A 368,384-nucleotide genomic window follows, 5' to 3' on the forward strand; every position below is an offset into this window, starting at 1 on the left:
CGCGACCGCCTCCTGGATGGTGCCCGCCAGTTCGGCGGCGCGTTCGAGGCCCTGGTCGGCGAGCATGTCCGCGAGGCCGCCCGCGTACCCCTGGCCGACGGCCCGCACCTTCCAGGCGCCCTGGCGACGGTAGAGCTCCAGGGCGACGACGGCGGACTCGGTGCCCAGGCCGGTGATCGTGTAGGTGGCGACCTCCGCGCCGTCGAGGCCGGTGACGGCGACGAACGGCGCGGCGACGGCGCCGAAGCGGGTGGGACCGCCGACGCCCTGGGGCAGGGCGAGCAGCACCGTGACGCGGTGCACGGCGGCGGGCAGGGCGTCGAGGTCCACGGCGAGCCGGTGGTCCGCGGCGGCCTGCCGGGAGACCTCCACGCCGGGCAGTGCGGGCGAGGCCGGGTGGACGATCCACTCGGCGCCCGGCAGCCTGCCGTCCTCGTCGCCGAGCGTGGCGCCGGCCACGACCGGTACGCCGGCCGAGACCCGGATCTCGAGTCGGGTGTCGGGCAGGGGGTGGTTCTGCCCCCGGACCAGCTCGGCCGTCATGTACCAGTGTCCCCTCGGTGCCGCGGTGGTGTTGTCGTACGAGGCGGCTCCCGGCGGTCTGGTGCCTCCGGGAGCCGCGTTCGGTGTGTGTGGTCGTCGCCTACAGGTGCGGCAGGATCGACGGCATCAGGTCCTGGAAGGTGCGGCCGTTGGCCGGGTTGCCCAGGGCCGTCATCTGCCAGCCGGTACCGGCCCGGTGCACCTTCGCCATGATCTGCGCGGTGTACTGGCCGCCGCCGTCCAGGGTGTAGCGGGCCAGCTCCTGGCCGTTCGTCTCGTCGACGAGGCGGCAGAACGCGTTCTGCACCTCCTGGAACGTCTGGCCGGTGAAGGAGTTCACCGTGAAGACGATCTGGTCGATGTGCACCGGAACCCGCTGCAGGTCGACGAGGATGGCCTCGTCGTCTCCGCCCGACCCCACACCGCCCACCAGGTTGTCGCCGGTGTGGCGGACCGAGCCGTCGTCGCTGACCAGGTGGCGGAAGAAGACCACGTCCACCGGCTGCTTGTCGGCGAAGAGGACCGCCGACGCGTCCAGGTCGATCTCACGGGTGCGCGAGCCGAACAGACCGCGGCGCGGAGCCGCCTGCCAGCCGAGCCCCATCCGCACAGCGGTAAGGGTCCCCCCGTCGCTCTTCTGCAGGTTGATGGCCTGACCCTTGGTCATATTGACCGTCACGCGCTGTCCCCTCTCGTTCCAATCCCCGCGACCGTCTGAAGAGTGCGGTTGACCAGCACCCTACGCAGGGGCACCGACACGGCAGCAGGGGCGGTCCCCTTTTGTGGCGGTGTTGCAACACACCGGCCGTTGCGGCTCAGGCGATGCCCGCCTCCTTCATCTGCCGCAGCTCCTTCTTCAACTCGCTCACCTCGTCGCGCAGGCGTGCCGCCACCTCGAACTGCAGCTCCGCCGCGGCGGCCCGCATACGGTCCGTCATCTCCTCGATGATCCCGGCCAGTTCGGCCGCGGGGCGGTCACTGACCAGTTCGCCCTTCCGGCCGGCCGGCTTCGCGGCCTTGCCGCCCTTGGCGCCACCCTTCGGCGTGTGGGAGCCGAGCGAGGGCACGGGGGCCTTGCCGCCCTTGCCGTCCTTGCCGCCGCGGTAGCCGGTGCCGAGCAGTTGCTCGGTGTCGACCTCCTCACGCGCGATGGTGGCGACGATGTCGTTGATCTTCTTCCGGAGCGGCTGGGGGTCGATGCCTTTGGCCGTGTTGTACGCGATCTGCTTCTCGCGGCGCCGGTTGGTCTCGTCGATGGCCTGGGCCATCGCGGGGGTGACCGTGTCCGCGTACATGTGGACCTGGCCCGAGACGTTGCGCGCCGCACGGCCGATGGTCTGGATGAGCGAGGTGCCGGAGCGCAGGAAGCCCTGCTTGTCGGCGTCGAGGATGGCCACCAGGGAGACCTCGGGGAGGTCCAGGCCCTCCCGGAGGAGGTTGATGCCGACCAGGACGTCGTAGTCACCGGAGCGCAGCTCGCGCAGCAGCTCGACGCGGCGCAGAGTGTCGACGTCGCTGTGGAGGTACCGCACCTGGATGCCCAGCTCCAGGAAGTAGTCGGTGAGGTCCTCGGCCATCTTCTTGGTGAGGGTGGTGACCAGCACGCGCTCGTCCCGCTCGGTGCGCAGCCGGATCTCGTGCACCAGGTCGTCGATCTGCCCCTCGGTGGGCTTGACGACGACCTCCGGGTCGACGAGGCCGGTGGGGCGGATGATCTGTTCGACGAAACCGTCGGACCGGGAGAGCTCGTACTGCCCCGGGGTCGCCGAGAGGTAGACGGTCTGGCCGATCCGCTCCTTGAACTCCTCCCACTTCAGCGGCCGGTTGTCGAGCGCCGAGGGGAGGCGGAAGCCGTGGTCCACGAGGGTGCGCTTGCGGGAGGCGTCGCCCTCGTACATGGCGCCGATCTGCGGCACGGTGACGTGTGACTCGTCGATGACGAGCAGGAAGTCCTCGGGGAAGTAGTCGAGGAGGGTGTTGGGCGGGGAGCCGGGTTCGCGGTCGTCGAAGTGCATCGAGTAGTTCTCGATGCCGGAGCAGGAGCCGATCTGGCGCATCATCTCGATGTCGTAGGTGGTGCGCATGCGCAGCCGCTGGGCCTCCAGCAGCTTGCCCTGCTTCTCCAGCTCGGCGAGGCGCTCCTCCAGCTCCCGCTCGATGCCGTTGATGGCCTTCTCCATGCGCTGCGGGCCCGCCACGTAGTGACTGGCGGGGAAGACATAGAGCTCCCGGTCGTCGCTGATGACCTCGCCTGTGAGGGGATGGAGGGTGGAGAGCGCCTCGATCTCGTCGCCGAACATCTCGATCCGGACCGCGAGCTCCTCGTACACCGGGAAGATCTCGATGGTGTCGCCGCGCACCCGGAAGGTGCCCCGGGCGAAGGCCAGGTCGTTGCGGGTGTACTGGATGTCGACGAACCGGCGCAGCAGCTGGTCGCGGTCGATCTCCTCGCCGACCTTGAGCGGGACCATCCGGTCCACGTACTCCTGCGGCGTGCCCAGGCCGTAGATGCAGGAGACGGAGGCGACCACGACGACGTCGCGCCGGGTGAGCAGCGAGTTCGTCGCGGAGTGGCGGAGCCGCTCCACCTCCTCGTTGATCGAGGAGTCCTTCTCGATGTACGTGTCCGACTGCGGGACGTACGCCTCGGGCTGGTAGTAGTCGTAGTACGAGACGAAGTACTCGACCGCGTTGTTCGGCAGCAGCTCACGGAATTCGTTGGCCAGCTGCGCGGCCAGCGTCTTGTTCGGCGCCATCACCAGAGTGGGGCGCTGAAGCTTCTCGATCATCCAGGCGGTGGTCGCCGACTTTCCGGTACCGGTCGCGCCGAGCAGGACGACGTCCTTCTCACCCGCGCGGATGCGCCGGTCCAGGTCGGCGATGGCCGTCGGCTGGTCGCCGCTGGGCTGGTAGGGGCTGACGACCTCGAAGGGCGCCACCGTGCGTTCGATCTTGGAAACGGGCCGCATGCAACCACCGTACGACCCCGCACTGACAGTCGGGCGGCTCGGCGGCGGGCCCGGGCCGCTCAGCGGTCGCGGGTGCGTTCCCGGCGCCGCTGCGGACGGGCCGAGGACCAGTTGGCGGGCTCGCCGTAGGCGTGGCCCTGGCGGGGGGCCGGCACGCCGGGGACGGTGCCGCGGTTCTCCCGGGTCCGCCGGTCGGGCTCGCCCATCACGAGCAGCGGGTCGAACATCACGACGACGCCCGCGAGCAGCAGGAACACCGCGGGGCCGATCAGCATGGGGGCGAGCAGCGAGGCGGCCGATTCGCCACCGCCCGGGGCGGTGCCGTCGCCGTGCAGGTGGACGCTGACCGCCGCCATGCCGGTGTAGTGCATCCCGCTGACGGCGATGCCCATGATCAGGCTGGCGCCGAGGCTGGGCAGGAAGCCGTGGATCGAGACCGCCGCCCAGAGCGCCGACGTCGCCGCCACGACCGCGATCACCACGGACAGGGCGACGGTGAGGGTGTCGTACTGGATCTGGCCCTGGATGCGCATCCCGGCCATGCCCAGATAGTGCATGGTGGCGATGCCGAGGCCGGTGATCGTCCCGCCGGTGACCAGCGCCATCGCGGTCGCCCCGCGGTAACCGACGATGAACAGCCCGATGCCGACCATCACGATCGCCACGGCGAGGCTGGCGAAGGTGATGGCTCGGTCGTAGCCGATCGGCGCTTCGGCGACGGTGAAGCCCATCATCGCGATGAAGTGCATGGTCCAGATGCCGGAGCCGATGGAGGTGGCGCCGAGCGCCAGCCAGCCCGCCTTGAGACGGCCGCCGTTGCGCAGCGACCGGGTGGTGCAGCGAAGCCCCAGGGCGCCGCCCAGGCAGGCCATGAGGTAGGCGGCCACGGGCGTGACGAGGCCGTAGCTGAATCCGTCGACTGTGCCCTGCATTCCCCGATGCCCTCCGCCCTGAAGCCCCACCGCATGGAAGCTGGTGGTGCATGTGTACCCGCTGGTACGGGGCCGAGGCTATGGCGCCCGGCGCACCGCGCGCACACGTCCGCGGAGATTGGCAGAGATTTGTCGATATAAAGATGGTGATCGTGGGATCACCGACTGATCGTTGCCGGAACTCCGACCACCTGGTGCCGGAGCGCCGGCCACCTGGCTGCGGAAGGCCGGCCCTCGGGCGCCGGAACTCCGGCCCCGCCCGACGCGGCGGCCCCTGCCGCACGGCGCCGGCGGGACGGCGATGTCCGTGGCCGGCCGTACCGTGGTCGGCATGGACAGCGAGGAGCGGTTCGAGGGGCAGTTCGCGGAGTGGGCCGTCGTCGGCAGCGACATCGGTCCGCTGCTGCTCGCCGCGACCGGCACGGGGCTGGTGAACGTGGCGTTCCACGCCCGCGAGGCGGTGCGCGACCGGGCGCTGAAGCAACTCGCGGACCGGCTGGGCGTGGAGCTGGTCGAGAGCGCCTCCGGGCGGCTGGCCGAGCCGATACGCCGACTGGAGGCGTACTTCGCGGGGGAGCTCCAGGAGTTCGGACTGGATCTGGACTGGTCGCTGACGGCGGGGTTCAACCGGCAGGTGCTGCGCGAGCTGGCATCGGGCGTGCCGTACGGCACGGTCGTGGGGTACGGAGACCTCGCCGAGCGGGTCGGGCAGCCCGGGGCGGCGCAGGCGGTCGGCGCGGCGATGGGCGCCAATCCACTGCCGCTGGTGGTGCCGTGCCACCGGGTAGTGGAGAGCGACGGGGGGCTCGGCGGGTTCGGCGGCGGCCTGGAGACCAAGCGCCGGCTGCTGGCGCTGGAAGGGGTGCTGCCGCAGCCACTGTTCTGACCTTGTAAGGGGTGACACACTGCGTCAGTGACTACGCAGCCCGACATACCCGATGCCGACGCCCCGGGCCAGGTGACCGGTTCCGATCCCGCGGCCGGCCCGCCGTCCGCCGCGGCAACCGCCGCCGCCCGCATGCCGGCCCCGGTCACGGCGGCCGAGCTGCCCGCGCTGAGGAGGCGGATCGCGGCCGTCCTCATCGCCAGCCAGATCCTCGGCGGGCTGGGCGTGGCGACCGGCATCGCGCTGGCTGCCGTACTGGCGCAGCAGCTCAGCGGCACGGAGGCGCTGGCCGGGCTGGCGCCGACCGCGACCGTCGCGGGGACGGCGCTGCTCTCCATGCCGCTGGCGGCTCTCATGACGGCCCGCGGCCGGCGGCCGGGGCTGGTGCTGGCGTACCTCGTCGGAGCCCTGGGCGCCGGTGTGGTGGTGGTCGCCGCGGTCCTCGGAAACTTCCCCCTGCTGCTGGTCGGCATGGCCGGGTTCGGCGCCGGGTCGTCGGCGAACCTCCAGGCACGGTTCGCGGCCGCCGACCTGGCCGCGCCGGAGCGGCGGGCCCGGGCGATCTCGACGGTCGTGTGGGCGACGACCGTCGGAGCGGTGCTCGGCCCCAACATCGCCGCCCCCGCCGGACGGAGCGTCTCGGGGCTCGGCATACCCGCCGCCGCCGGACCGTTCCTCTGGGCGGCCGTCGTCTTCCTCGTCTCGGCGGCGATGGTCGCGGTCCTGCTGCGCCCCGATCCGCTGCTGACGGCCCGGGCGCTGGCGGACGGGGAGGACACCCCGCACAAGGGCCGCTCCCTGGGGGCGGGGCTGCGGGCCGTGCGGGAGTCCCCGCACGCCCGGCTCGCGCTGGTGACGGTGGCCGTCGCGCACACGGCCATGGTGTCGATCATGTCGATGACGCCGGTGTCGCTCAGCCACCACGGGGCGGACATCCAGCTGATCGGGCTGGTCATCAGCGGGCACATCGCGGGCATGTACGCCTTCTCGCCGGTGATGGGCTGGCTGTCGGACCGGCTCGGCCGGCTGTCGGTGATCGGTCTGGCGGTGGGCCTGCTGGCCTCGGCGGCGCTGCTGGCCGGGACGGCGGGCCCCAGTCACGGCCGCACCGCCCTCGGGCTGTTTCTGCTGGGACTGGGCTGGTCGGCGGGGCTGGTCGCGGGGTCGGCGCTGCTCACGGACTCCGTGCCGCAGGCCGCCCGGGCCGCCGTGCAGGGCTTGTCGGACCTGACCATGAACACGGCGGCGGGGGTCGGCGGCGTGGCGGCCGGTCTGATCGTGGCGCAGGGCGGATACGGCTGGCTGAACGCGGTGGGGGCATGCCTGCTGCTTCCGCTGGCCGCGTTGGCGCTCAGGCGGTCGGTGCGCCGGAAGGCATGATCCTGCCCGGGCCGCGCCGACGCCCGCGCCGAGGTTTGGGCGGGCCACCACCGTGCCAGGGATGGGTCATGTCTGAGACCACAGTGGTGCTGTCCGAAGAGGTACGGGAGGCGGTGGCGACGCGCCGTCCCGTCGTCGCCCTCGAATCGACGATCATCGCGCACGGGCTGCCACGGCCGCGCAATCTGGCCGTGGCGGAGGAGCTGGAGGGGCTCGTACGGGCCGGAGGTGCCGTCCCGGCCACGATCGCCGTGCTGGACGGAGTGCCGCGGATCGGTCTGGACAAGGAGCAGTTGGACCGCGTCGCCAACGATCCGGACGTGCGCAAGCTGGGGCACCGCGATCTGGCACCGGCGCTGGCGGCCGGGGCGAGCGGGGCGACGACCGTGTCGGCGACCGCGTTCCTGGCGGCGCGAACGGGTGTCCGGGTGTTCGCGACCGGTGGTCTCGGCGGGGTGCACCGCGAATGGACCGAGACCCAGGACGAGTCGGCGGACCTGCGTCTCCTGGCGCGGACCCGGATCACGGTGGTCTGTGCGGGGGTCAAGTCGATCCTCGACGTGCCCGCCACGCTCCAGCGGCTGGAGACCCTCGGCATCGGCATCCTGGGATACGGGACGGATCGTTTCCCCGGCTTCTACCTGACGTCCTCGGGCGAGCCGGTCGACTGGACGGTGCGGTCCCCGGAGCAGGTGGCGGCGGTGATGCGCGCACAGGACGCGCTCGGCGGGCCGGAGGCGGCGCTGATCGTCGCCAACCCCGTGCCGGAGAGCGAGCAGTTGGACCCGGCGCTGCACGACCGGGTGCTCGCGCAGGCCCTCGACGAATGCCGGGAGCGGGGCATCGCCGGGCAGGGGGTCACCCCGTTCCTGCTGGAGTATCTGATGCGGTACACCGACGGGGCGTCGCTGGAGGCCAACCTGGCGGCGGTCCGCGGCAATGTCGCGCTGGCCGCGCGGATCGCGGCCGCGCTGTGAGGCCTCGGTGAGCGGGACGGCCGGCGGGGGCGCGCTGCTCGTCGTCGGGGACGTGGTCACCGATGTGGTGGCCCGGCACCGGGCGCCGCTCGCGCCCGCGACGGACACGGCGGCGAGCATCCTCACGCTGCCGGGCGGCGCGGGGGCCAACGTGGCGTGCTGGGCGGCCGCCTCGGGCTGCGCGGACGTACGGCTCCTGGCCCGGGTCGGCACCGACTGGGCGGCCTGGCACGAGGAGCGGCTGCGGGCCGCGGGGGTACGGCCGCTACTGGTCCGCGACCCCGACGCGCCGACCGCGACGGTCGTGGCGCTGGTCGACGCGACCGCCGAGCGGACCTTCCTGACGGACAGCGGCGCCGTGCTGCGGCTGGCGGCCTGCGACTGGTCGTCCGGGATGCTGGAAGAGGTCGGGGCGCTGCATCTGTCGGGGTACCTCTTCTTCGCCGAGCGGAGCCGGGAGGCGGCCCGGACGGCACTGGCGGCGGCTCGGGAGCGGGGTGTCCCGGTGAGCCTGGACCCGGCGTCGGCGGGGTTCGTCACGGAGCTCGGTGTGGACCGGTTCCTGGCGGCGGTCGAGGGCGTGGAGGTGCTCCTGCCCAACGCCGACGAGGCGGCGCTGCTGACGGGGCTGACCGAACCCGCGGACGCCGCGGTGAAGTTGAGCCAGCAGTTTCCGCTGGTCGCGCTGACGACCGGGGCGGGCGGGGCGCTGGTGGCGCGGTCGGGCCGGATCGTCGCCCGCGTGCCGGCCCCCGTCGTACGGGCCGTCGACTCCACGGGCGCGGGTGACGCCTTCACGGGCGCCTTCCTGGCGGCGCGTCTCGCCGGCGCCGACCCGGCCGCCGCCGCGGCCGCGGGCTGCCGGGCGGGAGCGAAGGCGGTCACGCAGGCGGGCGGCCGCCCCTGAAACCCTGACCGGAACCGGAGCGCCGGACGGCAACCGGCGCGGTGAGCGCGGTACGGCGACCCGCGTGTGTGGCGCGCACCGGCGTACCAGGCCGGGGCGCCGGCGCCGGGGCGGCCACCAGCGCGGGGCGGCACCCGGCGCGTGCGCGAGCTACCGGCTCGGGGCGGTCCTACCTGCGTGGGGTAGCCACCACGTGGGGCAGCACCGGCATGCGGCGGCCACCGGCGTGGGGCGGCACCGGCATGCGGCGGCCTGGCGGGCGCACCCGCACGGGAAACACCCGCGTGGGGCGGCCACCCCGGCCGCAAGGTGCCTCCGGCGCTGCGGCGGGGACCGACCCGGAGGCCTCGCCGGTCCGGATCAGGGCAGGCCGCCCCATGCCGGGTGGCGGGGATCGTCCGCGCGGACCAGGACGTCGGCGGCGGACGACGGGCCGACCTCGTCCTCGTACCGCTCGAACGCGGGAAGCGTCCAGCGTTCTTCGGTGCGCCGGGTCAGTGCGCCCCGCGTGAGCGAGAGATGGACGGTCAGGTCGAAGGGGAACCAGTGCCCCAGCAGGAACGGCCCGTGCAGGATCAGCACCCCGCCCTCGGCGAGCGGGTGGTAGGGGCTGCGCGTGGCCCGGTCCGTGACCGGGTCCCAGAGGTCCGGCAGGACCCGGCCGCTGCCACCCGGTTCCAGGGGCCCGAAGACCTCCCGCCACAGTGCCGCCGTGTCGAACCAGCCGCCGTAGTACGTGTCGGGGTCCTCTTTGCCGTACTCGTACCGGAGCGAGGCCGGCCGCAGGAAACTGCCGGTCCCGACGGCGAGCACCGCCCGCCCGCGCAGCCGCAGTTCATCGGCGAGGAGCCCCGCCAGGTCGCCGGGGCGGGCGGCGGGCGGCCCGTCGACGGCGACCTTCAGCCACGGCCCGCCGTCGACCGCCGGTACGGGCAGCCCGTCGACGTGCGCGGCGAGGGCGCCCGCCAGCCGTTCCCAGGTGATCGGTTCGAGTCTCACACCGTCATGCTGCCCGAGGAGTGCCGGCCCGCAGGTGCCGGGCGAAGAAGGTGCGTACGTGCTCGCGCACCGCCGGCACCGACTCGGCGGGATCGACGGGGCCGACGAGGGCGTCGCGTCCCGCGGGGGTCATCAGGCCCGCCGCCTGCAGCTGCGGTGCCATGGACGCGTAGTCCGTGAAGACCCAGTGCGTGGCGTCGTCGATCCGCCGGCGGACGGTGCGGCCGCGCTGCTGGGCCATCATGGCCGACCAGCCGCGTTCGAACCGCTCGTCGTGGAAGCGGTCGGTGCCGAGGAGCATCAGGGGGCGGTCGACTCCGTACCGGGCGACCGGGAACAGCTCCCCCGGCCGTCCCGGCGTCCGCGGCGGATGGTCGAGGTAGCCCTCCAGATTGACCGCCACGCCGATGCAGGGGTCCTCGTACATGGCCTGTGCCGCGGCGGTCCCGCCGGCGGAGTGGCCGTAGACGCCCACCCTCCGCGGGTCCAGGGCACGCCCGAGGTTCTCCGGCAGCGGTCTTCCCCCGGCGTCGGGGTTCCGCCCGGCGGCCAGCGCTTCGAGCCGCCGCCGTACGAACAGGAGGTCCGCGACCCGGGTGTCGATCATCGTGCGGAACTGCTCCGGTGTGGGCGGTCCCGTGAGCACCGTCTCCCTGACCTTCTGCCTCTCCCCGGTGGCGGCCGGAAACTCGACGGCACTGGCGTCGCCGGGGTGGTCGACGCTCACCACCACGAACCCGTGACTGGCCAGCTCCTCGGCGAGGCTGGTGCCGAGGGTGCGCGGATCGCCGCCGCCGGGGCTGTGGAGCAGCACGGGCCTGCGCACGGCCCCGGCGGGCGCGTCGCGATGCGCGTGGGTCATGGTGGCCGCCCAGTCCACTCCCGCCTTGGGGAGGTCGTGGATCCACACGTCGATCCTGGTGAACCACTGTGCGCCTTCCCGCGTCAGCTGCGGCGCGAGCGGGTAGCCGCGGACGGTGCGGGCCGGGTAGTGCACGGAGACCACCACCTCGCGGGCGAGCCCGGGCAGCCACGGGTCGGGCCTGCCGCGGTCGACCAGATGCAGTGTGGTCACGCCGACCCGGTGCGGTCCGGTCGGCGCGGGCAGCCGCAGAACGAGGCCGTCGTCCGCCGACCGGGTCCGCGCGGACCGGCTCTGGGCGGACCGGGCCCGCGCGGCACCGCCGCCCGCGAGCAGCAACCCGGCGGCCAGGGCGCCCGACTTGGCGAACGCCCGCCGTCCCATTCCGGCTCCCATCTCGTGCAACATGGCTCTCCCCTGCTCGTGCCCGTGAGGTCGGACTTGTGCGTGCGGCGGCCCCCTGTCTCAATGGGGAGCGCGTGGGGGAAGGCTGCCGTGCGGTGGGGAGTGCGGGCGATGGTTCAGGCCCTGCCCGAAACGATGGCGCGGCGCGACCGGGGAGAGTAGTGACACGCATTCATCTGACGGCGGACGACCTCGCGCGGGTCCGGTTCGCGCCCCGGCCGGCTCCTCTGCAGGAGCTGAACGCGGCGTTCCTGACGATGTTCCGGCCCGACGACCCGCTGCTGTTCCGCCGCTGGAGACAGCGGGTGCTGCGCCGTCTGCCGGGCGCGGTGGAGCCCCTGGGGGATCTGGTGCCGCTGGGCGCGGCCCCGCGATTCCTCGATGTGTTCAGCGACAGCCTGGCGGAGGGGCTGGACACCGTCCGGGCGTCCCGCCCCGAGCTGGTCCGCGCCGAGCTGGAGCGCGTCTACGCGGGCCATGGCGACCGTGCTCCGCTCTGGGTCCGGGATCTGTACCGGGGGGACGAGGGCGCCTGGCAGGTCCTCCGGCGTGCACAGCACAGTGCTTTCGAGACGATTCTGGGGCCGGTGTGGCCGGTGGTGCGGGAGCTGCACCAGGCGGAGTTCGCTCGCCACGCCCTGGCCGTGGCCGAGCACGGCATCGGTGCCGCGCTGGAAGGGCTCTTTCCCGGCAGCCGGCTGCGGGACGGTGTGTGGGAGTTCGACGGGCCGGGTGAGCGGGACGTCGCCCCGGCGGGGCGCGGTGTGGTGCTGGTGCCGAGCTTCCACTGGACGGGCCGTCCCGTGATCGCCGACCTGCCCGACGGCCCGCTGATGGTGACGTACCCGGCCGGCCCCGGCGTGCCGCTCACGCCGACCGGGCCGGGTGACACCGAGGACGCCCTGGCCGCGGTGGTCGGGCGGACCCGGCTGGACATCCTGCTGCTGCTCGCGGAAGAGCACACCACCAGCGGCCTCGCCCGGCGGGCGGGCGTCAGCAACGCCACCGCCTCCGCCCACGCCGCAGCGCTGCGCGGCGCGGGTCTGATCACCACGGTCCGCGCGGGGCGGGCGGTCCTGCACCGGCGCACCGCCCTGGGCAGCATGCTGGTCCGGCGGGCCGACGGCACCGGGGACCGGAGCCGCTGACGCGCGACCGGGTCAGGCCGCGGCGATCTCTCCCCTGAGCGCGGCAGCCAGGGGCCCCTCCCCCGCCACTTCGACGCGCCCGGCCTTCACTCCCTCCCCGACGGTCAGCTCCGCCGCTCCGAGTGCCGCGCAGGTCGCGGCGTCCATCCGCAGCCTGGCGTCGGGGTTCTCGGCGGGACCGTCCCCGTAGGCGGACTTCCCGGCTTTCAGCCTCACGTGGAACACCCCCTCGTCCAGGTGTACTTCGACGGTGCCCGGCTCCCCGGCCGCTTCCAGGGCGCCGAGCAGCGGAAGGGCGAACCAGTGCGCCCGTACGGCGTCCGTGGGGCGGGGAACGTCGAGCACGGAGGTTCCCCAGGTGGCGAGCGCGCGCAGCACGGGCAGCAGTTCCCGGCCGCGGCCGGTCAGTTCGTAGACGTACGCCGAGGCGGGCGCCGGCAGCCGGCGCCGGGTGACGAGGTCGCCCTGCTCCATGTCCTTCAGCCGTGAGGCGAGCATGTCCGTGCTGACGCCCGGCAGGTCGGCGTGCAGGTCCGTGTACCGCCGCGGACCGGCGAGCAGTTCTCGGACGATCAGCAGCGTCCAGCGGTCACCGACGGCGTCGAGTGCGCGGGCGGCGGCGCAGTACTGGTCATAGCTTCGGCGACGGGAGTCCTGACGTGGCATGGGACGCAGTCTAGACATGTTGTTGGACTTTCCAAGCTCGAACTTGGTAAAACCAAGCAACACCGTTTCTGGGGAGGTCGTCGCGCATGGAGTTCCGGCAGTCGAGCAAGCTGAACGAGGTCTGCTACGAGATCCGCGGCCCGGTGATCGAGCACGCGAACGCCCTGGAAGAAGCGGGCCACAGCGTCCTGCGCCTCAACACCGGCAACCCGGCCCTCTTCGGCTTCGAGGCGCCCGAGGAGATCGTCCAGGACATGATCCGGATGCTCCCCCAGGCCCACGGCTACACCGACTCCCGGGGCATCCTGTCCGCCCGGCGCGCCGTCGCGCAGCGCTACCAGTCCCTCGGCCTGGCCGATGTCGACGTCGACGACGTCTTCCTCGGCAACGGTGTCTCCGAGCTCGTCTCCATGGCCGTCCAGGCGCTGCTGGAGGACGGTGACGAAGTCCTGATCCCGGCACCCGACTTCCCCCTGTGGACCGCCGTCACGACCCTCGCCGGCGGCCGGCCCGTGCACTACCTCTGCGACGAGTCCGCCGACTGGTACCCGGACCTCGACGACATGGCGTCGAAGATCACCGACCGGACCAGGGCCGTCGTCATCATCAACCCCAACAACCCCACGGGCGCGGTCTATCCGCGCGAGATCGTCGAGGGCATCCTCGACCTCGCCCGCCGCCACCAGCTGATGGTGTTCGCCGACGAGATCTACGACCAGATCGTCTACGACGACGCCGTCCACCACACGGCCGCCGCTCTCGCCCCGGACCTGGTCGTCCTCACCTTCAGTGGTCTGTCGAAGACCTACCGGGTGGCCGGCTTCCGGTCCGGCTGGCTGGTGGTGAGCGGCCCCAAGCAGCACGCCCGCAGCTACCTGGAGGGGCTCACCATGCTCGCCTCCATGCGGCTGTGCCCCAACGCCCCCGCGCAGTACGCCGTACAGGCCGCCCTCGGCGGCCGGCAGTCCATTCACGAACTCACCGCGCCCGGCGGGCGCCTCCACGAGCAGCGCGACCGGGCCTGGGAGAAACTCAACGAGATCCCCGGGGTCTCCTGCGTCAAGCCGAAGGGCGCGCTGTACGCCTTCCCGCGCCTCGACCCGAAGGTGCACAGGATTCACGACGACGAGAAATTCGTCCTCGATCTGCTGCTGCGCGAGAAGATCCAGGTCGTCCAGGGCACCGGCTTCAATTGGCCGCGCCCGGACCACTTCCGCATTCTGACCCTGCCGTACGCCGACGATCTCGACGCGGCGATCAGCCGGATCGGGCGCTTCCTGAGCGGATACCGCCAGTAGAGAACGCGAACACGGTCCGCAGAATGGGGAATCCGGGCCCGCGGAAAAGGGAGCGGGCCCGGGGGTGTAGCCGACCCCCGAGCCCTGTGGATGCCACCGATGATCACACGCCGGCACGGGTGGAAACCCGGGTGAATCTCATAGCGTCGCGTCCTGCCTTTGGACCACCGCGGATCGAGCTCCGCGGGCCGGACTTGAACCGGCATTTCGACGTCCCAGGCCCCGGGCCCGGTCGCACCGGCGATCGGCGGCGCATGCTGAGTCTGGAGCAATAGCCTGAGATTGAGATCTCACGACGAACTTCAGCTTCAGCTTCGCGCTCCTCGCGCACCCCGCCCGCGTCTGACGCACGGGCGGGGAGTCTTACCCGAACAGGTAACCGAACACGGCGTCGCCGACCCGCTGGTCGGTGACCTCCGCGGCGTTCGCCTCCTCGCGGGCGAACTTCACGGCCTGCTGGAGCTTCTCCACCCGCTCCAGCAGTTCATTGACGCGCCGCGCCGGCAGCGCGCCGGAGAACTTCACCGTGGTCCAGTACCCGACCGGAATGTCCTCGTAGTACACCTCGACCTGCGCCGGGTGCTTGTCGGTGGCCTCGGCCTTCACATGGTTGCGCGGCACCTTCCGCGTCCGCACCGTCCGCACCGGCTCGGTCTTCCACGCGTCGGTCGACGGGTCCTGCGTCCACGACTCGGCGGCGTCCAGCACCGGCAGCTTGCGTACGAAGGCGGCGATGTCCGCCAGCTGCTTCTCCAGGAAGAGCAGATACGCGACCGGGACCTCGCTCACCAGCACGCGTCCCTCGACGGTGACGTCCGCGCGCGCCGTGCAGTTGGCCCAGTCCTTGGTGGCGGTCACATCGAACAGCCGGGTCAGGGTCCTGGCGGTGTCCCGCAGCACGTCCTCGGCCTTGACCTGCACAAGCGTGGACTCGGGCGGAAGCTGCTCACCCTCCTCGTCCTTCGGCTGGTACGTACGGGAAATCCCGGCGAGCAGAGCGGGCTTCTGCAGTCCCTGGTGCGCGGCGGCGAGGTCCTGGTGCGCCTTGGACTTCACGCCCTTCTCGACGGCGATGATCTGATTGAGTTTCGTTGCCACACGGGAAAACTAACCTAAGCCCGATCATCGAATCGAACGATTTATCAAGGGCCTTGAGGAGCGTGTGACGCCATGAGACCGGTGTCCGCCGACGCGCTGGTGGTGATCGAGCCGCTGCGGCCCCCTCACTGCGCGGAGTGCGGGCGGGGACCTCAGCCCAGGATCGTGCTGGAGTTCAACGCCCCGCTCTGCCTGCGCTGCGCCGATCTCGGACATCTGGTCTATCTGCCCCGCGGCGACGCGGCCCTCACCCGGCGCGCCCGGGAGGCGAGCCCGCTGTGGGCGGTCGTGGTCCGCCACAACAGGCGCCGTACGCGGTACGAGCGGCAGGGCATCCTCGTCGAGGAGCATGCCCTGACCGCGGCCGAGGCAGCCTGCCTCGCCGACGCCGACGCGCGGGCGCGCCGGCGCGCCCGGGACGCGGCCCGGCGTGCGGCGCAGGACGTACGGTTCACGGCCTCGCTGGCCGCCGAGATCGTGCGGCTCTTCCCGCACTGCCCGCCGGAGCGGGCCGACGACATCGCGGCCCACGCCTCCCTGCGCGGCAGCGGTCGGGTGGGCCGGTCGGCCGCGGGACGGGCGCTGGACGAGGGAGCGGTGACGGCCGCGGTCCGGGCGTCGGTGCGCCACCTCGACACGGAGTACGACGCACTGCTGATGCGGGGCGTCCCCCGCCGCCAGGCGCGCGCCCGCGTGACACCGGCCATCGAGGCGGTGCTGGCGGCCTGGCGGCGGTGAACCGGGTACCGGACGAGGAAGTGGCCGGCCACCGTCACGGCACGGCGCGGCCGCGGTGGCAGCGGCGCACCCCGTGGTGGCAGCGGCGCGTCCGGTGACGGTCGCCCGTCCGCGGACCCACGTGTCCGCGGCACGGTGCGTCCCGGGTTCAGACGTCGGCGCCCGCCGGGCGGAAGCGGCGGTAGAGCAGCGCGCCGCCGAGCAGCAGCCCGGCCGCGGCGGGGAGTCCCACGCCGAGCAGGCCGTCGGCTCCGGTGTCGGCCAGCGACACCGAGCTCGTCTGCGGCTCGGGCGCCGCCTCGGGCGCCGGGGCCGCGGGCTGTTCGGCCTTCGGCGGCGCCACGGGCTCGGTGACCTTCGGGGGCGTCTGCGGCGTGACGGCGGGGGGCTTGGAACCGCCGTTGCTGGACGCGTTGCCGAAGGCCGGGTTGAGGATCCCGACCAGGCTGACGGAGTTGCCGCTGACGTTCACGGGGAGATCGATGGGCAGCTGCAGGCCGTTGCCCGAGATGACGCCCGGGGATCCCTCGGTGACCGCTTCCGCCGAGGCGCCGCCGTTCGAGCCGGAGCCGCCGGCCGTCTCGTGGCCGGAGCGGGCGGTGCCCGGCTTGTCCTTGTGCCGGGGGCTGCTGCTCTTGTGCTCGTTCCCGCCGTCGTTCTCACAGCGGTTGCCCGCCGCGGGGTTGAGCAGCCCGACCACATTGACGGTGTTGCCGCAGATGTTGACCGGGACGTCCACCGGCAGCTGAACGGTGTTGCCCGAGATCACTCCCGGGGAGTGGGCCGCCACACCGTCCGCTTCGGAGTCGGCGTGCGCATATCCCGCCGCCAGAGCGAGCGCACCACTCGTGGCCACCAGTGTGACCAGACCATTTCGGCGAGTATGCCTCATGGCTTCCTGCCTTCCGGAGAAATTCACGGGCACCCGCCCGCACCGGAATTAACGCCTTACAGCCAACGCGGGTTATGACGCATCTGCCTTTCACCCCATCGAGTGGTGGATTAATCGAACCCTCACATCATCTCTACGCGTTGTACGTCTGAATACGCCGACCGTCGCCGCCGGCCGTCAATGCCGGGAGTTCAGCGGTCAGTTGACGGATCACAGCGGGTACGTCGACGGTGGTCAGACGGCGGTCGCGCATGAGGACGCGGCCGGCCGCGATCGTCGTCCGCACATCTGCGGACCGCGCGCTGAACACCAGTGCCGTGGCGAGGTCGTGGACCGGCTGGACATGCGGACCCGTCAGGTCGACGAGAATGAAGTCCGCCGCGCGCCCCGGCGCGAGCGCCCCCGCCTTCTCCCCCAGTCCGGTCACCCGCGCGCTCTGTGTCGTGGCGAGGTCGAGCGCCTGCCGCGCGGTGAGCCACCGGGCCTCCCGCTGCGTGGACTTCTGCACCAGCGCGGTGAGGGTCATGCTCTCCCACACGTCCAGCGTGTTGTTCGACGCGGCTCCGTCCGTGGCCAGCCCGACGGGCACACCGATGTCCGCCAGTGCCCGTACGGGCGTGGTGCCCCAGCCGAACTTCATACAGCCCTTGGGGGCCGTCGCGACCCCGATGCGGCCGGTCCCGCGCGCCAGCACCGGCAGGTCCCGCTCGGTGATCCCGGTGCCGTGCGCGATGAGCACATCGACGTCGAGCAGCCCGGCCCGGGCCAGGACCTCGACCGGTGTCAGCCCGAGGCGCTCGAGGCTGCTCCCGGTCTGCTCCCGGTTCTCGGCGGCGTGGATGTGCACGGGCAGCCCGTGGGCCGCCGCGAGTTCGGCGGTCGCCGCCAGGTCCGCCTCGTCCACGGTGTACGGGGAGTGCGGCGCCAGCGACGTCGTGATCCGGCCGTCCGCCTCGCCCCGCCACCGCAGGGCGAACTCCAGTGACCGCTCCCGCCCCTGCGGGCCCTGACTGGAGAAGTACGCCCAGCCGAGGTCGGCTCGCAGCCCGCTGTCCACGACCGCCGCCGCCACCCGGTCCATGGCGAAGTAGTGATCGGCGAACGCGGTGACCCCGGCGCTGATCATCTCGGCGCAGGCGAGCCGCGCTCCCAGCTCGACGACCCGGTCGGTGAGATTGCTTTCGATCGGCCAGATCCGGTCGTTGAACCACTCCTCGACGGGCAGGTCCTCGGCGATCCCGCGCAGCGCCACCATCGGGCTGTGGGTGTGGCAGTTGATGAAGCCGGGCATGGCGAGCTGCCCCCGCCCGTCGATCCGCTCCGCGGCCGGGACGGCGGCCGCGGCGCCGGCGGAGACGACCTCCGTGATCACGCCGCCGTGGACGACGATCCCGCCGTCGTCCTCGAAGCGGACAGCGCCTTCCGCGTCGTGGAGGAGCAGGGCACACCCCTCGACGACGAGATCGGCGGGGGTGGGGCCTTCCGGGTGGGCGGCTTCCTCGTACGGTGCGGGCATCACGCGTCCTCCGTCGGGCTCGTCGTCGGGCTCCCCGGGTGGGCCGGCCGGCCCGCTGCCTCAGCGTCCCAGCAGTTCGGCCAGTACGCCCACGGGATCGGCGTCCGGGGTGCCGCGCGGCCACCAGTCCTCGCGGCCGGGGTCCGACTCATAGCCGTACCAGAGCCCGTCACGGCCGTACCGGAGCTGGAGCGACGCCGTGGAGAGGCGGTTGCGCCAGGGGCGGAAGAGCGGGAAGTCGGCGGCGATGAGCGCGGGGCGGGCCCGGTCGAAGGGGCCGGCGGGCGGGTCCCAGACTTCTTCCAGCACGGCCAGGCCGGCGGGTCCGCCCTGGCGCCAGGCCGCCACCGCGCGGGCCAGGTCGGCGGGGGTGCGGTCCAGGGCGGTGGCCAGGTCCCGGTAGAGGGCGCGGGTGGAGGCGGTCAGGCCGGAGCCCGGGTGGGCGGCGGCCAGGCGGACGGCGTCCTGCCAGGGGGTGAGCGCGGCCACGGGGTCGTGGCCGGTGGTCAGGAAGGTGTGCGCGCGGGAGGCCGCCTCGGTGGCGAGGAGTTCCAGCGCCAGGGGGTCGGGGCCGTCCCGGTCCTCGGGGTGGACGGGCGGCCGGCCGGGGTGCGCGGGGGCCGGCAGGGGTGGCGGCAGGGCGAGCGGTCGCCCGGGGGCGTGGCCGGAAGTGGTGCCGAAAACCTCGCCGCGGGCGGGGACGGTGGGCATCCGCGGCGGCACGCCGGTGGTTTCCGAGGCCGATCGGGCGGCGTTGCGGTGGCTGAGCGCGGCGAGGATCTCCTGTTCACCGCGGCCGCGCATCAGGAACAGCACGAACGGGTCCTCGTCGAGGAGGCGGGCCGACTGGTAGCAGAGGGCGGCCGCGTGCTTGCAGGGGAAGCCGTGGTCCGGGCAGGAGCAGTCGGGGACCAGGTCGCCGGGGTGGGGCAGCAGGTCGGCCGTGGCCGCCAGGGCGTGCGGCACGTCCTTGTCGAGGAGGGCGGCGATGTGTTCGGGACGGGCCGCGGCCGCGTCCAGGAATCGTTCCCAGTCGTCGTCGCCCAGCACGCGCAGCCGGATCTCCGCGCGGTACGGCCGGGGGCGGCTGCCGTGCACATAGGCCACGACCCGGCCGGGCGTCACGGTGATCGCGTCCACATGGCCGGTGGTCGCGTAGGCCCGCCCGCGGGCGAGCCGGGCCGCGTCCAGCGCGCTGTCCTCCAGCGCCTCCACCCAGGCGTTGCCCCACCAGGTGGCGGCGAAGCCGCCTCCGGCTTCCCGGGCGGGTGGAAGCTGCGGGAACGTACGGCGGTGGTCGTCGTGCAGCGGGGCGCGCCGCGCGGCACGCCCGGGCCGCGGGCCGGAACCGGCGTGGTGCGGGCTCATGACGCCCTCCGCAGGGAGACCAGGTCGGCCAGCTCACGGTCGGACAGCTCCGTCAGGGCCGCCTCGCCGGAGCCGAGGATCGCGTCGGCCAGTGCCTGCTTGGCCCGGAGCATCTCCGCGATGCGGTCCTCCACGGTGCCTTCGGCGATCAGCCGGTGGACCTGGACGGGCTGGGTCTGCCCGATGCGGTACGCCCGGTCGGTGGCCTGGTCCTCGACGGCCGGGTTCCACCAGCGGTCGAAGTGCACGACATGCCCGGCGCGGGTGAGGTTCAGGCCGGTGCCCGCTGCCTTCAGGGAGAGGACGAACACCGGGATCCCGCCCGACTGGAAGCGGTCCACCATCCGTTCCCGCTCCGCCACCGGCGTTCCCCCGTGGAGGAGCTGGGAGGGGATCGCGCGGGCCGTGAGGTGCCGGGTGAGCAGCCGTGCCATGGACACGTACTGGGTGAAGACCAGGACGGAGCCGTCCTCGGACAGGATCGTGTCGAGCAGTTCGTCGAGGAGGGCCAGCTTCCCCGAGCGGCCCGCCAGCCGGGCCGGGTCCTCCTTCAGGTACTGGGCGGGGTGGTTGCAGATCTGCTTGAGCGAGGTCAGCAGTTTCATGACGAGACCGCGGCGCGCGATGCCTTCCGCCGCCTCGATCTGCGCCATCGTCTCGCGCACCACCGCCTCGTAGAGCGCGGCCTGTTCGCGGGTGAGCGGGACGGGGTGGTCGGACTCGGTCTTGGGCGGCAGTTCGGGGACGATGCCGGGATCGGACTTCCTGCGGCGCAGGAGAAAGGGGCGGACGAGCCGGGCGAGGCGCTCGACCGCCTCGTCGTTCTCGATCTGCTCGCTGTTCTCGACGGCGCGCGCGTGGCGGGAGCGGAACGCCTTGAGCGGGCCGAGGAGGCCGGGGGTGGTCCAGTCGAGCAGCGCCCACAGTTCGGAGAGGTTGTTCTCGACGGGCGTGCCCGTGAGGGCGACCCGGGCGGGGGCGGGAATGGTGCGCAGCGCCTTGGCGGTGGCGGAGAAGGGGTTCTTGACGTGCTGCGCCTCGTCGGCGACGACCATCCCCCACTCGTGGGCGGCCAGCCGCTCGGCGCTGGTGCGCATCGTGCCGTAGGTGGTGAGGACGAAGCCTCCGTCCGTGTCCTCCAGGCTGCGGTCGGTGCCGTGGAAGCGGCGTACGGGCACACCGGGGGCGAACCGGCTGATCTCCCGCTGCCAGTTGCCGAGCAGCGATGCGGGGCAGACCACGAGCGTGGGGGCGCGGCGGGCGCGGCGCAGGTGAAGGGCGATCAGGGTGACGGTCTTGCCGAGGCCCATGTCGTCGGCGAGGCAGCCGCCGAGGCCGAGGGAGGTCATGAGGTCGAGCCAGGCGAGACCCCGCAGCTGGTAGTCGCGCAGGGTGGCGTTCAGTCCGGGTGGCGGGGCGGCCTCGGCCGGACCGGCGAGGAGCCGGTCACGCAGCGCGGCGAGCGCCCCGACCGGCACGGCCTCGACGGTCTCGCCGTCCACGTCGGCGGTGCCCGTGAGCGCCACGGCCAGCGCGTCGGCCGGCTCCAGCAGGCCGAGCTCCCGCTTGCGCGCCTTGCGGACGAGGGCGGGGTCGACGACCACCCACTGGTCGCGCAGGCGCACGACGGGCCGGTGCGCCTCGGCGAGGGCGTCCATCTCCCGCTCGGTCAGCGGATCGCCGTCGAGGGCCAGCTGCCAGTGGAACGCGAGCAGCTCCTGGCTGTCGAAGAACGCCGTTCCGTCGGTGGCCGAGCCGGGGGCGGGCCGTACGACGGCCGCCGCGCTCAGCGACCGGGCGAGGTCGCGGGGCCAGTGCACGGTGACACCGGCCGCGCCGAGCCGGGTCGTGGCGGGCCCCAGCAGTTCGTACAGCTCGTCCTCCGTGAGGGGGAGGACGTCCGGCACGTCGCGCTCCAGGAGGCGGGCGAGCGGCGGCCACACGCGGGCCGCGCGCCGCAGCGCCAGCACGGCGTCGATCCGGGCCCGGGGCCCGAAGTTCTCGGCGGACTCACCCGCCCACAGTCCGGCCGCGTCGACCACCAGGGAGGGGTCGGCGAGGCTGTGCACCTGGACCAGCGCCGCCGCGGCCTGCCGCTGCTCGGCCCCCTCCCGGACGGTGTCGAAGAGCTCGTACCCGGACAGGTCGAGGCGGAGCGAGACCCGTACGCCCGCGTCCATGCCGGCCGCGGCCTCGGCGGCCCAGGCACGCGCGCGGGGCAGGTGCTGCGGCGCGCGGGCGGCGAACGGCGCCCCGGCGGCGTACTCGGCTGCCGGGGTACGGGGCAGGGTGTCCGCGACCGCGTCGAGGAAAGCCCGGACGAGGGCCTCCGGCTCGGGCAACCGCAGCGGGCGCGGGCCGGGGACGGGCGAGGCGTGCGCCTCGTACGGCATGGCGGCGGCGACCGACCTGAGGTGGGCGATGTCGTCGGCGTCCAGGGGCCCGGCCCGCCAGGCGTCGAGGTCGTCGGCGGTGAGGCCCGGAAGCAGCCGTCCCCGGGCGGCCAGGTGCAGGGCGTGCAGGGCGGCCGCGCCCCAGCAGGCGGCCGCGGGGTGCGCGGTGGGGCTGTGCCGGGCGGCGACGAGTGCCGGGAGCGCTTCGGCGACCGGGAGGATCACCGCCGGGACGCTGCGGGTGCGGACACCGGTGCCGTGCGGCCGCACGACCGTGATCGTGCCGGGTGCCTGGGTCTCGGGCAGGGGGCCACCGTCCGGGGACCAGAAGGCGACCCGTCCCTCGCGCGGCAGGGACGCGGGCAGGAAGACGGCGGCGCACCCGGGCGGCGGAGGCGGGCCGCCGCCGGGCGGGGCGGTCGACGGCGTGCTCACGGTCCGGGTCACCTCCCGGGTCACCTCCCTCACACAGGCCGGATTCCTACTGAGTCTCCGACCTTACGGGTGGGGTCTGACAATGGCCCGGGCGCCGTCGGCGCGCGCCCTAGAAGCCGCGGACCCTCATGCGCCAGGAGCCCTCGGCGTCCTCGAAGCACAGTACGAGCGGCCCTTCCGTGAGGGGCGCGGTCACGTCGGTGTCACCGAGTTCGTTGACGAGGAGGTCGCCGTCCCCGAGGGTCGTGCGGCCGGCGACGTCGTACGCGTACATCACGCAGTTGCTCCCGTGGTCGCCGTCCTCCTCGAACGTGACCTGAAGGTCGGCCACGGGGCCGGTGTAGAGCAGCACCTCCGGCCCCCGCCCGGTCAGTGTGTCCTCCAGCCGCCGTGCGTGGGCGACGGGCTTCACCGTCAGCGTCCACCGGCTGTCCGCGTGGACGCGGAGACGAAGCGGGCGCTTCTCGGGCGCGACGACGACATTGCTGCCGTGGAAGTCGTCCAGCAGCGAGTTGAAGACGAGGTCGTCCTCCTTGTTGCGCTTGTTCAGGGTGTAGACGAAGAAGTTCCCGTCCCCCTTGTGCGTCACCTCGACCAGGACCGGCCCCGGAGGGACACGCCGGTCCGCCGTGAAGACCCCGTCCCCGTTGCCGCTGACGGTGTACGGCTCGAAGACCGGACCGAAGGACCATGTGCCGGGCGGTGTGGGCGCCGGGAAGGCCGCCGGGGGTGCCGGGAAGGCCGCCGGGGGTGCCGGGGCGAATGGAGCCACCGGGGCCGCCGGGACCGCCGGCACGAAGGGGGCCGCCGGGGCAGGAGGAGCCGCGGGGCCCGCCGGAGGCACCACCGGGCCGGCAGGGGGAGCCGCGGGGCCCGCCGGAGGGGCGAACGCGGGCGCGGCGGGCGACACCGGGCCCGGCGGGTGAGCCCCGGAAGGAACCGGGCCGGAAACGGCAAACGCGGGCGGTGCGAAGGGGACCGGGCCGGCCTTGGCCACCTCGGCGAGCGGGACCGGGCCGAGCGGAGGCAGGGGCGGGGGCGGCGCGAACACCGGGGCCGGGGCCGGAGCCCGCACGGGTGCCTGTGCCGGTCCCGGAGCCGGCGCCTGGACCTGGGCCTGGGCCTGGGCCTGTGACGGTGCCGCTCCCTCGTCCGCCACCTCGATACCGAAGTCCGTCGCGAGGCCCGCCAGCCCGGAGCCGTAGCCCTGGCCCACCGCGCGGAACTTCCAGCCGCCCGCGCGGCGGTACAGCTCCCCGAAGACGAAGGCGGTCTCCGTCGTCGCGTCCGCGACCAGGTAGCGGACCACGGAGACGCCGTCCGGCGCGAACGCCTCCACCGCCGGGTCCGCCAGGTCCCCGACCGTGCCCCCGTCCGTCGAACCGGCGATCACGATGCGCTCGACCGCAGTCTCCACGCCGTTCAGGTCGACTTCGAGCCACTGCGTGGCGGGGCCGCCCGCGCCCACGTGCCGTACCGCGCCCGACGGATGGACCGGCTGCCCGTGGAAGACCATGTCGGCGTCACCGCGCACCCGGCCGTCCGCGCCCAGCAGCAGCGCCGAGACGTCGACCACGGGCGTACCCGGCCGGTGGTCATGGCTGACGACGAGGCGGAGAGTGACAGTCGGGACAAAGGAGTTGGCACCCTTGGCTATGTGACTCATGCCGGACATCATGCGGTACGCGTACGGCGTAGTCGATCATTCCGGTCTGCCGGAATCCGCCGCCCGGTGTCTTCTGCCGGAATCCGCCGCCCGATGCCTTCGGGGCGCGAAAGTGGCGTCGTCCGCCCGGAGGGCGGGGCCCCCGGCCGGACGGGACTTCCGGAACACGCCCTAGCGGCGGCGTCCCCCGCGGACCAGGGCGACGAGCCGTGCGGTCTGGTGGCGGCGGGCACGGGCGACCACGGCCAGCAGGGCGGCGAAGATGACCGGTGTCAGGGCGTACTGGCCGCCGAATACGGCCAGTTGGGTGACGAACGCCCCGGCCATCAGGCCGATCAGCGCCAGGGCCGAGGCCCCCGAGAGGATCGGGATCACCAGCGCGACGGCGCCGGCCAGTTCCAGGCCGCCCACGGCGTACATGAACCAGTCGCCGAAACCGATCCTGTCGAAGGACTCGGCCGCGGAGGAGTGCCCGACGAGCTTGGGCGAGGCACTGGGAACGGCGAAGAAGAGGGCGAGGACGATCTGGAGCACCCGTACGCCGATGTCCGCGCGGCGGCCGAGCGCGGCGGTGACGGTGGGCGCGGCGGACGGGACGGGCGCGGCGGGCGTCGTGTGAGCGGTCATGCCGGTCTCCTCGAAGGACGTGAGGCTTTCCGTGTCGTTTCACAGAGGCAGACCGGAGCCGGGCCCGGAACTCATCGCCGTTCGGGCCTTGTTCTCACCCAGGTTCCGTCGTCCGTCAGCAAGGTCTCGACGGTGAGCCCCGCCTCGTGGAGACACCGCTGGAACTCCTCGTTCGTCAGGGGACGTGACCGGAAGGTCTGTGTCCAGCGTGCGTCGGGGAAGAGGTACTCGGCGGTCACGGAGTTCACTCCGTCACCGACGGGCTCGGACGAGGCGATCCGCACCGTGTATCCGGCCGGGTCGACGCGCTCCCGCGGCACGTTCCTGTGCCAGTCCGGCCCTTCCCGCTGGATCAGTACGCATCCGTCGTCCTTGACGTGCCGTCGGCAGGCCGCCAGCATCCCGTCGCGCACCCGCGGATCACCGGTGTGCACGAGGAACGACGCCAGCATCACGACGTCGAACGTCTCGTCCAGCCGCAGTGTCTCGATCGGGCTCCGTACGGTCCTCGCCTCCGGTACGCGCGCGTGGACCTGGTCGAGCATCTCGGCCGACTCGTCCACGGCCGTGACGCGGAAGCCGCGCTCCACGAGCGGGCCGGTCACCCGCCCCGCCCCGCTGCCCAGTTCGAGGAGGGTGGCGCCCGCGGGGACGGCGGCGGCGACGATGTCGGGTTCGTCGCCCACCGACAGGCGGGTGTACAGCTCGACCGCGCAGCCGTCGGGTGTGATCGCCCCGGGGCCGGTCCCTTGGTGTCCCTCGCGCATCCGTCCGCTCATGTGCGGGGAACGAGGCGGCCCCGACCGCCGTTCCCGGTGCGCACGGGAGCCATGACGCTCACAACGGGAACCAGCCATGTCCGCCGTACCAGTGGTGACCGGCCAGCAGGTGCCCGCCGACGGCCCGTTCCAGCGTCGTCCGGCGCGGCAGTCGCGCGGCGGGGAGTCCCGGGTCGCCGAAGACGAAGCCGACCGTGGCGGCGTCGTCCGCCTCCGTTTCCTCGTACGCGGTACTGAACCGGTCCTGGAAGCGGACGATGTTGGAGCCGGCCGGGAGGTACCGGCGCAACTGGGGGTCCAGGAGCCAGGAGTGGCAGACGGCGACGCGGTACGGCTGCTCGGGGAAGTGCCGTGCGAAGAAGGCCCGGGCGCGGGCGAGGGAGGCGTCGCACGCCCGCGGGGTGAGCGGACCGAGGAAGTCGGGGATGTGCAGGCTGAGGCAGGGGTCGCCCGGCCCGAGCGGCAGGCCCGCGGCGGCGACGGCCGATCCGGTGCGCCTCCCGAGCCCGGCCCGCTGGAACTGCAGCCGCCCCAGCTGGTAGATCTCGCCCCGGAAGTGCAACCGCGGCCAGCCGGGCGCGGTCAGTCCGCCGCAGCCGTGCCGCCTGCGGTGCACCGCGATGTGCCGTCCCAGATCGGCCAGGGTCCGCCGGGACACCTCGTCGGGCACGCCGCGCTCCCGGTGGTAGGCGCGGGTGCGGGGGTACGCGGCGACGTACACGAACACCGGGAAGTACCGCCCGAGTGCGCCCTCCCCCTGGGGGGCCTCCGGCACATGGTCGCCGCCCCCGACCACCCCCATGTCCCGCAGGAGCCCCCGCAGGGCCTCCTCCAGCCGTGCGGTCCACGCCGCATCGCCGAGGAGCCGCGTCCGCAGGGCGAGGAGTTCCGCCACGTCCTCGTGCGGCACGGCGAGATCGAGCAGCACCTCGGGCAGATCGTCGCTGCGCAGTACGTCGAGAGCATCGGTCGCCATCACGGCCTCCCCCACGGGTGATCGGGCGTCGCTCCGGGGTACACGCTCCATGGGAGCATCATCATGAGGCGCACGGGCAGTGAACCGACGACCGCACGCAGTCCGCTCCGCTTCCGGTTCTGGCTGAGTGTGTGGGGTCTCGTCTGGGCGGTGGCGGGAACGACCGCGTTCGCCCTGGCCGGCCGCCCCGGCTGGGCCCTGGCCTGCGGCCTGCTGTTCCTGCTCGTCACGGCCGACCTGGTGATGATCCTCCGCCATATGCGGCAGGGCCCCCACTACCAGCCGGGCCGCGACGTCCCGCCGTACGACCCGGACGACCGCCCCCGGTAGCCGTTCACGCGGCGGACGGGCGGGTCAGTCGGCCGGGTCGAAACGGGCCGCTTCGAGGTATTCCGGTTTGGGGTCGAGCGCGGCTGCCAGCCGGAAGTGGCGGGTGGCCAGTTCCGGGCGGCCGGAACGCTGGAAGGTGCGGGCCAGGGCGTAGTGGGCGAAGGCGTTGTCCGGCTCCCGTTCCAGAACGAGCTCGAATTCCAGCTCGGCCGGGCGGAGTTGCGCGGCCGCGAAAAAGGCGCGGGCGCGCAGGAGACGGGCGGCGGTGTTCTCCGGGTGGGCCGCGATCACCGAGTCGAGCAGCTTGACGGCACCGCGCGGGTCCCGGGCGGCGAGGAGCTGCTCCGCCGCGCGGTAGTCGATGACGTGGGTCTCCGGGTTGCTGTGGGCCACGGTCGCTTCCTTCCCTGCTGCTGGGGCGGTTCAACACCCCGGGCGCCGGAGCTATTCCGTCAGCGGGTGTCCGCCGCCCGCCCGGTGAGTTCCGCCCAGACCTTGCGGACCTGGGGCTCCAGCGCCTCCAGGGGGCCGTCGTTGTCGATGACGAGGTCCGCGACGGCCCGCCGCTGCTCGCGGGTGGCCTGTGCGGCCATCCGGGCGGTGGCCTCGGCCTCGGTCATGCCGCGCAGGCGTACGAGCCGCTCCAGCTGGGTCTCCGGGGCGGCGTCGACGACCACGACGACGTCGTACAGCGGCGCCAGTCCGTTCTCGGTGAGCAGGGGGACGTCGTGGATCACCACCGCGTCGGATGCGGCTCCGGCCTCCAGCTCGGCGGAGCGGGCGCCGACGAGCGGGTGGACGATCCCGTTCAGCGTGGCCAGCCGCTCGGGGTCGGAGAACACGATCGAGCCGAGCTTCGGCCGGTCCAGGGTGCCGTCCTGGCGGAGGATCTCCGGCCCGAAGGCCGCCACGACGGCGTCGAGCCCGGGCGTTCCGGGCTCGACCACCTCACGTGCGATCCTGTCGGCGTCGATCAGCACGGCTCCGTACGAGACGAACAGCCGCGACACTTCGCTCTTGCCGGCACCGATTCCGCCGGTCAGCCCCACCTTCAGCATGACTGGAAGCTTAGACCGCGGCCCCGGCCGTCAGACGTCGCCCTCGCGCTCCGCCAGGAAGCGTTCGAACTCGCGGCCGATCTCGTCCGCGGACGGCAGGTCGACCGGCTCGGCGACCAGGCTGCCGCGGGTCTCCGCACCGGCCATCGCGTCGTACTGGTGCTCAAGGCCCTGGACGAGCGCGACCAGTTCCTCGTCACCCTCGCCGATCTGGCGTTCGATCTCGGTCTGGGTGCGCTGTGCCTCGGTGCGCAGGGCGTGCGCGACGCCCGGCAGGACCAGTCCGGTCGCGGCCGTGATCGCCTCCAGGGCGGTCAGCGCGGCGTCCGGGTAGGCGGAGCGGGCGACATAGTGCGGGACGTGCGCGGCGACGCCCAGCACATCGTGTCCCGCCTCCATCAGTCGGTATTCGACCAGCGACTCGGCGCTGCCCGGCACCTGCGCCTCGTCGAAGGGGCTGCGGTGCCCGGGCATCAGGTCCGTGCGGTTGCCGTGCGGCGTCAGGCCGACCGGGCGGGTGTGCGGGACGCCCATGGGGATGCCGTGGAAGTTGACCGAAAGGCGTACGCCGAGCCGCTCGACGATCTGCCGCACGGCGGCGGCGAACCGCTCCCACTCCACGTCGGGCTCGGGCCCGGAGAGCAGCAGGAAGGGCGCCCCGGTCGCGTCCTGGACGAGGCGGAGCTCGATGCCCGGCGTCTCGTACCCCGTCCAGCGGTCGCGCCGGAAGGTGAGCAGCGGACGGCGGGCCCGGTAGTCGACGAGCCTGTCGTGGTCGAAGCGGGCCACCACCTGGTGGGGCAGCGCGTCCAGCAGGTTCCCGACGATCTGCTCGCCGGTCTCACCCGCGTCGATGTATCCGTCGAAGTGGTAGAGCATGACCAGGCCGGCCGACTCCTGTGCCAGCGCCATGTCGACGACGGCCAGGCCCTTCGGCTCCCATTCGTACAAACCCTGCGGATCAAGCACGGTTACCGCTCCTCCTCGTGTCCGTAGGGAGAACGTCACTCGCCGTGCGGGCATTCCCGCGCGGGGTGCGCGACGGCCGGGAAAGCCGGGAGATGCACAGGTGAAACGCACGGAGGCCCGCCCCCTTGCGGGGACGGGCCTCGTGTTACCGGCTAGTGCCGGGCGGTGAGTGAGCCGGGGCTCAGCTCTGGCCGCCGGCCAGCTTCTCGCGGAGGGCAGCCAGGGCCTCGTCCGACGCCAGGGCGCCGGAGTTGTCGTCCGACTCCGAGGAGTACGAGCCACCGGTCGGCGCGGCGGCCGGAGCGGCGGCGCCACCCTCGGCAGCGGCGGCCTCGTCGGCCTCGCGGGACTTGATGACCTGGGCCTGGTGCTGCTCGAAGCGCTGCTGCGCCTCGGCGTACTGGGTCTCCCAGGCCTCGCGCTGCGCCTCGTAGCCCTCGAGCCAGTCGTTGGTCTCGGGGTCGAAGCCCTCGGGGTAGATGTAGTTGCCCTGGTCGTCGTAGGACGCGGCCATGCCGTACAGGGTCGGGTCGAACTCGACCGAGGCCGGGTCGGCACCGAAGGACTCGTTGGCCTGCTTCAGCGAGAGGCTGATGCGACGACGCTCGAGGTCGATGTCGATGACCTTGACGAAGATCTCGTCGTTGACCTGGACGACCTGCTCCGGGATCTCCACGTGGCGCTCGGCCAGCTCGGAGATGTGGACCAGACCCTCGATGCCCTCGTCCACGCGGACGAACGCACCGAACGGAACGAGCTTCGTGACCTTACCCGGGACGACCTGACCGATCTGGTGCGTACGGGCGAACTGCTGCCACGGGTCCTCCTGCGTCGCCTTCAGCGACAGGGAGACACGCTCGCGGTCCATGTCGACGTCGAGAACCTCGACGGTGACCTCCTGGCCGACCTCGACAACCTCGGACGGGTGGTCGATGTGCTTCCAGGAGAGCTCGGAGACGTGGACCAGACCGTCGACGCCACCCAGGTCCACGAAGGCACCGAAGTTGACGATCGAGGAGACCACGCCGGAGCGGACCTGACCCTTCTGCAGGGTCGTGAGGAAGGTCTGGCGGACCTCGGACTGGGTCTGCTCCAGCCAGGCACGGCGGGACAGGACCACGTTGTTGCGGTTCTTGTCCAGCTCGATGATCTTGGCCTCGAGCTCCTTGCCCACGTAGGGCTGGAGGTCGCGGACACGACGCATCTCGACGAGGGAGGCCGGCAGGAAGCCACGGAGGCCGATGTCGAGGATGAGACCACCCTTGACGACCTCGATGACGGTACCGGTGACGATGCCGTCCTCTTCCTTGATCTTCTCGATGGTGCCCCAGGCGCGCTCGTACTGGGCACGCTTCTTCGAGAGGATCAGGCGGCCTTCCTTGTCCTCCTTCTGGAGAACCAGGGCCTCGATCTCGTCGCCGACCTTGACGACCTCGTTCGGGTCGACGTCGTGCTTGATCGAGAGCTCGCGGCTCGGGATGACACCTTCGGTCTTGTAACCGATGTCGAGCAGGACCTCGTCCCGGTCGACCTTCACGATGACGCCGTCGACGATGTCGCCGTCGTTGAAGTACTTGATCGTCTCGTCGATCGCGGCGAGGAAGGCTTCCTCGTTACCGATGTCGTTGACCGCAACCTGCGGGGTGGTGGCGGTGGTCTCGGTGCTGCTCGTCATGTGGGAAAGGGCTCCGGTACGGACATTGAAGTCGTAGGCACTGCTACGCCGAGAGCCCGTATCGCAGCTGCAGAAGCCGGACAGCCTAGGAAGCGCCGGTCCCGGTGACGGGGGCGCCTCGACAACCGAGGGGACATACAACAGATGCGAGCGCGGCCTGCTCCGTCTGAGGCGCGCAGGCCCGCAGCGCAACCTTTAGCATACGGGGGCAGCCGGAGACGGTCAATGCGCGAAGGCGCACACCCGGGGCGAACGTCGCAAACCCGGCACAATTAAAGTTTCCCAAGGCCATCGGCCTCGGCCCACCCCACTCGGCCAACAGCCGTGGGCCATCGGCCATTGCGGCGCCGGCGGACCCGCCGAGCGCCCTTGTGCGCAAACTACAACGGGCGGGCGGGATGATCCAAGAGTACGAGCCTGAAGCGACTCGGCGCGACGCGGGGGACGCGGAGAGCAACCGGGCAAGCCGGGGCTGGTGGGACCGCAACGCCGACGAGTACCAGTCGGAGCACGGCGCGTTCCTGGGGGACGACCGGTTCGTGTGGGGCCCCGAGGGGCTGGACGAGGCCGAGGCGGGGCTGCTCGGCGAGGTCACCGGCCTCGACGTGCTGGAGATCGGGGCGGGCGCCGCCCAGTGCTCGCGCTGGCTGGCCGCGCGGGGTGCCCGGCCGGTCGCGCTGGACCTCTCCCACCGGCAGCTGCAGCACGCCCTGCGGATCGGCGGGGACGTGCCCCTGGTGGAGGCCGACGCCGGTGCTCTGCCGTTCCGTGACGCCTCCTTCGACGTGGCGTGCTCGGCGTACGGGGCGGTGCCGTTCGTGGCCGATCCGGTGAAGGTGTTTCTGGAGGTGCGCAGGGTGCTGCGCCCCGGAGGGCGGTGGGTCTTCTCCGTAACCCATCCGATCCGGTGGGCGTTCCCCGACGAGCCGGGGCCCGAGGGGCTCTCGGTCGCCGCCTCCTACTTCGACCGCACCCCTTATGTGGAGCAGGACGAGGAGGGCCGCGCGGTGTACGTGGAGCACCACCGGACCATCGGTGACCGGGTGCGCGACGTGGTGGCGGGCGGGTTCCGGCTGGTGGACCTGGTCGAGCCGGAGTGGCCCGCCTGGAACAGCCAGGAGTGGGGCGGCTGGTCCCCGCTGCGGGGCAATCTGATCCCCGGCACGGCGATCTTCGTGTGCGAGCGCGCGTGATCCGTGACGAGGGCCTCGCCCTGCCCGTACGCGGTGCCCTGCCCGCCCTGGAGCGTGCGCTGGACGGGCACGGCGCCGCCGTGCTGTGCGCGCCGCCCGGCACCGGCAAGACGACGCTCGTGCCGCTGGCGCTGGCCGAACGGGGCGCCCGGGTGGTCGTGGCCGAGCCGCGGCGGATCGCGGCGCGCGCGGCGGCCCGGCGGATGGCGTGGCTGCGGGGCGAGGAGGTCGGTGGCGCCGTCGGGTACACCGTGCGCGGGGACCGGGTCGTCGGGCGGCAGACGCGCGTGGAGGTGGTCACCACCGGTGTGCTGCTCCAGCGGCTGCAGCGGGACCAGGAACTGGCCGGGGTCGACGTCGTGATCCTGGACGAGTGCCACGAGCGGCATCTGGACGCGGACACCGTCGCGGCGTTCCTTCTGGACGTGCGGGAGACCCTTCGGCCCGATCTGCGGCTGGTGGCCGCGTCGGCGACGACCGACGCGGAGGGGTGGGCGCGCCTTCTCGGCGGTGCCCCGGTGGTGGAGGCGGTCGGGGTCTCCCATCCGGTCGAGGTGGTGTGGGCTCCCCCGCCGTCGGCCGTGCGGCCGCCGCACGGGATGTTCGTGGATCCGGCGCTGCTGGCTCATGTGGCGTCGGTGGTCCGGCGGGCGCTGGCCGAGCACCCGGGCGACGTGCTGTGTTTCCTCCCCGGCCTCGGCGAGATCGCGCGGGTCGCGGGGCTGCTGGCCCCGGTGGACGCCGAGGTGCTCCAGGTGCACGGCCGGGCACCGGCGGCCGTGCAGGACGCGGTCCTCGCGCCGGGCGGGCGCCGGCGGGTGGTGCTGGCGACGTCCGTGGCCGAGTCCTCGCTGACGGTGCCGGGTGTACGGGTCGTGGTCGACTCGGGTCTGGCACGCGAGCCGCGGGTGGACCACGCCCGCGGGCTCAGCGCGCTGACGACCGTACGGGCGTCCAGGGCGGCCGCACGGCAGCGCGCGGGCCGCGCGGGCCGCGAGGCGCCGGGTGTGGTCCACCGGTGCTGGGCGGAGGCGGAGGACGCGCGGCTGCCGGGCTTCCCGTCCCCGGAGATCCAGGTCGCGGACCTGACGGCGTTCGCGCTGCAGGCGGCGGTCTGGGGGGACCCCGAGGCGTCGGGGCTGGCCCTGCTCGATCCACCACCGGCCGGGGCGATGGCCGCGGCGCGGTCGGTGCTGACGGCGGTCGGCGCGGTGGACGGAGCGGGGCGGGTGACCGGGCGCGGCGCCGCGATGTCCCGGCTGGGGGTGCATCCGCGGCTGGCCCGCGCGCTGCTGGACGGGGCTCCGCGGGTCGGGGTCCGGAAGGCCGCGGAGGTGGTGGCACTGCTGAGCGAGGAGCCGCCGCGCGACTACGGCGACGACCTGGCCGGCGCCTGGCGTGCGGCGCGCCGCGGCGGTGACGCCTACGGGGCGCGCTGGCGGCAGGAGGCGGACCGTCTGCGGCGGGCCGTCGCCGGCGTCGCGGAGACGAGCGGGTCGGCGGGAGGTCAGGCGGACGGGGCTTTCGCCCGGGGCGACGGGCGGGGCGGAGGGACCGACGACTTCGTGGCGGGGCTGGTCGCCGCACTGGCGTTTCCCGAGCGGGTCGCGCGCGCCAAGGGGGACGGCTCGTTCCTGATGGCCTCCGGGACCGGGGCGGGTCTGGCGGAGGGCTCCCGGCTGCGGGGGTCGGCGTGGCTGGCGGTGGCCGTGGCCGACCGGCCGGCGCACTCCGCGTCCGCGCGGGTGCGGCTCGCCGCCGTCGTGGACGAGGACACCGCGCGGGCGGCGGCCCGGCATCTGCTCGTCGCGGGCGAGGAGGTCCACTGGGAGGACGGTGATGTCGTCGCGCGGTCCGTGGAGCGACTGGGCGCCGTCGAACTGGCCGCACGGCCGCTCCGGGACCCCGATCCGGCTCTGGTGCGCGCCGCGCTGCTCGACGGGCTCGGGCGCGAGGGGCCGGCGCTGCTGGGCTGGTCGCGGGACGCCGCCGAGCTGCGGCGGCGGCTGGCCTTCCTGCGCCGGGAGCTCGGCGAGCCGTGGCCGGACGTCTCCGACGCCGCGCTGCTGGAGCGGTCCGGTGAGTGGCTGGAGCCGGAGCTGTCGCGGGCCCGGCGCAGGGCGGACCTGGGCCGGCTCGACGCCGGCGAGGCGCTGCGGCGGCTGCTGCCGTGGACGACCGGTGAGGCGGCCCGCCTCGACGAGCTGGCGCCGGAGCGGATCGAGGTGCCGAGCGGTTCACGCGTCCGGGTGGAGTACGGCGAGGGACAGCCCGTCCTGGCCGTGAAGCTGCAGGAGATGTTCGGCCTCACCGAGACGCCCCGGGTCGCGGGCGTGCCGGTCGTGGTGCACCTGTTGTCGCCGGCCGGTCGCCCGGCCGCCGTCACGGCGGACCTGGCGTCCTTCTGGCGCGACGGGTACCGCTCCGTGCGGGCCGAGCTGCGCGGCCGCTATCCGAGGCATCCGTGGCCGGAGGATCCGGCGACGGCGGAGCCGACGCGCCGGACGAACGCGCGCCGCTGACGGCCGGGCGCCGTGACCGGGCCTCCAGGTACAGGGACAGCGCCAGCAGCCCGGTGCCCAGGAGCAGGAACCCCCACGGCAGGTACGAGGTCATCAGCAGCACCAGCTGCCGCTGCGAGGCGACGAGGCCGACGGTGTGGTCGATGTAGTCCTCGCGCATCCTCACGTGGCCGGCGAACGCGGTGACCTTGTCACGGCCGCCGAGCAGGGTGCCGCCGCGGAGTTCCTCCCGGTGGATCTCCTCGCCGTTGACCGGGGCGCCGGTGACCGGCTCCACCCAGAACATGCGCTTGGTGGTGTACCAGCGGGTGGTGCCGGTCTGCTCCTCCAGCTTGGTCGAGTCGATACCGGGCAGCGGCATCTTCCTGGGGTAGGGGACCTTCGTCCACGGGACGGTCTGTTCGAAGTAGTAGACCTCCAGACCCCGGAAGGTGCGGGTGCCCTTGTAGTGGATGGGCGCGGAGGTGCGGGTCTGGGCGTCGAAGTACTCGTAGTCCCGTCGTTCGGTGAGGAAGGGCCATTTGAACTCGATGCCCTCGCGCCGGACCGGGTCGCCGTCGACCGATTCGCCGGTCGCGTGGACGGGGGCCTGGGTGTGGGCGTCGAAGATGTAGCGCTCGGGGATCTGGGAGACCGTCTTCCCGTCGGGCCCGACGACGTGGGAGAGCGAGTCCCAGACGACCACGTCCCGCCCGGCGTCCCGCTCGATCTTCCGGGACTCCTCCACATTGCCCTTGAGGGTCTGGACGATGGTGACCTTCTCGACCTGCCGGGCCTCCATGGTGTCGTACTGGAGGAGGGTCGCCGGCGTCGCCTCCAGGACCATTTCCTGGTACTGGCCGGCCGGGATCTTGACCAGCCGGGGAAACGCGTACCAGCGCAGGGTGGGCGCCATGGCGGCGAAGCAGACGGCGAGGGCGAGGAGGACGAGGCTGGCTCTGCGGCGCATGGCGGCTGCTCCTACTTCCGGGGCCCCGGGACGGTGGTGAGCAGCGGTTCGGGCGAGGTCTCGCCCTCCGGCGCGAGGTTCGCCACCGAGAGGAGCAGGACGAGCAGGAGGACGGGGGCGAGCCCGATGGCGGCGGCTGCGAGGGCGCGCATGGTGGGCCTCCCGGTACGCATGACTGATGGGGCGTCAGGGAGGGTGCACCGTAGCAATGGAGCCGTGAGATGAGAACAGCTCGTGCCGCCCCTCCACGCGGGAGGGGCGGTACGTGTGCCGCGAGGGCGGCCGGGCGAGGCCGCGGGGTGGTCAGGCGACCTTGAGCTCGACGGTCAGCGTCGCGCCGCCGGCGGTGGTGAGACGGAGCAGGAAGGTGCCCGTCCGCCCGTCGGCGAAGACCTTGGGGAGCTTCAGGACGCCATTGGCGTCGGTCTTCAGGTCCTTGAGCTCGCGGACCGGGTTGCCCTGTTCGTCCTTGAAGTAGGGGCCTCCGTCGTTGACGGCCGGGTCCTCCGCCGACGTGATCATGGTGGCGGTGACGGCGACGCCCGCCGCGGCGGCTCCCTTGTAGGTGGCCTTCACCTCGACCGGCTCGGCGAACTCGGTGTCCGGCCGGGCGGTCAGCTCCTTGTCGCCGGTACGGGTGAGGGCGTCGGCCTGGCGGGTGGTGACCTCGGCGGTGTAGTCGAGGCCCGGGATCGGGCGGCCCACGACGGTGGCCCGCACGGTGAACTCGCCGGTCCGCTCGCCCGCCTGAAGAGCGGGGGCGACGGCGGTGCCCGTGGCGCCGGTGATGACAGTGACCTTGGTGGCCCCGTCCGGGAAGCGGGTGTCCGTCGCCCCGATGATCTCGAACGCGATGCTGACCCGGGAGACCGGCTTGCCCGCGGCGTCGACCGCCACGACCTCGGGCCGCTCGGCGAACGGGGTCCCCGCGGTCGCGACGAGCGCGCCGGTGCCGGCGTCCTTGACACGGACGACGGTCGCGGCGGGTGACGTCGGGGTGGGGGTCGCCGGCGGTGTCGGCGTGGGCGTGGGCTTGGCGGGGGCCGGCGTCGTGGTGGAGGGCGCGGGCTTGGACGGGCTCGGCGAGGGGCTCGTCGGCGTGCTGGGCCGCGGTCCCGGGGTGGTGCCCGAGGGGCTCGGCGTCGGCGTGGGGGTGGGGATGACGAGATCGTCGTCGCTGCGGTCGACCGGCAGGACGCCCGTGCCGTCCGGCACCTCGTGGCTGCCGTTCTTCTTGTAGTACTCGAACCAGGACAGGACCGTGCGCAGGTACTCGGTCGAGCGGTTGTAGCTCAGGATCGCCTTGTCGAGGTCCGACTTGACCGCCAGGTCGCGGTCGTTGGCGCACAGGTACATACCGGCGGCCTGCGCGGCGTCGTAGATGTTGTTGGGGTCCTTGCGGCCGTCGCCGTTGCCGTCCTGGCCCCAGGTCGCCCAGGTGGACGGGATGAACTGCATGGGGCCGACGGCGCGGTCGTGCGTCGAGTCGCCGTCGTACGCGCCGCCGTCGGTGTCGGAGATGTTCGCGAAGCCGACGCCGTTGAGGACCGGACCGAGGATGGGGGTGAGTGTGGTGCCGTTGCCGTCGACGCTGCCGCCGCGCGCCTGGCCGGACTCCACCTTGCCGATGCCGGCGAGGAGCTGCCAGGGGAGGTTGCAGCCGGGGTCGGTGAGCTTGAGGTGCTCCTCGGCCTGCCGGTAGGCGGCGAGGACGGTGGCGGGTATGCCCGCCTCGGCGGGCCCCGTGACGACCGGAAGGCCGGTGGGGGCGCCGGGCTTGTCCGGCGTGTTGAGGGGCGGCAGGTCGGTGTAGTACGGGGAGTTGCCGGTGGCCGAGCCGTCGGACGGCGAGGCCGAGTCGCCCGCCTGCTGGTCCGAGCCGGTGCCACCGCCGAGGGAGGGAGTCACTCCGGGTGCCTGCGAGGCCGAGAGAGCCGCCACCGCCGCCGCTGCCACGGCCGTGGTCGTGGCCCCCTTGCGCAGTCGGCGGCCGAAACGCGCTGCCATATGTTGGTCCCTCCCCATGGGCGACGGTCCGCCCGTCGGCGGTCCTCCGCGCTCCCCAGCACGAACTCAGGCGACCCTACGTCAACTCCGACCGCTGAGACACCGGGCCCTGACCGTTTTTCACGCTTTCGTCACCTGCGAATCGCCCGGAATCCGGACTCCGAACGTCGCGCATACTAAGCGTCATTGAACACGGGTAAGGAATTCGGGGGATACGGTCATGCCGTTCACGCTGAGTCATGCGGCGGCGGTGCTGCCGGGGATACGGAGAACGGGCACCGCGCGCGGCCCGCTGGTCGCCTCGGCGTTGGTGATGGGGTCGTTCGCGCCCGACATGACCTACTTCGCGGCCACCGCGATTCCGGGGGCGATGCTCTTCGGGGACGTCACGCACTCGCTGTGGGGCATCGTCACCGTCGATGTGGCCATCACCGCGCTGCTGGTGACGGTGTGGCTGATGGTGCGTGAGCCGTTGCTGGCCCTGGTGCCGGCGCGATGGCAGGCCCGCGTGTACGCGCTGGTGCGGGGGGAGGCGTGGCGCGAGCGGCACCCGGCGGCCCTGGGGGCCTGGTTCTTCGTCTCCGCCGTCATCGGCTCGGCGACGCACGTCGTGTGGGACTCCTTCACGCACCTCGACCGGTGGGGCACCCGGGTGCTGCCGGTCCTCGGTGAGGTGGTGGGGGGCTTCCCCGTCTATCTGTACGCGCAGTACGGCGGCTCGGCGCTCGCGCTGGTCGTGCTCCTGTGGTTCACGGCCGGCGCCCTGCGCCGGGTACCGGCGGGAGACGGTGCACCGGGTCCCCGGGTGCCGGGGGTCCCCGTGCTCGACCGGCGCGGCCGCTGGCTGGCCGCCGGCATGCTGGGCGCGTGCGTGGCGGTGGGGATCGTGCACCGGTGCTTGCGCTGGTACGCGTACTGGGGGCGCATCGAGACGCCGCTGGACATCATCCCGACGGCCTGCTTCGGCGCGGGAGCGGGACTGGCGGCGGGCCTGTTGCTGTACGGCGCCACGATGCGCCTGCGTGCCCGTTGAATCGAGGCTCGGTTCGCCTCTGGGGCGCCCTCGGCCTGTGCCGACGGTCGACCGTGCTCGGGCCGCTCGTTCCTCACGCCCCTCCGCGCGCTCTTCCTTTCGACACAGTCGGCGCCCCTGCGGCTCACTCGCCCCGGCACGCGACGTCCGCCGGGCCGCCCGGGCCGGCCTCCTCGGGGGGGGGTGGCCCGGGCGGGCGGGGCTCAGTGCGCCGCGGACTCCCAGTCCGGGCCCACGCCCACGGAGACGTCCAGCGGGGCACGGAGGCTGACCGCGTCGGACATCTCGCGGCGGACGATCTCCTCCACCCGCTCCCGCTCGCCGGGTGCCACTTCCAGAACGATTTCGTCGTGGACCTGGAGCAGCATCCGGGAGCCCAGACCCGCTTCCGTCAGGGCCCGGTCCACGTTCAGCATCGCGACCTTCACGATGTCGGCCGCCGTGCCCTGGATCGGGGCGTTCAGCGCCATCCGCTCGGCGGCCTCACGGCGCTGGCGGTTGTCGCTGTTGAGGTCCGGCAGATACCGGCGGCGGCCGAGCATGGTCTCGGTGTATCCCGTGGCGCGGGCCTCGTCGACGACGCGGCGCAGATAGTCGCGCACCCCGCCGAACCGCTCGAAGTAGGTGTCCATCAGGGCGCGGGCCTCGCCGGCCTCGATGTTCAGCTGCTGGGAGAGGCCGAACGCCGACAGGCCGTAGGCCAGGCCGTACGACATGGCCTTGATCTTGCGGCGCATCTCGGCGTCGACGGCGGACCGCTCCACGCCGAAGACCTGGGAGGCGACGGTGGTGTGGAGGTCCTCGCCGGAGGTGAACGCCTCGATCAGGCCCTCGTCCTCCGAGAGGTGCGCCATCACCCGCAGCTCGATCTGGCTGTAGTCGGCCGTCATCAGCGACTCGAAGCCCTCGCCGACGACGAAGCCGTGGCGGATGGCGCGGCCCTCGTCGGTGCGGACCGGCACGTTCTGCAGGTTCGGGTCGGTGGACGACAGGCGTCCGGTCGCCGCGACGGTCTGGCTGAAGGTGGTGTGGATCCGGCCGTCGCCCGCGATCGTCTTGATCAGGCCCTCGACGGTGGAGCGCAGCCGGGCCTGCTCGCGGTGGCGCAGCATGATCACCGGGAGTTCGTGCTCGGTCTGGGCGGCAAGCCAGGCCAGCGCGTCCGCGTCCGTGGTGTACCCGGTCTTGGTCTTCTTCGTCTTGGGCAGGTTCAGCTCGCCGAAGAACACCTCCTGGAGCTGCTTGGGCGAGCCCAGGTTGAACTCGTGGCCGACCGAGGCGTGCGCCTCTTTCACCGCCTGCTGGACGGCGCCGGCGAACTGCTGCTCCATGGCCTCCAGATGGGCGCGGTCGGCGGAGATGCCGTGCCGCTCCATGCGGGCGAGCAGCAGGGAGGTCGGCAGTTCGACGTCGTGCAGCAGGCCGGCGGCGCCGACCTCCTTCAGCTTCTCGCCGAACGCCTCGCCCAGGTCGAGGACCGCGCGGGCCTGGGCCATCAGCGCGTCGGCCTCGGCCTGCTCGTCGGTGCCGAAGGCGAGCTGCCCGTCGGCGGCGGCCGGGGCCAGCTCGCGGTGCAGGTACTCGACGGACAGGGCGTCCAGGGCGAAGGACCGGCGGCCGGGCTTGACCAGGTAGGCGGCGAGCGCGGTGTCCATCGTGATGCCCTCGATGGTCCAGCCGTGCTCGGGGAAGACCCGCAGGGCCTCCTTGGCGCTGTGCATGACCTTGGGCCGGGCCGGGTCGGCGAGCCAGGCGGCGAAGGCCCGCTCGTCGGACTCGTCGAGCTGGGTGGTGTCGAACCAGGCGGCCTTGCCGTCGGCGCCGGCCAGGGCGACCTCGCTGACGTTGCCGACGCCGAGGGCCCAGGTGGAGACCGTGGCCACGCCGAGCGGCTGCCCGGCGTGCTGCTCCAGCCAGAAGGCGAGCTCTCCGGCGCCCAGCACGGTGCCGTCCAGCTCGACGCCCGCCTCCGGGGCGGGGGCCTCTTCCTCGGCGGCGCCGGGGTCGACGGCGAGGAGCCGCTCCCGCAGGGAGGGGTTGCGGATCTCCAGGACCTCCAGGAAGCCCTTGAGCGCCGTCCGGTCATAGGGAGCGCGCTCCAGGTCGGCCACCGCCTTGGGCAGCTCGACGTCCCGGACCAGCTCGGTGAGGTGGCGGTTGAGCTTCACGGCCTCCAGGTGGTCGCGCAGTGCCTGCCCGACCTTCCCCTTGACCTCTTCGGCTCGCTCGACCAGCTCGGCGAAGGAACCGAACTGGTTGATCCACTTCGTGGCGGTCTTCTCGCCGACACCGGGGATGCCCGGCAGGTTGTCCGACGGGTCGCCGCGCAGGGCGGCGAAGTCGGGGTACTGCGACGGCGTCAGCCCGTACTTCTCCTGGACCTTCGCCGGGGTGAACCGGGTCAGCTCGGAGACACCCTTGGTCGGGTACAGCACGGTGACGTGGTCGGACACCAGCTGGAAGGAGTCCCGGTCGCCGGTGACGATCAGGACCTCGAACCCGGCGGCCTCGGCCTGGGTCGCCAGGGTGGCGATGATGTCGTCGGCCTCGAAGCCGTCCACCGCGAACCGCACCGCGTTCATGGTGTCGAGCAGCTCGCCGATCAGCTCGACCTGCCCCTTGAACTCGTCGGGGGTCTTGGAGCGGTTCGCCTTGTACTCGGGGAAGTCCTCGGAGCGCCAGGTCTTGCGGGAGACGTCGAACGCCACGGCGAAGTGCGTGGGCGCCTCGTCGCGGAGCGTGTTCGCCAGCATCGACGCGAAGCCGTAGATGGCGTTGGTCGTCTGGCCGCTCGCGGTGGTGAAGTTCTCCGCGGGCAGCGCGAAGAACGCCCGGTACGCCAGGGAGTGCCCGTCCATGAGGAGCAGGCGCGGACGGTTGTCGTCTGGGGTCTTCTTCGATGCTGTCTCAGCCACGGAGACGATCCTGCCACGGACCACTGACATTGCCGCTCACACCGCCCCCGGCCCCCGCCGCCGGCGACGCGTGACAGGATTTGTCACGTACGACACGTGACGCCCGCTCGAAGGGGAGCAGCATGGCCACCAAGCCGCCCGCAGGTGACCCGGTCCAGGACGCGCCGCAGGTCGGAGCGCCCCAGCACGCCGCGGCCGGGCTCCCCGCCATCGGGCACACCCTGAAGGTCGCGCAGGCCCAGATGGGGCTGGCCCGCACGGCGCGGACGCTGCTCAAGGTCAACCAGAAGGACGGCTTCGACTGCCCCGGCTGTGCCTGGCCCGAGGACGACAAGCGGCACGTCGCGGAGTTCTGCGAGAACGGCGCGAAGGCGGTCGCCGAGGAGGCGACGCTGCGCCGGGTCGGGCCGGACTTCTTCGCCGCTCACCCGGTCGCGGACCTGGCGTCCCGCAGTGGGTACTGGCTGGGGCAGCAGGGCCGGATCACCCACCCCATGTACCTGCCGGAGGGCGCGGAGCGGTACGAGGCGGTGAGCTGGGAACGGGCCTTCGCGATCATCGCGGAGGAGCTGACGGCGCTGGACTCCCCCGACGAGGCGCTCTTCTACACGTCGGGCCGCACCAGCAACGAGGCGGCGTTCCTGCTGCAGCTGTTCGCCCGCGAGTTCGGTACGAACAATCTGCCGGACTGTTCCAACATGTGCCACGAGTCGTCGGGTTCGGCGCTCGTCGAGACGATCGGCATCGGCAAGGGCAGCGTCTCGCTGGAGGACCTGCACCGGGCTGATCTGATCATCGTCGCCGGGCAGAACCCGGGTACAAACCATCCGCGGATGCTGTCGGCGCTGGAGAAGGCCAAGGCCGCCGGCGCGAAGATCATCTCGGTGAATCCGCTGCCCGAGGCGGGCCTGGAACGGTTCAAGAATCCCCAGACACCGCGGGGGATGCTCAAGGGCGCGGCACTGACCGATCTGTTCCTGCAGATCCGCATCGGCGGCGACCAGGCCCTCTTCCGGCTGCTCAACAAGCTGGTCCTGGAGACGGACGGCGCGGTCGACGAGCTGTTCGTGGCGGAGCACACGCACGGGTTCGAGGAGTTCGCGGCCGCGGCGAAGGCGGCCGACTGGGACGAGACCCTGGCGGCCACCGGTCTGGAGCGCGCCGAGATCGAGCGGGCCCTGCGGATGGTGCTGGACTCGCGCCGGACGATCGTCTGCTGGGCGATGGGCCTGACCCAGCACAAGCACGCGGTGCCGACCATTCGCGAGGTGGTCAACCTCCTGCTGCTGCGGGGCGCCGTCGGACGCCCGGGTGCCGGGGTGTGCCCGGTACGCGGGCACTCCAACGTGCAGGGCGACCGCACGATGGGCATCTTCGAGCGGCCCGCGGCCGCGTTCCTCGACGCGCTGGACAAGGAGTTCGGGATCACCTCGCCGCGCCACCACGGCTTCGACGTGGTCCGCTCCATCCAGGCGCTGCGGGACGGCGAGGCGAAGGTGTTCTTCGCGATGGGCGGGAACTTCGTGGGGGCGACGCCGGACACGGAGGTCACCGAGGCGGCGATGCGCCGGGCGCGGCTGACCGTGCACGTGTCGACGAAGCTGAACCGTTCGCACGCGGTGACCGGCACGCGCGCGCTGATCCTGCCCACGCTGGGCCGCACCGACAAGGACGTGCAGGCGAGCGGCAAGCAGTTCGTGACGGTCGAGGACTCGATGGGCCTGGTGCACGCCTCGCGGGGGAACCTGCCGCCCGCGAGCCCCCACCTGCTGTCCGAGCCGGCCATCGTGGCGCGGATGGCGCGGGCGGTGCTCGGTACGGCCTCGGCCACGCCGTGGGAGCAGTTCGAGAAGGACTACGCCACGATCCGGGACCGCATCGCGCGCGTGGTGCCCGGTTTCGAGGACTTCAACGCCAAGATCGCCCGGCCGGGCGGCTTCGCCCTGCCGCACGCCCCGCGCGACGAGCGGCGCTTCCCGACGAAGACCGGCAAGGCCAACTTCACCGCCGCCCCGGTCGAGTACCCGAAGGTCCCCGAGGGGCGGCTGCTGCTGCAGACGCTCCGCTCGCACGACCAGTACAACACCACGATCTACGGCCTCGACGACCGCTACCGGGGCATCAGGGGCGGTCGGCGCGTGGTGCTGGTCCACCCGGACGACGCCCGGGAACACGGCCTGGCGGACGGTGTGTACGTCGATCTCGTCAGCGAGTGGACGGACGGCAGCGAGCGCCGGGCCCCGGGGTTCCGGGTGGTGCACTACCCGACGGCCCGGGGCTGCGCGGCCGCGTACTACCCGGAGACCAATGTGCTGGTGCCCCTGGAGTCCACCGCGGACGTCAGCAACACCCCCGCGAGCAAATCCGTGATCGTACGTCTGGAACAATCACCGACCGTCTGAGCGTTCGCTTAGGCGGTCGGCGGCCCCTGCCGGCGGCCACACATCAGGGACATGACCGTACGACGATCGGAGCCGGGCCCCATGGGCGAGCAGACCACCGTGAAGTTCCCGCAAGAGGTCCTCGACGAGTACAGCGCACTCGGTGTCGACCTGCCCGCCCTCTTCTCCGCCGGTCACCTGGGCACTCGCATGGGCGTGCAGATAGTGGAGGCATCCGCGGAGCGGGTGGTGGGCACCATGCCGGTCGAGGGCAACACCCAGCCCTACGGCCTGCTGCACGGCGGCGCGTCCGCCGTGCTCGCCGAGACCCTGGGGTCGGTCGGCTCGATGCTGCACGGCGGCGTGTCCAAGATCGCGGTCGGGGTGGACCTGAACTGCACGCACCACCGCGGTGTCCGCAGCGGAGTGGTGACCGGCGTGGCCACCCCCGTCCACCGCGGGCGCTCCACCGCCACGTACGAGATCGTCATCACCGACGAGCAGGACAAGCGGGTGTGCACGGCGCGGCTCACCTGCCTGCTCCGCGAGGTGACCGCCGCCGACGAGCGGCGGGTGCGGGGCGACGGCTGAACGGCCTCCGGACGAACAGCGCCGATCGGGCCGCGGACGCACCGTCCGCGGCCCGATCGTCATGTCGCCGTCAGGCCGACGGCCGGCAGGGCGAGCTGAGGTAGCAGGTGCCGCAGGAGGTGTAGCCACCGACCACATGGCAGGTCTGCCGGTAGTAGAAGCCGTTGCGCTGGCTGCAGTAGCAGATCTTCTGGAAGGTGGTGTCCGCCTGGGCCACGGCCTTGGGCACGAGCCTGCCCAGAATCTTGTCGCCCATCGTCCCCATGAATCCCATCACTGCCGTTTCCTTTCGAGTACGCACTGCCGGAAAGAAGCAGATTCGACCGTAGCAACGGCAGATACGGCGCTTCGTACAGTTCGGATACAGCGAGCGGAAGAGACCGGTCCGCAAAGCGTGTCCAGCGAACCGCCCGATACGCCCATAGACACCCAACTTCCACGCCAATTGCAAAGGGGGCGAACAGGGCGCGACGCACCACGGGTTTCCCGCGGGGGTAAGAAGAAATACATTGACAGGCAATACGGCGGGCGTGCACGATCACACCGACCGGCGGAACCCACGGGGGGTGTCTGTGCCTGTTCTGTTGATTGCCGGCGGGTTCCTCGTCGCCCTCGTCGGCGCCGCCCTTGCCGCGCTCCGCATACGCGGCCGATACACCGTGGTCACCGTGGAAGGCACCAGCATGGCGCCGACGCTTTCGCCCGGCGACCGGGTGGTGGTGGAACGCCGCACCGTCGACCAGGTGCGGACCGGGGACATCGTCGTACTGCAGCCCCCGCGAAGGACGGGCGACTACGAACCACTGAGCGACCGCGCATGGAATATCAAGCGGGCCGCCGCGCTTCCCGGGGACCGTATTCCGGAAGGAATACCGGGAGGCGGGGACCTCACGGAGGTCCCGGACGGGCGGCTGGTGGTGCTCGGCGACAATCCGGACAGTATTGATTCCCGTCATCGGGGATTTTTCGAGGCCGACCGGATCATGGGCGTGGCGGTCCGCCGACTGGGTGGCAGTGCTTTGTAAAAATCACATACCGGGGGACAGCCACAAGCATGACCGTCGAGTTCCGGGCCCTCGGCCCGCTGGAAATCGTGGACGGGGGCCGGACCGTCCGTATAGCCGCTGACAAACAGCGCACCATTCTCGCGATGCTGGTCGCCCACCGGGGCGGCGTCGTCTCCGTGCCCGCCCTCGTGGAAGAACTCTGGGGCGGCACCCCGCCCCGGTCAGCGGTGCCCAATCTGCGCACCTATGTGATGCAGCTGCGCCGGCTCCTGCCGCCCGCCGCGGACGGCACGCACCCCCGGCTGATCACCTCCCGCTCCGGCTACGCGCTCCGGACGGTCGACGGCGAGACCGACATCGCCCGCTTCGAGGCCCTCGTCGAGCGGGCACGGCAGGCGGCGGCCGGGCACGATCTGGCGGGGGCCACCCGCGCACTGGGCGGCGCGCTGGCACTCTGGCACGGGGAGCCACTGGAGAACGTCGTCAAAGGACCCGCCCTGGAGGGCATCGCGGCGGATCTCACCGAGCGGTACCTGAGCGCGATCGAGGCACAGGCGGACGTGGAACTCGCGCGCGGTACCGGGGCGGCCGTGGTCGACACCCTGCGCCGGGCCGTGCGCCGGCATCCCCTGCGCGAACGGCTGCGCAGCCGCCTGATGCTCGCCCTGCACCACAGCGGCGACACGGCCGGCGCGCTCGCCGCCTTCACCGACGCCCGCGAAACGCTGCGCAACGAACTCGGCCTGGACCCGGGGCCGGAGCTGTGCCGCACCCAGCAGGCCGTGCTCCGCCGGGAACCGGATCCGACGTCCGTCCCGGAAGTCACCGCCCTGACGACGGCGCGGCCCGCGCACCCGGCCACCGGTACGGTGCCGCGCCAGCTCCCCCGGGCTCCCGGGCCGTTCGCCGGACGGGCGCACGAGACGTCCCTGGTGCGGGACGCCCTGCGCACCCGGGACGGAACAACCGCCGGGGCGCCGGTCGTGGTGCTGCACGGGCCGGCCGGACGCGGGAAGTCGGCGCTGGCCCTGCACGTCGCCCACGGGGCCGCCGCGGACTACCCCGACGGCCAGCTCTACGTCGATCTCGACAGCCCGCGGGTCGGCGCCGGCCCGCTGACCCCGGTCACCGTGCTGCGCCACTTCCTCCGCTCGCTCGGGATGCCCAGGGCCGACGTGCCGACCGCCCTCTCCGAGGCCTCGGCGTACTACCAGTCCATGGTCGCGGGCCGGCGCGTCCTCGTGGTCGTCGACAACGCCTTCCACCGCGGCCAGGTCCTTCCGCTGCTGCCCGCGGGCCCGGGGTGCGCGGTGCTGATCACGAGCCGGAGCGTGCTGCCCGCGCTGGACGCGGTGCACGTGCCGGTGGACCCCCTCGACGAAACGGACTCCGTCCGCCTGCTGTCCCTGCTGGCCGGGGACGCGCGCGTCACCGCGGAGCCCCGGGCGGCCCGGGAGATCGCCCGGCTCTGCCACGGGAACCCCCTCGCGCTCAGCATCGCGGGGGCCCGCTGCGCCGGCCGCCCGCAGGGGAGCCTCGCCGGACTCGCCGCCCGGCTGCGCGACCCGGCGCGCACCCTCGACGAATTACGGGTCGCCGACCTGACGATGCGCTCGTCGTACGCCAGGAGCTACCGGGAGCTGTCGGCCCACGACCCCGAACACCGCGCGGCCGCACGGGCGTTCCGCCGGCTGTGCACCCTCGGGGCGCCCTTCAGCGCGACGCGCGCCGCCGAGGCCATCGGTGCCGCCCTGCCGGCCACCGAGCGGGCCCTGGACTGCCTGGTGACCGTCGGGCTGCTCACCCCGGTGGCGCGAGAGGCGTTCCGGATGCCTGATCTCGCGGGCCTGTACGCGCGGGAGCTCGCCGCCCGCGACCAGGTCCGCTACAGGGAGCCGGTGCTCAGCCGATCGGCGATATGACCGCGTGCGACGGCTCCGCCGCCGGTACCCCGGGCCGGTCCGCCACGTCCGGACGAGCCGGCGCGCCCGGGGACTCCGGCGCGTCCAGGCCCTGCGGTGCGTCCGGGGGCTCCGGCGCGTCGACGGCCTCGGGTGCGTCCGGTGCGTCCGGGTCGCGATAGCCCTCGGCCTGGATGGCGAACAGACGCGCGTACTCGCCACCCGCGGCCATGAGCTGCTCGTGCGTTCCCCGTTCCACGATCCGGCCGCCCTCCAGCACGACGATCGCGTCCGCCTCGCGGACCGCGCCGAGCCGGTGGGAGACGAGCAGGCTGGTGCGCCCCGCCCGGTGTTCGCGCAGCCGGGCGTGGATCGCCGCCTCCGCCTGGGCGTCCAGGCCGGCACTGGGCTCGTCCAGGATCAGCAGGTCCCGGTCGTCCCGCAGCAGGGTGCGGGCGAGCGCCAGCCGCTGCCACTGGCCGCCGGACAGCACGACCCCGGACTGCGGGTCTTCTTCGGCCTGGTCGGCGAATATACGGCTGAGCATGGTGTCGTAACCGCGGGGCAGCCCTTCCACGGTGCCGTCGGCATCGGCGAGCCGGGCGGCCTCGCGCAGTCTCGGGCGGTCGTCGAGCGCCTGGAGTTCCCCGACGCCGATGTTCTCCGCCGCCGTCAGGTCGTAACACATGTAGTCCTGGAACAACACGCCCATGCGACGGCGCAGTTCGGCCGGCGGCACGTCGCGGATGTCCACTCCGTCCCAGTAAATCGCCCCTCGGGTCGGGTCGTAGAACCGGCAGAGCAGTTTGATCAGGGTGCTTTTCCCCGCGCCGTTCAGCCCGACGAGGGCGACCGCGGTTCCGTGCGGGACGGTCAGGTCGACGCCCCGGAGAATCCACGGATGGTCCTCGGCGTACCGGAACCAGACGTCGCGCAGTTCGATGCCCCGGCGCAGGGCCGGCAGCCGCCCCGAAGGGTCCGCCGACGGCAGGTCGTCGGGGAGCGACATCACCTTGTCGTGGTACCCGAAGACGAGCAGCGCCTCGTGCGCCATCGCGACGTTGTCCACCAGACCGGTCAGGGCGGCCTGGGTACCGGCCACGGCGGCGACGAACGCCGTCACGTCGCCCACGCTCAGGGCCCCGGTCGTGGCGGCCCGCACCGCCCACACGAGTCCCAGTCCCGCGACCACCGTGGACAGCAGCGCGAGGAGGGACTGCGTGCGCGCCTCCTGGCGGTCGAGCCGCTGTTCGCCCTCCTGCCGGATCGCGAGCTCCGTGAGCATGCGCCCCTTGAGGAAGTCGCCGAGGCCGAACAGCCGGGTCTCCTTCGCGCTGCGGACGTCGGTGAGAAGCAGCGAGTAGAAGACCTGGCGGCGGACCGCGGGGGAGACCCCCGCGAGCATGCCGACCCTGCGCCGGGACAGGGAGAGCCGCGCGAGGAGCGCGGGGACGGCGGCCACCGTGACGAGTGCGGCCATCGACGGGCTCAGCAGCGCCAGCGTCCCGAGCAGGCTCACGAGCGTGATGACGTTGCGCGCGGTGTCGAACAGGCCCGTGGTGACGGGGCCGAGCCCGCCCCCGGACGCCTGCATGGCCATGCTGAGGTCGTTACGGAACCCGGGGTTCTCGAACCGGGACAGCCCCTGGAGCCGGTTGACGGCGCCGTACAGACGGTCCTGCATCAAGCGGTCCAGCCGACGGCCCAGTTCGTTCTGCAGGTAACCGCTCAGGTGCGGCAGCACACCGGCCGCGAGGCCCACGGCGGCCAGGCCCGCCGCCAACTCCAGCACGTGTTCCGGCCGTCCGCCGGCCAGGTCGTCCACGACGAGTTTCGTCAGCCATGCCGTGGCGGTGGGCAGCAGGCCGAGGACGACGGTGACGAGCGAGTACGCCAGCGCGTGCCACGGTCCCGCCCGCCAGCACATCGACCAGGCGACCCCGAGGTGCCGCACGGTCCGCCTCGGCCCGGCCGTGACCGCCCGCCCGGTGGGCCCGGCCTGCGGTCCGTTCTCCACGCTCACGCCGCCGGGGCCGGCTCGGGCAGCTCGGCCAGCTCGGTGGACGCCTGCACCACGGAGCCCTCACCGTCGACCAGGACGAAGGTGGGGAAGGCCTGGATGCCCATGTCGTCGGCCACGGAGTGGGCGTCCTCACCCCGGATCACCGCCGCGTCCGGACCCACCGCGGCGACCAGCTCGTCGGCGCGCGCCCCGTCGCCCGACACCACCGCCAGCGCCCCGTACCGGCGGGCCCGGACGGCGAACTTCGGCGCGTGGTCGTGGCAGGTGTCGCACTGCGCGTCGAAGAAGGCCACGAGGGTGGCGCCGGGTGCCCGGGCGGCTTCCGGAAGCCGGTGGCCGACCAGCATGCCCGGGTCGTACGAGGAGAAGCCGGGCCGACCCGCCAGCCGTTCGAGTTCCGCGGTGTGCTCGCGCAGTCGGCGCAGCACCGCGAAGGTGAGGAGCAGGTCGAACAGGCACAGCACACCGACCAGGACGACGGCGGCAATCAGAAAAGGCATGAAGGGGACCTCACTTGTGGACGGCGCGTGGACGGGCGGCGACCGGGGCCGGCCGGCCGGTGCGGAAGAGGGCGGCCAGGTCGTCGAGCCGGGCGACCAGCAGGGCCGCGACGATCGCCGCGACCGCCGCGACCGCGCCGCCGCCGGGGTGAGCCGGCCATCCGGCGGCGGGCAGCGCGGTCATCACCGCGAAGCCGGCCGCGCCCGTGCCGGCCAGGATCAGGTTGCGGACCACGTGCAGCGGTCCCAGGGGAGTGGCCGATGCGCCGAAGCAACGGCACGGGGCGCGGCGTCCGCCGCGCAGTGCCATCACGATGCCCGCGGTGAAGGCGAGCAGCAGGAGCACCGCGGCCGCCAGCCCCAGGGGTGCCGTTCGCGCGGGCACGAGCAGCAGGAGTACCGCGACTTCTCCGGCGATCACCGCGGCGGCTGCCGCCCTCGACACCTTCCGGGGAAAGAGCCGCAGGTCCGTGATCGACCGGGCGAATGAGGCGAACGCGGTTCTGCTGCGCACCTTTCCGGCGAGCGCCAGCAGAAAGACACCGAACAAGAGAATCCGGCATGCGAAAGCGACAAAGGTCATGCGCGAAGTCCTCGTATGTGGTGCGCGGGAGCGGGCGGCCCGGACGCGTGCCCGCGCCGCCCGCCCCGCACTCGTGTTCTGTCAGCAGCCGATGTAGCGGACGTTCTCGCACTTTCCGCACGAGGTCCGTCCGCCCACCACGTGACACAGGCGGTAGATCTTGCGCCAGTCGGCGGTGCAGTAGCAGTACTCCCACCAGCTGGTGTCCGCGGACGCGGACGCCTTCGGCACGAAACGCTCGAGCACCCGGTCGGCGACCTTGCTCAATGACGGCATCATGAGTTCCCCTCCTCCTTTCGGCAGACGGTACTCACGCGCCATAGACCGGCCCGTACAGCGGACATACAGCGGCCGCCGGGCCCGCGCCGGTACGGGCGTCCGGGGCGGACCCGGGCCGATTCCTCAGCTTCCGGACGGGGGCGCCACCGGGAGCGTCACGCTGCTGAGCCCGGTCCGTACGGTCATCCGCGTGCCGGGTGGGTGGCGCAGTGTGTAGTCGTGGTCGGTGGAGATCAGCACCACGCCGAGCCGGTGCCCCTTCTCGACGACGTGGTCCTGGGGCTGCATGGCCCAGCGCAGCCGGTACTCGCGGCCTTCGACGACCGGCGACGGCCGGGCGGCCGAGTCGCGGTTGCGGACGTCGAGCCAGCCCCGGGTCACGATCTTGAAATCGGTGGTCTCGGTGCGGTGCTTCGTCCGGTACGTGCAGCCGGTGTCGCCGGGGACGCCCTCGCCGTAGCAGACGAGCCGCGAGGTGTCCTGGACGGTGCCGGCGACGGCCCGGGTGGCGGTCCCGTAGTCGACGAGCAGCGCCGTCGTATACGGGGATGTGCCGTCGAGCGAGGCCCGCACCGACATCTCGGGCGCACCGTTGACGCGCAGGTCGCTCGGCAGGGGCGCGGTCGTCCAGGCGAGCCGGTGGGGGTGCGCGGTACCAGGATCGGCGACGAGCTGCTCGGCGCGCAGGGTGCGGCCGGCGTCGCGCAGCGTCCGCCCGGCCGGCCGGCCGGGCAGTGGTGAAAGGCCGCCGTCGGCGTTCAGGCGCAAGGTCAGACGCCTGGTGCCGGGCGCCGGCCACGTGGACTGCTGCCGCCAGGTGAAGTCGGCCTGCTCGACGTCGACCGCGGGTTCGTCGAGGGCGCCGTTGTCCAGGCCGTACAGCCAGAAGTCGTACCACTGGTGCAGCTGTCGCAGCCATTCCTCCATGCGCAGCGGCATGGGGTTGCTGTGCCCGGCCTGGTGCAGCCACAGTTTGCGCGGGACGCCGTGCCGCCCGAGGGCCTCCCACAGTCGGGCGGTGTGCCGGGTCTTCACGTTCCAGTCGTTGAGGCCGTGGACGAGGAAGACCCCGGCCTTGATCCTCCGTGCGTCGGGCAGGTAGTCCCGCTCGCGCCAGAAGGCGCTGTAGTCGCCGGTCACCCGGCCCTGCCGGGCGGTGAGCCGGTCCAGGACGGGTTTGCAGATCTCCCGGTCGGCGCGGCTGTAGACGGCCTTGGCCAGGATGTCGGTGTCCTCGCCCTGGAAGCCGCCGGGTGCGACGACTCCGCCGTTGGCCCGGTAGTAGTCGTACCAGGAGGAGATCCCGGCGATCGGCACGACGGCCTTCAGGCCCTCCACACCGGTGGCGGCCACGGCGGTGGGCAGGGTGCCGTTGTACGAGATCCCCATCATCGCCGCGTTGCCGGTGGACCAGTCCGCCCGGACCGGCCGGCCGTCGGGGTCCCGTCCGCGGGCCCGGCCGTTCAGCCAGTCGACCGCCGCCTTGGCGCCGAGCGTCTCCTCGTGGCCGCCGGAGGTGGGGCAGCCGGTCGAGTCGCCCGTTCCGATGCTGTCGACCTGGGCCACGGCGTACCCGCGGGGCAGGAAGTAGTTGTCGGTGTAGCCCGGGAAGACGACCGAGGAGGCGGAGACGGCGGCGCCGGTGGGCCGCTCGGCGCCCTGCAGAAGGCCCGGAAGGCTGTTGCGCCCCTTACCGCCGGGCAGTCCGTCCTCGTCCAGGTCCACCTCGTGGAAGGGGACGTCGTTGCCGCCGCCCCAGTAGGGACTCGCTTCGATGATCGTGGCGACTCTGAGGCCTGTGTCGGTCTCGCGGGGCCGCAGGATCCTCATCCGTACGGTGTCCCGCTTGCCGTCCTCGTCACTGTCCGTCTCTGTTTCGACGTCGACCAGCTGGTGGACGGCGTCCGCACGGGAGAAGACGGGTCGGGTCTGTCCGTCGACGACGCGGAGCTCCGGAACGCCGGGCGGGGCGGCGTGCGTGGCCGGTGCGGGCAGCGCCGCGACCAGTAACCCGGCCAGTGCGGCCAGGGCCGCCGGGCCGGTCCGGCGGTGCCTGCGGTAGGGGCGTACGGCGTCGCGTACGCGCTGGGGTCTCGCCATCGTGCCTGCCTCCAGGGGGGCGCGGGAGTGACGATCACGCGCTGGGCGCGGCATACATTCCACCGCTTCCGCCCCAGCGGCACCAGACCCAACGCCCGTGCGAGCATGGGCCATTGTGTGACCCGTGGTGACCGCATAGCGTGCGCGGTATGAGGTTCAGGGACACCCTCGGAGCCGTTTCACGACGCGCCGCGGCCCGCTCCGCGGTCCCGGGTGTTCTGCTCATCCTCCTTTCAGCGAGCGGGTGTTCGGATTCCGGATCCCCCGCACCGCACAGCAGTACACCGGCCGACATCTGCACCGGTCTTGTCTCCTATTGGGCCAAGGAGGCATTGAAAGGCAGCACTTGGGCAGGTCTGGACTGGGAACAGAAGGGCTTGTCGAACGACCAGCTACGGATCCATGACGACGTGCTCGCCGAAGCCCGCACGACCGAGCGACGGGAGGGGCGGGAGGCGGCCGAACGACTCGTCGACCGGGAGGCCCGGCGCCGCTGCGAGGCGGCCGGAGGAGCGACCGGGAGTTCGGAGAACTGGCGCCCTCCGGCCCCCGCGGAGAGCGGCGTGGACACCGGATCACCCCGACCGAAAGGACAACCACCGATGTAACTCTGCGTAACACTGACGCAATGGAGAGCCGACCCCGCCCCACCGGGGGTACCGGCGCCCCGGGCGCGCCCGCGACCCCCGCCAGGTCCGTCCCGGCTCACACCCCTGTCAGCACCAAGATCCGCTCAAGCCCCTGAGTAGAACTGGGCGTTCTCACTATGTGGGCAATCTGCGCCGACCGGAAAGCCCGGATGTGTCCACACCGCAAGCACCGACTCTCCCCTCCGGCATAACAAGACAGTCACATCCTGTCGTTCCCTGGTCCCGTACTCCACCACCTGCGCCTAGAGTCACCGCCAGTCACCGCGCCGCCGGGCGCGACTGCTGCACGGACCCGTACCAAACCAGTGCGTACCAACCCAGTGCGGCCCGGCGACCACACGGCACCTCAACTCCGAGGAGGCCGCGCCAGGGAAAGGATTCAACGTGCGACAGCGTTCCTTGCTCATACTCACCACCGTGATCACCACGGGGGCACTCACCCTCACCGCCTGTGGGTCCCGCGACGACAGCAAGGGCGGTAAGGACAGCAGCAGCGGCAAGACGACCGTGGTCATCGGCGTCGACGCCCCGCTCACCGGATCGCTTTCCGCGCTCGGCCAGGGCATCAAGAACTCCGTGGACCTGGCGGTCAAGACCGCCAACAAGAACAACGAGGTCCCCGGCATCGAGTTCAAGATCGAGTCTCTCGACGACCAGGCCGTCCCGGCCTCCGGACAGGCCAACGCCACCAAGCTCGTCGGCAACAAGGACGTCATCGGCGTCGTCGGCCCGCTGAACTCCGGCGTCGCCCAGTCGATGCAGGGCGTCTTCGAGAAGGCCGGCGTCACCCAGGTCTCCCCCGCCAACACCAACCCGGCCCTCAGCCAGGGTGACAACTGGGGCAAGGGCGAGTTCAAGCGCCCCTTCAAGACCTACTTCCGCACCGCCGCCACCGACGTCGTCCAGGGCAAGTTCGCCGCCCAGTACCTCTTCAACGACGCCAAGAAGCGCAAGGTCTACGTCGTCGACGACAAGCAGACCTACGGCGCCGGCCTCGCCGCGATCTTCTCCAAGGAGTTCGAGCGCCTCGGCGGCAAGGTCGTCGGCACCGACCACGTGACGGTCAAGGAGACCGACTTCTCCAGCACCGCCGACAAGGTCAAGAGCTCCGGCGCCGACTCGGTCTACTTCGGCGGCCAGTACCCCGAGGGCGGCCTGCTCTCGGACCAGATCAAGAAGACGGGCGCCAAGATCCCCACCATGGGTGGCGACGGCGTCTACGACCCCGCCTTCATCAGCGCCTCCGGCGTCGCGAACGACGGCGACCTCGCGACCTCCATCGGTTACCCGGTCGAGAAGCTCCCGACGGCCAAGAAGTTCATCGAGGACTACAAGGCCGCCGGTTACAAGGACCCGTACGCGGCGTACGGCGGCTACTCCTACGACGCCGGCTGGGCCATCATCCAGGCGGTCAAGGCCGTCGTCGCCGCCAACGACGGCAAGCTCCCGGCCGACGCCCGCGAGAAGGTCGTCGAGGCCATGTCCAAGGTCTCCTTCGACGGCGTGACCGGCAAGGTCGCCTTCGACGAGTACGGCGACACCACGAACAAGCAGCTCACCGTCTACAAGGTGGAAGGCCCCGCCTGGAAGGACGTCAAGAGCGCCACGTTCGAGGACTGATCCGCCGCACCGCCCTGCTTCACCTGATCCAAGCCGCGCGAGGGCGCAAACAGCGCCCTCGCGCGGTGTCATATCCGACAAGCTCATCGGAGGCCCTGCGGTGAACGAACTGCCGCAACAGCTGGCCAACGGCCTTGCCCTCGGCGCCCTTTATGGCCTGATAGCCATCGGGTACACGATGGTGTACGGCATCGTCCAGCTCATCAACTTCGCCCATGGCGAGATCTTCATGATCGGGGGCTTCGGCGCCCTCACCGCATACCTTGTACTGCCCAGCGGGACATCCCTTCTGGTGGCCATCCCGATCATGATCGTCGGCGGCGCCCTCGCCTCCGTCGCCGTGGCCACCGCCGCCGAACGCTTCGCCTACCGCCCCCTGCGCAGCGCACCCCGGCTGGCCCCGCTGATCACGGCGATCGGCCTCTCGATCGTCCTCCAGCAGCTCGTCTGGGGCTTCTACCCCGACGCGAAGAAGCCGCGCAGCTTCCCGGAGATCCAGGGCGAGTCGTTCAAGCTCCTCGACAACCTGTACCTCCAGCGCGCCGACCTCTTCGTCCTCGTCCTCGCCCCGCTGTGCATGCTCGCCCTCGGCCTCTTCGTCTCCAAGAGCCGCAGCGGCCGCGCCATGCAGGCCACGGCCCAGGACCCGGACACCGCGAAGCTGATGGGCATCAACACCGACCGCATCATCGTGATGGCCTTCGCCATCGGTGCCGCGTTCGCCGCGGTCGCCGCGGTCGCCTACGGACTCGACAAGGGCCAGATCAACTTCGAGATGGGCTTCATCCTCGGACTCAAGGCCTTCACCGCCGCCGTCCTCGGTGGCATCGGCAACATCTACGGCGCGATGGTCGGCGGAGTCGTCCTCGGCCTCGCCGAGTCCCTCTCGATCGCCTACATCGAAGAGATCCCCGGCATGCAGCAGCTCGGCGGCGGTGCCTGGGCCAACGTCTGGGCATTCGTACTTCTCATCGTCGTGCTCCTCGTCAGGCCGCAGGGCCTGCTCGGCGAGCGCGTCGCGGATCGGGCGTGAGAGCCATGACAACCGACACCCTCAACGTCACCGACGCCACCCCGGCCGACGACACCTCCCGTGTCGCCATGCTGCGCTGGACCATCGCCGGCGGCGGCCTGGCCACCATCGCCAGCACCTTCCTCGCCTGGACGTACACCGACGCCTTCCCCGGCGACCTCACGTTCTACGGCTACCCCGGCGGCCTCCAGGTCCTCACCCTGGTCGCCGGCCTCCTCACCGTCGTGTACGCGCTCGCCGCACTCGACATCCGGGGCCTGCGCTGGCTCGCGCCCACCGGCACCACCAAGGCCCTGCAGCTGCTGGCCCTCGGCGCCTTCGGCACCACCTGGTTCACCGTGATCGCCATCGCGGTCGAACTCGGCGGACTCGCGCACCTCGACCCCGGCGCCTACGTGGCAGCGGTCGCCTCCGCCGTCCCCGCCGTCGCGTTCCTCCTCCCCGACGACACGCGCAAGGCCCAGCGGCCCAAGGCACTGCCCTCCTGGGCCGAGATCCTCGTGATTGTCGCCGCCTTCGGTCTCGGCCTGTACGTCGTCACCTACGGCATCGACACCGAGTACGCCGAACTCTTCACCGGCTACCTCATCACCGCCGGCTTCGCGGTCGCCGCCATCTTCAAGGCCGGCCTCATGGCACGGCTCTCGGCGCTCACCGCGAAGTACCGGTCCATCACGGTGGCGGCCGCCTTCGTCGCCGCCGCGGCCTTCCCCTTCACCCAGACCACCGACCAGTTCACGCTGATCGCGGTCAACATCCTCATCTTCGCCACCGTCGCCCTCGGCCTGAACATCGTCGTCGGCCTCGCCGGCCTGCTCGACCTCGGCTACGTCGCCTTCCTCGGCGTCGGCGCGTACACCGCGGCCCTGGTCTCCGGCACCACCGCTTCGGCCTTCGACATCCAGTTCCCGTTCTGGGCCGCCGTCCTCACCGGCGCCGTCGTGTCCCTCGTCTTCGGTGTCGTCATCGGCGCCCCGACCCTGCGACTGCGCGGCGACTACCTCGCCATCGTCACCCTCGGCTTCGGTGAGATCTTCCGTATCGCGGTCGGCAACCTGGACGGCGTCTCCGGCCCCCAGGTCACCAACGGCCCCAACGGCATCCCCAACATCCCCGACCTCGTCTTCTTCGGATACGACTTCGGCGAGTCCCACACCATCCTGGGCTTCGAGCTCGGCTCGTACGCCAACTACTACCTGCTGATGCTGCTCGCGATGATCCTCGTGGTCCTCGTCTTCAGCCGCGCCGGCAGCTCCCGCATCGGCCGGGCCTGGGTCGCCATCCGCGAGGACGAGACCGCCGCCACCGCCATGGGCATCAACGGCTTCCGGGTCAAGCTCATCGCCTTCGCCCTGGGCGCCACCCTCGCCGGCGTCGCCGGCACGGTGCAGGCGCACGTCCAGAGCACCGTGGTCCCGGAGATGTACGTCTTCGCCGGCCCCGTTCCGCCCAACTCGGCGTTCCTGCTGGCCGCCGTCATCCTCGGCGGCATGGGCACCATCAGCGGACCGCTCATCGGCGCCGCGCTGCTCTACATGATCCCGGCGAAGCTGCAGTTCCTCCAGGACTACCAGCTCCTCGGCTTCGGCATCGCGCTCATCATCCTGATGCGCTTCCGCCCCGAAGGACTCATCGCCAACCGCCGCGCCCAGCTCGAATTCCACGAGACCGGCCAACTCGACGCACCCGACGACAAGCTGCCCGACTCCGCCGTCGGCACCACGAAGGCGGGGGCGTGAACGACATGACGACCACCACCACGACCAAGACCGCCGAGGCCGCCCCGGTCCTCGAAGCCAGCGGCGTCACCATGCGCTTCGGCGGCCTCACCGCCGTGCGCTCGGTCGACCTCACCGTCCGCGAGGGCGAGATCGTCGGTCTCATCGGCCCCAACGGCGCCGGCAAGACCACCTTCTTCAACTGCCTCACGGGCCTCTACGTCCCCACCGAGGGCAAGGTCTCCTACAAGGGCACCGTCCTGCCGCCCAAGCCCCACCTCGTCACCCAGGCAGGCATCGCCCGTACCTTCCAGAACATCCGGCTCTTCGCCAACATGACGGTCCTGGAGAACGTCCTCGTCGGACGCCACACCCGGACCAAGGAAGGGCTCTGGTCCGCACTGCTGCGCGGCCCCGGCTTCAAGAAGGCCGAAGCCGCCTCGCACGCCCGGGCCATGGAGCTGCTGGAGTTCATCGGCCTGGAGCACAAGGCCGACCACCTCGCCCGCAACCTCCCCTACGGCGAGCAGCGCAAGCTGGAGATCGCCCGCGCCCTCGCGAGCGACCCCGGCCTGATCCTGCTCGACGAGCCCACGGCCGGCATGAACCCGCAGGAGACGCGGGCCGCGGAGGAACTCATCTTCGCGATCCGCGACAAGGGCATCGCCGTGCTCGTCATCGAGCACGACATGCGCTTCATCTTCAACCTCTGCGACCGGGTGGCCTGTCTCGTCCAGGGTCAGAAGCTCATCGAGGGCACGCCGTCCGTCGTCCAGGGCGACGAGCGCGTCGTCGCCGCGTACCTCGGCACCCCGTTCGAGGGCGAACCGGGCGCGGAGGAGGCCGCGGAGGTCGCCGCGGCGGAGGCGGCCGCGGGCACGGAGGCCGAAGAGGCCCCGGAGGCCACCGACGCCGATGAGGCCGCGGACGCCCCCGAGGCCGAGGAGGCCCCTGAGGCCGACACCCCGGACGAGGCCGAGGCCACCGACGGCGAAGCCGCCGACGGCGACGGCGAAGCGGCCCGCCCGGAGGCGGCGGACAGCGACGCCGCCCCCGCGGAGCCCGACACCTCCGCGGACAGCACCACCACCGAAGGAGACACCAAGTGACCGCACTCCTCGAAGTCGAGGACCTGAGGGTCGCCTACGGCAAGATCGAAGCCGTCAAGGGCATCTCCTTCTCGGTCCAGGCCGGCCAGGTCGTCACCCTCATCGGCACCAACGGCGCCGGCAAGACCACCACGCTGCGCACCCTCTCCGGGCTCCTCAAGCCCTCCGGCGGCAAGATCCACTTTGACGGGCAGGTGCTCAACGGCATCCCCGCCCACAAGATCGTCGCCCTGGGCATGGCCCACTCCCCCGAAGGCAGGCACATCTTCCCCCGCCTGACCATCGCCGAGAACCTCCAGCTCGGCGCCTTCCTGCGCAGCGACAAGGCCGGCATCGAGAAGGACATCCAGCGCGCCTACGACCTCTTCCCCATCCTCGGGGAACGCCGGAAGCAGGCCGCGGGCACCCTGTCCGGCGGTGAGCAGCAAATGCTCGCCATGGGCCGGGCGCTGATGTCCCAGCCCAAGCTGCTCATGCTCGACGAGCCCTCCATGGGTCTCTCGCCGATCATGATGCAGAAGATCATGGAAACGATCAGCGCGCTCAAGGCCCAGGGCACCACCATCCTGCTCGTCGAGCAGAACGCCCAGGCCGCGCTCTCCCTCGCGGACCAGGCGTACGTGATGGAGACCGGCACGATCAAGCTGTCGGGCACCGGTCAGGACCTGCTCCACGACGAGTCCGTCCGTAAGACGTACCTCGGCGAGGACTGAGCCGGAAGGCCACGAGAACGGCCCGCCCCGCGCAATGACGCGCGAGGCGGGCCTTTCGTCGTGGGTGCCCGGCGGACTACTGGCCGCCCTTCGCCGCCTTCTTCTCCTCGGCGTCCTCGATGACCGCCTCCGCGACCTGCTGCATCGACATGCGGCGGTCCATCGACGTCTTCTGGATCCACCGGAACGCCGCCGGCTCCGTCAGCCCGTACTGCGTCTGCAGGATCGACTTCGCCCGGTCCACCAGCTTGCGCGTCTCCAGCCGCTGGGCGAGGTCGGCGACCTCCTTCTCCAGCGCCTTCAGCTCCGCGAACCGCGACACCGCCATCTCGATGGCCGGGACCACGTCGCTCTTGCTGAACGGCTTGACCAGATACGCCATGGCACCGGCGTCCCGGGCCCGCTCGACCAGGTCGCGCTGCGAGAACGCGGTGAGCATCAGCACGGGTGCGATGGACTCGCCGGCGATCTTCTCGGCCGCGGAGATGCCGTCGAGGACGGGCATCTTCACATCGAGGATGACCAGGTCGGGCCGGTGCTCCCGGGCGAGCTCCACCGCCCGGGCGCCGTCGCCGGCCTCGCCGACGACCGAGTAGCCCTCTTCCTCGAGCATCTCTTTGAGGTCGAGGCGGATGAGGGCCTCGTCCTCGGCGATGACGACGCGGGTCGTCAGCGGCGGGACGTGCGACTTGTCGTCGTCGGCGGCGGGCTGGGGCGACTCGGGGGCGGTCACAGGGGCTCCTTGTTCCAAGGCAGGTACAGCTCCCCATGAGCCTACCTAGCTACGGTATGGTGGACACGCAGCGGGTCGAGGTAAACCTTCGAATCTGCGAGCCCCGGTAGCCCAATTGGCAGCAGGCAATGGATTCAAAACCCATACAGTGTCGGTTCGAGTCCGACCCGGGGCACTTTTCCTTCGATTCCATGGTCGCGATCCGAATGCCCGGCCTCACTCGAACGCGGTAACCTCACCCGCTTTCCCCCTCACTGGACCAGCGAGCCGCAATTCTCGACCGCATGTACGACATGCGCACACGCCGGCGCGCCCTCGCGCTGGTGGGACAGGGCCGGAGCCTCAATTCCGTCAGCAAGGAAACCGGCATATCGCGGGCCACCCTCCGCGCCTGGCAGACGCGGATCGAGCCGCTCGTGCCCCACGGAGAACCGTGCCCCAGATGCCGGGACACGCCGGACGATCCGGAAGACCCGGGCGCCTACGCCTATCTCCTCGGCCTCTATTTGGGTGACGGCTGCCTCAGCGCCCATCGCAGGGGCGTCTACTACCTGCGCATCGCGTGCAGCAACAGCTGGCCCGGCCTGATCGATGCCTGCGAGGAAGCGATGCGGTCCGTCCGCCCGGACAACAGCGTCCACCGCGTACGGAAGGAGGGGTGCGTCTCCGTCAACGGTGCCAGCAAGCACTGGCCGTGCCTCTTCCCCCAGCACGGCCCCGGGGAGAAACACGAGCGCCGCATCGTGCTCGAGCAATGGCAGCAGGACATCGTCGACGACCACCCCTGGGAGTTCGTCCGGGGGCTCATTCACTCCGACGGGTGCAGGATCACCAACTGGACCACGCGTACGGTCGGGGGCGAGGCGAAGCGGTACGAGTATCCGCGGTACTTCTTCACCAATGTGTCCGGTGACATCCGGCGGCTCTGTACCGACACCTTCGACAAGCTCGGTGTCGACTGGACGCACTGCAGGCGAGGCGGGAATCCGTACAACATCTCTGTCGCCCGACGGGCGTCCGTCGCGTTGCTGGACGCCCATGTCGGGCCGAAGTACTGAGGTGCGTCAGGTGACCCGGTCGCCGATGCGGTGGACGCGGACCAGGTTCGTGGAACCGGGGAGGCCGGGCGGGGAGCCGGCGGTGATCACCACGAGGTCGCCTTGGCGGCAGCGGCCGATCCGGGTGAGCTGCTCGTCGACCTGCGCGACCATGGCGTCGGTGGAATCGACGTGCGGGCCCAGGAAGGTCTCCACCCCCCAGGTCAGCGTGAGCTGGGAGCGGGTCGCCGGGTCCGGGGTGAACGCGAGCAGCGGGATCGGCGAGCGGTAGCGCGACAGGCGCTTGACGGTGTCGCCGGACTGTGTGAAGGCCACCAGGAACTTCGCGCCGAGGAAGTCGCCCATCTCCGCGGCCGCCCGGGCGACCGCGCCGCCCTGGGTCCGGGGCTTGTTCCGTTCGGTCAGCGGCGGCAGCCCCTTGGCCAGGATGTCCTCCTCGGCCGCTTCGACGATGCGCCCCATGGTGCGGACGGTCTCGACCGGGTACCGGCCGACGCTGGTCTCGCCGGAGAGCATCACGGCGTCGGTGCCGTCGATGACGGCGTTGGCGACGTCGGAGGCCTCGGCGCGGGTGGGGCGCGAGTTCTCGATCATCGAGTCCAGCATCTGGGTGGCGACGATGACGGGCTTGGCGTTCCGCTTGGCCAGCTTGACGGCCCGCTTCTGGACGATCGGGACCTGCTCCAGCGGCATTTCGACGCCCAGGTCGCCGCGGGCGACCATGATGCCGTCGAAGGCGGCCACGATGTCGTCGATGTTGTCGACGGCCTGCGGCTTCTCGATCTTCGCGATGACGGGGACGCGGCGGCCCTCCTCGTCCATCACCCGGTGGACGTCCTCGATGTCGCGTCCGCTGCGCACGAAGGAGAGGGCGACGACGTCGGCGCCGATGCGCAGGGCCCAGCGGAGGTCGTCGATGTCCTTCTCGGAGAGCGCGGGGACGGAGACCGCGACCCCGGGGAGGTTCAGGCCCTTGTGGTCGGAGACCATGCCGCCCTCGACGACGGTGGTGAGGACACGGGGGCCGTCGACGGCGGTCACGTCGAGGGCGACCCGTCCGTCGTCGACGAGGACGCGCTCGCCGGGGCTGACGTCACCGGCGAGTCCGTCATAGGTCGTACCGCAGATGTGACGGTCGCCTTCCACGGGCTCGACGGTGATGGTGAACTCGTCACCGCGTTCAAGCAGTACGGGTCCTTCGCGGAAACGGCCGAGGCGGATCTTCGGGCCTTGAAGGTCGGCGAGCACACCCACGCTGCGGCCGGTCTCGTCGGACGCTTTGCGGACTCGCTCGTAGCGCTCCTCGTGCTCGGCGTACGTGCCGTGGCTGAGGTTGAACCGGGCGACGTCCATTCCGGCTTCGACCAGTGCCTTGATCTGGTCGTATGTGTCGGTGGCGGGCCCCAGGGTACAGACGATCTTTGCTCGGCGCATGGTTCGAGCCTAGGGCTTACCGACCGGTAGAGAATCGGCTGCGCATGACTACTCAACAACCTTTGGGTGAAAGGTTATTGACAAGTGTTGAATTCTGCGCAGCACCTCGCTCCGATGAGCGGCCGGCCGGTGGCCCGGGGCCGCACGAGACCCGCGTTCGCGCCTCGCGCGGACACCCCGCGAACAGCGCCTAGAGGGACGGGGGGTGCATCGTGAAGCGGGCGTTCACCTGCGCCACGACGGTCTGGCGCTGGGGTTCCAGATCGAGTGCCGGCGCCATCTCCGTGGCCTCTGCCGCGAAGGCCATTCGGGCGCCGCCGGAGGCCTGGGGCGCGAGGGAGTAGGGGGACGCGTTCTCCGCGCCCAGATCGGCCAGCTCCACCAGGGCGGCGAGCCGGGTGTCCAGCGCCTCGGCGTACTCACGGGCCCGCTGCACGGCCTCCTTCACCGCCTGGCGGCGCGCCTCTCCGTGCGACGGCGAGTCGGGGCGCAGTTCCCACCAGGGACCGTCGACCCGCGTCAGGTCCAGGTCGGCGAGACGGGACGTCAGCTCCCCGAGCGCCGTGAAGTCCGACAGGACGGCCGTCAGGTGGACTCGGCCGTGGTATGCCCGGACGCGCTCGGCCCGGCCGTGCCGGGTCAGCTCCGGGCTGATGGAGAACGCCCCGGTCTCCAGCTTCTCGACCGCATCCCCGTAGGACTTCACCAGATCGAGGACGGAGTTGTTACGGCCCGTCAGGTCCTCCAGCGCGCTGCGCCGATCGGTGCCGCGGGCACTGACCGTGATGCCGATCCGGGCGATCTCGGGATCGACCTCCAGCCGGGCTTCGCCCCGCACGGCGACCCGGGGGGCCTCGGCGGTTCCGTAGGGCAGGTCACTCGTCATGGCGGGCGCTCCTCTTGGTCATCAGATCGCAACCTGTCAGGTCTATTCCAGGATGGTGCCCCTGCGCCAGAATCTACGCGCGTTGTGCACTGAACGAAGGAGATCAAATGCCGCTGAACCGCAGGACGTTCCTGGAGCGCTCGGCCGCCGCCGGCGCCGGAGTGGCCCTCGCCGGAGGAGTCGCCGCACCGGCCGGGGCCACCGGCCACGGGAAGCCCCGTCCCCCGAAGCGGTACTCCTTCACCGTCATGGGCACCACCGACCTGCACGGCAACGTCTTCAACTGGGACTACTTCACGGACAAGGAGTTCGACGACAAGGCCCACAACGACGTCGGCCTGGCCAAGATCTCCACGCTCGTCGAGCAGGTCCGCGCCGACAAGGGCCGGCGCAACACGCTCCTCATCGACGCGGGCGACACCATCCAGGGCACCCAGCTGTCGTACTACTACGCCAAGGTCGACCCGATCACGGCGCGCCGCGGCCCGGTCCACCCGATGGCGCAGGCCATGAACGCCATCGGCTACGACGCCGCGGCGCTCGGCAACCACGAGTTCAACTACGGCATCCCGGTGCTGCGCGCGTTCCAGGAGCAGTGTGACTTCCCGCTCCTCGGGGCCAACGCCCTGGACGCGAAGACGCTCCGCCCGGCGTTCCCGCCGTACAGCATGCACCGGCTGTGCACCCCGCACGGGCGGGACGTGCGCGTCGCCGTCCTCGGGCTGACCAATCCCGGCATCGCGATCTGGGACAAGGCGAACGTCAGCGGCAAGATGGTCTTCCCCGGCCTGGAGGAACAGGCCGCCAAGTGGGTGCCCCGGCTGCGGTCGATGGGCGCGGACGTGGTCATCGTGTCGGCGCACTCCGGTTCCAGCGGCACCTCCTCCTACGGTGACCAGCTGCCGTACATCGAGAACGCCGCCGCGCTGGTGGCCGAGCAGGTACCGGGCATCGACGCGATCCTCGTCGGCCACGCCCACACCGAGATCCCCGAGTACCGGGTGAAGAACAAGGCGACGGGCAAGGACGTCGTCCTGTCCGAGCCGCTCAAGTGGGGTCAGCGCCTGACGCTGTTCGACGTCGACCTGGTCTGGGACAAGGGCCGCTGGACGGTCGAGAAGCTCGGCGCGAAGGTCTTGAACTCCAACACGGTCGACGAGGACCCGGAGATCGTGAAGCTGCTCGGCGACGAGCACGAGAAGGTCGTCGCGTACGTCAACCAGGTCATCGGCACGTCCACCGCCGCCATGACCACGGCCGAGGCGCCGTGGAAGGACGAGCCGATCATCGACCTGATCAACCACGTACAGGCGGAGACGGTGAAGGCGGCCCTGGCGGGCGGCGAGTACGCGGGGCTGCCGGTCCTGTCGCAGGCGTCGTGCTTCTCCCGCACGGCGGCGATCCCGGCCGGTGAGGTCACCATCAGGGACGCGGCCGGGCTCTACCCGTTCGAGAACACCCTGGAGGCCCGGCTGATGACGGGCGCCCAGCTCAAGGACTACCTGGAGTACTCGGCGAGGTACTACGTGCAGACCCCGGCCGGTGTCCCGGTCGACACGGCGAAGCTGACCAATGCGGGCGGCACGCCGGACTACAACTACGACGCCGTGTACGGCCTCACGTACGACATCGACATCGCCCAGCCGGCCGGCTCGCGGATCGTGAACCTGTCCTTCGGCGGGAAGCCGATCGACCCGGCCGGGCGGTTCGTGCTCGCCGTGAACAACTATCGGGCCAGCGGCGGCGGGGCGTTCCCGCACGTCGCCGGCGCCCAGCAGCTGTGGTCGAACTCGGACGAGATCCGCAACACGATCATCCAGTGGGTGCGGGCCGCGGGCACGGTCGACCCGGCCGCCTTCGCGGCCGTCGGCTGGAAGCTGACCCGCGCCGGCGTCCCGGTCTTCTAGGGGCGTTCCCGGCCGGACGGGACTTTCGAAACACGCGCCGGCGGGTCTCAGCTCTGCGCGTGGGTGAGCGGCGCGGATGTCTGGCCGGGAACGCCGGGCGTCGCGCGCCGCTCCAGGCCGAAGCTGGTGAAGGCGGTGCGGCCCGGCAGCGGATAGGGCTCCTTCCCGGTGACCGCGTTGAGGATGGTGGCGCTGCGCCAGGCGGCCAGGCCCAGGTCGGGCGCGCCGACGCCATGGGTGTGGCTCTCGGCGTTCTGCACGTAGACCGCGCCGGTGACCGAGGGGTCGAGGACGAGGCGGTACTGGTCGTCGACCCGCGGCCGGCCCGCCGAGTCGCGGCGCACGTAGGGGTCGAGTCCGGCGAGGAGGCGGCCGAGGGGCCGCTCCCGGTAGCCGGTGGCGAGGACGACGGCGTCGGTGGTGATGCGGTCCCGGGTGCCCTGCTGGACGTGCTCCAGGTGGAGCTCGACCCGGGTGGTGGCGACCCGGCCCGCGGTGCGGACCCGGACACCCGGGGTGAGGACGGCGTCCGGCCAGCCGCCGTGCAGGGTGCGGCGGTACAGCTCGTCGTGGATGGCGGCGATGGTGTCCGCGTCGATGCCCTTGTGGAGCTGCCACTGGCGGGGCACCAGGTCGTTGCGGACCTGCTCGGGAAGGGCGTGGAAGTACCGGGTGTAGTCGGGGGTGAAGTGCTCCAGGCCCAGCTTGGAGTACTCCATGGGCGCGAACGCCTCGGTCCGGGCCAGCCAGTGGAGCCTCTCCCGGCCCACGGGCCGGGCCCGCAGCAGGTCGAGGAAGACCTCGGCGCCCGACTGACCCGAGCCGATGACGGTGACGTGGTCGGCGGCCAGGAGCCGGTCCCGGTGCCGCAGGTAGTCGGACGAGTGGAGGACGGGGACGGCCGGGGCATCGGCGAGCGGCCTGAGCGGCTCGGGAACGTACGGCTCGGTGCCCACCCCCAGGACGACGTTGCGGGCGTGGCTGCGGCCGAGGGCCTCGGCCTCCCCGTCCGCGTCGAGCTGGGTGTGGTCGACCTCGAAGACGTCGCGCTCCGGGTTCCAGCGGACGGCGTCGACCTGGTGCCCGAAGTGGAGGCCGGGCACGTGGTCGGCGACCCAGCGGCAGTAGGCGTCGTACTCGGCGCGCTGGATGTGGAACCGCTCGGCGAAGTAGAACGGGAAGAGCCGGTCCCGGTCGCGCAGATAGCTGAGGAACGACCAGGGGCTCGTGGGGTCTGCCATCGTCACCAGGTCCGCCAGGAACGGGACCTGGAGGGTGGTGCCGTCGATCAGCAGCCCGGGGTGCCAGGTGAAGGCGGGGCGCTGCTCGTAGAAGGCGGTCGCGAGCCCGCCCGGAACGCCCTGCGCGAGGGCCGCCAGGGACAGGTTGAACGGACCGATGCCGACGCCCACCAGGTCGTGGAGCTGGTCGGTCGGGTACGGGGGTGTGCTGCCGGTCATCGGACGGTGCTGCCTTCCACGAGTGCGGTGCGTGGCTGACAGCGTGTACCGGTTCCGTGGGCTTCGGTTCCGGTGCGGGCTGATCACAACCCGAAAGGATTATGGGCGTGGCAGGCCCGGCCGTCCCGGGCCTGCCCGCTGTCATGCCTCCCGTACCCGCAGTGCGCGGCGGAGGTCGTCCAGCCGGTCGACGAGCTGGCGGCGGAGGGCCGGCAGCAGGCCGTCGGTGGCCAGGTGCTCCTCGCCGAGGCGCAGGGTGTCGGGTTCGACCGCGTGCGCCGGGAAGGCGTAACGGCCGATCGCGGTGGCGATGGCCGGGCCCCGGCGTTCGGCCAGGGCGGTCGCGTCCGGGAAGAAGAGTGCCACGTACGGGTGCAGGAGGTCGGCCTGTTCGGGCTGCCAGAACCCCTGGGCGGTGGCGCTGAACAGGTAGTTCGACAGGTCGTCGGAGCCGAACATCCGCTGCCAGGCGGCTTCCTTGGCCTCCTCGGTCGGCAGGGCGGCCCGGCAGCGGGCGGCGCCCTCCTGGCCGGTGGCGCTGGGGTCGCGGTCCAGTTCGGCCGCGATGGCGTCCTCGTCGGTCTCACCGAGGACGGCGAGCCTGGCGAGGATGCGCCAGCGCAGTTCGGGATCGAGCTCGGGGCCGCCGTGGACGGTGCCGTCGGCGAGCCAGGTCGCGATGGCGGCGGGCTGGGTGGCGCTGTCGATGAACGTGCGGACGGCACTGAGCCGCAGGCCCGGGGAGTCGCCGTCCTCGGTGCGCCGGATGATGTCGCGGGCGGTGGAGGTCAGCAGGGCGAGGGTGGCCGGCCGCTCGCCGGGGGTGACGTAGCAGTCGGCGAGCTGGGCGCGGGCGAAGCCGAGGACCGCCTGCACGATCCCGGTGTCGGTCTCCTCCGGGAGGTGGGCGTGGGCGGTCTCCAGGTAGGCCTCGGGCGCCAGCTCGCCGTCGCGGACCAGGTCGCGCAGGCTGTTCCAGAGGACGGCCCGGGTGAGCGGGTCGGGGATGCGGGAGAGGCAGCGCAGGGCGGTCTCCTCGGAGACCCCGTCGAAGCGCATCTTGGCGTAGCTGAGGTCACCGTCGTTGAGGACGACGAGGGCGGGCCGGGGGCCGGGGATCGCGGTGGGGGCGCTCTGCGGCACGTCGACGTCGACGCGCTCGCGCAGGACGAGGCGTCCGGAGTCGGCGACGTCGTGGTCGTACACGCCGACGGCGATGCGGTGCGGCCGGCTGCCGGTCCGGTTGACCGCGAGGGTGCCGGTGGCCTGGTCGTAGGCGGGTGTGAGGGTGTCGACGCCCGTGGTGCGCAGCCATGCCTCGGCCCAGGCGTGGACGTCGCGGTCGGTGACCGAGGCGAGGTTGTCGATGAAGTCGGCGAGGGTCGCGTTGCCGAACCTGTGCCGGGCGAAGTGGGCGTTGATGCCGGCGAGGAACTCCTTCTCGCCCATCCAGGCGACGAGCTGGCGCAGCGCGGAGGCGCCCTTGGCGTAGGAGATGCCGTCGAAGTTGAGGAGCGCGGAGGCGGTGTCGGGCACGGCGTCGGGGTCGGGCGCGACGGCGTGCGTGGAGGGCCGCTGGTCGGCGTCGTACCCCCAGGCCTTGCGGGCGACGCCGAAGTCGACCCAGGTGTCGGGAAAGCGGCTGGTGGCCTCGTTGACGGTCTGGTAGCCCATGTACTCGGCGAAGGACTCGTTCAGCCAGATGTCGTCCCACCACTTGAGGGTGACGAGGTCGCCGAACCACATGTGGGCCATCTCGTGGGCGATGACCATGGCGCGGGTCTGGCGCTCGGTGACGGTCACGGCCGAGCGGTAGACGAACTCGTCGCGGAAGGTGACGAGGCCGGGGTTCTCCATCGCGCCGGAGTTGAACTCGGGGACGAAGGCCTGGTCGTAGGAGTCGAAGGGGTACGGCTCGTCGAACTTCTCGTGGTACCGGTCGAAGCAGGCCTTGGTGATGTCGAGGATCTCCTCGGCGTCCGCGTCGAGGTGGGGGGCGAGGGAGCGGCGGCAGTGGATGCCGAAGGGCAGACCGGCGTGCCGGGTGCGGACGGAGTGCCACGGGCCGGCGGCGACGCAGACGAGGTAGGTGGAGATGAGCGGGGTGGGGGCGGCCTGCCAGCGGCCGTCGTCGCCGCGCGTGGTGATGCCGTTGGCGAGGACCGTCCAGCCGGCGGGGGCGGTCACGGAGACCTCGAAGACCGACTTGAGGTCGGGCTGGTCGAAGGCGGCGAAGACGCGCTGTACGTCCTCCATGAACAGCTGGGTGTAGACGTAGGTCTCGCCGTCGGTGGGATCGGTGAAGCGGTGCATGCCCTCCCCGGTGCGGGAGTATCGCATGGAGGCGTCGATCCGCAGCTCGTGCTCACCCGCCGTGAGGGTCAGGGGCAGCCGGTTGCCGGCGAGGGTCTCGGGGTCCAGGGGCTGCCCGTCGAGGCTGACGGAGCGCAGAGTGGCCGGCTTGAGCTCGACGAAGGTGTCCCCCGCGGCACGCGCGGTGAAGCGGATGAGGGTCGCGGAGTCGAAGGTCTCTTCACCGGTCGTGAGATCGAGGTCGATCGTGTACCGGTGGACGTCGAGGAGCTGGGCTCGGGTCTGCGCTTCGTCGCGCGTCAGTACGGGCATGGGGCCATGCTGCCCGATGGGGCGGGGCGGGGGCACGGGGGTTCCGCTTACCGCTTACCGGCCGCCGCCCGCGGGCCCGCCACGGGTGGCCGGGCGGGCCGGGCCGGTGCCGTCACTGCGGGGTGGAGTCGCCCGCGATGGTCTCGTGGTGGCGGATCACCTCGGCGATGATGAAGTTCAGCAGCTTCTCGGCGAAGGCCGGGTCGAGCTTGGCGCTCTCCGCGAGTCGGCGCAGCCGGGTGATCTGGCGGGCCTCACGGTCGGGGTCGGCCGGCGGCAGGTGGTGCTGGGCCTTGAGGTGGCCGACCTGCTGGGTGCACTTGAAGCGCTCGGCCAGCATGTGCACGACCGCCGCGTCGATGTTGTCGATGCTCTCGCGCAGCCGGGTCAGCTCCGCGCGGACGGACTCGTCGATCTCTTCGGCCTGGCCGGCCTCGCTGGTGCTCATGGTCAGCGAGCTTAGGGGGTGTCCGGCGGATCATGCTGGGGAAGTGAGCGGCGTCATGCGGCTTCGGATCCAAGGCGGAGGAGGGAGGCGACGCGGAGCGTCGGCGACCGACGACAACACCGGAGACGATGTCGCATGACGCCGCGAGCCCGGCACGGTCCGGCGGACACCCCCTAACCGGGTCCGGTGGGGATCGTGGGCGGGTGTTCGGGATCCGGGACACGGGTGCTCCAGCCGCCGGGAACGGTGCGTCCCTGCTGCTCGCGGAAGCGGACGGGGGCGGTGCCGACACGGCGGGTGAAGAGGCGGGAGAAGTAGGCGGGGTCGTCGTAGCCGACGCGGCGGGCGACGGCCGCGACGGGCAGTTCGGTGCCGGCGAGGAGTTCCTTGGCGCGGCCGAGCCGGATACCGAGGAGGTAGTCCTTGGGGCTGCAGCCGGCGACCCGGCGGACGGCCGTGCGCAGCTCGGCGGGGGTCATGCCGTGCCGGGCGGCGTGTTGGGCGACCGACAGGGGCTGGAAGGCGTCGCGGGCGAGGGCCTCCAGGACGGGGTCGCCGTCGGCGTTGGTGTCGGCGCGGGCGCGGCGCAGGGCGACGAGGAGTTCGTGGACGGCCGCGGCGGTCTCCACTTCGAGGAGCGCGTTGCCGCGGCGGGCGGCCCGCGCGATGCGGCCGACGACGGACCGGGCGGGGGCGGCGTCGGAGAGGGGGACGACGGGGCGGTCCGGCTCGATGTAGCCGAGCTCGGTGTAGGTGGCGGTGGCCGGGCCGGTGAAGTCGACGAAGGCCTCGTCCCAGCCGGTCGCCGGATCGGGCGCGTAGTGGTGGGGGACGCCGGGGGTCAGCCAGATGACGGCGGGCGCGGTGACGGTGGTGCGTCTGCCGTCGGGGCCGCGGTACCAGCCGCCGCCCGCGCAGACGACGACGGCGACGTGGTGGTCGAGGGTGCGCGGGCCGACGGTGGGCAGGGCACCGTGCTGCAGGCCGACGCCGAGACAGACCAGGCCGAGCCGCAGGTGGAGGGGGCTGGGCGTGAAGTAGCGCATCCAGGTGTGGTACATCCGTCGCCCTCCCGGCCGGACCTCGTTTGCGTCCAACAAGCACCGATCTTTGTCCATGGACCGGTGCGCCGCCAAGGGACGAGGGTGGGTCATGGCAAGAGACCGGAGAGGGGTGGGACCGTGGCCGCGTTCACGGTGGGTGATGAGGACTTTCTGCTGGACGGCCGGCCCGTGCGGCTGCTGTCGGGGGCACTGCACTACTTCCGGGTGCACGAGGAGCAGTGGGGGCACCGGCTGGCGATGTTCCGGGCGATGGGCCTGAACTGTGTCGAGACGTATGTGCCGTGGAACCTGTACGAGCCGGAGCCGGGCCGCTACCACGATCCGTCGGACCTGGGCCGCTTCCTGGACGCGGTCCGGGCGGCGGGCATGTGGGCGATCGTGCGGCCCGGGCCGTACATCTGCGCGGAGTGGGAGAACGGCGGGCTGCCGCACTGGCTGACGGGGCTGCTGGGCCGCCGGGTGCGCACGGAGGACGCGGAGTACCTGATCCACGTCAACCGCTGGCTCCGCAGGCTGATGCCGCAGGTGGTGACGCGGCAGATCGACCGGGGCGGTCCGGTGATCATGGTCCAGGTGGAGAACGAGTACGGGAGCTACGGCTCCGACCGGGGCTATCTGCGCCACATGGCGGAGCTGCTGGAGGCGTGCGGCGTGACCGTGCCGCTGTTCACCTCGGACGGGCCGGAGGACCACATGCTCACCGGGGGGTCGGTCCCCGGGGTGCTCGCCACCGTGAACTTCGGGTCGGGGGCGCGTCAGGCGTTCGACGCGCTGCGCCGGCACCAGCCGGACGGGCCGCTGATGTGCATGGAGTTCTGGTGCGGCTGGTTCGACCACTGGGGCGACGAGCACGCGGTGCGGGATCCGCAGGAGGCGGCCGCGGTGCTGGCGGAGGTCCTGGAGTGCGGTGCGTCGGTGAATGTGTACATGGCGCACGGCGGGACGAACTTCGCGGGCTGGGCGGGGGCGAACCGGTCCGGCCTCCTGCACGACGGTCCGCTGGAGCCGACGGTGACGTCGTACGACTACGACGCGCCGATCGACGAGGCGGGGCTGCCGACGGAGAAGTTCTGGCGGTTCCGGTCGGTGCTGGAGCGGTACCAGGACGGCCCGCTGCCGGACGTTCCGCCGCCGCCCGCGCGGCTCGCCGCGCCGGTGGCCGCCGCACCGCACGGGTGGGCGCCTCTGGACGGCGTCCTGGAGGTGCTGGGCGACGAGGAGTGGGACGGGCCGGTTCCGCCCACCTTCGAGGAGCTGGGTGTGGATCGCGGTCTGGTCCGCTACCGCCTGCGGGTGCCGGGGCCGCGGCAGCCGTACCCGCTGTCGGTGTCGGGGCTGCGGGACCGTGCGGTGGTGTACGTGGACGGGGTCCGCGCCGGGGTGCTGGACACGGAGGAGGCCGTACTGCCGGAGCCGGTCGCGGGGCCGGCGGTGGTGGAGCTGTGGGTGGAGTCACTGGGACGGGTCAACTACGGGCCCCGGCTGGGTGAGACGAAGGGCCTCACGGGCGGGGTGCTGCACGAGCGCCAGTACGCGCACGGGGTGCGGGCCCGGGGGCTGCGGCTGGACGCGTTCACGCCGGACGCGGTGGCGAAGGTGCCGTTCGGGCCGGTGAGCGACAGGGCGCCGGGGCTGTTCCGGATGTCCGCCGAGGTGGTGGGTCCGGGGGACGCGCGGCTCGAACTGCCGGGCTGGACCCGCGGTTTCGTCTGGGTGAACGGGTTCTGCCTGGGGCGGTACTGGGCGGCGGGCCCGCAGCGGTCGCTGTTCGTTCCCGGGCCGGTGCTGCGCGAGGACGCCAACGAGGTGTGGGTGCTGGAGCTGGAGGGGCCCGGCTCCTCCGTACGCCTGGCCTAGGGCGTACGGCCGGGCCGGCTCCCCGGGGCGGGCCCGTGCACCACGGGGGGAGGGGCAGCCGCCGGTCCGGCGGCTGCCCCTGCGCGAAGTCCGGCGGGTGCTACAGGTTCGCGGCCGCGGACCTGATGGCGGAGGCGAAGGTCGAGACCTCGGTGTAGACGCCGGGGTAGTTGGGCCGGGCACAGCCCTGGCCCCAGCTCACGATGCCGACCTGGATCCAGGCGCCCGCGTTGTCCTTGCGGAACATGGGGCCGCCGGAGTCGCCCTGGCAGGTGTCGACGCCGCCCTGGGTGTAGCCGGCGCAGATCTCTTCGCTCGGGACGAGGTCGTTGCCGTACGACTGCTTGCAGGAGGCGTCCGAGACGAACGGCACGGTGGCCTTGCGCAGGTAGCGCTGCTGGCCGCCGCCCTCGCGGGTGGCGCCCCAGCCGGCGACGGTGAAGGTGCCGCTGTTGTACGTCGTGGTGGTGGCGATGTTGAGCGTCGGCAGGTTGATCGGCCGGGCGAGCTTGATCAGGGCCCAGTCCTTGCCCTTGCCGTTGTAACCGGGGGCCTGGAGGACCTTGGTCGACCGGACCTTGATGGCGCTGGGGCTCTGGAGGTCCACAACACCGGCGGTGGCGGTGATGCTGGTGTTGTCGCCGGAGCCGCTCACGCAGTGGGCGGCGGTCAGCACGATCTGCTGGGTGAGCAGCGAGCCGCCGCAGCCCATCGAGAGCCGGACCATGAAGGGGAACTCGCCCTGGGAGGCGAGCGTGCCGCCGACGACCGGCCGCTGGGCGGCGGAGGCGGACGGGGGCTGGAGGCTGACCGCGGCGAGTATGACGGCGCCGGCCGCGGCGCATCTCTTGAGGGTGCGAAGAAGCTTGTTCAAGGGTCTGCCTTCCGTGGGGGGTTGAGCCTTGCGCACACGACGGAACCCCTGCCGCCAGGCAGCTCGGTGACATGGGCTCGTCAAGGCGTGGTCCGGATTATCCGGAGGCATTCACAGGGCCCACAAGTGACACTTTTCGGCCATGTCGTCCCGCCCCGCCCTGTCCGGGGCCGTCACCGGGGCCGCCGCCGCGGGGGCCGCCACCGGTGCCGGGCACCCGCCGCCCCGGGCCCGCGGCCGTACAGTTGAGAGAGGGTCGGCGTCGTACTTGGGGGTACGGGACGTGGCACACGAAACGGCGGTCGTGCACGGATACCCGCACCTCGGCACCGTCCGGGCGGCCATCACCACGCTGTACCGGCGGCTCTCGCCCGAGGGGCTGTACGCGTACGCCACCAGCGTCGCCCCCGCGGAAGTCGCCTTCGCGGACGACGACGACCTCCATCTCGGCGCCCAGCGGGTGGCCCGCGCGCTGGTGCAGCAATTGCGCCTGCCGGAGGCCCGGGCGATCGTCGGCTTCCGCGAGATGGAGCACGCGGCGAGCGTCGAACTTGCCGCCGGGCCCGAGTACTTCATCGAGTTGAACGACCGCTTCCGGGCGCATCGCAGGGACATCGGGGCCGCCCTCGCCCACGAGATCACCCATGTACTGCTGCACCGGCTGGGCCTGAGCTTTCCCGGCACCCGGGACAATGAGATCCTGACCGACACCGCGACAACGTATCTCGGGGCGGGGTGGCTTCTGCTGGACGCGTACCGCGAGGACGGCGTGTCGAGCCAGAAGCTGGGATACCTGACGCCGGAGGAGTTCGGGTACGTCCTGGCGAAGCGTGCGCTGGTCTTCGGCGAGGACCCGTCGACGTGGTTCACCAGCCCGCAGGGGTACGAGGCGTACACCGCCGGCCGGGCCCTGGCACTGCGCGACGCACGGCAGCCCCCGCTGACGGCCGCGGGCTGGGCGGGCCGCCACCGCTACGCCAAGGACCGGCGGTACGCCCGGGAGCACCCGGACGCGGGCACCTCCCCCGGCCTCGCGTACTCCTTCGAGGGCGGCCGGACCGCGATGCGCGTGTCGTTCCCGTGCCCCACCTGCCACCAGCGCATCCGCGTCCCGGTCCGGGGCCGGGTGCGGGCGCGCTGCGCCCTGTGCCGCACGGTGCTGGAGTGCGACACCTAGGGCGTGTTTCGAAAGCCGCCCGGAGGGCGGGGCCGGGGGCGTCTGGTGCGTGCACGCCGCGAGCGTGCGTGCCAGGCGCCCCCGGCGGACGGGACTTTCGAAACACGCCCTGGGGCACGTCCGGCGCCAAATCGGTTGGCGGACGGCCGCCGCGCGGGTGAAGGTCGGAGCATGACGAGTGAGCCGACAGTGAGTCAGGAGGAACTGGTCCGGGCGGTGTACGCCGACGAGGTGGACACCGTCGTCCGGCTGCTCCGCGCGGGAGTCCCGGCCGACGCGACCGACGAGGACGGGGAGACCGCGCTCTACCTGGCCGCGGTCAACGACCACCCGGACATCGTGCGGGTGCTGCTGGCCGCCGGAGCCGACCCGGGACGGCTCAGCGGCCGGGGCGGGGACGACGGCGGCGATCTGCCGCTGTGCGGCGCCGCGTGCGGCGGGCACACCGAGGTCGTGCGGGCGCTGCTGGCGGCCGGGGCGAGGCCCGACCAGCGCGAGGGGTACGGCTTCACCGCGCTGGCGTGGGCGGTGCGGCAGGGGTTCGTCCGCACCGTGGAGGCCCTGCTGGAGCACGGGGCCGACCCCTCCCTGCCGGCGCCCCGCGACGAGCTGCCGCTGGTGGCCGCCGCCCGGCGCGGGTCGCCCGGGGTGGTGCGGGCGCTGCTGGAGCACGGCGCGGCCGGGCGGGAGGAGGCGCTGCACGAGGCACGTGGGTGGATCGGCGCGGATGTGGAGCGGGTGCTGCGGGAGGGTCTGGTGGAGACGTCCCCGCCGCTCGACGAGGTGATCGTCCGGCACGTGGAGGAGGACGGCGGGGTGACGGTCGTCGTCGAGGGGCTGCGGGACGGCGTGCCGAGCTCCGGGCAGGAGCAGCAGACCGGGCACGCGGCGATCGCCACGCTCCTGGAGTCCGCGCTCGGGGTGCGGACCGGTTACGAGGAACTGGCCGAGCGGGCGCTGCGCCGCGGGGATCCGGGACAGGACGACTGGATCGAGTCCGTCGGCGCGCTGTGGCGGCGCGGCGACGAGGAGACCTTTCAGGCGGCGGCCGCGTGGTGCGCGAGCGAGGACCCGCTGCGACGGGCGTTCGCGGCGGACGTGCTCGCCCAGCTCGGGTTCGGGGACGGGACGAAGCCGTTCGCGGCGCGGGCGCTGCCGCTGCTGCGCGAGCTCGCGCGGGAGGTGCGGGACGCCGAGCCGGTCGCCGCCGTGGTCAACGGGCTGGGGCAGTACGGGGACCCCGCCGCCCTGCCCGACATCCTGCGGCACGCCGGCCACCCAGACGCCGAGGTGCGCAGGCGGGTGGCGGTCGCGCTCACGGGACTGGTGCCGGCCGGTCACCGCGAGGGCGTGGCGGCGCTGATCGCGCTGAGCGGCGACGCGGACACCGGGGTGCGCGACTGGGCGACCCTGGCCCTGGCGGAGATCCCGGACACCTCCCCCGAGGTGAGGGAGGCCCTGGCGGCCCGGCTGGACGACCCGGACCCGGACACGGCCGCGGAGGCGGCCCGGGGACTGGCGATGCGTCAGGATGCCCGGGCGGTCGGGGCCTTGGCGCGCATGCTCGCCGAGGAGGAGCCGGAGGCGACGGCCCGCGGGATCGCACTGGCCGCGCTCGAGCACGTGCGTGACGAGCGGACGCGGCGGCGACTGGAGCACACGGTGCCGCGGCGCCGCTGAGACGGGGTCATCGCAGGCGCAACGCCCCCGGGGCGCGTTCCGCCATGATCTCCACGAGTTCGTCGAAGACGGCCGGGCCCAGCGCCCGGCGTGCGGCGGCGTGGTCGCGCCACTCGATGACGAAGTCGCCGTCGTCGGGCGTGCCGAACCCGCCGCTCAGGCAGTCGGCGAAGGCGTCCAGGTTGCGGCCGAAGTAGCCGCCGGGACCGTTGACGGCCGCGCCGATCACCTGCCAGAAGCTGTCCAGGCCGGTGACGGCGCGGCCGTCGATCACGTACACGGTGGTCATGGAGACCTGTCTAGCAGCGGTGGTCGACGAGGTCGAAGGACGCGTAGTGGTCCGCGGTGTAGTAGTCCTCCTCGGCGCCGCCGGTGACGATGCGCCGCGCTCCGCGGGTCGAGGAGCCCGGCGTGATGACGGTGTACTCGTGGTAGTAGCCGCTGTCCTGGCCCGGCAGGACGCCTTCCCGGTTCTGGAAGACGGTGCCGTCCTGCCGGAACGGGAACGGGCCGCCCTTCTCGATCAGGCCGAGCGTGTCGTGCGCCTGGGAGGGCAGGTCGGAGGCACAGACCTTGCCGACCCCGTAGGGCGCGACCGGGGCCGCCGCCGCGCCGGCCGGGGCGCCGGCGAAGAGGGTGGCGAGAAGGGCGGCGGCGGCGCCGAGCAGTGTGAACCGTGGGGGGATTCGCATGGAGCCATGATGACGCGCGTAGACGTGTGCACGTCAACGCCAAGTCCCGGGAATTTTCCGGACGTTAACGTGGTGCGCACGAACGGGCGAGTCCGTGCACGGCGCCTTCACATGCCCGCCGCGTGGGTCCGCCGTAGACCGCCGCCGCCCTGCGCACCGCCGCCTCCGGCGTGAGCGTGGGTCCGACATGGGTGACCAGCAGGCTCGCGGCACCCGCGTCCCGGGCGGCCCGGCCGGCGTCCTCCGGGGTCAGATGCACCTGCGGTTCACCGGGCACGGGCCGGTCGATGTCCGACTCGCAGAGGAACAGGTCGGCGCCGTCGGCGAGTTCGGCCAGCGCCGGGCAGGGGCCGCTGTCCCCGGAGTACGCGAGGACGACGCCGTCGCACTCCGCGCGCAGCCCGTACGCCTCGGTGTCGTGGGCGACGGTCCGCGCGGTCAGCCGCAGCCCGCCGTGGCGCGCTTCGTGCCCGTCGTGCAGATCACGGAAGTCGAGGACGGCGGCGAGCGGGGCCGGATCGGGGCGCCCGAGAAACCCTGCCATCCGCTGCGCGCAGCCGGGCGGTGTGTATACGGGAACGGGCGCGGGCGGGGTCAGGCCGCCGTGGGCGAAGGCGTACAGGGCGGCGAGGAGGTCGGCGCTGTGGTCGGCGTGCAGATGGGATATCCAGATCGCGTCGAGGCGCGCCGGGTCGGTGTACCGCTGCAACTCGGCGAAGCTGCCGGGCCCGGCGTCCACCCACACGTCGGCGCCGCCGCCCGACAACAGATAGCCGGAACACGCCCGTCCGGGAGCGGGGTGCGGTGAAGCGGTACCGAGAACAGTGAGCGTGAGGGCCATGCGGCGAGGCTATGCGCCGAGCGGCGAGCACGCCTCGCCGGCCCCGGGCGGGCACGGGGAGGGCGCCGGGGGGAGGATCAGGAGGGGCAGTCGCCGCGCCGGGACGGGCGCACCTCGCCGGACCCCGAACGGCGCGGGCAGGGGTGCGGGAGGAGCACGAGCCGGAGCGCGGGGAGGGGCACGCCTGCCCGGCCCCGAACGGCGCCGGAAGGGGCACACCTCGCCGGACCCCGAACGGCGCGTCGGGGCACGGGAGGAGCACGAGCCGGACTGCGGGGAGGGGCACGCCTGCCCGGCCCCGAACGGCGCGGGGAGGGGCGCACCTCCCCGGACCCCGAACGGCGCGGGCAGGGGTGCGGGCCGGGAGCGCCGGGGTCTACCCGGACGGCGTGCTCGCGCCGTAGACCGGGTGCGGGGGGTGCGCGCGGGTCAGGAGCTCGCGGGCGGCTTCCCCGGCCTCGGCCGGCGTCCAGCGGGTGCCCTTGTCGGCGGTCGGGCCGGGGCGCCAGCCCTCCATGACCGTGATCCGGCCCGCCTCGGCCTCGAAGACCCGGCCCGTCACGCCCTCGCTCGCCACCGAGCCGAGCCAGACCACGAGCGGGGAGACGTTCTCGGGCGCCATGGCGTCGAACCGGCCCTCACCGGGCGCGGCCATCGCCTCGGCGAACGTCCGCTCCGTCATCCGGGTGCGGGCCGCCGGAGCGAGGGCGTTGACCTGCACGCCGTAGCGGCCGAGTTCAGCGGCGGCGACCAGGGTGAGGGCGGCGACACCCGCCTTGGCGGCCGCGTAGTTGCCCTGGCCCACGCTGCCCATCAGCCCCGCTCCGGAGCTGGTGTTGATGATGCGCGCCCGCGGTCCGCGGCCCGCCTTCGACTCCGCCCGCCAGTGCGCCGCGGCGTGCTTGAGCGGCAGGAAGTGGCCCCGGAGATGGACGCGCAGGACGGCGTCCCAGTCGTCCTCGTCGAGATTGACGAGCATCCGGTCGCGGAGGAAGCCCGCGTTGTTGACGAGGGTGTCGAGCCGGCCGAACGCCTCCAGCGCGGTGGCGACGAGGGAGGCCGCTCCCTCGGCGGTGGCGATGTCCGCGCCGTGCGCCACCGCCTCGCCGCCGGCGGCCCGGATCTCGTCGGCCACCGCCCGGGCGGCGCTGCCGCCGCCGGGGCTCCCGGTGTGCGCGCCGTCCAGGGCCACGTCCAGGTCGTTGACCACGACGCGGGCGCCCTCGGCGGCGAAGGCCAGGGCGTGGGCACGGCCCAGTCCCCGGCCGGCGCCGGTGATCGCGACGACGCGGCCCGTGCAGATTCCGGTCATGCGGGGTCTCCTCGATGCTCGTCGTCGGTGTGGGCGGCGGCCAGGAAGGCGGGGCGTTCGCCGCCGCCGTGCACCAGCAGCGACGCCCCGGTGATGTACGCGGCGCGGTCCGAGGCGAGGAAGACGGCGGCGTCCCCGGCGTCGGACGGCTCGGCGAGGCGCCCGAGCGGCACGGTCCGGGCGACCGCCGCGACGCCGGCCTCGTCGCCGTAGTGCAGTGCGGCCAGTTCGGTCCGCACCATGCCGAGGAGCAGGGTGTTGACGCGGACCCGGGGGGCCCACTCGACGGCCATCGACCGGGCCAGGTTCTCCAGTCCGGCCTTCGCCGCTCCGTACGCCGCCGTGCCAGGTGACGGCCGCCCGCCGCTGACGCTGCCGACCATGACGACCGATCCGCGCGAAGCCCGCAGCGGCGCGTACGCGGCGAGGGACGCCGTCAGCGGGGTGATCAGGTTCAGCTCCACGATCCGCGCGTGCCGTTCGGCGGAGCTCTCGGCGAGGGGCCGGTGGGGGGTGCCGCCCGCGTTGTTCACGAGCACGTCGAGACGGCCGTGCGCCGCGGCGACATGCTCGAAGAAGCCGGTGACGGCCTCCCTGTCCCGCAGGTCGAGGGGCGCGAAGACGGCCTCCCGGCCCGCCGCGCGGACCGGGTCCGGCGGGGGCCGGCGGGCGCAGACGACGACGTGCGCGCCGGCCGCGAGGAACGCCCGGGCGATGCCCGCGCCGACGCCGCGCGTGCCGCCGGTGACGACGGCGACCCTCCCGTTGAGTTCCATCCGCTGCTACCTTCCTCACCTAACAAACGTTTGGTGGAAAGGTAGCTGATCCGCTCATGGGTGTCTCCACCACAAGCCCGGCCAAAGGCGTCCGCCTGGTCACGGTCGACTTCCCACCGGTCAACGCCCTCCCCGTACGGGGCTGGTACGAGCTCGCCGCGGCCCTGCGCGCCGCCGGCCGCGACCACGACACCCGTTGCGTCGTCCTCGCCGCGGCGGGCCGGGGTTTCAACGCGGGCGTCGACATCAAGGAGCTGCGGAACGACGGCGCCGGCCGCGCGGCGCTGCTCGGCGCCAACCACGGCTGCGCGGAGGCGTTCTCGGCCGTGTACGACTGCGAGGTACCGGTCGTCGCGGCCGTGCACGGCTTCTGTCTGGGTGGCGGCATCGGCCTCGCCGGGAACGCGGACGCCATCGTCGCGTCCGACGACGCCACCTTCGGGCTGCCGGAGCTGGACCGGGGAGCGCTGGGGGCCGCCACCCATCTGGCCAGACTGGTCCCTCAGCACCTCATGCGGGCCCTGTACTACACCTCGCGCACCGCGACCGCCGCCGAACTGCACGCCCACGGGTCCGTCTGGCGTGTCGTTCCGCGATCCGGGCTGGCCGACGCGGCCCTGGAGCTCGCGGTGGAGATCGCCCGCAAGGACGGTTCGCTGCTGCGCCTGGCCAAGGCGGCGATCAACGGCATCGACCCCGTCGACGTGCGCCGCAGCTACCGCTTCGAGCAGGGCTTCACCTTCGAGGCGAACCTGAGCGGAGTCGCCGACCGGGTACGCGCCGGCTTCGGCGACAGGAGGGCGGAGGCGTGACCGACAAGACCATGACACCCGACGAGGCCGTGGCGCGACTGCGCAGCGGCATGACCCTCGGCATCGGTGGCTGGGGCGCGCGACGCAAGCCGATGGCGCTGGTCCGGGCGCTGCTCCGGTCCGGGATCGGCGATCTCACGGTGATCTCGTACGGCGGCCCGGACATCGGCCTGCTCGCCGCCGCCGGCCGGATCCGCAGGCTCGTCGCCCCCTTCGCCACACTCGACTCGATCCCCCTGGAGCCGCACTTCAGGGCGGCCCGCGAGCGCGGCACCCTGGAACTGACGGAGCTCGACGAGGCCATGTTCATGTGGGGACTGCACGCCGCCGCGAACCGGCTGCCGTTCCTGCCCGTCCGTGCCGGACTGGGCTCGGACGTCCTGCGGGTCAACCCCTCCTTGAGGACCGTGAGGTCACCGTACGCGGACGGCGAGGAGTTCGTCGCGGCGCCCGCGCTGCGCATGGACGCCGCGCTCGTCCACCTCAACCGCGCCGACCGGCTCGGCAACGGCCAGTACCTGGGCCCGGACCCCTACTTCGACGACCTGTTCTGCGCCGCCGCCGACACGGCGTACGTGTCGTGCGAGCGGCTCGTCGGCACGTCCGAGCTCACCAAGGAGGCCGCGCCCCAGACGCTGCTCGTGCCCCGGCAGAACGTCACCGGCGTCGTGGAGACCCCGGACGGCGCGCACTTCACCTCCTGCGCCCCCGACTACGGCCGCGACGAGGCCTTCCAGAAGCTGTACGCCTCGACGCCCTGGCCGGACTTCGCGGCGCGCTTCCTGTCGGGCCGGAGCGAGGACGACTACCGGTCCGCCGTCCGGACCTGGCGCGAGGAGCAGCGGTGATCAGTCGTTCCGAGTACTGCGTGATCGCCTGTGCCGAGGCCTGGCGCGGCGACGGCGAGGTGCTGGCGAGCCCGATGGGCCCCATCCCGTCCATCGGGGCACGGCTCGCCCGGCTCACCTTCTCCCCCGATCTGCTCCTGACCGACGGCGAGGCGATGCTCGTCCGCCCCGACGGGACCGTGGAGGGCTGGCTTCCGTACCGTCACCACCTCGCGCTCGTCACCGGCGGCAAACGGCACGTGATGATGGGCGCCGCCCAGCTCGACCGGTACGGCAACCAGAACATCTCGTGCGTCGGCGACTGGGCGCGCCCCGCCCGCCAGCTCCTGGGGGTACGCGGCGCACCCGTCAACACCCTGAACAACCCGACCAGTTACTGGGTGCCCCGGCACTCGCGGCGGGTCTTCGTCGAGCGCGTCGACATGGTGTGCGGGGTCGGGTACGACCGGGCGGCCGGGCTCGGTGCCGGGGCGCGCTTCCACCGGATTCCGCGCGTCGTCAGCGACCTCGGTGTCTTCGACTTCGACACGCCCGACCACTCGATGCGGCTGGTCTCGCTGCACCCGGGCGTCACCGTCGGCCAGGTGCGGGAAGCGACCGGGTTCGAGCCGGCGATCGGCGACGACGTCCCCTGCACACGGGACCCCAGCCCGGCCGAACTGCGGCTGATCCGCGAGGTGCTCGACCCGGACGGGGTGCGCGACCGCGAGGTCGGGGTCTGATGGAGACGGCGCTCACCCGGCTCACGGGCGTCCGGTACCCCCTCGTCCAGACCGGTATGGGATGGGTGGCGGGTCCCCGGCTCGTCACCGCGACGGCACGCGCCGGAGCCCTCGGTGTCCTCGCCTCCGCCACGATGACCACCGGGCAACTGCGCGCCGCCGTGCGCGAGGTGAAGTCCCGTACGGACGCGCCGTTCGGGGTGAACCTGCGGGCGGACGCGGGGGACGCCCGCGAGCGGGTGCGGATCATCGTCGAGGAGGGTGTGCGGGTCGCCTCGTTCGCCCTCGCGCCCTCCCGGGAGCTGATCGCCGAGCTGAAGGACGCCGGCGTGGTCGTCGTCCCGTCCGTCGGCGCCCGCCGGCACGCCGAGAAGGTGGCCGCCTGGGGCGCGGACGCGGTGATCGTGCAGGGGGGCGAGGGCGGCGGGCACACCGGTGAGGTGGCCACCAGTGTCCTGCTCCCCCAGGTCGTCGACGCGGTGGACATCCCGGTGGTCGCGGCGGGCGGCTTCCACGACGGGCGCGGGCTGGTCGCGGCCCTCGCCTACGGGGCCGCGGGCATCGCCATGGGCACGCGTTTCCTGCTCACCTCCGACTCGCCGGTCCCGGACGCGGTGAAGGCGGCCTATCTGGCGGCGACGGTGAAGGACGTGACGGTGACGACGGCCGTCGACGGGCTGCCGCACCGCATGCTCCGCACCGAGTTCGTCGCCTCCCTCGAACGGGCCGGCCGGGTACGGGCACTGGCCCGCGCGGTGCGGCGGGCGGCCGGCTACCGCAAGCTGTCCGGGCTGTCATGGCGGCGGATGGTCCGCGACGGGCTGGCCATGAGGCACGGCAAGGACCTGTCGTGGTCGCAGGTGCTGCTCGCCGCCAACACGCCGGTGCTGCTGCGGGGCGCCATGGTCGAGGGACGCACGGACCTGGGCGTCATGGCGGCGGGCCAGGTGGCGGGCGTCATCGAGGACCTGCCGAGCTGCGAGGAACTGGTGCGGCGGGTGATGTCCGAAGCGGGGCGCGTACTGGGCGCCCTGCCCCCGGCCCACCGGGCCGGGGACCACCCGCCGCCGTGACGCGGTTCAGCCCTGGCCCTGCGCGGCGGCGCGGCGGCCCCCGCCCTGCGCACCGCGCCCCGAGCGACCGGAACCACCGGCACGACCGGAACCCCCGGTGCGGCCGGTGCCGGCCGTGCGACCGGAACCCGCGGTACGAGCGGGCTCCGCGGCGCGGCCGGAACCGCCTCGCCTCGGGCGGCGCCGGCGCCCGGTGCCCTCGGCCTTCGGCGCCGGCTGCGGCAGCTCGATCGTGACGGGCACACCCGACGGTTCGCGGGCGCCGGTCAGCCGGGCGAGCTCCTCGTCCGAGGACTTCACCCGGGCGGAGCTCGGTGCGATGCCGGCATGGGACATCAGCCGGGTCATGTCGCGCTTCTGCTCGGGCAGGACGAGGGTGACCACGCTCCCGGACTCGCCGGCCCGCGCGGTGCGGCCGCCCCGGTGCAGATAGTCCTTGTGGTCCACCGGCGGGTCGACGTTCACGACCAGGTCGAGGTCGTCGACGTGGATGCCGCGGGCCGCCACGTTGGTCGCGACCAGTGCGGTGACCTGGCCGTTCTTGAACTGCTCCAGGGTGCGGTTGCGCTGGGGCTGCGAGCGGCCGCCGTGCAGGCCGGCGGCCCGTACGCCGCTGGCGAGGAGCTTCTTGACCAGCCGGTCCACCGACCGCTTGGTGTCGAGGAAGAGGATCACCCGGCCGTCGCGGGCCGCGATCCGCACCGTCACGGCCTTCTTGTCGGTCTCGTCGGCGATGTACAGCAGGTGGTGCTCCATGGTGGAGACGGCACCGGCGGACGGGTCGACGGAGTGCACGACGGGGTCGGTGAGGAACATCCGCACGAGGCGGTCGATGTTCCGGTCGAGGGTCGCCGAGAACAGCATCCGCTGCCCGTCCGGCTCGACCTGCTTCAGCAGGGCGGTGACCTGCGGGAGGAAGCCCATGTCGGCCATCTGGTCGGCCTCGTCGAGGACCGTGACGGCCACCTGGTCGAGCCGGCAGTCCCCGCGCTCGATCAGGTCCTTGAGGCGGCCGGGGGTGGCCACCACGATCTCGGCGCCGCGCCGCAGCGTGCCCGCCTGCTTGGTGATCGACAGGCCGCCGACGACCGTGGCGGTACGCAGTCGCAGCGCGGTGGCGTACGGGGTGAGGGCGTCGGTGACCTGCTGGGCGAGCTCCCGGGTGGGGACCAGGACGAGGCCGAGCGGGGCCTTCGGTTCGGCGCGCCGTCCCGCCGTGCGGGCGAGGAGGGCGAGGCCGAAGGCGAGGGTCTTGCCGGAACCGGTGCGTCCGCGGCCGAGTATGTCGCGCCCGGCGAGGGAGTTCGGCAGGGTCGCGGCCTGGATGGGGAACGGCTCGGTGACGCCCTGGGAGGTGAGCGTCTCCAGCAGCGCGGCCGGCATGTCCAGTTCGGCGAAGGCCGCTACCGCGGGCAGCGCCGGGGTCGCGGTCTCCGGCAGCGTGAACTCCCGCGGGGGCGGCGGGGACGCGGCGGCCGGACCGCGGCGGCCCGCGTCGCGGGCGGTCGCCTTTGCGGCACCGGACCTCCCGCCGGGCTGCGTGCCGTTCTTCGCGGGGCGCTTGCGGGTGGGGCGTTCGGGTCGAGTGGTCATGGATATGCCTTCCTGGGCCTGGGCACGGCACAAGCCGGGACCCGCACCTGCGTGGTGCGGGTCCCGGCTGCGAGAGACGCGTCCGGCGATCAGGCCGGGAGGATGTTCTCCGCCTGCGGGCCCTTCTGGCCCTGCGTGACGTCGAACGTCACCTTCTGGCCCTCCTGGAGCTCACGGAAGCCCTGGGTGGCGATGTTGGAGTAGTGGGCGAAGACGTCGGCGCCGCCGCCGTCCTGCTCGATGAAGCCGAAGCCCTTTTCCGAGTTGAACCACTTCACGGTTCCAGTAGCCATGATTTTTTCTCCTGAGAGGTAGAGGACCCATCCGGAGAATGCCGGAAACAATAATGCGCCTGACGAACATTTCCCGTCAGGCGCACATAAAGTTCATGGGTACCAAAACTGCAACATGCCCAACGGTAGCACGTCCGCGGCCCGCCTCCGGGAGAGCCGCGTCACAGCCGCTCGACGACGGTGACGTTCGCCTGACCGCCGCCCTCGCACATGGTCTGGAGACCGAACCGGCCGCCGGTGCGTTCCAGCTCGTGGAGGAGGGTGGTCATCAGGCGCGCGCCCGTCGCGCCCAGCGGGTGGCCCAGGGCTATGGCACCGCCGTTGACGTTGACGCGGCCGGGGTCGGCACCGGTCTCCTTCAGCCAGGCGAGCACGACCGGGGCGAAGGCCTCGTTGATCTCGACGAGGTCGATGTCGTCGATGGTCAGGCCCGTCTTCCTCAGGGCGTGGGCGGTCGCCGGGATCGGCGCCGACAGCATGCGGATCGGGTCCTCGCCCCGTACGGAGAGGTGGTGGACGCGGGCCCTGGGCCGCAACCCGTGGGCGGCGACGGCGCGTTCGCTCGCCAGCAGCAGCGCCGCGGCCCCGTCCGAGACCTGGGAGGAGCAGGCCGCGGTGATCGTGCCGCCCTCGACGACCGGCGCCAGGGCGGCCATCTTCTCCAGGCCCGTGTCCCGGCGCGGGCCCTCGTCCGCGGTGACGCTCCCCCATGCCACGGTCTCGCGGGCGAAGCGGCCCTCGTCGATCGCCCGGACCGCGCGGCGGTGGGACTCCAGGGCGTACTCCTCCTGGTCGCGCCGGGTGATGCCCCACTGCGCGGCGATGAGCTCGGCGCCGTGGAACTGGTCGACCGGCGCGTCGCCGTACCGGGCCCGCCAGCCCTCCGAGCCGGCGAAGGGCCCCTCCGTCAGGCCCAGCGGTTCGCCCGCCCGCCGGGAGGCGAACGCGATCGGGACCATCGTCATGTTCTGGGTGCCGCCCGCGACGACGAGGTCCTGGGTGCCGGACAGGACGCCCTGGGCGGCGAAGTGCACGGCCTGCTGCGAGGAGCCGCACTGGCGGTCGACGGTGACGCCGGGGACCTCTTCCGGCAGTCCGGCCGCCAGCCAGGCGGTGCGGGCGATGTCCCCGGCCTGCGGGCCCACCGTGTCCAGGCACCCGAAGACGACGTCGTCGACGGCGGCCGGGTCGACACCGGCCCTGGCGATCAGGGCCTTCAGCACATGGGCGCCGAGGTCGGCCGGATGGACCGCGCCGAGCCCGCCCTTCCGCCGGCCGACCGGTGTGCGTACCGCTTCGACGATGTAGGCCTCGGCCATGACGGTCCCTTCGGCTAGGGGGTGCGTACGGCGATACCGTCCAGCACCATCGACAGGTACTGGCGGGCGATCTCCTCCGGGCTGTGCAGGCCGCCGGGCCGGTACCAGGAGGCCGCGACCCACACCGTGTCGCGGACGAACCGGTAGGTGAGCCGGACGTCCAGATCGGAACGGAACACCCCGGCCGCGACGCCGCGCTCCAGGGTGCCGAGCCACGCCTTCTCGAACTTCACCCGGGAGGCGGTGAGGTACTGGAAGCGGGGCCGGGTGGCCAGGTGCCGGGACTCCTTCTGGTAGATGGCGACGGCCGCCCGGTGCCGGTCGATCTCCCGGAACGATTCGGTGACGAGTGCCTCGATGGTCTCGCGCGGCCCGAGGCCGGCGGCGAGGACGGCGTCGTAGCCCGCCCACAGTTCGTCGAGGAAGGTGGAGAGGATCTCGTCGACCATCGATTCCTTGGAATCGAAGTGGTAGTAGAGGCTGCCGGCGAGCATGCCGGCCTCGTCGGCGATCCGGCGCACGGTGGTGGCGTTGTAGCCCTGGGCGGCGAACACCTCGGCCGCCGTGGCGAGGAGTTCCGCGCGCCGCTCCGGCGGGGCGGCGTTCACCTGGGTCTTCTTCTTGTTCGGCACGTACCCATTGTTGTCCCGGGGAGTGACTACGCGTGCTGGCTGCTGACGGAGAGGACCTCGCCGGTGAGGTAGGAGGAGTAGCCGCTGGCGAGGAACACGATCACATTGGCGACCTCCCACGGTTCGGCGTACCGGCCGAACGCCTCGCGCGCGGTCAGCTCCTCCAGGAGTTCGGCGGAGGTGACCTTCACCAGGTGCGGGTGCATGGCGAGGCTGGGCGCGACGGCGTTGACGCGGACGCCGTACGCGGCTGCCTCGACCGCCGCGCAGCGGGTGAGCGCCATGACGCCCGCCTTGGCGGCGGCGTAGTGGGCCTGGCCCGCCTGGGCGCGCCAGCCGACGACCGACGCGTTGTTGACCACGACCCCCCGGCCGCGGTCCCGCATCAGCCGGAGCGCCGCCCGGGTGCACCGGAAGGTGCCGCCCAGGGTGACGCCCAGGACGCGGTCCCACTGCTCGTCCGTCATGTCGGCGAGCTCGGCCGTGCCACCGAGGCCCGCGTTGTTGACGACGACGTCCAGCCCGCCGTGGCATCGCACCGCCTCCGCGAACAGTGCCCGGACCTGGTTCTCGTCGGTGACGTCGCAGGGGTGGGCCGCGACCGCGGCCGCTCCGAACTCCTCGGCGAGGGCGCGTGCGGTCTCGGCCAGGCGGCGGGTGTGGGCGTCGCTGATCAGCACGCGCGCACCCTCCTCGAGGAACCGCCGGGCGGTCGCGCCGCCGATGCCCGCCCCGGCGGCGGCGGTGATGACGGCGGTGCGCCCGGCCAGCAGTCCGTGGCCCGGCACGTACGGAGGGTCGACCTCGCTCATCGCCGTACGTTAACCTGCCAAACGCTTGTTAGGGAAGGTGACGTATGGACCTTGAGCACACGGCCGAGGAGCACGCCTTCCGGGCGGAGGCACGCGCCTGGCTGACCTCCCGCGTGCCGGCCGAACCCCTGCCCTCGCTGGAGACGGGACCCGGATTCGCCGCCCACCGCGCCTGGGAGGCGGAGCTCCACGCCGGTCGGTGGTCGGTGGTCTCCTGGCCCGAGCGGTACGGCGGCCGGGGCGCGGACCTCCAGGGATGGCTGATCTTCGAGGAGGAGTACTACGCCGCCGGAGCGCCCGGCCGGGTCTCCCAGAACGGCGTCAGCCTGCTCGCGCCCACCCTCTTCGACCACGGCACCGAGGAACAGCGGGCCAGGGTCCTGCCGCCGATGGCGAGCGGCGAGGTGATCTGGGCGCAGGCCTGGTCGGAGCCGGAGGCCGGTTCGGACCTGGCGGCGCTGAGGTCGCGGGCCGTGCGCACGGACGGCGGGTGGCTGCTCCACGGGCAGAAGACGTGGTCGTCACGGGCCGCGTTCGCCGACCGCGCGTTCGGGATCTTCCGCACGGACCCGCAGGCGGCACGGCCGCACCAGGGCCTCACGTACCTGATGTTCGACCTGCGGGCTCCCGGTGTGGCCGTACGGCCCGTCGGACGGCTGGACGGGAAGCCCGCGTTCGCCGAGCTCTTCCTGGACGGGGTCTTCGTGCCGGACGAGGACGTGATCGGCGAGCCGGGTCAGGGCTGGCGGATCGCGATGGCGGCGACCGGCAACGAGCGGGGGCTGATGCTGCGCTCCCCCGGCCGGTTCCTGGCCGCGGCCGACCGCCTGCTGCGGCTGTGGCGGGAGCGCGGCGAGGACCGCGGGCTGCGGGACCGGGTGGCGGACGCGGTGATCGGGGCGCGCGCCTACCAGCTGTTCACCGCCGAGAAGGCGGCCGGCGGCACGGTGGGCGCCGAGTCCAGCCTGAACAAGGTCTTCTGGTCCGAGTACGACATCGCCCTGCACGAGACGGCCCTCGAACTCCTCGGCGAGGAGGGCGAACCGGCCGACGGCCCGTGGGCGGAGGGGTACACCTTCGCGCTCGCCGGCCCCGTCTACGCCGGCACGAACGAGATCCAGCGCGACATCATCGCCGAGCGGCTGCTCGGCCTGCCGAAGGGCCGCCGCTGATGCGCTTTCGGCTCGACGACGAACAGCGGGACTTCGCCCGCTCCCTGGAGGCCATGCTCGGCGCCTCGGACGTCCCGGCGGCGGTGCGGGCCTGGGCGGCCGGTGACCCGCGCGGGGGCCGGGCCCTGTGGTCGCGGCTGGCGGAGGCGGGCGTGTTCGCGCTCGCGGTGCCGGAGCGGTACGAGGGCGGCCTCGGGCCGCTGCCCGTGGAACTCGCGGTGGCGTTCACCCAGGTGGGGCGCCACGCGGTGCCGGGCCCCCTGGTCGAGACGGTCGCGTCGGCCGCGCTGCTCGCCCGTCTCGCCGAACTCGGCGACGACGCCCCGGCGAAACGGCTGCTGCCCTCCCTCGCCGCGGGCGACGTACCGGTGACCCTGGCGATGCGCCGTGAGGAGGCGCACAGCGGCGGCGGGTACGCCCTCGACGCGGACACCGCCGGTCTCGTCCTCGTCGTCGAAGGCGACGAACTGCGGATCGCCGGCGGCCACGGACCGGTGCGGGTGTCCGCCGACCCCGCGCGCCGGCTCGCGGTGCCCGCGCCCGGCGGCGAGGTGCTGGCGCACGGCCCGCACGTGACGGAGGCCGCGCGGCACGCGGCCGACCGGGCGGCCCTCGTGACGGCCGCCCAGGCGCTGGGCGTCGGGCAGGCGCTGCTGGAGCGGACGGTGGCGTACACGAAGCAGCGCACTCAGTTCGGTGCGGTGATCGGCTCTTTCCAGGCGGTCAAGCACCGGCTGGCGGACACCCTCCTGGGCCTGGAGTTCGCCCGGCCGCTGCTGTTCGGGGCGGCGCTGTCCGGGTGCACCGCCGACATCGCGGCCGCCAAGGTGACGGCCGGCGAGGCGGCCTACGCGGCAGCCCGCACCGCGCTGCAGTTGCACGGCGCGATCGGCTACACCGAGGAGTTCGACCTCGCGCTGTGGCTGCGCAAGGCGCGCCCCCTGCGGGACGCCTGGGGCACACCCGCGTGGTGCAGGGGCCGGGTCCTGGCCTGAGTCAGCGCACGATGCCGGCGGCGCGGGCGGCGGCGAGCCAGGCCGGGAACTCGGACACCAGCCGTTCGTACAGTTCCTCGTCGGAGACCCGCCGGGGGTCCTGGCCGGCGTGGAAGAAGCCCGCGTTGTCGACGGGCCGCTTCGACGGGACGTCCAGTTCGTCGAGCTTCCGCAGGAACTCGAACTGGCGGCTGTGCGGGTCGCCGAAGCCCACGAACTGCCAGAACAACGGCAGTGCGGCCGCCTTGCAGAGATACCTCTCGGCGGCGAGCTTGCTGATGGGGCCGCCGTCGGTCTGGAAGACGACGAGCGCGGGGGCCGTGGCACCGCTGTCCAGGTAGTGGTCGATGACCGCGTCCATGGCCAGGTGGTAGCTGGTCTTGCCCATGTGGCCGAGGCCCGCCACGATCCGCTCGATCCGGCCCTGGTGGTCGGCGAGGGAGATGTCGGTCTCGGCGTCGATGTCGGTGGAGAAGAAGACGACCGGCACCCGGCCGTCGTCGTCCAGGTTCGCCGACAGGCCGAGCACCCGGTCGGCGAGCGCCTGAACGCTGCCGTCCTTGTAGTACGGCTTCATCGAACCGGAGTAGTCGACCACCAGATAGACCGCGGCACGCTGCCCGTCCAGCCCGTGCTTGCGCAGGCAGACGCCCGCGGTTTTGTAGAGGCTGACCAGCGCGGGCGCGGTCTCCTCCATCTTCCGGAGACTTATCGGCATGTGCCGAGATTACGTGATCCTCACAGCTCCTCCCCGAGCGGCAACCGCCGTACCCCCGGAAGGAAGTCGTCCAACTCCCCCGGTGTGAACCGGAACATGCCGATGACATGCCAGAACTCGCCCGCCACATCGCCCTGGTACTTGTAGCCGCCGGACGGTGTGAGCGTGGCCCAGCCGCCCGGGACGCCGATGAGGGTCGCTCTCGGCGACGGGGCGCCTCCGTCGGCCGGGAGGTTCCACAGGCGTACGGTGCCGTCCTCGCCACCGCTGGCCAGGGCCGTCCCGTCGGGGCTGAAGGCGATGGACAGGATGCGGCCCGTGTGGCCGGTCAGTTCGGCGAGCCGGGCGCCGGTGTCGGCGTTCCAGAGGATGACGTTGCGGTTGTCGCCGGCGGCGGCGAGGACGGGACGGGTGGGGTGGGCGGCGACCGTCCAGAGTTTCCCGCCGCCCGCGCGCAGCCGCAGCCGCATCTCGCCGTCCCGCCAGACGATGGCCGTGCCGTCCCAGGAGGCGCTGGCGAGCCACGCGTCGCCGGGTCCGAAGGCTACGCCGTACACCCGGTCGTCGTGGGCGCCGAGTTCGGCCGTCAGGCGCCCTTCGCGGGCCTGCCACAGCCGTACGAAGCTGTCGTCGCAGCCGGTGGCGAGGACATCGCTGTCGGCGCGGAAGGCGATGGACCGCACCCGGCCGCGGTGCTGGGCGAGGGTGGCGATCCGGGCGCCGGTGGAGCGGTACCAGAGGCAGACGGTGTCGTCGTCGTTGGCGGTGGCGAGCAGATCGCCCGCACGGTTGAACGCCTCGGCCCAGACGTGTTCGGTCTCGGCGTCCAGTTCCCGCAGGAAGTCGCCGTCCTGGTTCCACAGGTAGATCCCGCCGTCGCTGCTGGCGGTGGAGAGGACCGCGAGACCCGGGTTGAAGGCGGTGGAGATCAGCCGGTCGCCGCGGCCGGTCAGTTCCTGCGTGCGGCAGCCGGTGCGGGTGTCCCAGAGGCGTACCGCGCCGTCGCTGCCGCAGGTGGCGAGCCGGGTGCCGTCGGCGCTGAACGCGAGGCTGCCGACGCGCCGCCCGTGGCCGCGCAGGATGCGCTTGCCCTGCCCGGTGGCGGTGTCCCAGATCTGGGCGCCGCCGTCGTTGCCGACGGTCAGCAGCTGAGCGTCGTACGGGTGGAAGACGCATGCCCAGGCGGAACCGCGGTGCGGGTTGGGCTGCCGGGCGTGGAGGGTGACGACATGGCCGTGGCGGGTGCCGGTGACCGTCCACAGCCGGACCGTGCCGTTGCTGTCGCAGGCCGCGAGGAGTTTGCCGTCGGGGCTGAAGAGGGTCTGGTAGAGGCCGCCTGGGCAGCGCTCCAGGGTGCTGAGCGGCGTCCCGACGGCCGGGTCCCAGAGGCGTACCTGCCCGTCGGTGTCCCCGCTGACCAGCAGCCGGCCCCCCGGGTGGAAGTCGAGGGTGTAGACGCGGCCGGTGTGGCCGGTGAACTCCTGCCGCAGCCGGCCGTCCTCGGCGTCCCAGATCCGTACGGTGCCGCCGGTGCTCTGGCCGTCGCCCTTGTCGCCGGTGGCGAGGAGACGGCCGTCCGGGCTGTACCGCACCCGGTAGACGGCACCGGTGTGGCCCGGCAGCTCGCGTTCGCAGCGGCCGGTCTCCAGCGACCACATCCGGACGTCGGCGGCCGCGTCACCGGTCACGAGCGTCCGCCCGTCGGGGCTGAACACCGCCGTGTAGATGGGCGCGAGGTGGCCGGGCAGCCGGTGTGTGGGGGTGCCGGTGGCGACGTCCCAGACGGTGACCAGGCCGTCGGCGTCACCGGTGGCCATGCGGGTGCCGTCGTCGTTGAGGACGACCGGCCACACCCCGTCGGGGTGGATCTCCATACGGTGGCGGCACTCGCCCGACACGGGGTCCCAGAGGCGTACGACGCCGTCGGCGCCGCCACTGGCGATGACGCCGGGGGCGTGCTTGACGGCGTAGACGCGGCCTTCGTGGCCCGGGAGGGTGCGCAGCGCCCGGCCGTTGTCGGCGGAGCAGACCAGGATGCCGCCGTCCTCGCTGCCGACGAGGAGCAGTTCGCCGTCGGGGCTGTAGGCGATGGGCTCGGGGAGGCGGCTGGTGCGCATGCCGAAGCCGTAGGGGACGCCGACGGAGGAGGGGCGGAAGCCGGCGTCGACGGGCATGCCGGGGGCCACGGCCGCGGTGCGCAGTTCGGGGGCGGCGCGGGTGGTGTCGTCCATCACGGCGTCGACGAGGGCGGCCCGGTGCCAGCGGCTGCCGGTGAGGGTGGCGCCGCGCAGATCGGTCCGGGTGAGGCGGGCGCGGCGCAGGTCGGCGCCGGTGAGGTCGGCCCCGCGCAGGTCGGCGTGGTCGAGGCGGGCGCCGACGAGCCGGGCGCCGGTCAGGTCGGCCTCGCCGAGACTGGCGCCGACCAGCCGGGTGTCGGTGAGGTCGGCCCCGCTGAGGTCGACATGGGTGAAGTCGCGGTGCGAGAGGTCCTCGCCGGCGAGCCGGGCGCCGCGCAGATCGGCGTTGGCGGGGACGCGCAGCCGGTCGCCGATGCGTACGGCGTTGGCGCGCGCCGCCTCGCTCGCTTCGGGGCGGGTGCCGTCGAGGGTGTCGCGGACCCAGCCGACGCACCGTTCGTGGTCGGCGAGGTCGCAGAAGAACTCCACGGCGAGCCGGCTCAGGGGGCGGGCCCGCAGCAGCGCGTCCCGGCCGCTGTCGAGCATCCGGGCGGCCTCGCGGGCGATCAGCCACTCCTCGACGGAGCCGTGGATGAAGTGGAACAGCCCGTCGTCGGTGCGTACGAGGAGGCTGCCCGCGCCGACGGCCTGGGCCAGTTCGGGGCTGGAGCGAGGGGTTTCGGTGAGGCGGCTGAGGGTGTCGGCGACCGCCTCGGTCAGTTCGTCGAGCCGCAGGGCGGTGCGGCCGCTCTCCCACAGGCGCTGGGCGAGTGCGGTGACCGCCGCCCACAGTTCCGGGACGGTGAGACGGGCCCGGGCGCCTCGGCCCCGGCGGCCGCGCACCTCCTCGTACTCGAGCCAGGAGGTGAAGATGTCCTCGTAGAGGCGGGCGGGGCTGAGGGCGCGGCCCGCCCCGGCCACGGCCCGCAGCCGGTCGGTGCCGAGCTGGGCGACGAAGGACAACAGCCGGGGGTTGCGGCAGAGGCTGAGCAGGTCGGGGATGTTCTCCAGGAGCTGGAAGCGGCGGGCGGCGGCCTCCTCGTCCCCGTAGGTCTTCACCAGGTAGGCGCGGATCTGGTCGGGGGTGAAGCCCTCGACGGAGAGGATGCGGCGCTGCGGGAGGAGGCCGACGCGTTCGCCGAGCGCGGTGAGCACCTGCTCGTGGGACTTGAAGTGCTGGGTGCGGCTGCTGACCACGATCTTGGCGTTGTCGACGGCGGCGTCGAGGAGCACCTGGAGGTGGTCGGCGGCGCGATCGTAGGTGACTCGGTTGACCAGTTCGTCGAAGCCGTCGAAGAGGAGGACGACCCGGCCCTGGGCGAGCATGTAGCGCAGGGCGCGCAGGTCGATGGTGTCCACGTCGTGGCCGGCCAGATGGGCGGCGACGAGGCCTTCGAGGCTGTGCGAGCGGTCGAGGGTGTTGAGCGGGATGAGCAGCGGGGTGAGGTGGGGCAGCTCCTCGGGGATGCGGCGGGCGAGCTCCCGCAGGGCGAAGGTCTTGCCGTGCCCGAAGTCGCCGAGGAGCAGCACGAACCGGCCGTGGTCGGCCTCCAGGACCTCCAGCAGGTCCTCGACGAGGTTGTCGTGCTCGACGCCCTCGATGCGGTCGGCGTCGCGGTAGCGCTGCGGCAGGTAGCGGACGGGGGCGTACTGCTCGCTGGCGAGGAGCCGGGCGGTCTGGCCGGCGACGTAGCCGCGCAGGTCGAGCAGGCCCTGGAATTCGAGGAAGCTGCGGACGCGGATGCCGTGGCGGATGCCGCGTTCGCGCAGTGCGGCGCCGGGTGCGGGCCCGTCGTGGACCAGCTCCGCCTCGACGGCGGGTCCGAGGGCGTGCAGCTGGGCGATGAACCGGTCGAGCTGGTCGTCGCCCGGGGTTCCGGTGTGGACCGCTATCCGCAGCTGCCGTACGACGCCCTCCTCCCGCCAGGTCACCATGATCTGGTCCATGTCGCCGGGCGAGCGGCGCGGCACGTCGCGCAGCCGTACGCCTTCCCGGCGGGCCAGACAGACCTCCTTGACGCGCTCGGTGAGCGAGTCGGGCGGGTCGTGGAAGGGGGCCCGTTCGTGGACGGGGTCGGGGGCGGCGGCGGTGCCCGGCGGTTCGGCGACGGGGAAGATCCGGCCGGCGCGCTGCCAGGCGCCGGGGAATGTCTCGGGACCGGTGCGGCCGCGGTCGTACCAGCGGGTGAGGCCGCCGGCGGTGAGCCGGAGCAGCTGGAAGCGGGCCGGTGCGGCGGCGCCGAGCACGGGCAGACCGCTCTCGGGGTCGGCACCGGTGCCGGCGAGGCGGCTGTGGCTGGGGACGCTTCCGGTGGAGCGGGGGCCGCCGGTGGGGCCGTGGAGCAGAAGGTGCAGACGGGGCGCGGCGAGTTCGGTCAGGGTCTCGCGGTCGGTGAGGGCGCCGGGGCCGCCGACGGCGTCCCCGGGCCGGGAGCCCGGGGTGAGCGGGTGCCGGAGGGCCCCGATGCGCAGCCAGCCCTCCTCCTCGTAGGGGCGTAAGGCCTCGGCGAACCAGGCGGCCTGGTCGCGGCCGATGTGGCCGTACTGGTCCTCCAGCCGGTGGCTGTAGGCGAGGGACGAGTTGAATCCGGCCACGACCGTGCTGAGTTCCGGGACGGGGAACAGGGTCCAGGGCTGGTCGCTGTCGAAGACGGTGTCGAGACCTTGGTAGAAGCTGCGGAAGAGCCGGGTGTAGTGGCGCCATTTGGGCCAGTAGGGCGGCTGGGGGGCGACCTCGTCGGCCTCGCAGGTGTGGAAGTAGGCGCGGCAGGCGGCCTGGTTCACGTCCTGCGCGCCGGGGACGATTATGACGCGCTGCGGGGGCAGGTCGAGCTGCCGGCGCACTTCGGTGAGGAAGCCGAGGGCCTGGTCGCACTCGCGGGGCGTACCGGACGCGGTGAGGTCGCCGGTGACCACGAGCAGGTCGGGCACGGGGGCGCCGCTGTTGCGCAGCACGACCAGTTCGCCGCGGATCTCCCGGCTGAGCGTGTCCGGTTCGCGGCCGCGCCCGAAGTCCGGGCCGGCCAGGTGCAGGACGGTGACGGCGTCCTGGGCGGCCGGCTCCTGCGGGGCCTGCGGATAGCGGGGCGCGCGCGTGGGCCGTCTGCGGCCGGCCCAGCCGGAGCCGCCGAGCCAGCGCTGCGCGGGCAGCTGGGCCTCGGGGGCGACGGGCCGGCCGGTGTGCCGGGCGGTCGCGGCGTCTCCGGGGTACCCGGGGCGGCGGGCCGGGCGGGCGTGGCCGTCCAGGGCCTGCTCGACCCGGTTGAGGAGCAGCGTGCGGGCCACCGCGCCGTCGGGGACACCGACCAGGTCGACGTAGGTGATGGTGGCGAGGAGCCCCTCGATGGGAATGTCGTCCACGCGGACGGTCAGCAGGCGGCGTTCGGGAGATTCGGGGTCGGCGCGCAGGGCCGCGGTCCATTCCATCCGGCCGTACACCGAGCGCTCGTAGTGCCGGGAGAGGACGGCGATGACGGCGGCGGACTCGCTCACACCGCGGTGCATGAAGTCGATGAAATTACTGCCGGCGACGAAATCCCAGGCCTGGACGACCGTACGGTATCCGGCCTCTTCGAGGGTCCAGGCGATCCACGCCGCCCAGGCCTCGTCGGCCGGTGAATAGCTGATGAAGAAGTCCAATTCCGCTGCGCGGAGCTCCGGTTCGTCGTTCCTCAGCATGCGTCCACATTAGGACGCGTCGGGGCTCCGTGTCCGGGGGAAAATCTATGCTCATTCCCGTGACCTTCCTCAGACGTCTGCATCCGCTGGACTGGCTGGCGGCCGCGCTGCTCGCGCTGGGTCTTCTCGCCGTCGCGACCGGTCTGCTGCCGGCCGGACCCGCGTCCGGCGTGCTGGCCCGGATCGGGCCCTTGCTGGTCTTCCTCGCGACCGTCATCGTCCTGGCGGAACTGACCGGGAAGGCGGAGGTGTTCGACGTGGTCGCCACCTGGGTGGCGCGGGCGGGCGGGGGGAGTTACGCGGCGCTGTTCGGCTTGTGCGTGCTCTTCGCCTCGGTCACCACGATCACCCTCAATCTGGACACGACCGCCGTGCTGCTGACGCCTGTGATGCTGGCCCTGGCGACCCGGGTGGGCATCGCCGCGGTGCCGCTGGCGATGACGACGGTGTGGCTGGCCAATACGGCGAGTCTGCTGCTGCCCGTGTCGAATCTGACCAATCTGCTGGCCGCCGACCGGGTGGCGCTGACGCCCTCCCGGATGGCGGCCGTGATGTGGCCGCCGCAGGTGGCGGCGATCGCCGCCACGATGGTGTGCCTGTGGGTGTTCTACTGGCGCCGCGGCCGGCGGGGCGAGGCCCGGTACACGCCGCCGGAGCCGCCTCGTCCGAAGGACGCGGTGCTGCTGCGGGTGTGTGCCCTGGCGTGCGGAGGGTTCCTGCTGGTGCTGCTGGTCGACCTGGTGCCGCTGTGGGCGGCGTCGTCGACGGCGGCGCTGGTCGTGGTGGTGGCCTTCGCCCGGCGGCGGCGCGAGGAGCTGCGGCTGTCTCTGGTGCCGTGGCGTCTGCTGGTGCTGGTGCCGGGGATGTTCCTGGTGGTGGAGACGGCCGGTGCGCTCGGCATGGACCGGATACTGGCGGCGGCGATCGGGGCACAGGAGGGACCCCTGGGGGTGCTGCGCACGGCGATGGTCGGCGCCGGGTTCTCCAACGCGCTGAACAACCTGCCAGCGTACGTGGCCGGTGAGGCGGTCGTGCCGCTGGGCCACCACGACCAGTTGCTGGGTCTGCTGATCGGCGTCAACGTGGGGCCGCTGGTCACCCCTTGGGCGTCGCTCGCGACGCTGCTGTGGTTCGAGCGCTGCCGATGGCACGGTACGCGGATCGAGCTGGGCCGGTTCATGGCGACGAGCCTGGTGCTGGCGGCGACGGGCACGGTCGCGGCGACGGTGACGCTGGCCGCCACGGCGTAGCGCGCCCGCGGGGGCGACCGGGCGCGCCGGGCAGGGCGCCAGGCCGGGCGGCCGTGCGGCTCGGCGGCCGTGCGGCTCGGCAGCCGTGCGGTTCGGCAGCCGTGCGCCGCGGTCCGGTCCGCCGCGGCGGCCGCGGCTGTGCGGTCTCGGGCCGGCCGGGGCGGCCTGGGGCTGTGGCGGCCTCGGGCTGTGGCGGCAGCAACAGCTGTACGGCTGCGGGCCGTTGGCGGCCGTCCGGCTCAGCGGCCGTGCAGGGCCGCCCCCACCTGGTCCAGGACGTAGCCGAGGGTCTCGGCCCTGGCCGCGACGAAGCTGCGGCCGGTGTCCGGGCCGGTGAACCCGGGCCGGAACCGGGCTCCGTCCAGGGTGAGCAGTTCCGCGCCGGCCTCCGCCGCCAGCAGCGCGCCGGCGGGCAGATCGACGCCTTCCGCGCGGTAGCCGACGAAGCCGTCGATGGTGCCGCGTGCCAGCAGGCTCCAGCCGAGCAGCGGCGCCCACAGCTGCAGTACGCGACGGCAGCGCCGTTCCAGCGCACCGCGCAGTGCCACGGCCGTGCTGTCGGAGCGGCTCACGGCGTGCCCCTGGGTCCAGGCGAGGACCGGTCCGGTGCCCGGCAGATCGCCGCACGGCCCCGGCAGCCGGACGCCGTCGTCGTCGTGGGCCCCCTGCCCGGTGACGGCGTGCCAGGTACGGCCGGTGACGGGTTCGTGGATCACGCCCAGGACCGGGGTGTCCCCGACGCACAGGCCGATGCCCACGACGTAGGTGGGCAGTCCGATGGCCACGTTGTTGCTGCCGTCGAGGGGGTCCACCAGCCAGGTGCGGCGGTTGCCGGTCTCCAGCAGCCCGGCCTCCTCGGAGAGGATGCGGTCCTGCGGGAAGTGGCGCCGCAGCCGCCCGAGGATGAGTTCCTCGGCGGCGAGGTCGAGGTCGGTGACGACGTCGCCGTGGATGTCCTTCGTCCTCACCGTGCGCGCGGCCGCGAAGTGGCCGCGCAGCAGCTGTCCGGTGGCCTCGGCGGTGGCGACGGCGACGCGCCGCTCGGCCGCGAACGCGGGCCTTCCCGTGCTCTGTTCAGGAGCGCCGTTCGGCATCGATCCTCCCGAGGGCCTTGACGACGGCCCGCATCGTGTCTTCCGTGCCGCACAACGTCCGGGTCGTCCGGCGTGGCCGCCCGTCCAGGGGGCCCAGCGACAGGTCGCGTGCGCCCGGCAGGGACCGGCCCAGTACCAGGGTGGCGGCGGGCCGCCCCGGCGTCACCACCGTGGTGTGGAACTCCCCCGCGCGCAGCGCGTAGGTGGTCCCCGGGCGGCTCATCCGCACCCGGCCCGGCTCGCCGCGTACGAGCCGCGCGGTGGGCCGTATCTCGTCGACGCCGTCGAGTGTGCTGTGGACTTCGAAGACGCGGTGGGTCGGCTCGGCGGGGTCGTCCCTTATCCGTACGCGTACGTTGCCGACCTCCCCGTACAGGACGTGGCTGCGCAGTTCCCAGCTGTGCGCGTGGAGCGGCGGGACCCTGGGTTCGGGCGGTTCGGGGCGGTCGCCGAAGAGGTGGACGCAGACCCCGTGCGGCCCTTCTCTGAGCAGCGGGAGGCAGAGGAAGCCGAGCGGGTGCCGCACGGCGGGCCGGTCCCGTTTCCCGGAGGCTATCTCTTCCAGCACGGGCAGATAGGTGTCCAGGTGCGTGCGCATGGGGTCCACGGCGGGGGTCTCACCTCCCGTAGGGGTCCTCGGCGTGCAGGGCCTTGGTGATGACTTCGCCGACGTCCGCGTCGGAGAAGGTGCGCGGCAGGGGCAGTGCCAGCGCGTCGAAGAGCGCGCGTACCTCGTCGACGGTCGGGGAGAGGCTGAGCAGGGTGGCGTTGCGCAGATCGAGGGTGGTGGCCTGCTCGCGGCTCTGGTGGAGTTCCGTCAGGTAGTAGTCGTAGAGCGGCTGGCCGCGCCTGACCTGGAGATTGACCCGGGAGGGGTCGTCCTGGGTGATGATCAGGCTGGAGTCCGACAGGTCGAAGCGGAGCGTCGGCACGGTCGACGACAGGTGGACGCTGATGTCGAGCGTGGTGAGCTGCATACGGAACCAGCAGGCGGCGAGGACCGTGGCGTACGACTCCTTGCGGGCACGCTCGGCGGTCCAGACGTCTTGGCCGCCGCGTCCGCCGGAGCCGGAGAACATCCGGCGGAACTGGGCGTAGGCGTTGCAGGCCTGTTCGTCGCCGGGGTTGAGGATCTCTATCTTCACATTGAGCTGGGAGCGGTGCTCCTTGGCGGCGCGGACGCACTGGGGCAGGGTGACGGCGCGCAGATAGGTGCCGGTGCCGCCCTTGAAGTACCAGAGGTTGGTGCCCTGGCGGGCCTCGCGGAGTGCTTCGCGGACCTCGTTGCCGGCGAGGGAGCGGACCATGGTGAGGTCCTCGATGGCGCGGCGGGTGCCCGCCATGGCCTCCTGGATGGCGAGCGGGCGGCGGGTGCGCTCGGAGAGGAAACCGACGGCCAGGGCGCCGAGGACGACGAGGGTGGCTCCGGAGGCGAAGTCCTCCTCGATGAGCTTGTCGCCGAAGATGTCGAGGAAGCCGACGGTGAGACCGATACCGGCCGCGAAGACGACCTCGAAGTTGCGCAGGGCGAAGGCGACCGCGCGCTCGATCCGGCTCGTGCGCGCCACTGGCATGGGTGTGCTCCCTCCCCGTCGGATCTCCGATCGTAGGAGAGGAGCCATGTGCTCACCAGGGCGCACCCCGGGCGCGCGGGAGGCTCCGGACAGGGCGCAGCGCCTGCCGTAGGTCCGGTCGGGGACACGGCAGGCGCTGCTGTGTTCCGTACGCCGTTGTACGGGACGTCTGACGCGCGGACTCAGACGGTCAGCGCACGGTCCGTCGGGCGGATCGGGGCCGGCAGTTCGCTGGCGCCCGTCAGGTAACGGTCCACGCCGCGGGCGGCCGAGCGGCCCTCCGCGATCGCCCAGACGATCAGGGACTGGCCGCGGCCGGCGTCGCCGGCCACGAAGACGCCGTCGACGTTGGTCGCGAAGTCCGCGTCGCGGGCGATATTACCGCGTTCGTCGAGCTCCAGGCCGAACTGCTGCACGAGGCCGTTGGACTGGTCGGTGCCGGTGAAGCCCATGGCGAGGGTGACCAGCTGGGCGGGGATCTTCCGCTCGGTGCCGGGCTTCTGCTCCAGCTTGCCGTCCTTGAACTCCACCTCGACGAGGTGCAGCCACTGGACGTTGCCGTCCTCGTCGCCCTCGAAGTGGGTGGTGGAGACGGAGTAGACCCGCTCGCCGCCCTCCTCGTGAGCCGAGGTGACCTTGTACAGCATCGGGAAGGTCGGCCACGGCTGGCCCGCGCTGCGCTCCTCGCCCGGCTTCGGCATGATCTCCAGCTGGGTGACGGAGGCCGCGCCCTGGCGGTGGGCGGTGCCGACGCAGTCCGCGCCGGTGTCGCCGCCGCCGATGACCACGACGTGCTTGCCCTCGGCGGTGAGGGGGGGCGCCACGAAGTCGCCCTCCTGCACCTTGTTGGCGAGCGGCAGGTACTCCATGGCGAAGTGGATGCCCTTGAGCTCGCGCCCCGGCACGGGCAGGTCGCGCGAGACGGTGGCGCCGGCGGCGATCACGACCGCGTCGTACCGCTGCCGCAGCTTCGCGGCGTCGATGTCGCGGCCGATCTCGATCTCGGTGCGGAACTTGGTGCCCTCCGCGCGCATCTGCTCGATGCGCCGGTTGATGTGCACCTTCTCCATCTTGAACTCGGGGATGCCGTACCGCAGCAGACCGCCGATGCGGTCGGCCCGCTCGTACACGGCGACCGTGTGACCGGCCCGGGTCAGCTGCTGGGCGGCGGCCAGGCCCGCCGGGCCCGAGCCGATGACCGCGACGGTCTTGCCGGACAGCCGCTCGGGCGGCTGCGGGGTGACGTCACCGGAGTCCCACGCCTTGTCGATGATGGAGACTTCGACGTTCTTGATGGTGACGGCCGGCTGGTTGATGCCGAGCACACACGCCGACTCGCAGGGAGCCGGGCACAGCCGCCCGGTGAACTCCGGGAAGTTGTTCGTGGCGTGCAGCCGCTCGGACGCGGCGGACCAGTCCTCGCGGTAGGCGTAGTCGTTCCACTCGGGGATGAGGTTTCCGAGCGGGCAGCCGTTGTGGCAGAACGGGATGCCGCAGTCCATGCAGCGGCCGGCCTGCTTGCTGATGATCGGCAGCAGGGAGCCGGGGACGTAGACCTCGTTCCAGTCCTTGACGCGCTCGGCCACGGGGCGGGTCTTGGCGACCTCGCGCCCGGTGGTCAGGAAGCCCTTGGGGTCAGCCATTGGTCGCCGCCTCCATCATCTTCTCGGTGGTCTCCTGCTCGGAGAGACCGGCGAGCTCAGCGGCGTCCTTGGCGGCGAGCACGGCCTTGTACGTGGTCGGGATGATCTTGCTGAACCGGTTCACGGAGGTGTCCCAGTCGGCAAGGAGCTTCTCGGCGACGGTGGAGCCCGTCTCCTCGTGGTGACGGCGCACGACGTCGTGCAGCCACACCTTGTCGGCCTCGGCGAGGGTCTCGACCGCGCCCAGGTTGCCGGGGTTGACGTTGTCCCGGTCGAGGTCGATCACGTACGCGACACCGCCCGACATACCGGCCGCGAAGTTGCGGCCCGTCTCGCCGAGGACCACCGCGTGCCCGCCGGTCATGTACTCGCAGCCGTGGTCGCCCACGCCTTCGGAGACGACCAGCGCGCCGGAGTTGCGGACGCAGAAGCGCTCGCCGGTGCGGCCGCGCAGGAAGATCTCGCCGCCGGTGGCGCCGTACGCGATGGTGTTGCCGGCGATCGTGGAGTACTCGGCCAGGTGGTCGGCGCCGCGGTCCGGGCGGACGATCACACGGCCGCCGGACAGGCCCTTGCCGACGTAGTCGTTGGCGTCGCCCTCCAGGCGCAGCGTGACACCGCGCGGCACGAAAGCGCCGAAGGACTGGCCCGCCGAGCCGGTGAAGGTGATGTCGACGGTGTCGTCGGGCAGTCCCGCGCCACCGAACTTCTTCGTCACCTCGTGGCCGAGCATGGTGCCGACCGTCCGGTTGATGTTGCGGATGGCGACCTGCGCGCGGACCGGCTGGGCGTCCTCCGGGGTGGCGGCACCGAGCGCCTCGGCGGCGAGCTCGATCAGCTCGTTGTCGAGCGCCTTCTCCAGTCCGTGGTCCTGCGACACGAGCTGGTGGCGCACCGCGCCCTCGGGCAGCTGGGGGACGTGGAACAGCGGTTCCAGGTCGAGGCCCTGGGCCTTCCAGTGGTCGACGGCCCGGGTGGTGTCGAGCAGCTCGGCGTGGCCGACGGCCTCCTCCAGCGTGCGGAAGCCCAGCTCGGCGAGGAGCTCGCGAACCTCCTCCGCGATGAACTGGAAGAAGTTGACGACGTACTCGGCCTTGCCCGAGAAGCGGTCGCGCAGCACCGGGTTCTGCGTGGCGATGCCGACCGGGCAGGTGTCCAGGTGGCAGACGCGCATCATGACGCAGCCGGAGACGACGAGCGGCGCGGTCGCGAAACCGAACTCCTCGGCGCCGAGCAGCGCGGCGATGACGACGTCGCGGCCGGTCTTCAGCTGGCCGTCGGTCTGCACGACGATGCGGTCGCGCAGGCCGTTGAGCAGCAGGGTCTGCTGGGTCTCGGCCAGGCCGAGCTCCCAGGGGCCGCCCGCGTGCTTCAGGGAGGTGAGCGGCGAGGCGCCCGTACCGCCGTCGTGACCGGAGATGAGGACCACGTCCGCGTGCGCCTTGGAGACACCCGCGGCGACGGTGCCGACGCCGACCTCCGAGACCAGCTTCACGTGAATCCGCGCCTGCGGGTTCGCGTTCTTCAGGTCGTGGATCAGCTGGGCCAGGTCCTCGATGGAGTAGATGTCGTGGTGCGGCGGCGGGGAGATGAGGCCCACGCCCGGCGTCGAGTGACGCGTCTTGGCGACCCACGGGTAGACCTTGTGGCCGGGCAGCTGACCGCCCTCGCCGGGCTTGGCGCCCTGGGCCATCTTGATCTGGATGTCGTCGGCGTTGACCAGGTACTCCGAGGTCACACCGAAGCGGCCGGAGGCGACCTGCTTGATCGCCGAACGGCGCGCCGGGTCGTACAGGCGCTCCGGGTCCTCGCCGCCCTCACCGGTGTTGGACTTGCCGCCCAGCTGGTTCATGGCGATGGCGAGGGTCTCGTGCGCCTCCTGGGAGATGGAGCCGTACGACATGGCGCCGGTGGAGAAGCGCTTGACGATCTCGGACGCCGGCTCGACCTCGTCGATGGAGATCGGCGAGCGGCCCCCGGAGCCGGTCTTGAAACCGAACAGGCCGCGCAGCGTCATCAGGCGCTCGGACTGCTCGTTCACCCGGTCCGTGTACTTCTTGAAGATGTCGTAGCGGCCGGAGCGTGTGGCGTGCTGCAGCCGGAAGACGGTCTCCGGGTCGAAGAGGTGCGGCTCGCCCTCGCGGCGCCACTGGTATTCGCCGCCGATCTCCAGCGCGCGGTGCGCGGAGGGGATGCCGGAGGCGGGGTAGGCCTTGGCGTGGCGGGCGGCGACCTCCTTGGCGACGACGTCCAGACCGGCGCCGCCGATCTTGGTGGCCGTGCCGTTGAAGTACTTCTCGACGAAGGCCTCGTCCAGGCCGATCGCCTCGAAGACCTGGGCGCCGCGGTAGGAGGCGACGGTCGAGATGCCCATCTTGGACATGACCTTCAGCACGCCCTTGCCGAGGGCGTAGATCAGGTTGCGGATGGCCTGCTCGGGCTCCAGGCCCTCGACGAAGGTGCCGGCGCGGACCAGGTCCTCGACGGACTCCATGGCGAGGTACGGGTTGACGGCGGCGGCGCCGTACCCGATGAGGAGCGCGACGTGGTGCACCTCGCGGACGTCACCGGCCTCGACCAGCAGGCCCACCTGGGTGCGCTGCTTGGTGCGGATGAGGTGGTGGTGGACCGCGGAGGTGAGCAGCAGCGACGGGATCGGCGCGTGCTCGGCGTCCGAGTGCCGGTCGGAGAGCACGATCAGGCGGGCGCCGCCCTCGATGGCGGCGTCGGCCTCGGCGCAGATCTCCTCGATGCGGGCGGCGAGGGCGTCGCCGCCGCCGGAGACCCGGTACAGGCCGGAGAGCGTGGCCGCCTTCATGCCCGGCATGTCGCCGTCGGCGTTGATGTGGATGAGCTTGGCCAGCTCGTCGTTGTCGATCACCGGGAACGGCAGCGTGACGCTGCGGCAGGACGCGGCCGTCGGCTCCAGCAGGTTGCCCTGGGGGCCGAGCGAGGAGTGCAGCGAGGTGACGAGCTCCTCGCGGATGGCGTCCAGCGGCGGGTTGGTGACCTGCGCGAACAGCTGGGTGAAGTAGTCGAAGAGCAGCCGCGGACGCTCGGAGAGCGCGGCGATCGGCGAGTCCGTGCCCATGGAGCCGATCGGCTCGGCGCCGGTGCGGGCCATCGGCGCGAGGAGGACGCGCAGCTCCTCCTCGGTGTAGCCGAAGGTCTGCTGGCGGCGGGTGACCGAGGCGTGGGTGTGGACGATGTGCTCGCGCTCGGGAAGGTCCTCGAGCTCGATGATGCCCGTCTCCAGCCACTCCTGGTACGGGTGCTCCGCGGCGAGGGCGGCCTTGATCTCGTCGTCCTCGATGATGCGGTGCTCGGCGGTGTCGACGAGGAACATCTTGCCGGGCTGGAGGCGGCCCTTGCGGACGACCCTGGAGGGGTCGATGTCGAGGACGCCGACCTCGGAGGAGAGCACGACGAGGCCCTCGTCGGTCACCCAGTAGCGGCCGGGGCGCAGACCGTTGCGGTCGAGCACGGCGCCGACCTGGACACCGTCGGTGAAGGTGACGCAGGCGGGGCCGTCCCAGGGCTCCATCATCGTGGAGTGGTACTGGTAGAACGCGCGCCGGGCCGGGTCCATGGAGTCGTGGTTCTCCCACGCCTCGGGGACCATCATCAGGACACTGTGCGGCAGCGAGCGGCCGCCGAGGTGCAGGAGCTCCAGGACCTCGTCGAAGGAGGCGGAGTCGGAGGCGTCCGGCGTGCAGACCGGGAAGATCCGGTCCAGCTTCTCGGCCCCGAAGAGGTCGGAGACGAGCTGCGACTCGCGGGCCCGCATCCAGTTCCGGTTGCCCTTGACCGTGTTGATCTCGCCGTTGTGCGCGACGAAGCGGTACGGGTGGGCCAGCGGCCAGCTCGGGAAGGTGTTCGTGGAGAACCGGGAGTGCACGAGCGCGACGGCGGTGGCGCAGCGCCGGTCGGACAGGTCCGGGAAGAAGGGCTCCAGCTGGCCGGTGGTCAGCATGCCCTTGTAGACGATGGTGCGCGCGGAGAGCGACGGGAAGTAGACACCGGCCTCGCGCTCGGCGCGCTTGCGCAGCACGAACGCCTTGCGGTCCAGCGCGATGCCGGTGCTCGTGCCGCCGTCGCCGACGAACAGCTGGCGGAAGACCGGCATGGTGGCGCGGGCGGAGACGCCGAGCAGTTCGGGCGCGACGGGGACCTCGCGCCAGCCGAGGACGTTCAGGCCCTCCTCGGCGGCGATCGTCTCGATCCGCGAGACGGCCTGTGCGGAGCCGTCCGCGGGGAGGAACGCGATGCCGACGGCGTACGAGCCGGCTTCGGGGAGCTCGAAGTCGGTGACCTCGCGCAGGAACGCGTCCGGGACCTGGAGGAGGATGCCCGCGCCGTCGCCGGAGTCGGGCTCGGAGCCGGTGGCGCCCCGGTGCTCCAGGTTGCGCAGAACGGTCAGCGCCTGCTCCACCAGCGCGTGGCTGGCAACACCGGTGAGGGTGGCCACGAACCCGACACCACAGGCGTCGTGCTCGTTGCGGGGGTCGTACATACCCTGCGGGGCGGGGCGACCGTCCATGGGCGACCAGGCGTCGGAACGCATCGGCTCTCCCGTCGTCGTCGTGGCATATGTGAGTGCCAGAGGGACGACGTTGGCCCTCCGCGAAATTTCGTGCAGGTTACATGATGGAGTGAATCCCGGAAAGTGGATAGAACATTCCAGCATGCGGACACCGCGGGTTGCGGTGGAGGTGGATGTACGTGGTGTACGTGGGTCACGGGCGGACGGAAACGGCATCCGACGGCCCGTGGAGGAAGCGGGCTTCATTGCCCGCGGCGTTAACGGCTCATGCCCCGTGGTGAAGGAATCGAAACCGCCAATTTACGGCTACTTATGTGCCGCGTTGCATAGTGTCTCATCGGCGGGGCAGATCCTGCTATTGGACGTTCGTCACAACGCCGACCCCCAGCGTACGGCGAAGCCCTCCCGAACGCCTGTCGGGAGGGCCGGCCGGTGAGGCGCGCGGCCGCGTCAGATCGCCGCCCCGAAGAGCGCGCCCAGCCCGTAGGTGACCGCGGCCGCGGCGCCGCCGAGGACCAGCTGGCGCAGACCGCTGTACCACCAGCTGCGGGCGGTCACCCGCGCGACCACGGCGCCACAGGCGAACAGCCCGAACAGCGCCAGCAGGACCGCCGGCCACAGCGCTGTCGCGCCGAGCAGGTACGGCAGCACGGGCAGGAGGGCGCCGAGCGCGAACGAACCGAAGGACGAGACCGCGGCGACCGCCGGGGACGGCAGGTCGTCCGGGTCGATGCCGAGTTCCTCGCGGGCGTGGATCTCCAGCGCCTGGTCGGGGTCGCGCGACAGCTGCATCGCCACTTCGCGGGCGAGGGCCGGCTCGACCCCGCGCGCCACGTACAGCGCGGCGAGCTCCTCCATCTCGTCCACCGGGTGCTTGCGCAACTGGTGCCGCTCGACGTCCAGTTCGGCCTGGACGAGTTCGCGCTGCGAGGCCACCGAGGTGTATTCGCCGGCCGCCATGGAGAACGCGCCCGCCGCGAGGCCCGCCAGCCCGGTGATGACGATGGTCTGCTGGGAGACCGAACCTCCCGCGACACCGGTCATCAGCGCCAGGTTGGACACGAGACCGTCCATCGCCCCGAACACGGCGGGGCGCAACCAGCCACCGTTCACGTCGCGGTGGGTGTGGTTGTCGCGGTGCGCCTCGTGAAGCGTCGCCTCGGTCTCGATGATGGACACAGCTCTCCCCTTCAAGCTCTGCGGGTTCGCGTGACGCCGCGCCCCCCACACCTCGAAACTACGCGCGATGTAAGGGGCGCGCCAGCAAGGCAGGCTTTACTTACCTGGCGGGGAGAGGTGGGGGCGGCCGGGTGACAGCGACGTCCGCGCCGACAACCCGCGAGGCTCGCGTGGCACACATCCAGGAATCGGACCGTGCGTACGAAAGGGCCACGCGATGGAGTCGATTGCATGCGATCCGGCCGCACTCGGGGCCGGGGGCGATCAGACCGCGGTCCTGCGCGACCGGGCGCGGGGCGCGCTGCTCGGCCTGGCGGTCGGCGACGCGATCGGGGCCCCGGCGGAGAACATGCGGCCCTCCGAGATCCGCCGCCGGTGGGGCCGTATCGAGGGGTTCGTCAGCGAAAGCCCGGCGGGTACGGACGACACCGAGTACGCGATCTTCTCCGGGCTGCTCCTCGCCCGCCACGGATCGGCGCTGACCGTCTCACATGTCGAGAAGGCATGGCACCACTGGATCGCCGACCTGGACGAAGGCCCGTTCCGGGGGGCCGGGTTCAGCGAGCGCGGCACGCTGGAGAACCTGCGCCGGGGCCTCGCCGCCCCCATCTCCGCCCAGCACCGCCACGCGTGGAGCGACGGACTGGCGATGCGGGCCGCCCCTTTCGGGGTCTTCGCGGCGGGCCGTCCGGCGGAGGCGGCCCGGCTGGTGGCGATCGACGGCACGGTCAGCCACGAGGGCGAGGGGATCTACGGCGGCCAGGCGGTGGCGGCGGGGGTCGCCGCCGCAATGACCGGCGCGGACCCGGCGTCGATCATCGCCGCCGGGCTGTCCGTCGTCCCCATGGACTCCTGGACGGCCCGCTCGATGCGCCGCGCCGTGGTCGCCGCACAGCGTGTCCAGCCCGACCCGCTCGTGCGGGAGCGCACCGTCCGTTCGGCGGTGGTCATCGGCGGCTACCCCTGGACGGACCTGGCACCGGAGGCGGTCGGACTGGCCTTCGGGGCGTTCGCGGCCGCGCGCGGCGACTTCCGTACGTCGGTCCTGACCGCGGTCAACATGGGCCGCGACGCGGACACGACGGCGGCGGTCGCGGGCGCGCTGGCGGGCGCGATGTCCGGGGCGACGGCGATCCCCCCGGAGTGGGCGGACGCCATCGGCCCGGTGGGCGGCAGCTGCCTCCCCTCCATGCGCGGCTACCACGTCCTGGACATCGCGGACCTGCTCACCCCGGACGACGAGAGCGAGGCCCCCTCATGACCCCGGCGTCCCCGTCCCCCCACCCCGCCGGCGGCGCCGTGGCCCCGTCCGAGCCACCGCACCGGCCCACGCCCGCGGCCGTCACGCGCCCCGGGCCACCCACCGGCGCGCCGGACAGCGCGGCACGACCGCCCGGGGGACGTCACGGCACGGACGCGCCCCCGGGACCACGGACCGACGGCACGGACACGCCCCCGGGACGACGGACCGACAGCACGGACACGCCGCCAGGACCACGGACCGGCGGCCCCCACCCGGCCCCGAGCGGCGCGGAGGGAACCACCGACCCCCCACCCGGGCGGCACCACGGCGTCGTGAACGCCCCGCCACAGCCACCGCAGCGGCCCGCGGACGCGGAACCGCTGCCGGCGCCGGCACCTCGGACCGGCGAGGTACCTCGGACCGGCGGGACGGCTCCGGCCCGGCGGGAACCGGAAGGAGCCGGGGGACCGGCCGGCGGGTCGGGGGCCGGGACGGTGTCGGGCGGGGGCCGGCCCGCCGGACCCCTCGCGCCCACCAGCAGCACACCGCAGGGATCCGGGCCGCGGATCGCCGCCGCCCCTCGGGCAGGGGCCGCGACCGGGGAGCGGGGCGACGGGCCCCGGGCTGAGCGCCCCTCGGAGCGGGGCGGGCCACGGCGGATCGAGGGGCTCCTCCTCGGGCTCGCCGCGGGCGACGCCGCCGGCTGGCCCGCCGCACGGCACCGGGCCGCACGGATGCCCGAGTGGACCCGCCGCCTCACCCGCGAACTCGACACGTTCGCCGAGCAGAACGCCACGACCACCCTGCCCGTCCCCATCGCCCTCAACCAGCCGCCCGAGCCGCTGCGCCTCGGCCCCTCCGACGACGCCGAGTGGGCGGCCTTCGCCGCCGAGGCGGTGCTCACCGCCGGCGGACGGTTCTTCCGGGGGCTCGCCCCGGGGCGCCGCCTGTGCGCCGCCGTCGACCTGTCGTGGAACTCCCTCGCGGCGGAGATCGCCGCGGCCGCCGACCGCGCCCCCGAGGTCGAGTCGGCCGTCCTGCCCCTGCGTGCACGGATCTCCGTACGCGCCGGTCTCGGCAACCTCGCCACCGGCCTGCGCCCGCCCGCCACCGGCCACGACAACCCGCACTACTTCGACGACGCCGCCTGCGTACGGGCCGCCGTCCTGGCCGTCGCCCACCAGGGCGACCCGAGGGCCGCCGCCGAGCTCGCCGAGTTCGACGCCCGCTACACCCAGGACGGCGACGGCGTCCACGGCGCCCGCGCCATGGCCGCCGCCGTGGCAGTGGCCCTCGGCGGGGCGCCCGTCGACGACGCCGTCGACGCCGCGGTCGCCCAGCTTCCGCCCTGCACCGAGATCGGCCGCAACGGCCGGCACGCCGTCGAGCTGGCCCGTGCCGCCGAGAGCGCCTTCGCCCTGGTCCCCCTCCTGGAGCACCAGATCGTCGATCACGTCTACAGCTACGGCATCGCCGCCGCCGAGACCGTCCCCGTCGCTCTCGCGCTCACCACCGCCGCGCGCGGCAGGGTCACCGAGGCGGTCCCGGCCGCCGCGTGCCTCTCGCGGGTCGCCGACTCGGCCCCCGCCCTCGCCGGCGCCCTGACCGGCGCCCTCAGCGGTGGCGACGGCGTGCCCCCGAGCTGGCGCGACGCCTGCCGCACCCTCGCGGGCTGCGCGCTCCCCCGGCTCGCGGGCACCGACCTCGTCGAACTCGCCGAGCAGCTGACACACACGGAACTCTCCACCCAAGGTGGACAATTCCGACATGACGACCCCCGCACCCTTCACCCTCGAGGACCGGATCACCGGCAGCCTCGTCGGAGCCGCCGTCGGTGACGCCCTCGGCGGCCCGGTCGAGGGCTACACCCCCGAACAGATCGCCGAACGCCACGGCGGCCGTGTCACCGGCATCGTCGGCCCCTGGCACGGTGACGCCTGGCGCACCGCCCGCCCCATCGCCCCGTACCACAAGGGGGACGGGCACGTCACCGACGACACCCTGATGACCCACGCGCTGGTCCGGGTGTACGAGCGGGTCCGCGACCACCTCGACGCCCACGCCATCGCCGACCACCTCGTCCCCGAACTCATCGGCAACCCCGTCTGGATCCCCGAGCTGGAGGCCGAGGCGCTCCCCCTCCAGCGGATCTTCCTCGCCGAGAAGTGGCTCGTGGCCCGCCTCCACTACGGCCACGTCGACCCGCGCGAGGCCGGCGAGGGCAACATCGTGAACTGCGGCGCGGCGATGTACATGGCGCCCGTCGGCCTGGTCAACGCCGCCAACCCGGCCGGCGCGTACGCCGAGGCCATCGACATCACGGGTGCCCACCAGTCCTCGTACGGCCGCGAGGCGGCGGGCGTGTTCGCGGCGGCGGTCGCAGCGGCCTGCCGGCCGCTCGCGACCCCCGGGAGCGTCGTCGACACGGCGCTCTCCCTCGCCAAGGACGGCACGCGCGCGGCGATCGAGGCGGTGTGCGAAGTCGCCTGCCGTCACACCGACTTCGAGTCGGCGCTGCGACCGCTGCGCGACGCCGTCGCCCCCTTCGACACGGTCGGCCCCGACTACCGCTCCCCCTCCCTGGCCGCGCGGCGGCCCTCCCGGCTCCACTCCGTCGAGGAACTCCCCATCGCCCTCGGCATGCTCCTCGTCGGCGCCGGCGACTACCGCCGCACGGTGCTGTCCGCCGTCAACTACGGCCGCGACTGCGACTCGATCGCCACCATGGCGGGCGCGATCGCGGGTGCCCTGCACGGCGAGGCGGGGGTCCCGTCCGACTGGGCGAAGCAGGTCGCGGAGGCCAGCCGGCTCGATCTGTACGCCCCGGCGGCGGCGCTCGCCGAGGTGACCCGCGAGGTGTTCGTCCGCGACACGGCCCGCCGGCGCGACCACGAGACGGCGTTCATCGCGCTGGGCACCCCCACCGGGGTGGCCTGGTGAACGTGCGCCTCACCTGGGTGCAGCCGGAGGACCTGATCGGCCACGAACTGCGCCAGGCCGCGGAGGACGGCCGGGACGCGTCGGCGGTCGAGGCCCGCTGGCTGGCCGCGGGCGGCGCCCTCGCGCCCGCCGCCGCGGGCGCGTCGCCGACCCCCGCGCCCCCGCACCTGCGCGCCCTGGCCGAGCGCCTGCTGGACGAACTGGCCGCGCTCCCCAGCCCCTTGGCCCCCGCCGAGCCGACCCCCTTCGCGCAGATCGAACGCGCCTGCCCGCACTGGCCCACCACCCCGGCCGCAGCGGCCCCGGCGCCCGACACCACCCCGCCCCGGGGCGCCTGCCCGGAACGGCCGGCCGGAGGCGCCCCGGACGGACTGCTCGCACGGCTGCACGCCGCCTGGCTCGGCCGCGCCGCCGGGTGCCTGCTCGGCAAGCCCGTCGAGAAGCTGCCCCTCTCCGCCGTCCGGGCCCTCGCCCGCGCCACCGGGAACTGGCCGCTCACCACCTGGTTCACCGCCAGGGGCCTGCCGCCCGCCCTCGCCGCCGCCCACCCGTGGAACCGCCGCTCCGCCGGGACGTCGCTCGCCGAGAACATCGACGGCATGCCCGAGGACGACGATCTCAACTACCCCCTCCTCAACCTGCTGCTGCTCCAGCGGTACGGCTCCGGCTTCCGCACCTCCGACGTCGCCCGGCTCTGGCTGGACGAGCTGCCGGCGGGCCGCACCTTCACCGCCGAGCGCGTCGCCTACCGCAACCTCCTCTCCGGGCTCGAACCGCCCCTCACCGCCGGCCACCGCAACCCGTTCCGCGAGTGGATCGGTGCGCTGATCCGCGCCGACGTCCACGGCTGGACCCGCCCCGGCGACCCGGCCGCCGCAGCCGAACAGGCCCACCGGGACGCCTCCCTCACCCACACGGCCAACGGCGTGTACGGCGCCATGTTCACCGCGGCCGTCATCGCGACCGCAGCCTCCGGGACCGCCGACGTCCACCAGTCGCTCGCCTCCGGCCTGACCGTCGTCCCGCCCGACTCCCGGTTGGCCCGGGCCGTCCGCTTCGGCATCACCACGGCGTGTGCCCACACCGACTTCGACACCGTCGCCGACCGGCTCCACGCCGCCTACGGCGCCTATCACTGGGTACACGTGGTCCCCAACGCCGCGCTGCTCGCCGCCGCCCTCACCCATGCCGACGGCGACTTCTCCCGCTCCATCTGCCGGGCCGTCTCCGGCGGCTGGGACACCGACTCCAACGGCGCCACCGCGGGCTCCGTCGCCGGGCTGCTCGCCGGACACCCCGACCGGCTCCCCGACCGCTGGACCTCCCCCCTCAAGAACCGGCTCGCCACGTCCGTCCCCTCCTTCGACGGCATCGGCTTCGACACCCTCGCTGAACTCACCCACCAGGAGGCACACCGCCCATGACCCTCACGACGGTGCCGGACGGCACCCCGATGGACCCCGTCACCACCGGCTCCCTGCCCCGTCGCACGCGGACCGGCGCCGTATGACCACTGCCCCCGCTCAGCCCGCTCCCCCTCTGCAGGGACTGCGCGTCCTCGATCTCGCCACCCTCTTCGCCGGCCCGCTGGCGGCCACGATGCTGGGCGATTTCGGCGCCGACGTGATCAAGGTCGAGCATCCGCGCAAACCCGACCCCTCCCGCGGCCACGGACCGGCCAAGAACGGCATCGGCCTGTGGTGGAAGCTCCTCGGCCGCAACAAGCGCACCATCACCCTCGACCTGTCGACGCCCGGCGGACGCGACACCCTGCTCCGGCTCGCCACCACCGCCGACGTGGTGATCGAGAACTTCCGGCCCGGCACCCTGGAGCGCTGGGGCCTCGGCTGGCCCGCGCTCTCCGCCGCCAACCGGCGACTCGTGCTGGCCCGCGTCACCGGCTTCGGCCAGACCGGTCCCTACGCCCACCGCCCCGGGTTCGGCACCCTCGCCGAGGCGATGAGCGGCTTCGCCGCGATCACCGGCGAACCGGACGGCCCGCCCACACTCCCTCCCTTCGGTCTCGCCGACTCCATCGCCGCCCTGGCCACCGCCTATGCCGTGATGACCGCCCTCACCGCCCGCACCGCGACCGGCGAGGGCCAGATCGTCGACATGGCGATCATCGAACCGATCCTCACCGTGCTCGGCCCCCAGCCCCTCTGGTACGACCAGCTCGGCTACATCCAGCCGCGCACCGGCAACCGGTCCCGCAACAACGCCCCCCGCAACACCTACCGCACCGCCGACGGCAGCTGGCTGGCCGTCTCCACCTCCGCCCAGTCCGTGGCCGAGCGCGTGATGCGGCTCGTCGGCCGCCCCGATCTGGTCGACGAGCCGTGGTTCGCCGAAGGCACCACCCGCGCCGAACACGCCGACGAGCTCGACGAGGCGGTCGGCGCCTGGATCGCCCGCCGCACCCGGGACGAGGCCATGGCAGCGTTCGAGAAGGCCGAGGCGGCGATCGCCCCCGTGTACGACATCCGCGACGTCATGGACGATCCGCAGTACCGGGCGCTGGACACCGTCACCGAGGTACCGGACCCCGAGCTCGGCCCGATCCGTATGCAGAACGTCCTCTTCCGCCTCTCCAAGACCCCTGGCTCGATCCGCTGGCCCGGCCGCCCGCACGGCGCCGACACCGACGCGGTCCTCACCGAACTGGGCCTCTCCCCGGCCGACCTCACCACTCTGCGCACGGAGGGCGCCCTATGACCTCCATCCCCCTGACCTGGCTGTACGCCCCCGGGGACCGCCCCGATGTCGTCGGCAAGGCCCTCGCCTCCGGCGCCGACGTGGTGGTCGTCGACCTGGAGGACGCGGTGGCCCCGGACCGCCGGGCCTATGCCCTCGACGCCACCGTGGAACTGCTCTCCTCGCCCCACCCCGTACCGGTCCATGTCCGCCTCCCCCGCGTTCCCGGTCCGTCGTCCGGCAGCGCGCAGGACGACGCGGCGATCGCGTCCCTGGCCTCTCTCCCCGGCCTGAGCGCGCTGCGTGTTCCCAAGGTGACACACGGCACTGACATCGAGCGGACGGCCGCCCTCGCACCGGGCATCCCCCTCCTGCCCCTGCTGGAATCCGCCCTGGCCATCGAGCACGCCTACGCCATCGCGACCGCCCACCCGGCGGTCCGGGGCATCGCCATCGGTGAGGCCGACCTCCGCGCCGACCTGGGCGTACGCGAGGACAGCGGCCTCGACTGGTCGCGCAGCCGGGTGGTGGTGGCCGCCCGTGCCGCACGGCTGCCGCCGCCGGCCCAGTCCGTGCATCCGGACGTACGGGACCTGGAGGGGCTCGCCGCCTCGTGCGCACACGGCCGCGCACTGGGCTTCCTGGGCCGCGCCGCCATCCACCCGCGCCAGCTCCCGGTCATCGAACAGGCCTATCTGCCCACCCCGGACGAGGTGACGGCGGCCGAGGAGATCGTCAAGGCGGCCGCCGGTGACGCGGGCGCGCTCGCGCTGCCGGACGGCCGGTTCGTCGACGCGGCGGTCGTGGCGGCCGCGCACCGCACCCTGTCCCTGTCCCGCCGCACCTGAGGGCCGGCCGGGCCCGCGGGTCACGACCGCAAGCAGTACGACGAGGCGGCCGCCGGGATCCCGGACCCCGGCGGCCGCCTCGTCTTCACGCGCTGGGGCGTCAGCCCTTCCTGGCGGATCCCGCCTGGGCGGAGGTGCCGTTGTCGCCGCCGGCCTCGCCCTCGCCGCCGGTGCCGCTGAGCGACTTGCCGGCCTTCGTGGGCCTGCCGGCCTTCGTGGGCTTGCCTCCCCGGGTGGACATGCCGTCCGTCGCGCCCGCGTCGTCCCCGGTGTCGTTCTTCGCCGCGGCCACGGCTCCCGGCTCGACGACCTCCTCCCGGCCCGGCCGCACCCGCGAAGAGATCACGATGTACGCGACCGCCAGCAGGAAGACCACGATCGCGGTCCACACGTTCAGCCGCAGACCCAGGACGTGGTGCGCCTCGTCGACCCGCATGTACTCGATCCAGCCGCGCCCGGCGCAGTAGGCCGCCACGTACAGCGCGAAGGCGCGTCCGTGGCCGAGCCTGAACCGGCGGTCCGCCCAGATCACCAGCAGCGCCACGCCCACGCACCACAGCGACTCGTACAGGAACGTCGGGTGGTAGAGCCCGGCCTCGCGGTTGGCACCCTCGGTGATCTTCAGCGCCCACGGCAGATCGGTCGGCCTGCCGTACAGCTCCTGGTTGAACCAGTTGCCCCAGCGACCGATGGCCTGGGCGAAGGCGATGCCCGGGGCGATGGCGTCGGCGTACGCCGGAAGGGGGATGCCACGGCGGCGGCAGCCGATCCAGGCGCCGACCGCGCCGAGGGCGATCGCGCCCCAGATGCCGAGGCCGCCCTCCCAGATCTTGAAGGCGTCGACCCAGTTCTCACCCTCGCTGAAGTACAGCTGGTAGTCGGTGATGACGTGGTAGAGCCGACCGCCGACCAGGCCGAAGGGCACCGCCCAGACGGCGATGTCGGCGACGGTGCCGGCTTTGCCGCCCCTGGCGAGCCAGCGCTTGTTGCCGTACCAGACGGCGACGAAGACACCGATGATGATGCAGAAGGCATAGCCGCGCAGCGGGACCGGTCCGAGATGGATCACACCGGTCGACGGGCTGGGAATGTAGGCAAGGTCCATGGCAGGACCGACGCTACCGTGCCGGGCGGGAGACGGGGCAACCCGCCCGGCAAAGACTGGATAACGAGGCAGGCCGGCTCAGCCGGCCGGCGGCACGGACGGGGATGCGGTGCCGGGCTTCTTGCCCTTGTTCGCCTCGGCGACCCACTTCTTCAGATTGTCCGGGGAGATCTGCTCGTTCCCCTTGGCCGGGAAGATCGATTCTCCATTGAGCAGCACGGTGGGCGTCCCGCGGAAGTCGCCGCTGGTGAACGCCTCGGCCGACTTGTTCACCCAGCCGTCGTGCGTACCTCCGCTCACACAGCTGCGGAACGCCGGGGTGTCGAGACCCGGCACCTTCGCCGCCAGCTCGAACAGCTTGGCGTCCTTGGCGAAGGCGTCGTCCGGCTCGGGCGGCTGGTTCTGGTAGAGCACATCGTGGTAGGCGACGAACCTGCCGGTGTTCTGGGCGCACGCGGAGGCGTTCGCGGCGTTGAGCGAGCCGCTGCCCCCCATGTTGCCGTCGATGATCGTGGCGAGGTGGTACTCGACCTTGAGCTGCCCGCTGTCGGTCAGCTGGTGGATCGTGTCCCGGAACACGTTCTCGAACTGGGCGCAGGCGGGGCAGCGGAAGTCCTCCCAGATGGTGAGCGTGGACGGGGCGTCGGTCGCACCGACCGGGATCGCCGGCTGTTCCCCGCCCGTGGCGCCCTTCGGCGCGACGACCGGTCCGGAACCGGAGCTGTCGCTCGTGTCTCCACTGTTGGCGGCGATGACGCCGACGACCGCGGCGAGGCCGAGCACGCCCACGACGGCCGCGGCGACGATGATCGTGCGCCTGCGCTTCTCCCGGGCCTTCTGCTGCTCGCGTTCGATCTGGAGCCGCTCGCGTGCGCTCCGCTTCCCTGCGCTGTTGTTCTCGCTCACGCCCACAGCAACGAACCGGGGAGGCCCGCGCGAGCCTCCCCGGTCCAGATCCACCCGTACGAGCTACGAACCCTTCAGGAGCGCTTCACTCCCCGGGCGAGTTCGCCCGCCAGCTCCCGGACGGCGGCCAATCCCGCCGCGTGATCACCGGCGTCCAGCATCCGCTTGACGAAGGCGGAGCCGACGATCACGCCGTCGGCGAAGGAGGCGACCTCCGTGGCCTGCTCCGCGTTGGACACACCGAGGCCGACGCAGACCGGCAGCTCGGTGGTGGCGCGGGTGCGCCGCACGAGGTCGGCGGCCTGCTCGCCGACCGACTCGCGGGTACCCGTGACGCCCATCAGCGACGCCGCGTAGACGAAGCCGGAGCCGGCCTCGGTGATGGTGGCCAGACGCTCGTCCTTGCTGCTCGGCGCGACGACGAAGACGGTGGCCAGTCCGTGCTTCTCGGCGTGCTCGCGCCACACGCCGGACTCCTGGACCGGCAGGTCGGGAAGGATGCACCCGGCGCCGCCCGCCTCCGCGAGCTCGGCGGTGAAGCGCTCGATGCCGTACCGGTCGATGGGGTTCCAGTACGTCATGACCAGGACCGGCTTGCCGGTGGCCTCGTGGGCCTCGCGGACCGTGCGCATGACGTCGGCGATCCTGACGCCGCCGCGGAGCGCGATGTCGTCGGCGGTCTGGATGACGGGGCCGTCCAGGACCGGGTCGCTGTGGGGAAGACCGACCTCGACGATGTCGGCGCCGCCCTCGAAGACCGCCTTGACGGCCTCGATGCCGCCGTCGACGGTCGGGAAGCCTGCCGGGAGGTAGGCGATCAGCGCGGCCCGGTTCTCGGACTTCGCCGCGGCGAGCGTGTCGCTCAGCAGCTGGATGTTCCCGCTCACTTGGTCTCCCCCTCGGCGGTCGTGTGGTCGTACAGACCGAAGTAGCGGGCGGCGGTGTCCATGTCCTTGTCGCCGCGGCCGGACAGGTTGACCACGATCAGCCCGTCCGCGCCGAGCTCCCGCCCGACCTCCAGGGCACCGGCCAGCGCGTGCGCCGACTCGATGGCCGGGATGATGCCCTCGGTGCGGGAGAGCAGGCGCAGGGCCTGCATCGCCGCGTCATCGGTGACCGCGCGGTACTCGCCGCGTCCGCTGTCCTTGAGGTAGGCGTGCTCCGGTCCGATGCCGGGGTAGTCGAGTCCGGCGGAGATCGAGTACGGCTCGGTGATCTGGCCCTCGTCGTCCTGGAGGACGTAGGAGCGCGAGCCGTGCAGGATGCCGGGCTCGCCCGCGGTCAGGGTGGCCGCGTGCTCGCCGGTCTCGACGCCGTGCCCCGCGGGTTCGCAGCCGATCAGCCGGACGCTCTCGTCGGGGACGAAGGCGTGGAAGAGGCCGATGGCGTTGGAGCCGCCGCCGACGCAGGCGACGGCCGCGTCGGGCAGCCGTCCGGCCCGCTCCAGGATCTGGCGGCGGGCCTCGACGCCGATGACGCGGTGGAAGTCGCGGACCATGGCGGGGAAGGGGTGCGGCCCGGCGACGGTGCCGAAGAGGTAGTGGGTGCGGTCCACGTTGGCGACCCAGTCGCGGAACGCCTCGTTGATGGCGTCCTTCAGGGTGCGGCTGCCGGACTTCACGGGGACGACCTCGGCGCCGAGCATGCGCATCCGGGCGACGTTGAGCGCCTGGCGCTCGGTGTCGATCTCGCCCATGTAGATGGTGCATTCGAGGCCGAAGAGGGCGCAGGCGGTGGCCGTCGCCACGCCGTGCTGGCCCGCGCCGGTCTCGGCGATGACCCGGGTCTTGCCCATGCGCTTGGTGAGCAGGGCCTGGCCCAGCACGTTGTTGATCTTGTGCGAGCCGGTGTGGTTGAGGTCCTCGCGCTTGAGGAAGACCCGCGCGCCGCCGGCGTGTTCGGCGAACCGGGGGACTTCGGTGAGGGCGCTGGGCCGGCCGGTGTAGTTGACCATCAGGTCGTCGAGCTCGGCCGCGAAGGCGGGGTCGGACTTGGCCTTGTCGTACTCGACGGCCACTTCGTCGACGGCGGCGACGAGGGCCTCGGGGATGAACTTGCCGCCGTAGGCACCGAAGTACCCCTCGGGCGACGGGACCTGGCTGTCGGCGTCGGGAATGAAGAACTCACTGGGCATGCGGATGCTCCTCGCGGGGCGGGTGCCCCGGATACGCGTGCGGTCGAAGGCCATGTGGTGCGCGCGTGAGTCCGTACGGCCCGTGCCGCTCGGGTGCCCGCCCGTTCCTCCGGGCGGAACCACTGTCCACGGCGAAGGGGGGAGGGCACCGTCCGGCGGGGCGGGGCCCGCACCGGCTACGGAGTCGTCAGGAGACGCGCGCTCGGCGCGCGGGCCATCGCATGCCGTTGACCTGGCCCGGCTCGTCCCCGATCACATACCGCACACGCCGCCCGTGCACCCGGCGCGCGGGCGCGCGGCAGCCGCGGGGGCGGCAGCCGGGGGCGAGACGGGCGGCGATGGGCATGTGCGGGTCAGCTCCGTCCGTGGCGGAGGGCGGGGTGGGCACCGGCCGCGACCAGGTCGGCGACGGCGGCCTTGGGGTCGCTGCCGGTGACCAGGGACTCGCCGACGAGCACCGCGTCGGCGCCCGCGCCGGCATAGGCGATCAGGTCGTGCGGTCCGCGGATGCCGGACTCGGCGATCTTGACGATGCCCTTGGGGATCTCGGGGGCGACGCGCTCGAAGGTGGAGCGGTCGACCTTGAGGGTCTTGAGGTTGCGCGCGTTGACGCCGATGACGCGGGCGCCCGCGTCGACGGCCCGCTCGACCTCTTCCTCGTCGTGCACCTCGACCAGCGGGGTGAGACCGATCGACTCGGCCCGCTCGATCAGCGAGACGAGTGCGGGCTGGTCCAGCGCGGCCACGATGAGCAGGGCGAGGTCGGCGCCGTACGCCCGGGCCTCCCACAGCTGGTAGGCCGTGACGATGAAGTCCTTGCGCAGCACCGGGATGTCGACCTTGGCGCGGACGGCTTCCAGGTCGGCGAGGGAGCCGCCGAAACGCCGCTGCTCGGTCAGTACGGAGATGACGGCCGCGCCGCCCGCTTCGTAGTCCGCGGCGAGCCCGGCCGGGTCGGCGATCGCGGCGAGCGCGCCCTTGGACGGGCTGGAGCGCTTCACCTCGCAGATGACCTTGACGCCGTCGCCGCGCAGTGCGGCGGCGCCGTCCTTGGCCTGCGGTGCCTTGGCCGCCCGGTCCTTGAGCTCGTCGAGGGAGACCCGCGCCTGTCGCTCTGCGAGGTCGGCGCGTACGCCTTCGATGATCTCGTCGAGCACACTCACGCGAGAGGCCCCCTTCCAGGACGGTGATGTTGGATCAGGATCAGTCACCTCGATGGTATCCGCAGGTGGCCCGAGTGTCCGCATCCGGTTGACGACACTTGCCTGACCTGCGATTTCACGGAGCGAGGGCCGAGCCGACCGGAAGGTTCCGGACGACGCTGAAAACGGCCAGAACCGCCCCCAGGGACCACCACCAGACGGGCGCCAGGGTGATCCTCATGGGCACTCCGCGGACGGCCCGCGCGAGCCAGACGACCATGACGACGGCGAAGACCGCGTAGCCGGCGACGGCAGCCGCGTTCGCGCCGAGGGCGGTCACCAGATCGCCGTGGACGACGGCGTGGGCACTGCGCAGGCCGCCGCAGCCGGGGCAGAGGAGGCCGGTGAAGCGCAGCAGGGGGCAGACCGGGTAGTGGCCCGGTTCGTTGGGGTCGACGGCCCCGACGTAGGCGAAGGCCGCGGCGACGCCGGTGAGGATGCCGACCGGGGTGGCCAGGCGCCGTACGAGCGGCGGCCGGGGCGGGTCCGGGTGGGGGGCGGCGGGAGGGGGCATGGCGTCCACCGGGTGATTGTCCACCGGTTGATTGTCGCCCGGCACAGGGGAAAGGCGCAGCCCGGCCGCTGCCGGACCGCGCCCCGTGTCGTCGGTGTGCCCGGCGTCAGGCCGCCGTCGTGGCGTCCGCGCGGGCGGCCTCGGAGCGCGCCTCCACGAGGGCGGGCGACTCCTTCTGGCCGAGGCCGGCCAGCTTCATCGCGCCACCCACGACACCGCCGAGGAGGATGACGGCGCAGCCGGCCCAGAAGCCGAGCGGGTTGGCCGCCACCATGAAGGCACCGGCGACGCAGAAGCCGATGAAGGAGATGGTGACACCGGTCCAGGCGGCCGGGGTGTGTCCGTGGTCGCTGCCCGCCATGAGTTGCTCCTCGTTGCTGTTGCTCTGTGGTGAGGCCCGCCCGCTGCGGGCGCTCGGCGATATTGTCCCGCACGCGCGCGTGCGGGGTGATCCGGGGGTCGGCCTCGCGCGTCGGTCGCCCGCGCGAACGCGCCGGCCTTACGCGGTCAGGCGTCGCGGGTGGGGTCCTCGCCCCGGTCCAGCGCCTTCCACAGCTCCTCGGGCCGGTCCGGGTCGCCGGCCGTGGGCTGCCGGGGTGCGCGGGGGCCGCCGTCGCGCTCGTACCGTCCGGACATGGCGGGCCAGGTCCCGCCGTACCGGAGCGCGAGGAGCCCGGCGAGGACCAGCAGCACGGCGCCGGCGGCCGTGACGAAGGGCCAGGCGGTGTGGGTGAGGGCCTCGACGCGGGCCGCGGAGTCGCCGGTGGTGGCGGCGGCCTTCTCGTCGAGCGCGGCGCTGTCGAAGGCGCCGAGGTAGGCGGCCACGGCCGCGCCGGCGCCGCTCAGCGTCAGCAGTAGCGACACGAGGAGCCGGCCGGCGCGCCGTACCGCGAAGACCGCGACGAGGGCCGCCAGGCCGACGATGGCCAGGGCGGTGGGTACGCCGGTGACGTCACCGCCGGAGGCGTCGAGGTCGAGGGCGCCGCCGCCGACCGCGACGGTGCCCTCGGCCCAGATCTGGCCGGAGGACAGCAGCACGACGGCGGCTCCGACGGCACCGAGGAGCAGGGCGGCGGCGAGGCTGCGCCGGCCGCTCCGGGCGGCCGTCGTCTCCTGCGCGCTCGTGGCACGGGGCTGGGGTACGGATGCGGCACTCACGCATCCCACTATCCCCTACGCCGTCATGCGCCGTTCATCCGGTTGGCGGTGTGTACGGCGCGAAGCACCGCTGCGGCCTTGTTGCGGCATTCGGTGTCCTCCGCGACCGGGTCGGAGTCGGCGACGACACCCGCGCCGGCCTGCACGTACGCGGTGCCGTCGCGGAGAAGGGCGGTGCGGATCGCGATGGCGGTGTCGGAGTTGCCGGCGAAGTCCAGATAGCCGACACAGCCGCCGTACAGTCCGCGCCGGCTGGGCTCCAGCTCCTCGATGATCTGCATGGCGCGCGGCTTGGGGGCGCCGGAGAGGGTTCCGGCCGGGAAGCAGGCAGTCAGGACGTCGAAGGCGGTGCGGCCCTCGGCGACGCGGCCGGTGACGGTCGAGACGATGTGCATGACGTGCGAGTACCGCTCGATCGACATGAAGTCGACGACCTCGACGGAGCCCGGTTCGCAGACCCGGCCGAGGTCGTTGCGGCCCAGGTCGACGAGCATCAGGTGCTCGGCGCGCTCCTTCGGGTCCGCGATGAGTTCGTCGGCGAGGGCCTGGTCCTCCTGCGGCGTGGCCCCGCGCGGGCGGGTGCCCGCGATGGGGTGCACCATGGCGTGCCCGTCCTCGACCTTGACCAGTGCCTCGGGGCTCGAGCCGACGACGTCGAAGCCGTCGAACCGGAACAGGTACATGTACGGCGACGGGTTGGTGGCCCGCAGCACGCGGTAGACGTCCAGGGCGGAGGCCGCGCAGGGCGTCTCGAAGCGCTGCGAGGGGACGACCTGGAAGGCCTCGCCGGCCCGGATGCGCTCCTTGATGTCCTCCACGGCGTCCTGGTAGGCCTCGCCGCCCCACCGGGCGGTGAACGGCGGCAGGGCGGAGGGCGGCAGGGCGCTCGGGGCCGAGGCGAGGGGCTTGGCGAGGTCCTCGGCCATGGCGTCGAGGCGGGCGACGGCGTCCGCGTACGCCTCGTCGACACCGGTGTCGAGGTCGTTGTGGTTGATCGCGTTGGCGATCAGCAGGACCGTGCCGTCCCAGTGGTCGAGGACGGCGAGGTCGGAGGTGAGCAGCATGGTCAGCTCGGGCAGCCGGAGGTCGTCCGCGCCGTGCTCCCCGATGCGCTCCAGGCGGCGCACGATGTCGTAGCCCAGGTAACCGACCATGCCGCCGGTGAAGGGCGGCATGCCGTCCGCGAGGCCGGGGATGGGGGTACCTTCCGCGCCGCCGGGCGTGGAAGGGGTGTGGAGGGTCTCGACGGTGGCGCGCAGGGCGGCGAGCGGGTCGCCGTCCACGGGTACGCCGACGGGCGGGGTACCGAGCCAGTGGGCCCGGCCGTCGCGCGCGGTGAGGGTGGCGGCGCTGCGGACGCCGATGAAGGAGTACCGCGACCAGGAGCGGCCGTTCTCGGCGGATTCCAGCAGGAACGTGCCCGGGCGTTCCGCCGCGAGCTTGCGGTAGAGGCCGACCGGGGTGTCGCCGTCCGCGAGCAGGCGGCGGCTGACGGGGATGACGCGGCGGTCGGCCGCCAGCTTGCGGAAGGTCTCGAGATCCATGGCGAGTGACCCTACTCGTTGCGCGTCACTGCCCGAGGGGCAGGACGTCGGCGTCGAAACAGGTGCGCGCGCCGGTGTGGCAGGCGGCCCCCACCTGGTCGACCTTGACCAGCACGGTGTCGGCGTCGCAGTCCAGGGCGACGGACTTGACGTGCTGGACGTGACCGGAGGTGTCACCCTTGACCCAGTACTCCCCGCGGCTGCGGGACCAGTAGGTACAGCGGCCGGTGGTGAGGGTGCGGTGCAGTGCCTCGTCGTCCATCCAGCCGAGCATGAGCACCTCGCCGGTGTCGTACTGCTGGGCGATGGCCGGCACCAGCCCGTCGGGGCTGCGCTTGAGACGGGCGGCGATGGCCGGGTCAAGGTTGCTGGTCATGAGGCCATTGTGCCGTGGTGGGCGGGGGGAATCCCTGGTGCGTCCACTGGGCGGACGGCGGGCGCCGGCCGTACGCTGGCGGGCATGTCGACCCATGCCAAGCGTGAACGGCTTCTGCTCGCCGATCTGTTGGAAGCGGCGGGCCCGGACGCCCTGACCCTGTGCGAGGGGTGGAAGACCCGTGACCTGGCGTCGCACGTGGTGGTGCGGGAGCGCCGCGCGGACGCCGCGGCGGGGATACTGCTCGCGCCGCTGCGGGGTCGCCTGGAGCAGGTGCAGGCGGAGTACGCGTCGAAGCCGTACGAGGAGCTGATCCAGCTGATCCGCACCGGCCCGCCGCGGTTGTCGCCGTACGCGATCAAACAGGTGGACGAGGGCGCCAACACGGTCGAGTTCTATGTGCACGCGGAGGACGTGCGGCGGGCGCAGCGGGACTGGACGCCGCGCGAGCTGGACCCGGTGTTCGCGGACGCCCTGTGGACGCGGCTGGAGCGGGCGGCCCGGATGCTGTGCCGCAACGTCCCGGTGGGTCTGGTGCTGCGCCGGCCGAACGGGCAGACGACGGTCGCCCGCAAGGGCACGCCGGTGGTGACGGTGACGGGTGAGCCGGGCGAGCTGACGATGTTCGCGTTCGGCCGCCAGGACTCCTCACACGTGGAGATCGACGGTGACAAGGACGCGGTGGAGCGGCTGCACGGGACCAAGCAGCTCGGCATCTGACCACGCCGCGGCCCTCCCGGGGCGGCGTGCCGCCCCGGGACGCCGGTGGCGAGGGGCATCATCGGACGTACGGAGCTCACAGCCGGAGGCGGACGATGATCAGGATCGCCATGACCAGCGTGTACGTCGACGACGAGGAGAAGGCGCACGCCTTCTACCGGGACGTGCTCGGCTTCGAGACGCGGGCGCACCTGGATCTCGGCGAGGCGCGCTTCATCACCGTCGCCGCCCCCGGCCAGGACGTGGAGCTGTTGCTGGAGCCGGGCGACAGCCTGATCGCCCGGCAGTACACCAGAGCACTGCGCGAGGCCGGTCAGCCGTGCATCGTCCTGGCGGTCGACGACCTCGGGGCCGAGCACGAACGGCTGACCGGCCTCGGGGTGACCTTCACCCAGGGGCCGGCGGACCACGGCCCGGTGCGGACGGCCGTGCTGGAGGACACCGTGGGGAACCTGGTCCAGCTCACCCAGTGGCCGGCCTGACCGGCCGGGCGAGCGGGGATCAGCGGACCGGGTGGCCGGCCTCCCGCAGGGCGCCCTTCACCTCGGAGATGCGCAGGTCGCCGAAGTGGAAGACCGAGGCCGCGAGGACCGCGTCGGCGCCGGCGTCGATCGCCGGGGCGAAGTCCGCGAGCCCGCCGGCGCCGCCGGAGGCGATCACCGGCACCGTGACGTGCTTGCGGACGGCGGCGATCATCTCGGTGTCGTAGCCGTCCTTGGTGCCGTCGGCGTCCATCGAGTTGAGCAGGATCTCGCCCGCGCCGAGCTCGGCGGCCCGGTGCGCCCACTCGACGGCGTCGATGCCGGTGCCGCGGCGCCCGCCGTGGGTGGTGACCTCGAACGTGCCGCCGGGGGTGCGGCGGGCGTCGACCGAGAGCACCAGCACCTGACGGCCGAAGCGCTCGGCGATCTCCTGGATCAGCTCCGGGCGGGCGATCGCCGCCGTGTTGACGCCGACCTTGTCCGCGCCGGCGCGGAGCAGCTTGTCGACGTCGTCGGCACTGCGCACGCCGCCGCCCACCGTGAGGGGGATGAAGACCTGCTCGGCGGTGCGGCGCACCACGTCGTACGTGGTCTCCCGGTCGCCGGACGAGGCGGTGATGTCGAGGAAGGTCAGCTCGTCGGCGCCCTCGGCGTCGTAGAGCTTCGCCATCTCGACGGGGTCGCCCGCGTCGCGCAGGTTCTGGAAGTTGATCCCCTTGACGACCCGGCCGTTGTCGACGTCCAGGCAGGGGATGACTCGGACCGCGAGGGTCATGACTGCTCCGCTCCTCGCTCGGCGCCCCGGTAGGCCTCGACCTCGACCTCGACGACCAGTCGCGGGTCGACGAAGCCCTCGACGATGATCATCGATGCGGCGGGGCGGACGGCGTCGAACAGCTCCTTGTGGGCGCGGCCGACCTCCTCCACGTCCCGGGCGTGCGTGATGTACATGCGCGTGCGGACCACGTCCGCCGCGCCCAGGCCCAGCTGCTTCAGCGCGCCGAGGGCGACGTTGAAGGAGTTGACCGCCTGCTCGTAGGGGCCGCCCTCGGCGATCGCGCCGTCGACGACGGACGTGCAGCCGGAGACGAGGACCAGACCGTTCGGCAGCTCGACGGCGCGGGAGTAGCCGAACTGCTCCTCCCAGGGTGCGCCGGTCACCACCTTGCGGACAGACTGCGTCATTCCGCCACCACCGCGAGTGCCTCTTCCAGGGTGAACGCCTTGGCGTACAGCGCCTTGCCGACGATCGCGCCCTCGACGCCCCGGGGGACCAGCGCGGCGATCGCCCGCAGGTCGTCCAGCGAGGAGACGCCGCCGGAGGCGACGACCGGCTTGTCGGTGGCCGCACAGACGTTGCGCAGCAGTTCGAGGTTCGGGCCCTGGAGCGTGCCGTCCTTGGCGATGTCGGTGACGACGTACCGCGCGCAGCCCTCGGAGTCGAGCCGGGCGAGCGTCTCGTACAGGTCGCCGCCGTCGCGGGTCCAGCCGCGGCCGCGCAGCGTGGTGCCGCGCACGTCGAGCCCGACCGCGATCTTGTCGCCGTGCTCGGCGATGACCTTGGCGACCCACTCGGGGGTCTCCAGGGCGGCGGTGCCCAGGTTGACGCGGGTGCAGCCGGTGGCGAGCGCGGCGGCGAGGGACGCGTCGTCGCGGATGCCGCCGGACAGCTCCACCTTGATGTCCATGGCTTTCGCGACCTCGGCGATCAGCTCACGGTTGTCGCCGGTGCCGAACGCGGCGTCGAGGTCGACGAGATGCAGCCACTCGGCGCCCGCGCGCTGCCAGGTCAGGGCCGCCTCCAGCGGGGAGCCGTAGGACGTCTCCGTGCCGGACTCGCCATGGACGAGCCGTACGGCCTGGCCGTCCCGGACGTCGACGGCGGGGAGGAGTTCGAGCTTGCTCATCTCAGCGGGTCCTCGGTCCTAGTGTGAGAAGGGAGGGTCAGAAGGTGTTGAGCCAGTTGGTCAGCAGCTGGGCGCCGGCGTCGCCGGACTTCTCGGGGTGGAACTGGGTCGCCCACAGGGCGCCGTTCTCGACGGCCGCGACGAACCGCTCGCCGTGGGTCGACCAGGTGACCTTGGGGGCGCGCATCGTGGGGTTGTGGATCTCCAGGCTCCAGTCGTGCACCGCGTAGGAGTGCACGAAGTAGAACCGGGTGCCTGCGTCGAGACCGGCGAAGAGTTCGCTGTCGCCGGGTGCCTCGACCGTGTTCCAGCCCATGTGGGGGACGACCGGGGCCTTCAGCGGCCCGACGGTGCCGGGCCACTCGTCCAGGCCCTCGGTCTCCACTCCGTGCTCGATGCCGCGCGCGAAGAGGATCTGCATACCGACGCAGATGCCCATGACGGGACGGCCGCCGGCGAGCCGGCGCTCCACGATCCAGTCACCGCGGGCCTCCTTGAGCCCCGCCATGCAGGCGGAGAAGGCGCCGACGCCGGGGACGAGGAGTCCGTCGGCGTTCATGGCCCGGTCGTAGTCGCGGGTGATCTCCACGTCGGCGCCGACGTGGGCGAGGGCGCGCTCGGCGGAGCGGACGTTGCCGAAGCCGTAGTCGAAGACGACGACTTTCTTTCCGGTGCTCGCAGTGCTCATGCCACTCACTCCCAGATCCCCTGGATGCGCAGGACGCCCGCCAGGAGGCACATCGCCGAGGCGATGGCCAGCAGGACGATGACTCCCTTGGGCATCTGCTGCTTGGAGAACGAGTAGACGCCTCCCGCGAGAAAGAGCCCGACGACGATCAGAATGGTGGAAAGCCCGGTCACAGGGCGCCCTTCGTGGACGGCAGGATTCCGGCCGCGCGCGGGTCGCGCTCGGAGGCGTACCTCAGGGCGCGGGCGAGGGCCTTGAACTGGCACTCCACGATGTGGTGGGCGTTGCGCCCGTACGGCACGTGGACGTGCAGCGCGATCTGGGCCTGGGCGACGAACGACTCCAGGATGTGCCGGGTCATGGTGGTGTCGTAGGAGCCGATCATCGGCGCCATGTTCTCCGGCTCGGTGTGCACCAGGTAGGGGCGGCCGGACAGGTCGACGGTGACCTGGGCGAGGGACTCGTCCAGCGGCACCGTGCAGTTGCCGAACCGGTAGATGCCGACCTTGTCGCCGAGGGCCTGCTTGAAGGCGGCACCCAGCGCGAGGGCGGTGTCCTCGATGGTGTGGTGCGAGTCGATGTGCAGGTCGCCGTCGGTCTTGACGGTGAGGTCGAACAGACCGTGGCGGCCGAGCTGGTCGAGCATGTGGTCGTAGAAGCCGACACCGGTCGACACATCGACCTTGCCGGTGCCGTCGAGGTCGATCTCGACGACGACGGACGTCTCCTTGGTGGTGCGCTCGACCCGTCCTACGCGGCTCATGAGCTCTGCTCCTTCTTCAGTGCGCGAACCGCATCGAGGAACGCGTCGTTCTCTTCGGGCGTGCCGGCGGTGACCCGCAGCCAGCCCGGTACGCCGTTGTCACGGACCAGGACGCCCCGGTCGAGGATCCGCTGCCACACGGCGTGGGCGCCGCCCTCGCCGGTGAAGCGTCCGAACTGGACGAAGTTGGCGTCGGACTCGGTGACCTCGTAACCGATGGCGCGCAGCTCGGCGACCAGGCGGTCGCGCTCGGTCTTCAGCTGCTCGACGTACCCCAGCAGCGTATCGGTGTGCTCCAGCGCGGCGAGCGCGGTGGCCTGGGTGACGGCGGACAGGTGGTACGGCAGCCGCACCAGCTGGACGGCGTCGACCACGGCCGGGTGCGCGGCGAGGTAGCCCAGGCGCAGTCCGGCCGCGCCGAACGCCTTGGACATGGTCCGCGAGACCACCAGGTTGGGCCGGCCCTCGATCAGCGGCAGCAGCGAGGGACGGTGGCTGAACTCCACGTACGCCTCGTCGACCACGACGAGTGCCCCGGCGCCGGCGGTCCCGGCGCCCCCGGCGCCCTGCGCGGCCTCGTACAGCGCCAGCACCGTGTCGGCGTCGACGGCGGTGCCGGTGGGGTTGTTGGGGGAGGTGATGAAGACGACGTCGGGGCGGTGCCGGTTGATGGCGGCGACGGCGGCGTCCACGTCGACGGTGAAGTCCTCCCGGCGCGGCCCGGAGATCCAGCCGGTGCCGGTGCCGCGCGAGATCAGCCCGTGCATCGAGTACGAGGGCTCGAAGCCGATGGCGATCCTGCCGGGGCCCGCGAAGGTCTGCAGCAGCTGCTGGATGACCTCGTTGGAGCCGTTGGCCGCCCAGACGTTGGGGAGCCCGACCTCGTACCCGGTGGTGCGGGTGAGGTAGCGCGCCAGCTCCGTGCGGAGCTCGACGGCGTCCCGGTCGGGGTAGCGGTTGAGCGCGCGTGCCGCGTCCCGGACCCGCTCGGCGATCCGTTCGACGAGCGGCTCGGGCAGGGGGTAGGGGTTCTCGTTGGTGTTCAGCCGCACGGGCACGTCGAGCTGCGGCGCGCCGTACGGCGACTTGCCGCGGAGCTCGTCGCGGATGGGCAGGTCGTCGATGCCGATGTTCTCGGAGGTCACTGCTGCGGCACCTCCCATCCGAACCTCGCCTTGAGGGCGGCCCCGTGGGCGGGCAGGTCCTCCGCCTCGGCGAGCGTCACCACGTGGTGGGTGACCTCCGCCAGCGCGTCGCGTGTGTAGTCCACGATGTGGATGCCGCGGAGGAACGACTGCACGGACAGGCCGGAGGAGTGGCAGGCGCAGCCGCCGGTGGGCAGGACGTGGTTGGAGCCGGCCGCGTAGTCGCCGAGCGAGACCGGGGACCAGGGGCCGACGAAGATCGCGCCCGCGTTGCGGACGCGGTCGGCCACGGCGGCCGCGTCGGCGGTCTGGATCTCCAGGTGCTCGGCGCCGTACGCGTCGACGACGCGCAGGCCCTCCTCCAGGCCGTCGACGAGGACGATCGCGGACTGCCTGCCGCGCAGCGCGGGCAGGATCCGGTCCTCGATGTGCCGGGTGGCCGCGACCTGCGGTTCGAGCTCCTTCTCGACGGCCTCGGCGAGCTCGGCCGAGTCGGTGACGAGGACGGCGGCGGCGAGCGGGTCGTGCTCGGCCTGGCTGATCAGGTCGGCGGCGACGTGCACGGGGTCGGCGGTGTCGTCGGCGAGGACGGCGATCTCGGTCGGGCCGGCCTCGGTGTCGATGCCGATCCGGCCGGTGAAGTACCGCTTGGCGGCGGCGACCCAGATGTTGCCGGGGCCGGTGACCATGTTGGCGGGGGCGCAGGTCTGCGTGCCGTACGCGAACATGGCGACGGCCTGGGCACCCCCGACCGCGTACACCTCGTCGACGCCGAGCAGCGCGCAGGCCGCCAGGATCGTCGGGTGCGGCAGGCCGCCGTGGTCCTTCTGCGGCGGGGAGGCGAGGGCGATCGACTCGACGCCCGCCTCCTGCGCCGGTACGGCGTTCATGATCACGGACGAGGGGTAGACGGAGCGGCCGCCGGGCGCGTAGAGACCGACGCGCTCGACCGGCACCCACTTCTCGGTGACCGTGCCGCCGGGCACGACCTGCGTGGTGTGCTCGGTGCGGCGCTGCTCGCGGTGGACGATCCGGGCGCGCCGGATCGACTCCTCCAGGGCGGCGCGGACGGCCGGATCGAGTTCCTCCAGCGCGCGGGTGAGCGCGGCGGCGGGGACCCTGACCTGGTCGAGCGTGACCCCGTCGAATTTCTCCGCGTACTCGATCAGCGCCGCGTCGCCCCGATGATGCACGTCCTCGCAGATCGGCCGCACCTTCTCCAGGGCGGCTTCCACGTCGAACTCGGCACGGGGCAGCAGGTCGCGCAGAGCGCCACCCTCAGGAAGGGCGTCGCCGCGCAGATCGATTCGTGAGATCACAGGTCAATTCTCGCAGACGGCATCCCGCGCCCGGACGTCCGTATCACTGGCTGATACGTGTCTCCGTGACGCGTCCGCGTCACACCTGACCGTTAGCGTTCAGTCCGTCACACAGCGGGAAGAACAGCCGTACGAACACAGGGGAAGGGAGCGGCGTGACCGAGCCGCACGACGACGATGTGCCCGGCGACCTCACCCCCGCCGAGCTGGGGATGTGGCAGGCGTTCCGGATCGGCGCGACGTACGACCTGCGCACGCGCAACGCCATGCTGGACGATCCGTTCTCCCCGCGCGCGTGGCCGGCCGAGCGCAGTGTGCGCGCCGACAAGGTGGCGCTGCTGCTGCTCGACGGACCGCCCGCGCTGGCCGGGCGGGTCTCGGCGCTGAAGCTGCGCGGGGTGCAGATCACCGGGACGCTGGATCTGGCCGGCGGCACCGTGGATCCGTACGTGGAACTGCACGCGTGCCGGTTCGAGAACGAGGTGGTGCTGCCGGAGTCCCGGTTCAAGACCCTGCGCATGGTCGGCTGCGCGATCCCCCGGCTTGAGGCGGCCCGGCTGCACACCGAGGGCGATCTGCACCTGCCGCGGTGCCGGGTGGAGCGCGGGGTGCGGCTCACGGACGCGCAGATAGGCACCGACCTGCTGATCAACCAGATCCAGGTGCGGCCGGACCGGCGCGGCCGGGCGATCACCGCGGACGGCATGTCGGTGGCACAGGACCTCCAGGCCGAGCTGATCGAGACGTACGGCGAGTTCAGTCTGCGCGGGGCCAAGGTGGGCGTCTCGCTGAGCCTGCGCGGCAGCCGGCTGCGCGGCGCCGAGGGCCGGCGGGCGCTCAACGCCCCGCAGCTCACCGTGGAGCGGACGCTGTACATGACGTACGCCTGGGTGAGCGAGACCACGGGGAACGTGACGGCCACGACACCGCCCTACGGCCTGGCCAACGTCACGGGGCAGCTCCGCGGCAACCGGATGCGTCAGTTCGAGTGCCACGGCGGGGTGCGGCTGGACGACGGGAGGTTCGGTGACGCGATCGATCTGCACGAAGCGCGCTTCGTGCTGTCGTCGGAGCGCCGCGAAGAGCTCTCGCTGCGCCGGATCGTCACCCCGGAGCTGCGGTTCAACGGCGAGCGCCCCGAGGAGGGGCGGGTGGTCCTGAACGGCGCGAAGGTCGTCACCCTGATCGACAAGTCGACCAGCTGGCCGGGCCCGGGCGGACTGGCGATGGGCGGATTCGTCTACGAGAACCTCGTGCCGTACGGGCACTTCCCGCTCGCCCGCCGCCTGGAGTGGGTGGCGGCGGCGACCCCGGAGTTCGCCCCGGAGCCGTACGAACGCCTCGCGACGGTGCTGCGCAACAGCGGCGAGGACGCCGACGCGCGCGAGGTGCTGCTCGCCAAGCAGCGGCGGCGGCGCGAGACGCTGCCGCTGGCGGCGAAGCTGTGGGGGTACCTCCAGGACTGGACCGTGGCCTACGGCTACCGGCCGGGCCGGGCGGCGCTGTGGATGGCGGTGCTGTGGGCGGCCGGCACGCTGGCCTTCTCCCGCTGGAACCCGGTGGCGATCAAGACGGACGAGCACCCGGAGTGGAGCGCCGCCCTGTACGCGCTGGACCTGCTGCTGCCGGTGATCAACCTCGGCCAGGACGGCTACTGGCGGCTGGACGGCATATGGCAGTGGGTGTCGACGGTGCTGATCCTGCTGGGCTGGATTCTCGCCACGACAGTCGCGGCGGGCGCCTCACGCCTCCTCAGACGCAGCTGATACGTCGCCGGGGCGCCGCGTTCTTTACGTTCTCTTGGCATTCGGCAGCACAACCATTCCGCCCCTACCAAAGCTTCACAGCAGACGACTGGCGCGGCTTTCACCTGCGGTTTTCAATGGTCCGCACCATGTCATTGCTCCGCGCCCTGATCAGCACCGCACGCATGGTCCGGCACACCCCGCAGCTCGCGGACGGGCTGGCACCGGACCACGCGGTGCTGCTCGACGCGCCCGACGAGCGGCTCGGTCCCGCGCTGGTGGCGGCCGCGCTCGGCGACCACGAGCCGGCCGCGAAGGTGCTGGCCGCCACGCGCGGCGCCGGCGAGTGGGAGTGCCGGGACCGGTACGTGGCACGCCTGGCGGCGTTCGCCCACTGCCGGGAAGAGTGGCTCGCGCGCTGGCTGGCCGCGGCGCCCCGGGACCCCGACGCACTGCTGGTCAAGGCGGAGCTGGCGGTGCGCAGGGCGTGGGAGTCACCGGCCCGGGCGGAGCGGCTGCGCGAGATGGGGCCGCTGATCGGGGCGGCGGCCGACGCGGAACCGCGCGACCCGGTGCCGTGGCGGCTCGCGCTGGACCATGCCCGCGGCACCCACGCCACGCACACGGTGTTCGAGTCGCTGTGGGAGCAGGCGGTACGCCGCTCCTCTCACCACTACGGCTGTCACGCGGCCGCCCTCAAGTACCTCTCCGCCCAGTGGTACGGCTCGCACCGCGAGTGCTTCGACTTCGCCGAGCAGGCCGCCGAGGACGCGCTGCCGGGCTCCTTGATACGGGCGCTGCCGGTGCGCGCGGCGTTCGCCCAGCTGCAGAGCGGGGACACCAACTCCGTGCAGGACGACCGGATCGACGCGGCGGCGGACCTGGCGGTCGAGCTGTCCGCGCGGTACGCCGCGGGCGACCCGTGGCCGGCCCCGGCGCGCAACGTGCTGGCGTTCGTCCTGGTGGAGCGGGAGCGGTGGGCGGCGGCGCTGGACCAGTTCCGGCTGATCGGCCCGCACGCCACGTCATTTCCCTGGTCGTCCACCGGTGACGACGCGCTCGGCCGGTTCCTCGACGCGCGGGACACCGTGCGCCTGGAAGTCGCGGCGACCATCCCGCTGCGCGGAGGGGCCGGACGTGGCCGGGCACGGGGCCATTACGCTTAGCCGCTGTGACCACCGCTCGCCTGCCACTCTTCCCGCTGAACGCGGTGCTGTTCCCCGGCCTCGTGCTGCCTCTGAACGTGTTCGAGGAGCGGTATCGCGCCATGATGCGCGAGCTGCTGAAGACCGACGACTCGGAGCCGCGCCGGTTCGCCGTCGTCGCGATCCGCGACGGCCGTGAGGTCGCGCCGACCGCGCCGGGACTGCCCGACCAGACCGCCCTGCCCGAGAAGGGGCCCGCCGCGGGCTTCGGACCGGACCCGATCCAGGCGTTCCACCGGGTCGGCTGCGTCGCGGACGCGGCGACGATCCGGGAGCGGGCCGACGGCAGCTTCGAGGTGCTGGCGACCGGCACGACCCGGGTCAAGCTGCTGTCGGTCGACGCGAGCGGCCCCTTCCTGACGGCCGAGCTGGAGGAGCTGGCGGAGGAACCGGGCGACGGGGCGGGCGCGCTCGCCGAGGGCGTCCTGCGGGCCTTCCGCGCGTACCAGAAGCGGCTGGCGGGGGCGCGGGAGCGTTCCCTGGCCACGGGTCAGGAACTGCCCGACGAGCCGTCCGTGGTGTCCTACCTGGTCGCCGCGGCCGCGGTCCTGGACACCCCCGCCAAGCAGCGGCTGCTGCAGGCGCCCGACACCGCGACCCGGCTCCGCGAGGAGCTCCATCTGCTCCGCTCGGAGACGGCGGTGCTGCGGCACCTGCCGTCGCTGCCGGCGGTCGAACTGACGCGGGCTCCCACGAGCCCCAACTGAGGCGAGGAACCTCCCAGGTGGCGAAGAAGCAGAAGAAGCAGCCGGGCGGGACCCCTGCGACGGTGGCGCTGACCGCCGCGGGGACGCCCTTCACGGTGCACGCCTACGACCACGACCCGTCGGTGCCCTCGTACGGCGAGGAGGCCGCCGAGGCCCTCGGCGTCTCCCCCGACCGGGTCTTCAAGACGCTGGTCGCGGACGTCGACGGCGATCTGACGGTGGCGGTCGTCCCGGTGGCGGGCCAGCTGGACCTGAAGGCGCTGGCGTCGGCGGTGGGCGGCAAGCGGGCGGCGATGGCCGACCCTGCGGCCGCGGAACGCACCACGGGGTACGTACGCGGCGGGATCTCCCCACTGGGGCAGCGCAAGCGGCTGCGCACCGTCCTGGACGCGTCGGCGTCGCGGCACGCCACCATCTGCGTCTCGGCGGGCCGCCGCGGCCTGGAGGTCGAGCTGGCGCCCGGCGACCTGGCCGCCCTGACGGACGCCGTGCTGGCGCCGATCGGGCGCGTTTAGCCCCTCGACGGCGGCGGCGCCCTCGGCTACGACCGAAGGAACGCCCGGGGAGGACGCCCCGGACGGGCCCGAGGGAGGGACCGCCGTGTCGAAGAGGACCCGCAAGCGGAAGTGGCGTCTCAGGAAGGGCCGCGCCAACCACGGCCGCCGGCCGGCGTGATCGCGGCTCCTGGGTCGTGTCCGCAGGGCAGCGTCCTCCGCCCGCCGGGCGGACCGGACTCCGCGGACACGACCCGGCCGTGAGCCCCCGCCTTTCCCCTGCCTTCCCCTGCCTGCCCCGGCATGACCCGGCATGACCCGGCCGTGGGCCCGTGCCCGCGGGGGCCTCAGGCGCGCGGGGGTTCTGTGGGGGGCAGGTCTTTCGGGGAGTCGGCGGAGAAGGGGGTGAGGTCCCAGTCCGGCTCGGGGTCGCGGGGCCCGAAGAGGGCCGTGAGCGCGAGGTGGGCGATCATCGCCGCTATCGGCCACGCCAGCAGCGCGCCGTACGCGTGGAGCTCGAGCGGCGCGTCGAAGGTGACGCCCTCCCCCACCGCCCGGGCGTGACCGGCCACGTCGTGGGACGGACCCAGCAGGGTGCCGACGCCCCAGCCGAGGGCCGAGCCCAACAGACCGCCGAGGGCGAGGCCCAGGACCACCGCGATACCGCCGTGCCGGAGGAACCAGAACACCACCGCCGCGCTGAGCGCGCCGAAGCCCAGGGCGAGCAGCGTGAACATTCCGTCCGCGCCGATCGAGCCCTCCCCCTCCGTGTCCTTGAGGAAGACGCTCGTGCCGTCCGAGACGAGCGGGATGCGCGGCGCGAGCCAGAGCCACAGCAGACCGAACGCGATGCCCGCGAGGGTCACCCCGAGCAGCACCAGGGCAGCCTGCCGGACCTCGGCCGCCGTGTCCGGCGCGTCGTCTCCGCGGGGCGTCCGCGGGTAGGGCGGCGGCCAGGCGGAGTGGTCGTGGGGAGGCTGGTGGGGCGGAGTCAGCGGTGCGGTCACCCTGCCATCGTGCCAGGCGCCGGGGCGGGGTGCCTCACCGGACCGCCGCCCGCCGGTAGGCCCAGGTCGCCACGGTCAGAGAGACGACGCCGACGGCCGCGCAGACCGCCAGATCGACACCGACGGCCGCCCAGTCGGGCCGGGCGTCGAAGGTCCTGGCCAGTGCCTCCACCCCGTAGGTGGAGGGCAGCAGATCGCGTGCCCAGCCGATCGGCCCCGGCAGCCGTTCGCCCGGCAGCACCCCGAGCAGCAGGGCGGCCGACATCCCCAATTGGCCCAGGAGCGTGGCGAGTTCCGGGCGCGGGGCGAGGAGCCCGAGCGCCGCCCCCAGCCCGGCGAGCGCCGCTCCGGAGAGCGGCACCACCGCGGCCAGGATCCACAGATGGGTCAGCGGCAGCTGGAAGAGGACGGAGCCGGTGACCGCGGTGACCACGGTTCCGGGCACGGTGAACGACGCGTACGCGCCGGCCGCGCCGAGGACCACCGCGGCGGGCGGCACGGGCAGTGTGGCGTAGTGGTCCAGCCCGCCGCCGGCCCGGAGCTGTCCGAAGTACTGCGCGAGCAGGTTCAGCGCGACGAACGCCACGACGAGCACGGACGACCCGGCGACGACGGCGCGCGCCTCGGACCCCCCGTCCACGACCCCCCGCATCAGGACCATGATCCCGACGGACTGGAAGGTCGCCACGAAGAGCAGCGGGATACGGGCGACCCGGGCACGGGACAGCTGGGCGCGGTAGATCGCGGCGAGCGCGGGCATCAGCCGCGCCCGGGGTGCCAGCGGCGCGGCGGGCTCGGCGGCCGTACCGTCGGCCGCCACCGGGCGGACGGCCTTGGCCGAGAGGGCCTGTGCGGGCACGATGCTCACCTGACACTGCTCCTGTCCCGAGAAGTCATGCCTTGACCAGCCCCTTCGCCTGGCCGCCGAGCGCCAGGTAGACGTCTTCCAGGCTCGGTGTCGCCAGCGTGAAGTCGTCGAGCGCCGCGAAGGCCGCGCCGCCCGTCACCGCGGCGACCGCGGCGCGGGCCTCGTCCGGGGCGAGCCGCAGTACCCACCGGCGCCCCGTCTCCTGCGCGGACGGGCGCAGCGCGGCGACCTCGGGCACGTCGAGCGGCGCCCGCTCGCGCCACACCAGCTCGACGCGGACCTCGCCGGCGACGCGCTCCTTCAGCCCGGCCGGGGTGTCACAGGCGATGAGCCGGCCGCGCTCCAGGACGGCGACCCGGTCGAGCACGGTCTCCGCCTCGATGACGTTGTGGGTGACGAGCAGGACCGTGGTGCCGTGCTCGGCGCGCCGCCGGTCGACCGCGGCCCACACGGCCCGCCGGGCGACGGGGTCCATGCCGGTGGTGGGCTCGTCCAGGACGAGGAGGGGGCGCTCGCCGACCAGCGTGGCCGCGAAGCAGGCCAGCCGCCGCTGCCCGCCGGAGAGCTTCTTCAGCGGGCGCCCGGCGAGCTCAGTCAGGCCCAGTTCCTGCAGGACGGCGTCCCGCTCGGCGCGGGCCTCACGGGCGCCGAGGCCGCGCAGCCGCCCGGTCGTCTCGGCGGCGAGGGCGACGGTCAGCTCGTCGAGCGCGGTGGACTCCTGGCCGAGGTAGCCGACGAGGCGTGCGGCGCGCTCGGGGTGGCGTACGAGGTCGTGGCCGAGCACCTCGACGGTGCCCGAATCGGGGCGCATCAGTCCGGTGAGCTGGCGCACGAGGGTGGATTTGCCGGCGCCGTTCGGGCCGAGCAGGCCGAAGATCTCACCGCCCCGGACGTCCAGGCTGATCCCGTCGGTGGCCCGGATCCCGGGGGTGGCGGGGGCGCCTCGCCCGGCGCGCGCGGCGGGGTACGTCTTGACCAGATCCCGCACCACACACACCGTACTCACGAGGGATGAGCCTACGGGGTCGCGCCGCCTACTCGCCCACGGGGGCGTGCTCCGCGGCCGCCCGGACGTCGATCTCGCGCCAGAATCCCGCCCGGATCGCGTACCGGTCGTGCTCGTCGATCTGGTCGTCCTTGTGTGCCAGCAACCCGAATCGTGCCGCGTACCGCAGCAGTTCGCCGTCGATGCGGTGGGGGATGCGGGGGTACATGGTGGACAGCTTCTGGACGTGGGTCTGCTCGGGGAGCCGTTCCATCCAGCGCCGGGCGAAGACCTGGCCGACCTCGAAGGGGTCGCCGCCGACGGTGGTGATGTCCTCCTCGCGGTCGGCCCAGCGCTGCTCGGCGCTGGTCAGCTGGGCGAGGGTGGGCAGTGAGGCGGTCTCGGCGGGCTCGCCGAGCTGGCCGCCGGGGCGCTCGACCCAGCCGCGGTCGGAGGACCAGCGCAGGGTCGCGTTCGCGGGGTGCGGGGCGGGCTGGTGGCCGGGGGCGCGCAGGCCCGCGAGGTCCTTCGGGGTGGGGACGCCCTTGGCGCCGCCGGGAGCGGGGCCGCCGGCGGGGGCGCTGCCGTTGCCGTTCTCGCGGGCGGTGCCGTTGGTGGCGGGGGCGACGACCGCCGTGGTCTCGGTCGCACGCTCGGCGGCCGCGGCGAGCGCCGACTCGGGCAGCGGGGCGGACAGGATGGCGGCGATCTCGGGGCGGGGCGCGGGGCTGGGGGCGCAGATGCCGTTGAGTTCCTTGGCCCGGACGGCCCGGGTGATCCACTCGCGGTCGAGGACGCGGCGTTCGTCGGCCTCGGCGACGAGGTCCTCGGACTGGTTGTAGTCGCCGTCGGCGGCCTGGACGGCCCAGAGGTGGACGGCGACCCCGTGCTCCTTGGCGTCCATCAGTCCGGGCAGCAGGTCGCCGTCACCGGTGACGAGCACGATGTCGGAGCAGGCGCGGTTCCTCGCCAGTTCGGTGAGCTCGGCGTGCATGGCGGCGTCGACGCCCTTCTGGGCCCATCGTCCGTCGCTGCGGGTCAGGGCGCCCAGCCGTACGGTGACGCGGGGCATGACGCGCAGCCGCCGGTGTTCGGGCTGCGGTACGCGGTCGGGGGCGCCGTCGAACCAGTAGATCCGCAGCAGGGGCTGTTCGGTGTCCGCCTCCGCCCGTTCTCGGAGACCGTGGATGAGGGCGGCGTGGTCGACGGAGATCCGGGAGCGGGCCGGTTCTCCGGCGAGAAGGCTGGCAGCGGCGCCCAGCAGATAGCCGGCGTCCACGAGAACGACGCAGCGGTCCACGTGTTCCACCCTCTTTCGGGAACCTCGGGATCGGAGTTGCTTCGGGTTTCCTTCGAGTCTGCCCGACTGCCGGAGGGTTAACGGGGGGAACTGGATCATCGGCGTGGCGGATTGCCCGCACCGGCGGGCCGATCCGAGCGGGCGGGCGCCGACTACCGTGCGCAATGATCCAAAATGCGCGCATTATGGGCGTATGTGAGTCTGGTCGCGGCCCTGGCCCCCACACCCCCCAGGAGGCATCCCCATGGCCAAGAACAAGAACCGTGATCGCAGTCAGAAGGCGTCGGCCGCGGAGCGCGGCCAGCAGCAGGCGCAGAAGTCGTCCATGGAGGCGCAGGCCGAGCAGCGGCTCTCCCAGGTCACTCCGTCCGACATCGCCCACAAGGGCAGGCAGAAGCGCTTCGGTCACAACTGACCGGCTCGACGCGTGAAGGGGCGCGCCCGTGACGACGGGCGCGCCCCTTCATGTCCGCGGGTGCCTCCGGGGGTCCGCCGGGGTGCGTGCGGGTGCCGCCGGGGTGCGTGCGGTGTCCGCCGGGGTGCGTGCGGCTGTCGGCCCGGGTTCGTGCGGGTGTCAGCCCGCCAGGCAGGACGGGCCGAGCAGCACCTTGAGGTCACCGAAGAGCGCCGGGTCCGGCTGGACGCGGTGCCGGTCGAGCCGCAGCACGGTGGTGGACCGCGGGCCCTGGAGTTTGATCCGGACCTCGGTGTTGCCCTTGTGGTGGCTGAGGATCTCGCCGAGCCGGCTGACCATCGGCGGGGTCACCTTCACGGTGGGGATGGTGAGCACGACGGGCGCGTTGGTGCCCGCGGAGGACAGGTCCGGGACCATCAGCTCCATGGCCACCAGCCGGGGAACGTCCTCGCGCTTGTCGAGGCGGCCCTTGACGAAGACGACGGTGTCCTCGACGAGCTGGGTGGAGACCAGCTGGTAGGTGGCCGGGAAGAACATGCACTCGATGGAGCCGGCCAGGTCCTCGACGGTCGCGATGGCCCAGGCGTTGCCCTGCTTGGTCATCTTGCGCTGGAGGCCGGAGATGATGCCGCCGATGGTGACGACCGCGCCGTCGGCGTGCTCACCACCGGTGAGCTGGGAGATCCCGGCGTCCGTCTTGTCGGACAGGACGTGCTCCAGACCGAACAGCGGGTGGTCGGAGACATAGAGGCCGAGCATCTCGCGCTCCTGCGCGAGCAGGTACGACTTCTCCCACTCCACGTCGGAGAACTCGACGTCGAGACCGAAGCCCGGTTCCTTGCTGTCCTCGTCGCCCATGCCGCCGAAGAGGTCGAACTGTCCCTCCGCCTCCTTGCGCTTGACCGCGACCACATTGTCGATCATCGGTTCGTGGTGGGCGACCAGGCCCTTGCGGGTGTGGCCCATCTCGTCGAAGGCGCCGGCCTTGATCAGCGACTCGATGGTCCGCTTGTTGCAGACGACGGCCTCGACCTTGTCCAGGAAGTCGGGGAAGGAGGTGTACTTCCCCTTCGCCTTGCGGCATTTGATGATCGAGTCCACGACGTTCTGGCCGACGTTGCGCACGGCGGTGAGGCCGAAGAGGATCACGTCGTCGCCCTGGGCCGCGAAGTTCGGCTCGGACTCGTTCACATTGGGCGGGAGCACCCTGATGCCCATGCGGCGGCACTCGTTCAGATAGACCGCCGACTTGTCCTTGTCGTCCTTGACGGACGTGAGCAGCGCCGCCATGTACTCGGCGGGGTGGTTGGCCTTGAGGTAGGCGGTCCAGTAGGAGACGAGTCCGTACGCGGCGGAGTGGGCCTTGTTGAAGGCGTATCCGGCGAACGGGACCAGCACGTCCCACAGGGCCTGGATGGCCTCGTCGCTGAAGCCCTTCTTGCGGGCGCCCTCCTGGAAGAGGACGAAGTTCTTCGCCAGTTCCTCGGGCTTCTTCTTGCCCATGACGCGGCGGAGGATGTCGGCCTCGCCGAGCGAGTACCCGGCGATGATCTGGGCGGCCTTCTGCACCTGCTCCTGGTAGACGATCAGGCCGTAGGTGACGTCCAGGACCTCCTTGAGCGGCTCCTCCAGCTCGGGGTGGATCGGGGTGATCTCCTGCTGGCCGTTCTTGCGCAGGGCGTAGTTGGTGTGCGAGTTCATGCCCATCGGGCCCGGCCGGTAGAGGGCCGACACGGCGGAGATGTCTTCGAAGTTGTCCGGCTTCATCAGCCGCAGCAGCGAGCGCATGGGGCCGCCGTCGAACTGGAAGACGCCGAGGGTGTCACCGCGCTGGAGCAGTTCGAAGGTCGTGGGGTCGTCGAGCGGGAGGCTGAGGAGATCGATGTCGATCCCCTTGTTGGCCTTCACCATCTTGACGGCGTCGTCCATGATCGTCAGGTTGCGCAGGCCGAGGAAGTCCATCTTCAGCAGGCCGAGCGACTCGCAGCTCGGGTAGTCCCACTGCGTGATGGTCACGCCGTCGGTGTGCCGGACCCAGACCGGGACGTGGTCGGTGATCGTCTCGCTGGACATGATCACGCCGGCGGCGTGCACGCCCATCTGCCGGACCAGGCCCTCGACCCCGCGCGCGGTGTCGATGACCTTCTTCACGTCCGGCTCGTTCTCGTACATCCCGCGGATCTCGCCGGCCTCGCTGTACCGCGGGTGGCTGGGGTCGAGGATGCCCGAGAGCGGGATGCCCTTGCCGAGGACGTCGGCGGGCATGGCCTTGGTGAGCCGGTCGCCCATCGCGTACGGGTAGCCCAGGACACGGGCCGAGTCCTTGATCGCGTTCTTGGCCTTGATGGTGCCGTACGTGCCGATCATGGCGACCTTGTCCTGGCCGTACTTCTCGGTCACGTACCGGATCACCTCGACGCGCCTGCGCTCGTCGAAGTCGATGTCGACATCGGGCATCGAGATGCGCTCGGGGTTGAGGAAGCGCTCGAAGATCAGTCCGTGCGGGATGGGGTCGAGGTCGGTGATGCCGAGGGCGTAGGCGACGATCGAGCCGGCCGCGGAGCCCCGGCCGGGACCGACGGCGATGCCCTGCTTCTTGGCCCACATGATGAAGTCGGCGACGACGAGGAAGTACCCCGGGAAGCCCATCGAGATGATGGTGTCCATCTCGTACTCGACCTGCTTCATGCGGTCGTCCGGGATCCCGTCCGGGAAGCGGCGGTGCATGCCGCGCATGGTCTCCTCGCGGAACCAGGTGACCTCGGTGTACCCCTCGGGGATGTCGAACTTCGGCATGAGGTTCTTCGCCTCGAACATGCCGGTCGTGTCGATCTGCTCCGCGACCAGGAGGGTGTTGGCGCAGCCCTCCTGCCAGGCGTCCGAGGAGTCGATGGCGTACATCTCGTCCGTGGACTTGAGGTAGTAGCCGGTGCCGTCGAACTTGAAGCGGTCCGGGTCGGAGAGGTTCTTGCCGGTCTGGATGCACAGCAGCGCGTCGTGGGCACCGGCCTCGTGCGCGTACGTGTAGTGCGAGTCGTTGGTGACCAGGGGCGGAATGCCGAGCTTCTTGCCGATCTCCAGGAGCCCGTCGCGGACCCGGCGCTCGATCTCGATGCCGTGGTCCATCAGCTCCAGGAAGTACCGGTCCTTGCCGAAGATGTCCTGGTACTCGGAGGCCGACTTCAGGGCCTCGTCGAACTGGCCGAGCCGGAGCCGGGTCTGCAGTTCGCCGGAGGGGCAGCCGGTGGAGGCGATGAGGCCCTCGGACCACTGGGCGATGGTCTCCTTGTCCATCCGGGGCCACTTCTGCAGCCACCCCTCCTTGTAGGCGTCGGAGGAGAGCCGGAAGAGGTTGTGCAGACCGGTGGCGTTCGCCGCCCAGATCGTCTTGTGGGTGTAACCACCCGAACCGGAGACGTCGTCCCGCTTCTGGTGCGGCTGGCCCCAGAGGATCTTGCGCTTGTTGCGCCGCGACTCGGGGGCGACGTACGCCTCGATGCCGATGATCGGCGTGACGCCCGCCTTCTTCGCCGAGTGGAAGAAGTCGTACGCCCCGTGGAGGTTGCCGTGGTCGGACATGGCGATGTGCGTCATGCCCATCTCGTTGCAGGCGTTGAACATGTCCTTGAGCCGCGCGGCACCGTCCAGCAGGGAGTACTGGGTGTGCACGTGAAGGTGCGTGAACGGCGGCTTCGACACGGCTGCTGCCTCCGGCGGTCGGGGATGGGGGACAGCCTGGAAGTCTACGTCTCCCCACTGACAGGAGGTGGGCACTGACGGGTACGGTCGCGCGTTGGAGGGAGCGGAACACCCGTCCCTTTTGTCATGCGCACTGTCACGGGCGCAGGACGCGCACGTACGTACCAGGAGGCACTCCGAGATGTCGGTCCCGCAGCACACCGCCGAGGAGCGAGGCGAGCAGATACTCGCGGTCTTCGGCACGGCCTTCGGCGAGCTCCTGGCCGCGGACCCGGCCGCCTTCCGGGTCAAGTTCCGGAAGATGGCCGGGTCGGCCTTCGCCTTCTACCGGGGGACGGCCTGCCTCTTCTACGCCGATCTCGACCAGGAACACCGGGGCGGGCCGTACCTGGACGAGCGGACGAGCCGGGTGTGGATCCACGGTGACCTGCACGCCGAGAACTTCGGCACGTACATGGACGCCAACGGCCGGCTGATCTTCAACGTCAACGACTTCGACGAGGCCTACGTGGGGCCCTTCACCTGGGACCTGAAGCGGCTGTCCGCCTCGCTGGCGCTGATCGGCTACGCGAAGGCGCTCAGCGACCGGCAGATCACCGAGCTCGTCCGGATCTGCGCCGCCGCCTACCGCGAGCGCATCCACGCCCTGGCCTCCGGCGCCAGGAGCGGCGATCTGTCGGACCTGCCGCCCTTCACCCTGGACACCGCCGAGGGCCCGCTGCTGGACGCGCTGCGCGACGCCCGTTCGCTGACCCGTTTCGGCCTGCTGGAGTCGATGACCGAGATCCGTGACTTCGAGCGCCGGTTCGCGCCGGGCGGCGGCTCCGTCGAGCTGGACGCGGCCACCCGCTACAAGGTCCTGGCGGCCTTCGACGGGTACCTGGAGACGCTGCCCGAGTCCAGCCTCGCCCGCCCGGACTCGTACCGGGTGAAGGACGTCGTGGGCCGCCGCGGCATCGGCATCGGGTCCGCCGGGCTCCCCTCGTACAACATTTTGCTGGAGGGCAACAGCGACGCCCTCGAGAACGACGTCGTGATCTACATGAAGCAGGCGCAGACGCCGGCGGTCTCCCGCCACGTCACGGACGCCGCCGTGCGCGAGTACTTCCAGCACGAGGGACACCGCACGGTGATCTCGCAGCGCGCGCTGCAGGACCACGCGGACCCGTGGCTGGGGTGGACGGAGCTGGACGGCGCCGGACAGCTGGTCGCCGAGGTCTCTCCGTACGCCGTGGACCTGGACTGGTCGGACATCGACGACCCCGAGGAGATCGCGGCCACCGTCGCGGACCTGGGCCGGGCGACGGCGACCATGCACGCCGCGGCGGACGACGAGAGCGGCCACTCCCTGGTGCCGTTCTCCACCGAGCGGGCCATCGACGCGGCCATCGCCGCCGACGAGGAGGGCTTCGGGGAGCTGCTGGTGGACTTCGCGCACGGCTACGGCGCGCGGGCGCGGGCGGACCACCAGATCTTCGTCGACCTGTTCCGCAACGGCCGGATTCCAGGCCTCTAGGACCTCGTCACGGCGAGTCCGGCCGGATCCTTAGGGCTCGCTTACAGGCGGGCGTGGCACACTCTCGGCGATGGACGACATATCCGGGACCTGGCTCAGGGGAGCACGGGCGGCGTTCTTCACGACACTGGTCGTGACGCTGTCCGTGGCCTCCCATGTGCTGCTGTCCCGCGTCCCGCTGCCGCTGCCCACGGTCGCCGCGGTCGCGGCCGGCGTGTTCGCCGTCGCCTACGCGCTGGCGGGCGACGAGCGCGGCTTCCGGCACATCGCCGGACTGCTCGTCCCGCTGGAACTGGCCGCCGACACGGTCTTCACCACCGGGCAGCACGTCTGTTACGGACCGTCCGGCGGTCCCGTGGCGGGTTCGCTGCGCGCGGTCGGCGTCGACGTGCTGTGCGGCGGCGGTGTGGGCACCCCGCTGCCCGGGGTGGTCACCCCGGAGAGCGGCGCCGCCGGGCTGCTCCACTCCACCGATCCGGCGCTGCCCTGGCTGCTGCTCGCCGCCCACGTGGGCGTCGGCCTGATCGCGGCGGCCTGGCTGCGGCGCGGTGAGAGCGCGCTCGCCGGTCTGCTGCGGACGGTGGCCGCCGTCACGTTCCGGCCGCTGCTGGTCGCCGTCGCCGTGGTGGGTGCCGCGGCCGGCGGTGCCGTGGGGCGCGGGCCGCGGCCCGCGAGCCGGCCCCGTCCGTCTCGTACCCGCCTCCTCGTGCACTCCGTCGGACGGCGCGGACCGCCCTGCCTGGCCCTCACCGCCTGAGCACAGCAGTCCCCCCGCACACTTTTCGACACGGAGAACACCACCATGAGTGCACGCAACAGCCAGGCGAACAAGGCGGCGGCCCGCGAGCGGCTGCGCGCCGAGCGCGAGCGCCAGGCCAAGCGGGACAAGGTCCGCAGGCAGGTCACCGTGGGCGTCTCGGCCGTCGCCGTCCTGGCGGTGGCCGGCGGTATCGCCTACGCCGTCATGCAGGCGACCAAGCCCTCCCACTGGGAGGCGATGAAGGAACAGAAGAGCGTCACCGCTCCCAAGAACACCTCTGGTGAGAACGGCACCACGGTCGTCATCGGCAAGCCGGCCGCCAAGAAGACGCTGGAGCTCTACGAGGACTCGCGCTGTCCGATCTGCGCGACGTTCGAGCAGCAGATCGGCGAGACGATCGAGAAGGACGTCGCCGCCGGCAAGTACAAGATCCAGTACGTGGGTGCCACGTTCATCGACAATCCGACCCGGGGCGAGGGGTCCAAGAACGCCCTGTCCGCGCTGGGCGCCGCGCTCGATGTGAGCCCGGAGGCGTTCCTCGACTACAAGGCGGCGCTGTACTCGGCGAAGTTCCACCCGGAGGAGTCCGACGACAAGTTCGCCAAGGACTCCTACCTGCTGGAGGCGGCGGACACCGTCCCCGCCCTCAAGGGCAACGCCGAGTTCAAGAAGAACGTCGAGAGCGGCACCTTCGACGCGTGGGCGATGAAGATGTCCGAGGCCTTCGACAAGAGCGGGGTCACGGGCACGCCGACGCTGAAGATGGACGGCAAGCCGGTCACCGCCCCGGGCAGCAAGAACGCGCCCATGACGGTGCCGGAGTTCACGACTGCGATCAACACGGCGCTCAAGGGGTAACCGGGGCGCGGCTTTCGGCCAACGGGCGGGCGAACACTACCGAGTTCGCCCGCCCGACCGGTCTACCGATCAGTAATCTGATCGGCCGTGACCAGTCGAAACCTTTCTGCTCCCAGCCGCCGCACGGTCGTCAAGGCCGCTGCCGCCACCGCTGTCGCCGCACCGGTTCTCCTCCCCTCCCCCGCCTCGGCGGTGGAGGCCGCCACCCCCGTATTCCTGCACGGTGTCGCCTCCGGCGACCCGCTGCCCGACGGCGTCCTGCTGTGGACGCGCGTGACGCCGAGCGCGGACGCGCTGCCCGGCTCGGGCAAGGGCCCCGACACGGAGGTGAGATGGGAGGTCGCCGAGGACAGAGCGTTCACACGCAACGTCGCCGGGGGAACGGTGACCGCGACGGCCGCCACCGACCACACGGTCAAGGTGGATGTGCGGGGCCTGCGTCAGGAGACCTTCTACTACTTCCGGTTCACCTCGGGCGCGTCGGTCTCGCCCGTCGGCCGCACCCGCACCGCGCCGTCCGCCGAGGCCGCCACGCCCGGTGTCCGCTTCGGCGTGGTGTCGTGCGCCAACTGGGAGGCGGGCCACTTCGCCGCGTACCGCCATCTGGCCAACCGCGCGGACCTGGACGCCGTGCTGCACCTCGGCGACTACATCTACGAGTACCAGACCGGCGGCTACCCCAAGCCGGACTACGTCGTGCGCCCGCACGAGCCGCGGCACGAGATCGTCACCCTCGCCGACTACCGCGTCCGGCACGCCACGTACAAGACGGACGGGGACCTGCAGGCGCTGCACGCGGCGCACCCGGTGATAGCGATCTGGGACGACCACGAGTTCGCCGACGACACCTGGTCGGGCGGCGCGGACAACCACACGGCGGACTCGGAGGGCGACTGGGCCGCCCGCGCGGCGGCGGCCAAGCAGGCGTACTTCGAGTGGATGCCGGTGCGCGCCTCGACCGAGGGAACGGTCTACCGCCGGCTCCGCTTCGGCAAGCTGGCCGACCTGCATCTGCTGGACCTGCGTTCGTTCCGCTCGCAGCAGGCCCGTACGGGGTCCGGCTCGGTCGACGACCCGGAGCGCACGATCACCGGCCGGGCCCAGCTGGACTGGCTGAAGGCGGGACTGGCCGCCTCCGACGCGACCTGGAAGCTGGTCGGCACCTCGGTGATGATCTCGCCGGTCGCGTTCGGCTCGCTGCCGGCGCATCTGCTGGGTCCGGTCGCGGAGCTGCTGGGGATGCCCAAGGGCGGCCTGGCGGCCAACGTGGACCAGTGGGACGGGTACACGGACGACCGCAGGGAGCTGCTCGCGCACCTGACGGACCGGGCCATCCGCAACACCGTCTTCCTGACCGGTGACATCCACATGGCGTGGGCGAACGACGTACCGGTGAAGGCGGCGACGTACCCGAAGTCGGGTTCGGCGGCGACCGAGTTCGTGGTGACCTCGGTGACGTCGGACAACCTGGACGACATCCTGCACGTGGCCCCGGGAACGGTCTCCCTGGTGGCGTCCGCCGCGATCAAGGCGTCCAACACCCATGTGAAGTGGCTGGACATGGACAACCACGGCTACGGCGTCCTCGATGTGACGGCGGAGCGCTCCCAGATGGACTACTACACGGTGTCCGACAAGCGGAAGCCGGACGCTTCGTCGGCGTGGGCGCGCTCCTACCGCACGCTGAACGGAACGCAGAAGGTCGAGCGGGTGTACTCGCCGGTTCGCTGAGGCGTCCGAAGCATGTCCACGGCGCGATGACAGGGGCGATTTTCAGCCAACTACGCGCGTGTTAACAAAAGATCACACCTCTGCCGCGGGTGGTGTGTTCCGTAGATCGAATACGGACACACCACCCGTTCGCATGGGCGGATTCGTTACGTCCATGTCTCAACCATCGGAACGGGCCGAAGGATTTCCCCCCAATGTCTTCAAATACTCAACGATTGATTGGGCTTGAACGATGCTCATCAAGATCTGACATGGCCACGTAATCTCCCCGCGGTGGCGAGGAAAGCCCTCTCCACAACCCCCACGCGAGGAGTCACCATGCGTGCTCTTGCCCGAATATCTCCGCGTATGAACCGTCGTGCACTCGGCACCGCGGTCATGGCCGGAACCCTGGCCCTCTTCCCGCTCTCGGCCCCCACGGGAGCCGCTGTCGCCAAGGCCCCCGCCACGGCCTCGGCGGAGGAGTGCGCCGACGAGACGGGTGTGAGCGCCACCGCCCGGGAGGCCCGCCCCGGTTCCGGCCACGCCCACGAGCCCAACGAGATCACCGACGCCAAGGCCAAGGCCATGGACGCCGATCTGAAGAAGAGACTCGAAGCGGCCCGCGTGAGCGGCCGGAGCCTCGGCGTCGCCGCAGCCACCACCATCCCGGTCTACTTCCACGTCATCCACAGCGGCGAGACCGGCAAGCTCAGCTCCGCCGACATCAACGCCCAGATGGCGGTCCTCAACTCGGCCTTCGGCGGCCAGGGCACCGGCAACGCCGACTCCGGCTTCCAGTTCACGCTGGCCGGCACCGACTACACGGACAACGCGAGCTGGTACAACCTGGCCTCCGGCTCGACCGCCGAGAAGCAGATGAAGCAGACCCTGCGCAAGGGCGGCGCCGGCGCGCTGAACTTCTACACCGCCAACCTCAGCGGCGGACTGCTCGGCTGGGCCACCTTCCCGTCCTCGTACAAGTCCAGCCCGTCCATGGACGGTGTGGTCGTGCTCGACTCCTCGCTGCCCGGAGGCGCCGCCACCAACTACGACGAGGGCGACACCGGAACCCACGAGGTCGGCCACTGGATGGGCCTGTACCACACGTTCCAGGGCGGCTGTAACGGCAACGGCGACTACGTGACCGACACCCCGGCCGAGAAGAGCGCCGCGTACGAGTGCCCGACCGGCCGCGACACGTGCGTCAACAAGACGGGCGCGGACCCGATCCACAACTTCATGGACTACACCTACGACGCCTGCATGTACCAGTTCACGTCGGGCCAGGTGCAGCGCATGAGGGACAGCTGGACCGCGTACCGGGCCGGCTGAAATCCCTCTAACCTGGCGCCATGAGCGCGCCGGGGGACGAGGTCGACGGACGGTTCGAGCTGCTCGAACGGCTGGGCAGCGGGGGTATGGGCACGGTGTGGCGGGCACGCGACACCGTGCTCCACCGTGAGGTGGCCCTCAAGGAGGTGCGCTCCGGGGCCGGGACGGACCGTGCCCTGAGGGAACGCGTCCTGCGCGAGGCCCGGGCACTCGCCCGGCTGAGCCATCCCCATGTGGTGACCGTCCACCACATCGTCGAGGAGCAGCCGCACCCCTGGATCGTCATGGAGCTGCTGCCCGGCACCACCCTGCAGGACCGCCTCGGCGGGGGGCCACTGCCCCCGGCCGAGGCGGCGCGCCTGGGACGGCAACTGCTCTCCGCGCTCCGGGCCGCCCACGCGGCCGGAATCCAGCACAGGGACGTCAAGCCCGCCAACGTCCTGCTGCGCGCCGACGGCAGCGCCGTCCTCACCGACTTCGGCATCGCCGCCCTCCAGGGCTCCACGTCCCTCACCGAGACCGGGGAACTGATCGGCTCACCCGAGTACATGGCGCCCGAGCGGATCAGAGGGCACGACGAAACACGACACATCCCCATGGGTGCCTCGGACTTGTGGTCGCTGGGGCTGGTGCTGTACGTGTGCGTGGAAGGCGTCAGTCCGTTGCGCCGGGCCACCACACTGGCCACGCTGGCGGCAGTCCTTGACGACCCGGTTCCGCCGCCGGTGCGTTCCGGGCCGCTCGCCCCGGTGCTGAACGCCCTGCTGGTGCGCGACCCGGCGGCCCGGCCCGACGCGGCCCGGCTGGACGCGATGCTGGAGCGCGCGGAGTCGGCCAAGGCACCCCCCGCCCCGCACTGGGCCGCGCAGCCGACGGTCACGGCGGCGAACCCTTCGGCGGCGACACGGCCCCCGGGGCACGTACCGCCTCCGCCGGTCCCCGGCCCGGCGGCCGGTGAGCCCGTGACCCGGGAGCCGATGAGCCGGGAGCCGATGAGCCGTGAACCCGGGAGCCGTGAACCTGGCAGCCGTGAACCAGTGACGCGAGCGGTGGGACCGGCGGACAGCCGCGGGAACCGTACGACCGCGATGGTGACCGTGGTCGCGGCGGCCGTGGCGCTGGTCGCCGCCCTCGCCCTGGTCCTGGTCCTGCGCGAGCCGGAGACCCGCGCGGACGGCGGGAAGGGCACGACGGCGCCCACGTTCGCGGTCCCCGGCGCCGTGACGCCGAGCGCCGTCCCGCCTTCACGGATGACTCCCTCGTCCGCGTCCTCGGCGAGTTCGGCGAGCTCGGCTTCCTCTGCGAGCTCGGCTTCCTCTGCGGCCTCGGCGGCCTCCTCGGGCTCGTCGGCCCGCCCCGTCGGCGACAGCTGGGTGGCACAACTGGCCTCGGTGTCCAAGGCGGCCGGCACCGAGGCGCGGGAACGGCAGGCAAGGGCCCTGCGCGCCAGGGGCATCGAGGGCGCCGAGCTGCTGGACAGCGACGACTACGCCTCACTGCGCCCCGGATACTGGATGTTCTTCGTACCCGGCTTCGACAGCGGCACCGCCGCCGCCCAGTGGTGCCGCGCACACGGGCTCACCAACGGGACCGAGTGCCTGGGCCGTTATGTGAGCCACCGGCCGTCCGACTCCGGCCACCAGTGCGTCCCCGGCCCGGACGCCGTCAGCGGCCGCTGCACCCGCCCCTGAGCCGCCGGCCGCCGCTCCCGGCGGCCGGTCACTCGTCCCGCAGGCTCTCCACGAAGGCCAGGCCGGTCCGCCAGGTCCGCTCGGCCGCGTCCTCGTCGTAGTCGGGCAGATCCGGGTCGGTGTACAGGTGCCCGGCGCCGGGATAGCGGTAGATCTCGGTGTCCGCGCCGGCCTTCTGCATCTGCAGGTACCAGGCGCTCAGCCAGTCGTGCGGCTCGAACGCGTCGGGATCGGCGACATGCAGCTGCACGGGCAGCCCGTCCACCGCGGCGCCGTCCGGCAGGTCGGACGTGCCGTGCAGGAGCAGCAGCCCGCGCGCCTTGTCGTCACCGAGGGCCAGCGTCTGGGCGATGGCCCCGCCGAGGGAGAACCCCGCGTACACGAGGCGGCGCTCCGAGTAGGGAGCCGCGGCCATGATCGCCCGCTTGAGCAGCTCGTCGCGGCCGATCCGGTCCTTGATCTCCATGGCCTCCTCGGCGGTCCCGGCGGTTTGACCGTCGTAGAGGTCGGGCACGTGCACGTGGTGCCCGGCGGCGCGCAGCCGGTCGGCTGCGGCGTGCACGGCCGGGCGCAGCCCGTAGACCGAGTGGATGAGGAAGATGTCCATTCGGCCATCCTGCCAGGTGGTTTCGGAGACATGGAGAACGTACTGCGCCCGTTGACCGTCGTTGGTGGCTCGGTCGTGCTCACGCTGCTGGTCGGCTGGCTCGCCGACCTGTTGCTGCGCCGAGCCGACGCCCGGCACCACGAGACCCCGCTGTGGGGGCTGCTGCGCCGCTGCCGGCTGCCCCTTCAGGTGGTGCTGCTGACCGCGCTGCTGCGCGGCTCCTACCGCCAGACCCGATGGCATGTGATCGAGGAACACGAGGCCGGGATAGGGCAGGTGCTGTCCCTGGTGCTCATCGGTGCGAGCGCCTGGCTGGTGGTGCGCATCGCGGCGGCCGTCGTGGAGTCCACGTACGCCCGTTACGCCGCGTCCACGCGTGACCCGGCCCGGGTACGGCGGGTGCGCACCCAGGTGACGCTGATCATGCGGATCGTCACGGCGGTGGTCGCCGTGGTGGCGGTGGCGGCGATGCTGCTGACGTTCCCGGACTTCCGGACCATCGGCACCTCGATGCTGGCCTCGGCGGGCATCATAGGCATCGTGGCCGGTGTGGCCGCCCAGTCCACGCTCGGCAACCTCTTCGCCGGCTTCCAGATCGCCTTCGGCGACATGGTGCGGATCGGCGACACGGTGGTGGTGGACGGCGAGTGGGGCGTGGTCGAGGAGGTCACGCTGACCTTCCTGGCGGTCCGCACCTGGGACGAGCGGCGGATCACCATGCCCGTCTCCTACTTCACCAGCAAGCCGTTCGAGAACTGGTCCCGCGGCGGTGCCCAGATGACCGGCACCGTCTTCTTCCACCTGGACCACTCCGCGCCGGTCGGCCTGATACGCGAGCGGCTGAAGGAGGTCCTGCGGGACTGCCCGGCCTGGGACGGCCGCGACTGGTCGCTGGCCGTCACCGACACCACGCCCAGCACGATGCAGGTGCGGGCGGTGGTCACGGCGAAGGACGCGGACGACATCTGGACCGTGCGGTGCGTCGTGCGCGAACAGCTGATCGCCTGGCTGCACGAGAAGCACCCCTACGCGCTGCCCCGGATCGCCACGGCCCCGGCCGCGCTGCCGCGGGACGGGCAGGGCCCCCGACGCGGAAAGGCCGGTGCGCGCCCGCCGCGTGCGGAGGAGATCCACTCCAACAACGCGAACGGGTACGCCCTGGACGGCGAGGAGCCGTCGACGCCCGGCCCGCGCACCGGACGCGGCTAGGGCGTGTGTGGCCTCCCCAGCCGCACGGTCACCGCCGCCCCGAGCAGGAGCAGCAGGCCGGCTGGTCCACGGCGCCTCCGCACGGGCAGGACGAGACGATCAACGCCTCAACCCTGCCACGCGCGTCAGAGCACCCGCCGCATCGCGAGGTGCCGTATGCCGGCGTCCTGGAACTCCGCGCCGTACGCCTCGTACCCGAGCCGCTCGTAGAAGCCGAGCGCATGGGTCTGGGCGTGCAGGTCCACCGCCGTGAGGCCACGCGCGCGTGCCGCGTCCTCGATCGCCCGCACCAGCGCCACACCGACCCCGAGACCGCGCGCGGCCCTGGCGACGGCGAGCCGCCCCAGCGAGCCCACGCCCTCGGCGCCGCCGGTCTTGCCGGCCGCGTCCGCTCCATGGAGCAGCCGCCCGGTGCCCAGCGGGAGCCCGTCGTCCCGGCGGACCGCCAGGACGTGCACGGCGGTCGCGTCGTACGCGTCGTACTCGATGTCCTCGGGCACGCCCTGCTCGACGACGAAGACCTCGCGGCGGACCGCGAAGCCCGCCTCACGGTCCGCCCGGTCCCGGGCCTCGCGCACGACGAACGGGCTCACGCGCTCTCCGCCGCGATCCGGTCGAGGGCGCCCTGCAGGTCGGCCGGGTAGGTGCTGGAGAACTCGACCCACTGGCCGTCCGACGGGTGCTCGAAGCCGAGCCGCACGGCGTGCAGCCACTGCCGGGTCAGGCCGAGCCGCTTGGCCATCGTCGGGTCGGCGCCATAGGTCAGGTCGCCCACGCACGGGTGCCGGTGGGCCGACATGTGGACCCGGATCTGGTGGGTCCTGCCGGTCTCCAGCTTGATGTCGAGGAGCGAGGCCGCGCGGTACGCCTCGATGAGGTCGTAGTGCGTCACCGACGGCTTGCCGTCGGCGGTCACGGCCCACTTGTAGTCGTGGTTCGGGTGGCGGCCGATCGGCGCGTCGATGGTGCCGCTCAGCGGGTCGGGGTGCCCCTGGACCAGCGCGTGGTAGCGCTTGTCGACGACCCGGTCCCGGAACTGCGCCTTGAGCAGGGTGTACGCCCGCTCGGACTTGGCGACCACCATCAGCCCGGACGTGCCCACGTCGAGCCGGTGCACGATGCCCTGGCGCTCGGCAGCGCCGGAGGTCGAGATGCGGTACCCGGCGGCGGCCAGGCCGCCGATCACGGTCGTCCCGGTCCAGCCGGGGCTCGGGTGGGCTGCCACGCCTACCGGCTTCACGATCACGACGATGTCGTCGTCGTCGTGGACGATCTCCATCCCCTCGACCGGCTCGGCGACGATGCGGACCGGCGCGGGAGCGCCGGGCATCTCGACCTCGAGCCACGCACCCCCGCTGACCCGCTCGGACTTGCCGACGACGGCGCCGTCGACGAGCACCTTCCCGGCGGCGGCCAGCTCGGCCGCCTTGGTGCGGGAAAAGCCGAACATGCGGGCGATCGCGGCGTCGACGCGCTCGCCTTCCAGGCCATCGGGAACGGGCAGCGTACGGATCTCGGGAATCGTGCTCACCCGTCGAGTATGCCGGACGCCGCGGACACTCAGTCCTTGTGGACGGTCCCGTCCGGGTCCAGGCCCCGGAAGGACAGGATCACGATCAGGAAGCCGCCGCACACGATCGCCGAGTCGGCGAGGTTGAAGACGGCGAAGTGCGCGGGGGCGATGAAGTCCACCACCGCGCCCTGGAAGACGCCGGGCGAACGGAAGATCCGGTCGGTGAGATTGCCGAGGGCGCCGCCGAGCAGCAGGCCCAGCGCGATGGCCCACGGCAGGCTGTAGAGCTTGCGGGCGAGGCGGATGATCACCACGATGACCGTCGCGGCGATCAGCGTGAAGATCACGGTGAAGGCCTCGCCGATGCCGAACGCCGCGCCCGGGTTGCGCATCGCCTGGAACTTCAGCAGATCGCCGACGATCTCGATCGACTCGCCGTGCGGCTCCAGCTTCGCCACCACGATCATCTTGCTGCCGAGATCGAGCAGGTAGGCCACGAGGGCCACGACGAACAGCGCCATGATGCGGCGCCTGCCCCTGGGCTGCTCGGCGGGCGCCGCAGCCTCGTCGTCAACATCCGGCGTACCGATGATGCGCTCCGCCTCTGCCACGTGTGTCCCTCAACCTAGGTGCCTGACTGAGGACGAGGGTACGGCACACGGTGGCGGACTCAGCCCCGCCGTTCCTGCTTCTGCTTGTCCTCCACGCACAGGGTGGCCCGGGGGAAGGCCTGCATGCGCGCCTTGCCGATGGGCCGGCCGCAGATCTCGCAGAGACCGTAGGTGCCCGTGTCGAGCCGCTGCAGCGCGTGCTCGCTCTGTTCCAGGGTCGCGCGCGCGTTGGCGGCGAGCGCCATCTCGTGCTCGCGCGTGATGTTCTTGGTGCCGGTGTCGGCCTCGTCGTGGCCGGCTCCGTCGCCGGAGTCCCGCATCAAACCGGACAGCGCCTCCTCGGAGGAGGCGAGCTCGGCCTGGAGGCGGGCCACCTCGCTCTCGAGACCGGCCCGTGCCTCCGCCACCTCGGCCGGCGTCCACGGGTCCTCCCCGGGCCGTACGGCGAGCTCCTGCGCCGTCTCGGCGACGTTCCGGGCCTGGGGCACCGCCGACGCGGCCTCAGCGGTCACGTCCGCGGTCTTCTTGGCTGCCACCGTCCTGGCTCCTGTCTTCTCCGCGGCCTCGGCCGCCCCCTCGGCCGCGGGCGCGGCCTTCTTCGCGGTCTTCCGGGCCGCGGTCCCGCCGGCCGCCGCCTTCCCGGTGGGTGTCTTCCCGGCGGAGGCCTTCTTGGCCGCCGCCTTGCCGGCGGCGGTCGTGGCGGGCGCCGCCGTGGTGGTGGGCAGCTCTTCCATGACCTCCGCCTCCGCCGGTGCCGTCCTGCCGACCGTCGCCTCGGCGGCCGGTTCCTTCCCTGCCGCCTTCTTGGTGGCCGCCTTCGTGGCCGGCGTCTTCTTGGCGGCCGTCTTCCCGGCAGGTGCCTTCGTGGCGGCCGCCTTCTTGGACGGTGCCTTCTTCGCGGCCGCCTTCTTGGTGGTCGTCCTGGTGGTGACCGCCTCCGGAGCCACCGCCTCGGCGGCCACCGCCTTCTTCGGGGCGGCCTTCCCGGTCGCCGTCTTCTTCCCGGCCGCTTTCCCGGTCACCGTCTCCTTCGCGGGCACCGTCTTCCTCGCGGCCGTCTTCCGGGTCGCCGTCCTCTTCGCGGCCGTCCTGGTGGCCTCCGCCTCCCCGGTGGCCGGGGCCGTCCCGTCGGCCCGGACTCTCCCGGGGGCCGTCTTGCGGACCGTGGCGCCCGAGGGCGCGGCCTTCGCCGTGGTCTTCCGGGCGGCCGTGGCCTTCTCGGCCGTCTCCGCGCGCTTGGCGGTACGGGTGGCCTTCTTCGCCGCCGTCCTGGTCGCGGCCGTGACGGCCTTCACCGCCTTGGCGGCGGTCTCCGCGACGGTCTTCCCGGTCGTGGTCGTGGTCTTCTTCGGCCCGGCCGCCACGGTCCTCGCGACCGTGCTCTTCTTCCCGGTCGCGTCCTTGGCCGCCGCGCGCGTGGCGGTGGATTTTGTGGACGCCGTCTTCTTTACGGCGGTCTTCTTCGCCACCATGTCGCGGCCCCTTCACATATTGTGATCTTGCTCGCGAATCGTGCTGGGACGATAAATCGGCGCCGACCCCGCGGCAACGGGGCACGCCGCCGGTTTCGCCCGCCCCGTGCCCGCGGCAAGGGAAGCCTGCCTCCGTTGTGCCCAGCTCCCCGCCCGGTAATCCGTCGTGCCGGGGCCGCAGCGGTCCGCAGGAGGACGTATGCCCATTCGGGTCACGTGCGCACCCCTTCGCCGTCCGCCGGAAAATCGGTCGGCCGCCGTCACCGCGGGCCCTTACACTGTGGAGGTGCCCCCTTGCTCGAGCGAAGCCGAGAGCTGGGGGGAGGAGCGAAAGGCTTGGATGGGGACGAGTAGCGTCGTACGCAGCCATGAGCGACCCGGGGACGGTGAGAGCCCGGGGGCGAGCCCGATGTGAAGCATCACCCCGGAGCCGCCGGAAGAACGCTTTGGCGCAGTGGGCCCGGCCCATCGGCGCAAGGCCAGTAGAACCGGCATCGCGACCCCAATGAGGGGGCTCGGGGCCGTTCGCGCGGCCCGGGGCCAAGGAGGGTGGTACCGCGGGAGCACAGACGGGCTCTCGTCCCTCCGACGGAACGAGGAACAGTCCGCCGGAGGATCCGATGTCGCAGTACCGCCAGGTACCCGCCCAGGTCGACCTGCCCGCGCTCGAGCACGCCGTGCTCGATTTCTGGCGCGAGAGCAAGGTCTTCGCCAAGAGCCTTGAGCAGTCCGAGGGGCGCCCCGAGTGGGTCTTCTACGAGGGCCCGCCCACCGCCAACGGCATGCCCGGTGCGCACCACATCGAGGCCCGTGTCTTCAAGGACGTCTTCCCCCGCTTCCGCACCATGCGCGGGTACCACGTCGCCCGCAAGGCCGGCTGGGACTGCCACGGCCTGCCGGTCGAGCTCGCCGTCGAGAAGGAGCTCGGCTTCTCCGGCAAGAAGGACATCGAGGCGTACGGCATCGCGGAGTTCAACGCGAAGTGCCGCGAGTCGGTGACCCGCCACACGGACGCGTTCGCCGAGCTGACGACCCGCATGGGCTACTGGGTCGACCTGGACGACGCGTACCGCACCATGGACCCCGAGTACATCGAGTCGGTGTGGTGGTCCCTGAAGGAGATCTTCAACAAGGGTCTGCTGGTCCAGGACCACCGCGTCGCTCCCTGGTGCCCCCGCTGCGGCACCGGCCTCTCGGACCACGAGCTGGCGCAGGGGTACGAGACGGTCGTCGACCCCTCGGTCTTCGTGCGCTTCCCCCTGACCTCCGGCCCCCTCGCCGGCGAGGCCGCGCTGCTCGTCTGGACGACGACCCCCTGGACCCTGGTGTCCAACACGGCCGTCGCCGCGCACCCCGACGTGACCTACGTCGTCGCGACGGACGGCCGGGAGAAGCTGGTCGTCGCCCAGCCGCTGCTGGAGAAGGCCCTCGGCGAGGGCTGGGAGGCCACCGGGCAGACCTTCACCGGCGCCGAGATGGAGCGCTGGAGCTATGAGCGCCCCTTCGAGCTCGTGGAGTTCCCGGCCGAGGCGCACTTCGTCGTCAACGCCGAGTACGTGACGACCGAGGACGGTACGGGTCTGGTGCACCAGGCGCCCGCCTTCGGTGAGGACGACCTCAAGGTCTGCCGCTCCTACGGGCTGCCCGTGGTCAACCCGGTCCGCCCGGACGGCACCTTCGAGGAGTCGCTGGACCTGGTCGGCGGCCAGTTCTTCAAGAAGGCCGACGAGGCCCTCACCGCCGACCTCCAGGCCCGTGGCCGTCTCTTCAAGCACATCGCCTACGAGCACAGCTACCCGCACTGCTGGCGCTGCCACACCGCGCTGCTCTACTACGCGCAGCCGTCCTGGTACATCCGTACGACCGCGGTGAAGGACCGGCTCCTCGCGGAGAACGAGGGCACCAACTGGTTCCCCGAGTCGGTCAAGCACGGCCGCTTCGGCGACTGGCTGAACAACAACATCGACTGGGCGCTGTCCCGCAACCGCTACTGGGGCACCCCGCTGCCGATCTGGCGCTGCGAGGAGAACCACCTCACGTGCGCCGGCTCGCGCGCCGAGCTGACCGAGCTGACCGGGACCGACCAGTCCTCCCTGGACCCGCACCGCCCGTACATCGACGACGTGACCTTCGCCTGCCCGGCCGAGGGCTGCGGGAAGACCGCCACGCGCGTCCCGGAGGTCATCGACGCCTGGTACGACTCGGGCTCGATGCCGTTCGCGCAGTGGGGCTACCCGTACCGCAACAAGGAGATCTTCGAGAAGCGCTACCCGGCGCAGTTCATCTCGGAGGCCATCGACCAGACCCGTGGCTGGTTCTACACGCTGATGGCCGTCGGCACCCTGGTCTTCGACAAGTCGTCGTACGAGAACGTGGTCTGCCTGGGGCACATCCTCGCCGAGGACGGCCGGAAGATGTCCAAGCACCTGGGCAACATCCTCCAGCCGATCCCGCTGATGGACCAGCACGGCGCGGACGCGGTGCGCTGGTTCATGGCGGCCGGCGGGTCCCCCTGGGCCGCGCGCCGCGTGGGCCACGGCACGATCCAGGAGGTCGTCCGCAAGACGCTCCTCACCTACTGGAACACGGTCGCCTTCCAGGCGCTGTACGCCCGCACGTCGGCCTGGGCGCCCAGCGCGGCCGACCCGGCCCCGGCGGACCGCCCGGTCCTGGACCGCTGGCTGCTCTCCGAGCTGCACGCCCTGACCGACCAGGTCACGCAGGCCATGGAGGCGTACGACACCCAGCGCGCCGGCAAGCTGCTGTCCGCCTTCGTCGACGACCTTTCCAACTGGTACGTTCGCCGCTCGCGCCGCCGCTTCTGGCAGGGCGACAAGGCGGCGCTGCGCACGCTCCACGAGGTCGTGGAGACGGTCACCCGCCTGATGGCGCCGCTCACCCCGTTCATCACCGAGCGGGTGTGGCAGGACCTGGTCGTCCCGGTCAGCCCGGACGCGCCGGAGTCGGTGCACCTGTCCAGCTGGCCGGAGGCCGATCTCTCCGCCATCGACCCGGAGCTCTCCTCCCAGATGGCGCTGGTGCGCCGGCTGGTCGAGCTGGGCCGCGCCACCCGCGCGGAGTCCGGTGTGAAGACCCGCCAGCCGCTCTCCCGGGCGCTGGTCGCCGCCGCCGGTTTCGAGACGCTCTCGCCCGAGCTGCACGCCCAGATCACCGAGGAGCTCAACGTCAGCTCGCTGGCGTCGCTCTGCGAGGTCGGCGGTTCGCTCGTCGACACCACGGCGAAGGCGAACTTCCGGGCGCTGGGCAAGCGCTTCGGCAAGGGCGTCCAGGACGTCGCCAAGGCGGTCGCCGCCGCCGACGCGGCCGCCCTGTCGCTGGCCCTGCGCGGCGGCGAGGCGACGCTGGACGTGAACGGAGAGACGATCACGCTCACCCCCGACGAGGTCATCATCACCGAGACCCCCCGGGAGGGCTGGTCGGTCGCGTCGGACTCCGGCGCCACGGTCGCCCTCGACCTGGAGATCACTCCGGAGCTCCGCCGGGCGGGCCTGGCCCGCGACGCGATCCGGCTGATCCAGGAGGCCCGCAAGAACAGTGGCCTGGACGTCGCGGACCGTATCGCGCTGCGCTGGCAGTCCACCGACGCCGAGGTCGCGTCGGCCCTCGAGGACCACGCACAGTTGATCGCCGACGAGGTCCTGGCGACGGACTTCGCCACGGGGGACGCGGACGCCACCTACGGCACCGCGTTCACCGACGAGGGCCTGTCCCTCACCTTCCGCCTCCGCAAGGCGTAATCCACACGACGAAGGGCCCGGCCACCATGCAGTGGCCGGGCCCTTCGTGTCGCCACGCGCGCGGGGGGGGGGTGTCTCCCGCCGGGACGGCGGTCCGCCGTGTGCGGGAGAGCAGGGCGCAAAAGGGCCGGGGCCCGGAACATGTGTTCCGGACCCCGGCCCTTCGGCCTGCCTGCCGACGGCTACGCGCGTGTCGCGCGGGAACCCGCCGTCAGTTGTCGTCCTCGTCGATGAGGAAACCGCGCATCGGCGAGGGCGCCTGCTGCATCGGCTGCGGCGCCTGCGGCCGCACCGGCGCCATCGGCTGGGTCATGGCGGGCGACATCTGCTGCTGGCCGCCGTACGACGGAGCACCGCCCATGGTCGGGTTGCCGCCCATGGACTGGTTGCCGCCGTAGGACGGTCCGCCCGCGCCGGCCGACGCCATCGACGGGGACGGCGGCAGCGAAGCGGTCGCCGGGGTCCGCGGCGGGGCCAGCGAGTCGTCCGCCTGGGTCTCCAGCTGACGCAGCTGGCTCTCCAGGTAGGACTTCAGCCGCGTGCGGTACTCGCGCTCGAAGCCGCGCAGGTCCTCGACCTTGCGCTCCAGCGTGGCGCGGGCCGACTCCAGCGAGCCCATCGCGACGCGGTGCTTCTCCTGCGCGTCCCGCTCCAGGGCGTCCGCCTTGGCGCGCGCGTCGCGCTCGAGGCCCTCGGCACGCGAACGCGCCTCACCGACGATCTTGTTGGCCTCGGAGCGGGCCTCGGCGATCGCCTGGTCGGCGGTCTGCTGGGCCAGCGAGAGCACACGCGCGGCGCTGTCGCCGCCGGGGCCCTGACCCGGCTGCGGCATCTGCGGGCCGGGGCCGCCCATCGGACCGCCCATGGGGCCGCCCATCGGACCGCCCATGGGGCCGCCCTGCATCGGACCCGGACCCATCGGGCCGGGACCCTGCGGACCCTGACCGCCCGGGCCGGCGGGCAGCTGCGGGGCACCGCTCGGCAGCTGGGGCGGGCCACCCATGGGGCCACCCATCTGCTGCTGCGGCGGGCCCGATATGCCGGCGGGCACGGGAGCGCCGGGACCCACCGGACGGTCCTGACCCTCCGGAGGCTTGCGCATCCCCTGCTGCTGCTGGTTCTGCGCGGCGGCACGGGTCGCTGCGGCCAGCTTGGCGCGCAGGTCCTCGTTCTCGCGGAGCAGACGCGTCAGCTCGGCTTCGACCTCGTCGAGGAAGGCATCGACCTCGTCCTCGTCATAGCCTTCTCGGAGGCGGACGGTCGTGAACTGCTTGTTCCGCACGTCCTCGGGGGTCAGCGGCATCTCTTCTTCACCTCTACGTAGTCGTCGGCAGTCGGCAGGACCGTATCTCGCTGCACCCTCAGACCCTCATCGCGAAGCTGTTCACGATGGAGATGAGGATGTAGACGATGATCATCAGAACGAAGAAGGACAGGTCGAGTGCCACGCCCCCGAGACGCAGCGGCGGGATGAACCGCTGCAGAAGCTTGAGTGGTGGATCGGTGACAGTGTAGGTGGCCTCGAGAACGACCACCATCGCCTTACCGGGTTCCCATGAACGGGCGAACTGGAAGACGTACTGCATGACCAGTCGGAAGATCAGCAGGACGAGGAAGCACATCAAGATGATGTACAGCACGTCCAATGCGACGCCCATCCCGCGTTTCCCTCTCCCCTGGTCTCATGTCCACCGGCCTTCCGGCCGGCCGTTCCCGGTGTCGTGCTCTCAGCTCTGGTTGAAGAATCCGCCCTCTGCGATGCGGGCCTTGTCCTCCGCCGTGACATCGACGTTAGCAGGCGACAACAGGAACACCTTCTGCGTCACTCGCTCAATGCTGCCATGGAGCCCGAAGACGAGGCCGGCGGCAAAGTCGACAAGTCGCTTCGCGTCCGTGTCGTCCATCTCGGTGAGGTTCATGATCACAGGCGTGCCCTCGCGGAAGTGTTCCCCGATGGTACGGGCCTCGTTGTAGGTCCGGGGGTGCAGCGTGGTGATGCGGTAGGGCTCCCGCTCGGACACGACCTTGGGCATGATCACCGGTGCGTTCTTCTCCAGGCTCGGACGTTCAGGTGTGATGGATGCCACGGGGGCGATTCGCGCGGGTCGTCCGCTTTCAGCGGGAAGCGGAACCGGTTCACGCTGAACCGGAGGCGGAGCTACCGCGCGCACCGGCTCCTCGCGCTCCACCTGGTGCGGCGGCTGGTGGCGGCGCCTGTCGCGCTCGGGTTCCGGCTCCAGCTCGGGTTCGAAGTCGTCATCGGGGTCGAAGCCCCGGCCGTCGTATCCATCGTCCTCCACGAGGCCGAGGTAGACCGCCATCTTGCGCATCGCGCCGGCCATTCTCTGAGTCCTCCGCTCTGTGGTGGATCGGCAACGTCATCTGCCCGCGATCCACTGGGCCTGTCCGCTGTTCGGCGGAAATGACCATATTTTCTACTGTGGTCCGACTTGCTTCGCGACGTTACCCGAGCCGGGGACGTACACCGAGTACCGCCGTACCGATGCGCACATGTGTCGCTCCGGCCGCCACCGCGTCCTCGAGGTCCGCACTCATCCCTGCTGACACCATGTTCGCAGCCGGATGGGCCGCGCGCAGGCGGGATGAGAATTCCATCAGCCGGTCGAAGGCGGCCCGTTGGCGACCGGCGTAGGGCCCGGCCAGAGGTGCGACGGTCATCAGTCCGGCGAGCCTCAGCCCGGGCGCGTCCTCCACCGCGGCGGCCAGTTCCTCGATGCCGTCCGGCGCCACCCCGCCCCGGTCGCCGCGCTCCCCCGCCTCGGCGTCGAGCGCGACCTGGATCAGACAGCCCAGTTCCCGCCCTTCCCGGACCGCCGCGGCCGACAGCGCGGTGACGAGCTTCGGACGGTCGACCGACTGCACGATCCGGGCGTAGGACGCCACCGAACGGACTTTGTTGGTCTGCAATTGACCGACGAAGTGCCAGGTCAGATCGAGATCGGCGCAGGCGGCCGCCTTCGGCGCGGCGTCCTGGTCGCGGTTCTCGGCGACGTGCCGGACACCGAGCTCGTGCAGCAGCCGGACGTCGCTCGCCGGGTAGGTCTTGGTGACCACGATCAGGGTCACCTCCTCGCGCTTGCGGCCGGCGGCCGCGCAGGCGGCAGAGATACGTTCCTCCACTCGCCCCAGGTTCTCGGCGAGTTGGGTCTTGCGGTCCGTCATGCGCTATCCGTCCAGCCAGACATATCCGGCGAGCCGCCCGGTGGTGCGGTCGCGTCGGTACGAGAAGTGGTCGTCCGACTCCAGGGTGCAGACCGAGGAGGCCTGCCGGTCCCGGACGCCGAGTGCCTCGAGCTGGGCGTGGACCCCGGCGGTGACGTCGACCGCCGGTGTGCCCCAGCTGGTCTCGGCCCGGGCGGCCGGCTCGACGGCGGCGACGTCGTCCCGCATGGCCGCGGGGACCTCGTAGCAGCGTCCGCAGACGGCGGGGCCGGTGCGGGCGGTGATCCGGGAGGGTTCCGCGCCGAGTGTGATCATGGTCTCCACGGCGGCCGGGACGACCCCCGCGACCATCCCGGGGCGGCCGGCGTGGGCGGCGGCCACGACCCCGGCGACGGGGTCGGCCAGCAGGACGGGCGTGCAGTCCGCGGTGAGCACGGCGAGGGCGAGCCCACGCCGGGCGGTGACGACCGCGTCCACCGCCGGGACGTCCCCGGTGCCCCATGGCCCGTCGACCACGGCGACCTCCCTGCCGTGGACCTGGTTCATCCAGACGACGGCCGCCGGGTCGAGTCCGAGCGACTTGGCGGCGAGCTCCCGGTTCGCGCGAACGGCAGCGGGGTCGTCGCCGACCGCGCCGCCGAGGTTGAGCTCCGTGTACGGAGCGGCGCTCACTCCGCCCCACCGGTCGGTGAAGGCGAAGCGCGCGCCGCTCGCGTGATGCTGCTGCCCTATCACTTCACAAGGTCACTTCAGGAAGTCCGGGACGTCCAGCTCTTCGGCCTGGGTGTCCGGGTAGGGGCGGGCCGGCGGCACCGCCGGCGGGGTGACCGGGGAGAGGCTCTCGGACGCGGCCGGGGCCGGTTCGGCCGGGGCCGGGGGCTCCTCGCGCGGCGGCACGGTGCCCAGTCCGCCGGCCGGGCGGGAGGACTCGGTCGCCCGCGGCGGTGCCGGCTCCTCGCGCTTGCTCGATCCGGCGCTGAGGATGTTGTCCCGCCGGGCCGGCGGCTGGCCGCCGTCGAAGCCGGCCGCGATGACCGTGACCCGCACCTCGTCGCCCAGGGCGTCGTCGATGACCGCGCCGAAGATGATGTTGGCCTCGGGATGGGCCGCCTCGCTCACCAGCTGAGCGGCCTCGTTGATCTCGAAGAGGCCGAGATCGCTGCCGCCGGAGATGGAGAGCAGCACGCCGCGGGCGCCGTCGATGGACGCCTCCAGCAGGGGCGAGGAGATCGCCATCTCGGCGGCGGCCACCGCGCGGTCGTCGCCGCGCGCCGACCCGATGCCCATGAGGGCGGAGCCCGCCTCGGACATGACCGACTTGACGTCGGCGAAGTCGAGGTTGATGAGGCCCGGGGTGGTGATGAGGTCGGTGATGCCCTGGACACCGGACAGCAGGACCTGGTCCGCGGACTTGAACGCGTCCAGGACGCTGACCTGGCGGTCCGAGATGGACAGCAGCCGGTCGTTCGGGATGACGATGAGGGTGTCGACCTCTTCGCGGAGCTCGGCGATGCCGTCCTCCGCCTGGTTGGCGCGGCGCCTGCCCTCGAAGGTGAACGGGCGCGTGACCACGCCGATCGTCAGGGCGCCGAGCGAGCGTGCGATGTTGGCGACGACGGGTGCGCCGCCGGTGCCGGTGCCGCCACCTTCGCCGGCGGTGACGAAGACCATGTCGGCCCCCTTGAGGACCTCCTCGATCTCCTCACGGTGGTCCTCTGCCGCCTTGCGACCGACTGCCGGGTTGGCTCCGGCCCCGAGGCCGCGGGTGAGTTCACGGCCGACGTCGAGCTTGACGTCGGCGTCGCTCATCAACAGTGCTTGCGCGTCCGTGTTGATGGCGATGAACTCGACGCCCTTGAGACCGACCTCGATCATTCGGTTGATGGCATTGACACCACCGCCGCCGACACCGATGACCTTGATGACTGCGAGGTAGTTCTGCGGTGCTGCCACGTCGAAGGCCTCTCGCCTCGAGTTACGTGTCGCCGCTTCGCGGTGGTCTTCGCGCCGCGACGACGGATGCCGATGGGACGGTCCGAAACGCCGACCCAAACCCTAACGTTGAAGTTTAGGGTTACCAGTGTGCTGTTCCCTGGACTCTTCCGAACAGGACACTAAGTCGACAAGTGGCGCACGTTCAACGAACACGCCGAACCTCCCGTTTTTCTTTTCACCCTATGTGATCACCCATAGCGCTGACCAACCAGGGTGCTGGCCAGCACTTATGTGCGTCAACTCCCCGACGCGGCGGGGGCCGTGGGGGCACTCACGTCGAAGTGTCCCGCTTTGGGCGCCGCCTTCATCAGTGCGGTGAGCGCACGGGCTTTCGCCTCGCCGTACTCGCCACTGCCCCAGAAGACGGTCCGGTCACCGGTCAGCTCCAGGGTGATGGAGTCATAGCTGCGGACCCGTACGACACGGGTGTCGCGGGCGACCCGGGCCGGGAGGTCACCCGCGACGCCCACCGCCTCACTCGTCAGCCGGTCGGTGTCGAAGCGGCGCAGACTCGGTGATTGACGCGCTGTCAGGTCGAGGCGGGGCACCCCGGCGGGGGGCCGGTCGACCGTGGCGAAACGCACACCCTTCGCGTCCACTTCGATGAACTTTGCGCCCGTTTCCACCAGGAGAACCGGCTTGCGTTCGGTCAGGTTCAGGCTGATTCCGTGCGGCCAGGACCGGACGACGTCCACCCGGTCGATCCGGGGCAGTGCGCGCAGGAGCCGGCCCTCGATCTCGTCCGTGTCGACCGAGACGAGCGGCGCGCCGAGCGGCACGGCCGCCGCCTCCTTCACCTCGTCCGGTGTGAGGACGCGCGTACCGGAGGTCGTGACCCGCTCCGCGCGCAGCCACGGGGAGCCGTAGAGCACCCAGATCCCGCCCCCGACGAGGGCGAGAGCGGTGGCGATCAGAAGCAGGGTCCGGGTTCCGGGCAGCCGGCGGCGCCCGCCACCGGCCCCCGGCCGGGACGGCCGGGCCGACGACTCGGCCCTGGGCTTCGACGCTCCCCTGGGCCCGCGGGCACCGCGCTCGGCGGTCGTCGGTCCGGCCATGCTCCCTGCCTTCTCACGCCCGGTGGCGTGAAGCGATCGCCTCGTAGACCATGCCGACGAGCAGGTCGTCGGCGTCCCGGCGGCCGAACTCGGCGGCGGCGCGGGACATCTCGTACAGCCGGTGCGGGTCGGCGAGCACCGGGAGCACATTGCCCTGGACCCACTCGGGCGTCAGCTCGGCGTCGTCGACCAGCAGCCCGCCGCCCGCCTTGACCACCGGCTGGGCGTTGAGCCGCTGTTCGCCGTTGCCGATCGGCAGCGGTACGTACGCGGCGGGCAGGCCCACGGCGGAGAGTTCGGCGACGGTCATCGCGCCCGCGCGGCAGAGCATCATGTCGGCCGCGGCGTACGCGAGGTCCATCCGGTCCACGTACGGTACCGGGATGTAGGGCGGCATACCGGGCATGTTGTCGACATGCGGCACTTCGTTCTTCGGGCCGACCGCGTGCAGGATCTGGATTCCCGACCGCTGGAGGACGGGGGCGACCTGCTGGATCACCTCGTTGAGGCGGCGGGCGCCCTGCGAGCCGCCGGAGACCAGCAGCGTCGGCAGATTGGGGTCGAGACCGAAGGCGGCGCGGGCCTCCGGGCGGACCCGGGCGCGGTCCAGGGTGGCGATGGTGTGCCGCAGCGGGATGCCGATGTAGCGGGCATTGCGGAGCTTGCTGTCGGGCGTCGCGACGCCGACCCCCGCGGCGTACCGCGAACCGATCTTGTTGGCCAGGCCGGGCCGGGCATTGGCCTCGTGGACCACGATCGGCACACCGAGCCGTTTGGCGGCCAGATAGCCGGGGAGGGCCACGTAACCGCCGAACCCGACCACACAGTCCGCCTTGGTGCGCTCCAGGACCTGCTCGGCGGCCTTGATCGTGCCCCGCAGCCGTCCGGGTACGGTGATCAGCTCGGGCGTGGGCTTGCGCGGCAACGGAACGGCCGGGATCAGCGCCAGCTCGTAGCCCCGCTCGGGCACGAGGCGGGTCTCCAGACCGCGCTCCGTGCCGAGGGCCGTGATCCCCACGGTGGGGTCCTGCCTGCGCAGGGCGTCCGCGAGGGCGAGCGCGGGCTCGATGTGGCCGGCGGTCCCCCCACCGGCGAGTACGACATGCACCGAAATTCACCGCTCTCCGGACGGACGCTTCTTGACGCGCCGTCGCATCGACTTCCAACTCACCCCGGCCCGCTTCCCCCATCCGGGTCGGCGCACGGCCAGGGCCGCCTTCGCGGCGGGCTCCTCTCGCGCGAACGCGATCAGCAGCCCGACGGCGAACATGGTCGGCAGCAGGGCCGACCCTCCGTAGGAGAACAGCGGGAGGGGGACACCGGCGATCGGCAGCAGACCGAGCACCGCACCGATGTTGACCACGGCCTGGGCCGTGATCCAGGTGGTCACACCTCCCGCGGCATACCTCACGAAGGGGTCCTCCGTGCGTCCGGCCACGCGGATACCCGCATAGCCTAGAGCCGCGAACAGGGCGAGCACCGACAGCGTCCCCGCCAGACCCAATTCCTCCCCGGTGATGGCGAAGATGAAGTCGGTGTGCGGTTCGGGGAGTTGGCCCCATTTTTCCACACTCGCGCCGAGGCCCGAACCGAACCATCCGCCCGACGCCAGAGCATAGATCCCGTGGACCGCCTGCCAGCACGAGTCCCCCGGCCCCGGCTCGGTGGCACCGATGCAGGCGAGCCGCGCCATGCGGTTCGGGCTCGTCCGGATCAGCGTCGCCCCGATCGCCAGGGCGACGGCCAGGACACCGACGAACAGGCGGGTGGGTGCGCCGGCCAGCCAGAGCAGGCCGAAGAGAATCGCGGTCAGGATGATCGCGGTGCCCATGTCCCCGCCGAGCATGATCAGCCCGAGCAGCAGGAAGGCGACCGGGACCAGCGGGACCAGCATGTGCTTCCACTGGCCCAGCAACCGCTTGTCCTGTTTGCGGGCGAGCAGGTCGGCGCCCCACAGGATCAGCGCCAGCTTGCCGAACTCGCTGGGCTGGAGCTGGAAGGGACCGCCGAGGTAGATCCAGTTCTGGTTGCCGTTGACGGAATGCCCTATCCCCGGGATCTGCACCAGCACCATCAGGAAGACCGTGCCGACGAGCAGCGGATAGGCGAGCGCCCGGTGCAGCTTGGCAGGCACCCGGGAGGCGAACAGCAGCAGACCGGTGCCGATGGCGGCGGCGAGGAACTGCTTGCGGAAGAAGTAGGTGTCGGAGAGCGACAGCTCCAGCGCCTTGATCTGCGAGGCCGAGTAGACCATCACCAGGCCCAGGACCGTGATCAGCAGGCTGGCACCGAGGATCACGTAGTAGGCGGTCAGAGGACGGTCCCAGGCCCGCCGCGCACGCTCGTAGAACCCGCGCAGGCCGCTGCCTCGGGGCGGGCGGGAGGGGCCGGGGCGGCGGGTCCGCGCACCGCCCCGGGCGGCCGGGGGACGGCGCGGCCCCGCGGTCCTGCCGCGCAGGGCGAGGCGTGCCCGGTGCGGTGCGTACGCGGCGGCGTCATGGGCCGGCATGTCGCTGTCCCCTCCAGTCGTGCCCGGCGCGGCCGGACCTGGTGGCTGTCAGGCGCGCTCGGCGGCGAGGGCCCGGACCGCGTCCGCGAACGCCTCGCCCCGCTTGTTGTAGTTGGCGAACATGTCCATCGAGGCGCAGGCCGGGGCCAGCAGAACCGTGTCCCCGGGCCGGGCGAGCCCTGCCGCTTCCCGGACCGCCGCCGACATCGCCCCAGTGTCGGTCCGGTCGAGGTCGACGACCGGCACCTCGGGGGCGTGTCGCGCGAGGGCTTCGCGGATCAGGGCGCGGTCGGCGCCGATCAGGACGGCGCCCCGCAGCCGCTCGGCGGACTTCTGCACGAGCTCGTCGAAGGTGGCGCCCTTGGCGAGGCCGCCGGCGATCCAGACGATGGGGTCGTAGGCGGCCAGCGAGGCCTCCGCGGCGTGCGTGTTGGTGGCCTTGGAGTCGTCGATGTACTGGACGCCCGCGACCTCCTCGACGTGCTCGATGCGGTGGGCGTCCGGGCGGAAGGCGCGCAGGCCGTCGCGGACCGCCGTGGGCGGGACGCCGAAGGCGCGGGCCAGGGCCGCCGCGGCGAGCGCGTTGGCGATGTTGTGCGGGGCCGGCGGGGTGATGTCGGAGATCTGCGCCAGCTCCTGGGCCTGCTTCTGCCGGTTCTCGACGAAGGCGCGGTCGACCAGGATGTCGTCGACGATCCCGAGCTGGGAGGGGCCGGGCGTGCCGAGGGTGAAGCCGATGGCGCGGCAGCCCTCCTCGACGTCCGCCTCGCGCACCAGGTCCTCGGTCGCCGGGTCGGCGACGTTGTAGACGCAGGCGACCTGGTTGCCCTCGTAGATGCGGCCCTTGTCGGCGGCGTAGGCCTTCATGGAGCCGTGCCAGTCGAGGTGGTCGGGCGCGAGGTTGAGCACGGCGCCGGAGTGGGCGCGCAGGGAGGGCGCCCAGTGCAGCTGGTAGCTGGACAGCTCGACGGCGAGGACGTCGTACTTCTCCTCGCCGAGCACCGCGTCCAGGAGCGAGACGCCGATGTTGCCGACGGCGGCGGTCTTGAGACCGGCCGCCTCCAGGATGGCGGCGAGCATCCGCACGGTCGTGGTCTTGCCGTTGGTGCCGGTGACCGCGAGCCAGGGGGCGGCGCCGGGGCCACGGAGCCGCCAGGCGAGCTCCACGTCGCCCCAGACGGGGACTCCGGCCTCGGCGGCGGCCGTGAACAGCGGCTTGTCGGGCTGCCAGCCGGGGGTGGTGACGACCAGTTCGGTGCCCTCGGGCAGGGTCGCCCCGTCACCGAGGCGGACGGTGATGCCCTCCGCCTCCAGCTGCGCCGCCTGCGTACGGGAGCGCTCGTCGTCGCCGTCGTTGACGACCGTGACGTGCGCGCCGAGGCCGGCGAGGACGCGCGCGGCGGGGATGCCGCTCACGCCCAGGCCGGCGACAGTGACGTTCTTGCCCTGCCAGTTGCTCACTTGTCGGCTGCCCATCCCGCGTAGAAGAGGCCCAGGCCCACGATCACGCACATGCCCTGGATGATCCAGAAGCGGACCACCACGAGGACCTCGGACCACCCCTTGAGTTCGAAGTGGTGCTGCAGCGGGGCCATCCGGAAGACGCGCTTTCCGGTCATCCGGAACGAACCGACCTGGATGATCACGGAGAGGGTGATCAGCACGAAGAGGCCGCCCAGGAGGGCGAGCAGGAGCTCCGTGCGGGAGCAGATGGCGAGACCCGCGAGCGCGCCGCCGAGGGCGAGCGAACCGGTGTCACCCATGAAGATCTTCGCGGGCGAGGTGTTCCACCACAGGAAGCCGAAGCAGGCGCCCATCAGGGCGGAGGCGACGACGGCGAGGTCGAGCGGGTCGCGGACCTCGAAGCAGGCGTTGGGGTTGGTCAGGGTCTCCGCGTTGGCGCAGGACTCCTGGAACTGCCACAGCCCGATGAAGGTGTAGGCGCCGAAGACCATCACGGACGCGCCGGTGGCCAGGCCGTCGAGACCGTCCGTCAGGTTCACGCCGTTCGACATGGCGAGGATCATGAACAGCGCCCAGACCACGAACAGCACCGGGCCGATGGACCAGCCGAAGTCGGTGATGAAGGAGAGCTTGGTGGAGGCCGGGGTCTGGCCGCGGCTGTCGGCGAACTGCAGCGACAGCACCGCGAAGGCGATGCCGACGATCAGCTGGCCCGCCATCTTGGCCTTGGCCCGCAGACCGAGCGAACGCTGCTTGACGATCTTGATGTAGTCGTCGAGGAAGCCGACCAGGCCCATGCCCGCCATCAGGAACAGCACCAGGACACCCGAGTAGGTCGGGTCCTCGCCGGTGATGACCTTGGCCAGCGCGTACGCGATCAGCGTGGCCAGGATGAAGGAGATGCCGCCCATGGTGGGCGTGCCCTTCTTGCTGCCGTGGGTGCGCGGGCCGTCGTCCCGGATGAACTGCCCGTATCCCTTGCGGGCCAGAAGCTTGATCAGCAGCGGCGTGCCGATCAGGGTGAGGAAGAGCCCGATGGCTCCCGCGAAGAGGATCTGCCTCATCGGCCGGCGACCTCGCCCTCGGTGGTGTTCTCGAGCAGTGCCAGGGCCACCTGCTCGAGCCCGACCGACCTGGAAGCCTTCACCAGCACGACGTCTCCCGGGCGCAGCTCACTGCGCAACAGGTCGATCGCCGCCCGCGCGTCGGACACGTGCACCGACTCCTCACCCCACGAACCCTCGTTATATGCGCCCAGTTGCAGCCAGGACGCTTCCCTGCCCCCGACTGCGACGAGCTTGCTGACGTTGAGCCGGACGGCGAGCCGTCCGACCGCGTCGTGCTCGGCGAGCGACTCGTCGCCGAGCTCGGCCATCTGGCCGAGCACCGCCCACGTGCGTCCCCCCTTGGCCTGTGCGGCTTTGCCCATGGCCACGAGCGCGCGCAGTGCGGCTCGCATGGACTCGGGGTTGGCGTTGTAGGCGTCGTTGACGATCGTCACACCGTCCGGTCGCTCGGTGACCTCCATGCGCCAGCGGGAGAGGGTGCCCGCCTCGGAGAGCGCGGTGGCGATCTCGTCGACGGACATGCCCAGCTCATGGGCGACGGCGGCCGCGGCGAGCGCGTTCGACACGTGGTGCTCACCGTACAGGCGCAAGGTCACGTCGCTGCACCCGGTGGGTGTGTGAAGCCTGAAAGAGGGCTGTCCGCTCGCTGTGAGCCGGACATTCTCGGCACGTACGGCGGCGTCGTCCGCCTCGCCGAAGAGGAGGACGCGCGCCTTGGTGCGGCTCGCCATGTCCCGTACGAGTGGATCGTCCGCGTTCAGGACGGCGACGCCGCCCTCGGCGGCCGGCGGGAGGGCCTCCACGAGTTCGCCCTTGGCCTGGGCGATCTGTTCGCGGCCACCGAACTCGCCGATGTGGGCGCTGCCCACGTTGAGGACGAGTCCGATCCTCGGCGGGGTCAGTTCGGTGAGGTAGCGGATGTGGCCGATTCCGCGCGCTCCCATTTCCAGGACCAGGTGCCTGGTCTCGGCGGTGGCGCGCAGTGCGGTGAGCGGCAGCCCGATCTCGTTGTTGAGGGAGCCCGGCGTCCAGACGGTGGGCGCGTGGCGCTCCAGCAGCTGGGCGATGAGGTCCTTGGTGCTGGTCTTGCCGGCGGAGCCGGTCAGTGCGACGACCTGGGTGCCGAGGCGTTCGACCACGGCGCGGGCCAGCCGGCCGAGGGCCGTCTGGACGTCGTCGACGACGACGGCGGGGACCCCGAGGGGGCGGGTGGCGAGCACGGCGACGGCGCCGGCGTCCACGGCGCCGCGCGCGTAGTCGTGGCCGTCGACGTGCTCGCCGGCGAAGGCGGCGAAGAGGCTGCCGGGTTCGACCTGGCGGGAGTCGATGACGACCGGGGCGGTGACCTCGATGGCCGGATCCGGTATGTCGTACGACTGCCCGCCGGTGATTTCGGCGATCTCGGCGAGGGAGAGGGCGATCACAACTTCATCCCTGACTGTTCTCGGATCGATGGGCCACGATGGCTTCGCGCAGGACCTGGCGGTCGTCGAAGGGGCGTACCACTCCCGCGATGTCCTGGCCCTGCTCGTGGCCCTTGCCTGCGACCAGCACCGTGTCGCCCGGCTGGGCGCGGGCCACGGCGGCGGCGATCGCGGCGGCCCGGTCGGCCTCCACGACGACGTCGCCGCGTTCGTGGACGGGCACCTCGGCGGCGCCCGCGAGCATCGCGGCGAGGATCGCGAGCGGGTCCTCGGAGCGGGGGTTGTCGGAGGTGAGTACGGCGGTGTCGGCGAGCCGTGCGGCGGCGGCGCCCATGGGGCCCCGCTTGGTCACGTCGCGGTCGCCGCCGCAGCCGAGGACGATGTGCAGCCTGCCCTCGGTGACCTTGCGCAGGGAGCGCAGGACCGATTCGACAGCGTCCGTCTTGTGGGCGTAGTCGACCACCGCGAGGTACGGCTGGCCGGCGTCGACGCGCTCCAGGCGGCCCGGCACGCCGGGAACGGCGGCGACGCCGTCGGCGGCGGTCTGCGGGTCGATACCGGCGACGGCGAGGGTGACGACGGCGGCGAGGGTGTTGGCGACGTTGAACGGGCCGGGCAGCGGGGCCCTGGCCGTCACGTGCTCGTCCTTGGGGCCGAGGATGGTGAACGTGCTGCCCAGGGGGCCGATCTCGACGTCGTCGGCGCGCCAGTCGGCGTCCGGGTGGCCCTCGGCGGAGAAGGTGACGACGGGGACGGAGGCCTCCTTCACGAGCCGCTGTCCGTACGGGTCGTCGAGGTTGACCACGCCCTGCCGGGAGCGGCGCGGCGTGAACAGCTGCGCCTTGGCCTGGAAGTAGTCCTCCATGCCGGAGTGGAACTCCATGTGCTCCGGGCTGAGGTTGTTGAAGACGGCGACGTCGAAGACGCAGCCGTCGACCCGGCCGAGCACCAGCGCGTGGCTGGAGACCTCCATCGCGACGGACTCGACGCCGCGTTCCCGCATGGCGGCGAAGAGGGCCTGGAGGTCGGTCGCTTCCGGGGTGGTCCGCTCGGACTTGACGCGCTCGTCGCCGATGCGCATCTCGACCGTCCCGATCAGACCGGTCTTGCGGCCGGCCGCCCGCAGGCCGCCTTCGACGAGGTAGGCGGTGGTGGTCTTGCCGGAGGTGCCGGTGATGCCGATCTGGAGCAGGTCACCGCCCGGCTGTCCGTAGATCACCGCGGCGAGCTCGCCCATGCGGCCGCGCGGGTTCTCGGTGACCAGGACCGGCAGGCCGGTCGCGGCGGCGCGCTCGGCGCCCGACGGGTCGGTGAGGATCGCGGCGGCCCCGAGGTCGGCGGCCTGGCCGGCGAAGTCCGCGCCGTGGAAGCGGGCGCCCGGGAGGGCCGCGTACACGTCCCCGGGTCGGACCGCGCGGGAGTCGTGGGTGATCCCGCTCACCTCCGCGTGGCCCGGCGATGCGATGTCCAGCCGGGCGGCCAGGTCGCCGAGGGGTGTGGGGCGGACCTGGACCGGTCGGGGCGCTCCCGGCTGTTTCGCGGGGACGTCCTTCGGGGTGGTTCGGGACTGATCAGCGTGTGGCACGGCGGTGAGCGTACCGGGCGCACCCTGGATCGGGCTAAATGAGGCCGCGCGGGTACCGGATGCGCCGGTGTTGCCGGAACGGTTCCCGGGGTCGGGGGTGATCGTTGTCACTGAGGGCTCCCACCGGCTCACTCGCCGGGTTTGAACGTGACCGGCATCCGCGGGGGCTGCTTGCCGGTCGGTGCGACTTGCAGGGTCTTGAGGGCGAACTCCATGACCTTCTTGTAGATCGGTCCGCAGATCTGGCCGCCGAAGTAGCTGCCCTTGGTCGGGTTCTGGATGGCGCAGTAGACGGTGATACGGGGGTCGTCGGCGGGCGCGAAGCCCGCGAAGGAGGCGGTGTAGCCCTTGTAGCGGCCGAGTGCCGGGTCGACGCGGTTGGCGGTGCCGGTCTTGCCCGCGACCCGGTAACCGGGGATGGCCGCCTTGGTGCCGGTGCCCTCCTCGTTGCCGACGACCGACTCCAGCATGGCGGCGAGCGTCTTGGCGGTCTTCTCGCTGACGACGCGGGTCTGCCTGGGCGTGGGAGCCGGGGTGAACCGGCCGTCCGGTCCCTTGGTGCCGCGGACGAGGGTCGGTTCGACGCGTACGCCGCCGTTGGCGATGGTCGAGTAGACGGAGGTCGCCTGCATGGCGTTGATCGACAGGCCCTGGCCGAAGGGGATGGTGAACTGCTGCGAGGTCGACCAGTCCTTCGGCTTGGCGAGGATGCCGGGCGTCTCCCCGGGATAGCCGAGGCCGCTGGGGCTGCCGATGCCGAATTTGCGCAGGTATGAGTAGAGGACCTCGTTGGACTTGGCCTGGGTGGTGCCGAGCTGGCCGGTGGCCAGGATGGTGCCGATGTTGCTGGATTTGGCGAGCACGCCGTTGAGGGTCAGGTACCAGGTCGGGTGGTCGATGTCGTCCTTGAAGAGCCGGTCGCCGCGGTGGAGCCGGTTGGGGACGACGACGTGGGTGGAGGGGGTGGCGACGCCCTCCTCCAGGACGGCGGCCATGGACATGACCTTGCTGGTGGAGCCGGGTTCGTAGGCGTCCTGGAGGGCGGCGTTGCCCATGGCGGCGGTGTCGGCCCGGGACAGGTCGTTCGGGTCGAAGCCGGGGGCGTTGGCCATGGCCAGGATCTCGCCGGTCCTGCTGTTCTGGACTATCACGTAGCCACGGTCCGCCGCGGACTCGGCGACCTGCTTCGTGATGGCCTGCTGGGCGGCCCACTGGATGTCCCGGTCGATGGTCAGCTCGATGTCGGAGCCCGGTACGGCGGGGGTCTCGCGGGCGCCGACGGTGGGCACCCGGCGGCCACCGGACTGGGCGTAGGTGATCTCGCCGTCCTTGCCGGCCAGCTCGTCGTCGAGCATGGACTCCAGGCCGCCGCCACCGTGGCCGTCGGCCTTGACGTACCCCAGTATCCCGGCGGCGAGAGCGCCGTTCGGATAGACGCGCTTGCTGCTGGGTTCGTTGAAGACGCCGGCGAGGACGCTGACGCCGGTGCCGCCGCCGGCCTTATCGGTGCGGGCCTTCTCGGCGAAGACGTTCTTGAGGTCCCTGATCTGGTTCCAGACCTGCGGGGTCTGCCGGCGGGCCAGCAGGGTGTAGCGGGACTTGGGGGTCCTGAGCTTCTTGACCAGCTCGGCCGGGTCCTTGCCGAGGATGGGGGCGAGGAGGGCGGCGGCCTGCTCGGGCGCGTCCGGGACCTTGCTGTCCTCGGGCGTGAACATCTTGGGGTCGGCGGTGATGTCGTACGCGTCGACGCTGGCGGCCAGGGCGATGCCGGCCCGGTCGGTGATCTCGCCGCGCTCGGCGGACAGCTTGTGGCTGAGGTAGCGGTTCTTCTCCGCCTTGGCGGCGTACGCGTCGGCGTCGACGGCCTGCACCTGGAGGAGCCGTACGACGAACGCCAGCATCACCAGGGTCAGGCCGAGGCTGACGAAGCGCAGCCGGGGGCGGGGGCTGCCCAGCCGGATGGTGCGGGGCTTGCCGGAGCCGACCGGCGCCTGGCGCGGGCGGTACGCGGCGGGGCGCTGCCCGGGCCGAACGGGGCGCGCGGGTCCGGGTACGCGGCGGCGCGGAGGTTCCTGGGGCGGCACTGCGTCACCTGCCGGAGTCGGTCGGGGCGGCGGCGGGCGGGCTGTCGGCCGCCATGGGCGACGGGTCGGCCGGGGGCGGCACCGACGCCTCGCCGGGAACGCCTCGGACCTTGCCGTCCGGGCCGAGGAAGGCGGGGCTGCCGCCGGGCACCATGCCGAGCTCCCGGGCCCGGCGCTCCAGGGCGTCGGGGGCGGAGTGGTTGTCGACGTCCCGCTGGAGCGCCTGCTCCTCGTCGGTGAGTTCGGTGGTCCTGTCCTTCAGTTCCTTCAGCCGGAAGGAGCCCTCGTTGAGCGAGGAGTTGAGCAGCAGCAGCGTGATGAGCCCGCCGCCCAGGAGGACGACGACGAGCAGGACGAAGGGGGTGCGGGCCGCGGTGCTGGGCCCCGACGGCATGAGCCGGGCCAGCCGCGCCGCGCGTCCCCTGAGCGGCCGCGCCTTCGTCACGGCTCCTCCCGGTCCGTCGCCCGCGGTCGTGGATCCGCCGCCCGTCCGCGACGGGGGCGGCTCGTGTCCCGGCCTTCGCTCACAGATCGTCCTCCCTGATGCGCTCGGCGCCCCGCAGCCTGGCCGGGGCGGCGCGGCGGTTCTCCGCGACCTCTTCCTCGGTGGGGAGTTCGGCGCCGCGCGTCAGCAGCTTGAGCCGCGGCTGGTAGCGCTCGGGGACGACGGGCAGTCCGGGCGGCGCGGTGGTGGCGGCGCCGGCCGCGAAGACCTGCTTGACGAGCCGGTCCTCCAGCGAGTGGTACGACAGAACGGCGATCCGGCCTCCCACGGCGAGGGCCTTCACCGCGTCGGGGATGGCCCGCTCCAGTCCGGTCAGCTCGCCGTTGACCTCGATGCGCAGGGCCTGGAAGGTGCGCTTGGCGGGGTTGCCGCCGGTCCGCTTGGCGGCCTGCGGCAGGGCGTCGCGGATCAGCTGGACGAGCCGGGCGCTGTTGGTGAACGGTTCCTTCTCCCGTTCGCGGACGATCGCCGAGACGATCCGCTTGGCCTGCTTCTCCTCGCCGTACGCGCGCAGGATCCGCACCAGCTCACCGGGCGGGTAGGTGTTGAGGACCTCGGCCGCGCTCATGCCGGTCGTCTGGTCCATGCGCATGTCGAGCGGGGCGTCCTGGGCGTAGGCGAAGCCCCGGTCCGCCTCGTCGAGCTGCATGGAGGAGACACCCAGGTCGAAGAGGATGCCCTGGACGCGGGGAACGGAGAGCCGGTCGAGCACCTCGCTCAGGTCGCGGTAGATCGCGTGCACCAGGGTGGCGCGGTCGCCGAAGGGGGCGAGCCGCTCGCCGGAGAGGCGCAGCGCCTCCTTGTCCCGGTCCAGGGCGATCAGCCGCGCCTCGGGGAACCGGGTCAGCAGCGCCTCGCTGTGTCCGCCGAGGCCGAGAGTGCAGTCGACGACCACCGCTCCCGGCTCCGTCAGCGCCGGGGCCAACATGTCCAGGCACCGCTGGAGCATTACCGGGACGTGTCGGGTCTCGCTCATGCGCCCTCTCAGATCCGGCGCGGCGCACGTACCGCCGGATCCCACCGGAGTCCGCCGGCGCCGGAAAGGGCGTCGGACGGCCGGCGAGCGGGAGGAGGCCGAGCCGTACGTACCGCCGCACACGCGGGGGAGAAACTGCGGAAAGTGCTCCATGTCTCCGTGAACTTCGCGCCACTTTAGTCCACTCCCCCGCGCGGTCAATCAACCGGTCAGCGCGTCGCCCGGGGGTTCCGTACGAGTGGCACATCAAGCACATATCACCCATACGGGCGCGCAGGGCGGAGCCCTGTGGGTTACCTCACAACAAGCGACATTGACGTTCTTTGTCCCGTCTCACAGCGGGCCTCCATGCCCCGTGACCATTAACGTCGTAGCCATGTCGACTTCAGCTCACTCCGCCACCAGCGCAATACGCACCGGCGGCACGGTCACCGACCGTCTCGTCGAGGCGAATGAGCGCTACGCCGCCGACTTCACCGATCCGGGCATGGACGCCCGGCCTGTTCTCAAAGTCGCCGTGGTCGCCTGCATGGACGCCCGGATCGACCTGCACCGCGCGCTCGGCCTGGAGCTGGGCGACTGTCACACCATCCGCAACGCCGGCGGCGTGGTCACCGACGACGTGATCCGCTCGCTCACGATCAGCCAGCGGGCGCTCGGCACCCGCAGCGTCGTCCTGGTCCACCACACGGGCTGCGGCCTGGAGTCCCTCACCGAGGACTTCCGGCACGAGCTGGAGCAGGAGGTCGGCCAGCGGCCGGCCTGGGCCGTGGAGGCGTTCCGCGATGTCGACCAGGACGTCCGCCAGTCGATGCAGCGGGTGCGCACATCGCCGTTCCTGCTGCACACCGACGACATCAGGGGCTTCGTCTTCGATGTGAAGACGGGCCTGCTGCGGGAGATCGACCCCGTCGCCTGACCTCTTTTCGGCACGGTTCCACACCTGAAATACGGCAACCCCCGACATATCCCACACAGTTATCCACAGGCGAGTGACACAACGCGGGAACGGCAACAAGAATGCGGGGATGACACCTTCCCGGAACCGTCCGGAGGCGGTGTCCGTGTTTCAGGGGTGGGCCGTGCCATCAGTTGCGCACCGGCCCACGGAACGGGCCGAGGAGGGCCGGGTGACGACCTATGACGATCGAGCGAGCCTCACAGATCTGACCACCACAGCGGAGCGCGTCCGCAGGTCGGTGGAGGGTGTGATCGAGGGCAAGCCTGAGGTCGTACGGCTTTCGCTGACCGTGCTGCTCGCCGAGGGACACCTCCTCATCGAGGATGTGCCCGGCGTCGGCAAGACCATGCTGGCCAAGACGCTGGCGCGGTCCATCGACTGTTCGGTCCGGCGTATCCAGTTCACGCCCGACCTGCTGCCGTCGGACATCACGGGTGTCTCGATCTTCGACCAGCAGCGGCGTGACTTCGAGTTCAAGCCGGGCGCGATCTTCGCGCAGATCGTGATCGGCGACGAGATCAACCGCGCCTCGCCGAAGACGCAGTCGGCGCTGCTGGAGTCGATGGAGGAGCGCCAGGTCACCATCGACGGGCAGTCGTACGAGCTGCCCAGCCCCTTCATGGTGGTGGCCACGCAGAACCCGGTCGAGATGGAGGGCACCTATCCGCTGCCCGAGGCCCAGCGTGACCGCTTCATGGCCCGGGTCTCCATCGGATACCCCAGCCCCGAGGCCGAGCTGCAGATGCTCGACGTGCACGGCTCGGTCTCGCCCCTCGACGACCTGCAGCCGGTGGCGCACGCCCACGACATCGTGAAGCTGATCGACGCGGTCCGCACGGTCCACGTCGCCGAAGCGGTCCGGCGGTACGCCGTGGACCTGGTCGCGGCCACCCGGAACCACCCGGACCTCAGACTCGGCGCCTCGCCGCGCGCCACACTCCACCTGCTGCGCGCCGCGAAGGCGTCCGCCGCGCTCAGCGGCCGTGACTACGCCCTGCCGGACGACGTGCAGGCGCTGGCCGTCGCCGTCCTGGCGCACCGGCTGCTGCCGACCGCCCAGGCCCAGCTCAACCGGCGCACGTCCGAGCAGGTCGTCGCCGAGATCCTGCAGCGCACGCCCGTGCCCGCGGCGATGCCGCCGGGAGCGCCGCTCTACGGCCAGCAGCAGCCCCGCATCCGGCGGCTGTGATGACGGCGGAGAGCCCCGCCGCCCCGGAGGGCGAGGGCAGCGGCGGGGGCGGGGTACGGGCCGCGCTCGGCGGACTGACCACACGGGGCCGGTCCTTCCTCGCGGCCGGTGTCGCGGCGGCGATCTGCGCCTACGTCCTCGGGCAGAGCGATCTGCTGCGGGTCGGACTGCTGCTTGCCGTGCTGCCGCTGGTCTGCGTGGTCGTCCTCTGCCGTACCCGCTACCGGGTGGCGGCCGGCCGGCGGCTCACCCCTCGGCGGGTGTCGGCCGGCGCCGAGGCGCGCGTGCACCTGCGGATGGACAACGTCTCCCGGCTGCCCACCGGGCTGCTGATGCTCCAGGACCACGTCCCGTACGTCCTGGGGCCCCGGCCCCGGTTCGTGCTGGACCGCGTGGAGGCGGGCGGCCGGCGCGAGGTGTCGTACCGGGTGCGCTCGGACCTGCGCGGCCGCTATCCGCTGGGGCCGCTCCAGCTCCGGTTGAACGACCCGTTCGGGATGTGTGAGCTGACCCGCTCGTTCAGCGCGTACGACACACTCACCGTCATACCGCGCACCGAGCCCCTGCCGCCGGTGCGGCTGTCGGGCGAGGCGTCGGGGTACGGCGACGGGCGGCAGCGCTCGCTGGCGCTGGCCGGCGAGGACGACGTGATCCCGCGCGGCTACCGGTACGGCGACGATCTCCGGCGGGTCCACTGGCGGTCCACCGCGCGGTACGGCGAGCTGATGGTGCGCCGCGAGGAGCAGCCGCAGCGGGCCAGGTGCACGGTGCTGCTGGACACCCGGTACGTCGCCTACCAGGGCTCCGGCCCCGACTCGGCGTTCGAGTGGGCGGTGTCCGGCGCGGCGTCGGTGCTCACGCACATGCTGGAGCGGGGCTTCGCGGTACGGCTGCTGACGGACGCGGGCAACGCGCTGCCGGGTGAGGGCTCGGACGGCTTCACCGGTTCGACCGAGTCGGCGGACACGGCGGGTCTGATCATGGACACGCTCGCAGTCGTCGACCACTCGGACGGAGCCGGGCTGTCGCGGGCGTACGACGTGCTGCGCGGCGGGAACGACGGGCTGCTGGTCGCCTTCATCGGCGATCTGGACGAGGAGCAGGCGGCGATGGCCGCCCGGATGCGGCAGCGCAGCGGCGCGGCCGTGGCCTTCGTCCTGGACAGCGGGACATGGCTGACCGGCGGCGCGGTGGCCGGGGCCGTGGAGGACAGGGTGCGGATGCTGCGCGAGGCGGGATGGGCCGCGGTGGCCGTGCCGCCGGGTGCGTCGCTCGCCGAGCTGTGGCGGACCGTCGGCCGGGCGGGTCCCGGCTCCGCCCAGGGAGTGTCCGGCGGTGGTACGACAGGGGCTTCGGGGAGTTGGTCATGAGCGGTCGCGGGAGGCTGGCGCTGTGCGCCTTCGCCGCCACGCTGATGGCGTCGGGTGCGCTGGTGCCGCTGGTCGATCCGGCCACCTGGATCGTGCAGGCCGGGTTCCTGGTCGCGATCCAGAGCGGTGTCGGCGCGCTGGCCAGGCGGGTGCCGCTGGCCCGGCCACTGACGGTGGCGGTCCAGGCCCTGGTGACGCTGCTGATGCTGACCGTGGTCTTCGCCCGGGAGCAGGCGTTCGTCGCCTTCCTGCCCGGCCCCGAGGCGTTCGAGCAGTTCAGCATGCTGCTCACCTCGGGGGCGGAGGACGTCGGGCGGTACGCGATCCCGGCGCCGGCGACCGACGGCATCCGGCTGATGCTGGTCGGCGGTGTGCTGGTGATCGGGCTGGCGGTGGACGCGCTGGCGGTGACGTTCCGCAGCGCGGCCCCGGCCGGGCTGCCGCTGCTCGCGCTGTACTCGGTGGCCGCGGGGCTTTCGGGCGGCGGGGCGAGCTGGCTGTGGTTCCTGCTGGCCGCCTCCGGCTATCTGCTGCTTCTGCTCGCCGAGGGCCGTGACCGGCTCTCGCAGTGGGGCCGGGTCTTCGGCGGCGCTCCGCGGCCGGACGACCGCCGAGCCGCCGGGCTCGAGTCCGGCGGCGCCCCGCTGGCGCCGGTGCGCACCGGACGGCGGATCGGCGTCATGGCCCTGGGTATCGCGCTGGTGGTGCCGGCCGCGCTGCCGTCGATGAGCGGCGGGCTGCTGGGCGGTACCGGCGGCGGGGGCGGAAAGGGCGGCGGCGGCACGATCTCCGCGGTCAACCCGCTGGTGTCGCTGCAGGACAACCTGAACCAGCCGCAGGACCGCGAGGTGCTGCAGTACAACACCAACGCCCGGGACACGTCGGGTCTCTATCTGCGCCTGGTCGCCCTCGACCAGTTCGACGGCTCGTCCTGGAAGTCGTCGGTGCGCCAGGTCAAGGACGTGCCGGAGGAGCTCCCGCAGCCGGACGGGCTGTCCGGGAGCGTCGGGACGACGGAGATCACGACGACCATCTCGGCGGCCGGCTCGTACGAGCAGAAGTGGCTGCCGCTGCCCTACCCGGCGACCCGGATCGGCATCGACGGCCGCTGGCGGTACGAACCGGCCGGGCGGATGCTCGTCGGCGACGACGGGCAGACCACCAAGGGCGTGCAGTACCGGGTGACGAGCCTTCAGGTGAACCCGACCGCCCGGCAGCTGTCCGGTGCCGGTACACCGCCGGGTGCGCTGCTGCGCGAGTACACCAAGGTGCCGGACACGCTGCCGCGGGAGGTGAAGGACACCGCGCTGGCGGTGACCAGGGGCGCCAGGAACGACTACGAGCGGGCCGTCAAGATGCAGGACTGGTTCGCTCTGGAGGGCGGCTTCCGCTACGACACCGAGGTGTCGTCGGGGACGGGGGTCACGGCGATCTCCCGGTTCCTGAAGCAGCGGGAGGGCTTCTGCGTCCACTTCTCGTTCTCGATGGCGGCGATGGCCCGCACCCTGGGCATCCCGGCACGCGTCGCCGTGGGCTTCACTCCGGGCGCCCCGCAGGCGGGCGGGGTGATGTCGGTCGGCATCCGGGACGCGCACGCCTGGCCCGAGCTGTACTTCGAAGGCGTGGGGTGGACACGGTTCGAGCCGACGCCGACGCGTGGGTCGGTGCCCGAGTACACCCGGCCCCAGACGCCGTCGGGCGGGGCGAGCAACCCGGCGCAGCCGGAGGAGACCGCCTCGGCCGCGCCGTCCACGGTGCCGTCCGCGCAGGAGAGCTGCCCGGCACAGGCCCGGCGCCTCGGCGAGTGCGGTGACCTCACGCCGCAGGGCGCGCTGCCCCCGACGGACTCGGGTGCGCCGCTCGGGACGATCCTGCTGATCGTGCTGGCCGTGGTGGCGGCGGTGGCCGTACCGCTGCTTCCGATGCTGTGGCGCATGCGGATCCGGGCCCGGCGGCTGGGCACGCCCGGCCGCAGCCCGGAGGAGGCGGCGGCCAGGACGCTGGCGGTGTGGCGGGAGATCATCGACACGGCCTGGGACCACGGCGTGCCCCCGGACGAGTCGCAGACCCCGCGCAGGACGGCCGCGCGGATCGTCCGGCTGGGCAAGCTGGAGGGCCCGCCCGCGGACTCGGTCCACCGGGTGGCCCGTGTGGTGGAGCAGGTCCTCTACGCGCCGGACCCGCGCCCGATCACGGGTCTGACGGAAGAGGCCGACCGGGTCAGGGCGGGTCTGCGCGCGGTGGCCGGCACTCCGGCCCGGCTGCGCGCCCGACTGGCGCCCCGCTCCACCGTCCGGGTGATCTGGTCGCTCTCGGACCGCTGCTCGGCGCTCACCAGCCGCTGGTCGGCCGCGCTGGCGCGGCCCGTCGAGCGCCTGTCGGGCCTGCTGCGGCGGCCGTCCCGCCAGCGCGGCTGACACACACGCGGCTCCCGCACACCGAAGGCCCGGCGCGCTCGCGCCGGGCCTTCGGTGTGCGGGAGCCGCGGCCGGATGTCCGGGCGGTGGAACTCCGTTCGTGTCCGGGTTCCGCTGTCCGGGACGAGCAAAAGAAAGTGGGGGTGACCGCCTACGGGCGGTCACCCCCACTCACGTCTGTGTCAGTGGCCCTGCTCGTCGCGGCGGCGCTGCCACCGCTGCTCGATCCGGTCCATCATCGAACGGCGCTGGCGGGGGTGGTGGCGACCGGAGGCCTGGCCCCCCTGAGCCTGCTGCTCGCCCGGTTTGGGCGCCTTACGCCATCCGGTGACCGCGAGGACCGCACAGCCGAGCATGACGAGGAAACCCACCACGCTGATCCAGATCTGCTGCGCGACCATTCCGGCCATGAGGAGCGCGATACCCACCAGGAAGCCTGCGACCGCCTGGTAGACCCGTCGCCGGGTGTATGTACGCAGCCCGCTTCCCTCGAGCGCTGTCGCGAACTTGGGGTCTTCGGCGTACAGCGCTCGCTCCATCTGCTCGAGCATTCGCTGCTCGTGCTCCGAGAGCGGCACGGAGTCCTCCTCGTCGTCGGTCGCGGGGGGCGACCGGTATGCGGCCCTTTCAGGATAGGCAGGGAATCGCCCCCGTGAAACCCGCCCTCTACGCCTATTCACCAGTCGGGCCGCCATGCCGGTTCGGCTGGTGAGGCGTAGATTCCCCGTCCGTCGATCCGTCATGCCGGATGGTGTCCCTCGATCATACGGGGATCCGGCGGCGATCGGGGGGCCTGTGGCGTACTCCATCTGCGGCTGCGCCGCTGATCAGCCCGGCTGCTCCGGTCAGGCGCGCTTTTCGCCCAGCACGTGCAGCTGGGTGGCGACCGAATGGAAGGCGGGCAGCTCGGCGGCGGCGGCCTCCAGCTTCAGCAGCGCGTCCAGGGCGCCGGGCTCGGTGTCGACGAGGACGCCGGGAACCAGGTCGGCGAAGACGCGCACACCGTGCACGGCGCCGACCTGCACACCGGCGGCCTCGACGGTTTCGGTGAGCTGCTCCACCGTGAAGCGCCGGGGTACCGGGTCGCCGTCGCCCCAGCGGCCGGCGGGGTCGGTCAGCGCGTGCCGGGCCTCGGTGAAGTGGCCGGCGAGGGCGCGGGCGAGGACGGCTCCGCCGAGCCCCGCGGCGAGCAGACTGAGCGCGCCGGAGGGCCGCAGCGCTTCGACCGCGTTGCGCACGCCCTCGACGGGGTCGTCCACGTACTCCAGCACGCCGTGGCACAGCACCGCGTCGTACCCACCGCGCTCGACGACGTCGAACAGGCCGTGGATGTCGCCCTGGACCCCGCTGACACGGTCGGCGACCCCGGCCTCGGCGGCCCGGCGCTCCAGCGCGAACAGGGCGTTGGGGCTGGGATCGACGACGGTGACGCGGTGGCCGAGCCGCGCGACCGGGACGGCGAAGTTCCCGCTGCCGCCGCCGGTGTCGAGGACGTCCAGGCTGTCCTTCCCGGTCGCCTTGACCCGGCGGTCGAGGGCGTCCTCGAGAACGTCCCACACCACGGCGGTACGAAGGGAGGCGCGGGGGCGATGCGGGTCCGACACGGCAGTTGACTCCTCGGCGACGGTTACGAACAGTCCCACCCTATGGCCTCGGGGACCGTCCCGGTCACCCTGTGATCAGGTCCGCCTCCGCGGTCCCGCTCCGGGGTCGGGGCAGCACCGGCTCGAGCGCCAGGAGCCGTTCCACGAGGCGCAGGAACAGGGCGACGTCCCGGATGAGGTCGTCGGCGTCCCGGGCGCCGGCCGCACCCTCTATACCCGCCTCGGCCCGGGCCCGGCGGGAGGCGCCGGACGCGAACAGGGCGCTCCACTCGGTCAGCTCGGGCGCGATCTCCGGCAGCACCTCCCAGGCACTGCGTATCTGCTGTCGTTTGCGCGGGGAGTTCTCGGGCCGCCCGCGGGCGGCGAGGACGGCGGCCGCGGTGCGCAGGGCGGCGAGGTGAGCCGTGGCGTACCGCTCGTTGGGGGTTTCCAGGGTGCTCGCCTCCTCCAGGCCGGCGCGGGCCTGGGCGAGCAGGTCGAGGGCGGCGGGCGGGGCCGACGCCCGGCGCAGAACGGGGTGGACGTCGCGTGCCGACGGATGAGGACCGGCCATGACGAACCTCCTGATCGTCGTGTGACGGCGCGTAGCCGTATGTGCCCATCGTGGCGCCCACCACTGACAACCGCCGTTGACCTGGGGTTTTGCTTCCGTCCAGGGTTCGGAGTAGTTTTTGCACTGACCGGTCAGTTCAAATGAGGAGGGGGAGGGCGCGAGTGAACCCGGACGGCAAGGACGAGCCCGAGACCGCGCGTGGGGCCGCCGACGACAGCGGTGAGGCGACCGAGGCCGGCGACCGCGTCGGCAGCGCCGCGCGCACGGGCAAGGCCGCCCAGAGCGCCGGGAGCACCGGCGAGTCCACCCGCAGCGCCGGGCGCGCCGGCAAGGCCGCCCAGAGCGCCGCGCGCGCGGGGAAGGCCACCGGAGCCGCTGAAGACGCCGGAGGCGCCCAGGACGCCGCGGACAGCGAGGACGAGGGCCGCCGGGACAAGGGCCGCGAGGACGAGGACCGCCAGGACGCCGGGAAGACCGGGCTCGCCTCGCCCACCGCGCCCACCCCGCCTGCCGGGGGCAGCGAAAGCGCCGCTCCGGCCGCTGCCCCGGCCTCCGCCCCGTCCCCCGCCTCCGATGCGGAGACGCGGCGGGGCGCCGCGCTCGTCGCCGAGAACTTCGGACTCAAGGGGCCGCGTGGGTGGGCCTTCCGGGCAGTGTCGGTGGACGCGGAGCCCGGTGCCCTGATCACCATCGAGGGCCCTTCCGGGTCCGGCCGCACCTGTCTGCTGCTCGCGCTCACCGGGCGGATGAAGCCGACCGAGGGCCACGCGGAGGTGGCCGGGCTGCGACTGCCGCGCAAGATGGCGGCCGTGCGCAGGATCAGCGCCCTCGGGCCCGTCCCCGGGGTCAGCGACCTGGACCCGGCGCTCACCGTCGCCGAGCACCTGCGCGAGCGGGCGCTGCTGCAACGGCGGTTCGACGGCTCGCCGCTCGCCCTGCTGCGCCGGCCCGCCGAGCGGAAGGCCGCGTCCCGGCGCCGGGTGGCGGCCGCACTGGAGGCCGCCGGCCTGGACGTGGACGCCCTGCCCAAGGGCGAGCGCACCTCCGTGCGGGATCTGGAGCGCCTGGAGGCCCTGCGCCTGTCGGTCGCCCTCGCCCTGATCGGCGAGCCCCGGTTGCTCGCCGTCGACGACATCGACATGAAACTCTCCGACGCCGACCGCGCCGCGGCCTGGTCACTGCTGCGGTCCATCGCCGCCGACGGCACGACCGTGCTGGCCGTGTGCAGCGAGGCGCCCGGAGACACGACCACCATCCGCACCATCGAGGAGGGGGCAGCCGATGCGTTCGCCGAAACTGGCCGCGCTTGAGCTGAAGCGGTTCGGCAGGGGGAAGCTGCCGCGCGCCGCACTCGTCGCGATCCTGCTGCTGCCGTTGCTGTACGGCGCGCTCTACCTGTGGTCCTTCTGGGACCCCTACAGCCGGCTCGACCGGATACCCGTCGCCCTGGTCAACGAGGACCGGGGCGCGACAGCGGACGGCAAGAAGATCACCGCGGGCGCCGATCTCACCGCGAACCTGCGCGACAGCGAGGTCTTCGACTGGCACGAGGTGAGTGATGCCGAGGCCCGCGAGGGCGTCGAGAACGGCACGTACTACCTGTCGCTGACGATGCCCCGCGACTTCAGCGAGCGGATCGCGTCCAGCTCCGGCGACTCCCCCGAGACGGGTGCGCTGAAGGTACGGACGAACGACGCCAACAACTACATCGTCGGCCAGATCTCGCGGACGGTGTTCTCCGAGGTGCGGACGGCGGCTTCGACGAAGTCGTCGCGGACCTTCCTCGACAAGATCTTCATCTCCTTCTCCGACATCCACGACGCGACCGAGGAGGCCGCCAAGGGCGCGGACAAGGTCAAGGACGGCGTCGGCAAGGCCAAGAAGGGTTCCAAGGACCTCTCCGACGGGCTGACCAACGCCAAGGAGGGCAGCGGCAAGCTGGCCGGCGGTCTCAAGTCGCTCGACAAGGGCGCGGGCGAGGTGGAGAACGGCGCCTGGCAGGTCGCGAACGGCACCCAGGTGCTGGCCGACAAGGTCAACGGCGTGGCCGCCGACGTCCGCCCGTACCTCAAGGACAACGGCAAGAAGATCGGCGACTCGGCCCGGCTCGTCTCCGACCTGTCGCAGGCCATGAGCCACAACCTCGATCTCATCGTGAAGACCGGGCCCACCGCGCGCGAGGGCGCGCACAAGGCGGCCGACGAACTGGCCGCGCTGTACAAGGAGCGCTGCGAGGACGCGCCGCTGCCCGACCCGACCTGGTGCCCGCCGATGAAGCGCGCGAAGGTCGCCTCGGCCGACAGCGCGAAGATCGCCGACGATCTCCACGAGCTGGCCAAGGACAGCAACGGCGACCTCGGGAAGCTGCAGGCGCAGCTGGCCGATCTGCGGACCAAGGCCGACGCGCTGGCCAAGCGGGCGCCGAACCTGGACAGCGACCTGGCGTTCGCCGTGCGCAAGATCAACGAGCTCAACACCGGGGCCCACGAGGTCGCCAAGGGCGCGGACAAGGTGCACACGGGTCTGACCGGTGCCAAGACCGGCTCCACCGACCTGGACAAGGGCGTCGGCCGGCTCAAGAAGGGCGCCGGTGACCTCGACAGCGGGTTGTTCAAGCTCGCCGACGGCTCCACCGAGCTCGCCACCGGCCTCAACGACGGCGTGGACAAGATCCCCGATTACGACAAGCAGGATCGTGACCGCCGTACCGAGGTGATGGCCGACCCGGTCAAGCTCGCCGCCCAGTCGCTGCACAAGGCGCCCAACTACGGCACCGGCTTCGCTCCCTACTTCATCCCGCTCTCCCTGTGGGTGGGCGCGATGGTGGCGTACATGCTGATCCAGCCGCTCAACCGCCGCGCGCTCGCCGCGGGTGCGTCCGCCTGGCGGATCGCCTTCGCCGGCTGGCTGCCGGTCGCCGCGATCGGTCTTCTCCAGGTGGCCGCGCTGATGTCCGTGCTCCACTGGGGGCTGGGCCTGCAGATGGCGCGCGCGGCCGGAACGGTCGGCTTCCTCGCCCTGGTGACCTGCTGCTTCGCAGCGATCATCCAGTGGCTGAACGCCCGCTTCGGCGCGGCGGGCCGGATCCTGGTGCTGGCCCTGCTGATGCTCCAGCTGACCTCGGCCGGCGGCACCTACCCCGTTCAGACCAGCCCGGGCTTCTTCAACGCCATCCATCCCTTCCTGCCGATGACGTACGTCGTGGAGGCCCTGCGCCGGCTCATCACGGGTGGCGGGATCGGCCCGGTGTGGCAGGCCTGTGCGGTTCTGGCCACCTTCACCGCCGGTGCGCTCGCCCTGACGGCCCTCTCCGCCCGCCGCAAGCAGGTCTGGAGTCTGGACCGGCTGCATCCCGAACTGAGCCTGTGAGACCTGTGAGAATCGACGCCATGGACACCCAGAGCAGCAGACGGCAGGCCACCCGCACCAAGCTCTACGAGGCAGCCGTGACCCTCATCGCCGAACAGGGCTTCTCGGCCACGACGGTGGACGAGATCGCGGAGCGGGCCGGGGTGGCCAAGGGCACGGTCTACTACAACTTCAAGAGCAAGACCGAGCTCTTCGAGGAGCTGCTCCGGCACGGCGTGGGGCTCCTCACGGCGTCACTGCGCTCCGCCGCCGACGCGACGGCGGAGCGGGGCGGCACCCGGATCGAGGCGCTGGACGCGATGATCAGGGCGGGACTGGTCTTCATCGACCGCTATCCGGCCTTCACCCAGCTGTACGTCGCGGAGCTCTGGCGTACGAACCGGGCCTGGCAGTCGACCCTCATGGTGGTCCGCCGGGAGGCGGTCGCCGTGGTCGAGACGGTTCTGCGCGAGGGCGTCGAGAACGGTGAGCTGAGCGACGAGATCGATGTCTCGCTGACCGCGGCTGCCCTGGTCGGAATGGTGCTCGTGGCGGCGCTGGACTGGCAGGCGTTCCAGCGCGAGCGGTCCCTGGACGATGTGCACGCGGCGCTGTCCCGGCTGCTGCACGGACGCGTCGGCGGGTGTTAGGGCGCCGCGCCGCGCGGACGGCCCACTGCCGCGCGGCGCGCAGCCGCTGACCGCAAGGAAAAAGCCGGTCCGGTGAGGCTCGATCCCCCCGAGCCTCGCCGGACCGGCGTGTTTCCCCCGTGTCCCCGTTGTCCCCCGTTGTGCGAAGAGAGCCCGACCCCCGTTTGTCCCCCGTGGTCGGTGGGCTCTCCCGTTGTGCACCCCGTTCCGGCAGGTGCGCGGTGACGGTTCCGCCGCCCCGTGTCGGCGGTGCCTCCACCGCGCCCCTTCCGTGGTCCCCACTCTTCCGTCCCGGCGGGTCCGGCCCCATCCGCGTCCCTACTCATCTCGCCGACTGAGTACGGATACTCAGCCCTGCGCGCTCACACCCAGGCCGGCCGTCCCGGGGCCGCGCACGCCGGGCGTCCGCAGGAGCGCCCGGGCCGCCGGACCGCACTGTCGGTGGGCCCGGATAAAGTCGCCGCCATGGCACGGATTGCGGTGATCGGCGCCGGGATGGGCGCCATGGCGGCGGCTGCCCGGCTGGCTGTGGCAGGCCACCGGGTGACGGTGTACGAGCGGTCGGAGACGTACGGCGGCGCGGTCGGACGGTTCGAGCGCGACGGCTTCGCCTTCGACACCGGCCCGGGGCTGTTGCATCTGCCCGCGGTCTACCGGGACCTGTTCGTGAAGACCGGCAAGGCGCCGCTGGAGCGGTGCGTGGAGCTGACGCAGGTCGACCCGGCGAGCCGGCATGTGTTCGCCGACGGCACGGCGGTGTCGTTGCCGAACGCGTCGCGGGCCGGTGTCGTCTCCGCGCTGGACGGGGCGCTGGGCGCCGGGGCGGGCGAGCGCTGGGGGGCGTTCCTGAACCGCGCGCGGGACACCTGGGACCGCTCGCGCCGGCCGCTGCTGGAGGAGCCGCTGCCCGCCGATCCCTCCCCGTTCTCCCGTGATCCCTATCCGGCGCTGAAGTCCGGTCTGCTGCGCCGCTCCCCGAGGACGCTCGCCGAAGTGGGCCGGCGGGAGCTGCGCGACCCGCGTCTTGCGGCGCTGCTGGAGGGGTACGCCCTGTCGTACGGCTTCGATCCGGCGACCGCGCCCCCCTCCGCCGCCGTGCTGCCCTACATGGAGCAGACGTTCGGCTCCTGGTACGTGCGCGGCGGCCTGCGGGCGCTCGCCGACGCGGTGTACGAGCGGTGCCTGGAGCGGAAGGTGGAGTTCGTCTTCGGCGCCGAGGTGACCGGTGTCGTGGTGAAGGACGGCCGTGCGGCCGGGGTGCGGGTGGCGGACCGGGGGCCGGCCGACGCGGACCATGTGGTCGCGGGTGCGCCCGTGCCCGCGCTCTACCGGGACCAGGTGCTGGAGTGGGAGAGCCAGGACGAGTGGCCGCGCCACCAGTCCGGCGTGCGGACCGGCAGGGTGACGCTCTGTCTGGCGCTGCGCGGTGAGCGGCCTCCCGGCGCCGTGCACCGGACGGTGGTGCACTCCGCCGACCGGGGCGACGAGCTGGAGTCACTCTCGGCGGGCCGGCTGTGCGAGCGGCCGACGGTCGTGGTGCTGCGCCCGGACGACGAGCGGCTGCGGCCGGACGGGACGCACGAGGCGGTCACGGTGACGGCGACCGTGCCGGCCGGGGGTATGTGGGCGTCGGAGAACCTGTGGGGCGCGTCCCGGGAGGCGGAGGTGAACGCCTTCGCGGACCGGATGACCGAGGCCGCAGCGGCGGCGGTGCCCGAGCTGCGGGAGCGGCTGCTGTGGCGGGAGGTGCGTACTCCGGCCGACACGTTCCGGGAGACGGGGGTGTTCCAGGTGCCGGGGCCGGCGCTGGCGGGTGCCGGCGGTGCGCTGCTGCCGGCGGCCAATCCGGCTCCGGTGGCCGGGCTGTACTTCGCCGGCGGGTGGGCGCACCCGGGCGGCGGTCTCGCCCATGCCGGAATGTCCGGGGCGCTGGTCGCCGGACTGATCGTGGAGGGCGCGGACTTCCGGGGCTCGCGGTGAGGGGACCCGGAGCGGGTCAGTAGCGGTACTGCTGGTCGCCCTGGCCCTGGTCGTAGCCGTACGGGGAGGGCGGCTCGTGGGGCGGCTGGGGCAGGTGTTCGCTGTCGCGCTGCTGCGGGACCCACACACCGCCGGGCGGGGTGTCCATGCCGTACTGCGGGGCGTAGGGATCGCTGTACTGCTGCTGGCCGCCGTAACCGTCGTAGGCGCCGTAGCCCTGGCCGCCACTGACCGGGGCGGTGCCGATGTAGGGGTCGGAGTAGGCGGCGTACTGCTGCTGGCCGCCGTAGTCGTAGGAGGCGGCGTACGCGTCCTGCTGGTCGTAGCCGGTGGGTGCGTAGCTGCCGAACCCGCCGTCGTACTGCGGGGTCTGCTCGGCGCGGTCCGCGTGCCCGGCGTGGGCGTGCTGCTCCGCCTCGTAGGCGGCGGCGCTGTAGACGCCGTACTGGCCGGTCTCGTCGGGCAGCGGCTGCGGTTCGTAGACCGCCGAGTTCCCGGCGAGCGACCCCTCGTCCGGCTCCGGCTGCCGGTCGTACTCGAGGCCGGAGACCTCCAGGGTCGGTCCCGACGCCGGGGCGGGTCCGGCCTTGCGGCGGCGGCTCGCGCCGGGGCTGCCGCCGAGCGCCCAGCCGGTGGAGAAACCGCGCCGGAAGGAGAGCGTGACATAGGTCTGGCCGACCGCGAAGGCGGCCGCGCCCAGCGCGATCACCACGACGGAGGGGAGCAGCACACCCACCACGACGCCCAGGAACCCGGCGAAGGCGAGCAGGCGCCAGCGCAGCCGTGCCTTGTACTGCAGCAGCACTTCGCCGAGCAGCCACAGCGCGACGACACCGAACGCGATGTAGAGGACCGTCCAGCCCATGCCCGCCCCTCTCCTACGGCCGCCGCCGGGACGTGGCGGGTACGGCCGGTCAGGACTGCTCGTGCAGTCCGAGATTCTCGTAGATCTCCAGTGTCGCCGTGGAGTTGTTGAGCGTGATGAAGTGCAATCCGGGGACACCCTCGGAGAGCAGCCGGGCGCAGAACTCCGTGGCGAACTCGATGCCAATGGAGCGTACAGCGGCCGGATCGTCCTTGACGGCGAGGATCCGCTCTTTGAGGTCGGGCGGGAAGTGGGCGTTGCTGAGCATGGCGAAGCGTTCGATCTGCTTCACGCTGGTCACCGGCATGATCTCGGGAATGATCGGGGTTTCGCAGCCGGCCGCGTGGACCCGGTCACGCAGCCGCAGATAATCCTCAGGGAAGAAGAACATCTGTGTGATGGCGTAATCGGCACCCGCGCGGCACTTGTCGACGAAGTGCCGGATGTCCGTGTCCCAGTCGGTGGAGCGCGGGTGCATCTCCGGGAAGGCGGCGACGCCGACGCAGAAGTCCCCGGACTCCTTGATCAGCCGGACGAGGTCGGCGGCGTACCGCACGCCCTCCGGGTGCGGGACCCACTCGCCCATCGGATCGCCGGGCGGGTCGCCCCGGACGGCGAGGATGTTCCTGATGTCCGCGTCGGCGTACTGGCCGATCATGTTGCGCAGCTCGGCGACGGTGTGGCTGACGGCGGTGAGGTGCGCGACAGGGGTGAGCGTGGTGTCGGCCGCGATCTCCTGGGTGGCCTTGACCGTTCCGGCCCGGGTGGAACCGCCGGCTCCGTAGGTCACGGAGACGAAGCTCGGAGCGACGGCCTCGACGCGGCGCAGCGCGTTCCAGAGGTTCCGCTCGCCCTTCTCGGTCTTGGGCGCCCAGAACTCGAAGGAGTACGACGACTTACCGGTCGCGAGCAGATCGCGCACGGTACGGGCGCGATCTGTCCTGGTCGAAGGTGTGCCAAGGGCCATACGGGCAGGTTAACCACGGCTGGTGCCTCACCCAACCAGAGCACAGACATTTGCCGGAATTGCCGGTTTCTTGTCCACCCCTTGGACACTCGTGGACACCCCCGGGTCCCGGCGCGCACCTGCGATCGGACGATGCCGCTCCGCCCGGTGCCCGCTATCCCGCGGCGCGCTCGCGGACCCGCTTGGCGAGGGCCGCCGCGGCCGCGGCGGGGTCGTCGGCCTCGGTGACGGCACGGACGACGACGATCCTGCGGGCACCCGCGTCCAGCACCTCGTCCAGATTGCCCTCGTCGATGCCACCGATGGCGAACCAGGGCCGGTCCTGGGCCAGCGACGCGGCGTACCGCACGAGGCCGAGCCCCGGTGCGTACCGCCCGGGCTTGGTGGGCGTCGGCCAGCAGGGGCCCGTGCAGAAGTAGTCCACGCCCGGCTCGACGGCCGCCACGTCCACCTCGGCCTCCGCGTGCGTGGAACGGCCGATCAGCACCCGGTCGCCGAGGATGGCGCGGGCGGCCGGGACCGGGAGGTCACCCTGCCCCAGGTGCAGCACGTCCGAGCCGATGGCGTGCGCCACGTCGGCCCGGTCGTTCACCGCGAGGAGCTTGCCGTGCCGGCGACAGGCGTCGGCGAAGACGGCCAGGTGCTCCAGCTCCTCGCCGGCCTCCATGCCCTTGTCGCGCAACTGCACGATGTCCACGCCGGAGGAGAGCACCGCGTCGAGGAAGGCCGGCAGGTCACCCTGCCGCTTGCGGGCGTCCGTGCACAGATAGAGCCGGGCGTCGGACAGCAGAGTGGCGCGCGTGTCGCTGGACATGTGGGCGTTCCCCCCGGGGTGCGGCGGCGTACGGGCCGGGACAGGGTAGGTCCCGCACCCCTGCCCGTACACCGCCTGGTGTCGGCGTCTTACCTGGTGATACGGAGCGTCTCAGGAAGGGACGCCCCGTGTCGGTGGACGTGTCAGACGGCGAGCGCCTGGGCGCGGCGCTTCACCTCCGTGCCGCGATTCTCGCTGAGCGCCTGCGCGGGCGTACCCGGCAGGGACGGATCGGGGGTGAAGAGCCACTCCAGCATCTCTTCGTCGGTGAAGCCGTCGTCCTTCAGGAGCGTCAGGGTCCCCGCGAGGCCCTTGACGACCTTGCCGTCCTTGATGAAGGCGGCAGGCACCTGGAGCGCCCGGTTCTCACCGCGGCGCACGGCGACCAGCTGGCCCTCCTTGACCAGCTGCCGCACGCGCGTCACCTCGACATCGAGCATTTCCGCGATGTCGGGCAGGTGCAGCCAGGCGGGGACGAGAGCATCGATCTTTGCGTCAATCTCGGTCACGGGACAAGCGTGCCATCCCGGACTGACACTCGGTACCCGGGCTAGGCCGGACCGGCCATGCCGCTACGCCCGTGCGGCCGACTTCAGCGGGACGGCGGGGTCCGCGACCCGCTCGGGGTCGAGCGGGGTGCCCGCCTCGATGAGCCTGCGGCCCTGCGCGAGGTCGCGGGGGCGCCCCACCGCGAGGAGCGCCACCAGGGCCTCCCCGCGCAGCCATGCCACCGACCAGGCGGCTCCGGCCGGGTCGCCCCGCCACACCAGCCTGTCGGCGGCGGCGTGGTGGCCGGCGTACTGCACGAAACGCCCGAACTGCTCCGACCAGAAGTACGGCACGGGGTCGTAGGGGGCGGGGGCCTCGCCGACGATGTCCGCAGCGACCGTGCGCGGCCCCTGCAACGCGTTGTCCCAGTGGTGGACCAGCAGCCGCTCGCCGTAGCGGGCGGAGGGGAAGGAGGCACAGTCGCCGACGGCGTACACACCTGCGGCGGAGGTGCGCAGACGGTCGTCCGCGACGACGGCGCCCTCGGGGCCGAGCGCGATGTCCGAGCCGGCCAGCCAGCCGGTGGCGGGCCGGGCGCCGATGCCGACGACCACGGCGCCGGCCGGCAGCAGACGGCCGTCCTCCAGGGCGACCTCGCCCGGTTCGACCCGGGCCACGCGCGCGTGCGTCAGGAGTTCCGCGCCGCTCTCGCCGTACCACGCGGCCATCGGGGCGGCGACCTCGGGCGGCAGGGCACCCGCGAGGGGCCGGTCGGCCGCCTCGACCACGGTGACCGCACAGCCGGCCTCGCGCGCGGCCGTGGCGAACTCCGCGCCGATCCAGCCGGCGCCGACGACCACGACCTCGTGCTTCTCGGCCAGCACCGGGCGCAGGCGTTCGGCGTCGTCGAGGGTGCGCAGCAGGTGCACGCCGGGGACGCCCTCGGAACCGGGCAGGGTGACGGGCCGGGCGCCGGTGGCGACGACGAGGACGTCGTACGGGACCGGGCCGGCCTCCGTGTCGACCTCCCGCGCGCCGGTGCGCACTCCGGTGACCTCGACGCCCAGGCGCAGTTCGATGCCGAGCGCCTCGAAGTCCACGTCGAAGGCGGACCCTTCCGCCTTCCCGAGGAGGACCGCCTTGGACAGCGGCGGCCGGTCGTAGGGCTGGTGCGGCTCGGCGCCGATCAGCAGGACCGGGCCGGTGAAACCCCGCTCCCGCAGCGCCACGGCCGTCTGCACCCCGGCCATCCCGGCGCCGACGATGACGACGCCCCGCTCTGCATTCATCCGCTCGCTCACCCGATCACCTTACGCAGCTGACGCATCGTCAGGAAGCGACCTGCTCCACCACGCTGGTACCGCCGCCTTCCTGGGACTCCCATTCCCAGGTCTCCTCCAGCCGGACACGGCCGTCCGGGAGCTCGACCACGGCGGAGACGCAGTGCCCCGAGGACGTCTGCCCGTCCCGCTTCAGCTGGACATAGCGAAAGTCGAGCCGATCTCCGGACCGGGTACCGACGAGATGCCCGCGGACCACGTCCCCGCCCGCGTAGTCGGCCCAGACGCGGCCGTCCTCCTCGTGGTACGTGAACCTCGTCCTGGTGCCGACCTGTCCCGGGGCCTGGTCGGCGACCGGGGCGAGGACGAGGCCGTCGAGCGAGCGGGCCACCACGGTGAAGGCTCCCTTACTGCGGGTCGGGACAGGGGGTTAGTCTGGCCACCGTAGAGCACACGCGGGAGCCCGGACGCACCGGGCTGAGAGGGAGGCTGGCCGGCCTCCGACCGTACGAACCTGATCCGGGTCATGCCGGCGAAGGGAGGGGCTGGACGCCCATGCATCCACGAACGTCCGACGTCCTCGTCGTAGGGGGCGGAATCATCGGCCTGGTCACGGCCTGGCGCGCGGCGCGGCGCGGGCTGACCACCGCCGTGGTGGACCCTGAGCCGGGCGGCGGGGCCGCGCAGGTCGCCGCCGGCATGCTCGCCGCGGTCACCGAGCTGCACTACGGCGAGGAGACGCTGCTCGGCCTCAACCTGGCCTCCGCGCGCCGCTATCCGGCCTTCGCCGAGGAACTCGCGGAGGCCTCCGGCGCGGACATCGGGTACCGCGCGTGCGGCACCCTCGCCGTCGCCCTGGACGCCGACGACCGCGCCCATCTGCGTGAGCTGCACGCGCTGCAGATCCGTTCCGGCCTGGAGTCGGAGTGGCTCAGCGGCCGCGAATGCCGCCGTCTGGAACCCATGCTGGCACCCGGGGTGCGCGGCGGGTTGCGGGTGGACGGCGACCACCAGGTCGATCCCCGCCGCCTCGCCGCGGCCCTCGTGACCGCCTGCGAGCGGGCCGGGGTGGTCTTCCACCGCGCCTGGGCCGACCGGCTGGCCGTCGTACGGGACCGGGCCGCGGGCGTGACCCTGGCCGACGGCACCGAGCTCTCCGCCGGCCGGGTCGTACTGGCCGGCGGCAGCCTCAGCGGCAGGCTGGGCGGCGTGCCCGCCGATCTGGTCCCGCCGGTGCGCCCGGTGAAGGGTCAGGTACTGCGGCTGACCGTGCCCGGGCCGTACGCGCCGTTCCTGAGCCGTACCGTCCGCGCCGTCGTCCGCGGCAGCCACGTCTACCTGGTGCCGCGCGAGAACGGCGAGCTGGTCGTGGGAGCGACGAGCGAGGAACTCGGCTGGGACACCACCGTCACCGCCGGCGGCGTCTACGAGCTGCTGCGGGACGCCCATGAGCTGGTGCCGGGCATCACCGAGCTGCCGCTGACCGAGACCCGCGCGGGCCTGCGCCCGGGATCGCCCGACAACGCGCCGCTGCTCGGCCCGACCGGGCTGCCGGGACTGCACCTGGCCACCGGGCACTACCGCAACGGAGTGCTCCTGACCCCGGTCACCGGCGACGTCATGGCCGAGGTCCTGGCGACCGGGGAGCTCCCGGAGGAGGCCCGCGCCTTCACCCCCGCCCGCTTCTCCCGCCCCGGCGGCACCCAAGCCGCCCCGGCGACCGCCCCCGCACCCGTCTCCCCCGCATCCGTCTCCCCCGCAGGAGTGTCATGAACGTCTCCGTGAACGGCGAGGCCCGACGGCTCGTCTCCCCCACCACACTCGACGCCCTGGTCGCCACCCTCACCAAGGCCCCCTCCGGGGTGGCCGCCGCGGTCAACGAGACCGTCGTCCCGCGCAGCCAGTGGGCCGGGACCCTGCTCGGCGACGGCGACCGGGTCGAGGTCCTCACCGCGGTCCAGGGAGGCTGACCCATGGCCGACGACCGTCTCGTCATCGCCGGCACCACCTTCGACTCCCGGCTGATCATGGGCACCGGCGGGGCGCCCAGTCTGGACGTCCTGGAACGCTCCCTGGCCGCCAGCGGCACGGAGCTGACGACCGTGGCGATGCGCCGCCTCGACCCGACCGTCCAGGGATCCGTGCTCTCCGTCCTCGACCGGCTCGGCATCCGCGTCCTGCCGAACACCGCGGGCTGCTTCACGGCCGGTGAGGCCGTGCTGACGGCCCGCCTCGCGCGCGAGGCACTCGGCACCGACTGGATCAAGCTGGAGGTGGTCGCCGACGAGCGGACCCTGCTGCCCGATCCGATCGAGCTGCTCGACGCGGCCGAGACCCTGGTCGACGACGGCTTCACCGTCCTGCCGTACACCAACGACGACCCGGTGCTGGCGCGCCGGCTGGAGGACGCCGGCTGCGCGGCGGTCATGCCGCTGGGCTCGCCGATCGGCTCCGGACTCGGTATCCGCAACCCGCACAACTTCCAGCTCATCGTCGAGCACGCGCGCGTGCCGGTGATCCTGGACGCGGGCGCGGGCACGGCGTCCGACGCGGCACTCGCGATGGAGCTGGGATGCGCGGCGGTCATGCTCGCGTCCGCGGTCACCCGGGCCCAGGAGCCGGTCCTCATGGCCGAGGCCATGCGCCACGCGGTCGAGGCCGGCCGGCTCGCCCACCGCGCGGGCCGCATCCCGCGCCGCCACTTCGCGGAGGCGTCGTCACCGGCCGAGGGCCGTGCGGCGCTGGACCCGGAGCGGCCGGCCTTCGGCGCCTGATCCCCTCGCCTCCCCGGCCCGGCCCGGCACACCCGGGCGCGCCTCCCGCCGCGGGCGGCGCGCCTCCCCGGGCCGGTGTCACAGGTCGGCTGCAGTCCTGCGGTGAGGGCGGACGGGGCGGACGGGGCGTCGACACGGACTCGTAGACTCAGCCGGGTGGATACGACCCTGCACGACCCGCTCGTCGGCCAGCTGCTCGACGGCCGCTACCGAGTCGACGCGCGCATCGCCGTCGGTGGCATGGCCACGGTCTACCGGGCCGTCGACACCCGGCTCGACCGGGTTCTCGCCCTGAAGGTGATGCACCCCGCCCTGGCGGCGGACGCGACGTTCGTCGAGCGGTTCATCCGCGAGGCCAAGTCCGTGGCGCGGCTGTCGCACCCCAATGTGGTCGGTGTCTTCGACCAGGGCGCGGACGGCGCGTACGTCTATCTGGCGATGGAGTACATCGCCGGCTGCACCCTCCGTGACGTGCTGCGCGAGCGCGGTGCGCTCCGGCCGCGGGCGGCCCTGGACATCCTGGAGCCGGTGCTCGCCGCCCTCGGCGCCGCGCACCGCGCCGGATTCGTCCACCGGGACATGAAGCCGGAGAACGTCCTGATAGGGGACGACGGCAGGGTCAAGGTCGCCGACTTCGGACTCGTCCGGGCGGTCGGCACCGCCACCAACACCACCGGCTCGGTGCTCGGCACGGTGTCGTACCTGGCGCCGGAGCAGATCGAGCACGGCACGGCCGACACCCGCGCGGACGTGTACGCCTGCGGTGTGGTGCTGTACGAGATGCTGACCGGGTCCAAGCCGCACGCCGGGGACACCCCCGCCCAGGTCCTCTACCAGCACCTGAACGCCGATGTGCCGGCGCCGTCCGGCACCGTGCCCGGCCTGGCGGTCGAGCTGGACGAGCTGGTCGCGAGCGCGACCGCCCGCAACCCCGAGGTGCGCCCGCACGACGCCGTGGCGCTCCTCGCCCAGACCCGCGAGACCCGCGCCGCGCTCGGCGACGACCAGCTGGACCTCACCCCGCCGCAGGCCCGCGACGTCGAGCCCGGCGCCGGAGAGTCCGGCACGGTGGGCTCCGACGACGTCACCAGCGTGATCGCCCGGGTCCTGCCCGCGGAGCGGGAGCCCGAGCAGAACCAGGACGCGCCGGTCCCCGCCCCGCTGCCGGGTCAGGGCCCCGGTGCCGTCCCCGGGGACGGCGGGGACGGGGTCCAGCACACCAGCCGGCTGGAGCTGCCGCCGCCGAGCGCGGCGCCCCAGCCCGTCCGTCCGGTGCGCCGGGGGCCCGGCCGAGGGCCGCTCGCCGTCGTCGCGGCCGTCCTGCTCGTCCTCGGCATCGGCACCGGCGTCTGGTACATCAACTCCGGGCAGTTCACCCGGGTGCCCCCGGTCCTCGGCCAGACGCAGGCCGAGGCGCAGAAGCGGCTGGCCGACGCGGGCCTGGAGGTGCGGGCCACGAAGAAGGACTTCAGCAGCGCCTACGAGCGCGGCACGGTCATGGCGACCGACCCGGCCCCGGGCGAGCGCATCCGGGGGAACGGTTCGGTGACGCTCACCATCTCCCGCGGGCCGAAGATCGTGAAGGTGCCGGACCTCGAGGGCAAGCCGCTCGACGAGGCGAAGAGCGCCCTGGCGAAGGCGGGTCTGGCTCCCGGTGTGGTCACCAGGGAGTTCAGCGAGGAGGTCGAGCAGGGCTCGGTCATCAGCACCGACCCCGGGCCCGGCACCGAGCGCAGCCCGGACTCCGCCGTCGCGCTGGTCGTCAGCAAGGGCGCGCCGGTGGACGTGCCGGGCGTCACCGGGGAGCCGGTCGACTCCGCCACCCGCGCGCTGGAGGAAGCCGGGTTCAAGGTCAGGGTGGCCGCGGCGCGGGTCCACTCGCCGCAGCGGGCCGGGACCGTGGCCCAGCAGTCCCCGGCGGAGGGCCGCCGGGCCGCGAAGGGCGACACGATCACCCTGACCGTCTCCAAGGGCCCCCGCATGATCGCCGTCCCGGACGTCACGGGCGACAAGACCGACGACGCCCGGCGCAAGCTGAAGGCGGCCGGCTTCGAGGTGAACGTCGAGAAGACCTTCCCGTTCCTCGGCGACACCGTGAGCGGCCAGTCCGTGGCGGGCGGCGAGCGGGCGCCCGAGGGCAGCACCATCACCATCAAGATCAAGGGAATCTAGACACCCATGCGCAACCCTGTCGGCGGCCACGTCCCGGTGGCCGGCGGCCTGGCCACGGTCGGCCTCACCTACGCCCGTGAGCTGGGTGCCGAGACCGTCCAGGTCTTCGTCGCCAACCCGCGGGGCTGGGCCACACCGGTGGGCAACCCCGCCCAGGACGAGCTGTTCCGGGCCCAGTGCGCCGCCGAGGGCATACCCGCCTATGTGCACGCCCCTTACCTGATCAACTTCGGTTCACACACCGAGGCGACGGTCGAGCGGTCCGTGGAGTCGCTGCGCCACTCGCTGCGCCGGGGCCGGGAGATCGGCGCCCTGGGAGTGGTGGTGCACACCGGTTCGGCGACCGGTGGCCGTCCGCGCGAGGAGGCTCTGGCGCAGGTGCGCGAGCACATGCTGCCGCTGCTGGACGAGCTGACCCACGACGACGACCCGTTCCTGCTGCTGGAGTCGACGGCCGGGCAGGGCTCGTCGCTGTGCTCCAGGACCTGGGACTTCGGGCCGTACTTCGAGGCGCTCGACGCCCATCCCAAGCTGGGTGTGTGTCTGGACACCTGCCACATCTTCGCGGCGGGGCACGACCTGACCGGCGAGCACGGGATGCGCGAGACGCTGGATCTGCTGGTGAAGACCGTCGGTGAGGGCCGGCTGAAGCTGATCCACGCCAACGACTCCAAGGACGTGGTCGGCGCCCACAAGGACCGTCACGCGAACATCGGCGCCGGGCACATAGGCGAGGACCCCTTCCGGGAGCTCATGCGCCATCCCGCGACCGAGGGCGTCCCGCTGATCATCGAAACGCCCGGTGGCAAGGAGGGCCACGCGGCGGACGTGGCGCGACTGAAGGAACTGCGCTGAGCGATCGGTGAATACCCCCCGGGCGGTACGCGGTCCCGGGTACCGGGAGGAACCGCCACCGCCGCCGCGGCCAGGGCCAGGGCCGATGATCCACCGGCACCACCACTGATACCCGGGCGGGGTACTACAGCTCCGGGCCGTCCCCCGGCTCCTCCTGGTACGAGTACCGCTGCTCGGTCCAGGGGTCGCCGATGTTGTGGTAGCCGCGCTCCTCCCAGAAGCCGCGGCGGTCGGCGGTCATGTACTCCACACCCCGGACCCACTTGGGCCCCTTCCAGGCGTACAGATGGGGCACGACGAGCCGCAGCGGAAAGCCGTGTTCGGCGGTGAGCAGCTCACCGTCCTTGTGGGTGGCGAAGATCGTCCGCTCCGACGAGAAGTCGGAGAGCCGCATGTTGGCGCTGAAGCCGTACTCCGCCCACACCATGACATGGGTGACATGGGCGGCCGGCGGTGCGAGTTCGAGGATCGTACGGGCGGGCACACCACCCCATTCGGCCCCCAGCATGCTGAACTTCGTCACGCAGTGCAGGTCGGCCACCACTGTGGAGAACGGCAGCGCCGAGAACTCCTCGTGGTTCCAGCAGTGCTTGTCGCCGTCGGCCGTGGCGCCGAAGACCCGGAATTCCCAGCGGTCCGGCTTGAACTTGGGAACGGGGCCGTAGTGGGTGACCGGCCAGCCGCGCTGGAGGCGCTGTCCCGGCGGAAGCTCGGACTCCCTCGCTGTCCGATGTTCCCCGCTCTCCGGCTGACCCATGACTCAATGGTGACAGACCAGGAGGGGTGGTCATGACCAGGTCTGGGCCGATTCGGGCAAGTCCTACTAAGCGTGCACTTACTGGACGACCACCCGCGGCGGTGCGAGGATGCGCGCATTCTGCCCCCTTCACACGTGTGGAAGGAGCCTCTGCGATGCAGGGCGACCCTGAGGTCATCGAGTTCCTGAACGAGCAGCTGACGGCCGAACTGACGGCGATCAACCAGTACTTCCTGCACGCCAAGATGCAGGAGAACTTCGGGTGGACGAAGCTCGCCAAGTACACCCGGGCGGAGTCGTTCGACGAGATGAAGCACGCCGAGGTCCTCACCGACCGCATCCTGTTCCTGGAGGGTCTGCCGAACTACCAGCGTCTCGGGCATGTGCGCATCGGCCAGACCGTCATGGAGATGTTCCAGGCGGACCGGCAGATCGAGGTGGAGGCGATCGACCGCCTCCGGCGCGGGATCGAGGTGATGCGCGCCAAGGGCGACATCACGTCGGCGAACATCTTCGAGTCGATCCTGGCGGACGAGGAGCACCACATCGACTACCTCGACACCCAGCTGGAGCTGGTGGAGAAGCTCGGCGAGGCGCTCTACATCGCCCAGCTGATCGAGCAGCCGGAGGGCTGAGGGCCGGGGCGGAGCACCGGAACCCGGGGGCACCGGAGTCCGGCGGCAAGGCCGCTCAGGCGGCTTCCGGCAGCTCCGAGAGCGCCGGCTCGCCCTGGTCCAGCAGCTCGCGACGCGGGCAGGCGCCACGGCCGAGAATGCCCTGGATGCGCCGTACGCACGAGCCGCAGTCGGTGCCGGCCTTGGTGGCCGACGCGATCTGGCGCGGGGTGCAGGCGCCGGCGTCCGCGTGTTCCTTCACCTGCTTCTCGGTGATGCCGAAGCATGAGCAGACGTACACGCGGTCACCTCCCTGCGGGATCGATAAGGTTCGCCGTCCCGATTGATCGGTGAGGCTAACCTAACCTTACCCGCCCGCAGGGGCGCGCAAAAGACCGGGAAACGACGATGGGGCGCGGATCACATGGATCCGCGCCCCTCGTCATCGCTGTGCGATCACTGGTCCCGGTACATCTCCGCGACCAGGAACGCCAGGTCGAGCGACTGGCTGCGGTTGAGCCGCGGGTCGCAGGCCGTCTCGTACCGCTGGTGCAGGTCGTCGACGAAGATCTCGTCGCCGCCGCCCACGCACTCGGTGACGTCGTCACCGGTCAGCTCGACGTGGATGCCGCCGGGGTGCGTGCCGAGCGCCTTGTGGACCTCGAAGAAGCCCTTGACCTCGTCGAGCACGTCGTCGAAACGGCGCGTCTTGTGGCCGGAGGCGGCCTCGAAGGTGTTGCCGTGCATCGGGTCGGTCACCCATGCCACGGTGGCGCCGGAGGCGGTGACCTTCTCGACCAGCTCGGGGAGCTTGTCGCGGACCTTGTCGGCGCCCATGCGGACGATGAAGGTCAGCCGGCCCGGCTCCCGCTCGGGGTCGAGGCGGTCGATGTACGTCAGCGCCTCGTCGACCGTGGTCGTCGGGCCCAGCTTGATGCCGATCGGGTTGCGGATCTTCGACGCGAACTCGATGTGCGCGCCGTCCAGCTGGCGGGTGCGCTCACCGATCCAGACCATGTGGCCCGACGTGTCGTAGAGCTGCCCGGTCCGGGAGTCGGTCCGGGTCAGCGCCGATTCGTAGTCCAGCAGCAGCGCCTCGTGCGAGGCGTAGAACTCGACCGTGCGGAACTCCGCCGGGTCGGTGCCACAGGCCTTCATGAAGTTCAGCGCGTTGTCGATCTCGCGCGCCAGCTGCTCGTACCGCTGGCCCGACGGCGACGACTTCACGAAGTCCTGGTTCCAGGCGTGCACCTGGCGCAGGTCGGCGTAACCGCCGGTGGTGAAGGCGCGCACCAGGTTCAGCGTCGAGGCGGACGCCTGGTACATGCGCTTGAGCCGCTGCGGGTCCGGGATCCGGGCCTCTTCCGTGAAGTCGAAGCCGTTGACGGAGTCGCCGCGGTACGTCGGCAGCGTGACCCCGTCACGGGTCTCGGTCGGCTTGGAGCGCGGCTTGGAGTACTGACCGGCGATCCGCCCCACCTTCACGACGGGCACGGACGCGGCGTAGGTGAGGACGGCACCCATCTGGAGCAGCGTCTTCAGCTTGTTCCGGATGTGGTCGGCCGACACGGCGTCGAAGGCCTCGGCGCAGTCGCCGCCCTGGAGAAGGAACGCCTCGCCCCTGGCGACGGCTCCCATCCGGGCGCGCAGCTGATCGCACTCGCCCGCGAAGACGAGCGGCGGATACGACTCGAGGTCCGCGATCACATCGCGCAGAGCCTCGGCATCGGGGTACTCGGGCTGCTGCGCCGCGGGAAGGTCTCGCCAGGTGTTGCCACCGGTTGCGGTGGTCTTAGCGTTCACGGTCACCTGCCCAACCTTACGGGTTCTTCCGATACGTCCATTCTCCCGCTCAGCAGATGAGACGGAGCTCATGAGGTAGGGTTCGGCCCATGTTCGCGCAGACGACCCAGAACTGGTGGTGGACCGCTCATCCGGCGGCCCACTGACAAACGCGCGCACAGATCACGCGAAGGCCGCCCGAGGGGCGGCCTTCTTTCGTTTCCAGGGCCGTTCCTCCCACCCGGAAGGAACGCATCGCATGACCCCCGGCACCGTTCTCGGCAGGCTCCTCGACGAGTCCTGCCCGCCGTTCGCCCTGCTGCGCCGCCGCACGCCCGGCCGTGACCACGACACCGTCGAGGTGCTGATCGGCGACGTCCACGAGGCCGGGTGTCTCGCCGACCTGCCGGTGGGCGACAGGCCCTCCCTCGCCCTCGTGCCCTTCCGGCAGCTGAGGGAGCGCGGCTTCGATGTGCGCGACGACGGCACCCCGCTGTCCGTGCTGGTCGCCGGGGAGACCTACGAGTTGCCGCTCGCCGAGGCACTGGAACTCCTCCCCGCGCACGATGTCACGGTGGAGGACGGTGCCTTCGACGTCTCGGACGAGGAGTACGCCGCGACCGTCCGCCGGGTCGTCGAGGACGAGATCGGGCGGGGCGAGGGCGCCAACTTCGTCATCCGCCGGACGTACACCGGGCGGATCGCGGGCTTCGGCCGGCGGGACGCCCTGGCGCTGTTCCGCCGGCTGCTGGCCGGCGAGCGCGGCGCGTACTGGACGTTCGTCGTCCACACCGGGGACCGGACCCTGGTCGGCGCCAGCCCCGAGGTGCACGTCCGGATGTCGGGCGGAAGGGGCGGGGCGGGCGGCACGGTCGTGATGAACCCGATCAGCGGCACCTACCGCTATCCCGCCGGCGGCCCCACGCCCGAGGACCTGCTGGCCTTCCTCGCCGACCGCAAGGAGACCGACGAGCTCTCCATGGTCGTGGACGAGGAACTGAAGATGATGTGCACCGTCGGCGACATGGGCGGGGTGGTGGTGGGGCCGCGTCTGAAGGAGATGGCCCACCTGGCGCACACCGAGTACGAGCTGCGCGGCCGGTCCTCGCTGGACGTGCGGGAGGTGCTGCGCGAGACGATGTTCGCGGCGACGGTCACCGGGTCTCCGGTCCAGAACGCCTGCCGGGTCATCGGGCGCCACGAGTCCGGGGGCCGCGGCTACTACGCCGGCGCCCTCGCCCTGCTGGGCACGGACGCGGGCGGCGCCCAGACCCTGGACTCCCCCATCCTGATCCGGACCGCGGACATCTCCGCGGACGGTGAGCTGCGCGTCCCGGTCGGCGCCACGCTGGTGCGGCACTCCGATCCGGCGGGCGAGGTCGCCGAGACGCACGCCAAGGCGGCGGGCATCCTGACGGCGCTGGGGGTGCGCCCGGGACGGCCGGGCGAGGAGTCCGTGCGGCCCCGGCTCGCCGACGACCCGCGGGTGCGGGCGGCGCTGGACGCGCGGCGGGCCGACCTCGCGCCGTTCTGGCTGAAGATGCAGGAGCGGAGCGCGGAGCCGGCCGGACACGCCCTGGTGATCGACTGCGAGGACACGTTCACCGCGATGCTGGCGCACCTGCTGCGCTCGTCGGGGCTCGCGGTGACCGTCCGCCGCTTCGACGAGCCGGGCCTGCGCGATGCGGCCCTCGGGCACGACGGGCCGGTGGTGCTGGGGCCCGGCCCCGGCGACCCGGGCGACCCGGCCGATCCCAGGATGCGGTTCCTGCGGGAGCTCGCGTCCGCCCTCCTGCGCGACCGCCGGAACGGGGCCGCCCGTCCCCCGGCCGCCGCGCCTCATGGGGGCCCTCCGGGCCGGGTGGTCGTCGGGGTGTGCCTCGGCCATGAGCTCATCGCCGCCGAGCTGGGCCTGGAGATCGTGCGCAAGCGGGTGCCGTTCCAGGGCGCCCAGGTGCGGATCGATCTGTTCGGCAGGCCGGAGACCGTGGGCTTCTACAACAGCTTCACGGCCAGGTGCGACGACGAGACGGCCGCCGGTCCGGCGCTGCGCGGTGTCGAGGTGAGCCGGGACCCGGCGACGGGCGAGGTGCACGCGCTGCGCGGGACGGGGTTCGCGGGCGTGCAGTTCCACCCGGAGTCGGTACTGACGACGAACGGCGCGGCGATCGTGCGGGACCTGGTGCGGGCGGTGGACCTCAGCCGGCCGTGACCACCGGCCGGCCGACGCCGGACGGCCGGTCAGCCGAAGAAGACCCCGGCCTCCGCGTAGAGGGCGGGGTCGACGGTCTTCAGCCGGGCTGTCGCCTCGCCCATGGGCGGCCGCTGCTTGTACGAAAGGTGAATTCCGTCCGTGCGTGGCGAAGTTACGCGTCGTCGAGACCGCGCTCGATCGCGTACCGCACCAGCTCCACGCGGTTGTGCAGCTGGAGCTTGCCCAGGGTGTTCTGCACGTGGTTCTGCACGGTGCGGTGGGAGATGACCAGGCGCTCGGCGATCTGCTTGTAGCTCAGCCCCTTGGCGACCAGCCGCAGCACCTCGGTCTCGCGCTCGGTGAGCTGCGGGGCCTTCGGCTCGTCCGTGCCGGCGGCGGGCGCGGGTTCCGAGGCCAGCCGGCGGTACTCGCCCAGCACCAGACCGGCGAGACCGGGCGTGAACACCGGGTCGCCCACGGCGGTCCGGCGCACCGCGTCGATCAGCTCGTCCGTGGACGCGGACTTCAGCAGATAGCCGGTCGCGCCCGACTTCACGGCCTCCAGCACATCGGCGTGCTCACCGCTCGCGGAGAGCACCAGCACCCGCAGCTTGGGGTTGGCGCCGACGAGCTCCTTGCACACCTGGACGCCCGGCTTGGCGGGCAGGTTCAGGTCGAGGACCAGGACGTCCGGAAGCACAGCCTGTGCACGGCGGACGGCCTGCTCGCCGTCGCCCGCCGTGGCGACCACGTCGAACCCGGCCTCGGCCAGGTCGCGGGCCACGGCGTCCCGCCACATCGGGTGGTCGTCGACCACCATCACCTTGATCCGCTGCTCGCTCATCGTGCCGATCCTGCCTTCCCCCGTGGAGCCCGCGGGGCTCTTGGAACCTTCAATTCGACTTCTGTGCCCTGGCCGGGGACGGAGATCAGCTCGGCACTGCCTCCGAGCTCCTTCAGCCGCCCGCGGATGGAGAGGGCCACACCCATGCGCCCCTCGCCCTCCGCCTGGGCGAGCCGCCCCTCAGGGATGCCCGGCCCGTCGTCCCGGACCGTCACGACGACCTCGTCCGGCCAGTCCTCGACCAGGATCCACGCCTGCGCGGCCTCGCCGGCGTGTCTGCGGACATTGTCCAGGGCGGCACCGACAGCGGCCGCCAGCTCCTTCGCCGAGCCCGCCGGCAGCAGCACCGGGGCGCCCGGCTCCGAGAACGTCACCCGTGAGCCCGCGTACGGGGCGAGCAGCGCGCGCAGGTCGCCGGGGCCCTCGTCGTCCGGCTCGTCCACCAGCCGCACGACCGCGCCCTCCGACTCGTCCTCCGACACATAGGAGGTGCGGGTCAGGCCGCCGGCGACCAGGGTGCGCAGCGCGACCTCCTGCTCGCCGGCCATCCGGCCCAGTTCCGCCGCCTCGCCGCCGAGCGCCGTGCCCCGGCGCTGGACCATGGCCAGCACCTGCAGGACCGAGTCGTGGATGTCGCGGGCGAGACGCTCCCGCTCGCGGGTCGCCGCCTCGATCTCCAGGGCGCGGGCGAGGGTGCGCTCGGACGCGCGGGCCACCTCGACCACGTAGCCGATCGCGATGGAGGCCACCCACACCAGCAGGACGTTGTGGAAGGTGTCCCGGCTGGGGTGCCCGCGCTCGATGATGTTGGCGACGGCGACCAGGGACGAGGCGAAGCCCGCCCAGCGCCAGCCGCCCTTGATGGCGAAGGCGAGGACGGAGCCCGCCGTCCAGATGGTCGGCAGGGTGGGGCCGTCCTGCGTCTGGGCCTGGGCGTCGGCGAGCGGCGTCAGCAGGATCCCGGTCAGCGCGAGGGCGAGGTCGATCACCAGGAAGCGCCTGGTGCAGCTCGCGGCGTTGGCCACCTTGGGGAGCGTGGCCAGGGTCCACACGGACATCACCGCGAGGAAGGCGACGGCCACCCAGGGGTGTTCGAACTTCTGCCGGGTGAACACGAACAGCAGCACCGCGTACAGCATGGTCAGTACGCGGTACGCGGTCAGGGCACGCCACAGCGGCTGCTCGACCGACATGCGTACGACGCGCTCGCGCCTGGCCATGCTTCCCCCCACCCCGGACGGACGACGACGCTCTAGGCGGCGCCCGACGTGTCGCGTCCGGCCGCCTGCTCCGCCCTGTCCGCCTTCTCGGCGGCCTCCTTGGCCGCCTCCTTCGCGGCCTTCTCCGCGTCCGCGATCTGCCGTTTGGCGGCGGTCGCGTAGATGTCCACGTACTCCTGGCCGGACAGCTTCATGATCTCGTACATCACCTCGTCGGTGACCGAGCGCAGGATGAAGCGGTCGCTGTCCATGCCGTGGTACCGGCTGAAGTCCAGCGGCTTGCCGATCCGGATCCCCGGGCGCATCAGCTTGGGGATGACCTTGCCGGGCGGCTGGATCTTCTCGGTGTCGATCATCGCGACGGGGATGACGGGAGCGCCGGTGGCCAGCGCCACGCGCGCGAGACCGCCGGGCTTGCCCCGGTAGAGCCGCCCGTCCGGGGAGCGGGTGCCCTCCGGGTAGATACCGAACAGCTCACCGCGCTCGATGACCTCTATCCCGCTCCGGATCGCGGCCTCGCCCGCCCCGCGGGCACCCGAACGGTCCACCGGCAGCTGGCCGACGCCCTTGAAGAACGCGGCGGTCAGCCGGCCCTTCACGCCCGGCGAGGTGAAGTACTCGGCCTTGGCGATGAAGGTCACCTTGCGGTCCAGCACCGCGGGCAGGAAGAAGGAGTCCGAGAAGGAGAGGTGATTGCTCGCGAGGATCGCCGGCCCCTCGGCGGGAATGTTCTCGAGGCCCTCCACCCAGGGCCTGAAGGCGAGCTTCAGCGACCCTCCGATGGAGAACTTCATTGCGCCGTAGATCAACTCGAATGCCTCCTGTGTTCCGTCGATCAGACCTTAACCCGTGCGGCGCCCGAGCTCGCTCCCGCGGCCTCTTCGCGGGCCGGCCCGCGGCTCGGTCCGGACGGCGACGGCTCTGGTCGGTGTCTTCCCGGTCGCGTACCGTGAAGTACACCTCGCTGGGCCCCGGCCCAGCCCCACCCGTCTAATCCCCACAAGGAGACCCCGTGCCGGTCCTCCCTGGAGCCGAGCCGTACCGCCACGAGGGCGGAGAGGTCGGCGTGCTGCTCTGTCACGGCTTCACCGGTTCGCCGCAGTCACTGCGACCCTGGGCCGAGTATCTGGCCGAGCGCGGCCTGACGGTGTCGCTGCCGCTGCTCCCCGGCCACGGCACGCGCTGGCAGGACATGCAGGTCACCGGCTGGCAGGACTGGTACGCGGAGGTGGACCGCGAGCTGCGGGCGCTGCGCGAGCAGTGCTCCCGCGTCTTCGTCTTCGGGCTCTCCATGGGCGGCGCGCTGGCACTGCGGCTGGCCGCCAGGCACGGTGACGCCGTCGAGGGCATGGTGCTGGTCAACCCGGCCAACAAGATGCACGGCGTGGCGGCCCACGCCCTGCCGGTGGTGCGGCACCTCGTCCCGTCGACCGCCGGTATCGCGAGCGACATCGCCAAGGAGGGCGTCAAGGAGCTCGGGTACGACCGGGTGCCGCTGCACGCGGCCCACTCGCTGCGCCGGTTCTTCAAGGTGGTGGACGCGGAGCTGCCGCAGGTCACCCAGCCGGTGCTGCTGCTGCACAGCCCGCAGGACCACGTCGTGCCGCCCGCGGACTCCGCCCGCATCCTCGGCCGGATCTCCTCCACCGACGTCAAGGAGATCCTGCTGGAACAGAGCTACCACGTGGCGACGTTGGACCATGACGCGGAGCGGATCTTCGAGGAGAGCCACGCCTTCATCGAGCGGCTCGCTCCGGTTGTCGGCAACATGGGATCCCCCATGCCCGAGGCCAGGGGAGGGAGCACGACCGGTGGCTGAGCAGCACGACTCCGACAAGCGCGACGAGCCCCCGTTCGACGAGGACGCGGCGTGGGCGGCCATCGTCGCGGGGTACGGCGAGGAGCCGGCCGACCCGCCGGGTGCCAAGCCGTTCAAGCCGGTCGAGGACCTGGCGCTGCCGGAGGACGACGTCAACGGCCTTCCGGAGAGCGCGGCGCCCTCCGAGGACGGCGGCGGGAAGGACGGGGACGGCGAGCCGGACAGGCCGCTCGGCAGTTCGGTGGTCTTCGCGCCCGGCGTCGGCACGAGCGGCCCCCGGGACTACCGGCTGCCCGAGGCGAAGGACGACGACCTCGACGAGACCGACGAGGGCCATTTCGTACCGCCGGAGCCGCCGCCGCTGCCCGAGTCCGACGCCACCGCCAAGTTCGCCTGGCTCGGCGTGGTCGGCGGGCCGGTGCTGATGCTGGTGGCCGTGATACTGCGCTGGGACATGACGTGGTGGCTGACCACGGTGTGCGTCGGCGGTTTCCTGGGCGGCTTCGCCACCCTGGTGGCCCGGATGCACCCGGGAGACGACGACGATGACGACGACCCCGGGCGGGGTGCCGTCGTCTAGGGAACCGCGGGCACTCTGAGGGCGGCCAGGACCGGGAGGTGGTCCGTGGCCGCCCTCAGGTCGTCGGGGGTGACGCCCGGGAGGTCCTGAGGGACACCGCAGCCGAGCACCTCGATGCCCTTGGTGGCGAAGATCGCGTCGATCCGCTGGTGCGGGTCGGTGGGGGTCGAGGTGTACTCGCCGCCCCAGGGACGTACCTCCCAGCAGTCCTGCAGCTCGGCCGCCAGCCGGCGGAAGGACCGCCCGTCGGGGCGCTCGTTGATGTCGCCCGCCGCGACCGCGTGCGGCACGTCCAGCGCCTCCAGCCGGTCGAGGAGCATTCCGGCCTGGGCGTGACGCTCGTCCTCGCGCAGGCTCAGGTGGCAGCTGAGCAGCCCGACCCGGGCGCCGCCGAAGCGGACGACGGCCGTGGCGAAGCCACGCCGGTGCAGACCGGGGGTGAGGGGCAGGAGCACGTCCTCGGCGCGCTCGACGGTGGCCCGCAGCGAGCAGAGCAGCAGGGGGCCTGCTGCGGTGGCACCGCCGGACAGCGTCACGAGCTCGCTCTTCGCGGCGAGCCGTGCCGCGTGCTTGCGCCAGCGGAAGAAGCGGGGCGCCTCCTGGACGAAGACGAGATCGGGCGCACAGGCGCGGATCACGCGCGCCAGGGCGTCCTCGTCGTCGCGCATCGAGCGGATGTTGTAGCTGAGCACCCTGATGACGGCCGAACCGTCCGGTTCGGTACGGGAGTTGGGCAGTGCGCTGGTCGCCATACGAGCACGATATGACGGTGCCCGCCGCATCCGGCGGGACGCGGCGGGCACCGTCACACGTACGGGCCGGTCAGCCCTGGCGGGCCAGGTCGGCCGCGCCGACCAGTCCGGCCTTGCCGCCCAGCTGGGCGGCGAGGACCTGGGCGTGCGGGCGCCACTGGCCGCCGATCAGCCAGCGCCGGAACGACTTGCGGATCGGGCCGAGGACCAGCTCGCCCTCGTCCGATACGCCGCCGCCGACGATGAACGCCGAGGGGTCGAACAGCGAGGCCAGGTCGGCCAGGCCCGCACCGGCCCAGCGGGCCAGTTCGCGGAAGGAGTCGACGGCGACCGGGCAGCCCTGGCGGGCCGCCTCGGAGATGTGCTTGCCCTCGATGCCGGCGGGCGTGCCGTCGCCGAGGCCCAGCAGGATGGCGGCGTTCTCGGGGGTGGCGTTGGCGCGCTGCTTCGCGTACCGCACGAGGGCGCGGCCGGAGGCGTACTGCTCCCAGCAGCCCTGGCTTCCGCAGCCGCACAGCAGGCCGTCCGGGACCACCCGGATGTGGCCGAACTCGGCGGCCACGCCGAAGCGGCCGCGGCGCAGCTTGTTGCCGATGATGATGCCGCCGCCGAGGCCGGTGCCGAGGGTGATGCAGATGACGTCCTCGTGGCCCTGGCCGGCGCCGAAGCGGTATTCGCCCCAGGCCGCGGCGTTCGCGTCGTTCTCCACGACCACCGGGAGCCCGACGCGCTGCTCGACCTTGTCCTTCAGCGGCTCGTGCCGCCAGTCGATGTTCGGCGCGAAGAGGACGGTGGCGCGCTTGTCGTCGACATACCCGGCGGCACCGATGCCGACCGCCTCGATGTCATGACCCTTTCCGGCCTCGGAGACGGCGGCGCAGATCGCGTCGACGATGCCCTGGGGCGTCGACGGGGTGGGCACCTTGTGGGTGTCGAGAATGGTGCCCTCTTCGTCGACCACGCCGGCCGCGATCTTCGTGCCGCCGATGTCGACGCCGATGGTGAGTCCCATGTGTCCCTCAGTATTCGGTCGAGCCCCGCTACGGCCAACCGTACCCGAGGGCGGGCATCGACCTGTCAGTCCAGGTCGATGTGCTCGCTCGCTTCCGGACCTCCGTCGTTCTTCCGGCCCTCGTCGCGCGGGTCGCCGGCCGGACCCGAGGGGCCCTGGGTCCAGCGGCGCTCGTGGCCCTCGACGGCGGAGCGGTAGGCGGCGAGCAGCTCACTGCCCGCGGCCGCGAGATGGTCGAAGACCTGCGGGTTCCGCTCGATGACCGGCAGGGCGGCGGCCTTCGCCTGGCTGACGATCTGCTGGACGGCCCCCTGGCCGGGCAGGCCCAGGAGGGGTGCGCGCAGCGACGAGACCTTGTCGGCCACGGCGTCGAACAGTTTGCGGAGTTCTTCGGCGGCGGCGCCGGGCGGCGGGCCGCTGTGGCCCCGGCGGCGGGCCTGCTCGGCGGCGAGGTCCTCGGCACAGGCCTTCGCCCAGGCGTCCGCGTCGGCGTCGGGACGCTCGCTGGCATCACTCATGGCGTACTCCTGCGGCAGACCGGTTCTGTATGCCCGACGTTACCCGAACGGAGGCGGGCCGTTCAGTCCGTGCGCGGCCACAGCCCGGGGTCGGGCGTGAAGCGGATGCTGAGCTCGCCGTCGTCGAGGCGGGCCCCGGAGACGGTGCAGCGGCGCAGGGCCGACGGCAGGGGGACGATCCGGCGGAACGGCCCGACGGTGAGCACCAGTTCGTCGCCGCGCCGGACGAGGCCGAGCTCGCTCTTGACGGCGCCGGGGAGCGGCACGTGCCAGACCAGGATGCCGTCGTCGGCGCGGCGGTCCTCGACGGTCCACTCGGCGGCCGGAGCGGGATCGCCGGGGGCCGGCACCTCCAGCCGTGCGAGGTCGTCGTCGGACCGGGGGTCCCGGCCCAGGTGCGGCAGCTCGCACACGGCGTCGAACTCGTCGTACAGCGCCTTGAGGTGGGTCTGCTGCTGGGCGGAGAGCCCTGCCAGCCAGGCGTCGGCGGAGGTGAGGGGCAGCAGCCGGTTGGCGACGACCGGGTCGAGGGCGAGGCCCTGGAGGGCGAGGCCGGCGCGGGCGGTACGCAGGGTGTCGGCGGTGGCCGGGCCCGGTTCGGCGACGAGCCGGACGGTGGTGCCCGGGGCCTCGATCAGGGCCTGCACCGCGGCGAGCTCGGCGTCCCAGCGGGCCGCGGTCTCGTACAGCCAGGCGGAGGGCATGGGGACGCCGGCGAGCTGGGCGAGCATGGGGCGCAGGGCGCGTGCGGCCTGGCGCTCGGGCGGCAGGAGCCGGCGCAGGTAGCGGCGCAGCTGCTCGGGGAGCGCCAGCAGGGTGACGGTCTCCAGGACGGGCGGCATGTCGGCGACGAGCAGGTCCCAGTCGCCGGCGGCGGCGTCCCTGAGCTCACGCAGCAGGGCGCAGGCGGCGTTGCCGGGCAGCTCGGTGAGCTCCTCGTCCTCGAGCCGGGCGGCACCCAGCAGCTCCAGGGCGGTGCCGGCGCGCTCCTGGAAGGCGAGGATCTCGGCGCGGAATTGGGCGGCGGAGTCGATCCGCCGGACCACGGGCCCGCTGTCCCCGAAGTCCGGCCACTGTGCCGGGTGCGCGGTGAGGAACAGGACCCGCGCTCCGTCTCGTGCGGCCGCCCGCGCGGTCGCCGCGGCGACGGTGGTCCGCCCGGCGCCGCCGGGCCCGGTGACGAGGAGGGTCCGCATCAGGCGCGGGTCGACTCGACGCGCTTCTTCAGCCCGGCGAGGGCGCGGTCGATGATGACCTTCTCCGCCTTGCGCTTGATCATGCCGAGCATCGGGATCTTGACGTCGACGGTCAGCCGGTAGGTGACCTCGGTGCGGTCGCCGCCGCCCAGCGGGGCGAGCCGGTAGGAGCCGTCGAGGGCACGGAGCATCTGCGACTTGACCAGGGTCCAGCTGACCTCGTCGGAGCCGGTCCAGGTGTACGCCAGCGTGTGGTCGTCCTTGATCGCTCCGGCGTCGAGCAGCAGACGGACCTGCTTGGCGCGGCCGGCGTCGTCCGACGCGAGGACCTCGGCCTCCTTCACCTCGCCCGTCCACTCGGGGTAGCGCGCGAAGTCGGCGATCACGCTCATGACGTCGGCCGGGGACGCCTCGATCGTGATGCTCGAGCTCGTGTGTTCCGCCATCGCTGGTGCTCCTCCCGGGTAGGTGAGGTGAAGGCTATCGCGTGGGCACGGGTCACCATTCCAGGGCCCAGGGCCTGCTCGTCGAGGCGAAGTGGCCGACGTTCACGCACTCGGTCGCGCCGATCCGCATCCGGCGGGCCAGCGGCTGGTGCACGTGGCCGAACAGGGCGTATCGCGGCCGCACCCGCCGGATCGCGTCGAGCAGGGCCCGGCTGCCGCGCTCGAAGCGGCGGGCGACCGTGTCGTACGTCAGCTCAGGGACGTCCGGCGGGATGTGCGAGCAGAGCACGTCGACCTCGCCGAGGGCCTCGACCTTGGCGGCGAACTCCTCGTCCGGGATCTCGTAGGGGGTGCGCATCGGGGTGCGCAGGCCGCCGCCCACGAAGCCGAAGACACGGCCGCCGATCTCGACCCGCTCGCCGTCCAGGACGGTGGTGCCGGGTCCGGCGAACTCCGGCCAGAGCCTGGGGATGTCGACGTTGCCGTAGGTGGCGTACGTCGGGGTGGGGAAGGCCGCGAACATCTCGGCGTACTGCGCGCGGACGGCCGACTCGATGGCGGTCTGGCGGTCGACGGCGAGTTCCGCCCAGAGCCTGCGGCCGAGTTCCCTGGCCTCGTCGAAACGCCGGGCGGTGCGCAGTTCGACGAGCCGGTCGGCGTTGGCGACGCCGAAGAGATCGGGGAAGATGCCGCGGCTGTGATCGGCGTAATCGAGGAAGAGCACCAGGTCACCGAGGCAGAGGAGGGCGTCGGCGCCGTCCCCGGCCTTGGCCAGGCCCTCGGCGTTGCCGTGCACGTCACTGACCACATGAACTCGCATGGGCACCCACCTTAGGCGGTCGGACCTGCGGTTACTTTCGAGTCGTGACAGGTGTGGACTACTGTGCGCGAAGCGCCGCGAATCCGGTGTGACGCACAGAACATCTGGCCAGGGGCCCTATCGGGAACCGAGTACTGGTGGGTAACGTCCGGGCAGTCCAGTCGTGCTCACCCCCACCGAGCACCTGCCCGATCTTGGACCGCAGCCGGTGCGTACACAGAGCCGTGGCGCCGGAGCCCGATGAGGAGCAGCAGTCTTGCGCGAGTTCAGCCTTCCGGCCCTGTACGAGGTCCCCACGGACGGCAACATGACGGATCTCATCCGCCGCAATGCCGCTCAGCACCCAGACGTGGCCGTCATGGGCCGCAAGGTGGACGGCGTCTGGAAGGACGTCACCGCGACCGAGTTCCTCGCCGAGGTCCGCGCCGCGGCCAAGGGCCTGATCGCGCTGGGCGTGGGCCCCGGTGACCGGGTGGGCCTGATCTCCCGCACCCGCTACGAGTGGGTGCAGATGGACTTCGCCATCTGGAGCGCCGGCGCGGTGACCGTGCCGGTGTACGAGACCAGCTCCCCCGAGCAGGTCCAGTGGATCCTGGGCGACTCCGGCGCCGTCGCCGTCATGGTGGAGACCGAGTCCCACGCGGCCGCGGTGGAGTCCGTGCGCGGGAACCTGCCGGCCCTCCGGCACGTCTGGCAGCTCGACGGGGGCGGCGTCGAGGAGCTCACCACGGCCGGCGCGGAGGTCTCGGAGGAGACGGTCGACGAGCGCACCTCGACGGCCAAGGCCGACGACATCGCGACGATCGTCTACACCTCGGGCACCACCGGCCGCCCCAAGGGCTGTGTGCTGACCCACCGCAACTTCTTCGCCGAGTGCGGCAACGTCGTGGAGCGGCTCAAGCCGCTGTTCCGCACGGGCGAGTGCTCGGCGCTGCTGTTCCTGCCGGCCGCCCACGTCTTCGGCCGGCTCGTCGAGGTGGGCTCGGTCCTGGCGCCGATCCGGCTCGGCTGCGTGCCGGACATCAAGCACCTCACCGACGAGCTGGCCACCTTCCGGCCGACGCTGATCCTGGGCGTCCCGCGGGTCTTCGAGAAGGTGTACAACGCGGCGCGCGCCAAGGCGCAGGCGGAGGGCAAGGGCAAGATCTTCGACAGGGCCGCGAACACCGCGATCGCCTACAGCCGGGCGACGTCCGGCCCGCAGGGCCCCTCGCTCGGCCTGAGGATCAAGCACAAGATCTTCGACAAGCTGGTCTACGGCAAGCTGCGCGCGGTGCTCGGCGGGCGCTGTGAGGCCGCGATCTCGGGCGGCGCGCCGCTGGGCGAGCGACTGGGCCACTTCTACCGGGGCATCGGTCTGACGGTGCTGGAGGGCTACGGCCTCACCGAGACCTGCGCGGCGACCGCGTTCAACCCGTACGACCGTCCCAAGATCGGCACGGTCGGGCAGCCCCTGCCGGGCTCGGTGCTCCGGATCGCGGACGACGGCGAGATCCTGGCGCACGGCGAGCACGTCTTCTCGGGCTACTGGAACAACGAGACGGCCACGGCCGAGGCGCTGGCCGACGGCTGGTTCCACACCGGGGACATCGGCACCCTGGACGAGGACGGCTATCTGTCCATCACGGGCCGCAAGAAGGAGATCCTGGTCACCGCGGGCGGCAAGAACGTCGCTCCCGCGGTGATCGAGGACCGCATCCGCGGCCACGCCCTGGTCGCGGAGTGCATGGTCGTCGGCGACGGCCGCCCGTTCGTGGGCGCGCTGATCACCATCGACGAGGAGTTCCTGGGCCGCTGGGCCGCGGAGAACGGCAAGCCGGCCGGTTCGACGGCGGCGTCGCTGCGCGAGGACGCGGACCTGCTGGCGGAGGTGCAGCGGGCCGTGGACGACGGCAACGCCGCGGTTTCCAAGGCGGAATCGGTGCGGAAATTCCGCATTCTCACCTCCCAGTTCACCGAGGAAGCCGGTCACATCACGCCGTCGCTGAAGCTGAAGCGCAATGTGGTGGCGAAGGACTTCGCGGACGAGATCGAGGCGATCTACCGCGCGTAGTCCTCCTCGATCACGCGGGCCATGGTCCGCTCGGCCAGAGCCGTGATCGTGACGAACGGATTGACCCCGATGGAGCCCGGTACGAGGGCTCCGTCGGCCACGTAGACTCCGGGGGCGCCTCTCACGCGCCCGTAGTCGTCGGTGGCCTTCCCCAGGACGCAGCCGCCGAGCGGGTGGTAGGTGAAGTCGTCGGCGAACGTCCGGTTCCCCCCGAACAGGTCGTACCGGTAGATCGTGGCGTTCTTGGCGTTGATGCGGTCGAACAGCTTCTTCGCCGAGGCGACGGAGACCTGGCTCTGGGCGCGGGTCCAGTGCAGCTTCGCGGAGTCGGTGGCCGCGTCGTAGGTGAGGCTCCCGCGCTCCCGGTTGCGGGTGATCGCCAGGTAGAGGCTGATCCAGTGCTCCAGACCGGTCGGCAGCGGCGCGATCTCGGCGAAGACCGGGTTGTCCGGGTTGGCCCAGTCGTCGATGCCCATCACGGGCATGGTCGACTGCTTCGCGCCGACGGTGTCCCACAGGTGGTTGGCGCGCGCGGTCATGACATTGCCGTTGGTGCCCCACCCGGTCCCGATGTGCTCGCCGAGGGGCAGTGCTCCGGTGTCCCGGGCGCGCAGCAGCAGTTCGGTCGTGCCGAGGCTCCCGGCGCCCAGGAACAGCCGTCCGCAGCCGAACTCACGGGTCTCCACGACCTTGCCGGCCGGGTCGATCCGGTCGGCGGTGACGACGTAGGTCCCGTCCGGCTCCCTGCGGACGGCGCGGGCCCGGTGGAGGGTCTCGATGGTGACGTTCCCGGTCCCGAGGGCGGCCGCCAGATACGTGCGGTCGAGACTCCGCTTGCCGTGGTTGTTGCCGTAGATGACCTCGCCCGCCAGCGCCGACCTCGCCGCTGTCCCGGCCTCCTCCCGGCGCATGTAGGCGAAGTCGTAGACGTTGGGGACGAACACGGTCTTCAGTCCCGCGCGGTGGGCGTGGGTCCGGGAGACCCGGCTGAAGCGGTACCAGTCCGTCGACTCGAACCACGCCGGGTCGACGGTGTTGACGCCCAGCATCCGGCGGGCGAGGGGGAAGTACGTGTCGTACATCTCCGCGGCGTCGACGGTGGGCAGGACCTCGGCGAAGTACTCGCGGCGCGGTGTGACGGCCATCCCGCCGTTGACGAGCGATCCGCCGCCGACGCCCCGCCCCACGTACACGGACATGTCCGGGTACCTCACCCGGTCGAGGACGCCGGGGTAGGGGTTGATGTCCTTGTTGACGACGTCGAGCCAGAGGAAGGTGGCCAGCGGCGCCTCGGTGCGGGTGCGGAACCACATGGACCGGTGGTCGGGCGCGCCCGTCGGGCAGAACACCTTCCCGTCCGCGCCGGCGCCGTCCCAGAGCCGGCCCATCTCGAGCACCAGGGTGCGGATGCCCGCCTCCCCGAGCCGGAGCGCGGCGACGGCGCCGCCGTACCCGGACCCGATGACGAGAGCGGGGCTGTAGGCGCTCGCCGCGGATGCGGCGGAGGCGCGACCGATACGGGTGAGGCCGAGTGCGGCGGCCGTCTGCAGGGCACCGAGCCCCAAGAGGTGACGGCGCGTCAGATTGGTTGCCATGCCCGCAGCATGTCCGGAAGGGGGAATTCCGCCCATATCCCGCGCAGGGCCAATTCCCCCACCCCGTCAAGACGGCACATCCGGCCGGATGACGCGCCTTCGAAACACGCCCTAGAGGAGGGTGCGCAGCTTCTCCGCGAGCAGGTCCCAGCGCCACTTCTCCTCGACCCAGGCCCGCCCCCGCTCGCCCATCCGCCGGCGCAGCTCGGCGTCCTCCAGCAGGGTCACGATCCGGTCGGCCGACTCCTCCGCCGAGCCACCGCGCACGACCCACCCCGTCTCGCCGTCCAGGACGGCGTCCGGGGCGCCGCCGGAGTCGCCGGCGACGACCGGGAGGCCGGTCGCCGACGCCTCCAGGTAGACGATCCCCAGCCCTTCCACGTCCAGGCCGCCGCGGCGGGTGCGGCACGGCATGGCGAAGACGTCCCCGGCGCCGTAGTGCGCGGGCAGCTCCTCCCACGGCACCGACCCGGTGAAGCGCACCGACCCCGCGACCCCGGTCTCGGTCGCGAGCCGCCGCAGGTCCTTCTCGTACGGCCCGCCGCCCACGATCAGGAGCACGGCGTCCGGCACGCGCCGCAGGATCGCCGGCATGGCGAGGATCAGCGTGTCCTGCCCCTTGCGCGGCACCAGCCGGGACACGCACACCACGACGGGCCGGTCGGCGAGACCCAGCCGCTCCCGCACGACGTCCCCGCCCGAACCGGGGTGGAAGGTCTTCTCGTCCACTCCCGGCGGCAGCTGCACCATGCGCCCGGCGGCCGGCCGGGTGAGCGCGGCGGCGATCCGCGAGCGGGTGTACTCGCCGAGGTACGTGATCGTGTCGGTGCCCTCGCCGATCCTCCGCAGCAGCTGCCGCGAGCCGGGCAGCTGTGCCCAGCCCGCCTCGTGGCCGTGGCTCGTCGCGACCAGCCGCTCCGCGCCGGCCTTCCGCAGGGCGGGGGCCATCAGCCCGAGAGGGGCCGCCGCGCCGAACCAGACCGACCGGCAGCCGTGCTCGCCCAGCAGCCCGGCCGCGCGTGCGGTGACCCTTGGCGTGGGCAGCAACATCGTCGTACGGTCACGCACAACCTTGAACGGCTGTTCGGCATCGAACAGGGCGGTCGCCTCGGCGCCCTCGCGTCCGCGCTTCCATGTGGAGGCGTAGACGACGAGCTGCTCGGGATCGAGTCTGAGCGCCATGTTGTGCAGAAACGCCTGAATTCCGCCCGGTCTGGGCGGAAAGTCGTTGGTTACGATCAAGGTCTTGTCCATCGTTTCCGACAGTACCGAACGGCCCGGCTCCAGCGCTCAGTCAGTCCCGCCCGGCACCACACCCCCCGATCACTCCACACACCCGGACGAGGTACTCATGACCCGGCTCGCGGCCGCCGCTCGGCACCCGGTCGCCCTCTGGCTCGTCACCCGAGGCGTTCTGCTGCTCTGCACCTTCAAGGTGTTCAAGGTGCCCGGCCCGGACGTCACCACCGACGTCTCGGTGATCTACCAGGGCTGGTACGAGGTGCTGAGGACCGGCACGTACCCGATGGACGACGTCACCTGGCAGTACCCGCCGGTCGCCGCCGTCGCGATCCTCTCCCCCGCCCTCCTGCCCTTTCTCGACTACGCCCCGGCCTTCTTCCTGCTGGCCTTCGGCTGTGACGCGGTGGTCTTCGGGCTGCTGATGTACGCCGGGCGGCGCCCCGGCAAGTGCCTGGCCGGTGCGTGGATGTGGATCGCGGGCGTCCCGCTGCTCGGCCCCACCTCCTACGCCCGCTACGACCTGATGGTGACCGCCGTCGCGATCGCCGCGCTGCTGGCCGGGGTGCGGCACCCGAAGATACTCGGGGCGCTGGCCGGGCTCGGCGCTCTGCTGAAGGTCTGGCCGGTGCTGCTGCTGGCGGGAACCCGGCGCGGCCGGGTCACCCGCCACTCCTGGGCGGCCGCGGCCGGCACCGGCGCGGGGCTGCTGGTGCTCTGTGTGGCGGCCGCGCCGGGACCGCTGGCGTTCCTGACGTTCCAGCGGGACCGGGGCACCGAGGTGGAGTCGCTGGGCGCACTGGTCTTCCATGTGGCGCGGCACCTCGGCTGGGAGGGCCGGGCGCTGCTGAACTACGGATCGGTGGAGTTCCTCGGCCCGTACGTCTCGTCGGTGTCCACGGCCGCGCTGGCGCTGACCCTCGCGGCCTTCGGCTGGCTGCTGGTGTGGCGGCTGCGGGCGCGGGAGTTCGGGGCGACGACGCTGTGCGACGCGGCGTTCGTCGCCGTGCTGCTGTTCACGACGACGAGCCGGGTGATCAGCCCCCAGTACATGCTGTGGCTGGTGGGGCTGGCGGCCGTCTGTCTGGTCTTCCGGGGCAGCCGGATGCGCAGGGCCGCACGGCTGGTGCTGCTGGCGACCGGAGTGACGCTGCTGGAGTTCCCGATCTGGTTCTCGCACGTGGTGGACAGCGACCCGCTGGGCGTGCTTCTACTGGTGGCGCGCAACGGGCTGCTCGTCGCGGCCACGCTGACCGCCTGCCGCCAGCTGTGGCTGCAGACGGTGACCGAGCCCCGGCTGCGGGGCCGGGCGCAGGTGCCCACCCAGAGCGCCCGTGACCGGGAGCTGCTGACGTCCTGACGGCCTCGCCCGGAGAGCGCCGCTCAGCCCGGCTCAGCCCAGACGTTCCCGCAGATATCCGCGCCACTGGGCGGTGAAATCCTCCGGGGCCGTCCCCAGCACATCGCGCAGTGCCTTCTCCACCGCGCCCGCGCGCCCGGGGTGTGCGCCCACCGCGCGGTAGAAGTCGGTGAGCTTCCGTTCGCCCCACCGTTCGGCGACGAGCTCGCAGGCCAGCCATCCCCCCTCGTAGGCGCGGGCCAGCGCCCCGGCGTCGCCGTCGAAGGAGAAGTCGTCGTCGGAGGGGAGCGCGGCCGGGGTGTCGCCCGCCCGTACCGCCTCGCGCAGCTCGGGGGCGGCCTGGACCGGCGACCGGTCCGTGCCGCGGTAGGCCGCCCAGTCGGCGAACCCCTCCGACAGCCACATCGGGGTGGCCGCGGAGGTGTGGGCGCGGGTCGCCACGTGGGCCGTCTCGTGGGTGAGCACCATGGTCTGCCCGAACTCGCCGAGCACGCCGTACGCCTCCGGGTTGACGATCACCCGGTCCGCCGGGGCGTCCGGTCCGCCGCCCGCCTCGCCCGTGGTCACCGCGGCGATGCCGCGGTACCCGGCCGCCGGCGCGCCGAGCAGCCCGCCCATCGCCTCCAGGGAGGCCGGCACCAGCACCACCACGCGTCCGGCCCACCGCTCGGGCCAGGCGGCGGACACGGCGGGCACCGCCCGGTCCGCGAGCGCCGCGATCGACCGCAGCCGCGCCTCGTCGTGCCCGACACCGAGGACGAGGCTCCGCCTTCCCCGTACGACGTCGATGTCGCCCTGCTCCCACAGCTGCCGGGCGGCGGCGTTCGCGGGCCGGTCGGCGACCACCTGCCAGCGCCCGTCCCGCCGGGCGAACTCCACGGCCCGCTCGCTGGTCGCCGACCCGCTGTCGTACCCGGCGATGCGGTAGCTCAGTTCGGCGCGGGCGGTGGCCCGGTCGCCGTCCCGGCGTATCCCGGTGACCCGGTAGGACCAGTGGCTCAGCGGTACTTCGGCGAGGTCGCCGGCGCGGACGGCGGCGGCCCGCCGGTCCAGTGCCGACTGGATCTCGGGGGTGGTCGGGTCGGGCCCGGCCTGAGCGGCACAGCCGCCGAGCAGCACGGCGCCGAGCGCCACCGCCACAACCCGCCTCCGGCCCACCATCCTCCCGATCGTACGGGTCAGACCCGGGTGACCGCCGAGATGGGCATCATGCCCACGGGGTCGTAGCGGACCGGAGCGCCGGGATAGGGCGCGTGGACGACCTGGCCGTTGCCCATGTACATCCCCACGTGGCTGGCGTCCGAGCGATAGGTGACCAGGTCGCCGGGCTGGGCCTCGGACAGCGGGACGTGCCGGCCGGCGTCGCGCTGCCCCTGCGAGGTGCGCGGCAGGCTCACGCCGGCCTGGGCGTAGGACCACTGCATGAGGCCGGAACAGTCGAAGCCGTCGGGGCCGTTGGCGCCCCACACATAGGGCTTGCCGACGGCCGACTGGGCGGCCTGGACCGCGGCGGCCGCCCGGCCGTTGACGATTTCGCCCACGAAGGGGATCAGGTCGTCCGCGCGCCCCGAGCGATCGGCGCGGTCGGCCCGGTCGAGGGTCTCGCGCTCAACGGTGGGCAGGGCGTTCAACAGCGCCCGTGCCTCGGCGAGTTTGTGCTCCACGGTGCGCTTGTGGCGGGCCACGACGGCCCGGGAGGCCTCCAGCTCGGCCAGGGTGCGGCCGGCCTCGGCCCGCTCCTGGGCCAGTTGACGCTGGGCGCGCCGGAGCTCGTCCAGGGCCGTGGCCTGGCGTTCGCTGGCGCGGTCGAGGGCGGCGGCCTTGTCGAGGTAGGTGTCGGGGTCCTCGGAGAGCATCAGCGCGAGGGCGGGGTCCATGCCCCCGGAGCGGTACTGGGCGCCGGCCACGGCACCGAGCGCGCCGCGCATGCGGTTGATGCGTTCCTGCCCGCGGGCCGCGCTGTCCCGGGCCCGGTCCACCCGCTCACGCAGCGCCTTGGTGCGCTCGTCGGCCTTGTTGAAGCCCTCGGTCGCCTTCTCCGCCTCGGCGTAGAGCCGGTCGACCTTGGCCCGGGTGGTCTCGGCCGGGTCGGCGGGGGCGGCACCCGCGGGGGCGGCACCCAGCGCGGCGGCGGTGGCCGCCGCCGCGGTGAGGACGGTGACCTTAGCGCTCCGGGCGACCGCCCGGGACGAGGACGCCGAGGATGACGAAGAGGACCGGCGATGGGACGCCACGGACCGCGCTCCCTTCAGCTGTACGCAGGTGGTGCGCAGCACGCGGGGGTGCGGGCTGTCGCGCGGCAGACAGTAGCCGGGCGACTACGGAGGCGGCCAACGGCCGTTCGGGTTCGAACAGCGACGCCCCGCCGGAGACCACAAGGTCATCGACGGGGCGGAGCGTCAGCTCTGAGGACGGCAAACCACCCGATCGGGCGCGCGATTCGGGCGCGTCAGCCGGGTAGGCGCGGGTGTCAGACGCGCACGCCGAACTGGAAGTCGCCGAGCCAGTCCATCGACTCGTAGCGCACGTAGGCGCCCGGCTTGGGCGCGTGGAGCACGGTGTTGTTGCCCGCGTACAGGCCCACGTGGGACAGGCTGTTGAAGAAGACGAGGTCGCCCGGCTTGAGCTGGCTGCGGCCGATCTTCACGCCGTCGTTCTGCTGGGTGTAGGTGGTGCGGGTCAGGCTCACGCCGGCCTGGCGGTAGGCCCACTGCGTCAGGCCCGAGCAGTCGTAGGAGTTGGGGCCCTCGGCGCCGGAGACGTACGGCTTGCCGACCTGGGTGTCGGCGGCCGCGAGGGCGGCGGCGCCGCGCTGGGAGGCGGGCACCTCGTTGCCGAGGTCGACGCGGTCGCCGGCCTCGCGGCTGGCGCGCTGCTCCTCCTCCTGCATCTTGGCGCGCTCTTCGGCGGTCAGCGTGTTGAGGAGCTTCTGCGCCTCGGCGAGCTTGCCCTGGATCGCCTTCTTCTTCTCGCCGAGCGTCTTGCGGACGTCCTCGAGGTCGGCGAGCTTGGCCGTGGCCTCGGCACGCTGCTGGGCCAGGACCCGCTGCTTGTTCTGGATGGCCTCCAGCGTGTCCGCCTGCTTGGCGCTCAGCTGGTCGACGGCGGACGCCTTGTCCAGGTAGGTGTCGGGGTCGGAGGAGAGGAAGAGCTGGAGCGCCGGGTCGATACCGCCGGAGCGGTACTGGGCACTGGCCACCGAACCGATGCTGTCGCGCAGCTCGTTGAGCTCCTGCTGGCCTCGGGCGACCTTGTCCTGGAGGGCGTCGGCCTCCTTCTGCAGCTTGGTCCGGCGCTCGTCCGCGAGGCTGTGCTGCTCCGTGGCCTCCTCGGCCTCGTGGTAGAGCTTGTCGACCTTGGCCTTGACCTCGCTCTTGCTCGGCGTCGGCGCGGCCTGAGCGGTCTGGGAGGTCAGCGCGACGGCAGCGGCGGCGGTCGCGGTGAGCACGGTCACACGGGTGCGGCTCGGCTGCTTGGGACGACGGTGGGACGCCACGAAGGACGGCTCCTTCTTCCTCGAGCCGCCTACCGTCCGAAATGGTGCGGACAAGGCGGTTTCTTCGCTGTCACCCCGGTTGAGTGATCACCTGCGCGAAGGTTCGAGGCCAGACCCTAGTGACCATCTTGTGATCAGTTCAAATCCTCATGAGAAAAATCTCGCCCGGGAGTCACATTCTTTACATACGTTCCACGCTGTGTCATGAGGAGTTGACGGTACGTCCCCCAGCCGGGGGTTCAATTCGGGCATTGTGCCCAGGAGTTACGAGGCGCGCGAAAGCCGCTTAAGCAGCAAGGCGGACGCGACGGGCCTGGCACCGGACTTGGCGACTCCGTCGGCGACCTCACGGTCGGTGGAGACGACCACCACGGGCCGGCCCGGCGGCTCCGCCCGCACCAGCTGACGGATCAGTTCGTCCGCGGTGACCCCCGGCTTGGAGAACAGCACCCGCACCCCGCGCGGCGGCGCGAGGAGCACCGGGGCGGCCAGCTCGGCACCGTCGAAGACGCAGGTGATCTCCGCGCCCGAGCGGGCGGCCAGAGCGGACAGCCCGCCGAGCAGCCGCAGCCGCTGCTTCTCCAGGGGCATGGTCGGATAGCCGGTCTTGGTGACGTTGTAGCCGTCGACGACCAGATGCACCTGCGGGAGCGCGAGCAGCTGGTCGAGCAGCGCCGGGTCGGTCTCCGAGAGCGCGCGGGCCGCGATGTCCTTGGGCGACATCCGGCCGGGCTCCACGGCGTCGACGGTGTCCGCCGGGTGCACGGAGACCGGGGGCAGCGCCAGTTCGCGGCGGAGGCCCTGGGCCGACTCCAGGACGGTGTCCAGCAGCAGCCGCAGCCGCATGTCCTCGACCGAGCGGCCCTCGCGGGCGGCCCGGCGGCTGGCCTCCAGGGCCGCCTCGGTCTCGCCGAGCCGTGCCTTGAGGCGGCGGGTCTCGCTCTCGGAGGCGGACACCTGGGCGGCCGCCTCGGCCCGGATGCCGTCGATCTCGCCCTGCGTGCGGCGCAGGGCGGCCTCCCCGCGCTTCACATCGCTCTGGGCGCTGCGCAGCTTGCGCTGAAGCGATTCCGCTTCCCTGCGGGCCGCCTCCAGTTCGGTGCGCAGCCGTTCGGTCTCGGTCCTGGACCGGTCTCGGGCCTCGGCGAGCTCCTCGCGCAGCCGCTCCAGCTCGCGCCGGCCCGCCTCGTCGGCGCGCTCGGCGTCGGCGCGCTGGGCCTCTTCGCCCGCGGCGGCGACGAGCTTGACCCAGCCGGTGGGGCGCAGCACATAGGCGACCGCGGCGACGTCGACCGGGTCGGCGGCGGCCGGGGGCGCGCCGGACTCGACGGCACCGACCAGCTCGGGCTGGCCCTCCTTGAGCCGCTCGCCGATCCGCTGGCGGAACAGCGGATCGCCCTCCAGGGCGGCCGCCATCGCGTTGCCCGCGAACTTGGCGCGACGGGACGGGGTGAACCGGGCGTACTGCCTCAGCTGGGCGGGCAGTTCCCCGACGGTCAGCTCGCCGAAGGCGTCCGAGACGAGCGCGACGACCCGGCGCCGCACACCTTCGGGCAGCGGGCGGTCGAGCGCCTCGGCGGCGTCACCGGCCGCACCGGCCGGTTCAGCACCGCTTGCGGGCTGCTCCACGATCCGTCACCCCACTACCCGTCCGTCCTCGCCCTGTCGGGCCGCTTGCTCAGGAATCCCGCGCGTCCCGGGAGTCCGCACCCGCCGCGCCCGGCCTGTCCACCAGCTCGATCTGGTCCACCGCGTTGCACCAGCGGCAGCGGACCGACTCGATGGTCTCACTGACCACCTCGCGCTCCTCGATCTTCGGCTCCCCGGCGAGGTCCAGATGGACGTACTCCACGACCTTCGAGGAGCGGGTGACGTCGAAGCGCGTCAGATTGCCGCACAGCGTGCAGCGCCAGCGGGTCTCGGCGGTCGGCATGGGAACCGTCGTCATCGTGCCGTCCTCTTTCGTCATGCGGTTGTGCCGGGTGCGGGAGCCGCGGTGCGCCGTCGAACTGCGGATGTACTGCCCGTAACCCTACGGCCTCACGGGTACCCCTGTGGCGCGGCGAGGCACCCTGTCCCGCTCGCTCCCTTTACGTCATGATCTGTCCATGATCGATCAGCGGAGAGTGGTCCGTGAGGCGGTCCGGTCGGCGGTGCGGGCGGCCCGGGAAACGGTCCGGGAAACGGTCCGGGCTGCGGTCACGGGACCGACCCTGACCTACGGGCTGATCGGTGCGTGCTTCCTGATCTTCCTGGTCAGTCCGGTGTCGGGACTGTCCACCGGGCACGGCACCGGGGACGAGGCGCTGGCCGCGCAGAACGGGTACTTCCGGCGCTGGGGCGTGATCCCGGCCGAGCTGCTGAGCGGCTCCCCCGAGGCCCTGCTGACGCCCCTGACCGCTCTGTTCGTGAGCGGCAGTTGGCTTCATCTGCTCGGAAACATGCTCTTCTTGTATGTATTCGGAGCGATGGCCGAGGAGCGGATGGGGCACACGGAGTTCTGCCTCTTCTACGTCGGCTGCGGATACCTCGCCCTGGTCGCGTACGCCGTGGCGCACGCGCACTCGGAACAGACCCTGGTCGGGGCGTCGGGGGCGATCTCGGCGGTGCTCGGCGCGTTCCTGCGGCTCTTCCCCAGGACCCGGGTCACCAGCCTCTTCCCCTTCCTCTTCTTCCTGCCGCTGCGCTTCCCCGCCTGGATCGTGCTGATCTTCTGGTTCGTCCTGCAGTGGGTCGCGGCGCGGAACGCGGGCACGGGTCCCGGTGTGGCGTACCTGTCCCACGTGGTGGGGTTCGCGCTGGGCTTCCTCTACGCGTGGGCCAGGTTCCGCACGGGGGCTAGAGTGAAGGCCCAAGCAGCGGCCACCGAGGGAGAAGGACAGCCGTGATCACCGCGATCGTGCTCATCAAGACCAGCGTGGACCGCATCCCCGAGATCGCCGAGTCGATCGCCGCGCTGGACAGCGTCAGCGAGGTCTTCTCCGTCACCGGTACGTACGACCTCATCGCCATGGTCCGGGTCGCCCGCCACGACGACCTGGCGGACGTCATCCCCGGCCGGATCAGCAAGATTCCCGGCGTGGAGGCGACGGACACCCACGTCGCGTTCCGTACGTACTCGCAGCACGACCTGGAGGCGGCGTTCGCGATCGGTCTCGACGCGTAGGGGCGGCGACCGCCCCCGGGATGCCCCCACGGGGTGGCCCCGGAACGCCCGTTTCATGAAGGAGCCTTCATCCGGCGCTCATTCGCCCGGACGTACCGCGCGCCCAGGATGGGGCCATGGCCTTCTCCCACCGTCTGGCGACCCTCGCCGCCGTCGTCGCCATCCCGCTCGGCATCGCGGCCACCAGTTACACCCTGACGGACACCTCGGAGGCCCCCAGGGTGCCGCCCGAGGTGGAGCTCGGCCCCTCCACGCGGCCGGGGCCCGGCGGGTCCTCCCCGGCCGGCTCGTCGCCGGCCGGCCTGCCGTCCGCGGTGCCCTCATCGCCCGCGCCGTCGTCCGGGGCCTTACTGCCCGGACCCTCGTCGCCCGGCGGCCCGCGCCCGGCCGGGACACCTCCCACCTCGCCCGGGAGCGGCTCCGCCGACACACCCGCCGCCCCGCCCCGGGAGAGCTCACCCGGCACCCCTGCCGCGACCCCCGCCCGGCCGCCGGCCGGGACACCCACCGACGCCGTCGTACCGGGCCCCCCGGCCACCGGCGGCGACGAGGACGACTTCGGTGACGACGTCGGTGACGACAGCTGACCGCCGTATCTCCGCCCGCGTACGCATCCTGCTCTGGCTGCTTCTCGTGATGGGCGTGGCGCTCGCGGCCGTCGCCATGACCACCCGCTCGATCCTGCTGCGGGACGTGGACCACCGGATCAGCCAGCTGCTGACCCAGGAGACCCGCGAGTTCGCGAACTTCGTCGACCAGGGCGTGGACCCCCACAGCGGCGCACCCTTCACCGAGCCGCGCCGGCTGCTCGAAGTGTTCCTGCAGCGCCAGTACTCCGACCCCGACGAGGAGCTCCTCGGTCTGACCCAGGCCGCCGACGGCGCGGCGCCCGATGTGCTGCGCCAGCCGCGCGACCTCCCCACCGGCGCCCTCGCGCTCCACCGCGACCGGGACGCGCTCGCCAGGATCTTCGCCTCCGGGGCGCGGTCCGGCACCCTCGACCGCCCCGAGGGCGAGGTGCGCTGGGCCAAGGTGCCCATCTCCTCGGCCGGGAACGCGCCGCCCGGCGCGTTCGTCGTCGCCTTCCACCCGGAGCACGAACAGGCCATCGCCGCCGAGGCGTTCCGCACCCAGCTCGCGATCTCCGGTGTGGCACTGCTGATGACGACGGGGATCGGCTGGGCCGTGGCGGGTCGCATCCTCGCCCCGGTACGGGTGGTCCGCCAGACCGCGGCCCAGCTCACCGAGCAGGACCTGACCCGGCGCATCCCGGTTCAGGGCCGCGACGACATCGCCGCGCTGGCCGAGACGTTCAACGCCATGCTCGACCGGCTGGAGCGGGCGTTCGCCGCGCAACGGCAGTTCGCCGACGACGCCGGCCACGAGCTGCGCACGCCCATCACCATCGTGCGGGGGCACCTGGAGCTGATGGGCGACGACCCGGCCGAACAGAAGGAGACCGTCCGGCTCGTGACCGACGAGCTGGACCGGATGAGCCGCATCGTCGAGGACCTGCTGCTGCTCGCCAAGGCCGAGCGCCCCGACTTCATCACCCCGGAACCCGTGCAGCTCGCCGAACTGACCGCCGACGTCTTCGTGAAGGCCAGGGCGCTGGGCGCGCGGCGCTGGGTGCTGGACGGGGTCGCCGACCGCGAGGCCCTGCTGGACCCGCAGCGCATCACCCAGGCCATGGTCCAGCTGGCGGCCAACGCCGTCCAGCACACGGTGCCCGGTCAGCGGATACGGATCGGGTCGCGGGAGCTCGACGGCCGCATCGAGCTGTATGTCGCCGACAGCGGGCCGGGGGTCCCGCCGCAGGACGCCGAGGTCATCTTCGAGCGATTCCGGCGCGGCACCGCCCGCCGCGGGTCGCGCACCGGCGGCGCCGGACTCGGGCTGTCCATCGTCAAGGCCATCGCCGAGGGACATCGCGGGGGCCGCGTCGAACTGCGCCCCACCGAGGGCGGCGGGGCCACGTTCGTACTCGTCGTGGAGGAAGGAAGGGAAGGGGAGCGGTGAACCGCATTCTGATCGCCGAGGACGAGGAGCGGATCGCCGCCTTCGTCGAGAAGGGGCTGCGCGCCAACGGCTTCACCACCACCGTCGCCGGCGACGGCGAAACCGCCCTGGACCACGCCGTCAGCGGCGGTTTCGACCTGATGGTCCTGGACATCGGCCTGCCCGGCCGGGACGGTTTCACCGTGCTGCGCCAGCTGCGCGAGGCCCGGATGAGCCTGCCCGTGATCGTGCTGACCGCCCGTGACTCGGTGCGGGACACGGTGGCCGGGCTGGAGGGCGGGGCCGACGACTGGATGACCAAGCCGTTCCGCTTCGAGGAGCTGCTGGCGCGGGTGCGGCTCCGGCTGCGCACCGCGGCCCGTGCGCCGGAGGTGACGGTGCTGCGCAGCGGCGACCTCAGTCTCGATCTGCGCACCCGCCGGGCCCGTGCGGACGAGCGGACGGTCGATCTGACGGCCCGGGAGTTCGTGCTGCTCGAACTGTTCCTGCGCCACCCGGGCCAGGTGCTGTCGCGGGAGCAGATCCTCTCCCATGTGTGGGGGTACGACTTCGATCCGGGCTCCAACATCGTGGACGTGTATGTGCGGGCGCTGCGCAAGAAGCTCGGCGCGCAGCGACTTCAGACCGTGCGCGGAATGGGCTACCGGATGCCATGACCCGCCCGCACATGAACTTTCCTTCACAAAGCACTCATTGGGGACTCACGGCCCGTATCCAGACTGGTCACCGTGACCCTCTCCCTCGGCAGGGCGGCATGGCTCTGCGCGTGCCTGAGCGTGTGCGCGCTGCTGGCCGTACCGTCCAACTTCCCCGGTCTCGGGGGTGACGCCCGGCTCACCCTGGCCGTCTTCGCCCTCGCCACCGTGGCCTGGATCGCGACGCCCGTCGACGACACGTACATCGCGCTGGGCGCCGGACTGGCGCTCACCGCGACCGGGGTGATCAGCAACGAGACCCTCTTCGCCACGCTCGGTGACGAAACGATCTGGCTGCTGATCTGCGCCTTCGTACTGGCGGCCGCGGTCACCCGGACGGGGCTGGCCGGACGGGCGGCGGCCTTCCTGGTCAGCGGGGCCCGTACGGTCCGGGAGCTGGTCCACCTCACCACCGCCGCCCTCGTCGTCACCTCGTTCGCCGTGCCGGCCACCTCGGGCCGGGCCGCGCTCGCCCTGCCGGTGTTCCTCGCCCTGGCCAGGGTGCTGGCGGACCGGCGGCGGCTGGTCGTGATGCTGGCGCTGCTCTTCCCGTCGGTGGTACTGCTCTCCGCGGTGGCGACCCTGATCGGCGCGGGTGCCCACCTCATCACCGTGAACGTGCTGTGGGAGCAGACCGGGCAGCGACTCGGGTTCGTGGAGTGGCTGCTGCTCGGTCTGCCGCTGGCGCTGGTCAGTTCGCATCTGGCCGCCGAGGCCGTGCTCTGGACGACCACCTCGCGGGGGGACCGGAGGGCGCCGGTGCGCATCACCGTGGAACAGATCCAGGAGCACTCCCCCACCCCCGTCACCGGGCCGCTGTCCACGGCGGAGGCGCGCTGCGCGCTGCTGCTGGCGACGGTGGTGGCGCTGTGGTGCAGCGAGCCGCTGCACCGGGTGTCGCCCGCGGTCGTCGCCCTGATCGGCGCGGTGGTGGCGGCGTCTCCGGCGCTCGGTACCGTGCGGCTCAAGGACGGCTTGAAGACGGTGCCGTGGCCGCTGCTGCTGTTCATGGCGGCGACGATGGCGATGGGCGTGGCGCTCTCCGACTCGGGCGCCGCGAAGTGGCTGGTGTCCGAGCTGCCGGTGCACGCGCCGCCGTGGCTGTTCCTCGGCGCCGTGGTGGTGATCAGTACGGGCGCCCACCTCGTCCTGCAGTCCCGCTCGGCCCGCTCCTCGGTGCTCGTCCCGCTGGTCGTGGCGGCCGCGGCCGCCGCCGGTGTCAATCCGGTGGCCGCGGCGCTCGCCTCCACGGCCGCCGCCGGGTTCTGCCACACCCTGCCCGCCTCCGCCAAGCCGGTCGCGCTCTTCGCCGACCTGCCGGACGGTGTGCCCACCTACACCCCGCGCGACCTGCTGCGGCTGTCCGCGGTGCTCGCCCCGCTCACCGCGGGACTGGTCCTGATCTTCGCCCTGACCGTCTGGCCGCTGCTCGGCGTGCCCGTCCTGATGGAGGCCCACCCATGACGTACCGCATCGCCGTCGCCCCGAGCGGCTTCAAGGAGTCACTGTCCGCGAGCCGGGCCGCCGAGTCCATCGCCGAGGGCGTCCTGCGGGTCCTGCCCGGCGCGGAGCTCGATCTGATCCCGCTGGTCGACGGCGGTGAGGGCACCGCGGAGGCGCTGGCGGCCGCGACGGGCGGACGGCTGGTGCCCTGTGCGGCGACCGGCCCGCTCGGCGCCCGGGTGGACAGCCATTTCGCGATCCTCGGGGACGGTGCCGCGGTCGTCGAGATGGCCGCCGTCGCCGGGTTGTCCCTGGTGCCGCCGGACCGCCGTGACCCGGGCGCCACGACCACGTACGGCGTGGGGGAACTCATCGGCGCCGCCCTGGACTCGGGTGCCAGCCGGGTCCTGGTGGGCTGTGGCGACTCGGGCACGTCCGACGGGGGCGCCGGGGCGCTCCAGGCGCTCGGCGCCCGGCTGCTCGACCACGACGGGCGGGAACTGCCCTGCGGAGGGGCCGCGTTGAAGGGGCTCGCCACCCTGGACACGAGCGGCCTCGATCCCCGGCTGGCGGGGACCGAGCTGCTGGTGGCGTGCAATCCGTACAACGTGCTGTGCGGCGAGCGCGGCGTGGCCCGGGTGTTCGGCCCCCAGAAGGGCGCGACGCCCGGCCAGGTGGAGGAGCTCTCGGCCGCCCTGGACCACTGGGCGGAGGCACTGGCCGAGGCGTTCGACCCGGCCCTCGACCTGCGGTCCGCACCCGGAACCGGGGCGTCCGGCGGGCTGGGGGCGGGCCTCGCGGCCCTCGGCGCCCGGCTACTGCCCCGCTTCGAGGTGCTCCTCGACGGGCTGGACCTCGCCGCCCGGTTCGCCCGCGCCGACCTCGTGATCACCGGGGAGGGCGCCCTGGACGCCCAGACGGTGCGGGGGAAGGTCCCGGGCGAGGTCGCCCGCCGGGCCCGGGAGGCCGGCGTCCCCGTTCTCGCCCTGGCCGGCACCCTGGGCGAGGGCGCGCACGAGGCGGGTCTGGACGCCTACGAGTCGATCGCGCCCGGGCCCCTCCCCCTGTCGGAGGCGCTGGACCGGGCCGCCGAACTGCTCGCGGACGCCACCGAACGGGCCCTTCGCACGGTTCTGGTGGGGACGCGCCTGGTCAGCCGCGGTCGGGTACACAACGCCCGTCCTCCGTGCGGTAGTTCCAGCGCGCCCCGTCCCGCACGAGTTCCTTCACGGCCCGAACGAACCGCTCGACGTGCTCGTCCGGCGTTCCCGCCCCGAAGCTGACCCGGATCGCGTTCAGGGTGCTCCCCCGGTCCCCGGCCGGGCGGACGCCCTCCTCGCTCCGCTCGCCGGGCGCCGTGCCGGGGCCACCGCACTCGGCGACCTCCCGCGGGTCGCCGCCCAGCAGGGTGCGCACCAGCGGGTGGGCGCAGAACAGCCCGTCGCGTACACCGATGCCGTACTCGGCGGACAGCGCCGCCGCGAAGTGGGAGCTGTTCCAGCCCTCGACGACGAAGGAGAGGACACCGACGCGCGGGGCGTCGTCGCCGAAGAGGGAGAGCACCTTCACCTCGGGCACCTCGGCGAGTCCGGCGCGCACGGTGTCGATGAGGTACCGCTCGCGCGCCACGAGGCTGTCGAAGCCCGCCTCGGTGAGGGCCCTGCAGGCGGAGGCGATCGCGTAGACGCCGATGACGTTCGGCGAACCGGCCTCGTGGCGGGCGGCGGTGGTGTGCCACTCGACGTCCACGCCCCCGTCCGCGCTGCGGGCCACCTTCCGGGAGGCGCCCCCGCCCGCGAGGTACGGCTCGGCGTCCCGCAGCCAGTCGGCCCGTCCGGCGAGGACGCCGGAGCCGAACGGCGCGTACAGCTTGTGCCCGGAGAACGCCACCCAGTCGACGTCGAGTTCCCGGACGGAGACCGGGTGGTGGGGGGCGAGCTGCGCGGCGTCCAGCACGATGCGCGCGCCGTGGGCGTGGGCGGCGGCGGCCAGTTCCTTCACCGGCCACAGCTCACCGGTCACGTTCGAGGCGCCGGTGACGCAGACCAGGGCGGGGCCGTGGCCCCCTTCGATCGTCACCGCGCGGTCGGCGAGGGCGCGCTCCAGCGTCGAGACGGCCTGGCCGGGGGTGCGGGGCGCGTCGAGGTACGTCACCCGGGTGTCCTTCCACGGCAGCAGCGAGGCGTGGTGCTCGGTCTCGAAGACGAACACCTGGCAGCCGGCGGGCAGGACGGCGGCGAGCAGGTTGAGCGAGTCGGTGGTGGACCGGGTGAAGACCACCTGGTCGCCGGTCCGGCAGTCCAGGAACTCGGCCACGGCCGCGCGGCTGTTCTCGAAGAGGTCGGTGGACAGCTGGGAGAGGTGGCCGGCGCCGCGGTGGACGCTGCCGTAGTAGGGGGCGTACGCGGCGACGTCGTCCCACACGCGCTGGAGGGCCGGCGCGCTGGCGGCGTAGTCGAGCGCGGCGTAGCCGACTTCGCCACCGGTCACGAGCGGCACGGTGACATCCCTGCCCAGAACGGGCAGCGGGGCACAAACGGACTGGTCGACGGCAACGGCGGTGACAGACATGGCGAACTCCGGTTCGAAGCAGGCGAGATCGCGTCAACGCGCCGGGAAACCGCACGGCGCGGACACGGGAAAGGGCAAAGGGTGTGCCGGAAAAGGGCAAAGGGTGTGCCGGAAAAGGGGCGATACGCCCTATCGCATTCGCTTGCTCACGAGACTGCTCCCTCGAGGACCAGGACCCCAGGGTGTGCAGGGGTCCGCGCTTGCCGCAGACCTCGCTGCCTGCGGCCTGGTCTTCACCCGGGGCACCCCGCCACGGACGGAGGGTTGCCGGACAGCGGGCCGGGGCCTTGGTCGCTGTCACTCATGACCTTGTAGAGCATCTTGCCACACGTCCCGATGTGCGCAAGGCGCGGTCCGTACTCCGGACCGCGCCCGCGTCGCGCCGTGCGGCGCCGGGGAGTTGCCGCGCTCAGGAGTTGCTGGCCGCGACCCAGCGGTCCAGCGTCCGCTTGGCCGCACCCGAGTCGATCGACTCCGCGGCTCTCGCCATGCCGGCCCGGATCTGCTCGGTCAGCGGCGCCCGGGTCGGCTCCAGGGCGACCAGAGCCGCCGCCGAGTTCAGCAGGACGGCGTCCCGCACCGGCCCGGTCTCACCACTCAGCAGGCGCCGCGCCACGTCCGCGTTGTACGACGCGTCCGCGCCCCGCAGCGCCTCCACCGGCACCAGTTCGAGGCCGACGTCCCGCGGGTCGAAGCCCTCCTCGGTGACCTTGCCGCCCTGGACCACCCACACGCGGGAGGTGGAGGTGGTCGTCAGCTCGTCGAGGCCGTCGTCCCCACGGAACACCAGCGCGGACGAGCCGCGCTTGGCGAGCACCCCGGCGATGAGTCCCGCCATCCGGGTGTCGAAGCAGCCGACCGCCGACGCGGTGACCCGGGCGGGGTTGGTCAGCGGGCCGAGGAGGTTGAACGAGGTCGGGATCCCCAGGTCCCTCCGGACCCCGCCGACGAAGCGCATCGAGGGGTGGAACTTGGCCGCGAAGCAGAAGGTGATCCCGGCCTCCTCCACCACCTGCGCCACCCGGGCGGGTGACAGGTCCAGGTTGATGCCGAGCTTCTCCAGCACGTCGGACGAGCCGCTCTGGGAGGACGAGGCCCGGTTGCCGTGCTTGACGACCTTCGCGCCCGCACCGGCGATCACGATGGCGGACATCGTCGAGATGTTGACGGTCCTCGCCCGGTCCCCGCCCGTACCCACGATGTCGACGGCCGGGCCGGGGATGTGCAGCGGCTGCGCGTGGGCGTACATGGCCTCCACGAGTCCGGTGATCTCCTCGACTGTCTCCCCCTTGGCCCGCAGCGCCACCAGGAGACCCGCCATCTGGGCGTCCGAGGCCTCACCGCTCATGATGCGGTCCATCGCCCACGCCGTGTCACCGGCGCTCAGGTCCTGCCCGCCGAGCAGTGCGCTCAGCACCTCGGGCCAGGAACGGCCCGCCGCGGTGTCGCCTCCAGCGGGGTTCACAGCGCTCATGGTCGCTCCTGGTGTCCGGGTGCGGTAAATGACCACTCCACCCTATCGAGGCGGAGGAACGGCAAAGAGCCCCGTCCGGCGATTGGACGGGGCTCGATGCCGTGGCGACCCTCGGGTCAGCGGGACGGGCGATCAGTGGTGGCCGTGGCCACTCGTGATCTCCTTGAACTCCTCGGCGGTGGCCTTGGGGATCTGGTTCCCCTCGCCGAAGTACCCCTTGCTCAGCTTGGCGCGGAGCTTCTCGCGACGCGTGGGCTTGCGCTCCACACCGTTCTCGTCGACGAGCGGACCGAGCTCGGCCGGCTCGTACTGCTCGTGCGCGGTGAGCGCGTGCATCTGGGCCTGGCTGAGCGGCTCGTGGATCTCGACGAACTCACCGTGCGGCAGGCGCTTGATGATGCCGGTCTCGCGTCCGTGCAGCACCTTGTCGCGGTCGCGGCGCTGCAGACCGAGGCAGATCCGCTTGGTGACGATGAACGCGATGACCGGGCCCAGGAAGTAGAAGATCCGGACGAACCACGTGATCGAGTTGATCGACATGTGGAAGTGGGTGGCGAAGATGTCGTTGCCACCACCGATCAGCATGATCATGTAGGCCGTCACCCAGGCGACACCGAGGGCGGTCCGGGTCGGCGCGTTGCGCGGGCGGTCCAGCAGGTGGTGCTCACGCTTGTCGCCGGTGATCCACGACTCGATGAACGGGTAGAGCGCGATCGCACCGAGGACGAGACCGAAGACCACCAGCGGGATGAACACACCCAGCACGAGGGTGTGGCCCCACAGGTTGATCTCCCAGCCCGGCATGACACGGATCAGACCCTCGGCGAAGCCCATGTACCAGTCGGGCTGGGCGCCGGTGGACACCTGGTCCGGACGGTACGGGCCGAGCACCCAGATCGGGTTGATCGTGAAGAGCGCCGCGATGACCGCGATGACACCGAAGACCAGGAAGAAGAAGCCTCCGGCCTTGGCCATGTAGACCGGCAGCAGCGGCATGCCGACGACGTTCTTGTTGGTCCGGCCGGGGCCGGGGAACTGCGTGTGCTTGTGGTAGAAGACCAGGATCAGGTGGGCCACCACGAGGCCGAGCATGATGCCCGGCAGCAGCAGGATGTGGATCGAGTAGAACCGGGCGATGATGTCGTGCCCCGGGAACTCGCCGCCGAACAGGAACATCGAGATGTACGTGCCGACGATCGGCACGGACAGGATCGCGCCCTGCGTGAAGCGGACACCGGTGCCGGAGAGCAGGTCGTCCGGGAGCGAGTAACCGGTGAAACCGGTGAACATGCCGAGGACGAACAGCAGGAAGCCGAACAGCCAGTTGATCTCGCGCGGCTTGCGGAACGCGCCGGTGAAGAAGACGCGCATCATGTGCACGAACATGCCCGCGAGGAAGATCAGCGCGGCCCAGTGGTGGATCTGCCGGATGAGCAGACCACCACGGACGTCGAAGCTGATGTCCAGGGTCGAGGCGTACGCCTCGGTCATGCGGATGCCCTGCATCGGCACGTACGAGCCGTGGTACTCGATCTCGTTCATGCTCGGGTGGAAGAACAGCGTCAGGTACACACCCGTGAGGATGATGATGATGAAGCTGTAGAGGCAGATCTCACCCAGCATGAAGGACCAGTGGTCCGGGAAGATCTTGCGCATGTTGGCCTTGGCCAGGGAGTAGATCCCGAGCCGGCCGTCCGCCCAGTCGGCCACCCGCTCGCCGGCGGGCGCCTTGCGCTGTGCGTCCTTTGCGGTCGTGGTGCTCATCCGCGCTCCCAGAATGCAGGACCGACGGGCTCGTCGAAGTCGCCGAGCGCCTCGAGGAAGCCCTTGTCATTGACGCCGATCCGCAGCTGCGGCAGGGCGTGCCCGGCCGGGCCGAAGATGACGCGGGCGCCGTCGGAGAGGTCGAAGGTGGACTGGTGGCACGGGCAGAGGACGTGGTGGGTCTGCTGCTCGTACAGGGAGATCGGGCAGCCCACGTGGGTGCAGATCTTGGAGAAGGCCACGATGCCGTCGTGCGACCACTCGAGCTCGCGCTTGTCCTTGATGTCCTCCGGCATGATCCGGACGATCATCAGGGCATCCTTGGCGATCTTGGTGTTGAACTCGTGATCGCTCTCCTCCAGGCCCTCGGGCTTGGCGAAGGTGAGCGAGCCGACGGCGACGTCCTCGGGACGCAGCGGCTCGTTCGTGTTCATGTTGATGAGCTGCTTGCCCTCGGCCCAGCCCGTGTGGCGGAGCTTCTCCTCGGGCATGGGGCCCAGCTCGCGCAGCAGCACGACACCGGAGAGCGGCACCATGGCCAGCGCGCCCAGCATGGTGTTGCGGATCAGCGGACGGCGGCCGATCGCGGACTCCCGGGCGCCGTCGGCGAAGTCCGACATGACCTTGGCCTTGACCTCGGGCGTGGCCTCGATGGCGTGCCGGTCGTCGGCGACCTCCACGTCGGACATCAGGGTGCGGGCCCAGTGGACCGCGCCCGCGCCGATGCAGAACAGGGCGATGCCCAGCGTCAGACCGAGCGAGAGGTTCGTCGCGCTGACGTGACCCAGCGGCCAGACATAGATGATCTTGTCGACCGGGAAGATCACGAACGAGGCGATGAAGCCGATCGTGGCCAGCATCGACATCGTGAACAGCAGGGCGACCGTGCGCTCGGAGCGCTTGGCGGCCCGCTCGTCGATGTCCTGGACGCGCGGCTTGTGGGGCGGCAGCCCCGGGTCGGCGAACGGGTGCTCCGCCACTGCCGTGCCGTGCGCGGTGTCCTGCTTGCTCGGCAGGCTCTCTTCTGAAATCTCTTGGCTACTCATGACTTCTTGGCCTTAGCGGTGTGGGCCGCGACCCAGACGGCGACAGCGATCAGGGAACCCAGACCGAAGATCCAGCCGAACAGGCCCTCGCTGACCGGTCCGAGACCGCCCAGCGCGAAGCCGCCCGGAGTGGGGGTCTCATCGCCGTTCACGGTCTTGATGTACGCGATGATGTCCTTCTTCTCCTTCTCCGGCATCGTGGTGTCGGGGAAGGACGGCATGTTCTGCGGGCCGGTCTGCATGGCCTCGTAGATGTGCTTCTCGCTCACACCCTCGAGGGACGGCGCGTACTTGCCCTTGGTCAGTGCGCCACCCTCACCGGTGAAGTTGTGGCACTGGGCGCAGTTGGTGCGGAACAGGTCGCCACCCTTGGCGATGTCCGCCCCGTTCGGGCTGTACTGCTTCTCGGTCGGCGTGATCGGGCCGGCGCCGAGGGAGGCGACGTACGCGGCGAGCTGGTCGATCTCGGCCTGCGTGTAGATGACCTTCTTCTTCGGCACCTGGGCGCCCGGCTGCTGGGCCGGCATACGGCCGGTGCCGACCTGGAAGTCCACGGCCGCGGAGCCGACGCCGACCAGGCTCGGGCCGTCAGTGGTGCCCTGACCGCCGGTTCCGTGGCAGCTGGCGCAGCCGACGGTGTAGAGCTTCTTGCCCTCCTCGATGGCGAGGGACTGGGCGGTTTCGTCTGCCTGCGCCTTGCCCGCGGGCGCGAACGCGGCGTACAGCCCCCCAGTGGCCGCCAGCGCGAGGAGTAGGACGACGACCGCCGCCAGCGGATGGCGTCGTCGTGCGGAGAGCTTTTTCACGGATTACCCCGGTGTCAGGATCTTCTGCGTCGATGCTTGCTGGATGTGTCGGGCCGGGCCCGATTACTTGATCATGTAGATCGTGGCGAAGAGGCCGATCCAGACGACATCGACGAAGTGCCAGTAGTAGGACACGACGATGGCGGCGGTTGCCTGCTCGTGAGTGAATCTCTTGGCCGCGTACGTACGGCCGAGGACCAGCAGGAAGGCGATGAGACCGCCCGTCACGTGCAGGCCGTGGAAGCCGGTGGTCAGGTAGAACACGGAGCCGTACGGGTCGGACGAGAGCGAGAGGCCCTCGTGCTTGACCAGCTCGGTGTACTCGAAGACCTGGCCTCCGATGAAGATCGCACCCATCACGAACGTGATCACGAACCACGTGCGGAGCTTCTTCACGTCGCCCCGCTCCGCGGCGAAGACGCCGAGCTGGCAGGTGAGCGAGGAGAGCACCAGGATCGTGGTGTTGGTCGCCGAGAACGGGAAGTTCAGCGTGTCGGCTTTCTCTGCCCAGAACTCGGCACCCGTCACCGATCGCAGGGTGAAGTACATCGCGAAGAGGGCCGCGAAGAACATCAGCTCGGAACTCAGCCAGATGATGGTTCCGACGCTGGTGAGGTTCGGCCGATTGACCGACGGGTGCGCGTGCCCGGTTTCTACTGTCGTTGCTGTCGCCACGACCGACATTATGTCGGTCGCTTATCCCGCCCTCACTCCGGGGGGTGCCGTTCGGTGTGTTGGTGGGCCGTGTCCAGCCCGAACGGCCCATCGAAGCCATGTCCGAACCAGTGCTGACAGGCTGTTGGACGGAGTAGCATCCGCCGCATCGGTTCCTGCCCCCATGCCGCCGACGTACTCGGAGGAACAATGCAGTCGAGCGCCACCGTACTGGTCTACAGCGACGACGCGAACACCCGCGAGCAGGTGCGGCTGGCGGCCGGACGCAGGCCCGCGGCGGACGTTCCCCCGGTGGAGTACCTGGAGTGCGCCACGCTGCCGGCCGTGCTGAAGGCCCTGGAAGAGGGCGGGGTCGACGTCTGCGTGCTGGACGGCGAGGCCGTCCCGGCGGGCGGAATGGGCGTGTGCCGGCAGATCAAGGACGAGATCTTCGACTGCCCGCCGGTCCTGCTGCTCATCGGCCGCCCGCAGGACGCCTGGCTGGCCACCTGGAGCCGCGCGGACGCCGCGGTGACCCTGCCGGTGGAGCCGGTGGAGTTCGCGGACGCCCTGGCGGCGCTGGTGCGCAGCCGGCTCTCCGTGGAGGCCTAGGGGGTCACAGCGGCCGCAGGCGGGCCTGGTCGGCGGGGGTGCTGCCCTCGCGGGTGCCGGCCAGGACCGCGCTGCCGTCGCGCCATCGGTCCCAGGCCAGGTTCCAGTCGCCGAAGCCGTTTCCGAAGTGGTCCATCTCCTTGCCGGCGCTGTTGATGACCGTGACGAGGTCACCGCGGTTTATGGTCTTGAAGAACCAGGCGGCGTTGGCGGTTGACATGCCCGTGCAGCCGTGGCTGACGTTGGCGTACCCCTGGGAGCCGACCGACCACGGCGCGGCGTGGACGTACTCACCACTCCAGGTGACCCGGGTCGCGTAGTAGACGGGCAGGTCGTACGACTCGCTGCTGCCCTCGGCGATGCCGACCGTGGTGCTGCGCATCCGTACGAAGTACTCCTTGCCCAGCACGACCTTCACCCCGTTACGGGTGGAGAAGCCCGGCTTTCCGGTGGTCACCGGAATGGTGTTGATCACCTTTCCGTTCCGCTTGACCGTCATCCGGTGCGACGCGGCGTCGGTGATGGCCTCGACGCGGTCACCGATGGTGATCTTCAGCGGCTTGACCTGTCCTCCGTAGAGGCCGCCCGCGACCCTGACGCCCGCGAGATTGGCGGTCGCCCGGACCGTCGCGCCGACCGGCCAGTACTCCTTCGGACGGAAGTGCAGTTTCCGGTCGTCGACCCAGTACCAGGCGCCCGAGGCGGCGGGCGTGGAGCGGACCTTCAGGGAGCGCTCGACGGCCTCCCGGCCCTCCTTGGTGGTGACGGGGGCGCTCAGTTTGGCCGTGATGGGCTGTCCGACGCCGTACTTGCCCGCCTCCGGGCCGAATTCGACCTTGAGGACGCTCTTGGCGGGCGCGGTCTCGAATGTCAGCGTACGGGCGCCAGGAGCGCCTTTGCCGTCCTCGGTGGCGACCTTGACCGTGTACCGGGTGCCGGCGACCAGCGGGGCCGTGGAGCGCCAGCGGCTGCCGTCCGCGGCGAGCTCGCCCGCGAGGTAGTGCCCGTTGGCGTCGACGGCGGTGACGTCCGTGATGCGGCCGTCCTTGCCGCGCGCCGTGACTTCGAGCGGCTTGTCGAGTGCCGCCTTCGTGCTGCCCGACGGCGCGTTGAACGCCACCTGGCGGGCCGCGTCGTACGGGGGCGCGGAGAGCGGATGGCCGTCGTCACCGCCGCACGCGGTGGCGGTTGCGCCGGTCACGGCGGCCAGGAGGACGAAGCTGCAGGCGGTGCGTATGCACGGGGTCTGGCTCATAGGCACACCGTAGGAAGAGCTGTCGAGCACGGCACGCCGGGTGACTGCAAAAGAGGGACCCGGTGGCGTCCTTACGGATGCCACCGGGCCCCTCGATGCGTACCGCTCGAACGCGGCGGGCAGACCTACTGGTTCTGGTTCTCGCCCCGGTAGTACTCGAAGACCCAGCCGAAAACGCCGATCAGGATCAGCGGCAGGGAGAAGTACAGCAGCCACCAGCCGAGCGCGACGCCCAGGAAGGCGAAGGCGCCACCGATCGCCAGCGAGAGCGGCTGCCAGCTGTGCGGGGAGAAGAACCCGACCTCACCGGCCTCGTCCGCGACGTCGGCCTGCTTGTCGTCCTGCGCCATGGCGTCCACGCGCCGGGCCGTGAAGGCCAGGTAGTAGCCGACCATGATGCACAGGCCGAAGGCGAGGAACAGCGCCGTCGTACCGGCCGGCTCCTTCGACCACACGCCGTAGAGCACGGCCATGGCCAGGATGAAGATGCTCAGCCAGATGAAGAGCTTGCCCTGGATCTTCACTTGCCGACCTCCTTGCCGCCGAGCAGCGCGGTGTCCTTCTGCCCGTGGTTCTCGAGCTGGCCGACCGCGGCGATCTCGGGGTGGTGCAGGTCGAAGGCCGGGGATTCGGAACGGATGCGCGGCAGCGTGAGGAAGTTGTGCCGCGGCGGCGGGCAGGACGTCGCCCACTCCAGCGAACGGCCGTAACCCCACGGGTCGTCGACCTCGATCTTCTTGCCGTACTTCGCGGTCTTCCAGACGTTGTAGAAGAACGGCAGGATCGACAGACCGAGCAGGAACGACGCGATGGTCGAGATGGTGTTCAGCAGGGTGAAGCCGTCGGCCGCGAGGTAGTCCGCGTAACGACGCGGCATGCCCTCGGCACCGAGCCAGTGCTGCACCAGGAACGTGCCGTGGAAGCCGATGAACAGCGTCCAGAACGTGATCTTGCCGAGCCGCTCGTCCAGCATCTTGCCCGTGAACTTCGGCCACCAGAAGTGGAATCCGGCGAACATCGCGAAGACCACGGTGCCGAAGACGACGTAGTGGAAGTGCGCGACGACGAAGTACGAGTCGGAGACGTGGAAGTCCATCGGGGGCGAGGCCAGGATGACGCCGGTCAGGCCACCGAAGGTGAAGGTGACCAGGAAGCCGATCGTCCAGAGCATCGGTGTCTCGAAGGACAACGAGCCCTTCCACATGGTGCCGATCCAGTTGAAGAACTTCACACCGGTCGGTACCGCGATGAGGAAGGTCATGAAGGAGAAGAACGGCAACAACACGCCGCCTGTGACGTACATGTGGTGCGCCCACACGGTCACGGACAGACCCGCGATCGCGATCGTCGCGGCCACCAGACCGATGTAACCGAACATCGGCTTACGGCTGAAGACCGGGATGATCTCGGAGACGATGCCGAAGAACGGCAGCGCGATGATGTACACCTCGGGGTGGCCGAAGAACCAGAAGAGGTGCTGCCACAGCAGCGCGCCGCCATTGGCCGCGTCGAAGACGTGGGCGCCGAACTTGCGGTCCGCCTCCAGGGCGAAGAGCGCGGCGGCGAGCACCGGGAAGGCGAGCAGGACCAGCACACCGGTCAGCAGCACGTTCCAGGTGAAGATCGGCATGCGGAACATCGTCATGCCGGGAGCGCGCATGCAGATGATCGTGGTGATGAAGTTGACCGAGCCGAGGATCGTGCCGAAGCCGGAGAAGGCCAGACCCATGATCCACATGTCGGCGCCGACACCCGGCGAGCGGACCGCGTCCGACAGCGGGGAGTAGGCGAACCAGCCGAAGTCGGCCGCACCCTGCGGGGTGAGGAAGCCGGCCACCGCGATGATCGAGCCGAAGAGGTACAGCCAGTACGCGAACATGTTCAGCCGCGGGAACGCCACGTCGGGCGCGCCGATCTGCAGCGGCATGATCCAGTTCGCGAATCCGGCGAACAGCGGCGTCGCGAACATCAGCAGCATGATCGTGCCGTGCATCGTGAACGCCTGGTTGAACTGCTCGTTCGACATGATCTGCGTACCCGGACGGGCCAGCTCGGCGCGCATGAAGAGCGCCATGAGGCCGCCGATGCAGAAGAAGGCGAACGACGTGACCAGGTAGAGCGTGCCGATCGTCTTGTGGTCGGTGGTGGTCAGCCACTTCACGACGACATTGCCGGGCTGCTTGCGCCGTACGGGCAGCTCGTTCTCGTACGGCTCGGTGGAGCCGTGAGCTGCTGCGGCGGCACCCTGGGGTTCGTTGAGGATGCTCACAGTTGGTTCTTCTCCGCATTCCTGGCCGGGTCCGTCTGCTCAATGCCCGACGGGATGTAGCCGGTCTGCCCCTTCTCCGCCAGCTCCTTCAGGTGCTGCTGGTAGCGCTCCGGGGAGACCACCTTCACGTTGAACAGCATCCGGGAGTGGTCGACGCCGCAGAGTTCGGCGCACTTGCCCTTGAAGGTGCCTTCCTGGGTCGCGGTCACCTCGAAGACATTGGTGTGACCCGGAATGACGTCCTGCTTGAACAGGAACGGGACGACCCAGAAGGAGTGGATGACGTCGCGCGAGGTCAGGATGAACCGGACCTTCTCCCCCTTCGGCAGCCACAGGGTCGGACCCGGGTTGCCGTTCTGCGGGTTGCGCGTGCCGGGGATGCCGTAGTCGTAGACGCCATCGGCACCGGCCGGGAACTGCTTCTGGTACTTGTCCGGAATGGCGGCGAGTTCCTTGGTGGACTTCGCCGTCGTGTCGGCCTTGCCGTCGACGTTCTCGATGTAGTTGAAGCCCCAGCTCCACTGGTAGCCGACCACGTTGACCGTGTGGGCCGGCTTGTCGGAGAGGGCGAGGAGCTTCGACTCATCACGCGCGGTGAAGTAGAAGAGCACCGAGACGATGATGAGGGGGGTCACCGTGTACAGCGCCTCGATGGGCATGTTGTACCGGGTCTGCGGAGGAACCTCGACCTTGGTGCGGCTGCGCCGGTGGAAGATGATGCTCCACAGGATCAGGCCCCAGACCAGCACGCCCGTGGCGAGCGCAGCCGCCCACGAGCCCTGCCAGAGGGAGAGGATCCGCGGGGCCTCCTCCGTCACCGGGGTGGGCATTCCGAGGCGGGGGAAGTCCTCCCAGTTGTATGAGCAACCGGAGGCGGTAGCCAGGATCAGGCCCGCAGTCAGCACCTGCGGCAGCTTCCGCCGCATCGGGCGCCGCGACGAGCGGTCGGAGCCGTTGGGACTCACGTAGCGCCTTCCCGAGAGTCTCGCCCGCGCGGTCGGCTGCGGCCGTCTCGCTGGTCGGTCGCCGGCCCTGACGCGGGCAGGGGTTTGGATGTTTATGCGGACCAAACCCTACTGGACGCTATTTGGGGTCGCGCGGGGAGGGTGCCCAACGCGCCGCGGGACACCCCGAAGGGGTGGCCAGAGCCTCCGCGGGACCGGCCTCCCGGCCCGGATCCCGCACGTCACCGGCCCATCTGACGCCCTCTTTCCTCCGGGGAGTTAGCGTGAAGACGTGCCCTACTTCGATTCCGCTTCCTCCGCTCCCCTGCACCCCGTCGCCCGGCAGGCACTGCAGGCCTCCCTCGACGAGGGCTGGGCCGACCCCGCCCGGCTCTACCGGGAGGGCCGGCGCGCCCGGATGCTGCTCGACGCCGCGCGGGAGGCTGCCGCGGACGCGGTGGGATGCCGGCCCGACGAACTCGTCTTCACTCCTTCGGGGACACGCGCGGTGCACGCCGGGATTGCCGGGGCGCTCGCCGGGCGCCGCCGCACCGGCCGTCATCTGGTGGTCTCGTCGGTGGAGCACTCCTCGGTGCTCCATTCGGCGGCCGCCCACGAGGCGGACGGCGGGTCGGTGACGGAGGTGGCCGTGGACCGGACCGGCCGGGTCGACCCCGGGGCGTTCGCCGCCGCGCTGCGGGAGGACACGGCGCTGGCCTGTCTGCAGTCCGCCAACCACGAGGTGGGCACCGAACAGCCGGTGGCGGAGGCCGCCGCGGCGTGCCGGGCGGCCGGGGTGCCGCTGCTGGTGGACGCGGCGCAGTCACTGGCATGGGGGCCGGTCGGGGGCGACTGGTCCCTGCTCACGGGGAGTGCCCACAAATGGGGCGGCCCGGCCGGGGTCGGGCTGCTCGTCGTGCGCAAGGGGGTGCGGTTCGCCCCGCAAGGCCCGGCGGACGAGCGGGAGTCGGGCCGGGCCGCCGGATTCGAGAACATTCCGGCGATCGTGGCGGCGGCGGCCGCGCTGCGGGCCGTGCGCGCGGAGGCCGCCGCGGAGGCCGAGCGGCTGCGTGGGCTCGTGGACCGGATCCGGGCGCGGGTGCCGGAGTCGGTGCCGGACGTGGAGGTCGTCGGCGATCCGGTGCGGCGGCTGCCGCACCTGGTCACCTTCTCCTGTCTCTATGTCGACGGAGAGGCTCTGCTGCACGAGCTGGACCGGGCCGGTTTCTCCGTGTCCTCCGGTTCGTCGTGCACGAGCAGCACGCTGACGCCCAGCCATGTGCTGCGGGCGATGGGGGTGCTCTCGGAGGGCAACGTCCGGGTGTCGCTGCCGGCGGGAACCACGGTCGCGGACGTGGACCGGTTCCTGGAGGTCCTGCCGGGCACCGTGGCGGGGGTGCGGGAGCGACTGGGCGCTCCGGCGCCGTCCGCCGCCCCCGCGGCCACCCGGGACGAGGCTCTGGTCGTCGACGCCACCGGCAAGCGGTGCCCGATCCCCGTGATCGAGCTGGCGAAGGTGATCGGGGACGTGCCGGTGGGCGGGACGGTGACCGTTCTCTCCGACGACGAGGCCGCCCGCCTGGACATTCCGGCCTGGTGCGAGATGCGGGGCCAGGAGTATCTGGGCGAGCGGCCCGCGGTGAGCGGTACGGCGTACGAGGTGCGCCGCACCGTCTGAACCGCCGGGCGAAGGGGTACGGCGTGCCCCTGGCCGGGTCAGGCGAGGTGCGCCCGGACCTCGGCGGCGGCCTCGTGGCCGTACGCCTTGGTGAAGCGGTCCATGAAGTGGGCACGGCGCAGGGTGTACTCCTGGGTGCCGAGCGTCTCGATCACCAGGGTGGCGAGCATGCAGCCGACCTGGGCGGCGCGCTCCAGGCCCACACCCCAGGACAGCCCCGACAGGAAGCCCGCGCGGAAGGCGTCGCCGACACCGGTCGGGTCGACCTTGGCGTCCTCCTCCGGGCAGCCGACCTCGACGGGCTGCTCGCCGACGCGCTCGATGCGGACGCCGCGCGAGCCGAGGGTGGTGACGCGGTGGCCGACCTTGCCGAGGATCTCGTCGTCGGTCCAGCCGGTCTTGGACTCGATGAGCCCCTTCTCGTACTCGTTGGAGAACAGGTACGCCGCGCCCTCCAGGAGGGTGCGGATCTCGTCGCCGTTCATACGGGCGATCTGCTGCGAGAAGTCCGCGGCGAAGGGGATCCCGCGGGACTTGCACTCCTCGGTGTGGCGGAGCATCGCCTCGGGGTCGTCCGCACCGATCACGACGAGGTCGAGGCCGCCCACGCGGTCGGCGACCGCCTTCAGCTCGATCTGGCGGGCCTCGCTCATGGCGCCCGTGTAGAAGGAGCCGATCTGGTTGTGGTCGGCGTCGGTGGTGCAGACGAAACGTGCGGTGTGCAGCACCTCGGAGATACGGACGGAGGAGGTGTCCACGCCGTGGCGGTCGAGCCAGGCGCGGTACTCGTCGAAGTCGAAGCCCGCCGCGCCGACGAGGATCGGCCGCGTGCCGAGCTGGCCCATGCCGAAGCAGATGTTGGCGCCGACGCCTCCCCTGCGTACGTCGAGGTTGTCGACCAGGAAGGACAGGGAGACCGTGTGCAGCTGATCGGCGACCAGTTGGTCGGCGAATCGGCCGGGGAAGGTCATGAGGTGGTCGGTGGCGATGGAGCCGGTGACTGCGATACGCACGGCTGGGCGCTCCTGCGGGGTGGAGGGGTTGACACCTCACGTTACCGGGTCGCCGCGCGGCCGACGTGCGAAAACTACCCGATAGTAGGTCTTTTTCCGTCGACTCTCCGGTGCGTACGGTGCGGTCATGGCGAACTACAGCGCTCTGCGTGAGCGGCGAGAGTCCGAGTTCACTCTGTCGGAGATCAGTCTGGCCGAGCTGCGCGGCGACAGCGCGCGGATGGCGCCCCACTGGGTGGTGCCGGCGCTGGACGCGCCCGCACCCGTCTCCCCGTCGCTGATCCACGGCGTGGTCGTCTCTCCCGCCTCCGCCCGGCTGATCGACGCCACGGCGGAGTACGGCGGCTGACGTGCCGGGCGTCTCCCGGGGAACCGGCCGCTCCTCCGCTCCGTCCCAGTGGTGTCTCCCGTAAAGGGGATACGACAGACGAAGGAGCGTTGCGGTGAGCAGCAGTACGGAGCCCAGGGAGCCCGAGGAGCCCACGGGGCCCTCGGCGCCCACAGAGGAGCGTCCCCGCCGTCGGCATTCGCCGCTCGTCGTCGCCTCGGTGGCGGCGGCGGTGCTGCTCGCGGGCGGCGGCGGCGCCTATTTCGCCACGTCGGCGTCCGGCGGTGACGGCGACGCACGCCCGGGCGCGGCGGACCGTGAGAAGCCTCCGCCGCTGGTTCTCGACGGACACACCACGCGCTCCGCCCCCGGCATCGCGCCCGGCGAGCCGAACCCCGCAGGGGTGGTGTACGTGGCGAAGGGCCCGCTGCCGGACGGTCCCGGTACGGCGCCCGTGTACCGGGCTCAGGGCACGGTCACCGCGGACGAGGTGACGCGCCTGGCCAGGGCGCTCGGGGTCGCGGGGAGCCCGCGGACGGCCGGCTCGGCCTGGAAGATCGGGCCGGAGAAGGACGGCTCCGGGGCGACGCTGCAGGTGAACAAGGCCGCCCCGGGTACCTGGACGTACGGTCTCGCTCCGGCCGGCGACAACTGCCGGAAGGTCGACGTGTGCCCGTCCGCCCCCGACGGTCCGGGCGTGCCGGTGAGCGAGGACGCCGCCAGGAAGGCCGCCGCTCCCCTGCTGAAGGCACTGGGCCAGCAGAACGCCCGGCTGGACGCCCAGCAGGTGATGGGTGCGGTACGGGTGGTGAACGCCGACCCGGTCGTCGGCGGGCTGCCGACGTACGGCTGGTCGACCGGTGTCCAGATCGGCCCGGACGGCCGGGTCGTCGGCGGCAGCGGCCGGCTGAAGGCGCCCGTCCAGAGCCACGAGTATCCGGTGATCGGCGCGAACGAGGCGCTGAAGCTGCTGAACGCGTCGTCCGGCGGCGGCCCGGTCGGGATCGGCGGCTGTGCGCCCCCCGGGCCGCTGAAGAACGACGCCAAGCCCCCGCAGCCGGGGACGCCCGAGGTGCCCGGGGCGCCCGCACCGGGCGACACTCCCGACCCGCGGCCCGCGATGCCGTGTGAGCCGGAGGGCAGCCCCGCGCCCAAGGAGAAGGTGACGATCGGCTCGGCGGTCTTCGGCCTGGCGGCGCACTTCACGGAGGGGCGCGAGGCTCTCGTGCCGTCGTGGCTGTTCCAGGTGGTGCCGAAGGGTGATGCCCCGTCGTTCACGGTCACCTACCCGGCGGTCTCGCCGCGGCACCTGGCGCCCGCACCGTCGCCGGCCACCCCGGAGCCCGGGGACGCCACCGGTGCGGCCCGGCGGGTCGAGTCGTACCGCATGGACGGCAAGATCCTCACCGCGCGCTTCTGGGGCGGGGTCTGCAGCAAGTTCTCCGTGTCCGCCCAGGAGACCGCCACCGAGGTCAGGGTGACGGTGACCGAGACGCCGGTGGACCCGGACAAGGTCTGCGTCGCGATGGCCAAGGAGTTCACCGGGACCGTGACGCTGGACAAGGCGCTGGACGGGCGGAAGGTCGTGGACGCGGCGAGCGGGGAGAAGGTGCCCCGGAAGTAGCACGAAGGCGGCGCCCCCGCTCGGGGGCGCCGCCTTCGACCGCACGTCCTAGCTGAACGAGTCGCCGCAGGCGCAGGAGCCCGTGGCGTTCGGGTTGTCGATCGTGAAGCCCTGCTTCTCGATCGTGTCGACGAAGTCGATGGACGCGCCACCGAGGTACGGAGCGCTCATACGGTCGGTGACGACCTTGACGCCACCGAAGTCCTTGACGACATCGCCGTCGAGCGAACGCTCGTCGAAGAAGAGCTGGTAACGCAGGCCGGAGCAGCCACCGGGCTGTACGGCGACGCGCAGCGCCAGGTCGTCGCGGCCTTCCTGGTCGAGCAGGGCCTTGACCTTGGCCGCGGCGGCGTCCGACAGAAGGATGCCGTCGCTGACAGTGGTCTTCTCGTCCGATACGGACATCTGCTTCTCTCCCGGGTTGTACGGAGACTGCTTGCCGACGGTTGGAACCGGCGGGGCCGCGGATTCATTCCGGGCCGAGGCGTTTCTTTCCCTTTCATGCTCGCACACCGGGCTCGAAGCAAGCACCGACCTGTGGAGAGGGGATGTGTCACATCGACACTATGGCCATCGTCAAAGTGACGTGAAGCGGTTATGATAGATAGCGTCATTTAGACGAAAAGCCTCCGGTGCAAGCACCGGCTCCACTGGAGCGGCCCTGCCGCACTGAACTTGGAAAAGAAAGGGTGCGTGACGTGACCACCGCCCAGCCCCTGGACGTCCAGCCGTCGCCCCTCGCCCTGCTGCTGCTCGGCCGTGAGGCCGACCCCAAGAGCGAGCGGGGAGTCGAGTGCCCCGGCGACCTGCCCTCCCCGTCCGACCCGGACCTGGTGGAGCGCGCCCGTGCGGCCAAGGAGAAGCTCGGGGACAAGGTCTTCGTGCTCGGCCACCACTACCAGCGCGACGAGGTCATCCAGTTCGCGGACGTCACCGGCGACTCCTTCAAGCTGGCGCGTGACGCGGCCGCACGACCCGAGGCCGAGTACATCGTCTTCTGCGGTGTGCACTTCATGGCCGAGTCCGCGGACATCCTGACCGGCGACGACCAGAAGGTCGTGCTGCCGGACCTGGCCGCGGGCTGCTCCATGGCCGACATGGCCACCGCCGAGCAGGTCGCGGAGTGCTGGGACGTCCTCTCCGAGGCGGGCATCGCGGACGTCACCGTCCCGGTCTCGTACATGAACTCCTCCGCCGACATCAAGGCCTTCACGGGCAAGCACGGTGGCACGATCTGCACCTCCTCCAATGCCAAGCGCGCCCTTGACTGGGCCTTCGAGCAGGGCGAGAAGGTGCTGTTCCTGCCGGACCAGCACCTGGGCCGCAACACCGCCGTCCGCGACATGGGCATGTCCCTGGACGACTGCGTCGTCTACAACCCGCACAAGCCGGGCGGCGGTCTCACCGCCGAGGAACTGCGCGGCGCGAAGATGATCCTGTGGCGCGGCCACTGCTCGGTGCACGGCCGCTTCTCGCTCGACTCGGTCAACGACGTGCGCGAGCGCATCCCCGGCGTGAACGTCCTGGTCCACCCGGAGTGCAAGCACGAGGTCGTCGCCGCCGCGGACTACGTGGGCTCGACCGAGTACATCATCAAGACCCTGGAGGCGGCCCCGGCCGGCTCGAAGTGGGCGATCGGCACGGAGCTCAACCTGGTCCGCCGCCTGGCGAACCGGTTCGCCGACGAGGGCAAGGAGATCGTCTTCCTCGACAAGACGGTCTGCTTCTGCTCCACGATGAACCGCATCGACCTGCCGCACCTGGTGTGGACGCTGGAGTCACTCGCCGAGGGGAACCTGGTCAACCGGATCCAGGTGGACCGGGAGACCGAGGACTTCGCGAAGCTGGCGCTGGAGCGCATGCTGGCGCTTCCGTAACCGGGGCCTCGCCCCGGACCCCTTGGGCCCGCGCTCCGGCGCGGGCCCTTTTGCCGGGGCTCCGCCCCGGACCCGGCGGGGCCTTTCCCCCACCCCGCCCCTTCCCGCAACCGGGGCCCCGCCCGGGACCCCTGTTCGGCTGGGGCCACGCCCCCCACCCACCGGAGATGGCCGCACCCGCACCAGAACGGAGCGGGCCCACACACAGGCACCCGGCGCCGGAGGGCCGGTGCCGGGTGCAGGTGGGTGTGCGGGTGGGGGCGGGGGTCAGGCGGTGGCGGGTGCCGGGGAGTCCTCCGGCTCCGCCTCCGTCGCCGCCGGTCCCGCCGACGGCGGCTTCCTCTTCGCCGCCTTCTTCTTCGCGCGCCGCTCCTTGCGGAGCTCTATCATCGCGTACAGCGTCGGCACCAGCAGCAGCGTCAGCAGTGTCGAGGTGACCAGACCGCCGATCACGACCACCGCGAGTGGCTGGGCGATGAAGCCGCCCTCGCCGGTGATGCCCAGGGCCATCGGCAGCAGGGCGAAGATCGTCGCCAGTGCGGTCATCAGGATGGGGCGGAGACGGTGGCGGCCGCCCTCGATGACCGATTCGATGACGCCCAGTCCTTGTGCCCGGTACTGGTTGATCAGGTCGATCAGCACGATCGCGTTGGTGACGACGATGCCGATGAGCATCAGCATGCCGATCATCGCCGGGACGCCCAGCGCGGTGCCGGTGGCGATCAGCAGACCGATCGCGCCGGTGGCCGCGAAGGGGATGGAGACCAGCAGGATCAGCGGCTGGACCAGGGACTTGAAGGTCGCGACGAGGAGCATGAAGACGATCGCGATCGCCGCGAGCATGGCGAGTCCGAGGTTGGCGAAGGCATCTTCCTGGTCTTCGGAGACGCCGCCGATGGTGGCGGTGGCACCGTCGGGCAAGTTCAGTGCGCTGATCTTGGACTGGAGGGCGGCGCTGACGGCGCCGGTGTTGTCACCGGTGGGCTTCGCCGTGATCGTGGCGGCGCGCGAGCCGTCGATCCGGGTCATCGAGACGGGGCCGGGGACCAGCTTGACGTCGGCGATGTCGGACAGCTTGACCGGGCCGAGCGGGAGCTTCTGGAGCTCGGCGAGGGTCTTGGCGGGCGCCGCGGAGGTGATGACGATGTCCCGCTCGGTGTCGTCGAGGATGGCGTTTCCGGCCGGGGTGCCGTGGACGGCCTGGGCGACGGCCATGCCGAGCGTGGCGTCGTTGAAGCCGGCCTCGGCGGCCTTGGCGTTGGCCTTGACCGAGATGCGCGGGACGGACTGGGACAGGTCGCTCTGGACGTCGGTGACGTCCTTGAGGCCGGCGACCTCGGCGCGCACCTGCTCGGAGGCCTTCTTGAGGATCGCCGCGTCGGCCGCCTTGACGACGACGCTGAGGTCCTGGTTGCCGAACCCGTCGCCCGCGGCGATCGTGGTGTCGCCGATGCCGTCGAGCTTGCCGAGTTCCTCGTCGATGCGGTCGCGGGTCTTCTCGTACGACGCCGCGTCGGCGAGGGTCACCTGGTAGGAGGCCTGGTTGGAGCCCGTACCGCCGCCGAAGGCCGCCATGAAGCCGGACGAGCCGACGGTGACCTGGTAGTCCTTGACCTCGGGGAGGGAGGACAGGACCTTCTCGATCTTCTTGGCCGAGGCGTCCGCCGCGTCCAGGGCGGTCCCCGGCGCCAGCTCCTGCTTGATGGACAGGACGTCCTGTTCGCCCTGGTCGAAGAAGTTCGTCTTCAGCAGCGGAGCCATGCCGAACGTGCCGACGAGGACGACGAGCGCGAGGGCGACGCTGGTGAGCCGCCGCCGGGTGGCGAAGCGCAGCACCGGAACGTAGATCCGCTGGAGGACGCTGCGGCTCTCCTTCTCCTCGGCCTCGCGGCGCGCCTCCTCCGGGTCCGTGGACGTGCCCTTGGGGGCGCGCAGGAACCAGTACGAGAGGACGGGGACGACGGTCAGGGAGACGAGCAGCGAGGCGAGCAGGGCCGCCGTGACCGTCAGCGAGAAGGAGCCGAACAGCTCGCCGACCATGCCGCCGACGAGGCCGATGGGCAGGAAGACGGCGACCGTGGTGAGCGTGGAGGAGGTGACGGCGCCCGCCACTTCGCGGACGGCGGTGAGGATCGCCGCCTGGCGCTCCTCGCCGTAGCCGAGGTGCCGCTTGATGTTCTCCAGGACGACGATCGAGTCGTCCACGACACGGCCGATCGCGATGGTCAGCGCGCCGAGCGTGAGCATGTTGAGGGACAGGTCCCGGGTCCACAGGACGATCAGCGCGAGGACGACGGAGAGCGGGATGGAGACCGCGGTGACGATCGTGGAGCGCAGGGAGGCCAGGAAGACCAGGATGACGATGACGGCGAAGAGCAGGCCGAGCGCGCCCTCCGTGGTCAGGCCGGAGATGGACTTGGAGACGGCCGGGCCCTGGTCGGAGACGACGGTGAGGTCGGCGCCGGCGCCGAGGTCCTCGCGCAGTCCGGGCAGCTTGTCGCGCACGGCGTCGGAGATGGCGACGGCGCTGCCGTCGTTGTCCATGGTCGCCATGACGGCCAGGCTGGGCTTGCCGTTGGTGCGGGTGATCGAGACCCGGCGGGATTCGGTCTGCTTGACGGTGGCGATGTCGCCGAGGCGGACCGGCTTGCCGTTCGGCGGGGCGACCCGCAGGTCCTCGATCTGCTTGAGGGAGGTGAAGCCGCCGCCGACCTGGACGGTCCGGCTCTTGCCGGCCTCGGAGAAGGAGCCGGCCGGGACGGTGGCCCCGCCGGCCTTCAGCGCCTCGGACAGGGTCATGGCGTTGAGCCCGGCGGCGGCGAGCTTCCGGTCGTCGGGGGTGACGGAGACCTGGAGGTCCTGGACGCCGTCGACGGAGACCTGACCGACGCCCTCGATGTCCTCGAGGGCGGGGACGACGGTGCGCTCCAGCTGGTCGGCGAGGGCCTGCTGGTCCTTGCCGGAGGTGACGGCCAGGACGACGGTGGGGATGTCGTCCGTCGAGCCGGCCACGACCTGCGGGTCGACCTCGTCGGGGAGCTGGACGCGGGCGCGGTTCACGGCCTGCTGGACGTCGGCGACGAGCTGCTTGGTGGACTCGTCCCCGTAGTCGAAGGTGGCCATGATCACGGCGTTGCCCTCGCTCGCCGTGGAGGTGACGCCCTTGATGCCGTCGACCGCCTTGATGCTGCTTTCCAGCGGTTCGACGACCTGCTTCTCGACCACATCGGGTGACGCGCCCTGGTAGGGGGCGAGTACCGACACCATCGGGAGTTCGATGGAGGGCAGCAGTTGCTGCTTCAGCTGCGGGATGGCGATCGCTCCGAAGACGATCGCCACGATCGACATCAGCCCTATCAGGGCCCGTTGCGCGAGGCTGAATCTGGACAGCCAGGTCATGGGGTCTCTCTTCTGTGGCGGATCGGCAGGTATTCATACGATCAGCCATGGAGGAGGGGGATCCCTCGCCCCCAGGTCCCGTTTGCTTATCCGCCGCATACACCGAACGGAGTACGCGGCTCTGCTCCGTCAGTCCACCTTGGGGCGTACCAGACCCGATTCGTACGCCGTGACGACCAGTTGGGCCCGGTCGCGGGCGCCGAGCTTGGCCATGGCCCGGTTCACATGGGTCTTGACGGTGAGGGGGCTGACTTCCAGGCGCTCGGCGATCTCGTCGTTGGAGAGCCCGCCGGCCACGAGGACGAGGACCTCGCGTTCGCGGGAGGTGAGGGCGGCCAGGCGGTCCGAGTGGGCGGAGGGCGCCCCGCCGTCGTCCGGACCCCCCGACTGGGCGAGGAAAGTGGCGATGAGGCCCTTGGTGGCGACGGGCGACAGGAGCGCCTCGCCCGCGGCCGCGATACGGATGGCGTTGAGGAGTTCGTCCGGTTCCGCGCCCTTGCCGAGGAAGCCGGAGGCCCCGGCGCGCAGCGACTGCACGACGTACTCGTCGACCTCGAAGGTGGTGAGCATGACGACGCGCACCTCCGCCAGGTCCGGGTCGGCGCTGATCATGCGGGTGGCGGCGAGCCCGTCGGTGCCGGGCATACGGATGTCCATGAGCACGACGTCGGCCTTGGCGGAGCGGGCCAGGGCGACGGCCTCGGCGCCGTCGGCGGCCTCCCCGACGACCTCCATGTCCGGCTCCGAGTCGACCAGCACCCGGAACGCGCTGCGCAGCAGCGCCTGGTCGTCCGCGAGCAGCACCCTGATGGTCATGTGGCCTCCCCTGTACCTGCCGTGACCGGCAGTATCGCCTGGACGCGGAATCCGCCTCCGTAGCGGGGTCCGGTGGTGAGGGCGCCGCCGAGGGCCGTGACGCGTTCTCGCATGCCGATGAGGCCGTGACCGCCGGTGCCGGGCTCGTCGGCGCCGGCGGGGGCGGGGGTGCCGTCGTCGAGGACGGTGACCTCGATGGTGCGGCCGACCCGTACGACGCTGACCTCGGCCCTGGCCTCGGGGCCGGCGTGCTTGCGCACATTGGTCAGGGCCTCCTGGATGATCCGGTAGGCCGCGAGGTCGACGGCCGCGGGCAGCTGGGTGTCGTGGTCGGTGCGGGCCAGCTCGACGGGAAGCCCCGCGCTGCGGAAGGTGCCGAGCAGTTCGTCGAGGACGGCGAGGCCGGGCGCCGGTTCGGTGGGGGCCTCGGGGTCGCCGGACTGGCGCAGCAGCCCGACGGTGGCGCGGAGCTCGTTCAGGGCGGAGCGGCTGGCCTCGCGGACATGGGCGAGGGCTTCCTTGGCCTGGTCGGGGCGCTTGTCCATGACGTGCGCGGCCACTCCGGCCTGGACGTTGACGAGGGCGATGTGGTGGGCGACGACGTCGTGGAGGTCGCGGGCGATGCGCAGGCGTTCCTCGGCGACCCGGCGGCGGGCCTCCTCCTCGCGGGTTCGTTCGGCGCGTTCGGCGCGTTCGCGGATGGCGTCGACGAAGGCGCGGCGGCTGCGGACGGCGTCGCCCGCGGCGGCCGCCATCCCGGTCCAGGCGAAGACGCCGAGGTTCTCCTGGCTGTACCAGGGGGCGGCGCCGAGCAGCATCGCGGTGCCGGTGAGGACGGTCATCGTCAGCAGCCCGACCCGCCAGGTGGTGGGGCGGTCGGTGCGGGAGGCGACGGTGTAGAGGGCGATCACGGCGCTCATCGCGACGGGCGCGGCCGGGTCGCCCTCGGCGTACTCGACGACCGAGACGGCACCCGTCAGCAGGAGTACGCCGAGGGGGGAGCGGCGGCGCCATACGAGCGCGGTGGCGCCGATGAGCATGAGCAGCACGCTGCGCACGTCCGGGGTGCGGTCCCCGAAGGTGGGGCCGGTGGGGCTGCCGTGCGGATCGGTGAACGACCCGGCGACCATGCACACGAGGACGGCGAGGGCGAGGGCGCCGTCGAAGGCGAGGGGGTGCTCGCGCAGCCAGCGCCGGCCGTCGGCGAGCCGGATTCCGAGAGACGTCACGTCACGCAACGGTACGCACTGTGCCCCGCCGGGGCGGGGCACAGGGTGTTGGAGTGGTCGGTCAGCCGGGGATGAGCCCGTCGTCGGAGAGCATCTCGCGGACCTCTTCGAGCGTGGCGTCGGGTGCCGGGAGGATCAGTTCGGAGGGTTCCAGGGATTCGTCCGGGAGCGGCTCGCCGAGCCGGCGCACCGCGTCCAGCAGCGCGTGGAGCGTGCGCCGGAAGCCCTCCCCGTCGCCCGACTCCATCTCGGCGAGCAGCTCGTTGTCGAGCTTGTCCAGTTCGGCGAAGTGGCTGTCCGCCAGCTCCACCTGGCCCTCCCCCATGATCCTCACGATCATGACGAGCCCGTCCTCACTGCTTGTCGAACTTCGGGTGGGACTGCTGCTGGGACTGGTCCTGCGGGGTGCCGCCCTCGATGGCCTGCTGCGGGGTGGTGCCCCCGGCGAGCTCGGCCTTCATGCGCTGGAGCTCCAGCTCCACGTCCGTACCGCCGGAGAGGCGGTCGAGCTCGGCCTGGATGTCGTCCTTGGCGAGGCCCGACTGGTCGTCGAGGGCTCCGGAGGCGAGCAGCTCGTCGATCGCGCCGGCCCGCGCCTGGAGCTGTGCGGTCTTGTCCTCGGCACGCTGGATGGCGACGCCGACGTCGCTCATCTCCTCGGAGATGCCGGAGAAGGACTCGGCGATCCGGGTCTGCGCCTGGGCGGCGGTGTAGGTGGCCTTGATCGTCTCCTTGCGGGTGCGGAACGCGTCGACCTTGGCCTGCAGCCGCTGGGCGGCGAGGGTGAGCTTCTCCTCCTCCCCCTGCAGGGTCTGGTGCTGCGTCTCCAGGTCGGAGACCTGCTGCTGGAGCGCGGCCCGGCGGGACAGCGCCTCGCGGGCCAGGTCCTCCCGGCCCAGCGCCAGCGCCTTGCGGCCCTGGTCCTCCAGCTTGGCGGACTGGCCCTGGAGCTGGTTCAGCTGCAGTTCGAGGCGCTTGCGCGAGGTCGCCACGTCGGCGACGCCGCGGCGGACCTTCTGGAGCAGCTCCAGCTGTTTCTGGTACGAGTAATCGAGGGTCTCGCGCGGATCCTCGGCCCGGTCAAGGGCCTTGTTTGCCTTCGCGCGGAAGATCATCCCCATACGCTTCATGACACCGCTCATGGGCTTCGCGCGCCCCCTTCTGACGGACTCGGCTCCAGCACTCCAACAGAACCCACAGTACGGGCCCTGCATCCATTACCGCACTGTTCGAGCGCGGATGCGCTCATCCCCAAGGACGACTGCCGACGGCCGTGATCCGGCGCAAGGAGTAGGTGGGTCCCGTATCCCAGGACGCAGGCTGTTGCCGGATCGTTCCCCACCGGGCTGGGGTCCATGCGCGGCACCCCGTACCCTTGGGCTTTGTGTTCCGTAGCCGTTCGAAGGACGAGAAGGCCGCCCCCACCGAGAAGGTGACGCCGGACCTCTCCAAGCAGCCCCGCGACCCCGAGGCCCCCAAGGGCCGCCCGACCCCGAAGCGGAGTGAGGCCCAGACGCAACGCCGTCGCGCGCAGTCCGCGCCGCTGGACCGCAAGGAGGCCATGCGCCGCCAGCGGGAGGCCCGCCGTGCGGACCTCGCCAAGCAGCGCGAGGCACTCGCCAGTGGTGACGAGCGCTATCTGCCGGCCCGTGACAAGGGTCCGGTGCGCCGCTTCGTGCGCGACTTCGTCGACTCCCGCTTCTGTGTCGCGGAGTTCTTCCTGCCGCTCGCGGTGGTGATCCTGGTCCTGTCCATGGTCCGCGTCGGGCAGCTGCAGAACATCGCCCTGCTGCTGTGGCTCGGCGTGATCGTCATGATCATCATCGACTCGATCGGGCTTTCGTTCCGGCTGAAGAAGCAGCTGAACGAGCGCTTCCCGAACGAGCCGAAGCGCGGCGCGGTGGCCTACGGCCTGATGCGAACGCTCCAGATGCGCCGACTGCGGCTGCCCAAGCCGCAGGTCAAGCGCGGAGAGCGGCCCTGAGCACGGAGGTCTCCGGTCTCGGAGGCACCACTTCGAACGACTGGCTGGACGGGCTCGGCGGACTGCGCACCACGGTGCGCCAGGAGCTCGTCGCCCGCCAGCTGGACGAGCAGATAGCCGCCCGCTACCCCGTGGGGCAGCGGCTGCGGATACTCGACGTGGGCATGGGCCAGGGCACTCAGGCCCTGCGCCTGGCCCGGGCCGGCCACACCATCACCGGCATGGAGTCCGACGGCGCGCTGCTCAAGGTGGCCCGCGAGGCGCTGGCCACCGAGCCGGCGGGCATCCGCGAGCGGGTCCGGCTGATCGAGGGGGACGGCCGGGACACCGGCGTCCACTTCCTGCCGGGCAGCTTCGACGTGGTGCTGTGCCACGGCGTCCTGATGTACGTGGAGGAGCCCGACGCCATGCTGGCGGGGCTCGCCCGGATGCTGGCGCCCGGCGGTCTGATCTCCCTGGTCGTACGGAACGCGGACGCGCTGGCCATGGGGCCGGGGCTGGCCGGGGACTGGTCGGGGGCGCTGGCGGCGTTCGAGTCCGACACCTGTGTCAGTCGGCTCGGGCACACCGTGCGTGCCGACCGGCTGGAATCGCTGACGGCGACGCTCGCCGGGATCGCTGCACCGCTGCAGGCCTGGTACGGGGTACGGGTCTTCACCGACACCGTGTCGCACGACGAGGGGCTGCCCGCCGCCGAGGAGCTGGAGCGGCTGCTGGCCGCGGAGGACCGGGCCGGGCGCACGGATCCGTACCGCAGGGTCGCGGCGCTGCTGCACCTGTGCGGAGTGCGCGGCTAGGGCGTGTGAGGAAAGTGGCGTCGTCCGCCCGGAGGGCGGCGGCCCCCGGCCGGACGGGACTTTCGACACACGCCCCAGAGGTGCGGGCGCCCCTGGGGGAGCCGGCACTCAGGTCCCGGCGGGTGCTTTCGCGTCCCAGCTGACGTGAGCATTTCGGATACCACTCCCCCACTGTCCGCCCGGGAGACCTGGCGGGCCCTCTACCGGCACTTCCGTCCGCACCGCTGGACCGTCGGGCTCGGTACGCTCCTCGCCCTGATCGGCGCGGCGACCGGCATCCTGCAGCCGCTCGCGGCCAAGGCGCTGGTGGAACGGCTCGGCCAGGACGAACCGATCACACAGATCCTGCTGCTCCTCACCGCCCTGGTGGTGTGCGGCACGGCGATCGAGTCGGTCGGCGCGTACCTGCTGGAGCGCACCGCGGAATCCGTGGTCCTCGCCGCCCGGCGCACCCTGATCGGGCGTCTGCTCCGGCTGCGGCTGCCGGAGGTGGAACGGACCCAGCCGGGCGACCTGATGTCGCGCATCACTTCCGACACGACCCTGCTGCGCGCCGTGACGACCGACTCGATCGTCTCGGCCGTGACGGGCGGTCTCGCCTTCGTCGCCACGCTCGTGATGATGGCGGTGATGGACGCCGTTCTGCTCGGGGTGACGCTGGGCGTCATCGTCCTCGTCGGCGGTGCCGTCGCCGTGGTGATGCCGAGGATCGCACGGGCGACGCGGCGTTCCCAGGAGGCGGTGGGCGAGATATCCACCCGGCTGGAGCGGGTGTTCGGGGCGTTCCGTACGGTCAAGGCGTCGGGCGCCGAGGAGCGCGAGGCGGCGGCGGTGGAGGCGGCCGCCCGCGAGGCGTGGCGGCACGGGCTGAAGTCGGCCAAGTGGCAGGCCCTCTCCGGGTCTTCGGTGGGGCTGGCCGTGCAGGTGTCGTTCCTGGCGGTGCTGGGCATCGGCGGGGCACGGGTCGCCTCGGGGGCGATGTCCGTGGCGGAGTTGGTGGCCTTCCTGCTCTACCTGTTCTACCTGACCGAGCCGATCTCCAAGCTGGTCGCGGCGGCGACGGAGTACCAGGTGGGCTCGGCGGCCGTGGCGCGGGTCGTCGAGGCGGAACGGCTGGAGACGGAGCGGCTGGAGGCGCCGGCGCGGGTCGCCGCCGGGTCCGGCCGCGCGGCGGCGGGGCCGGCGTCCGTGGTCTTCGAGGACGTCACCTTCCGGTACCGGGACGACCTGCCGTACGTGCACCACGGGGTCTCCTTCGAGGTGCCCGGCGCCGGGATGACGGCGTTCGTCGGCCCGTCGGGCGCCGGCAAGACGACCGTGTTCGGTCTGATCGAGCGGTTCTACGAGGCGACCGGCGGCCGGATCCTGATCGACGGCGAGGACGTGCGGGACTGGCCGGTGGCGGATCTGCGCGCGGCCATCGGCTATGTGGAGCAGGACGCCCCGGTGCTGTCCGGCACCCTGCGCGAGAACCTGGTCTTCGCCGCTCCGGAAGCCACCGACCAGGAGGTCCGCGAGGTGCTGGTCCGGGCGAAGCTCGACACGCTCGTGGACCGGCTGCCGGACGGACTGGAGACGGTGGTCGGCCACCGCGGTTCCAAGCTGTCGGGCGGGGAGCGGCAGCGGGTGGCGGTCGCGCGGGCGCTGCTGCGGCGGCCCCGGCTCCTGCTGCTCGACGAGGCGACCTCGCAACTCGACGCGGTCAACGAGCTGGCGCTGCGGGACGTGGTCGCGGAGGCGGCGCGCGAGGTGACGGTGCTGGTGGTGGCGCACCGGCTGTCGACGGTGACGCTCGCGGACCGGATCGTGGTGATGGAGGCCGGCCGGGTACGGGCGGTGGGCACCCATGCCGAGCTGGTGGCGGGCGACCCGCTGTACGGGGAGCTGGCGGCGACGCAGTTCCTGGCGTCGACCCCCTGATCGGGTGCGCTGCGCAAGCCGTACCGGCGGGACGAAAGGGACACTCCCGGTATGACCGCCCTTCGTGTGCCGCTGTCCATGACCGCCGGCCTCTGCGCGGCCGCCCTGGTGAGCGGCTGCTCGGGGGCCGCCTCCCCAGGGGCCCCGCCGCGACCCACGACGGCGCAGGCCGTCGCCGCGCCCCGGGCCGCGAACGAGCTGGAGGCGGCCTACCAGCGGGTGATCCGGGACGTGCTGCCGTCGGTGGTGCAGATCGACGCCGGCGACAGCCTCGGCTCGGGCATCGTCTTCGACGCCCGCGGCCATGTGGTCACCAACGCGCACGTGGTCGGCTCGGAGCGGACGTTCAACGTCACGGTCGCGACGGGCGAGCAGGAGCTGACGGCGCGGCTGGTCTCCAGCTACCCGGAGCAGGACCTCGCCGTCATCAGGCTGGACGGCCCGCCCCCGGGGTTGAAACCCGCGCGGTTCGGCGACTCGTCGGACGTCCAGGTCGGCCAGATCGTCCTGGCCATGGGCTCGCCGCTCGGCCTGTCGAGCAGTGTCACCCAGGGGATCGTGTCGGCGACCGGACGCACCGTCAGTGAGAGCCTCGTGGACGGGGGGACGGGCGCGACGATCGGCAACATGGTGCAGACCTCGGCAGCGATCAACCCGGGCAACAGCGGGGGCGCCCTGGTCGATCTGGACGGCGAGGTCATCGGCATTCCGACGCTGGCCGCGGCCGATCCGGGCCTGGGCGGCAGCGCGGCGCCCGGCATCGGTTTCGCGATCCCCGCCTCCCTGGTGAAGACGGTGGCCGGCCAGATCATCACCCAGGGCCGGGTGACGGACTCGGGCCGGGCGGCCCTCGGCATCACGGGCCGCACGGTCCTGGACGACAGCTACCGGCCCAGCGGTGTGGCGGTGGTGGAGACGGAGCCGGACGGGGCGGCGGCGCAGGCCGGCATCCGGCCGGGGGACATCATCACCAGGCTCGGCGACGAGGAGATCACGACCATCACCTCGCTGCTGGAGGCGCTGGCGGCGGCGAAGCCCGGCGACAAGGTCCCGGTGACGTACACCCGCGGCGGGAAGCCGACGACGGTGACGGTGACGCTGGGCGAGATGTAGGGCGGCGGCGGGCGGAGTGTGGGGGCGGCCGCCCCCACACGGGAGTCACTCGCCGTCGGCGTTCAGGGGCATCGGGCCGTAGATCTTCGTACCGTCCTCGAAGAGGGTGACCTGTGCGGCGCCGCCGGCCAGCAGGTCCTTCCAGGTCTCACCGATCCAGGACTCGGCGTCGCCCTGGGTCGTGAATTCCTCCGGCTGGACCGCCGGCGGGACCTCCGTGCCGTCCGCCTGCTCGAACCGCCACGTCCATGCCATGTGGGCCTCCAGATGATCGGTTTCCTGCCCGCAGCGTAGCCGGGCGCGCACCCCGCGGGGCGGCGCGGGAGGATCGTGGTGTGGAACTGACACTGCTCGGCACCGGCGCCCCCGGTGGACTGCCCCGCCCCGACTGCCCCTGCGCCCGGTGCGCCGCCGCCCGGGGAGGCCTCGTACGGGCCGCGACCGCGCTGCTCGTGGACGGCGCGCTGCTGCTGGATCTGACACCGGGTGCGGCGCTGGCGGCGGCCCGGTCGGGGCGGTCGCTGACCGGGGTGCGGCAGGTGCTGCTGACCCATCCGCACGACGGGCCGGCCGTCGAACTGCCGGCCGGGCTGCCGACGGCCGGGCGGGTGCCCGACGGCCGGGAGCTGACGCTGATCAGCGGCCACCGGGTGCGGGCGGTGCCCATGGACGCCCCGGGGACCGGCTACGAGGTGACGTCACCGGAGGGGGCGCGGCTCCTCTATCTGCCGCCCGGCGGCTCCCCCGCGGGGCTCGGCGAGCCGGTGCGCCCGTATGACACGGTCGTGTGCGACGTGGTGGGGCGGCCCGACGCGCTCGCCCGGCTGCGGGCGGCCGGAGGCGTCGGCCCGACCACCGATGTGATCGCCGTGCACCTGGACCACGACGTGCCGCCGGGCCGCGAGCTGGACCGGCGGCTCGCGACGGCGGGTGCGCGGGCCGTGCCGGACGGCACGACGCTGGTGGTGGGCGAGTACCACGACGTGCCCGACGTGCCGCGGCGGACGCTGGTGACGGGCGGGGCGCGGTCGGGAAAGTCGCTGGAGGCGGAACGGCGCCTGGAGTCCTTCCCGGAGGTGGTGTACGTCGCGACGGGCGGGGTCCGCGACGGCGACTCCGAGTGGGCGGCACGGATCAGCGCCCACCGCGAACGCCGGCCGGGGTCGTGGCGTACCGAGGAGACGTGCGAGTTGGTGCCGCTGCTGGCCGGGGAGGGTCCTCCGCTGCTGATCGACTGTCTGTCGCTGTGGCTGACCGACGCGATGGACCGGGTGAACGCCTGGGACGACGACACCTGGACGAAGGGCGGCGAGCGGGAGCTGCGCGAGCGGGTGGCGGAGCTGGTGGCGGCGGTGCGGGCGACGCCGCGCACGGTCGTCGCCGTGACGAACGAGGTGGGCGCGGGCATCGTGCCGGCGAACCCGGGCACCCGCCGCTACCGCGACGAACTGGGCCGTCTGAACGCCGCGTTCGCCGACGAGTGCGAGCAGGTGCTGCTGGTGGTGGCGGGACAGCCCCTGGTGCTGCGGGGCTGATTCCGGGGCCGTGGGCCGGGGGCCCGGGCGGAGTTCCCGCCCGGGGTCCGGGGCGCTCGCGGTGCGGGTACTGTGCCGGGATGAGCAGGATTGATCTCGACGACTTCTCCGATCTGATCGAGCGCCCCGACAGCGGTGTGCGGCGTGATGCCGAGGAACGCCGGGAGCGGCTGGCCGTGCCGGCCGGGGCGCTCGGGCGCCTCGACGAGCTGGGCGAGTGGCTGGCCGCCGCCCAGGGGACCGTCCCCGTCAGGCCCGTCGAACGGCCGCGGGTGGTGCTGTTCGCCGGTGACCACGGGGTGGCGGGGCTGGACGTGTCCGGCCGGCCGGCGGGTGGTGCGCACGCGCTGGTGCGGGACGTGCTGGACGGGGCGAGCCCGGTCGCGGTGCTCGCCCGCCGGATGGACGTGCCGGTCCGGGTCGTCGACGCGGGGCTGGACTGCGAGCCGGAGCTGCTGCCCGAGGACGTCGTGCGCCACCGGGTGCGGCGCGGCAGCGGGCGGATCGACATCGAGGACGCCCTGACCGCCGAGGAGGCCGAGCGGGCCGTGCGCCTCGGCATGGCGATCGCGGACGAGGAGGCCGACTCCGGGACGGACCTGGTGGTGCTCGGCGACCTGAGCGTCGGCGGCACGACGCCCGCCTCCACGCTGATCGCGGCGCTGTGCGGTACGGACGCCTCGGTGGTGACGGGCCGGGGCGGCGCGGGGATCGACGACCTGGCGTGGATGCGCAAGTGCGCGGCGATCCGGGACGCGCTGCGCCGTGCCCGGCCGGTGCTGGGCGACCAGTTGGAGCTGCTGGCGGCGGTGGGCGGGGCGGACCTGGCGGCGATGACCGGGTTCCTGCTGCAGAGCGCGGTGCGGCGGATGCCGGTGATCCTGGACGGTGTGGTGTCGGCGGCGTGTGCGCTGGTGGCGCAGCGGGCCGCGTTCCGGGCGCCGGACTGGTGGCTGGCGGGTCAGGTGAGCGGGGAGCCGGCGCAGTCGAAGGCGCTGGACCGGATGGCGCTCAACCCGCTGCTCGACCACGGCGTCACTGTGGGGGAAGGAACCGGGGCACTGCTGGCCCTCCCCCTCGTCCGGGCCGCGGCGGCGTTCGCGGCCGAGCTTCCCGTTCGGGGCGAGGACGAGCCGGTGGAGGGCGACGAGGGCTGACACCGCGGTGCGGTCGTGCCGAGCGGCGGCGACCGCACCGTGAGCCCGCCATGACATGTGATGCCCCATATGATCATGTTTCATGGGAGAGGTCCGCTTGTCCGTGTCCCCCTACGCGTCCGCCCGGTCGCGGCGCGCAGCGGCGTTCGCCGTCCGGCACCTCCGCGCCGCCCCCTTCCCCGTCCTCCGGTTCCCCGCCTCCCTGGTCATCGCCTTGCCCCGGCACGCGGAGGAGATCTGGATCACTCGGCCCCCACTGAACTTCCCGGTGGCCAGGTCGGTCTTCGAACGTGGCTCGAGGCTCGGGACGGGACCCGTACTGCGGCCGTGGCGTTCACCGCTCGGCCTCGTCTCCCGCCGGTGGCGGATCGAGTCGCCGTACCGCGCCAACGCCAAGTACCGACCGATCCGGGAGCCGCGATTCATGCCCTTCGAGAAGAGTGCCGACCTGGTGCGCAGCGGAGTCGCCGCGGGCCGCGCGGAGGGCGTCCCGGCGGCGCCGGAGCTGCCCGGGCGGCTGCGCCGGGGACGGCTGGAGGGCCGGCGGTGAGACGCTTCGCACGGCGCGAGTGGGGGCCGCTCTACGAGACCGTGAGAACCGCGCTCGTCACCCGCAGGTGGCGGGCCGTGGCGATGACGCTGGGCGCGGTCTGCCTGACGTCGCTCTTCCAGATCGTGCAGAACCAGTCCTGGGGCTATCAGCCCGTGCAGAACATCGGTTCGGTGCGGGCGGAGGAACCGCTGTGGCTGGCGCTGGTGCGGACACCGCTGTCGCTGTTCGTCCCCGCCCTGGACCTGCCGGTGTGGGGCGCGCTGGCGCAGGTACTGCTGGTCTTCGGGATCGCCGAGATCTGCCTGGGGCGGCTGCGCACGCTGCTGATCGCGTACGTCTCGACGCTGGCCGGGACGATGTACGCGCGGATCGGGATCGCCCTCGGACCGGACCATCCGCTGGGGCTGCCTGCCACGGACGCGCAGGTGGTGGACACCGGCCCGTCGGCGGCGGTGGTGGGGCTCGCGGTGTTCGTCTGCTGGCGTTACGGGGCCTGGCTGACCGGCTCGCTGGTGATCGTGGCGATGGTCGTCGAGATCCTCGTGAAGAACAATCTGGCGGGCAAGGAGCATCTGGCGGCGATCGCCGCGGTTCTGGTGATCTGCGCCTGCGGGGCCTGGCGTCAGCGGTGGTCGGGGCGGTCCGGCCCGCCGGAGCGGCCCTCGGGCGACCGGTCCGGCGCCCCGCCGATCAGGTCCTGAAAGCGGCGGCGGAGCCGGTCCCAGCGGCGGTCGTGGTGGAAGGCCCGCAGCCCCGCCTTGGCGCGCGCCTTCGGCCGGTTGCGGTAGACGCGGCGGGCCCACAGGGAGCCGGGGCGGGCCAGCCGCAGGGCGCCGAAGAGGGCGACGAACGGCACGAAGAGCCCGAGGATCGCCATCCGGAACTTGCCCTTGAACAGGGCGACGAGGACGCAGAGGAAGTTCAGCGCCAGGGTGAGCAGGAAGCCGCCGCGGTTCTGCCGTTCCTCGGGGCTGACCTCGTTGACGCCGAGCGGGGAGAAGCCGCCGAGGACGAGCAGGAGCAGGGCGGTGGTCAGGACGACGACCTCGACGCTCTTGCGGCCCTGTTCGGTCCAGTAGACGTCGTCGAGGTGCAGGATGAGCGCGAACTCGTCGAGGACGAGCCCGGCGCCCACGCCGAAGACCACGGCGCAGACGACGGCGGCGGCGCCGTAGCGGCCGACGCCGACCGCGCCGAACCCGCCGACCAGGGTGAGGACGACACCGGGAACGACGTGGTGGATGTGCACGCCGCCGGGGGTGACGTTGCGGAAGGGCCCCTTCCCGGCCCGGATGAGGCGGGTGACCGTCCTGGTGAGCAGAAAGGTCAGGACGAAGGAGGCCAGGCAGAGCAGCAGTGGCAGCTTCCCCGGCTCGACGATGTTGCGGTAAAACCAGTGACCCATGCCACCCGCTCCCGTATTGCGCGATATGCGCAATTTACCGTCCGGAGTGAGCGACTACTGTGCGCGCGGTGACCACTTCAGCCGGCCGCGTCGGCCTCCACGGCGTACGTTTCGCCTTCGGCACCCTGACCGTGCTGCCCGCGCGCCTCACCCGCTGGGACCGCGACGCGGCCCGCGCCGGAATGCTCTGGGCGCCGCTGGCGGGCCTGGTGGTGGGCCTCGCCGCCGGGGCGGCGGGCGTGCTGGTCCTGCTCGCCGGCGGGGGCCCGCTCCTCGCGGCGGTGGCGTCGGCGGCCGTACCCGCGGTGCTGACGCGGGGCCTTCACCTGGACGGGCTCGCGGACACCGCGGACGGGCTGGGCAGCGGGAAGCCCGCCGAGGACGCGCTGCGCATCATGAAGCAGTCGGACATCGGCCCGTTCGGGGTCATCACCCTGCTCTTCGTCCTGCTGGCCCAGGTGGCCGCGCTGCACGAGCTGTACGGGGAGGGCTGGGCGTACGGCGCGGCCGGCGCCGTCGTCGCCGCCGCGGTCGCCCGGTTCTCGCTCACCCTCGCCTCGCGCACCTCCGTCCCGGCGGCCCGCCCCGAGGGTCTGGGCGCGGTCGTCGCGGGCACCGTCCCGGCGGCCCCGGCCGTCGCGGTCGGCGCCCTGGTGCTGGCCGGGTGCGCGGCGCTGGGCGCGCTCTTCGGCGTGTCCGGGGCGGGGCGGCACGTCCTGGCCGCTCTGGCGGCTCTGGGCGTGTCGCAGTTGCTGCTCGCCCGCTGTGTGCGCCGCTTCGGCGGCGTGACCGGCGACGTGTTCGGCGCGGTGGAGGAGACGGCCGTGACGGTCACCCTGGTGGCGCTGACGTTCGGGTGACCCCCTCCGCTCAGCAGGCCTCGCGCCAGGCCCCCAGTTCGTACCGCTTCAGGATCGAACTGAGCCGCAGCCGCTTCGCCTCGGGGCAGAATTCCGCCGTCGCGAGCTCGTACTCGGCGTGGAACACCGCTTTGCCGGCGCGGATGAACGCGGCGAGTGCCCCGCACTCGTCGTACTCGGCGCACTGCTCGTTGACCGCGAAGTCGAAGTCGGCCACGAGTTCGGGGATCTGGGCGAGATCGTTCTTCAGCCCGACCGCCAGGCCGCGCTCATGGGCGAGGCGGGCGACCAGACGGTTGTAGCGGAGCTGGTCGGCCGCCGTGAGGGGGAAGCCGCTGTCGTTCTGGTAGGCGTCCATGTTGTCGGGCTCGACGGCGTCGAACCCCTTCTCCCGGCACATCTCGACGCGCTCGGCCATCAGGGGTTCGAGGATCTCCGTCCGGCGGATGTCGAGCCACCGCTCGCCTTTCCAGCCGTTGCCCTTGCCGAGGACGGCCCGGGGGAACTTCCCGGCGTCCGGCCGCCAGTCCTCCCAGGCGCCGGTGGAGAGGTAGCAGATCACCCTGCGGCCCCGCCGGTGCAGGTCGGCCACCGTGGAGGCGGGATGGTCGAAGCCGTCGATGTCGTACACCGGGACGTCGACCGTGGGGTCGAGACGGCCGCTGAGCTGCCACTGCCACTGCTCGCCGGGCTTCGGCTGCCAGCGGCCGGGCGGGGCGGGGGCCCGGCCGTCGCGGTCACCGCCGGGCTCCGCGGTGCAGCCGGCCAGCAGCAGCGCCAGCGCGGCGAGCAGCAGGGGCAGGACGCGCCGCATCAGGGGCGTTCCAGGACGTGCGGCAGGGTGCCCCAGGGGTGGGCGCCGCCGCCGGGGACCGCGCAGCACACCCGGGTGGTGACCCGCGCGCTCGCCGGGGCCGCGTACACGAGGTGGCAGTAGTGGTCGGCGACCGGCAGGTCCAGGTCGCGGTAGGTGTCCCAGGGGCCTTCGAAGGTGACGAGCAGTTCGGCCAGTTCGGCGTAGGCGGGGTGCGGGTGGGCGCCGTGGTTGAGGACCACGGTGGCCGCGCCCGCGGCGCGGGCGGACACGGACAGGCGCCGGTAGTGGGCGAGCAGTTCCGGCTCGGTGGGGACCTGGTCGAAGAAGGCGCCGTCGGCGCCGTACCAGTCGCGGTGGCGGATCAGCTCGCCGACGACCTCTGCGTGCGGACGGCGCCCGTAGTCGGTGTCGGTGTAGCCGAGGACGCGGGTCCCGGCCGCGCGCAGCCGCGCGGCGACCGCCGCGAACTCGGGGTCGGGCGCCCGGCCGGCGCCGCTTGCGGGGTTGAGCACGACCCCGTACAGCCGCGGCGCGGAGGCGACGATCGCCGCCCATTCGTCGGGGCGGTCGGCGGGGTGCTCGTAGTACGGCACCAGGAGATCCACGGAACTGTTCCTCACGAGGTCAGGAGCGGTGGGCGGTCGCCCGCCCCAGCAGGACACATCCCAGCGCGGCCAGCACGACCGCCGCGGCGCCCGCGACGGCCGCGCCGACGACCCGCGGGTCGCCGGTCCCGGTCGCCAGGGTCACCGTCTGCACCCCGGCGGCCGCGCCGCACACCACGGCCGCGCTGAGCACGGCGCCGAACGACTGCAGCAGCAGGGCCGCCCACAGCACCGTGCCGATGAGCATCAGCGAGGCGAGCCGCACCCCGCCGAGCTCGGGCGCGCCGGGCCACAGCAGCGTGCCCGCCACGGCCAGTACGAGCAGCACCGTCAGATAGCCGGTGAGGCAGAGCGCCAGGGTGGTGGCCGTGGCCCGGCGGAAGGCCGCCGAACTGGTGCTGGCCCGCAGCCCGGTGAGGCTCTCGCTGCGGAAGCGGTGCAGCAGCCATTCGGCGGGCCCCATGGACAGGGTGAGCGCCACGGCGGAGGGCGCCGCGACGGCCGCGCCGGCACCGTACGCGAGGACGTCACCGATCACGGCGTAGAGGACGAGCAGGCCGGTGCCGAGGCCGAACAGGCCGTACGGCACGGAGGCGGTGAGCCGGGGCGCGGCCCGGCCGGGCGCGCCGGGGGCCGTGCCGGGCAGCACCGCCTGGGCCGCGAGGACGACGGCGGCGACGAGCGAGGTGAGCAGCAGCAGGGCCCGGGCCGTGTCCGGCAGGTCGGACCAGAAGGCGACGGGCGCGCCCAGGACGAGCGGTGACAGGGCGCCGAGGAGGGCCCGTTCCCGGTCGAGGACGAGCAGTACGGTCGCGGCGCCCAGGTAGAGCGCCTGCCCGACGGCGAACGCGGCGGCGCCCCACTCGTCGGGTCCGGCCACCGCGACGGCGACGACCGATCCGGCGAGGGCGCCCGCGGGGGCGCCGGTGAGCAGGGCGCGGGCGGCGGCCTGGCGGTCGCCCAGCCCCAGCCAGGAGTAGGCCCGGTGGGACAGGGCCTGGTTCCACACCCAGCCGGTGGCCGCCCCCGCGAGCAGCGGGACGGTGCCGGCGGGCAGGCCGAGCGCGCCGGGCGGCCCCGCGAGGAGCGGGGCGCCCAGGACGTAGGCGAGGCCCGGCAGGGCGAAGACCAGTCCGCGCAGCAGGCAGTTGATGATCAGCTTGTGCCCGGGGGTCCACCCGGCGGAGCCGGGGGGAGGGTCGGTGGGCGGGCCCTCCGGCTCCGGGAAACGGCGCTCCACGCGCGCGTAGAGCTCCTCGGCGAGGGCGAAGGAGTCCTCGCGGCCGTAGGTGAGCCGTATGTGGTCGTCGGTCATGCCGTCGGACTCGAGGATGGCCGCTATCTCGTCGGGGTGGACGGCGGCCGCTATCAAGTGCTCCAGGCGGGTCGCCAGGTCGTCGACGGGGTCGGCGGCGGCCCAGCTGGGGCGCTGCCGCCGGCGCGGGACGGCCGGCAGGGTGTCGCCGGACGGGCCGGGCTCGCGGAGCCAGAGGGAGCCGCTCATCAGGCGGCCTCGTCGGTGGCGACCAGCTCGCGGTACCAGGGGTCGGCGATGCGCAGTTGGAGGGTCCAGTCGTCGTCGGGCCTGATGGTTTCGGGTTCGGGACGGCCGGCCAGTTCGAGGTAGATGCGGCGGAAGCCGTCGACGGAGCGGCGCAGGGTGAACTGGTCGACGACGCGCTGCCGGGCCTGCCGGCCCAGTTCGGCGCGGCGCTCGTCGTCCTTGAGCAGGGTGAGCACCGCCTCGGCCATGACGGCGGGTTCGCGGGGCGGTACGACGAGGCCGGTGTCCCCGACCGCCTCGCGGACCCCGCCGACGTCGGTGGAGACCGTGGCGCGCCCGCACGACATGGACTCGATGAGCGAGAAGGGGAACCCCTCGCTGATGGAGGAGAGCATGACGACGGTGCCCGCGGCGTAGGCGCGTGCGACCTCGTCGATGCGCCCCTCGTAGCTGATGCCGTCGGCGACACCGAGTTCCGCGGCCAGCTTCTCCAGGCGGGTCTTGTAGTCCTCGTTGCCGGCCGGGACGGGGCCGAAGAGCCGGAGCCTGAGCGGGGGCACTTCGGCGCGGGCGATGGCGTACGCCCGGATCAGGGTCTCCAGGTCCTTGATGGGGTCGACACGGCCGCACCAGCTGAGGGTGGGGACGTCGGGTTCGGGGCCGGCGAGGGGGAAGGCGTGCGGGTCGACGCCGTTGTAGACGGTGCGGATGCGGTCGGCGGGGGCGCCGCCGCGCTCCTCCCAGCGGCGGTTGTACTGGTTGCACGGGGTGATCAGGTCGGCCTTGCGGTAGCCGAGGGAGTTGAGCTCCCGGTAGAAGCCGAGCATGAGTGCCTTCACGGGCCACCGCTGGGCCTCGGTGCGGTAGCCGAGGTAGCGCTCGCGGAGGTAGATGCCGTGCTCGGTGAGGAGGAACGGCACCTCCTCGAAGTGCTGGGCCGCGAGCGCGGGGAGGGTGGCGAGGCCGCTGGAGACGGCGTGCGCGACGCAGTCGTCGGGTATGCGGGCGGCCAGTGGCCGCAGGGCGTGTTCGAGGAGGTCGGTGGCGGTGAGCGCGTCGTGGACGGTGGGCCGGGCGGCGGCGGTCTGGAGGTGTGGCATGGTCCAGATCCACATCAGTGAGCGCAGCACGGATTCGGAGCGCAGGGCCGACGAGAGCCTCCCGCGCCGGGCGAGTTCGGCCAGGGCGTAGAGGCCCTCGCCGAAGTCGCACCCGGCGGACGGGTCGAGTATCGACAGCAGGAAGCGTTCGTAGGTGTCGGTGAAGCGGCGTCGTTCGCGGCCGAGCAGGGGCCGGCCGCGCCCCTGCGAAGGACCCCAGAGGGGGAACGCGGTATGCCGGTAGACGTTCGGCGGCAGGTCCCAGGTCACCGGTTCGCGGCCGTTGCCGGTGAGGGCGAGGATCTGGAATTTGACCTCGGGCATGCCCCGTACGAGCTGGTCGCACCAGGTGCTCACGCCGCCGTGGACGTGCGGGTAGGTGCCTTCGGTGAGCATGGTCACATGACGGCCACTGCTCGGCATGGTGTGTTCCCCCCGGTGTGGTGTGTCAGGTCGTCGGCAGCGTGAGCGTGATCGCCGACTGGAGTCCCTCGGGGGCGGTCCAGGCCGAGCGCGCTCCGGCGTACGGGGTGCCGAACGCCGTCGTGCCGAGCAGCAGTCGCTTGCGGGTCCCTTCGGGCGCGGTGACCGGTGCGGTCAGGCCGGCCGGCGCCTTGACGGTGACGGTGTTGCCGATGCGGTACGCGGTGACCTTGCCGTCCGCGAGGGCCTTGTCCCACGCGGCGCGGCGGGAGAGTTCCGTACCGGCGTCGCGGTGGCGGGGGTTGACGATGGGGGTGTTGTCGGCGAAGAGGGCGCGGTAGTCGGCCAGGATTCTGTCCAGGACGGGGTAAAGAATGCGTTCCTCGGCCAGGTTGGACTGGTGTACGTAGTGGGGCCGCGGATCGTTGGCCACGATGTGGCTCATGGCGATGCGGGCTTCCTGCGGGACGATGTAGGACGCGTATCCCGTGGCGGTGTCGAGCGGCTCGTCGAGGCAGGTGGAGGCGGGGTTGCTGGCGCAGACGCCGCTGCCGCCGTCCTCCTGGGAGGTGTAGACCCAGTTGTACTCGTCGGCCATCTCGGCCGCGGTGCCCACGTTGTAGTACACGTTCATCGGGTGGCGCGGCACGGTCTTCGCCGCGCCGACGGCGCGCTGCTGCGGCTCGCGGGAGTTGTCGCTGGCGATCCACTTGACGCCGTTGTCGGCGAGGGCGCCGGCCAGGTTGGGGTTGTCGACGGGCTGCTGCGGGAGCGTCTTGAGGCCGGAGTGCTCCCCGGTGACGAGCTCGGCGCGGTCGACGGAGATCCCCCGGGCGGTGGCCCAGTTGTGGTTGTCGCGAATCTGGCCGCTGATCTCGGCGCGGCTCATCCAGAGGGTGTTGCCGGCCGCGTCCTCGGCGCACTGCCAGGGCACGGTGGAGGTGTCCTGGACGCAGCCGAGGAAGGGGTGGGTGTAGGTGTGGTTGATCCAGCGGTACTGCGCCCGGTCGGCGACCAGCTGGGCGGCGAGGGCGTCGGTGCCGCCGTTCTCGGCCTTCCACTCCTCCCCCGCGCCGGCGTTGTAGACCATGTCCATGGTGAAGCCGCTGGAGCGCTGCCACTGGGCGGCGTACTGCGCGTCCGCGGCCGTCATCCTGATCGGCGCGGTGCCCTCGCCGTCACCGCCCACGCAGTCGAAGTCGCCGGGGGTGCAGTTGCGCTCGGTGTCCCAGCGGGCGTCGGGGGCGAAGACGTCGTCGACGTGGACGGAGAAGTAGTTGCGGCTCTGTCCGAGATGGATGCCCTGGGTCAGCCACTCCACGATGCCGCGGGCGACGGCCCGGAACTGCCGCTGGTGCTCGTTGTACGCGAAGGTGACGACCAGTTCGCGGCGCCCGTCGCGGGTGTACTCGCCGATGAGACTGGCACGCCCGCCGCCGTCCACGGGCATGTCGAGATAGCTGGTGAAGCCTTCCCGGGGACGGCCCGCGTAGCCGTAGCTCTCGGCCACGTCCGGGGCGTTGTCCTCGAACGTCACGGGTCCGTCGAGGTACCGGAAGGGACCGGCCTTCCCGGCGGCGGTGACGGCGCTCCCCACGCCGTCGAGCACACCGGAGTGACCGCCCTCGCTGGTGTAGTCGAGGCCGACGCCGGGGTGGGCCCACGTGTAGGCGTCGACCTGCGGGATGGCGAAGGTCTTCTCGAACGCGGTGAGCGCGGCCCGCTCGGTCTCGGCCATCCCGGCGGGTGCCTCGTTGGGCAGGACGACGCCCTGGAACTTGGCGCGGGGACGCCCGTCGAGGGTGTCGGAGAGGAAGGCGGCGTCGATGACGGGGCGGCCCGGGTCGTCGAGGCGCACGGTCCGGTGGGGTACGCCGGAGCCCTTGAGCTCCGCCGCGATGGCCCGGACCGCGCCGCTGCCGTCGTCGACGACGAGGACGGTGAGGTCGATGCGGGGCGCGGGCTCCGCGGCGGCGGCCGGCCCGGCCGGGACGGCGGTCGCGATCAAGGCGGCGGCCAGCAGGGTTCCGGCCGCGGCACGGGTCCGGAATCCGGGTGTCTGCATAGGTTCTTTCCCCCTCTTGGTTCCTCTCCGTACGCACGTGGGAACGCAGGGAGGATCTGTGGAGATGATGCAAAGGGGTACGTCTCTCCCTTGCACGATTGCTCGGAGTGTGACGCAGCTCTCAGGAGCCGGTCGGATAAACGCCGACGAGAAGCCACGGATGAGTGAATGCCGGGAGCCGTGAGCGAATCGGGGTCGCGCGCGTAGGCTCGTGCCCGGCGCTCAACGGGTCGATCTACGATGCGGCGGGCAGGGTCGGCCCATCCCTCGACCGCCTCAGAACTCAATGGAAGCGAGAATTCACCACCGTGACTGCTCTCACTCTCAGCACTGCCGGCGCTGCGACGCTGCGCGCCGACGCCCTCGTGGTCGGCGTCGCCAAGGGCCCGAAGGGCGGCAAGGGGCTCGTCGTGGCGCCGGGCGCCGAGGCCGTGGACCAGGCGTTCGACGGAAAGCTCGCCACCGTCCTGGAGACCCTGGGCGCCACCGGTGCCGAGGGTGAGGTCACCAAGGTGCCCTCGCCGGCCGGGCTGAAGGCCCCCGTCGTCCTGGCGGTCGGTCTGGGTGCGGCGCCGGACAAGGACGAGGCGTACGGCTCCGAGGCGCTGCGCCGGGCCGCGGGCTCCGCCGCCCGGGCGCTGGCCGGCACCAAGAAGGCCGCTTTCGCCCTGCCGGTCGAGGCCGTCGAGGACGCCGAGGCGATCGCCGAGGGCGCGCTGCTGGGCGCGTACTCCTTCACCACCTACCGCTCCGGCGCCGACGCCAAGGACGCCAAGGGCCCCCTCGCCGAGGTCGCCCTGATCGGCGCCAAGCCGCGCGACAAGGCGTTCAAGGCCGCGGCCGAGCGCGCGATCGCCCTCACCGAGGAGATCAACCGCGCCCGCGACCTGATCAACATGCCGCCGAACGACCTCTACCCCGCCTCCTTCGCGGCCATCGCCATCGCGGCCGGCAAGGAGCACGGCATCAAGGTCCAGGTGCTCGACGACAAGGCGCTCGCCAAGGGCGGCTACGGCGGCATCCTCGGCGTCGGCGCCGGCTCGACGAACCCGCCGCGGCTGGTGAAGCTCACCTACACCCACCCGAAGGCGGAGAAGACCCTCGCCCTGGTCGGCAAGGGCATCACCTACGACTCGGGCGGCATCTCCCTGAAGCCGGCCGGCCACAACGAGACGATGAAGTGCGACATGAGCGGCGCGGCCGCGGTGTTCGCCGCGGTCGTCGCGGTCGCCCGCCTCGGCCTGGAGGTCAACGTCACGGGCTGGCTGGCGCTCGCCGAGAACATGCCGTCCGGCTCCGCCCTGCGCCCCGGCGACGTGCTGCGGATGTACAGCGGCAAGACGGTCGAGGTGCTGAACACCGACGCCGAGGGCCGTCTGGTGCTGGCCGACGCCCTCACCAAGGCGTCGGAGGAGAACCCGGACGCGATCGTGGACGTCGCGACGCTGACCGGCGCGATGGTGCTGGCGCTGGGCAACCGCACCTTCGGCATCATGGCGAACGACGACGCGTTCCGTACCGCCGTCCACGAGATCGCGGAAGAGGTCGGCGAGGCGTCCTGGCCGATGCCGCTCCCGGCCGACCTGCGCAAGGGCATGGACTCCCCGACCGCCGACATCTCGAACATGGGCGAGCGGATGGGCGGCGGCCTGGTCGCCGGCCTGTTCCTGAAGGAGTTCGTGGGCGAGGGCATCAGCTGGGCCCACCTGGACATCGCGGGCCCCGCCTTCCACGAGGGCGCCCCGTACGGCTACACCCCGAAGGGCGGCACCGGCTCCTCCGTGCGCACCCTGGTCAAGCTGGCGGAGCGCACGGCCTCGGGCGACCTCGGCTGATCTTCCGGGGCTCGGTTCACCTCCGGGGCGGACACGTCGGTGCCGACGGCCGGCCTCCCGCGCCCTGCGGCGCGGGAGGTACCCCCGCCCGGTGCCTCGTTCGCCGGGACCTCCGCCCGCGGCCGTAGCCGCACATCGATCGCGGCCTCGCCACCGGCACCGCCGCTCCCCCGGCCCCGGCCGGGGGACCCCTGCTTCGGCTCGCTCTCCGGGCCGTGGTGCGGCCCCGGGCTCTCCGCCCGGGGCCGCACCGGTATCGCCTCGTGTGTCCGATCGGACGTCTCAGACGGCGGCCCCGCGTCCCGCCTTCCCGGAACAAGTGCGAAGATGGGTTCTCGGCAGGACAGGGCCCCCACCACAGGGCCGACATAACCAGCGGCCGAACACCAGCCGCCGCCCGGTCATCGAGGACCGGCGACCGGCGCACATGCATGGAGGACGTGACGTGGCGAACGACGCCAGCACCGTTTTCGACCTAGTGATCCTCGGCGGTGGCAGTGGCGGTTACGCCGCGGCCCTCCGCGGTGCGCAGCTGGGCCTGGACGTCGCACTGATCGAGAAGAACAAGCTCGGCGGCACCTGCCTGCACAACGGCTGCATCCCGACCAAGGCCCTGCTCCACGCCGGCGAGGTCGCGGACCAGGCCCGTGAGGCCGACCAGTTCGGTGTGCTCACCACCTTCGAGGGCATCGACATCAAGGCCGTCCACAAGTACAAGGACGACGTGATCTCGGGCCTCTACAAGGGTCTGCAGGGTCTGGTCGCCTCCCGCAAGGTCACCTACATCGAGGGTGAGGGCCGGCTGTCCTCCCCCACGTCGGTCGACGTGAACGGGAAGCGGGTCGAGGGCCGCCACGTCCTCCTCGCCACCGGTTCCGTCCCGAAGTCCCTCCCGGGCCTGGAGATCGACGGCAACCGCATCCTCTCCTCGGACCACGCGCTGACGCTGGACCGCGTCCCGCAGTCCGCGATCATCCTGGGCGGCGGCGTCATCGGCGTCGAGTTCGCCTCCGCGTGGAAGTCCTTCGGCACCGACGTCACCGTCATCGAGGGCCTGAAGCACCTCGTCCCGGTCGAGGACGAGAACAGCTCCAAGCTGCTGGAGCGCGCCTTCCGCAAGCGCGGCATCAAGTTCAACCTCGGCACGTTCTTCCAGAGCGCCGAGTACACCGAGACGGGCGTCAAGGTCACCCTGGCCGACGGCAAGGTGTTCGAGGCCGAGGTGCTGCTGGTCGCGATCGGCCGCGGCCCGGTCTCCGCCGGTCTCGGTTACGAGGAGCAGGGCGTCGCCATGGACCGCGGCTACGTCCTGGTCGACGAGTACATGCGGACGAACGTGCCGACGATCTCGGCCGTCGGTGACCTCGTCCCGACCCTTCAGCTCGCGCACGTCGGCTTCGCCGAGGGCATCCTGGTGGCGGAGCGTCTGGCCGGCCTGAAGACCGTCCCGATCGACTACGACGGCGTGCCGCGGGTGACGTACTGCCACCCCGAGGTCGCCTCCGTCGGCATCACCGAGGCCAAGGCCAAGGAGATCTACGGCGCGGACAAGGTCGTCGCTCTGAAGTACAACCTGGCGGGCAACGGCAAGAGCAAGATCCTCAAGACCGCGGGCGAGATCAAGCTCGTCCAGGTCAAGGATGGCGCAGTGGTCGGCGTCCACATGGTCGGTGACCGCATGGGCGAGCAGGTCGGCGAAGCCCAGCTGATCTACAACTGGGAGGCGCTGCCGGCCGAGGTCGCGCAGCTGATCCACGCCCACCCGACGCAGAACGAGGCGCTCGGCGAGGCCCACCTGGCGCTGGCCGGCAAGCCCCTGCACTCCCACGACTGAGCCTTCAGTCCGGGCGCGACGACCACTTACCGCAATTCGTTAGGAGCAACTGAAACCATGTCGGTTTCCGTAACCCTGCCGGCGCTCGGCGAGAGCGTCACCGAGGGCACTGTCACCCGCTGGCTGAAGGCCGAGGGCGAGCGCGTCGAGGCCGACGAGCCGCTGCTGGAGGTGTCGACGGACAAGGTCGACACCGAGATCCCCGCCCCCGCCTCCGGTGTCCTGGCCTCCATCAAGGTCGCCGAGGACGAGACCGTCGAGGTCGGCGCCGAGCTGGCCGTCATCGACGACGGCACGGGCGCCCCCGCGGCCGCCCCGGCCCCGGCCGCCGAGGCCCCCGCCGCTCCGGCCCCCGCCGCCGAGGCTCCGGCCGCGCCGGCCCCGGCCGCCGAGGCCCCGGCTCCGGCTCCGGCCGCCACCCCGGCTGCCGCCCCGGCCGGTGGCGCCTCCGGCACGGACGTCGTCCTCCCGGCGCTCGGCGAGAGCGTCACCGAGGGCACCGTCACCCGCTGGCTGAAGGAGGTCGGCGAGGAGGTCACGGAGGACGAGCCGCTGCTCGAGGTCTCCACGGACAAGGTCGACACCGAGATCCCCGCCCCGGCCTCCGGTGTGCTGCTGGAGATCGTCGTCGGTGAGGACGAGACCGCCGAGGTCGGCGCCAAGCTGGCCGTCATCGGTGCCGCGGGCGCCGCTCCGGCCGCCCCGGCGCCTGCTCCGGCTCCGGCCGCCCCGGCACCGGCTCCCGCGCCGGCTGCCCCGGCCGCTCCGGCCCCCGCCCCGGCTCCGGCTCCCGCGCAGCCCGCCGCCCCGGCTCCGGCTCCGGCTCCGGTGACCCCGGCTCCGGCCGCCGCCCCGGCCGCGCCGGCCCCCGCCGCCGCCCAGCCGGCGGAGGACGGCGCCTACGTCACCCCGCTGGTCCGCAAGCTCGCCGCCGAGAACGGCGTCGACCTGGCGTCCGTCAAGGGCACGGGCGTCGGCGGCCGCATCCGCAAGCAGGACGTCCTGGCCGCCGCCGAGGCCGCCAAGGCCGCCGCCGCTGCCCCGGCTCCGGCCGCCGCCACGGCCGCCGCTCCCAAGGCCCCGGTTCTCGAGGCGTCCCCGCTGCGCGGCCAGACGGTCAAGATGACCCGCATGCGCAAGGTCATCGGCGACAACATGATGAAGGCGCTGCACTCGCAGGCCCAGCTGACCTCGGTCGTCGAGGTCGACATCACCAAGCTGATGAAGCTGCGCGCCCGGGCGAAGGACGCGTTCGCCGCCCGCGAGGGCGTCAAGCTCTCCCCGATGCCGTTCTTCGTGAAGGCGGCGGCCCAGGCGCTGAAGGCCCACCCGGTCATCAACGCCCGGATCAACGAGGACGAGGGCACGATCACGTACTTCGACTCGGAGAACATCGGCATCGCCGTGGACTCCGAGAAGGGCCTGATGACCCCGGTCATCAAGCACGCCGGTGACCTGAACATCGCCGGTATCTCGAAGGCCACCGCGGAGCTCGCGGGCAAGGTCCGCAGCAACAAGATCACGCCCGACGAGCTGTCCGGCGCGACCTTCACGATCAGCAACACCGGCTCGCGCGGTGCGCTGTTCGACACGGTCATCGTGCCGCCGAACCAGGTCGCGATCCTGGGCATCGGTGCCACCGTCAAGCGTCCGGTGGTCATCAACCACCCGGACCTGGGCGAGACCATCGCGGTGCGCGACATGACGTACCTGTCGCTCTCCTACGACCACCGTCTGGTCGACGGCGCCGACGCGGCCCGCTACCTGACGGCCGTCAAGGCGATTCTGGAGGCCGGCGAGTTCGAGGTCGACCTCGGTCTGTAGTCCCTGCCTTCACCACGGCGCCCCGTCCCCGGTCCACCGGGGGCGGGGCGCCGTCGTGCGCGTGACGGGTGTCTCCCGCCGCGGGGCAGCCCGGCGGACCCACCGGGCGGAATAATGGCGATCGACCGCCGCAGCAGCGAAGGAGCCCTCATGACCCCGCCCGTCGTCCACTCGCTGCGCGAGCAGATCCGCGAGCACATCGTGGAGGGCATCGTCAGCGGCCGCTGGAAGCCGGGTGAGCGGATCGTCGAGCGGCGGATCGCCACCGAGCTGCAGGTCAGCCAGACGCCCGTGCGGGAGGCCCTGCGCGAGCTGGAGAGCCTGCGCCTGATCGAGTCGGCACCGAACAAGGGTGTGCGGGTGCGGAATCTGACCGCGGCCGACCTGGAGGAGAGCTACCCGGTGCGGGCGGGCCTGGAGCAGATCGCCGCGGAGCTGGCGGCCGACCGGCTGGGTGAGGACTGCTCGGCGCTGGAGCCCCATGTGGCGGCGCTGTACGAGGCCGACGCCCGGGCGGACGGCACGGCCCAGGTGCGGCACACCGTGGGGTTCCACCGGGAGCTCGTACGCGCGGCCCACAACAGTGTGCTGCTGCACACCTGGGAGGGCCTGGGCATCGAGGTCTTCACGGCGCTGTCGATCCGCTGGCTCGGGACCGTGCAGAAGTCGTACGCGGAGGAGCACGAGGAGCTCGTGCAGGCCTTTCGCCGCCGGGATCCGCGGATCGGCGTCCTGGTGAAGGAACACGTCCTCGGCTGCGCCCCCCGGGCGTGACCGAGCGGGGTCCTCTCGGCGCTCCCGGGCGTAACCGAGCAAAGTCCCCTCAGAGCTCCCAGGCGTAACCGAGCGAGGTCCGTCAGGGCCCCGGGCGTCACCCAGCGAGGTCCCCTCGGCGATCCCGGGCCTGGTCGAGCCGGGTCTCCCGGGCGTAGCCGAGCGGGGCTTGCCCCTGGCGTCTCCCGGGCGTGGCCGAGGGGTCTCCCAAGTCTCCGGGCCTGGTCTCCCAAGTCTCCCGGGTCTGGTCTTCCGGGTCTCCCGGGCCTGGTCGAGCAGTGCCCCCGCACTCCGTCATCCGCCCGCTCATCCGGCGGCCCGGACGCTCATTCGCTCGGCGAACCTCTGAAAACAAGGCACCGGGTGCCCAAAATTCTGGCACCCGATGCCTACTTTCCCTTTGGACGTAAGATTTTCCCATCAACCCTTTGATCGATCATCGATCACGGTCGTACAGTCGTCGGCGGACTTCAACAGAGGTCCCTCGCCCTGTCCTGCCAAAGACCAAGGGCTCCACACCCCTTCGACTCCGGAAGGCGGCGATTATGACCGACCCCACCCGCATCCAGCCGAGCGCGCTCGACCAGCTGCCGGACCGCGACCCCGAGGAGACCGCCGAGTGGCAGGCGTCGCTCGACGCCGTCGCCGAGGCCGCCGGGCCGCACCGCGCCGCGTACCTGATGCGCCGCACGCTGGAGCGCGCCGAGGGCGCCGGTCTCGCGCTGCCCAAGCTGCTCGAAACCGATTACGTCAACACCATCCCGACCTCCGCCGAGCCCGCGTACGGCTTCGACGGCGACGAGGCGATGGAAGCGAAGATCACCGCCTGGAACCGCTGGAACGCCGCCGCCATGGTCAGCCGCGGCTCCAAGTACGGCGTCGGCGGCCACATCGCCACCTTCGCCTCCGCGGCCTGGCTCTACGAGACGGGCTTCAACCACTTCTTCCGCGGCAAGGAGCAGGACGGCTCCGGCGACCAGCTCTACATCCAGGGCCACGCGTCGCCCGGCATCTACGCCCGCGCCTTCCTCGACGGCCGCCTCACCGAACAGCACCTGGACAACTTCCGCCAGGAGTCCGCCGGCAACGGCCTGCCGTCGTACCCGCACCCGCGCCGTCTGCCGTGGCTGTGGGAGTTCCCGACGGTGTCGATGGGTCTCGGCCCGCTCTCCGCGATCTACCAGGCGCGTTTCAACCGCTACCTGACCAACCGCGGCATCAAGGACGTCTCGGCGTCGCACGTGTGGGCGTTCCTCGGCGACGGCGAGATGGACGAGCCCGAGTCGACGGCGGCCCTCGCGCTCGCCGCCCGTGAGGAACTCGACAACCTCACCTTCGTCATCAACTGCAACCTCCAGCGCCTCGACGGCCCGGTGCGCGCCAACTTCAAGATCGTCCAGGAGCTGGAGGCGCAGTTCCGCGGCGCCGGCTGGAACGTCGTGAAGTCGCTGTGGGGCACCGCCTGGGACGAGCTGCTCCAGCTCGACACCACCGGCGCGCTGGTACGCCGCCTGCGCGAGGTACCGGACGCCCAGATCCAGACGTACCAGACCCGCGACGCCGCCTACATCCGCGAGGACTTCTTCGGCAAGGACCCCGCGCTCGTCGAGATGGCGAAGCTGCTGTCCGACGACAAGATCATCGAGTGCTTCCAGTACTCGCGCGGCGGGCACGAGCCCCGCAAGGTCTTCGCGGCCTACAAGGCGGCCCTCGCGCACAAGGGCGCGCCGACCGTGATCCTCGCCCAGACCGTCAAGGGCTTCACGCTCGGCAAGGGCTTCGAGTCCAAGAACGCCAACCACCAGATGAAGAAGCTCTCGGTGGAGGAGTTCAAGGGCATGCGGGACCTGCTGGACCTGCCGATCCCGGACTCCGCCTTCGTCGACGGCCAGGTGCCCTACGGCCACCCGGGTGCCGACTCCCCCGAGGTCCGCTACCTCCAGGAGCGCCGCGCGGCCCTCGGCGGCCCCGCCCCGGCCCGCCGCACGCACGCCCTGGCGCCGCTGCCGGCCCCGGCCGACAAGACGTTCGCCGCCTTCGACAAGGGCTCCGGCTCCCAGTCGGTCGCGACGACCATGGCCTTCGTCCGGCTGATGAAGGACCTGATCCGCGACAAGCAGACCGGCAGGCGCTGGGTGCCGATCGTCCCGGACGAGGCCCGCACCTTCGGCATGGAGTCGCTCTTCCCGTCGCTCGGCATCTACTCGCCGAAGGGCCAGACGTACGAGCCGGTCGACCGCGACCAGCTGATGTACTACCGCGAGGCCAAGGACGGCCAGATCCTCAACGAGGGCATCACCGAGGCCGGCTCGATGGCCGACTTCATCGCCGCGTCGACCGCGTACTCGACGCACGGCGAGCAGATGATCCCCTTCTACATCTTCTACTCGATGTTCGGCTGGCAGCGCACCGCCGACCAGATGTGGCAGCTCGGCGACCAGCTCGGCCGCGGCTTCCTCGTCGGCGCCACCGCCGGCCGCACCACGCTGACCGGTGAGGGCCTCCAGCACGCCGACGGCCACTCCCCCGTCATCGCGGCGACCAACCCGGCGGCACTGACGTACGACCCGGCGTTCGCCTACGAGGTCGCGGCGATCGTCAAGGACGGCCTGCGCCGGATGTACGGCGAGGCCGCCCCGGGCGAGGACCCGAACGTCTTCTACTACCTGACGGTCTACAACGAGCCGATGCCGCAGCCCGCGAAGCCCGAGGGCGTCGACGAGGGCATCATCAAGGGTCTCTACCGGTTCAAGGAGGGCGTCGGCGCCTCCTCGGACGCCCCGCGCATCCAGCTGCTGTCCTCGGGTACGGCGATCCACTGGGCCCTCCAGGCCCAGGAGCTGCTGGCCGCCGAGTGGGGCGTCACCGCCGACGTGTGGTCCGCGACCTCCTGGTCCGAGCTGCGGCGCGACGCGCTGGAGGCCGACGCGGCGCTGCTGCGCGGCGAGGAGCGGGTGCCGTACATCCGCGAGGCACTGGCCGACGCGCAGGGCCCGGTCCTCGCGGTGAGCGACTACATGCGCCAGGTCCCGGACCAGATCGCGCAGTGGGTCGAGCAGGACTACAGCTCGCTCGGCGCGGACGGCTTCGGCCTGTCGGACACCCGTGAGGCGGCCCGCCGCCACTTCGGCGTGGACGCCCAGTCCATCGTGGTCGCCGCCCTGGCGCAGCTCGCCAGGCGCGGCGAGGTCCCGGCCTCCGCGGTGAAGGACGCGCGGGAGCGCTACGGCCTGTAGGGAACGTCCGTGGGGGTCCCCCCGCGCCCGCCAGGGCGTGGGGGGACTTCCTGCATGATGTGGGCATGCGTGCTGCCCGGCTGATCAAGATGGTGCTTCTGCTGCAGTCCCGGCCGTCGATGACCGCCGCCGAGCTGGCCCGTGAGCTGGAGGTCTCGGAGCGGACGATCACCCGGGACGCGCTCGCGCTGTCCGAGGCGGGCATCCCGGTGTACGCGGACCGGGGCCGGACCGGCGGTTACCGGCTGATCGGCGGCTACCGCACCCGGCTGACGGGGCTCGCCCGCAGCGAGGCGGAGGCGCTGTTCCTGTCCGGGGTGCCGGGCGCGCTGCGGGAGATGGGGCTGGACGACGCCGCGTCGGCGGCCCGGCTGAAGGTGTCGGCCGCGCTGATGCCGTCGCTGCGGGACGCCTCCGACTCGGCGGCCCAGCGGTTCCACCTGGACGCGCCGGGCTGGTACCAGGAGCCGCAGACGCCTCCGTCGCTGCCGCTGGTCGCGGAGGCGGTCTGGGACGACCGGCTGCTCTCGGCGCGCTACCGGGGCCGCGGCGGCACCGAGGTCGAACGGGAGCTGGCGCCGCACGGCCTCGTGCTCAAGGCGGGTGTCTGGTACGTGTGCGCCCGCGCCGGGGAGCCCGGCCGGGAGACGCTCCGGGTGTACCGGATCGACCGCTTCACCGCCGTCGCGCTCTGCGAGGACCGGTTCGTCCGGGACGACGGGTTCGACCTGCCGGCCTTCTGGGAGGAACGGGCGGCGCAGTTCGCCCGCTCCATCCTGCGCACCGAGGCGGTGCTGCGGCTCACGGAGGAGGGGGCCCGCCGACTGCCGTACGTGGCGGACCGGGCCGCCGCCGAGGAGGCGCTGGCGGCGGCCGGACCGCCGGACGCGGAGGGCCGGATCACGGTCACACTGCCGGTGGAGTCGGAGGAGGTGGCCCACGGCCAGCTCATCACGCTCGGCCCGGAGCTGGAGGTGCTGGAACCGCCCTCGCTGCGCGAGCGGTTCGCGGAGGCAGCGGCCCGGATGGCCCGTCTCTACGGCCGGGCGGCGTCCTCCTGATCACCGGTAGTCCTCAGCGGACGCCTTCTTCCCGCCGTGCACGACGTCGAGGAAGTACCCCCAGGCGTCCGGCCGCGAGCCGTCGGTGTCGGTGAACCCGTACACCTTGGCGAGCAGGCCGCTGGAGAGCGACTGCCCGTTCCAGCGGTGACGGTCGGGGTCTGCGGCGAGCGCGGCGACCGCGCGGCCGACGTACACCGGCGACTCGGCGACGGCGAAGTGCGGGTCCTTCTTCGCGCCCTCGCGCCAGTTGTCCTCCCGCACGCCGAAGGCGTCGAGCATCTCCTCGGAGCGCAGGAAGCCCGGGGTGAGCGCCACCGCCGTGCCGCCCACGTCCTTCAGGTCCTCGGAGAGCGCGAAGGCCATGCGGATCGGCGTGGTCTTGGCCAGGTCGTAGAAGAAGTTCTCACGGAAGCGGGTGTTGTACTCGGCCGTCCCGTCGGTCATCTCGACGACCAGCCCACCGGGTTGGCGCACGAGCAACGGCAGGGCGCAGCTGCTCGTGATGGCGTGGCTGCGGATACCGAGGTCCAGCATGCGCAGTCCGGCGTCCAGGTCGGTGTCCCACATCTTGACGCCGAACTTCAGCAGGTGGTCTCCGCCCCAGAGGCTGTTGACGAGGACGTCGAGCCGCCCCCGTTCCTCGTCGATCCGGGCGATCAGCGCCCGTACCTGCTCCGGCTCCAGGTGGTCGGTGGGCACGGCGATGCCCTCGCCGCCCGCCTCGGTGACCAGCTCGGCCGTCTCCTCGATGGTCTCGCCGGCCCGGCCGACCTCGCTGACCCGGGTGCGGGTGGTGCGGCCGGTGGCGTACACGGTGGCGCCCGCCGCGCCGAGCTGTACGGCGATGGCGCGGCCCGCGCCCCGGGTGGCGCCCGCCACGAGTGCGATCTTCCCGGCGAGCGGCTTTCGCGTGGTGTCGTTCGTCATACGCCGAGCGTCGCAGTCAAACCCGACATCCGCTGTCCGGTTTCTTTTTGGCTGCTCCGCGTGCGCCGTTCCCCGCGACCCCCGATGCTTGTCCCGTGATGGACGAGACGGAGTTCTGGGAGATCATCGACACGACCCGCGAGGCCGCCGAGGGCGACCCCGAGGATCAGGCCGAGCTGCTCGTCGAGCGGCTGCTGCAGCTCGACCCCGACTCCGTGCTGGACTTCGCCCGGCACTTCGAGGCCCGCTACAACCGCGCCTACACCTGGGACCTGTGGGGCGCGGCGGCCGTGCTGCTGGGCGGTGCCAGCGACGACGCCTTCGACTACTTCCGCTGCTGGCTCATCGGGCAGGGCCGGGAGGTCTTCGAGGGCGGGGTGCACGACCCGGACTCGCTCGCCGAGCTCCTCGACGACTTCGACGAGGAGATCGACGGGGACGGCGAGGAGCTGGGGTACGCCGCGGACGAGGCGTACGAGCAGCTGACCGGCACCGTCGCCCCCGATCTGGGCATCCCCGGGCAGTCGGCGGAGCCGGAGGGGACCCCTTTCGACTTCGACGACGACGCGGCTCTGGAGGAGCGGTTCCCCCGGCTGTGGGACCGCTTCGGCATCTAGGGCGTCTCGTCCGAGGGTGCCGGGCGGGCGGCTACAGGCTCCGGCCCATGAAGACGTCGTCGACGTACTTCCCGTCCAGGTAGAACTCCCCCGGCAGGACCCCCTCCACGACGAACCCCTCGGACGCGTAGAGGGTGCGCGCGGGCTTGTTGTGGCCCAGTACGCGCAGCGTCATGCGCGTGGCTCCCTGGCGCAGCGCGTCGTCGAAGGCGGCGTGGAGCAGGGCGCGGGCCACGCCCTTGCCGCGGGCCCGCTCGACGACGGCGAGCCCCTGGATCTGCAGCACATGCGCGTTGCAGGCGAGCCGGGTGGGCCGGACCAGCCGCAGATATCCGAGCGGCCGCCCCTCCTTCTCGGCGACGAGGATGTGCTCGGGGCGGTTGGCGGCGTCGAAGAACGGATCGTACGGCGGCTGCGGCCGCGGCTGCACGGCGTGCAGCGGTGACCAGGTCTCGCGATCGATCTCGGCGAGGGCTTGGTCGTCCTCGATGCGTGCGTGACGTATGAGCATGACCGCCACTGTGCCACGAGGGCAGGATGGGGGGCATGGATCGTTCACGTATCGCTGTCACCGGCTCCTCCGGGCTCATCGGCACCGCCCTCGTCCGCTCGCTGCGGGCCGACGGCCACGACGTCGTCCGGCTGGTGCGCCGCCCGGCCCGCGCCGGTGACGAGGTCGAGTGGGACCCGAAGCGCAGTTACGTCGACGCGGCCGGGCTCACCGGCTGCGACGCCGTCGTCCACCTCGCGGGCGCCGGCGTCGGCGAGCGCCGCTGGACCGCCGCCTACAAGCAGGAGATCCGCGACAGCCGGGTGCTCGGCACGGCCGCGATCGCGGAGGCCCTCGCGTCGCTGGACGTCCCGCCCAGGGTGCTGCTGTGCGGCACGGCGCTCGGTTACTACGGCGACACCGGCACCCGGCCCGTGGACGAGACGGCGCCCGCGGGCGACGGCTTCCTGCCGTCGGTGTGCGTGGAGTGGGAGGAGGCGGCGGCCGCCGCGGAGGAGGCCGGGATCCGGGTCGCGTACGCCCGCACCGGACTGGTCGTCGCCCGCGAGGGCGGCGCGTGGGGCCGGCTGTTCCCCGTCTTCCGCGCGGGGCTGGGCGGCCGCATGGGCTCGGGCCACCAGTACTGGAGCTTCATCTCGCTGCACGACGAGGTGGCGGCGCTCCGCCACATCCTCGACACCGAGTCCCTCGCGGGCCCGGTCAACCTGACGGCCCCGGACCCGGTCACCAACCGCGAGGTCACCGCGGCGATGGCCCGCGTCCTGCGCCGCCCCGCCTTCTGTCACGTTCCCGCGCCGGCGCTGCGCATCGTCCTCGGCGACTTCGCCGAGGACGTCCTGGGCAGTCAGCGGGTCCTCCCGGCCCGCCTGCTGGAATCGGGCTTCCGCTTCGCCTTCCCGACGATCGATTCCGCGATCGCCTCGGCGCGGGCCTGAGCGGCCGCTCCGGGCCCGCAACGGCCGCCGGCCGCGCCCTCCCCGGAGGGAAGGGCGCGGCCGGCGGTGTGAAGCGGCGACGAGCGGCTGTTCTTAGATGTCGAAGTACAGCTCGAACTCGTGCGGGTGCGGACGCAGCTGGATCGGCGCGATCTCGTTGGTCCGCTTGTAGTCGATCCAGGTCTCGATCAGGTCGGACGTGAAGACGCCGCCGGCCTGCAGGTACTCGTTGTCCTGCTCCAGGGCGTCCAGGACGGCCGGGAGGGAGGTCGGGACCTGCGGGACGCCCGCGTGCTCCTCCGGGGCCAGCTCGTAGAGGTCCTTGTCGATCGGCTCGGCCGGCTCGATCTTGTTCTTGACACCGTCGAGGCCGGCGAGGAGCAGCGCCGAGAAGGCCAGGTACGGGTTGGAGGACGGGTCCGGGGCGCGGAACTCGACGCGCTTGGCCTTCGGGTTCGAGCCGGTGATCGGGATACGCATCGCGGCGGAGCGGTTGCGCTGCGAGTAGACCAGGTTGACCGGGGCCTCGAAGCCGGGGACCAGGCGGTGGTAGGAGTTCACCGTCGGGTTGGTGAAGGCCAGCAGCGACGGGGCGTGCTTCAGGATGCCGCCGATGTAGTAGCGGGCGGTGTCCGAGAGGCCCGCGTAACCGGCCTCGTCGTAGAACAGCGGGGCGCCGCCCTGCCACAGGGACTGGTGGACGTGCATGCCGGAGCCGTTGTCACCGAAGATCGGCTTGGGCATGAAGGTCGCGGTCTTGCCGTTGCGCCAGGCGACGTTCTTCACGATGTACTTGAAGAGCATCAGGTCGTCGGCCGCGGCGAGCAGCGTGTTGAACTTGTAGTTGATCTCCGCCTGGCCGGCGGTGCCGACCTCGTGGTGCTGGCGCTCGACCTGGAGGCCGACGTTCTCCAGCTCCAGGGAGATCTCGGCGCGCAGGTCGGCGAAGTGGTCGACCGGCGGGGCCGGGAAGTAGCCGCCCTTGTAGCGGACCTTGTAGCCGCGGTTGTCCTCGAGGGCACCGGTGTTCCAGGCGCCGGCCTCGGAGTCGATGTGGTAGAAGCCCTCGTTGGCGGAGGTGTTGAAGCGGACCGAGTCGAAGACGTAGAACTCCGCCTCCGGGCCGAAGTACGCCGTGTCCGCGATGCCGGTGGAGGCGAGGTAGGCCTCGGCCTTCTTGGCGATGTTGCGCGGGTCGCGGCTGTACTGCTCGCCCGTGATCGGGTCGTGGATGAAGAAGTTGATGTTCAGCGTCTTGTCACGGCGGAACGGGTCGAGACGCGCCGTCGAGAGGTCGGCACGCAGCGCCATGTCGGACTCGTGGATCGCCTGGAAGCCGCGGATCGACGAGCCGTCGAAGGCGAGCTCCTCGGACGGGTCGAACGCCGTGGCCGGAATCGTGAAGTGCTGCATCACGCCGGGAAGGTCGCAGAAGCGGACGTCGATCATCTTGACGTCGTTGTCCGCGATGTACTTCTTGACGTCGTCGGCGTTCTGGAACATCCAACTCCTCCTACTCCCACCCGGGGAGGGGCGGGGTTGTAGCTCGGTCGTGCGGCCAGTGCGGTGGCACACGCTGGACCTGACCATAGGGACGCGGGATTTCTCAAGCATGACCCATTTGTTTCGCCCAAGTTAACCGCGCCGGGTGTCAGCGCAGCGTGAGAAGTGAGCCACGGACCCGGGCGGAAGTGATCGAAAGCGGGCTTAGTACCGTTGTCGGGTGGACAACAGGCAAGTAATCGGATCGTGGCTCTCGGGACCGCGCGCGGCGGCCGAGGAAATGGGCGCCGACTTCGGCTACCGGGGCGAACGGCTCGGTCTGCCGCGGGAGGGACAGGGCTCCGTCGCACCCCTCGGGCGCCGCTTCGGCGCGATTTTCGTCGACTGGATCCTGTGTGGCCTGATCGCATACGGACTCATCACGCCCGGTGATCAGACGGCGGCGGGCAACTGGGCCGTCCTGGTGCTTTTCGTGCTCAGCGTGCTCACCGTCGGCACCATCGGCAGTACGCCGGGTAAGCGGCTGCTCGGCCTGCGGGTCATCTCGGTCGACGGCGACCGGCTGGGTTTCGGCCGGGTCTTCGTGCGCAGCCTGCTGCTGTGCCTCGCGATCCCCGCGCTGGTCTGGGACCGGGACGGGCGCGGCCTGCACGACCGGCTCTCCCGCGCCGTCCAGGTGCGCGCCTGAGACACCGGGCGGAGAACGAAGGGGCGCCCCGGCCGGTGGCCGGGGCGCCCCTTCGTTCTCGGCAGCGTTGCTCAGTGTGGATTATCCGTTCACTCTGAGTACAGCCGCCTGACCCGCACAAACATCGACCAAGGGCCTCCGCTGATGCGGGGCCCTCCGCATTGGAGGGCTCCCTGCCCGGAGACAAGGGCCGCCTGGACCTCAAGGCAGACATCGAATGCGCCATCGGCCTCAATATGGACTGCGGCGGCGCAGAGGTCGTGTACAAGGTCCGGGCCGCCGTCCTCGCGGCCGTCCTCCCCCACTTTGAGCTGGCGTACAAGCGCGGCATCGAAGCCGGGCGCAGCTGCGCCCAGAAGATCAGGAGCAGAGCGAATGAAGGTCCCCGCGGTGCAGGAGTGAGTACTGCCTGTGCCCTCAGCTGCAACGGGTGGCGTGATGGAGTCCGGCGACAGCGGACAGCTCGTGCAGGACTCCAGCGTCCGCTCCTCCCGTGATTGGGAGCGTTGCTCTACGACCCGGAGCGCCGCTGGCTCGACCGGGCCATTTGCCGGAAGGCCCCGGACGCGGACAGCGTCTTCGAGGCGAAGGCCTTCTGCTCGCGCCGGGTTTCTTCAAGGCCCGCGACGCCTGGGACTTCTACCGGGGCGATGTCCCCGCCCAGGCCGTGGCCGAGATCGCCCAGCGACTGCCACGGGACATCGTCCCAGTGGGCTCGTGCGGGCTGAAGCACGTCCCGCCGTGCCGCTTCTGCGGCACGGCCATCGAGCACCACTGCCCCAAGCACGAGCGCGGGGCGCAGATCCACCGCTGCAAGCCAGCGGCATGACCTCGCCCTTGCGGGGCGGGACGGAGGAGTCATGCAGGACGGAGCACGGATAACCGGTGAGGACGCGAGCCGCTGGCTGAAGGAGCACTTCGCCGGCGGGGGCACCCCGAAACTCACAGTTGAGTGGCGAGAGGTCGACATCCAGAGGCCAGGGCGGCTTACGACCGCATCATGGAAATCCTTTTCCCGACCAGCGACCGACGGGCCTTGACATATAGTCAGCCGCTGCATGGGTGACCCCGGCAGCGCGCCAACGCTCCGGGGTCTGGCCAGTCAAGAGAGGACTGACATGGGTAAGTCTGTCATGGCCGCGATCGAGGCGGCAGAAGGGGCCATTGGCACGCTTCGCGCCGTCGACTATCTGCGCGTCAGCACGGAGGAGCAAGTCAAGGGGTACGGCATCGCCTACACCGGTCGTGCGACTGGCGCTTACATCCAACGCAAAGGCTGGGAGCACGTAGACACCTACTCCGACGAAGGCGAGTCGGGAACGCTGCCCTGGCCCGAGCGTGAAGGCGCTGCCGACATCATGCGCCTTGCCCAGCAATCACCGCGCCCCTTTGATGTGGTGGTCGTGCATGAAACCCGGGCTATCGGGCGGAAGAACCGAGTCTTCTGGGATTGGGTATGGAAGCTCCAAGACCTGGGCGTCTTCGTTGCGGTTGTCGATGAGGACATCGACAACACGACGGACGAAGGCGAGCACAGGATGCAGGAGAAGGCCCACGAGGCCTTCAAGGAGCTGGCACGCATTCGGAAAAGGACCCAGGGCGGCATCCAGCAGAAGGCGTTCATGGGCGGCTTTCCGGGCGGGCAGCCCCGGTACGGCTACCGCATCAAAAACCAGGGCAAGAAGGGGGAACAGCTTCTCATCCCTGATGAATGCGATGGCGGAGACGCCTGCACCCGCGCCGACCCCTGCGCCACCATTCATGAGGCCGTCGTTTTGCGTGAGGGGCGGAAGCTGATCGTCAAGTACAGGGGGGACTGGCGCAAGGCCGCGCTCCGCCTCAACGCGGAGGGCTTGGTGACTCGCTCTGGCAAGCCGTGGAGTGAAGCGAACTTCCGCGCTCGCCTGATGGACGAGGGCCTTTTGAGCGCTCGGTACGTCTTCCGCAACCCGAAGAACGCCGTACTACGCCCCGATGGCACACCCGTGTGGGGCGAGTCGGTGACCATGCAACTGGACCCGATTTTCTCGCCCGACGAGGTGGCCGAACTTCGTCGGGCTGCATCCAAGCCCAGACGATCCATCGCTTCAGGGCGTATCTATGCGCTCTCCGGCCGCATTCAGAGCCCGTGTGGCAAGCATTACGTGGGCAGTGGCCCTTCCGGCGAGGCACCCCATTACGTCTGTGTCGGCAAGAGGGAGGCATACCCTGGAGCGCCTACGTGCTCTTGCTCCCAGCTTCACGCTCAGGGCGTGGAGCAGTGGGCCTGGGGAGAATTGTCCGCGCTTCTCGGCGACGCCGACAGGGTTCGGGAGATGGCGGCCCGCCGGGCGGGTCGATCTCAAGAGCGGACGGTTGACTACGCCTCACGCCTTGCCGATCTGGACCAGAAGATTGCCGAGCAGGACGACACCATTGACATCACCATGGTTGTTGCCGCGAGGAAGGCCACTCGGCAAGGGTTGGCCAAGAAGGACGCGGCGGCGGCCGTAGAAAAGGCGCTCAAGCCTCTTCACGAGGAGCTGGAGGAGCTCAAGAAGACACGCTCCGAGGTGGAGGCCTGGCAGGCAGAGGCAGCGCAAGCTGATCAGCGAGCCCGCGATCTCCAAAAGCTGGCCGAGTCAGCGCACTCCCGCCTTGAGGGGCTGGGCGCGGAGCGGCAGCGCGAGTTCTATGCGCTGCTCGACATCCAGATTTCCCTCCGCGGGCAAGTCCCGCCCATGCACCGCGGACTGAAGTGCCCAATTGGGGAATGGTTCAGGACTAACGGCCGTGCCGTGCCGACGCTGTGCGACCACACCTGGGACTTGGTGACAGCCGCGGAGAAGTTCCCGGGCGGGGGCCTCGTGCCCCGCCAGCGGGGCGGCCTGGCCCCTCGCACTGTCCTGGAGGCCTTCCTCAGGAAGGCGCGCTCTGGAGCACCCTGGCCGGAGCTGGACGCCGAGTACGGCTCCACGGGGCTGATCGGGCACTGGAAGCGCTGGAGCGCGTCAGGCCGCTGGGAGCGCGTCATGGAGGCACTCAAGGAGTGTGAAGGGGTACCAGTGGCGCCCCTTCACCCCTTGCCGTCCATGCACCTGAAAGGCGAATTGCGCCCCAGGGTCATCCTCGCGTCGAGCGACCGCGAGGACCACGACCGGGCATCGGGCCCTTCGGCAGCGGCATGTTGCTCATCAGGTCGCCCATCGCCCGGAGCCGGTCGTTGGCGGCCGTGACCTGCGGGCCGGTGAGCACCCGCGGCAGCTTCAGCATGGTGGTGCGGACCTTCTTCAGCGGCACCTGGCCCTCGCCGTCACCGACGATGATGTCGTGCACGGGGACGTCCACGACGATGCGGGCCATCTTCTTCTTCTCGGCCGCCAGCAGCGTCTTGAGCCGGTTGGGGTTGCCCTCGGCCACGAGCACGATGCCGGCTTTGCCGACCGCCCGGTGGACGACGTCCTGGCTGCGGTTCATCGCCACCGCGGGGGTGGTCGTCCAGCCGCGGCCCACGTTCTGCAGGACGGCGGCCGCCGCGCCCGGCTGTCCCTCCATCTGCCCGAAGGCAGCCCGCTCGGCACGCCGCCCGAAGACGATCGCCATCGCGAGGAAGGCCAGCAGGAAGCCCAGGATGCCCAGGTAGATGGGGTGCCCGATCAGGAAGCCGATCCCGAGGAGGACGCCGAAGACGACGATTCCCACGCCCGCGACGACAAGACCGACCTTCGGGTCGGCCCGTCGGGTCATCTTGTACGTCAGGGCGATCTGCTTCAGTCGCCCCGGGTTCGCAGCGGCGTCACCGCTGTCTGCATGTGCCTTCCTCGCCATGCTCTGAAGTTTACGTGGCTCAGGAAGTCCGGTCCGCCACGGCCTCCAGTACGTGCTGCGCCTCCACCCGGTCCTTGGCCCGGCGCCGGTCCTCCAGGACGGACGTCCAGGCGTTGCGGCGGGCGGTGCGCTGACCGCTGCCGAGGAGCAGTGCCTCGACGGCGCGCAGGGCGTCGGTGACGGACGGGATGGCGTTGGCGCGTACCTGCTGACTCGCGGCCTGCATGGTCGGGGTCCTCCCTGAGAGCGGGTTTCAACGGGAGTGGGGGGCGGAGCGCGGATTTCGCGCGCCGGGGAGCGTGCGCGGGGCGTGGAACCATCGTCACTGATTGGTGTTACCAGGGCGTGACCGACCGGTCAAACACTGATGAAAGCTCCGACACTCCCCCCGGAAATGTTGACGCGGCCCGTACGGGCCCGCTACCTGCGGGGACCGGACGGACCGCGCCCAATCGGCCATTACTGGCCGGTAATACTTTGTGCGCCGATTCACACGGCCGCTTCGCTGCGGCGCTCCATCGCCTGCTGGAAGAGGCGGCCGGCGCGGTACGAGGAACGCACCAGCGGACCCGACATCACGCCGGAGAAACCGATCTCGTCGGCCTCCTCCTGCAGCTCCACGAACTCCTGCGGCTTCACCCAGCGCTCCACCGGGTGGTGGCGCACGGACGGCCGGAGGTACTGCGTGATCGTGATGAGTTCGCAACCCGCCTCATGCAGATGACGCAGCGCCTCGCTGACCTCCTCGCGGGTCTCGCCCATGCCGAGGATCAGGTTCGACTTGGTCACCAGACCGGCCTCGCGGGCCTTGGTGATGACCTCCAGCGACCGCTCGTAACGGAAACCGGGGCGAATGCGCTTGAAGATCCGCGGCACGGTCTCGACGTTGTGCGCCAGCACCTCGGGACGGGACGAGAAGACCTCGGCCAGCTGCTCGGGGACGGCGTTGAAGTCGGGGATCAGCAGCTCGACCTTGGTGTGGCCGCCCTCGCGCTCCGCGGTCATCGCGTGGATCTGGCGGACGGTCTCCGCGTACAGCCAGGCGCCGCCGTCCTCCAGGTCGTCGCGCGCGACGCCGGTGATGGTGGCGTAGTTGAGGTCCATGGTGACGACGGACTCACCCACGCGGCGCGGCTCGTCCCGGTCGAGCGCCTGCGGCTTGCCGGTGTCGATCTGGCAGAAGTCGCAGCGCCGGGTGCACTGGTCACCGCCGATGAGGAAGGTCGCCTCGCGGTCCTCCCAGCACTCGAAGATGTTGGGACAGCCCGCCTCCTGGCACACCGTGTGCAGACCCTCGCTCTTGACGAGCTTCTGCAGCTGGTTGTACTCGGGGCCCATCTTCGCCCGGGTCTTGATCCACTCGGGCTTGCGCTCGATGGGGGTCTGGCTGTTGCGGACCTCCAGGCGCAGCATCTTGCGTCCGTCGGGTGCGACTGCGGACACGTCTGGCTCCTACGGCTTCGATTCCTCGGCGAACACCAGGGTACGCCCGATAAAAATGTGGCTCTTCCTCTGGCCAACCGGCGGCCGGAGGGGCGCATTCCCTAGGCGGTGGCCTTCTCCGCCTCGCGTTCGATCACACGGGGCCTCAGCTCCGCGTTCTCCAGGACCTCCCGCAGGTGCTTCTCCACCACGGGGACGACGTCGGCGAGCGTGACATCACGGCCGAGCTCGTTGGCGAGCGAGGTCACACCGGCGTCCCGGATGCCGCACGGCACGATCCGGTCGAACCAGGTGTTGTCCGGGTTCACGTTCAGCGCGAATCCGTGCATGGTGACGCCCTTGGCGACGCGGATGCCGATGGCCGCGAGCTTGCGGTCCTCGCGGCGCTGGCCGGCGTTGGACGGGGCGTACTCCGGGCCGTTCAGCCGCGGGTCGAACTCCTCGTCGTGCAACCGGGGGTCGAAGTCCAGGGAGAGCCCTCCGAGCGCGGGACGCTCCTCGACGGGGTCGCCCAGCACCCACACACCGCTGCGGCCCTCCACCCGCGTGGTCTCCACGCCGAACTCGGCGGCCGTGCGGATCAGGGCCTCCTCCAGGCGGCGCACGTGCGCGACGACGTCCACCGGGCGGGGCAGCTGGAGGATCGGGTAGCCGACGAGCTGACCGGGACCGTGCCAGGTGATCTTGCCTCCGCGGTCGACGTCGACGACCGGCGTACCGTCCAGGGGGCGCTCGCTGGGTTCCGTGCGCCGTCCGGCGGTGTAGACGGGCGGGTGCTCCAGCAGCAGACAGGTGTCGGGAATCTCGCCGGCGAAGCGGGCGGCGTGGACCTCGCGCTGCTTGTCCCAGGCCTCCTGGTACTCGACGGCTTCGTCGCCGAATCCCAGACGGATGAATCGCAGCTCACTCACGGCTAACGCCTCCCTCTCGTGTGCCGGGGGTCCGAGGGTGTCGCCCTCGGGCAGCAGGCACCGTGCATGTATCGCGCCCTCGCCACTGTACGGCCGGCGCCGCGGGCACGGACGGGCAGGTCGTTCCCGTCAGCGCCGCCCCAATCCTCACACGATCGGATGAATCCGGGGCGAAGGCGGCGGTACGGGCCTCCAGGGCCGTTAAATTCGCGCCCGTTCCAAGGGGGCTGCTACCCCGGGCCCGGAAGGCAGGAGACCGCACAGCTGATGACGGATCGACCCCCGCAGCGCAACCCGAACCGCCAGCTCGCCGCACTGATCGCAGAAGCCGGATTCTCCAACGCAGGCCTGGCCAGACGGGTCGACCAGCTGGGGCTGGAGCACGGCCTGGACCTGCGGTACGACAAGACCTCGGTGACCCGCTGGCTGCGCGGCCAGCAGCCCCGCGGCACGACGCCCGCGCTGATCGCCGAGGTCTTCACCCGGCGCCTCGGACGGCGGCTGTCGGCCCAGGACCTGGGTCTGGACGCCTGCGCGCCGGTGTACGCGGGCCTGGAGTTCGCCGCGACGCCCGAGGAGGCGGTGGACATCGTCAGCGGGCTGTGGCGGAAGGACTCCGGGAGCCACGCCGAGCTGCGCAAGATCGCCTTCACCCCGGCCGGACTCGTCGTCCCGAGCCGGGACTGGCTGATCGGCCGGGCCGACGAGCGGGTGGGGCGCGGCGAGCCCCCGCCGGGCGGTCCTGGCACGGTCGCCGGCGCCCGCGTCCCGGCACAGGGCCGGAGCTCCGTCCCGCGCCAGCGGTCCACCGACCGGGGGCCCGGGCAGCGGGTCTCCGGCGGGGACATCGCGGCGCTGCGGTCCGTCGCCGAGCTGTTCCGCACCCTCGACCACGCCTATGGCGGCGGGCACGCCCGTCAGGCGCTGGTGCGGTACCTGGAGCACGAGGCCGAGCCCATGCTGCGGGGGGTGTACGGCGAGACGGTGGGGCGGCGGCTGTTCGGGGCGGCCGCGGACCTGACCCGGCTGGCCGGCTGGACGTCGTACGACATCGCCGCGCACGGGCTGGCCCAGCGGTACTTCGTGCAGGCGCTGCGGCTCTCGCAGGCGGCCGGGGACCGGGCGTACGGCTCCTACGTCCTGATCACCATGAGCCGGCAGGCCGTCTACCTGGGACACGGGCGGGAGGCGGTGCAGCTGGCCCGGGTCGCCCAGCAGGGCGTCGGTTCCTCGGCGCCGCCCGTCGTGCAGGCGCTGCTGCACGCGGTCGAGGCCCGGGGGCACGCCGTCCTCGGCGAGGTCCGCGCCTGCACCGCCTCGCTGGTGCGGGCGGAGCGGGCGCTCGACGCGGCGCGGCCCGGTGACGACGTGCCGCACTGGGCCCGCTTCTTCGACGAGGCACAGCTCGCCGACGACTTCGGGCACTGCCACCGTGATCTGCAGCAGTACCGGGCCGCCGCGCAGCACGCGGAGCGGGCGCTCCAGCTGCGTGCCCCCGCCTTCGCGCGCAGCCGGCTGTTCTGCCGGATCGTGCTGGCCTCCGCCCGGCTCGGCCTGGGCGAGCTGGACCAGGCGTGCGCGCTGGGGGCGGAGGCCGCACAGCAGGCCGGCGAGATGCGGTCGGCGCGGGCGGTGGAGTACGTACGCGACTTCGAGCGCCGGCTGGAGCCGTACCGGGACGCGGCGGCCGTCCGGAACTACCGGGACCGGGTGGGGGCGATCGGCTGAACCCGCGCGCCCGGCGGGTCACCGGCGGGGGCCGCGCTCAGGCGGCGGCCCTGACCTGTGGAGCGCCCTCGCTCGCCCGGTGGACGCCGAGGTCGCGCAGGACGGCGTGGGCGGCACGGCGGCCGGAGTGGAGGGCGCCCTGCACGGTGCTCGTGTCGCGGTGGTCGCCGCACACGTAGAGGCCGTCCAGGAGCCGGACACTTCGGCGCAGGTCGTGCGGCGCGGGCATGGCCGGAACCGCCTCTCCGTCGTGGTGCACGGCGAGCAGCTCCCAGTCGCCGGTGGCCGTGCCGTACAGAGCGGCCAGCTGCTTTCTGACCCGGCGGTCCAGCTCGGCGCCGCCCGGTGTGGGGCCGAGGACGGTGGAGCTGACCAGGACGCGGCCCTCCGGGGCCCGCGACGGGTCCACCGCGCTCATCACGGTCGTGTGTGCGACCGGCCCGGCCCGGTCGGCGTCGAGGACGAGTGCGGCGCCCGTGGACGGCGCGACGGGGGCGGTGTGGTGCAGGACCGTCACCGGGTGGAAGTCCGGCACGCGCAGCCCCGGCAGCAGTTCGGCGGCGGACCGGGCACCGGTGGCGATGACGAGGGCGCGGCAGGTGAGCTCGCCGTACTCGGCCGTGACGACCTTGTTGATGGAGGCGTCCTTCACGCAGACGCCGGTGCGCACCGTGCCGGGCGGGAGCGCGGCCGCGAGGCGTTCCGGCAGGGTCGCCGCGCCGCCGGCGGCCACGCACAGCCTGCCGCGGGCGTAGCCGCGCAGCGCGAGGTCGGCGCACCTGCTGGAGGTGGTCAGGTCCGGGTCGCAGAGCAGCGTCGACAGCAGGGGGCGCAGGAAGCGGTTGACGGTGCGGGCCGGCAGGCCGCGCCCGGCGAGGGCCTCCAGGGCAGGCCGTTCGGGCCGGGCGAGCAGCCGGGGCGGCGGGGTGGCGGCGAGCCGGGTGAGCCAGGCGCCGAGGCGGGCCTGGTCCAGCGAGCGGGGGGCGCTCGCGAGGGCGCGCGCCCTGTTGAATGCTCCCCCCGCGCCCCAGGGGGCGTATGGGGCTCCCCACCGCGCGCCCCGTCCTTCGGCGGTCCGGTGGAGCCGCCCGTCGCTGTGGACCAGCACCCCTGGGTGGAACAGCCGCAGCGCGGAGCCGTCCAGGCCCTCGGTGCGGCGCAGTTCGGGGTACGAGGTGTTGAGCAGCTGCCCGATGCGGTCGAGCCGGAACCCGTCGATGTGCTCGGTGGCCATCCGGCCGCCGACGAGTGGGGCGGCTTCCAGGACGCTGACCGTGACTCCGGCACTGATCAGCTGATGAGCCGCGGACAGGCCCGCGATCCCGGCTCCTACGATGACGACGTCCGCGTGGCGTGCGTACTTGAGCACGTGTCCCTCCCCGGGGTGACGGTTCGGTGCGTGGGGGGCTGATGCCCTTAACAGGGCTGCGGAATACCCGAGTTCGGGGCGAGCGTAGGTTCCCCGGCCGTGCGGGGCAGTCGCGCGTGCGAGGTTCACCGATGCACGGGGTCGCACGGCCCCCGGCCGGGGCGGGCGCGGGCCCGGAGCCCGTGGAGCGCCCGCGCCGCGCGGGGGTGCCCGCGGGAGAGTTCAGGCGGACAGGGCGCGCTCCAGGGGCGTCCGGAAACGGGGCGTGATGCGGGTGCCGTTCAGCCAGGCGTGCAGACGGGCCGCTTCCGCTTCGATCGCCGCACGGGCCTCGCGGCCCGGGTCGGTGAGGAGGCGCCAGACCGGTTCGCCGTCCGGGCGCTGGGACCAGGCGCCGACGGCCCGGCCGTCCCACCAGATCGTGGGGCCGATGTTGCCACTGCGGTCGAAGAGGTCCGGGCGGTGTTCCGGGGTGAGGTACCAGTCGCGGAACTGCCAGCCCATGGGGGTGGGGTCCAGCGCCGGCAGGAAGACCGCCCAGGGGGCCGGGGGTTCGGTGGGAGCGGTGTCGTCGGGGAGGACGAAGCCGGTGGCACCTTCGTCGAGGTCGACGGGCACGGCGCCGACCGCGCCGAGGGCGCCCCTCACGTCGGTGACCTTCCAGCCCGTCCACCACTTGAGGTCGGCCTCGGTGGCCGGACCGTAGGCGGCCAGCCAGTGGCGGGTCAGGGCCGCGCGTGCCTCGGCCGCCGGGAGTTCGGGCAGGGCGGGGGCGATCGCCCAGCGGAACTGGCTGGACGTCCACGACCCCAGCGGTCGTCCGCGCACCACCCGCCCCTCGGTTCCGAGCACCCGCAGCAGGCGCGTCGAGACGGTCTGCGGCTGCTCGTAGCCGGTCCCGGGGGCGTAGAGGAACGTCTCCCGCAACCGGGGTTCGTCCTTGGCCAGTTCGGCGGCGGTGGCCTCGCCCCGGCCTTCGAGGGCGGCGAGCGCCGATGCCTCGACGTCGGCCAGCCAGGCACCGTCGAAGCCGCTGCCCGCGGTCAGCTGCTTGAGGAACCCGGTGCGTTCGCGTACGGCGACGGCGTGGGTGGTGGAGGACTGGACGACGGGCGCCAGCCCGGCGGGCACCACGAAGACCGTGTGGCGCATGCCGTGCATCCTGACCAGGGTGCGGTCCTCGTACAGGGCGCGCTCCATGGCGGCCACCGGTCCGGCCGGGTCGGTGAGGCGGGCGCCCACGGCGAGGTGCACGGTGGCCGGGTCGGTGCCGTGCAGGGCGGTGAGCGAGGCCGCGACGTCCTCGACCCCGGCGGCCCGCGCGGCGGGCGCCAGGTGATGGCGTACGGCGATGCGGCGCCGTCGCTCTTCGCCGGTCATCCGGGGTCGTGAGGTGCTCATGTAGAAACGTAATCATGGATGCGATCGAGTGCGACGGTGAACGGATCAGTGTGGTGTCGCGGGCGGGGGACCGAACCGCTCCGGGGACGGTGGTACTGCTGCACGGGGCCGGCAACGGCAGCGCCGGCAAGCTGCTTCCCCTCGTCGAGGAGTTCGCCGCACGGGGGTACCGGACGCTGGCGCCGGACTTCTCCGGGCACGGCGAAAGCAGCGGCGAACCGGACGAGTTGAGCCTGGAGCGGCGGTTCGTGCAGGCCCGGGCCGTGATCGACCGGCTGGCGCCCGGCGCGGAGCCGCTGGTGCTGATCGGTTTCAGCATGAGTGGGCAGACCGTCGCCGATCTGCTCCGCCACTTCGGCGACCGGGTGACCGCCATCGGGATCTGCGCACCGGCCGTCTATGCGCGCGAGGCGTGGCCGGTGCGGTTCGGTCCCGCCTTCACCGAGGTCATCGGCCGGCCCGACGGCTGGCGGGACTCGAAGGCGCTCGACACCTTCCGGGAGTACGAGGGGACGGCCGTGCTGGCGGTCCCCGGCACGGACGAGGTGATTCCGCCGGAGGTGACCGCGGCCGTCGAGGACGCGCTCGCTTCCCGGTCACGGTACCGGCGGCTCGACGTGGAGCGGTCGGGCCACCGGCTCGGGGCGTGGTTCGCCCAGGAGGCCGAGGACCGGCGGCGGTTCGTGGACGCCGTCCTGGCGGAGCCGAGGACGCCCGCCTGGGTGGCCAAGCAACTCCCCGGTGGTGCACGGGTGCGGGAGGACGTACGGCTCCGGGGAGGCTGGACGTCCCGGATGCGCCGGCTGCGGGTCGAGGAGCCGGACGGCGAGCGGGAGGTGGTGCTGCGGTCGTTCGTGAAGCCGTTCTACCGCAGGCACGCGCCCGGGCTGCTGGCCCGCGAGGCGGAGATCCTCGGGCTGCTCGCCGGGACGGACGTGCCGGCGGCGACGTGCCTGGGGGTCGACCCGGCGGGTGAGCACTGCGACGACCCCTCCCTGCTGATGTCGCTGCTGCCGGGCTCGGTGCGGGTGGACGAGGAGGAGCTGGAGGCGCGCGCCGAGCTGCTGGCGCGGCTGCTGGTGCGTATCCACGCCGTCGAGGTGCCGGAGGACGCGCGCCCGCGGACCTATCAGGCCTGGACGTCACCGGAGCGGGTGCGGGTGCCCGAGGGCACGGCCCGGCCGGAGCTGTGGGCGCGGGCGGTCGAGGTGCTCGGGCAGCCGGCCCCGGACTACGAGGGGCGGTTCCTGCACCGGGACTTCCACCCGGGCAACGTCCTGTTCACCGGCTCCGGGGCGGACCTGCGGGTGAGCGGTGTCGTGGACTGGGTGGAGACGTCGTGGGGCCCCGCCGACCTGGATGTGGCGCACTGCTCGACGGCCCTGGCGCTGCTCCACGGGGTGGACTGCGGGCTGCGGTTCGCCGAGCGGTACGTGGCGCACGGCGGAGTCCTGTCCCGGGACCCGGCGGCGCGGCGGTACTGGTGGCTCCTGGACGCGCTCGCCTTCGCGCCCGACGCGGAGAAGGTGGCGGTCCCGTGGCGGGAGCTGGGCCGCACGGACCTGACGCCCGAGGTACTGGGCGGCCGGCTGGAGGCATACGTCGGAGAGGTGCTGGCGCGGCCCTGAGCCGGGTCCGGTTGGCGTCCCGTCCGTGGCTGCGGGCGGTCCATGGCCGCGTGTCGGTGCGGTCCGTGGCCGCCGCCCGGTGCGGGGGCGGCCACGGAGGCGGTCAGCGACTGGAGTGGATGAGGGCGCGCACCATCCGGCAGGTGGTGTCGGACGGCGGGTGGATCCCGATGCGCTCGGCCGTGTCGCTTATCGTCTCGTTGTCGGCCTTGGACGGGTGGTAGACGCCCGAATCGAGCAGGGCGATCGCCAGCCGCATGGCCTTGAGGCGGCGGTTGTGGGACACGTACCACTCGCGGGGCCGGCCCGCCGGCAGTGGCTTCTTCTGCAACGGCTTCCAGGGTTCGAGGGGCAGTGTCGTGAGTGCGGCAACAGCCATCGGCGACCTCCTGGTTCGCGGTGTGGGAGCCCTCCCCCGGGCTCTCACGAACTCCCTCGATTTTACTGGCCGCCACTGACAATCGGCCCTGGCCAGGCAGGCTTTGCGGACCGCCGGGGAGTACCGTGGCGGGCATGGAGATCTGGATCAATCCCGCCTGTTCCAAGTGCCGCGGGGCACTGAAGCTGCTCGACGAGGAAGGGGCCGACTACACCGTCCGCCGCTACCTGGAGGACGTTCCGTCCGCGGACGAGATCCGCGAGGTGCTGACCCGGCTGGGGCTCGAACCCTGGGACATCACCCGCACCCAGGAGGCCGCGGCGAAGGGGCTCGGCATGAAGGACTGGCCGCGTGACGCCGGAGCGCGCGACCGCTGGATCACGGCGCTGGTGGAGCACCCGAAACTGATCCAGCGCCCCATCATCACGGCCGACGACGGCACGGCGGTGGTGGGCCGCACCGAGGAAGCCGTCCGGGACGCGCTCGGCCGCTCGTAGGGGATCTGAGGGGCTCTGAGGGGCTTTGAGGGGGCTCTGAGGGGCTCGAAATACCTTGAGTGACGCGTGAGTTGAGCGAAATCGACTTGCTACTCGTACGTAGGGGCAACCGGAACCGATCCGGCCGCCGTTCGGGCGGCCGGGGACAGGAGTCCCCCCACGTGTCACGCAAGAAGACCCTCAGCGGGAAGAAGAAACTGGCCCTGCTCGTCGGCGCGGCCGCGATGGTCGGTGGTACGGCGGTCGTGATGACCGGGACCAGCCAGGCGTCGGTGGCCTGTGACGGGCTCGCCACCGCGCTGCGCAACAACGAACAGTTCATCGCCGGACAGCGGGCCAACCCGGACGCCCAGTCGGAGGCGAGGATCGCGAACCGGCAGGCGGTGATCGAGGAGATCAAGCGCAAGCAGGCGGCTTCGGGCTGTGAAGTGGGCCAGGGCGGCGGCGAGGCGGCCGGTGCGGGCGGCGCCCAGGCCGGCGGTCAGGGTGAGCAGGGCCAGGGCAACGGAAACCAGGGGGCCGGGAACGGAAACCAGGGCCAGGGCAACGGAAACCAGGGAGCCGGGAACGGAAACCAGGGCCAGGGCAACGGAAACCAGGGAGCCGGGAACGGAAACCAGGGCCAGGGCAACGGAAACCAGGGCGGCGGGAACGGCGGGGAGGCCGCGCAGCCGCCCGGTCAGGGTGAGCAGGCCGGCGGCGAGGTCGTGTGTGCCGGGTCCACCGTCACGCTGTCCGGTGAGGGCGGTGCCCCCGCCGCCTCCAGCAACCAGTTCCCGATCGGCACCAAGCTGAAGGTGACCAACCTCGACAACAACAAGTCCACGACCGTCGAGGTCACCTCGGTCTCCGGGAGCTGCGCGCTGCTGAACAACGCGGCGTTCGAGCAGGTCCGCGAGCCCGGCAAGTTCCTGATCCGCAAGGCCAGGATCGAGCGCGTCGGCTGACGGACGACCGGCCGGCGCCGGTCGTCGCGGAGGCGCGGCCTACCCCCCGAGCCGCGCCTCCGCCTCCGCCAGGATTTCGGTGAGCCGCAGCCCGAAGCGGGCGTCGCACCCGTGCGGCACCCCGCTGCGCGTGGCCTCCAGCAGGGCGTCCACCGCCGCGCGGAGCGATCCGGTGGCGTCCGCCCACGACGGCATCGCGGTCCGCCCCCGCTCGCCGAAGAGCGTGATGCCGGCGTGCGAGGCGGTGGCGGGCGCGCTCAGGCTGAGGGTGGTGGTGCTTCCCGCGCCCGAGGCGTGCCGCAGTACGAGGTGGCGGGTGTCGCCGGCCCCGTTCACCGCCGTCACCCCGGTCACGTCGCCCAGCACGGGCAGCAGGACGGACAGCAGGTGCGGTCCGACGTCCCAGAGGCCGCCCTTCTCCTTCCGCCACGGCGAGGCGGCGTAGGCGCTGGTCGAGCCGGGGCCGAAGAGGGCGCCGAGCCAGTGCGCCTGCGCCAGGTACCAGCCGCCCAGAGCGGCCTGCTCCTCGACCCACGGCGCGGTGTCAGCGGCGAAGCGCAGCGTGCAGAAGACCACCGACGCGACGCCGGCCCGGTCCGCCGCGTCCGCCACCTCGCGCGCGGCCGTCACGCTCGTCGCCACGGGCTTGTCGAGCAGCAGGTGGCAGCCGGCCGCCGCGGCGCGTGCGGCCAGTGGTGCCTGGACGTCCGGCGGCAGCGCGAAGGCCACCGCGTCACAGGCCGCGAACAGCTCGTCCACGTCGGCGTACGCCCTGGTGCCGTGCGTGGCCGCCAGCTCGGCGGCCGCCTCGGGACGCCTCCCCCATACCCCGGCGAACCGGACGTCCGGGTGTGCGGCGAGTGCGGGGGCGTGGGTACGCGCGGCCCAGGGGCCGGTGCCGAGGAGTCCGATGCGCTGCTTGGTCATGCCGGCCAGTGTGCCCGTTGCTCGGACGGCGGCGTGGGGCGGCCGGCGGCGCAGGCGGACGGCGGCGTACCGGCACCGCAGGGCCGGATCCACGGCCGGGGCCCCGCACGGCGTGCGCCGTAAAGACAGGAAAGCTGAGTAACACGGGGTTCACAAACGGGCAACGGTCGGGAAATCGCACATTGCGAAGCTGCGCGGCATACCGCTGCACCCGCAAAGGATGAGGCCCCGTGACCATCAAGGCTGAGTACATCTGGATCGACGGCACCGAGCCGACCGCCAAGCTTCGCTCCAAGACGAAGATCCTGGCCGCCGGTTCCTCCACGGCCCTCGCCGACCTGCCCATCTGGGGCTTCGACGGGTCCAGCACGAACCAGGCCGAGGGCCACGCTTCGGACCGCGTACTGAAGCCGGTCTTCGTCTGCCCGGACCCGATCCGCGGCGGCGACAACGTCCTCGTGCTGAACGAGGTCCTCAACATCGACATGACGCCGCACGAGTCCAACACCCGCGCCGCGCTCGTCGAGGTCGCCGAGAGGTTCGCCTCCCAGGAGCCGATCTTCGGCATCGAGCAGGAGTACACCTTCTTCGAGGGCGACCGCCCCCTCGGTTTCCCGGCGGGTGGCTTCCCTGCCCCGCAGGGCGGCTACTACTGCGGCGTCGGCGTGGACGAGATCCACGGCCGCGACGTCGTCGAGGCGCACCTGGACCACTGCCTCACGGCGGGCCTGGGCATCTCCGGCATCAACGCCGAGGTCATGCCGGGCCAGTGGGAGTTCCAGGTCGGCCCGCTGGCGCCGCTGGAGGTCGCCGACCAGCTGTGGGTGGCCCGCTGGCTGCTCTACCGCACCGCCGAGGACTTCAACGTCTCCGCCACCCTCGACCCGAAGCCGGTCAAGGGCGACTGGAACGGCGCCGGCGCGCACACCAACTTCTCCACGAAGGCGATGCGCGAGGGCTACGACGCGATCATCACCGCCTGCGAGTCCCTCGGTGAGGGCTCCAAGCCCCTCGACCACGTCAAGAACTACGGCGCGGGCATCGACGACCGTCTCACCGGTCTGCACGAGACCGCCCCGTGGGACCAGTACAGCTACGGCGTCTCCGACCGCGGTGCCTCGGTCCGCATCCCGTGGCAGGTCGAGAAGGACGGCAAGGGCTACATCGAGGACCGTCGTCCGAACGCCAACGTCGACCCGTACGTGGTGACCCGTCTGCTGGTGGACACCTGCTGCGCCGCCCTGGAGAAGGCCGGCCAGGTCTGATCCGGACGACCACCGCTCGAGCGCGCGAGAGCCCCCGCCGGCCGCCGGCGGGGGCTCTCGCGCGTGGTCCGGCGTGTGGCGTGCGCCGCAGTGGACGTGAACAGGACTGCTGCGAGCCCCTCTTGTCTGCTTCAATGGGGGCATGGCCAGCCTCCGGAACGCACACGCGACGGGTCGTACCGACCTCGAGCCGTTCTGGCCTTCCCGTCAGCACCACGACTTCGACCGGGTGTGTTGCCGCGCGATGACCGCGCCGGCCCTCTGAAGCCCTTCGGCGACACCCGTCCGACCGGCCTTCGGCCGCCGCGCAAGACGTCTTCCCGTCCCTCCGCGCGAAAGAGCTGACCGCATCATGGCCCACACCCGTACCGTTTCCACCGCGCCGTCCGCCGCCCCGCTCACGGGCCGCCACCGCCTCCGGGCCGTGGGCAACGATGAGGAGCGGGGTGTCCCCCGCCCGAACGGAGCCGAGAGCGCGGGGACCGACCTCCCCGGCTTCCTCCCGCCGGGCGCGACCTGGCTGCCCGCTCCGCCGCACACCCTGCCGGCCCTGCCGGGCCGGCCGCCGATGATCGGCTACCTGGTCCTGGTACCGGCCGAGCAGGCACCGCAGGGCGTGGCCGCGCCCGCCGCCACCACTCCCGCCGACGTGGTCTCCGGCACCGCCGCCGGGACGGACGCCGTGCAGGGGCCGGTCACCATCGACGCTTCACGGCGGACCGCCGCGGTGGAGGGGCGGCCACTGGACCTGACCTACCTGGAGTTCGAGCTGCTGGCGCATCTGGTCGCCCATCCTCACCGGGTGCACACGCGTGACCAGCTGGTCACCACCGTGTGGGGTTACGGGCACGTGGGCGACGGGCGGACCGTCGACGTCCATGTGGCCCGGCTGCGGCGCAAGCTGGGCGCCGAGCACCGCCGCGCGATCCAGACCGTGCGGCGGGTCGGCTACAAGTACACGCCCTGAGCGCTCAGGAGGTGCTCCCGGTGGCGCGCCCGGCGCGGGCCCGGGCCACCAGGCCCAGGGCCACGTCGACCACCAGGAACGCGAGCAGGCTGAGCCCCAGCAGGGGCACGAACCAGCCCACCAGTGCCGTCGCGGCGGCGAGCGGGAGGAGCACGGTGACCGGAACCTTCCGCCACGCGCCGCGCGGCATGGGCCGGCCCGTGCTCAGCTTGCGCACCTTGGTGGGCCGGCGCAGCCACCACAGGCGGTAGCCCCACACGATGAGCAGGATCAGCGCGATCATCAGGGCCGCCAGGGCCAGCTGGTTGGCGAGCCCGAAGAGGACGCCCATGTGGGCGTCGATGCCGAAGCGGGTGAGCTTGGCGAGCACGGGGTAGTCCGCGAACCGGAGTTCGTCCATGACCGTGCCGTCGGCCGGGTCGACGGCGACCGAGTCGAGGTGGACGGGGAAGGTCGTGTCGGTCTCCTTGACCACGTACCCCTTGCCCTCGGACGGCAGGAGCACGGAGATCTTCCCGTCCACGCCCGCGGCACGGGCGGACTCGACGGCCTTCTCGATGCCGACGTCCGGGCCCTTGGGCGCCGGCGTGGGGTGGTGGCCGCCGCCGTGGCCCTCGTGCCCGGTGCCGCCGCCGTCGGCGGCACCGGGGAGGGTGGCGGAGACGGTGGGCGTGGCCCCGCCGAGCTGGGTCTGGATCGCGTCGATGTTCTCACCCGCGTACCGCGACCAGGTGAGGCCGGTCGCGGAGAGCAGGACGAGGCCGGTCACGGCCCACAGGCCGACCGAGCCGTGCCAGGAGAGGGTGCGGCGGCGGGACTTCGGGCCGCGCTCGGGCAGCAGCAGCGCGCGCTTGGAGGCACGCCTGCGGCCGGTCCACAGGAGCAGGCCGCCGAGGGCGACGACCCACATCCAGCTGGCCGCCATCTCGCTGTAGTTGCGGCCGGGTTCGCCGAGCCGCAGGTCGGCGTGGAACTCGGAGAGCCAGGCGCGCAGCGGGAGGGCGCCGGAGCTGCCGTAGCTGGGCAGGTCGCCGCGTACGTCGGCGGTGTAGGGGTCGACGAAGACGGCGAGGGACTTGCCCTCCTCGATGTCCGGCGTGGTCATGAGGACGCGGGTGGTGGCGCCGTCCTCGGCCGAGGGCCAGACGGCGGTCACGGTCCCGTCGGGGTGGGCCGCGCGGGCGGCGTCGACCTGCTGGGTGAGCGGGAGGACGTGGTCGCCGACGGGGACCTCCAGCTCATGGCTGTAGAGGACCTTCTCGGCCTGGAAGGAGAGGGCGTAGAGCAGTCCGCTCACGGCGGCGACGAGGAGGAGCGGGGATATGAGGAGGCCCGCGTAGAAGTGCAGGCGCAGAAGGAGGGGGCGCAGGGCGCTCCAGGTCGATGCGGTCTCGGCGGGGGTCGGCGCGGCTGCTGGGGCCGCGGTCGCCCGGTCGTCAATGGCCATGACTGTCCTAGGTGTCGGCGTACGTGCGTGTCTGCAGGGGAAATCGGCCCCGGATCAGACGTGCGTCGCTCCCAGGACCGTGGCGCGGGGTACGGACAGGGCGGGCGGGCCGCGCCGGGAGACGGTGTGCGCGAGGACGACGCCGGGGTGTCGCCGGACGGTGGTGGTGCGCGGGCGCCGGGGGCGCGGGGCCCGCGGGAGGCGGACGACCGCGAGCAGCAGGCGCAGCGGGGTGAAGGCGAGGGCGGCGACGGCGCGGGCGAGCCGGAAGAAGGAGGCTTCACCGCGCGCGAGCCACAGGGCGCAGACGGCGGCGGCCAGGAGGTGGGCGGTCCACATCCCGGTCGACGCCCCGCCGAGACCGACGGCTTCGAGGAGCTGGGCCGGGCCGGGCAGGGTGCCGCCCGGCGCCGGGCCGGCCGTCAGGTCCGCCGCCGCGGTGCCGTGCCCCTGCCCGTGGCCGTGGTCGTGGTCGTGCACCGGGGAGGCGGGGGTCTCGGCGGCGTGGTGGGGGCGGCCCGCCCCGAAGGTCGCGTGCAGGACCGCCTGGAGCGTGAGGAGCCCGGTGGCGATGAACGGCGTCCCGCGGCGGCGGCCGGCCGCCAGCCATGCCAGGACGGCCGTCGACGCGAACGCGGCGAGCAGCGAGGGCAGCGGAATGCCATGGTCAGACATGGACAAATGCCCCACAGCAGCCAAGGTCACGCACACCGCCGCGAAAAGCGCGGCTCGGAGGGCGCGTATCGGCGACCGGACATCCGTCATCGTCCGCACATGCTGCCATCCCGGAACGGGGCGCGGCAGACCAGGTGTTCTCCTGGCAGCAGAAGTCCCTTTCACAGCACCGGTGTGAAAAGGCAGAGTCGCCTCCATGAGACTTCTGATCCTCGGTGGTACGGAATTCGTCGGCCGCGCCCTGGTGGAGGCGGCCCTCGCCCGTGACTGGGACGTGACGGTGTTCCACCGCGGGCGCCACGAGCCACCGGCCGGAGTGGCCTCCCTGCTGGGCGACCGGACCGCGCCGGACGGGCTCGCCGCCCTCGCGGACGGGCGGTGGGACCTGGTCGTCGACACCTGGTCGGCCGCGCCCGCGGCGGTGCGGGACGCCGCCCGGCTGCTCACCGACCGGGCCGGGCACTACACCTACGTCTCCAGCCGCAGCGTCTACGCCTGGCCGACGGCGGCGCGGCTGGACGAGGACGGTCCCGTGGTCGAGGGGTCGCCCGACGCGACGGACGTGCCGTACGCGGAGTCCAAGCGGGGCGGGGAGCTGGCGGCTGTCGCGGGGTTCGGCGCGGAGCGGGTGCTGCTGGCCCGTGCGGGGCTGATCCTCGGCCCCTGGGAGAACATCGGGCGGCTGCCCTGGTGGCTGAACCGGATCGCGCGGGGCGGCCCGGTCCTCGCGCCGGGGCCGCGCGACCTTCCGCTGCAGTACATCGACGTGCGCGACCTCGCCGAGTGGACCCTCGACGCGGCCCGGGACCGGCTCTCCGGGGCGTACAACCTCGTCTCCCCGTCCGGGCACACGACCACGGGGGCACTGCTGGAGAGCTGTGTCCGCGTCACGGGCTCGACCGCGGAGCTTCGGTGGACCGCGCCGGAGGTGATCCAGAAGGCGGGCATCGAGCCCTGGACGGGGCTGCCGGTGTGGCTCCCGCCGGGCGAGCTGCACGACGCGATGCACACCGGTGATGTGTCCAAGGCGCTGGCGGCGGGACTGCGCTGCCGCCCGGTCGCCGAGACGGTCGCCGACACCTGGGCGTGGCTGAATTCGCTCGGTGGCCGGGCTCCCCAGCGGCCCGACCGGCCGCGGGTGGGGGTGACGCCCGAGCAGGAGGCCAGGGCGCTCGGTCTGTGACCCTCTGCGAGGCGGGTTCGGGGAGGGTGGTGCCAGCCACACCCCTGCCGGGTGTTCAACCCCAGTGACCTGTGGCGGGACGAGCGGCGAGACTGTACGCGGCTCGGCGGACCGGCCCCCCTCAAAGGGGCTCGGTTCACCTCCGGGGCGCCTCACGCGGTGTCGACGGTCGGTCGTGCTCGGTTCCTCGTTCCGCGGAACCTCCGCGCGCGCTCTCCCTTTCGACACCGCGGCGCCCCTTCAGCTCGACTCGCCACGGGGAAGGGAACGATCACCAATGAACGCGACAGGGGTGCGGGCGTCGCTGCGCGCCGCGGTACGGGGATTCGGGTTGTCGTTCCTCGCCCTGCCGGTGTCGGCCGTGCTGCACGTGCTGACCGTCACCTCACTGGCGCTGATCCCCCTGGGCGTCGGGGTGTTCACCACCCCGGCGCTGCTGATGGCGGTGCGCCGCCACGTGGGCCGGCGCCGGGCGCTCGCCGCCGCGTGGGCGGACATCCGCATACCGGAGTCGTACCGGCCGCTGCCCGAGAGGCGCCGAGACGGGGTCGTCGGCCAGGTCGACCTGTGCGTGCGGCTGTTGAAGGACCCGGCGACCTGGCGGGACATGCGCTGGTTGTTCGTCGACATGTCGGCCGGCTGGTTCACGGCCTTTCTGCCGGCCGCCCTGATCCTCTACCCGGTCGAGGGTCTCGTGCTGGCCGCGGGTCTGTGGCGGGTGTTCGACGGTGGGGACCCGTACTGGTACGCGTTCGTGCCCGTCGACAGCCAGGCGACCGGGCTGGCCGCCGCCGCGGTCGGTCTCGGGATCTTCGCCGTCGCCCTGCGCGTCGGGCCGGCGCTGCTGCGCGCGCACTTCGCACTCGGCAAGGCACTGCTGGACCGGCCGCTGGGTGCGGAGCTGAACGAGCGGATCGACCGGCTCACCGAGACCCGGCACGACGCGGTGGACACGTCCGCCGCCGAACTGCGGCGCATCGAACGGGATCTGCACGACGGCGCACAGGCCCGGCTGGTCGCCATGGGCATGGACCTGGGGACCATCGAGTCGCTGGTCGAGAGGGACCCGGCCCGCGCCAAGCAGCTGATAGCGCAGGCCCGGCGGAATTCCGCGGACGCCCTCACCGAGCTGCGCGACCTGGTCCGGGGGATACATCCGCCCGTGCTCGCCGAGCGGGGCCTGGGCGACGCGGTGCGGGCCCTCGCGCTGCGGCTGCCGGTGCCGGCCGAGGTGACGGTGGAGCTGACGGGGCGGGCGGAGCCGCCCGTCGAGTCGGCGGCGTACTTCGCCGTCAGCGAGCTGCTCACCAACGCGGTGAAGCACGCGGACCCCGACTGGATCGTGGTCGACATCAGCCATGAGCACGGAATGCTGCGGGTCACGGTCACGGACAACGGCCGTGGTGGCGCGGTGATCCACGCCTCGCACGGGGCCGACGGCGGCGCAGGATCCGGGCTCGCCGGGGTCGAACGCCGGCTCGGTACATTCGACGGCGTCCTGGCCGTCAGCAGCCCCGCGGGCGGTCCCACCATGGTGACCGTGGAGATCCCGTGCGTGTTGTCCTAGCCGAAGACCTGTTCCTGCTGCGCGACGGCCTGGTGCGGATGCTCGAGGCGTACGGCTTCGAGATCCTGGCCGCCGTGGAGAGCGGACCGGAACTGGCCGAGGCGCTCGCCTCACTGGAGCCGGACGTCGCCGTCGTCGACGTCCGGCTCCCGCCCTCGCACACCGACGAGGGACTGCAGTGCGCGCTGGCGGCGCGGCGGGCGCGTCCCGGGCTGCCGGTGCTGGTGCTCTCGCAGCACGTGGAGCAGTTGTACGCCCGGGAGCTGCTGGCGGACGGCACGGGTGGGATCGGCTACCTGCTGAAGGACCGGGTGTTCGACGCGGACCAGTTCATCGACGCGATACGGCGGGTGGCGGCGGGCGGCACGGCGATGGACCCACAGGTGATCTCCCAACTGCTGACCCGGCGGGCACGGGACGAGCCGCTCGGCGGACTGACGCCGCGCGAGCGGGAGGTGCTGGAGCTGATGGCGCAGGGCAGGTCCAACACGGCGATCGCGGCCCAACTCACGGTCACCGAGCGGGCGGTGGGCAAGCACACCTCGAACATCTTCGCGAAGCTCGGCCTGGAGGTGTCCGACGACGACAACCGCCGTGTGCTGGCGGTGCTGGCGTATCTGGACCGGGGCCGGCCGTGAAGGATGGCACCCCTTGGCCCGCTTTGCGGACGTAGATTTCTACGAAACCTCGTGGGCCGTGAACGCCCTGTGAAGGACGTCCGTATGGAATGGAGCGGTTCTCCCCTCCCGGGATTGGAGTTCCATGGGACGCACACGAAAACGCTCTACGCTGGCCAACCGGGCGATCGCCGCCTCGGCTGCCCTGATACTGGGCGGGGGTGGGCTGGTAGCGGCCAATGTCTACGCAAACGCAGGTGAAGGCTGGTCGGGCAAGACCCAGCAGCCCCAGACCCAGAGTGCGGGGCAGCAGGTCTCGACCATCGACTGCCCCGAAGTCGCCAACGGTCTTCCGGAGAACGTGCCCGACCAGGCACGTACCGAGGTGGACCGGGAACTGGCGAAGATGGACACCCAGATCACCGAGGCATATCAACGGTTCGCCGAGGAAAGGGAGCAGATACAGCGCGATCGCTCCTATGCCGACAATGCCATTCTCAATCCTTTGAAGGACAAGCGCCGAGCTGCCATTGAACGGATTGTGATCGCGATCGGCCGGAGCGCCGAACAGCCCAAGGGCATGGAAAAGCTGGCGCCCTGCACACTGCAGGCCGATGACAACCAGGTGAAGGACCAGAACGGCGACGGCCAGAACGACGGCCAGGACGGCGGCGGTCAGAACAACGACGGCCAGAACGGTGACGGCCAGAACAACGACGGCCAGAACAACGACCAGGGCGACAACGGTCAGGACGGCCAGGACAACGGCCAGGGTCAGGACAACGGCCAGAACCAGGGCAATGGACAGGGTCAGGCCGGCAACGGCCCCGAGGCCAACGACTTCGTCGACATCCAGTCCATTCAGCCCAACGTCCAGAACCCGCGCAAGCAGCGCAATGCCTCCAGGGGCACCTTCACGACCGACTGCGGCCGGAACGAGAACGGCAAGTTCAATCCGGACAACGTCATCGTCGCGCCCGGCGTGAGCAACGGTGCCCACCATATGCACGACTACGTGGGCAACCAGGCCAATGACGCCTTCGCCAGCGACGACGACCTGGCCAACGGTCAGACCACCTGCCGCAACCAGGGCGACAAGTCCACGTACTTCTGGCCCGTTCTGCGACTCCAGAACGGTCAGCAGGAGAACGACGCCAACGCGGACGGCGGCGGCAACGACCAGAACGTCGGCGAGATCCTCACCCCGAGCCAGGTGACCATGAATTTCGTCGGCAGCCCGGTCGGCCCCGTGACGGCCATGCCGAAGTTCCTGCGCATCATCACGGGCGACGCCAAGGCATTCACCAATGGTGACGCCAATGCCAATGCCTCGTGGAGCTGCACCGGATTCGAGGACCGGCAGCTGAAGGACAAGTACCCGATCTGCCCGCAGGGCAGCCAGGTCGTCCGGTCGTTCAAGTTCCAGAGCTGCTGGGACGGCCAGAACACCGACAGTGCCAACCACCGGACGCACGTGGCGTTCGCCGACCAGAACGGCCGCTGCCCGCAGGGCTTCCGGGCCATCCCCCAGCTGGTCCAGCGGATCGTCTACGACGTCCCGCAGGGCACCGTCTTCGCCGTGGACTCGTTCCCCGAACAGCTCCACAAGCCGATCACCGACCACGGCGACTTCATCAACGTCTTCAACAACCGGCTGATGAACCAGCTCGTCAACTGCATCAACACGGGACGCAGGTGCGCCTGACGCCCGCTCGAGCCCCGGCCCGGGCCTGAGGCCCGGGCCGAGCCCGAGGGCCTCGGGCCCCGTCCGGCCCGAACGATCACCGCCCGATTCCCCCACCTGATCGGGCGGTGATCCTTTTTCTGACTCCGACCGGCTCCGACCGGCTCCGACCGGCTCCGACAGCTCGTCCCGGCTCCGACCGGCTCCGACCGGCTCCGGCAACTCCTCCCCGGATCCGGCCGGCTCCGACAGGTCCTCCCGGCTCTTTCTCAGCTTCCGTGGTGCCCCGAGTGGCCCTTGTCCCCGCCCTTGCCGCCACCGCTGGTGCCGCCTCCGCCCGAGTGGTGCGAGGCGCCGGTCTCCACCGAGCCGCCCAGCCGGCCGCGCAGTGCGTTGACGACCTTCTCGTCCCCGACGGCCACCCACTTGCGGCCCACCAGGTAGGAGCCGCCGTAGTCATTGGCCTCGTTGATCCACTCGCGCTGGCCCCGGTCGGTGGCGAAGGTGGCCAGAACATACTTCCCGTCCGCCGTGGTGCAGTTGGCCTGGCGGAGCTCCTTGGCGTCCGTCTGGATGTTCGGCTCACAGTCCGCCTGCTTCGCCAGCTCCTCCAGGGTCCCGGTCGCCGTCTTCGGCACGTCCTCGGCCTTGCCCCGGTCCCCGTCCGCGCCGCAACCCGCGACCGCAGGGACAGCCAGGGCGACCAGAGCGGCCGCCGTCAACGCCACACGCATTCGTTCCGTACGCATCTGGCCATCGTGCCGGTTCGCACCCCTGTTCAGGGTGAGAACCCCGGGTAACGTGCGTCTCATCCGAACCTGATGTCGCGTCAGCACCATGGAGGAGCGCGTGACCGATGTGTCGAGACGTACTGTGCTGGGGACCGCCGGAGCGATCGGCGTGAGCGCCGCGCTCTTCGGGCACTCCGCCGCCGGGGCCGAGGAGAACCGGGATCCCACCGGCCCCGCCCGGGCCGCCCTGGAGCGGATCCTGCCCCACCACTCCTCCCAGTTCCGCCTCACCCTCGACACGGCGGACGGGCCGGACCGCTTCCGCGTCACCGGCGCCCCGGGCCGCGTCGAAGTGACCGGCACCGGGCCGGCCACCCTCCTCACCGGCGTCCACTGGTACCTGAAGTACACCTGCGCGGCCCACATCTCCTGGGCGGGCAGCCAGCTCGGCCTGCCACGCAGGCTCCCCGCCCCGAGCGGGCCCCTCAGCCAGGAGGCCACCGTCCCGCACCGGTTCGTCTTCAACGACACGCACGACGGCTACACCGCCCCGTACGCCGACTGGGCCCGCTGGGAGCGGCTGATCGACGTCCTCGCCCTGCACGGCTGCAACGAGGTCCTGGTCACCGTCGGCCAGGAGGCGGTCTACCACCGGCTCCTGCAGGACTTCGGGTACACGGACGCCGAGGCCCGTGCCTGGCTGCCCGCCCCGTCCCACCAGCCGTGGTGGCTGCTGCAGAACATGAGCGCGTACGGCGGGCCGCTCGACCCGGGGCTCGTCGCCCGCCGCGCCGAGCTGGGCCGCCGGATCGCCGACCGGCTGCGCGAGCTCGGCATGTCGCCCGTCCTGCCCGGCTACTTCGGCACCGTCCCCGACGGTTTCGCCGCGCGCAACCCCGGCGCCCGCACCGTCCCGCAGGGCACCTGGGCGGGTCTGCGGCGCCCCGACTGGCTCGACCCGCGCACGGCGGTCTTCCGTGCGGTCGCCGCCGCCTTCTACCGCCACCAGGCGGCGCTCTTCGGCGACGTGCGGCACTTCAAGATGGACCTGCTGCACGAGGGCGGCTCGGCGGGCGACGTGCCCGTGCCCGAGGCCGCCCGCGCCGTCGAGGCCGCCCTGCGGTCGGCCCGGCCGGGTGCCCTGTGGATGATCCTCGGCTGGCAGGCCAACCCGCGCCGCGATCTGCTCGACGCCCTCGACAAGTCGGCCCTCCTGATCGTCGACGGGCTGTCGGACCTGGAGACCGTGACGGACCGCGAGAGGGACTGGGGCGGAGCGCCGTACGCCTTCGGGACCATCCCCAATTTCGGCGGCCGCACCACCATCGGCGCCAAGACCCACCTGTGGACCGAGCGGTTCACCCGGTGGCGCGACCGGCCCGGCTCAGCCCTCGCCGGCACGGCCTACATGCCGGAGGCCGCCGAGCGCGACCCGGTCGCCCTGGAGCTCTTCTCCGAGCTGGCCTGGCGCCGTGAGCCCGTCGACCGCGCCCGCTGGTTCGAGGAGTACGCCGACCTCCGCTACGGCGGCCGCGACCCACGCGCGCGTGCGGCGTTCGCGGTCCTGCGGGAGACCGCGTACCGCATCACCAGCCGCGACGGCCGCCCCCATGACTCGGTCTTCGCGGCCCGGCCGAGCCTCGCGGCGAACTCCGGCGCGCACTACGCGACCCACACGCCCGCCTTCGACCCGGCCCGCTTCGACCGGGCCTTCGCAGCGCTGCTCGAAGTCCGCGAGCCGCTGCGCCGCTCCGACGCCTACCGCCACGACCTCACCGACCTCGGCCGCCAGGTGCTCGCCAACCGCTCCTGGCAGCTGATCGGTCAGCTGCGGTCCGCGTACGAGCGCAAGGACACGGAGGCCTTCCGGGCCCTGGCCCGGCTGTGGCTGAGGCTGATGCGGCTCAGCGACGACATGGCCGGCTCGCACCGCGCCTTCCTGCTCGGCCCCTGGCTGGCCGACGCCCGCCGGGAGGGCATGGAACGCACCGCCCGGGTCCTCGTCACCACCTGGGGCGACCGGCCCACCGCCGACGCCGGCCGACTGGCCAACTACGCCAACCGCGACTGGTCCGGGCTCATCGCGGACTTCCACCTCCCCCACTGGCGGACCTACCTGGACGAGCTGGAGGACGCGCTCGTAGGGGGCCGGGCCCCGAAGACGTTCGACTGGTACGCGATCGAGGAGCCCTGGACGTACGAGACACGGAGCTACCCGCTGCGGCCGGTGCACGACCCCCACCGCACCGCCCGGCGCGTCCACGACGTCCTCGCGGCCGCGCCGTACCAGGGCACCAGCACCGTCTCCAGCGACCCCGGGGCCATTCCGCCGGGCGCCGACGCCCTGGTGACCGCCACTTTCCGGAACGTCAGCGGCCTGCGCGCCACCGGCCCCGTCGGCTTCGTCATCACGGGCTTCGGCGACCAGCCGCCGCTGGAGATCCCCTCCGTTCAGGCCGCCGGAACGGGCACGGTCTCCTGGGGAGTCACCGCCCCCGCCGACCCGCTCACCACTCCCGTCGAACCACTCCCCTACGAGCTGCGCACCACCTACGGCCCGGAGGGCGAGGAACCGGTCACCGCCGTCACCCGGGGCAGCCTGTACCGGGCGGGCCCGCTCGACGACGGGTGGCTCACCTGCACGTCCAACGACGCGGTGTTCGGGCAGCTGGGCGACCGGTACGCCGTCAACGGCGGCGGACAGGACCTGTGGAAGGCGGTCGCCGAGTTCGGCGCCCTCTACCGGGAGGGCGCACTCGCGGAGGGCGGGGTGCTGACCGTGCGGGTCGACTCCCAGGAAGCGACCGCGCCGTGGGCGCGCGCCGGGATCGCCGTGCGCAACGCCCTGGGGACGCCCGGCTCGCCCGGTTTCCTGGCCCTGGCGGTCACGCCGGGCAACGGGGTGGCGCTGGCGTACGACAGCGACGGCGACGGCGCCCTCGACACCCACCGGCGGCTCACCGGCGTCCGGGCGCCGGTCCTGCTGCGGCTGTCGCGCGCGGGTGACGCCTTCACCGGCGCCTGTTCCGCCGACGGCGGCACGACGTGGCGCACGGTCGCCACGGTCCGGGTGCCGGCCGTGGCGGCGGCGCAGGACGCGGGACTGTTCATGTCGGCGGCGAACGGCGGGAGCGGGACGCGCGGGACGGTCGTGTTCAGTGAGGTGGCCGGCTGGGGCGCGGCCGCCAGGTGACCAACCCCGGCATGCGCTCGTTCTGCTGAACGTGAGTACCCAGGGAGTCCAGGACCTCGCCCCCGCGCCCGTCGACGTCGAGCAGGCCGAGGCCGCGCTCGTCGAGCACTACCCGCGGCTGGTGCGCATCGCCTATCTGGTGCTGCCGCCCGCGCTCGGCCGCAACCGCCGTGTGCTGACCGCGCACTCGCTCGTCCAGCGCGCGCTGCCCCGGCGCCGCACGCCCGGTGACGGGGCGCTGCCCGGGGCGCGGCGCTCCGAGGACGCCGTGGACCCCGGGTACGCGTTCGTGCGCGGACGGGTACTGCGCCAGGCGCTGGAGGCGGGGCTCCCGCTGAAGCGCAGGGCGTGGCCCAAGCGCTCGCAGCTGCCGCCGCTGCTGCCGCAGGTGTGGGGCCTGCGGCTGTTCCCGCGGTCGGGCGGCGCCGACGAACTGGCGCTGGACCAGCGGCTGTCCGCGCTGTCCGGTCCGGGGCGGGCCGCGTACGTGCTGCGCGGTCTGGAGCGGCAGGGCGACGCGGAGGTCCGGCGGGTGCTGGCCGCCGCCGGCGTGGAGGACCCGCAGGCGGCGCTGGCCGAGGCGGACGGTGTCGAGGCGCCGGACGGGATCAGCCGGGCCGCCCTGCTGGACTCGGCGGAGTTCGATCCGTGTTCGCTGCAGGCCCGGCCGACGGATCTGATGCGCCGCCGCCAGCACGGCAAGGCGGCGCTGGCGGCCCTCGCGGCCGCGGTGGTGTGCGGGACGCTGCTCGGGATGCCGGGCGAGGGCTGGGGCCCGGACGGCGCGGCCGCGCCGGTGTACGCGCGCAACCCGGTCGCCGAGGCGGCTCTGGACCCGGGCAAGCTGCTGCGCGTGGCCCCGGCGGCCTGGCAGCGTTCGGCCCGTACGGACTTCTCGGTGTGGCCCGCGCGCGGCGGGCTGGTCGAGGACCGGGCGCTGCTGCGCCGGGCGCTGGCGGTCTGGGCCCGGCCGGGTGGCACGGTGCAGGTGTCGGCGACGCCGGGCACGCTGCCCGGGCCGCCGATGGGCCCGCCACAGCTGCTGTTCGCCGGCGAGGTGGACCAGGCGCGGGTGGTGCTGTTCCACGACGGTCTGCGGGCCGTGCGGTACGCGGAGCCGAAGGACGGCACGGCAGGGGCGGCCCTGGACTTCGCGCGGACGGACGGCGCGGACGGGGCCTCCTCCGGCGCGCTGGTCGTGGGTCGTACGCACGCCAACGTCCGGTATCTGACGGCCCCCTGGGTGACCGGGACGCGAGTGCGTGATCTGCTGACGCCGTCAGCCGCGCCCCGCCCGCTGCAGCGGGACGCGGACGGGGTGACGAGCCCGCTGCTCAGCCCGGTCGCCGTGTCGGCCTGCCGGTCCTGGGACGTGATGGAGGTGCGGGAGGGCGCGACGTCCCGGCTGCTGACCGACCTCGGGGAGATCGTCCCGGCGCGGCTGACGTCGGGCCCGCCGTCGGCGCCGGTCGACGTGTCGGGCGAGGCGCCGCTGGCGGAGTGGGCGCGGACGGCGTGCCTGTTGCCGGCGGTGCGGTCACACGGGGTGCGGTCGGTGAACTCGTGGCGGTACGCCGAGCAGGAGTTGCCGGTCTCGGGTGACACGGCGGCCTGGGTGTGCACGCGCGCGGACACCTGGCGGGGTACGGGCAGCAGGGTGCTGGCCCAGTTCCAGGCGCCCGCCACGCGGCCCGGCGCGCCGGGCGCGGTCGCCGCGCGGGCGGAGGAGTCGCCGGCCTGTGGGACGCGCGAGCCGCATGTGCTGGCGGGTGTCCTGTGGCAGGCGCCGGGCGGTCAGTGGTACGTGCTGGCGGCGGGCAGCTCGCGGTTCGCGTCGGTGACCACGACCGGCGGGGTGCGGGGCAGCGCCGAGGGACGGACGCTCGTGGTGAAGGCGCGGAAGGGCGCGCGGGCGGAGCTGACCGGGCGGCTGGAGGACGGCAGCAAGGTGACGGCCCTGCGCTGACCCGGCGGGGAACAAACGGCTGCACGACCCTGTTGCCAGGCGCGTACTCATCAGTACATTGACGCCATGTCTAATACGCAGCCGGTGGCGATACCGTCGGAGCGGATCGAGCTCAAGGCCCGCAAGGTCTCCTTCGACTGGGAGGAGACCCCGCTCCACTGGGTTCCCGGCGACCCGTTCACCAGCCACACCATCAATGTGCTGCACCTGCTGCTCCCCGCGGGCGAGCGCTGGTTCATCCACGTGTACCGGCAGGTGCTGCCGTACATCCACGACGACCGGCTGCGCGAGGACGTCATCGGCTTCATCGGCCAGGAGGCGATGCACTCACAGGCCCACGACGACGTGCTGCCGCACCTGAAGAAGCTCGGTCTCGACCCGACGCCGTACACCGCGCAGGTCGACTGGCTCTTCGAGAAGCTCCTCGGCGACCGGACCCTGCCGCCCGGCAGGGCCAGGCGGTGGTGGCTGATGGAACGGGTCGCGCTGATCGCCGCGATCGAGCACTACACCGCCTTCCTCGGCGACTGGGTACTGAACGCCCGGGAGCTGGACCGGCGTGGCGCCGACCCGGTGATGCTGGACCTGCTGCGCTGGCACGGCGCGGAGGAGGTCGAGCACCGCTCGGTCGCCTTCGAGCTGTTCATGCACGTCGACGGCGGCTACCGGCGCCGGGTCCGGACCTGGGCGACGGCGTTCTCGGCGCTCGTCTTCCTCTGGCAGCGGGGCGCCCGGTTCTTCATGGAGAACGACCCCACGTTGCTGGACGGCAAGGCGTCGGTCCCGCAGTTCGTCCGCAGGGGCCGGGAGGGCCTGCTGCCGTCCACACCCGACATGCTGCGGTCCGTTCCGCGCTATCTGAGCCGCGCCTACCACCCCTCGCACGAGGGCAGTACGGCACAGGCGGTCGCGTACCTCGCCTCGTCCCCCGCGGCCAACGGAGGTCACTGAGCCATGCCCCGTCTGCGCAACCTCGTCCTCGCCGCCGGAGCGGCCGTGCTCGTGAAGCGGGCGGTGCGCCGCCGCATCCAGGCGGCCCCGCTGTGGCCGCTGCCCGCCCTGGAGGAGCCGGTGTCGGGCCGCGGCCGCTCGTCGACGGCCCGTCGTCACGTCCTGGTCAGCGAGCGGAGCGTCCCCGCCGAGGGGGTGGTGCGGCTGCGGCTGGAGGGCACGGGTCTGCCGCCGTGGGAGCCGGGCGCCCATGTGGACCTGGTGCTGCCGTCGGGACTGGTGCGGCAGTACTCGCTGTGCGGCGACCCGGCCGAGACCGACACCTACACCGTGGCGACCCGGCTGGTCGAGGACGGGCGGGGCGGCTCGCGGGAGGTGCACGAGCAGTTGCACGAGGGCACCGAGGTCGAGATCCGGGGACCGCGCAACCGGTTCCCGCTGGTGGACGCCCCCGCCTACGTCTTCGTCGCCGGCGGTATCGGGATCACTCCGGTGCTGCCGATGGTGCGGGCGGCGCGGGCGGCCGGGGCGGACTGGCGGCTGCTGTACTGCGGGCGCGGCCGGGCGACGATGCCCTTCCTCGACGAAGTGGGGAAGCTCGGCGCGGAGGGCGACCGTGTGACGGTGGTCGCCGAGGACGAGGCGGGCCTGGCGGACCTGACCTTCCTGGCGGACGTGCCGCTCGGGACGGAGGTGTACTGCTGCGGGCCGGACGGGCTGATGGACGCGGTGTCCGCGGCTCTCCCGGAGGGCCGGACGCCGCGCCTGGAGCGGTTCGCGGCCGCCGCCGCTGCGCCGGGCGGTGCCTTCGAGGTCGAACTCCGCCGCTCCGGGCGCACATTGACGGTGGGGCCCGGCCAGTCGGTGCTCGCCGCTGTCCGCGACGAGGTGCCCCATGTGTCGTACTCGTGCGAGCAGGGCTTCTGCGGCACCTGCCAACAGCGGGTGCTGGAGGGTGAGGTCGACCACCGGGACGAGCTGCTGACGGACGACGAGCGGCACGACTCGATGCTGATCTGTGTGTCGCGGTGCCGCGGCGATCGGCTGGTCCTGGACCTGTAGCGGCGTGCGGAGGAGACCCCCTACGGCAGCAGCAGCCAGTCCGCGGCCAGGGCGGCCAGCAGGCCGGTACCGAGCAGCCAGGTGCCCAGCCGGGTGCGTCCGTTCCTGCTGAGCTCGATCACCACGCCGCACAGGATCATGGCCAGTCCGTACACCCCGACCACGAGGACGGAAGTGCGGCTCGCCAGGCGCAGGACGAGCACCACCGCCATCGCCACCAGCAGGACGGAGGCGGCGGCGATGCGCAGGCGCCGGGCCTGGCGGGGGGACAGGCCGGCGCGCGCCGTGGGGGTCTCCTCGAAGACCTGGTCAGGGGCCTCCTCGGAAACCTGGCCGGGGGTCTCCTCGGAAACCTGGCGGGGGGTCTCCTCGGGGATCTCCTGGGGGATCTCCTGGTCGGAAGTGCTCATGTACCCGGAGCGTAACGGACGGTGTAGCGACCACTGTTCGAAGGGCGACCGTTAGGCTGTTCGCATGACGAGCGTGACGGCCGGTGTGCGCCGCAGGATGGGCGTCGAGGAGCGCAGACAGCAGCTGATCGGGGTCGCGCTGGAGTTGTTCAGCCACCGGTCCCCCGACGAGGTGTCGATCGACGAGATCGCCGCCGCTGCGGGGATCTCGCGGCCGCTGGTGTACCACTACTTCCCCGGCAAGCAGAGCCTGTACGAGGCGGCGCTGCGGCGCGCCGCGGACGAACTGGCGGCGCGGTTCGACGAGCCGCGCCAAGGGCCGCTGGGCGCGCGTCTGCTGCGGGTGATGGGACGGTACTTCGACTTCGTGGACGACCATGGGCCGGGGTTCTCGGCGCTGATGCGCGGCGGCCCGGCCGTCGGCTCCACGACGACGAACGCGATGATCGACGAGGTGCGGCAGGCGGCGTACGAGCAGATCCTGGCGCACCTCGGGGTGACCGACCCGCCCGCCCGGCTGGAGCTGGTCGTCCGGTCGTGGGTGTCGCTGGCCGAGTCGACCGCGCTGATCTGGCTGGACGGCCGCCGCATACCGCGCGCGGAGCTGGAGCTTCAGTTGGTGCACGACTTCGCGGCACTGGCCGCGGTGAGCGCCGCGTACGACGACGAGATGGCCGCGATCCTGCTGCACATGCTCCGGGACGAGCCGGCCGACGGGCCGCTCGGCGAGCTGGTCGGGCGGGTCGGGAAGCTGCTGCCGCTGCTGCCCGGGCGGCCCGTGGACCGGTAGACGGCCCGGACCGGTGGGCGGCCCCGAGCGATGAGCGACGCGGACCGGTGGGCGGCCCGGACGGCGAGGTGCCCCGGCCCGGACGGGAGTCCGGACCGGGGCACCGGCCGTCGCGGTTACCGCTGGGCGAAGACGGCCACCGTCCGCGCCGGGACCGTGAAGGTGCCCGAGGCCGCCTCGTACGACGACGCCTTCACCGTGGCGTCGGCACCGTTCGCCTGGACCGGGTGGAGGCCGTACGCCTTGCCGGTGAGGGCGGGGACGGACTGGGCCTGCTTCTCGGGCGTGGCGTTGAAGACCACGACCAGGTCACCGAGGCGCATGGTGATCACGCCGGGGGTCTCGTCCTTCCCTGACAGCGGGAAGGAGAGCGCGGACTGGACCTCCTCGGCCGTGGCGAGGCTGAACGCCTTCTCCGTCGTGCGGACCTTCAGCAGGTCCCGGTAGGCGGCGGAGGCGCCGGTGATCTGCGGGCAGCCGACGGTCAGCGACGGCGCCGACAGCAGGGGCTTGCCGAAGGACCACTTGTCCTTGTTGTCGGCGGCCGGCGGCAGCCCGCGGCCGAAGCCGTTGCCCGCCCGGCAGTCCCAGTTGACCGTGTTGTACCAGTCACCGCTGTCGTAGGAGTTGCGGTCGAGGGACTTGGACCGAAGCAGGTCGGTGCCGGCCTGCGACAGGGCCGGGCCCTGGGAGAGCGCGGCGGTCGCCATGGCGAGAACCTGCATCCTGGCCCGGTCGGCGGGCGAGGTCGCGGCCGGCAGCTTGAACGCCAGCGCGTCGTAGAGGGTCTCGTTGTCGTGCGCGTCGGCATAGGCGAGGGCTTCGCCCGGGGCGGCGGCGTAACCGGCGGGGGCGCCGTTGTAGTCGACCTCCGATCCCTTGACCGTGCGGCCGCCGGTGTCCGTGAAGGAGTAGGAGGCGAGGTTTCCGGAGAGCCCGACCTTGATCAGGTCCTGGTAGTGCAGGAGCCGGGCCCGCTGCTCGGCCGGGGTGCCGTTCGCCTTCGAGGTGTTGGGGTCGGTGAACAGGCCTGAGGCGAAGCCCTGCACGCCCGGGTCGGCGTCGAAGGGACCGCCGCCGCGCACGGCGTCACGGGCCCGGTCGGAGAAGGTCGCGATGCCCGTTCCGGCCATGTTCTTCTGAGTGGCCTGGACGAAGCGGGCGTCGTCGGCGATCTCGCCGAAGTTCCAGCCCTCGCCGTACAGGATGATCTTCTTGCCGTCGACGCCGTCCTTCGCGGGTGTGAGGGCGTCCAGGGCCTTCCTGACCGCGAGGATGTTGGCCTTCGGGTGGTGGCCCATGAGGTCGAACCGGAACCCGTCGACCTTGTACTCCTTGGCCCAGGTGACGACCGAGTCGACGACGAGCTTGCCCATCATGGCGTTCTCGGGCGCGGTGTTGGCGCAGCAGGTGGAGGTGGCGACGGTGCCGTCGGCCTGCAGCCGCTGGTAGTAGCCGGGCACGATCCTGTCGAGGACCGACTTGTCGGACTGGCCGCTCGCCACGGTGTGGTTGTAGACGACGTCCATGACGGTCCGCAGGCCGGCGCCGTTCAGCCCCTGCACCATCTGCCGGAACTCGACGGTGCGGCGTGTGCCGTCCGGGTCGGAGGCGTAGGACCCCTCGGGGACGGTGTAGTGCAGCGGGTCGTAGCCCCAGTTGTAGGCGTCCTTGGCGGCGGCCTCGGCGACGCACGCCTGCTGCTCGTCGGAGTCGGGGGCATAGGAGGCGAGGTCGCAGGCCGGGACGGCCTGGTCGGACTTCTTCTCCGGGACGGTGCCGATGTCGAAGACCGGCAGCAGGTGGACGTACGAGGTGCCCGCGCCGGCCAGCGACTTCAGGTGCTTCATACCGGCCGAGTCGCGGTCGGTGAAGGCGAGGTAGCCGCCCGGGTGCCGGGAGGTGCGGTCGGCGATCGAGAAGTCGCGGACGTGCAGCTCCTGGATCTGCGCGTCGCGCAGGGGGACGGCGGCAGGCTTCCTCAGGCCGGCCCAGCCCTTGGGGGCGAGGGCGGGATCCGCGAGGTCGACGACGAGGCTGCGGGCCGAGTCGGTGGTGAGGGCGGTGGAGTAGGGGTCGGTGACCTGGTTGGTGACGACCTTCTGGACGCTGGGCGCCCAGACCTTGACCAGATAGCGGTACGGCTTGCCGCTCCAGGACGTGGCACCGGTGACGGACCAGACGCCGGAGGCCGCGTCGCGCTTCATCGGCACGCGCCTGCCGTCGAGTTCCAGGGTGACGTTCTGGGCGGTCGGGGCCCAGAGGGACAGGGTGGGCCGGCCGTGGCGGAACACCGGGCCGAGCGCGGCGCCGGTGGCCTTCGCGGCGTACAGGTCGTCGAGGACACCGGGGATCTGGACGCCGGTGGCGGCGAGCAGGGCACCGTTGGCGGCCCGCTGGGTGGCGATGAGCTGGCCGCGCAGGGCGGGGGTGACGCGGTCGCGGTCACGCGGGTCGACGGTGAAGGCCGGGTAGTCCCTCAGGTGCGGGTACTTCGCCTTCTGGGCCTCGGTCAGTGCGGACGGGCTGAGCCGCAGCCAGTGGCCCTCGTGGCTGAGGGCGCCGTCGACGACCCGGATGCCGCCGTTGGGCGCGTAGACGAGCTGCTGGCTGGTGGCGTCGGTCGCCTTGACCTTCCACACGACGGTGGTGCGGTCGATGAACTGGGCCTCGGCCTTCGTCAGGTCCAGCTTCGGCGTGCCGCCGGTCTGCGGCAGCAGGTACGTGGGCTGTCCGGCGAGCAGCCACACCTCGCGGCCGTGGCCGGCGAACGAGAGCGACTGGTCGGTGGGCAGGTCCTTCTGGTCGCCCTTGTGGAGGATGTAGCTGAGCGAGGTGGCGCCTTCGGCGAGCGGGACCTCGAAGGTCGCGCCGTACGCGTCGGTGCGGACCGGCATCAGCGGCTTGGCCCAGTCGGTGGGCTGGGCGGCGCCGGTCCAGGTGTGCAGGCCCCAGCCGTCGTAGTCCCCGTCGGGCCGCTGGTAGTGCAGGACGGCCTTCTTGGTGTCCTGCGGCGGGTAGGTGCCGTCGGGGGCGGTGTCGGACTGGCCGTCCTGGCCCTGCGTGATCCAGACCTCGCCGGTGCGGCCGAGGGTGATGCTTCGCGCGGGCCCGTCGGCGGTGCCGTCCTTCTCGACGGTGTACGGGATCGTGGAGGCCCCGTCGGGCGCCTTGATCCAGGCGAACGCGCCGAAGGCGTCACGGCCGGTGAACGCGGCGGTGGCGCCGGCGGCCTTCAGCTGCCAGCCGTCGTAGTCTCCGCCGGGGCGCTTGTAGTGGACGACGGCGTAGGGGCGCTCGACGGCCGTGGGCCTGTCCGCCGGCGGGACCTGGCCCGCGGTGGTGGAGGCGAGGGCGCTCGCGGTGCGGCCGTGGCTGTCGACGGCGACCGCCTTGTAGCGCAGGGCGGTGCCGGCCGGGGCGGTGATGTGCTGGGTGACCTTGTAGGGGGCGTGGTCGGCGGTGCCGAGGGTGCGCCACTTTCCGTTGCCGACCTGGGCGGCGAACACGACCCGGTTGAGCTGTCCGCCGTCGACGCCGGCCGAGATCTCGACGGTGCCGGTGGCTCCGGCGGCCGGGGCCCTCAGCGTGAGGGACGGCTTCGTCGCGGGGGCGGGCAGGGGCTTGTCGGCGCGCAGCACCAGCGACGACAGCGCGGGCACGGTGACGGTGATCGTGCCGTCGGTGGCGCGGACGGTTCCGGAGCCGCCGTACAGCGTGGTGAAGCCGGCCGAGTCCACCGGCAGCGTCACGGTCTTCCCGGTGGTGGCGTTGTTGGTGGCGACGACGTACTCGGTGCGGGCCTTCGCGTCCGTGCGGGAGAAGGCGTAGACGGAGTCCTTGGCGTACCGCTCCCGCTGGATGCCATCACGCAGGGCGGGGTGCTGCCGGGTGAGGGCGGACAGCCGGGCGGTGTGCTCGTAGAGCGGGTGGGTCGGGTCGTACGCGTCGTCGGCGTGGGTGCGCTCGGTGCCGATCCGGTCGTCGTCCAGGTAGTCGGCGGTCTTGGAGGCGAAGAGCGTCTGGCGGGCGTCCTTGTCGCCACCGGCGCCGGTGAAGCCCTGCTCGTCGCCGTAGTAGATCACCGGGTTGCCGCGGCTGAGGAACATCAGCTCGCCCGCGAGGCGGGCGCGGGCGAGCAGTTCGGCGTCGTCCGCCTTCGGGTTGTCCTGCTTCAGGAACGCGCCGATGCGGCCCATGTCGTGGTTGCCGAGGAAGGTCACCTGCTCGTAGGCATTGGCCTTGTCGGTGGTGTACCGGTAGTCGTCGGCGAAGACCCTGGCGAGGCTGCCGGCGTCCGCGCCCTGCGAGGCGTAGGCACGGGCGGCGCCCTGGAAGGGGAAGTCGAGGGTGGCGTCGAGGCGGCCCCGGGTGACGTAGGGCGAGGTGACGGCGGTGTCGGCGGAGTAGACCTCGCCGAACATGAAGAAGTCCTCGCGGCCGCGCTCGGCCGCGTAGGCGTCGAGGGCGGTGGCCCACTGGGTCCAGAAGTCCAGGTCGACGTGTTTGACGGTGTCGACGCGGAAGCCGTCGATGTCGAAGTCGCGGACCCACTTCTCGTAGATGCGCTTCATGCCGTCGACGACCTCGGGACGCTCGGTCCACAGGTCGTCGAGGCCGGCGAAGTCGCCGTACTCGGTGCTCTCGCCGGCCCAGGTGGAGTCACCGCGGTTGTGGTACATCGTGGGGTCGTTGAGCCAGGCGGGGACCTTGGTGTTGGCCTTCTCGACCGGCGTGTACGGGAAGGAGTCCGCGTCGACCTTGCCGATCTTGTCGCGGTCGTCGAAGGGGCGGCCGCTGGTGTCGAGGTAGGGGTGGGAGCCCTTGGGGCGGTAGCCGTACTTCTTCTCGGCGTAGTCGACGGTGTCGGCGGTGTGGTTGGTGATGACGTCGAAGAAGACCTTCATGCCCTTGGCGTGGGCCTTGTCGATGAGGGTCTCGAGGTCCTCGTTGGTGCCGAAGTGGGGGTCGACCTGGGTGAAGTCAGTGATCCAGTAGCCGTGGTAGCCCGCGGTGGCGTCCTTGCCCTCTCCCTGGACGGGCCGGTTCTTGAAGATCGGCGCCAGCCAGATGGCGGTGGTGCCGAGGCCCTTGATGTAGTCGAGGCGCCGGGTGAGGCCCTTGAGGTCCCCGCCCTGGTAGAAGCCCTTGTCGGTGGGGTCGTACCCGGTGGCGAGGCGGGAGCCGGTCAGCCCGCCGCGGTCGTTGCCGGTGTCGCCGTTGGCGAAGCGGTCGGGCAGGACGAAGTAGAACTGCTCGCGCGTGAGGTCATGACGTGCGGGCGTGGCGGCGAGCGCCTTGTCCGAGGGCGGCGCGGGTGGGGGCGGCGCGGCGGACGCCGGCAGCGCGGGGACGAGCGCCGCGACCGTCGCCGCCGCGAGGGCGGCCGCGGTTCTGCGCGGCGCGGGTCGTAGCCGTATCAAGGCGGTTCTCCTTAGCGAGTCGAAGCCCCACCCGTTTCTGCCCGAACCCCTGCGGGAGGGGGTTGGGTGGCCGTGGGGCTGTGCCCCCGCGCCGCGGGGGCGGGGGCACGGGGAGGGGGCCTTTCCCCCGCCCCCGGTGATGTGCCGACCCGGCGCCGCACGGCGCCGAGCCAGGCGTTCCGGTCGTGCCGGTCGTGCCGACGTGGGCTTCGGCCCCGCGTTCCACGAGGCGGCTGCTTCCCCGGCGAAGCGGTACTCCGCGCCGCGGGGGCGGCCCCGGGGTGTGCCCCGGGGCCGTACCCGGTACGTCCGCCCAGGACCGAAGCTCCCGCCCACGGTTGTGGGCGTGCGTTCCGCACGGCGGACCGGGAGGGCACCACCCGACCGGGTGGTGCCCGGAGCTTGGGGCCGGAGCCCGGGGCCGGAGCCCGGGGCACGGGTCCGGCGTGCCCGGCCGTCAGGTGCGGAACGTGTCGTTCAGGCTGATTTTGCCCGTGGCCGGGACCGTGGCCGTGCGGTTCGGACCGGTTTCCCAGGTGACGTTGCCCGCGGCGTTCTTGCGGACGTACTTGTACTCGAACGCCGTGCCCGCCGGCAGGCTCACGTCCAGCTTCCAGACCGGGTAGCTCGCCGGGTCCAGCTTCGGGGCGGCGGCCGTGTTCCAGTTGCCGAGGGCCGGCAGGTTGCCCGTCACGTAGATGTTCTCGCCGGGCACCGTGGTCGCGTTGACGGCGAAGGACGCGCCGCTGTTCACCGGTGTGGTCGAGCCCGAGCAGCTGCGGGCCCCGGCATGCAGCGCGACGGCCGTGTTGGCGCCGAGGGTGGCCGTGAACTGGCCGGAGCCGTTCACCGTGACGTTGCGGTTGTTCTGCACGTCGCAGTAGTCACCGGCGGGCAGGGACGTGGTGAAGGTGCGGGTGAGCGACGAGGACTCGTGGTTGATGGCCACGTACGCCTTGTCGCCCCGCCCGAAGGCGATCTGGTCACCGCCGTTGTCCCACCAGTTCGTGACACCCTGACCGCGGGCCACGTTCCGGAGGGCGACCATGGAGGAGATCTCGCGCCAGGCGTGCTGGCACTTCCATCCGTCGCTGTAGCAGGCGTTCACCTGGCCGCCGTTCGGCGGGCCGGCGTCCTTGTCGGACCACTCGTAGCCGGAGTGGACGTCCGGGGAGCCGTACGGCCACGCCAGCATGAAGACGCTGGCCAGTGTGTAGTCGGCGCCGTTCTTGTAGTTGAGCGTGTCGCCGCCGCGCTCGGTGTCGTGGTTGTCGACGAAGACCGCCGACCTGCCGGACTGCATGTAGCCCCAGCCCTCGCCGTAGTTCTTGAGGTGGGCGAGGTTCTCGTTCTGGAAGACTCGCTTGAGGTCCCGGGCGTATCGGAACTCCTGCACGTCGCCGTTGCCGAGGTACTCGCCGGGCGAGACGGCCTCTCCGGCGCCGTAGATCGCCTCCTGCTTCCAGTACACCGAGGGATTGGTGAGCTTGGCCTTGATGGCGGCCAGGTCGCCCGCGGGCATGTGCTTGGCCGCGTCGATGCGGAAGCCGTCGACACCGAGCGACAGCAGGTCGTTCATATAGCCGGCGATCTTGGTGCGGACGTACTCCTCGCCGGTGTCGAGGTCCGCGAGCCCGACGAGCTCGCAGTTCTGGACGTTGACCTTGTCCTGGTAGTTGGTGATCTGCGCGGTGCAGTCGTCCATGTCGGGGGCCGAGAACAGGCCGGGGTAGCCGTACTTGGTGTACGACGAGCCCCCGGTACCGGTGCCGGAAGCGGCCGCCATGTGGTTGATGACGGTGTCGACGACGACCTTGACGCCCGCGCCGTGGCAGGTGTTCACCATCGACTGGAAGGCGGCGCGGTCCCCGAGCCGGCCGGCGATGCGGTAGCTGACGGGCTGGTACGAGGTCCACCACTGGCCGCCCTGGATGTGCTCCTGGGGCGGGGAGACCTGGACGTAGCCGTATCCGGCGGGGCCGAGCTGGTCCGTGCAGGCCTTCGCCACCGAGGCGAAGTTCCACTCGAACAGGACTGCGGTGACGTCCTTTTCACCGGGCGGGGCGGCCTGCGCGGGCGTGGGGGGTGCCGTGACGGCCACAGCGGCTCCCGCCACCAGGGCGAGTGCAGCGGCCACGGTCTTTCGGGCCATGGTTCCTCCTGGGGAAGGGGAGGTGCGGATGCGACGGTGCAGCCTCGTACGGCAACGCGCCATGCCCGCAAGGCCTTTGAAGGCTCTTGCTGCAAGAAAGCAGCAACAGTTTTCGGTCGAGACCGTACGAGGCCCTCGGGCTGCGGTCAACCCTTTGGACACGGTCCGGTCACACCCCGGAAATCTGGGGCTTTCCTCGCTGCAAGGTCTTTCGCAAGCCTTGCAGCGGTGTTACGTTCAACCAGTACTCCGGTCCGGTCGGCCGAGGGTCCCTCGTACCCCGGGGGCTCCACGCGCCCGGCCGATCGGACCGGTCACGATCGGGCCGGTCATGAGAGCCGGGAGCCCCGGGGCCACGAAGAAGACCCCGCCGCCCCCAACAGGGCAGGCCCCGGGTCTCCTTACCTCCGCTGCGCGGTGGAACCGCGCACCACCAGCTCCGGCTGGAAGACGAACTCCGTCCGCTGCACCGGGTTCCCGTCGATCTCCTCCAGCAGCGCGTCCACCGCCGCCGTCGCCATGGCCTGCACCGGCTGGCGCACCGTGGTGAGCGGCGGGTCCGTGAACGCGATGAGCGGGGAGTCGTCGAACCCGACGACCGACACGTCGCGCGGGACGTCGAGTCCCCGGCCCCGTACCGCGCGGATCGCGCCGAGCGCCATCAGGTCGCTGCCGCAGACGATGCCCGTGCAGCCCTCGTCGAGCAGTTCGCCGGCCGCCGCGTGGCCGCCCTCGACTCCGAACAGGGTGGGCCGCACCAGCAGTTCCGCGTCCGCCCTCGGCACGCCGAGCATCGCGTGCAGCGCCGCGACGAAGCCCTCGGCCTTGCGCCGGGAGGGGACGTACCGGGTCGGGCCTATGGCGAGACCGATGCGCTCGTGTCCGAGGTCGACCAGGTGGCGTACGGCCATGCGCGCGGCCGACCGGTCGTCGGGCGAGACGAAGTGGGCGTCGATGTGCTCGTTGAAGCCGTTGATGAGGACGAACGGCACGCCCCGGCCCGCCAGCGCGACGTACCGGGCGGGGTCGGCCGCCGAGTCGGCGTGCAGACCGGAGAGGAACACGATGCCGGTGACGCCGCGCGCCTCCAGCTGCTCGACCAGCTCTTCCTCGGTGGCACCGCCGGGCATCTGGGTGCAGAGCACCGGCGTGTAGCCGTGCCCGGCCAGCACCTGCTCGATGACCTGCGCGAACGCAGGGAAGATGGGGTTGGTCAGCTCGGGGATGACCAGGCCGACCAGGCCGGCGCTGCGGCGCTTGAGCCGAACGGGCCGCTCGTAGCCCAGTACGTCCAGGGCGGCCAGCACCCGGTGCCGGGTGGAGGCCGCGACGCCCGCCTTGCCGTTGAGGACCCGGCTGACGGTGGCCTCGCTGACCCCGGCCTGTGCCGCGATGTCCGCGAGCCGCGGGGCGCCTCCTCCGTCGCCCCGCGGCTCGGTCCGCGCTTCGGCGCGCGGCAGGGGGACGGTCACACCGCCCACCAGGCGGTGGTGTCCGCGGGCAGAGCCGCCGTACCGTCCAGGCTGGTGCGCACCTGCTCGTTGGCGAGCAGCATGCGGCCGGGCACCTCGATCCGCACCGTCTCGCCGGTGGTGTTGGCGGTGCAGACGAAGACCCCCTCGGAAGTGCGGCGGCGGAAGGCCAGGACGCCCTCGGGCGCGTCCAGCCATTCCACGTCCTCGCCCGCGCCGAGCCCCGGCTGCTCGCGGCGGACCGCGAGCGCGCTGCGGTAGAGCTCCAGGGTGGAGCCCGGGTCGCCGGTCTGCGCCTCGACGCTCAGACCGCCCCAGGTGGCGGGCTGGGGCAGCCAGCTGCCGCCGGCGCCGAAGCCGTACGAGGAGCCGTCGACCGTCCACGGGATGGGGACGCGGCACCCGTCGCGGAAGCCGTCCTGACCGGTGGCGCGGAAGAACGACGGGTCCTGACGGACCTCGTCGGGCAGGTCGGTGACGTCCGGCAGGCCGAGCTCCTCACCCTGGTAGACGTAGGCGGAGCCGGGCAGCGCCAGCATCAGCAGGGTGGCGGCGCGGGCGCGGCGCAGTCCGAGCTCGCGGTCGCCGGGGGTGCGCAGCTGGGTGCCGAGTCCGGCGGGGTTGGCGAACCGGGTGGCGTGCCGGGTGACGTCGTGGTTGGACAGGACCCAGGTGGTGGGGGCACCGACGGGCCGCATCGCGGCGAGCGAGGCGTCGATGACCTGGCGCAGCTCGGCGGCGTCCCAGTGGGTGCCGAGGTACTGGAAGTTGAACGCCTGGTGCATCTCGTCGGGGCGCACGTAGTGGGCGGTGCGCTCGACGGTGGGGGTCCAGGCCTCGGCGACGAGGACGCGCTCCCCGTCGTACTCCTGCAGGACCTGGCGCCAGCTGCGGTAGATCTCGTGGACACCGTCCTGGTCGAAGAACGGCATGACATCGTTTCCGAGCAGCTTGAGCTGGTCGTGGGCGCCGATGTCGGGCAGGCCGTCGGCCTTGACGAGGCCGTGGGCGACGTCGACCCGGAAGCCGTCGACGCCCATGTCGAGCCAGAAGCGCAGGATCGAGCGGAACTCGTCGCGGACGGCGGGGTGTTCCCAGTTGAAGTCGGGCTGCTCGGGCGCGAAGAGGTGGAGGTACCACTCGCCGGGGGTGCCGTCGGGCTCGGTGACCCGGGTCCAGGCGGGGCCGCCGAAGATGGACTCCCAGTCGTTCGGGGGCTGGGAGCCGTCCGCGCCCTTGCCGGGGCGGAAGTGGTAGCGGTCGCGCAGCGGCGACCCGGGGCCTTCGCGCAGCGCCCGCTGGAACCATTCGTGCTGGTCGGACGAGTGGTTGGGAACGAGGTCGACGATGATGCGCAGGCCCAGCTCGTGGGCTTCGCGGATCAGCGCGTCGGCGTCGAGCAGGCTGCCGAACATCGGGTCGATGGCCCGGTAGTCGGCGACGTCGTAGCCGGCGTCGGCCTGCGGGGAGGCGTAGAAGGGGCTGAGCCAGACGGCGTCGACGCCGAGCTCCTTGAGGTACGGCAGTCGGCTGCGGACGCCTTCCAGGTCACCCATGCCGTCGCCGTTGCCGTCGGCGAAGCTGCGCGGGTAGACCTGGTAGATCACCGCGTCTCTCCACCAGCCCGTGTGCGTGCCGGTGGTCGGGGCGGCGGGGGCAGCGAGGTGCTGGGTCATGACTTCCCTGGGATGAAGGAGTGGAGCGGCCGCCGGTCCGGGGGACAGGCCCGGACCGGCGCCGCGGACCTGGACGGGGTGGTACGGCGGTGACGCGTGGCGGCGCCGGCCGGCGGGTGCCGGCCGGCGCGGGATCACGACTTGGTGGCGCCGGCGGTCAGTCCGGAGACCAGGTGGCGCTGGACGAAGCCGAAGACGATCGCGGCGGGCGCCGCGATGAGAACGGCGGCGGCGGTCAGCGAGCCCCAGTCGGCGGTGTACTGGTTGACGAAGGTCTGCAGGCCGCCGGCGAGGGTCAGGTTCTCCTCACCGGTCATGAACGCGGACGCGTAGGCGACCTCGGCCCAGCCGGTGATGAAGGTGTAGAACGCGGTGACGGCGAGGCCCGGCTTGGCCAGCGGCATGATCAGCCGCCAGAACGTGCCGAACGGGGTGAGCCCGTCGACCCGGCCCGCCTCGTCGATCTCGGCGGGGATGCCGTCGAAGTAGCCCTTCATCATCCAGGCACAGAACGGCACGGCGACGGTGAGATAGGTGATCACCAGACCGATCGGCTGGTTGAGCATGCCGAGCGAGGCCAGCAGGTTGTACAGCGGCACGATCAGCACGGCGACCGGGAACATCTGGGTGATCAGCAGCATCCACATGAGCGGGCGCAGGCCCGGGAAGCGGAAGCGGCTGACGGCGTAGCCGGTGGTGGCCGAGATGAAGACGCCGATGACCGTGGTCAGCCCGACGACGATCAGCGAGTTGCCCAGCCAGGAGAGGAACTGGGTGTCGGAGATGACGTGGCTGTAGTTGTCGAACGTGAAGTTCTTGACGAGCGCGGTGTCGAACGCGTCCGTCTTCGGTTTGAACGAGGTGACCACCAGCCACAGCGGCGGGAAGACCGCGATGACGGCGGTGGTGATCAGTGTCAGGTGCAGGCCGACGGAGGCCAGCGGCGACCGCTCGCCGCGGGCCCGGACCTTGCGGGGCTGGGTCGTCGTGTCGGTGGTCACCACATGTCTCCCTGCTTGCGGAGCGCGCGGCGGTAGACCACCGCGAAGAGCGACAGGAGCGCCAGGATCAGCACGCCCCAGGCCGCCGATCCCGCGTAGTCGCGCGGGCTGACGACGAACGAGAGCCGGTAGGCGTACGTCACGAGGATCTCGGTGGCGTCGCCGGGCCCGCCCCTGGTGAGCAGGAAGATCACCGGGAACATGTTGAAGGTCCAGATGGAGCTGAGCAGGATCACCGTGCCGGAGACGGGCCGCAGCCCGGGCAGGGTGATGTGGCGGAAGCGCTGCCAGGCGCTCGCGCCGTCCATCTCGGCCGCCTCGTACAGCTCGCCGGGGATGGCCTGCAGGCCGCCGAGCATGGCGACGAGCATGAAGGGCACGCCGAGCCAGACGTTGACGGCGATGACGGAGACCTTGGCCCAGGTGGGGTCGTTCAGCCAGGAGATCGCGTCGATGCCGCCGCCGGCGAGGAGCTTGTTGAACAGCCCGCTGCGCTCGTTGAAGAGCAGCTTCCAGGTGAAGACGGAAACGAAGGCGGGCACGGCCCACGGCAGGATCAGGGCCATGCGGTAGAAGCCGCGTCCCTTGATCTTGCGGTTGAGCATGTTGGCCAGGACCAGGCCGAGGGAGAAGGAGATCGCGACACAGGTGACCGTCCAGACCAGGGTCCAGCCGAGCCGGTCCCAGAAGACGCCGTCACTGAGGATCGCCTTGTAGTTCTCGAGGCCGACGAACTCGTACGTCGCGGGGATGTGGTTGACACCGATCGTCCGCTCGACGTTCGCCTCGTTGGCGTCGGTCAGTGACAGGTAGATGCCGCGGACGAGCGGGTAACCGATGATCACGCCGATCACGATCACCACCGGGGCGATCATGCTCCAGGCGTACCAGTGGGTGGACAGCCCCCGGCGCAGCCTCCCCGGGTTCTTTCCGCCCGCGTTGTTGTCAGTGCGGCGGCCGCGGCCGCGGGCGCTGTGTGCGCCCGCGGCCCGTGCCACCGACTGGCTGGTCTCGACAGCCATGGGTCGGTCAGCCCTTCTCACTGCTTACTTGTAGTCCTTGAGGAGCTTGCGGTAGGCGTCGCCGGTCTCCTTGGCGGCCTTGTCCGGCGCGGTCTTGCCGGTGAGGACGTTGGCCATCTGGAGGCGGATCGGCTCGAAGAGCGAGTTGCCCTGCGGGATCCACGGGCGCTCGACGGCCTTGTCCACGGCGGGCTTGAAGAACTGCACCATCTCGTTGTTCGCGACGGACGGCTGCGTGTAGACCGAGAGGCGGGTGGGCAGCAGGCTCAGCTTCTCGGTGGTCTGCTGCTGGACCTTGGCGGAGCTCATGTACTTGGCGAACTCGTAGGACGCGTCCAGGTTCTTGGAACCGGCGTAGACGGAGAGGTTCCAGCCGCCCTGCGGGGAGCCCTGGCCGGCGCTGCCGCCCGGGACGGGCGCGATGCCGAGGTTCTTCGGGTCCTTGAACTCGGCGCCGGCACGCGAGTCGGCGATGGCCCACGGGCCGTTCAGCATCATCGCGACCTTGCCGGACTTGAACGCGTTCTGCATGTTGTTCCAGCCGTCGGAGGCGTCGGTGATCGCCGCCTTCGAGTCGACCAGGTCCTTGATGGTCTTGTACGCCTTGACGCCGGACTCGTCGTCGATGGTGATGGTCTTCGCCTTGGCGTCGACCAGGTCACCGCCCTCGCCGTAGAGGAAGGACAGGAACCAGTACGGGTCGTCGCCGCGCAGGTAGAGACCGGTCTTGCCGGGCGACTTCGCGCTGATCTTGGCGGACACGGCCTTCAGCTCGTCGATCGACTTGGGAACCTCGACCCCGGCGTCCTTGAGCATCTTCTTGTTGTAGAAGAGTGCCATGGTGTCGATGACCTGCGGCACCGCGTAGGTCTTGCCCTCGTACTTGGTGCTGGCCGCGGCCTGCGGCAGCCAGTCGACCTCCTGGTCGATGGCGGGGGTGTTGTCCAGCGGGGCGAGGTAGCCCAGGCTGGCGAAGTCGGCGACCCAGGCGACCTCGGTGCGCATGACGTCCGGTGCTCCGGAGTTGCCGCCCGCCGCGTTCTTGAACTTGGCGTTGGCCTCACCGAAGGGCACGCTGACGTACTTGACCTTGACCTTGGGGTGCAGCTTGGTGAAGCCCTCGGCCAGTGCCTGGTACGTCCCCTTCTCGGCCTCGTTCGAGGTGTCCCAGAAGGTGACGGTGCCGGAGAGCTCGCCCGAGCTCTTCTTGCCGCCGTTGCCCTCGTCCCCACCACCGCAGGCCGCCATCGACAGCCCAAGGGCCGCGACCAGCGCGGTGGACGCTATGCCACGCCGCATGTGAACTCCTTCAATGATCCCGGGAAGACGGAGGCGGAAACCAGCCTCCCGCCGACCGCTCCCTCGCGGCTCGCCGGGTTGCCAGGAACGTAACAGGGATGAAAACGAGCCGAAAGACCTTGCGGCAAATTTCTGCAAGGGGCTCTGATCGTTACATCCGCGTGTCCCTACAGTTGCCGATGCATCGCTTGACACCCCCGTACTCCCGGGTCACAGGCGGGGTTGCGGCCCGCCGGAGCCCTCTGCAAGCCTTTTCGTAAATCCTTGCAGGAGCGTTTCATTACCGTTCCGACCTCGTTGGTTGTACGTAGCGCCCCCACTCCGAGAGGGACACCGCACATGACCCATGAGCTCACCTCCCCCGCCCAGGCGCCCGAGGGTCTCCGCCTTGCAAGCTCTGCCGGAAACCGTCCGGGCTGGTGGCGTGAGGCCGTCATCTACCAGGTGTACGTCCGCTCCTTCGCCGACAGCGACGGTGACGGCATCGGTGACCTGCGCGGGGCCCGTGAGCGGCTGCCGCACCTGGCCGCCCTGGGCGCGGACGCGGTGTGGCTGACCCCCTTCTACGCCTCGCCCCAGGCCGACGGGGGGTACGACGTCGCGGACTACCGGGCGGTCGACCCCGTCTTCGGTGATCTCGCCGACGCGGACGACCTGGTACGCACCGCCCACGCGCTAGGTCTGAGAGTCATCGTCGACATCGTCCCGAATCACACCTCCCACCTGCACCCCTGGTTCACGGCCGCGCTGGCGGACCGCAGCGGCGGCCCGCACCGGGCCCGCTACCACTTCCGCCCCGGAAGGGGCCCGGGCGGCTCGCTGCCGCCCAACGACTGGGAGTCGGTCTTCGGCGGCCCCGCCTGGACCCGCGTCGGGGTGCCGGACGGCAAGGGGGGCGCCTCCCGGCCGGAGGCCGGAGGAGAGTGGTACCTGCACCTCTTCGCCCCCGAGCAGCCCGATCTGAACTGGGAGAACGAGGAGGTACGGGCCGAGTTCGAGTCGGTGCTGCGCTTCTGGCTGGATCTGGGCGTCGACGGCTTCCGGGTGGATGTCGCCCACGGCATGATCAAGGCGCCCGGAATGCCCGACATCGGCCACGGTGAGCAGGCCCGGCTGATCGGCTCGCAGCAGCTGCCCTTCTTCGACCAGGACGGTGTCCACGAGATCCACCGCTCATGGCGGCGCCTCCTCGACACGTACTCCTCCTCGGCCGGGGGGACCACCGGCGAGCGCATCGCGGTCGCCGAGGCCTGGGCGCCGTCGGCGGAGCGGCTCGCCCTGTACGTACGCCCCGACGAGCTGCACCAGGCGTTCAACTTCCAGTTCCTGAACTGCCCCTGGGACGCGGCCGCGCTGCGGCGGGTCATCGACGACTCCCTGCGGGCCACCACCTCGGTGGGCGCGCCGACGACCTGGGTGCTCTCCAACCACGACGTGGTGCGGCACACCACCCGGTACGGCGAGGGCGCGACGGGGCTGCGCCGGGCCCGCGCGGCCGCGCTGCTGATGCTGGCGCTGCCCGGCTCGGCCTACGTCTACCAGGGCGAGGAACTGGGACTGCCCGAGGTCACCGAACTGCCCGACGAGGTGCGTCAGGACCCGGCCTTCCTGCGCGGCGAGGGCCAGGACGGGCTGCGCGACGGCTGCCGGGTTCCGATCCCCTGGTCGGGCGACAGCGCGCCGTACGGCTTCGGCCCGGGCGGGAGCTGGCTGCCGCAGCCGCCCTCCTGGCGCGAGCTGTCGGTCGAGGCCCAGACCGGCGACCCGGACTCCACCCTGGAGCTCTACCGCAGCGCGCTGGCCCTGCGCCGGGCGCACCCGGCGCTCGGCGCGGGCGACGCGGTCGAGTGGCTGCCGGCGCCCGATGGGGTGCTGGCGTTCCGGCGGCGGGCGACCGGCACGGCCGACGGGCCGTGCCGGGGCGACCTGGTGTGCACGCTGAACACCACGGACCGGGCGGTGGAGATGAGCGTTCCCGGCCGGGTTCTGCTCTCCAGCGCACCGGACACCGTGGCGGCCGCAGGCGCACCCGTACTGCCCGCGCCGGCCCGGGAGTTGCCCGCGGAGAGCGCGGACGACACCGGCGCGCGGACCGTCCTGGTCCCGGCCGAGTCCTGCGTCTGGTGGGCAAGCTGACGTGCGGCCGGTACAGTCGCATCCTATGACCGCGCGGCTAGCCGACATCGCAGCCCAGGCGGGGGTCAGCGAGGCCACAGTCAGCCGCGTGCTCAACGGCAAGCCGGGTGTGGCCGCGGCCACCCGTCAGTCCGTCCTTGCCGCGCTCGACGTGCTGGGATACGAGCGGCCGGTCCGGCTGCGCCAGCGCAGCGCCGGCCTCGTCGGCCTGATAACGCCCGAACTGGACAACCCGATCTTTCCCGCGCTGGCCCAGGTCATCGGCCAGGCGCTGACCCGCCAGGGCTACACCCCGGTCCTCGCCACCCAGACACCCGGCGGCTCCACCGAGGACGAGCTCACCGAGATGCTCGTGGAGCGTGGCGTCTCGGGCATCATCTTCGTCTCCGGACTGCACGCCGACACCACCGCCGACATGACGCGCTACGACCAGCTCCGCGGCAAGGGCGTCCCGTACGTATTGATCAACGGTTTCTCGCCGAAGGTCCAGGCGCCGTTCGTGTCCCCCGACGACCGGGCCGCGATGCGGCTGGCGGTGACGCATCTCGCCTCTCTCGGGCACACCAGGATCGGTCTGGCGGTCGGCCCCAAGCGGTTCGTGCCGGTCGTGCGCAAGATCGAGGGCTTCCAGCTCGGCATGCGGGAGCGGCTGGGGCTCACGCCCGAGGAGTCCGAGGAGCTCATCCAGCATTCGCTCTACACCCTGGAGGGCGGTCAGGCCGCGGCGTCCGCGCTGATCGACCGGGGCTGCACCGCGGTCGTCTGCGCGAGCGACATGATGGCCCTGGGTGCCATCCGGGCGGCCCGGCAGCTGGGCCTGCACGTCCCCCGGGACGTCTCGGTCGTTGGTTTCGACGACTCCCCGCTCATAGCGTTCACCGACCCCCCGCTGACCACCATCCGCCAGCCCGTGCAGGCGATGGGGCAGGCGGCGGTCCGGGCGCTGCTGGAGGAGGTCGGGGGCACCCCCGCCCCGCACAGCGAGTTCGTCTTCATGCCCGAGCTGGTGGTCCGCGGCTCGACCGCCTCGGGTCCTCAGGGTCAGAGGTCCTCCGAAAGGCGGAGCGATGGCGCCGAGAACCCGACTGACGGATGATCGACCCAATGGACCTTTCTGGCAGACTCTTGGCCCATGGGTGACACAACTGTGAGAGCACTGGAAGGTACGGGCCGTACGGCCACGCCATCACCCATTGACGAGGAGCGTCCGGACCGCCCGGCGGACTCCCGGACCCGCTGGCAGCGCATGCGCGCTCCACGCCGTCCCCGGATCTGGTTCGAGATCCTTCTGATCGCGGTGAGTTACTGGACGTATTCACTCATCCGCAACGCGGTGCCCGAGCAGAAGGCCGAGGCGCTGCGCAACGCGGACTGGATCTGGCGCGCCGAGCAGACGCTGGGCATAGCCGTGGAGAAGTCCGTCAACCACGCGGTGGATTCCGTGACGTGGTTGATCGTCTCGATGAACTACTACTACGCCACACTGCACTTCGTCGTGACCATCGGCGTCCTGGTGTGGCTGTACCGCTGGCATCCCGGGCGGTACGCCGCCACCCGCCTGGTGCTCTTCTCGACCACCGGTATCGCCCTGCTCGGCTACTACCTGTATCCGCTGGCACCGCCGCGCCTGATGAACGGCGAGAACTTCATCGACACGGTGCTGGTGCACCAGACCTGGGGTTCGATGGCCTCGGGCAACCTCAAGAACATGTCGAACCAATACGCCGCGATGCCGTCGATGCACATCGGCTGGTCGCTGTGGTGCGGGCTGACGATATTCGCCCTCGCCAAGGCACCCTGGGCGAAGATCCTCGGTCTGCTCTACCCCACGGCGACGCTGGTGGTCATCGTGGCCACGGCCAACCACTTCTGGCTCGACGCGGTCGGCGGCCTCATCTGCCTGGCCTTCGGCTTCACCCTGGCGTACTTCTGGTACGGAGCGACGCCGTACCGGCTGGCCCGCCACGTGGCGGTGAGTTCCGCCGCGGCGGAGCCCGCGGCGTCCAGTCCGGCGCGGCCCGCCGAGGACTCGGAGCCCGCCGAGGACTCCGAGCCCGCCGAGGCCCTTCGCTGACACCGCCCCCGGCGTGCCCGGCGGGCGCCCCTGCCGGGCCCGTGGCGGCGCCCCCTACCGGGTCCCGTAGAACAGCTCGTCCACCACCGCCCGCGCCCTGCGGGTGGTGCGCCGGTAGTCGTCGACCATCTCTCCGGCGTGCCCCGGGGCGTACCCCAGGTAGCGGCCGACGGCGGCCAGCTCCCGGGCGTCGGACGGGAAGGTGTCGCCGGCCCGCCCCCGGACCAGCATCACGCCGTTGCGGACCCGCGTCGCCAGCACCCACGCCTCGTCGAGGATCTGGGCGTCCTGCGCGCCGATGAGGCCGGCGCCCCGCGCGGCGGTCAGGGCCCGGCGGGTGCGGGTCGTGCGCAGGGCCGGCACCTCGTGCCCGTGCCGCATCTGCAGCAGCTGGACGGTCCACTCGACGTCGGACAGCCCGCCGCGCCCCAGCTTGGTGTGGAGGGCCGGATCGGCGCCGCGCGGCAGCCGTTCCGACTCCATGCGGGCCTTGAGCCGGCGGATCTCGCGCACCGCGGCGTCGTCGAGGCCGCGTGCCGGGTAGCGCAGCGGATCGACCAGCTCGATGAAGCGGCGGCACAGGTCCGGGTCGCCCGCCATCGGCTCGGCGCGCAGCAGGGCCTGGCTCTCCCAGCCCAGTGACCAGCGCCGGTAGTAGGCCTCGTACGACTTGAGGGTGCGCACCAGCGGGCCGCTCTTGCCCTCGGGCCTCAGATCGGCGTCGATGAGCAGCGGCGGATCCGCCGTGGGCAGCTGCAGCAGCCGCCGCATCTCGGCGACGACGGCGTTCGCGGCCCGCGCCGCCTCCTGCTCGTCGACCCCCTCGCGCGGCTCGTGCACGAACAGCACGTCGGCGTCGGAGCCGTAGCCGAGCTCGTGGCCGCCGAAGCGGCCCATGCCGATCACGGCGAACCGGGTCGGCAGGGTGTCGCCCCACTGGTCGCGGACGGCGGCGCGCAGGGCGCCCGCGATCGTGGCCGCGTTCAGGTCGGTGACCGCCTGGCCCACCCGGTCGACGAGCGCCCCCCGGTCGACCTCGGCCGGCCGGTCCTCCGTCCCGTACGAGTCGATGATGTCGGCGGCGGCGGTACGGAACAGCTCCCGGCGCCGTACGCCGCGGGCGGCGGCGACCGCCTGCTCGGCGCCCTCGGCGCGGCCGACCGCCGCGAGGATCTCCGGCTCCAGGTGGTCACGGCCGCGCGGGGTGAGCCCTTGCGGGGCGCCCAGGATGGCCACCGCCTCGGGGGCCCTCAGCAGCAGATCGGGCGCGAGCCGCCCGGCGGACAGCACCCTGGCCAGGTTCTCCGCGGCGGCGCCCTCGTCCCGCAGCAGCCGCAGGTACCAGGGGGTCTTGCCGAGGGCGTCCGAGACCTTGCGGAAGTTCAGCAGGCCCGCGTCGGGGTCGGCCGAGTCGGCGAACCATCCCAGCAGCACCGGCAGCAGCGTCCGCTGGATCGCCGCCTTCCTGGTGACACCGGACGACAGGGCCTCCAGGTGCCGGAGGGCGGCGGCCGGGTCGACGTATCCGAGCGCCTCCAGCCGCTGCCCGGCCGCCTTGGCGCTGAGCCGCGTCTCCCCCGGCGTGAGCTGGGCGACCGCGTCCAGCAGTGGCCGGTAGAACAGCTTCTCGTGCAGCCGGCGCACCACAGCGGCGTGCCGCCGCCACTCCCGGTTCAGCGCGGCCACCGGATCGGTCCGCAGCCCCAGGGACCGCCCGAGTCGCCGCAGGTCGTCCTCGCCCTCGGGCACCAGGTGCGTCCGGCGCAGCCGGAAGAGCTGGATGCGGTGCTCCATGGCGCGCAGGAAGCGGTACGCCTCGTCGAGCTGGGCGGCGTCGACCCGGCCGACGTAGCCGCCCGCGGCGAGCGCCCCGAGCGCGTCCAGTGTGGTTCCGCTGTGCAGCGTGGCGTCGCTGCGGCCGTGCACCAACTGCAGCAGCTGCACGGCGAATTCGACGTCCCTGAGCCCACCGGGGCCGAGTTTCAGCTCGCGCTCCACCTGGGCGGCCGGGATGTTGTCGACGACCCTCCGGCGCATCGTCTGCACGTCGCTGACGAAGTTCTCACGCTCGGCGGCCTGCCAGACCAGCGGCGACACGGCCTCGATGTAGGCGGCGCCGAGCTCCGGGTCGCCGGCCACGGCCCGCGCCTTCAGCAGCGCCTGGAACTCCCACGTCTTGGCCCATCGCTGGTAGTACACCAGGTGGCTGGTGAGCGTCCGGACCAGCGGCCCGTTCCTGCCCTCGGGCCGCAGATTGGCGTCGACGGGCCAGATGGCCCCTTCGACCGTCGTCTCGGAGCAGATCCGCATCAGATGCGAGGCCAGCCGGGCCGCGGCCCGCAGCGCCTTGTCCTCGTCGGCGCCGTCGACCGGCTCGCCGACGAAGATCACGTCCACGTCGGAGACGTAGTTCAGCTCATTGCCGCCGCATTTGCCCATCGCGATCACCGCGAGCCGGCACAGCGCGGCGTCCTCGGGCGCGGCGGTGCGGGCGATGGCGAGCGCCGCGCGCAGGGTGGCCGTCGCGAGATCCGCCAGCTCGGCCGCGGTCTCGGCGACGTCGATGGTGCCGCACACATCGCGGGCCGCGATGGCCAGCAAGCAGCGCCGGTAGGCGACGCGCAGCGACACCGGGTCCGTGGCGCCGGCGAGGCACCGCTCGAACTCGGCGACCCCCGGGTGGAGATCGGCCGACTCGTACGTGACCAGTGCCTGCCAGTCCAGCGGGTGCCGTGCGAGGTGGTCGCCGAGCGCCTCGGACGCCCCCAGCACCCCCAGCAGCCGGTCCCGCAGCGGCTTGGCGCTGATGAGGGTCCCGAGCAGCGACTGCTCCCCGTTCCCGGGCTGTGCCTCCACGAGGCGCACCAGCCCCCGCAGCGCGAGGTCGGGATCGGCGGTCGCCCCGAGCGCGTCGAGCAGGACGGAGTCACCGCGCACGGCCGACAGCGCCGCGGAGTCCAGCAGGCGCTCGGCGGCGGAGGGATCGGTGAATCCGTGCCGCAGCAGTCGGGTGAAGGTACTGCTCCTGCGCCCCGGCACCGGCACAACGGCTCCCGTCGTCTCGGAGGCCCGGTTCGCCTCCGGGGCGCCTGCCGCCCCTTCGGCTCACTGGCCTTCACGTCCTCGTGCCGAGCCTATCCGGGAACGGGCATCCACGGCCGCAGCAGGGGTGGGGGCCGGTCACGGCCGGACGTGAGGCATCGCACACCGGCCACCGGCCCGGCGGATGAACCCCGTGCGGGCGAACCACCTCTTCCCTCCCGGTTCGCCCATTCCCTCCGCACCCCGGAAGCCGCCCGCCATGCCTCGCCCCGCCATGCCCCTCTCCCGTCGCGCGCTGCTGATAGCCGCGCCGCTCGCCGTGCTCGTCGGCATCACCGGCGGCACGCTGGCCCTCACCACCGGGTCGTCGGACGCGTCCGACGTGCCGAGCAGGGGTGTGCCCGAGGAGCTCGCGATCAAGCCGGTGCGGACCGGCGGCGAGTCGGTCGTGCAGTTCATGGCGCACCCGGACGACGACCTGTTCTTCATGAACCCGGACACCGGTCACTCCATACGCTCCGGCCACAGCCTCACCTCCGTCTACCTCACCGCCGGTGAGTCCGACGGCCGCAACGCCCGGCGCCAGGACCCCAAGCCGCGCGCCGACAAGGCGGCCTACGCCGAGGCCCGGCAGAACGGCATCCGCGCCGCGTACGCCGAGATGGCCACCGGCAACCGCACCAGCCCCTGGGACCGCACCACCCTCACCACCGCGGGCGGCGCCCGCGCCGAGCTCGACACCCTGCGGGCCAAGCCGCAGATCAGCCTGGTGTGGGTGCAGCTGCGCGAGGCGGGCAGCATCAGCGGCGACCGGCCCAACAGCCTGCGCGGACTGTGGGACGGCCGGATCGACTCCCTCGGTTCGCAGCTCGCCGCGGGTTCCCCCGTCCGGGACGGCTTCTCGTACACCAAGCAGCAGGTCGTCGACACGATCGCGGGTGTGCTGGAGCGCTTCGAGCCGACGTTCGTGCGGATGATGGACCCGACACCGGGGCGCGACGACAAGACCGGCAAGCTGTCCGACCACCAGGACCACATGTACGGCGCCCGGTTCGTGCAGGCGGGTCTCGCCCGGTACGCCGAATCCCCGGGCCACCCGGCCTTCGGGGTGCAGACCTACCTCGGCTACGGCACCGGCGGGCTGGCGCACAGCCTGGACCCGCAGAGCACCGGGGCGAAGCTGCGCACGCTCAAGACGTACGCGTGGACGGACCACACCGACTACTGCGAGGACCCGGCGGGCTGCGGCGACCGCAAGGTGGCGGCACGGCCGGCCGGGCACGGCTGGGCCCAGTCCATCCGCTACACCCGCGGGGAGTCGACCTCGTGGGTGCGGGAGGGCAAGGACGGCGAGCTGTACGCCTTCGGCGTTCTCGACGGGCGGCTGGCCGTGTGGCGGAAGGCGGCGGGCTCGGACGACTGGGCCGGGCCGGAGCTCCGGCCGGGCGGCGGCCTCGACAGTGGAGTGACCTCGGCGCGGCTGCCGGACGGGCGGATCGCCGTGTTCGCCACGCGTACCGTCCTCGGCGAGGACGCGTCGGACTACCGCCGTGAGGTGGTCACGAGCGTGCAGGCGGCGCCGGGCGGGGCGTTCGGGGCGTGGACGTCGCTCGGGACGCCGGAGCGGGACGACGAGGCGGGCACCTCCGACATCAGCCTGCCGGCGGTGCTGGTGGACGGCGCGGGCCGGATGTCGGCGTACGTGCGGAACGCCGGGCACCGGCTGGCGGTCAGCGAGCAGCGGCCGGGCGGCGGCTGGTCCGGCTGGCGTCCGGCCGGCGGCGACGATCTGCGGGGCGACCCGGTGGCCGCCACGGACGCGACCGGGCGCGGCTACGTCTTCGTGAGCACGCCGAAGACGGTCCTGGCGTGGACCCGGGCGACGCCCACCGCTCCGGTGACCGGCCCGGTGGCGACCGGTCTGCCCGCCACGACGGTCGCACTCAGTACGTCCCCGGACGGCGCCGACGGTGTACGGCTCTGGTTCCGCAAGCCGGCCTCGGGAGCCGTCCGCTCGGTCCGGTTCGCCGGTGGCGGTCGGCCGTCGCCGGTGCGGGAGGTCCCGGGCACGTCGGCTGTGGCCGGATACGGCTCGATCAGCGCGGCGGGCGACCGGCTGGCCGTCCGGTCGCGGTCGGGCGCGCTGGCGTGGGCGCCGCTGGGCGGGGCCCGGGAGTGGGCGGCGGACCACTCCCTGTTCACCGGCGCCCCCGCGGGCACCCCGGCGGGCACGGCGACGGTGGGGCTGGACGGCCGGCTGCGCTGGACGCCGGCCCGCTGATTCCGGTGAGCCCGGCGTCCGGCGAAGTCCGGCGTTCGGCGCGCGCCGGTGCGGGGCCGGGCACCAGAATCGGGAGGGTGTTCGGCCGGACCCGCCGGCCGACCCGTCAGGAGGCTGCCCCGAATGAACTGGACGCTCGAGGTCGTTCCCGTCCCGGTCACGGACCTGGACCGGGCGAAGGAGTTCTACGGCGACAAGTGCGGATTCAAGGTGGACCTCGACACCGAGGTGGCACCGGGCATCCGCATCATCCAGCTGACGCCGCCGGGCTCTCGCTGTTCCATCGCCCTGGAGTCCGGTCTGCCGGCCGCCCCCGGCCAGACGCACATGCAGCCGGGCACGCTGCACGGCCCGCAGCTGTGCGTCCTGGACATCGAGGCGGCCCGCAAGGAACTCACGGCGCGCGGCGTGGACGTCAGCCCGGTCCAGCACGTCGGCCCGACGGGCTGGGAGGAGGGCAAGGGCGAGACCTGGAACTCGTTCATGTTCTTCAAGGACCCGGACGGCAACACATGGACGGTCCAGGAGGCCCCGTCGGAGCTGTCGGAACGCTGACCCCGCGGCCGGTGCTCCGGGCCGACGGTCGGTGGCGGCGGCCCGGAGCACCCGCTCGGGGACATCACGAACGGCATGTGGCGCTGACCCGCGTGCCCCCGATCATGCGCTCCGGCACTTCTACGCGTCGGTTCCGCTGGACGCCGGAGAGACCGTGAAGGCGCCGAGCACGTACCTCGGGCACAGTGATCCCGGCTTCACCCTCCGCGTCTGCACGCGTCTGATGCCCGGCAGCGACGGGCGGACGCGGAAGGCCGTGGACGGTGTGTACGAGGCCGCCTCCCCCACGCCCGACGGCCCGCAGACGGCCCACCGGCACGTGACACAGCTCCGGGCCGGCGGTCATCGACCGCCGGCCCGGAGTGCCGTGCAGGGGTGGGCCCAGGCCTGACCTGGGCTTACAGCACCGGCAGGTTCTTGCGGAGCTCGAACGCGGTGACCTCGGAGCGGTACTCCTCCCACTCCTGCTTCTTGTTGCGCAGGAAGAAGTCGAAGACGTGCTCCCCCAGCGTCTCCGCCACCAGTTCGCTGCGCTCCATCAGGGAGATCGCCTCGCCCAGGTTCTGCGGGAGCGGCTCGATGCCCATCGCGCGGCGTTCGGCGTCGGAGAGGGCCCAGACGTCGTCGTCGGCTCCGGCCGGGAGTTCGTAGCCCTCCTCGATGCCCTTCAGGCCCGCCGCCAGGAGGACCGCGTAGGTCAGGTAGGGGTTCGCGCCGGAGTCGATGGAACGGACCTCGACCCGCGAGGAGCCCGTCTTGCCCGGCTTGTACATGGGGACGCGGATGAGGGCCGAGCGGTTGTTGTGCCCCCAGCAGATGTACGAGGGGGCCTCGCCGCCGGAGCCGGCCGTGCGGGCGGAGCCGCCCCAGATGCGCTTGTAGGAGTTGACCCACTGGTTGGTGACGGCCGAGATCTCCGCCGCGTGCCTCAGCAGGCCCGCGATGAAGGAGCGGCCCACCTTGGACAGCTGGTACTCGGCGCCCGACTCGTAGAAGGCGTTGCGGTCGCCCTCGAAGAGGGAGAGGTGGGTGTGCATGCCGGAGCCGGGGTGTTCGGAGAACGGCTTCGGCATGAACGTGGCGTGGACGCCCTGCTCCAGCGCGACCTGCTTCATGACCAGGCGGAACGTCATGATGTTGTCGGCGGTCGACAGCGCGTCCGCGTACCGCAGGTCGATCTCCTGCTGGCCCGGCGCGCCCTCGTGGTGGCTGAACTCCACCGAGATGCCCATGGATTCGAGCATGGTGATGGCCTGGCGGCGGAAGTCCATGCCGACGTTCTGCGGCGTGTGGTCGAAGTATCCGGAGTTGTCGGCGGGGGTCGGCTTGGAGCCGTCCAGCGGCTTGTCCTTCAGCAGGAAGAACTCGATCTCGGGATGGGTGTAGAAGGTGAAGCCGAGGTCGGAGGTCTTCGCCAGGATGCGCTTGAGGACGTAGCGGGGGTCGGCGAAGGAGGGCGACCCGTCGGGCATCAGGATGTCGCAGAACATCCGGGCCGTCCCGGGTGCCTCGGCACGCCACGGCAGGATCTGGAACGTGGCCGGATCCGGCTTGGCGATCATGTCGGACTCGTACACCCGGGCGAAGCCCTCGATCGCCGAGCCGTCGAAGCCGATGCCCTCGTCGAAGGCCTGTTCAAGCTCCGCGGGGGCGACCGCGACCGACTTGAGGAAGCCGAGCACGTCCGTGAACCACAGGCGCACGAAGCGAATGTCGCGCTCCTCGAGCGTTCGAAGCACGAATTCCTGCTGCTTGTCCATTTCCACACCCATCCTCGCTGATCAGGCCAGCATGCCACCACACGGTTTCGTGCACGTTGCGAACCCATAGTGCATGGACCTCTGTGGCGTACGTAACGGTGGCCTCGCAGACTGGGCCTATGGACCGTGGCGTGCAAGCGCTGCCCGGTGCCCGCACGCCGGGCTGGGTGCGCCTGCTTCCGTGGCTGATGATGATCCTCCTGGTGATCGTCCAGCTCACCACGCCCAAGAGCGTGCAGCTCGGTTTCGCGTTCGCCGTGGTCCCCCCGCTCACGTCGCTCGTGTACGGGATGCTCGGCACCGCGCTGGTGGCGGGGACGCTCTTCGCGCTGCTGATGCTGCCCGTGATCCGCGCGGACGACGTCACGTACGGCGATCTGCTGGCCTTCGGGATGATCGGCGTGGTGAGCGTCGTCCTGGCCTGGATCCGGGCCCGCAGGGACGCCCAGCTGGTGTCGGTGCGCACGGTCGCCGAGGCGGCCCAGCTCGCCGTGCTGCCGCCGCTGCCCGAGCGGGTGGGGCCGGTGCGGTGCGGGGCGCTGTACCGGGCGGCGCAGCGGGACACGCTGGTGGGCGGTGATCTGTACGACGTACAGCCGGGGCCGTTCGGGGTACGGGCCGTCGTCGCCGATGTGCAGGGGCACGGGCTGGCCGCCGTCGGGACCGTGGCGGCGCTGCTCGGTACCTTCCGGGAGGCGGTGCTGGACGAGCGGGAGCTGGCCGGGGTGGCCGCGCGGCTCGACCGCCGGCTGGTCCTGGACGCGACGTCGCACGGGCGGAAGGACGCGGAGCTGTTCGCGACGGCGGTGCTGATGGAGATCCCGCCGGACGGATCGGCGGTCCGGGTGCTCAGCTGCGGCCATCCCCCGCCGCTCCTGGTGGACGGTCACGGGGCCCGTGAGGTGGTGGTGGTGCCGGGTGCGCCGCTGGGGCTCGGGCTCGGGGAGTTCCGGCCGCCCGCCACCGTGACCGTGCCGCTGCGGCCCTCGGAGGTGGTGCTCGCGCACACCGACGGGGTGACGGAGGCCCGGGACGGGGCGGGGGTGTTCTATCCGCTGGCGGAGCGCATCCGGCCCGGCCCGCCGGTCGAGCTGGTCCGTGCGGTGTGGAACGACCTGTCGGCGTACGCGGGCGAGGTCGCCGACGACGTGGCGCTGCTGGCGCTGAGCACGTCCGACGGAGTGGGACGGCCCGGCGGCGAGGGCGCGACCCACCGGGACGGCGACCGCGGCGGCGGCTGATTTCCGTACCCGATTCCGCACCCCGTCTGGCCCAGGGAAGGGCCGCGGCCATTACCATCGGCGCCCATGGGGGGCCCGCGACTCAACCGCATCCCGCGTCCCATGGCAGTCCGGCGTCCCATGGCGCTGATGGGTGCCATGGCGACGCTCCTCGCCGCGCTCTTCCTCTGCCTCGGGCCGGACCACTCGGCCGCGGCCCGGGACCACGAGGACACCCGCGTCCGGATGACCCTCGCGATCCAGGCCACCGAGTACAGCTGCCCCTACGAGCGGGGCGACTGCGGTCTCTTCCCGTACCTCACGCCCGCGGTGCTCACCGTCCCGCCGCTCGACCCGCCGCCGCAGGCGGACGGGCTCACCCGGCTGCGGCAGGCCGGCGCCGCCCACGGGGCCGCGCTCACCGACGCCCGGCAGCGCGCTCCCGGCCTGCACGTCCTTCAGGTTCTGCGGACCTAGGCCGGGTGCTCGGGCCTCGGTCCCGAGCCCGTCCCGCACGTCCGCGCACGAACCCGAACCAGCAGAGAAGGACACCCCCATGGCTGCCAACCGCTCCACGACCGCCGACCGCCGGGCCCGAATAGAGGAGATGCGCCGCGCCGAGCGGAACCGCGAGCGCCGCAACCGCATCATCACCATCTCCCTGAGCACGGTGGTCGTCGCCGGTCTCGTCGGCTTCGGCGGATACGTGCTCACCAAGGAGAACGAGGAGAAGCAGCAGCAGGAGGCCGCCGCCAAGGCCCCCATCACGGCCGAGAAGTCCTGGGACGCGAAGAAGCTCGGCCGCAACCACGTCACCACGCCCGTGAAGTACCCGATGAAGCCGCCGGTCGGCGGGGACCACCACCAGGTGTGGATGAACTGCGACGGCGACGTCTACAAGAACCCGATCCCCGAGGTCAACGCGGTCCACTCGCTGGAGCACGGCGCGGTGTGGGTGACGTACAACGACAAGGCCCCGGCCGGGGACGTCGCCGAGCTGGAGAAGAAGGTCGGCAAGACGCCCTACTCGCTGATGAGCCCGGTCAAGGATCAGGCCGGCGCGATCATGCTCAGCGCGTGGGGCAAGCAGGTGACCGTCGACGGCGCGGACGACCCGCGCGTCGACGCGTTCTTCACCAAGTACGTGCAGGGCCCGCAGACGCCCGAGCCGGGCGCCGCCTGCACCAACGGGATGGGCCGGCAGTGACGCTGACGCTGAACCGCACGCACTGGGCCGCGATCGCCGCGGTCGTGCTCGCGCTGCTGTTCGCCGGGGCGGCCACGGTCGCCTCGGCGGGCGACGGGGGCTCCGCCGCGCCCGGCACGCCGACGGTGGACTCGGCCGACGCCGGGTTCGCCCGCGACATGGCGGCCCACCACCAGCAGGCGGTGGAGATGTCGTTCATCGTCCGCGATCGCACCACCGACGACGAGGTGCGACGGCTGGCGTACGACATCGCCAACACGCAGGCCAACCAGCGCGGCATGATGCTCGGCTGGCTGGACCTGTGGGGACTGCCGAAGGTCGCCATGGACCGGGCTCCGATGGCGTGGATGGGCATGCCCGCCCACGGCGCGGACGGGCTGATGCCCGGTATGGCCACCAAGGCCCAGCTGGAGGAGTTGCGCCGGGCGAGTGGCAAGCAGGCGGAAATCCTCTACCTGCGGCTGATGACCGACCACCACAAGGGCGGCGTGCACATGGCACAGGGCTGTGTCACCACATGCGAGGTGGGCGTCGAGCGGCAGCTGGCGCAGGGCATGGTCGACGCCCAGGAGTCGGAGATCGCGCTCATGGCGGACCTGCTGCGGAAGCGGGGCGCGAAGCCGTAGGACCGTCGCCGCGCGGTCGCGGGTGGGCGGGGAGGCGACGAGAATGGGAGGCGCTCGGGGACGTACGGCGTGAACTGCGTTGACGAAAGGTACGCACCCCATGACCACCGCCAAGGACATCATGCATCCCGGGGCCCAGTGGCTCCCCGCCCACGAGACCCTCGACCGCGCCGCGCAGCTGATGCGTGATCTGAACGTCGGCGCGCTGCCCATCGCCGATGAGAACGAGCGGCTGTGCGGCATCCTCACGGACCGCGACATCGTGGTCGGCTGTGTCGCGATGGGGCACGACCCGTCGCGGGTCACGGCCGGTGAGATGGCCAAGGGCACGCCTCGCTGGATCGACGCCAACGCGGACGTCGGCGAGGTCCTGCAGGAGATGCAGGGCCACCAGATCCGCCGGCTGCCGGTGATCGAGAACAAGCGTCTGGTCGGCATGATCAGTGAGGCGGACCTGGCCCGTCACCTCAGCGAGGACCAGATCGCGAGCTGGGCGGAGAAGGTCTACGCGCAGGGGGCTCAGGGATAACCGTTCCGCACGGGCCCCTCGACCGGGCAGAAGGCGTGGCGCCGGCGTGCCACGCCTTTCCCGTGCCCGGGTCCGACCTTTCCCGTGCCCGTGCGCGGGTCGGTCCGCCTTGGCAAGCGGCGCCCGTCCGCCCGGTGCGGCGACACCCGTCCGCCTGTCCGCCGCGACGCCCGTCCGCCCGGCCGCGGCGCCCGTCGGGCCGCTGGGCCGCCGCCCTCACCTTCTCCCGGCGGGGGGCCGTGCGGGTGTCAGGCCGACTGGCCCAGTACGGCGTCGGCCACCGCGTCCGGGCGGTCCAGCATCACCAGGTGGCCCGAGTCCGGCACTGCTTCGAAGCGGGCGCCCAGCAGGTCGGCGAGGGCGCGCTGGCGGGCCGGCCACCGGTCGGAGGCGCCCCAGGGCGCGGCGAGCACGGTGACGGGCACACCGCCGGGCAGGGGGAAGCGGTCGCGGAGGGCGAGCAGTTCGGCGGCGACGGCCTGGTAGTGGGTGTTCTCCAGGAGGGCGCCCTGGAGCACGCGCGAGGTGCCGTAGCAGCGGCGCAGGAGCGCGGCGGGCGCGGGGTCGGCGGCGTGTCCGGGGCGGGAGAGACGTACGACGGCGCGGCGGGTGAGCGGGCCGAGGGCGGCGGGCGCTCCGACGGCGGTGAGCGCGCTGCCGAGGCCGCGTGCGACGGCGGTGCGGACGGCGGGCGCGGCCGGCACGCGCGCGTGTTCCTCGACGGACGCGTCGACGAGGACGACCCCCGCCGTACGGGAGGGGTGCAGCCGGGCGAAGGCCTCCGCGTGGAACCCGGCGATGGAGTGCCCCACCACGGTCGCCGGGCCGCTGTCCGCGAGTCCGAGCGCGTCGAGGAGGCCCGCGATGCGGTGCGCCTCACCGGCGGCGCTCGGCGGCACGTCGGCGGGGCCGCTCAGGCCGTGGCCGGGACGGTCGAAACGGACGACGGTCCGGTGCGGGGCGAGGAGCGGGACGACGGGGTCCCAGTCGAACCAGCCCATGGCGAGGCCCGCGCTCAGGACGCACACCGGGCCACTGCCCTCGACCACCACGTGGTGCGCCACTCCCCCGACTCGTACGAAACTCAATGTCTCCCCCTCGCCCCTTCTGCCGTCGGCACTGCGGGCCACCCTGCCATGCGGTTATGTCCGGCGAGGGTAAGCGGCTGCCCAGGACCTGAGGGGCGGGGTGTGGTGCGGACGGCCGTTGCCGTTCGTCGCGCTGCTCCCGGCCATCGTCGCCGTGCACGCCCCGGGCCGTCCGGCGGAGCACGGCGGCACGGGCGCCGCGGTGGCCGCGCAGGGGGCCGGTACGCGCCTCGGACGCGTAGCCGGCGCTCCCGGCCCACCTCGCGGACCCGGCTCCCCCGGGCTCCGCCGACGCCGCCGGACCACTCCCGACCACCCTCCGCGATCCCACCGCATCCGGCCGAACGGCACCCGGGCTCGCGCGGGCCCCGCCCGGACCGGTCGCCGCGGTCCCGGCCCCCGCCGCCTCCGGGCTCACGTGGGGCGCCCCACACCGTCCACGCAAGGACATCGCGTCGCTTTGACGATTACACTGGGCGCGTGCCTCAACTTCGCCTCGCTCTGAATCAGATCGACTCGACCGTCGGCGACCTCGCCGCGAACTCCGAGTCGGTCGTGCACTGGACCCGGCACTCGGCCGCGCAGGGGGCGCACCTCGTCGCGTTCCCCGAGATGGTGCTCACCGGCTACCCCGTGGAGGACCTGGCCCTGCGGTCGTCCTTCGTCGAGGCCTCCCGGAAGGCGCTGCGCGCGCTGGCCGTCCGCCTCGCGGACGAGGGCCTCGGGGACCTGCCGGTCGTCGTCGGCTATCTGGACCGCTCCGAGAAGGCGCAGCCGCGGTACGGACAGCCCGCAGGCGCGCCGCAGAACGCCGCGGCCGTGCTGTACGGGGGTGAGGTGGTGCTGTCGTTCGCCAAGCACCACCTGCCGAACTACGGCGTCTTCGACGAGTTCCGGTACTTCGTGCCGGGCGACACCCTGCCGGTGATCCGGGTGCACGGGGTGGACGTGGCGCTCGCCATCTGCGAGGACCTGTGGCAGGAGGGCGGCCGGGTGCCGGCCACCCGCAGCGCGGGCGCGGGGCTGCTGCTCTCCATCAACGCCTCGCCGTACGAGCGGAACAAGGACGACCTCCGCCTGGAGCTGGTGCGCAAGCGCGCCCAGGAGGCCGGCTGCACCCTCGCCTATCTGGCGATGATCGGCGGCCAGGACGAGCTGGTCTTCGACGGTGACTCGATCGTGGTCGACGCGGCCGGCGACGTCATCGCCCGGGCCCCGCAGTTCGCCGAGGGCAGCGTGATCCTGGACCTCGATCTGCCGGCCGCCCCGGCGGAGCCGGCCGGCGCCCGCGGCGCAGCCGCTGACGGGCAGCGTGTGGACGACGGGCTGCGGATCGAGCGGGTGGTGCTGTCCGAGGAGCCGCTGCCGGCGTACGAGCCCGAGCTGACGGGCGGGTACGCGGAGCGGCTGGAGGACGACGAGGAGGTGTACTCGGCGCTGGTCGTGGGCCTGCGCGCGTACGCCGCGAAGAACGGTTTCCGCTCGGTGCTGGTCGGCCTGTCCGGCGGCATCGACTCGGCCCTGGTCGCCGCGATCGCCTGTGACGCGCTCGGCGCGCAGAACGTGTACGGCGTCTCGATGCCGTCGAAGTACAGCTCGGACCACTCCCGGGGCGACGCGGCCGAGCTGGCCCGCCGCACCGGGCTCAACTTCCGGACCGTGCCCATCGAGCCGATGTTCGACGCCTACATGGGTTCGCTGGGTCTGACGGGCCTGGCGGAGGAGAACCTGCAGTCGCGGCTCCGCGGCACGATGCTGATGGCCCTCTCCAACCAGGAGGGCCACATCGTGCTGGCGCCGGGCAACAAGTCCGAGCTGGCGGTGGGCTATTCGACGCTGTACGGCGACTCGGTCGGCGCGTACGGCCCGATCAAGGACGTCTACAAGACGTCGGTGTTCCGGCTGGCGAAGTGGCGCAACCGGGCGGCCGAGGAGCGGGGCCAGACCCCGCCGATCCCGGAGAACTCGATCTCCAAGCCGCCGAGCGCCGAGTTGCGCCCCGGCCAGGTGGACACGGACTCCCTGCCGGACTACGACGTCCTGGACCGGATCCTGGAGCTGTACGTGGACCGGGACCAGGGCAAGGACGCGATCGTCGCGGCGGGCTTCGACGAGGAGCTGGTGGCGAGGACGCTGCGGCTGGTGGACGTCGCGGAGTACAAGCGGCGGCAGTACCCGCCGGGCACCAAGATCTCGGCCAAGGGCTTCGGCAAGGACCGGCGCCTGCCGATCACGAACCGCTGGCGCGAGAAGACGGGCTGACCGTCCGGTCCCGCGCGAAGGGGGCCTCCCGCGAGACGCGGGAGGCCCCCTTCGGTGTACGGGCGCGCTCCGCGCCGTGCGGCCGGGTCAGATGGCGATCCGGGCGGCGATCGGGAGGTGGTCGCTGTCCGTCTCGGGCAGCGTCCACGAGGCGATCGGCTCGACGCCCTTCACCATGATCTGGTCGATGCGTGCCATGGGGAACGCGGCGGGCCAGCTGAAGCCCATGCCGTCGCCCGCCGCGCCCTGTGTGGAGCGCATCTGGGAGGTGACCGCGTTCAGGGAGCGGTCGTTCATGGTGCCGTTGAGGTCCCCGAGCAGGACGACCTGGCCGAGCCTCTCGCGGGCGATCGCCTCGCCGAGCGCGTCGGCGCTGTTGTCCCGCTGGTTGGCGGTGAAGCCGGCGTTCAGCTTGACCCGCACGGACGGCAGATGGGCGACGTAGACCGCGATGTCGCCCTTGGGGCTGGCGACGGTCGCGCGCATCGCGCGGGTCCAGCCCAGCCGGATGTCGACCGGGCGCTCCTCGCTCAGCGGGTACTTGCTCCACAGGCCGACGGTGCCCTGGACGGAGTGGTACGAGTACGAGCCGGCCAGCGCCTTCTCGTACACCGGGACCATGTCGGCCTTGAGCTCCTCCAGCGCCACCACGTCCGCCCCGGAGGCGGCCACCTGGCGGGCCGTGCCCTCGGGGTCCGGGTTGTCGGCGTTCACGTTGTGCGTGACCACCATGAGGTCGCCGCCCGCGGCGGACTTGTCGGTGACGAGGCCGCCGAAGAAGTTGAGCCACACCACCGACGGGACCAGCAGTGCGATGAGCGCGGTGGCGGAGCGGCGCCACAGCGCGGCCGCCAGGATCACCGGGACGAACACCCCGAACCACGGCAGGAACGTCTCGGCGAGGGAGCCGAGGTTGCCGATCTTGTTCGGGATCTGGGCGTGCAGGATCATCAGCAGCGTGAGCAGGACCGCGCAGACGGCGAGCAGGACGCCCCGCCGCCAGATGCCGGGATCGCGGCGCCAGCGGTCGGCCACCGACCGGACCCGGGATCCGGTGCGCCCGCTCTCCGCGCCGCCGTTCCCCGTCTCCGTCATGTCCACCTGCGCCATTCGTCGTCCTCGCTTGCCTTGCTCGCCCTGCGTGTCGTGCTGTGCCGTACGTGCCGTCCCGGACACGACCCTAGGCGATCGGGAGGAACGGCCGTACTGCCACGAGGACGACGTGACGGTGCGGCGGGTTCCGGAGGTGGCGGGTGGGGCGACGGCTGTAACAGAACGCGCATACTTCTGACCGGGATCTTCCGGTGCCGGACACCTTCGGGTCATCGCGGCAGAGTGGCCGACGCGTCCGTCCGTGCGGGGGTGACGAGCTCCTGGGCGGGGCCTTTGCCGGGGAGGAAACGGGCGACGACGGCCGCTCCGGTCAGGGCGACGGCGGCCGAGGCGAGGGCGGTGAGGTGCATGGCGTGGAGGAACGCCTCGTGGGCCGGTCCGAGCAGCGCCCGCCCGGCCGGACCGAGTCGTGCGGCCACCGCGAGGGTCGCCTCGACGGATTCACCGGCCGCGTGCCGCGCCCCGGCCGGGACCGCGCCGGCGGCGAGCCTCTCGATCGTGCCCTCGATCCGGCCGCGGTAGACGGTGGACAGCAGCGAGCCCAGTACGGCGACCCCCAGGGCCCCGCCGACCTGCCGGAGCGTGTTGCTGACGGCCGAACCGGAGCCGGCTTTCTCGCGCGGCAGCGACTGCATCACGCTGACCGTCACGGGTGGCATGACATGGGCCATGGCGGTGCCCTGCAGGAAGAAGACCACCTCCAGCACCCACAGCGGTGTCGACGCGTCGTACCAGGCGAAGCAGGTGAGGCAGGCCGCGACGAGCAGCATCCCGGCCGTGCAGACGGCCCTGGCTCCGAACCGCTGGACCGCCAGCCGCGCCCGGGGCGCGAACATCAGCTGGGCGACGGCGACCGGCAGGATCAGCAGCCCGGCCCCGAGGGCGCTGCAGCCGCGCACGCTCTGCAGGTAGAAGGCGGCGAAGAAGGTGACACCCATCAGCGCGAAGAAGGCCAGCGCGATGGCGGCCACGGCGGCGGAGAAGGCCGGTTTGCGGAAGTACGCGACGTCGAGCGCGGGGTGGTCGCAGCGCCGCTCGTAGAGGACGAAGGCCGTGAGCACCACGAGTCCGGCGAGCACCGGCAGCAGCACGGACGGGGTGGTGAAGTCGGCCAGGGAGCCGCCGTGGATGATCCCGTACACCAGGAGCACCAGCCCGACGACGGACAGCAGTACGCCCACCGGGTCGAGCCGCCCGGGCCTCGGGTCCCTGGAGTCGGGCACCAGCAGCATCATCCCGATCAGGGCGACGATCACGACCGGCACGTTGACCAGGAAGATCGACCCCCACCAGAAGTGTTCGAGCAGCAGACCGCCGGTCACCGGGCCGATGGCGATGCCGAGGCCGACACTGCTCGTCCACACGCCGATGGCCTTGGGCTGCTCGTCGCGTTCGAAGACGTTCATCAGGACGGCGAGGGTGGCGGGCATCACGAACGCGCCGCCGCAGCCCATCACCGCGCGGTACACGACGAGTTCGGCCGGCGAGCCCGACATCGCGGCCAGTACCGAGCCGGTGCCGAACACGACCAGTCCGAACAGCAGGGCCTTCTTGCGGCCCAGCCGGTCGCCGAGCAGTCCGGCGGTGAAGAGCAGCCCGGCGAAGACGAGCGTGTAGGAGCTGATCGCCCACTCCAGCTCGCTCTGGGTGGCTCCGAGGCCGCTGGGGGCGGGGCCGGCGATGGTCTTGACCGCCACGTTCAGGATGGAGTTGTCCAGCACCACGATGATCAGGCTGAGCGTCAGGACGCCGAGGATCGTCCAGCGGCGGCGGTGGATGGCCTCCGGCACCGGGTCGCGCCCCGCTGGCACGGTCGGTAGCGACATGTGTCCGAGCGTAACCAGGATCGGTCGCGGCACTGCCCCGGGAGACCGGATCTTGGGCCGTACGGGGCGGCCGAGCGGCACCCCGTGTGGATTGCGGCACTGTGAACGGGCCCACTTCCCCACGCGCGGCACGAGGTGCCACCATGGACGTGGTCCGGGGACGCCGTCAGGGCGCCTCGAGATGACGAAGGAGCCGTTTCACCATGACGCTTCAGGCTGCCCAGCAGCGGTCCGCCGACAGCAGCAAGGCGCTGTACGGAGGCAAGGGCACTCGCCGTATCACCGTCCATGACATCGCCGCCGCCAAGGAGCGCGGTGAGAAGTGGCCCATGCTCACCGCCTATGACGCGATGACCGCGTCCGTCTTCGACGAGGCCGGCATCCCGGTCATGCTCGTCGGCGACTCCATGGGCAACTGTCACCTCGGCTACGACACCACCGTGCCCGTCACGATGGACGAGATGACGCTGCTGTCCGCCGCCGTCGTACGGGGCACCAGGCGCGCCCTCGTCGTCGGCGACCTCCCGTTCGGCTCGTACCAGGAAGGGCCCGTGCAGGCCCTGCGTTCCGCGACCCGGCTGGTCAAGGAGGCGGGTGTCGGCGCCGTCAAGCTGGAGGGCGGGGAGCGCTCACTGCCCCAGACGGAGATGCTGGTCCAGGCCGGCATCCCCGTCATGTCGCACCTCGGCCTGACACCGCAGTCCGTCAACACCATGGGCTACCGGGTGCAGGGCCGCGGCGACGAGGACGCGCACCGGCTGCTGCGGGACGCCAAGGCCGCCCAGGACGCGGGCGCCTTCGCCGTGGTCCTGGAGCTGGTGCCGGCCGAGCTGGCCGCCGAGGTGACCCGGTCCCTGCACATCCCGACCATCGGCATCGGCGCCGGCCCGCACACCGACGCCCAGGTGCTCGTCTGGACCGACATGGCCGGGCTGACCGGCGGCAGGGTTCCGCGCTTCACCAAGCAGTACGCCGACCTCCGCGGGACGCTCGGGGACGCCGCGCGCGCGTTCGCCGACGAGGTGGTGGGCGGAACGTTCCCGCAGGAGGAGCACACCTTCCACTAGCCACTCCCGGTACAGACGACAGCCCGCCGACTTCCCCCATCGGCGGGCTGTCGGCATGTCGCGGACGTAGCCTGGAAGTGGACTCGGGGGCCCACTCTCCACCGCCGGGAGGCGGTCAGCATGGCCGGGATCGTACGCAAGAACTTCGACTCCGCCGACGAGACCCGCCCGTTCGAGGAGGACAAGGGCAGGCTCGACGTGCTCAACACCGACCGTGGTCCGGTCGGCCGGGCCGTCTTCGAGCCGGGCTGGCAGTGGTCCAAGCACGTCAAGCCGATCGCGGGGACCGACAGCTGCCAGGCCGCACATGCCGGGTACGTGGTCGGCGGCCGGATGAAGGTCGTGATGAACGACGGCGAGAGCGCCGAGTACGGACCCGGCGACTTCATGGCCGTCGACCCCGGCCACGACGCCTGGGTCCTTGGCGACGAGCCGTGCGTCGTCCTCGACTGGGTCGGTTTCGGCGACTACGCCAAGCGTTGAAAACCCTTCCTGACCTGCGCCTTCTCCCGCTGTAGGCCGCTTGTCGGTGAGCTGTCGGCGACCTGTCGGTGACGGCTGGTCCCATGGGGGACATGAAGCGATCCGACAACAACGCCGTCGAGGTACGAGGCCTCGTGAAGCACTACGGCGGGACGAAAGCGCTCGACGGGGTGGACCTCGATGTGCGCGAGGGCACCGTCCTCGGCGTGCTGGGCCCCAACGGCGCCGGCAAGACCACGCTCGTCCGCTGCCTGTCCACCCTGATCGTCCCGGACGCCGGTACGGCGACCGTCGCCGGGTACGACGTGGTGCGCCAGCCGCGTCAGCTGCGCCGCACCATCGGCCTCACCGGCCAGTACGCCTCGGTCGACGAGAAGCTGTCCGGCTGGGAGAACCTCTACATGATCGGGCGGTTGCTCGATCTGTCCCGCAAGGAATCCCGGCGGCGCGCCGACGAGATGCTGGAGCGGTTCTCACTGACCGACGCCGCGAAGCGCGCCGCCATGACCTACTCCGGCGGTATGCGCCGCCGCCTGGACCTGGCCGCCTCCATGGTCGGCCGGCCCGCCGTGCTGTACCTGGACGAGCCGACCACCGGCCTCGACCCCCGCACCCGCAACGAGGTGTGGGACGAGGTCCGGCGGATGGTCGCCGAGGGCGCCACCGTCCTGCTCACGACCCAGTACATGGAGGAGGCCGAGCAGCTGGCGCACGAGCTCACCGTCATCGACCGGGGCCGGGTCATCGCCCAGGGGGAGGTCGACGAGCTCAAGGCCAAGGTGGGCGGCCGCACCCTGCGGATCAGGCCGGCCGACCCGGCCGACCTGCCGGCGATGGCTTCCGCGCTGCGCGAATCCGGCCTCGACGGCATCGCGGGCGCGACCGTGGTCCCCGACGAGGGCCGGCTGTACGTGCCGATCCTCAGCGACGCACAACTCACCGCGGTGGTCGGACTGCTGGGTGCGCGCGGGTTCGGCGTCGCGCACATCGGCACCCACATGCCCAGCCTGGACGAGGTGTTCCTGGCCATCACCGGCGAGAAGGCGCCGGTGTCCGACACGATCCTCGAGGAGGTCGCCGCATGAGTACGGCAACTGCCGCCGAGCCCATGACCGCCGCGACCGCGGCCCCGGACGGTCGCATCGGACCGCGGGCCAACCTCCGCCACATCGGCGCCCTGGTCCGGCGCAATGCCCTGCAGATCAAGCAGGACCCGGAGTCGATGTTCGACGCCGTGCTGATGCCGGTCATCTTCACCCTGCTGTTCGTGTTCGTCTTCGGCGGCGCGATCTCCGGCAAGGGGAACCTCGACGCCTACGTCAACTACCTGGTCCCCGGCCTGATGGCGATGCAGGGCATGAACATCGCGATGGCCGTCGGGACCGGCGTCAACGACGACTTCAAGAAGGGTGTGATGGACCGCTTCCGGTCCATGCCGATCGCCCGGTCGTCCGTCCTGATCGCGAAGATCGTGGTCGAAACCGGCCGGATGTTCGTCGCCACGACCATCCTGCTGTGCATGGGCTTCGTCCTGGGTCTGGAGATCAAGACGTCCGTGCTCGACCTCCTCGGCGCGGTCGCCCTGTCGATGGTCTTCGGCGCGTCCCTCATGTGGGTCTTCATCCTGCTCGGTCTCACCGTGAAGACGGCCCAGGCCGTCCAGGGAATGGCGATGCTGGTGCTGCTGCCCCTCCAGTTCGGTTCGTCGATCTTCACCCCGCCGAGCTCCATGCCCGGCTGGCTGGAGACGTTCACCGACTACAACCCGCTGTCGAACCTCGCCGACGCCGCCCGCAACCTCATCAACGGCGGCCCGGTCGCCCACTCGGTGTGGATGACCCTGGGCTGGGCCGCGGCCATCACCCTGGTGACCGCTCCGCTCGCGGTCTCCAGGTTCCGGAAGAAGACCTGACCCCGTGGGGCCGGATCAGGGCGGCGGTCTCCTCCATCGTGAGGCCGCCGCCCTCGGCGTACGCGGTACGGAAGGCCGCGTCCCCGAGCGCGGCCCGGGTCAGCTCCGTCGCCCGCTCCCGGTTCTGCCGCTCGCCCGGGGCGGGCACGTGCCCGGCCGGCAGCAGGCCGTCGACCGCGCCGAGCAGCACGGCGGCCGTACGCGCCGACTCGCCGCCGAGGCCGGCCAGCGCCCAGGCGGCGATGACCACCTGGACGGCGGGCATGTGCGGAGCGACCATCATCGACAGCGGCTCGCGGGCGCTTTCGAGCGCCCTGGCCGCGAGGTCCAGGCCCTTCGCGTACCGGCCGTCGAGGTTCTCCAGCCAGCCCAGCGTGCCGACCACCATGCCGTCGAAGAGCGCCATGGCCTCCGACCGGAACTGCTCGCGCACCTGGTGCAGAAGGGCCCGTGCCTCGTCGGTGCGGCCGGTGCGGCCGAGCCACAGCGTCAGGAGCAGCCCGGCCACGGGGATGGCCTCGTGGCCGCAGGCGCGGCCCTGGGCGAGCAGTTCGCGCAGGATGCGCTCGCCCTCCGCGCCCCGGCCGATTTCGATCAGGGTTCCGGCGTACCGGGCGCGCAGCAGGGCCGTCTGGGCCTGGGCGCCGAGCCGTTCGGCGTGGACGACGGCCTCCCGGAAGTCTTCGGCCGCCCCCCGCAACTCGCCCTTGCGCTCGCGGGCTTCGGCCCGTGAGGAGAGTGCCTCGGCCGCGCCCCACGAGTCGCCGAGCCGGAGGAAGAGCTCCAGGCTCTCGTCGGCGTCCAGGGTCGCCTCGCCCGCCCAGTCGCTGCGATTGGCCAGGACGTTGGCGCGCATCTGCAGCGCGCAGGCCAGCTCCCAGACGTAGCCGAGCTCCCGGCAGGCCTCGACGGTCCGGTCCAGCAGCAGGCGCAACCGGTCGGCGTCTCCGACGATCAGCACCGCGTAGAACCAGAGGGAGCCCGGCATGCGGCAGGTCTGCGGCAGGCCGGGGCGGTAGGCGGCGGAGACCCGGCGCAGCTGGTCGAGTCCCTCCGGCGTGGTCCACCGCTGCGACTGGTGGTCCATGTTGACCAGCTGGATCAGCTGCGCGCCGCGGCGTGCCTCCCACAGCTGCTCGTCGCTCATCGGCGGTGGGGTGTCGGTGCACCGCTCGTAGAGGGGTGGGGCGACGGCGACGGGGGCGGCGAACGGGTCGGGGCCGAGTGCGGCGGCGGCCTCCGCCCAGTGCAGCGCGTCGGCCCGCAGGTCCCGCACGTGCCAGTACCAGACGAGGGAGAGGACGAGGCAGAGCGCCTCGTGCTCGTCGGCCGCGGCGACGGCCCGGCGCAGGGCGGTGCGCAGGTTCTCGTATTCGAGCTGGAAGCGGGCGATGGCGGCCCGCTGCCCGGCGCCGCGCAGCTCGGGGTCGGTGGTGCGGGCGAGTTCGCGGTAGTGGACGAGGTGGCGGTGTTCGGCGTCGGCGCGGTCG

At 72.1% G+C, this 368,384-nt stretch carries 312 protein-coding genes, 1 tRNA gene, 6 pseudogenes and 2 riboswitches (1 of these 321 only partly in view); of the genes and pseudogenes, 137 read left to right on the plus strand and 182 right to left on the minus strand.

What is annotated here, in order from left to right:
- The 4 genes from ACY34K_RS00815 to ACY34K_RS00830 form a co-directional block, all read right to left on the minus strand.
- A protein-coding gene (locus ACY34K_RS00815) for a TerD family protein (protein WP_462741874.1) crosses the window boundary here: on the minus strand, positions 1–543 show its start. It extends 1,434 nt beyond the left edge of the window; the window shows 543 of its 1,977 coding nt (coding positions 1–543); the start codon lies at positions 541–543; its stop codon lies off the left edge, out of view.
- A gap of 100 nt (positions 544–643) precedes the next feature.
- The gene (locus tag ACY34K_RS00820; protein WP_462741876.1) at positions 644–1,222 is read right to left on the minus strand and encodes a TerD family protein; all 579 of its coding nucleotides are present in this window, start codon (positions 1,220–1,222) and stop codon (positions 644–646) included.
- A 136-nt stretch (positions 1,223–1,358) separates the two neighbouring features.
- On the minus strand, positions 1,359–3,512 hold the full coding sequence (gene uvrB, locus ACY34K_RS00825) for an excinuclease ABC subunit UvrB (protein ID WP_462741879.1): 2,154 nt from the start codon (positions 3,510–3,512) through the stop codon (positions 1,359–1,361).
- A gap of 59 nt (positions 3,513–3,571) precedes the next feature.
- On the minus strand, positions 3,572–4,444 hold the full coding sequence (locus ACY34K_RS00830) for an MHYT domain-containing protein (protein WP_462741882.1): 873 nt from the start codon (positions 4,442–4,444) through the stop codon (positions 3,572–3,574).
- A 331-nt stretch (positions 4,445–4,775) separates the two neighbouring features.
- On the opposite strand from ACY34K_RS00830, the gene ACY34K_RS00835 reads away from it, so the two are divergent.
- From ACY34K_RS00835 to ACY34K_RS00850, 4 genes are all read left to right on the plus strand, one after another.
- Positions 4,776–5,330 carry a methylated-DNA--[protein]-cysteine S-methyltransferase gene (locus ACY34K_RS00835; RefSeq protein ID WP_462741885.1) on the plus strand — a complete coding sequence of 185 codons (555 nt, stop codon included), beginning with the start codon at positions 4,776–4,778 and terminating at the stop codon, positions 5,328–5,330.
- A 132-nt stretch (positions 5,331–5,462) separates the two neighbouring features.
- Positions 5,463–6,710, plus strand: a complete 1,248-nt coding sequence (locus tag ACY34K_RS00840) for an MFS transporter (RefSeq protein WP_462742727.1) — start codon at positions 5,463–5,465, stop codon at positions 6,708–6,710.
- A gap of 68 nt (positions 6,711–6,778) precedes the next feature.
- Positions 6,779–7,687 carry a pseudouridine-5'-phosphate glycosidase gene (locus tag ACY34K_RS00845; protein WP_462741888.1) on the plus strand — a complete coding sequence of 303 codons (909 nt, stop codon included), beginning with the start codon at positions 6,779–6,781 and terminating at the stop codon, positions 7,685–7,687.
- The gene (locus tag ACY34K_RS00850) at positions 7,650–8,594 is read left to right on the plus strand and encodes a carbohydrate kinase family protein (protein WP_462741891.1); all 945 of its coding nucleotides are present in this window, start codon (positions 7,650–7,652) and stop codon (positions 8,592–8,594) included. Before ACY34K_RS00845 ends, ACY34K_RS00850 begins: the two co-directional genes overlap by 38 nt.
- A 360-nt stretch (positions 8,595–8,954) precedes the next feature.
- Here ACY34K_RS00850 and ACY34K_RS00855 read toward each other — a convergent pair whose 3' ends face one another.
- Positions 8,955–9,593, minus strand: coding sequence for a nucleoside/nucleotide kinase family protein (locus ACY34K_RS00855; protein ID WP_462741894.1), 639 nt, complete (start codon positions 9,591–9,593; stop codon positions 8,955–8,957).
- A gap of 4 nt (positions 9,594–9,597) precedes the next feature.
- Positions 9,598–10,863, minus strand: coding sequence for an alpha/beta hydrolase family protein (locus ACY34K_RS00860; protein ID WP_462741896.1), 1,266 nt, complete (start codon positions 10,861–10,863; stop codon positions 9,598–9,600).
- Between the two features lie 158 nt (positions 10,864–11,021).
- On the opposite strand from ACY34K_RS00860, the gene ACY34K_RS00865 reads away from it, so the two are divergent.
- The gene (locus tag ACY34K_RS00865) at positions 11,022–12,008 is read left to right on the plus strand and encodes a helix-turn-helix domain-containing protein (RefSeq protein ID WP_462741899.1); all 987 of its coding nucleotides are present in this window, start codon (positions 11,022–11,024) and stop codon (positions 12,006–12,008) included.
- Between the two features lie 12 nt (positions 12,009–12,020).
- Here the strand turns inward: ACY34K_RS00865 and ACY34K_RS00870 are convergent, their stop codons facing one another.
- The gene (locus ACY34K_RS00870; RefSeq protein ID WP_462741903.1) at positions 12,021–12,674 is read right to left on the minus strand and encodes a winged helix-turn-helix transcriptional regulator; all 654 of its coding nucleotides are present in this window, start codon (positions 12,672–12,674) and stop codon (positions 12,021–12,023) included.
- An 86-nt stretch (positions 12,675–12,760) separates the two neighbouring features.
- On the opposite strand from ACY34K_RS00870, the gene ACY34K_RS00875 reads away from it, so the two are divergent.
- On the plus strand, positions 12,761–13,972 hold the full coding sequence (locus ACY34K_RS00875) for a pyridoxal phosphate-dependent aminotransferase (RefSeq protein WP_462741906.1): 1,212 nt from the start codon (positions 12,761–12,763) through the stop codon (positions 13,970–13,972).
- 363 nt (positions 13,973–14,335) lie between these two features.
- On the opposite strand, the gene ACY34K_RS00880 is transcribed toward ACY34K_RS00875, so the two are convergent.
- The gene (locus tag ACY34K_RS00880) at positions 14,336–15,070 is read right to left on the minus strand and encodes a DUF7873 family protein (protein ID WP_462741909.1); all 735 of its coding nucleotides are present in this window, start codon (positions 15,068–15,070) and stop codon (positions 14,336–14,338) included.
- A gap of 72 nt (positions 15,071–15,142) precedes the next feature.
- On the opposite strand from ACY34K_RS00880, the gene ACY34K_RS00885 reads away from it, so the two are divergent.
- A complete protein-coding gene (locus ACY34K_RS00885) occupies positions 15,143–15,808 on the plus strand; it encodes a DUF2293 domain-containing protein (protein WP_462741913.1) in 666 nt (221 codons plus the stop codon).
- Positions 15,809–15,956: 148 nt separating this feature from the next.
- Here the strand turns inward: ACY34K_RS00885 and ACY34K_RS00890 are convergent, their stop codons facing one another.
- From ACY34K_RS00890 to ACY34K_RS00925, 8 genes are all read right to left on the minus strand, one after another.
- Positions 15,957–16,700 carry a chaplin gene (locus tag ACY34K_RS00890; RefSeq protein WP_462741915.1) on the minus strand — a complete coding sequence of 248 codons (744 nt, stop codon included), beginning with the start codon at positions 16,698–16,700 and terminating at the stop codon, positions 15,957–15,959.
- A 133-nt stretch (positions 16,701–16,833) separates the two neighbouring features.
- On the minus strand, positions 16,834–18,216 hold the full coding sequence (locus tag ACY34K_RS00895; protein ID WP_462741918.1) for an amidohydrolase: 1,383 nt from the start codon (positions 18,214–18,216) through the stop codon (positions 16,834–16,836).
- Between the two features lie 60 nt (positions 18,217–18,276).
- Positions 18,277–19,584, minus strand: a complete 1,308-nt coding sequence (locus tag ACY34K_RS00900) for an SWIM zinc finger family protein (RefSeq protein WP_462741920.1) — start codon at positions 19,582–19,584, stop codon at positions 18,277–18,279.
- Positions 19,581–22,412, minus strand: coding sequence for a DEAD/DEAH box helicase (locus tag ACY34K_RS00905; protein WP_462741922.1), 2,832 nt, complete (start codon positions 22,410–22,412; stop codon positions 19,581–19,583). The genes ACY34K_RS00900 and ACY34K_RS00905 overlap by 4 nt, the downstream gene beginning before the upstream one ends.
- Before the next feature lie 109 nt (positions 22,413–22,521).
- Complete coding sequence (locus tag ACY34K_RS00910) at positions 22,522–24,078, minus strand: TerD family protein (RefSeq protein WP_462741924.1); 1,557 nt, start codon at positions 24,076–24,078, stop codon at positions 22,522–22,524.
- Positions 24,079–24,249: 171 nt separating this feature from the next.
- On the minus strand, positions 24,250–24,705 hold the full coding sequence (locus ACY34K_RS00915) for a DoxX family protein (RefSeq protein ID WP_462741926.1): 456 nt from the start codon (positions 24,703–24,705) through the stop codon (positions 24,250–24,252).
- A 71-nt stretch (positions 24,706–24,776) separates the two neighbouring features.
- Positions 24,777–25,472 carry a class I SAM-dependent methyltransferase gene (locus ACY34K_RS00920; protein ID WP_462741929.1) on the minus strand — a complete coding sequence of 232 codons (696 nt, stop codon included), beginning with the start codon at positions 25,470–25,472 and terminating at the stop codon, positions 24,777–24,779.
- A gap of 70 nt (positions 25,473–25,542) precedes the next feature.
- Positions 25,543–26,460 (minus strand): acyltransferase domain-containing protein, encoded by a 918-nt coding sequence (locus tag ACY34K_RS00925; RefSeq protein ID WP_462741932.1) that lies wholly within the window; start codon positions 26,458–26,460, stop codon positions 25,543–25,545.
- A gap of 63 nt (positions 26,461–26,523) precedes the next feature.
- Between ACY34K_RS00925 and ACY34K_RS00930 the strand changes: the two genes are divergently transcribed.
- Positions 26,524–26,790, plus strand: a complete 267-nt coding sequence (locus ACY34K_RS00930; RefSeq protein WP_462741935.1) for a DUF6343 family protein — start codon at positions 26,524–26,526, stop codon at positions 26,788–26,790.
- 24 nt (positions 26,791–26,814) lie between these two features.
- On the opposite strand, the gene ACY34K_RS00935 is transcribed toward ACY34K_RS00930, so the two are convergent.
- From ACY34K_RS00935 to rpsA, 4 genes are all read right to left on the minus strand, one after another.
- Complete coding sequence (locus ACY34K_RS00935) at positions 26,815–27,183, minus strand: tetratricopeptide repeat protein (RefSeq protein WP_462741937.1); 369 nt, start codon at positions 27,181–27,183, stop codon at positions 26,815–26,817.
- A 59-nt stretch (positions 27,184–27,242) separates the two neighbouring features.
- Entirely contained in the window at positions 27,243–27,848 is a 606-nt protein-coding gene (coaE, locus tag ACY34K_RS00940; protein ID WP_462741940.1) for a dephospho-CoA kinase, read from the minus strand.
- Between the two features lie 30 nt (positions 27,849–27,878).
- On the minus strand, positions 27,879–28,817 hold the full coding sequence (locus ACY34K_RS00945) for a PAC2 family protein (protein ID WP_462741943.1): 939 nt from the start codon (positions 28,815–28,817) through the stop codon (positions 27,879–27,881).
- A 181-nt stretch (positions 28,818–28,998) separates the two neighbouring features.
- On the minus strand, positions 28,999–30,492 hold the full coding sequence (rpsA, locus tag ACY34K_RS00950) for a 30S ribosomal protein S1 (RefSeq protein WP_318107465.1): 1,494 nt from the start codon (positions 30,490–30,492) through the stop codon (positions 28,999–29,001).
- A 398-nt stretch (positions 30,493–30,890) separates the two neighbouring features.
- Between rpsA and ACY34K_RS00955 the strand changes: the two genes are divergently transcribed.
- Complete coding sequence (locus tag ACY34K_RS00955) at positions 30,891–31,685, plus strand: class I SAM-dependent methyltransferase (RefSeq protein WP_462741947.1); 795 nt, start codon at positions 30,891–30,893, stop codon at positions 31,683–31,685.
- A gap of 80 nt (positions 31,686–31,765) precedes the next feature.
- Positions 31,766–34,141 (plus strand): annotated as a pseudogene (gene hrpB, locus ACY34K_RS00960) (ATP-dependent helicase HrpB); the annotation flags it as partial.
- Here hrpB and ACY34K_RS00965 read toward each other — a convergent pair.
- From ACY34K_RS00965 to ACY34K_RS00975, 3 genes are all read right to left on the minus strand, one after another.
- Positions 34,068–35,156 (minus strand): PorA family protein, encoded by a 1,089-nt coding sequence (locus tag ACY34K_RS00965; protein ID WP_462741950.1) that lies wholly within the window; start codon positions 35,154–35,156, stop codon positions 34,068–34,070. The pseudogene hrpB and the gene ACY34K_RS00965 overlap by 74 nt on opposite strands.
- A gap of 11 nt (positions 35,157–35,167) precedes the next feature.
- Complete coding sequence (locus ACY34K_RS00970) at positions 35,168–35,308, minus strand: SPW_0924 family protein (RefSeq protein WP_462741953.1); 141 nt, start codon at positions 35,306–35,308, stop codon at positions 35,168–35,170.
- 151 nt (positions 35,309–35,459) lie between these two features.
- A complete protein-coding gene (locus ACY34K_RS00975) occupies positions 35,460–37,163 on the minus strand; it encodes a lytic transglycosylase domain-containing protein (protein ID WP_462741956.1) in 1,704 nt (567 codons plus the stop codon).
- A 220-nt stretch (positions 37,164–37,383) separates the two neighbouring features.
- On the opposite strand from ACY34K_RS00975, the gene ACY34K_RS00980 reads away from it, so the two are divergent.
- The gene (locus ACY34K_RS00980) at positions 37,384–38,196 is read left to right on the plus strand and encodes a DUF4184 family protein (protein WP_462741958.1); all 813 of its coding nucleotides are present in this window, start codon (positions 37,384–37,386) and stop codon (positions 38,194–38,196) included.
- A 203-nt stretch (positions 38,197–38,399) separates the two neighbouring features.
- Here the strand turns inward: ACY34K_RS00980 and polA are convergent, their stop codons facing one another.
- Positions 38,400–41,054, minus strand: coding sequence for a DNA polymerase I (polA, locus tag ACY34K_RS00985; RefSeq protein WP_462742730.1), 2,655 nt, complete (start codon positions 41,052–41,054; stop codon positions 38,400–38,402).
- 179 nt (positions 41,055–41,233) lie between these two features.
- On the opposite strand from polA, the gene ACY34K_RS00990 reads away from it, so the two are divergent.
- Positions 41,234–43,513, plus strand: a complete 2,280-nt coding sequence (locus ACY34K_RS00990; RefSeq protein ID WP_462741961.1) for an FdhF/YdeP family oxidoreductase — start codon at positions 41,234–41,236, stop codon at positions 43,511–43,513.
- Positions 43,514–43,594: 81 nt separating this feature from the next.
- The gene (locus ACY34K_RS00995) at positions 43,595–44,083 is read left to right on the plus strand and encodes a PaaI family thioesterase (RefSeq protein ID WP_462742733.1); all 489 of its coding nucleotides are present in this window, start codon (positions 43,595–43,597) and stop codon (positions 44,081–44,083) included.
- Positions 44,084–44,153: 70 nt separating this feature from the next.
- Here ACY34K_RS00995 and ACY34K_RS01000 read toward each other — a convergent pair whose 3' ends face one another.
- Complete coding sequence (locus ACY34K_RS01000) at positions 44,154–44,339, minus strand: hypothetical protein (RefSeq protein WP_462741963.1); 186 nt, start codon at positions 44,337–44,339, stop codon at positions 44,154–44,156.
- A 316-nt stretch (positions 44,340–44,655) separates the two neighbouring features.
- Between ACY34K_RS01000 and ACY34K_RS01005 the strand changes: the two genes are divergently transcribed.
- Positions 44,656–45,108 (plus strand): S26 family signal peptidase, encoded by a 453-nt coding sequence (locus ACY34K_RS01005; RefSeq protein ID WP_462741965.1) that lies wholly within the window; start codon positions 44,656–44,658, stop codon positions 45,106–45,108.
- A 29-nt stretch (positions 45,109–45,137) separates the two neighbouring features.
- Entirely contained in the window at positions 45,138–47,012 is a 1,875-nt protein-coding gene (locus ACY34K_RS01010; protein ID WP_462741969.1) for an AfsR/SARP family transcriptional regulator, read from the plus strand.
- On the opposite strand, the gene ACY34K_RS01015 is transcribed toward ACY34K_RS01010, so the two are convergent.
- From ACY34K_RS01015 to ACY34K_RS01035, 5 genes are all read right to left on the minus strand, one after another.
- Complete coding sequence (locus ACY34K_RS01015) at positions 46,993–49,008, minus strand: ABC transporter ATP-binding protein (RefSeq protein WP_462741972.1); 2,016 nt, start codon at positions 49,006–49,008, stop codon at positions 46,993–46,995. The genes ACY34K_RS01010 and ACY34K_RS01015 overlap by 20 nt on opposite strands.
- A gap of 2 nt (positions 49,009–49,010) precedes the next feature.
- Positions 49,011–49,514: a TlpA family protein disulfide reductase gene (locus ACY34K_RS01020; RefSeq protein ID WP_462741975.1), complete on the minus strand. Its 504-nt coding sequence runs from the start codon at positions 49,512–49,514 to the stop codon at positions 49,011–49,013.
- A gap of 10 nt (positions 49,515–49,524) precedes the next feature.
- Entirely contained in the window at positions 49,525–50,097 is a 573-nt protein-coding gene (locus ACY34K_RS01025; RefSeq protein WP_462741978.1) for a MauE/DoxX family redox-associated membrane protein, read from the minus strand.
- Between the two features lie 81 nt (positions 50,098–50,178).
- The gene (locus ACY34K_RS01030) at positions 50,179–50,376 is read right to left on the minus strand and encodes a hypothetical protein (RefSeq protein ID WP_031104392.1); all 198 of its coding nucleotides are present in this window, start codon (positions 50,374–50,376) and stop codon (positions 50,179–50,181) included.
- A 123-nt stretch (positions 50,377–50,499) separates the two neighbouring features.
- Complete coding sequence (locus ACY34K_RS01035) at positions 50,500–52,476, minus strand: Xaa-Pro dipeptidyl-peptidase (RefSeq protein WP_462741982.1); 1,977 nt, start codon at positions 52,474–52,476, stop codon at positions 50,500–50,502.
- A 1,034-nt stretch (positions 52,477–53,510) separates the two neighbouring features.
- Between ACY34K_RS01035 and ACY34K_RS01040 the strand changes: the two genes are divergently transcribed.
- The 5 genes from ACY34K_RS01040 (at position 53,511) to ACY34K_RS01060 (ending at position 59,319) form a co-directional block, all read left to right on the plus strand.
- On the plus strand, positions 53,511–54,746 hold the full coding sequence (locus ACY34K_RS01040; RefSeq protein ID WP_462741985.1) for a branched-chain amino acid ABC transporter substrate-binding protein: 1,236 nt from the start codon (positions 53,511–53,513) through the stop codon (positions 54,744–54,746).
- A 100-nt stretch (positions 54,747–54,846) separates the two neighbouring features.
- Positions 54,847–55,779 (plus strand): branched-chain amino acid ABC transporter permease, encoded by a 933-nt coding sequence (locus ACY34K_RS01045; protein ID WP_462741988.1) that lies wholly within the window; start codon positions 54,847–54,849, stop codon positions 55,777–55,779.
- A gap of 5 nt (positions 55,780–55,784) precedes the next feature.
- The gene (locus ACY34K_RS01050; RefSeq protein ID WP_462741991.1) at positions 55,785–57,518 is read left to right on the plus strand and encodes a branched-chain amino acid ABC transporter permease; all 1,734 of its coding nucleotides are present in this window, start codon (positions 55,785–55,787) and stop codon (positions 57,516–57,518) included.
- 5 nt (positions 57,519–57,523) lie between these two features.
- Positions 57,524–58,606: an ABC transporter ATP-binding protein gene (locus ACY34K_RS01055; RefSeq protein ID WP_462742736.1), complete on the plus strand. Its 1,083-nt coding sequence runs from the start codon at positions 57,524–57,526 to the stop codon at positions 58,604–58,606.
- A complete protein-coding gene (locus tag ACY34K_RS01060; protein ID WP_462741994.1) occupies positions 58,603–59,319 on the plus strand; it encodes an ABC transporter ATP-binding protein in 717 nt (238 codons plus the stop codon). The genes ACY34K_RS01055 and ACY34K_RS01060 overlap by 4 nt, the downstream gene beginning before the upstream one ends.
- A 76-nt stretch (positions 59,320–59,395) precedes the next feature.
- Here ACY34K_RS01060 and ACY34K_RS01065 read toward each other — a convergent pair whose 3' ends face one another.
- The gene (locus ACY34K_RS01065; RefSeq protein ID WP_462741997.1) at positions 59,396–60,052 is read right to left on the minus strand and encodes an ANTAR domain-containing response regulator; all 657 of its coding nucleotides are present in this window, start codon (positions 60,050–60,052) and stop codon (positions 59,396–59,398) included.
- Positions 60,053–60,152: 100 nt separating this feature from the next.
- Between ACY34K_RS01065 and ACY34K_RS01070 the strand changes: the two genes are divergently transcribed.
- A tRNA-Leu gene (locus ACY34K_RS01070) sits at positions 60,153–60,227 on the plus strand.
- Between the two features lie 109 nt (positions 60,228–60,336).
- Positions 60,337–61,110, plus strand: a complete 774-nt coding sequence (locus ACY34K_RS01075) for a transcriptional regulator (protein WP_462741999.1) — start codon at positions 60,337–60,339, stop codon at positions 61,108–61,110.
- 6 nt (positions 61,111–61,116) lie between these two features.
- On the opposite strand, the gene pyk is transcribed toward ACY34K_RS01075, so the two are convergent.
- A complete protein-coding gene (pyk, locus tag ACY34K_RS01080; RefSeq protein WP_462742002.1) occupies positions 61,117–62,544 on the minus strand; it encodes a pyruvate kinase in 1,428 nt (475 codons plus the stop codon).
- A 190-nt stretch (positions 62,545–62,734) separates the two neighbouring features.
- Entirely contained in the window at positions 62,735–63,430 is a 696-nt protein-coding gene (locus tag ACY34K_RS01085; protein WP_462742005.1) for an SIMPL domain-containing protein, read from the minus strand.
- A gap of 107 nt (positions 63,431–63,537) precedes the next feature.
- Here ACY34K_RS01085 and ACY34K_RS01090 point away from each other — a divergent pair, with 107 nt between their 5' ends.
- Positions 63,538–65,337 (plus strand): bifunctional metallophosphatase/5'-nucleotidase, encoded by a 1,800-nt coding sequence (locus ACY34K_RS01090; protein ID WP_462742008.1) that lies wholly within the window; start codon positions 63,538–63,540, stop codon positions 65,335–65,337.
- 47 nt (positions 65,338–65,384) lie between these two features.
- Here ACY34K_RS01090 and ACY34K_RS01095 read toward each other — a convergent pair whose 3' ends face one another.
- The 4 genes from ACY34K_RS01095 to ACY34K_RS01110 all read right to left on the minus strand — a co-directional run bounded on the left by ACY34K_RS01095 (position 65,385) and on the right by ACY34K_RS01110 (position 70,931).
- Entirely contained in the window at positions 65,385–66,797 is a 1,413-nt protein-coding gene (locus tag ACY34K_RS01095; RefSeq protein ID WP_462742011.1) for a lysine N(6)-hydroxylase/L-ornithine N(5)-oxygenase family protein, read from the minus strand.
- A 141-nt stretch (positions 66,798–66,938) separates the two neighbouring features.
- The gene (pepN, locus tag ACY34K_RS01100; protein WP_462742013.1) at positions 66,939–69,422 is read right to left on the minus strand and encodes an aminopeptidase N; all 2,484 of its coding nucleotides are present in this window, start codon (positions 69,420–69,422) and stop codon (positions 66,939–66,941) included.
- Positions 69,423–69,534: 112 nt separating this feature from the next.
- Positions 69,535–69,870: a chorismate mutase gene (locus tag ACY34K_RS01105; RefSeq protein WP_462742016.1), complete on the minus strand. Its 336-nt coding sequence runs from the start codon at positions 69,868–69,870 to the stop codon at positions 69,535–69,537.
- Positions 69,871–70,043: 173 nt separating this feature from the next.
- Positions 70,044–70,931, minus strand: coding sequence for a helix-turn-helix domain-containing protein (locus ACY34K_RS01110; protein WP_462742018.1), 888 nt, complete (start codon positions 70,929–70,931; stop codon positions 70,044–70,046).
- 120 nt (positions 70,932–71,051) lie between these two features.
- On the opposite strand from ACY34K_RS01110, the gene ACY34K_RS01115 reads away from it, so the two are divergent.
- Positions 71,052–72,791: a glycoside hydrolase family 35 protein gene (locus ACY34K_RS01115; protein ID WP_462742021.1), complete on the plus strand. Its 1,740-nt coding sequence runs from the start codon at positions 71,052–71,054 to the stop codon at positions 72,789–72,791.
- A 100-nt stretch (positions 72,792–72,891) separates the two neighbouring features.
- Here ACY34K_RS01115 and ACY34K_RS01120 read toward each other — a convergent pair whose 3' ends face one another.
- A complete protein-coding gene (locus ACY34K_RS01120) occupies positions 72,892–73,665 on the minus strand; it encodes a S1 family peptidase (protein ID WP_462742024.1) in 774 nt (257 codons plus the stop codon).
- Between the two features lie 283 nt (positions 73,666–73,948).
- Here ACY34K_RS01120 and ACY34K_RS01125 point away from each other — a divergent pair, with 283 nt between their 5' ends.
- Together ACY34K_RS01125 and ACY34K_RS01130 are read left to right on the plus strand one after the other, a co-directional pair.
- Positions 73,949–74,842, plus strand: coding sequence for a hypothetical protein (locus ACY34K_RS01125; protein WP_462742027.1), 894 nt, complete (start codon positions 73,949–73,951; stop codon positions 74,840–74,842).
- Positions 74,843–75,013: 171 nt separating this feature from the next.
- Positions 75,014–76,522, plus strand: a complete 1,509-nt coding sequence (locus tag ACY34K_RS01130; protein ID WP_462742030.1) for an ankyrin repeat domain-containing protein — start codon at positions 75,014–75,016, stop codon at positions 76,520–76,522.
- 7 nt (positions 76,523–76,529) lie between these two features.
- Here ACY34K_RS01130 and ACY34K_RS01135 read toward each other — a convergent pair whose 3' ends face one another.
- The 5 genes from ACY34K_RS01135 to ACY34K_RS01155 all read right to left on the minus strand — a co-directional run bounded on the left by ACY34K_RS01135 (position 76,530) and on the right by ACY34K_RS01155 (position 80,143).
- Positions 76,530–76,811 carry a barstar family protein gene (locus ACY34K_RS01135; protein ID WP_462742032.1) on the minus strand — a complete coding sequence of 94 codons (282 nt, stop codon included), beginning with the start codon at positions 76,809–76,811 and terminating at the stop codon, positions 76,530–76,532.
- 10 nt (positions 76,812–76,821) lie between these two features.
- The gene (locus ACY34K_RS01140) at positions 76,822–77,214 is read right to left on the minus strand and encodes a guanyl-specific ribonuclease (RefSeq protein ID WP_462742035.1); all 393 of its coding nucleotides are present in this window, start codon (positions 77,212–77,214) and stop codon (positions 76,822–76,824) included.
- Between the two features lie 64 nt (positions 77,215–77,278).
- Entirely contained in the window at positions 77,279–78,055 is a 777-nt protein-coding gene (locus ACY34K_RS01145; RefSeq protein ID WP_462742039.1) for an MBL fold metallo-hydrolase, read from the minus strand.
- 376 nt (positions 78,056–78,431) lie between these two features.
- Positions 78,432–79,367: an SDR family oxidoreductase gene (locus tag ACY34K_RS01150; protein ID WP_462742043.1), complete on the minus strand. Its 936-nt coding sequence runs from the start codon at positions 79,365–79,367 to the stop codon at positions 78,432–78,434.
- Entirely contained in the window at positions 79,364–80,143 is a 780-nt protein-coding gene (locus ACY34K_RS01155; RefSeq protein ID WP_462742046.1) for an SDR family oxidoreductase, read from the minus strand. Before ACY34K_RS01155 ends, ACY34K_RS01150 begins: the two co-directional genes overlap by 4 nt.
- Positions 80,144–80,199: 56 nt before the next feature.
- On the opposite strand from ACY34K_RS01155, the gene ACY34K_RS01160 reads away from it, so the two are divergent.
- From ACY34K_RS01160 to ACY34K_RS01175, 4 genes are read left to right on the plus strand one after another with little or no spacing between them, the layout of a single operon-like run.
- Entirely contained in the window at positions 80,200–80,955 is a 756-nt protein-coding gene (locus tag ACY34K_RS01160) for an enoyl-CoA hydratase family protein (RefSeq protein ID WP_462742048.1), read from the plus strand.
- A complete protein-coding gene (locus ACY34K_RS01165; protein ID WP_462742051.1) occupies positions 80,952–81,803 on the plus strand; it encodes a CoA transferase subunit A in 852 nt (283 codons plus the stop codon). Before ACY34K_RS01160 ends, ACY34K_RS01165 begins: the two co-directional genes overlap by 4 nt.
- A complete protein-coding gene (locus tag ACY34K_RS01170; protein ID WP_462742054.1) occupies positions 81,800–82,525 on the plus strand; it encodes a CoA-transferase subunit beta in 726 nt (241 codons plus the stop codon). Before ACY34K_RS01165 ends, ACY34K_RS01170 begins: the two co-directional genes overlap by 4 nt.
- Positions 82,525–83,598 carry an NAD(P)H-dependent flavin oxidoreductase gene (locus tag ACY34K_RS01175; RefSeq protein WP_462742057.1) on the plus strand — a complete coding sequence of 358 codons (1,074 nt, stop codon included), beginning with the start codon at positions 82,525–82,527 and terminating at the stop codon, positions 83,596–83,598. Before ACY34K_RS01170 ends, ACY34K_RS01175 begins: the two co-directional genes overlap by 1 nt.
- Positions 83,599–83,604: 6 nt before the next feature.
- Here the strand turns inward: ACY34K_RS01175 and ACY34K_RS01180 are convergent, their stop codons facing one another.
- The 5 genes from ACY34K_RS01180 to ACY34K_RS01200 form a co-directional block, all read right to left on the minus strand.
- On the minus strand, positions 83,605–85,191 hold the full coding sequence (locus tag ACY34K_RS01180) for a DEAD/DEAH box helicase (protein WP_462742060.1): 1,587 nt from the start codon (positions 85,189–85,191) through the stop codon (positions 83,605–83,607).
- An 89-nt stretch (positions 85,192–85,280) separates the two neighbouring features.
- Entirely contained in the window at positions 85,281–85,484 is a 204-nt protein-coding gene (locus tag ACY34K_RS01185) for a cold-shock protein (protein ID WP_042152846.1), read from the minus strand.
- Positions 85,485–85,645: 161 nt separating this feature from the next.
- Positions 85,646–86,803, minus strand: coding sequence for an acetyl-CoA C-acetyltransferase (locus ACY34K_RS01190; RefSeq protein ID WP_462742065.1), 1,158 nt, complete (start codon positions 86,801–86,803; stop codon positions 85,646–85,648).
- Between the two features lie 14 nt (positions 86,804–86,817).
- Positions 86,818–87,435, minus strand: coding sequence for a TetR/AcrR family transcriptional regulator (locus ACY34K_RS01195; protein ID WP_462742068.1), 618 nt, complete (start codon positions 87,433–87,435; stop codon positions 86,818–86,820).
- Positions 87,436–87,461: 26 nt separating this feature from the next.
- Entirely contained in the window at positions 87,462–88,247 is a 786-nt protein-coding gene (locus ACY34K_RS01200; RefSeq protein ID WP_462742071.1) for an SDR family oxidoreductase, read from the minus strand.
- 44 nt (positions 88,248–88,291) lie between these two features.
- Here ACY34K_RS01200 and ACY34K_RS01205 point away from each other — a divergent pair, with 44 nt between their 5' ends.
- Entirely contained in the window at positions 88,292–89,419 is a 1,128-nt protein-coding gene (locus ACY34K_RS01205; protein ID WP_462742075.1) for an acyl-CoA dehydrogenase family protein, read from the plus strand.
- On the plus strand, positions 89,419–90,414 hold the full coding sequence (locus ACY34K_RS01210) for an acyl-CoA dehydrogenase family protein (protein ID WP_462742079.1): 996 nt from the start codon (positions 89,419–89,421) through the stop codon (positions 90,412–90,414). Before ACY34K_RS01205 ends, ACY34K_RS01210 begins: the two co-directional genes overlap by 1 nt.
- 1 nt (position 90,415) lies before the next feature.
- Here ACY34K_RS01210 and ACY34K_RS01215 read toward each other — a convergent pair whose 3' ends face one another.
- Both ACY34K_RS01215 and ACY34K_RS01220 read right to left on the minus strand, forming a co-directional pair.
- The gene (locus ACY34K_RS01215) at positions 90,416–91,132 is read right to left on the minus strand and encodes a VWA domain-containing protein (protein ID WP_462742082.1); all 717 of its coding nucleotides are present in this window, start codon (positions 91,130–91,132) and stop codon (positions 90,416–90,418) included.
- Between the two features lie 20 nt (positions 91,133–91,152).
- Positions 91,153–96,987 carry a WD40 domain-containing protein gene (locus ACY34K_RS01220; protein WP_462742085.1) on the minus strand — a complete coding sequence of 1,945 codons (5,835 nt, stop codon included), beginning with the start codon at positions 96,985–96,987 and terminating at the stop codon, positions 91,153–91,155.
- Between the two features lie 59 nt (positions 96,988–97,046).
- On the opposite strand from ACY34K_RS01220, the gene ACY34K_RS01225 reads away from it, so the two are divergent.
- Positions 97,047–98,237 carry an SLC13 family permease gene (locus tag ACY34K_RS01225; RefSeq protein ID WP_462742088.1) on the plus strand — a complete coding sequence of 397 codons (1,191 nt, stop codon included), beginning with the start codon at positions 97,047–97,049 and terminating at the stop codon, positions 98,235–98,237.
- A 239-nt stretch (positions 98,238–98,476) separates the two neighbouring features.
- Here ACY34K_RS01225 and ACY34K_RS01230 read toward each other — a convergent pair whose 3' ends face one another.
- The 6 genes from ACY34K_RS01230 to ACY34K_RS01255 form a co-directional block, all read right to left on the minus strand.
- On the minus strand, positions 98,477–99,331 hold the full coding sequence (locus ACY34K_RS01230) for an inositol monophosphatase family protein (RefSeq protein WP_462742091.1): 855 nt from the start codon (positions 99,329–99,331) through the stop codon (positions 98,477–98,479).
- Complete coding sequence (locus tag ACY34K_RS01235) at positions 99,312–99,929, minus strand: hypothetical protein (RefSeq protein ID WP_462742739.1); 618 nt, start codon at positions 99,927–99,929, stop codon at positions 99,312–99,314. Before ACY34K_RS01235 ends, ACY34K_RS01230 begins: the two co-directional genes overlap by 20 nt.
- A gap of 19 nt (positions 99,930–99,948) precedes the next feature.
- The gene (locus ACY34K_RS01240; protein WP_462742093.1) at positions 99,949–100,905 is read right to left on the minus strand and encodes a hypothetical protein; all 957 of its coding nucleotides are present in this window, start codon (positions 100,903–100,905) and stop codon (positions 99,949–99,951) included.
- 182 nt (positions 100,906–101,087) lie between these two features.
- Positions 101,088–102,548 carry a glutamate synthase subunit beta gene (locus ACY34K_RS01245; protein WP_462742096.1) on the minus strand — a complete coding sequence of 487 codons (1,461 nt, stop codon included), beginning with the start codon at positions 102,546–102,548 and terminating at the stop codon, positions 101,088–101,090.
- The gene (gene gltB, locus ACY34K_RS01250; RefSeq protein ID WP_462742099.1) at positions 102,541–107,112 is read right to left on the minus strand and encodes a glutamate synthase large subunit; all 4,572 of its coding nucleotides are present in this window, start codon (positions 107,110–107,112) and stop codon (positions 102,541–102,543) included. Before gltB ends, ACY34K_RS01245 begins: the two co-directional genes overlap by 8 nt.
- A gap of 429 nt (positions 107,113–107,541) precedes the next feature.
- Positions 107,542–108,270 (minus strand): VIT1/CCC1 transporter family protein, encoded by a 729-nt coding sequence (locus tag ACY34K_RS01255; protein WP_462742102.1) that lies wholly within the window; start codon positions 108,268–108,270, stop codon positions 107,542–107,544.
- 217 nt (positions 108,271–108,487) lie between these two features.
- Here ACY34K_RS01255 and ACY34K_RS01260 point away from each other — a divergent pair, with 217 nt between their 5' ends.
- The 6 genes from ACY34K_RS01260 (at position 108,488) to ACY34K_RS01285 (ending at position 115,995) form a co-directional block, all read left to right on the plus strand.
- Positions 108,488–109,531: an ADP-ribosylglycohydrolase family protein gene (locus tag ACY34K_RS01260; RefSeq protein WP_462742104.1), complete on the plus strand. Its 1,044-nt coding sequence runs from the start codon at positions 108,488–108,490 to the stop codon at positions 109,529–109,531.
- A 548-nt stretch (positions 109,532–110,079) separates the two neighbouring features.
- Positions 110,080–111,351: an ADP-ribosylglycohydrolase family protein gene (locus ACY34K_RS01265; protein WP_462742741.1), complete on the plus strand. Its 1,272-nt coding sequence runs from the start codon at positions 110,080–110,082 to the stop codon at positions 111,349–111,351.
- Positions 111,281–112,453 (plus strand): ADP-ribosylglycohydrolase family protein, encoded by a 1,173-nt coding sequence (locus tag ACY34K_RS01270; protein WP_462742107.1) that lies wholly within the window; start codon positions 111,281–111,283, stop codon positions 112,451–112,453. Before ACY34K_RS01265 ends, ACY34K_RS01270 begins: the two co-directional genes overlap by 71 nt.
- Positions 112,450–113,877: an ADP-ribosylglycohydrolase family protein gene (locus ACY34K_RS01275; protein ID WP_462742110.1), complete on the plus strand. Its 1,428-nt coding sequence runs from the start codon at positions 112,450–112,452 to the stop codon at positions 113,875–113,877. Before ACY34K_RS01270 ends, ACY34K_RS01275 begins: the two co-directional genes overlap by 4 nt.
- Before the next feature lie 82 nt (positions 113,878–113,959).
- The gene (locus ACY34K_RS01280) at positions 113,960–115,168 is read left to right on the plus strand and encodes a CaiB/BaiF CoA transferase family protein (RefSeq protein WP_462742113.1); all 1,209 of its coding nucleotides are present in this window, start codon (positions 113,960–113,962) and stop codon (positions 115,166–115,168) included.
- Entirely contained in the window at positions 115,165–115,995 is an 831-nt protein-coding gene (locus tag ACY34K_RS01285) for an HpcH/HpaI aldolase/citrate lyase family protein (RefSeq protein ID WP_462742116.1), read from the plus strand. Before ACY34K_RS01280 ends, ACY34K_RS01285 begins: the two co-directional genes overlap by 4 nt.
- A gap of 100 nt (positions 115,996–116,095) precedes the next feature.
- Here the strand turns inward: ACY34K_RS01285 and lgt are convergent, their stop codons facing one another.
- The 11 genes from lgt to hisI all read right to left on the minus strand — a co-directional run bounded on the left by lgt (position 116,096) and on the right by hisI (position 124,934).
- The gene (gene lgt, locus ACY34K_RS01290) at positions 116,096–117,100 is read right to left on the minus strand and encodes a prolipoprotein diacylglyceryl transferase (protein WP_462742118.1); all 1,005 of its coding nucleotides are present in this window, start codon (positions 117,098–117,100) and stop codon (positions 116,096–116,098) included.
- 78 nt (positions 117,101–117,178) lie between these two features.
- Positions 117,179–118,006 carry a DsbA family protein gene (locus tag ACY34K_RS01295; protein ID WP_462742121.1) on the minus strand — a complete coding sequence of 276 codons (828 nt, stop codon included), beginning with the start codon at positions 118,004–118,006 and terminating at the stop codon, positions 117,179–117,181.
- A gap of 74 nt (positions 118,007–118,080) precedes the next feature.
- The gene (gene trpA, locus ACY34K_RS01300) at positions 118,081–118,893 is read right to left on the minus strand and encodes a tryptophan synthase subunit alpha (protein WP_462742124.1); all 813 of its coding nucleotides are present in this window, start codon (positions 118,891–118,893) and stop codon (positions 118,081–118,083) included.
- The gene (gene trpB / locus ACY34K_RS01305) at positions 118,890–120,140 is read right to left on the minus strand and encodes a tryptophan synthase subunit beta (RefSeq protein ID WP_462742126.1); all 1,251 of its coding nucleotides are present in this window, start codon (positions 120,138–120,140) and stop codon (positions 118,890–118,892) included. Before trpB ends, trpA begins: the two co-directional genes overlap by 4 nt.
- Before the next feature lie 187 nt (positions 120,141–120,327).
- Positions 120,328–120,528: a tryptophan biosynthesis modulator TrpM gene (trpM, locus tag ACY34K_RS01310; protein ID WP_462742129.1), complete on the minus strand. Its 201-nt coding sequence runs from the start codon at positions 120,526–120,528 to the stop codon at positions 120,328–120,330.
- Positions 120,494–121,303: an indole-3-glycerol phosphate synthase TrpC gene (trpC, locus tag ACY34K_RS01315; protein ID WP_462742132.1), complete on the minus strand. Its 810-nt coding sequence runs from the start codon at positions 121,301–121,303 to the stop codon at positions 120,494–120,496. Before trpC ends, trpM begins: the two co-directional genes overlap by 35 nt.
- 115 nt (positions 121,304–121,418) lie before the next feature.
- A complete protein-coding gene (locus ACY34K_RS01320) occupies positions 121,419–121,865 on the minus strand; it encodes a DUF2752 domain-containing protein (protein WP_462742744.1) in 447 nt (148 codons plus the stop codon).
- Between the two features lie 97 nt (positions 121,866–121,962).
- Positions 121,963–122,217: an HGxxPAAW family protein gene (locus ACY34K_RS01325; protein WP_462742135.1), complete on the minus strand. Its 255-nt coding sequence runs from the start codon at positions 122,215–122,217 to the stop codon at positions 121,963–121,965.
- A gap of 146 nt (positions 122,218–122,363) precedes the next feature.
- Positions 122,364–123,023, minus strand: coding sequence for a TIGR02234 family membrane protein (locus tag ACY34K_RS01330; RefSeq protein WP_462742138.1), 660 nt, complete (start codon positions 123,021–123,023; stop codon positions 122,364–122,366).
- A gap of 14 nt (positions 123,024–123,037) precedes the next feature.
- The gene (locus ACY34K_RS01335) at positions 123,038–124,558 is read right to left on the minus strand and encodes an anthranilate synthase component I (protein WP_462742141.1); all 1,521 of its coding nucleotides are present in this window, start codon (positions 124,556–124,558) and stop codon (positions 123,038–123,040) included.
- 25 nt (positions 124,559–124,583) lie between these two features.
- On the minus strand, positions 124,584–124,934 hold the full coding sequence (hisI, locus tag ACY34K_RS01340) for a phosphoribosyl-AMP cyclohydrolase (protein WP_462742144.1): 351 nt from the start codon (positions 124,932–124,934) through the stop codon (positions 124,584–124,586).
- A gap of 84 nt (positions 124,935–125,018) precedes the next feature.
- On the opposite strand from hisI, the gene ACY34K_RS01345 reads away from it, so the two are divergent.
- Positions 125,019–125,654, plus strand: coding sequence for a TIGR03085 family metal-binding protein (locus ACY34K_RS01345; protein ID WP_462742147.1), 636 nt, complete (start codon positions 125,019–125,021; stop codon positions 125,652–125,654).
- A gap of 95 nt (positions 125,655–125,749) precedes the next feature.
- Complete coding sequence (locus ACY34K_RS01350) at positions 125,750–126,136, plus strand: VOC family protein (protein ID WP_462742150.1); 387 nt, start codon at positions 125,750–125,752, stop codon at positions 126,134–126,136.
- A 19-nt stretch (positions 126,137–126,155) separates the two neighbouring features.
- On the opposite strand, the gene hisF is transcribed toward ACY34K_RS01350, so the two are convergent.
- Genes hisF through hisD form a run of 8 tightly spaced genes read right to left on the minus strand, consistent with a single transcriptional unit; the run spans position 126,156 to position 131,958 of the window.
- Positions 126,156–126,911 carry an imidazole glycerol phosphate synthase subunit HisF gene (gene hisF / locus ACY34K_RS01355; protein ID WP_462742153.1) on the minus strand — a complete coding sequence of 252 codons (756 nt, stop codon included), beginning with the start codon at positions 126,909–126,911 and terminating at the stop codon, positions 126,156–126,158.
- Positions 126,908–127,321 carry a RidA family protein gene (locus ACY34K_RS01360; protein ID WP_462742156.1) on the minus strand — a complete coding sequence of 138 codons (414 nt, stop codon included), beginning with the start codon at positions 127,319–127,321 and terminating at the stop codon, positions 126,908–126,910. The genes hisF and ACY34K_RS01360 overlap by 4 nt, the downstream gene beginning before the upstream one ends.
- Positions 127,318–128,043, minus strand: coding sequence for a bifunctional 1-(5-phosphoribosyl)-5-((5-phosphoribosylamino)methylideneamino)imidazole-4-carboxamide isomerase/phosphoribosylanthranilate isomerase PriA (gene priA, locus ACY34K_RS01365; RefSeq protein WP_462742159.1), 726 nt, complete (start codon positions 128,041–128,043; stop codon positions 127,318–127,320). The genes ACY34K_RS01360 and priA overlap by 4 nt, the downstream gene beginning before the upstream one ends.
- Before the next feature lie 37 nt (positions 128,044–128,080).
- The gene (gene hisH, locus ACY34K_RS01370) at positions 128,081–128,731 is read right to left on the minus strand and encodes an imidazole glycerol phosphate synthase subunit HisH (RefSeq protein ID WP_462742162.1); all 651 of its coding nucleotides are present in this window, start codon (positions 128,729–128,731) and stop codon (positions 128,081–128,083) included.
- Positions 128,732–128,736: 5 nt separating this feature from the next.
- Positions 128,737–128,904: a hypothetical protein gene (locus ACY34K_RS01375; RefSeq protein ID WP_462742165.1), complete on the minus strand. Its 168-nt coding sequence runs from the start codon at positions 128,902–128,904 to the stop codon at positions 128,737–128,739.
- On the minus strand, positions 128,901–129,494 hold the full coding sequence (gene hisB / locus ACY34K_RS01380) for an imidazoleglycerol-phosphate dehydratase HisB (RefSeq protein WP_030492957.1): 594 nt from the start codon (positions 129,492–129,494) through the stop codon (positions 128,901–128,903). Before hisB ends, ACY34K_RS01375 begins: the two co-directional genes overlap by 4 nt.
- Positions 129,491–130,639, minus strand: a complete 1,149-nt coding sequence (locus ACY34K_RS01385) for a histidinol-phosphate transaminase (protein WP_462742169.1) — start codon at positions 130,637–130,639, stop codon at positions 129,491–129,493. Before ACY34K_RS01385 ends, hisB begins: the two co-directional genes overlap by 4 nt.
- Positions 130,636–131,958, minus strand: coding sequence for a histidinol dehydrogenase (gene hisD, locus ACY34K_RS01390; protein WP_462742172.1), 1,323 nt, complete (start codon positions 131,956–131,958; stop codon positions 130,636–130,638). The genes ACY34K_RS01385 and hisD overlap by 4 nt, the downstream gene beginning before the upstream one ends.
- A gap of 155 nt (positions 131,959–132,113) precedes the next feature.
- On the opposite strand from hisD, the gene ACY34K_RS01395 reads away from it, so the two are divergent.
- The 4 genes from ACY34K_RS01395 to ybaK all read left to right on the plus strand — a co-directional run bounded on the left by ACY34K_RS01395 (position 132,114) and on the right by ybaK (position 136,130).
- On the plus strand, positions 132,114–133,724 hold the full coding sequence (locus ACY34K_RS01395) for an oxidoreductase (protein WP_462742174.1): 1,611 nt from the start codon (positions 132,114–132,116) through the stop codon (positions 133,722–133,724).
- 116 nt (positions 133,725–133,840) lie between these two features.
- The gene (locus ACY34K_RS01400; protein WP_462742177.1) at positions 133,841–134,869 is read left to right on the plus strand and encodes a hypothetical protein; all 1,029 of its coding nucleotides are present in this window, start codon (positions 133,841–133,843) and stop codon (positions 134,867–134,869) included.
- 5 nt (positions 134,870–134,874) lie between these two features.
- Complete coding sequence (locus ACY34K_RS01405; protein ID WP_462742180.1) at positions 134,875–135,615, plus strand: LON peptidase substrate-binding domain-containing protein; 741 nt, start codon at positions 134,875–134,877, stop codon at positions 135,613–135,615.
- A gap of 17 nt (positions 135,616–135,632) precedes the next feature.
- The gene (ybaK, locus tag ACY34K_RS01410) at positions 135,633–136,130 is read left to right on the plus strand and encodes a Cys-tRNA(Pro) deacylase (protein ID WP_462742183.1); all 498 of its coding nucleotides are present in this window, start codon (positions 135,633–135,635) and stop codon (positions 136,128–136,130) included.
- Positions 136,131–136,456: 326 nt separating this feature from the next.
- Here the strand turns inward: ybaK and ACY34K_RS01415 are convergent, their stop codons facing one another.
- The 4 genes from ACY34K_RS01415 to ACY34K_RS01430 are packed head-to-tail and all read right to left on the minus strand — an operon-like array spanning position 136,457 to position 140,269.
- Positions 136,457–137,116, minus strand: coding sequence for a DUF2567 domain-containing protein (locus ACY34K_RS01415; protein WP_462742186.1), 660 nt, complete (start codon positions 137,114–137,116; stop codon positions 136,457–136,459).
- 34 nt (positions 137,117–137,150) lie between these two features.
- Positions 137,151–137,984, minus strand: a complete 834-nt coding sequence (locus ACY34K_RS01420) for an ABC transporter permease (protein ID WP_462742189.1) — start codon at positions 137,982–137,984, stop codon at positions 137,151–137,153.
- Between the two features lie 25 nt (positions 137,985–138,009).
- Complete coding sequence (locus ACY34K_RS01425; protein WP_462742747.1) at positions 138,010–138,981, minus strand: ABC transporter ATP-binding protein; 972 nt, start codon at positions 138,979–138,981, stop codon at positions 138,010–138,012.
- A 37-nt stretch (positions 138,982–139,018) separates the two neighbouring features.
- Positions 139,019–140,269 (minus strand): NYN domain-containing protein, encoded by a 1,251-nt coding sequence (locus ACY34K_RS01430; RefSeq protein WP_462742192.1) that lies wholly within the window; start codon positions 140,267–140,269, stop codon positions 139,019–139,021.
- A 244-nt stretch (positions 140,270–140,513) separates the two neighbouring features.
- Here ACY34K_RS01430 and ACY34K_RS01435 point away from each other — a divergent pair, with 244 nt between their 5' ends.
- On the plus strand, positions 140,514–140,684 hold the full coding sequence (locus ACY34K_RS01435) for a hypothetical protein (RefSeq protein WP_462742195.1): 171 nt from the start codon (positions 140,514–140,516) through the stop codon (positions 140,682–140,684).
- 159 nt (positions 140,685–140,843) lie between these two features.
- Here the strand turns inward: ACY34K_RS01435 and dnaE are convergent, their stop codons facing one another.
- On the minus strand, positions 140,844–144,383 hold the full coding sequence (gene dnaE, locus ACY34K_RS01440; RefSeq protein ID WP_462742198.1) for a DNA polymerase III subunit alpha: 3,540 nt from the start codon (positions 144,381–144,383) through the stop codon (positions 140,844–140,846).
- 181 nt (positions 144,384–144,564) lie between these two features.
- Between dnaE and ACY34K_RS01445 the strand changes: the two genes are divergently transcribed.
- The 6 genes from ACY34K_RS01445 (at position 144,565) to ACY34K_RS01470 (ending at position 152,253) form a co-directional block, all read left to right on the plus strand.
- Complete coding sequence (locus ACY34K_RS01445; RefSeq protein WP_462742201.1) at positions 144,565–145,899, plus strand: DUF2252 domain-containing protein; 1,335 nt, start codon at positions 144,565–144,567, stop codon at positions 145,897–145,899.
- A gap of 70 nt (positions 145,900–145,969) precedes the next feature.
- Entirely contained in the window at positions 145,970–146,656 is a 687-nt protein-coding gene (locus ACY34K_RS01450; RefSeq protein WP_462742203.1) for a hypothetical protein, read from the plus strand.
- Positions 146,657–146,701: 45 nt separating this feature from the next.
- Positions 146,702–147,517 carry a DsbA family protein gene (locus tag ACY34K_RS01455; protein ID WP_462742206.1) on the plus strand — a complete coding sequence of 272 codons (816 nt, stop codon included), beginning with the start codon at positions 146,702–146,704 and terminating at the stop codon, positions 147,515–147,517.
- Positions 147,518–147,604: 87 nt separating this feature from the next.
- On the plus strand, positions 147,605–149,248 hold the full coding sequence (locus tag ACY34K_RS01460) for an alkaline phosphatase D family protein (protein WP_462742209.1): 1,644 nt from the start codon (positions 147,605–147,607) through the stop codon (positions 149,246–149,248).
- Positions 149,249–149,596: 348 nt separating this feature from the next.
- A complete protein-coding gene (locus ACY34K_RS01465; protein WP_462742212.1) occupies positions 149,597–150,562 on the plus strand; it encodes a zinc metalloprotease in 966 nt (321 codons plus the stop codon).
- A 20-nt stretch (positions 150,563–150,582) separates the two neighbouring features.
- Positions 150,583–152,253: a serine/threonine-protein kinase gene (locus ACY34K_RS01470; RefSeq protein WP_462742215.1), complete on the plus strand. Its 1,671-nt coding sequence runs from the start codon at positions 150,583–150,585 to the stop codon at positions 152,251–152,253.
- A gap of 28 nt (positions 152,254–152,281) precedes the next feature.
- Here ACY34K_RS01470 and ACY34K_RS01475 read toward each other — a convergent pair whose 3' ends face one another.
- Entirely contained in the window at positions 152,282–152,860 is a 579-nt protein-coding gene (locus ACY34K_RS01475) for a dienelactone hydrolase family protein (RefSeq protein WP_462742218.1), read from the minus strand.
- Positions 152,861–152,890: 30 nt separating this feature from the next.
- On the opposite strand from ACY34K_RS01475, the gene ACY34K_RS01480 reads away from it, so the two are divergent.
- Positions 152,891–154,069 (plus strand): mechanosensitive ion channel family protein, encoded by a 1,179-nt coding sequence (locus ACY34K_RS01480; protein WP_462742220.1) that lies wholly within the window; start codon positions 152,891–152,893, stop codon positions 154,067–154,069.
- 125 nt (positions 154,070–154,194) lie between these two features.
- On the opposite strand, the gene ACY34K_RS01485 is transcribed toward ACY34K_RS01480, so the two are convergent.
- Genes ACY34K_RS01485 through ACY34K_RS01500 form a run of 4 tightly spaced genes read right to left on the minus strand, consistent with a single transcriptional unit; the run spans position 154,195 to position 156,927 of the window.
- Entirely contained in the window at positions 154,195–154,662 is a 468-nt protein-coding gene (locus tag ACY34K_RS01485; protein WP_462742223.1) for a GNAT family N-acetyltransferase, read from the minus strand.
- Positions 154,659–155,600: an RluA family pseudouridine synthase gene (locus ACY34K_RS01490; protein WP_462742226.1), complete on the minus strand. Its 942-nt coding sequence runs from the start codon at positions 155,598–155,600 to the stop codon at positions 154,659–154,661. The genes ACY34K_RS01485 and ACY34K_RS01490 overlap by 4 nt, the downstream gene beginning before the upstream one ends.
- A 29-nt stretch (positions 155,601–155,629) precedes the next feature.
- Positions 155,630–156,193, minus strand: coding sequence for a signal peptidase II (gene lspA / locus ACY34K_RS01495; protein WP_462742230.1), 564 nt, complete (start codon positions 156,191–156,193; stop codon positions 155,630–155,632).
- A 59-nt stretch (positions 156,194–156,252) separates the two neighbouring features.
- A complete protein-coding gene (locus tag ACY34K_RS01500) occupies positions 156,253–156,927 on the minus strand; it encodes a TraR/DksA family transcriptional regulator (protein WP_462742233.1) in 675 nt (224 codons plus the stop codon).
- Here ACY34K_RS01500 and ACY34K_RS01505 point away from each other — a divergent pair.
- Positions 156,926–157,690, plus strand: a complete 765-nt coding sequence (locus ACY34K_RS01505) for a hypothetical protein (RefSeq protein WP_462742235.1) — start codon at positions 156,926–156,928, stop codon at positions 157,688–157,690. The genes ACY34K_RS01500 and ACY34K_RS01505 overlap by 2 nt on opposite strands.
- A gap of 595 nt (positions 157,691–158,285) precedes the next feature.
- Positions 158,286–161,423 (plus strand): isoleucine--tRNA ligase, encoded by a 3,138-nt coding sequence (gene ileS / locus ACY34K_RS01510; RefSeq protein ID WP_462742237.1) that lies wholly within the window; start codon positions 158,286–158,288, stop codon positions 161,421–161,423.
- Positions 161,424–161,634: 211 nt separating this feature from the next.
- Here the strand turns inward: ileS and ACY34K_RS01515 are convergent, their stop codons facing one another.
- From ACY34K_RS01515 to rsmH, 16 genes are all read right to left on the minus strand, one after another.
- Positions 161,635–162,726, minus strand: a complete 1,092-nt coding sequence (locus ACY34K_RS01515) for a DivIVA domain-containing protein (protein WP_462742240.1) — start codon at positions 162,724–162,726, stop codon at positions 161,635–161,637.
- 58 nt (positions 162,727–162,784) lie between these two features.
- The gene (locus ACY34K_RS01520; RefSeq protein WP_462742243.1) at positions 162,785–163,081 is read right to left on the minus strand and encodes a YggT family protein; all 297 of its coding nucleotides are present in this window, start codon (positions 163,079–163,081) and stop codon (positions 162,785–162,787) included.
- A 69-nt stretch (positions 163,082–163,150) separates the two neighbouring features.
- Positions 163,151–163,765, minus strand: a complete 615-nt coding sequence (locus ACY34K_RS01525) for a cell division protein SepF (RefSeq protein WP_462742246.1) — start codon at positions 163,763–163,765, stop codon at positions 163,151–163,153.
- A gap of 121 nt (positions 163,766–163,886) precedes the next feature.
- The gene (locus tag ACY34K_RS01530; protein ID WP_462742249.1) at positions 163,887–164,606 is read right to left on the minus strand and encodes a YggS family pyridoxal phosphate-dependent enzyme; all 720 of its coding nucleotides are present in this window, start codon (positions 164,604–164,606) and stop codon (positions 163,887–163,889) included.
- Positions 164,607–164,609: 3 nt separating this feature from the next.
- Complete coding sequence (pgeF, locus tag ACY34K_RS01535) at positions 164,610–165,341, minus strand: peptidoglycan editing factor PgeF (protein WP_462742252.1); 732 nt, start codon at positions 165,339–165,341, stop codon at positions 164,610–164,612.
- A 9-nt stretch (positions 165,342–165,350) separates the two neighbouring features.
- On the minus strand, positions 165,351–166,559 hold the full coding sequence (gene ftsZ, locus ACY34K_RS01540; protein ID WP_462742255.1) for a cell division protein FtsZ: 1,209 nt from the start codon (positions 166,557–166,559) through the stop codon (positions 165,351–165,353).
- Between the two features lie 278 nt (positions 166,560–166,837).
- Positions 166,838–167,656 (minus strand): cell division protein FtsQ/DivIB, encoded by an 819-nt coding sequence (locus ACY34K_RS01545; protein WP_462742258.1) that lies wholly within the window; start codon positions 167,654–167,656, stop codon positions 166,838–166,840.
- Positions 167,657–167,669: 13 nt separating this feature from the next.
- Positions 167,670–168,764: an undecaprenyldiphospho-muramoylpentapeptide beta-N-acetylglucosaminyltransferase gene (gene murG / locus ACY34K_RS01550; protein ID WP_462742261.1), complete on the minus strand. Its 1,095-nt coding sequence runs from the start codon at positions 168,762–168,764 to the stop codon at positions 167,670–167,672.
- Between the two features lie 6 nt (positions 168,765–168,770).
- Positions 168,771–170,165 carry a putative lipid II flippase FtsW gene (gene ftsW / locus ACY34K_RS01555; protein WP_462742264.1) on the minus strand — a complete coding sequence of 465 codons (1,395 nt, stop codon included), beginning with the start codon at positions 170,163–170,165 and terminating at the stop codon, positions 168,771–168,773.
- 48 nt (positions 170,166–170,213) lie between these two features.
- Positions 170,214–171,641, minus strand: coding sequence for a UDP-N-acetylmuramoyl-L-alanine--D-glutamate ligase (gene murD, locus ACY34K_RS01560; protein ID WP_462742267.1), 1,428 nt, complete (start codon positions 171,639–171,641; stop codon positions 170,214–170,216).
- A complete protein-coding gene (gene mraY / locus ACY34K_RS01565; RefSeq protein WP_462742269.1) occupies positions 171,623–172,693 on the minus strand; it encodes a phospho-N-acetylmuramoyl-pentapeptide-transferase in 1,071 nt (356 codons plus the stop codon). Before mraY ends, murD begins: the two co-directional genes overlap by 19 nt.
- Complete coding sequence (locus ACY34K_RS01570; RefSeq protein ID WP_462742272.1) at positions 172,690–174,120, minus strand: UDP-N-acetylmuramoyl-tripeptide--D-alanyl-D-alanine ligase; 1,431 nt, start codon at positions 174,118–174,120, stop codon at positions 172,690–172,692. Before ACY34K_RS01570 ends, mraY begins: the two co-directional genes overlap by 4 nt.
- Positions 174,121–174,124: 4 nt before the next feature.
- Positions 174,125–175,816, minus strand: a complete 1,692-nt coding sequence (locus ACY34K_RS01575) for a UDP-N-acetylmuramoyl-L-alanyl-D-glutamate--2,6-diaminopimelate ligase (RefSeq protein WP_462742275.1) — start codon at positions 175,814–175,816, stop codon at positions 174,125–174,127.
- Positions 175,817–175,833: 17 nt separating this feature from the next.
- Positions 175,834–177,789, minus strand: coding sequence for a peptidoglycan D,D-transpeptidase FtsI family protein (locus ACY34K_RS01580; protein ID WP_462742278.1), 1,956 nt, complete (start codon positions 177,787–177,789; stop codon positions 175,834–175,836).
- 4 nt (positions 177,790–177,793) lie between these two features.
- Positions 177,794–178,234 carry a cell division protein FtsL gene (gene ftsL / locus ACY34K_RS01585; protein ID WP_462742281.1) on the minus strand — a complete coding sequence of 147 codons (441 nt, stop codon included), beginning with the start codon at positions 178,232–178,234 and terminating at the stop codon, positions 177,794–177,796.
- A gap of 79 nt (positions 178,235–178,313) precedes the next feature.
- On the minus strand, positions 178,314–179,270 hold the full coding sequence (rsmH, locus tag ACY34K_RS01590; RefSeq protein WP_462742284.1) for a 16S rRNA (cytosine(1402)-N(4))-methyltransferase RsmH: 957 nt from the start codon (positions 179,268–179,270) through the stop codon (positions 178,314–178,316).
- A gap of 313 nt (positions 179,271–179,583) precedes the next feature.
- Here rsmH and ACY34K_RS01595 point away from each other — a divergent pair, with 313 nt between their 5' ends.
- The 4 genes from ACY34K_RS01595 (at position 179,584) to ACY34K_RS01610 (ending at position 185,207) form a co-directional block, all read left to right on the plus strand.
- Positions 179,584–180,189: a beta-class carbonic anhydrase gene (locus tag ACY34K_RS01595; RefSeq protein ID WP_462742287.1), complete on the plus strand. Its 606-nt coding sequence runs from the start codon at positions 179,584–179,586 to the stop codon at positions 180,187–180,189.
- Between the two features lie 211 nt (positions 180,190–180,400).
- Complete coding sequence (locus tag ACY34K_RS01600) at positions 180,401–181,420, plus strand: AAA family ATPase (protein WP_462742290.1); 1,020 nt, start codon at positions 180,401–180,403, stop codon at positions 181,418–181,420.
- Entirely contained in the window at positions 181,420–182,790 is a 1,371-nt protein-coding gene (locus tag ACY34K_RS01605; protein WP_462742293.1) for a DUF58 domain-containing protein, read from the plus strand. Before ACY34K_RS01600 ends, ACY34K_RS01605 begins: the two co-directional genes overlap by 1 nt.
- Positions 182,787–185,207: a transglutaminase TgpA family protein gene (locus tag ACY34K_RS01610; protein WP_462742296.1), complete on the plus strand. Its 2,421-nt coding sequence runs from the start codon at positions 182,787–182,789 to the stop codon at positions 185,205–185,207. Before ACY34K_RS01605 ends, ACY34K_RS01610 begins: the two co-directional genes overlap by 4 nt.
- A 182-nt stretch (positions 185,208–185,389) precedes the next feature.
- Here the strand turns inward: ACY34K_RS01610 and ACY34K_RS01615 are convergent, their stop codons facing one another.
- From ACY34K_RS01615 to ACY34K_RS01625, 3 genes are all read right to left on the minus strand, one after another.
- On the minus strand, positions 185,390–185,785 hold the full coding sequence (locus ACY34K_RS01615; protein ID WP_462742299.1) for a DUF3040 domain-containing protein: 396 nt from the start codon (positions 185,783–185,785) through the stop codon (positions 185,390–185,392).
- Between the two features lie 267 nt (positions 185,786–186,052).
- Positions 186,053–186,811: a methyltransferase gene (locus ACY34K_RS01620; protein WP_462742302.1), complete on the minus strand. Its 759-nt coding sequence runs from the start codon at positions 186,809–186,811 to the stop codon at positions 186,053–186,055.
- Positions 186,812–186,875: 64 nt separating this feature from the next.
- On the minus strand, positions 186,876–187,364 hold the full coding sequence (locus ACY34K_RS01625; protein WP_462742305.1) for an SAV_6107 family HEPN domain-containing protein: 489 nt from the start codon (positions 187,362–187,364) through the stop codon (positions 186,876–186,878).
- 161 nt (positions 187,365–187,525) lie between these two features.
- Here ACY34K_RS01625 and ACY34K_RS01630 point away from each other — a divergent pair, with 161 nt between their 5' ends.
- The 4 genes from ACY34K_RS01630 (at position 187,526) to ACY34K_RS01645 (ending at position 193,342) form a co-directional block, all read left to right on the plus strand.
- On the plus strand, positions 187,526–188,674 hold the full coding sequence (locus tag ACY34K_RS01630) for an ATP-binding cassette domain-containing protein (RefSeq protein WP_462742308.1): 1,149 nt from the start codon (positions 187,526–187,528) through the stop codon (positions 188,672–188,674).
- Complete coding sequence (locus ACY34K_RS01635) at positions 188,646–190,733, plus strand: YhgE/Pip family protein (RefSeq protein WP_462742311.1); 2,088 nt, start codon at positions 188,646–188,648, stop codon at positions 190,731–190,733. Before ACY34K_RS01630 ends, ACY34K_RS01635 begins: the two co-directional genes overlap by 29 nt.
- Positions 190,734–190,753: 20 nt before the next feature.
- The gene (locus ACY34K_RS01640) at positions 190,754–191,362 is read left to right on the plus strand and encodes a TetR/AcrR family transcriptional regulator (RefSeq protein ID WP_462742314.1); all 609 of its coding nucleotides are present in this window, start codon (positions 190,754–190,756) and stop codon (positions 191,360–191,362) included.
- A gap of 465 nt (positions 191,363–191,827) precedes the next feature.
- On the plus strand, positions 191,828–193,342 hold the full coding sequence (locus tag ACY34K_RS01645) for a phytoene desaturase family protein (protein ID WP_462742317.1): 1,515 nt from the start codon (positions 191,828–191,830) through the stop codon (positions 193,340–193,342).
- A 16-nt stretch (positions 193,343–193,358) separates the two neighbouring features.
- Here ACY34K_RS01645 and ACY34K_RS01650 read toward each other — a convergent pair whose 3' ends face one another.
- The 6 genes from ACY34K_RS01650 to ACY34K_RS01675 form a co-directional block, all read right to left on the minus strand.
- Complete coding sequence (locus tag ACY34K_RS01650) at positions 193,359–194,207, minus strand: hypothetical protein (protein WP_462742320.1); 849 nt, start codon at positions 194,205–194,207, stop codon at positions 193,359–193,361.
- Positions 194,208–194,256: 49 nt separating this feature from the next.
- The gene (gene metF, locus ACY34K_RS01655) at positions 194,257–195,174 is read right to left on the minus strand and encodes a methylenetetrahydrofolate reductase [NAD(P)H] (RefSeq protein ID WP_462742322.1); all 918 of its coding nucleotides are present in this window, start codon (positions 195,172–195,174) and stop codon (positions 194,257–194,259) included.
- Between the two features lie 154 nt (positions 195,175–195,328).
- A complete protein-coding gene (thiE, locus tag ACY34K_RS01660) occupies positions 195,329–195,988 on the minus strand; it encodes a thiamine phosphate synthase (protein ID WP_462742324.1) in 660 nt (219 codons plus the stop codon).
- A 143-nt stretch (positions 195,989–196,131) separates the two neighbouring features.
- Positions 196,132–196,497 carry an Rv2175c family DNA-binding protein gene (locus tag ACY34K_RS01665; RefSeq protein ID WP_462742326.1) on the minus strand — a complete coding sequence of 122 codons (366 nt, stop codon included), beginning with the start codon at positions 196,495–196,497 and terminating at the stop codon, positions 196,132–196,134.
- Positions 196,498–196,560: 63 nt separating this feature from the next.
- The gene (locus tag ACY34K_RS01670; protein WP_462742749.1) at positions 196,561–197,766 is read right to left on the minus strand and encodes an NAD(P)/FAD-dependent oxidoreductase; all 1,206 of its coding nucleotides are present in this window, start codon (positions 197,764–197,766) and stop codon (positions 196,561–196,563) included.
- A 40-nt stretch (positions 197,767–197,806) separates the two neighbouring features.
- Entirely contained in the window at positions 197,807–198,148 is a 342-nt protein-coding gene (locus ACY34K_RS01675) for a hypothetical protein (RefSeq protein ID WP_462742752.1), read from the minus strand.
- Positions 198,149–198,202: 54 nt separating this feature from the next.
- Positions 198,203–198,315, plus strand: a riboswitch (TPP riboswitch).
- Here ACY34K_RS01675 and thiO point away from each other — a divergent pair.
- The 5 genes from thiO to ACY34K_RS01700 all read left to right on the plus strand — a co-directional run bounded on the left by thiO (position 198,313) and on the right by ACY34K_RS01700 (position 203,558).
- The gene (thiO, locus tag ACY34K_RS01680; RefSeq protein ID WP_462742328.1) at positions 198,313–199,530 is read left to right on the plus strand and encodes a glycine oxidase ThiO; all 1,218 of its coding nucleotides are present in this window, start codon (positions 198,313–198,315) and stop codon (positions 199,528–199,530) included. Its footprint overlaps the riboswitch before it by 3 nt.
- A complete protein-coding gene (gene thiS, locus ACY34K_RS01685; protein ID WP_462742330.1) occupies positions 199,527–199,727 on the plus strand; it encodes a sulfur carrier protein ThiS in 201 nt (66 codons plus the stop codon). The genes thiO and thiS overlap by 4 nt, the downstream gene beginning before the upstream one ends.
- 3 nt (positions 199,728–199,730) lie before the next feature.
- Entirely contained in the window at positions 199,731–200,531 is an 801-nt protein-coding gene (locus tag ACY34K_RS01690) for a thiazole synthase (RefSeq protein WP_462742333.1), read from the plus strand.
- Positions 200,532–200,687: 156 nt separating this feature from the next.
- On the plus strand, positions 200,688–202,703 hold the full coding sequence (gene pknB, locus ACY34K_RS01695; protein WP_462742336.1) for a Stk1 family PASTA domain-containing Ser/Thr kinase: 2,016 nt from the start codon (positions 200,688–200,690) through the stop codon (positions 202,701–202,703).
- A gap of 6 nt (positions 202,704–202,709) precedes the next feature.
- Positions 202,710–203,558, plus strand: coding sequence for a deoxyribonuclease IV (locus ACY34K_RS01700; RefSeq protein WP_462742338.1), 849 nt, complete (start codon positions 202,710–202,712; stop codon positions 203,556–203,558).
- 124 nt (positions 203,559–203,682) lie between these two features.
- Here ACY34K_RS01700 and ACY34K_RS01705 read toward each other — a convergent pair whose 3' ends face one another.
- A complete protein-coding gene (locus ACY34K_RS01705; RefSeq protein WP_462742343.1) occupies positions 203,683–204,315 on the minus strand; it encodes a sulfite oxidase-like oxidoreductase in 633 nt (210 codons plus the stop codon).
- 155 nt (positions 204,316–204,470) lie between these two features.
- Here ACY34K_RS01705 and bfr point away from each other — a divergent pair, with 155 nt between their 5' ends.
- Complete coding sequence (gene bfr, locus ACY34K_RS01710) at positions 204,471–204,950, plus strand: bacterioferritin (RefSeq protein ID WP_462742346.1); 480 nt, start codon at positions 204,471–204,473, stop codon at positions 204,948–204,950.
- A gap of 55 nt (positions 204,951–205,005) precedes the next feature.
- Here the strand turns inward: bfr and ACY34K_RS01715 are convergent, their stop codons facing one another.
- The gene (locus ACY34K_RS01715; protein ID WP_462742349.1) at positions 205,006–205,230 is read right to left on the minus strand and encodes a (2Fe-2S)-binding protein; all 225 of its coding nucleotides are present in this window, start codon (positions 205,228–205,230) and stop codon (positions 205,006–205,008) included.
- A gap of 155 nt (positions 205,231–205,385) precedes the next feature.
- Positions 205,386–206,732 (minus strand): class II 3-deoxy-7-phosphoheptulonate synthase, encoded by a 1,347-nt coding sequence (locus tag ACY34K_RS01720; protein ID WP_462742755.1) that lies wholly within the window; start codon positions 206,730–206,732, stop codon positions 205,386–205,388.
- Positions 206,733–206,821: 89 nt separating this feature from the next.
- Between ACY34K_RS01720 and ACY34K_RS01725 the strand changes: the two genes are divergently transcribed.
- Positions 206,822–206,878, plus strand: coding sequence for a trp operon leader peptide (locus ACY34K_RS01725; RefSeq protein ID WP_078513512.1), 57 nt, complete (start codon positions 206,822–206,824; stop codon positions 206,876–206,878).
- Between the two features lie 92 nt (positions 206,879–206,970).
- A complete protein-coding gene (locus ACY34K_RS01730) occupies positions 206,971–208,923 on the plus strand; it encodes an anthranilate synthase family protein (protein WP_462742351.1) in 1,953 nt (650 codons plus the stop codon).
- Positions 208,924–209,077: 154 nt separating this feature from the next.
- On the opposite strand, the gene ACY34K_RS01735 is transcribed toward ACY34K_RS01730, so the two are convergent.
- The 3 genes from ACY34K_RS01735 to ACY34K_RS01745 are packed head-to-tail and all read right to left on the minus strand — an operon-like array spanning position 209,078 to position 211,763.
- Positions 209,078–209,749 (minus strand): response regulator, encoded by a 672-nt coding sequence (locus ACY34K_RS01735; protein WP_462742354.1) that lies wholly within the window; start codon positions 209,747–209,749, stop codon positions 209,078–209,080.
- Entirely contained in the window at positions 209,746–210,969 is a 1,224-nt protein-coding gene (gene macS, locus ACY34K_RS01740) for a MacS family sensor histidine kinase (RefSeq protein ID WP_462742357.1), read from the minus strand. Before macS ends, ACY34K_RS01735 begins: the two co-directional genes overlap by 4 nt.
- A 32-nt stretch (positions 210,970–211,001) precedes the next feature.
- The gene (locus ACY34K_RS01745) at positions 211,002–211,763 is read right to left on the minus strand and encodes a lysophospholipid acyltransferase family protein (RefSeq protein WP_462742758.1); all 762 of its coding nucleotides are present in this window, start codon (positions 211,761–211,763) and stop codon (positions 211,002–211,004) included.
- 218 nt (positions 211,764–211,981) lie between these two features.
- Here ACY34K_RS01745 and ACY34K_RS01750 point away from each other — a divergent pair, with 218 nt between their 5' ends.
- Both ACY34K_RS01750 and ACY34K_RS01755 read left to right on the plus strand, forming a co-directional pair.
- Positions 211,982–212,788 carry an alpha/beta hydrolase gene (locus tag ACY34K_RS01750; protein WP_462742360.1) on the plus strand — a complete coding sequence of 269 codons (807 nt, stop codon included), beginning with the start codon at positions 211,982–211,984 and terminating at the stop codon, positions 212,786–212,788.
- The gene (locus ACY34K_RS01755) at positions 212,781–213,368 is read left to right on the plus strand and encodes a hypothetical protein (RefSeq protein WP_462742363.1); all 588 of its coding nucleotides are present in this window, start codon (positions 212,781–212,783) and stop codon (positions 213,366–213,368) included. The genes ACY34K_RS01750 and ACY34K_RS01755 overlap by 8 nt, the downstream gene beginning before the upstream one ends.
- Here the strand turns inward: ACY34K_RS01755 and ACY34K_RS01760 are convergent.
- The 6 genes from ACY34K_RS01760 to ACY34K_RS01785 form a co-directional block, all read right to left on the minus strand.
- Positions 213,365–214,120, minus strand: coding sequence for an endonuclease/exonuclease/phosphatase family protein (locus tag ACY34K_RS01760; protein ID WP_462742366.1), 756 nt, complete (start codon positions 214,118–214,120; stop codon positions 213,365–213,367). The two genes, ACY34K_RS01755 and ACY34K_RS01760, sit on opposite strands and share 4 nt — an antisense overlap.
- A 70-nt stretch (positions 214,121–214,190) precedes the next feature.
- Positions 214,191–215,132 carry an ROK family glucokinase gene (locus ACY34K_RS01765; RefSeq protein ID WP_462742369.1) on the minus strand — a complete coding sequence of 314 codons (942 nt, stop codon included), beginning with the start codon at positions 215,130–215,132 and terminating at the stop codon, positions 214,191–214,193.
- A gap of 65 nt (positions 215,133–215,197) precedes the next feature.
- Positions 215,198–215,650, minus strand: coding sequence for a DUF5304 domain-containing protein (locus tag ACY34K_RS01770; RefSeq protein ID WP_462742372.1), 453 nt, complete (start codon positions 215,648–215,650; stop codon positions 215,198–215,200).
- A gap of 62 nt (positions 215,651–215,712) precedes the next feature.
- Positions 215,713–216,846, minus strand: coding sequence for an ArsA family ATPase (locus ACY34K_RS01775; protein WP_462742375.1), 1,134 nt, complete (start codon positions 216,844–216,846; stop codon positions 215,713–215,715).
- Entirely contained in the window at positions 216,846–217,292 is a 447-nt protein-coding gene (locus ACY34K_RS01780) for an SRPBCC family protein (protein WP_462742378.1), read from the minus strand. Before ACY34K_RS01780 ends, ACY34K_RS01775 begins: the two co-directional genes overlap by 1 nt.
- 52 nt (positions 217,293–217,344) lie before the next feature.
- Positions 217,345–218,112: a metallophosphoesterase family protein gene (locus tag ACY34K_RS01785; RefSeq protein WP_462742381.1), complete on the minus strand. Its 768-nt coding sequence runs from the start codon at positions 218,110–218,112 to the stop codon at positions 217,345–217,347.
- 256 nt (positions 218,113–218,368) lie between these two features.
- Here ACY34K_RS01785 and ACY34K_RS01790 point away from each other — a divergent pair, with 256 nt between their 5' ends.
- Positions 218,369–220,165, plus strand: coding sequence for an AMP-dependent synthetase/ligase (locus tag ACY34K_RS01790; RefSeq protein WP_462742384.1), 1,797 nt, complete (start codon positions 218,369–218,371; stop codon positions 220,163–220,165).
- On the opposite strand, the gene ACY34K_RS01795 is transcribed toward ACY34K_RS01790, so the two are convergent.
- Both ACY34K_RS01795 and ACY34K_RS01800 read right to left on the minus strand, forming a co-directional pair.
- Positions 220,153–221,760 carry a GMC oxidoreductase gene (locus tag ACY34K_RS01795; RefSeq protein WP_462742387.1) on the minus strand — a complete coding sequence of 536 codons (1,608 nt, stop codon included), beginning with the start codon at positions 221,758–221,760 and terminating at the stop codon, positions 220,153–220,155. The two genes, ACY34K_RS01790 and ACY34K_RS01795, sit on opposite strands and share 13 nt — an antisense overlap.
- Before the next feature lie 111 nt (positions 221,761–221,871).
- A complete protein-coding gene (locus tag ACY34K_RS01800) occupies positions 221,872–223,014 on the minus strand; it encodes a glycosyltransferase family 4 protein (RefSeq protein WP_462742390.1) in 1,143 nt (380 codons plus the stop codon).
- Positions 223,015–223,111: 97 nt separating this feature from the next.
- Between ACY34K_RS01800 and ACY34K_RS01805 the strand changes: the two genes are divergently transcribed.
- A complete protein-coding gene (locus ACY34K_RS01805; protein WP_462742393.1) occupies positions 223,112–224,359 on the plus strand; it encodes a glycosyltransferase 87 family protein in 1,248 nt (415 codons plus the stop codon).
- Between the two features lie 33 nt (positions 224,360–224,392).
- Here ACY34K_RS01805 and ACY34K_RS01810 read toward each other — a convergent pair whose 3' ends face one another.
- The 5 genes from ACY34K_RS01810 to ACY34K_RS01830 all read right to left on the minus strand — a co-directional run bounded on the left by ACY34K_RS01810 (position 224,393) and on the right by ACY34K_RS01830 (position 229,803).
- Positions 224,393–225,520, minus strand: a complete 1,128-nt coding sequence (locus ACY34K_RS01810) for a hypothetical protein (RefSeq protein ID WP_462742396.1) — start codon at positions 225,518–225,520, stop codon at positions 224,393–224,395.
- A gap of 17 nt (positions 225,521–225,537) precedes the next feature.
- Complete coding sequence (locus ACY34K_RS01815; protein WP_462742399.1) at positions 225,538–226,593, minus strand: C40 family peptidase; 1,056 nt, start codon at positions 226,591–226,593, stop codon at positions 225,538–225,540.
- Between the two features lie 236 nt (positions 226,594–226,829).
- On the minus strand, positions 226,830–227,855 hold the full coding sequence (locus ACY34K_RS01820) for a C40 family peptidase (RefSeq protein WP_462742402.1): 1,026 nt from the start codon (positions 227,853–227,855) through the stop codon (positions 226,830–226,832).
- Between the two features lie 264 nt (positions 227,856–228,119).
- Positions 228,120–229,484: an NYN domain-containing protein gene (locus ACY34K_RS01825; protein ID WP_462742405.1), complete on the minus strand. Its 1,365-nt coding sequence runs from the start codon at positions 229,482–229,484 to the stop codon at positions 228,120–228,122.
- A gap of 49 nt (positions 229,485–229,533) precedes the next feature.
- On the minus strand, positions 229,534–229,803 hold the full coding sequence (locus ACY34K_RS01830) for a hypothetical protein (RefSeq protein WP_462742408.1): 270 nt from the start codon (positions 229,801–229,803) through the stop codon (positions 229,534–229,536).
- Between the two features lie 160 nt (positions 229,804–229,963).
- Here ACY34K_RS01830 and ACY34K_RS01835 point away from each other — a divergent pair, with 160 nt between their 5' ends.
- The 7 genes and pseudogenes from ACY34K_RS01835 to ACY34K_RS01865 form a co-directional block, all read left to right on the plus strand.
- Positions 229,964–230,743: a rhomboid family intramembrane serine protease gene (locus tag ACY34K_RS01835; protein ID WP_462742411.1), complete on the plus strand. Its 780-nt coding sequence runs from the start codon at positions 229,964–229,966 to the stop codon at positions 230,741–230,743.
- Positions 230,740–231,021: an Lrp/AsnC family transcriptional regulator gene (locus ACY34K_RS01840; RefSeq protein WP_356737186.1), complete on the plus strand. Its 282-nt coding sequence runs from the start codon at positions 230,740–230,742 to the stop codon at positions 231,019–231,021. Before ACY34K_RS01835 ends, ACY34K_RS01840 begins: the two co-directional genes overlap by 4 nt.
- Positions 231,022–231,137: 116 nt before the next feature.
- Positions 231,138–231,272: pseudogene (locus tag ACY34K_RS01845) on the plus strand (small hydrophilic protein); the annotation flags it as partial.
- A 385-nt stretch (positions 231,273–231,657) separates the two neighbouring features.
- Positions 231,658–233,040, plus strand: a complete 1,383-nt coding sequence (locus tag ACY34K_RS01850; protein ID WP_462742761.1) for a sensor histidine kinase — start codon at positions 231,658–231,660, stop codon at positions 233,038–233,040.
- On the plus strand, positions 233,037–233,696 hold the full coding sequence (locus ACY34K_RS01855) for a response regulator transcription factor (RefSeq protein ID WP_462742416.1): 660 nt from the start codon (positions 233,037–233,039) through the stop codon (positions 233,694–233,696). The genes ACY34K_RS01850 and ACY34K_RS01855 overlap by 4 nt, the downstream gene beginning before the upstream one ends.
- A gap of 72 nt (positions 233,697–233,768) precedes the next feature.
- Positions 233,769–235,199, plus strand: coding sequence for an SLC13 family permease (locus ACY34K_RS01860; protein ID WP_462742419.1), 1,431 nt, complete (start codon positions 233,769–233,771; stop codon positions 235,197–235,199).
- Positions 235,196–236,332, plus strand: a pseudogene (locus ACY34K_RS01865) (glycerate kinase family protein); the annotation flags it as partial. The gene ACY34K_RS01860 and the pseudogene ACY34K_RS01865, both read left to right, overlap by 4 nt.
- Here ACY34K_RS01865 and ACY34K_RS01870 read toward each other — a convergent pair.
- From ACY34K_RS01870 to ctaE, 6 genes are all read right to left on the minus strand, one after another.
- Complete coding sequence (locus ACY34K_RS01870; RefSeq protein WP_462742422.1) at positions 236,331–237,749, minus strand: aminotransferase class V-fold PLP-dependent enzyme; 1,419 nt, start codon at positions 237,747–237,749, stop codon at positions 236,331–236,333. The pseudogene ACY34K_RS01865 and the gene ACY34K_RS01870 overlap by 2 nt on opposite strands.
- Positions 237,750–237,940: 191 nt before the next feature.
- A riboswitch (SAM riboswitch) is annotated at positions 237,941–238,058 on the minus strand.
- A 100-nt stretch (positions 238,059–238,158) separates the two neighbouring features.
- The gene (trpD, locus tag ACY34K_RS01875) at positions 238,159–239,223 is read right to left on the minus strand and encodes an anthranilate phosphoribosyltransferase (RefSeq protein WP_462742424.1); all 1,065 of its coding nucleotides are present in this window, start codon (positions 239,221–239,223) and stop codon (positions 238,159–238,161) included.
- A 132-nt stretch (positions 239,224–239,355) separates the two neighbouring features.
- Positions 239,356–240,987: a cytochrome bc1 complex cytochrome b subunit gene (gene qcrB, locus ACY34K_RS01880; protein WP_462742427.1), complete on the minus strand. Its 1,632-nt coding sequence runs from the start codon at positions 240,985–240,987 to the stop codon at positions 239,356–239,358.
- Positions 240,984–242,033, minus strand: a complete 1,050-nt coding sequence (gene qcrA, locus ACY34K_RS01885) for a cytochrome bc1 complex Rieske iron-sulfur subunit (RefSeq protein ID WP_462742430.1) — start codon at positions 242,031–242,033, stop codon at positions 240,984–240,986. The genes qcrB and qcrA overlap by 4 nt, the downstream gene beginning before the upstream one ends.
- Positions 242,030–242,839 (minus strand): cytochrome bc1 complex diheme cytochrome c subunit, encoded by an 810-nt coding sequence (gene qcrC / locus ACY34K_RS01890; RefSeq protein WP_462742433.1) that lies wholly within the window; start codon positions 242,837–242,839, stop codon positions 242,030–242,032. The genes qcrA and qcrC overlap by 4 nt, the downstream gene beginning before the upstream one ends.
- 63 nt (positions 242,840–242,902) lie before the next feature.
- On the minus strand, positions 242,903–243,523 hold the full coding sequence (ctaE, locus tag ACY34K_RS01895) for an aa3-type cytochrome oxidase subunit III (protein ID WP_064071066.1): 621 nt from the start codon (positions 243,521–243,523) through the stop codon (positions 242,903–242,905).
- A 180-nt stretch (positions 243,524–243,703) separates the two neighbouring features.
- Here ctaE and ACY34K_RS01900 point away from each other — a divergent pair, with 180 nt between their 5' ends.
- Entirely contained in the window at positions 243,704–244,105 is a 402-nt protein-coding gene (locus tag ACY34K_RS01900) for a hypothetical protein (protein ID WP_462742436.1), read from the plus strand.
- A gap of 4 nt (positions 244,106–244,109) precedes the next feature.
- Here the strand turns inward: ACY34K_RS01900 and ACY34K_RS01905 are convergent, their stop codons facing one another.
- From ACY34K_RS01905 to ctaC, 4 genes are all read right to left on the minus strand, one after another.
- Entirely contained in the window at positions 244,110–245,360 is a 1,251-nt protein-coding gene (locus tag ACY34K_RS01905) for a L,D-transpeptidase (protein ID WP_462742439.1), read from the minus strand.
- Positions 245,361–245,485: 125 nt separating this feature from the next.
- Positions 245,486–245,884 carry a cytochrome c oxidase subunit 4 gene (locus ACY34K_RS01910; RefSeq protein WP_462742442.1) on the minus strand — a complete coding sequence of 133 codons (399 nt, stop codon included), beginning with the start codon at positions 245,882–245,884 and terminating at the stop codon, positions 245,486–245,488.
- Positions 245,881–247,629 carry an aa3-type cytochrome oxidase subunit I gene (gene ctaD / locus ACY34K_RS01915; protein WP_462742445.1) on the minus strand — a complete coding sequence of 583 codons (1,749 nt, stop codon included), beginning with the start codon at positions 247,627–247,629 and terminating at the stop codon, positions 245,881–245,883. The genes ACY34K_RS01910 and ctaD overlap by 4 nt, the downstream gene beginning before the upstream one ends.
- Positions 247,626–248,594, minus strand: a complete 969-nt coding sequence (ctaC, locus tag ACY34K_RS01920; protein WP_462742448.1) for an aa3-type cytochrome oxidase subunit II — start codon at positions 248,592–248,594, stop codon at positions 247,626–247,628. Before ctaC ends, ctaD begins: the two co-directional genes overlap by 4 nt.
- Positions 248,595–248,865: 271 nt before the next feature.
- Between ctaC and ACY34K_RS01925 the strand changes: the two genes are divergently transcribed.
- On the plus strand, positions 248,866–250,251 hold the full coding sequence (locus tag ACY34K_RS01925) for an aminotransferase class V-fold PLP-dependent enzyme (protein ID WP_462742451.1): 1,386 nt from the start codon (positions 248,866–248,868) through the stop codon (positions 250,249–250,251).
- Between the two features lie 38 nt (positions 250,252–250,289).
- On the opposite strand, the gene ACY34K_RS01930 is transcribed toward ACY34K_RS01925, so the two are convergent.
- Positions 250,290–251,264 (minus strand): carbohydrate kinase family protein, encoded by a 975-nt coding sequence (locus tag ACY34K_RS01930; RefSeq protein ID WP_462742454.1) that lies wholly within the window; start codon positions 251,262–251,264, stop codon positions 250,290–250,292.
- Between the two features lie 127 nt (positions 251,265–251,391).
- On the opposite strand from ACY34K_RS01930, the gene ACY34K_RS01935 reads away from it, so the two are divergent.
- Positions 251,392–251,613 carry a hypothetical protein gene (locus tag ACY34K_RS01935; RefSeq protein WP_462742457.1) on the plus strand — a complete coding sequence of 74 codons (222 nt, stop codon included), beginning with the start codon at positions 251,392–251,394 and terminating at the stop codon, positions 251,611–251,613.
- Between the two features lie 94 nt (positions 251,614–251,707).
- On the plus strand, positions 251,708–253,216 hold the full coding sequence (locus ACY34K_RS01940; protein WP_462742459.1) for a hypothetical protein: 1,509 nt from the start codon (positions 251,708–251,710) through the stop codon (positions 253,214–253,216).
- 48 nt (positions 253,217–253,264) lie between these two features.
- On the opposite strand, the gene ACY34K_RS01945 is transcribed toward ACY34K_RS01940, so the two are convergent.
- On the minus strand, positions 253,265–253,621 hold the full coding sequence (locus ACY34K_RS01945) for an iron-sulfur cluster assembly accessory protein (protein ID WP_019885637.1): 357 nt from the start codon (positions 253,619–253,621) through the stop codon (positions 253,265–253,267).
- 293 nt (positions 253,622–253,914) lie between these two features.
- Between ACY34K_RS01945 and nadA the strand changes: the two genes are divergently transcribed.
- Entirely contained in the window at positions 253,915–255,093 is a 1,179-nt protein-coding gene (gene nadA / locus ACY34K_RS01950; RefSeq protein ID WP_462742463.1) for a quinolinate synthase NadA, read from the plus strand.
- A gap of 267 nt (positions 255,094–255,360) precedes the next feature.
- Here nadA and ACY34K_RS01955 read toward each other — a convergent pair whose 3' ends face one another.
- From ACY34K_RS01955 to ACY34K_RS01975, 5 genes are all read right to left on the minus strand, one after another.
- A complete protein-coding gene (locus tag ACY34K_RS01955) occupies positions 255,361–258,492 on the minus strand; it encodes an efflux RND transporter permease subunit (protein WP_462742466.1) in 3,132 nt (1,043 codons plus the stop codon).
- A 129-nt stretch (positions 258,493–258,621) separates the two neighbouring features.
- Entirely contained in the window at positions 258,622–259,308 is a 687-nt protein-coding gene (locus ACY34K_RS01960; protein WP_462742469.1) for a response regulator, read from the minus strand.
- A complete protein-coding gene (locus tag ACY34K_RS01965) occupies positions 259,305–260,546 on the minus strand; it encodes a sensor histidine kinase (protein WP_462742473.1) in 1,242 nt (413 codons plus the stop codon). Before ACY34K_RS01965 ends, ACY34K_RS01960 begins: the two co-directional genes overlap by 4 nt.
- A gap of 52 nt (positions 260,547–260,598) precedes the next feature.
- Positions 260,599–260,877, minus strand: a complete 279-nt coding sequence (pspAA, locus tag ACY34K_RS01970; protein ID WP_462742476.1) for a PspA-associated protein PspAA — start codon at positions 260,875–260,877, stop codon at positions 260,599–260,601.
- 13 nt (positions 260,878–260,890) lie between these two features.
- Positions 260,891–261,679: a PspA/IM30 family protein gene (locus ACY34K_RS01975; protein ID WP_462742479.1), complete on the minus strand. Its 789-nt coding sequence runs from the start codon at positions 261,677–261,679 to the stop codon at positions 260,891–260,893.
- A 242-nt stretch (positions 261,680–261,921) separates the two neighbouring features.
- Here ACY34K_RS01975 and ACY34K_RS01980 point away from each other — a divergent pair, with 242 nt between their 5' ends.
- The 4 genes from ACY34K_RS01980 (at position 261,922) to ACY34K_RS01995 (ending at position 266,351) form a co-directional block, all read left to right on the plus strand.
- Positions 261,922–262,521 (plus strand): DUF3043 domain-containing protein, encoded by a 600-nt coding sequence (locus tag ACY34K_RS01980; protein WP_462742482.1) that lies wholly within the window; start codon positions 261,922–261,924, stop codon positions 262,519–262,521.
- 62 nt (positions 262,522–262,583) lie between these two features.
- On the plus strand, positions 262,584–263,318 hold the full coding sequence (locus ACY34K_RS01985) for a class I SAM-dependent methyltransferase (protein ID WP_462742763.1): 735 nt from the start codon (positions 262,584–262,586) through the stop codon (positions 263,316–263,318).
- Between the two features lie 150 nt (positions 263,319–263,468).
- On the plus strand, positions 263,469–265,238 hold the full coding sequence (locus tag ACY34K_RS01990) for an ABC transporter ATP-binding protein (RefSeq protein WP_462742766.1): 1,770 nt from the start codon (positions 263,469–263,471) through the stop codon (positions 265,236–265,238).
- Positions 265,239–265,289: 51 nt separating this feature from the next.
- A complete protein-coding gene (locus ACY34K_RS01995) occupies positions 265,290–266,351 on the plus strand; it encodes a S1C family serine protease (RefSeq protein WP_462742485.1) in 1,062 nt (353 codons plus the stop codon).
- Between the two features lie 45 nt (positions 266,352–266,396).
- On the opposite strand, the gene ACY34K_RS02000 is transcribed toward ACY34K_RS01995, so the two are convergent.
- Positions 266,397–266,606, minus strand: a complete 210-nt coding sequence (locus tag ACY34K_RS02000) for a hypothetical protein (RefSeq protein ID WP_462742488.1) — start codon at positions 266,604–266,606, stop codon at positions 266,397–266,399.
- 80 nt (positions 266,607–266,686) lie between these two features.
- Between ACY34K_RS02000 and ACY34K_RS02005 the strand changes: the two genes are divergently transcribed.
- From ACY34K_RS02005 to ACY34K_RS02020, 4 genes and pseudogenes are all read left to right on the plus strand, one after another.
- Positions 266,687–267,886 carry a bifunctional adenosylcobinamide kinase/adenosylcobinamide-phosphate guanylyltransferase gene (locus ACY34K_RS02005; RefSeq protein WP_462742491.1) on the plus strand — a complete coding sequence of 400 codons (1,200 nt, stop codon included), beginning with the start codon at positions 266,687–266,689 and terminating at the stop codon, positions 267,884–267,886.
- Between the two features lie 80 nt (positions 267,887–267,966).
- On the plus strand, positions 267,967–269,043 hold the full coding sequence (gene cobT / locus ACY34K_RS02010) for a nicotinate-nucleotide--dimethylbenzimidazole phosphoribosyltransferase (RefSeq protein WP_462742494.1): 1,077 nt from the start codon (positions 267,967–267,969) through the stop codon (positions 269,041–269,043).
- 202 nt (positions 269,044–269,245) lie between these two features.
- A pseudogene (locus tag ACY34K_RS02015) lies at positions 269,246–269,593 on the plus strand (phosphatidylglycerol lysyltransferase domain-containing protein); the annotation flags it as partial.
- Positions 269,590–270,297 (plus strand): hypothetical protein, encoded by a 708-nt coding sequence (locus tag ACY34K_RS02020; protein ID WP_462742496.1) that lies wholly within the window; start codon positions 269,590–269,592, stop codon positions 270,295–270,297. The pseudogene ACY34K_RS02015 and the gene ACY34K_RS02020, both read left to right, overlap by 4 nt.
- Here ACY34K_RS02020 and ACY34K_RS02025 read toward each other — a convergent pair.
- Entirely contained in the window at positions 270,219–271,001 is a 783-nt protein-coding gene (locus tag ACY34K_RS02025) for a hypothetical protein (RefSeq protein ID WP_462742499.1), read from the minus strand. The two genes, ACY34K_RS02020 and ACY34K_RS02025, sit on opposite strands and share 79 nt — an antisense overlap.
- Before the next feature lie 59 nt (positions 271,002–271,060).
- Between ACY34K_RS02025 and cobS the strand changes: the two genes are divergently transcribed.
- A complete protein-coding gene (cobS, locus tag ACY34K_RS02030) occupies positions 271,061–271,861 on the plus strand; it encodes an adenosylcobinamide-GDP ribazoletransferase (RefSeq protein ID WP_462742501.1) in 801 nt (266 codons plus the stop codon).
- Positions 271,862–271,871: 10 nt separating this feature from the next.
- On the opposite strand, the gene ACY34K_RS02035 is transcribed toward cobS, so the two are convergent.
- The 5 genes from ACY34K_RS02035 to ACY34K_RS02055 are packed head-to-tail and all read right to left on the minus strand — an operon-like array spanning position 271,872 to position 278,375.
- Complete coding sequence (locus ACY34K_RS02035; protein ID WP_462742503.1) at positions 271,872–272,675, minus strand: endo alpha-1,4 polygalactosaminidase; 804 nt, start codon at positions 272,673–272,675, stop codon at positions 271,872–271,874.
- Positions 272,675–273,283 carry a spherulation-specific family 4 protein gene (locus tag ACY34K_RS02040; RefSeq protein ID WP_462742506.1) on the minus strand — a complete coding sequence of 203 codons (609 nt, stop codon included), beginning with the start codon at positions 273,281–273,283 and terminating at the stop codon, positions 272,675–272,677. Before ACY34K_RS02040 ends, ACY34K_RS02035 begins: the two co-directional genes overlap by 1 nt.
- A gap of 19 nt (positions 273,284–273,302) precedes the next feature.
- Positions 273,303–274,787 carry a hypothetical protein gene (locus ACY34K_RS02045; protein ID WP_462742509.1) on the minus strand — a complete coding sequence of 495 codons (1,485 nt, stop codon included), beginning with the start codon at positions 274,785–274,787 and terminating at the stop codon, positions 273,303–273,305.
- Positions 274,787–276,310, minus strand: coding sequence for a GT4 family glycosyltransferase PelF (gene pelF, locus ACY34K_RS02050; protein WP_462742512.1), 1,524 nt, complete (start codon positions 276,308–276,310; stop codon positions 274,787–274,789). Before pelF ends, ACY34K_RS02045 begins: the two co-directional genes overlap by 1 nt.
- A gap of 25 nt (positions 276,311–276,335) precedes the next feature.
- Positions 276,336–278,375, minus strand: a complete 2,040-nt coding sequence (locus tag ACY34K_RS02055; RefSeq protein ID WP_462742515.1) for a hypothetical protein — start codon at positions 278,373–278,375, stop codon at positions 276,336–276,338.
- Between the two features lie 308 nt (positions 278,376–278,683).
- On the opposite strand from ACY34K_RS02055, the gene ACY34K_RS02060 reads away from it, so the two are divergent.
- The 6 genes from ACY34K_RS02060 (at position 278,684) to ACY34K_RS02085 (ending at position 288,939) form a co-directional block, all read left to right on the plus strand.
- Complete coding sequence (locus tag ACY34K_RS02060) at positions 278,684–280,210, plus strand: leucyl aminopeptidase (protein ID WP_462742518.1); 1,527 nt, start codon at positions 278,684–278,686, stop codon at positions 280,208–280,210.
- 445 nt (positions 280,211–280,655) lie between these two features.
- The gene (lpdA, locus tag ACY34K_RS02065; RefSeq protein WP_462742520.1) at positions 280,656–282,044 is read left to right on the plus strand and encodes a dihydrolipoyl dehydrogenase; all 1,389 of its coding nucleotides are present in this window, start codon (positions 280,656–280,658) and stop codon (positions 282,042–282,044) included.
- Between the two features lie 57 nt (positions 282,045–282,101).
- The gene (gene sucB / locus ACY34K_RS02070; RefSeq protein WP_462742523.1) at positions 282,102–283,868 is read left to right on the plus strand and encodes a 2-oxoglutarate dehydrogenase, E2 component, dihydrolipoamide succinyltransferase; all 1,767 of its coding nucleotides are present in this window, start codon (positions 282,102–282,104) and stop codon (positions 283,866–283,868) included.
- Positions 283,869–284,018: 150 nt separating this feature from the next.
- Complete coding sequence (locus tag ACY34K_RS02075) at positions 284,019–284,642, plus strand: GntR family transcriptional regulator (protein ID WP_462742526.1); 624 nt, start codon at positions 284,019–284,021, stop codon at positions 284,640–284,642.
- A 545-nt stretch (positions 284,643–285,187) separates the two neighbouring features.
- A complete protein-coding gene (gene aceE / locus ACY34K_RS02080) occupies positions 285,188–287,878 on the plus strand; it encodes a pyruvate dehydrogenase (acetyl-transferring), homodimeric type (protein ID WP_462742529.1) in 2,691 nt (896 codons plus the stop codon).
- Positions 287,879–287,943: 65 nt separating this feature from the next.
- Complete coding sequence (locus ACY34K_RS02085) at positions 287,944–288,939, plus strand: helix-turn-helix transcriptional regulator (protein WP_462742532.1); 996 nt, start codon at positions 287,944–287,946, stop codon at positions 288,937–288,939.
- Here ACY34K_RS02085 and ACY34K_RS02090 read toward each other — a convergent pair whose 3' ends face one another.
- Positions 288,940–289,869 (minus strand): SDR family oxidoreductase, encoded by a 930-nt coding sequence (locus tag ACY34K_RS02090; protein WP_462742535.1) that lies wholly within the window; start codon positions 289,867–289,869, stop codon positions 288,940–288,942. It lies immediately after the preceding gene.
- A gap of 98 nt (positions 289,870–289,967) precedes the next feature.
- Between ACY34K_RS02090 and ACY34K_RS02095 the strand changes: the two genes are divergently transcribed.
- On the plus strand, positions 289,968–290,486 hold the full coding sequence (locus tag ACY34K_RS02095; protein ID WP_462742769.1) for a DUF4240 domain-containing protein: 519 nt from the start codon (positions 289,968–289,970) through the stop codon (positions 290,484–290,486).
- Positions 290,487–290,517: 31 nt separating this feature from the next.
- Here the strand turns inward: ACY34K_RS02095 and ACY34K_RS02100 are convergent, their stop codons facing one another.
- Positions 290,518–290,997: an N-acetyltransferase family protein gene (locus tag ACY34K_RS02100; protein ID WP_462742538.1), complete on the minus strand. Its 480-nt coding sequence runs from the start codon at positions 290,995–290,997 to the stop codon at positions 290,518–290,520.
- 35 nt (positions 290,998–291,032) lie between these two features.
- Between ACY34K_RS02100 and ACY34K_RS02105 the strand changes: the two genes are divergently transcribed.
- Positions 291,033–291,932, plus strand: a complete 900-nt coding sequence (locus ACY34K_RS02105; RefSeq protein WP_462742540.1) for a TIGR01777 family oxidoreductase — start codon at positions 291,033–291,035, stop codon at positions 291,930–291,932.
- A gap of 93 nt (positions 291,933–292,025) precedes the next feature.
- On the opposite strand, the gene glnA is transcribed toward ACY34K_RS02105, so the two are convergent.
- Complete coding sequence (glnA, locus tag ACY34K_RS02110) at positions 292,026–293,435, minus strand: type I glutamate--ammonia ligase (RefSeq protein WP_462742543.1); 1,410 nt, start codon at positions 293,433–293,435, stop codon at positions 292,026–292,028.
- Positions 293,436–293,655: 220 nt separating this feature from the next.
- On the opposite strand from glnA, the gene ACY34K_RS02115 reads away from it, so the two are divergent.
- Positions 293,656–294,123, plus strand: coding sequence for an RDD family protein (locus tag ACY34K_RS02115; protein ID WP_462742546.1), 468 nt, complete (start codon positions 293,656–293,658; stop codon positions 294,121–294,123).
- Between the two features lie 511 nt (positions 294,124–294,634).
- Here ACY34K_RS02115 and ACY34K_RS02120 read toward each other — a convergent pair.
- The gene (locus ACY34K_RS02120; RefSeq protein ID WP_462742548.1) at positions 294,635–294,931 is read right to left on the minus strand and encodes a hypothetical protein; all 297 of its coding nucleotides are present in this window, start codon (positions 294,929–294,931) and stop codon (positions 294,635–294,637) included.
- Positions 294,932–295,256: 325 nt separating this feature from the next.
- On the opposite strand from ACY34K_RS02120, the gene ACY34K_RS02125 reads away from it, so the two are divergent.
- Positions 295,257–297,338: a recombinase family protein gene (locus tag ACY34K_RS02125; RefSeq protein WP_462742550.1), complete on the plus strand. Its 2,082-nt coding sequence runs from the start codon at positions 295,257–295,259 to the stop codon at positions 297,336–297,338.
- On the opposite strand, the gene ACY34K_RS02130 is transcribed toward ACY34K_RS02125, so the two are convergent.
- The 4 genes from ACY34K_RS02130 to lipB all read right to left on the minus strand — a co-directional run bounded on the left by ACY34K_RS02130 (position 297,226) and on the right by lipB (position 300,284).
- The gene (locus ACY34K_RS02130) at positions 297,226–297,930 is read right to left on the minus strand and encodes a DUF4191 domain-containing protein (protein WP_462742553.1); all 705 of its coding nucleotides are present in this window, start codon (positions 297,928–297,930) and stop codon (positions 297,226–297,228) included. The two genes, ACY34K_RS02125 and ACY34K_RS02130, sit on opposite strands and share 113 nt — an antisense overlap.
- Positions 297,931–297,949: 19 nt before the next feature.
- Positions 297,950–298,156, minus strand: coding sequence for an SCO2195 family GlnR-regulated protein (locus tag ACY34K_RS02135; RefSeq protein ID WP_462742556.1), 207 nt, complete (start codon positions 298,154–298,156; stop codon positions 297,950–297,952).
- Positions 298,157–298,419: 263 nt separating this feature from the next.
- On the minus strand, positions 298,420–299,373 hold the full coding sequence (lipA, locus tag ACY34K_RS02140) for a lipoyl synthase (RefSeq protein ID WP_462742559.1): 954 nt from the start codon (positions 299,371–299,373) through the stop codon (positions 298,420–298,422).
- A 101-nt stretch (positions 299,374–299,474) separates the two neighbouring features.
- Positions 299,475–300,284 carry a lipoyl(octanoyl) transferase LipB gene (gene lipB, locus ACY34K_RS02145; protein WP_462742562.1) on the minus strand — a complete coding sequence of 270 codons (810 nt, stop codon included), beginning with the start codon at positions 300,282–300,284 and terminating at the stop codon, positions 299,475–299,477.
- Between the two features lie 267 nt (positions 300,285–300,551).
- Here lipB and ACY34K_RS02150 point away from each other — a divergent pair, with 267 nt between their 5' ends.
- The gene (locus ACY34K_RS02150; RefSeq protein WP_462742564.1) at positions 300,552–302,012 is read left to right on the plus strand and encodes a regulator; all 1,461 of its coding nucleotides are present in this window, start codon (positions 300,552–300,554) and stop codon (positions 302,010–302,012) included.
- Positions 302,013–302,049: 37 nt separating this feature from the next.
- On the opposite strand, the gene ACY34K_RS02155 is transcribed toward ACY34K_RS02150, so the two are convergent.
- Entirely contained in the window at positions 302,050–303,381 is a 1,332-nt protein-coding gene (locus ACY34K_RS02155) for an NAD(P)/FAD-dependent oxidoreductase (protein WP_462742567.1), read from the minus strand.
- 222 nt (positions 303,382–303,603) lie between these two features.
- On the minus strand, positions 303,604–304,782 hold the full coding sequence (locus ACY34K_RS02160; protein ID WP_462742570.1) for a winged helix DNA-binding domain-containing protein: 1,179 nt from the start codon (positions 304,780–304,782) through the stop codon (positions 303,604–303,606).
- A 14-nt stretch (positions 304,783–304,796) separates the two neighbouring features.
- Between ACY34K_RS02160 and ACY34K_RS02165 the strand changes: the two genes are divergently transcribed.
- Complete coding sequence (locus ACY34K_RS02165; RefSeq protein WP_462742573.1) at positions 304,797–306,410, plus strand: alpha/beta fold hydrolase; 1,614 nt, start codon at positions 304,797–304,799, stop codon at positions 306,408–306,410.
- Positions 306,411–306,513: 103 nt separating this feature from the next.
- Here ACY34K_RS02165 and ACY34K_RS02170 read toward each other — a convergent pair whose 3' ends face one another.
- Positions 306,514–306,789, minus strand: a complete 276-nt coding sequence (locus ACY34K_RS02170; protein WP_462742576.1) for a hypothetical protein — start codon at positions 306,787–306,789, stop codon at positions 306,514–306,516.
- Positions 306,790–306,923: 134 nt separating this feature from the next.
- Here ACY34K_RS02170 and ACY34K_RS02175 point away from each other — a divergent pair, with 134 nt between their 5' ends.
- Positions 306,924–307,286, plus strand: a complete 363-nt coding sequence (locus ACY34K_RS02175; RefSeq protein ID WP_462742579.1) for an arsenate reductase family protein — start codon at positions 306,924–306,926, stop codon at positions 307,284–307,286.
- Positions 307,287–307,447: 161 nt separating this feature from the next.
- Positions 307,448–308,233, plus strand: coding sequence for an RlpA-like double-psi beta-barrel domain-containing protein (locus ACY34K_RS02180; RefSeq protein ID WP_462742582.1), 786 nt, complete (start codon positions 307,448–307,450; stop codon positions 308,231–308,233).
- Between the two features lie 39 nt (positions 308,234–308,272).
- Here ACY34K_RS02180 and ACY34K_RS02185 read toward each other — a convergent pair whose 3' ends face one another.
- Positions 308,273–309,160: a Gfo/Idh/MocA family protein gene (locus tag ACY34K_RS02185; protein WP_462742585.1), complete on the minus strand. Its 888-nt coding sequence runs from the start codon at positions 309,158–309,160 to the stop codon at positions 308,273–308,275.
- A 230-nt stretch (positions 309,161–309,390) separates the two neighbouring features.
- Here ACY34K_RS02185 and glnII point away from each other — a divergent pair, with 230 nt between their 5' ends.
- Together glnII and ACY34K_RS02195 are read left to right on the plus strand one after the other, a co-directional pair.
- Entirely contained in the window at positions 309,391–310,425 is a 1,035-nt protein-coding gene (gene glnII, locus ACY34K_RS02190) for a glutamine synthetase (RefSeq protein ID WP_462742588.1), read from the plus strand.
- A gap of 352 nt (positions 310,426–310,777) precedes the next feature.
- Positions 310,778–311,392 carry a winged helix-turn-helix domain-containing protein gene (locus tag ACY34K_RS02195; protein WP_462742591.1) on the plus strand — a complete coding sequence of 205 codons (615 nt, stop codon included), beginning with the start codon at positions 310,778–310,780 and terminating at the stop codon, positions 311,390–311,392.
- Between the two features lie 4 nt (positions 311,393–311,396).
- Here ACY34K_RS02195 and ACY34K_RS02200 read toward each other — a convergent pair whose 3' ends face one another.
- Entirely contained in the window at positions 311,397–312,839 is a 1,443-nt protein-coding gene (locus ACY34K_RS02200; RefSeq protein WP_462742594.1) for a PepSY-associated TM helix domain-containing protein, read from the minus strand.
- Positions 312,840–312,893: 54 nt separating this feature from the next.
- On the minus strand, positions 312,894–313,514 hold the full coding sequence (locus ACY34K_RS02205; RefSeq protein WP_462742597.1) for a hypothetical protein: 621 nt from the start codon (positions 313,512–313,514) through the stop codon (positions 312,894–312,896).
- 196 nt (positions 313,515–313,710) lie between these two features.
- Between ACY34K_RS02205 and ACY34K_RS02210 the strand changes: the two genes are divergently transcribed.
- The 4 genes from ACY34K_RS02210 to ACY34K_RS02225 all read left to right on the plus strand — a co-directional run bounded on the left by ACY34K_RS02210 (position 313,711) and on the right by ACY34K_RS02225 (position 318,586).
- Positions 313,711–314,697: an NAD-dependent epimerase/dehydratase family protein gene (locus ACY34K_RS02210; protein ID WP_462742600.1), complete on the plus strand. Its 987-nt coding sequence runs from the start codon at positions 313,711–313,713 to the stop codon at positions 314,695–314,697.
- Between the two features lie 277 nt (positions 314,698–314,974).
- Positions 314,975–316,264 carry a sensor histidine kinase gene (locus tag ACY34K_RS02215; protein WP_462742603.1) on the plus strand — a complete coding sequence of 430 codons (1,290 nt, stop codon included), beginning with the start codon at positions 314,975–314,977 and terminating at the stop codon, positions 316,262–316,264.
- Positions 316,249–316,902, plus strand: a complete 654-nt coding sequence (locus ACY34K_RS02220; protein WP_462742606.1) for a LuxR C-terminal-related transcriptional regulator — start codon at positions 316,249–316,251, stop codon at positions 316,900–316,902. The genes ACY34K_RS02215 and ACY34K_RS02220 overlap by 16 nt, the downstream gene beginning before the upstream one ends.
- A gap of 124 nt (positions 316,903–317,026) precedes the next feature.
- Positions 317,027–318,586, plus strand: coding sequence for a DUF1996 domain-containing protein (locus tag ACY34K_RS02225; protein WP_462742609.1), 1,560 nt, complete (start codon positions 317,027–317,029; stop codon positions 318,584–318,586).
- A 248-nt stretch (positions 318,587–318,834) separates the two neighbouring features.
- Here the strand turns inward: ACY34K_RS02225 and ACY34K_RS02230 are convergent, their stop codons facing one another.
- Positions 318,835–319,314 (minus strand): hypothetical protein, encoded by a 480-nt coding sequence (locus tag ACY34K_RS02230; protein WP_462742612.1) that lies wholly within the window; start codon positions 319,312–319,314, stop codon positions 318,835–318,837.
- 100 nt (positions 319,315–319,414) lie between these two features.
- On the opposite strand from ACY34K_RS02230, the gene ACY34K_RS02235 reads away from it, so the two are divergent.
- The 4 genes from ACY34K_RS02235 (at position 319,415) to ACY34K_RS02250 (ending at position 326,468) form a co-directional block, all read left to right on the plus strand.
- A complete protein-coding gene (locus tag ACY34K_RS02235; protein ID WP_462742615.1) occupies positions 319,415–322,489 on the plus strand; it encodes an alpha-N-acetylglucosaminidase in 3,075 nt (1,024 codons plus the stop codon).
- Positions 322,490–322,520: 31 nt separating this feature from the next.
- The gene (locus ACY34K_RS02240) at positions 322,521–324,455 is read left to right on the plus strand and encodes a hypothetical protein (protein ID WP_462742618.1); all 1,935 of its coding nucleotides are present in this window, start codon (positions 322,521–322,523) and stop codon (positions 324,453–324,455) included.
- A gap of 66 nt (positions 324,456–324,521) precedes the next feature.
- Positions 324,522–325,406 carry a metal-dependent hydrolase gene (locus ACY34K_RS02245; protein WP_462742621.1) on the plus strand — a complete coding sequence of 295 codons (885 nt, stop codon included), beginning with the start codon at positions 324,522–324,524 and terminating at the stop codon, positions 325,404–325,406.
- Positions 325,407–325,409: 3 nt separating this feature from the next.
- Positions 325,410–326,468 (plus strand): PDR/VanB family oxidoreductase, encoded by a 1,059-nt coding sequence (locus tag ACY34K_RS02250; RefSeq protein ID WP_462742624.1) that lies wholly within the window; start codon positions 325,410–325,412, stop codon positions 326,466–326,468.
- Between the two features lie 20 nt (positions 326,469–326,488).
- On the opposite strand, the gene ACY34K_RS02255 is transcribed toward ACY34K_RS02250, so the two are convergent.
- A complete protein-coding gene (locus tag ACY34K_RS02255) occupies positions 326,489–326,878 on the minus strand; it encodes a hypothetical protein (protein ID WP_462742627.1) in 390 nt (129 codons plus the stop codon).
- 73 nt (positions 326,879–326,951) lie between these two features.
- Between ACY34K_RS02255 and ACY34K_RS02260 the strand changes: the two genes are divergently transcribed.
- Entirely contained in the window at positions 326,952–327,668 is a 717-nt protein-coding gene (locus ACY34K_RS02260) for a TetR/AcrR family transcriptional regulator (protein ID WP_462742772.1), read from the plus strand.
- A 116-nt stretch (positions 327,669–327,784) separates the two neighbouring features.
- On the opposite strand, the gene pulA is transcribed toward ACY34K_RS02260, so the two are convergent.
- The 7 genes from pulA to ACY34K_RS02295 form a co-directional block, all read right to left on the minus strand.
- Positions 327,785–333,091, minus strand: coding sequence for a pullulanase-type alpha-1,6-glucosidase (pulA, locus tag ACY34K_RS02265; RefSeq protein WP_462742630.1), 5,307 nt, complete (start codon positions 333,089–333,091; stop codon positions 327,785–327,787).
- Positions 333,092–333,548: 457 nt separating this feature from the next.
- Positions 333,549–335,243, minus strand: a complete 1,695-nt coding sequence (locus ACY34K_RS02270; RefSeq protein WP_462742632.1) for a carbohydrate-binding module family 20 domain-containing protein — start codon at positions 335,241–335,243, stop codon at positions 333,549–333,551.
- A 401-nt stretch (positions 335,244–335,644) separates the two neighbouring features.
- Positions 335,645–336,727 (minus strand): LacI family DNA-binding transcriptional regulator, encoded by a 1,083-nt coding sequence (locus tag ACY34K_RS02275; RefSeq protein WP_462742775.1) that lies wholly within the window; start codon positions 336,725–336,727, stop codon positions 335,645–335,647.
- Entirely contained in the window at positions 336,712–338,391 is a 1,680-nt protein-coding gene (locus ACY34K_RS02280) for a glycoside hydrolase family 13 protein (RefSeq protein WP_462742635.1), read from the minus strand. The genes ACY34K_RS02275 and ACY34K_RS02280 overlap by 16 nt, the downstream gene beginning before the upstream one ends.
- A 134-nt stretch (positions 338,392–338,525) precedes the next feature.
- A complete protein-coding gene (locus tag ACY34K_RS02285; RefSeq protein WP_462742638.1) occupies positions 338,526–339,392 on the minus strand; it encodes a sugar ABC transporter permease in 867 nt (288 codons plus the stop codon).
- A complete protein-coding gene (locus ACY34K_RS02290) occupies positions 339,389–340,414 on the minus strand; it encodes a carbohydrate ABC transporter permease (protein ID WP_462742641.1) in 1,026 nt (341 codons plus the stop codon). The genes ACY34K_RS02285 and ACY34K_RS02290 overlap by 4 nt, the downstream gene beginning before the upstream one ends.
- A gap of 24 nt (positions 340,415–340,438) precedes the next feature.
- Entirely contained in the window at positions 340,439–341,713 is a 1,275-nt protein-coding gene (locus ACY34K_RS02295) for an extracellular solute-binding protein (protein ID WP_462742644.1), read from the minus strand.
- Positions 341,714–342,052: 339 nt separating this feature from the next.
- Here ACY34K_RS02295 and ACY34K_RS02300 point away from each other — a divergent pair, with 339 nt between their 5' ends.
- The 3 genes from ACY34K_RS02300 to ACY34K_RS02310 are packed head-to-tail and all read left to right on the plus strand — an operon-like array spanning position 342,053 to position 345,923.
- Entirely contained in the window at positions 342,053–343,849 is a 1,797-nt protein-coding gene (locus tag ACY34K_RS02300) for a glycoside hydrolase family 13 protein (RefSeq protein WP_462742647.1), read from the plus strand.
- A gap of 25 nt (positions 343,850–343,874) precedes the next feature.
- Positions 343,875–344,945 carry a LacI family DNA-binding transcriptional regulator gene (locus ACY34K_RS02305; protein ID WP_462742650.1) on the plus strand — a complete coding sequence of 357 codons (1,071 nt, stop codon included), beginning with the start codon at positions 343,875–343,877 and terminating at the stop codon, positions 344,943–344,945.
- A 36-nt stretch (positions 344,946–344,981) separates the two neighbouring features.
- The gene (locus ACY34K_RS02310) at positions 344,982–345,923 is read left to right on the plus strand and encodes a phosphatase PAP2 family protein (RefSeq protein WP_462742653.1); all 942 of its coding nucleotides are present in this window, start codon (positions 344,982–344,984) and stop codon (positions 345,921–345,923) included.
- Between the two features lie 54 nt (positions 345,924–345,977).
- Here ACY34K_RS02310 and ACY34K_RS02315 read toward each other — a convergent pair whose 3' ends face one another.
- On the minus strand, positions 345,978–348,968 hold the full coding sequence (locus ACY34K_RS02315; protein WP_462742655.1) for a bifunctional [glutamine synthetase] adenylyltransferase/[glutamine synthetase]-adenylyl-L-tyrosine phosphorylase: 2,991 nt from the start codon (positions 348,966–348,968) through the stop codon (positions 345,978–345,980).
- A 271-nt stretch (positions 348,969–349,239) separates the two neighbouring features.
- Here ACY34K_RS02315 and ACY34K_RS02320 point away from each other — a divergent pair, with 271 nt between their 5' ends.
- From ACY34K_RS02320 to ACY34K_RS02330, 3 genes and pseudogenes are all read left to right on the plus strand, one after another.
- Positions 349,240–351,246: a PIG-L family deacetylase gene (locus ACY34K_RS02320; protein WP_462742658.1), complete on the plus strand. Its 2,007-nt coding sequence runs from the start codon at positions 349,240–349,242 to the stop codon at positions 351,244–351,246.
- A 123-nt stretch (positions 351,247–351,369) separates the two neighbouring features.
- The gene (locus tag ACY34K_RS02325) at positions 351,370–351,801 is read left to right on the plus strand and encodes a VOC family protein (RefSeq protein ID WP_462742661.1); all 432 of its coding nucleotides are present in this window, start codon (positions 351,370–351,372) and stop codon (positions 351,799–351,801) included.
- 103 nt (positions 351,802–351,904) lie between these two features.
- Positions 351,905–352,111 (plus strand): annotated as a pseudogene (locus ACY34K_RS02330) (hypothetical protein); the annotation flags it as partial.
- A gap of 88 nt (positions 352,112–352,199) precedes the next feature.
- On the opposite strand, the gene ACY34K_RS02335 reads toward ACY34K_RS02330, so the two are convergent.
- The gene (locus ACY34K_RS02335; protein WP_462742664.1) at positions 352,200–353,561 is read right to left on the minus strand and encodes a glutamine synthetase family protein; all 1,362 of its coding nucleotides are present in this window, start codon (positions 353,559–353,561) and stop codon (positions 352,200–352,202) included.
- Positions 353,562–353,680: 119 nt separating this feature from the next.
- Between ACY34K_RS02335 and ACY34K_RS02340 the strand changes: the two genes are divergently transcribed.
- The 5 genes from ACY34K_RS02340 (at position 353,681) to ACY34K_RS02360 (ending at position 357,143) form a co-directional block, all read left to right on the plus strand.
- Positions 353,681–354,802, plus strand: coding sequence for a PP2C family protein-serine/threonine phosphatase (locus ACY34K_RS02340; protein ID WP_462742667.1), 1,122 nt, complete (start codon positions 353,681–353,683; stop codon positions 354,800–354,802).
- A gap of 102 nt (positions 354,803–354,904) precedes the next feature.
- Positions 354,905–355,258 carry a hypothetical protein gene (locus tag ACY34K_RS02345; protein ID WP_462742670.1) on the plus strand — a complete coding sequence of 118 codons (354 nt, stop codon included), beginning with the start codon at positions 354,905–354,907 and terminating at the stop codon, positions 355,256–355,258.
- A 79-nt stretch (positions 355,259–355,337) separates the two neighbouring features.
- A complete protein-coding gene (locus ACY34K_RS02350; protein WP_462742673.1) occupies positions 355,338–355,988 on the plus strand; it encodes a DUF3105 domain-containing protein in 651 nt (216 codons plus the stop codon).
- Entirely contained in the window at positions 355,985–356,614 is a 630-nt protein-coding gene (locus tag ACY34K_RS02355) for a DUF305 domain-containing protein (protein ID WP_462742676.1), read from the plus strand. Before ACY34K_RS02350 ends, ACY34K_RS02355 begins: the two co-directional genes overlap by 4 nt.
- Positions 356,615–356,714: 100 nt before the next feature.
- Positions 356,715–357,143 (plus strand): CBS domain-containing protein, encoded by a 429-nt coding sequence (locus ACY34K_RS02360; RefSeq protein WP_462742679.1) that lies wholly within the window; start codon positions 356,715–356,717, stop codon positions 357,141–357,143.
- 248 nt (positions 357,144–357,391) lie between these two features.
- Here the strand turns inward: ACY34K_RS02360 and ACY34K_RS02365 are convergent, their stop codons facing one another.
- A complete protein-coding gene (locus tag ACY34K_RS02365) occupies positions 357,392–358,231 on the minus strand; it encodes an alpha/beta fold hydrolase (RefSeq protein ID WP_462742682.1) in 840 nt (279 codons plus the stop codon).
- A gap of 480 nt (positions 358,232–358,711) precedes the next feature.
- On the opposite strand from ACY34K_RS02365, the gene ACY34K_RS02370 reads away from it, so the two are divergent.
- Positions 358,712–360,493 carry an NAD+ synthase gene (locus tag ACY34K_RS02370; protein WP_462742685.1) on the plus strand — a complete coding sequence of 594 codons (1,782 nt, stop codon included), beginning with the start codon at positions 358,712–358,714 and terminating at the stop codon, positions 360,491–360,493.
- An 87-nt stretch (positions 360,494–360,580) separates the two neighbouring features.
- Here ACY34K_RS02370 and ACY34K_RS02375 read toward each other — a convergent pair whose 3' ends face one another.
- Both ACY34K_RS02375 and ACY34K_RS02380 read right to left on the minus strand, forming a co-directional pair.
- The gene (locus ACY34K_RS02375) at positions 360,581–361,603 is read right to left on the minus strand and encodes an endonuclease/exonuclease/phosphatase family protein (protein WP_462742687.1); all 1,023 of its coding nucleotides are present in this window, start codon (positions 361,601–361,603) and stop codon (positions 360,581–360,583) included.
- A 212-nt stretch (positions 361,604–361,815) separates the two neighbouring features.
- A complete protein-coding gene (locus ACY34K_RS02380; protein ID WP_462742689.1) occupies positions 361,816–363,432 on the minus strand; it encodes an MFS transporter in 1,617 nt (538 codons plus the stop codon).
- Between the two features lie 203 nt (positions 363,433–363,635).
- Here ACY34K_RS02380 and panB point away from each other — a divergent pair, with 203 nt between their 5' ends.
- The 4 genes from panB (at position 363,636) to ACY34K_RS02400 (ending at position 366,894) form a co-directional block, all read left to right on the plus strand.
- Positions 363,636–364,499: a 3-methyl-2-oxobutanoate hydroxymethyltransferase gene (gene panB / locus ACY34K_RS02385; RefSeq protein WP_462742692.1), complete on the plus strand. Its 864-nt coding sequence runs from the start codon at positions 363,636–363,638 to the stop codon at positions 364,497–364,499.
- A 120-nt stretch (positions 364,500–364,619) separates the two neighbouring features.
- Positions 364,620–364,982 (plus strand): cupin domain-containing protein, encoded by a 363-nt coding sequence (locus tag ACY34K_RS02390; RefSeq protein WP_462742695.1) that lies wholly within the window; start codon positions 364,620–364,622, stop codon positions 364,980–364,982.
- An 83-nt stretch (positions 364,983–365,065) separates the two neighbouring features.
- Complete coding sequence (locus tag ACY34K_RS02395) at positions 365,066–366,067, plus strand: ATP-binding cassette domain-containing protein (RefSeq protein WP_462742698.1); 1,002 nt, start codon at positions 365,066–365,068, stop codon at positions 366,065–366,067.
- Positions 366,064–366,894, plus strand: a complete 831-nt coding sequence (locus tag ACY34K_RS02400) for an ABC transporter permease (RefSeq protein ID WP_462742700.1) — start codon at positions 366,064–366,066, stop codon at positions 366,892–366,894. Before ACY34K_RS02395 ends, ACY34K_RS02400 begins: the two co-directional genes overlap by 4 nt.
- Here the strand turns inward: ACY34K_RS02400 and ACY34K_RS02405 are convergent.
- Positions 366,842–368,384, minus strand: a pseudogene (locus ACY34K_RS02405) (AfsR family transcriptional regulator); the annotation flags it as partial. The gene ACY34K_RS02400 and the pseudogene ACY34K_RS02405 sit on opposite strands and share 53 nt — an antisense overlap.

This window comes from Streptomyces sp. STAM6 (genome assembly GCF_054963715.1).

Bases quoted from the DNA above. Each gene is read 5' to 3' on its own strand.
- ftsW (WP_462742264.1), bottom strand. From the start codon at position 170,165: ATGCCGGCCCATGACGCCGCCGCGTACGCACCGCACCGGGCACGCCTC.
- ACY34K_RS01335 (WP_462742141.1), bottom strand. From the start codon at position 124,558: ATGGATCTCGAGACCTTCCGCAAGCTGGCGGCCGACCGCCGCGTCATC.
- ACY34K_RS01215 (WP_462742082.1), bottom strand. From the start codon at position 91,132: ATGCCGATAAGTCTCCGGAAGATGGAGGAGACCGCGCCCGCGCTGGTC.
- ACY34K_RS00870 (WP_462741903.1), bottom strand. From the start codon at position 12,674: ATGCCACGTCAGGACTCCCGTCGCCGAAGCTATGACCAGTACTGCGCC.
- lgt (WP_462742118.1), bottom strand. From the start codon at position 117,100: ATGGACCTTGCCTACATTCCCAGCCCGTCGACCGGTGTGATCCATCTC.
- ACY34K_RS02075 (WP_462742526.1), top strand. From the start codon at position 284,019: ATGACCCCGCCCGTCGTCCACTCGCTGCGCGAGCAGATCCGCGAGCAC.
- sucB (WP_462742523.1), top strand. From the start codon at position 282,102: ATGTCGGTTTCCGTAACCCTGCCGGCGCTCGGCGAGAGCGTCACCGAG.
- ctaE (WP_064071066.1), bottom strand. From the start codon at position 243,523: ATGTCGGTCGTGGCGACAGCAACGACAGTAGAAACCGGGCACGCGCAC.
- ACY34K_RS02305 (WP_462742650.1), top strand. From the start codon at position 343,875: ATGACCGCGCGGCTAGCCGACATCGCAGCCCAGGCGGGGGTCAGCGAG.
- ACY34K_RS01240 (WP_462742093.1), bottom strand. From the start codon at position 100,905: ATGCCAGTGGCGCGCACGAGCCGGATCGAGCGCGCGGTCGCCTTCGCC.
- ACY34K_RS01220 (WP_462742085.1), bottom strand. From the start codon at position 96,987: ATGCTGAGGAACGACGAACCGGAGCTCCGCGCAGCGGAATTGGACTTC.
- ACY34K_RS02165 (WP_462742573.1), top strand. From the start codon at position 304,797: ATGGATGCGATCGAGTGCGACGGTGAACGGATCAGTGTGGTGTCGCGG.
- panB (WP_462742692.1), top strand. From the start codon at position 363,636: ATGACGCTTCAGGCTGCCCAGCAGCGGTCCGCCGACAGCAGCAAGGCG.
- ACY34K_RS02205 (WP_462742597.1), bottom strand. From the start codon at position 313,514: ATGTCTGACCATGGCATTCCGCTGCCCTCGCTGCTCGCCGCGTTCGCG.
- ACY34K_RS01635 (WP_462742311.1), top strand. From the start codon at position 188,646: ATGCGTTCGCCGAAACTGGCCGCGCTTGAGCTGAAGCGGTTCGGCAGG.
- ACY34K_RS00845 (WP_462741888.1), top strand. From the start codon at position 6,779: ATGTCTGAGACCACAGTGGTGCTGTCCGAAGAGGTACGGGAGGCGGTG.
- ACY34K_RS00995 (WP_462742733.1), top strand. From the start codon at position 43,595: ATGGGCGAGCAGACCACCGTGAAGTTCCCGCAAGAGGTCCTCGACGAG.
- ACY34K_RS02320 (WP_462742658.1), top strand. From the start codon at position 349,240: ATGCCCCTCTCCCGTCGCGCGCTGCTGATAGCCGCGCCGCTCGCCGTG.
- ACY34K_RS02100 (WP_462742538.1), bottom strand. From the start codon at position 290,997: ATGCTCATACGTCACGCACGCATCGAGGACGACCAAGCCCTCGCCGAG.
- mraY (WP_462742269.1), bottom strand. From the start codon at position 172,693: ATGAGGCAGATCCTCTTCGCGGGAGCCATCGGGCTCTTCCTCACCCTG.
- ACY34K_RS02175 (WP_462742579.1), top strand. From the start codon at position 306,924: ATGGAGATCTGGATCAATCCCGCCTGTTCCAAGTGCCGCGGGGCACTG.
- bfr (WP_462742346.1), top strand. From the start codon at position 204,471: ATGCAGGGCGACCCTGAGGTCATCGAGTTCCTGAACGAGCAGCTGACG.
- trpB (WP_462742126.1), bottom strand. From the start codon at position 120,140: ATGCCCAGTGAGTTCTTCATTCCCGACGCCGACAGCCAGGTCCCGTCG.
- ACY34K_RS01850 (WP_462742761.1), top strand. From the start codon at position 231,658: ATGGGCGTGGCGCTCGCGGCCGTCGCCATGACCACCCGCTCGATCCTG.
- ACY34K_RS02375 (WP_462742687.1), bottom strand. From the start codon at position 361,603: ATGGCGCAGGTGGACATGACGGAGACGGGGAACGGCGGCGCGGAGAGC.
- ACY34K_RS02130 (WP_462742553.1), bottom strand. From the start codon at position 297,930: ATGGCGAGGAAGGCACATGCAGACAGCGGTGACGCCGCTGCGAACCCG.
- ACY34K_RS01900 (WP_462742436.1), top strand. From the start codon at position 243,704: ATGCAGTCGAGCGCCACCGTACTGGTCTACAGCGACGACGCGAACACC.
- ACY34K_RS01520 (WP_462742243.1), bottom strand. From the start codon at position 163,081: ATGGGCGTCGCATTGGACGTGCTGTACATCATCTTGATGTGCTTCCTC.
- ACY34K_RS01765 (WP_462742369.1), bottom strand. From the start codon at position 215,132: ATGGGACTCACCATCGGCGTCGACATCGGCGGCACGAAGATCGCGGCC.
- ACY34K_RS01735 (WP_462742354.1), bottom strand. From the start codon at position 209,749: ATGAGCGAGCAGCGGATCAAGGTGATGGTGGTCGACGACCACCCGATG.
- ACY34K_RS01135 (WP_462742032.1), bottom strand. From the start codon at position 76,811: ATGACCACCGTGTACGTGATCGACGGCCGCGCCGTCACCGGCCTGGAC.
- ACY34K_RS01190 (WP_462742065.1), bottom strand. From the start codon at position 86,803: ATGGCCGAGGCCTACATCGTCGAAGCGGTACGCACACCGGTCGGCCGG.
- qcrB (WP_462742427.1), bottom strand. From the start codon at position 240,987: ATGAGCACCACGACCGCAAAGGACGCACAGCGCAAGGCGCCCGCCGGC.
- ACY34K_RS02085 (WP_462742532.1), top strand. From the start codon at position 287,944: ATGCGTGCTGCCCGGCTGATCAAGATGGTGCTTCTGCTGCAGTCCCGG.
- ACY34K_RS00830 (WP_462741882.1), bottom strand. From the start codon at position 4,444: ATGCAGGGCACAGTCGACGGATTCAGCTACGGCCTCGTCACGCCCGTG.
- ACY34K_RS01175 (WP_462742057.1), top strand. From the start codon at position 82,525: ATGGAGACGGCGCTCACCCGGCTCACGGGCGTCCGGTACCCCCTCGTC.
- ACY34K_RS02215 (WP_462742603.1), top strand. From the start codon at position 314,975: ATGAACGCGACAGGGGTGCGGGCGTCGCTGCGCGCCGCGGTACGGGGA.
- murD (WP_462742267.1), bottom strand. From the start codon at position 171,641: ATGGGCAGCCGACAAGTGAGCAACTGGCAGGGCAAGAACGTCACTGTC.
- ACY34K_RS01745 (WP_462742758.1), bottom strand. From the start codon at position 211,763: ATGAAGTTCTCCATCGGAGGGTCGCTGAAGCTCGCCTTCAGGCCCTGG.
- ACY34K_RS01760 (WP_462742366.1), bottom strand. From the start codon at position 214,120: ATGGCGACCAGCGCACTGCCCAACTCCCGTACCGAACCGGACGGTTCG.
- ACY34K_RS00895 (WP_462741918.1), bottom strand. From the start codon at position 18,216: ATGCCCGCACCGTACGAGGAAGCCGCCCACCCGGAAGGCCCCACCCCC.
- ACY34K_RS01035 (WP_462741982.1), bottom strand. From the start codon at position 52,476: ATGGCGAGACCCCAGCGCGTACGCGACGCCGTACGCCCCTACCGCAGG.
- ACY34K_RS01445 (WP_462742201.1), top strand. From the start codon at position 144,565: ATGTCGGTCCCGCAGCACACCGCCGAGGAGCGAGGCGAGCAGATACTC.
- ACY34K_RS01230 (WP_462742091.1), bottom strand. From the start codon at position 99,331: ATGCCGAACGGCGCTCCTGAACAGAGCACGGGAAGGCCCGCGTTCGCG.
- ACY34K_RS01475 (WP_462742218.1), bottom strand. From the start codon at position 152,860: ATGGACATCTTCCTCATCCACTCGGTCTACGGGCTGCGCCCGGCCGTG.
- ACY34K_RS02325 (WP_462742661.1), top strand. From the start codon at position 351,370: ATGAACTGGACGCTCGAGGTCGTTCCCGTCCCGGTCACGGACCTGGAC.
- ACY34K_RS01085 (WP_462742005.1), bottom strand. From the start codon at position 63,430: ATGACGAGTGACCTGCCCTACGGAACCGCCGAGGCCCCCCGGGTCGCC.
- ACY34K_RS01465 (WP_462742212.1), top strand. From the start codon at position 149,597: ATGAACCGTCGTGCACTCGGCACCGCGGTCATGGCCGGAACCCTGGCC.
- ACY34K_RS01995 (WP_462742485.1), top strand. From the start codon at position 265,290: ATGACCGCCCTTCGTGTGCCGCTGTCCATGACCGCCGGCCTCTGCGCG.
- ACY34K_RS01470 (WP_462742215.1), top strand. From the start codon at position 150,583: ATGAGCGCGCCGGGGGACGAGGTCGACGGACGGTTCGAGCTGCTCGAA.
- ACY34K_RS02055 (WP_462742515.1), bottom strand. From the start codon at position 278,375: ATGCAGACACCCGGATTCCGGACCCGTGCCGCGGCCGGAACCCTGCTG.
- ACY34K_RS02280 (WP_462742635.1), bottom strand. From the start codon at position 338,391: ATGACCCAGCACCTCGCTGCCCCCGCCGCCCCGACCACCGGCACGCAC.
- ACY34K_RS01435 (WP_462742195.1), top strand. From the start codon at position 140,514: ATGGCCAAGAACAAGAACCGTGATCGCAGTCAGAAGGCGTCGGCCGCG.
- metF (WP_462742322.1), bottom strand. From the start codon at position 195,174: ATGGCCCTTGGCACACCTTCGACCAGGACAGATCGCGCCCGTACCGTG.
- ACY34K_RS01285 (WP_462742116.1), top strand. From the start codon at position 115,165: ATGACCTCCATCCCCCTGACCTGGCTGTACGCCCCCGGGGACCGCCCC.
- ACY34K_RS02210 (WP_462742600.1), top strand. From the start codon at position 313,711: ATGAGACTTCTGATCCTCGGTGGTACGGAATTCGTCGGCCGCGCCCTG.
- priA (WP_462742159.1), bottom strand. From the start codon at position 128,043: ATGAGCAAGCTCGAACTCCTCCCCGCCGTCGACGTCCGGGACGGCCAG.
- hisF (WP_462742153.1), bottom strand. From the start codon at position 126,911: ATGACCCTCGCGGTCCGAGTCATCCCCTGCCTGGACGTCGACAACGGC.
- ACY34K_RS02090 (WP_462742535.1), bottom strand. From the start codon at position 289,869: ATGACGAACGACACCACGCGAAAGCCGCTCGCCGGGAAGATCGCACTC.
- ACY34K_RS02245 (WP_462742621.1), top strand. From the start codon at position 324,522: ATGTCTAATACGCAGCCGGTGGCGATACCGTCGGAGCGGATCGAGCTC.
- ACY34K_RS01935 (WP_462742457.1), top strand. From the start codon at position 251,392: ATGGCGAACTACAGCGCTCTGCGTGAGCGGCGAGAGTCCGAGTTCACT.
- ACY34K_RS01670 (WP_462742749.1), bottom strand. From the start codon at position 197,766: ATGAATGCAGAGCGGGGCGTCGTCATCGTCGGCGCCGGGATGGCCGGG.
- ACY34K_RS02255 (WP_462742627.1), bottom strand. From the start codon at position 326,878: ATGAGCACTTCCGACCAGGAGATCCCCCAGGAGATCCCCGAGGAGACC.
- pepN (WP_462742013.1), bottom strand. From the start codon at position 69,422: ATGCCCGTACTGACGCGCGACGAAGCGCAGACCCGAGCCCAGCTCCTC.
- ACY34K_RS02225 (WP_462742609.1), top strand. From the start codon at position 317,027: ATGGGACGCACACGAAAACGCTCTACGCTGGCCAACCGGGCGATCGCC.
- ACY34K_RS01955 (WP_462742466.1), bottom strand. From the start codon at position 258,492: ATGACCTGGCTGTCCAGATTCAGCCTCGCGCAACGGGCCCTGATAGGG.
- hisI (WP_462742144.1), bottom strand. From the start codon at position 124,934: ATGACCAGCAACCTTGACCCGGCCATCGCCGCCCGTCTCAAGCGCAGC.
- ACY34K_RS01780 (WP_462742378.1), bottom strand. From the start codon at position 217,292: ATGGCGGAACACACGAGCTCGAGCATCACGATCGAGGCGTCCCCGGCC.
- ACY34K_RS02230 (WP_462742612.1), bottom strand. From the start codon at position 319,314: ATGCGTACGGAACGAATGCGTGTGGCGTTGACGGCGGCCGCTCTGGTC.
- ileS (WP_462742237.1), top strand. From the start codon at position 158,286: ATGTCGCAGTACCGCCAGGTACCCGCCCAGGTCGACCTGCCCGCGCTC.
- ACY34K_RS01505 (WP_462742235.1), top strand. From the start codon at position 156,926: ATGACCTCCGCCTCCGCCGGTGCCGTCCTGCCGACCGTCGCCTCGGCG.
- ACY34K_RS02290 (WP_462742641.1), bottom strand. From the start codon at position 340,414: ATGGCTGTCGAGACCAGCCAGTCGGTGGCACGGGCCGCGGGCGCACAC.
- ACY34K_RS01525 (WP_462742246.1), bottom strand. From the start codon at position 163,765: ATGGCCGGCGCGATGCGCAAGATGGCGGTCTACCTCGGCCTCGTGGAG.
- ACY34K_RS01450 (WP_462742203.1), top strand. From the start codon at position 145,970: ATGGACGACATATCCGGGACCTGGCTCAGGGGAGCACGGGCGGCGTTC.
- ACY34K_RS02395 (WP_462742698.1), top strand. From the start codon at position 365,066: ATGGGGGACATGAAGCGATCCGACAACAACGCCGTCGAGGTACGAGGC.
- ACY34K_RS01645 (WP_462742317.1), top strand. From the start codon at position 191,828: ATGGCACGGATTGCGGTGATCGGCGCCGGGATGGGCGCCATGGCGGCG.
- ACY34K_RS01000 (WP_462741963.1), bottom strand. From the start codon at position 44,339: ATGGGCGACAAGATTCTGGGCAGGCTCGTGCCCAAGGCCGTGGCCCAG.
- ACY34K_RS01975 (WP_462742479.1), bottom strand. From the start codon at position 261,679: ATGAGCGGTGTCATGAAGCGTATGGGGATGATCTTCCGCGCGAAGGCA.
- ACY34K_RS02200 (WP_462742594.1), bottom strand. From the start codon at position 312,839: ATGGCCATTGACGACCGGGCGACCGCGGCCCCAGCAGCCGCGCCGACC.
- ACY34K_RS02045 (WP_462742509.1), bottom strand. From the start codon at position 274,787: ATGAGCGGCTCCCTCTGGCTCCGCGAGCCCGGCCCGTCCGGCGACACC.
- polA (WP_462742730.1), bottom strand. From the start codon at position 41,054: ATGGACGGGCACTCCCTGGCGTACCGGGCGTTCTTCGCGCTGCCCGCG.
- ACY34K_RS01260 (WP_462742104.1), top strand. From the start codon at position 108,488: ATGGAGTCGATTGCATGCGATCCGGCCGCACTCGGGGCCGGGGGCGAT.
- ACY34K_RS02105 (WP_462742540.1), top strand. From the start codon at position 291,033: ATGGATCGTTCACGTATCGCTGTCACCGGCTCCTCCGGGCTCATCGGC.
- ACY34K_RS01350 (WP_462742150.1), top strand. From the start codon at position 125,750: ATGATCAGGATCGCCATGACCAGCGTGTACGTCGACGACGAGGAGAAG.
- ACY34K_RS01830 (WP_462742408.1), bottom strand. From the start codon at position 229,803: ATGACGACGGTTCCCATGCCGACCGCCGAGACCCGCTGGCGCTGCACG.
- ACY34K_RS01235 (WP_462742739.1), bottom strand. From the start codon at position 99,929: ATGCGCACGCACCTGGACACCTATCTGCCCGTGCTGGAAGAGATAGCC.
- ACY34K_RS00860 (WP_462741896.1), bottom strand. From the start codon at position 10,863: ATGTTGCACGAGATGGGAGCCGGAATGGGACGGCGGGCGTTCGCCAAG.
- aceE (WP_462742529.1), top strand. From the start codon at position 285,188: ATGACCGACCCCACCCGCATCCAGCCGAGCGCGCTCGACCAGCTGCCG.
- hisB (WP_030492957.1), bottom strand. From the start codon at position 129,494: ATGAGCCGCGTAGGACGGGTCGAGCGCACCACCAAGGAGACGTCCGTC.
- ACY34K_RS01530 (WP_462742249.1), bottom strand. From the start codon at position 164,606: ATGACGGACCGCAAGACCCAACTCGCCGAGAACCTGGGGCGAGTGGAG.
- ACY34K_RS01020 (WP_462741975.1), bottom strand. From the start codon at position 49,514: ATGCCTTTTCTGATTGCCGCCGTCGTCCTGGTCGGTGTGCTGTGCCTG.
- ACY34K_RS01270 (WP_462742107.1), top strand. From the start codon at position 111,281: ATGACGACCCCCGCACCCTTCACCCTCGAGGACCGGATCACCGGCAGC.
- ACY34K_RS02250 (WP_462742624.1), top strand. From the start codon at position 325,410: ATGCCCCGTCTGCGCAACCTCGTCCTCGCCGCCGGAGCGGCCGTGCTC.
- ACY34K_RS01140 (WP_462742035.1), bottom strand. From the start codon at position 77,214: ATGCGAATCCCCCCACGGTTCACACTGCTCGGCGCCGCCGCCGCCCTT.
- hisH (WP_462742162.1), bottom strand. From the start codon at position 128,731: ATGAGCACTGCGAGCACCGGAAAGAAAGTCGTCGTCTTCGACTACGGC.
- ACY34K_RS01650 (WP_462742320.1), bottom strand. From the start codon at position 194,207: ATGGGCTGGACGGTCCTCTACATCGCGTTCGGTGTCGTCGCGCTGTGG.
- ACY34K_RS01360 (WP_462742156.1), bottom strand. From the start codon at position 127,321: ATGACGCAGTCTGTCCGCAAGGTGGTGACCGGCGCACCCTGGGAGGAG.
- ACY34K_RS02340 (WP_462742667.1), top strand. From the start codon at position 353,681: ATGGACCGTGGCGTGCAAGCGCTGCCCGGTGCCCGCACGCCGGGCTGG.
- ACY34K_RS02400 (WP_462742700.1), top strand. From the start codon at position 366,064: ATGAGTACGGCAACTGCCGCCGAGCCCATGACCGCCGCGACCGCGGCC.
- ACY34K_RS00850 (WP_462741891.1), top strand. From the start codon at position 7,650: ATGTCGCGCTGGCCGCGCGGATCGCGGCCGCGCTGTGAGGCCTCGGTG.
- ACY34K_RS02300 (WP_462742647.1), top strand. From the start codon at position 342,053: ATGACCCATGAGCTCACCTCCCCCGCCCAGGCGCCCGAGGGTCTCCGC.
- ACY34K_RS01795 (WP_462742387.1), bottom strand. From the start codon at position 221,760: ATGGCAACCAATCTGACGCGCCGTCACCTCTTGGGGCTCGGTGCCCTG.
- rpsA (WP_318107465.1), bottom strand. From the start codon at position 30,492: ATGACGAGCAGCACCGAGACCACCGCCACCACCCCGCAGGTTGCGGTC.
- pyk (WP_462742002.1), bottom strand. From the start codon at position 62,544: ATGCGCCGAGCAAAGATCGTCTGTACCCTGGGGCCCGCCACCGACACA.
- macS (WP_462742357.1), bottom strand. From the start codon at position 210,969: ATGGCCAGGCGCGAGCGCGTCGTACGCATGTCGGTCGAGCAGCCGCTG.
- ACY34K_RS00900 (WP_462741920.1), bottom strand. From the start codon at position 19,584: ATGAGCCCGCACCACGCCGGTTCCGGCCCGCGGCCCGGGCGTGCCGCG.
- ACY34K_RS02035 (WP_462742503.1), bottom strand. From the start codon at position 272,675: ATGCGGCGCGTCCTGCCCCTGCTGCTCGCCGCGCTGGCGCTGCTGCTG.
- ACY34K_RS02270 (WP_462742632.1), bottom strand. From the start codon at position 335,243: ATGGCCCGAAAGACCGTGGCCGCTGCACTCGCCCTGGTGGCGGGAGCC.
- ACY34K_RS00930 (WP_462741935.1), top strand. From the start codon at position 26,524: ATGAGGCGCACGGGCAGTGAACCGACGACCGCACGCAGTCCGCTCCGC.
- ACY34K_RS01805 (WP_462742393.1), top strand. From the start codon at position 223,112: ATGACCCGGCTCGCGGCCGCCGCTCGGCACCCGGTCGCCCTCTGGCTC.
- ACY34K_RS01400 (WP_462742177.1), top strand. From the start codon at position 133,841: ATGGTCCGCACCATGTCATTGCTCCGCGCCCTGATCAGCACCGCACGC.
- ACY34K_RS02295 (WP_462742644.1), bottom strand. From the start codon at position 341,713: ATGCGGCGTGGCATAGCGTCCACCGCGCTGGTCGCGGCCCTTGGGCTG.
- ACY34K_RS01010 (WP_462741969.1), top strand. From the start codon at position 45,138: ATGACCGTCGAGTTCCGGGCCCTCGGCCCGCTGGAAATCGTGGACGGG.
- coaE (WP_462741940.1), bottom strand. From the start codon at position 27,848: ATGCTGAAGGTGGGGCTGACCGGCGGAATCGGTGCCGGCAAGAGCGAA.
- ACY34K_RS01325 (WP_462742135.1), bottom strand. From the start codon at position 122,217: ATGGCGGGCAGCGACCACGGACACACCCCGGCCGCCTGGACCGGTGTC.
- ACY34K_RS02360 (WP_462742679.1), top strand. From the start codon at position 356,715: ATGACCACCGCCAAGGACATCATGCATCCCGGGGCCCAGTGGCTCCCC.
- ACY34K_RS01160 (WP_462742048.1), top strand. From the start codon at position 80,200: ATGGGTGTCTCCACCACAAGCCCGGCCAAAGGCGTCCGCCTGGTCACG.
- ACY34K_RS02335 (WP_462742664.1), bottom strand. From the start codon at position 353,561: ATGGACAAGCAGCAGGAATTCGTGCTTCGAACGCTCGAGGAGCGCGAC.
- ACY34K_RS01730 (WP_462742351.1), top strand. From the start codon at position 206,971: ATGACCCCCGGCACCGTTCTCGGCAGGCTCCTCGACGAGTCCTGCCCG.
- ACY34K_RS01345 (WP_462742147.1), top strand. From the start codon at position 125,019: ATGTCGACCCATGCCAAGCGTGAACGGCTTCTGCTCGCCGATCTGTTG.
- ACY34K_RS00835 (WP_462741885.1), top strand. From the start codon at position 4,776: ATGGACAGCGAGGAGCGGTTCGAGGGGCAGTTCGCGGAGTGGGCCGTC.
- ACY34K_RS01775 (WP_462742375.1), bottom strand. From the start codon at position 216,846: ATGCGGACCCTCCTCGTCACCGGGCCCGGCGGCGCCGGGCGGACCACC.
- qcrA (WP_462742430.1), bottom strand. From the start codon at position 242,033: ATGAGTAGCCAAGAGATTTCAGAAGAGAGCCTGCCGAGCAAGCAGGAC.
- ACY34K_RS01640 (WP_462742314.1), top strand. From the start codon at position 190,754: ATGGACACCCAGAGCAGCAGACGGCAGGCCACCCGCACCAAGCTCTAC.
- trpD (WP_462742424.1), bottom strand. From the start codon at position 239,223: ATGAGCGCTGTGAACCCCGCTGGAGGCGACACCGCGGCGGGCCGTTCC.
- ACY34K_RS01610 (WP_462742296.1), top strand. From the start codon at position 182,787: ATGAGCGGTCGCGGGAGGCTGGCGCTGTGCGCCTTCGCCGCCACGCTG.
- ACY34K_RS01280 (WP_462742113.1), top strand. From the start codon at position 113,960: ATGACCACTGCCCCCGCTCAGCCCGCTCCCCCTCTGCAGGGACTGCGC.
- cobT (WP_462742494.1), top strand. From the start codon at position 267,967: ATGAGCAGGATTGATCTCGACGACTTCTCCGATCTGATCGAGCGCCCC.
- ACY34K_RS02025 (WP_462742499.1), bottom strand. From the start codon at position 271,001: ATGGGTCACTGGTTTTACCGCAACATCGTCGAGCCGGGGAAGCTGCCA.
- ACY34K_RS01905 (WP_462742439.1), bottom strand. From the start codon at position 245,360: ATGAGCCAGACCCCGTGCATACGCACCGCCTGCAGCTTCGTCCTCCTG.
- ACY34K_RS01605 (WP_462742293.1), top strand. From the start codon at position 181,420: ATGACGGCGGAGAGCCCCGCCGCCCCGGAGGGCGAGGGCAGCGGCGGG.
- ACY34K_RS02000 (WP_462742488.1), bottom strand. From the start codon at position 266,606: ATGGCATGGACGTGGCGGTTCGAGCAGGCGGACGGCACGGAGGTCCCG.
- ACY34K_RS01480 (WP_462742220.1), top strand. From the start codon at position 152,891: ATGGAGAACGTACTGCGCCCGTTGACCGTCGTTGGTGGCTCGGTCGTG.
- ACY34K_RS01030 (WP_031104392.1), bottom strand. From the start codon at position 50,376: ATGATGCCGTCATTGAGCAAGGTCGCCGACCGGGTGCTCGAGCGTTTC.
- ACY34K_RS00920 (WP_462741929.1), bottom strand. From the start codon at position 25,472: ATGCGCGAGGGACACCAAGGGACCGGCCCCGGGGCGATCACACCCGAC.
- ACY34K_RS01870 (WP_462742422.1), bottom strand. From the start codon at position 237,749: ATGTCTGTCACCGCCGTTGCCGTCGACCAGTCCGTTTGTGCCCCGCTG.
- glnA (WP_462742543.1), bottom strand. From the start codon at position 293,435: ATGTTCCAGAACGCCGACGACGTCAAGAAGTACATCGCGGACAACGAC.
- ACY34K_RS01150 (WP_462742043.1), bottom strand. From the start codon at position 79,367: ATGACCGGAATCTGCACGGGCCGCGTCGTCGCGATCACCGGCGCCGGC.
- ACY34K_RS02170 (WP_462742576.1), bottom strand. From the start codon at position 306,789: ATGGCTGTTGCCGCACTCACGACACTGCCCCTCGAACCCTGGAAGCCG.
- ACY34K_RS00980 (WP_462741958.1), top strand. From the start codon at position 37,384: ATGCCGTTCACGCTGAGTCATGCGGCGGCGGTGCTGCCGGGGATACGG.
- ACY34K_RS01945 (WP_019885637.1), bottom strand. From the start codon at position 253,621: ATGTCCGTATCGGACGAGAAGACCACTGTCAGCGACGGCATCCTTCTG.
- ACY34K_RS01095 (WP_462742011.1), bottom strand. From the start codon at position 66,797: ATGACCGGCAGCACACCCCCGTACCCGACCGACCAGCTCCACGACCTG.
- ACY34K_RS02150 (WP_462742564.1), top strand. From the start codon at position 300,552: ATGACGGATCGACCCCCGCAGCGCAACCCGAACCGCCAGCTCGCCGCA.
- ACY34K_RS01105 (WP_462742016.1), bottom strand. From the start codon at position 69,870: ATGAGCACCAGCGAGGCCGGCCAGGCCGAAGAGATCGACGAGTCCGTC.
- ACY34K_RS01185 (WP_042152846.1), bottom strand. From the start codon at position 85,484: ATGGCTACTGGAACCGTGAAGTGGTTCAACTCGGAAAAGGGCTTCGGC.
- ACY34K_RS02160 (WP_462742570.1), bottom strand. From the start codon at position 304,782: ATGAGCACCTCACGACCCCGGATGACCGGCGAAGAGCGACGGCGCCGC.
- ACY34K_RS01155 (WP_462742046.1), bottom strand. From the start codon at position 80,143: ATGGAACTCAACGGGAGGGTCGCCGTCGTCACCGGCGGCACGCGCGGC.
- ACY34K_RS01110 (WP_462742018.1), bottom strand. From the start codon at position 70,931: ATGTACCACACCTGGATGCGCTACTTCACGCCCAGCCCCCTCCACCTG.
- ACY34K_RS01455 (WP_462742206.1), top strand. From the start codon at position 146,702: ATGAGTGCACGCAACAGCCAGGCGAACAAGGCGGCGGCCCGCGAGCGG.
- ACY34K_RS01545 (WP_462742258.1), bottom strand. From the start codon at position 167,656: ATGGCCGGACCGACGACCGCCGAGCGCGGTGCCCGCGGGCCCAGGGGA.
- ACY34K_RS02185 (WP_462742585.1), bottom strand. From the start codon at position 309,160: ATGACCAAGCAGCGCATCGGACTCCTCGGCACCGGCCCCTGGGCCGCG.
- ACY34K_RS00915 (WP_462741926.1), bottom strand. From the start codon at position 24,705: ATGACCGCTCACACGACGCCCGCCGCGCCCGTCCCGTCCGCCGCGCCC.
- ACY34K_RS01625 (WP_462742305.1), bottom strand. From the start codon at position 187,364: ATGGCCGGTCCTCATCCGTCGGCACGCGACGTCCACCCCGTTCTGCGC.
- ACY34K_RS00970 (WP_462741953.1), bottom strand. From the start codon at position 35,308: ATGCGCGCCCTCGCAGCCGCCGCCATCGGGCTCGCCCCCGTCCTCCTG.
- rsmH (WP_462742284.1), bottom strand. From the start codon at position 179,270: ATGAGCGAGACCCGACACGTCCCGGTAATGCTCCAGCGGTGCCTGGAC.
- ACY34K_RS00975 (WP_462741956.1), bottom strand. From the start codon at position 37,163: ATGGCAGCGCGTTTCGGCCGCCGACTGCGCAAGGGGGCCACGACCACG.
- ACY34K_RS00875 (WP_462741906.1), top strand. From the start codon at position 12,761: ATGGAGTTCCGGCAGTCGAGCAAGCTGAACGAGGTCTGCTACGAGATC.
- ACY34K_RS01200 (WP_462742071.1), bottom strand. From the start codon at position 88,247: ATGAGCGAGGTCGACCCTCCGTACGTGCCGGGCCACGGACTGCTGGCC.
- ACY34K_RS01245 (WP_462742096.1), bottom strand. From the start codon at position 102,548: ATGGCTGACCCCAAGGGCTTCCTGACCACCGGGCGCGAGGTCGCCAAG.
- ACY34K_RS00965 (WP_462741950.1), bottom strand. From the start codon at position 35,156: ATGCGCCGCAGAGCCAGCCTCGTCCTCCTCGCCCTCGCCGTCTGCTTC.
- ACY34K_RS01810 (WP_462742396.1), bottom strand. From the start codon at position 225,520: ATGGTGGGCCGGAGGCGGGTTGTGGCGGTGGCGCTCGGCGCCGTGCTG.
- ACY34K_RS02310 (WP_462742653.1), top strand. From the start codon at position 344,982: ATGGGTGACACAACTGTGAGAGCACTGGAAGGTACGGGCCGTACGGCC.
- ACY34K_RS01690 (WP_462742333.1), top strand. From the start codon at position 199,731: ATGGCCGACGACCGTCTCGTCATCGCCGGCACCACCTTCGACTCCCGG.
- ACY34K_RS02095 (WP_462742769.1), top strand. From the start codon at position 289,968: ATGGACGAGACGGAGTTCTGGGAGATCATCGACACGACCCGCGAGGCC.
- ACY34K_RS02390 (WP_462742695.1), top strand. From the start codon at position 364,620: ATGGCCGGGATCGTACGCAAGAACTTCGACTCCGCCGACGAGACCCGC.
- thiS (WP_462742330.1), top strand. From the start codon at position 199,527: ATGAACGTCTCCGTGAACGGCGAGGCCCGACGGCTCGTCTCCCCCACC.
- ACY34K_RS00910 (WP_462741924.1), bottom strand. From the start codon at position 24,078: ATGAGTCACATAGCCAAGGGTGCCAACTCCTTTGTCCCGACTGTCACT.
- ACY34K_RS01960 (WP_462742469.1), bottom strand. From the start codon at position 259,308: ATGACCATCAGGGTGCTGCTCGCGGACGACCAGGCGCTGCTGCGCAGC.
- ACY34K_RS01090 (WP_462742008.1), top strand. From the start codon at position 63,538: ATGCCGCTGAACCGCAGGACGTTCCTGGAGCGCTCGGCCGCCGCCGGC.
- ACY34K_RS01835 (WP_462742411.1), top strand. From the start codon at position 229,964: ATGATCGATCAGCGGAGAGTGGTCCGTGAGGCGGTCCGGTCGGCGGTG.
- ACY34K_RS01515 (WP_462742240.1), bottom strand. From the start codon at position 162,726: ATGCCGCTGACCCCCGAGGACGTGCGGAACAAGCAGTTCACGACCGTC.
- ACY34K_RS01145 (WP_462742039.1), bottom strand. From the start codon at position 78,055: ATGGCCCTCACGCTCACTGTTCTCGGTACCGCTTCACCGCACCCCGCT.
- thiE (WP_462742324.1), bottom strand. From the start codon at position 195,988: ATGTCCAGCGACACGCGCGCCACTCTGCTGTCCGACGCCCGGCTCTAT.
- gltB (WP_462742099.1), bottom strand. From the start codon at position 107,112: ATGCGTTCCGACGCCTGGTCGCCCATGGACGGTCGCCCCGCCCCGCAG.
- ACY34K_RS00955 (WP_462741947.1), top strand. From the start codon at position 30,891: ATGATCCAAGAGTACGAGCCTGAAGCGACTCGGCGCGACGCGGGGGAC.
- thiO (WP_462742328.1), top strand. From the start codon at position 198,313: ATGCATCCACGAACGTCCGACGTCCTCGTCGTAGGGGGCGGAATCATC.
- ACY34K_RS01700 (WP_462742338.1), top strand. From the start codon at position 202,710: ATGCGCAACCCTGTCGGCGGCCACGTCCCGGTGGCCGGCGGCCTGGCC.
- ACY34K_RS01075 (WP_462741999.1), top strand. From the start codon at position 60,337: ATGTACGACATGCGCACACGCCGGCGCGCCCTCGCGCTGGTGGGACAG.
- ACY34K_RS01785 (WP_462742381.1), bottom strand. From the start codon at position 218,112: ATGCGAGTTCATGTGGTCAGTGACGTGCACGGCAACGCCGAGGGCCTG.
- pelF (WP_462742512.1), bottom strand. From the start codon at position 276,310: ATGCCGAGCAGTGGCCGTCATGTGACCATGCTCACCGAAGGCACCTAC.
- ACY34K_RS01770 (WP_462742372.1), bottom strand. From the start codon at position 215,650: ATGAGTGATGCCAGCGAGCGTCCCGACGCCGACGCGGACGCCTGGGCG.
- ACY34K_RS01800 (WP_462742390.1), bottom strand. From the start codon at position 223,014: ATGGACAAGACCTTGATCGTAACCAACGACTTTCCGCCCAGACCGGGC.
- ACY34K_RS01050 (WP_462741991.1), top strand. From the start codon at position 55,785: ATGACAACCGACACCCTCAACGTCACCGACGCCACCCCGGCCGACGAC.
- ACY34K_RS01705 (WP_462742343.1), bottom strand. From the start codon at position 204,315: ATGGGTCAGCCGGAGAGCGGGGAACATCGGACAGCGAGGGAGTCCGAG.
- ACY34K_RS01500 (WP_462742233.1), bottom strand. From the start codon at position 156,927: ATGGAAGAGCTGCCCACCACCACGGCGGCGCCCGCCACGACCGCCGCC.
- ACY34K_RS01180 (WP_462742060.1), bottom strand. From the start codon at position 85,191: ATGACCACTCGACCCGAACGCCCCACCCGCAAGCGCCCCGCGAAGAAC.
- pspAA (WP_462742476.1), bottom strand. From the start codon at position 260,877: ATGATCGTGAGGATCATGGGGGAGGGCCAGGTGGAGCTGGCGGACAGC.
- ACY34K_RS00925 (WP_462741932.1), bottom strand. From the start codon at position 26,460: ATGGCGACCGATGCTCTCGACGTACTGCGCAGCGACGATCTGCCCGAG.
- ACY34K_RS02125 (WP_462742550.1), top strand. From the start codon at position 295,257: ATGGCCGCGATCGAGGCGGCAGAAGGGGCCATTGGCACGCTTCGCGCC.
- ACY34K_RS01205 (WP_462742075.1), top strand. From the start codon at position 88,292: ATGGACCTTGAGCACACGGCCGAGGAGCACGCCTTCCGGGCGGAGGCA.
- ACY34K_RS02345 (WP_462742670.1), top strand. From the start codon at position 354,905: ATGGCAGTCCGGCGTCCCATGGCGCTGATGGGTGCCATGGCGACGCTC.
- ACY34K_RS02380 (WP_462742689.1), bottom strand. From the start codon at position 363,432: ATGTCGCTACCGACCGTGCCAGCGGGGCGCGACCCGGTGCCGGAGGCC.
- ACY34K_RS02195 (WP_462742591.1), top strand. From the start codon at position 310,778: ATGGCCCACACCCGTACCGTTTCCACCGCGCCGTCCGCCGCCCCGCTC.
- ACY34K_RS00890 (WP_462741915.1), bottom strand. From the start codon at position 16,700: ATGAGGCATACTCGCCGAAATGGTCTGGTCACACTGGTGGCCACGAGT.
- ACY34K_RS01210 (WP_462742079.1), top strand. From the start codon at position 89,419: ATGCGCTTTCGGCTCGACGACGAACAGCGGGACTTCGCCCGCTCCCTG.
- ACY34K_RS01055 (WP_462742736.1), top strand. From the start codon at position 57,524: ATGACGACCACCACCACGACCAAGACCGCCGAGGCCGCCCCGGTCCTC.
- ACY34K_RS01130 (WP_462742030.1), top strand. From the start codon at position 75,014: ATGACGAGTGAGCCGACAGTGAGTCAGGAGGAACTGGTCCGGGCGGTG.
- ACY34K_RS00840 (WP_462742727.1), top strand. From the start codon at position 5,463: ATGCCGGCCCCGGTCACGGCGGCCGAGCTGCCCGCGCTGAGGAGGCGG.
- ACY34K_RS00885 (WP_462741913.1), top strand. From the start codon at position 15,143: ATGAGACCGGTGTCCGCCGACGCGCTGGTGGTGATCGAGCCGCTGCGG.
- ACY34K_RS02135 (WP_462742556.1), bottom strand. From the start codon at position 298,156: ATGCAGGCCGCGAGTCAGCAGGTACGCGCCAACGCCATCCCGTCCGTC.
- ACY34K_RS01025 (WP_462741978.1), bottom strand. From the start codon at position 50,097: ATGACCTTTGTCGCTTTCGCATGCCGGATTCTCTTGTTCGGTGTCTTT.
- ACY34K_RS00990 (WP_462741961.1), top strand. From the start codon at position 41,234: ATGGCCACCAAGCCGCCCGCAGGTGACCCGGTCCAGGACGCGCCGCAG.
- ACY34K_RS02350 (WP_462742673.1), top strand. From the start codon at position 355,338: ATGGCTGCCAACCGCTCCACGACCGCCGACCGCCGGGCCCGAATAGAG.
- uvrB (WP_462741879.1), bottom strand. From the start codon at position 3,512: ATGCGGCCCGTTTCCAAGATCGAACGCACGGTGGCGCCCTTCGAGGTC.